This window comes from Vibrio sp. TAP-3B (assembly GCF_057784735.1).
In genome coordinates, this window is sequence record NZ_CM173495.1 from 2537370 (window position 1) to 2998742 (window position 461373).

A 461373-nucleotide genomic window follows, 5' to 3' on the forward strand; every position below is an offset into this window, starting at 1 on the left:
AATTGTTGTACATTAATACTCGTAGGGTACAGAGGTAAGATGTTCTATCTTTCAGACCTTTTGTTTCACGTTATTGGATTAGGCTGATTCAGCCGCCCCAGTCACTTTTTGACTGGGGCGTTTTTTATTGGGCGAAAGAAAATTTTTCTTTTTGTTCAATGGCTTGGGCTGGTAACGACTTGTCTTTATATTTCACCCACCCTTAACCTATTGTCTACACTCCAATTTTCTTCAAAACTCACAAACTATCAGTCTGTAAATTTATGCCAATCACACTATGATTTTTTCTTGAAGGAAACTAAGTTGACGTGGAAATGGGCAGGTTACTGTCTAACTTATTGAATTGTATTTTCTTTACTTGTTATGGTTGTGAGTTGATTAAGCGAAAGCTAAAGTTAGACGGCTTTTTAAGCTATTGAAATCATCCGATAGTTCAGCAATGCTTTGGGACATAATAATAAGTACCAATTTTTCTCTCCCGTTATCCCTACCAGGAAGGTGGGGATTTTTATTACCTGAAATTCGCGCTTTCCACCCTCTGAGCAGCAAAAAGCCCGACCAAAAGGCAGGGCTGTGTCAAAAATAATTAACAACAATTGTTAATTATTCTTCGTGGTTCTCTGGTGTATCCAGTTCGCTTTCTTCCATCAGGTGAGCGAACGCAGGTGCAAACCAAGTGTCCAGTTTAGCGCGCAGCTGATCAACGCCTAATCCCTTTAATGAAGAGAATACGTCAACAGCCACATCGCCGCCGAAAGTTTCCACTTGCTGGCGCACTTTCAACAATGTTTGTTTGCGCGCCCCACTTTTTAACTTGTCTGCCTTGGTGAGTAAGACTTGTACTGGGATGTGGCTGTCAATAGCCCAGAAAATCATTTGCTGGTCGAGATCTTTCATTGGATGACGGATATCCATCAGAACCACCAAGCCTTTTAGGCATTGGCGCTTCTGCAGGTATTCACCCAAAGATTTCTGCCATTTGTTTTTCATTTCTAGTGGTACTTGAGCAAAACCGTACCCCGGTAGATCGACAATATGACAACCTTCTTCTACTTTGAAAAGGTTGATCAATTGGGTGCGACCAGGTGTTTTGGATGTCTTGGCTAAGCTTCTCTGATTAGTTAGACGGTTAAGTGCACTTGATTTACCAGCGTTTGAGCGTCCTGCAAACGCAATTTCGACACCTTCGTCTTCCGGCAGGTGACGAATATCGGGTGCGCTGGTGATGAAATGCGTATTTTGGTAATGAATTTTTACGCTCACTGTTAACTCCATCTCGACTTTGTGTAGTCGATTGATTACTTTTTTGTGAAAATGTGTAAAATAACCGTGCTCGGCATAAGGGCGCCTATTGTACCATGAGTGTACGCGGTATGTTCATATTCCGTGGTACTGGAAGCTTGATAATTATAATGGAATGTCATGAAGAAATTAGCGCTAATTTTGAGTCTTTTAGCCAGTTGCTCAGTATGGGCCCAAGGTAGTATTGAGGCTGGTAAAGCAAAATCACAAACCTGTGTCGCCTGTCACGGAGCAGATGGCAACAGTGCAATAACAACATACCCGAAACTCGCAGGCCAACACGCGAAGTATCTTGAGAAGCAGTTAAAAGATCTTAAGCTAGGCATGACAAGTGGTGGTAAACAAGGTCGTTATGACCCGGTAATGAGTGGGATGGCAATGCCACTAAGTGATGAAGATATCGCTGATCTATCCGCTTATTATGCGTCTCTGCCCATTTCAGAGAACTCAACGCCTGAAGATGTGGTAGCGAAAGGAAAAAACCTTTATACCGCGGGTGATGCTGAGCGTGGGCTAACCGCATGCATTGCTTGTCATGGTCCACGAGGTAATGGTACTGAGCTTTCAGGTTTTCCTAAAATTTCTGGTCAGCATGCTGACTACATCAAAGCTCAACTAGAAAAATTCCGCGATGGCAACCGTGGTAACGATATGAATGGCATGATGAGTGACATCGCTAAGAAAATGACAGACCAAGATATTGAAGTTCTGTCGAAATACGTTGGCGGTCTGCACTAATATACCCAAGCGATTTGAGATCCTGCATCTTGAAGTTAATTGGGTAGATACCCCCTTATATGGTTCGAGCAACCTTTTACAACAATGCCCTTGTGAATTCGCTGGGGCATTGTTGTTAGTGAGGTTGGTCACGGTTTCGTCACCGAGGTGGCACTTGAAAGCGACAGGCTTACTGTCGCTTTTTTATATCTGCTCGATATCAACCACAATTAGCATTGTTACGTTTATCCTTCCAATCAAAATTTTTTAACAAAAATCGTTGAAAAAATGTTCAGCAACACTCCAATCTGAGTCCACTTTCTGGTATGTTTCGCATCCCTGTTTGAGGAAGTCAGCATGCACACCTGTCCTTTATGCCAAAATCAGCGCGCTCACCATTATTTCGAAGATCAGCAACGTGAATATCTTCAATGTGAGCAGTGCAGCTTGGTGTTCGTTAATCCAGACCAACGTTTGGATGCGGAAACTGAAAAAGCTCACTATGATTTGCATGAGAACAACCCCGAAGACTTGGGGTATCGACGTTTTTTGTCGAGAATTGCTGAGCCAATTTCAGAGCGAATTTCACCACAATCGAATGGAATCGACTTTGGTTGTGGTCCGGGCCCAACGCTTTCCTTGATGCTAGAAGAAGCGGGGCATAACATGGCGTTATACGACCTCTACTATCACCCTGATACTTCGGTGTTAGAAGTGCAGTATGACTTCATGACAGCAACTGAGGTGATTGAGCACCTCTACCACCCCAATTTGGTGTGGAAGCAATGGTTGAATTTAGTTAAGCCTAGGGGCTGGATTGGTTTGATGACGAAAATGGTCATCGATGCAGAAGCATTTAAGTCATGGCACTATAAGAACGATCCAACCCACGTGGTGTTTTTTAGTCGTGATACTTTCCAGTTCCTCGCTGAGCGGGATAAGCTCGAACTCGAATTTATTGGTAATGATGTAATTTTACTGAGGAAGACCCAGTAATGAGCCGTACAAAGAAATCTAGAAAGCCAGGTGCCGCAGGCGCGCCTGAACCTGTTGTTACTCGTAACCGCACCGAGTCTGATGTTGAAGGCCGTCTACGTAAGCGTGCTAAAAAGCGCAAAGGCTTGCAGACTGGCAACCGCAACACAGAAGCGAACGAGAAGAAAAAACACACCGCAGCACAAAACCGCGATCCGCGCTTGGGTAGCAAGAAGAAAATCCCTTTAGTGGTTGAGCCAGCGAAGAAGATGACAAAGCAAGAACGTCGTCTATCCGCAGAGCAAGAGCTAGAAATGCTAGAAAATGATGCGCAATTGAACGTATTGCTGGATCGTATCGAAGCGGGTGAAAGCCTAGGTACTGGTTTACAGAAATACGTTGATGAGAAGCTGAACCGCATCGAGAAGCTAATGGATCAATTGGGTCTGTTGGAGCCTGAAGAAGATGAAGACTTCACTGCGCCTGCTGAAAAAAGCGCGCGTAATGATGATGACTTGCTTGCAGACTTCGACGATATAAACTTCGACGATTATAAAGGGTAATGGAGCAATGAACGTAACCTTATTAACTATTGCCGGTGTGGTTATTATCATCGCGCTCGCTTCTTATGCAGGTTACCTTCTGCTTCAATTGAAAAAGCAAAAGGAATTGCAGCTGAAGCATCAAAAGTTGGCGATTGATAAACGTAACGCTAACATTTTTGAGAGTGTGCATACTTTGTGTCAGGCAGGCATTCAAGGCCAATGCGATTTATCCGAAATCAGTATCCGTGTGTATAACATTATGGATTACGTACAGGGTGAGGACCGTGTCGATTTCGATAAAACGTACCCTGCAATTTCTGAGCTTTTTCATATTGTGAAAGATATGCCGCGTGGTGAAGAACGCCAACAGCTTGCCAAGAAAGAGCGTATGCAACAGAACTTGACTCGTCATAAAGCGGAGAGCCGCTTAACGGATGCGATTGTCGAAGAACTCAAATTGTTGCAAAAAAACGTCCAGCCACTGAATAATCAAATTAATATTCAGATGATTTAACACTGACCCACTGGTTTTTTGATGACTATTGGAGGTATCGTGATCACGCTGGCACTTCTTTAGTTTTATAATTAAAAAGCCAGTCGGCGCGCCGCGGTTTTCATCATCATGTGGCAAAATAGCGGCTCTGAATATCGGGTGACGACTTTCGTTGCCCTCGCATTTAACGGAAAGTACCACCATGTCGAATCAACACACTGAATCGAAACAGCAAATCGTCTGGGATCAAGCGGTATTGGATAAGTACAATTATTCCGGTCCTCGCTACACGTCGTACCCAACGGCGCTGGAATTTCATGAAGCGTTTACCATTTCTGATTATGATATGGCATGCACTCAGTACCCAGATCGTCCGTTATCGTTGTACGTTCACATCCCGTTTTGTCACAAGCTTTGCTATTACTGCGGCTGTAACAAAGTGATTACGCGCCACTCACACAAAGCGGACGAATACCTCGACGTACTCGAACACGAAATTCGCCAACGTGCTTCGCTGTTGGTTGGTCGCACGGTGACTCAATTACACTTTGGTGGTGGTACACCAACGTTTCTTTCTGAAAAGCAAATTACACGTGTCATGAGCCTGCTGCGTCAAGAATTTACCTTCAGTTCCGATGCAGAAATCAGCATTGAGGTTGACCCGCGTGAAATCGAGCTCACGGTGCTGGACCATCTGCGCTGCGAAGGATTTAATCGCCTGAGTATTGGTGTGCAGGACTTTAACAAAGAAGTGCAGCAGTTGGTCAACCGCGAACAAGATGAAGAGTTTATCTTCGCGATGGCGGCCCGTGCGAAAGAGCTGGGCTTTCGCTCAACGAACCTAGATTTGATTTACGGCTTACCGAAGCAAACGAAGACGTCTTTTGCTAAAACGCTTGAACAAGTGCTAGAAATGCAGCCAGGTCGTTTGTCGGTGTTTAACTACGCGCACATGCCGCAACTTTTTGCAGCGCAGCGTAAGATCAAAGATGAAGACTTACCTAAAGCCGAAGAGAAGATGGCGATTCTGCAAGACACCATCGCAACCCTGACTGGCGCAGGTTATCAATTTATTGGTATGGACCACTTTGCTTTGCCGGACGATGAACTTGCCGTTGCCCAGCGCGAAGGTATTTTGCATCGCAACTTCCAAGGCTACACCACACAAGGTGAATGTGATTTGGTTGGCTTTGGTGTGTCAGCGATTTCGATGATCGGCGATGCGTACGCGCAAAACCAGAAAGAGCTGAAGAAATACTACGCTCAAGTCAACGAACTTCGTCACGCACTGTGGAAAGGAGTGTCGTTGGACTCTGATGACCTACTGCGTCGTGAAGTGATTAAGCAGCTGATTTGTAACTTTCAATTAGACAAGAAAGCCATCGAGTCAGAATTCAAACTGAGCTTCGATCAATATTTCAAAGAAGACTTGCAGCTACTGCAGACCTTCATCAACGATGAGCTGGTGGAAGTGGATGACAGTGAAATCCGTGTGACACTGCGAGGTCGTTTGCTGATCCGTAATATTTGTATGTGTTTCGATAAGTACCTGCGAGCGAAGGCGCGTCAGCAACAATTCTCTCGTGTTATTTAATCAGAGAATCCGATTCAAGATATAAAAAATGCCAGCAGATGCTGGCATTTTTTTGTTTTTTCTCTGTATTTATGCGCGATCTTTTACTTTCTCTTTCAGTTCCGCTTTTTCTGCTTCTGAAAGGAATGCAATCTCAAGGCCATTGATTTGCGCTTGACGAATTTGCTCTTGGCTCAGACCAGCTGCTGGTGCCGCTACTTCGTATTCGTATGGTAGCTCGATGCCTTCTACCGCTGGATCGTCAGTGTTTAGAGACGCAAGAACGCCATGCTCTAGGAACTGTTTGAGAGGGTGGTTTTCTAACGTTTCTACCGTGCTAGTTTGGTAGTTTGATGTTAGGCAAGATTCAATACCAATGCGGTGTTCTGCGAGATAATCCATCAGTTTTGGATCGTGAATCGCTTTTACGCCGTGGCCGATACGAGTTGCGCCCAGCTCATGGATTGCTTGCCACATGCTCTCTGCACCTGCCGCTTCACCAGCGTGAACCGTTACCCCAAGGCCGGCATTACGTACTTGCTTGAAGTGAGACACAAAGCGATCACCCGGTTGGCCAAGCTCGTCACCCGCCAAGTCGACGGCAACGATATGATCTTTTTGGCTCAGAATACCGTCCAACTCTTGTTGGCAAGCATCAGTGCCAAAAGTGCGACTCATAATACCGATAAGATTGGCTTTAACGCCAAAATCACGCATACCCGCTTGAACCCCATCCACGACCGCTTCAACCACACCTGCAACGGGTAATTTGTGTTTCATCGCCATGTAGTATGGAGAGAAACGCAGCTCAGCATAATCAATCTGTGCGTTCAGTGCGTCTTCCACGTTTTCGTACGCCACACGACGACATGCGTCTAGATCGCCTAATACGGCCACCCCCCAGTCGAGCTTAGAAAGGAAAGCAACAAGAGAAGGTTCTGTTTCGACAATTTGAACGTATGGCGTTAACGACTCGATATCGTATGCAGGTAGAGTGACCCCAAATTTTTGGCCAAGCTCGAGAATAGTCTTAGTGCGAATGTTACCGTCAAGGTGACGGTGCAAGTCAGTGAGAGGAAGATTCTTCGTTATCATTATGTCGATCCGGATAGTGGTGAACAGGAACAAAGCCCAAACATCATCTGTGACAATAAATGGGTAAGGCTTCCCGAAGTATAAATAATAGGTTAGTCGATTGTCAGCAGACGATGACTATGAAATCAACGATTCTAGCTCTTTTCTGCTTCACGTTAACCAAATATGTTGGTGTACGACGTAAGTGATGGTCAGTACAGTTCTTTTAGTTTTCTAGTTAGTGTATTACGTCCCCAGCCTAGTACTTTAGCTGCATCTTGTTTATGACCTTTAGTGTGCTCCAAGGCCGCCTCCAATAAAATGCGTTCGAATTCCGGTAAAGCGTAAGACAGCAGTTCTTTATCCCCTTCCGCGAGAGATTGTCGAGCCCATTCCGCTAGGTTTTCTTGCCAACTGCCGTGTGTGGCGTCTGAAATGGTCTTTTTCTCTTCGAGGAGTTCACTTGGTAAGTCATTGGGAAGTACTTCGCTACCACTGGCCATCACGGTTAACCAACGACAAATATTCTCTAACTGACGTACGTTGCCCGGCCAATCGAGACGATTAAGAATTTCAATGGTCGATGGATGCAGCGTTTTTGTTTCAACGTCAAGCTCATCGGCAGCTCTGATAAGGAAATGCAGAGTTAGCTTTTCAATGTCTTGTTTGCGTTCACGCAGGGCAGGGATTTGTACGCGGATGACGTTCAAGCGATGGAATAAATCTTCACGAAATCCCCCATTCTGAACCAGTTTTTCAAGGTTTTGGTGAGTAGCGGCGACGATACGGACATCAACACTGACCGGAGAGTGACCGCCTACTCGATAGAACTGCCCATCCGCCAGCACACGCAATAAACGAGTTTGGATGTCTAGCGGCATATCACCGATTTCGTCCAAAAATAGCGTGCCGCCATTGGCTTGTTCGAAGCGTCCTTGACGGATACTGTTTGCTCCCGTAAATGCGCCTTTTTCATGACCAAACAGCTCGGATTCAATCAGGTCTTTGGGAATAGCGGCCATGTTCAAAGCAATAAACGGCTTGTTGGCGCGTGGGCTGTGGCGATGTAAGGCATGAGCGACTAACTCCTTGCCTGTACCGGATTCGCCATTGATGAGTACTGAAATCGACGAACGTGAAAGGCGACCAATAGCTCGAAATACCTCTTGCATTGCGGGGGCTTCGCCGATGATTTCCGGGGTTTCTGCAGGAAGGTCTTCCGGTGAGAGTTGTTCACGCTTGTTTTCGTGGCTATGTGCAATAGCACGTTCGACCAAAGTTAAGGCTTCATCAATGTCAAACGGCTTTGGTAAATATTCAAAGGCGCCTTTTTGGTAGGCATTGACCGCAGCATCGAGATCTGAGTGCGCCGTCATGATGATAACAGGAAGGTCAGGGTAATCGTGTTGTACTTGTTTGAGCAGCTCTAAGCCATCGATACCGGGCATGCGAATATCTGATACTAAGACATCGGGCACTTCGCGCTCCAGTTCCATTAAAACGCTTTCCCCATCGGCGTAGGTTTCGCATTTTATATTGGCGGAGGAGAGCGTTTTTTCCATTACCCAGCGAATTGAACTGTCGTCATCGACGACCCAAACATATCCTTTACTCATGTGTTATTAATCCTTGCAGCAAAACTGAAAAAACTGACGCGTAGCGAACTCCATTCGCGCCGTCAGATCGGCAGATAAATTGTAAACGTGGTATGGCCTGGCCAGCTTTCTACGTCGATTTTTCCGTTGTGCTGGTCGATAAGGTTCTGTGAAATGGACAGCCCTAAACCAGTGCCGCCCTCACGACCACTGACCATGGGATAGAAAAGCGTGTCCTGTAATTCTGGCGGAATGCCAGGACCGTTATCGGTAATTTCGATACGGGCTGCTAGCTTGCAGCGTTTTCCGTGTATATTGGCTTGGTGTACCGTTCTGGTTCGGATGGTTATTGTGCCGTGATCCTGATGGCTAAGAATTTGCGCCGCGTTGCTAACGATGTTGAGCATGGCTTGTTCTATTTGATCCGCATCCATCAATATTTCCGGCAAACTGGGGTCGTAATCACGCTCAATGACCATCGATTGCTGTGACTCGAGTTCGACCAGTTGACGAACCTTTTCTAGAGTTTGATGCAGGTTTTCTTGTGTCTTCTTACCTGGCTTTTGTGGCCCAAGTAAGCGGTCAACCAATGCTCTTAATCGATCCGCCTGCTCAATGATGATGTGTGTGTACTCGGTGAGAGAGGGATCTGGCAACATCTTTTCTAACAGTTGTGCCGCCCCACGCAAACCACCCAAAGGGTTTTTGATCTCGTGTGCTAAACCTCGCACCAACAATTTAGCGGCCTGTTGTTGTGCATGTTGGTTAAGTTCTTGTGACAGTCGACGCTGTTGATCAATCTTGCGCATTTCGACAAGCAGCATGAGCTGTTTTTGCCAAGTAATGGGGCTAACGGTGACCTCTAGCATAAGAGGACGGCCATCGACCACAAAGGTGACGTCACTATCGGTGAGGCTTTGACCACTCTGTAGAGGCTGCGTGAGAAGCGCGAGATCCAGCGAAGCGTGCTGAATAAGTTGAGACAGAGACTGCTCGACCATACGTTTAGCACTTTGAGAAAATAACAGCTCCGCGGCAGGATTGGCATAGCGGATGGCCAATCCTTCATCAAGAATCAGCGTTGCTGTCACCATGTTGTTGAGAATGGCACTAGGGAGACTGGTATCCACATTACGTCCTTGTTTTGCGTTAAGATTGTGCGACGCACAATAATGGTGCAATAGAACGTTAAGTATGGCGAATAAATCTCAGAAGAAAAAGTGAAAAGCATCGCGGTGATGCTACTTTTCCATCAAATAGTCTATTTTGCCCCTTTTACGGTCGGCTTAACACTTGCTCTGTGTAAATGCACCGTTATAGGGCTAGTTGATGCAATAAGCTTGCCGCTTCTCTTTGCGTGCACTGCCAGCGTATGAGTTCCTCGGTCAATATTATTTAACTGCCAAGTCATGCGGCCTTGTGGTGCACCATAAGGTTTGCCGTCGAGTAGCAGCTGCAATTGCTCGCCAATACCAAGTTTGCGGTTGGTTTCAAGTGTAATATTGATGAGTCCACGATTACTGCGGATGGTCTCGTTATGTTGAGGAGTCTGTATTGAGAGTTGCAATGGCTGCAATTGATCCGTTTTGGTTTCCGGCTTTTTCTCGGGTTTTGTCGTAGTGTTCGCTTGTGGGGTGAGCGATTCAGTGCTTTCCACTCTAGGCGCAGGGGCACTGGCTTCTAAATTTGGCAGTGCGATGGCCTTTGAACCTTGGCTAGGGGTGTCACTAAAGTGGATCACCCCACTTTCGTCCACCCAAGTATAAGCGACTTGCGCAGGGACAGCGGAGGCTATCAGTAATCCGCCGAGCGCGCACAGAGATGGTATAAGCTGAACTTTCATAGCTCACCTTCTTTTGATAGATGATTTCACGTTTTGGTTGCTTCGGCTCTTGATAAAAAAAAGAGTCTGAGCGTATTGTAATTATTTATTCATGTTAAACGGGGCAGTGGATCGAACGAATACAAAAAAGGCCCGCCTGCGAGGCGAGCCTAATATTTTGTTGCGGTGTTTACATTTTACACTGTAATGCTCTTATACCGAGTAGTAAAGTTCAAACTCAACTGGGTGAGTTGTCATGTTTACGCGCTCAACATCTTGAGACTTAAGTTCGATGTAAGAATCGATAAAGTCATCAGAAAATACACCACCAGCGGTTAGGAATTCACGGTCAGCATCCAGTTCTGCTAGTGCGTCTTTCAGTGAGTAAGCAACGGTTGGGATTTCTGCTGCTTCTTCAGCTGGTAGATCGTAAAGGTCTTTATCCATAGCTTCGCCTGGATGGATCTTGTTTTTAATACCATCAAGACCAGCCATGAGCATTGATGCGAAGCATAGGTATGGGTTTGCCGCTGGGTCACTGAAGCGAACTTCGATACGACGCGCTTTAGGGCTTGGTACCACAGGGATACGGATAGAAGCAGAGCGGTTACGTGCTGAGTAAGCGAGCATCACTGGCGCTTCGAAGCCGGGTACAAGACGCTTGTACGAGTTAGTTGATGGGTTCGCAAACGCGTTGATTGCGCGAGCGTGCTTGATGATACCGCCAATGTAATACAGCGCCATTTCAGATAGACCGCCGTACTTATCGCCAGCAAACAGGTTAACGCCGTCTTTCGCTAGAGATTGGTGAACATGCATACCCGAGCCGTTATCGCCAACGAGTGGTTTAGGCATGAAGGTTGCTGTTTTTCCGAATGCGTGTGCCACATTGTGCACGACGTATTTGTAAATTTGGATTTCATCCGCTTTCGTTGTTAGCGTGTGAAAACGAGTTGCGATTTCGTTCTGGCCAGCGGTCGCTACTTCGTGGTGGTGCGCTTCAACAACTAAGCCCATTTCTTCCATCACCAGACACATTGCAGAGCGGATATCTTGAGAGGAATCGACAGGCGCGACTGGGAAGTAACCGCCTTTTACGCCAGGGCGGTGACCTTTGTTACCACCTTCGATGTCAGTACCAGTGTTCCAAGCAGCTTCCACGTCGTCAATCTTGAAGAAAGAACCTGACATATCTGTTGAGAATTTAACATCGTCGAATAGGAAGAACTCTGGCTCTGGGCCGATAAGTACAGTGTCTGCAACGCCAGTTGAACGCATAAAGTCTTCTGCGCGCTTAGCGATTGAGCGTGGGTCACGGTCGTAACCTTGCATCGTAGCTGGCTCTAGGATGTCACAACGGATATTTAATGTTGCGTCTTCTGTGAATGGGTCAAGAACGGCTGATGAGGCATCTGGCATCATTACCATGTCTGACTCGTTGATACCTTTCCAGCCAGCCACTGATGAACCATCGAACATTTTACCTTCTTCGAAGAAATCTGCGTCGATTTGGTGAGCAGGGATCGAAATGTGCTGCTCTTTACCTTTTGTATCAGTGAAGCGTAGGTCAACAAACTTTACTTCGTTTTCTTGGATCAGTGATAAAACGTTTTCTACTGACATCTTGGATAACCTCCAGTGTTATAAGCGGTAAAAGCTCGATTTATGAACTACTCATGAAACCAGCATTGATTAATCAATTTTAGATTTTTCATTAATCGATACTGGTTTTACTAAAGCCAGAACCGTGCCAAAAAAAATATTCCATTAATTTCAATAAATTGCGATTTTTGGGGCTAGTTTGGTGCAGGCCGCTGCACCAAAATGATCTTAGTTTGCACTATTGTGGTGCTTTAAAGCTCGTTGCACCACAATGTGACAGCCTCATTGTTCATTCAGCCTAGCTTTTAAGCAAGAGTCAATTTTAATTATGCATCGATAAGAATAAAGTTGCGCTTAATCAATTCGTTCTGCGGAATAAAGTGGGCATTAAGCGTAAAAATCGAAAAAATGCTCGGGAGTAGATCACATATTTCTAGGATTTTTGCTAGAATCTGGTACATTATGGCCGTTTTTTTAATCAGAAAATGTCACCAGAGAACACCCGTTCTCAGCATGGGGGCATTTCATATATCGAAGTGAATCACTATCCATGGCTACTCCACAGATTGATAAATTAAGAAATATCGCGATTATCGCGCACGTTGACCACGGTAAGACTACGTTGGTTGACAAGCTGCTACAACAATCAGGCACGCTTGAGTCTCGCGGTGAAGCTGAAGAGCGAGTCATGGACTCGAACGACATCGAAAAAGAGCGCGGTATTACCATTCTTGCTAAAAACACAGCAATCGACTGGAACGATTACCGTATCAACATCGTAGATACTCCGGGACACGCGGACTTCGGCGGTGAAGTTGAACGTATCATGTCGATGGTAGACTCAGTTCTGCTTATCGTTGACGCAGTGGACGGCCCAATGCCGCAAACTCGTTTCGTGACTCAAAAAGCGTTCGCGCATGGCCTAAAGCCAATCCTTGTGATCAATAAGATTGATCGTCCTGGTGCACGTCCTGACTGGGTGATGGACCAAGTGTTCGACTTGTTCGATAACCTAGGTGCAACTGACGAACAGCTAGACTTTAAAGTGGTTTACGCTTCAGCACTTAACGGTTGGGCTTCTCTAGAAGAAGGCGAAACGGGCGAAAACATGGAACCGTTATTCAAAACTATCGTTGATGAAGTCGCGGCTCCTGAAGTTGACCTAGACGGTCCACTACAGATGCAAGTTTCTCAGCTGGACTACAGCTCTTACGTGGGTGTTATCGGTGTGGCTCGTGTGACTCGTGGTAGCGTGAAGCCAAACCAACAAGTGACGATTATTAGCGCAAACGGTAAAACGCGTAATGGCAAAGTTGGTACTGTAATGGGCTACCTTGGCCTAGACCGTCACGAAGTTGACCAAGCGAATGCGGGTGATATCATCGCAATCACGGGTCTTGGCGAGCTGAAAATTTCTGACACGATTTGTGCACAAAACGCAGTAGAAGCGCTACCGCCTCTGTCGGTTGATGAACCAACGGTAACGATGACGTTCCAAGTCAACACATCACCATTTGCGGGTAAAGAAGGTAAGTTCGTTACTTCGCGTAATATCCTTGAGCGTCTAGAGAAAGAATTGGTACACAACGTGGCTCTACGCGTTGAGCAAACCGATGATCCAGACAAATTCCGCGTGTCAGGCCGTGGTGAGCTTCACCTATCTATCCTGATCGAAAACATGCGCCGTGAAGGCTTTGAGCTTGCTGTGTCTCGCCCAGAAGTTATCATCAAAGAAGAAGATGGTAAGCTAATGGAACCGTTTGAAACGGTAACGATCGATGTGATGGAAGAGCACCAAGGCGGCATCATGGAGAATATCGGCCTACGTAAAGGTGAGCTGAAAAACATGTCTCCAGACGGTAAAGGCCGTGTACGTATGGACTTCATTATGCCATCTCGTGGTCTGATCGGCTTCCAAACGGAATTCATGACGTTAACTTCTGGTTCTGGCCTGCTATACCATACGTTTGATCACTATGGCCCACACAAAGGCGGTAACATCGGTCAACGTGTTAACGGTGTGTTGATTGCGAACGCAGCAGGTAAAGCACTAACGAACGCGTTGTTTAACCTTCAAGAGCGTGGTCGTTTATTCATCGGTCATGGTGTGGAAGTTTACGAAGGCATGGTTATCGGTATTCACAGCCGCGACAATGACTTAACAGTAAACGCCCTAAAAGGTAAGCAGTTAACCAACGTTCGTGCATCGGGTACTGATGATGCTCAGGTTCTTACTCCGCCTATCATTATGACGCTAGAACAAGCGCTAGAGTTTATCGATGACGACGAGCTAGTAGAAGTAACACCTGAAAGCATTCGTATCCGTAAGAAGTTCCTAACGGAAAGCGATCGTAAGCGTGCTTCTCGTGGCGCGAAATAATTTTCGTTAAGCGATTCAATTAAGAAGAAGCCCTGAGTTATGCTCAGGGTTTTTTGTATCTAGAGAATGAAAATATCAGCATGAAGCCAATTGTGATTACTGGGGGCCCAGGTGCGGGGAAAACCACCCTACTGCATGCATTAGAGCGGCAAGGGTATGCGACGTTTGCAGAGAGCTCTCGTACGCTGATTGAACAGCAAAGCCAGTTAGAAAATGGTATTTTGCCGTGGACGAATTTGCCTGAGTTTGCCAAATTATGCCTTGGGTTGATGGGCAAGCAAAAGAGTGATGCGCGTTGTCATGATGTTGCGTTTGTTGATCGCGCCATCCCTGACATCATTGCATACCTACAAGTGGGCGGCTGTAAGGTTGACCAAGCTTTCTTAACCGAAAGTGCTGGGTACCATAGTCAGGTGTTTACTTGTCGACCTGAAGCATCTATTTATGTGCAAGATGAAGTGCGTCCGCACAGCTTTGAAGAGGCATTGAAGATTCATCAATCCTTAGTGGATGCCTATGCTGAGCTGGGTTACGAAGTGGTGGAAGTGCCTTGGGGAAGGGTCGAAGAGCGCGTGGACTTTGTTCGAAGAGTAATAGGCTTAGTCGCCGAGGCAGCAGACGAAAACCTCCTCGCGAGGAGGAGGTCTGAATCATTTACTTTTGATTAAGCTTTTGCAGGAATTTATCTGATTCAGCAATCGCTTCGTTCATTTGTTTGATCGCGAATTGAATGTCTTTCTCTAAACTAGAGAACTCACCTTGCAACGAACCAATCGCACTCGCGTTGAGGTTGTGTTTTAGATACAGCGTATTATCGCGCAGTGTGTTTAATACCGGTGCCATCCTTTTCTCGGCACGTTTCATCGCGCTGAGCATGGTTTGGTAAGACGCTTTGGTTTCACGCAGTTTTTGTTCGCTAGAGCGACGCAGCTTGGTATTGGTATACAAGTCGAGTTCGTCTTGCCATTCATCAAATAAAGCATCAGAGACGTCTTCAATGGCAGCGATGCGGTCACGCACCTCTTGCGCGGCTTTTGCGCTGTCTTCGTACTGGTCATTAATCTTGTTATAAATGCTTTCCAGTTCGCCACCATCAAAGTTGGTTAGGGCTGACAACGCCTCAAGTGCGCTGGAGAACTCTTCTTGCGCATCTTGTTGGGATTCTTTGGCATCTTCGACACGGTCAACCATAATATCTCGTTTATGGTACCCGACTTGTTCCATCGCGGAGTAATAAGCAGATTGACACCCTGTCAATGTGAAAATTGATAGTACAATTGCTAATAAATAAGGCATTCTTATGTCCTCGACGCTAATTATGGGATGAACTATGAACCAGTTATTAGAGAGTTACAAGGCAAGGGTAAGCCATTTACTGCCAAGTTGCGTCGCGTTTTTTAAGTATCTTCTTAAGCGATTAACGCACGATCGCGTGAATGTCAACGCGGGCTATCTTGCTTATATCACTTTGTTGTCCATTGTGCCGATGTTGACGGTACTGTTATCCATATTGTCGAAATTCCCTGTTTTTTCGAATGTCGGCGAAGTGCTGCAAGGCTATGTTATTGAAAATTTTGTGCCTGCATCAGGAGAAGTGGTGGATACGGCGTTGCAAGAGTTCGTGGCGAATACCGGAAAAATGAGTGCAGTAGGGGGCGGGTTCCTATTTATTGCTGCGCTGATGTTGATTTCAAACATTGATAAGAGCTTAAATTATATTTGGCGAGTGAAAGACAAGCGTCGCTTGGTGTTTTCTTTTTCCATGTATTGGATGGTGCTGACGCTAGGCCCCATTATGGTCGGCGCGAGTATTGCCGCGACCTCGTACGCCACATCACTGGAAGTCTTAGATCATGAAGTCCTTTCTGGTGCGTTCAATCTATTCTTGCGTTGGTTACCGTTATTGCTGTCTTTTTTTGCGTTTTTAGGCTTATACATCTTAGTACCAAACAAGAAGGTACACCTAGCGCATGGCGCATTGGGTGCCTTGTTGGCCGCGGTATTGTTTGAGTTGAGTAAGAAAGGGTTCGCGCTGTATATTACCCACTTTCCATCATATCAGTTGATTTATGGGGCTTTAGCCGCGATTCCTATTTTATTTGTTTGGGTCTATTTGTGCTGGATGATTGTTCTATTGGCCGCCGAGGTCACCGCAGCGCTTGGTGAACAAGAACACTGGAGTGAGGACTTAGACATGATAGACTCGTCCGCGGAATCTCAGTTAGAAAATGAAGGAAGCGAAAGTAGTGATAGCGCTAATTCAACGAGTCAGTGAGGCCGCCGTTCGAATCGGTGGAGAAGTGGTTGGTGAAATCGATCAAGGTTTACTTGTTTTACTGGGCGTAGAGAAAGGCGATGATGAAGCCAAAGCCAAGCGTTTGATGGAACGCGTTACCACCTACCGTGTGTTTGAAGATGATGCAGGTAAAATGAACCTCAACGTCAAACAAGTGGAAGGCAAAGTGTTGGTCGTGTCTCAGTTTACGTTACCGGCCGATACCAAAAAAGGCACGCGAGCTGGCTTTTCTCGTGGTGCTCACCCAACCGATGCCGAGCATCTGTATGATTATTTTTCTGACCAGTGTGAGCAGGTTCTGCCGACACAGCGTGGCCGGTTTGCTGCTGATATGAAAGTGTCCTTAGTTAATGACGGGCCGGTGACGTTTTGGCTACAAGTCTAATCTGGCGCTGACACGATCATGGTCTAAGCTATACACCCTAAATGATGTTATTTTACTGGGGCTTTTTCCTCAGACTTTTTGTTTGCTTTGCACGTTCAAAGGATTGATATGTTCAAACTCATTACCCCTAAAACGGATAACCAGCTGAAGAAGTACTATCAATTTCGCTGGCAGATGCTTCGTGAACCATGGCGCATGCCGATAGGTTCAGAACGGGATGAATATGATGGCATGAGCCATCATCGTATGATTGTCGATGGTCGAGGCCGTCCCATTGCAATCGGGCGTTTATACATCACACCGGGTAACGATGGCCAGATTCGCTATATGGCGGTAAAAAGTAATCGCCGTAACAAAGGAATGGGGTCGTTGCTTCTGGTTGCTCTGGAGTCGCTGGCGCGCCAAGAAGGTGCGAAACGTTTGGTATGTAATGCCCGTGAAGATGCGATTGCCTTTTATGAAAAAAATGACTTTGAACGTCGTGGTGAGCTGACCGATGGGCGCGGGCCAGTGTGTCACCAACAGATGGTGAAGCCACTTGACCCGATGGCGAATGTTTTACGTCGCCCTGAGTGGTGTACCGAGCTGCAGCAGCGCTGGGAGCAACAGATCCCAATCAGTGACAAGATGGGGATCAAAATTAATCAGTACACGGGTTACCAATTTGAGTGTTGTGCGCAGCTCAACCCTAACCTCAACCCTCACAACACCATGTTTGCAGGTTCTGCCTTTACTCTAGCCACACTGACAGGGTGGGGGATGACATGGCTTTTGCTTAAAGAGCGCGGGTTGCACGGGGATATTGTATTGGCGGATAGTTCGATTCGTTATCGTCAGCCCGTAGAGCAAAATCCAGTGGCGAGCACATCACTGGATGGCATCAGTGGCGACTTAGACCGCTTAGCATCAGGAAGAAAAGCACGCATCGTCATTCACGTGGTGATTTATAGCGGTGAGACTCCCGCAGTGGATTTTGTTGGTACCTACATGCTGCTACCCAACGATTCAAAGTTCCTCAGTTGTTAGGTGAGTAGGCTCAAGCTTTCCCTCCGTCGCGCTTTCATTTTCAGTAGGAAGCACTTGCTCTGCTGAGATGGTTGGTGCGACTGGCTCTTGCTCTTCTTCAACCACCTCTTCGCTGAGTTGTTCTTCATGCAGCTCTAGATTGATATCATCAATCAATGTCGTGGGTTCCATCGGCGCCTCGGATCTCTGCCGCGATTTGTCAGTCTTTACTGATGATGGGGGCTCTACACAGTCATTACGACTTGCTTCACCGCTTAGAAGGTCGCCTTGGACCACACCACATACCCCGTCCAATTGGTAGACAATGCCACTAAGCGGGGTGTTGGTCATGTCAAATTCGCCCAATACCTTACCAGTCATGGCTTTTCCTGACATGGTGATTGGTTGAATCGCCACCTTCCCACGCTGAGCCTCTAAACGCAATGGGCTAAAGGTCACGGCTTTGAGATCATGGTCGGCTTGTAATTTTAAGGTCGTATCACGCATATTCGCGGCCACCTCACCAGACAAACTGTAAGCCAGCATATTGCGATCACCGGCGAGTCCTTGCAGGTCGAGGCTTAGGTCAGTGAATCCTTCGAGTGCAAATGTTGTAGGTAAGTAACGGTTGAGCAGCTTCAGTGGAATGCCGTCAGCATTTACATTTAATGCCCATGGCTGACTGGTGGTGTTTAAGTCGATGTGTCCAAACCCTTCGATGTAGCCTTGCTCTAGTGGCGCAAATAGACGAGTCAATTGCCAGAAGCCATTGTCGCTTTGCATAGAAAGCGCCGCATGAGATGAGAGAGTCTGCTCATAACTGGCATTAACCACACTGGCATCGAGATGCCCATTCCAAAGAACCCAGCGTTTGTTCGACCTTGCTATTTCAAGCTGTTCACCGTCGATGCTGAAACCAGAGAGTTGCCAATAAGGCGTTTCGGAGAGTTGAATGATTTGGCTGCGTTGAATATCGAGTCGTTTAATCGCCACATGATCTAACTTGCTTGTGGCGGTGCGCCACCAGTCGTGGCGGTCTTCTGGCTGTATGGTCCACTTCAAACCGCGGACGGAAGCCTCGTCGATTTGCCATTGGGTAGGACTAAATTTCCCGGAGGTTTGCACTCGGCCTTGTTGCCAATCGAAACTTAGGTCATTCAGTAGGAGTTGACCTGGCTTGAGCATGGCGCTTAAACGTAGTTCCACAGCCGTTTGCTGCTGGAATTGAACACTATCGGCTTGCAAAGAAATCTGTGCGGTGGTGTTCCAGAGTGAGAGAGGCAGTGTGGCGTCCTCAACCGACAGTTCGAGATTTTGCCAATGCCAGTCTCCCCACGCAATATCGGCATTCAGAACATCGAGACTATTGATGTGACTGACTTGGAAAGGTAATGTTTGCCAGGGTTTCACTAGAAGGGAATCGCGCTGCGCGTTACTCATCTGCAGTTTATTGATGGTGACGTTCACTAAAGACCACCCTTGTGCGTACTGCTCACCTTGGCCGGACACTTGGCTATTGCGCCAGCTAAATGAAGCGCCGTAAAGCGTGCTGTTTGCCGGCTTGTAGTCCATGTCGACCAAAACTTGATTAAAGGCTTCGCCACTCCAATATATTTGTTCGGCCGCGAGTTGAACCTCTCCATACGGTATAGAGTCGCCATTCCATCGTGGCGATTGAATTTGGAGGTTAATACCATTGGCAGAAAACTGTTCGTCAGCGTAATCAAGATTCTTGAGGGCGACCTGATGAAACTGAATATGCTCTAGGCTGGGTAAAGCGGGTAGTCCTTGTTGTAAGCTGAGTCCGTCAATGAGCAAGCTGTCGACGATCCACTGACCATCACGATAAACATCGGGATTCATCCAGAGATCAATTTGTTCGATATAAGGCGAATCGGCAGTTGCGGTACTCACACCTTGTAAAGTCAGGTGGTATGGAAAGTCATAATGAATGCTGTCGGCGTTAAAGGGCAGATTAAGCTGGTGCGAAAGCCGTTGCCAAGTGGCGTTAGCGTAGGACGTGGTGAGCAGCGCAATCACAGCGGCCGGAATCGCAACCACTAACACAAGTAACAAAATTAGAACTCGACGCGCTGTTTTCATCCCTAGTAGAACCTATTGTGGGTGCATGGAAACTGAGATATCAGTTTCTCAAATGATTTAGATAAGTGTTAGCTTGTATCAATCTTGTGCGGTATTCAATAAAAAGCCCCTCAAAAGAGGGGCTTGAAGAAGTTTTTTGTAACTAAGTCACGGTCAACTTAGATTGGCTTGGGATTAATCAATCTGTGGCCCAGCGGCAACCAGAGATTTGCCTTCCGCATTGTCTGTGTACTTATCAAAGTTATTGATGAAGCGCTCAGCCAGATCTTTCGCCTTGCTTTCCCATTGTAGTGGGTCTACGTAAGTTTCGCGAGGGTCGAGAATACTTGGATCTACGCCAGGCAGTGACGTCGGCACTTCAAGGTTGAAGATAGGGATATGTTTAGTCCCTGCTTCTTCAATAGAACCATCTAGGATAGCATCAATGATGCCACGCGTATCTTGGATAGAGATGCGCTTACCTGTGCCGTTCCAACCTGTGTTCACGAGGTAGGCTTCTGCGCCCGCCGCTTCCATACGTTTCACCAATACTTCTGCGTATTTTGTCGGATGAAGCGTTAAGAACGCCGCGCCGAAACAAGCAGAGAATGTTGGTGTTGGCTCAGTAATACCACGCTCTGTACCTGCAAGCTTCGCAGTAAAGCCAGAGAGGAAATGGTACTTAGTTTGTTCAGGCGTCAATTTAGACACAGGAGGCAGTACGCCAAACGCATCTGCAGAGAGGAAGATCACTTTATTCGCGTGACCGCCTTTTGATACCGGTTTCACGATGTTGTCAATGTGGTAGATCGGGTAAGAAACACGGGTGTTTTCTGTCTTCGAACCGTCATCAAAATCGATAGAGCCGTCGCCACGAACGGTGACGTTTTCGAGTAGCGCATCACGTCGGATGGCGTTGTAGATATCGGGCTCTGCTTCTTTCGATAGTTTGATGGTTTTCGCGTAGCAACCGCCTTCAAAGTTGAAGACGCCATCGTCATCCCAGCCGTGCTCATCATCACCAATCAGCGCACGTTTAGGGTCGGTAGAAAGCGTTGTTTTACCGGTACCAGACAGACCGAAGAATACTGCCACATCACCCTCTTTGCCCATGTTTGCACTGCCAGTGCATCGATGCGATGTCTTTGAGAGGAAGGAAGTAGTTCATCATCGCGAACATACCTTTCTTCATCTCACCACCGTACCAAGTACCACCGATAAGCTGCATGCGCTCAGTGAGGTTAAAGACGGTGAAGTTTTCCGAGTTAAGACCTTGCTCTTCCCATTTTGGGTTAGTGCATTTTGCGCCATTCATGACCACGAAGTCGGGCTCAAACGTTGCCAACTCTTCTTCGGTTGGGCGAATAAACATGTTTTTAACGAAGTGCGCTTGCCAAGCGACTTCCGTGATAACACGAATGCTCAAGCGTGTATCAGGGTTTGCACCACAGTAACCGTCAACGACAAACAAACGCTTGTTAGACAGTTGGTTTGTCACCAATTCCTTCAACTCATTCCATACTGCTTGAGAGATTGGTTTGTTATCATTTTTTACTTGATCAGACGTCCACCACATATGCTCTTCAGTGGTAGCGTCTTTGACGATGTATTTATCTTTTGGTGAGCGACCAGTAAAGATGCCAGTGTCAACGGCAACCGCACCTAGTTCAGTAACCACACCGCGCTCATAACCGGTTAAGTCTTCACGCGTTTCTTCCTCAAACAACATTTCATAGCTTGGGTTGCGTACAACCTCTTTGACGTCATGCAGTCCGTGTTTGGTTAGATCAAGTGTTGCAGCCTTAGTATGTTCCATAACGGTCATAGGTGCTCCTTATAAGGATTTTGTAGGGATTTTGTAAAGATGTTTTTATTTTAATCTGCTCACCATGCTAGCAACGGGGCGGAGAGAAAACAGGGAGACAGTTCAAAAAATATCCATGATTTCAGTGAGTTTTTAGGTGACCCGTCACATATTGGTGGGGAATAGTTTATCGTGCGCGCAATCCTTTGCGCTAGGGCGGGAGCGTTATTAATTATTTAAAATTAAGTGGTTGTTTTATTACGTCTAAAGCCAAGTGTTACGGGGGGTGGATCACAAAAAGACCAGCATTGAGCTGGCCTTTTTTGGGTGAATTACGTTCTTGATAAGTCGTAAGAATTAATGCAGGGTTTTATTGTCTGTAGAAGCTTGCGCATAGAGTTCGGTCACTTCTGATTGATCAAACGTATATGTTGTACCGCAGTAATCACAATGTAATGAAACCGAACCAACTTCAGCCAAAATGTCATAAATTTCAGATTTTTCAACTGTGATAATAGCGGCACCACTACGATCACGAGAACAGCCACAATGGAATTCGACTGGTTGTGGTTCGTAAAGACGCACTGTGTCTTGGTTATATAGACGGTACAGTAGTTCGTTAGCTTCTAGGCCAAATAGCTCTTCGTCTTTGACGGTGTCCGTCAGTTGCTCTAGATGTTCGAAATCATCCGGTGAACCAGTGCCATCTGGAATCACCTGAAGTAGCATGCCGGCAGCGTGTGGCGTGCCTTCGTGCTCGCCCGTGCGGATCCATAGGCGCGTTTTGAGCTGCTCTGAGTTTGCGAAGTAACCTTCTAGAACGTCAGCTAACGTGTCACCTTCTAGCCCAACCACCCCCTGGTAACGCTCACCATGTTTTGGTTCGATAGTGATCACGAGGTGACCTTTGCCCATGAGCTCGTGAAGGTTGGCGTTATCGGCAATATCGCCTTCCCAACGAGCGACACCACGAACACGTTGCTTGTGGTCACCATTGATAACGGCAAGAGACACAGGACCATCGCCTTGCAGCTGAATGGTGATAGAGCCTTCGAACTTAAGAGTGGCAGTTAAAAGAGTGGTTGAAACGAGTAGCTCACCCAGCAGTTTTTCTATTGCTGCCGGATATTCCTTGCTGGAGATAACACGTTGGTACGCTTCATCCAATTGTACCAACTCGCCACGTACGGAAAGGTCTTCGAATAGGTAGCGGTTTAAAACATTATTTGCCATGGAGTGCTTTCCTCGTTGGTAATTCCGGCTTTTATTGATTTTTGAACTTAATGATGTCTCGGCGCTGCTTCTTATCTGGGCGGCGATCTGGACTTGGGTTGTGGGCATTAAGCTTACGTTGTGTCGCGTGTTCCTCACGTTTCGCGATACTTTCAGTAGTTTCACGATACAAGGTTTGTGCGACAGGGGCGCCTTTACGTTGATCAGAGACTTTTTCGATGATCACAGTTCTTTCTTCGTTGCCTTGACGAAGTCTTACTTCAGCGCCCACTTCAACGATTTTACTTGGTTTGCTTCGTTGGCCATTATAGTGGACTTTGCCGCCATCGACCATGTTACGAGCGATAGAGCGGGTTTTATAGAATCTTGCGGCCCACAGCCATTTATCTAGCCTCACGGCTTCATTTAAGGAACTCATAGAACACAACGCTATCTAATCACTGCCTGAATGTGGCAATGAGTGAGTGATTATTCACCTACAGATGGAGTCAAGGTGGATTTTTTTCAAGGTAGTTGGCAAAAACGGCATAAGAAAAAGGTACAAAATCCAAGTTGTGATATAGTTCACTGCTCTTTGTTGAGTAATAATTTTATTGCAAATTTAGCAAGTTAAAGTCGATAGTTATTGTTATAGCTGAATAGAATAAAGGAATCCACGCAGTGAAACGTTTAGAGCTAAGTGCAGGATTATCAAGCAGACCGCTACTGGCTCAGTTAAAGTCCAATAATCATACGATTCAAGCAAAGCTCAGTTTGTTGCTAACCTGCCTTTTCATTGCGATCATTGGCTGGATACTGGGCAAGATCGTGTGGTTAGCCATACCGCAAGCGTCGGATGTGCCGCAATGGCAACCATCAGTGAGCAACGTTGTCGCCAGTAATAAAAACAGCGCGATTGATTTCAACGCCCTTCAAAATGCCAACCTATTCGGAAAGTACACTGAGCAAAAGCCTGTCGCAATAGAGCAACCCGTGGTGAAAGATGCCCCTAAGACGCGTCTCAACTTAACCCTCGTTGGCGCTGTGGCGAGTAGTGACCCCAATACGAGTTTGGCCGTGGTTGCCAACCGCGGGAAGCAAGCAACCTACGGACTTGGAGAAGAAATTGAAGGGACGCGTGCAACGTTAAAAGCGGTGTTGGTGGATCGCGTTATCATTGACAACCAAGGGCGAGATGAGACCTTAATGATGCAGGGGCTCGAGTATAAGAAGCTATCCGAATCGTCACGGTCTGCGCGCAGCCAAGCTCAACAAGTCGAGTCTAGCGCTGGCATCGGGGACGAATTAGCGCAAATCCGAGAGGAAATAGCGAAAGATCCACAAAGTGTTTTCAAATACATCGCTATTTCACCAGTAAAAAGAGACGGAGGCATTGTCGGTTATCGAGTGTCACCGGGCCGTGATGCGGCGCTGTTTAATGATGTGGGCTTAAAACCCGGTGATATCGCAGTACAGCTAAACGGAATCGATTTAAGTGATCCATCTTCTTCAGTCCAACTGATGCAAGTCATGCGCGATCCGCAAGAATTAAATTTAACTGTTGAGCGCAATGGTCAACAGTACGAGATCTATATCCAATTGTAATACTTAGGCAACCGGCGTAAGTTCAGGGAGACATACGTGAAACATTGGTTCAGCAAAAGCGCTTGGCTACTGGCAGGAAGTTTACTCTGCACTCCAAGTGCAATAGCAAACGAATTCAGTGCCAGCTTCAAAGGTACTGATATTCAAGAGTTCATCAATATCGTTGGTCGTAACTTAGAAAAGACCATCATCGTTGATCCATCCGTGCGTGGGAAAATCGACGTCCGTAGTTATGACGTGCTAAACGAAGAGCAATATTACAGCTTCTTCCTTAACGTACTCGAAGTATACGGCTACGCCGTCGTAGAAATGGACAACGGGGTACTTAAGGTTATCAAAGCGAAAGACTCCAAAACGTCGGCTATTCCAGTGTTAGGTGACGGCAGTGCGCAAGGCGACAGTGTGATCACGCGAGTCGTTGCGGTGCGCAACGTGTCGGTCCGTGAGTTGTCTCCTTTACTGCGCCAGTTAATTAATAATGCAGGTGCGGGCAACGTTGTGCACTACGACCCAGCCAACATCATCTTGATCACTGGACGCGCTGCGGTAGTGAACCGTTTGGCCGAAATCATCAAACGTGTGGACCAAGCTGGCGACAAAGAAATTGAGCTAGTGGAATTGCGTAATGCTTCTGCAGCAGAAATGGTGCGAATTGTGGTCGCGTTGAATAAGAGTGCGAACCAGAAGAGTACCCCAGAATTCCTTGAACCTAAGATTGTTGCTGATGAGCGTACCAATGCGATTTTGATTTCGGGTGAGCCGAAAGTACGTGCCCGTCTTAAACGCTTGATTCGTCAGCTTGACGTTGAAATGGCGACCAAAGGCAACAACCGCGTGGTATACCTTAAAAACGCCAAAGCAGAAGATTTGGTGGACGTCCTAAAAGGCGTTTCCGACAACCTACAAGCGGAAAAGCAAGTCGGCCAACAATCATCAGGTGCACAGCGAGGTGAAGTGGTGATTGCCGCTCACGCGCCCACCAACGCGCTGGTGTTAACTGCACCGCCAGACATTATGAATGCACTCCAAGACGTCATTGCTCAGTTGGATATTCGTCGTGCGCAGGTTCTTATCGAAGCGTTGATCGTTGAAATGTCGGAAGGTGATGGCATCAACTTAGGGGTGCAATGGGGCTCGTTGGAAACCGGAGCGGTGATTCAATACGGGAATAACGGGGCGCCCATCGGTCAGGTGATTGTTGGCTTGGAAGAGTCTAAGGATACTGTAGAGAAAAAGCCGATCCGAGATTCGGATACAGGTGCTATCAAGTACTACGAAGAAACCACGACGAAAGGCGATTACTCTACTTTGGCCTCGGCTCTAAGCGGCGTCAATGGCGCGGCGATGAGCATCGTAATGGGTGACTGGACGGCTTTGGTGAGTGCGGTGGCGACCGATTCCAACTCAAACATTTTATCTTCTCCAAGTATCACCGTCATGGATAATGGCGAAGCATCATTTATTGTTGGTGAAGAAGTGCCTGTCATTACTGGCTCTACAGCCGGCTCTAACAATGACAACCCCTTCCAAACGGTCGATCGTAAAGAAGTGGGCATCAAACTTAAAGTGGTACCACAAATCAACGAAGGAGATTCGGTTCAATTAGATATTGAACAAGAAGTCTCTAACGTGTTGGGCGCAAATGGAGCGGTCGATGTACGTTTTGCTAAACGACAACTGAATACATCGGTGATGGTCCAAGATGGGCAAATGCTGGTGCTTGGTGGTTTGGTGGATGAACGAGCATTAGAAAGTGAATCGAAAGTGCCACTGCTGGGGGATATTCCTGTGCTAGGTCACTTATTTAAATCAACCAGCACGGAGACGCAAAAGCGTAACTTGATGGTATTTATTAAGCCGACCATCATTCGTGATGGTGTGACCGCTGACGGTATTACACAACGTAAGTACAATTTTATTCGCGCCGAGCAGTTGTATCGAGCGGAGCAAGGTCTGAAATTAATGGGTGATGAGAAAATTCCAGTCATGCCAGCATTCGGCCAAGAACGTCAGCACCCAGCAGAAATTCAAGCGTTTATTGATCAGATGGAAAAAACTAATGGTTGATATGTTAGACACTGCGCCCAGTATGCGTCGTCTGCCATTCAGTTTTGCCAATCGCTTTAAACTGGTGTTGGAGACAGAGCACCCAGAGCGTCCTCCCATTCTTTACTATGTGGAGCCGATAAACCCTGCGGCTTTGGTTGAAGTGCGTCGCGTCCTGAAGCGAAGCTTCGTGCCTCAGCCTATCGATAAAGAAGCATTCGATAAAAAACTGACCGAAGCTTACCAACGTGATTCCTCAGAAGCTCGCCAACTAATGGAAGACATCGGTGCCGATAGCGACGATTTCTTCTCTCTGGCTGAAGAGTTACCGCATGATGAAGATTTGCTCGAGTCGGAAGGTGATGCCCCGATCATCAAGCTGATCAACGCCATGTTAGGTGAAGCAATCAAAGAAGGTGCGTCGGATATCCATATCGAAACCTTCGAGAAAACCTTGTCGATCCGTTTTCGTGTTGATGGTGTGTTGCGCGAGGTGTTAACGCCAAGTCGCAAACTGGCGCCATTACTGGTATCGCGTGTCAAGGTGATGGCGAAACTCGATATTGCCGAAAAGCGCGTACCTCAAGATGGTCGTATTTCTTTGCGAATTGGTGGTCGTGCGGTCGATGTACGTGTGTCTACCATGCCGTCTTCTCATGGAGAGCGAGTGGTCATGCGTTTGTTAGATAAAAACGCCACCCGTCTCGATTTACACAGCTTGGGTATGACAGCCTCTGTGCACAATAACTTCCGTCACCTGATCCAGCGCCCTCACGGCATCATTTTGGTGACCGGTCCGACAGGGTCTGGTAAATCGACCACCTTGTATGCCGGTCTGCAAGAGATCAACAGTAACGAGCGCAACATCTTAACGGTTGAAGACCCCATCGAATTTGATATCGATGGCATTGGCCAGACTCAAGTTAACCCGAAAGTGGAGATGACCTTTGCACGAGGGTTGCGTGCGATCCTACGTCAGGATCCGGATGTTGTGATGGTCGGTGAGATCCGTGACTTGGAAACGGCACAAATTGCGGTTCAAGCGTCTTTGACTGGTCACTTAGTCATGTCGACTCTACACACGAACACCGCGGTGGGGGCAATCACGCGTTTACGTGATATGGGGATTGAGCCATTCCTGATTTCATCTTCGCTGTTAGGCGTGCTAGCTCAGCGTTTGGTCCGTACGCTTTGCGCGGATTGCAAAGAGCCATATGAAGCTGATTCAGAACAAAAGAAATTGTTCGATATGGAAGAGCATGACGCTTTAGTGCTTCACCGTGCGAAAGGCTGTGAGACGTGTAACCAAAAAGGTTATCGAGGACGTACCGGTATTCATGAACTCGTAATGATGAACGACCAGGTTCAAGAACTCATTCATAAAGAGTCGGGCGAGCAAGAAATTGAGAGAGCCGTTCGTGCCCATACGCCAAGTATTCGCAGCGATGGTTTAAGCAAAGTACGCCGAGGAATTACATCACTTGAAGAAGTGATGCGAGTGACGAAGGATACGTAATGGCGGCATTTGAGTACAAAGCGCTGGATGCGAAAGGCAAGCAAAAGAAAGGCACCATCGAAGGGGATAATGCTCGCCAAGTACGTCAACGACTGAAAGAGCAAGACATGCTCCCAGTTGAAGTCGTGGAAACCAAAGCAAAGACGGCGAAGTCTTCTGGTTCGGTCAGTTTTAAGCGTGGTATTTCAACCGCAGAGCTAGCGTTAATTACGCGGCAATTATCGACTTTGGTTCAGTCGGGCATGCCATTGGAAGAGTGTTTGCGTGCCGTTTCTGAGCAGGCGGACAAACCGCGTATTCGCTCAATGTTGGCTGCGGTTCGCTCTAAAGTCACCGAAGGTTATCCACTCGCGGACAGTTTGGGCGATTACCCTCATGTATTCGATGAGTTGTACCGCTCCATGGTGGCCGCGGGTGAGAAGTCTGGTCACCTAGATACCGTATTAGAGCGTTTGGCTGATTACGTAGAAAACCGGCAAAAAATGCGTTCAAAATTGCTCCAAGCGATGATCTACCCAGTGGTATTGGTGGTGTTCGCCGTCGTGATTGTGTCGTTTTTGTTAGCAACTGTCGTCCCCAAAATCATTGAACCTATCATTCAAATGGGGCAAGAGTTGCCGCAGTCAACGCAGTTCTTACTGGCGGCGAGTGAGTTTGTGCAAGATTGGGGGCTTATCATCTTCGTCGTACTGGTGGTGTTTTTTTACGGGCTCAAACTGGCGTTGCAAAAGCCCGACTTTCGCTTAGCTTGGGATAGAAAAATTTTGAGCTTGCCGCTACTGGGCAAGATTTCTCGAGGTTTGAATACGGCGCGCTTTGCACGAACACTCTCGATTTGTACGTCCAGTGCGATTCCTATCCTAGAAGGCATGCGTGTTGCGGTTGATGTGATGTCGAATCGTTATGTGAAACAACAAGTATTGATTGCAGCCGATAACGTGCGAGAAGGGGCGAGCCTACGTAAAGCGCTAGACCAAACGCGACTATTCCCACCCATGATGCTGCATATGATTGCCAGCGGGGAGCAAAGTGGCGAATTAGAAAGCATGCTCACTCGCGCGGCAGACAACCAAGACCAAAATTTTGAATCGACAGTCAATATTGCGTTGGGGATCTTCACACCCGCTCTCATTGCCTTAATGGCAGGCCTCGTGCTGTTTATTGTGATGGCGACCTTGATGCCCATGTTAGAAATGAATAACTTGATGAGCGGATAATATTCGAGTGAAGACGTGTCTATTTTGTGTAGGCATGGCTTGAATCTAACTTTCGGAGAAAAAAATGAAATTTAAGCGTAGTAAGCAACACGGTTTCACATTGTTAGAAGTGATGGTGGTTGTCGTTATCTTAGGTATTTTGGCCAGTTTTGTCGTACCAAACTTATTGGGGAACAAAGAGAAGGCTGACCAACAAAAAGCCATCACCGACATTGTCGCGCTGGAAAACGCACTGGATATGTACAAGCTGGATAACAGTGTGTACCCAACAACAGATCAAGGTCTAGAAGCCTTGGTCAGCAAGCCGTCAAACCCAGAGCCACGTAATTATCGGGATGGCGGTTACATCAAGCGTCTTCCCAATGATCCTTGGAGGTATGAGTACCAGTATCTAAGCCCTGGTGATAACGGGACGATTGATATCTTCACTCTAGGCGCTGATGGCCAAGAGGGCGGGGAAGGGCCAGCTGCGGATATTGGCAACTGGAACATGCAAGATTTTCAATAAATTGAGCTAAAGCCAGCACTAATGGAAAAAATGCCAAAACACAACGGTTTTACATTGATAGAGATTCTATTAGTGCTGGTCTTGCTGTCTCTGACTGCGGTCGCGGTGATCACGACATTACCGACCAGTCAAAAAGACCTCTCAAAACAGCATGCTCAAAGTTTCTTTCAACGCTTACAGTTGCTTAACGAAGAAGCGGTGCTGAGTGGTAAAGACTTTGGTGTGCGCGTTGACGAGGCCAAATCGACGTATGTGTTGTTAAGTTTGAGCGCAGACGGTTGGCAACCACTGGAATTGAACCAGATCCCAAGCAAAACCAAACTCGAAGACGACATCACTTTGCAGCTCGAACTTGGCGGTGGGGCTTGGGATAACGATGATCGCCTATTCAAACCGGGCTCTCTTTTTGACGAGGACATGTTCGTTGAAGAAGATGAAGAAAAGAAAATTAAGCCGCCGCAAGTGTTTATCTTTTCTAGTGCAGAGGTGACGCCGTTTACGTTGTCATTCTTTCCGCAAAACAGTGACGCGTTTAATGATGGCTGGCGAGTCGTGGGTAAGGAGAGCGGACAAATCTTGCTATTGGCGCCAGGTGAAGAAGTAAAAGAGGATGAGAATGCGCCATTTTAAGCAAACTCGCCCACATTTGAGCCGTCGCCGGACGAAGGGCATGACGCTGCTGGAAGTGTTAGTTGCTCTGGCTATTTTTGCGACTGCCAGCGATCAGTGTCATTCGCTCAGTCAGCCAACATATTAATACTATCGGTTACTTAGAAGAAAAAATGTTTGCAGCCATGGTCGTGGATAATCAAATGGCCAATGTGATGTTAAGTACCGGTGAGCTAAAAGCTAAACAGGGGACGGAAGAATTAGCCGGGCGCACTTGGTATTGGAAACTCACGCCTATTGCTACCACGCAGCCATTGCTGAAAGCATTTGATGTCAGCGTCGCGATAGAGAAAAACGCGAGCCCAATCGTGACGGTAAGAAGTTATGTGGCGCAATAAAAACCAGCGCGTGGCTAAGCGCCGAAGGGGGCAAGGCTTTACACTGATTGAAGTGTTAGTCTCGATTGCTATCTTTGCCAGCCTCAGTGTCGCAGCGTATCAAGTGGTGTCGCAAGTGCAGCGCAGTAACGTGTTGTCAAAGGAGCGAACCCAGCGCCTAAATGAACTTCAGCGCGCCATGGTCATGATGGACAACGATTTTCGTCAAATGGCGTTGCGCCAAACGCGAACCAATGGCGAAGACCCTGATAGCCAACTGATTTTTTGGTCAGACTATTTGTTGGACTCGGACACCAAAGGTTTAATGTTTGCTCGTTTAGGATGGCACAACCCACAGCAACAGTTCCCTCGGGGTGAAGTCACTAAAGTGGGCTACCGTCTAAAAGATCAAACATTGCAACGGGTGTGGTGGCGTTACCCAGATACCCCAGTCGGGCAAGAAGGCATTGTGACGCCATTGTTAACCCAAGTCGAATCGTTCGACATGCGTTTCTATGATGGCAAGCAATGGACAACACAGTGGGAAAACGACCAAGCACTACCTAAAGCGGTATCTGTAGAGCTTAAGCTGGAAGATTACGGTGACATTGCCCGTACTTACTTGACTCCTGATGGCACATTCCGCCAAACCGAAGCGGGGGACGGTAATGATTAACCGTCAACGTGGCGTTGCTTTGATTATTGTATTGATGCTGCTAGCAATCATGGCGACAGTCGCCGCCAGCATGTCAGAACGCCTGTTTTTGCAGTTTCAACGGGGGGCGAATCAGATTAATTACCAACAAGCTTATTGGTATAGCTTGGGGGTGGAAGCTCTCGCCAAAGTCGGTATTGAACAAAGCTATCAAGATACCGATACGATTAACATGAGCCAACCGTGGGCAATCAAAGAGCAGGTGTACCCCCTCGATTATGGCCAAGCGGCCGGGCGTATCCGAGACAAACAGGCCTGCTTCAATCTGAATGTATTGAGTCGTGTGCAACCGGCAGGGCAGCAAACCGTACGACCGTATTTAGTGCGTGTATTACAGAGTTTGCTTGAAGAATCCGATGTCGATCCTTATCAGGCCGAGGTTATCGCTGACTCCACTTGGGAATATATTGATTCTGATAACATCGTTCGCTCAACGGTGGGGGTTGAAGACAGTACCTATGAAGCGATGAAGCCCGCCTATTTATCGGCCAACGGTTGGATGGCTGATGCCACTGAGTGGCGCTCGGTATATCAGGTTAGTGGTGAGATTTATCAAAAGGTGGAGCCACTAGTGTGCGCGATCCCGAGTGATGATTGGCGATTAAACGTCAATACGATTGAAGTCGAGCAAGCTTTGATCTTCGTCGCGATGTTTGCGCCAAACCTAAGTCGCAGCGATGCAATTCAGTTGATAGAAAAACGCCCGTTTGATGGGTGGGATAGTATTGACGAGTTTTTAGCGGAGTCAGAAATAGCTGGCGTGAGCGAAGATGTAAAGAAAAACGCCAAAGGCTATTTGGGTGTGGATAGCGCCTTTTTTGAACTGGATGCACAAGTGTTGGTGGATGAATCACGAGTACGAATCCGAAGCCTTTTGCAAAGTACTAATAGAGAAACGGTGACCGTAGTTCGCCGTCGTTTTGGAGGGATCAGTGAGCGAGTTTCTGACCGTTCGGCTGAGTAGCGAACAACAAAGTACCATTCCATGGGTGGTGTGGTCGACAGAGCAGCAGGAAGTGATTGCCAGTGGTGAAATTGCCGGTTGGCAACACTTGGATGAATTGGTTGCCTATGCTGGTCAACGTCAAGTCGTGGCTTTGCTGGCAAGTAATGATGTGGTTCTGACACAAGTGGATATTCCGCCTGGTGCTGCACGTCAATTCGACAGCATGTTGCCCTACCTAATTGAAGATGAGGTGGCGCAAGATGTTGATGGTCTTCATTTTACCGTGTTGGGGAAACAAGCGAATAAAGCGCAAGTGTGCGCCGTCGAGCGTGGCTGGCTGAAAACGGTGCTACAGCGTTTTACCAGTCAAGGTATGGTGATCAAGCGGATCTTGCCAGATGTGTTGGCATTGCCTGTTAATGGGGATCACAGTAGTGCTGCAGTGATGGGTGATCAGTGGCTTATTCGACATTCTCACTCGGAAGGTGCAGTGGTTGACGCTTCATGGTTAGACCTTTATCTCTCTTCTTATGTACAAAATCATGCAGATTGGAAGCTTGACTGTTATAGCTCAGTACCAGAGTCGACGTTGACGGATATTTGGGTTCCTCAGCCAGAAGAGATGACCATGGGGTTACTGGCAAAGGGGTCCGCCGAGAGCAAAATTAATTTGCTGACGGGTGTCTTTAAACCGAAATCTTCTTGGGGAAAATACTGGAAACTATGGCAAAAAGCCGCTATTGCTGCGGGGGCCTTGCTGGTGGTTATGGTCGCTCAGCAGTTGCTTACCGTGCATAAATATGAAGCTCAGGCTCAAGCCTACCGCGCTGAAAGTGAACGTATTTTTCGCCAGATATTTCCGAATAAGCGTCGTATCCCGACCGTGAGTTATCTTAAGCGACAAATGAACGATGAAGAACGTCGTTTATTGGGCAGTGGTGATGAGCGAGCGATGTTGTCATGGCTGGCGGCTTTGCCTGCTACCCTTGGGCAGATTAATGATTTGGAAATCACCAGCTTCAAATATGACGGTCAACGTGGTGAAGTGCGTATTCAAGCTCGCAGTTCAGATTTTCAGCCTTTTGAGCAAGCTCGCGTCAAGTTGGCGGAACAGTTTAATGTTGAACAGGGTCAGCTTAATCGCAGCGATAACGTCGTGATGGGCAGCTTTGTCTTGAAGCGTTTGTGAGGGTGATGATGAAACAGTTAATTTCTCAAGCACAAGCTTGGTGGAGTAGCATCTCACAGCGTGAGCAGCGTCTAGTGATGGGGTGTGGTGCGATCGCCATTATTGGCATGGTTTATTGGGGCGTTTTACAACCGATGAGCCAACGAGCAGAACTCGCACAATCGCGGATTCAAAGTGAGAAGCAACTGCTAACGTGGGTGCAAAACAAGGCGGATGACATTACAGCACTGCGTAAAAGTAGTGGTGTCAGTTACTCAAGTCAACCATTGAACCAATTGGTTGCTTCTTCTGCTCGCCGTTTTAATGTTGAACTTATTCGAGTGCAGCCTCGCAATGAGAGCGTTCAAGTGTGGATCAAGCCTTTGGTGTTTAACCAGCTGGTGGATTGGCTGCGTTATTTAAAAGAACAACAAGGTATCGACGTTGAGTTTTTAGATATCGACCGAACTGATCCAACCGGCATGGTTGATGTAAACCGCCTTCAGTTTAAGCGAGGTTAAGGTGAAACGAGTAGTACTTTACGTTGTGATCTTTATGAGCTTTTTTTCTGTCAGTTTGATGATGGGGTTACCCGTGTCTTGGGTGCTTCAGCAAACACCAACGGTTAAAGGTTTAGATATACAAGGCGCCCACGGTTCGGTATGGCAGGGTCAAGCGGCCAGTGTTCGCTGGCAAGGTCAAAACCTTGGTGAGGTCAATTGGGACTTCCAATGGCCGAACTTATTTACTGGTAAAGCTGAGTTTGCGGTGCGCTTTGGCCGAGGCAGTGATATGGATATTCGAGGCCGAGGGTTTGTGGGCTATAGCCTGAGTGACGGACCCTATGCACACAACTTAGTCGCATCGATCCCAGCAGTTAACGTGGTCGAGCAAGCGCGCCTTCCGGTGCCGGTTGGCGTTGATGGACAGCTAGAGCTCAATATTCGTCATGCCACTTATGCTGCGCCCTGGTGTAAAACGGGCGAGGGCACTCTGGTATGGAATGCCAGTGGCATTCAAAGCCCGGTGGGGAGCTTGGATCTCGGGCCTGTGATTGCAGACTTCCATTGTCAAGACAGTGTATTGACGGCATCAGGGGAGCAAAGCAGCCCGCAGGTGTCTGCGGCATTTTCAGCACAGTTAATGCCTAATCAACGTTATTCAACCACAGCGTGGTTTAAACCTGGTGCTGAGTTTCCGCCGAGCATGAGCGAGCAGCTAAAGTGGTTAGGTAAGCCAAATGCTCAGGGGCAGTATGAGTTTGACTATAAAGGTCGGTTTTAAATCCGAACGAACACGAAGAAGGGCTGCCAATGGGCAGCTCTTCTTGTTTTTGGGTCATGCTAAATCCAATGCGTTGAACGCGGTAAATGAAGATCAACAAAGGCCACGGATGGGATTCGCGGCCTACTCGTTAGCTGATGCGGTTAGCGTAAGGACTAAGAATGCGCGAGCCTAATCTTTGCGTTGTAGAATCTCATCCCATGGCAAGTCGGCATCACCTAAGACGATAAAGTTCGGGTTCTCTAGAGTTTCACGCTCGTTGTATGACAGTGGGGTTAATTGGGTGTTGAGAATGCGTCCCCCGGCTTCTTCCACAATACATTGCGTTGCTGCCGTGTCCCACTCTCCGGTTGGCCCTAAGCGTAGATAACAATCGACAGCCCCTTCGGCCACCAAGCAGGCCTTTAATGCGGCAGAACCGAGAGGAATTAAATCGTAATTCCAAGCCCTGCTCATGCGATGGGTGATGCGGTTGATGTCTTGGCGACGGCTAATGGCAATGGCAATATTGTGTCCGGGCTGTTCATGCTTGTGCGTGTGAATTTTCACGCTGTCTGACATGTCCGGAATCTTCCAAGCACCTTTGCCGCCATACGCGTAGTAAGTAACCCCAGATACCGGCGCATAAACCACGCCCATGGTAGGTTTGTTGTTGTCGACTAAAGCAATGACGGTGGCGAAGTCACCACTGCGGGCGATGAACTCTTGCGTGCCATCGAGAGGGTCCACCAGCCAATAGCGTTTCCATTGAGCGCGCTGTTCGAGGCTAATGTCGGCGTCTTCTTCAGACAGCACCGGAATGTCAGGAGTCAGTTCACTCAAACGCTTGGTGATGAGTTTGTGTGCGGCAATATCGGCAGTCGTTACTGGGGTCTGATCACTTTTGGTATACGCTTCATATTGTTTTTTTTCATAGATATCGAGGATCAGTTGTCCCGCACTGCGGGCGATCTCAATAACGTGAGGAAGCAGATGAGAGAGGTCTTTTGTCATTGGCATAAGTTATGGTCCTTACTCACAATGTTATTCGGCTCTCATGGCCGTTATTGATTATGTCTGTGAGTTGTGGTTGGTAAGTGTTTCAGTGCCAGCATCAGCGCGGTGATGCTTCGTGCTTCACAGAAATCCAAATGTGTTAATAACTCTTCCGCTTGCGCAAGCGGCCAACGCACAATCTCCAGAGGTTCAGGTTCATCACCTTCTTGCTTTTCTGGATAAAGCGCTTGGCCTAAAAATAGAGTCATTTTGCTCGAAAAGTAAGAAGGAGCGAGGATGACTTGTTTAAGCGGGGTAAGTTGGCCACAACCAAAACCGATTTCTTCTTTTAACTCTCGGTTTGCGGCTTGGTGCGCGGTTTCGCCTGGGTCGATAAGACCTTTAGGGAAGCCCAACTCATAACGCTCAGTGCCAGCGGCGTACTCGCGTACTAACAGTAAGTCACCTTGTTCTGTCACAGGCACCACCATGACGGCATCGCGGCCACTTGGTTTCATGCGTTCGTATGTGCGGCGTTCGCCATTAGAAAAGCGAAGATCCAGGGCTTCCACGGCAAACAGTTTAGACTGTGCGACCGTCTGACAAGAGAGGATCTCTGGAGGGGTCCTTTTCGACATGGCGCTGGCTCCTTGGTGTCGTTGGCATATTACGAGGTGCGTAAGATGCTTAATATATGAGAACTCCGCTTGAGTTTCTAGCTGATTTTTCTGGCTAAGGCCGCGGTGAGATATAAAAATGGGAGGCCGAAGCCTCCCATTTTCTGACAGTGTGTCCGCTTAGTAGTAAGAGTGGTCACCACGGTCGTGTTCTGTTGCATCGCGAACGGCTGTTAATTCACCAATGAATTGGTTTAGCAGCTCTTTCTCAATGCCTTCTTTCAGTGTGACGTCCACCATCGAGCAGCCGTTACAACCGCCACCGAATGCAACGATAGCGATGCCATCTTCTGTAATTTCAACCAAGTTAACGTGACCACCGTGACCAGCAAGCTGTGGATTGACTTGCGTTTGGATAGCGTACTCAACGCGCTCAACCAAAGGAGCGTCATCCGACACTTTACGCATTTTTGCGTTTGGTGCTTTTAGCGTAAGTTGAGAGCCCATTTTATCGGTAACGAAGTCGATTTCAGCCTCTTCCAGGAATGGCAGGCTTAGCTCGTCCACATAAGCTGAAAAGCCGCTGTAAGGAATTTGAGTGTCGGTCGTTTCCACGGCTTCTGGTGGGCAGTAAGACACGCCACATTCAGCGTTTTGTGTACCTGGGTTCACAACGAAAATACGAATGTTGGTCCCTTCAGGCTGCTGGCCTAAAAGGTTAGCGAAATGCGTTTGCGCAGTTTCTGTAATAGTAATATTTGACACGACGAATACCCGAGTAAATTTGTAGGTTACTGCTGCTATTCTACTCTTGTTGACGTATGGGTCTAGTCTTTTTGATGCTAAGGCATGGCGAAGCGATCTAGAGAGAATGAGGAGCAGGCGTTCTGCAGAGACAGTAAATATCGATGCTTTCTACGCCGACTTCAAGTAGTAAATGACATAATTGTCGGACCGTGCTGCCAGTCGTAACCACATCATCAACAATGGCCACGCGAGAATGTTTGGGTTTGTTCGCAAGCACAAACGCTCCAGTTAAGTTTTGCTCCCGACTCGATTTGGTATGACCTCGTTGTGATTGCGCATGTTTCACGCGACGGAAAACTTGGCCGTCGAAATCCGCTTGTAAATGCAGGGCCAAATGTCTGGCGAGCACATCACTTTGATTGAAGCCGCGATGCAGGTAACGTTGCCAGTGCAGCGGCACGCTGGTAATGAGTGACGCAGGGGCGGTAATACGCTGCGCAAGGTGCTGGGTCAGGGCTTTTACATGCCAAGACTCACCGTGATCTTTAAAACGCTGTACTTCTCGTGAGAGGGGAAAGTCGTAATCGCCCAGCGTAAACAACCGTTGCCAAGGCGGCGGTTCGGATAGGCAATCGCCACATACATTATCAATCTCGGCTTCTTCTTCTTCTTTTAAGGTCAAACCACAACGCCGACATCGCTTGACTGGAGCGAGATACTGCAAGCAGTGTTCACACCAGCGCAGTGCATTAGAATGGCTCCGTGGGTGGATAGGGAGCCGACACAAGCCGCATTGGCTACTGAGCACGCGATGCATGATGTTTTGCCAGTGATGAGATAACATACAATTCATTCAAAGTAGGGTTGTGGACAGCCTAACGCTTGGGCGCTGAGGCAAGGAATAGGATAAGTGGGAGAGATTGAGAGCATGAACACGAAATTACACTGGCAGTCGTTCGGTCAGGGGCCAGATCTGGTGCTATTGCATGGCTGGGGGATGAATGGCGCGGTGTGGCAGCAAACCGTTGAGTCGCTTGAAACCGATTTCTGTGTCCATGTGGTGGATCTTCCTGGGTACGGACATAGCGCCGAGCAGCATGGCGAAGATTTAGCGCATATTGCGAATTTGGTCATACAAGACGCGCCAGAGAAAGCGATTTGGCTCGGTTGGTCGCTAGGTGGTTTGGTGGCGATGCACATTGCACTCACTAGACCGGATCGCGTCCATAAACTGATCACGGTGGCCAGTTCGCCTAAATTTGCGGCAGAAAAACCGTGGCGGGGCATTCAACCTCATGTGCTTAGCGCGTTTACCTCTCAGTTGGTCGAAGATTTTTCGCTGACGATTGAGCGCTTCATGGCTCTGCAGGCCATGGGGAGTCCGTCAGCTCGCCAAGACGTTAAACAGCTCAAACAAGCGGTGTTGTCACGCCCTCTACCCAACCCCGACTCTCTTCTCGTCGGGTTAAATATTTTAGCGGAGGTGGATTTGCGAGACGCACTTAGCTCGTTAACGATGCCGATGTTGCGCCTCTATGGTCGCTTGGATGGTTTGGTACCGATTAAAGTGGCAAACGATTTAAGCTTTCAGCTACCGCATACCCAACAGTTTGTGTTCAGCCAATCCTCTCATGCGCCGTTTATGACGGAACATGATGAATTTTGCTCCCAAATCCGAGGCTTTGCTCACAATTAACGAATGGCGAGCTGAAAAAACTAAAGTTGCTTAAATTTTGGTCGATATAAAAGGTTGGCTGAGTTTATATCTTATAGCTCACCATATTGACGAGTTGGGCGACTCTGAGGAGGGTCCGCAATGATTGTGTCACCGACCAACATCAGTGTGCCACTGATCGTCCCATCCGTGAATGTGCAAACGGAGCAAGCTGCTCGTGACAACAAAGTCCGAGAGCCTGTGACGCCAACGATCGCCTTGGCAAAAACCAATGCAGAGCGAAAAGTAAAAGGTGATGATAAGCGGCGACGCCAATCTTCTTGGGATCCTTCCGAGCATCCCGACTATGAAGTAGAGACTGAAGTCGATACGCATTATCACGAAGAGCCAGAAGAAACCTTGGAGCGGCTTTTCAGTTTGCTGGCGCTCAAGTCGTACAGTGAAGATCAGGGCAAGGGCTACACGATACGCTTTCGCTTACCGAAGCGCATTTTGGATGCTGCGATCAATGAAGGATTAATGGAAAGGCGCCGGAAAGTGATCAAGTTCCATTATGGTCATTCCGTCGCTCCCCATACACCGTCAGAAGTGATAGCAGTATTATGACGACTCAATATCCGACGCAAATAAAACGCTCCAAGCAGATTGACTGATTGGAGCGTTTTCTTTTTACACTCTTCCTACTTGAAGCTGCAGCGTTGTTGACTATGCCATCCGCCCTAATCACGGTTGGAATAACTTGTCGCCTAACGGCAACTCCAATTATTTTGAGTATGGGCGTTAAAATCTCGACTACTTCTTCGCTTTAGCGAAAGCGGCCGCAAAGGCACCACCCATCGCGTTGTTCGATGAAGAATCATCACGGCGAGGCTGACGACGTTGCGGTTGATCGTTACGACGCGGCGCTGCTGATGAGCGTTGGCTGCGGTTGTCTTGACCGGGCTCATCGTTGAGGCGCATCGTTAAGGCAATGCGCTTACGTTGGACGTCGACTTCCATAACTTTTACTTTGACGATATCGCCGGCTTTTACTACTTCGCGGGGATCGGAGACAAAACGGTCTGTGAGGGCAGAAATGTGTACAAGCCCATCTTGGTGAACGCCGATGTCCACGAAGGCCCCAAAGTTCGCCACGTTTGATACCACTCCCTCTAAAATCATCCCCAGCTCTAGATCAGAAACGGAGTTCACACCATCGGCAAAGGTGGCGGTTTTGAACTCAGGACGCGGGTCACGTCCCGGCTTATCCAATTCTTTGATGATATCGGTCACCGTTGGAACCCCGAAGTGCTCGTCGGTGTAATCCACCGCATGCAGACCTTTTAGGAAAGGGGAATCCCCAATCAGTGCTTTGATGTCTTTGTTGTTCTTCTCGGCGATGGTTTTAACTAAAGGGTACGCTTCAGGGTGAACGGCAGAGGCATCCAGTGGGTTTTTTCCGTCCATAATACGCAAGAAGCCCGCACACTGCTCGAACGCTTTAGGCCCTAAACGGGGGACTTTTTTTAAGGTGGTCCGGGTGTTGAAGCGGCCATTTTCATCACGGAACGCGACGATGTTTTGTGCGATGGTGCTCGATAACCCCGCGACGCGAGAGAGTAGTGCTGCTGACGCAGTATTGGCGTCGACGCCGACCGCGTTGACACAGTCTTCAACGATGGCATCGAGACGCTTGGCGAGCATCGATTGGCTTACGTCGTGCTGGTACTGGCCGACCCCGATTGATTTCGGGTCGATTTTCACGAGTTCTGCCAGCGGGTCTTGCAGGCGACGGGCAATCGACACCGCGCCGCGCAATGATACGTCCATATCTGGGAACTCTTTCGCGGCGAGCTCCGATGCCGAGTAAACCGACGCGCCCGCTTCACTGACAATGATCTTCTGTACTTTCAGGTTACCACGCTTGATTACGTCGGCCACAAAGCTATCGGTTTCGCGAGAGGCGGTGCCGTTGCCAATCGCAATCAAATCGACATTGTATTTACGTATCAATTGGTCAATGAGTTGTGCTGACTTGTCGTATTGCTTTTGTGGCGGGTGAGGGTAAATGGTTTCTGTTGCCAACACTTTACCTGTGGCGTCGACAATGGCGATTTTTGAGCCTGTTCGCAGACCGGGATCCAGACCCAAAGTGGCACGAGGCCCCGCCGGTGCAGCCATCAATAAATCTTTTAGATTCGTCGCGAAGACGTCAATCGCTTCGATTTCTGCGCGCTCTTTCAGTGCGCCCATCAATTCGGTTTCCATGTGCATCGATACTTTGATGCGCCATGCCCAACTGATCACTTGTTTGCGCCATGCATCCGCAGGAGCACTGCTTAGCGTCACCCCATAATGGTCGGCGATGATGGTTTCGCAATAAGATTGACGCGCCCCTTCTTGTTGCTCAGGATCGGCATTCATCGCCAAGGTTAAGCAGCCTTCATTACGGCCACGCAACATGGCCAGTGCGCGGTGCGATGGTACTTTGCTCAGAGGCTCACTATGGTTGAAATAGTCTTTAAACTTCTCACCTTGTTGTTCTTTGCCTTCGATCACACGCGAGACTAACTCGGCGTTACGGTTTAAGTGGTGACGAACCTTCTCAAGTAAGTTTGCGTCTTCTGCAATGCGCTCCATGATGATCGCACGTGCACCATCCAGTGCCGCTTTGGTATCGACGATACCTTTGTCCGCATCAATATAGTGGCTTGCTTCGCTTTCCGGTTCCGTGTGTGGGTGGTTCCAAAGTGTGTCCGCGAGCGGTTCTAGCCCCGCTTCAATTGCGATTTGACCTTTGGTGCGACGCTTAGGTTTATAAGGTAAGTAAAGGTCTTCAAGGCGGGTCTTACTGTCTGCTTGAGTGATTTCTTGTTCCAGCGCTGGGGTTAATTTGCCTTGTTCCTGAATGGATTTCAGAATGGTTTGACGACGGCTGTCCAATTCTCGAAGGTAAGATAGACGGCTGTCCAGAGTACGCAGCTGGGTATCATCAAGGCCACCCGTCACCTCTTTACGATATCGTGCAATAAAAGGGACCGTGTTACCGTCATCAATTAAGGTGACAGCGGCGTTGACTTGCTCAGGGCGAGCATTTAGCTCTTGAGCAATCATGCGACAGATAGCTTGGCTCATCCGTGTATTCTCTTTCAATTCGGTTTTAGTTGTATAGAACATTGGGGTTATTTAAACAATTTGCAATGTTTTAAAATTAGCTTGGCAAAAATTTACCGAGCGCTGTTGGACATTGGTTAGGTTTATGTCAAAACTGTAATTAAATTGAGAACTTATCCCCTCAGTTATCGACTAACAAATGCACCCTCGACTCATACGGATCATCATGATGAAAAAAATCTCTTTGGTTTTAGCTCTCACGAGTGCCTTACTTGTTGCCACGTTTAGTTGGGCGCAATCCATATCAGCCACCACGCAAATGCCTGTATATCAGCTAGACGACAAGCTGGTGTTAGGCCGGGTGGAGAGCGTTTACTACAGTCAGATCCCAGAATTAAGAGATGTGCCCTTTATCGGCAAGATTGATACGGGGGCGGATACCACCTCCATGCATGCAGAGAATATTCAGGTCAGCAGCACTCATCCAGACTACCAGCGTTTGAAAAACAGTCAGTTACTGTGGGCCATTGTCGATGACTTGGGAGGGACCAAAGCGAAGTGGGAAGCCGGTACTTTTGCGCCTTATCAGGTCTCGGTGAGTTTTACTATTCCGCACCCCTATACAGGCAAAGCCATCAAAATCACTGACGACCTTGAGCGGGTGAGTGCCATTCGCAGCCGCACGAGTAAGCAACCCATTTTACGTCCAACCGTGAAAATGCCCATGACCATTGCCGGACAGACTGTCGATACGGTCGTTAACCTCACTAAACGTACTCAGTTTTCTGCTCCCATCTTGGTTGGTAAAACATTTCTCGATAACCATGCGTGGGTCTTTGCGGGATACGATTACCTACAAGCACAACCCAAGGCTAAAATGGTTGGAAAGAAGGAAACCGTTGCTGTAGAGGGCGTACCTTACAAAATGAGCATTTCAACCACCAGTCGTTACACCAACGCACATGCACTCGACATCGAAATTGATAAGAAGCAAAAAACAGTGTCTTTCACCTTAGAGGGTGAGAACGGTAAACGTCATCCCATCACATTGCCTTTAGTACGAATGCTGAAAACGACAAAAGGGGAACGCCCGTTGGTGTATTTGCCAGTCAAGGTGGGCGAAAATGAAACCCAGCGGTGGTTGGTGTATTTACGTGATCGCAGCAAATTCAGCTCGCAAATTCGCCTTGGTAAGGATGTCGCTAGCCAGCATTTTGTGATTGATACTGACAAAGAAAACTTATTAGGTGGGGTAGAAAAAACGTTCCAAAATGCGCTTAAGTCAAACCCCCTAGTGATCTCGCCAGAGGAACAAGTCACTATTGATGGTTATACCGTCTCAGCTTACCCAACTTTTACCGTAAAAACCCCGTTATTGCGTGTGAATGGGTTTGAGCTGACCGAAAAAGGCAAAGACGAGTTAGTCACATTTTATTTGAATGATGAACAGGGCAAAGAAAAAAAACTCACTAAGCTCGTCTTGAAAAAGCTCAAGGTGGGTAACTCAACTCGCCCTGTTGTTGAGGGGAATTTCCTCTTCGGTAGCCAAGAAAGACCGATGGAATTTGCGCTCGATGTACTGGATGAAGATGAGCCTCACCCGTTCTTTGTCTTTGGGCATGATATCGCCAAAGGTGGAGTGTTGCTCAACACACGAGCCGACCACTTATTGGATGCGAGACCGTTGTTTAGAGCCGGTCACATCGAAGTGGCGCAAGTCGAAGGGATGTCTTTCCCTGTCAAACTGGATACTGGCGCTGACGTTAGCTCCATCAACGCCAAGAACATCAAACAATTTAAACAAGATGGCAAGAATCTGGTCAGCTTCACCTATGAAAACGACTTAGGCATGACGAAAAAATTTACCCGAGAAGTGGTCGATGTGATGCGTATCAAAGCAAAAAAAGGAGAAAAAGCCAACGTGCGTCCCGTGGTCGAAATGCAGGTAAAATTAGGGGAACTTGAGAAGAAGATCCGAGTCAATTTACAAAACCGTGGCCGCTTTCATTACAGCATGATTTTAGGTAAAAACTTTCTCAAACATGGTGCAGTTGTTTCCAGTGATACGAACTATATCGTGACGAAAAAGCCGGATTACGAAAAGTAGTTTTTCGACCGCTTTATCATATTAAGCCCCAAAGCCTGCCTTGAGGTACGCTTTGGTTATGTCATTTCCTTAATGCTGCTGAAGAGTGGCATTTTTTAGTGGAGGAAGGAGTTCAATTGAAAACTAAGCTGATTACACGTGAAGGTTACAATAAGCTCAAACAAGAACACGATTACCTTTGGCATGAAAAGCGCCCAGAAATCACCAAAATCGTGACTTGGGCTGCCAGTTTGGGCGATCGTTCGGAAAATGCGGACTATACCTTCAATAAGCGACTATTACGTCAGATTGATCGTCGTGTTCGCTTTCTCAGAAAGTTTTTGCCTGACGTCACTATTGTGGACTACTCACCGCAGCAAGAGGGCAAAGTCTTTTTTGGAGCGTGGGTTGAGATTGAAAACGAAGCGGGCGATGTGAAACGGTTTCGCATTGTCGGGCCGGAAGAGATTTATGGCGATGCGAAAGATTACATCTCCATTGATTCGCCTATGGCGAGAGCGATGTTAAAAAAACAAGTGGATGACGAGTTCACGGTACGAACGCCGGAAGGGGAAAAAGAGTGGTTCATCAACTCGATTGAATACACCAAGCCAAACACGGGGGAATAAGGCTTTACCACCTGTTTGGTGAGTCGATATTGGCAAGTTAGATACAGGTTTGAACGCCAATATACTTTCTATACAAAAAGCGCGTATGCGTTTATCGGAGACGTAAAATGATCAAAGCAGTAATGTGTGGCACTGTGCTCATGATGGGGTTTTCTCTGCCAACTTTCGCTAAAGATGAAGTGAAAGGCTGTGAGGCTAAAGAGTTAGCGGTTGAACAGCAGATAGAGTACGCCAAAGCACAAGGCAATGAGTATCGTATTAAGGGCTTAGAGCGTGCATTGGCCGCGATTCAAAACGAGTGTTCAGAAGAAACATTGCGTCAGGAACTGCAAGTTGAAGTTGAAGAAAAAGCGCAAGAAGTACAAGAGCGTGAACAAGAGTTGGCGGAGGCTAAACGATCTGGAAAAGCAGATAAAATTGAGAAAAAGCGTCAGAAACTCGAAGAATCTCAGCAAGAGTTACTTGATGCTAAGCGCGAGCTGGAGTGGAATTACGGCCAATAAATGGTGCTGAAAACGCACGTTTAAGAGCGAATAAACCACTTAAGATAAAAAGAGTAACAATTTGCTCAAGCACGTTTGAAAAAACAGTGATACATTTTCGACAATAGACGCTTCTGAAAGGATGTTTCAATGCAAGAAAATCATAAAATTTTAGTGGTTGATGACGATGCTCGTTTGCGTGCTCTATTGGAGCGTTACCTTTCTGAGCAAGGTTTTCAGGTCCGAAGTGTTGCCAATGGCGAACAGATGGATCGCCTGCTCACGCGCGAAAATTTTCATTTAATGGTGCTGGACTTAATGCTGCCAGGCGAAGATGGTTTGTCGATTTGTCGCCGCTTACGCCATGCCAACAACATGTTACCCATCTTAATGCTGACCGCCAAAGGTGATGAAGTGGATCGTATTGTCGGCCTGGAAGTGGGCGCAGATGACTACCTACCGAAACCCTTTAACCCGCGTGAGTTACTCGCGCGTATTAAAGCCGTATTACGCCGCCAAACCGTGGAGCTGCCTGGGGCACCAAGCACGGAAGAAAAAGTGGTTGAGTTCGGTGAATTTCGCCTCAACTTAGGCACGAGAGAAATGTTCCGAGGTGAAGAATCGATGCCACTGACCTCGGGCGAGTTTGCGGTGCTGAAAGCTTTAGTGATGAATGCGCGTGAGCCTATGTCACGCGATAAGTTGATGAACATGGCTCGTGGACGTGAATACTCGGCGATGGAACGTTCTATTGACGTGCAAATTTCGCGTTTACGTCGCATGCTGGAAGATGATCCGAGCAAGCCTCGTTATATTCAAACCGTATGGGGCTTGGGGTACGTTTTTGTCCCGGATGGTAACGCGGTTTAATTCGCTGATTCCAAACGCCTGTTCTGGGCGATAGAACTTCAGCCTTCAACCATTGTTGAGGGCTGAAATCTTGCGATTATAACCACCAGGAACGTTGCATGCGCATTCGTAGTTCACTGACACAATCCATTTTACTGTTCATCTCTTTGCTGCTCGCTAGCCAAGTCTTCTCTTATTACGCCGTTTTTAACTACGCCTTGATGCCAAGCTTGCAACAGTTCAATAAAATTCTCGCTCATGAATTAAACCTCGTGCTGGATGATGAAGGCGATTTAAAGTCCGATGCGCCTTTGCGACGCCAGTTACTCGAGAGGTTAGGAGTGACGGTTCACAGCCTCGATAGTGAAAAAACCACGGAATTTCATCACGCCATGTCGATTGATTTGATGTCGGAAGAAATGAGCCAGGAGTTAGGCTCGCCGACAGAAGTGCGGCTACTGCTGGGTAGTGACAGTTATATTTTGTGGATGCACATCGAAAAGCTACCGAATTCGATTATTCGCATCCCTCTCTCTGAACTTCAAGAAGAAGACTTCGCGCCACTGTTTCGTAACAGCCTCATCATGGCGCTATTGATCATCGTGGGTGGTTGGTTATTTATACGTTTACAAAACCGTCCGCTGGTGGCTTTAGAAAGAGCGGCGAAGGGCGTAGGACGAGGTGACATTCCGCCACCCCTGCCTGAAAAAGGAGCATCTGAAATTCGTTCGGTAACGCGAGCGTTTAATCAAATGTCCCAAGGCATTCAAGAGCTGGAAGAAGATCGCGCCTTACTGATGGCCGGCATCAGTCATGATTTGCGCACGCCGTTAACTCGCATTCGCTTGGCGACGGAAATGATGTCGCCTGAAGACAGCTACCTCGCGGAAGGGATCATCAGTGATACCGAAGAGTGTAACGAAATCATCAGCCAATTTATGGATTATCTCAAACCCGTGAATAAAGAGTCACTTGAGTCAGTGGATATCAGTACGATTGCCAGTGATGTGGCCAGTTCAGAAGGTGGTTATGAGGTTGAAATTGAAATCGATCTCAATCCCAATCTACCTCCCGCGAAAGGCAACCCGATTGCGATAAAACGAGCGGTGAGTAATCTCGTCGTGAATGCACTGCGTTACGGTAATGGTTGGGTAAAAATCAGCACGGGCGCCACCGCAGATAAGCAACTGGTCTGGGTATGCGTTGAAGATAACGGGCCGGGGATAGAGCAATCTCAAGTCGCTAAGCTATTTGAGCCCTTTACGCGCGGCGATACCGCTCGTGGTAGCGAAGGGACAGGGCTGGGGCTGGCCATTGTCAAGCGTATCGTGAGCCAGCATTCTGGGTCTGTCGTGATGCGTAATCGTAGCGAAGGCGGCTTGATTGCACAAATCAGTTTTCCGACAAACATAAGCTAATTTAAAGTGAGACTGTTCTTTCAATAGCCCAGCCTAAAGTTAGGCTGGGCGCATTATTAAACTTAGGACTCTTTTACTTCTTGAGCCGAAAGCTCCTCTTCTTCTGCCAGTTTCTCGGGCAACAGCAAGTTCAAAATGATCGCCGTAATACCACCTGCAGCCACGCCGGTTGAGAAAATGCTTTTAATGAACTCTGGCATAAACTGCAAAATTTCCGGTTTTTGTGCAATCCCAAGTCCCATTGAAAAGGATAATGCCATGATCAGAATGGCGCGGCGGTCGAGCTCAACGCGGGAGATAATGCGCACACCGGCTGCGGCAATGGTACCGAACATCACGATGGTAGCGCCGCCAAGCACTGGCTCTGGGATCAGTTGAACAAAGCTCGCCACACCTGGGAATAAACCGAGAATCACCAGCATGCCGGAAATGAAGTAGCCGACGTAACGGCTAGCCACGCCGGTGAGCATAATAATTCCGTTGTTTTGGCTGAACGTAGAGTTCGGGAAACTGTTAAATATCGCCGCAATCGCTGAGTTTAGACCGTCTGCCAGTACGCCCCCTTTAATGCGCTTCATGTAAATCGGCCCTTTTACCGGCTCACCAGACACTTCAGATGTCGCGGTAATATCGCCTATCGCTTCCAGTGCGGTAATAAAGAAAATCAAGACCAGCGGAATAAACAGCGACCAGTCAAACGATAGGCCGTATTGCATTGGCACGGGCAGCGCAACGAAAGCGGTCTCGCCTAGCGCAGACGTATCCACCATGCCCATGAAATAAGCCATCACGTAACCAACGAACATGGCAATCACAATCGAGGCTACGCGAATATAAGGGTTCTTGGAGCGATTCAACATCACGATCAAACCAAGTACCGTTCCTGCGAGCGCCAGTTTGTCTAAACGGCCAAACGATCCATCATCCATTGCGGCGTAGCCGCCACCCATCGATACCAAGCCAACTTGGATCAAAGTGAGACCGATAAGAGTCACCACGATACCCGAGACCAGAGGGGTGATGATACGACGTGCGTGCTCAAGCACACGAGAAAGTAGAATTTCGGCAAAGGAGGCAACTAAAATAGTACCGAAAATGGCGGCCATCATCGTGCTAATGTCGGCGCCACCAGCCTTTAACGATAGGCCCGCACCAATGATTGGACCTAAAAAGTTAAAACTGGTGCCTTGAACCGAGAGTAAACCAGATCCAACTGGGCCAAAGGTACGAATTTGAATAAACGAGGACACCCCAGAGGCAAACAATGACATGCTGATGATGGTGTTGGTTTGGTCTGCTGGCACACCTAAAGACTGACAAATAATCAGAGAAGGGGTGATAACGGCGACGAACATTGCTAATAAATGTTGAACGGCCGCAAAAATAGTTTGAGGTAGAGGAGGACGATCATTTAATTGATAGACCAGTTCCGAAGATCGGTTTGAAGTTGTCATGGTTTGTCTCGCTAGTCGCAATGTTTGCCCAGATCTCGCTGAATGGGAGAGCAGGGTGGAGCTGACGTTATTACCTGTGATTGCTGTTAATCAGTGTCAACTCAGGTTGGTGGCGTGTGATAAACACACCTTAAAAATTTGTGCGCGATTATAGAGAGATTTAGCCAAAAAGCAAACGTTTGCTTAAAAATGAAAAACAAAGGGCAAACGAATGGATGAGACTCGTTGGACATTGTTAAGCTTTGGAGTAAATATCGCGTTCGCCTAACCAGCGGTCGATGATGGCGACTGCATGGGTCGGATAGTTGTGGTGAATATGACGAGCGATGCGCTGAACTTCAGGGATTAAGCGTTGATCTCGCACTAAGTCCGCTATTTTAAAGTCTGCCAGACCGGTTTGTTTGGTCCCGAGGAGTTCACCTGGCCCTCGGATCTCTAAATCTTTTTGAGCAATCACGAAACCATCATTGCTTTCGCGCAGCACAGCTAAGCGTTTCTGCGCGGTTTTGGAAAGTGGTGAATGGTACAGCAGCACACAGTGGCTCGCGACTGACCCACGTCCCACACGGCCTCTCAACTGGTGCAACTGAGCCAAACCTAGGCGCTCTGGGTTTTCGATGATCATCAAGCTGGAATTTGGCACATCGACCCCGACTTCAATCACCGTGGTGGCAACTAACAGGTGCAACTTATTGTCTTTGAAGTCCTGCATGACCGCTTGCTTTTCAGCAGGTTTCATTCGTCCGTGCACCAAACCAATGTTGACGTCAGGCAATGTGCGTTGTAGTTCTTCGGCGGTATCCGCCGCCGCTTGTGCTTCTAAAACTTCCGATTCGTCAATTAAGGTACACACCCAATACGCTTGCTTGCCTTCGTTTAAACAAGCATGACGCACACGCTCAACAATATCGTCTCGTTTGGTATCCGGAATGGCAACCGTCTGAATTGGCGTTCGGCCTGGTGGCAGTTCATCAATCACCGAGGTTTCTAAATCGGCGTACGCCGTCATCGCTAATGTTCTCGGAATCGGCGTAGCCGTCATGATCAATTGATGTGGATAAGCACCTTGTTTTGCCCCTTTCTCCCGCAGTTCTAATCTCTGGTGAACACCAAACCGATGTTGTTCATCGATGATAACCAGCGCGAGATGATGAAATTCGACATGTTCTTGGAATAGCGCGTGAGTACCCACTACCATTTGAGCCTCACCGCTGGCAATGCGCGCCAGTTCGGCTTCTTTGGCTTTACCTTTGAGTTTGCCTGCCAACCAACCAACTTGAATGCCCATTTCTTGAAACCAATGAGCAAAGTTAATCGCGTGCTGCTCAGCGAGCAGTTCGGTGGGGGCCATCAAAGCCACTTGATGGCCGTGTTCAATAGCGCGAACCGCTGCTAAGGCTGCGACCAGTGTTTTACCTGAGCCAACGTCACCTTGAACAAGGCGCATCATAGGGTGCGGTTTTTCCAGATCGGCTTCAATCTCTTGCACCACCCGAGCTTGGGCATTGGTGGGTGAAAAAGGCAATTGTGCTAAAAACTGCTCTTTGAGCTGACCGCAGGGCCCTAGAGGAAGCGCGATATCTTTTTGACCTTGGTTACGTACGGCCAGCATGGATAGGTTTTGCGCGAGTAACTCCTCGATGATCAGGCGAATTTGCGCCGGATGCTTGCCGTCATCAAACTCATCCAAATTGATATTGGGTGGTGGGCGATGGATGGTATGCAGCGCCTGACTCATGGTGATTTGATGATTGTATAACCCAGGTGGGAGTAACTCCTGAATAGCGGCTTGGTCGAGTAAAGCCAGCGCTTGGTCTGTCAGATTGCGCAGCGTGACTTGTCGTAGGCCGTCGGTTGTCGGGTAAACGGGGGTTAAGCTTTGATCCACTTGTGGCTTTTGTTCACTGACATAAAATTTGTAATCAGGATGAACAATTTCTAAACCCATTCCGCCACGCTTTATTTCGCCGTAAGCATGTACTAACTTACCTTGCGTGAAATTGTTCTTAATTGCGGCGGTAAAGTTGAAAAAACGCAACGTAATGGTGCCGTTACCATCGCTGATTTTTACGGTGAGCATTTTCCGCTTACCAAAAATGGTATCTACCGTCATGACCTTACCTTGCACCGCAGCCCAAAGACCAGCATGCAGTTTTGCGATGGGATAAATACGAGTGCGATCTTCGTAACGAAGGGGTAAGTGGAACAGCAAATCTTGAACGGAATCTAAGCCAACTTTGGCGAGTTTTTCTGCGACTTTAGCGCCAACCCCAGAAAGGGAGGTTAATGGGACAGCAGATAACATTTGGGCAGACATAGAAGGCTCAGTAAAATGGTTAACAGAGCAGTATGTTAACCATGGAGCTGTGTTTTTGTACAGGAAAAAATCGCCAAGCTTTAGTCAGCATCATAATCAAATTGCGAGCCTCGCTCATTTGCTCTGCATCTCTTTCCACCATGATTGATCAGCGATGATCTGACCTTCGTCATCAAGGGGAGGATAAGTAAGCCCTTTGCGCTTGGCTACTTTTGCCAAGACTGGGTGGCCGCGTTCAAATAGAATGCGATTGATGGTCTCTTTAGGCAGTGCGCTTTCTTGTCTGTCATACATACCTGCCGCTTCACGTTGACGCTGGGCTTCATAAAGGATCACAGCACTCGCGACGGAAACGTTAAGTGATTGCACCATACCCACCATAGGAACGATGATGTCTTGATCGGCTAATTGCTTGGCCTTTTCTGATGCTCCAACTTTCTCGCTGCCTAAAATGATTGCAGTTGGCTTAGTGTAGTCGATATCACGAAAGTCGACCGCAGTATCGGATAAGTTGGTCACCAGCACTTGCATACCTTGTGCTTTCAGCTCGGTAATCGCCGCTTCGATGGAGTCGTGGGTGTCGACCTCGACCCAATTACGCGCGCCAGCAGAGGTATGACTCAAGGTGCGCATTTTATCTGGCCATATGGCGTGGACTTTATGTAAGCCGGTTGCGTCCGCGGTGCGGATCACTGCGGAGACATTGTTAGGCTTATGGACTTCTTCGAGACACAGTGTCAGGTCAGTTTGACGAGCTTTTAGGACTTGGTGAATGCGGTTATAACGTTCTAGATTCATATTTATAGAGACATAAAAAATCGCCACCCAACGGAGTGGGTGGCGATAGAGGTTAGTTCTTTCTGCGTCGAACCCGAGTGGTCTGTGGCATCGCTTTAATTTTACGCATGATGCCAGCAAGGTGAACTCGATCTTTGGTCGTCAACAGTACGGTAACGGTGTATAAACGACCGTCGCGTTCTTCCGTAGAGAGGCCATGAATATTCGAGCCTGTTTTCGAAATCACGTTAGTGAGCTCGGCCAGAGCCCCTTGGTTATTGAGCATGTCGACTTTAAGTTCTGCGATGAACTCTTTGTCGTAATCTTCAGACCAAGCGACAGCCATATAACGCTCCGGTTCTTTTTGGTAACCGCGAACGTTAGGACACGTTTCACGGTGCACAACCAAACCACGACCAGGCGATACGTGAGCAATAATATGATCATCTGGAATTGGATGACAACATTTGGCAAAGGTCAGCAGTATGCCTTCTGCACCACGAATTGGCAGTTTCTTCTTCGAGTCTGTCGGAATTGAACTGGTCGTCGTCAACTCTTCGGTATCTCCGAGAAGACGGCGCGCAATCACAATACTCATCAATTCACCCAAGCCAATGGCGGCCAATAAGTCATCGATGGTATTTAAACGAAGGTCATTCAAGACTTCTTGGATATTGTCTGGGTAGATGGAATCAATCGAGTGACGACCGAGCGCATGATTGAGCAAACGGCGGCCAAGCGTGATGGATTCTTTACGACGCATGGTTTTGAGTACTTGGCGGATCTTCGTACGAGCACGGGATGTCACCACATAGTTCAGCCATGCCGCGTTCGGACGAGCACCAGGAGCACTGATGATTTCCACCGTTTGACCGTTTTTTAGCGCCTTACTCAGTGGGTAAGGATTACGATCAACACGTGCCCCAACGCATGAGTTACCGACATCGGTATGCACAGCATAAGCGAAATCAACCGCGGTGGCGCCTAGCGGTAACTCGACGATACGGCCTTTGGGAGTGAAGACATAAATCTCATCAGGGAACAGATCGGATTTGACGTTTTCAATAAACTCAAAGGAGTTGCCAGCACTTTGTTGAAGCTCTAGCAGGCTTTGCATCCAGCGCTGTGCTTTCACTTGCGCGGTGGTCCCTGACTTATCGCCTTTGTCTTTATAAGACCAATGTGCCGCCACACCTTTGTCTGCCATTTGATCCATATCTTCAGTACGGATCTGTACTTCTACTGGCACACCGTGAGGACCAACCATCGAAGTGTGTAAAGATTGATAGCCGTTCGCTTTTGGTACCGCGATGTAGTCTTTCATACGGCCTGGGCGTGGTTTGTACAAGCTGTGTACTTGACCCAAAACGCGATAGCAAGTATCGGCAGTATCCACCACCACTCGAAAAGCGTAGATGTCCATAATCGTGTGAAAGCGCTGTTCTTTGGTTTTCATCTTGTTGTAGATAGAGAACAAGTTTTTCTCACGGCCGACCACGCGAGCATTCAAGCCGAAATCTTGCAGACGGCCTTCTATTTCGCTGTGAATACGTTGGATCATCTCTTTACGATTGCCGCGCGCCGCTTTGACCACTTCTTTTAGTACGCGGTATCGGTTTGGATATAGCGCTTCAAAGCCCAGCTCTTCAAGCTCGGTTTTAATATTGTGGATACCAAGACGATGAGCGAGCGGTGAGTAAATTTCTAAAGTTTCGCGAGCGATGCGGCGTTTTTTATCTGGTCGCAGTGCACCTAGCGTACGCATGTTGTGCGTGCGGTCAGCCAGTTTGATCAGAATAACGCGGATATCTTGCACCATGGCCAGAACCATCTTACGAAAGTTCTCGGCTTGAGCCTCTTTTCTGTCACGGAATTTGAGTTTATCCAGTTTAGACACACCATCAACGAGCTCAGCGACAGTGTTACCGAATTTCTCTTCGAGGTCTTCTTTTGTGACGTCGCAATCTTCGATGACGTCATGCAGCAAAGCAGCTTGGAGGGTTTCAATATCGAGGTGCATTTCGGCCAAGATACGAGCCACAGCGACTGGGTGGATGATGTACGGTTCACCGCTAGAACGGGTTTGCCCTTCATGGGCATCTCTCGCTACCACATAAGATTGACGCAGAGCCTCAATTTGAGGCTCTGTTAGGTATTCTTGGGCAACGTCTTTGAGGCTATCGAATAGATACAAATTATAGGCCCGGGAGGTTGTTGAGTACTAAAGTAAGAATTAACGGTTGTGAGCGATGCTGCTTACTGCTGCTAGCTCTGCCGCTTCTTGCTCTTGTTGCTCTTGACGTGCACGTGCGTCTAGCACTTCTTTAGTAATTAAACCTTCTTCGATTTCGCGTAGAGCGATAACCGTTGGCTTATCGTTCTCTTCTGGCACTAGTGCATCTTTACCGCCAGTTTGCATTTGACGAGCGCGGCGAGCCGCAATCAGTACTAGGTCGAAACGGTTGCCAACTTTTTCAACAGCGTCTTGAACAGTTACGCGTGCCATGAGGACTCCAAATAGTTAACTAAAATTTTAGAATGACGAGAAAGTATACAACCTAACTACTTTATTTACTAGCAATTAGACAGGCCACGATATGTGGACTTTCTCTGGTGTTATTATTGCTATTCTTTGCGCTGGGCAAAGCAATAGAAATTCTTTATTGTTGTGCAGAGGGTGACTCGGGTTGGAGTTATTCTGCTAACAGCGCGTCAAGCATACCTTTATATTTAGCAGCTTGCTTTTCTTCCTTCAATCTTTCTGCACGTAAGATGGCTTTAAAGTCCATCAGTGCATTATCAAAATCGTCATTGATAATAATGTAGTCATATTCGTTGTAATGCGAGATCTCTGATTTCGCTTCTGCCATGCGTTTGGCGATGACCTTGTCACTATCTTGACCACGGGTGTTCAAGCGGCGTTCTAGTTCACCATTGGATGGCGGTAGAATGAAGATGCTTTTGGCTTCAGGCATTTTTTCGCGGATTTGGCGTGCGCCTTGCCAATCGATGTCGAGAAAAACATCGATGCCTTTATTTAAGGTCTCTTCAATCCAGACGCGTGAGGTGCCATAGTAGTTCCCAAACACTTCGGCATACTCTAAGAAGTCGCCTTTTTCGATCAATGCTTCAAACTCGTCTTTCGCGACGAAATGGTAGTGGATACCGTTTTCTTCACCAGGACGCATCTCGCGAGTGGTGTGAGACACAGACACTTTCATTGCGTAAGTCGGATTGCGTTCCAACATCGCTGAGATCAAACTAGATTTACCTGCCCCGCTCGGTGCAGATACGATATAGAGAGTACCTTTGCCCATTGTACTGTTCCACTTTTTGATTGGATAGATTGAGTGCCGAAGGAAAGATCCGACATTCTTATAATGATAGTACTGGCAATGATAGATCGACCACCAAAGGGATGAAGATTGGTGATGATCCCGCCAGAAAAATGGAGGCGAAAGATATCACGAACTCTATGCAGTTGCCAGTTGATCTTTTGGGCGTATCTTCCTTGTCGTTGATTCCATCTTTTCAAAGGAAGATCAGCAGGCCTTAGCGGCCCAATGATTGGCGATGGTTTCTAATTTTAATTGGTTTTTAACACTAAACCACCTAGATTAAATATTCTATGTGAATGCTTTTTTGTGGTTTTTTATCATTTTTACAAAAACATATCTGTTTTTCGCTATCGTAAGCCGTTTGTCATGTTTTGGCTTCAACTACTTGAAGCCAGTGTAGATTCAAGATAAATATGACGCTGAACACGCAGGGAGTGTGTTTCAACCGTTGAGTGACGACAAGAATAGATGTGCACCATTTTGGGGCGGAAACGGTCTTACCGTACCGCCTAAATTGGACAGTAGACAAGGAGCAAGTTGTATATGCTGTCGTACTTTTTACGCCGTTTAGCGTTAGTTATTCCCACCTTTCTTGGCATTACTATTCTTATTTTTGCCATTACCCGTTTTGTGCCGGGCGGCCCTGTTGAACGCATGCTATCACAAATGCAATCTCAGGGAGACGGCGCAGCATCGATGACGTCTGCTGGTGGTAATACCGCGCTTTCTGATGATCAAATGGCGGAACTTAATGCTTTCTATGGCCTAGATAAGCCCGTCATCGAAGCGTATGTTGAGTGGTTAAGTCGTTTGGTCAAGTTGGATCTGGGTGAATCCACGCGTTACTACGAGCCCGTCTCTGGCATGATCGCTGAACGCTTACCCGTGTCTTTGTTTTATGGTGGAATGACCTTTTTTATCAGTTATTTCATATCGATACCGCTGGGTTATTACAAAGCTCTCAAGCACGGTTCGGTATTTGATTCTGCTTCTTCAATTCTGATTTTTGTCGGCTACGCTTTGCCTGGCTACGTAGTGGGGGTTTTGCTGATCACTTTGTTTAGTTATCACCTAGAGTGGTTTCCGATGGGGGGCTTTGTTGGTGATGACTTTGATGATTATGAAACCTTCTTTGAACGGGCAAAAGACATCATGTGGCATGCCGTTCTGCCGTTGATCTGTTATCTGATTGGTGATTTTGCCACGCTCACGATGATGATGAAAAACAATCTGATGGAGAACTTGTCGTCAGATTATATCCGCACCGCTATCGCCAAGGGGCTACCATTTAAAAAAGCGGTTCGCAAACATGCACTGCGTAACAGTTTAATCCCACTGGCGAGCCACTTTGGTAACTCTTTGCTGTTCTTCATGACTGGGGCATTTTTGATTGAAGTTATTTTCAATATCGATGGCATCGGTTTATTGGGTTATGAATCCATCATGGAGCGTGATTACCCGGTAGTGATGGGCATTGTTGCCATTAACGCTTTGCTACTGTTGGTCGGGAACATAATCTCAGATATCTGTGTGGCTTTGGTCGACCCACGGGTGAGATTTGGAGCGTAACATGATTAAAATCAGCCCATTAACTCAAAAGAAAATCCGCCACTTTAAGCAGATCAAACGAGGCTACTGGTCGTTTGTGATTCTCTCTATCCTGTTGATCCTTTCGCTCTTCGCCGAGTTACTGATTAATAGCCAAGCATTGGTCGTCAAATACGATGGACGCTACTATTTTCCGGTGGTGAGTGATGTGCGGCTTGGCCGCGAATTTGGCCAAGAATCATCAAGTGAAGCGGATTACCGTGAACTAAAAAAAACCTTTGAGGCGGAAGGAAATGACAACTTTGTGATTTTACCTCTTGTGCCGTGGAACCCATACGAACAAGACTTTAGTGGTGATTTCCCACCGACAGCGCCAAGTGCTGAGAATAAGCATTACTTAGGCACCGATGTGATTGGCCGCGATATTTTAGCGCGCTTGTTCTATGGGTTTAGAACCGCGATGGGGTTTGCGCTGTTAACCATGGCGATTTCGTATGCCATTGGTACTGCGGTCGGCTGCGCAATGGGCTTTTGGGGAGGCAAATTTGACTTGTTTTTACAGCGACTTATCGAGATTTGGTCAATGGTGCCGTTCTTATACGTCATCATGATTTTGGTCTCGATTGTACAACCCACTTTCGCTCTTTTTGTTGCGATCAACGTGCTCTTTACCTGGATGGGGATGACATGGTACATGCGAACCATGACGTACAAAGAGGCCGCGCGAGAATACGTGATGGCCGCGCGTGCGCTGGGGGCATCAACCGCTCGTATTTTGTTTAACCATATCTTACCAAACACGATGGTGATGATTGTGACGCTAGCCCCGTTTACCATCGCAGCGAATATTACTGCGCTAACCGCACTGGATTATTTAGGCTTGGGATTAATGCCACCGACACCAAGTTGGGGCGAATTACTGCAACAAGGTAAGTCGAATTTGGACTCGCCATGGATCGTTACGTCTGTAGTGACTTCCATTGTCTTGGTGCTGGTGATGGTCACCTTCATCGGTGAGGCTATCCGAGCGGCTTTCGACCCGAAAAAATTCACACGCTATGTTTAAATGAGTGCAGTGAGAAGAACATAAAAAGGGAAATTTTATGAACAGAATATTATTGACGTCAACGCTAAGCGCGCTAAGTTTTGGCGTGATGTCTGCGACGCTTCCGACCGATCTAGACTGGCAAACCAATTGGGATGAGCCGCAGTACGGCTCTGCCGAAGCAAAGCGTGGCGGCACATACCGCACTTACATGTCCAGCTTTCCTCAGACATTGAGAAGTGTTGGGCCGGATGCGAATGCCGGATTGCGTTCCTACTTTTTAGATGAAACGCCAGGATTAGTCGTACGCCACCCAGATACTTTGGCGTTTATTCCCGAGTTAGCCAATGAATGGGCGTTAGCAGACGATAATAAAACGGTTTACTTCAAGCTTAATCCAGAAGCGAAATGGTCTGATGGCAAACCAGTTACGGCTGATGACTTTGTCTTCATGCTTAAGTTTTATCGTTCCAAGGATATCTTGGAACCTTGGTACAACGACTATTACAACAAAACCGTCGCGGATGTCGTTAAATACGATGCGCATGCCTTTTCTGTCACAGCGGCAAAAGAGTTTAACCCTGAAGAGTTATTATTGCGTATGGGATCGTTACGTCCGCGTCCTGCCCACTTTTATGCAAACCCTTCCAAGGATGAAAATGGCGATGGTATTCATGACAACTTTGTTCGTTATTACAACTTCAAAAGTGAGCCGACAACGAGCGCGTACTACCTAGCAGAGGTAAAAAAAGGAAGAAGCGTGACGTTCAAGCATGTGGGGGAGAATTGGTGGGGGTATAGCAATCAATATTATCAAAATCGCTATAACGTCGACAAAATTCGTATCACGGTGATTCGCGATAACGATATTGCCATGAAACACTTCGAGAAAGGCAAGCTCGATGCCTTTGGACTTGTGCTGCCAAGTTTATGGCATGAAAAATCGAATACGGAACCCTATCAGAAAGGTTATATCGAAAAATTTTGGGGTTATAACCAATATCCGGTTGGAGCGGGTGGTATTTGGATGAACACCGCGCAGCCGTTGTTGAACGATTTAAATATTCGTCAAGGGGTGACTTACGCCACGGACTTTGATGGCATGATCGAAAACGTCATGCGCGGAGACTACACGCGCAAGCCGAACCCAACGGGCTTTGGACACGGTAAGTATACGCTACCAGATGTTAAAGCATCGGCGTTTGATGTGGATAAATCGATCGCTGCTTTTGAGGCGGCTGGTTTTGATAAAATCGGCGCGGACGGGATTCGTATTAACGACAAAGGTCAGCGTTTGAGCTTTGAGTTGACCTACGGAACCCCAGTCCACACGCCACGAATCGCATACTTAAAAGAACAAGCCAAGTTGGCAGGCTTAGAGATAGAGCTGAAGTTAATCGATGGTTCTTCAATGTTCAAATTTGTGCGAGAGAAAAAACACGACCTAGCATTTTTGGAGATGGGGACATCGGAGATCCCCACATATTGGGAGTATTTTCACTCAGTTAATGCGAATAAACCGCAAACCAATTCATTTACCAACTACAGCACTCCCGAGCTCGATAAAAAAATCATGGCGTACCGTTTTAGTATGGATATGGATAAAAAGACCCGATTGGGCCATGAGATCCAACGTGACATTATGGATGCTCACGTGATTGTCTCTGGTTATATGGTGCCTTATGTACGCTATGGCCACTGGCGTTGGTTGAAGCTTCCAGACCAACCGATGCACCGGATGACAGAAGCCTTATTTAGTGGTGCGATTATCGGTGATGGCACTTATTGGATTGCTAGCGATATAAAGAAAGCCACCCAAAAAGCGATGGAGGAAGGGAAAACCTATCAGCCTGTTGTCGTGGTTGATGACACTTATAAGCTGTAAGGATCGATTATGGGAAACGATGTCATCTTAAGTATTAAAGATCTTGAAGTTGAATTTATGACCGACGATGGCCCCGTAAAAGTATTGCATGGGGTGGACTTTGATGTTCGAGCGGGGCGCACACTCGGCCTAGTGGGTGAGTCAGGCAGTGGCAAGAGTGTCACGGCAATGTCTATCATGGGGCTTTTGCCTAAACCATACGGCCATATCATTAAAGGCGAAGTGAATTACCGCGGCACCAATCTGGTGGCGTTACCAGCCCAAGAAATGTACGCCATGCGTGGGAATCGTATTTCCGTCATTTTCCAAGATCCCATGACCGCACTAAACCCAGTGCACAGTGTTGGGCGTCAGATTTGCGAAGTGCTTGAGCTGCATCGCCCGGAATTTAATAAAAAGGAGCGTGAAGCCTACGCGATTGAAATGCTGGCAAAAGTAAAAATTCCCATGCCAGACAAACGCTTCAATGAATACCCGCATCATTTATCTGGGGGTATGCGTCAACGCGTGATGATCGCGATGGCGTTGGCATGTAAACCCGACATTTTGATCTGTGATGAACCCACGACGGCCTTGGACGTGACAGTACAAGCGTCAATTCTTGAACTGATGAATGAGCTTCAAGATGAAACGGGCATGGCGATGATCTTCATCACTCACGATCTCAGCGTCGTCGCGGAGGTGTGTGACGATGTGGCTGTTATGTATGGCGGGCGCATCGTTGAGAAAGCTGAAATCTTCGAATTGTTTGATAACCCGCAGCACCCATATACAGAACGTTTGATGGGCTTAATGCTGAGCTTGGATCACGAGCCGAAGCAGATGATCGACATTAAACCGATTGACGTCAGTATGTTTGCTGACTAAGCAAAGTGGCCGAGTCATCAAAGAGGACATTATGGCAAAAGAAGTATTAAGAATTGAAAATCTTAAGCAGCACTTTGTTTCTGGTAAAGGGTTGTTTAAAAAAGGCTACACCATTAAAGCCGTAGATGGCGTGTCGCTGTCGGTAAACGCAGGTGAGACACTGGGCTTAGTTGGCGAATCTGGCTGTGGCAAAAGTACGTTGGGGCGCACGATCCTAAAGTTGTATGAACCGACCGAAGGCAATATTTTCTTTGAAGGTAAAGACATCACGCACCTACCTGTTAAAGAGATGCGCGCCTTACGCAAAGACATGCAAATCGTGTTTCAAGATCCGATGGAATCACTCAACCAACGTCATACAATCGGGATGATTCTACAAGAGCCGTTCGTTATTCATAAAGTAGGGACACCGGCAGAGCGTAAGCAGTGGGTGAGAGAGTTATTGGGTAAAGTGGGGTTGCCTGAAGCAGCAGTAACTCGCTATCCGCATGAGTTCTCCGGCGGTCAACGCCAGCGCATCGGTATCGCACGTGCCATTGCCTTAAAGCCTAAATTTTTGATTTGTGATGAATCCGTTTCGGCGCTTGATGTCTCGGTGCAAGCACAGATCCTCAATCTACTACTGCAACTTCAACAAGAGATGAACCTTGCGATCATCTTCATCTCTCACGATCTATCCGTTGTAAAGCATGTTTCTGATCAAGTCGCGGTGATGTATTTTGGCAAAGTCGTGGAAATGGGCAATGCCAAAGACGTTTATACCAACCCGAAAAACGACTACACCAAGAAATTATTATCCGCGATTCCCATTACGCACCCTAAATATCGGAAGAAAAAGCGGCGGGCAGAAAAAAAAGCAGAAAGTGGCGTAAGCAGCACCACAGACTCGCTAATTAAGAAACGCCCCAGTGAGTAAATGGAGCGGTTGGATGTACTCACATCGCCGTAAAGTTTAGACCGTGTCCTTATTTCCTCTGATTACTTGTGCATAGTTGCATGCTAAACTCAAAACTCATCTCTTTGGTTTGTTTGGATAATTAGCCATGCCGTCGAATTTACCTAAATCTTTTAGTCGACCGTTCTTGAAAGTCTTCCATATTTTGGAAGCCGTGTTATTAGTTGCGATTACCTTGGCAACCTTGTACGCCATGGTGCAAGAGTTTATACATGTTTTTGTAGAAAGACGTGTCCAGCTGACTGATATCTTATTGATGTTTATCTATCTTGAAGTGTTGGCCATGGTGCAGCAATTCGCGATGAACGGAAAAATTCCGGTACGTTATCCTATTTATATCGCGATGATGGCCATTGCGCGTTATATCACCCTCGGAATGAAAGAGCTGGATGCGGTGCTGGTTGTGTGGTTGTCCGTGGCAGCCTTTATATTGGCGGCAGCAACCTTGCTCATCAGAGTCGGACATCACTACTGGCCGTATGTTGATCATCGCACGTTAGAAAAGGATGAATGATGAATGATGAATAAAGCGGTAATTATCTAATATTCATGAGGTGTGGTTTTGACTTGCAAGCTTTTATGAATGCATGTTTTTTAGTGGCGTTTATTTGTGACATGTAACTTATAACCAGATTATGTATACGGATATTTGTCACATTTACTACTTTGTACAATTTACTTCTTTCGTATTTTGGATAAAAATAAATTCATTGGTCAATCAACTATAACTAGTGATGGAATTAGAAATGAGTAAAAATCTAAAAAATCAAAATGAGTTATGGTCAAGTTCATTAGCTTGGTATACACACGACTTTGAGCTTAAATTTCTTCCTGCATGCTTTCACGCCTAAATTATACGTCTATTTAACATTAATTTCTTCTAGTTAAATACTCGTCATCTATAAAAAAATCTCGTTAAAAATATGACAATGATGTTCTGATTTATTAATCAGTTCTTAGGTCCTATTTTTTAAAACTTAATTAATTTAAATTTAACTGTTTAATTAATCAGTGCGAAAACTTACGACTTTAATAAATCGTAGGATTAAATAAGCTCGCCCGTTTAACAAAAATATTATTTATAGGTATTATTATGGAAAACTTTAAACATTTACCAGAACCATTCCGCATCCGTGTTGTTGAGCCAGTAAAAACGACAACCCAAGAATACCGTGAAGAAGCAATATTAAAAGCAGGGATGAACCCATTTTTACTAGACAGTGAAGATGTATTTATCGATTTGCTGACCGATAGTGGTACTGGTGCTATTACGCAAAAGATGCAAGCAGCCATGTTGATGGGAGATGAAGCCTACAGTGGTAGCCGTAGCTATTATGCACTTTCAAATGCAGTTAAAGACATCTTTGGTTATGAGCTTACTATTCCTACTCACCAAGGTCGTGGTGCGGAGCAGATTTACATCCCCATTCTAATTAAAAAGCGTGAGCAAGAAAAAGGTTTAGACCGTTCTAAGATGGTCGCTCTGTCTAACTACTTCTTTGATACAACACAAGGCCATACTCAAGTTAATTGCTGTATTGCGAAAAACGTCTATACAAATGAAGCTTTTGATACTTCAGTAAACGCGGACTTTAAAGGTAACTTTGATCTAGAAAAGCTGGAACTAGCGATTGAAGAAGCAGGCCCAGCGAATGTGCCCTACATCGTAAGTACAATTACGTGTAACTCGGCAGGTGGTCAGCCGGTTTCAATTGCCAATCTGAAAGCCGTATATGAAATTGCCAAACGATACGATATTCCTGTCATTATGGACTCAGCTCGTTATGCCGAGAATGCTTATTTCGTACAACAACGTGAGGCTGGTTATCAAGATTGGACAATTGAAGAAATTACTCGCGAAACATACAAGTATGCTGATGCGCTAGCTATGTCTGCGAAGAAAGATGCAATGGTTCAAATGGGTGGACTGCTATGCTTCAAAGATGAATCTATGATGGATGTATACACAGAATCTCGTACGCTTTGTGTTGTTCAAGAAGGTTTCCCAACATACGGTGGTCTTGAGGGCGGCGCAATGGAGCGTTTAGCTGTGGGCCTTTACGATGCTATGCGTCAAGAGTGGCTGGAATACCGTATTGGTCAAGTTCAATACTTAGTTGACGGTTTAGAAGCGATTGGTGTGGTTTGTCAGCAAGCAGGTGGTCATGCTGCATTCGTTGATGCTGGTAAATTATTACCTCATATTCCAGCGCATCAATTTCCAGCGCATGCTCTTGCCTGTGAACTGTACAAAGTCGCGGGGATACGTGCGGTTGAGATTGGTTCTCTATTGTTAGGTCGTGACCCAGCAACAGGCAAACAACACGAGTGTCCGGCTGAGTTGCTACGCCTAACTATTCCACGAGCAACTTATACTCAAACACATATGGACTTTGTTATCGAAGCATTCGAGAAAGTGAAAGCAAATGCTGCCAAGGTGAAAGGCTTAGATTTCACTTACGAGCCAACAGTGCTTCGTCACTTCACTGCCCGACTAAAAGAAGTCTAATCGTCGAAATTAAATAATAGATAATTAGCGCGCCTCTTTTTTATTGTGAGGTGCGCCAATTCTAGATAATTATCCCCCACTACATATAAAAATTATAAAAACTTTTAATGCTATTTATAAGAGTTGGCTTTTATTTATCCTACTTTAAACACCAGTTATAGAGACGTGTTCATGAAAAATAGTCCATCTTTAGTCGGCGGGTCTTGTATTATTGCAAGTATCTGTGTTGGGGCGGGAATGCTGGGATTACCAAGTGCAGGCGCAGGTGCTTGGACCGCATGGTCGTTAATTGCAATTACCTTTACCATGATAATGATGACAGTGTCCGGTTGGATGCTATTGGAGGCATTTAAACGTTATGATTTAAAAGTATCTTTTAATACGGTTACTCAAGATATGTTAGGTGACAACGTAAACCGAGTTAATAATGTGGCTGTATATTTTGTTGGTGGTATTTTACTTTATGCCTATATTACATCTTCAGGTTTAATATTAGAAGGTGTATTAGGAGTAAATAATAAGATAGCTTCAGTTTTATTTGTTTTGGTCTTTTCTCTTTTCGTATGGCACTCGACCCGAGCGGTAGATAGAATTTCCGTTATTCTCATTGCGTTTATGGGCTTGAGTTTTATCTTCGGTGTCTCTGGTCTAGCCGCAAATATTGACCCCTTTATTTTGTTTGATCGTGTGAATCAAGAAACAAGTTATGCGCCTTATGCAATGGCAATGCTGCCTGTTGCTTTGACATCATTTGGTTACCACCATTCAGTAGCAAGCATGCGCTCTTACTATGGTTGTGAGCATCGTGCCAAGAAAGCGATCTTAGGTGGTACGGTAATCGCGTTGACCCTGTACTTTTTATGGGTAGTGAGTATCTATGGCAACCTGCCGCGCAGTGACTTTGGTCCTGTAATTGCGCAAGGTGGTAACGTAGAAGCTTTGCTTGAGGCGTTAGGTTCTGCCATTGATTCTAATAGAGTGGCAAGTGCAATCAATACCTTTTCTATGGCAGCCATTCTTTCTTCTTTCATTGGTGTTGGATTAGGCGTTTTCGATTTCTTAGCTGATTTATTTCAGTTTGAAGATACGAAGCAAGGGCGTACGAAAACATGGCTAGCGACTTTTTTACCACCACTCGTATTATCTTTACTTTTCCCATTTGGCTTTGTTATCGCGATTGGCTATGCCGGTGCAGCAGCCACCGTATGGGCATGTCTGATTCCAGCCCTGTTAGCTCGTAAGTCTCGTCGATTAGAGGGCAGTAGTGAAGGCTTTATCGCTCCAGGTGGAAATATCATGATTGGTGTTCTTATCTTATTTGGTGTGCTAACTGCAGTGTTCCACTTTATGTCTATGCTTAACCTTCTTCCTGTATTTAGCAGCTAATAATTAATTGATAACACTTTATATAACTAACTCGAGAAAAAATGATGACAGATATTATTAATACTTCAAAGGCTCCATTAGCCATTGGTCCCTACGTTCAAGGTGTGAATTTAGGAGGAATGGTTATTACCTCAGGTCAATTGCCGATTAACCCTGAAAAAAAACAGATGCCAGAAAATGTTGCAGACCAAGCTCTACAATCTTTAAACAATGCATTGGCCATTATTCAAGAAGCAGGGCTGGAAGCAAGAGATATTGTAAAAACGACAGTATTTGTTAAGGACTTGAATGATTTCCCTATTGTTAACAGGGTATACGGCGAATTTTTTGAAAGTCACAATGCGTCATTCCCTGCGCGTTCCTGCGTTGAGGTTGCTCGCTTACCAATGGATGCAAAGGTCGAGATTGAAGTTATAGCAACAAAGTAGCGTCACCTAAATACTTTTAAATCTTCTTGAGCACTAATATAAAAAATATAAGCATGATGATGTCATTTTTGATTTTTCTCGTGCTTTTTTTATGCTCATTTATTGTTAATGATTGGAACGTGCAATGAAAATAAATAATAAAAATATAGTGATTATTTCTAGTTTGGTCGCATCAAGCCAAGCCTATGGACTGACAGTATACCAAGATGATGTAAATAGAGTGGAAGTGTCAGGTGCATTTTTGATGGATTATTGGCAGCCTGCGCATTTCCTAGATCATTATTTTAATACCAGTCGTAGTACGTTAGGCATTGCGATTGAACGCCAATTAGATAATGGCTGGTCAACCGATGTGAAGTTTGAGTGGGACACGATTCTGAACCCTCCCTCGAACGAATTTGAAACGCAAAACGGTGACAAATTCAGAAGTCGTCTGGGGTATATCACAGTTAATAATGAAGAGTTAGGCAGCTTACGAGTTGGTAAGCAATACTCTGCTTATCATGATGTTGCTGGTTATATGGATAACTTGATTGTATTTGACCCTGATGCCACTCCATTATTCAGTGAAGGTAAGGATGGAGGCTTTCTAGCAACCGCTCGTGGTGACAATCTTATTGTTTATCGAAATAGTTTCGATACTTTGAATGTATCTATTCAATACGGTTTTAATGGCGTAAATAACCGATACGAACAGGGGTTAAGCAGAGAACACAATATGGCCTTAGCAGTAAGCTATAACTTCGATTTTGGCCTAAGTCTGGGCGCTACTCATATGAAAAATCAAGTAGACGGCGTTTCTTTTGGTGGACTTGATGCTGGAGACTCTCAAAGGTTAACTACGATTGCTGCCAAATATGGGTACAAAGGGTTTCACATTTCAACAGCGTTGACCGACGGTAAAAAAGCGCACGAAACAGACTTGTTATATTACCGCGTGACCGAGAATACTAAAACAAACCTTTATGCAGACGCGAGTGCCTACGATATGTATGCACACTACTATTTCGATATTGGTTTACGTCCTTATATCTACCTTTCACAAGTTAATTTTGATGACAACTCAGTAAATGTTGATGGTGAGCGCAGTATTTACTCATTTGGTTTGAGCTACCATGCAACACCGCAACTAATAGTTTCTGGTGAAGTAAGAAAAACAGAAGAGGATAATTTAGGCGTAGGTCAGCAGAGTGATACTTTGAGCGGTATGACCATTCTGTACACATTCTAATTTGATTTAAGGTGTAGTAATCATGCATGGTGTTCTTTCTATTCAATCACACGTCTCGTATGGTCATGCTGGAAACAGCAGTGCTGTATTTCCAATGCAGAGAATGGGTTTGGAAGTATGGCCTATTCATACGGTGCAATTTTCGAATCATACACAGTATCAGCAAGGTTGGAAGGGCAGTGTTTTTCCTGCAAATGACATAAAAGAGATAGTTAATGGGTTGAGTAACATCGGTGCGTTAGAACGATGCCGAGCGATCCTCACTGGATATCAAGGGGGAGTAGAGCAGTGCCATGCGGTAGCTGATGTGGTGAAACATGTGAAACTGGCTAATCCAGAAGTGCTATATGTATGTGATCCCGTGATGGGAGCCCCTAATAAATGTTGCATTGTTGCTGAAGGGGTTGCTGACTATTTATTACAGCACTTGATGCCAATGGCTGATGTGATTGTGCCTAACCAGTTTGAGCTAAGTAAGTTTGTCGGGATGGAAATCAACAATCTTGATGATGCAATGACGGCGTGCCGTAAAGCCTTAACCATGGGGCCTCAACTGGTTTTAGTTAAACATTTACATAGCGTATCAGATAACAGTTTTTCAATGATGCTGGCTTTTAATGATGAGTGCTATTTGGCACAAAGGCCGCAGCTCGACTTTGATAAAGCACTGGTTGGAGTCGGAGATTTAATATCCGCAGTATTTACAGCTGGTATATTAAAAGGTTGGTCGCCTATTGTTGCTTTTAAACACTGTAATGAGGCTGTTTACGGGGTGGTTAAGCAAACCAAGTTAGCAAAGGAGTGGGAGTTACAAACTATTGCTGCGCAGAATGAGTTTGTCATTCCTAGTGAGTCATTTGATTTGAGGCCGTACCATATTAGTATATAAGTATGTTTGAAAATAAAAAAGACGCTGTATGAGGCGTCTTATTTATTTTTTGAATTCTGACGGGCAATAAACTATGCCATAGAAACGAGACTTAACAGTCCAACAACTGCTATTGTAGAAAAGCACATGATTGCAGCAGATGTTGAAGGCGTTAACACTTTTTCTAACTTAAGATTATTTTTACCGTCTAATATTGATAAAAGTGCTGAGTTCATGTTGTGCTCTTAATGAAATTTGTCTAAGGATGATAGGTATTTTACTATTAATGTGATTAGAGTCAAACGCTTCATCAAGAAAAGTTTATTTTTTTATTGTTTTTTTTGAGCTTTTATCCCGAGCTGTTATTAGATGAGAGCTAACAACTTAGGTAATAATATTGTGATGATGTAAAAGCTTAGGAGCGCAGTGACAAGAAAATCCTTTACTAATAAGGGTTTGTAAGATGATTTAGGAAACGATTAAATAATTTAAGGTCTGGTTGGAAAGTGATGTCGAAAATAGACGCTGCTGAAGCAGAATCATGTGGATAAGGTAAGGTAGGGTATTAAGAACCAATAAAAAGCCCCATTTATAAGGGGCCTAATGTTGGAGGGTGGGCGTAATAAAACTAGCAAAATACTATTCAATGTTCTGGATCTGTTCTCGCATCTGTTCGATAAGTACTTTGAGTTCTACGCCAGACGCGGTGATGTCGGTGCTGATCGACTTTGAAGCCAGTGTGTTCGATTCGCGGTTGAACTCTTGCATCATAAAGTCGAGACGACGACCAACAGCGCCACCTTTCTTCAGGATGTTCGTGGTTTCTTTCACGTGAGATTCTAAGCGGTCCAATTCTTCTGCCACATCCGATTTTTGTGCCAACAGAATCAGCTCTTGCTCTACACGAGATGGGTCTAATTCAGCTTTTGCATCTTCGAATTTAGAAAACAGGCGTTCACGTTGCCATTCTAGGATTTCTGGCATACGCGCACGAACTTTAATCACCTCTGCAGTGATCGCTGCCAGACGCTGTTCGATCAACGCTTTCATGTTGTCGCCTTCGCGCGCGCGCGCATCAATAAAGTCATCCATCGTTTCGTTAAACGCTTCTAACAGGGCTTTATTCACGGTGTCCATGTCTTGCTCTGGCGTTTCCATTACGCCCGGCCATTGCATTAATTGAAATGGATTGATGCGGCTTCGTTCGCCAGTCATGTGCATCACTTGCTCTGCTGCCTTAATGACTTGGCTGGCCAGTGTTTCGTTAATACTAAGCTCGCCTTTAGCGGCGGGATTGGCTTCAAAACGCAGATTACATTCTACTTTGCCGCGCGCAAGACGCTTACGAAAACGCTCACGTAGAACCGGCTCTAAAGCTCGAAACTGTTCTGGCATGCGGAAGTAAGTTTCTAGGTAGCGCTGGTTTACGCTACGGATTTCCCATACTGCGGAGCCCCAATCGCCTTTTACTTCTTTGCGCGCATACGCAGTCATACTGTAAATCATCGAATTTTCCTGTCTTCATTTTTGAAAATTACTTAAAGAGTGTATCACGGAGCGTCGTTAGGTGCGCGAAGTGTGTTGAATGTTTGCGCTGTGTTGGGGGCGTAACCTATGAATCAGGAATGGATTCCGTTATAATCTTCGCCCACCAAATCGTCTTCTCCTCATATTTAAGGTAGATGCCCATGCGTCCAAACGATCGCAAGGCGGACCAAGTTCGCCCTATCAAAATTACTCGTAACTACACCGCTTATGCTGAAGGCTCAGTGTTAGTTGAGTTCGGTAATACCAAAGTGTTGTGTAATGCGACCGTCGAAGAATCGGTACCACGTTGGTTGAAAGGCCAAGGTAAAGGCTGGGTAACTGCTGAGTACGGTATGTTGCCACGCGCGACACACTCGCGTACTCGTCGTGAAGCTGCAAGTGGCAAACAAGGCGGACGTACCATGGAAATCCAACGTCTTATCGCACGTAGTCTGCGTGCAGTTGTAGACTTGAAAGCCATGGGAGAATTCATGGTCACGGTTGATTGTGACGTGATCCAAGCGGATGGCGGCACTCGCACCGCATCAATTAGTGGCGCAAGCGTAGCAATGGCTGATGCGTTTCAGCATCTTGTCAACCGCGGCAAATTAAAAGCGAACCCGATGAAAAGTCATGTTGCGGCAGTATCTGTGGGTTTGTTAGGTGATGACGTGTTATGTGATCTTGAATACGTTGAAGATTCAGCGGCGGATACTGACATGAATGTGGTGATGACCGAAGAAGGTAAGATGATTGAGATCCAAGGCACTGCAGAAGGTGAACCGTTCAGTCATGAGCAGCTGATGGCATTGCTAGAATCAGCGAAAATCGGTATTACCGACATTGTCTCGGCGCAGAAGGCGGCGTTAGAAAAATAATGACTTCAATAGCTTCCTCATAAGGAAGCTATTTTTTTGCATGTTACTAGGCCTAGGACCTAGAGATTAATACCCACACACTGATAATTGAGAGAAATCCATGAAAGCATACCAGCGTGAATTTATTGAGTTTGCACTTGAGAAAGAGGTTCTTAAGTTTGGTGAGTTTACTTTGAAATCAGGCCGCAAAAGCCCTTACTTCTTTAACGCTGGTCTTTTCAATACTGGCCGAGATCTTGCGCGTCTTGGTCGTTTTTACGCTGCGGCTCTGGCTGACTCTGGCATTGAGTTTGATGTGCTGTTTGGCCCAGCGTACAAAGGTATCCCGATTGCGACGACCACCGCGGTAGCGCTGGCTGATCACCACGACCTCGACACGCCTTACTGCTTTAATCGTAAAGAAACGAAAAACCATGGTGAAGGCGGTAACCTTGTTGGCTCTGCATTAGAAGGGCGTATCATGCTGGTGGATGATGTGATCACGGCGGGTACGGCAATTCGTGAGTCGATGGAAATTATTCAAGCAAGTGGTGCAGACTTAGCGGGCGTGCTGGTCGCTATCGACCGTGAAGAGAAAGGCAAAGGTGAGCTGTCTGCGATTCAGGAAGTCGAACGTGATTTTGGTTGTGCCGTGATTTCTATCGTGAGCTTGGGCGATCTTGTTACTTACCTAGCAGAAAAAGGCGACTCAGCCGAACATTTAGAAGCGGTGAAAGCGTACCGCGCGGAATACGGTATTTAACCAGATAGAGTTTCTTTGGTTATTGTGAAGTGTAAAGGGGCTGGTGGGTATCCATCAGCTCCTTCTTTTTAGAGGGTTTTGCTCTTTATTTGTAGCGAATGCCTTTTTCTACACTTTCATCCTGCATGGTTTTATAGCGTTTGTGTAGCCACATCCATTGTTCTGGAGCACGGAGGATCACTTCTTCCACATGTTTGTTCATGTAAGCGGCGGCAGCCACTTCATCTTTTTGCGGGTAGTTTGCTTCAATGCACTTATCTGCGATGATGTCGTACTTACCTTCTGAATTACGAAAGCCCGAACCCATAATAATCGCACACTTAGAGGTGTAGGCTAGAATGCTGGTACCGGTTGTCGTACACGCATCTTCTACGGCAAAGAAGGGAACGAATACGGATTTATTGCGCCCGTAATCGTGATCGGGTAAATAAAACAAACGTTCACCGCTGCGTAAAACGCGAATCATTTTTTTTACATTTTTACGGTCAATCAGTTTGTTGCCATTGTGCGTACGGCCCCAGAACTGAATGAAATTATAGGCGGGATTATCGTGTGGACGAAATGCCCCATAGCCAGCGACACCAAGTACCGCAAACGCGCGTGCCGTAACTTCGAGATTTAAGGCATGCACACAACAAAGTAGTACGCCTTTACCTTCCTCGTCCTTTTCTCTGACTGCGCTTAGGTCTTTTTCCACGATAAGCGTTTTAAAACGCCAAGTGGGCCAGAACCAAGTGATGCCCGTTTCGATTAGAGCCATACCGGTGTTTTTAAAGTTTTCTTCAACGATGTGTTGGATCTCTTCCGGCGTTTTTTCTGGAAAAGCGAGTTCTAGGTTACGCTTGGCAATGTGGACGCGACTTTTGCCATAGCGCAGGCCAAGCTTACCGACGGAATGACCTAATGACAGCAGCAATCGATACGGGAGAATATTGACGAGGATGGCCAGTAAGCCAAATCCAAGCCAAACACTCCAGTTTCGTGGGTGGAGAAGTGAAAGAGAAAACTCCGGCTGCGTGTATTTGTCTTTACTCATAATCTTTTACTTAATTTGTGCACTAAGCAGCGCCCAATACTCGTCAAAGTTTGCCGTTGGTTGGTATTTAAAGTCGCTGCGAACAAAACGGTTGAGGCTACCTTCTACTTGCCCAAGAATCTGCGCGGCGAGAATGCGCTCTTCGACAGGGAAAGCTTTACCTTCTCGAATCTTACGTTCACGCAAGATTTGGCGCAATTGCATTTCAATGCGCTCAAACAACTGGTTGATGCGTTCGCGTAGGCGTTCATTTTCAAACATTAGGGCATGACCAGACAGAATGCGTGTCAGGCCGGGGTTGCGCTCAGAGAACGCCAACATAAGGTGCATCACCATGCGAATGCGCTCTAGAGTATCCTTCTCGTCGTCTAAAATTCGGTTAATGCGTGTCATCAATGCTTCTTCGATGAACTCAATCAAGCCTTCGAACATACGAGCTTTACTTGGGAAGTGACGGTACAAAGCGGCTTCTGAAACACCGACTTGTTTCGCCAACTTTGCCGTAGTAATGCGGGAAGCGCCTTCTGTAGATTCAAGCATTTGTGCTAATGCTTGCAAGATCTCTTCACGACGATTGGTTTTTTTACTGCCGGCCATTAGTTTACTTCCTTTCAAAATACAAAGTTGAGCGGAGGGGATTATAAGACGCTCTGTCATCTCAAACTAGACTACTGAGAGTGGAATGGGAGATTTAACACCCTCAGTTGTCATGTTTGCACCAAATTTATGCCAGTTTTCGATGAAAATATGAATGGGCTCGGATGTTAATTACATCAATTCATGCATTTTTTCGAGTATTTTAAAGCTCAATGCTTCTTTTGATTCCAAAGCGAGTGCAAGTTCACCCTCAGGCCAGAAAAGGGTCAGTGCGTTGTCGTTACTGTTGAAGCCTTGTCCTTTGATTGAAACATCATTCGCGCAGATCATGTCGAGGTTTTTTTTGACTAATTTGCCGCGCGCATAGGTTTCTACGTCATTGGTTTCAGCGGCAAATCCAACAGTAAATGGACGTTGTGCAGGCATTGTTGCAACCGAGGCAACAATATCAGGGTTTTTGACCATATTGATGACCATCTGATCGTTGTCTGCTGTTTTTTTCAATTTTTCAGACGCGATCGTTTCTGGGCGATAATCCGCCACCGCGGCGCAGCTGATAAATGCATCGTGGTTGGTCGCCTTGGCCATTACAGCGTCATGCATCTCTTGTGCACTAGAAACATTAATGCGCTCAACACCATCAGGTGTACTTAAGCTTACCGGGCCGCTCACGAGGGTTACTTTTGCGCCCATTTGAACCGCCGCGCTTGCCAATGCATAGCCCATTTTACCGGAGCTATGGTTGGTGATGTAACGTACCGGATCAAGCGCTTCACGAGTGGGCCCTGCGGTGATCAACACCGATTTACCCTCCAATACTTTAGGTTGGAAGAACCGTTCACACTGCTGCACCAATTGCATCGGCTCTAACATTCGACCCGGTCCGATATCGCCACAGGCTTGTTCTCCTGCCGCGGGTCCCCAGATATGCATACCACGGCGAAGTAACGTCGCAATATTCTCTTGGGTGGTGACATTGCGGTACATTTGCTGATTCATCGCAGGAGAGACGGCAACGGGCGACTCGGTCGCTAACACTAACGTGGTCAGCAAATCATTCCCCATGCCAGCAGACATGCGGGCAATTAAGTCCGCGGTTGCCGGTGCGATCAGCACTAAATCTGCCCATTTTGCTAACTCAATGTGACCCATTGACGCTTCTGCTGCTGGGTCTAATAAGCTGTTAGAGACCGGACGGCCCGAGACGGCCTGCATGGTCAAAGGAGTAATGAACTCTTGTGCGGCTTTCGTCATTACGACTTGGACTTGCGCGCCTCTCTCTATGAGGCGACGGGTTAGCTCCGCACATTTATACGCAGCAATACCGCCACTAATACCGAGTAGAATTTTTTTTCCTGCTAGTGTTTGCATGTGAGATCTCCAATTTGATGATCGGATTTTAACACAATTCAAAGTCTGACCGCCCGTGCATATATAACGAGAAGATAATCGATATCAAACGCCATCATATAAATTTGACCAAGGGAGAGAAAATGCTCGTTTATCTCACAGACAAATTGCGCGAATTTTGCGAGGCTGATAAGAAAAAGAGGTAGTGGAAATCATGATGTTGAAAAGTCGAAACAAATTGCTGCTGATAACGCTCATTCCTCTACTGTTGATCACCACATTGATCTCAATGGTGTACTACATCAACAGTAGTAATAGTTTGGAAGCCGAATTGGCAAGAGACAGGCAAGAGCTTATTGAAACGAAAAAGGAAGAGCTTAAAGCCTACATGATGATGGGAGTGACCGCGATAAAGCCACTCTACGATGCTGACGTGAATGGTAATAACAAAGAGGCGGCGAAAGACATTCTCAAAGCAATGCGCTTTGAGAGTGATGGCTATTTCTTTGCTTATGATTCTCAAGGGGTAAATACACTTCATGCCATTAAACCATCGTTAGAAGGGAAAAACCTTTACGATCTCAAAGATGAAAATGGTGTGGCGGTGATCGCTGGTTTAATTGACGCGTCACAACAAGGGGATGGTTTCCTGAATTTCTCATGGCATAAACCGACCATTGACGCTCAAGCACCGAAGTTAGGTTATGCGGAATATTTGCCTAAGTGGGACTGGGTCCTAGGAACGGGTGTCTACATTGATGATGTTGACCAACAAGTCGCGATGCAGCGAGAGTTGCGCACCCAGGAATTAAATGAGCATACCTTATCGGCTGTGATGATCTCCCTCATTGGGTTGGTCATTACCAGTATTCTGACCAGCATTGTGGTGTCTAAAGGGATTCAACCGTTGCAACACGTTGCGGCTTCACTGAAAGATGTTGCGGCGGGTGGGGGCGACTTAACCGCTCGTTTGAAAGTGGAAAGTAAGGATGAAGTCGGTGAAGTGGCGGCGGCGTTCAACGAGTTTATGGATAAGCTTCATCCACTGATGCAAGATATTCATCGCTCTGCAACCACAGTGCAAAGCGTTTCTCAAAATCTGGATACACAAACCAGTCAGGCGAGTGGTCAAATGCAAGATCACTGTCTGGAAACCGATAAAGTTGTCACAGCGGTAACTCAAATGAGCATGACAGCGAAGGAGGTGGCGAGTAACACGAATGCGACCGCACAAGCGATTGAGGATGCCAATAGTCAAGTTACCGAAGCCCAGCGTGAAGTTGATCAAGCCATTGAAGGGATTACTGAGCTGGTGACGGAGATAGACAGCACGTCGGATGCGATTGCCGATCTGAGCCAACAAACGGAACAAATTACCAAGGTGTTGGATGTGATTGGTGAGATTGCGGAGCAAACCAATTTGCTGGCTTTGAACGCCGCGATTGAAGCTGCGCGAGCAGGAGAGCAAGGACGCGGTTTTGCAGTGGTTGCGGATGAAGTACGTTCGCTAGCCAGTCGCACCCAAAACAGCACTCATGAAATTGGCGATATGCTCAAACAGCTACAAAGTGGCGTCTCAAGGGCGGTGAGTACGATGTCGGTTAGTCAAGAGCGTGGGGTAAAAACGGCGCAAGAGTCGGCGCTCATCCAACAATCACTGTCGGGCGTTCATCATTCGATTGGTACGATTCGAAATATGGGAATTCAAACCGCGTCAGCGGCAGAGGAACAAAGTGCAGTGGCAGAAGATATCAATCAAAATTTAGTGGCGATTCAACAGATCGTAACTAACATCAATGAGACCTTGCAGCACGCTGAAACGATCAGTAATCAGTTGTCGCAATCTGGTTCAGAAATTCACGGTTTAGTTGGCAATTTTAAACTCTGATAAACTATTAAATTGCATTGAAAGTGCTGATGGAACGAAGAAAGCGAAAGTCACTCTCGACTTTCGTTTTTGGTTTTGTGGAATAGAGGCCTATTCCACAAAAGAGACACCTGATGATACTGAAAGCGATGCCAAGTGAGTCGATGCCCAGAGAAAAGTTGCTGCAGCGAGGGCCACAAGCGCTGACCGATGCAGAGCTACTCGCCATTTTTTTACGTACTGGAACGCAAGGGATGAATGTGATCGAGCTTGCCGACTTCCTGATTCAAGATTTTGGTTCGCTAAGGCAGCTTTTTTCTGCTTCAGAAAAGCAGTTCTGCCGACATAAAGGGCTGGGCCAAGCAAAATACGTACAATTACAAGCTGTACTAGAAATGACGCAGCGGTATTTAGCGGAAACCTTAAAGCGCGGTGACGCATTAACCAGTCCAGCACAAACTAAGCTTTATTTGTCTTCTATATTAAGAGACCGACAAAGAGAGGCTTTTTACATTCTTTTTCTCGATAACCAGCACAGAATAATAAAAGATGAAATTTTATTTGAAGGAACATTAGATGCTGCGTCGGTTTATCCACGAGAAGTGGTGAAGCGAGCCTTACACCATAATGCGGCGGCTTTGATTTTGGCACACAATCATCCGTCAGGGGTGGCCGAGCCGAGTCAAGCTGACAGAAGGATTACAAAGCGGTTAATCGACGCTTTGGCGCTGGTGGATATTCGTGTTTTGGACCATTTCGTCATTGGTGATGGGGAAAGTGTCTCTTTTGCTGAAAGAGGTTGGGTATAATGGTGTGTATTTTAGGTTGTTAGTTGCTAAAAATCTGCTATCATCCTCGCCACTAAATTTTTAACTGAATTCAGCTTGGACTGCTAGAAAAAAATCTGCTGTCTAAAAAAAGATCACGAAAACCTGTAAAAAGGATCTGTTCGGGTCTTGAGCAATGCATATCAAGTTAGTATAATGCGCGACCTTTGATAGCCTTGTATGGATTTTCCATAGCGGTTCTTAACCTCTAACTTCTTTTCGAGAAATAGAGAGGTTCGGCCACCAAGGTTGATATCGAGCTGAAACGATTTTGGAGAAGACATTCATGTCACGAGTATGCCAAGTAACTGGTAAGCGTCCAGTAACGGGTAACAACCGTTCACACGCACGAAATGCTACTAAGCGTCGTTTTCTGCCGAACCTACAAACTCATCGTTTCTGGGTAGAGAGCGAAAAACGTTTTGTTAAACTACGCCTATCTGCTAAAGGTATGCGCATCATCGACAAGAAAGGTATTGATACTGTTCTTGTCGATATCCGTGCACGTGGCGAAAACGTTTAAGAGGAAATAGGCAATGGCAAAGAAAGGCGTTCGTGAGAAAATCCGTCTAGTATCTTCTGCAGGTACAGGCCACTTCTACACAACTGATAAAAACAAGCGTAATATGCCGGGCAAATTTGAGATCAAGAAATTTGATCCAGTAGTTCGCCAGCACGTTATGTACAAAGAAGCAAAAATCAAATAATTGGTTTCAGTCTCTTTGATGAATTGAAAACCCAGCTTTCGAGTTGGGTTTTTTATTATCTAAAATTTATTTATCTTTTCCTTATTAGGTTTGCACGCAGATGTTCTAGTCAAAACTGATGCGCTTTGGTAGTTTATTCTTAACTAAAGAGAGCAGGAATGGTTATGCGTGTGAGTCCGGCCCGTCGTCGTCGATGGAACAATATGCTTATTCTGGGCATTATCGCTTTTATTGTGATCTTAAATGCGCCCATGTGGATCAAAACTTATTTGTTAACGGACGATTCCGACCCTTACCCCAACTTGCTACGCCCAGATTATACGGTTAGTGCACTCTACTTTAATGGTTGGGAGCTTGAGCGGCATAATGAACAGTGGCAATCCAATCTCAAAGCAAGTACGTCGATTAAAGAGCTCGTTTCACGTTGGCAATCATTAGGAGGGACGGAGCTAACGCAAGAACAATACATGCGTTTAAAACCTAAGCTCACCTCTGCTGAAACAGTGGAAGTGTGGTACCAAGAGTTGGAGGAGCCACAGCGAGTAACATTCTATCGCTTGCCTAGTTTTTGGTTATTTAAAAACTGGCAAGATAAGTGGATTGCTATCTCCGTCGATGCAGACTTTATCATGCCCGAGTAAGTCCATTTTGAATGAATAGCCTTAAGGCGACCCAGTATTTATCGTGGTTGTTTTCTATTATGCTAGCCACGCAATTTAATTCGTCCAGCCCAATGGAGAGAGTAATGCCTGAATTACCCGAAGTAGAAGTCAGTCGTATGGGGATCAGTCCACACATGGTAGGACAAGTTATTCAGGCTTTTGTCTTTCGAACGCCAAAATTGCGTTGGGATATCCCTCAAGAGCTCAAACACCTTGAAGGTCAAGTTATCCGTGCGATCAGTCGCCGAGCGAAATACTTACTGATAGAGACGGATGCAGGCACGGCAATCGTCCACTTGGGCATGTCGGGCTCGTTGCGTGTACTGGATGCGGATTTCCCAGCGGCTAAACATGATCATGTGGATCTCAAACTGACTAATGGCAAAGTATTACGTTACAACGATCCGCGTCGTTTTGGGGCTTGGTTGTGGTGCGCCTCAGGCGAATCGCATGCGGTGTTAGATCGTATGGGGCCTGAGCCTTTAACCGAAGAGTTTAACGCTGACTACGTCGCGGAGAAAGCCAATGGCAAGCGAATAGCGGTGAAACAGTTGATTATGGACAACAAAGTAGTGGTTGGTGTAGGAAACATTTACGCTAACGAATCCTTATTTAAGTCGCGAATTCACCCTTCCAAGCCTGCAGGAAAAGTTACTACTCAAGAGTGGGCATTGCTCGTTGAAAACATTAAAGTGACGCTCGAAATTGCCATCAACCAAGGTGGTACTACACTAAAAGATTTCGCTCAAGCGGATGGAAAGCCAGGGTATTTTGCTCAAGAGCTCTTAGTGTATGGGAAAGCAGGAGAACCTTGTCCTGAATGTGGTGAATTACTCCAAGAACTAAAAATTGGACAGCGTAATACCTTCTTTTGTGGTGAGTGCCAAAAGTGAAACATGAATCAAGGCAAACTATATTTGCCCTGATTTTTCAAAGTACTTCTTGGCGACCAATAAAGATATCAACCTTTCTCGTTTCGCATTTCTAAACTGTTCCACCCAGTCGTGCGCATTTTGGATGATGTTTTCTGCTGCTTCAGGATGAGAGGTGTAATACTCTATCTTTTCTATTAAGTCTGAGTAATCATCTTGTACTTCAACGTAGTGAGTACCAGCTTGAAGGCGGCCCTCCATAAACCAAGTTTCGTATTTAGGTTTGGACATTATTACCAATGAGTTCGACGACATCGCCCATTTTAGGTTGGTTGCAACATCATTCCCTTCAATAGCAAGCAGAAATTTGTATTGAAGTTGCTCTTCGATTGACATGAAGCCTTTTTCCCAAGGATTGCCATCTTTGGGTTGGGTTTGCCCAATGTTACAGCGAGGGTGATTATAAAACTGCTCGAGGACTTTTTTACGGTGTGGCTGGTAGCCAACGCCACGCCATGCAACCATGTCTTTTTTATCACGAAAACTCAATTTGTCATCAACAAACTGAAAGTGCCTTATCGCATTCAATTTTAACATGATGGAGTTTTGATTTTTGTCCGAGATAGGGCGGCTTTTTAAGAAGGTTGGAACTTCAGGAACGTGGCGTATGTCGCCATTTAAGTAGCGAAACGTAAAAGATGAGGGAAAGCCTTTGAGCACTTTTAACAAGTCAAAATAATAAGTTGTACCGCCAGTTTTCTTAAATGAGCCGATAGTTTCGCCCTTCTCTAGATGAAAGGAAACTGCCTGCTTGTTGTAGTAGTCCACCCTATCTTGGATATATGCCATGTCATAGTTGCTAAGTTTTTTCAGCAAATGCTGATTGGCAATTCGAAATAACGCAGCAGGGACGATAGTTAGTAAAGCATTACTAAAGTAATAGTTAAACTTGGTTAAACTCACTTTTTTACCTTGTTAATGATAGCTTCGTTAACACAAGAAGGAACAAATTGTTTTATGTCGCCACCATGTATAGCAACTTCACGCACGATGGTTGAAGACAGAAAAGCAAACTCTTCAGCGGGCGTCAGGAAAACACTTTCGACATCAGGAAGCAATTTGCGATACATGCTGGTAAGACCAAATTCATATTCGAAGTCGACCGTTGTACGCAGGCCTCGCACAAGAATATTGGCTTGTTGATCACGAGCAAAATCGACTAATAGACCGCTAAACCCTAAAGCCGACACGTTGCTTAAATGAGAGGTAGACTTTTCGACCAAACTCACTCGCTCTTCTAGCGAAAATAACGTACTTTTTGACGGGCTCGCCGCTACAGCGATGATGATTTCATCAAACATATTTGCAGCGCGAGTGATGATGTCTAAATGACCATTCGTAATAGGATCGAATGTCCCTGGGTATATGACTTTTTTCATCGTAGTACTTTCTCATAAACATCTGCGTATTGGTTTGCAGTGTAGGTGATATCAAATGTTTTTAGTTTTTCTTGTCCGTTTTTGACAAAAGAGTCTCTCAAAACCGTGTCCTTAGCGACTCTGGTTATTGCCTTGGCAAGTGCGTTGGCATCACCTGGTTGAATCAGTATTCCGTTCGACTCATCCTCTATTATGTCAGGTATTCCGCCAGCATTGGTGCCAATCACTGGTAAGCCAGCGCCCATCCCCTCCAGAATCACGGAGCCTAAGCCTTCTGTATAAGAAGGGTGGATTTGTAAATCGGCCGCTTCAAACCAGTCCCCCATATTGTTTTGCTTGCCTTCAAAGCTTACGTTACTCAAAGCCTTTACTTGTAACTCAAGAGTCGGTCTTTCTGGACCATCACCGAGCAGGCATATGTGGATAGATGGCTCCGATTGTTCAAGTAACGTTGCAGCTGCAATGGAGACATCAAAACCTTTGTGTTTGAGCATGTTTGCAGCATGAATCACCAAAAACTTGTCAGTAAAGCGATCTCGAATGGCTTGGACCTTTTCTTTATCAATGGGGTAGTTGACTGGTGAGCTTGGGATTTTATGAGTTGTGAGATTAGGATAGGTGTCTTTTACTCTTTGAACGATTTCCAAACTCAACCCAATGACTGCACTGGCTTTTGAATATGCCAAATTTGCTAGCCATTTCTTTTTCAACGGATTATCAATACGGCGAGTAACGATATAAGGCATACCATAAAGTAAATGTTGAATGAGAGCCCAATAAATCGCACGACCTTCGTGAACATGAATGAGTGAGCAATCTTTGGTAATCGATTTTGAATGTGCCTTAGTAAAATGGTTTGCTAGGACGAGCTTTACATTAAGCTTGTTCACCGCATCAGCGAACGGACTTTTGGGGTTAGCAACAACCGTAAGGTGATAACCTAATTTGACTTGTTGTTTGATGAGTTGGAGGGTTTGGTTTTCCCCTCCGTGGTAGCCAGAAGCTAAGTTAACATGGCAAATATTCATATCACTGTTCTTTGTTGTTCTTTTTCACGTAGTCACGCAGCCATAGATCGGCATAACGCGTAAAAGTAGTATTGGCGCTTAACACCGCCAGTAAAAAGCCATGTCGTCCATCTAAGAAACCCCGCTTGATGATGTACATTTTGATAAAGCGGAAAAAGCCATGGGCAAGTGCACTGAATAGAGAGGCCGTTTTTTTTCCTTCACGCTGATCTGCCCAAGACTGCATATACAGTTGAGTTTTACGCGTATATTCACCGAGTCTTTCATAGGTGAAGTGCTTGAGTCGTCCATTCAATGACACGACATTAAATCCCTTCGGGATAACGACGCTTTCATGTACTAATGCGTCATTGTATTGAGTTTCTGACGTTTTATATAAACGGACTACCCAGTCAGGAGACCAGCCGGAATAACGAATTTCTTTGGCAAAGGCAGTGGTTAGACGGTTAACTTGGTAGATGTTTGTGTCGTTATGCTGGCTTATCGCATTGAGTATTTCTTGGCGCAGTTCATCTGTAACGCGCTCATCTGCATCTAACCAAAGAACGAAATCTGATTCGATATACGTTTGCGCAAGTTGGCGCTGCTTACCAAAACCGGGCCAATCCAAGTTGCTATAGAACTTATCTGTGTATTGTCGGGCAATTTCTTCCGTGCGGTCAGTGCTGCCTGAGTCTAGAAGGACAATCTCATCGACCCAATCTTTTACAGTGTCGAGACAAGCTTGTAAGTGCTTCTCTTCATTTTTTACGATTAAGGCAACGGCTAAGGTGGGTTTGGACAAGGTCATTTCCTTCTTAACAAATCAAGACAGTAAGTTTACTGGTATTGCGGATACAAATCTTCTAAGACTTGCTCGAACATGCTTATTACCTGAGTGCTGGTAATGCGGTTCATTGCCGTTTCATCTTTAGCGCGAGTTCGCCAGCTTAACTCGTGACTGTTTTTGCCTATTTCCGCAAAGATTGTTTCTTCATAAACCGAGACCACGTATTTGAGGTAACGATAAGGTCCGACCCGTCGCGGATTATGGTGCGCATAAAGCCCGATGATCGGCGTTTGCATGGCGTTCGCCATGTGCGCAGGTCCGGTATCGGGGGCGATAACCATTTCAGCGTTATCAATTAACGCCAGCATTTGTAGGATCGAACTTTGTCCAACTAAATTTAGACACGGCTCTTCCAAGCGAGACTGAATCGCTTCTGCCAGATCCAATTCTACCTGAGCGGGGCTGCCCGCAAGAATTACGTTCCAACCTTTGGCTCTGGCGTGATGAATCACATCCACATAACCTTCAGCGTTCCAGTTTTTATAAGCTTTACTCGCGCCCGGCACAATTAATAGGTTCGGTTTATTGCGAGAAATCTGCGTCTCTGCCCACGCTTGGTCTTGTGCAGAGTAGGAAAGTGCCCAGTCCAGTTCTGCTTTTGGCACCCCAATTTGATGAGCAAAAGCCATTAAGCTATCGGCGACATGCAGAGATGGTGGGGAAGGCACTTTGACATTGGTAAAGAGCGTCTGAAAATCTTGGCTTCTATCAGAAGAGAAACCAAGTTTGTATTTTGCTTTAATGCCCAACGTCGCGATACTGGCTCGAATCGCGTACTGCATATGCAATAGCGCATCAAACTCTCGGCCTTTCAATTGTCTCCAAAGCGATTTATAGCCATCTAGTCCCGCTTTTTTATCAAAAACAATCACTTCTACGCCATCAATTGCGGCTAGTAATTGGGCTTCAAGTTTGCCCGTTATCCAAGTGATTTGGGTCGATGGCCATTGTTTTTGAATCGCTTGAACGGTCGCGATGGTATTGCAAACGTCTCCAATAGCGGATAAACGCAAGATGCATAATGACGATGGGGCAGAAGTGAACATAATTATTTGTCTGGTTAAAGGGATAGAGGCAGGTAAATTATGCAGACATCCCCAATAAATGTAAAATACACGGTTCGAATATAGCTAAGTACTGATAAGTGTTCTGCAATGTCAAAGACAACACCGCGCCAATCGCAAGAATCTGGCAAACCGGGTAGTACAGGAATCAAGCGCATCATCAAAGCGACGGGTTACTCGATACAGGGATTAAAAGCCGCTTTTAAACATGAAGCCGCCATTCGCCAAGAGTTGGCTCTGCTATGCATCGCTGCGATTTTGGCTTGGCTAGTGGATGTCGGTACGGTTGAGCGTATCTTGATGATCGGGGCCGTGGTACTCGTACTGATTGTTGAACTCGTGAATTCAGCCATTGAAGCGGTGGTTGACCGAATTGGATTTGAGCAGCATGAGCTCAGCGGGCGTGCTAAAGATATAGGCTCTGCGGCCGTTATGGTTACATTGGCGTTCGCTGCATTTACTTGGTTGTACATATTAGCTTGTCGATACTTAGGCTAGAGTAAGAACATGATTCAGCAATATCAAAGCAATAACCAGATGATTTGGTTTGATGACGAGATCATTACAGACCCTAGTCAACCGATATTTGATGCCGAATACTGGCAGTCCTCCGACAAGGTGGTTGGCAATGCGACGGGGCGAGGTACGACATGGTTTATCCAACTGGAGAACATGCAGGCGGCATTGCGTCATTATCGTCGTGGCGGTTTGTTTGGGAAGTTAGTTAACGATCACTATTGGTTCTCTGGCTGGGATAACACCCGTTGCGCGCAAGAGTTTCAGCTGTTATTGGCGCTAATCGAGGCTGGGGTGCATGTTCCTCGTCCAATTGCAGCAAGAGCCGTAAAGTCAGGACTCTTCTATCAAGCTGATTTATTAAGTGAGCGAATCCCGAACGCCAGAGATCTGGTCAGTATCTTGCTAAAACAATCCTTATCGGCAGAAATGTATCAGAAAATAGGGCAAGAAATTGCCAAAATGCATAATGCTGGTGTTAATCACACCGACTTGAATATCCATAACATCTTGATCGACGACAAAGATAAGGTGTGGCTTATCGATTTTGATAAGTGTCGTCTTGAAACTTCGGGTGGATGGAAGCAGAAAAATCTCGATAGGCTTCTGCGTTCATTTAATAAAGAGCGGCTCAAGCGGCAGATTATTTGGCAAGAGTCCGATTATGAGCATTTGCAGGAAGGCTATGATCGCGGCGGTAAAGTATAAAGCCCTTAGTGATAACGCTTGCTTAATGGCAAAGTCTTACCTCCGTTCTTGCGCGCCTATATAATTAAAGTTGGGTCCGAAAACTCTAAGGTAATCCATGAGCAATATACTTCCACTTATCGGTCGAACCGATGCCCTGTTCACTCAAGATCTCTTAAATCATGAAGTTGAACTATCAAAGATCGTCTCTGAATCGCGTTTTCTCGTTTTAGGGGGCGCTGGCTCTATTGGTCAAGCGGTCACGAAAGAGATTTTTAAACGTAATCCAAAGAAACTTCATGTTGTTGATATTAGCGAAAACAATATGGTGGAGTTGGTGCGCGATATCCGTAGCTCATTTGGTTACATTGATGGAGACTTTCAAACGTTTGCCTTGGATATTGGCTCGGTTGAATACGATGCGTTTATTAAAGCGGATGGCCAGTTTGATTACGTGTTGAACTTGTCAGCGCTTAAGCACGTGCGCAGTGAAAAAGATCCCTTCACTCTCATGCGCATGATCGATGTGAACGTATTCAATACCGATAAAACGATTCAGCAATCCATCGATGCCGGTGCGAAGAAATATTTCTGTGTATCGACAGACAAAGCGGCAAACCCCGTCAACATGATGGGCGCATCTAAGCGCATTATGGAAATGTTCTTGATGCGTAAAAGTGAGCAAATGGCGATATCTACCGCGCGCTTTGCCAATGTAGCCTTTTCTGACGGCTCTTTACTGCATGGCTTTAACCAGCGCATTCAAAAGCGTCAACCTATCGTTGCCCCTAACGACATCCAGCGCTATTTCGTTACGCCACAAGAATCGGGTGAGCTTTGTCTAATGTCTTGCATTTTTGGTGAAAACCGAGACATTTTCTTCCCGAAATTGAGTGAAGCACTTCACTTAATTTCATTTGCCGATATTGCGGTGAAATATCTACAGCAGCGGGGCTATGAAGCATATCTGTGTAGTAATGAAGATGAAGCTCGTGAGTTGGTGAAAACCTTACCTGAGCAAGGTAAGTGGCCATGCTTGTTCACAGAAAGCGATACCACAGGGGAGAAAGATTTTGAAGAATTCTTCACTGACAAAGAAAACCTAGATATGGCGCGCTTTGAAAATTTAGGCATCATCAAAAATGATCCGCTTTTCGATCCAGAACTTTTGACTCTGTTTGAGCAACGTATTGCAGAGATGAAAGAAAGCCGTGAGTGGGCGAAGGAGCACATTGTCGAGTTGTTCTTTACTATGATTCCTGACTTTGGCCACAAAGAAACGGGTAAATACCTAGACAGCAAGATGTAAGCGGAGCGAATAATGAAGCCAACATCCATTGTTGAGTTTGTACGAGAGACGTATAAAAGCGAAGACTTTATCCCATTACATATACCAAGCTTCCAAGGCAACGAAAAAGCGTATGTGATGGAAACTATCGATAGTACGTTTGTATCGAGCGTTGGTAAGTTTGTTGATCAGTTCGAACAGAAAATCGAGCAATACACTGGGAGTGCCAAAGCGGTCGCCACCGTTAATGGCACTGCCGCACTGCATGCTGCGCTTCATATGGCCGGAGTGCAACGTGGCGACTTGGTGATCACGCAAGCATTGACGTTTGTCGCCACGTGTAACGCGCTTTATCACATGGGGGCGGAGCCTATTTTTGTTGATGTCTCGATGGTGAGTCTGGGTCTGTGCCCTAAAGCTGTGGATGCTTATCTGAGTGAGCATGCAACGCTTCGCGAAGAGGGTTGCTTTCATAAAACCACGGGACAACGGATTAAAGCGGTGGTGCCCATGCATACCTTTGGTCATCCCGTTGAGTTGGATGAATTGATGGCAGTTTGCCTTAAGTGGCAGCTTGTTTTGGTGGAGGATGCGGCCGAAAGCTTAGGCTCTTTTTATAAAGGGCATCACACCGGAACCATCGGTGACTTTGGTGCGGTTAGCTTTAATGGCAATAAGATCATTACCACCGGTGGCGGCGGTATGGTGCTGTGCAAGACGACAGTGTCTGGCCAACATACCAAGTATGTGACAACCACAGCCAAAGTACCTCATCCATATGAGTTTTATCATGATGAGCCGGGGTTTAACTACCGTATGCCCAACCTCAATGCGGCGCTGGGCTGTGCGCAGATGGAAGTGATGGAAACGTACTTAGCCCAAAAGCGTGAATTGGCCAAACACTATCAGAACTTCTTCTCTGGGAGTGATATTCAGTTTGTGACTGAGCCTGACTACGCGCAATCAAACTATTGGTTGAATGCGATCATTTGCCCGAACAGCGAATCACGAGAAACCATATTGCAAGAGACCAATGCCGCAGGCGTCATGACACGACCTATTTGGAAGTTAATGCATCGTTTGCCGATGTTCGAGAATGCATTACGCGGAGACTTGCGTCACTCAGAATTTATCGAAGCGCATGTGGTGAATTTACCAAGTACTCCGATCGTATTAAATTGCTAAGACAGGCTGAATAATGACACAACAGAAAAAGAAAGTTGGCGTTTTTACTGGAACAAGAGCCGAGTATGGTCTGCTCTTTTGGCTTTTAAAAGACATACAAAACGATCCTGAGTTGCAACTGCAACTGTTAGTCTCGGGGATGCATTTGTCGCCTGAATTTGGCGAAACCTACCAGCAGATCGAGCAAGATGGCTTTGTCATTGATGAAAAAATCGAGATCTTGCTCTCGTCAGACTCTGCTGTCGGCACCGCGAAGAGCATGGGGCTGGGAGTGCTTGGGTTTACTGATGCACTCGCGCGTTTAAAACCGGATGTATTGGTTATTTTAGGTGACCGATTTGAAGCGCTCGCCGCGGCTCAGACAGCAATGATACTGCGTATCCCAATTTTGCATTTACACGGTGGAGAAATTACCGAAGGTGCTTACGATGATGCAATACGCCATGCGATTACCAAGCTAAGCTATTTGCATGCGACATCTACAGAGGATTACAGACAGCGTGTTATTCAATTGGGGGAAATGCCAGCCCGAGTAAAAAATGTAGGTGCGATTGGTTTAGATCATCTCAAACGCGCAACGTTTATGAGTGTAGATGAGCTTGCTAAGTCGTTAGACTTTAACCTGACTCAACCATTTTTTGTAGTGACCTATCATCCTGTAACCTTGGGTGATGAGCTGCCTGAAGCAAGTTTTCAGGCACTCTTAGACGCTTTAGATGAGTACCCTGGTCATCAAGTCATCCTAACTTATCCGAATGCAGATGATGGTGGACGACGTATTATCCCGATTTTGGAACAGTATGCTCAAGCTAACCCGCAACGTGTTTTAGCTACTCCATCTCTTGGGCAGGTTCGTTACCTTAGTGCAATAAAAAATGCTTCGGCTGTCGTTGGTAATTCATCTAGTGGCATCATAGAAGTGCCATCTTTTGATGTCCCAACAGTTAATATAGGCGTGAGACAGAAAGGTCGTTTAGCTGCTAAAAGTGTCATAGATGCTGAGCCTACGGTGGCAAGTATTTCTTTAGCGCTAAAGAAGGCAGTTTCTAGACAATATAAGTTAGACAATGAAGTGGTAATGAATCCGTACGGTCAAGGTGACGCCAGTGGCCAAATTATAGAGATGATCAAGTCTTTACACTTTGAGCCAAGCAAAATCTTTTATGACCTCAAATGTGATCATTTATAATCTTCTTGCAGAGCAAAGCAACTTTAGAAAGAGAGTCCATGACGTTAATAATCGCGGAAGCCGGAGTGAATCATAACGGCGATGAAAAGTTAGCTTTTGAATTGGTCGATACCGCGCATCAAGCGGGAGCGGACATCGTTAAGTTTCAGACATTCAAAGCGAAAAACTTAGTGACGGAGCAGGCACAGCAGGCTGACTATCAAGTCGTGAATACGCAAAAGCAAGAGTCGCAACTGGCGATGTTAAGCCGGTTGGAACTCTCTTATGAGGTTCACCATCAATTAGTCGCACATTGTCAGTCGCTGGGGATTGAGTTTTTATCCACGGCTTTTGACTCGGAGAGTTTGGGTTTCCTGGTTAACGATTTGAATCTAAGCCGATTAAAAATACCTTCCGGCGAGATCACGAATGCACCTCTTGTGTTAGAGCATGCACGCACAGGTTGCGACCTGATTGTCTCTACTGGAATGGCGACACTATCGGAAGTAGAAGCGGTGTTGGGGGTTATCGCTTTTGGTTATACTGTCGATAACAATGCCACGCCAAGTGAGCTTGCATTTCAACAAGCTTATGCCTCTGAAGTTGGCCAACAGGCGTTAAAAGAAAAAGTAACATTATTGCATTGTACGACGGAATATCCAGCGCCAATGGACGAGATAAACCTCAAGGCGATGGATACCCTAGCGAATGCGTTTGAGCTACCAGCAGGCTATTCCGATCACAGTGAAGGCATTACTATTCCCATTGCGGCGGTTGCTCGCGGAGCCGTACTAATCGAGAAACACTTCACTTTGGATAAAAATATGCCGGGTCCGGATCATAAAGCATCCCTAGAGCCTCAAGAGTTGACGGCCATGGTATCGGCCATTCGCCAAGTCGAATCTGCACTCGGTCATTCGTTAAAAAGTCCGACACTGTCAGAAGTAAAAAACCGTCCCATTGCGCGTAAAAGTCTCGTCGCGGCCAAATGCATTCAGGAAGGGGAAGTGTTTACGGATGAAAACTTGACCATTAAACGCCCGGGAAGTGGTATGTCGCCTTATTGTTTTTGGCAACTACAAGGGCAGGCGGCCAGTCGCAGCTATCAACCAGGAGAGCTGATCTTTGAGTGATTTGAAACCTCTGATTGTGATTGGCGGTGGCGGGCATGCTAGTGTATTAGTCGATATACTTCGCTCCCAACAGCGAGCAATATTGGGGGTCGTCAGTCCAGATGAGCTCACTGCGCGCGCAGCGTTCGATGGCTTGAGCCATTGGCATCAGGATGATGCGATCTTGTCCTTTCCTAGTGATGAGGTGAAACTGATTAATGGTATTGGCGCTCTTCCACACTCTAAGCTGAGATGCCGGCTTAATGAGTATTTTTTAACTCATGGGTATCAGTTCGAAACCGTCATCGCACCTGCTGCGTCGGTGTCACCCTTTGCAACAATTGAAGCAGGTGCACAAATTCTTACTCATGCCATCGTTCAGGCTGGCGCCATGATTGGTAGTCATAGCATCATTAATACGGGGGCATTGGTAGAGCATGACTGTATGATTGGTGAATATAACCATATCGCTCCGAGAGCCACGTTATGTGGTCAGGTACAAACAGAAGATCATGTCTTTATTGGTGCCGGAGCGACGGTGATACAAGATGTTCACCTTGCGGAGCATGCGTTAGTTGGCGCAGGTGCCGTGGTCACAAAACATTTAACCGCTAATACCGTTTGTTATTCCAGTCGCTCAACTATTACCAAACGACATACAAATTAGAAAATAGGATACTCATGAGTCGTTGTTGGACAAATGTGCTGCTTACTGTTCAAGGTACTTTACGCGATGCACTGCAAATCATTAACACTGAAGCATTGCGTGTCGCTTTGGTGGTTAACCAAGAAAAGCAGCTGTTAGGTGTGGTGACCGACGGCGACATTCGCCGTGGATTATTGAATAACCTAGAACTGACAGAGTCAGTGGCTAAGGTGATGAATACCTCACCGACCACGGCTGCCGTGAATACCGACCGCGAAACGCTGATTGAGCTGATGGAAGCGAAGAGCATCTTATCGATACCATTGGTCGATGCTCAGGGAAAAGTTGTCGGGTTAGAAACACTGCATGGCGCGCTGCACAAACCCAAATATCAAAATCCAGTGTTTATCATGGCGGGTGGATTTGGGACTCGTCTGCGACCTTTGACGGATAGCTGTCCCAAACCCATGCTTAAAATTGGCAATAAACCTATTTTAGAGACGGTAGTTCGCAGTTTCATCAAGGCCGGTTTTGAGAACTTTTATATTTCTACCCACTACATGCCAGAGCAAATTCGTGCACATTTTGGCGACGGTAGCGAGCTGGGAGTACGCATTCAATACGTGCATGAGGAAGAGCCACTGGGTACGGGAGGGGCTTTAGGCCTGCTGCCTAATGATTTACCGGTTGATTTGCCGTTGATCATGATGAACGGAGATGTGCTGACTAAAATCGACTTTCAGCGTTTACTCACTTTTCATGCGGAGCAGCAGGCCGATGCGACCATGTGTGTGCGAGAGTACGATTATCAAGTTCCTTATGGTGTGATTAATGGTGAGGGAAATAAAATTACCTCAATGGTAGAAAAGCCAATTCAACGTTTTTTTGTGAACGCGGGAATTTATGTCGTCTCATCACGCGTGATTAAGTCGGTGCCTAAAAATCATCGTATCGACATGCCTACTTTACTCGAGCAACACATGAATGAACGCGACAATGTACGAATGTTCCCGATTCATGAGTATTGGTTGGATATCGGTAGAATGGATGACTTTAATCGTGCCCAAGCAGACATTCATACATTAGGGGTGCTGTAATGATTCATGGCAAGAAAGTTATCGCGTTAATTCCTGCCCGAGGTGGTAGTAAGCGCTTACCTCGAAAAAACACATTGCCGCTTAATGGGAAGCCTTTGGTCGGGTGGTCTATTGAAGCGGCGCAGAACTGCTCGTACATCGATAAGGTGATCGTGAGCACCGACGACCAAGAAATAGCGGATATCGCATTACAGTTTGGCGCGAATGTGCCCGAACTTCGCCCTGTTGAGTTAGCGAACGACACCGCCACAACGGCTAGTGTAATGCTTTACACGTTAGATAAGTTTGCCGCTGATGCTGACATTGTAGTGCTTTTACAGCCGACCTCCCCATTGCGTACCGCGCAGCACATTGATGAAGCTCTAAGTCTATTTCATCAAAAAGACGCTGAGTCAGTAGTATCACTCACTCCTTGTGAGCATCCTCCTTTGTGGTCGAATACACTTCCGTGTGATGGCTCAATGGGAAGCTTCATCCGTCCTGACGCCTTGCAGCGATCGCAAGATTTAGGTGACTTTTACCGTATTAATGGTGCCGTATATATTTTTGACGTCAAAACTCTGAGACAAAAAGGTGAAATTCGCTACACCGAGCATTCATTTGCTTACATTATGCCTAATCAATATTCATTGGATATTGATACTCAATTTGATTTCGAACTGGCCGAATTTTTTATGTCGAAATTAAGTGTTCCAAAGGCTGAACATTAATTGTTTGCATCTGCTCTTCTAGCCGCTTCTGGAATGTTTTATTTGGATGAGTGCTAGAAAGCGAATAGATCGGCATTTTTGGATAGAGAATACGTGCCGTGAACATCACAGTCGAAAACATACCGACTAGTGCAGATAGCTGAATGTGCTTATCGATAAGCTCTATTTCAAGCGGATACTCATTACGGTGGTAGATGATATAGTCCGCTTTTTTTAATGCGGCTGTGACTTCTTGTTTTTCTGTTCGGTGGGGGAAATATAATATTTTCTGTTGTAGATGTTCAGATAGCTGCTCAAGTTCGTGTAAATATTGCTCTGTGGTTTTTTGTCGTTTATCGCCTACCGCGCCTTGCCCAATAAATCCAATTGGCGCATTAGGCGAATATAAATCAGCGCCCCCATAGGTCTGCTTTAACCTTGAAAAGTTATTTTTGTGGATCTTTACGTGCGAAGGTGGAAGCTCAAAAAAGGTGAAAAGGTGTAAGTTATCTGATTGTGGTAAGCGACCAACAGGTTGACATCCCTGGCTGCGAACTAGGAAGTCTTGCAACAAACGAGGGCGATAAAACGACTTTTTCGATGTTATATACTCAAAGTATTCTAATAAAGTTAGGGTGCCATCATCAAAATAACACTCTTTTTCAATGGGTAAGTTGCGTATCAGCAATTTGGTCCACCAAGCATTATATTCCGCGTAAAAAAAACAAGAGAGCGGTGAGTTGCCAATAATACGCTTAACTTTTTTGATGACGCTAGGGATCGAAAAGCTGCGGTTGCCACGTTCAATTTGAATGATGTGCTGCCATTCGTTCGGCTGAAAGAGAGCGTTTTGCTGTGCCAGTCCATGTTCACTTTTTTGGCTGATAAGAACCAGTATGGATTGCTCGCACTGAAAATGGGTCTTGGCCTCTAAAGCGCAAAGATATTGAAGGGGTGAAGTAACTAAAAAGAGATTCATCATTTATTAGATTGTCATCTTCAATGTTGTGGCTAGTGCCCCTTGATTGGCAGAAATAAATGCCAGCGCGCGGTGACGCATCATGTTGCGAGTAGCTGATTTCGTGAATAGTTGATGCAAGCTGTGGGCAAGATTATCTGTAATAAGAATAGATTCATCTGCCGCCAGCGTATCTACTATCTGTGTAAAATTATAATAACTTGGCCCCGTAATAATAGGAACACCTAACGCCGCAGGCTCTAAAACATTGTGTCCGCCTACTTTGTCGCCAAGCAAACTCCCTCCCATAAAGCAGACATCAGCAGCGCCAATTAAAGTCAGCATTTCACCCATGGTATCACCGAGGTAGATTTGTGTGTTGCTCTTTATCGCCAATGTCGATGTGCGGCGCACAGTCTCAAAGCCTTGCTGTTGGCAAAGTGCAAAGACATCATCAAATCGTTCCGGATGGCGAGGAACTAAAATAAGTAAAGCGTTTGGATGAGACTGTAAGATTTGTTTATGCGCTTCTAATACTTGTTCATCTTCGCCTTTGTGGGTACTGGCTGCAATCCAAACTGGGCGATCATTGCCAAGCTGAGCGCGAAGTTCTATGCCTTGTTGCTTTACTTGCTCAGAAACCTGTATGTCGAACTTAATTGAACCAGTCACGGTTAGTTTATCTTTGTTAACCCCTAAACGCGCGAAGCGCTGTGCATCAGATTCACTCTGACAGAGTACTTGGGTTAAGCATGGGTGAAGCTGGTTAAACAACCACTGAACTTTCACGTAGTTTTGGCATGACTTTTCAGACAATCGCGCATTTACGACGGTAATGGGGATGCCTGCTTTATGAACAATATTGAGCGTGTTTGGCCATAACTCAGTTTCAATGATCAGCATTTGTTTTGGCTGTACTACTTTAAGGAAACCGTTGATCGCGAACCCAAAGTCGATCGGCATATAACGGTGTTCGACGAGCTCCCCTAGCTTCACAATTTGTTCTGCTCCGGTACTTGTCGTGGTTGTCACCAAAATAGGCTGTTCAGGGTTTTGTTCCTTAAGAGCTTTAATTAAAGGTGTTGCAGCAATACTTTCACCCACCGAAACAGCATGTATCCAAATAGGTTTGTCGTGGCTTTTTAGCTTAGGTGTGATACCAAAGTGCTCTTTCCAGCGTGTACCAAATTTGGGCTTGTTTGGTTTGCTCTTATACAAGCCAAGCAAAAGTAGTGGCGACGCTAGAGCGAGTAAAAAGGTATAAACAATACGAACTAACATGGGATTACAGTAATCGCGTCAAGTTTTTGAATGCTATCTAACACTTGTTGAGGTGAGAGCTCCGTCAAGCACTTAAGATGTTTGTATTGGCATTCGCGCTGAAAGCAAGGACGGCACTCAATATCGGTATGAACTATCTCTACTTGTTCCGCGAGCGGTGGTGTGTATTTAGGTGACGTAGACCCGTATACTGCAACTACATTACAGCCAACCGCGGCAGCCACATGCATCAAGCCTGAGTCATTTGCAACGACAGTCTTACATGCGGCAAGCAGGTCAACGGCTTCAATCAGACTAGTTTGCCCCGCTAGGACATGAATTTGAGTATGCAACTGCTGTGGTACCAACGAACGAATACTGTTGCAGGTTTCGAGATCTTTCTGTGAACCAAATAACCATACTTGATGCCCTGCTTTAGTCATTTGTGTTGCGACTTCAGCATAGTGCGTTTCTGGCCACTTCTTCGCTGGACCAAACTCTGCGCCCGGGCATAAACCAATAATCGGTCTGTTTTGCTCTAAGTTGAACTTATGCATGGTTGCTTGCTGTTCGGCGTCGTTGATCGCAAGGCGTGGGCGAGGTAAGGTTTCGAGTCCGCCTAGGGAGGTGGAGTCTATCATCTTTTCTTTGGGGTAAGCCAACGCCACATAACGTTCGACCATGTATTGAAAAGACTTCATATTAGGTCGTAAATCATTTAACAAACCATAACGCATCTCTCCCTTCCATCCTGTACGCAGAGGGACGTTGGCAAACCATGGGATCAATGCCGATTTCGCTGATTTAGGTAGGATGTAGGCTTGGTCGTATTGCTTTTCACGCAGAGACTTACCTATCTCTCTGCGGCCTAATAGATTAAATTCACCATGGCCGATAGACATTTCAATCGCTTGGTGGATCTCTGGCATGCGTTCAAGGATCGGTTTACACCATCTCGGTGCGATCACATCGATTTGGCTATCAGGATGGCGTTGTTTTAACACGATATATAATGATTGCGACATCACCATATCGCCGACCCAAGCAGGGCCTATGATTAAAATCTTTTTCATTTTTTTATTTGCCAGTCAGTCTTATATCTTGGCTTAAAGATATTGTAATAATTGTTACCGTCTTCTTGTGAGTACAATAGTTGCAGTACCCACATGTATTGTTCTGGTTTTTGGCCTACAAAGTATTCAATCGCTTCGTTACAGGTACGTGCGTCTTGTTCTTCACTTTTACCCAGGTCAAAAGCCGGTAAAATCTCAATATCGAACGTGCCGTCTTCCGTATTAGTGGAAGTAAATAGTGGCAGCACTTTTGCGTGAGATAGTTTCGCTATTTTTCCTAGCCCAGGCAGTGTTGCTTTACGTGTGGCAAAAAAGTCGACAAACACACTATGTTTAGGGCCATGGTCTTGGTCTGGCAGGTAATAACCCACATAGCCATCACGAATTGATTTCAAAAAAGGTTTGATGCCGCCAGAGCGTTCGTATACTCGACCACCATGTTGCACTCTCTGTTTGTGCATCAGCCAATCCGCAACCTCATTCTTTTGTTTTTTTGCCATAGCAGAAATTGGAATGCCCATAGCGGTAAATAAAATGGCAGGAACATCAATTGCCCAGGAGTGCGGCACCATCAAAATTACGTTTTCATTGCTATCAATGTGCTGGCGTAAAATGTCCAAGCCGCGGATGTGGCAACGCTGTTGAAGCCATTTTGGGGAGCGTAAACTTAATAGTCCAAAGCGGAAAAAGAACACGGCTGCGGTATAGAGTGTTTTTTCAATCAAAGCTTCGCGTTCTTGAAAAGGCTTTTCCGGAAAGCACAGTTCAAAGTTAACACGCGCTCGATGAGCGGGGCCCTTGTGAGACTTAGACAGTTTTTTTGCGATGGTTTTCGCTAACCACTTTTGTACGCTCAGTGGCATTAACGCCAGAGGTAAGAATAAGATAACACCTAGCCACGTTCCCCAATATTTAGGCGACAGAAAGTGGCGCTTAAATTCAGGGTTATATGCTTTGGGATCGAAGTCGTTACGTTCAGAAGTCATTTGGGTATTTGTAACCTATATTATTTGCAGTCATGAACGGGCTTTGTCTGCCTTATTCGTTAATTATATAGACGTTTTCGGTGTAAGCGCGGTACGTTCATTCACTGTCCTGAGAGCTTTGATTTTATCTTGAGAATCGGATTGTTAGCTTATCATTATTGGGTTACCCGACTCACTGCGTATGAGCCTATAATTGCCGTGACTTAGCCATATCGTTTAGCGATTTATCAACGTGTAGACCTTTCGTCTCATTTGTTCATAAAAACGGAATGCTTCGATAAGCATTTTATCAGCCAATGTTAATGTGATTTTATTTTTCCTTATACGGCCTATTGTGGATGGGATTGCCGCTCGAGAAACCACATCGGGATAAACACTAACGATGTTAACTTTATGAATCCATACTTTTTCCATGTAGTCATCCACAGGGGCTAGTATTTCTTTTGCATGCTCTATAAGACTTTGTGCTGCCGTTGTGCTTATGAGGTATCCCATTGCTCCTGTTGTTGGTCGAACGTAGGTGCCTAAAGCGAAAGTGTCGTTGAGGCAGCTTGCTTTTTTAAAGGGAACTCCTTTTTTAGAGGCCGCTAGTTTTATAAGTGTTCTTGATTTCATTAATGGAGGTCGCGCTTTGCTTAAATCGGTAACAAAAGAGGCAAACTGTTGGTGTATATCAACGTTGTCTTCCAACACTAATACATCTTGTTTGTGCTGGACGCTCCATTGCCATATCGCCATATGGCTAAAAAAACATGCAATTTCACCTTCTGTTAGCTCATAGCCTTTTAAATAGCGTGTTTTTGCTGGGTTTAATCTACTTCTTTGTTCATGAGACAATTCCTGGGGGGTTATTGCATCAAAGAACTCAAAATCAATATTAGCCGCACTTAATGCCGCTTCTATACGCTCTCTACGTTCGGTTGATCGTTTCAGGCTCAAGACAAAGATTTTCATTACAACGCTCTTTTGAAAAATATAAAATAAAGCAACATAAATAGAAGCTTAAAGTACTGGCATTACTCAAAGGAATATCGGTTAAACCAGAGATAGCATATATACAACACACCAGTAGCATTGCATCTGTATGGGGTAAAGAATGTCGAAGGTAATAAACAACCGGTGTTAATAAAAAACCCATTACAATTATCACTCCAATCAAGCCATCACGTACCCAAGTTGAGATAACTTGATTATGGTAGTGGTATAGGACGGTTAAATCTAGCCCCCCATGATTTTCGAACCGCTCCTCCAGTAAAGGCTTATCCTCATAGCCGTGTCCCAGTAATGGAGCTGATGGGATAATAGATAAACCAGCCTTCCAGAGCTCAAGTCGAGAGTGGATGCTGTAGTCTTTATTTGAGGCACTCTCGTTGTATTCACTGACTTGATTTAACTTATGGCTCAGAAAAGAGTTAGAAAATATTTGCGGAGTCAGAACACCGATACTGAGAATCACAATGAGTATGGCGTTCATGTGTTTTTTCTCAAAGAGAGTTTGTAAGAGCAAGACACCAACTGTAATAGCAAAAGCAAGCAGTGGCCCACGAGAGGAAGCGCCAATGAATGGAAAACTTACCAGTATAAAAGAGGCAATACCGATGAACATCAAGTGCTGTTTTTTTTGTGTTATCAAATAAAGGCTAAGCACTGCAATCGCAGCGGTGTAGGTGGCAAAGTTTATACGATTCAAGTACCAGATATTTTCACTGCCAAGCATTACATAGTAGATGCAAGCTGATGTAGCAGATAACGCAACAAAGCATGCCAGCATATTTCTTGATAATTTTGGCCTTGGAAGAAAAAGAGAGCATAGAGTAAAGGAAAGCACGACTCTTAAAGTGCTTGAGCTAAAGCCGTGGTAAGTTTTACTAAATACATAGTAAATGGATATTATAACTAAGGCTTTGCTGAGCCAGTCCCAACAAAGAGATAGACGATTATTTTCTCGGTAAAACAGGAATTGATACACCGCAATCGAAGATAGAGTAATTATAACGATATCTTTTGTTGCATCGGAATACCAAAACATCGCAGTGAAGGTAAATAAAAAAGGTAACATTGCGATGGTGCGAATAGTCTTAGTCATAAGTCACTTACATACTGGAGAGGGGACATGCAATGCGCTCTCATTTTTAGATACGAGTTTTTATGCAACTATACCCAATAAAACCCTGCGGTAACTTGGGTATAGACTTTGAGAGAGTGAGCGGAGTTGCTAAGGATTTTGAATTGCTAAATATTCCGCAACACCTTCGGCAACCGTTTTAAACTCAACATCACAGCCAGCAGCGCGTAGCTTGGTAAGATCAGCTTGAGTGAACTCTTGATAAGCGCCTTTTAGATGCTCTGGGAATGGAATGTTCTCCATTTCGCCTTTTGCGTGGTGTGTGATGACTGCTTTGGCAATTTCATTGAAAGATTCAGCGCGGCCAGTACCACAGTTAAAGATGCCAGATACGCCGTTTTCTAAGAACCAAAGGTTTACTTTACACACATCACCAACGTAGACGAAGTCTCGTTTAAAATGACCGCTACCTTCAAAAAGCTTAGGGTTTTCACCTGCATTGAGTTGGTTGTTTAGATGGAATGCTACCGAAGCCATGCTTCCTTTGTGATCTTCGCGTGGACCATAGACGTTGAAGTAACGGAAGCCCGTGATCTGAGATAGTTTATCACCATGCTCTTCAGCATCTTGCCATAGGCGACGAACGTAATTATCAAACTGTTGTTTTGAGTAACCGTATACGTTTAGTGCGCCTTCGTACTCACGTTCTTCAACAAACGTATCAGTGTCGCCGTAAGTAGCAGCAGAAGAGGCGTAAAGGAATGGAATTTCACGATCTAAGCAGTAATGCAGTAGCTCTTTAGAGTACTCATAATTGTTTAGCATCATGTATTTGCCATCCCACTCTGTTGTTGCAGAGCAAGCGCCTTCGTGGAAAACTGCTTCGATAGGGCCGAAATCATCACCCGCCATCACTTGCGTGAGGAAGTCATCGCGATCCATGTAATCAGTGATATCAAGATCAACCAAGTTCTTAAACTTCTTGCCATTTTTTAGGTTGTCGACAACCAAGATATCGTTAATACCAGCTTCGTTTAGTGCTTTAACAATATTGCTGCCGATCATGCCAGCGCCACCAGTTACGATGATCATAGAACTTCCACCATAGGTTAAAATTTTCTTAGGAATTCTAGCAAGAAACGAAAAGTTGCGCTACGAAAGGAGAAAGATAGGTTTTGGTTACCTATGAGTCTACAAACGGCTCTTATTGCGAAAAAAGGGAGCCGAAGCTCCCTTAACTGCTTTATTGCTCCGTGTCTGAACGGTTTGGTCTTTGATACCAAGGATTACGCTCATCGGTGAGCTCTATTAAGCTGTACTTACGCCCCAGCTTCTGACCGCCATCTCGAGTCAGCGGTTGCCAACTGAAGAAGGCACGATTGTTACTTGGTTTTACCGTCATAATGTCGAATGGGACCGAAATATAGAAGCCTTTAGTAAAGCTACCTTCACCAAACTCATCCGCAGACAAATCAGTAATGGAAGCAAATGCCCCTGCAATCACACCACTTTTGAACTGTTTCGATACGTTTACTTGAGTGCCGACATCTCCAGCGAGAAACTGACCTATATCGACTTGAATCATCAAGTCCTGTAGGAAACGCCACTGCGGATAGTAGTAACCGGATACAAAACCAGTGAAGCCCTTATCTATTACTTGGAACGGACGTCCATATTCTGGCACGTTTTGCCACTTTTCATCGTACACGCCAAAGTAGCTTTGCGGGTCGCGCTGAGAAATTAAGTTAGCATCTGCCCCAATCGCCCAGCTAGCGCCTTTCGGACGGTATAGAAATTCCGTCCCGACACCCGCAAACATGCTTTCCAGATAACCAGCGTAGAATTGTTGATCCATAGTATTGGAATACTCTTGGAACCAAGTTAACTGTAGGTTTGACATGGTTACAGCATGTTCATTTTGATAAGCACGGAACATGGTTCGAACACGAGGAACTATTGTTCCATCGGGTGGAGTGACATAGTTAAATTTATCGTAGTTGTTGTACCAATCCCAGTAGAGCGAACCGCCGATTTCAAGGTTATCCGTCAGCCAGTAAGATGCGCTACCCCTTAAACCTACACTAAATAGGTAGAACTCTTCAGGATTACCTAGGGTTTGAGCCAGTTTAGGAGAGAACCCCCAATCAAAACGTTCAAAACTGTCGTAGGCTGGCTTACCTTGCGGTTTCTCGCTTGATATTGAAGTTGCATCTTCAATGTTAGGGTTGAGGTAGTTAACTTCTGCAAAGTCACGGTATTTGTCTTTAGAAATGACAGTCTGGTCACCAAGTAAACCGCCACTGCGTTCGTTGATGGTAAAGTTCTCAATGCTGTCAGGCGTTTGGTTGTGTAACACTGCTGCCATTTTCTCATGAGCTTCATGACGATCTCGATACTTTTTCTGTTCGCCAACGACAGAGACGGTGTTATCTTTGACGTAAATCTGCGTGTTTTGGTAACCAGCAATTTTATCCAGATCTTCGGTAACTTGCTTCCACTCTACATCAGACACCTGTTCTGGCTGCTTATCTTCAATTTCAGGGGTTGGCGTGTCCCGCCAGAAAGAAGGCATATCATTAAAGTTGGTATACAGACTTATTCCCGCGACTAAGGTATCACCGCGTTCATAGCTCAAACGTAAGTCTGCCATATGACCTAAACGGTAAAGTACGCCAAAGTTCCAAGGAGTATGAGGCGTCATATCTACGCCGCCACGAACAACTGGGAAATCTTCGCTGTAATCATTACTGTCGTATTCGAGCTTAAACCGTAACGGGTCATGCAAGGTTTGATATTCAACCCCACCAAACAGAGCGGCTGGCCCTTTAAGCCAGCGCTCGAAATCAACACTCCCGCCGTTGCCTTTATAATCAGAAGGGCGTTCGCAGAATTTGTCTGATAATTTGCAGGCTGGGTTGCTCATGTTATCGCGGGTACCAAGGTAGCCCCAGCCCATACCTAAGGTAAAATCAAAGGTACCTAAATTGGGGTTAGAATAGCGTTTCGTTGCCGCAATAAATTCACCATCAAACAGGCCTGTCCCTGCAAAATCACGTACACCAACAGAAAGCTCCGGCAAGTACTCGGATTCTTTTAATAAGCGAACTTTAAAATCGATACCTTTGTCAGTGTATTTGGTATCGCCGGAAAAATCAGGGTCACTACTGTAGAATAGGTCATTGACCATAGTGTAGCGAATGGTCGTTTCCAACCAAGGCATTACTTGGAGCGTTACGTTATAAAATAAGTATTCATCACTGCCCGTGACGGCAAAGTTGAATTCCCCTTCTGGCGCCATACGGCCGGTTGGCATTTGCAGTAGGCCGACACCACCAAAATCCATTTGCGATGGTTGTAATGGGGGAGCTTCAAACGGCATATCTTGAGCCCAAACCAACATCGGGCTCATTAAAGAAAGGGATAAACTGGCTCTAATCAGGTTCATTATTAATTCTTCGATGAGGTTGGTTTACGCTGCACAAGCAGCTTGACGATATCCTGATCCATTGGTGACTGTTCAAAGTCTCCAAACGGGATATACACCATAGTGAGCGGTGGCAAGTAATATTGTGTCGTTAACCAATTCCCGTGGTGAGGTTGGATAACTTTTCCATCTGGGTAAATCACAATCGGTGGATAAGCAAGCTTGCCAATTTCGCCATTTTGTAAGTTTTCAACTTGTTGCTGAAGTGGGATACCTGCTTGATTCTTAACATTATAGACTTGGTCGACATTACCCACATAGAGTACCTTCTCTTCTCGTGGAGGAGCGCTCAAAGTCAACTGGCCAGTTAACAAGGGATTGTCAAATTTATCTAGGCGAACTTGGTCGATATCTATTGCCGATAACACGCGAGGCGCAAACTGACTTTGCTTAATAAACTTATAAAACGGATGCGCCACTAAATTGTGTTGAATCATCTGGTTCAATACAAAGTTTTTTAACGCGGTACTTTCTTGTTGCGCTTTTTCTGAGTCATCGAATAGCGTAACCGCTAAAGAGTATTGCAAGACTTGCTGTTGATCTTGCGCGAGCTTAAGAACTCTATCTAAACGTGCTGGTTGTTCGAATTGCAATGCTTTGTCGGTACCAAGTAACGCCACGCTCAACGGTGGTGCATTATCATATTCCGATTTAGCCACCACGGAGCCTGTCAGCATGCTGGCTACCAAAGCCAGACTTAATAAAGGGAACAGTTGTCTACTCATGATTTGCTGTATCCTTTTAAAATGGTCAACTCCACCGCCACCATGTTTGGCCCTAAGTGCTGACGCGTTTTCACTACTTGCCCTTTGTCATTGACCCAGTAAAGGTTCTCAACGGTTTCTGATAAATGAGTAAATTCTAGCGTTTCTTTGTAGACGTGCGCCGACGTGCTTGAAACAGGCGTCACGACCGTTTCCTTGCCTTGGTAAGAGCGCTTAACGTCGGCAGAAAAACCATAACGATATTTGTCTGACCAATCGTAAGACAGTGAGTACTGCTCAGGTGTGCGTGCGTAAACTGGGATCTGCCCATAAACCCCAGCAAGGTTGGAGGCTTGAAGGCCAATGGTTTTGACAATATAGCCATTTTCCGTCACGACCATGGCTTTATCTGCGCTAACCCATTTTTGTTGGATTTTGCCAGTCAAAGGATTTCGTTCGGCAAAGGCCAACACAACGAACACTTGTTTTTGACTGCCAATTTTTAGGTAGGCGCTGGCATAAGGAATGGCTTCAATTTCATTTGGAGTCAGCTCCACATCGATGTAGTTGCCATAGGCCTCTTGCACGGTGGCCGAAACATCATTGAATTTTTGAGTACAACCGAAGGTAAGGCTTAATACGGGCAGGGCAACAAGCAAACGCGTCCATTTTAACGATAGAAAGGTGTTCATTATTCCCTCTTACAAATAAAATCGCCCTGAATAGCTCAGGGCGATTGTCTATTCTACGAAACTAAATTACTTAGTTACTGAAGTAGAAGTAGAAGTAGAAGTAGAAGTAGACGTTGAATCACTGTCTGACGCAGCAACTGCCACGACAGTGACTGCAGCTGCTGCACCTACTGCTACCGCTGTTGTGCCTGTTGCAGAAGCTGCTGCTGTGCCAGTAGTACCAGCTTCAGTTGCTGCAAATGCAGTTGACGCGCTTAGAGCCATCAGAATAGCTAGAGCTGTGTTCTTCATTATTAATCCTTGTATTTCGGGTTTTAAAACATCGATGTTTGGTCTGTTTATAACACACCATTAGTTATTCTAGTTAAAAAGTAATCAGCATGTAAATAGTTTCTTATGGGTTTTACTCAGTTCAATAAGATCGCGTCTTGAAAGAAGGAGAAGGGCTTAGAATCTTAACCCTGCCTTTCTGGTCTTGATATTTCGTAAACGAGGCACTGCATAATCTCTCAAAACACGTTGAGATGTGGCTGGCAATTTTCGCCGACTCAATAGTACTTCCGGTTAGGACTTTTGAGCTTTAGGAGAGTCATCTCACCGCAAACCTTAGATCCAAGCCACTTGTCGTTTTACGCCAATTCATGCATAATTTGGCGGATTTTGTGTGGTGTATTTCAAGCGTTGTTTTTTATTCGACGCCGCAAAAAAGTCAGACTTAAGATAATATTTATATCAATAATCCGAGTCAGTCGGTAATCAGCGAACAGTGGCTAATGCGTAATGCCGCAGGGCGGTAGCGTGGAAACGCAAGATATTAACAGACATCCACTGCGGACGTTATTCATGCGCAGCGGTCAGTCGATACCTAGGGAACAATTACGTGATTAATAAGCGACCATGGCTAGGGGCGTTGAGTGCAGTCAGCCTAGGCTTGTGCTCATTTTCTGCCTCAGCAGATTTTTATGCAGGTGCGTTAGTAAGTTACTCTAACGCCGAGTATCAACACTCCTCCTCTATAGCCGAAGGAAACCCCTTCCTTCTTCAAGCACAAGCAGGCTACTTCTTTAATGACTACCTAGCTCTAGAAGCGCGTTATGGAACATCTATACAGCGTGATAGTGGCCTCGCCGTAGATAACGTGGCAAGTGGCTTTGTTAAGTTAAATATGCCAGTTTCTGAGCGTATTGCACTGTACGGACTTGCTGGTTACTCTAGCGTCCAGATAGACCAACAAAATATTAGCTCGGACAGGAAGCAAGGCTTTAGCTTTGGTTTAGGTATGCACTACGCGTTGGATAAGCATAATGCAGTGGTGTTTGAATTTGTGGACAGCGCTTCAGAAGATCAGGTTCGCCTGAATGCAATCACGCTCGGATTTCAGCACCGATTTTAATCAAAAGACCTAGTGCCTAGTGTTAGTAACTAGGATTTTTTATTCTCGATTTAGATAGCGAATTATCATGTTCAAAGGATATCTCTCAGTTGCCGTTGGTGTATTGGCAAGCCTATTTACGCCGCTCACTTATGCGCAATCTCCAACGCCTGAACAGGTACAAATGTTTCAAAGCTTGCCGGCCGGTCAACAACAAGCTTTAGCGAGTAAATATGGCTTCTCTATCCCTTCTGGTACCTCCTCTCAAAGTGCATCATATAAAAATCCACAAGTGATCCAGCCTCGGGATCAAGCTAGTGACGCTATCTCCTCAGACGTAGAAGAACCGTGGTTCAAAAAAGCAGAGAAGGAAGAGATTAAACGGTTTGGTTTAGCGCTTTTCTCGGGCTCTCCGAGTACGTTTGCTCCAATCAGTGACGTTCCTGTACCTTCCAACTATACGGTTGGTGCTGGTGATGAAATAATTGTGCAGCTATTTGGCAAGGAAAATGAAACGCATCGCTTACGTGTGAATCGTGCAGGTACGATCAATTTTCCTTCACTTGGACCAGTAAATGTGGCTGGTATGCATTTTTCGGAGGTTCGAAACTCACTGACTCAGCGTGTCAAAGAGCAAATGATAGGTGTTCGTAGCGATATTTCATTAGGTGAACTGCGTACCATGCAAGTGTTTGTCATGGGTGGCGCGTATAAGCCTGGCGCGTATACAGTGAGTGCATTAACCACTATTTCGCAAGCTATTTACTATAGCGGCGGCTTTGGTGATAGTGGGGCATTAAGAGATATTCAGCTAAAACGTGACGGCAAAGTTATCCGCAAGTTGGATATGTATGATTTATTGCTTAAAGGTAATGCGAGTAATGACGTACGCTTGCTGCCAGGTGACGTTGTATTAATAGGGTCTGTCGGAGATACGGTTTCCTTAGAAGGTGAAATTAACCGCCCTGCAATTTACGAAGTCAAGCCAGATGAAACATACAAACAAGTTGTTCAGATGGCGGGTGGTTTTACAGCAAATGCCTATAGCGAACAGTTAGAGATTAAACGCTATGCCACGCATGGTACTCGAGAAGCTTTGACACTCGACTTTTCTAAAGCGCAAGATCAGCAGAGCAAAGTGAGAAATGGTGACGCTATCAAGGTGCTGAAAAAAAGTGAAGAGCTCACCCGTTACATTCAAATAGAAGGTGATGTTCGCCATCCAGGGTATATTGAATGGTATAAAGGCCTCCGTATTGCCGATCTTTTTAAGTCGGTAGATTCTGCTTTTAACGCTACTGCTGATGTGAACTATGCCGTTGTAGTAAGAGAAATCAACGCCCAGCGTGATATCGAGGTCTTACAACTAAATTTGGCCAGTGCCATTCTCTCACCAAATAGTCGAGACAATATTCAACTGCAATCTCGTGACAGAGTGTTAGTTTTTAACCGCTTCAATCATGAAGACTTAGATACTCTCGCGAATGATGAAGAATTCGTTAAAGCAAAGACGTTAGAGCAAGCTCAGCAGCAAGCAGAGCTTGAGAAAAAGCAAGAGCAGAAACAGATGAATGGCTCTATTGCTATGGTTAACTCTCAGCAGACTCAAGGTTTACAATCCAAGCCTTCTTTAGGTATTCAACCAATGCAGACGACAACCAATGGCTTATCGATAAAAGACAGTGACTATAAGATAATCTTCCGTGGCAAAGAGATCACGAAGGAAGACTTGGAAGAGCTGAAACAAAATACCCGTCGTACTTTGCTCGCTCCAGTACTGTTACAACTCCAACAACAGTCACGTCTAGGCCTTGCTCCTCAAATAGCAGAAGTTTTTGGTGAAGTGAAGCATCCTGGACGCTACCCAATTACACCGAGTATGACCGTTTCGACATTGATTGAAGCGGCTGGTGGCTTAACTTACAACGCATTCACAATCAATGCAGAGTTAGCTCGTACTGCGATTAATAGTGCGGATGAACGCGCTTATATTGATGTTGAACGTATAAACTTGCGCAAAGCCATCCAAGGGAGTGCTTCTGACGATGCCATTATTGTTGGTCGAGATCGCTTAAATATTTTGGAAAAGCCAAATGTGAAATTACAAAGTACCGTAACTTTACAAGGTGAAGTGCGTTTTCCAGGAACCTACACAGTGCGTCAAGGTGAAACGCTAAGCGAGTTACTCGAGCGTGCTGGTGGTTTAACCGAGTTTGCACATCCGCAAGGGGCTATTTTTACTCGTGAGGCTTTACGCCTTCAAGAGCAAAAGCTGTTAAACCAATACGCAGCAGATATGCGTGCAGAGACGGCTAAAAAGACTTTTCGCGCCGACAGTAATATTGGTTCCGTAATTTCTGACCCAGAAAAAACACTGACTTTTGTTGAAGAAGCGAGTCGCAGCAAAGCGCTTGGGCGAATGGTAGTTCAGTTAAATCGAATCTTAAAAGGTGAGCGCTCAGCGAATTTTATGTTAGAAGATGGCGACTTCCTGTTTGTGCCCACTTTCCGTAATACAGTGTCTATCATGGGTGAAGTCCAAGTGGCAATCACTTACCTACTCGACAATAAGCTCGATGTGAATGATTACCTAAACAAAGCCGGTGGTGCTAAAAAGCAAGCGGATGAAGACCGTATCTTCGTTGTACGTGCAGACGGCTCAGTGTACAAACCAACTTCTGGTTACTGGTTTGGTAACAACCACGAAGAGCTAAAAGCGGGCGATACTATCGTTGTGCCAATTGATACCGATTACCGCGATGCATTAAGTACCTGGACAGCGGCTACGCAAATCTTGTACCAAACGGGTGTAGCGATCAACGCATTAAAATAAGAAAAAAAGATAGGTCCTAGGAACGAGCTCTCTAGGACCTACCTCCTGAATGTAATATCACCGTATGTCGAGCATGTTTACGTCATTCGACAAGACTAGTCGAGAGCGCAGTGATTAATTGCGCTCTAAAAGTATGTAGTTACCGCTATTCACTCATAGTATTCGAAAATTTATCGATTTTACTAATTTCCAAGCCTAGTATTCTGAATACTAAGCTCTAGGCAGCTAGGACTTTATAACACCCATGGAACCACAAAAAGAACATCCACAACACTATTTACCAAATCCTCCATACCAACCTCAACTCGCTGAAGATGAAATCGATCTCCGTGAATTGTTTATGGCATTGTGGAAAGGTAAATGGCTCATCATCGTGACCACCTTTGTGTTTGCCGTAGGTGCAGTCCTTTACGCATTAAGCCTACCGAATATTTACAAAGCTGATGCGCTACTTTCGCCTGCAGAAAGTTCTAACGGTGGTGGATTATCAAAAATGGCGGGACAGCTAGGCGGTCTCGCGGCACTGGCAGGGGTTAACTTAGGCGGCGCGGAATCATCACAAACCGACTTGGCAGTGCAAGTAATGAAGTCGCGCCAATTTATCGAAGCCTTCATTAGCAAACATGAATTGCTTGTGCCTTTAATGGCGGCAAAAGAGTGGGATATAACGCATAACAAGCTCATTCTTGATGAAGACATATATAATGCTTCAACCGGTGAATGGCTCCGTGAACCGCAGGGGCTACGCGGTGTAAAACCAACGGCACAAGAAGCATTTGAAGTATTTAGTAAAGACACTATCAGTGTAAATCAAGATAAAGAAACGGGTTTATATACAGTAGCAGTTAAGCACTATTCTCCCTATATAGCGCAACAATGGGTCAACTGGTTAGTCGAAGACATTAACAAAGTGATGCGAGAACGCACAATCGCAGAAGTCTCACAAAACTTAGCTTATCTCAATACACAATTACAAAAAACCGCGGTAGCCGACATGCAAAGTACCTTTTACAAACTCATAGAAGAGCAAACGAAAAGCTTGATGTTAGCTGAAGTGCAAGAAGAGTTTGTGTTTAAAGTGGTTGACCCAGCAGTAGTGCCAGAGCTAAAAGACAGCCCAAAACGGGCCCTTATTTGTGTTCTAGGGACCTTGCTTGGTGGCATGTTAGGTGTTGCGATAGTGTTGGTACGTTTTGCGTTTCGTAAAGAGGAAACGCCTGAAGAGAGCATTGCTTAGTTTCTCCTCTTAGCCGGATAAATAGTAATAAAAAATAAAAAAAAAGGCTATTGGGGCGGGTTAGGGAAAAACACCCAAATCAAGTAATTACAAAGAGATAGTGAAAATAAACTGTCTCAAAATGAATAGAAAGTGTCTCAGTTCTAATCTCACTCCTGAGATTAAATGATGAAAAAACACGAATTAGGAATCGAAAATATGAGTAATATTTTGCCTCTTATCGGACGAGAAAAAGAGTTATTTAGTGCCGATATCTCAACTCATGAAACTGAGTTAAAGCGTATGGTATCGGAATCAAGATTCTTAGTTTTAGGTGGCGCAGGCTCGATTGGCCAAGCTGTCACCAAAGAGATTTTTAAGCGTAATCCGAAAAAACTGCATGTTGTTGATATTAGCGAAAACAATATGGTTGAGTTAGTACGAGATATTCGTAGTTCATTAGGGTACATCGATGGTGACTTTCAGACATTCGCTTTAGACATTGGTTCTCTGGAGTATGATGCATTCATTAAAGCCGATGGGAAGTTTGATTATGTGTTGAACTTATCAGCACTTAAGCATGTGAGAAGTGAGAAAGACCCTTACACATTGATGCGAATGATCGATGTGAACGTGTTCAATACCGATAAAACCATTCAGCAGTCAATTGACGCTGGAGCTAAAAAATATTTCTGTGTTTCAACGGATAAAGCCGCAAATCCAGTCAATATGATGGGTGCTTCAAAGCGGATTATGGAAATGTTCCTAATGCGTAAAAGTGAACAAATTGCTATCTCTACAGCACGTTTCGCTAATGTCGCTTTTTCTGATGGTTCGCTGCTACATGGGTTTAACCAACGCATTCAAAAGCGTCAGCCAATCGTAGCTCCAAATGATATCAAACGTTACTTTGTTACACCTCAAGAGTCAGGTGAGCTGTGCCTAATGTCGTGTCTATTTGGTGAAAACCGCGATATATTTTTCCCTAAATTAAGTGAGGCCCTACATCTTATTTCATTTGCTGATATTGCAGTGAAATATTTAGAGCAGCTTGGCTACGAACCTCATTTATGTGAGACAGAAAAAGAAGCTCGTCAACTGGTACAAACGCTACCAGAACAAGGTAAATGGCCATGTTTATTTACATCGAGTGACACTACTGGTGAGAAGGATTTTGAAGAGTTCTTCACTGATAAAGAAGTCCTTGATATGGCGCGCTTTGAAAACTTAGGTATCATCAAAAATGAATCAGTTTATGAGCAAGATCTACTAACTTTCTTTGAAGATAGTATTTCTGAGATGAAAGGCGAACGGGCTTGGACTAAGGATAAAATTGTAAAACTGTTTTTTACAATGATCCCTGATTTTGGGCACAAAGAAACGGGTAAATACCTCGATAGCAAGATGTAAGTGGAGCAAAGCAAACAATGAAGGCAGCATCTATTGTTGAGTTTGTTAGGGATACCTACAAAACCAACGAGTTTATTCCATTGCACTGTCCAACGTTCGATGGCAACGAAAAAGCTTACGTAATGGAAACGATTGAAAGTACGTTTGTTTCTAGCGTAGGTAAGTTTGTTGATGACTTTGAGCGAAAGATAGAAGCTTATACTGGCACGGCTAAAGCGGTAGCGACAGTTAATGGCACGGCGGCATTGCATGCGGCTTTGTATATGGCTGATGTTCAACGAGATGACCTTGTTATCACGCAAGCTTTGACTTTCGTTGCCACCTGTAATGCTCTATATCATATGGGGGCCGAGCCGATCTTTGTGGATGTTTCTCCGGTGAGCTTAGGACTTTGTCCTAAAGCTGTAGATGCTTTTTTAAATGAGCATGGAGAAGTAACCAAGATTGGTTGTATTCATAAACAAACAGGTAAGAGAATTAAAGCTGTTATTCCTATGCATACATTTGGTCACCCTGTGGAGCTTGATGAACTGGTTGCTGTTTGCTTGAAATGGAACATCACGTTGGTTGAAGATGCCGCAGAAAGCCTAGGCTCGTTCTATAAAGGCAAACACACCGGTACTATTGGTGATTTTGGTGCTGTCAGCTTCAATGGAAATAAGATCATCACCACAGGTGGTGGTGGCATGGTGTTATGTAAGACTCAAGAATTAGGTGTGCGTACTAAGTATGTCACGACGACAGCAAAAGTTCCTCATCCGTATGAGTTTTTCCATGATGAACCTGGCTTTAACTACCGTATGCCTAACCTGAATGCTGCTCTGGGATGTGCTCAGATGGAAGTTATCGAGCAGTATTTGAAGCAAAAGAGATTGCTTGCAGAAAGCTATAAAAACTTCTTCAAAGGTACAGATTTTAACTTTGTCACTGAGCCTGAGTATGCGAAGTCAAACTATTGGCTAAATGCTGTCATTTGTCCGGATAAAGAAAGTCGCGAAGAGGTACTTAAAGGCACAAATGGTTCAGGCGTAATGACTCGACCTATTTGGCAGCTCATGCACAGATTACCTATGTTTGAGAATGCAATACGTGGTGATCTAACTTACTCAGAGTTTTTTGAGGCGCACCTAATCAATCTTCCAAGTACCCCAGTGGAAATCAAAGGCTAAGTAGGTTTAATACATACATGACGCAGACAGATAAAAAGGTTGCGGTCTTTACTGGTACAAGAGCAGAGTATGGTCTGCTCTTTTGGCTTTTAAAGGACATACAAAGCGATCCTGACCTAACACTTCAATTGCTTGTTTCTGGTATGCACCTATCACCGGAATTCGGTGATACTTACAAACAAATTGAAAAAGATGGCTTCAATATCGATGAGAAAATAGAGATTTTGTTGTCTTCTGATTCCGCTGTAGGTACAGCGAAAAGTATGGGGCTGGGTGTCTTAGGGTTTGCCGATGCCTTGTCGCGACTAGCGCCAGATGTTCTTGTCATTCTAGGGGATCGCTTTGAAGCGCTCGCTGCAGCGCAAACGGCTATGATACTTCGTATTCCGATCATTCACCTTCATGGTGGTGAAATAACAGAAGGTGCTTATGACGATGCAATTCGTCATGCGATTACCAAGTTGAGTTACCTACATGGGACATCGACAGACGAATACCGAAACCGAGTGATTCAACTTGGTGAATCACCAGCACGTGTAAGAAATATTGGTGCAATTGGCCTAGATCACCTAAACCGAGCGTCTTTTATGACGGTTTCTGAGTTGAGTGAATCACTAAGTTTTGAACTCACAGAGCCTTATTTTGTTGTTACTTATCACCCTGTTACTTTGGGTAATGAATCTCCAGAGGAAAGCTTTCAGTCGCTTTTAGACGCATTGGATGAATACCCTGATCATCAAGTTATATTGACTTACCCTAACGCCGATGACGGTGGTCGACGCATTATCCCAATGCTAGAAGATTATGCGGCAAGTCAACCAAAACGTGTCTTGGCAATCCCATCACTAGGGCAAGTGCGTTATTTGAGCTCGGTAAAGCACGCGACTGCAGTTATTGGTAATTCGTCGAGTGGTATTATTGAAGTACCAGCCTTTGATGTTCCTACAGTGAATTTAGGGGCCAGACAAAAGGGACGCTTGGCCGCAAAAAGTGTTTTAAACACCACTGCTACGAAAGAATCCATCAGTAACGCGATTGGCCTCGCTGTGAGCCGAAAGTATAAAGCTGAAGATGAAAATATTGCGAATCCCTACGGGCAAGGTGATAGTAGCAAGCAAGTCATAGAGATGATTAAAGGACTGGATTTTGATCCTTGTAAGTCTTTTTATGATGTAAACATTGAACCTGACTTAAACAAGAAAGTAGAGTGAGACAATAATGACCTTGATTATTGCCGAAGCGGGTGTAAACCATAACGGCCAAGAAGAACTAGCATTTTCTTTGGTCGATGCAGCTCACAAAGCTGGAGCGGATATAGTAAAGTTCCAAACTTTTAAAGCAAAAAACCTAGTTACCGAAGAGGCTAAGCAAGCTGAATATCAAGTAACAAATACTCAAAAGCAAGAGTCTCAGTTAGCGATGTTAAGCCGTTTAGAACTGTCGTACGAGACCCACCATGATCTCGTCAAATACTGTGGTTCGCTTGGTATTGAGTTTCTATCAACAGCTTTCGATTTAGAAAGTTTAGATTTCTTAGTCAATGATCTTGGTTTAACGCGCTTGAAGTTGCCTTCCGGTGAGTTAACGAACGCTCCTCTTGTATTGGCTCATGCTCGTACTGGTTGTGATCTTATTGTGTCAACAGGTATGGCAACACTTTCCGAAATTGAGACAGCTCTTGGAGTGATTGCTTTCGGTTATACAACAGATGAAAAAGCAGAACCTTCGATGCTAGGTTTCCAAGAAGCTTATGCATCAGAAGCTGGTCAAAAAGCGCTAAAAGAGAAAGTAACAATTCTTCATTGTACAACGGAATATCCTGCTCCAATGGAAGAAATCAACCTAAGAGCAATGGATACGCTAGGGCGAGCATTTGACTTGGCGGCAGGCTATTCGGACCATAGTGAAGGAATTACGATTCCAATTGCGGCTGTTGCTCGCGGTGCTGTTCTTATAGAGAAGCATTTTACGTTAGATAAAAACATGGAAGGTCCAGACCACAAAGCCTCTCTAGAGCCACAAGAGCTAGAGGCAATGGTAAAAGCCATCCGTCAGATTGAGATTGCATTAGGCTCTAGCGTAAAAACTCCTACAGTTTCTGAAGTGAAAAACAAATCCGTAGCACGCAAAAGCTTAGTAGCAGCAAAGGATATTGAAAAAGGCGAGGAGTTAACAGAATCTAACCTCACAATTAAGCGTCCAGGCATTGGTTTGTCCCCTTATCGCTATTGGGAACTTCTGAGCACTAAAGCAACCAAAGGATACAAAGCAGGAGAGTTGATCATTGAGTGATGAGGTGAATCTTCCTATTGTAATGATTGGTGGAGGCGGTCATGCCTCCGTTCTTGCTGAAATACTGCTTACGCAGGGAAGAAACATACTTGCCGTGATAAGCCCTGAAGATGTCAGTCAGCGTTCTGTATTTAAAGGAATTTCCATCCTTGAAAAAGACGAAGATATTCTGAGGTTTGACAAAGACAAGATTTTTTTGGTCAACGGTATTGGAATGATGCCCAAATCCGGCTTTAAGAAAAAAATTAATGAATACTTTCTCTCATTAGGTTATCAATTTGAGACGGTCATCGCTGACAGTGCATTCGTTTCACCTTTTTCTAAAATTGAAATTGGTGCTCAGATTTTACCTATGGCGATGATTCAGACTGGGGCTACAGTGGGGAGCCATAGTATAATCAATACGGGCGCTTTGGTTGAGCACGATTGTAAAATAGGTGCTTATAACCATATTGCTCCTAAAGCAACGTTATGTGGTCAAGTCAAGACAAAAGAAAGTGTCTATGTTGGAGCTGGTTCAACGGTTATCCAAGGGATATCTATTGGCAGTGGCGCTATCGTGGGGGCTGGTACTAGTCTCACTAAGTCTTTAGAAGAAAATACCATTGCATATCCTGCTAGAGCAGTAATTAAAACAAATTCTTATAAAACAAAAGGTAGAATATGAGTCATTGTTGGCAAAAAACGCTGATATCAGAATCAAGTACAATCAAGCAGGCATTAGAAATCATTAACAGCGAAGCATTGCGTGTCGCTGTGGTTGTTGATCAAGATAAAAAGCTTCTAGGCATGATTACAGATGGTGATATTCGACGTGGCTTATTAAATGATCTGGCGTTAACCGACTCGGTTTCAAAGGTGATGAATTCTGAGCCTGTTACCGCAGAGCAAGGTACAAAAAAAGAGCATCTTGTAGAGTTAATGGAAAGAAAGCAAATTCTATCGGTTCCATTACTTGACCAAGACAACAAAGTTGTAGGTTTAGAAACTCTTCACGGTGCGCTGAGTAAAGACAAATATCAGAACCCAGTATTCATTATGTCTGGTGGTTTTGGTACTCGCTTACGACCGCTGACGGACAACTGTCCTAAACCAATGTTAAAAGTTGGTGATAAACCCATTCTAGAAACTGTAATTAGGAGTTTTATTAGAGCGGGCTTCAACAATTTCTACATTTCAACGCACTACATGCCAGAACAAATTCACCAACATTTTGGTGATGGTACTGATTTGGGGGTTAGCATTTCATATGTACACGAAGAGGCTCCTTTAGGCACTGGTGGTGCGCTAGGCCTGCTACCAGACGATATGCCAAGAGATCTACCATTAATTATGATCAATGGCGATGTGTTGACTAAAGTAGACTTCGAGCGTTTGTTAAATTTCCATATAGAAAATGGTGCAGATGCAACGATGTGTGTTCGAGAGTACGACTACCAAATTCCTTATGGTGTTATTAATGGGGACGGTAATCAAATTACCAGCATGGTTGAAAAACCAGTTCAACGCTTTTTTGTTAACGCTGGTATCTATGTTGTGTCTCCTCGAGTGATTCAATCAGTAGAAAAGAATCAGAAAATCGACATGCCTACGTTGCTCGAGCAACATATGAAAGAGAGACAAAAAGTATTGATGTTCCCAATTCACGAATATTGGCTTGATATTGGTCGTATGGACGATTTTAAAAAAGCTCAAGTTGATATTCTTTCTTTAGGTATAAACGAATGATTGGGAAACAAAAAGTAATCGCTATTATACCTGCTAGAGGTGGTAGTAAAAGGTTGCCAAGGAAAAACGTACTAAATCTTGCTGGGAAACCTTTGATTTCATGGACGATAGATGCAGCTAAAGAGTGTAAATATATCGATGAAATTTTAGTCAGCACAGATGACAGAGAGATAAGTAATATTGCCTTACAGCATGGCGTGCATATGCCTGAATTAAGACCATCTCATTTATCTTCAGATAGCGCAACGACTGAAAGCTTATTATTGTATTGTTTAGAACAATATGAAATAGACGCAAACATAATCGTCCTTTTACAACCTACATCTCCTTTAAGAAGCGCGCTAGATATTGAAAAATCTTTAGAGTATTACATAGAAAAATCAGCAAAATCTGTCGTAACAGTGACACAATGTGAACACTCTCCATTATGGGCAAATATTCTTCCTGAAGACTTTAATATGGGGAGGTTTATTCCAGAAAAAAATACTAAAAGATACCAAGAACTGCCTGTTTTTTATCGGTTAAATGGTGCAATTTACATTTTTGATATAGATACCTTTAAAGTCTGTGGGATGAAGTACTCAAAGGATAGTTATGCGTATTTAATGGACAATGAATCATCTATCGATATAGATACAGAACTAGATTTTAAATTTGCCGATTTTTTATTGAATGAAAGAGTTTCATATTATGCCAAAAGTTAGTGTTATAGTTCCAGTTTATAATATGGAAAAATACTTAAACCGTTGTTGCGATAGCTTAGTCAATCAAACTTTAAATGATATCGAGATAATACTTGTAAATGATGCTTCTACAGATAACTCAATTGACATACTACGGTATTATGAAGAGCAATTTCCAGGAAAAGTGAAGGTTATAGATTCAGAAGTAAACCTTAGACAGGGAGGGGCAAGAAATTTAGGAATTCAAATAGCTCAAGGTGACTATATTGGTTTTATAGACAGTGATGATTGGGCTGAGCTTACAATGTTTGAGAAATTGTATGAAAATGTTGTCAAAAAACCATACAGTATATGCTACTGTAATTATAATACAAGATATACAACAGAAGAGGTTTTTTCTGTTATCAATCGAACAAGTCAAATAGACTGGGGTAAAGAAGAGCAATTGGAACTCCAAAAGCAATTATTAATTAAGCCTTCGTCGATTTGGAGTGGGATTTATAGTAGGGATTTTTTTGATTGTGCTAAGTTAAGATTTCCTGAAAAGTTGTTTTATGAAGATAACTTCCTTGTTCCTTTATTGATATGTCATTCAGAAAATATAAACAAAATTGAAGATGCGTTAGTTAATTATTTTCAAGGTAATATCTCTGTTACACGCTCTGTCAACAACTATAACTTTTTCGATAGATTAGATTGTAGCAGAATGCTGCTTAATGACTTTAAGGAAAAAAAGTTTAATCCGGAATTAAATAAGGCTATAGAGTTTTTCTTTATTGAAACATTTCTAATTAATACTGCTGCAAAATGTTATACTGCTTTTGAGCCAATTCAAAGAGATAAAGTTTGCGAAGTTTTAAAAGAAATTGAAAACATCTTACCTAAGTTTAAAGAAAATGAATACTTAAGAGATAAATGCAAAAAAAATTGGAAATATGGTGTTTTTTCTTATCTTCTTTTTAATCATAAATTCATTTTGGATTCTGGATTTTCGTTGTTACTCTTATGTAAAAAAATCATTCGTAAGTAATTAATATTATCTTCAACTTTTAAAACGCATCAATAACTATGATAATATCATTATTTGCTCTCGTTATTCTGTTTTTTTCTTGCGTAAATGTATATGGTTATAATTCGAGAATATTATTCTATTCATTATCGTTATGTATGATAATTCTTACGGGAATACGGCTAGATGCAGGAAAAGACTATCCTATATATTTTTCGCTATTTTCTAGTTTAGATGATTGGTTCAATATTAATTTTGAACCGGGATTTACAGTTTTAGTTAAGTTATTGAAAGATTTTGGTTTCAATGCATATAATATATTTTTCTTTTTTGCATTAGTTTCGATTTTTCCTGTAGCCAATGCTTGTTGGAAGTATAGTAGGTTTCCAGTATTATCGTTGGCTATATATTTTTGTCTTTATCTTATTCCATTAAATTTCAATGCAGTAGCTCAAGGTTTAATTTCAGGAATATTCTTCTCTTCTATTTTACTGATAAAGGAAAATAGAAATAAAACTGTAGCTATATTATCGGTATTTTCAGCAACCATACACATATCTGGAATCTTCATTTATCTTGTCTATTGTACATTTATACGTAAAGTTGAAATTCAAAAACTATGGATGATTTTTATAGGGTCTATATTTGCTTTCTTAATTTCACCTTATCTTTATAATGTAATAATACTTTTACCAATTGATGTTTTGTCAGTAAAAATGTCAAGTTATGCAGAACAATATGATGCAAGTGTAAAGATTACTAGTATAATTCAAAGAGCTGTCATAATAATACCACTTTTAATTTTCTATAATAGACTAGATGAATTCAATAAGAGCTTAGCCAAAGTGTATGTTTTTGGTTTTCTTTTTTATTCGATTTTTTCTTTTAATGGCTTATTGGCAACTAGAATTAACCTTCTCTTTAAAGTATTGGATATTATATTGATTCCAAATTTAATAGGATGTTTTAGGTTTAAGTTTGATCGTCTAATTATTTTTGTTTTTTTTGCAGTTTTTTCATTTTCTATATTATCAGGTAACTTCAAAAACTTGTATATATGGGATATTAAAACGATTCTGAGTCTGTAAGGATATAATTCTTGCTAATATTGGTGTAAATTAAGATGATAAAAAAAATCTTCATCTCGTCTTTTATTATCAACTCTCTACTAATAGCTGGTAAGCTTTCGGGATTTTTGAGAGAAATTCTCGTAGCAAAAATATATGGCGTATCAATAAATGCCGATATAGTTGTGATATTACTAACATTTCCAGATCTTATAATTGCTATTTTAGTTGGAGGAGCAATTTCCTCTGCTTTAATTCCTGTTTTTTCTCAAAATAAAGAGCATGCAAAAAAATATGCAGTTCAGACGTCATTAGTACTTGGTGGCATATTTTTAATACTAGCGTTATTCCTTGGCTTAAATGCTAGTGAAATACTCAAGTTATTCTCACCCACTATGTCTACCTCTGATGCTGAAGCGTATTCAAGTTTATTTTTTATTGTCATAATTTCGATACCTATATCTGTAGTTACTGGGATTTATACTGCTTATTTGCAATCCATGAGTAAATATTTCTATTCAGGTCTGAATACCGTTGTTTTTAACGGAGTTATCATTTTCTCTCTAATTGTAATATATCTTTTTAAAGTGTCCTCATTATATTTCTTGTGTGGCTTCATTCTATTAGCTTCATTGATTCGTTTTTCCATACAGTTTTATTACGCTAAAGTTGATTTTAGAAGGAATAGCTTCTATCCGTGGCTAATAGATAAAAAATTGGTTTTTAGATATATTCAAGCTATGGGAGCAGGATGTGTTTTAGTTTTGTATCCTATCGTTGTTCGAACATTTGTATCATCTAATGGCGATGGTTACCTTGCAATGTTCAATTATTCCATGCGTTTAGTTGAACTTCCTCAGATGTTATCTATAACTTTTGTAATAACTTTATTATTACCTAAGTTGTCTTCTTCTTTTAATAATAACAAAAAATATCACGGTGAATTAATTATATCTGGATTTCATCTGGCGTTAGGATTATCAGTTGTACTCTCAGTCTTACTTTATTATTCATCTGAACAAGTCGTTTCAATTATATTCTCAAGCCTCAATGTTAACGATTCATATGTTGTATCTAAAATGATTTCTTATGGCGCACTTACAATCCCTTTTCATGCATTGAATACCTATATGTCTACAATCTGTTTTTCTCAAGGTAATGCAAAGCGTCCAATGGTTATTAATATTATTGGTATTACTTTTCTTTTTGTCATGCTTTCTAGTTTTTCGGGTAATATATCACCCTACGAAGCTATTACATGTCTTCTAGTTTCTTATTGTTTATGTCTATGTATTCATTTGATGATGTTTAATTCTTCATCTATCAATTCAACCGATTTTTTTAAAGATGGATTTTTTATATTGTCACTTTTTTCTGGTGGGTGCTTAGCTAATTACATATTTAACGATAGTAGTGCCTTTAACAGTTTTATATTTTTTTCAGGAATTATCGCATTTGGAGTTTTTTGGATGTGTATTATTTCTATTGCTCATGGGAAAATTAGACAATTAATTATGAGGAAATATTTTGTTTAATTATTTATATATAACAAATGTACCAGAGATAGCTTCATATGCAGAGGATTCTGGTGTAAATAGGATTTTTATCGATTTAGAAGTCCTAGGTAAAGTCGAACGTCAAGGGCATTTGAATACATTTATAAGCAAGCACTTAATTACGGATATTAATCCAGTAAAAAGAGTTTTACGAAAAGCTGAATTGCTTGTGAGAATTAATCCTTTTAATCAACTAACTGAAAAAGAAGTCAACGATGTTATAAACGAAGGGGCAGATATAATAATGCTTCCTATGTTTAAAACAATTGAAGAGTTAGAATCAGTAATTAAACTAATCAATGGCAGAGCTAAATTTATCCCTTTGGTTGAGACATATGATGCGGCGAGCAAGTTTCAAGAAATAAGTGAGTTAGATGGTGTTGATGAGATTCATATCGGTTTGAACGACTTACATCTTGATATGGGACTAAATTTTATGTTTGAGCTAATTTCTTCTGGTTTTATTAGTTCAATCACGAAAAATGTAAAGAAGCCTTTTGGTGTTGGAGGAATAGCGACAGTTGGTCAGGGAGTTGTTCCTGCTGAACTAGTGTTAGCACAACATTTGAAGCTTGGCTCTTCGGGAGTAATTCTTTCTCGTGCCTTCCATAAGAGTGCTAAATCACTTTTGGAATTGAAGGGACAAATTGACTTAAATGAAGAGTTCAACAAGTTAGAAGTAACAAGAAAAAGCATGCTTAAATTATCTCCAGTTGATTTAGAAAACAAAATAAACTTGTTTAACTCTAAGGTTAAAGAATGCTTATGTAAGAATTGATTGCATTATGAAGTAGATGATAGCCTTGAATATTTACTTTGTTTTTTAAAGGTGCCTGAATAGACTGTGAAATTTACCAGAGGCTTGAAGTGAAAAAGAAAAAGATTTATATGGTATGTTACGGTGGTGGTCATGTTCGTATTATAGCCCCATTGTATAAGAAGCTAATTCATTCTTATGATGTTAAAATATTAGCATTGACAACAGCGGGTGAGTTTTTAGATAGCCTGTCTATACCATATCTAACATTTAAAGATTATTCGAAGTTGTTTGAAGGTAAAGTAAGAGAATATGGAGAAGTTTTAATAAAATCTTTGTCTTCCTCTTCCCAAGTTTCTCATGAAAATTCAATTTATTACCTAGGTTGCTCTTTTTATGAGTTAGTTAAAGAGTATGGAGAGAAAGAAGCTTACTTAATCTATAAGAATAAAGGGCGTTCTGCTTTTTTACCTATAGATACACTAAGCCAGATATTAAAACTCGAACTTCCTGATATCGTATTGACAACTAATGCTCCGAGAGCAGAAAGAGCTGCTTTAATTTCAGCTAAATCATTGGGTATAAAAACGATCTGTATAAATGATAACTTATGGATTTCCGGTGGCGCGAGTGAAATAGTAAGCAAAGGTCTAACAGATACTATTTGTGTGCTATCCGATACGGTTAAGAGCAAGCTTCTAAACATTAACCCTTCGGTTAATGTCGAAGTAACAGGTACCCCTGTCTTTGATAAATTAAAAGTAAAATCAAAAAATATACAAAGCAGGTCAAAGGATAAAAAAACGATACTTTTAGCTGATTGTGATCTACCCAGCACTCATCCTTTATATCCTGGGGTTATTGCGGATCCTGAATTAGGTGAAAAAATTCGAAAACAATTGGACTTTCTTGCAGTTAAGCGGTTTTGGAGCGTTGTTTTTAGGCCTCACCCAAGTCAGAATTATGATTACACTGAGTACAAAAATGTTATTCTATCTAAACCCACGGATGATGTTTCTGATCTTCTTGCTAGTACGGATATAGTTGTAACTGCAATTAGTACAGTTGGAATAGAGGGGCTCATGTCCGGGGCTGGGTTAGTATCTATTGAGGGAACAGTTTATGGTAAAGAAAACTCTTATTTTGACTATAATCTTTCAAGCCCTGTTTTCTCAGAGTTTGATTTAGAAGATGCAATTGATGAACAGCTTTTAAGAAGCAAAAATATCAATACGAGCTTTTACAAAGGCTTTGCCGTTGATAACATTCATCATTGTATTAATGTTATGATTTCTTCTTGATTTTATTTTTAAATTAATAGGTTGTTATTTAATGATTATAAAGCTTCAATTGAGTTTATCATGTTAAATGGAAAGTTTGATGAAAAGATTATTTGATATTGTGGTCACAATAATGGCCTTGTTATTACTATCTCCACTTATGGTTTTAGTCTCAATATTTATCATTGTTGAAGATAGAGGCTCTCCTTTTTTTAAACAGCTTCGTGTAGGAAAAGGAGGAGAAGTTTTTGGGATTTACAAGTTTAGAAGTATGAAGGTTAATGCGGAAAAGCTTGGCCCCTACTACACAGAAAAAAACGATCCAAGGATAACTAAAGTTGGTGCTTTTATTAGGAAAACTAGTATTGATGAATTGCCACAACTAATAAACGTTCTATTGGGACAAATGAGTATAGTCGGTCCCCGACCTGATGTTCCGATTCAACAAGCAAATTATACGAAAGAACAATGGAACGCAAGGATCAGTATTAAACCTGGCATTACAGGACTTGCTCAAGCGACAGCTCGTTCGTGCGCAAATCCAGAGCAGCGTATTCAACTGGATATGAAATATATAAATAATAATAATTTTATGTTTGATATGAAAATTATTTTAATGACTATTAAACAAATAATATGTAAAGGTGGCAATTAATATGTGTGGAATTTTTGGTTACTTTGATTTTAAAAATGAGTCAAAAGATGAAGCTGTTGTCAAATCTATGGGGGAGGTTATTTGGTATAGAGGCCCCGATGGCATGGGATATTACCATGATAAAGGACGTGCTTTAGGTAATCAACGCTTAGCCATACTTGACATTGATCATGGTCAACAACCATTTTACTCAGACGATAACGATATTATTGTGGTGCAAAATGGTGAAATTTTTAATCATATTGAGCTTGCTAGAGATTTGGAAGATGGTCCTTTTGCTTGCGAAACATCATGCGATACTGAAGTTATCTTAAGACTATACCAGAAATATGGCATTGAATTTATTAGTATGTTGAATGGTATGTTTGCAATCTCTATCTATGATAAGCGCATTGATTCGATGTACCTAATTCGAGATCGTGTTGGAGAGAAGCCTCTCTATTTTCACCAAAATCATCAGTGTTTATCATTTGGCTCTGAAATTAAGTCAATTCTCCAAACGGGTGTTGAGCGCAAACTTAACCACCAGGCATTAGATACTTACATTTCATACAACTATGTTGTTCCTCCATTGACCATGTTTGAGGGGGTAAGACATGTTATGCCAGGAACTTATCTAAAAGTATCAAATGATAAAGTAGAAGAGATTGAGTGGTGGGACATGGCTGTCATCGAACCCGTAGAGTATTCGGAGGAACAATGGATTGAGAGGTTGAATAGTACTTTAGACAGTGCTACAAAAATTCGTTTGAGGGCTGATGTTCCCTTTGGGGCTTTTTTATCCGGAGGGGTTGATTCAAGCTCAGTTGTCGGTTTTATGAGCCAAAACTTGGATAAAGCTGTTAAAACATTTTCAATAGGCTTTCACGATAAGAAGTATGATGAGTCCCTTTTTGCTGAGACAGCGGCGAAACGTTTTGGTACTGAACATATTTGCGAGAAGGTAGAAGCTAATTTACTTGGGTTATGGAGTAAGGCTACATACCATTGCGATCAACCTCATGGAGACGTGTCTTTTATGCCAACTTATAAGGTCGCTGAATTAGCCTCCAAGCAAGTTAAAATGGTATTGACAGGTGATGGGGCTGATGAATTGTTTGCTGGCTATGATAAATATAAACATTTCTTCGAAAAACAATCGGAAAATTTAACGAAAGATGAGTTTCAATCTAAGTATCTAGAAAGTATCTCTTTATTCCAAAAAGAACAAAAAGAAAAACTTTACAGCCCTTCGATGAAAGCAGCTGTTGGTGACTTTGATAGTCATGCGAATGCTAGGGCGCTTTTTGAAAATGTCCCCCATCAAGATAGAATAAACCAAGTCCTGTATGTGGATACTAAGCTATTGTTATCTGGTAATAATCTAGTGAAGCCGGATAGAATGGGGATGGCTGCATCTATCGAAAATAGAGCTCCTTTTCTTGATCACCGGATGATTGAACTAGCGTTTTCTATCCCTGGTCAGCTAAAGCTTAATAATGGTGAGACAAAATACATTTTTAAGAAAGCAGTGGAAAATCTGATTGGTGCAGATTTGGCTTACCGTCAGAAACAAATGTTTACTGTACCGATAGGTGAATGGCTCAAGCTCGAACTAAAACCTATGGTTGAGGATCTTTTATTTAGTGATAGAGCACTAGCTCGAGGTTTATACGAACCTCAGTACGTGATTGATTTATATGAAAACCATTGTAAAGGTAGTGCTAATAATACGAGAGAAATTCGAGCTTTAATGGCTATCGAGCTATGGTTCAGAGAGTTTCTAGATGTACACCTATAATGTAATGTAATGTAATATTTCGGTCTGGTTTATTTTTCTCGTTAGTGTTTGAATGCGTCTCGTTGGTCAAAGGGGCGCATGTTCATTATAATCACTTGGTATCGGCTTTTCTTTTCTACAGAATAATTTTTTATGCAACGTCTCAAATTTATATGGCAGCTTTCTCGAACTAACAAAAGAATTGTTAGTGTGATAATCGACATGTTACTGATAATTATGGCTTTTTATCTGGCAATTCTCGTACGCTCCGGAGAAGTGCATAGCTTTTATACCCCCGTTGTTTGGGGGATTCAAATTTCAGTTACTATAGTGACAATTGCTGTGTTTGCGCGATTAGGGCTTTATAGAGCAGTTCTTCGCTATTTGACTTTTCAGACTTTATTCGTAGTTGCTACCGGAGCCACCATTTCTGCCTTGCTCGTAGCAGCTTTTAGCTTCTATATGAGTGATCCGCTTCCTAGAACTGTTCCGATCATCTATGGCGCATTTCTTGCGCTTTTTTGTGGTGGGCCTCGTGTTATCGTCCGCTCTTTGATTGCTCAGAGCTACTCTACACAGAGTAAAGAGGTCCTTATCTATGGTGCTGGTTCTGGTGGTCGTCAACTCGCGATGGCATTGAGAAGTAGTGGGGACTATCGTGTAAGAGCATTTATTGACGGCGATTCAACATTGTGCAATACCATGATTTTAGGTTTACCTGTTATTGCTATTGAAGATGCAATGCCAATTATTAACAAGTACGATGTTTCTCAAGTGTTGCTTGCGGTCCCTAGTGCTAAACGTTCTCGTCGTAAAGTAATTCTTGATGAATTAGCTAAGCTGCCTGTTGAAGTGCTTACTGTTCCTGATATGACGGATATTGTCTCAGGCAAAGCAAAAATCGATGAGTTAAAAGATGTTGCCATCGAGGATCTGCTCGGACGTGATCCGATTGCACCACAACAAGTGCTATTAGAAGCGAATATCAAAGACAAGGTTGTGATGGTGACGGGAGCGGGTGGCTCCATTGGTGCAGAGCTATGTCGACAAATTGTAGAGCAAAGCCCAAAATCTATAATCTTATTTGAGTTGTCTGAGTTCGGTCTGTATCAAATTGATCGAGAGCTTAATCAACTTAAAGTCGAAAAAGGACTAAGTTGCGAGATCATCCCGCTATTAGGCTCTGTGCAGCGTAAGCATCGTTTAGAAACAACGATGACATCGTTTAAAGTTCAAACGGTTTATCATGCGGCTGCATACAAGCATGTTCCATTGGTTGAGTTCAATGTGATAGAAGGGGTGCGTAATAATATTTACGGTACTTATTATACGGCTTGTGCTGCCATTAAGGCAGGGGTTGAGTCATTTGTGTTAATTTCTACCGATAAAGCCGTTCGACCGACCAATGTCATGGGGACGACAAAGCGTATGGCTGAGCTCGGATTGCAAGCGCTAGCAGAGCAAGAAAATCATAAGCCTAAAGGTACACGTTTTTGTATGGTCCGTTTTGGTAACGTATTGGGCTCATCAGGTTCGGTTATTCCTCTGTTTAAAAAGCAGATCGTTGCAGGTGGTCCAGTGACGGTTACGCATCCAGACATCACGCGTTATTTCATGACCATTCCCGAAGCCGCACAATTGGTGATTCAGGCGGGGGCAATGGGTAAAGGCGGGGATGTATTTGTGCTTGATATGGGCGAGTCGGTGAAAATTACCGATTTAGCGCGTAACCTTATCTATCTATCGGGCCTTGAAGTTAAATCAGACGAGAACCCGCATGGGGATATTGAAATTCAATTTTCAGGTTTGCGTCCAGGTGAAAAACTGTATGAAGAGTTGCTTATTGGGGATAATGTTAAGCAAACTGCTCATGAGCGGATCATGACGGCGCATGAAGTATTTTTACCACTCGATGAATATGATTCATTGCTCAATGAGTTAGACTTTGCGTGTCATGGTATGGAGCACGAGAAGATCCGCGCTTTGCTATTAGAGGCCCCAGCCGGGTTTACTCCAACCGATGGAATCGGTGATTTAGTCTGGCGGAACAGGCAAGTCGAGGAAGAGCCGGTGGCGCTCGAGTCATCGACCATCTACAGGATCGGTAATACCTAATTATTGATAATTATCCCGTGACCTGTACGCAAAATGGTCAAAAAAGAGAGGAAGTACGCCGATGCTAACGTTATTGCGCACTATTAAACAATGGTTTGCTGATCTTGATGAACATGACCGCCAAGCCAAACAGATGCGCCGTGAAGACCGCTTAGGGGAAACGGACTACCAAAAGCTTCAGCAAGAGGTTGAGGACAAGGAAGAAGAAAAGCAGCGTTCAAATCTTGATGCCTGACCCCAGTCGTCGAACCTATTAGAAAGGATCTTTAGAGATCCTTTTTTTTTATAATAGAAACGATGGTTTAAGACAATATTTGTCTCAGTGCTGAGACAAAGTTGAGACGCTTTTTACGCTTAATTTTGCTCTAATAGCCTGAGATAAAGCACCTATTGGGGAACATTGTCAACGCCAGTTTAAAATTGACCCACTTATCGGCGTTATCGCCGAAGTAAAATTGAATAGCCACCGATTCAGTAGACACTAGTTAGTCTTCTCTCATATTGCTTCTCATACTCTACAGGCGACAATTGATTATTGGAACCGTGCCTGCGTTTTACGTTGTAGAACATCTCAATATATTCAAAGATATCCATGCGAGCATCTTCCCGTGTAGAGTAAATTTTTCGTTTAACTCGTTCTCTTTTTAGTAACTGGAAAAAACTTTCTGCCACAGCATTATCGTGACAATTACCTCGACGGCTCATACTGGCTTCCAGTCCATGTTGCTTTAAGAACTTGTTCCAGTCATGGCTCGTATACTGACTGCCTTGATCTGAATGTACGAGCACCTTTTGGCTTGGAGAACGGCGCCATATAGCCATTAAAAGCGCATCCAAAACCAACTCTTTAGTTATTCGACTTTTCATCGACCAACCAATCACTCTTCTAGAAAAAAGGTCAACAACAACGGCAAGATACAACCAACCTTCATGTGTTTTTATATAAGTAATATCGGTCACCCACGATTGGTTTGGAGCCGTTGGATTGAACTCTCTGGCTAATTTATTAGCCGAAATGACATGCTCAGTACCCGCTTTAGCTCTGGGTTTACGATACCCGCGTTGTGACTGTAAGCCTTCTCGTTTCATCAAGCGATGTACTTGGTTGATTCCACAGAATTCCCCGTCATCTCGTAGGTCACTGTATATCTTCCGATAGCCATAAACCCCACCTGATTCCAGCCAAAACTGTTTAATTAGTCCGAGAAGATACTTACGCCGTTTCTCTTGTTTGCTGTCAGGGTATTTTAGCCAGGCATAAAAACCACTTGGATGAACCCCAAGGATGTTACACATCCGTCGAACAGGCCAAACTGACTGGTTGGCTTTGATAAAGGCGTACCTCAGTCGGACTGGCTTGCGAAGTACACCGCGGCTTTTTTTAATATATCCCGCTCTTCGGTAACTCTTTGCAGTTCTTTCCGAAGCCTACGAATTTCGGCACTTTCATCAGATTGAGCTTGGTGTTGGGAGGAGTCGGGACCGTAGCGCTTTACCCAAGCATAAAGACTATGGGTAGTCGTCCCTAAGCGGTTGGCAACATCAGCCACACTATGACCTTTTTCCGTGACCTGTTTTACCGCTTCAATTTTAAATTCTTCTGGATATCTTTTGCTGCTCATAAGCATCTCTCTGTTAGTCATTTTGTCTAACTAAAAGGTGTCTATCAAGTCGGTGGCTATTCAAACAGCCTTCCCAAAGTTTTAATGTAACCATATGCAATAAAAGATCGTCTTGTAGATCTTTTTCGTTGTTTTGTAATAGCTCCTAGACAATATAGGAGCCTAAATATGAGCGAGTTAACCAACCCCTTTATGCATTTCCAAGTGATTAAAGATTATCGACAAGAAAGCAAAGTAGATCATAAGTTATCAGACATTATTTTGCTGACGATTTGTGGTGTCTTGTCGGGCCATGATGGTTGGGATGGCATTATAGACTTTGGTCATGCTCGCTTAGATTTTTTAAAACGATATGGTAATTTTGATGCAGGGATCCCATCGGCAGACACCTTGTCTCGAGTGATGGGTATGATAAATCCAATGGCATTACAAAGAAGCTTTATCGCCTGGATGAAAGACTGCCACACACTAACGGAAGGCGAAGTTATTGCTATTGATGGTAAAACACTGCGTGGCTCGTACGACCGCTCAAAAGGCAAAGGGACGATCCATATGGTGAATGCTTTTGCTACTGCAAATGGTATGAGTATTGGTCAGTATAAGGTTGATAGTAAGAGCAATGAGATTACCGCGATCCCCAAGTTACTTGACTTGTTAGATATAAAAGGTTGCCTGATTACTATTGATGCAATGGGTTGCCAAAAGAAAATAGCGCAAAAAATACTCGACAAAGAAGCGGATTATTTGCTGGCAGTCAAAGGCAACCAAGGAAAGTTAGAGCAAGCTTTTGATGACTATTTTCGTATGGATATGCTTCAAGACTTCGACGGTAGCTCTTACAGTACCCAAGAAAAAAGTCATGGAAGAATGGAAACACGAGTGGCTTTGGTGAATTGCGATTTATCCGTCTTAGGCGATATTGAGCACGAATGGCCGGAGTTGAAATCAATGGGTATAGTAGCTTCAGTTCGTCAAGAGTCGGCAGTCGCCACAGAGCAAGATGTCAGTATACGCTACTACATTTGTTCTAAAGAATTAGCAGCTCAAACGCTGCTTGACGCGACGCGTTCTCATTGGGGTGTAGAGGTTATGCATTGGTCCCTCGATACTGCATTTTATGAGGACAATTCTCGGATTAGAGCGGATGATCGAGCAGAGGCTTTTGCAAGGATCAGGCAGATGTGTTTGAACCTATTAAAGAGTGAAACCACATTTAAAGGTGGGATTAAACGCAAACGGATGAACTGCGCTATGGACGAAAACTACCTAAGCAAGGTTCTTGTAAGCCTTACGTGACGGTGATGTTCATGCGGTTTCCGTGCTACCTAAACAAAGTTCTTGTAAGCCTACGTGACGGTGATGTTCTGCGGTTTCCGTGATGCTGGGGAAAAATAGCCTGACGTTTGATCCTGATTCTATCGCAATGTTATTACGAGAGGGTCATCCTGAAGGTAATTGACGCTGTAGTGATCCAGTTTTATTCAGAGCACCGATTGACTGATCGGCGCTCTCTCTTTATGTCTTTTCTCTCTTTTTGTTGGCCATCGCGACTCGTTGCGTTTTATCGCACGGTCACCTCAGTTTTATGTTTTATGAGGGATAGCAACAGTGCCAAAACTGAAACCCCAATGCTTTGAATGGCAGAAATGGTTGGTTACTACAAATCACAATCCACCGAGTTTCCACATCTAAGATCATAATCCACTTCTCGCCATACCCGACGAGACTATCAGGACAGTATGACTGCTGCTCCATTGCCAGGGTCATGGCTTGAGTCAATCGAAGGTGCTTGAACCACAGTTCTCCTTGATCCACTGGGTAGGCGCGGCAGCAACATGATGCTGACGCGAGCCAAAACTTAATGAGCGGTAGTTGCGGATAACGCTGGTGCAGATCAAGATCGAAATAACAATGGCTCTGTGAGCCAAAACATGCGCTCACATGCTCATTGAGCGCATGAAACAAAAGGGTATCGTTTCGGTATTGCTGCCAGCCGCGCTGGGCATACAGCGACAGGCTGTCTTGTAAAAGTGCCGAAGGTTGCAAATCAAAAGGCGCTTCGGACTGCCACCAAAGCCGCTGTATCTCTTGAGATAATCCGCCTAATGCAAGGATAACCAGCGTGTTGTCGTGCGCGTGCTGAAAATCAAGCAAGGTGTTGAGCTTATCCCACTGCGCTTCGAATGAAAGAGCCGTGTTCATCGAAACCCCTCCTGTTTCATCAATTCATTAAACGAACTGCCATCGGATCGTGACGCATTGGCCACATAGGGCGCGTAGACTTTGAACAAGAGTTGGGTATCGCTGTGTCCTAGCATGTGCGAGATATACAGCGGGTTTTCGTGGGCTGCAATATGAAGCACCGCGGCGGTATGCCGTGTTTCATAGGGGCGTCGACGTTTAAGCCCAGCTTTTTCAAGCGTCGGATACCAAAGGCGTTTACTCACGAAATGCGTATCGATGGGCTTGCCTTGGTGAGTAAAAACAAAGGGCGAGTCATCCAAACGTTGGGCTTTGAGACGGGTGAAGACATCAAGAAGTGTGTCGCACATTTTGAGTTCGCGTCGGGATTTTGGGGTCTTAACGTCGCCTAGCTCACCGCTGACAAGGTTTTGACGAATACGGATCAATCGGTGCTCAAAGTCGATGTGTTCCCAGTGCAGACCATGAATTTCACAGCTGCGCATCCCAGTCCAGAATCGGACGACAAAATAGTCACGCCAATTGGCGGGCACCGTCTCCAAAAAGCGGTGAACCTCTTGCACGGTCATTGGATGCGAGTCAGCTTGTTCTTCTTTGAGTGTTTTGTAGCGGCGAAGTGGGTAGGTAAATTGGTGCTCATCCGCGGCGAGGCCTAAAATGGCGACCAGTGGCCATAAAATACCGTTGATGCGTTTATTGGAAAGCTTGCGATGGCCCTTATCGTCCAAGTGATTGATGAGCGTTTCACGAAAGAATTCCACATTCGCTAACGTCACTTCATTAATGAGCGTATTGCCAAAGGCGGGGATAAGATAACGGTCTAAGGTGTTACGCACCGTTTGTTGATAGCTGCTTTTCCATTTGCCTTTTTGGCGCTCGAACCATTCGTTGGCGAACTCATCAAAAAACGGATAGAGGCGATCGGGATGCTTTGTTCGTTGTAGCGCCTCAAAAATGGACACCTTTTTGCTGTGGGGGAAATAGTCGCGGTACTGAAAAGTGTTCAAGTCAATCTCCGCATTCATTTGTTTGAGAAGGGCTTTGGCTTGACTGAGGTTTTTTGGGGTCGCCATTTGCTTTGTGCCTTCACGAAAGCGGCGGCCGTACAAATGAAGATCGAATTGAATGCGCCCGTTTGGGCGAATACGAATGTGTGCCATGCTGGCCTCCATCAGTATGAGATCGATAAATAGATCTGTCCCTGACCGATGGAATTCGCTAGAATCTGAGCCATCGGCTGGGTCGGGTTAAATGTCGTTGCAGCCGATACGGGGTAGGGAGGTTGCCGCCTTCCTATCCCAACTGCTTTTCTATTTTTCCAATAGGAGCGAAAATCGTCACTATTGGTTGAAATATCATCATTTACTATAAGGCATACTGTGCGTTTGTCCAGTATTTTTGTCTTTCCTCTTCTTTCCACTTGTGTTTTTACTCATCCTCTTTGCTTTACTCATCATCGTCAAAGGTAAACAGATCGCCTTGTTGTTCTGACGCAGTGGATGAGGTGTCTCCTTGTTTTATCTCAATGCTCTCTATCATCGTGAACACTTTTTTTAGGTGACGTTCGTCTTTTTCGATGGCAATGGTGTCATACGGCAGCTTCTCTTCCAGAGAATAGTACACCCCCAGCTTTAGCTCGCCGTGTGACGTTTCAAAAATGTCGATTCGGGTCTTTTTGGCGTCTAACGAGTTTTTGATCTTGATGTTCTCTAAATCACGCGGTGAGAAACGAAACAGTGAGCCGGCATGAGGTTCGCTTTGACCGACTTCAAACACATGAATGGGATGCACAAACTCATAAGGGTCGGTCAGCACCGCAATCGCCGCTTGGTTCTCGCCTAAGTAAAGCAGGGCGTCATTGGCTTTTTTGATCCGCCCGTAATGTTTAAAGCAATGCTCGAGCTCTTTTTTAAACGCGAACAGGTTCAGAGCGACATATTTTAATGTGCGTATCGGATCGGGCTTTTTCTGGTAGAACGCTTCGACCCCCGCTATCGAGCAAGTTAAGGTACATTCTGGCGCTTTGAAGGTGACCGCCTCGCCCTGCTGAGCGATCTCAATCTCGTTACCACTGGTGAGGCGACACAGTTCGGTCATTTGTTGCGTAGTCTCGGGCGTTAACACCAGTGAAACGGGAAGCGTTAAGTCTCGGGGGAGTGATTTATCTTCGACTTCACCTTGACGCTGTACTCGCAGGTACTGTTTTTCCTTATTCAGTTCAAGAAACTCAAAAGGAACGTTTTCTTGCGCTTCGTACACGATACGTTCGATGGTGGCTTTGGAGGCAGTTGTAGTGGGACGGTGCTGATTATCCGTCAAATAGGTCAAATGATCATCGGATGCATCTCCGCACTGACAGCGGCGCAGCGCCGCCGTTTGATACTCATCTTTGCTAAGTGCGGTTGTATCGACCAATTCTACGAACATTGTTCCGGAGGCGCCGATGTCGAACTCCAGCTCGATATCTTCTCCTTTGACAAAATAATGAATGAGCTGTTTTGCGAAGCTGCCATCGATGGAGAACTGTTTATCTTTTACATGCGTTGAGCGTTCATCCAGGATCAACTGGCACTCGGAACAAAAAGGGGATTGTCCGCAAACAAACGTGATGGTGCGGTCGGCTTTATCCGTCAGCACGGTCACGACACTGTCGACATAGTGCGTATCGATACGCTCTAACAAGGTTTGAAGAAGCGGGCGTTTATTGGCTGGAATGATGATGTTCATGGTGTGACCTTTTGCAGTGACATGGATTCGATAAATTGTTGTGTGAAAGTGAGAACCGGTTTGGAAACTGGCAACTTGGGCGTCAGAACGATAGTGAGCGACGTCTGGCCTAACGGGTGCCGATTGACGCGAACGGTTTCTTTGCCTTGGACATAATGCTGCTCAAGCAGAGCTATTTGTCGAGTTGGGTTGAGTTTTCGATTCACCGCGAGTTCGAAGTGACAAGTTAACCATCGCCACTCTTTGTGCCGAAAAGCGGCCGCAAAGGCGCGTGCATTTTTTAGGTTGCAGGCCATCGTCATGTGAAGTGCGCGCCCATCGCCCGACAATTTAATCGGAGGGAGCTGACGAAAGGCGGTGCGCGACTTTTTATCGATGGGTTGAATGTCATGTTGACAGCCTTGGCTCCAGATTTGACTGAGCGCGGCGAGATCGAGCGATTGATTGACCATCATGGTTTTAAAGAGAAAACCGAGTAACGTGTTGTGGCTGGTGTGGATTGAGCGCTGCCAATCTCGAAAATGATCGCGTGGCGGCTTCTCTTCGGTCGCTTGGGAGGAGCCGAATATCGCGGCGCGCAGCTCGGCGTCGGTGAGTGCAATGGTTTGGCTGCGTTTCTCGTCCAGCGTTTTCTGTGCGTAATGGGGGCTCAGTCGTATCAGGCGTCTGGATAAATCATTGGATTGCGGGGACAGTCTCATTAGATACCGGAGCTCTGAGTGCGTATAGTCTCTGGCAATGTGCGGTTGGTGCGCCTGACTGAGGATCGGAAGGAGCCAGTCAATGTCGTGCAAGTAAGACCACCGGGTCGTTGCATAATGGGTGTGACCAATTTGCTCGCAGACCTTATCAAGGACAAGGCCGTCGTTCACCTCACGGATATCTCGCCCTTCCAGCCACTTCTCAAAGCGGGCGGCAATAACGCTATCCGACATGACTTCTTTTTCCAGAAGTGTGTCCCCTCGAGCTTGCGCCGGTGTGCGACTGACAAAATGCAGCACTTGGAGCATCAAAAGGTGCACGCCGGAATGACGAAGATGATGAAACTTCATGTGCGTGCCGAAGTGCCTCTTTAAGGCACGAGTGATGGGGACAAAGTAATAGAGTTGCCGGGAATGGTATTTCTCACCTTCAAATCCTAGCAGTGGACTGGCGGGTGACGCGCCTTTTTTGATGGTTAAGAGCACCCGAAACAGGGTGCGATACCGCTCGGGGAGGATGATAGACACGGTGCGAGAGCGCCCACTTTTGGTCCGCCCTTCTTCCGTGTTTGTGATGATTAAGCTCAGTAAGCCCGTTTTAGGGACAAACTGAACGTCTTGGCAACGAAGGCGCAGCACCTCTCCCCGACGAAGCATGCTGAAAAAGCCCAGCAAGGTGGCCATAACCGCAAAGAGACTCCGAAACGGGTGCGTGGTATTGGTGGCGATCAGCGTTTGAATAAGCGTATCTAACTGCGCCAGCGTCAAACGAGCCGGACTCACAGAAGGCGGCGTGATGGGGGATGAAAATCGCGTCAGATCAATGCTGTCGGTTTGTTCCTGAATGCTGAGAAAACGCAGAAAATACAAGAAAAGGTGTTGGCTTGACTCGGTGGTGAGCGAGTCGTAGACGGTTTGTGCCCAGACGTTGATTGCCTCTTCGTTAATGGCGTCAGAATAGGATAACGGATAGGCTTCCAGGTGACTGGCGAGACCGGTGTATTTTGTGATGGTGCTGGCAGCTAGCCGCGTTTTTTTCACACCGCCGGAGGTGATCAGCTGCAAGGTATAGTCGTACAGTAAACGCGGCAAAAGGTTATTGACGTCCCGCACTGGTGCCGGTGGTATCGGCGTTGACATCGGTTTTGAAGGCGAATAGGCCTTGATCAGAGCATTATGAGGCCAGCGTACTTTGCGGCTCGATGAGCTTAAGCGTTCAAACCAGTTGATGTCCCAGTCAATGGCATAAATATCGGCGTCTTTGAGCGGCGAGGTTTGATGCTCGCTTATGAGGCTGACATGCCGTTCTGGGATCGCGAGATCTCTGATAAAAACCGGGGGCAAGCGATGGCGGGCATACCAACTGATCTGAAACCGTCTTGACCATTTGAACCGATCCGTGGTGGGTAACGCATGCGACTGTAACCACCGCGTCAGTTGCTGGTGAAGGTGGTGTTCACTTTGAGGTTCGGGGGAGCGTGCATAGTAATCACTGAGTAAGCGATAGCTCATCAGCGGGAGGTGGTAATGCGTAGAATAAGGTGCCTCTTTGTCAGACGATCGGTGATGCACTCGAAGACGGGGCATGGCGTTATCCATCGTGATGGACGTAGGATCGCTCAAGAGTTGAGAAAGGTGGTAAAGCGACAGAGGGGCAATCTCAAAGCCAATCATCAGTGCGATGAACGCCGCGGACAAGTCGTCTCGCCGGGTTAGGTATTGCGTTTTTTGTTGTTGATAGCAGGTATAGATCTGCTTGGCCTGTTGCGCTTCGCTGGCAATGGATGCAAACCATTCATAGTCAGTATCTCGAATGCTGGGCTGACGCGCTTCAGGCAGTACCCAATGGCAGGCATCCTGCAGATAAAACAAGATGTCTTTGAGGGCTTGTTTGTAGTGTTTTTGTTTTCCGGTGGGGACGACGCTGATTTGCTTTTCGATGGGCTCTATATCGGCCTTGCAAAGTGAGCGCGTTTTATGTTCAGCAATGGGCCAGCGTTCTAGTACCCAGAGCAGATCGCCTTGCGCACAGCAGGTTTGTCCGGATTGGGCAAAGTGATCGCGTACCGACTCGGTAAGGGTTTGAATGATCTCAGACATACGCAAACTCCTGCATTCCCAGCCTTTCAGCGTACTGGTTGAGATAGACTTTCATCGCCTCAAAGGTGTCTGGAAAAATCACATCGCTGCCCAAATGTTCGCCGAGATTTTCGTGCCCCATCAGACGGTCGATATCCTGGTCGAGCAATCGAGTCGAGGAAACATTATTGACCGCACTTTGGGCAAAGAAATGGCGTAGCTGGTAGGGGACGACCCCAGGCCAGTGTTGATGCATAAACTGGCGTAACGTTCGACTGGATAAGGGGTCAGGCTGGCCATGGTCGTTGAGGCAAAACCACATCTCGTCTAATTCTGGGTGGGGTCCCCACATAGAGAGGACAGCCGATTGAAGCGTACGGTAGTGCTGGATTTCACGATGGAGATAGTCACAAAGGATGATTTGTCGCAGTCGACCTTTGTCTTTGACAAATACCATGTCGCCTCCCCAATAGTGTTGCGCCAAAATACTGATCCCATGCGTTGGGCGCGTCCCCGTCAGAACAATGAACAGTAACGCCAGGCGATGCGTCGCACCATTGTAATAGGCAACCCATTGTTTTTTACTCGCAGACTTATCGGGTTTGAGGGCGTGGAGATGTACAAACAGGTCGTTAAAGAAACGAATGATGGCATTTTCCTCCAGGTAGCGTTGACTGCCTAATGGAGTGGCGGGACTGCGGATGCTTTGCTGAGTCCCATTGACGGTCTCTAAAACCGTTTGAGCGATCCGCCCCGGTTGCGAGAGGTATAGAGGGATTTTGGGATGCTCCGCGATCAGATTGATGGCATGCTGACCGACAAAGACGTCAAAGTGTGGCGATAGCTTGGCATTGCGGGCCGCTCGCACGAGTCGCGACAGGTAGCGATTGTAGGCATCAAACAGCTTGTACCGAACCCGATCACTGTCGCTGCGCTGATAAGTGTCGGCATGTTTATGATGTTTTCGGTTAGGAGACACAATCTGAGCGCGAGGGATAGGGGTCAGGGTATTGTCAACCAATGCGCAATCAATCAGATATTGATGAAAAGTGTCTTTTCTTACTCGCGGATAATCATTCAGTGACACAGGCGTGCGCCATTTTTTTTTCATGATGTGAAACAGGCGAACTTTCGTTTTTGGTCGTAGGAAGGGGGTCTCATAACTTTGCGCGCTGATCAAGGGTTGGAACAACGCATTGAGGTAGGTCGGGAATGGCTGCCATAAATAATGCGTCTTCTTTCCGTCACGATACCGGTGTACGTATTCCGCCCATGAGAGCGCGCCATCTTTGTAGGTACGAAAGGCATTCTCTCGGCATGGCGTCGCCCCGGAGATTTTAACAAAGTCAGGGATGTCGTTGGGGGAATGAATGTCCGGCCAGGCTTGCGTCAGCCACAGAAACAGCGCGACCGCTGTCATGGCGGAGCGGTCTTTCGGATCTTCCCGAGCCAATTTGCGCAGCATAATGGCCAGTGTCGTCGCATGGGCAAGCGCATCCGGATAGCATCCGCCGGCGTTCTTTTGGCGGTTTTCGTGAGCTAAATGCTGAAAGGTTCTCATCACGGCTTTCTCCTTTGTTCATCGAAATGCGGATGGAGAGCAATTCGCGAGTGCGGCGAGTGCTTTTTTGGTTGGCGAGGGGATGCCCTGTGCTTTGAACTGACGAAATCGGAGATGGATATTCTGAGTCTGAAAAGTTTGAGTGGAGAGCGCCAGTGCCGGCTCAAATAAAAGAAAGCTGGTGAGTGCGTCTTGGATTTCGTCGTCGTCATATATGAGTAGGGTCACCATCAAATCGGCGCGTTGTGGATGCGATCGCAATCGTTCAACAAAGGGGATCGGCACGAGACATTGGTATTGCTCAGTGGTGGTGGGCCGTGTGACGGGGATTGGGTGACAATCGAGGAGGCGCTGTAGGTGGTGCACTGAGATAGCGTCGAGCGGTGGCGTTTGCGTTAACTGAAAGCGATCCTCTTGCGTTAATGCATGGAGTAACGGATGCATCTGAAAGCGAAGGGCGGGGAATCCCACTTTCTTTAGTTTTGGTCTCATCACTTCGCTTGCTTTCCTTGTCAGTGAAATACGGTCAGTGAAACTCATGGTGTCTACATATTGTGTATATGGTTATTGCTTGGTCGATATATGGTGTCTCTGTGTTTTTTTTCATCATAATCACATTTATTAGGTCGTTGAAATGGTTTTTGGACGAACTTCTCAATTACTGTGAGAATTTGGAGGATTGATCTCAAAAACAATAAATTGATAGAAAAAGTGATTTAAATGGTTGAATAGAGCTGTCTATGGAGGTTGGTTCGCCTGGAGCGGCAGGCAGCAGGATACAAAGCGTTTAAGACAGCTCCCTGACGCTTAGCCATTTCGGTTTGGATCGGCTTTAGTGTTTACGCACAATAGGTTAGACACAATGGTGACGTTGCTCAATTATTAACACGGCGTCTAGTTGTCATGGAGTTTGAAATTGTCATCGACAACGCCTTACTTGCTGATGTCGTCAGAGATCTTTTGCTTGGTGTATTAACCGAAGCGGACTTTGCAGATATTTTCTATGAGAAAAATCTCAAAAAAGAGAAAAGAGCAACATAATAAGAAATAAGCAGGTAAGTCGCACTTTTTCGTTATCATTTTCCTGCTATGAATAGGCGAGAGCACGCAGGAGCTTAACATGATCAGGTGTTTGGCTTAACTGGCCAATATCATCGTTCCTTTTTGTGTACTTTACCGATAGATTATCAACGAAAGCGTAAATGAAAGACGTCATAGCAGAGTCGGGTAAGTTTTTTCGACTAAGATGTGTGACCTTTTTTTGAAGTTCATAACCATATGAGAGTTAAAAGTGAACATAGATAAAGCAAAAAAGCGAATAGCCAAGCAAGTTGGTAAAGGTTTTAAAGGTTACCCACTCGTTTCTATCGAGTACTTCGGTGAGAAGTCAGAATTAGCGACAGAAGTCGTCATAAAGTTCGTTCTTGAAGAGGGAGCTGAACCACAATGTCAAACATTCTCTTCCAAGCAGGACGTGCGTGAAGATGAGAGTATTCAGACGGTGATATTGAAAATTATAGAGCGAGCCAATGCCCATAGCGTGACAGAAGTTGAGGGCGTTTCACAGGGCTAGTTAATGCCTTTCGTCATCCGTTGGCGGTGTCACGCACTTTGGAAAAGTGCTGAATACTGACGTAATATCGCTAATACGCTGGTGATTGCTTTGAGGTGAGGATCTTATTCACACCTTTGCCGTACTTCTATCGTTCGCAGGGCAAGTATCTTCTAGAAATTTGGGATAGTTCAGATTAAATTTTAAGGTATGATGCAGAATTGACTAAATTGTAGTGACTCATGAATATACCGATTAAAAACGCCGCTTCCTCTAATGTCTCTTGCTCAAACTGTAAAGCGTGTTGTTGTCGTCTTGAAGTGATGATCATTTCAGACACTGGCGTACCAGACGAATTTATCCAACGTGACCAGTATGGTGGCGAGACGATGATGCGATTAAACGATGGTTGGTGTGCGGCCTTAGACCGAGAAACGTACATGTGCACAATCTACGAAAACCGGCCTTGGATATGTCGGGAGTTCGACATGGGTTCTTATGAGTGTATCGATGAGCGAGTGAAGTTTTTATAAAAAAGGTGTCATTATCATGATGAGGTCGTGAGTGGTGATTTATAGCTAGCGTGTTCATTAGACACTGACACAGACGAACGGCTTCTATGAGCCAGTGGTAAAAGCTCTCTAGTTATGGCGCCGCGACTAGGAAGGACAGGCTTGTTGGCATTCAGAATGATGGATGATTCTCAATTCTCAATTCTTAAAAACGGCACTTAAGTTGAATGAGCATAGACAGTGACCGCTTTTTGTATTAACACTTTGCCCCCTAACTTTGATTGAAATAATGGAAGAGTATTTAGATAAAATTGCACAATTAGAACAAGAAAATAGAGAGCTAAAAAGTCATAATACTCGCCTACAAGAAAAGTTGAATGCGGCGCTGGATAGCAATGGCTTGTGTTTGTGGGAGCAGCACATTCCATCAGGCACGCTCACCATATTCAACATGGAGTGGGGCGAAATGCTCGGCTACCAACCACATGAACTGACTGCCACGGTCGAAACCTGGAAAAACAACCTGCATCCCGATGATTATGAACTTGCGGTAAGAGCATTTGAGGATCATTTGTCGGGTAAAGCCAACTTGTATGAGGTCATTTATCGAATGGTTCATAAAGATGGCAGTGATAGCTATGTTTATGATCGAGGGCGTATTGTTGAGTACGATGCCAATGGTTCTCCTCTTCGTATGATGGGAACGCACATCGATATCACGAAAGAAAAACGGTTTGAACAACAGTTAGCCATGTTGGCATCCACCGATCGGCTGACTGGATTGCTCAATAGAAGTGCAATTGAAGAACGTTTTTATGCTCGTAAAGACGCCGAAACCCTGCAAAAAGCCGCAATGATATTTTTTGATATCGATAACTTTAAAGCCGTGAACGATAATTTGGGCCATCAGGCCGGTGATCAATTACTGATTAATATTGCACACAGTTTAAAAGAGTTGGCCCCTGCTCAGGCTGAGGTTGGACGCATTGGCGGGGATGAGTTCGTCGTCTTATGCTCATATTCAGATCAAGAAGAGCTCACCCGCTTTTGTCACGGCCTTTTATTTTCGATTACTCCTGCGGTTAATCAGACGCTTACTAACGTAACCATTGGAATCAGTATTGGCGTTTGTCTCTTTAGTCAGAGCGGACATCATTTTGAAGAAGTGTACCATCAAGCCGATCTGGCCATGTATCAAATTAAGAAAAACGGGAAAAATGGTGTGAGGTTCATTCATCTGGATCACGCGGAAAATTCATGAATATGAGAGCACTGGTTGGACAGTTCAGCTGACGCCGCCCTCATTCAAATAGCGGCATTATTGGGCCTTTGTCCACCCAGGGCAAACGCATAAATATCCTTATTTTTAAAGGGCTCTCATTTAATTAACTTGAACTGTTTAAGCAGTCGTTGCAACCTTTCTGGACGTTGAGCGAGTAAGTGAGTTCGGCCTACTAACGTAAGTAGAGGAAAGTGACATGATTTTGCAAGCCGACCGGACCTAAGTCATTCACAATGGCTTTAAAGGTATCCTTACTTGTGACGTTGATTTTGCCGTTGCGGCTCGAAGAGCTTCATCATCAGCGCCAGTTACATATGGGAGATATCATCACAATACCCAGCGTGGGGCTGACTCCATGCATGAGCGTCATAAAAGCCGATACCCAGTAGTGTTGAGGTGCTTTGCACCTATTGTTACCAGCCCATGCAGATCTTACCTTGTTGAATATACTCTCAATCTGAACAAATGCGTAACGAAGCACATTCTTATGTGAACGGCCTTGAGGAAGCCTCCCAGTAACTCTTCTTCATCTTGCCCGGAAACGCGACAAAGTTCTCGTTGAAATACGTGATGTGCCTGTTTGCGTTGGTTGTTGAGGTCAGGCTATCACTATCTGAAAATCGAAATTTATTACTTTTTCATGCTGTTTGTCCCTTTATTGAGTCTTTTTTTATCGATGCTAAGGGGAATAAGATGAAACCACTCGCCCCACTTTTTATCATGGAATTAATATAGGTTTAATGTTGTATGTGATTCAGTCGGTGTGACGTTAGTCATTGTTTATCAATATGATGTCGAATATCATGCCGTTCGGTAATGTCATGTAATTATTGATAAAATTAAAATTATGTGAATGCATATAGGCATAACTAGTGAGATTTTTAGGGTAATGATGAAGATTAAAAATGTATTCTCGTTGGCAGTGTTAACTTTTTTCATTACTAATACGGCAGTTGCTGATACCAAAACAGGCTTTTATCTAGGTACTGATGTGGCGTTTGCGAATGACACAGAACTAGAAAATAGTGGTGCATCAATCGAAAAATCAAATGATGTTGGTTTTAGTGCCGTTATAGGATATGAATCAGATATAGAAGAGTCTTTTAAACTTGCAGGTGAAGTTGAATACCGAACCTTTGGCGAGGTGGACTTTTTCGGAGTGATGCAAGCAGATGGGCATGCGATCTTTGTCAATCTTAAGCCTAAATATACTTTTGATACTGGCGTTTACATCGCGGGTGTATTGGGGTTAGGTCAAATGACTCTGAAAGATAAGACAAATGACACACAGTATACCGTTGAAGAGTCTGAAACAGGCTATCAATTTGGTGTAGAGAGCGGATATAACATCAATGAAAGCATTAGCTTAAATGTCGGTTACCGAAGCGCAAATACTGAAATTGATGATGTAAAAATTGCGATTCGTGGCTTGTATGTTGGTGGTCGTTACTACTTCTAACTTAACCTCTACACCCTAAACTAACCTAGGTCGCTCTGCTAAGGTAGGGACTTTCAAGCCAATAATAAAGTAAAAAAATATGCTTTCAATTATACGCTGAGGTATGAAGTTACTATGCCCCCCCTCAATACCAGATGACATAATCGGAGTTGTCCGATACGGACCGACTTTACTCATCTACTTTGAAGCATGGGTATGTGTTAGTGGATTTATGGGAGCTCTCAATACATAACCATCACTTGAGAATGAACTGATTATTAATTAGGGGTTCACGGTTGGTTCAGCGATTGAATAAACATTCATTTTCATATGAAGACGCTTTTTAAAATTGCAAAAGAACAATCTCCAGACAGCTAAGCAAGTTAACAGCCAAAAAAACCATCTAATGGTTATTAATACGACACGAAATGTCGCATGGCATCATAAAATCCAGTGAAGTAAAGATGCCTTGTGGAAAGCTATGCACATTGGATTTTAAGTCGCATCGGCTAGCCTAACTGACGAGTGTTTAAAAGTATCAGATGAAGTGCGGTAAAATATCATAATGAATAAAAAATCATCGTTAAACGAGTCATTGACATTAGCATTTGAAATACTTAAACGTATCCCCACGTCTAGGTACATTACAATTAAAGAACTTCAAAGTCAGTTAAGTGAAGTGGGTATAAAAAGAGACGTTCGAACTATACAGCGGGTCATGGAAACGTTGTCTGAGCAGTTCGCGTTAGATCGTAATGATAAAAGTAAGCCCTATGGATATAAAATTATAAAACATCACCCTATGCTTAGCGTACCTACCATGTCACCTCATGAGTCACTATTGCTCAGTTTAGCGCATCAATATTTAGCAAGACTCCTCCCCAAAAACGTTTCAGCATCCATGGACAGTTTCTTTCAGGAAGCCAAACATAACTTAAATGACACACCAAACAATCAAAAGGAGAAGGACTGGTTAAAAAAAATAAGGGTGGTTAGTGAGACTCAGCCTTTATTACCTCCTGAGATGAACCTTAATGTTCTTAATGTGTTAAGCCAAGGCTTATATGAAAATAGGTTGATAACTGTAAAATTTAAAAATAGACACGGTGAGATAAAAAAAACGTCAGTAATGCCTCTAGGAATGGCGCAACAAGGAAATCGTTTGTACCTAGTTTGTCGCTTTGATGGTTATTCTAATGAAAGGACGTTGGCTGTGCATCGAGTTCTCGAGGCAACATTGTCCACCTTTCACTTTGAACGACCAAGAGAGTTCGACTTAGCCCAATACGATGCTGATGGCAGGTTCGGATTTGGTGAAGGAGAGCATTCTTATTTGACGTTTCATATAAAAAAGTCTGAAGGATATTTCTTGTATGAAACACCAATATCAGAAGACCAACGTATTTTTGACTTAGGCGATAGCTTGAAAGTGTCTGCAAGCGTCATTGATTCACTTTACTTGACTAAATGGTTAAATAGCTTTGGTAAAAACGTATGGGATATTGAGCTGAGCTCTCAGTAGTAATTAAAAACGTCACCATTAATACAAAGAGATAGAAATGGAAATAACATTAGAAATATTATTCTGGACATTGGTTGGTTGCTCATCTTTGATAGTCATCCTTCAAAGCGTTTCGATAAGTAAAAAAAACGAACTCCACAGAAGTCTAACTGATGAGAGTAACAAGCTGACACAAGCTTTTGAAAACAATGACTCATTGATTAAAGCATTATTTGACGCTCAAGATCTAAATTTGAAAGCGACCACGCAACGACTCTCAGACTCTATCGATGCCTCTCACAAGGCCACCGATGAGCTCAGTCGCACCGTCACACAACAAGGGTTAGACATCTTATCTAAGCAGGAATTAAACTCTCAAGCAATGTCGACATACAATGAGCAAGTTTACAACCTAGTTACCACATCAACGTCTTCTCTTGAAAAAGATATTGTGGAAATAGGAGAAACGCAACGCGTTACGATGACGAAAGCTTTCGATTTAATGAAGCAACAGCAAGACGCCACCGAGCAGTTCATTGCTGAGGGTATAAAGGCGATTAAAAGTGATTTACATACGTTAAGTAGTTTCATCGATAATAAACATGCCGATACTCTTAATGTTGAACTGCACTAGAGACTTTTTCTTTAACTGCACTACATTTACTTGCCGCCCAACGATAAGCGCTCTTAAAAAAACTCATCATTACTCCTTGTCAATCATTGCATAGCCTTCTGAGACCATATCATTCATTGCAGAAACCCAACGTTGAATCTTCTTAGACTCGTACTCTTCGATAGAAAGCTGGTTGGACAATTCGGTCATAAAGTCACTTTCTTCCTTACTAACGTCACCATCAGCCAATAGGATCCCATAAAGCTCAAGAAGGACAATTCGTTTACTTTTATTTTTACTTTTTGAGAGAACTTTGATCACTGATTGAATATTGTCTTGCTTTTTCAGCTCGTATTCCGTTAAACCACATTCCTGCACAAAAGACTGGTAAACCTCTTGTTCTTCCGTTTTTTGTTCTCCGTCTAGCCCCATTGAAAATTTTGCTAACTCAAGGAAGTTCTTTTTTTCGCCGATGTTTAGTTCTGATAAATACATTATTGCTCCCTCTCTCAGTAAGCGACTTCTACTTGGCTTATTTCATTACCCGATTGATCAAAAGTTTTTTCTATGCGTCCAGTTACTTCACCAGCATCATTGTAGTTGTATTCAAATACAATATTCCCTTTGTCATCAAACTCTCGACCAATGAGAGGCTTACCCTCTTCATTAAATAACATTTGATACTTCAACCGTTCATTGGCATAAGTATCACTTCTTCTTTTGATGTTGTTGTCGTAGTTGATATAGGTGACTTGTCCAGAATGTTTGTCTTCAATTTGCGTGACTTTGCAGTCACCTAGCTTCTTAACAAAGTCTTCAGTGTCAATTTCTAATTCCTGATGTTTAGCCAATTCATTGGTTAAACTGACAAGATTGTCTACACATAGCTTTTGGATTTGAGTGGTTAATTGCTCTAACATTGCCACGTTTGACTGTCTATGTGAGAACTCTGAGCGTTCATTGAGTTTTTTCAAGTTCAATAGGAACTCACTAAACTTATTATGAGAAAAACTTAATAATTTTTGGATTTGATCAAACTCTTCTCTTTGCTTATCTGTCAGAGTCGCAATTGTTTTCATGTGATTATTTTCGACACTGGAAAGGGCATTAAGAGTATCGGCTGTGATCACCAAGGGATTCTGTCGTACTTTAATTACCAAGCGACTTTGTCATTACAATAACTACCGAGGGAAAATGTCGGGACTGATTTAGCGTACTTTTTAAAGTAATCAAATGAGCTTTAAAGGGTGCTAAGGATGTTCTATATGGATTCAAAATCACAGTTTACTGTCGATATCATTAGCAAAGTCATTGATGGCAAAATTACTATCAATAGTGCCACGCAATTACTGCAAAAATCACGAAGAACCGTTGAACGTTACTTGAGTCGCTATCGCAAGGAAGGCATTCGGTTCGTGGTTTATGGTAACACTGGTCGTGCTCCCATCAATAAGATCCCTGAGTCACTCAAGAAAGAGGTTCAAGCCCTCATTCAAACCAAGTACTACGACTTTAACCTTCAACACCTCTCTGAACTTCTGAGCAAAAATGAAGGGCTGTCGATTAAGCGTGAAACGTTGCGTTCTTGGGCTCATGACATTCACCATGTGAAGCGTTCTAAACGCCGTAGAAGTCGAGTAAGAAAGTATCGAGAGCGTATGCCGTTGCCTGGGCTTATGTTGCAAATGGATGGCAGTCCTCATCGCTGGTTCGGTGATGAAAAGTCTTGCTTGATTGCCATCATTGATGATGCGACCAGTGATATTCATGCGCAGTTCTTCCCGTCAGAGACTACCGAAGGCTGCATGAAAGTAATGAGAGCCTATATCGAAAAGCGAGGCATATTCAAAACTCTCTACGTGGATCGAGCAGGTATCTTTGGTGGGCCGAAACGCAGCAACTTCTCGCAAATGCAGCGAGCTTGTGATGAACTCGGTATCGAAATTATCTTCGCCAACTCACCTCAAGGTAAGGGGCGGATAGAGCGCTCCTTCGATACCTTCCAAGATAGACTGGTGCCAGAACTTCGATTGCACAGCATCACCGATATGGAAAATGCGAATCGGTATTTACAAGAAGAGTTCATACCAAACTACTGGGTAGAAAACGTCATGGTTAAACCTACAAGCTTGTGCTCGGCCTTTAAGTGTGTACCTGATGATTTAGATCTGAATACTGTCTGTGTGCAGAAAGAGTATCGCAAGATACGCCGAGACCATACGTTTAGCTTTGACAATAAAATGTATGTCATCGACTCGCCCGTTCGTTATTCGATCGTTAACCAGCAAGTGGAAATCCGTTGTCAGTTCGATGGTACATTCTCTGCCTATTTTGGTCATCGTCGGCTCGACATCACAGAACTCGTTGAGCCTCGCAAATGCAGTGAATATGGCAAAGAGGTTCAACGAAAAATAGAAGCACTAGAGCTTGTTGAACAGTTAGGAAGTATAACTAAAGCCGCTCGTATCCTTGGCTGCTCCCGTCAATCCCTCTACACCTATCAGAAAATAATGGCAGAGGAAGGGCCGATGGGGTTAAAACGGATCAATAAGCCTCTCAAACGCAGTAAGAACCGCATACCAGAGCATGCAGAAGATAAGATTATCGAGCTGACATTGCAGAACCCTCACCTCACATTGATGCAACTGATGGTGTCATTAAAAGAGCACAATATCACTGTGAGTATCGGTACGATTAAAAATATCTGGAAGGAAGAAAAACTCAACACCAGAGAGCTTAGGATTAAAAGATCACAGTCCCTGAACATCGAGGTGTAAGGTGAAAAGTATTAATCCTGACTAAAATGTAAGAGCATGACAGAATCGATTGGTACTTATCCCGTCATGTTCCCTCAGTAATGACACTAGTGCAGTTCAACATATTAAGAAGAAGTCTGCCAAAGTTTGGAATGCTTTTACAGGCAAACACTATGCAGATGAAGCTGAAGCCATATATGCAGAAACGAAAAAACGTTACGACGATGCTAAGCTGGTCTACGAAGTCGCCGTTGCCGGTATATCAGCAAGTATCGAGGAAAAAATCAGTCAAATAAACGCGCAAAAATACGATATATATAACGTCCACTTCGAGCGTTTTATTAGCATTTCACGGCGCTTACATAACGTCACAGTAAAAGGTCAGCCTTTCGAAGAGCTTTTTGATAATGATATTTTAGAATCTCAAAATCAACGTGGTCTTAGGGCTAAAGCGGCTATCATGGAAATCGACTTCAACAAAATGGGGATGCTCGATACGCTCGGGATGGTACTGACACTTGGTATCTTCACCCGCAAGAAAGCCAAAGCCTCATTGGCCAATGCCAAACAAGAGCGTGAACGTATTAACGAAGATATTGCAAAGCTAGAAGCACAACAAAAACAGTTAAGCATCATCAATGACTCTATTGATAATGTGATCGTTTATTTCGACAAGCTGATCAAAAGCTACAGTGATCTCCTTGAGCGTTTTGAGTATGGAATACAGAGCCAACGTTTACATCAAATGAGCAATAGCTCAGATGTGTTTGCGCATAAACTCGACTTTAGACTTTTGCCTATTGTCCACTTAGAAGAGTTCCGAGCGTTGTTTAGTCTTTCTATAGTATTGAAGCAAATGGCGAATCTCGGTTACCTATCCGACACTGGTAAGCTGATAGAGAATGATAGCCAGAAAGCGAAAAACATATACGAATTCACTCAAGCACAGTCTTTGTGTGCATAAAGGTCCCGTATGAATCAGAACAAAGACTATGAAATAACCTCGTTTTCGAGTGAAGATATCATTAAAAAGCTTCAGGGTTGCTCACCATTACAGGCGAGCAAGATCTTGTTAGATGTAGAGCTTCACGACCAAAAAGATAGTTTAAAAGTCTTAGAAGATATTGAAAAAGAAATAAATCAAAGTCAATCTGGTATTGGTGACGCTCTTATTCAACCAATTATTTTAAGCGTATGTGATGGTTTTGTAAGAAGTTCCAAGCTGGACTTATCAAAAAATGGATTAACGGCAACGAGACTAGTTAATGAGATACAGCATTTCCGCTATGATGAGGCACCTGAACGGGTCGATGATGCAAGACTGGAGAAGGCGCGCTTAAATTCGCACAGTGATAATCAAAGTGCGCAAAGAGGAAAGTACGATCGAAAGACGCTCGAAGATAAGGGAAGAATGACAGCGAGGAAAGACTCTTACTTAAATAGATACATGGAAGGAAAAACGCGAGTATATAGTGAGTTAGAAGTCAATCCTAATGGAGTAAGGAAGGCATTACGCAAACGGAGCAGTGATTACAATAAAAGTCGTAAAAATAACGGGATAAATACTGCTCCTAGCGAGATGAATGTTGACCATCAAGTGCCTTTAAAGCACGCTTTTGACGCATATGGTTCTAGTCGAGGACTTACTAACGACGACTTGAAAGACGCGTTAAATCAAGACGACAACTACAAAGTCATTTCTGGCACCTTAAACACATCTAAAGGAGACATGTCTTGGTCAGATTATACAGACTGGGTTAATCAGGAAAAACAAAGAATTGAGCAAAAAAAAGGCGAAGGGAAAAAACTCTCGCAAAATGAAAAAGATTGGATTAAACATGCCCCGAGCGATGAAACTTTAAATAAGTCACTTAAAGCTGATAAAGTCGCCACTCAATCAATAGAAAAAAAGCTAAATGATTCAGTAGTAAAGAACTTAAAGAAAGACAGCACTCTTTCAATGAAATTGGGTGAGGAATCTTATAAACAGACAAAAAATGAATTGGAACAAAAAGGTATGGTGAACTGATCATTTTAATAATTAAACCAATTTTCTTTGAGTTGACGGACAGTTTAAAAAATGGTGTATTAAGTGGTTTTGAGACGAATTCAAAGCTTGAAGCAATACAAGCAAGGTTTCATCGAGCTTATAAATATGTAATTAACAATATTAAAAGTATTGGCTTTCATGTTCTAAAAGACGCATTGAAAAATTTCATAAAATACTTCATAAATGCTGTAGTTGAGCTATTTGTTGGTATGTTAAAAAGCGCGCTAAAAATTCTCACTGAAGGATTTTCGGCAATTATTCAATCGATAAAAATACTCATGAGCGATAGCACTCAGGCCCAAAAGGCAGATGCGATTACAAAATTGCTTGCCACTACAATAGTAACCTATTTAAGCTTTGCCTTTGAAACAAGCCTAGGCTCTTACATTGCCAATATCCCTATTATTGGTGAACATCTAAAAGAAGCAACGAGTATCATGATCTCAGGAATTGGCTCAGCTATAGTGGTCTGGATGATAGACCAGGCAGATATATTTTCTACTAAAGCGGACTTGAGGCAAAAAAGAGTCAAAGAAGTTTTTGAATTGCGGATCCGACAAATCAAAGAAAATACTGACGCTTTTGAAAACGCTTCTATTGAGAGACTGGCGAAAGAGAGACTACAATTCCGTCAGCTTAATGAAAAGCTAAATGATGCAGTTAAAAACAACCGAAATGTAAATAAAGAAGTAGAAAGTATTGCTGACTTTATGCATATTGATTTGAAAATAAAGTCTAGTGATGATTTTATGGCATTACTTGAAAATCACAGTACCTTAGAGATTATTTGACTTTTTATGATTTGGAGCTCTTTTAAAAAGTGCTCCATCAATCGAATCTTATATTTTATCTCATAAAGTAATTTTTTTATTTCTAGATTCTCTTGTCTTAACTGAAGTACTTCTTTCTTCAAGTCATCATTATTATCACTCACCAGCTCATCAACAAAAACTGCGTTTGCAAGAGATACCGCAATAAATCCGCCACAAACTAAAACAATAATAGTAAAAGCATTTACTAATGCATGTAAGCCTGGCTTGTTGATCTTGTCTATCGAGTCAGGCAGCTCTCCCCAGTTTTCAATGGTAAATATTTCAAATACTGTGTTTAGGGACGAGAAGGGGGGGCTGAAGTATTCTGGTACGGAGTTAGAAAAAAGAATAAAACCAATTAAAGAAAAAAAGCACAACATAGTAAATAATAATGCAAGTACTGCTTTAGAACTTTTTATCGCCCGAATCAACCCCCTTAGGATTTGAGAACCATTTGGGATGACTCTGAATATTCGAATAACAGAAATTAATCTAAAAATTCTAAGGTAAATGACGCTATCGACATCTGAAAAGGGGATAGAAAGGATACTGATAAGAAGTAAAAGCAGATCAAATTGGCATGCTTTATCTCGAATGTAAGTCCCCCATGATAAGACACCGACTTTGACAAGGAACTCAACGGAGAAGTAACCGAGCACAAGTAAGTCTATGTATTGAAAGAGCATCACATTATCTATCAGGTTTTGGACAAATAAAATGATCAATGAACTTATAATGACGAAAGCAGATAAGCGCTCAAGACTTTCTGGGTATATATCCTTTACCTTTGTATGCATGGTTAACGTTCTTTGTTGTTTGTAATCGGTCACAAAACTGATCTAAGGTGTCGAGTGCATATAATGCAATAAAATAATCATTACTCTTACAAGTACGGTCTATCTTATGACAACACGACGCTAGATGCCTACCTCTTAGATATGAGCTATGTATGTCACGGTGTTTTTCAAAGTATTACTGGGCGTTATCTATCTTTGGCTTTGTAGAGAATACCCAGTCCATGGTTCAGAATAATATCAGAATTCATTGAAATATGCGCTTAATCTTGATGCGACACATAACGACGCATTGTCGAGTAAATTTAAATCGTCGACACTGAGAGGTTAAAGCATGAAAAATAACACGTTGTTTATACATATCGAAGGTCAAGTAACGCTTCCTGCTCCAGGGGGCAACATAATATCCTGCCAAAAATCAATATTACTCAATAAAATCTATGAATTAGAAGCAGAGAAAAGTGTATTAATACAAAATATCGCAAACTTGAACACCCGATTGAATCATGATTATTTAACCGGATTGAAAAGCAGAGAGGCAGCGATAGAAACCATTGCAAACTGGTTAAAAAATCAAGAGATAAGCACCATTGGTATTGTATATATGGACATCGATAACCTTAAAAAAATCAATGATCTTGCTGGACATGCTGCTGGAGACCAAGCATTAAATTACATGGGTAAAACATTAAAGCAATGTCGACAGCCAGAATGTTGTGTTGCTCGTCTGAGTGGCGATGAATTTATTGCAATCTTACCAAATACCTCTGAAGAAGATCTCAAGAGATGGAGCTTAAATGTTGAAAAAAACCTACGCTTACATGGTCCAATCAATATTAATGATCACAAGATATCAGTGTCAGTTTCTATGGGGCGTTATCTGTACGACAAATCATACAGCGTTCAGGTTATGTCTCCCAAACAATTGATAGAAAAAGCGGACCTTTCTATGTATAAATCCAAAAATAATAAAATCAATCATCTGTAATGGAGATAAATAAGTGGAAAGATATCGGAGCAAATATTTTATGTTGGCTCGTCTTCAATGGTATAAATTGAAAAAGCCCCTGATGCCTCTAGTAAGAGTAAGAGGGGCTTACATTTATATATCGTAAACGTTGTACATTATTACTTCGAGTGGACAAGCTCTTTTAATACGACGTTAGTAGTGTTTATTACCATTCGTAACGTAAACTAGTGGTGATAACAGAGCCTTTTTTACCCAACACGCTCGCGCCAGTTGATGTGATTACTGATTTTCCGCCCTTGTTATCTGTGTAATTCAAGAAAATAGAAGAGCGATTTGTTAGACGATATTGCACTTCTGTTTGAATAGCATCTTCAATAACATCATCTGTGCTTGTTGATTCATCAAGTTCTAGATAACGATAACCTGCACGTACAGCCCACTTACCAAAGTCATACGCCGCTCGAAGGTCGTAACCTGTGGTGTCGGCATTGTTACCACTGTTTGATAGTCCCAAAGATTCTTGGCTGTAAGAAGCTCCAAGGTAAAGACCATCTAAGAAGTATTGCGTACCTAAGCCCCATGTTTGGTAATCTTCAACGTCGGCACTTTTATCGTCAGCTTTGGTGTATTGGAACATGGCAGCAGGTTTAAGGACACCAGCATTACCCATATCCAGTGTATAACGTGCGGCTGCGTTATACCCCATATCGACATTGCTATTGGTGATCATAGCGGCGGAAAGAGCTAGGTCGCCAATTTCGTTACGGTATTGGAAGGTACCGTTTTGACGGAAAATAAGCGCTGCACTTGAGTCAACTTCACCAGCATGATAACCCGCAACTGGGTCGCCACCGGTGGAGAAGATATCACCTATGTCAGAGAACATAGTGACTCCTGACACGACCCGGCCAGTCTCAATACGACCTTTCTCTTCCATATCGATACCTGCCCAAACGTAGCGTGCTTTCCAGTCAACACTATCGTTTTCATCATTTTGAACTAATTGATACTGCATTTGACCAATAAGTGAATAATCATCGTTGATTATTTGGCGGCCATTAAAGCCCACACGTGCGCTTACTGAGCCATTTAATTTACTGTCGTCATCTGCAGCTGGGTTGCTGTCTTTATCATAATATTTAAAATCACCTTGTACACGGCCGTACATATTCAATACGGAGCCGTCGTCTGCTTGATAAATTTGTGCAGCATTGGTTGTAAAGGGAAGTAGTACCACAGGTGCTAAAGCTAAAATTATCTTTTTCATTATTATTACCAGTTTGTAGGTTGTAGGGTATATCCATACGTCTTTATGCAAACAATCCTTATTTGCATTTTTTGATATCAAAACCCCCACCTTTATTTCAAAGTGTTTGGTAGAGGCTAAGATTTGGTTAGCGTGTAAGCGAGGTTAAAGCCTATAGAAACATAGGTTTAAGGCTCATCGCTAAGTCGGATTAGATCAATGTGGACTTTAATGACCACTTTTTTTATTGGAATGGGGGATTCGATAAAACAACCAGGTTTGTGCGGTTCTCCGGGGAAAAACACTACGAACATATTTGGTTGAAGAGTAACGTGGTTGACATTTTCCATGTTGCTTACTAAGAAGAAATCATTTGCTTTATCGTACTCTGTCGAGAGTCGATTGCTTGATGACTCAACACAATATTGAATTGTTTCCTCACCGCTGATTAAGCATTGTATATCCACATAGTCTTTATGAACTTCAGCTTGTTTTTTTTCTGCAGATCCAGTATCGAAAGCCATGACATTGGCATACATCATGTTCCCTTCGATATCGTGTCTTCCGGTGGGTAACGCTTTTAAGTCAGTACATTTAAGAAATGATAACGCCTGTAAAATTGCTTTTGGTAGATATTGGTTAACTTGCTCATGCTGAATATGACCATAAATCATAGCTGGAACTCCAAATAATTTTAAGATTGGGCACTGATGTGTCAGCACCCAATTAGTATTACGCTTTAGAAATTAAACCGACGGTCAGTAAGTATTTGGTGCTATTGTCGATTGAACTTTTGAATAGTGGTGCTGTTAGAGTGCCGACAATAACGACCACAAGCGTCCCAATCACACCGTAGAAGAAGAAATTCAAGTCGGTTAAATAACGCGCTGCTAGAACAACAGCGATACTGGTAATGACGCCAAGTAGTGCACTGGTTGCGTTTGCACGTCGAATAAATATACCTAGCATAAACAGACCCGTCATTGGACCACCCATTAATCCAAGTAAGCTATTGAAGGCATCCCATATTTCGCTTTCGTTGGAAAGGATTAGGTAAGTTGAAGCAACGACACCAAGAACACCCGCAATAACCGTCAATAAACGCCCAATTTTAAGTTTTTGCTCTGATGATGGGTTATCGCTTAATTTCTCGTAGATATCTGAAGTGAAACAAGCAGCAATACTATTTAAGCTGCTTGAAATACTTGATTGAGAAGCGGCGAAGATAGCCGCAATAATTAAACCAGCAATACCTGCAGGCATTTGAGAAATCACGTAAAATGGTAAGATACCACCAGTATTAAAATCATCAGAAAGAGCGAGAGGGTTTTGGCTGTAGTAAGCGTATAGACCAGCACCTACTGCAAAGAAAAATACAGGCACAAAAGCGACCAACTTAGCATTTGTAATTAGTGCTTTCTTTGTTTCTTCGATGTTATCAGTAACAATGTAACGCTGAACGACGTCTTGGCTCGCGGTGAACTGCTGTAGTGCGGTGAAGAAAAAGCCAATCATTAACACTGGAATTGTACTTTCAGTCCAGCTCCAACGGAACTGTTCAGCCGGAAAGTATTTGTTTTCTCGTGCTGACATACTAAAAATCTCACCAATTCCACCGTCGACATTAAAACAGATGACAATAAAGATAAGGATGGCAGCGCCAGAGAGCATGACTCCTTGTATAACATCCGTCCAAATTACTCCTTCGATACCGCCTAGGAAGGTATATATAATGCAAAGAACACCGATTAAAAATACAATCGTAAGTGGACTCATATCGATAAAGGGCATAAGTGCTAGGGCCGTTAAATAAGTAACGATTGCGATTCGACCGATATGAAAAAGCATGAAAGAGATACTACCAAATAAACGCATTTTCACATCAAAACGTCGCTCTAAATATTCATAGACCGAGGTTAGATTTAGCCTTCTAAAAAAAGGTATGTAGAACCAGAATACGATAGGTAAAATAGCAATTGCTATATATTGGCCGATTAAAAATGTCCAGTCATCGGTGTAAGCTTTGGCTGGAATAGACATAAATGTAATTGAGCTCAATGTGGTTGCGAAAACGCTGAAACCGGCTGCCCATCCAGGGATGCGACCGTCAGCTTTAAAATAATCATCCGCTGATTTTTGGCGTTTAGCAAAGTAAACACCAACTCCCATAATCGCAACTAGGTAACCTATTAAGGCAATATAATTAAGCGTACCAAACGAACTTGCTTCCATAGGGTGTAGACCTTTCTGTAGGATTAAATTATGTTTATTGAAGGCATTGTTATGCCTATTGTTTTAATTAGTATTCTTGTTGTTTATAAGCGGCTTATGAATAACCGTCTCTTCAAAATTAGACTGCTGGAAATGACGTTCTGCCCAAGAAGCGACGCCAATAAGGCCTGCATTTGCACCGCTGTGAGCGTGAATTACTTCTATTTGATAGGCGGCTGGAAGCTGTTTTAGATAATTTTGAACCAGTGTAAGAAACGTGGGAGCCAAACCGACACTGCCTCCTAGGCAAATGACTTGAAGATCTAATGAAATCTTTAGATCAGCAATAAGGTTAGCGATGGTTATAGCCGCTTTCTCAACAATGGCTTTGGCGTCTGAACTTCCATTTAAGTGCTGTGTAAAAACGATTTCTCCCGAGCATTCACTGCCAAAGAAAGGCTGACCTGCTTTTCCGATAGCGGTACCTGAAGCAATGCTTTCAACGCAACCTTGACGTCCGCAGCCACACAACGGACCGTTAGGATCCGCTAAGATATGACCAGCATGGCCAGCAATACCATGCTGTCCAGTAAGCAGTTCATTATTAATGACAAACCCAGCGCCAACACCTGTAGAGACTGTGATAAAGCCCATTGAACTTGGCATTGAATCGAGTAACTGATACTCGGCCCATGCGGCAGCTTGTGCATCGTTGATGACCATGACAGGCTTATTGCAAAGGTCTTGAAAAATTTCAGAAATTGGATACTGATTGAGACCGCCAAGGTTATTTGGATTTAGTGCTGTCAAAACCCCTTGAACGATGATGCCAGTTGACGCCACGGCCACAAAATCGGCTCGCTGGTATAAAGGCTTAACAAGCTCTCGAAGAGTTTGTGTCAACTCATCAGGATTATCCGATGACGGTGTTGCCAGTTGATTAAACTTTAAAATTTGTCCTGCCTGAATTAATGCAGCCGCGACTTTTGTTCCACCAATATCGATAGCGAGACAGGTTTTCATGCAGTGGCCTCCATATTGTCAGGTTTTGCACTGCGTACAGCGTTATCAAACCACTGGCAAATATGTTCAATACGAGTAATTGCCGAACCAACGGTCACGCAAGATGCTCCGGCTCTAATGGCTGCGCCAGCGAGTTCTGGTGAATTAAAACGGCCTTCAGCCATAACAAAGCAACCTTGATTCGCTAATCGTGTTATGAAAGGAAAATCAGGCTCTGTGGGCACTTGGCCAGAAACGTAACCAGACATTGTTGTGCCAATGATTTCTACATTTAAATTGAAAGCTGACATACCTTCATCATAGTTAGAGCAGTCGGCCATGACCAAGCACCCTAGTTCATGTATTTTGGATACCAATTTTGCAACCTTGATGGGCCTTGGGCGATGAGTAGCATCAATTGCAATAATATCAGCACCTGCTTCTTTGAGTGCGATGACATCTTCTATGAAAGGAGTAATACGGACATCCGAGTCAATCAAATCCCGCTTGATGATGCCTATGATCGGTACAGAGACTAAAGGGCGTACCGCTTTTAGATTTTCAACACCTTCGATTCTTAATCCAGCAGCTCCTCCAGCAATGCTCGCCGCTGCCATTGCAGCTACGATTGAAGGCTTGTCCATGGGACCGCCATCTACTGGTTGGCATGAAGACACAAATCCGTGTGCTAGCTTATCAAGAAGAGGGGAATTGTTGTTCATGTGAGTAAAACTCCGAAATTAAATCTAGCAACTTAGTGTGACTCCATAGTCTTTCTTTTGGAGTATAACTTCAAATTATTTTAATTAAAATGGCGATCTTGATCTCACTTTATTTCTAGTAAAAGCAAGGTCTAATAAAGATTTTGGCTGGTTTTTTTGAAAGGTTTACAAATTTATCTTGCTCATGAAAATAATGTGTGAGAAATTCTGCGGAGTTTAACTTCACACCATAAAGTAAGGTCTCAGTATGCATGTAAGTTCTAACAACTTAGCTCAAACGGTCAGTACGCAAAAGCTTGCGATTAAAAATGTTAGCTTATTTCGAGATGGTGAACGTATTACTAATCAGGTCATCATTATTGAAGGTGACACCATTGTAGATGTTGCTGAACAATCGATGATTGACTCTTTTCCCGATGCAATAATTGATGCTAAACACCAACTGGTCAGTCCTGGGTTTATTGATCTACAACTTAACGGTTGCGGTGGGGTTCTGTTTAATACTGATATTTCTTTTGAAACGCTGAACATAATGAACGTTACTAATGTTCAGCATGGCACTACCCAGTTTTTACCTACCTTGATAACAGCTCAGCCTGACGATATGGTTCGAGCTATTGATCTTATTGCTAAGACTAAGACACCCGAAACCCTCGGTGTGTTGGGGTTACATTTAGAAGGGCCGTTCATCAGCATTGAGCGAAAAGGGGCACATCAGAAGCAATATATTCGTGAGTTAGATACTAAAATGGCTCAGTATCTTTCAGATAATCAACGATACATAAAAGTTTTAACCATTGCCCCTGAGCATGTTGAACAAAATGTTTTGGATATTCTATCTGAATCGTCTATCTCGGTATCTATGGGGCATACTGATGCCACTTATCAGCAAATCTCAGAGAAAAAGGGCATTAATATGGCAACGCACCTTTACAATGCTATGTCTCCGCTGACCAATCGGGAGCCAGGCGCGGTTGGTTATGTTTTTAACGAGAAACCATACGCAGGAATTATTGCTGACGGGATTCACGTTGACTACACCTCTTTGAAGATTGCACGTGAACTTCTTGGCGAGAAATTATTTTTAGTTACTGATGCTGTAACACCTACCGGAACAGAGCTAGTCGAATTTAACATGGCTGGGGTGCAAGCGTATGTCACTATGGGTAAGTGTCACTATGAAGATGGAACTATCGCGGGTGCAGCGATAACGATGAGCCAAAGTGTCCGTAATTTGGTCAAACATGCCCAAGTACCATTATCTGAGGCACTCAACATGGCATCACTATATCCAGCAAAAGCGATTGGTGTCGATGATCTCTATGGCAAACTGGAGAAAGGTTACAAGGCCAACCTAGTGTTGCTTGATGAAGAGCTCAATGTTGCTCAGACGATTCAGATGGGCCAAAGCATGTACCAACGGTTGTGAAGTACGAGTTTACCGTTTATGTTATCCGAAATAAAAAAGCCAGATATGCGATTAACTGGCTTCTTCTGGTTAGTTAAAATAGTGGTTAACCGAGAGCTTCGGTCGTTTTAAGCTTGATATCATGAGTTCCAGACATATCTTTTTGCACTAACAACGCATACATCAGATCCAGTACAAACAGTTGCGAAATTTTGGTTCCAATGGAATCGCCTTGAAGCTGACCCTGACGGTTACCATTTACCAATACGTTGTCGGCATATTTGGTTATAGCTGAGCGAGAGTTATGCGTAATTGCAATCGTTGCCGCGCCATTCTCCTTCGCAAGTTTTAACGATTTAATTGTTTCAACAGAATCACCGGAGTGACTGATTCCAATGGCTACATCACCCGGTTGTAGCAGCGAGGCTTTGATATACATAAAGTGATTATTTGTATAGGCATCCACGTTTAGTCCGATACGCATAAATTTATACTTAGCACTGTCCGCTGATATACCTGATGAACCGACACCAAAGAAATAAATCGCATTTCCTTCCTTTATTAACTCAGCTGCCGAGACTAACTGTGAGAAATTTAAAAGGTTAAGTGTTTCTGACAGAACTTGATCAATAGACGATTGCAACTTTTTTCCGATAATTTCTGCACTATCTTCTTCAGTAACGTCGGTATCTAAAATTGTAGGCTCTGTGCCTTGAGTCGTCGACACTTCAATTGCTAACTGTAATTTGAAATCTTGATACCCCCTAAAACCTAATGTACGGCAGAAGCGGATAATCGTCGCGTCACCAGCATGGACTTCAACAGAAAGCTCAGCAATAGAAAGCGTACTGATTTGCTCAGGGTTCGATGAGACATAGTCTGCAATACGTTTAGCTGATGGTGTAAGGCTGTTATATAGGCTGCCTATGGTATCAATGATGTTGCCTGCACGAATTTGTGGCATATTGGCGCTACTCGACGTTAAACGTTATTTGTAAGTATTCTCACACATCAAGAATACGATTTGAAGTTAAGCTCCACAATTATTTCTCATAATTAGGTATAGAATAAACATTATATAACGATGGTTTAAGTAAAACGTAATTCATACCCAAGTCACACTTTTGCTATTAACTATATCGGTTTTTGTTGAATAGTGAAACTTCACTCCATAGTATAAGTGTTACTCCATTTGATGACGTTTTTATGAAGTTTACCTTCAAAACCAAAATGTACATAGTACAACCGAGGCAACCATGAAAAAACTAGCGGGTTTAATTGCTGCACCACACACACCATTTGATACAAACAACCAAGTTAACTTTGAAGAGATAGATAAAATAGCCAAGCACTTAATCGATGACGGTGTTAAGGGGATCTATATTTGTGGTACGACTGGTGAAGGTATCCACTGTAGTGTTGAAGAAAGAAAACTGATTGCAGAACGTTGGGTTGCCGCGACTAACAGTAAAATGGACATTATTGTACATACTGGAGCTTTGAGCATTGTAGACACTCTTGAGCTTACTCGGCATGCAGACACACTGGATATCTTAGCGACTTCAGCGATTGGTCCGTGTTTCTTTAAACCAGGTAGCGTTAATGAGTTAGTTGAGTATTGTGCAACTGTCGCGGCAGCGGCACCTTCTAAAGGTTTCTATTATTATCACTCAGGTATGTCAGGTGTTAATGTCAACATGGAAGAGTTCTTGATTGCAGCAGATAAGCGTATCCCTAATTTATCTGGTCTGAAATTCAATAGCGGCGATTTATATGAATACCAACGCTGTTTACGAGCATGTGATGGTAAGTTCGATATTCCATGGGGTGTCGATGAGTTTCTGCCTGGTGCATTAGCGGTTGGTGCAAAAAGCGCAGTAGGCAGTACCTATAATTATGCGGCCAGACATTTCAATTCGATTATTGAGGCGTTTAATGCAGGCCAACATGACGTTGTCATTAATAAAATGGATAACGTTATTGCACTTATTCGTGTTCTAGCGGAATTTGGTGGCGTATCTGCAGGTAAAGCGGCAATGGCACTCCATGACATAAATGCCGGTGATGCTCGTCTGCCATTATTACCACTTAGCCAAGAACATAAAAATATTGTTATGAATAAGATGAGAGCAGCTAATTTCATATGATTAATATTTCGTTCTGTTAATCCTTGGGGTTTTTATTAAAGCTCCTTTGTTTTCATGTGATTTATATATTGTTTATTTTGTCCAGGTCTTCTTGATTTATTCATGAAGGCCTTTTTTATTTTCTATTTTATAAATTCAGCATGTTAGATTGTTGATGTTTAATCCTTTAAATTCAAATGTTTGTTTTTTCTACAGGGAGTTTTGTGTGTTAATAATAAAATTGTCATGGCTGATTTATATAAATTGTTGTTTATGATCACACAATGAGAAACTTGTGTTTGAAATAAAACTCCAGCGTAGGAGAATGATAGTGAAGTATTTCTCTATGGTATTCTCTTAAACATAACTTAATATAAATTAGCCATGATGAGCTAATCAAATGAAACAGAAGGATTATTATGAACAACTTAAATAAAATGACTATCGCACTTATGGTCGCAGGCCTTTCCTTATCTGCTCATGCAACGACAACGCTTAAAATGGGCATGCAGGCTTCAGTAGGATCTGTAGAGTATACATCGGCCAAGTACTTAGCTGATACATTAGAAGAAATAAGTAGCGGTGACATTAAAGTCTTAATTTATCCTAGTGCGCAATTGGGTGATGATCGAGCAATGTTACAGCAACTTTCGATGGGTGATTTAGACATCACTTATGCAGAATTTGCTCGTGTAGGGCTATGGATCCCCCGTGCTGAAGCGGTAGGTCTACCATATGTGGTAAAAGATTTTGAACATATTCGTCGTATATTTGATTCTTCGTTTGGTGAAGAGATTAAACAAGAGATGCTGACTAAGTTTAATTGGCGAGCACTGGATACTTGGTATAACGGTACACGTCAAACGACCTCTAATCGCCCACTTAATAGTATTGACGATTTCAAAGGACTTAAACTCCGCGTTCCAAATGCAAAACCTAATTTAAATTACGCGAAACTCTCTGGCGCTTCTCCAACGCCAATGGCTTTTTCTGAAGTGTATTTAGCGCTGCAAACCAATGCGGTTGATGGTCAAGAAAACCCACTTCCTACCATCAAGACGATGAAATTCTTTGAAGTGCAGGAAAACCTAGCGTTAACTAATCATATTGTAAATGACCAAATGGTGTTGTTCTCTAATACAACTTGGGAAACGCTTTCGGAAAAGCAACGTGATCTCGTTCAGCAAGCTGTAGTCAAAGCGGGTAACGTTCATACTGATTCAGTAAAGAAACAAGAAGCGGAACTCGTTTCGTTCTTTGAGCAAAATGGTGTCACGATCACACAGCCTGAGCTAGGCCCTTTTCGCGATGCGATGAAACCACTTTACAAAGAATTTGATGAGAAGTTAGGACAACCAGTGGTTAATAAACTGACTTCAATGTAGTCGTTGATTAGGCTGACTTTAGAGTCAGCCTAGGAGTTTAAGATGTTACGTAAAATATTTGACTCGATAGAAGAGATCATCACTGTACCGTTAATGGCTGCGTTACTTGTCGTACTAACGTGGCAAATCGCTACTCGATGGTTATTAAACGATCCTTCATTATGGAGTGAAGAATTAGCTAGAGTGCTGTTCATGTATATGGTGTTGATTGGTGGTGCTTTAGCCATCAAAACAGAGTCCCATGTAAACATCACTTTTTTCTCAGATATGCTAACTAAGAAAGTTCGTTTAGTTTTGGTTCTTTCATTGGAAATAGCCGTTCTAATTTCAATTTTTTCCATTATTTACCTTGGTTACCAATACGTACAACGCACAGCATTTTTTGAACTGATTACACTTGGTATTTCAGCGAGTTGGCTTAATTACAGTTTACCTGTTGGCGGTGTATTTATGGTCCTTCGTCAGACGCAAAAGCTAATTGGTATTGTCAAAGAGTTCAAGGTTGTCGAACAAGCACAAGACATAAATTCCACTCACGCAGCTTAAAGGTATTCTCTCATGGTTGGTTCAATATTTGGTTGGTTGGCGCTGCTCTTTGCAGGTATGCCAGTTGGCTTTTCACTCATTTTTGTTGCGTTACTCTTTTTGATATTAACGGGTAGTACGGGAATTAACTTTGCTACTCAACAAATGATCGATGGTCTTAATAACTTCACTTTACTGGCCGTCCCATTTTTTGTCTTAACAGGGCACTTAATGAACAGTGCTGGTATTACCGAGCGTATTTTTAACTTTGCTAAATCCATGGTGGGTCATATTACTGGTAGCCTTGGACATGTAAATATTATGGCAAGCTTACTCTTCTCTGGTATGTCTGGCTCTGCATTAGCTGATGCTGGTGGTCTAGGGCAGCTTGAAATTAAGTCGATGCGAGATGCTGGTTATGATGATGATTTTGCAGGAGGTTTGACAGCCGCGTCTTGTATTATTGGTCCACTCGTACCTCCGTCAGTTCCTTTAGTCATCTACGGTGTCGTGTCTGGTACATCAATTGGCGCACTCTTTTTGGCGGGGGCAGTTCCCGGTATTATGTGTTGCATAGCGTTGATGTTGATGAGTTACTATATCTGTAAAAAACGTGGCTATATGACATTACCTCGAGCAACACGTAGAGAGCAATTTAAATCATTTAAAGAAGCATTTTTGTCGTTACTAACGCCGGTCATCATCATCGGAGGCATTTTTTCAGGTAAGTTCACTCCGACGGAAGCGGCGGTTGTTTCATCGCTATACGCATTGCTCTTAGGTACATTGGTGTATAAGCAATTAACCCTTTCAAGCTTTGTTGGCATTTTGAAAGAGACTGTTAATACAACCGCTGTTGTTGGATTGATGGTTATGGGAGTGACTGTATTTGGTTGGATAGTTGCACGAGCGCAGTTACCACAAATGCTTGCTGATTTTTTCTTAACGATCAGTGACAACCCATTAGTGCTGTTGCTGTTAATTAACTTGTTGTTGCTGTTCTTAGGAACATTCATAGAGTCACTGGCTTTGTTGTTACTATTGGTTCCTTTTTTGGTTCCCGTTGCAACGGCAATGGGGATTGATCCTGTTCACTTTGGAGTAATGGCTATTTTGAACCTGATGATCGGTATCTTGACTCCACCGATGGGTATGGCGTTATACGTAGTCTCAAAAGTGGGTAACATTCCTTTCCACACACTAACTAAGGGGGTTATTCCACTGCTTGTCCCATTGTTTATTGTTCTAATTTTGGTTGCGGTATTCCCACAGTTCACCCTGTTATTACCACAACTTATACTTGGTTACGGTGGTTAGCTCTTATTGAAGCGTTATTGTTTTTAATGACCGCGGATATAGATAATAAAAAGACCGCTAAGGAGATCATTCCGATCAGTTAGCGGAGCAAAAGTGATCGGTTAAACGATGCTTTTGAGGTGTCAAAAACCAAGTGTATTTTATGCACTTGGTTTTTTTATGGGTGTTTCAAAAGCTCTAAACGTGATTAATGATTGGAAGCCTAACAACGTAGAAACGCTAGCAGATTTGCTCGCTATTGAACTCATTAAGGAAACTTATTCTCTCACTGATATTGTGACTGTACGGCAAAGCCTTTATTGGTCCTAGTGATCTCACTCAGCGTCGAAAAAGTTAGGTGAGGCTACAATAAAAGCTTTCTTTGAGCGACAAGTTAGTGGTCTAAGATTGCAAATCTTACTCAATGGTTTGATCTAACTCTCGGAGGTATTGATGGTGTCGTATGGCTAGCTGCATAGAATAAAAATGAAGATGTTTTTTCTCGGTAAAGAAGGAACTCAATATCCACAGGTAGAATGATTTGCCGAATGGAACTTAGCATTGATCTTATTACCGAGATTACTTTTGATAATACTAATTAAAAAACAAAGCCCGTCTTCGGTTCGGCGAGCGTGTTTCTTCACTTTTAAGTAGTTTAAACTGATATTTTTGTCATTATTAAAAGCTAGGCATCGTTTTGCAAGAGGTGATGCTGCCAGGCTTATATTACATTGCAGTTTGATTGTCGATGCTTGGAAGTGTAAAGCCGCTGAATAGAGCCCCCAAATGACAGAGCACTTTCAGCGATGCCAGCTTGCATATTCAAATCATACGGAAATAGTGTATTTTCTAGGAAGCCTTTGGCGACTCAGCCGCTTGGCGTTTTTTCCCGAACTTGTTGCGAATAAAGCTCGTGATTTTCCAAATATACGCCAGTATGACGGAATAGATAACAAAGCAACCCATGAATAAACTAAACATCGTGAGTTCAGAGATATTGGTTGTTTCACCGTAAAGACCAAAGCTTGCATACAATGTGGCGATAAAACAAATAGCGACCAATGTCTGTCTAGGACCCAGACCTAAGCGTTGGAAGATATGGTGTAAATGTTCGCGATCAGGCTTGAATGGCGAGTCTCCTCGGCGAATACGACGGATCATAATGGCAGTCATGTCCATCAACGGCACGGCGATAAGCCAAAGTGCTGTAACTGGACGCATCAAAGGCTCAGAGCCTTCTGTTTGACTCACTCCGAGTAATATCCAGATCACCGTAAATCCAATCATCATGCTGCCCGCATCGCCCATAAAGACCTTGCGCTCTCTCCCTAGAATGCCAAGGTTCATAAAAATGTAGGGAAGCATGGCAACGACGATCACTACACATAAGTATGCAAGACCATGTTGGCTATCGACTTGAAGTAAAAAAGCCAAGGCACCAAAAGTAACAATAGAAAGTCCGCCAAGTAATCCATCAATACCGTCGACCATATTAAAGGCATTAATTGCGCCAATGACAGCGAAAATAGTGATCAAACTACCTACCCAGCCTAAAGAGATTTCACCGATACCAAACATATTGCCGAGGCTGTGAAGCTCAAGTCCTGCGGCTTTCATCATCACAATAGAGAGTAGTGCTTGGACGCCCATACGGATTTTGAAGCTAAGATCAATCTTGTCATCAACAGCGCCAATCAGGGTTAATAATCCAATACATAATAGATAAAGCCAGCTGTGTTTGATGATGTCGGGGTTAAAAGTCAGGTATTGTGCTAGCACTAAGCAAATTGATATCCCGCCGACTAAGGGAACGGCGCCATGATGGAGTTTACGGGCGTTGGGTTTGTCAACTAAGCCGACTTTTTTCGCCACTTTCCGCATTAAGAAGAGAGTGGCAAAAGAAGAGAAAAAGATAAAACTGAGTTCAAAGAACATAATAAAAGCCAACCGTTATTGTATATATTTGCGTAATTCTAGCCCATGTTAGTGGGGTAAAAAGTTGTAGTTTCCAGAATCGTGGCGGCCAGTGGAGAAATTGGTTAGCCGTTGCATTGGTCAATAGCACAACAAATCTAATTTTGCTATTCTCTGGCAAAAATAAATTGAAGGATTAACCTATGAAAATCGCAGTTGCGGGGACCGGCTATGTTGGACTTTCTAATGCTATGTTATTGGCGCAAAATCATGAAGTGGTCGCATTAGATATCATTGCTGAAAAAGTTGAATTACTCAATAAAAAGCAATCTCCAATTGTTGATGCAGAGATCGAACATTTTCTTGCAAACAAGGCGCTGAACTTTGTGGCTACAACAGACAAACAGCACGCGTATCAAGGCGCTGAATATGTTGTGATAGCCACTCCCACGGACTATGACCCGCAAACCAACTATTTTAATACCTCTTCAGTTGAAGCGGTGATTAAGGATGTGATAGCGATTAATCCAGATGCTGTGATGGTGATTAAATCGACCGTGCCGGTTGGTTATACCGCGCGTATTCGAGAGGAATTAGGCTGCGAAAACATTATTTTTTCGCCAGAGTTTCTTCGTGAAGGCAAAGCACTGTACGACAACCTTTACCCATCTCGCATCATCGTTGGTGAGCGCAGTGAGCGTGCAGAAACATTTGCAGGCCTGCTAATTGAAGGCGCTGTGAAAGAGGATGTTCAAGTTCTCTTTACCAATTCGACAGAAGCAGAAGCGGTGAAGCTGTTCTCAAATACTTACCTAGCGATGCGCGTTGCTTACTTTAATGAATTAGACTCTTACGCAGAAGCGCATGGTTTAGATGCTCGCCAAATCATTGAAGGGGTTAGCTTAGACCCTCGTATTGGTAGCCACTACAACAACCCATCGTTTGGTTACGGGGGTTACTGCTTACCAAAAGATACTAAACAGCTTTTGGCCAATTACCAAGATGTACCGAACAACATTATTGGTGCGATTGTGGATGCAAACCGTACCCGTAAAGATTTTATCGCAGAATCTATTCTCAAGCATGAGCCAAAAGTGGTGGGTATTTACCGCCTGATCATGAAAGCGGGCTCAGATAATTTCCGTGCGTCTTCTATCCAAGGCATCATGAAGCGTATTAAGGCCAAAGGCGTCGACGTCGTTGTTTACGAGCCTGTACTAAAAGAAGATGACTTCTTTAACTCTCGCGTCATTCGTGATCTCAAGGAATTCAAGCAATCCGCCGATGTGATTGTCTCTAACCGAATGGTTGAGGAACTTGCCGATGTGGTGGATAAAGTCTACACCCGCGATCTGTTTGGTAGCGATTAAGCTATTAAAATAAAAAAGTTATAGCGGCTCTCCTCGTGAGGGCCTTTTTTACAGTTGGTGAATATTATTATGATTAAAAAATGTCTTTTCCCTGCTGCGGGTTACGGTACACGTTTTCTACCTGCAACGAAATCCATGCCAAAAGAAATGATGCCCGTGGTGAACAAACCACTGATCGAGTATGGCGTTGAAGAGGCCATCGAAGCGGGCATGAACGGTATGTGCATCGTGACTGGTCGAGGCAAGCACTCGCTCATGGATCACTTCGATAAAAATTACGAGTTAGAGCATCAAATCAGTGGCACAAGTAAAGAAGCGCTGCTCGGTGATATTCGCAGTTTAATTGATTCGGCAAGTTACACCTATATCCGCCAAAGTGAGATGAAGGGCTTAGGTCACGCGATTCTGACGGGGCGTGAATTGGTGGGGGACGAACCCTTTGCGGTTGTACTTGCAGATGATCTATGTGTCAATGAAGACAAAGGCGTTCTGGCTCAAATGGTCGAGCTGTATAATCAGTTCCGTTGTTCCATTGTCGCGGTACAAGAAGTGCCAGAAACAGAAACGCATAAGTATGGTGTGATTGCTGGTGAGGCGATCAAAGAAGATATTTTCCGTATTGACAGCATGGTAGAAAAGCCGGAACCCGGTACTGCGCCAAGTAACTTGGCGATCATTGGCCGCTATATTTTGACACCCGATATTTTTGAGTTGATTGAAAATATTGAGCCAGGTAAAGGTGGTGAGATCCAAATCACCGACGCTCTGATGCAACAAGCGCAATCGGGTTGCGTGCTCGCGTATAAATTTAAAGGCCAGCGTTTTGATTGCGGCAGTGTCGAAGGTTACATTGATGCGACAAATTATTGTTATAACAACCTTTACCAGCAAACTTCCAGCGCTAAGATAGCGGAAAAGCCAACGGTGAAAGTTGCGGAACTGACGTAAGTTGCGTTGATAAGGGCTTTTGTTTCACTTTGGCCTAGCAAGGATGATAGGGACTCTGAGTGCGGATATGTGGTTGCGCTTTCCGCGGTTTGCTAAGAAATCTGTTTCTTTTCGTTTTCTAAGATGTAGACGTCGACTGCCAAAAAGCCTGCTACTTTGCGTAACAGGCTTTATTGTTATGAGTTTCCAGCTTTTTGAAAGTGAAGTTATTACTCTATTTTTTAGACAGAAAGTCTCTGTATTTATAAATGTAAAGCATGTCTGTCAATCAGATAGGATAACTTTAAATTTCCCTTAATTTCCGCGATAAGTGGAGTAAGCATACGGACTCAGTAGGAGAGGGATATGATAGTGTGAGTCTTTATTTTCTACCTTAAAATCAACGGGGATGCTGCTGTAGAAAGAGTCGGTGTTTTGATTTTCGAAAAAATCCCCAACGTTGAATTCCGCTCGATACAGGGTACCTTCGCCAAAATCGAACTTTTTGATTCGTCCGTTTTCATCTGTTGTTTGAGTTGCAAGAAGTTTCCATTGTTCTCCGGACTTCTCGTAGAATTTGACTTCAATATTTGTACCTGGCAGTCCTTTGTTGGTATCTAGGACGTGAACGCTAGCATCAGCGAAGACAGGGGCCGCGACTAAAGAACACAGAGTTAGGATCGAGGTTTTTAGTATTTTCATATATTTGCTCCTTTTGCTATGAATGATGATTATTCGAATTTACAAGACCGACAGCCATTCTATTTTCTTTCATTAAACTAAAATAATTTATCGATTTTTCTGTGCTCGACCTTATTCGTAGGTATGTTCCGATACGATCGATGCTTGAAATTGAGAGGTTGTGAGCATTCAGCCAGCAGAGCCCGAGCGGCTTGATGCTGAGAGATGGACTAATGAGAAATTCCAGAGGCGTTTTCCTCTGTTTTTTATGTGTGTCATGTGAGCATCGCCATGCCGATGGCGCCACAATCATAAAGCGATATATGCTGAGTGCCATCGTATCGAGAAGGGATTAACGCCGCTGTCTTCGCGGCGCTAAAAAAGAATGAGGATGGATTGTTCCATGAATACATGACTGGCAGTGCTGGTCTCTCAAGCGTGCTCTTATCCAGTCGCAGTCAATAACGGGTCGCCTTGCTTGTGAAAATATTGGGCAATGACATCATTACTTTTAGAATCGCGAATGATGGAAGGAGTCATCGGTTACAAGCTACAAGGCGTGGCTACCTATGGTTGAGGGGGCTGATTTACCGATTGATCAATATTCGCATAAAATGGTGTTATTAAAGGGTGCTTCTCGGCAACCATCTGTCTGAGCTCATCGGTAATTTTGCCGTTGGCATCCTTACGCCAACTAATAGACATTGGGGAGCGGCTGCGCGGATTGGATGTGGTTCGAGTAATGAGCTGCCCCGAATTTAATAATCGTGTCGCGATAGTGTGGGGAAGATAGCCGACGCCAATACCTTGGGTGTGCATTAAGGTTTTCGTTTCCAAGTCTGGAACAAGCAACTCTTGCTGACCTTTAAGCAACCAAGCTTTACGCCTCACAAGATGTCGACTGGTATCTTCGACATTAATGGCGGTGTAGCCGCGTAGATCATCGTCCGATAAAGTGTGATGAAGGTGGCTAACGGGGTGATTAGGGGCGGCCACAAACATCCAGTTTATCTCACCCATACTGACTGACTGAAGATCATTACTGATTGGGTGCCATCCAGGCGTGCCGATGGCAAATTGAGAGTCTTCACTCAATAATGATCCCCAGACGCCATTATACACTTCCCGAAAAAAGCGAAACTCAGTTTTTGGGTATTTATTATGCAAATATTGAGTGAGCTTGGTCACTGCGACCCGATCATACAATAACTCATTGATTGCTATCCCAACCGAATGTTCGATGTTGTTTCTTATTTGTTCTATATCGGAACTTAATCCCATAAAGTCATTGAAAAGTACTTCTAGGCGATGTTGAAGATACTCGCCTTCTTGAGTCAACTTAAAGCTGCGTGTACTTCGGTTGATAAGATCGACGCCGAATTCCTTTTCTAAGGCTTTAATACGATAGGTGATGGTGGCCGTCGATCGATGAACATGTTTCGCTGCTTCATTAAAAGACTGACATTTGGCAAGAATTAAGAAGGTACGGACCGACTCTAAGTCTAAATTAAACATTGAGCCTTTCTCCTCTTGGTCGTTATATCAGGGAAAGCATGATGACATTAACCAAAAGTAAAGCTAGCCCTGACATCAAATAAAATGGCTTTAGTGCTTGAACGGTATGAAGATAACTTTTGCCGCCTATTTCTTTGGCGACGAATAAGCTTAGTCCAAATGGCGGAGTAAACATGCCGATCGCGCCAGTAATGGCCATAATGACACCAATGGCTACTAGGGAAATACCTAAACTTTGGCTAATGGCAGTGATGACACCGCTCAGTATGACCGCAAGCGAGGTGACATCAATCAGCATACCGAGAAGTAAAAACAGAAGGTTAAGCAAAAGCAATGGAATAATATAACTATCGAATTGTGCACAGACCATAGATATAAACTCTAGAATATTACTTTCCGCCACAAGCCACCCGAGTAGGCTGGCCGCCGCCATGATGATCATTATTTGGCTGCAAGTTAGCGCTGAGTCTACCGCAATATGATAAATTTTTCTTAAATTGAGGTCTTTATACACTAAGCAACTCAGAAATAGACCGTATACAATGATGATCACCCCTGCTTCTGTTGGACTGGTAATGCCCGTAGAAATGCCAATGATAACAATGCTCGGCAGTAGTAATGAAGGAGCTGAGTCGACCAACTGAGTCAGTAGTGTTCGTATCGAAGGTTTCGGTTTTTTGGGGTAGCGCTTCACCATTGCATAGATGATGGTGCACAGTAAAAATAAGCCACCAAAAATAAAACCGCCGATTGCACCATAAAGAAATAAAGCTTGAACAGAGGCACCAGTAACAACCCCATAAACAATCAGAAAGATGCTGGGTGGAATGACAATGCCCAGTGAACCAGTGCTAATAATTAGCCCTAAGGTAAAATTCTTGTTGTAACCACTCTCCAACATGGATTGAGTCGAAATACGTCCAACGGTCAACACCGTGGCTGGTGCAGAGCCACTAATTAAGGAAAAGAACATTGAACTCAGTACCGTCGAGATAGCCATACCCCCATGGACATGGCCAAATAGCTGCTGCATAAATTGGATGATTTTTTTGCCAATGCAGGATGACGCAATAATATTGCCTGCAAAAATATAGAGAGGGATCGCCAGTAACGAGTACTTATCGATGCCGCTGTACAGTTGCTGAATGACGATTTCTGGATAAATATCTTGGCGAAGTAGTATGTAGAGAATTGACGAAAACAAAATCGCCCCATAAATCGGAGTACCAATAATGATTAGGGTTATGAGTAATATAATTAGGAAGGCAATTAGCATATGTCCTCCATTGGGCGAGAAGGTCTGTGGAGTAATATCGCAAAGAAGGCTAATGGAATAATTAAATAGTTAATCCATATTGGTAATCCGGTGGTTGATGAGGTGCGAGCATAGGGAATGATCACCGTGAGAAAGTTAATCGAGATTATGCTGATCGCGAGGTGTGTGACTAGCATGACGACGCGACTTATTGTCTCTAATACAGGGTATTTCTCTTTCAGTAGCGTGATCTTAATGGCGTTATTATCCCAAGCTAAAACGATCGCGCCCAAATAAACCATCCAAATCATTATTGTGCGAGCTACCTCATATGACCAAGTGAGCGAGGTGCCAAACAAAGAACGAAGTATCACTTCCATTGTTAATAATAAACTTAAAGCGCTCATCATCCCACCAAGTAACATTTTGATCCCGTTACGATGCATACCGTCACTCCCCTTTGATCTGTTTGATTATTGGTTGCAAGCTCTTCTTTACCGGAAGATGTTGTAATTTGGATTTGATGTCTTGCAGGTCAGTGTTGGGGTAAAGTTTGGTATTATCTGAAGCGATGATCTCCTGTAAGTAATCTTCTTCTAGTTGCGAAGATAAAGCACGTTGTTGGTTGCGTGCGATCTTTTCGGCTCGGCGTAACAGTTGTTTTTTGTCTTCGCTTAAACCAGAAAACCAGCGTTTAGAAACAATAAATGCATAAGCAAGATAGCCATGGTTGCTGATGAGCAATTCATTCTGAACTTCATACAAACGCATTTTTGCAATAGAAACTAAAGGATTTTCTTGGCAACGAGCAATCCCGTGTTGCAATGACACATAAATTTCACTGAAGGGGATGACGAGGGGAAGCGCGCCGATGGCTTTATATTGCTGCTCTAGTATTTCACTGGCCATAATGCGTACCGACACATTCTTAAGTAAGGGGGCTCCATCGGTAGCACTTTGGATGACGTTGTTACAAGTCAATTGCTTAAATCCTGACTCCCAAAAGCCAAATCCAACCATTCCTTTGGTTTTCATATCGTTATTTAAGGTTTGACCGGTTGTACCATCGAGTGCTGCGTATGCGTCTGCTTTGTCAGTAAACAGATAGGGATAATCTAAGGCTTTTAGGCTAGGTACAAAATTCGCCAGTTTTGAAGTAGGAATGACCGCGGCGTGAACAATACCAACCTGTAATAACTCGGTGGAATATTGGTCGTCACCGAGACTATTGGCCGGATATATATCTACCTTCATTTCACCATTACTTAAGGATTCAACTTGTTGTTTGAATATGACCGCTCCTTTATGTAAGGCGCTATCAACGGACATATCATGATGAAATCTTATTGTATCGTATGCATATGACTTTGAGAGGCATACCGTGATAATAGGCAATAATATTAAACAGCATTTTATGTTGAAAAATAGACGTTTCATGATATTACCTTGCTTCATTGTTGATACTGAACTTTAGCAAGTTTTAAGCTAAAAAAACTTGATGATTAGCCAAATTAAAAAGAAATAACTTCTATGATATGAGTTTTTTATTGTCTTTAATATCAGGTGCTTGCCTCTTTTTGGTGAGGTTGATTTAAAAAGATAAAACCAAATAACTCATTTCGTTTTAAAAAATTGAATAATAAAAAAATAAATGAATCCTCTTGTTTTTTACTTATTGTTTAAAAAAATTAAATAATATTAATATGGTGATTTACGTCACTATCAAATTTCAAATTATTAATCCTTAATAAGGGTAAGTTTATTGAAGTGGATGGTGTTTATTATGAGTCAAAATATAGTGGAAAGCCCTCAAGCTAAAAAAGAGGGAATACCTTCTTGGTGGGTTACAGTAGGTATGTTTTGGTTAGGTTGGGTATTTATGTACGCAGACCGAACTATTCTTAACCCGGTTATGGGTGATATACAAAGTGAGTTTTCATTGAGTAATACCCAGTTAGGTCTTATTAACTCAGCGTTCTTCTTTGTTTATGCAGCACTACAAGTTCCTTCTGGTATTTTAGGGGACAAAATTGGTAAGAAGAAAGTACTCGTTCCTGGTTTCATCTTCTTTGGCATTTTTACCGCAGTTTCAGGCATGGCAAAATCATTCGGTGCACTTCTATTTGCTCGTGGTGCAACGGGGGCGGGTCAAGGTACATATTACGGACCGCAATACGGTCTTTCGAGTGAACAGATCCCTGAAGAGAAACGCTCTTTTGGCACCGCAATCATCAACTCTGGCATGGCGGTAGGTACGGCTAGCGGCTTTATGGTAGCAAGCTGGTTAGTGTACGATCTTGGCTTTAGTTGGCGCATGCCTTTCTATGTGATGGCGATACCAACCATTATCGTTGGTTTGCTGATCTGGTTCTTTGTTAAGGAAAAGAAAAAGACGGATAAAGCAGAAGACGCCGCGGAAAAAACCAGTTTCTTCGAATTAATTAAAGACAAAAACCTATTACGTGTGTATGTCACTGTATTTTGCTCACTTTTTGGTTTCTTTGTGATTTTAACTTGGTTGCCATACTACTTACAGTCTGAGCGCGATATTGTGGGTAGTGAGATTGGTTTTATCTCTTCATTAGTTGCATGGGTTTCTATTCCTGGTGCGCTGTTATGGTCGACTATCTCTGACCGTATTGGTAAGCGAAAAGTTGTCGCTATTCCTCTACTCATCGCTGCAATTATTAGTATTTCTTGTATTGCTTATCTACCAACCATGCCGTTAGTGATTGCCGCAATTTGTGTATACGGCTTAGTCGGCAAGTTGGCACTGGATCCAATATTGGTCGCTTCTGTCGCTGACAGTGTAAAACCATCGCAGTATTCATCCGCATTTGGTCTATTTAACTTTATTGGTATGAGTTCATCAATTATTGCGCCAACACTAGCGGGATTCATGACGGATATTACCGGTAGCTTGGCTGCAAGCTTCTATTTATCTGCTGCGTTATTGATGATCGGTTTAATCTCTTTTGCTGGTATTAAAGAAAAGTCAGCTAACCAATAAGCAGAACACAAAGAAATAATATAATTTAAATTGAGGCAAATATGATTATTGGATTTATTAAATCAAACTGTTTTCAAGATTCAGTTAGTTTGATGATTATTTCAAAGAAATTATCTGAACTAGAATCTGTAAACTTAGTCTCTGTCATGATGGGGACTCCAGCAAATAAAGATCTTTTTTTATCGACGGGTATGTGGCACTCGATGTTCGAAGGTGTAACCCCCAACGATATTTGTATCGCTATCGATGTTGATACAGAAGAAGATTCGCAAGGGGCAATGGACGAAGTGGCTCAGCGTCTAGATGAAGAGCTTGCTAATATTGCCAGTGGTTCAAAAGGGAAATCATTACCTACAGTACGTAGCTGGACTAGAGCAAGGCAGACACTGCCAGAAGCAAACTTGGCGCTTATTTCTGTCGCCGGTGAATATGCAACAGAAACGGCCTCTAAAGCATTGGATTATGGGCTCAATGTGATGTTGTTTTCTGACAATGTCCCTGTTGAGCAAGAGCTTCAACTGAAACAGACCGCACAAGATAAAGGTCTACTGGTCATGGGCCCTGACTGTGGTACCGCTTATATCTCTGGTGTTCCATTAGCATTCGCAAACCAAATGCCGCAAGGTCCTATTGGGATTGTCGGCGCTTCCGGTACAGGTATTCAGGAAGTGTGTTCACAAATTGCCCTTCTTGGCTCGGGCATCACCCACGCCATCGGCCTCGGTGGTCGCGATCTTTCTGCCGATATTGGCGGGATCAGCGCGAAAAGTGCGCTGAAAATGCTGGATGAAGACCCAGAAACCAAAGTGATTGCGTTTGTATCTAAGCCACCGGCGGCGAGCGTGCGTGAAGACATCCTTGCGTGCATGCAGACCTTATCTAAGCCAGTAGTTGCTATTTTCTTGGGTGATAAGCCAGAAACCGACCAAATTGGCAATGTGCACTTGGCTTACACACTCGATCAAACGGCTAAAATTGCCTGTCAGGTTGTCGAGGCGACTGAGCACCTTGAATCACTGGGTGGGAAAGCGTTAATCAATAAGACGATCCGTGGTTTATATACTGGCGGTACGCTAGCGGCAGAGTCGGCGATGCTGGTTGCAGAGCAATTTGGTTTAGAAGTATCGGCGACGCACCCTAATGGAGAAATGCTCAACGATCAGGGACACCTGATTATTGATTTAGGAGATGACGCGTATACCGTTGGTCGCCCGCACCCGATGATCGACCCATCAACACGCTCAGATCAGATCCTTGCGCTCAAAGAGCAAGACTTCGGGGTTTTATTACTGGACGTTGTTTTAGGTTTTGGTGGTCATGAAGCCCCAGCGCAAGCCGTGGTCGAAGCGGTGACTAAGCTGCGTGAACTTCGCGACGCACCATTTGCCGTTGTCGCAACCGTCACTGGCACACAAGAAGATCCTCAAGCACGCGCGGAACAAGTAGCAGCACTTGAAGCAGCGAATATCAAAGTCGTGAGCACGGTACCAGAAGCCGTGGCGTTAAGTGCGATTCTGCTTTCGTCTACTCCTGCGACATCCGTCAAAGGCGAAACACACTATCTATTAAAAAATCCACAGATCATCAACATCGGCCTGAGCGGATTTGCTGATGATCTTTTGAGCTGTGATGCCAATGCGATTCACTATCGTTGGGCGCCTGTTGCAGGTGGCAATGCACACTTGGCTGAACTGCTGAATAAACTTTCTTAATTAGGTGATACAAAATGAAATACGATATTAACCAAGCAAACCAAGAAGTTATTGCAAAAATTAAGGCCGCAAAGCCATTCTGGCTTGGGGTGAAACCTGCAAAAGAAGTGATTCCACAACTAAATGAAGGGCGTACTCTGCTTCACGCCGGTCCTCCTATCGTATGGGAAGATATGACAGGTCCAATGAAAGGGGCTTGTATCGGTGCCAGTCTATACGAAGGTTGGGCTAACACTGAAGAAGAGGCGGTTGCGATGTTGAGCCAAGGTGAGATCACATTCACGCCTTGTCACCACGCCAATACGGTTGGTCCAATGGGGGGCATCACGTCAGCCACCATGCCGGTGCTTGTTGTACGTAATACCGAACACGGCAACGTCGCGTACTGCAACATGAATGAGGGCATCGGTAAAGTAATGCGCTTTGGTGCGTACGGCGATGACGTGCAACAGCGTTTGTGCTGGATGCGTGATGAATTCGGCCCTATGTTAGACGAAGCATTGAGCCAGTTTGACGGTGGCATCGATCTGACTGCAATCATGGCACAAGCAATCACCATGGGTGATGAATTCCACCAGCGTAACATCGCAGCGTCAGCGCTATTGGCGAAAAAGCTTGCACCATGTATTGCTAACCAAGATCGAAGCACAGAGGCGATCACTAAAGTCCTTGAGTTTTTAAGTGCGACCGACCAGTTCTTCTTAAACCTGACCATGGCTTATTGTAAATCTGTCATGGATGCGGCCGCGTCTGTTGGCAAAGGCTCTATCGTTACCGCTCTGACACGTAATGGTAAAGATTTTGGTATTCGCGTGAGTGGCTTGGGTGACCGCTGGTTTACTGCGCCAGTAAATACGCCGCAAGGTCTGTTCTTTACGGGATACTCACAAGACGATGCTAACGCCGACATCGGTGACAGCGCGATCACTGAAGCATTCGGTGTGGGTGGTGCAGCTATGATCGCAGCGCCGGGTGTCACGCGTTTCGTGGGCGCTGGCGGCTTTGACGCAGCACTGGATACGTCGGAAGAGATGACAGAGATCTATCTAGATAACAACGAAATGCTACAAATCCCAACATGGGACTTCAAAGGTGCTTGTGTGGGGCTAGATATTCGACGCGTTGTTGAAACCGGTATCACGCCGTTGATCAATACTGGTATCGCACACAAAGATCCAGGCATTGGCCAAGTTGGTGCTGGCACCGTTCGTGCACCATTAGGTTGTTTTGAAGGTGCGCTAGAAGCCCTTGCTAAAGAAGTAGAAGCGTAATTCATTACGCTAGTGTTGAGGTAGCCGCGATGCGGCTACCTCTAATGAGGGACCATGGTAACGATTTTTCCCCAAGCTACTGTTAAAAATCTTGCGATTTTCGGTGAGTACCAACTATTAAGCTCACATGAGAAGGCCATGAATTTGGTGAATCAATTTGGTCATCTTGTGTCACTTCACCCATCCGTGCAGTATTTGAGTCCGTTTGGGATGGTATTCAGACAAGAAGATTTTGAATATCTACGTTCAACTTGTCATCCAGAAGAAACATTCACTGCGGATAACGACGATGTTATAAGAATTGGACGCACTCAAGTGGCACCGTCAAACCGGAAAATAGAACTAAAACTATTCCCCTCTTCAGGTGACAGCATAAATAGCGCCATTTTTTCCAAGTTTGACCAAGAAATTAATGGGTTTGGTTTAAGCAACGGGGAGATGCTGAATCAAAAGTCTGCTCCGATAGATACCGTCACTGAGTTTCTGGTTAGCCCAAACCTCAATAATGCACGACACGTTGTCAAGCACATAGGACTCGGCCTAGGACTTACTCCTAGCTTTGATGACGTATTAGTCGGTGCGTTGGCTGTATTGTTTTGGCGAGAGAGACATCAGATTTATTTGCGACTGTTAATTGACGCTTTGGCAGAAAACAATTTAGACAATCAAACAACCACAGTGAGTAAACATTTTATTACTCACGCTATGCTTGGCGAGTTTTCTTACCCTCTCCTCAAGTTACTTTCATCGTTTAAATACGACAATAAAACCATCGAATATTCAATAAAGCAGTTTATTCAACATGGACATACATCAGGACGAGATACGCTACTCGGGCTAGCTATCGCGTTTCAACATTTCGACCAGTAGGTGATTTATGAAACCAACAATTGTTATTGCCTTAGGTGGCAACGCACTACTACGTCGTGGGCAAGTCCCATCATACGAAAACCAATTAAGCAGCGTGGCGTTAGCGGCTGAGTCTATTGCGAAATTAAGTGAACATTATCGAATTGCCATTGTGCATGGTAACGGTCCGCAAGTTGGGTTGTTGAGCCAGCAGAACGAAGCGTATCAGGAATCAGTACCCTCGTACCCGCTAAGTTGTTTAGTCGCTGAGACACAGGGAATGATTGCCACTATGTTAGTGCAAGAGCTCCGAAAGCGTGCGAATAAGAGTATCGTTTCTATTCTTACGCATGTTGAAGTCGATGCTAGCAGCCCAGAATTTAACGATCCTGCTAAGTTCATTGGGCAGGTTTACAACCATGAGGATGCGCTGAAATTAGCCGAACAATATAACTGGGAAATTCGGGCTGATGGGCCGTTTTATCGCCGAGTCGTTGCTTCGCCACAACCGAAAAAAGTACGAGAAAGTCAGGCGATAAAGCAGGCATTAGACCAGGACAATATTGTTATTTGCGGAGGTGGTGGCGGCATTCCTGTCGCTGAATCTGATGGAGTGTTAAGCAATATAGACTGTGTGATTGATAAAGATGCGACTGCGTCTCTGCTCTCACGGGAAATATCTGCGGATTACTTTTTAATCCTCACCGATGGTGATGGTATTTTCATTAACTGGGGTAAACCGGATCAATTCAAACTCGATACCATCAGTAGCGAGGCCTTAAAGGCGCATGAATTTGATAAAGGTTCGATGCAGCCTAAAGTTGACGCCATCATCGACTATGTCGACGCTATTCCGAGTGCTATAGGCGTCATCGGTGATTTAACGTTAGCATTAGAATCTTTGGCAGGTGAAGCAGGAACTCAAGTAGTGAGAGTGCCAGCGACAAATCGTCATTCTGAACCGGAAGTAACTTACTAGTCGAGCTATTATCTTGATAGAGCGTCTTTTAGTCATTACTACTTTTAAAAAGGCGTTTTATCAAGGCTCATGACTTAAAAAGTGGATTTATACAGAAAGCTTACGCTTAATGACCGCTCCAATAATGCAGGGGCTCAGATTTGAAAACCGATGGTACTGCGAGCCAATCATTCTAACCTTAGGCCTAACCCCTGAAGTCATCGACATGTCGTTTAACGCATCTGCAATCATGTCTGTAGAAAGAACAGGCTTGGTAACGATGGCTTAAACAGCTCTCACTTAACGAAGAAGTGTCGCAATCGGCAATATCAAGTTTTATAGCGGGTATCTACCTTTCGGTTATTGGCGGGATAAATTTGATGTAGATGAAGCAAAATGTCAGTGATCACACCGGGGCAATTTGAGACGTAACCCAATTGATGAGGAGTTTCGCTGCTTCGTTTTTTTCTTTATTTGATACAGCTAAAAAATACGCCTTATTTTCATATTCAATGGTAGGCGTTAGCGCAACCAAGTGTCCCGATTGGAGTGCATCTTTAACATGCCATTCAGTTACAAGTGCCACCCCTCCGTCGTTGAATGCCGCTTGAATCACCGCCACCTGATCTTCCACAAAGAGAATATCATCAGATATGTCGTATTCCACCCCTAGTCGATGACAAAACGATTCCCACCCTTCCCATATCGGTAGTTCTTCTTTCAACATGATCTTCCACTGCTGCAAAATGGAGCGAATATCTTTGTCAACCAATCGTGTTTCTACAAAATTAGCGCTTGCCACTAGCAGTACGCGATCATGGAAAAGTAGATAATTGTCGCGATTCGAGGTATCGACACTGGAATAAAAAAATGCCACATCAAAATCATCATTTTCGTCAACCTGAGTACGTTCATTGTTGACGATAAGATTGATCTGGATGTTTGGGTAATGTTGACGAAAATCTTCAAGCTTAGGTAATAACCAAAAATGCAAAAAGCACAGGCCTACCTCAACGTTGAGTACGATAGTACTGTCCTCTTCGCCAGAAAAACGCTGCGTTCCTTGTGCAAGAATATCAAGGGCTTGACGCGTGGTTTCCAGATATTGCTCACCCGCTCTCGTGACCACGGCACCAGTACGAGTTCGATGAAACAGCTTAACTTGAAGTAACGCTTCGAGCTGTTTTATCTGCTTACTCACTGCGGCAGTAGAGACAAATAACTCTTCGGATGCACTGACAAAACTCCCCAATCTTGCGGCAGATTCGAACATGATTAGGCTTCCCGTAGTCGGGATCGTTTTGCGGTCTATTGGCATTGTTCCTCAAAGAGCATTAACTAAAAGTTGAAGCTAGCTTAACTAATTAACGTTTTACTGGCAAATCTCACACCGTAATATAAAAAGTGAAAATTTATGAATAGTTAAGGAGATTGAATGAAATCCGTAAAAGAGATTCATCACGATTGGCTCAACCTGCCTGATGGAACCCGCTTAGCGTTTCGTGCATGGATGCCCGATGATGCCGACTCTAAACCGGTACCTGCCATTTTAGAATTTTTACCTTATCGAAAAAATGACGGCACGGTGATTCGTGATGAAATTACGATGCCTGAAACCGCAGCGCATGGTTATGCGTGTATTCGTGTCGATTTGCGCGGGTGTGGTGAATCGGAAGGATTGTTTGAAGATGAGTATTCAGCCCAGGAACTGCAAGATGGCTGTGACGTTATCAATTGGATCGCACAACAAACGTGGTGCGATGGTAATGTCGGTATGGTCGGTATTTCCTGGGGTGGGTTTAACTCGTTGCAAATAGCAGCATTACAACCTCCCGCTCTCAAAGCCATCATTACCCAGTGTTCTACCGATGACCGTTTCCGCGATGATATTCATTTTCTAGGTGGCTGTTTGTTAAACGACAACATGGATTGGGCCGCATTTTTCTGGGCGTACGCTCAAGGTCGTAGCCCTGATGCCAAATTAGTTGGCGAAAACTGGAAATCAATTTGGCTTGAACGTTTGAACAAAATGCCATTTTTGGCCAAACCATGGATCAGCAATCAAACTCGAGGTGATTACTGGAAACACGGGTCTGTGTGTGAAGATCACTCAAACATCAAGATACCGGTCTACGCCATCGGCGGTTGGGCAGACAACTACCGCAACACCGTTTTTTCTTTATTACGCAATTTAACCGGTCCGAAAAAAGGTTTGATTGGTCCTTGGGCGCACAAATATCCAAACATTGCTTATCCAAATCCCAAGATGGACTATGTGACAGAGTCTGTGCGTTGGTGGGATCGTTGGTTAAAAGGCATTGAGAATGGTATTGAACAGGAGCCTGAGCTGCAATACTACCTTCAAGAGAGTGTGCTGCCGAGCAGCGATTACGAAATGCGTCCAGGTAAATGGGTCAGTGAGCCTACTTGGCCTTCGCCTGACACAACACATCGCACTTACTATTTAGGTAATAAGTCTTTGTTAGACACTCCAAGCGACAATCCGCCTATTTCGATTCGCTCGCCGCAAGATGTCGGTCTAGATGGCGGCCGCTTATGTGTCGGCATTCGTTTAGAGATGGAACAGCCGGCGGACCAGCGCCATGACGATGCTGGCTCATTAGTGTTTGAAACGGATACGCTAAGTGAGGATCTGCCGATCGCAGGTCAAGTCAAAGCGCAGCTCTCTTTGGCCAGCTCCGCGCCTAATGCGCATGTAGTAGTGCGCGTTTCTGATGTGCATCCGACCGGGGAAGTCACGCGAGTGACGCATGGCATTTTGAATTTAGCGCACCGTGATAGCCATGAGTTTCCTGAAGCATTAGAGCCTGGGCATGAATATCAAGTCGAGGTCCCACTTTATCATATGGCGTATGTGGTCCCTAAAGGACATAAACTACGCGTAGCGATTTCTACCGCTTACTGGCCATTGACTTGGCCGTGTGAACATGACGCAACCTTAACACTCAACCCAGCACAGTGTTCGATTCAGCTTCCACTGAATCACACGCAAACCCCGACGGATCGTGTTCCTGCTTACAGTCGAGCAGTGAGTTTTGATGGTGAACAACGCACACCGACAGACAGTCAGCGTGTGGTGCATCGTGATTACCAAACCGGGATCACGACGCTTGAAACCTATGATGATTTTGGGTGCCAGTACTTTAATTCGTCTCAAAGTGAAATTGATTTTGATATTCATCAGTTCCTGTCTATTCATCCTGAAGATCCTCACAGTGCGAAGAATGATATTCGTCTTCGAGTCGATATGGGACGTGATGGTTGGCGTACCGGGATTGAAGCCCAATACGTGATGACGTGCGATCAGGAAAATTTTTACATTCACGCGCACTGGACCGCCAAGCATGATGATGAGGTTATTTTTGAAAAGTCTTTTGATGAAACCATTGAACGTAATTTTATGTAATCAAGCTTACAGGATGTAACAATGTTTAAACATTTACGACCGTTGGTTTTTTATCCGACGTTTTTAATTTTGGTGAGCGCGCTGATCCTCAGTTTGGTGGATCTCGAGCAATTCACGGCTGTCACTGGCGAATTAAACAATAAGGTGTTGGATCTGTTTTCTTGGCTGTTTAGTATTGGCAGCTTTTACTTATTGGTGCTGGTTGTCTTAACTTATTTCTCGAAGTTAGGTGATGTCCGTATCGGCGGTGAAAACAGCACCCCACGAGTCACTAAACCACGTTGGTTTATGATAGTGCTTTGTACGACATTGGCTGTTGGTGTTCTGTTTTGGACAACAGCCGAGCCGATTTATCATTTACACGCGCCACCGGAAAGCTTAGGTATTGAGCCCGGTAGCGCGAATGCAACGTTATTTGCATTTTCTGCCATGTTTTTGCACTGGGGACCTACGCCATATGCTATCTACTGTATACCTGGTTTGATTTTTGCCTTGGCGTTTTACAACTTAAAGATGCCATTTTCTATCTCTAGTTCACTACGCCCGGTGTTTGGAAAAGCATTAACGCCAAGGGTTTCCGATATCATTGATGCCTTGGCTCTTTACTCTTTAGTGGTCGGCATGGCTTCCTCTTTGGGAACCGGTGCATTAACTTTACTCGGTGGTGTCAGTCAGTTTATTGATATTGAGCGCAACGCAATAACGTTAGGCATATTTATTGCCCTCATTGTTGCGACATTCATTTTCTCTGCTGCCAGTGGACTGAATAAAGGGATTGCGCGCCTATCAAAAGCGAACTTCTGGATGTTGATGGCGCTGTTTGCCTTCGTCTTGGTGTTTGGCCCTACGGTCTACATGTTATCCATTGGAGTAGAAGGATTGGGAGCTTACCTCCAGAACTTCTTTCGATTAAGCTTGTTTACTGGTCAAGCGGCTAACGATCCTTGGCCACAATGGTGGAGTGTATTCTATTGGGCAGTATGGTTTGCTTGGGCACCTATCACCGCAATGTTCCTTGGCAAGATCGGGCGCGGATATACAGTAAAAGAGTTTATTCAGGTGAACCTGATTTTCCCTAGCTTGTTTATTCTTTTTTGGGTCTCTGTATTTGCTGGGACTGCGGTATATCTTGATACCACCACTAACGGCACTCTCTATGAAGTGTTAAATAATGGTGGTGTTGAACAATTGCTTTATCACATTATGGATCAACTACCGATGAGCGGTGTGACTTCTTTTTTCCTGATTTTGGTTGCGTTTATCTCATATGTTACCGCGGCCGATTCCAGTACCGATGCCATTGGTGATTTGTGCACGAAAGATTTCACCTCAGATTCAGACGAAGGCACGGCGTTACCTATTAAAATTTTATGGGGTACGTTGATTGGTTTGGTAGCATGGATCATGGTCAGTACCGTAGGTATCAATGGTGTTAAGCAGCTGTCCAATTTAGGTGGGTTACCCGCGACACTGATCATTTTAGCCTGCAGTCTTACTCTGATTCGGTGGATTAAAAACCCGTCAGAGGTTAATAAATAAATTGGAGCGGTCTTATAAAAAACGTTAGTTAATAATAATGAGACTTTCAATGACTTGTATGATTAACAAAACCCTCAAACACCATGTTTGAGGGTTTTTATGCGGGGGTCAGTAACGTAGGTAAACCCGTCAAAATGACTTAACTATCATCAATCACAAGGACTGAGATATACAATAGGATGTGATGCATTGAAGGCGAGAAGCCACGCTTAAAGACGACATGGTAATGTTAACCTGTGCTGCTGTGGGTAAGCATTATGTTTCATAAATAAAAATAAGCGCGCTCTCATTAAGATTATAAATGGTTGGTCTGATATTGAATATAGTGATAAATTAGCCATTAATGCGATGGCCTTAATGCTGTAATGGCGCACGGACGATATTTTTGGGTCAATATGAAAAAAACGCCGCACTGTTCCGCTAAACTCGTTTTTATCTACTTTGTATTTTCATCATTGTGGGTTTTATTTTCTGATCAAGCGGTCGCGTTATTATCGAACAACCTACAAGTGTTTTCTTGGGTGCAGTCGTTCAAGGGACAACTGTTTGTGATGATAACGTCGCTGTTATTGTGGAGGCTAGTAAAAAAGAACAATCAAGAGTTTGAGCGTGCTAACGACATCGACGATGTAACCGGATTACACAGTCCCGATGTGTTTTTTCGTCATTTAGAGCAAAAGCTCAATAGCGCATACGATAAAGAACATTATGTGCTTTTTCTTCTCGATATCGATAACTTTAAACCCGTCGCAGATAAGTTTGGCTTTGAGAAAACCAATCAATTTTTAAAAGGTGTCGCGCAATCTATTGAGTCTCCAACGGTCTTTCCGCTTTTCTCCTCTCGTATCCACACGGATGGCTTTGCTTGCTTGATCCGTATGCACAATGACTGTCAAATAGGCCTGCATTTGGCACGTATTCAACGGCAATTCAACAAACACGCTCATGATCATGACTGTGATGTCACATGCTCGATTGGTGTGGCGCTGTATCCGACTGACGGTCGCACAGGTAAACAGCTCCTGTCTTCAGCAAGGCATGCGCTGAATGAGGCAAAGAAAAGCAAAAATACCATTCGATATCACGATCAAAGATTGATCGAGCAAGACCTACAAAAACAAGAAATGATTGCTGAACTGCGTAAAGCGATTGAAGAAGAGCAAATACAAATCGTGTTTCAGCCGAAATATAACTTGAAAGATAAACGAGTCACGGGCGTTGAAGTGCTATCGCGGTGGGAGCATCACCAGTATGGAGCCGTGTCACCCGCGGTATTTATAACACTGGCCGAAGAAAACCACCTTTGTCGTGATTTAACCACGCTTGTACTGAGCAAAGCCTCAAAACAGCTCAAAGAATCTCAGTTGTTAGGGAAAGAGATTCAAAGCGTGTCAGTGAACATTTCGGCTACCGAGTTAAGCAGTGCAGAAGATATCCGCCAAATAGAATCTTATCTTAAGCAAGATCTTGATTTTGCTCGTTACCTGCGTCTTGAAATCACTGAGACGGCAATGTTACAAGAGATTAAACTGTGTGCGGCTTTGGTGAAAAAGTTAAAACATTATGGCGTTTCTTTCTCCATTGATGACTTTGGCGTAGGTTACACATCACTCGGAATATTTAATAAACTAGATGTGGATGAAATTAAGGTCGATCGCAGTTTCATTCAACACATAGAAAATGATTACCGTTCAAGAGCGATCACTTCTGGCATTGTTGATATCGCAAACGGCTTTGGCATTCATGTTGTGGCTGAGGGGGTTGAAACTGAGCAGCAGCTGCGTATTTTAAAAGAATTGAATTGCGAACAAGCTCAGGGATTCTACCTCGGGCATCCGGTACCGTTGGCTCAATTAAAGCATCAGTTAACACAGAGGTTGGATACTATACTCTTTAGAAAGTCGTTGAATTTATCGGAAGAATTAGGGGAGATAGCGCCTTTGAAACCCAAATCAATGACGAATGTTCAAGTGTTGCGCATCAATCAGCAACTGCCTTTTATTGATTGATATATGGGGCTGATTACTTGCTATTTTGTTATGGAAGAAATCTTCCGGATCTTATCTGATTTGTTTAGAGGGCCTGTATGTCAGCACTGAATATCAATTCAACTTATGGGATGCTCGTTCTCCAAGACTTTGAATTGGTTTACGTTGATGACAATTATGCCCATATTTTTGGTTATGACTCTGCCGACACGTTAATGTCGAGCATTGATTCTTTTCTTGACTTAATTGACCCCACGTATCATCAAGCCGCACGCGATAATTATTATCAACAAGTTAAGGGGCTCGTGACTCCCCGAGGCCGTACCTTCCGCAATATTGACCGCTATGGGCGTACATTTACCGTGTTTACCATCGACCACCTGATCGAATGGGAAGGAAAGCCTGCCGTTCAAGTGACCTTAATTGATCTTTCGATGCTTGAGCGCGTTCAAGAACAAATGCTTGAAAACGAACAAAAATATAAACGACTGATCATTTCTTCGCGACAGGGGATTACGGTGCATTGAGATTTTAGCCCGATCATGGTGAACCAAGCGTGGGTCAATTTAATGCATGCGCCCTCCATCGATTATGTATTAGATGAGGTTAGCTTATTGGATTTTATCCCTCAGAATGATAGGACAACAGTGATAGAGCGCTATCAAGAGCTGATGTCAGGGAGAGTCGAAGGCACGCACTCTGTGGTTGAAAATATTTGCTTTGATGGAAAAAAACGTTATTTCAGCGTATACGACAATGTTATTGAGTGGGATGGTGAGCCTGCAATTCAAGCGGTCATCGAGGATGTTACTGATAAAGTTGAGTTAGAAAAAGAGCTCGATTATAAAGCGCATCATGACTCGCTGACTGGGTTGTGGAACCGCAATGCCATTTATCAATGGTTTCAAGATAAATGGCGCAATACTGACTCATTGGCGTGCATACTCTTGGACATTGACGATTTCAAGCGTGTGAATGATGAGTATGGCCATGTTAGTGGCGATACTTTGATCCGTTGTATTGGTCAGCTATGTGAAAACATTGTGTCTGAGCGAGGTATTGTTGGTCGCTGGGGAGGAGAAGAATTTGTCATCTTTTTACCGGATTTCAACGCGACTGAGGTGATTGACGTGGCGAAAGAAATTCGTCGGCGATGTGAGGAGAGTGAATGGTACTGTTCACAGAATCGAATTCAGCGGACGGTGAGTATTGGTGTGGCATATAACGACGATGATCATGACGCCGCTGAAAAAAGGAATGAGGAGGCCGCACGTAAATGCATGGATAACCTTATTCAACGTGCCGATAAAAAGCTATATCAAGCGAAATCACAAGGCAAAAACCAAGTGTCATATTGAAGGCAGGTCGTCGGTCTCTGTCTTCCACGCTTAAGATTGATAAAAAAACGGTGCGAATTATCGCACCGTTTTTTGTTCTATAAAGCACGTAGCAAGAATACGTTAAGCTTTTGCTTTTGCCGCCGCTTTTGCGATGGCAGCGAAGCTTTTCGCGTCTAGAGCCGCACCGCCAACGAGAGCGCCATCGATGTCTGGCTGTGAGAAGTAAGCTTCAGCGTTTTCTGGTTTAACAGAGCCGCCGTATTGGATGATCACTTGTTCAGCCACTGCTGCGTCTTTCTCGGCGATCATGGCACGGATAGAAGCGTGGATGCGTTGTGCATCTTCAGCGGTTGCAGCTTTGCCAGTACCGATTGCCCAGATTGGTTCGTAAGCGATGATGGCGCCGTTTAGCGCTTCAGCTCCGTATGCATCAATAACGGCGTTGATTTGACGAGCACAAACGGTTTCAGTTTCGCCAGCTTCATTTTGTGCTTCTGACTCACCGATACAGAAAACAGGCGTTAGGCCATTTTCTTTTAGGAAGTTGAATTTTTTAGCGACGAACTCGTCTGACTCGTGGTGGTATTCACGGCGCTCTGAGTGGCCGATGATGATATGAGATGCACCGAAGTCTTTCAGCATTTCTGGAGACATGTCGCCAGTGAACGCACCGCTGTTGTTCAGGTCAGTGTTTTGCGCACCGAGGATGATCTTGTTACCGCCTTCTGCGATTAGACGTTCTGCGAGGTCGATGTAAAGTGCTGGTGGGGCAACCGCCACATCAACACCTTCAACGCCTTCAAGCTCTGCGTTAAGACCAGTTAGCAGCTCTGTTACCATTGCTTTGCTACCGTTTAGTTTCCAGTTACCCATCACTACAGGACGACGCATAGGAATATCTCCCTTATCTTTAATGTAAAAATTGAATTAATGTAAAAAATCTACGGAAGAATATAACAGAATAATGTGAACAGATCATGATTGGTATCATGTCTTAAGCGCCTTTCTAATTCCGGTAGGCGCGGCACTTGTCCTGTTCATTTCCTTGTTCGCAATCGATTAGTGATCGCGTAGACAGAATGATAGTTCATTTCTCGGAAATTGCTGTTTGGATTGGTATTACTACAGGATGAATTTAATGGTTGTAGAAAGGAATCAAGATGCCAAACCTAGTTTTAGAGTATTCGAACTCTGTCGAAGAGCGAGTGAATGTTCAAGGCTTGCTGGAGGACTTACATAAAACGGCGTTAGAGAGCGGGCTTTTTGAGTTCGCGTCGGTGAAATCAAGAACGCTAAGATGTCATCACTGGCTAATTGGAGAAGAGGGCAGCAAGGTCGATTTTATTCATATTAACTTTGAGTTGTTGTCTGGTAGAACTCAGGAGCAAAAACGAGAGCTATCGCGAGGTTTGATGGGCGTGCTACAAGAGCAGGCAAGTCATGTACACAGTTTGACGGTCAATATTCGCGATATGGATGTGGACACTTTTCAAAAGGTGCTGAATTAAATCATTGTGTCGAGTACTGCAAAGTAATCAGTGTTGGGGCGTCGAGTCTTGTCGTCGCTTCGTCACCTTCAGAATAAGGATGTTGGTTTCGGGGGGATAGAAGCTGTCTTTCCAAATCAAGCTGACTCGGCTAATCTACAACTTTTCTACTTTTGGGCAAAAATTGATGTCGAATAAAGAGTTATTGTTTTCTTTTCAAGGACGTATAAACCGTAAAACCTACTGGATTTGGAACGTCATTTATTATGTTTCCATCTTAGGTTTCGGGGTAGGAGTCAATCAGCTATTTCCTACTTTCTCCTATCTGTTGTTGCCTATCTTTCTGTTGATTATTTTAATACCGGACTTAGCAATCACGACTAAGCGTTGGCACGATCGTGACAAATCAATCTATTGGTTGGCACTTAATATTCCGCTGGTGGTGGGTCGTATTGCTACACCAATCACAAGCCCTATAGCGCAAGAGCCGTCGATGCCGCAAATGCTGATTGCATCTATCTCTCTGATCTGTGGCTTATGGATTTTGGTTGAGTGTGGCTTCTTGAAAGGAACCGCCGGACCAAATAAATATGGCCCAGAGCCAGAGTAAAACTGAAGAGAAAAGCGTACCCATAAGGGGATGTTTTTCTCTTAATAGAAGCCTTTTCCAGTAAATAGAACGACATCTGCTTTCTGTGTGGGTGAGGCTTCCCCCTGCAATGCTGCTCTAAACTTAATCACCTGTTTTTGTAGCTCATCCATTAAGACGACATTGGTATGGTTTGGGTTTTTACAAGTGCTGATCACTCTGTCGATGTGGCTTTGTTGAGCCCACAATCGCGGCTGCATTTTTTCTGATGCGCCCTCTATCATCTTTTTCGCCATATCGTGTCGGAACTGCTCAAAGGCTTGTGGATTGCTTTCTGCCATTCGAACCATTTCATCGAATGAAGGTAGAGCTTGGGGGGAGTAACTGTGTAGAGTTGACATTACCATTCTCCAAATCCTTATGGAACTTGCTCTTAGTTACTAAAAGCCTATACCACGAAAATAGGGAGTGAGGATGAATGACACGGTTGTCTCATTTATAAGAGCAACTTTCTTTATCACAGATGAAATGAGTGCCTAGGTAAGGATCTAACACATGAGGAACACTGTCATTGTTGAATTCGATATACGCAGCGACGCTGACCACTAACTAGATGCTCCGTGCGTTCTATTTTGGTTTCGTGCCCCAGTAACGACTGAAACACATTAAGCTCTGATTGACACAGGCTCGGGCAACGCGTTGCAGCTTTACAAATGGGGCAATGATTTTCGATGAGAATAAAACCGTGTTCGTCTTTTTCGAGTTCGGCCATGTAGCCTTCTTGCTCACGTAATGAGACGAGTGCCTCCAACTTGCTTTCTAGATCATCATATTGGGCGAGATGCTGACGATAGGTTTGTAAGGTGATCTTTTCTCGCTCAGAGGTGACTTTATCGAGGCCATCCTGACCGAAAATGTGCTCCACCGCCTCGATAAACTGAATGGTTAATTCACCATGACGGTCGGCAAATTGTTCATGACCCTTTGGGGTCAGGGACCAATGACGAGCAGGACGACCCACTTTAACTTTTACGTCATGGATAGAAAGGATGTCATCATCTTCTAAACTCTGCAGATGCTGACGAGCACCCATGGTTGTCATCCCTAGCTCAGAAGAGAGTTGTTTTGCGGTGACAGAACCATCACGCTTAACGATTTGCAGTATCCTATCTACGGTCTTCATATATCCACCATCAATATGTCAGTACACATTATGCGCGATAGGGTTAGTAAAGAAAAGAGTTGACTTAGGTTAAAGGTTGATTTGATGATTTATCTATTAATCGGAGTTACGTACCTGTTGACGCTAATTTGTCGCCATTTTGAGCCGTGAGGGATAAGGAAGACGAAAAAGCTCCATCAAGAGGATGGAGCTTTAATTGAGATATTAAAGAATGATATCTCGCACTTCAGGATCTTTACGATCTAAGTAGTGAATAGACTTAATACGGCGGATGGTACGGCAGCGACCACGAACTAACAGTGTTTCTGTGGTCGCGATATTGTTTTGACGAGTGATGCCTTCTAGCAAGTCCCCTTTAGTGATCCCAGTGGCTGAGAATACGACGTTGTCGCTGCGTGCCATCTCTTCCATCTTGAGTACCACATTGGCTTTTACCCCCATCTCGGTGCAGCGCTTTAGTTCAGAGGCGCCGTAGATACGGTTTTCTTCGGTGTCACCTTTCACCTCATGGCGAGGCAATAAGCGGCCTTGCATGTCACCGTCTAGGGCGCGAATGACGGCGGCAGAAACCACGCCCTCTGGTGCCCCACCGATGCAGTACATCAGGTCGACTTCACTGTCTGGCATACAAGTGAGGATCGAAGCGGCCACATCACCATCAGGTACAGCGAAGACGCGCACGCCCATCGTCTGCATCTCGGCAATGACTTCATCGTGACGAGGTTTCGCTAAGGTGATAACAACCAGTGTGTCGAGTGACTTATTGAGCGCTCTTGCGACGTTTTCTAGGTTTTCTTTTAATGGTTTTTCTAAATCAATCACGCCTTTTGCACCAGGACCAACAACCAGTTTTTCCATGTACATATCAGGCGCTTTTAAAAAGCTGCCTTTTTCTCCAGCCGCAAGAACGGCAAGAGCATTGGATTGGCCCATCGCGGTCATGCGAGTGCCTTCTATTGGATCCACGGCGATATCAACTTCATCACCGCCGACACCGACTTGTTCACCAATGTATAGCATGGGCGCATCATCGATTTCACCCTCACCAATGACGATTTCACCGTTGATGTCTGTTTTGTTTAGTAAGGTACGCATCACCTCAACCGCTGCGCCGTCCGCCGCGTTTTTATCGCCTCGACCGAGCCATTTATAGCCAGCCAGTGCTGCGCCTTCAGTAACACGGGAAAATGCCATTGCTAAATCGCGTTTCATGATGTCTCCAAGTAAGCCAAGAGAAAGATAAATTTGCGCGGGGATTCTATCATAACGCGGGGTGAACGTTTGCTTTTTGCTGAGCTTTTACTTTAACTAAGTTGAATTTGATCAATACTTAGCACTATTTATGGCGCGGTAAGAGGCAAAATCCTTGCTCAAAAATGCTTCGTCGATAAGAAAAGTCAGCGTTTAGTGAGATTGCGCTTATTTTTTAACCGAATGATGCGAAATATTGAATATAGTAAGTGTTTCTCATCGCGACGCTGAGTAGAATGAACCTTATATAGGTTAGGTGTGCATCAGTCTCGTACATCGTCCCAACGGAATAACATAGGTAGGCCAAGATGTCTTTCGAAGTACTAGAACAACTAGAATCTAAAATTCAAACTGCAGTTGATACAATCACTCTTCTCCAGATGGAAGTCGAAGAGCTAAAAGCAGATAAGCTAAAACTAGCAGAAGAAGCAAATGAGCTTCGTTCGCAACGTGAAGAGCTAGAGCAAAAAGCGCAGCAAGCTCAACAAGAGCACTCACAATGGCAAGAACGCATTCGTACACTGCTAGGTAAAATGGACGAAGTGGAATAATTCACTTGTTCTTATTTGGAATTAAAAAAACACCCGCTTTAAGCGGGTGTTTGTGTATTTGAACGGTGGAAACGGGCGTAAGCTAACGTTTGAGTGTCGGGGCATTATTGATATGCCATCGATAATACCGAGGCGTTATATTGCGTTTCACTGACTTGAATTCGAAGTAAGTCAGAGTGTTTCCTCTTCATCCGATTTATCGAGCTCTAAGTTAATATTCAATGGCTCAGGAGACAAGATGATGCCGGTGTTATCGGCATAGATGTAATCTTCCGGTAAGAAGCTGACGCCACCAAAATTGACCGGGATGTCTAGCTCACCAATCCCTTGACTGGCTGCACCAACGGGGATAGAGGCTAAAGCCTGAATGCCGATATTCATATCTTCTAGTTCATCGACTTCACGAACACAGCCGTAAACGACCATCCCTTCCCACTCATTTTCTTCAGCGATGGTTGCGATTTCTGCATCAATTAAGGCTTTGCGTAAGGAGCCGCCACCGTCAATTAACAAAACGCGACCAAGTCCATCTTGTTCTAATGTCTCGCGGATCAGCGAATTGTCTTCAAAACACTTGATGGTGGTGGTTTGTCCAGCAAATGAAGCGCGACCGCCAAAGTTACTGAACATTGGTTCAACCACATCTACCTGATCGAGGTAGATATCACAGAGTGCTGAGGTATTGTATTCCATAGCTTACCTTTCTAAACAGAAATTGGTTGTCTTGAGTATATATGGGCATTAAGTCAATGCAATGACAATCTTTTTTTAACTTACTAGAGTTTGAGCTACCACAATTGTTGCAAACAAAACGTTCGTGACTAAAGAGCATTTCACGATGACGGGCATCATTGGTGCTATCTGTGCTGGTTTTTTCGTGTTCCAAACCGCTTTACCATGATCGGCCACGAAGTAGATACTCAGTAAAAATGGCAGACTAATCCAAACTGGTTTGTCTTGAATCAGTAAATACGCGGCAAACGCAAGGATGGCTCCGCCAAGTAGAATAAAATGATAGTGCTTTGCTTTGCGTTGCCCTAGACGCACGGGAACAGTGCGCTTACCACATTCACGGTCGTTTTCGATATCACGCATGTTGTTAATGTTCAGTACCGCTACGGCTAGTAAACCACAGCCCAGAGCAGGTAAGAACAGCGCGGCATCGACATGACCGGTATGCAAAAAGTAGGTGCCCGAGACGCCTAGCAAACCAAAGAAGAGGAAGACAGAGATGTCTCCCAACCCGACATAGCCATATGGTTTGCTGCCCATGGTATACGCAATTGCGGCAAGGATCGCGAGCATGCCTAGCCCGATGAAAGTGGCAATGCTTTCTAGCGAGTTGAGTGAGTAAAAGACCAAGATTAACCCTGAGAGTGCAGTCAAAACGATGTTGAAGGTAATGGCTTGTTTCATCTGTTTTGCGTTTACGGCGCCGGACTGCATCGCCCGTAAAGGGCCTAAGCGCTTTTCATTATCAGTTCCCTGCACGGCATCGCCATAATCATTAGCAAGGTTGGATAAAATCTGCAGTAGTGTCGCTGTGACGAAAGCCATGATAGCTATCGTCATCGAGAAGTGCCCCGTGGAGTATGCAAGTACGCTACCTGTTAAGATAGAGACTAATGCCAGAGGTAATGTTTTAGGGCGAGCGGCCTCAAGCCAGATCTGTAAAGATTGTTTCATGGAAATTTCGTGCTAGTAACCAATGTGCCCAGTATAAGCACAAAGAGGTGGATACGCTATTGACCTAAAACAAGTCAATTAGGAGTCTCTTTATGAAGAGTACTGTCGTGGCTAGTACAAGCTGGAGTTCAGCGTACGCAGTAGTCAGATATTTGTTCGTCCTAGTTCTTCGAAAATTACACTTTGGGTTGATGAGTTTGAATCAAGAGCTCTCGCCGTTCTGAACGCTAAGGGACGATTGTGGTATGTAGTCCCCTGTTGATGCAGGGCAACCTCGCAAATATCGACAAGCCCAGAATAGGACTTCTGGGCTTGTGCAGTGAGGGGGGCGACTAAAGAATAAAGCGGCTTAGATCTTCATCTTCAATGGTATCGCCTAAACGTTCTTTCACATAAGCGGCATTAATGACAAATTTCGCCCCTGATTGTTCTGCAGCGTCATAAGAAATTTCATCCATCAAGCGTTCCATGACGGTATGCAAACGACGAGCACCGATGTTTTCTGTGCTTTCATTCACCGTCCAAGCGGCTTCCGCAATTTGTGTGATACCGTCTTCCGTGAACTCGATGTCTACGTCTTCCGTTTTCATCAATGCCACGTATTGTTCTGTCAGAGATGCTTTCGGTTCTGTCAGGATGCGTTTGAAATCATTACTGCTTAGTGCTTCAAGTTCTACGCGAATTGGTAAGCGGCCTTGCAGTTCTGGGATCAAATCAGAGGGTTTAGCAACTTGGAATGCGCCAGAGGCAACAAACAGAATGTGGTCTGTTTTTACCATGCCGTGCTTGGTGGAAACGGTGCAGCCTTCAATCAATGGTAGTAAATCACGCTGAACGCCTTCACGGGAAACGTCTGGACCAGAACTTTCACCGCGTTTACAGATTTTATCGATCTCATCGACAAACACGATGCCGTTGTTTTCTACGTTGTAAATGGCTGCTTCTTTCAGCTCTTCCTGATTCACTAGTTTTGCTGCTTCTTCTTCAACAAGCGCCTTCAGTGCATCTTTGATCTTTAGCTTACGCTTTTTCTTGGTATCACCAGCCAAGTTTTGGAACATGCCTTGTAACTGGTTCGTCATTTCTTCCATGCCCGGAGGTGCCATGATTTCCACCCCCATTTGTGGTGCGGCCACGTCGATATCGATTTCTTTATCGTCTAGTTGGCCTTCACGTAGTTTTTTACGGAAAACTTGGCGTGTATGAGACGACTCCTCAGTTTGTTCTGCCTGGCCCCAGCTGTCTCGTGCAGGTGGTAGTAATGCATCAAGAATACGTTCTTCTGCTTGCTCTTCAGCGCGGAATTTTACTTTTTCCATCTCTTGTTGATGAGTCAACTTTACGGCGACATCCGTAAGATCACGAATAATCGTTTCGACTTCCTTACCAACATAACCCACTTCGGTGAATTTTGTTGCTTCGACTTTGATGAACGGTGCATTTGCCAGTTTTGCTAAGCGGCGAGCGATTTCGGTCTTACCAACACCAGTAGGACCAATCATTAGAATATTCTTTGGGGTGACTTCTGCACGCAAACTTTCTTCAAGCTGCATACGACGCCAGCGGTTACGAAGTGCAATCGCAACCGAACGTTTTGCTTTTTCTTGCCCAATGATATGGCGGTTCAGCTCATGGACGATTTCGCGAGGTGTCATTTCAGACATATTCTTTCCTTACTTCGTTACGATTACGCTGTTGGATTTGCAAGTTCTGTAGTTGATTCTAGCTCTTCTACAGTGTGGTTGTGGTTGGTGAATACACAAATATCACCTGCGATGTTTAGCGCTTTTTCCGCGATTTCGCGAGCATCTAAGTCGGAGTTCTCCAGCAGCGCTATTGCGGCTGCTTGGGCGTAAGCACCACCGGAGCCAATCGCAATCAAGTCATGCTCTGGCTGTACCACATCACCGTTACCTGTGATGATCAAAGATGTGGTTTCGTCCGCGACGGCAAGAAGGGCTTCTAGTTTACGAAGAGCGCGATCGCTACGCCAGTCTTTGGCTAGCTCTACTGCCGCCTTAGTCAGATGACCTTGGTGCATTTGCAGTTTGCTTTCAAAGCGCTCAAATAGGGTAAAGGCGTCCGCCGTACCGCCAGCGAAACCGGCTAATACTTGATTATTATATAGGCGACGAACTTTGCGTGCGTTACCTTTCATGACGGTGTTGCCTAGAGATACTTGGCCATCACCCGCGATGACGACTTTATTGTTTCGACGTACAGATACAATGGTAGTCACAGTCGACCTCTTGATTATTTCTTTTTGGATTTAATTCTGTATATGGGGGGAGAAATTAGGGATTCAAGGGGAGAGCGTTTTTCGAACTTAGACGTTATGTTCGGCAGTGAGAAACGAATATGATTCACAATCTAGCTGCTGAATGCTGGTCATATGCACCAGAATGCTTTTGATGCGCACACTTTTTGGTTAGATTCCTCGACTCGCAGAACCCACCATTTAGAGGTTATCTGGGTAAAGCAACAAGACCAACAGGGTTGCCCTTGTTGGTCTTTAAATTGATCCATTCATGAGGGCTAGAACTATAGGTTTTCTTTCCAAATCGCACACGGCTCGATTTTAGCGCGCTGCAGTTTATGGCGTTCTCGCTCAGCATCTCGTTTGAATTTGTAAGGCCCTAGCACCACTCGATACCAAGAGCTGCCTTCTTTTTTGCGTATTTTACTCGACATCCCTTGGAAGGCGATTGACAACTTACGCTCTTCTGCCTGCGCTCGAGTTTTATAAGCGCCGCATTGCATAATGTAAGGGATTTTAGAAACTTCAATTTCTTTCGCCACAACTTCCACTTCTCGTTTCGGTAATGACTCGACATACTCCCACTTCTCTTCAGGGGGAGGGGGTAATGTCTTTTTCGGCTTGGTTGTGTTGACGGTTGTTGTTGGCTGCTTTACAACCGGCTGCTTAGGTTCTGGATCATTACTCAATAGGTAAAGCCCATAACCAAACCCTCCGACGAGCAAGATTGCTAATAGGCTACTACGCCAAGGTTTCTTGTTAGACGGCTGCTTTTTTGTCGATTTTTTGGGAGCACCTCGCCCCCGTCTCACATAATCTCTATTTGCCACGGTTACTTCTGGTCATCAAGGATTCTTGTAAATATGTTAATCCAGAACGGGTTGAGAAAACACCCTATTGATAGAATCTTGATAGTTAAGACCCAATAACCTGGCACATATGGGCACGATTAAAACAATGAGTTTTAATGACGGAATAAAAAAGCGGCGCATCATTAGCGCCGCTGTCGTGTTTGCATGGACTGCTCGTTGCTCCCACGCCATAAAACTTATGGGCGTTGCGGCGGCGCAGCGCTACCACGAACGATGAGATTGGTTTCCAATAGGCGCGAGCCGGAATGTACGTCGTGACCTTTGAGCATCTCTAGCATCATCAACATGGCTTGTCGGCCAATCTCATAGCGAGGCTGAGAAATGGTCGTTAGCGGTGGATCGCAATATTGAGCGAAGTTGATGTCATCAAACCCCACCACTGAGAGATCTTGTGGGACACGCAAGCCGAGTTTTTTGGCTTCTTGGATGGCGCCAATGGCCATGGTGTCACAGTGACAGAAAATCGCGGTAGGTGGCTCGGGCAGCTCGAGCAATTTACGAACGGCTTTGGCTCCGCCATCAAAAGAAAACTCGGTGATCACGCTGTATTGTGGCTCTTTGCCAATTCCGGCGCGACGAAGTGCTTGTTGATACCCTTGCTGACGGAACTGACATAAAATAGCCGCCTCTGGCCCTGAGATTTGTGCGATGCGTTTATGGCCTAACTGAGTTAGGTAGTTCACGGCTTCAAAGGCTGATGTCAGGTTATCAATATGAACGGTTGGAAGTTCAAGCTCGGGCGCAAACTCACAGGCCATGACCATGGGCGGTAAGTTTTTTTGTTCAGGTTTACTGACATCAAACGGTAAATCGGTGCCAAGTAACAACATGCCATCAGCTTGCTTAGTAAAAACAAGGTTCACGAAAGAACTTTCGCGTTTTTTCTGTTGACCACTATCCCCCAATAGGACGAGGTAGCCATGTTCCATGGCTGCATCTTCGATACCACGAATGATCTCTGAGAAGTAGGGATCACAGATATCAGGGACGATGGTGACAATGGTCTTCGATTCGTTTCTACGTAAATTTCGCGCTAATGAATTCGGAGAATAACCCGCTTCAAGTACGGCATCTTCCACTCTTTTTCTGGTTGAAGAGGAGACTTTTTCTGGATTCATTAATGCTCGAGATACCGTAGCCGTAGACACTCCCGCAAGCTGGGCAACATCCTTCATTGTCGCCATAGTTTTTAACCTCTCATTTATTTTGCTAAGACGATGTTATTCCTGCTTTGAAGTCGAAGTACTCAAACCAAGATACATCAGCGCCTGCTCATCGCTCAATTCGTGTTTACAGGTGGAAAATTGGGTTTTTCACTGCGACATCAATTTATGGGAATAGTCATTATTCAACCTAAGTCTGTGTGCTCAAGTCACGGTAGACTTTACTCATTGGGATAGTCTATTCATTTCTAAAGTGAAAGTTACGGTCTGTTTAACAAAAAACGCAATCTGAATGTGATCTGTGTCATGTTAAAAGGTAATTCATTACATGGTTAAACGTTTGCTAGCTGAGGTCTTGTGGTTCTATGTCTAAATTCCAGCGTACTTTCTTCGCATTTGGCAACAACTCAATCGCAGGTTTAGCACTGGTTAATAACTTTTGCATCAATGAGCGGTGCTGAGTTTGTAACAAAAGCTGCCAGCGATATTTGCCAGCCCGCTTGGCGAGTGGTGAAGGGGTGGGGCCGAGGACCAGGCATGTGTCATCAAATAAAGGATGAGACTCTAAAGTGAAACGGACTTGGCGTAGAAAATCTTCAACAATCTCGCTTTGGTTGGATTCTGCTTTAAATAAGGTCAGGAAAGTATAGGGTGGAAGCTGTGCGAGTTTACGCTCTTCCAATGCTGTGGTCGCAAAGTGGCGGTAATCTTTTTGCAGCAATGCTTGTAATAAACTGTGCTCTGGGTGGTGAGTTTGTAAAACTACTTCTCCGGGTTTACTTGCGCGGCCAGCCCGTCCCGCAACTTGAATAAACAGTTGCGCGAGGCGTTCAGAAGCGCGGAAGTCACTGCTGTATAATGATCCATCCACATCAAGTAGTGCGACGAGAGTGACATTTGGGAAATGGTGGCCTTTAGCGAGCATCTGGGTGCCGATGAGAATTTGAAATTCACCTTTGTGAATTGACTCGAGCGCATTTTCTAAGCTGCCTTTCCTGCGAGTGCTGTCTCTGTCTATCCGTATCGCTTTGTATTCGGGGAAGAGTTGAGCGAGTTGTTGTTCCAGTTGTTCAGTTCCAACGCCAACAGTCACTAATTGTGTAGAGCCACACCCATGGCACTGATGAATTACGGGTTGTTGAGAACCACAATGATGGCAGCGGATTTCATTACTGTATTGATGAAATGTATAGTAAGCATCGCAGCGTTTACACTCTGCAATCCAGCCACATTCATGACACATCAGTGCTGGAGAGAAACCACGGCGATTGAGGAACAGCATGACTTGGTTGCCCGCTTTTAAGTGCTTGCGCATTTCAGCGATGAGCGTGGCAGATAAACCGCTTTCTAAATATTGGCCTTTTACATCTAAAACTTTGTTTGTCGTCGGCACAGCTGAGCCTGCACGTTGCGTTAGGGTAAGGTGGTGGTACTTGCCTGACAATGCATTATGCAGTGTTTCTAATGCCGGCGTTGCCGAGCCCAGTATTATCGGTACTTGTTCTTTGTGTGCACGCATCACGGCGACGTCACGAGCGTGGTAGCGCAAACTATCCTGTTGCTTGTAAGAGATATCATGTTCTTCATCGACGATGATGATGCCGAGGGCGGCAAAAGGTGTTAGTAGTGCAGAGCGGGTGCCGATAATGATGCCAGCAGCTTTATCTCGAGCTGATAACCAAGCATTAAGACGTTCAGTTTCATTTAAGCCGGAGTGAATGACATCAACAGGAACATTAAAGCGACGTTTAAAGCGGTTGATGGTTTGCGGCGTTAAACCAATTTCGGGTACCAGCACCAATGCCTGTTTACCTTTCTCGAGCACTGGTTTAATGAGGTTGAGATAAACCTCGGTCTTACCTGAGCCAGTGACCCCTTCTAATAAATAACAAGCAAAGCCGGTTTGGCTATTGACGCTAGCAATGGCTAAAGCTTGCTCATGGTTGAGCTTTGGTTTTTCAACGTCACGTTCAATCGGGAGCTGCCACTGGCTAATGGTCGGCTTTTTCTCTATACGTTCAATCCAACCCTTTTCCTTTAGTGTTTTTAATACAGTTGAGGATATTTCTTGTTCAAGCATTTCTTGGTGAGACACAGCACCACCAATCATCATCTGTAATGCTCGTTGTTGTTTCACAGCACGCCCAAGCCCTTGCATTAATTTGTTTTTACCAGCGTCAGTAAGTTGCCATTCTTGCAAGGTAGCAAAATCCGCGGGTTTGCCTTTTCTTAGCGCGGCGGGCATCGCGTTGTGTAGTGTGTCACCCAGCGGATGTTGATAGAACTGGCTGCACCAAGTCAGCAGAGAATAAAGCTTTTCGGGCCAAATAGGACTTGAATCCAAAACCGCTTTGAGTGGTTTTAGTTGCTCTTTTGGAAAGTCGGAGTGGTTGACCATAGCAATGACAATACCAACAAGGGTCTGGCGTCCAAAAGGAACTGATACCCGTCCGCCTATGATCGGAAACAAGTGCCCCGGAATGATGTAATCAAATTGTTTGTCGAGTGGTACGGGTAATGCCACTCTAGCAATGGACGGGCGCATAGATTCTGAGCTATAAAATAGAAAGGAGTGTAGAGTCTATTAAAATCGATGTGGACACTCGAGTAAAGCTGCATGTTTGGGTATGAATCCTGTCAATGGAGCCAGTCTGGCTAAAAAAGTAGCGAAAAAGTTGCCAAATATGTTGATCCGATCAATCTGATTCTTTAGTATATCGCGCCTTGAGATATGGCTTCAGCGATAGGCTGTAGCGGTATCAAACTTTTGATGTTAATTACGTGTGGTGTGCGGCTTAGACTCGTATAGCGACACGGCCTACTATTGAGGTTATCCCATGAAAGCTGGTATCCACCCAGAATACAAAGCAGTAAGTGCTACTTGTTCTTGCGGCAACACTTTTGAGTTCAACTCAACGCTAGCGAAGGAAGCTATCCACCTAGACGTGTGTGACAAGTGCCACCCATTCTACACTGGTAAGCAACGTGTCGTTGATACTGGTGGTCGTGTTGATCGCTTCAACAAGCGTTTTGGTGCACTATCAAGCGGTAAGAAATAATAGCAGACGCTTTTATGATTACAGTTTTAAAAGGGACGCTTCGGCGTCCTTTTTGTTTATAGTCATAGCATGCATAGGCGGATGGTGTGGAAACGGCTAAGCAAAAGCCGTCTGCTACACATAAGTTCGATTATTTTTCATTCGACTATTGCAACCTAAAGTGCGATCTGTATAATGCAGCGCACTGGTTAAGCCAGTTGTGAACCAATGAGCAGTGAGGAGCTAACAAACTTTAGAGTTTGGTAGGTAATGTATACTCAGCTTATGTTCGCGGTTAATACAATTAGCTATCTTTTCTTCGGAAAAACTATCCTCAGAGGTGACTTTGGCATATAGGGATAGTTAATCGAAAATTAACTGACAATGCGTCCTAATCTTGGATGCTACGGTTTCACATAAATCAATCGGCATTCTCTCGTCCTGACGAGTTTGAGTGGCGATATTGTTTGTGTAATTTAATAAATTTGGAGCTCTGTCTCATGCAGAACCAACGTATTCGTATCCGCCTAAAAGCTTTCGATTACAAACTAATCGATGCTTCTACAGCGGAAATCGTTGAAACAGCTAAGCGCACCGGCGCACAGGTTCGTGGTCCAATCCCACTGCCAACTCGTAAAGAGCGTTTCACTGTTCTTATCTCTCCGCACGTTAACAAGAAAGCACGTGACCAGTACGAAATTCGTACTCACAAGCGTCTAATCGACATCGTCGAGCCAACAGACAAAACTGTTGATGCTCTAATGCGTTTAGACCTTGCTGCGGGCGTTGACGTTCAAATTAGCCTAGGTTAAGGGAGATTAGAAGTATGATTGGTCTAATCGGTCGTAAAGTGGGCATGACCCGCGTATTTACTGAAGAAGGCGTTTCTATCCCAGTAACTGTTGTTGAGGTTGAAGCTAACCACGTGTCTCAAGTGAAAACACTTGATACTGACGGCTATGCAGCAATCCAGGTTACAGCTGGTTCTAAGAAAGCTAACCGCGTAAACAAAGCTGAAGCAGGTCACTTTGCTAAAGCTGGCGTTGAAGCTGGTCGCGGTCTTTGGGAATTCCGTTTAGAAAACGGCGAAGAGTTCGAAGTTGGTTCAGAACTAACAGTTGAACTATTCAACGAAACTAAGAAAGTAGACGTTACTGGTACATCTAAAGGTAAAGGCTTCCAAGGCGCAGTTAAGCGTTGGAATTTCAGTACTCAAGATATGACACACGGTAACTCATTGTCTCACCGTGCTCCTGGTTCTATCGGTCAATGTCAGACTCCAGGTCGCGTATTTAAAGGCAAGAAAATGGCAGGTCATATGGGTGCTGAGCGTGTAACGACTCAAAACCTAGAGATCGTACGTGTTGACGCTGAGCGCAACCTGCTTCTTATTAAAGGTGCAGTACCAGGCGCAACTGGCGGCAACGTGATCGTTAAACCAGCTGTTAAAGCATAACGTCTCAGGAGTAAGTAATGGAACTAATGGTTAAAGGTGCCGATGCACTAACTGTTTCCGAAACTACTTTCGGACGTGAGTTTAACGAAGCTCTTGTACACCAAGTAGTTGTTGCGTTTGCAGCAGGTGCTCGTCAAGGTACTCGTGCTCAAAAAACACGTTCAGAAGTTTCTGGCGGTGGCGCTAAGCCATGGCGCCAAAAAGGTACTGGCCGTGCGCGTGCTGGTACAATTCGTAGCCCAATCTGGCGTACAGGTGGTGTTACTTTTGCTGCGAAACCACAAGATCACAGCCAAAAAGTAAACAAAAAAATGTACCGTGGTGCTATGAAGAGCATTCTTTCTGAGCTTGTTCGTCAAGAGCGTTTAATCGTTGTTGATAACTTCTCAGTTGAAGCACCAAAGACTAAAGATTTAGTCGCTAAGCTCAAAGAGCTTGAGCTTACAGACGCTCTAATCGTGACTAGCGAAGTAGATGAGAATCTATTCCTAGCGGCTCGTAACCTATACAAAGTTGACGCACGTGACGTTGCTGGTATCGATCCAGTTTCTCTAATCGCGTTCGACAAAGTTGTAATGACTGCTGAGGCAGTTAAGCAAGTTGAGGAGATGCTAGCATGATTACAGAAGAGCGTATCCTAAAAGTTCTACGTGCGCCGCACATCTCTGAAAAAGCAACTATGGTTGCTGAGAAAGCGAACACTATCGTTTTCAAAGTAGCTAAAGATGCTACTAAAAAAGAGATCAAAGCAGCTGTAGAAAAGCTATTTGAAGTTGAAGTTAAGTCTGTAAATACTCTTATCACTAAGGGTAAGACCAAACGTCAAGGTCTACGCCAAGGTCGCCGCAGCGACGTTAAGAAAGCGTACGTTACTTTGAAAGAAGGTCAAGATCTTGACTTTGTTGGCGGCGCGGAATAACAGGAGTAGTTAAGAATGGCTATTGTTAAATGTAAGCCGACTTCCCCTGGTCGTCGTCACGTTGTTAAAGTTGTTAACGCTGACCTACACAAGGGCAAGCCGTATGCACCTCTTCTAGAGAAAAACTCTAAGAATGGCGGTCGTAACAACAACGGTCGTATCACAGTACGTCACATCGGCGGTGGTCATAAGCACCACTACCGTTTAGTTGACTTTAAACGTACTAAAGACGGTATCCCAGCGACAGTTGAGCGTCTTGAATACGATCCAAACCGTAGCGCAAATATTGCTCTAGTTCTATATAAAGACGGTGAGCGCCGCTACATCCTAGCACCTAAAGGTGTTAAAGCTGGTGATGCAATCCAGTCTGGTGTTGATGCACCAATTAAAGCTGGTAACACGCTACCAATGCGTAACATCCCAGTGGGTTCAACTGTACACAACGTTGAACTTAAGCCTGGTAAAGGTGGTCAGTTAGCTCGTTCGGCTGGTGCTTACGCTCAAATCGTTGCTCGCGACGGTACGTACGTAACTATCCGTCTACGTTCTGGCGAAATGCGCAAAGTTCTTTCTGAAGGCCGTGCAACAATCGGTGAAGTTGGTAACTCTGAGCACATGCTACGTGAACTGGGTAAAGCTGGTGCATCACGTCATCGCGGTGTCCGTCCAACGGTTCGTGGTGTTGTAATGAACCCGATTGACCACCCACACGGTGGTGGTGAAGGTCGTACTTCTGGTGGTCGTCACCCAGTATCTCCTTGGGGTATGCCAACTAAAGGCTTCAAAACCCGTAAGAACAAACGCACCGACAAGTACATCGTACGTCGTCGTAATAAGTAATCTATATAAGAGGATAAGCCATGCCACGTTCTCTCAAGAAAGGTCCATTTATTGACCTACACTTGCTGAAGAAGGTAGAGAAAGCGGTGGAAAGCGGAGACAAAAAGCCTATTAAGACTTGGTCCCGTCGCTCAATGATCATCCCTACGATGATCGGTTTGACCATCGCTGTCCATAATGGTCGTCAGCACGTCCCTGTATTTGTAACTGATGAAATGATCGGTCACAAACTGGGTGAATTCGCACCAACACGTACTTACCGCGGCCACGTTGCGGATAAGAAAGCTAAGAAGCGCTAAGGAGTAAATGATGGAAGCAATTGCTAAACATAACTTTGCTCGCATTTCGCCTCAGAAAGCTCGCTTAGTTGCGGATCAAATCCGTGGTAAATCTGTTGACCAAGCTCTAGAAATTTTAACTTTCAGCAACAAAAAAGCTGCTGTATTAGTTAAGAAAGTTCTTGAGTCAGCTATCGCGAATGCGGAGCACAACGAAGGTGCGGATATCGACGATCTATCAGTCGCTAAAATCTTCGTAGATGAAGGCCCTACCATGAAGCGTATTATGCCTCGTGCAAAAGGTCGTGCGGATCGTATCTTGAAGCGTTCAAGCCACATCACTGTTGTTGTAGCAGACGCTTGAGACTAGGAGAGTAAGCAATGGGTCAGAAAGTACATCCAAATGGTATTCGTCTAGGCATCGTTAAGCCTTGGAATGCTACATGGTTTGCTAACACCAAAGATTTCGCTGCCAACCTAGACGGCGACTTCAAGGTACGTCAGTTCCTTACACGTGAACTGAAAAAAGCGTCTCTATCACGCATCATTATCGAACGTCCTGCAAAAAGCATCCGTGTGACTATTCACACTGCTCGTCCAGGCGTTGTTATCGGTAAGAAAGGTGAAGACGTAGAGAAGCTACGCACAGCTGTAGCTAAAATTGCAGGTGTACCAGCGCAAATTAACATCGCTGAAGTACGTAAGCCTGAACTAGATGCGCAACTTGTTGGTGACAGCATCGCGTCTCAGCTAGAGCGTCGTGTAATGTTCCGTCGTGCTATGAAGCGCGCGGTACAGAACGCAATGCGTCTAGGTGCTAAAGGTATCAAAGTGGAAGTAAGCGGTCGTCTAGGCGGCGCTGAAATCGCGCGTTCAGAGTGGTACCGTGAAGGCCGTGTGCCTCTACACACTCTACGTGCTGACATTGATTACGCAACTTCTTCGGCTCACACTCAATACGGTGTGATCGGCATTAAAACTTGGATCTTCAAAGGTGAAATCCTAGACGGTATGCCAGCAGCTAACGCTGTAGAGCCAAAAGGCGATAAGCCTAAGAAGCAGCGCAAAGGCCGTAAGTAAGGAGTCGACAGATGCTACAACCTAAACGTACTAAGTTCCGTAAGGTTCAGACTGGTCGTAACCGTGGTCTAGCTAAGGGTACTGATGTAAGCTTCGGCGAATTCGGTCTTAAAGCTGTTGGCCGTGGTCGTCTAACTGCTCGTCAAATCGAAGCGGCACGTCGTGCAATGACACGTCACGTTAAGCGTCAAGGTAAAATTTGGATCCGTGTGTTCCCAGATAAGCCTATCACAGAAAAACCACTTGAAGTTCGTCAGGGTAAGGGTAAAGGTAACGTTGAGTACTGGGTAGCCCAAATCCAACCTGGTAAGGTTATGTACGAAATGGGTGGTGTACCTGAAGAATTGGCACGTGAAGCGTTCCGTCTTGCGGCGCGTAAACTGCCTTTCAAAACTACATTTGTAACTAAGCAGGTGATGTGATGAACGCACAAGATCTACGCGAGAAAAGCGTTGAAGAGCTTAACGCTGAGCTAATGAATTTGCTACGTGAACAGTTCAACTTGCGCATGCAAGCTGCAACTGGTCAACTACAGCAAACTCATACTCTGAAAGCTGTACGCCGTGATATCGCACGTGTGAAAACTGTTTTGACTGAGAAGGCAGGCGCATAATGAGCGAAGTAAAACGTACTCAACAAGGTCGTGTAATTAGCGACAAGATGGATAAGTCTATCACCGTTGCTATCGAACGTTTCGTAAAACACCCAATCTATGGTAAATACGTTAAACGTACGACTAAAGTACACGCACATGACGAAAACAACGAGTGTGGCTTCGGCGATACTGTTGAGATCGAAGAGTGTCGTCCACTGTCTAAGACTAAGTCTTGGACTTTGGTAAAAGTTCTAGAAAAGGCGAAGATCTAATCTTTGCTATTCTATGAAATCAAGCGGCTCCAAAAATATTTTTGGAGCCGCTTATTTATTGACTACCCAATCACAAAAAAGGGTGGTACAATTCGCGTCCCTTTTAAAGAGGCAGCCCGACCCGTGATGGGTCTAGTTATTAATATTTAGCGGAGCACTAACATGATCCAAATGCAAAGTATGCTGGACGCAGCTGATAACTCAGGCGCACGCAGCGTAATGTGTATTAAGGTTCTGGGTGGCTCTCACCGCCGTTATGCACATATCGGTGACGTCATCAAAGTTACTGTGAAGGAAGCAATCCCTCGCGGTAAAGTAAAAAAAGGTGATGTTCTGAAGGCGGTGGTAGTGCGCACCCGTAAAGGCGTACGTCGTCCTGACGGTTCTGTCATTCGCTTCGACCGAAATGCTTGCGTATTGCTAAACGACAATACTGAGCAACCAATCGGTACACGTATCTTTGGTCCTGTGACGCGCGAACTTCGTGGCAATAAGTTCATGAAGATCGTTTCACTGGCTCCAGAAGTTCTGTAAGGAGCACGTAGAAATGGCAGCTAAAATCCGTCGTAACGACGAAGTAATCGTTCTTGCTGGTAAAGACAAAGGCAAGAAAGGTAAAGTAACTAAGGTTCTAGCAACCGGTAAAGTTATCGTTGAAGGTATTAACCTTGTTAAGAAGCACCAAAAGCCGGTACCGGCTCTAGGTCAACAAGGTGGCATCGTTGAACAAGAAGCAGCAATTGATGTTTCTAACGTTGCAATCTTTAACGCAGCTACTGGTAAAGCTGACCGTATCGGTTTCCGTTTTGAAGATGGTAAGAAAGTTCGTTTCTTTAAGTCTAATGACGAAATCGTTTCTAACTAATAGAAGTAATTTGGAGTTCTACTATGGCGAAACTGCATGATTACTACAAGTCGTCTGTAGTCGCTGAACTGACCAAACAGTTCAGTTACACAAGCGTCATGCAAGTCCCTAGAATCGAGAAAATCACCCTTAACATGGGTGTTGGTGAAGCAATCAACGATAAGAAACTGCTAGAAAATGCAGCGTCTGATATGGCAACGATCTCTGGTCAGAAGCCACTTATCACAAAAGCGCGCAAATCTGTTGCAGGTTTCAAAATCCGCGAAGGCTACCCTATCGGTTGTAAAGTAACCTTGCGTGGCGAACGTATGTGGGATTTTCTTGAGCGTTTAATTAACATCGCTCTTCCACGAGTACGTGATTTCCGTGGTGTTAGCGCTAAGTCTTTTGACGGTCGCGGTAACTACAGCATGGGCGTTCGCGAGCAAATCATCTTCCCGGAAGTCGACTTCGATAAAGTTGACCGTGTACGCGGCTTAGACATCACAATTACGACGTCTGCTGGTACTGATGAGGAAGGCCGTGCTCTGCTGGCTGCCTTTAACTTCCCATTCCGTAAGTAAGGTGAAGGGTTACTGTTATGGCTAAACAATCAATGAAAGCACGTGAAGCTAAACGTGCACAGCTAGTAGCTAAGTTCGCACAAAAGCGTGCTGCGCTAAAAGCTATCATCAGCGATGTAAACGCATCTGAAGAAGATCGTTGGAACGCGGTTCTTACACTGCAATCTCTTCCACGTGATTCGAGTGCATCACGTCAGCGCAACCGTTGCAACCAAACTGGTCGTCCACACGGTTACCTACGTAAGTTCGGTCTAAGCCGTATTAAGGTTCGTGAAGCTTGCATGAAAGGCGAGATTCCGGGTCTTCGTAAGGCTAGCTGGTAATTGCCACTTAATCATTTGGAGTAAATCATATGAGCATGCAAGATCCGATTTCGGATATGCTGACCCGCGTTCGTAACGGTCAGGCAGCAAACAAAGTTGCTGTAAAAATGCCTTCTTCAAAGCTTAAAGTTGCAATTGCTGCACTACTAAAAGCTGAAGGTTACATCGTTGACTTCGCTGTTGAAGGCGAAGCAAAACCTGAGCTAGAAGTTACACTTAAGTACTTCCAGGCTAAACCAGTAATTGAGCAACTTAAACGTGTTTCTCGTCCAGGTCTACGTGTTTACAAGAAGAAAGATCAACTTCCTTCTGTAATGGGTGGTCTTGGTATTGCTATCGTTTCAACTTCCAAGGGTCTTATGTCAGACCGCGCTGCACGTAAAGCAGGTCTTGGTGGTGAAATCATCGGCTACGTAGCTTAATAAGGAGTAGACTATGTCTCGTGTTGCAAAAGCACCTGTCGCTATTCCAGCTGGCGTAGAGGTGAAACTAAACGGCCAAGAAATCACTGTAAAAGGTGCTAAAGGCGAACTGACTAGCGTTCTAAACAACGCAGTTGTAATCGCTCAGGAAGAAAATAACCTGACTTTCGGTCCTAAAGAAGGTGTTGCTAACGCTTGGGCACAAGCAGGTACTGCTCGTGCACTAGTTAACAACATGGTTGTTGGTGTTACTGAAGGCTTTACTAAGAAGCTAACTCTTAAAGGTGTTGGTTACCGTGCTGCTATAAAAGGCAACGCTGTAGGTCTAACACTTGGCTTCTCTCACCCAGTTGAGCACGAGTTGCCAGCGGGTATTAAAGCTGAATGTCCTAGCCAAACTGAAATCGTGATCACGGGTGCTGACAAGCAACTAGTTGGTCAGGTTGCGGCTGACATTCGTTCTTACCGTGAGCCTGAGCCTTATAAAGGTAAAGGTGTTCGTTACGCAGATGAAAATGTGCGTACTAAAGAAGCTAAGAAGAAGTAAGGTAACACTATGGATAAGAAAGCATCTCGCATCCGTCGTGCTACACGTGCTCGACGTAAGATTGCAGAACTGGGTGCGACTCGCCTAGTTGTACACCGTACTCCTCGTCACGTGTACGCACAGGTTATCGCGGCTAACGGCTCTGAGGTTATCGCAGCAGCTTCTACTGTAGAAAAAGCGATCCGTGAGCAAGTGAAATACACTGGTAACGTTGATGCAGCTAAAGCAGTGGGTAAAGCTATTGCTGAGCGCGCTCTTGAGAAGGGCGTAACTGCAGTTGCATTTGATCGTTCTGGTTTCCAATACCACGGTCGAGTAGCGGCGCTAGCAGAATCTGCTCGCGAAGCTGGTCTGAAATTCTAAGGTAGGGTTGGAAGATGGCTAAAGAACAACAAGTTCAAGCGAATGATTTGCAAGAAAAGCTAATCGCAGTTAACCGCGTATCTAAGACGGTTAAAGGCGGTCGAATCATGAGCTTCACTGCACTAACAGTAGTTGGTGACGGTAATGGTCGCGTAGGTTTCGGTTACGGCAAAGCTCGTGAAGTACCTGCAGCGATTCAAAAAGCAATGGAAAAAGCGCGTCGTAATATGACGACGATCGCTCTAAACGAAGGCACACTTCACCACCCAGTGAAAGGTCGCCATTCGGGCTCTAAAGTTTACATGCAGCCTGCTGCAGAAGGTACTGGTGTAATCGCAGGTGGTGCGATGCGTGCAGTACTTGAAGTTGCTGGTGTACACAACGTTCTATCTAAAGCGTACGGTTCTACGAACCCTATTAACATCGTTCGTGCTACGATCGATGCATTAGGTAGCATGAAGTCACCAGAAATGGTTGCTGCTAAACGTGGTCTAACTGTTGAATCTATTTCGGAGTAAGCACACGATGGCAACTATTAAAGTAACTCAAACTAAAAGCTCAATTGGTCGCCTACCAAAGCATAAAGCTACATTGCGCGGTCTAGGTCTTCGTAAAATCAACCATACAGTAGAACTTGAAGATACACCGTGTATTCGCGGTATGATCAACAAGGTTTACTACATGGTTAAAGTTGAGGAGTAATCAGAATGCGTTTGAATACTCTAGCACCGGCTACTGGCGCGAAAGCTTCTGCGAAGCGAGTAGGTCGTGGTATCGGTTCAGGCTTAGGTAAAACTGGTGGCCGTGGTCACAAAGGTCAAAAATCACGTTCTGGCGGCAATGTTCGTCCAGGTTTCGAAGGTGGTCAAATGCCTTTGAAACAACGTCTACCAAAATTCGGTTTCACTTCTCGTAAGAGCCTAGTGTCTGCTGAAGTTCGTCTAGCTGAGCTAGCGAAAGTTTCTGGTGACGTAGTTGATCTGAACAGTCTTAAAGCTGCTAACGTTATCACTAAGAACATTGAATTTGTAAAAGTTGTTCTTTCTGGTGATATCGACAAAGCAGTGACTGTAAAAGGTCTACGTGTGACTAAAGGCGCTAAAGCTGCAATCGAAGCTGCAGGCGGTAAAATCGAGGAATAATCTCGAGGAACGAGGTACAGATGGCTAAGAAACCAGGACAAGATTTTCGTAGTGCTCAGAGCGGCTTAAGTGAACTAAAGTCGCGCTTGTTATTCGTAATTGGTGCACTTTTAGTATTCCGAGCCGGCTCATTTGTGCCGATTCCTGGTATTGACGCTGCTGTACTTGCCGATTTGTTCGAACAGCAAAAAGGTACCATCGTTGAAATGTTTAACATGTTCTCCGGTGGTGCTCTTGAGCGTGCATCTATATTAGCATTGGGCATCATGCCGTATATTTCGGCATCTATTGTTGTCCAATTGCTAACTGTAGTTCATCCAGCGTTAGCTGAACTCAAAAAAGAGGGTGAAGCAGGCCGTCGTAAGATAAGCCAATACACACGCTACGGCACGCTTGTACTTGCAACATTCCAGGCTATAGGTATTGCAACTGGCCTACCAAACATGGTCGACAATTTGGTTGTTATCAACCAAACCATGTTTACGTTAATTGCAACCGTAAGTTTAGTAACCGGTACCATGTTCTTAATGTGGTTAGGTGAACAAATTACAGAGCGTGGGATTGGTAACGGTATTTCGATACTGATTTTTGCAGGTATTGTTGCTGGGTTGCCTTCTGCAATCGGTCAAACAATCGAGCAAGCGCGTCAAGGTGAATTGCATGTACTTCTTCTATTGCTAATTGCGGTATTAGCTTTCGCAGTAATTTACTTCGTTGTTTTCATGGAGCGTGGTCAACGTCGAATCGTTGTTAACTACGCGAAGCGTCAACAAGGTCGTAAAGTATTTGCTGCACAAAGCTCTCACTTGCCACTTAAGATTAATATGGCAGGTGTAATTCCAGCGATTTTTGCATCAAGCATTATTTTGTTCCCAGGAACATTGGCTCAGTGGTTTGGTCAAAACGGTGAGAGCAGCGCGTTCGGTTGGTTAACTGACGTGTCTTTGGCTCTTAGCCCAGGTCAACCGTTGTATGTAATGCTTTATGCAGCAGCAATTATCTTCTTCTGTTTTTTCTACACGGCGTTGGTTTTCAACCCACGAGAAACAGCAGATAACTTGAAGAAGTCTGGTGCATTCGTACCCGGAATCCGCCCAGGTGAGCAGACAGCGAAGTACATTGATAAAGTAATGACACGTTTAACCCTTGCTGGTGCACTGTACATTACCTTTATCTGTCTGATTCCCGAGTTCATGATGGTCGCGTGGAACGTACGTTTCTACTTCGGCGGTACATCACTACTTATCGTAGTTGTTGTTATTATGGACTTTATGGCACAGGTACAGACTCATCTGATGTCTCAACAGTATGATTCTGTGTTGAAGAAAGCGAATCTGAAGGGCTATAGCCGTTAATCCGGCGGTAGATTCAGTTTCATTTACGGAGTTTAGCAATGAAAGTTCGTGCTTCCGTTAAAAAAATCTGCCGTAACTGTAAAGTAATCAAGCGTAACGGTGTCGTTCGTGTGATTTGCAGTGAGCCAAAGCACAAACAGCGCCAAGGCTAATTAGCAGAAATTTTTACTTGAAAATGAAGGTTGGGTCGAGTATATTTCTCGGCCTACCTTTTGCGTGCAAAAGAAGTAGTATTCCGCAGCGTATCCATCACGGGCTTTGCTGCGGCTAATTCTTTTATAGAAACACTTAGGAGTGAATAATGGCCCGTATAGCAGGCATTAACATTCCTGATCATAAACATGCAGTAATCGCTCTAACAGCGATCTACGGCGTTGGTAAAACTCGCTCTCAAGCTATCTTAGCTGAAGTGGGTGTTGCTGAAAATGTTAAGATCAGTGAACTAACTGAAGAGCAGATCGATCAACTGCGTGATGGTGTAGCTAAATACACTGTAGAAGGTGATCTTCGTCGTGAAGTATCTATGAACATCAAGCGTCTTATGGACCTTGGTTGTTACCGTGGTCTTCGTCATCGTCGCAGTCTACCACTACGTGGACAGCGTACTAAAACCAACGCTCGCACCCGTAAGGGTCCGCGTAAGCCGATCAAGAAATAATCGGGAAGGTAGAGTACAATGGCTAAACAACCAATTCGCGCTCGTAAGCGCGTACGCAAGCAAGTTGCAGATGGCGTTGCGCACATCCATGCTTCTTTCAATAACACAATCGTAACCATTACTGACCGTCAAGGTAACGCTCTTGCATGGGCTACTGCAGGTGGTTCTGGTTTCCGTGGTTCTCGTAAGTCTACTCCGTTCGCTGCACAGGTTGCTGCTGAACGTTGTGCTGAAATGGCTAAAGAATACGGCCTAAAGAACTTGGAAGTTATGGTTAAGGGTCCTGGTCCAGGTCGCGAATCTACGGTTCGTGCACTAAACGCCGCTGGTTTCCGCATCACAAACATTGTTGATGCTACACCAATCCCTCATAACGGTTGTCGTCCACCTAAGAAACGTCGCGTATAACGTTTCTAGGACAGTTGGAGAAGAATCATGGCAAGATATTTGGGTCCTAAGCTGAAGCTTAGCCGTCGTGAAGGCACTGACTTATTCCTTAAGTCTGGTGTACGCGCGATCGATACCAAGTGTAAAATTGATAACGCACCAGGTGTACACGGCGCTCGTCGCGGTCGTCTATCTGAGTATGGCGTTCAGCTTCGTGAGAAGCAAAAAGTACGTCGTATGTACGGCGTTCTAGAAAAACAATTCCGTAACTACTACAAAGAAGCTGCTCGCCTAAAAGGTAACACAGGTGAAAACCTGCTTCAGCTTCTTGAAGGTCGTCTTGATAACGTAGTTTACCGTATGGGCTTTGGTGCAACTCGCGCAGAAGCACGTCAGCTAGTTAGCCACAAGGCTATCCTAGTAAACGGTAAAGTTGTAAACGTTCCTTCTTTCAAAGTAGCGGCTAATGACGTTGTTTCTATCCGCGAGAAAGCTAAGCAGCAATCTCGTATTAAAGCAGCTCTTGAAGTTGCTGAGCAACGTGAAAAACCAACTTGGATTGAAGTAGATGGTGGCAAGATGGAAGGTTCATTCAAGCGTATGCCTGAGCGTTCTGATCTATCAGCTGACATCAACGAACAATTGATCGTCGAGCTTTACTCTAAGTAAGGTTTAAACTAAAGAGAGGACACAATGCAGGGTTCTGTAACAGAATTTCTTAAGCCACGTCTGGTTGATATCGAACAAGTCAGCACGACTCACGCAAAAGTAACTCTTGAGCCATTAGAGCGTGGCTTTGGTCATACTCTGGGTAATGCACTTCGCCGTATTCTTCTATCTTCTATGCCTGGTTGTGCAGTCACAGAAGTAGAAATTGAAGGCGTACTTCACGAGTACAGCACTAAAGAAGGTGTTCAAGAAGATATTCTTGAAATCCTTCTAAACCTTAAAGGTTTGGCTGTACGTGTCGCTGAAGGTAAAGACGAAGTGTTCATTACTTTGAACAAATCAGGCTCGGGCCCTGTGGTTGCAGGTGACATCACCCATGATGGTGATGTAGAGATCGCTAACCCAGAACACGTTATTTGTCACCTAACGGATGACAACGCTGAAATCGCAATGCGTATTAAAGTTGAACGTGGTCGTGGTTATGTTCCGGCTTCTGCGCGTATCCATAACGAAGAAGATGAGCGTCCAATCGGTCGCCTACTAGTAGATGCTACTTACAGCCCTGTAGACAAAATTGCCTACGCTGTAGAAGCAGCTCGTGTAGAACAGCGTACTGATCTAGATAAGCTTGTTATCGATATGGAAACAAACGGTACTCTAGAACCTGAGGAAGCTATCCGTCGCGCAGCTACAATCCTAGCTGAGCAATTGGATGCATTCGTAGATCTTCGTGATGTACGAGTTCCTGAGGAGAAGGAAGAGAAGCCAGAATTCGATCCGATCCTACTGCGTCCTGTAGACGATCTTGAACTAACAGTTCGCTCTGCTAACTGTCTGAAAGCAGAAGCGATTCACTACATCGGTGATCTAGTACAACGTACTGAGGTTGAGCTACTTAAAACGCCTAACCTTGGTAAAAAATCTCTTACTGAGATTAAAGACGTACTTGCGTCACGTGGTCTGTCTCTGGGCATGCGCCTAGAAAACTGGCCACCTGCATCAATCGCTGAAGATTAATCGATACTAGTTAGAAGGATTAGGTCATGCGCCATCGTAAGAGTGGTCGTCAACTCAACCGCAACAGCTCACATCGCAAAGCGATGTTCAGCAACATGGCTAGCTCTCTAGTACGTCATGAAGTTATCAAGACTACTTTGCCAAAAGCAAAAGAGCTGCGTCGCGTAGTTGAGCCTTTGATTACACTAGCTAAGACTGACAGTGTTGCTAACCGTCGTCTAGCATTTGCACGTACTCGTGACAACGAAGTAGTTGCAAAACTATTTAACGAACTAGGTCCACGTTTTTCTGCTCGTCAGGGCGGTTACACTCGTATCCTAAAAGCTGGCTTCCGTGCTGGTGACAAAGCTCCAATGGCTTTCATTGAGCTTGTAGATCGCCCAGCTGCTGAAGAAGCTGCTGAGTAATCAGTTCGTAAGAACGAGAAAGCCGAGCATTAGCTCGGCTTTTTTGTATCTGTCGCTCAGCGAATATTAATCCCCACCTTGTTATGCCGTAATACTGGTTGTCGATAGCTCAATAACCGTCAATCTAGCCATTCTCCCACAGTCCGCCCAGTGCACTCAGTAATGCTTCGCTTGCACCTTGTGTGTTCAAGTAATTCAGTATGATAGGACCAAATTGACTGATCATTGATGGGTCTAAGCCGAGCGAATCAAATGCTCTGTTTACTGCTTCTATGTTGTCGATGTTCCCTAACCGGCTCTGAGCCCCTTGTAAGTTTGCAAGCCCTGGAAGTAAAGTCTTTAGTTCAGTGCTATTTTCTTGCGAAAGTTGATTTTGCGTTAAAGCAAGTAACGCGCTACTACCACCTATAGCTTGCTCTGCTGAGATAGGAAGTTGGCTCGTTAGCATATCTGTTAATGGTGAAGGTTCAGCATTTAAGCTGTTGTTAACCATATCCATGAGTCCATTTTTTTCACTTTTCTCTGTAACGATATCTAGGAAAGCGTGCGCATTGCTAATATTGATTAATAAAAGTGCGAGAGTCAGGAGCGTTTTACGCATGGTACCTCCAAAGTTAATGTTATTTTGTTGTTTTAAAGGCTATCAGAGTAACTACAGGTGAGAGTGTCTATTTATTTTAGACAAAAAAAACGACGCCAGAGCGCCGTTTTTTAATGATAATTGAATCAATTTCAATTAAAGGATATCAAGTAGTTCTACTTCGAATACTAGTGCTGCGAATGGAGGGATTGCAGCGCCAGCGCCACGCTCACCGTACGCAAGGTCGTGTGGTACATATAGTTTCCACTTAGAGCCAACAGGCATTTGTTGTAGTGCTTCAACCCAACCTTTGATTACGCCCGTTACAGGAAACTCAGCTGGTTGGCCGCGAGAGACAGAGCTATCAAAAACAGTGCCGTCAGTTAGTTCACCATGGTAGTGAACGCGAACTGAACTTTCCGCTGTTGGGATTTCGCCAGTACCTTCAGTAATTATTTCGTACTGAAGACCAGAATCTAGAACGTTAACTTCTGAGCGTAGTGCGTTGTCTTTTAGAAACACTTCACCTTCCGCTGCTGCAATTTTAGCGGCTTCTTGACGTGCAGCTTCTGCACGAGTTTGCATCTCTTGTAGCGCTTCGTTGATGTCATCAATCTCAATTGATGGCATATCACCAGTGAGTGCTGTTGCAATACCTGCCGCGATAGCGTCAACACTAAGACCTTCTAGACCTGAGCCTGCAAGTTGTTGGCCCATTTGTATACCAATACCGTAGCTTGCTTTCTGTTCTACTGTTTCAAATTTCATTTCAGACATAAATGTCGCTCTTATTAGGAGTGAGAAAAACAATAGAGTATCAGTTTCGAGCTAAGGTTTAAATGATTGCGATGGAATGCATAGTACCGGTTTTACTGGTGTGACCTACCTCTTACTCCATGTGATATTTCTGCTAATTTAAACCAAATTCCATTTTAGTTTCGTGAAAAGCATATACTCTCCGCATCGGTATTTTTATACTGGCAGTAGAAGTATTAAGAGGCTCATTAAAATGAATCGTCGCAGAAAGAAAAAGCAGCAAGTCGACTACGTCGAGTTGGTTAAACAAAAATTCGCTGCTATCGACTGGAAGCAGCTGTTCAACAAACAGTTATGGGTGGACCGTTTACAGCCTGTTCAATTATGTTGGCATCGGTTACCAAAATTTCATCAGCGCACTCTGATGATTTTATCTCCCTTGTTGCTGTTAGTTCTAATTATTCCTATACCGAATGAACAGGAACAGTTAGTTGAGCCGACTGGGGTCGATAATCAGCGCGTAGCGATTAAACTGAATGCGCAAAGTTTGAGTCAACAACGTACCTCACAAAATTCAGGACCTAAATCTGAAGACTGGAAAGAGTATCAAGTGAAGAACGGTGATACGCTTGCACAAGTATTCAGAAGTAACCAGCTTTCCATGGCAGATCTTAATGCTTTAGTCAAAATTGAAGGCAGTGACAAACCTTTGAGTCAGATTAAACAGGGTCAGTTGATTCGCTTTAAGCTGACCGAAGATGATGAGTTAGATATTCTTCAGTTGGAAAAAAGTGGCCGTTCAGTCATGTTCTTTCGCTTATCGGATGGCAGTTTTGGACGTAACAAGTGATGGAACCAAAATAAAAAAGATGCGAGAAGCTCGCGTCTTTTTTATTGGGGGTTATAAAGTATTCTGCTGCTGCACGGGCGCTTCTCTTCGCATGTCAACGTGAGGGATATCATCTTCAAGGTAGCAATCAGAAATTACATTGAACCCATGGCGGGCGTAAAAGTGAGAGAGGTGTTCTTGAGCGCCGATATCGATGGTTTGACCTGGCCACATTCTCTCGCATTGCGTTAGTGCGACTTCCAGTAACTGATGGCCTAAGCCGCCTCCGCGAGCGGTTTGTTTCGTCGCCACTCGACCTATACTGACATTGTCATAGGTTGTACCAGCAGGAAGCAAACGCGCACAGGCAACGAGTTCATCACGGCGATAGCCTAAGAGGTGATGAACGCCTTCCAGCGTGTCTTTACCATCTAACTCTGGGTATGGGCATGTTTGTTCAACGATAAAGACATCAACGCGTAATTGCATCATTGCATACAGTTGTGTGGTGGTCAGTTGGGCAAATGGTAAAGTAATCCAAGTAAGCATTTCTAGTATCCATGATGTTATGTACCCAAATAAATGTGAGAGGCTCAACCTTGCATATGAAGTCATTTGGGTTGGTTCACTCTGACTTTACTTGGTTTTGGGCTAATACTCATTAACAATGGTTAATTTTCACTGGTCTTCCTGTCAAATCTGGTGATAATGTGCTCTCTTTTCATCCCACCTGAGGATATTCCCGTGAGCAAACCAACTTTTGATCAAGTAGAGTTAAGCCCAGCATTACTCGCCACACTTGATTCTCTCAACTACACCCACATGACGCCCATTCAAGCTTTGAGTTTGCCTGCGATTTTGAAACACCGTGATGTCATCGGGCAGGGAAAAACGGGCTCAGGTAAAACGGCCGCGTTTGGATTAGGCGTATTGTCTAACCTCAACGTCAAACGCTTCCGAGTTCAGTCGTTGGTACTGTGTCCGACTCGAGAGCTTGCTGACCAAGTGGCGAAAGAAATTCGAACTTTAGGTCGAAGCATCCACAACATCAAAGTGCTCACTCTGTGTGGCGGTATGCCAATGGGGCCACAGATTGGCTCATTAGAGCACGGCGCTCATATTTTGGTGGGAACACCGGGTCGTATTTTGGATCATCTTGAGAAAGGCAGAATCAATCTTGAAGAGTTAAACACCTTGGTGTTGGATGAAGCCGACCGTATGTTGGATATGGGATTCCAAGATGCCCTTGATGCTATCATCGCGAAAGCACCTAAACAGCGTCAAACGCTACTGTTTAGTGCTACGTTCCCAGAAAAAATCGAGCAGGTGGCAAAGCGTATTATGCAATCACCGGAATTGATTAAAGTAGAGTCGACTCACGACACCTCGAGTATCGTACAATACTTTTATCGAGTCGAAGGCTCAGAAGCTCGTGACGAGGCGTTAGCCAACTTATTGTTGACTCATCAACCAGAGTCGGCGGTGGTCTTTTGTAACACTAAAAAGGAAGTACAAAGTGTTGCTGATGAACTGCATCGTAAAGGGTTTAGTGTTATCGATATTCACGGGGATTTGGAGCAACGAGAACGAGACCAAGCACTGGTGCAATTTTCGAACAAAAGTGTGTCTATTTTGGTGGCGACCGATGTGGCCGCTCGTGGTTTAGATGTTGATAACCTAGACGCTGTGTTTAACTTTGAATTATCACGCGATCCGGAAGTTCACGTACACCGTATCGGTCGTACTGGTCGCGCAGGCAGTACAGGTTTGGCATTTAGCTTCTTTGGCGAAAAAGACGGCTTACGAGTGGCACGTATTGAAGAATACTTAGAGATGGATGTGGTGCCAGCAACGCTGCCAGCGAAGTCAAACCAACAGCCATACCAAGCGAAAATGGTGACGATCAACATTGATGGTGGCAAGAGGCAAAAAGTCCGCCCAGGTGATATATTAGGTTGCCTAACGGGGAAAGATGGTATTCCAGGCACTCAAGTTGGCAAGATTCATTTGTTCCCAGTGCGCGCTTATGTAGCGGTTGATAAATCTGTCGCCAAGAAAGCGTTGCAAACCATTAGCAATGGCAAGATGAAAGGGCGTCAGTTCCGAGCACGAATCCTTAAGTAGAATATCGATGTTATGCAAAGGCTCTTCGTTTGAAGAGCCTTTTTTTGATTTTACTTGGGCGTGTTATCTTTAGTTAAGCGCGCTTTAATTCGGCTTAAACTGATAGGCGTGATCCCCAGATAAGCAGCAATTTGGCTATCGGTAATACGTTGCTTTAAATCTGGGTAATGAGCGCAAAATAATTGGTATCGTTCCTCTGGGGAGTAGAGCAGCATAAAACGTTCTTTGTTCTCTTTATTAACCAGTTGGTTTTCGAGTAGCTTTAAGTAAATGGCGTGCTTTTCTGCTCGCCAGTGATGCAACGTTTCAATTGGCAAGCAAAATAGCTGACAAGCGCTCAGCGTTTCCAATAAGTAAGGCGAAGGTTGGTTCTTAATTATGCTCTCAAAGCCGATAACCCAGTCCTTCTCCCAATAAAATTCTTTACTGAATTCTTTGCCCTGTTCAGTGAGATAGCTTGCGTGGCATAAGCCTTCAATAATGAAATAGAAATGCGTACTAAACTCGCCTTGGTGGTTAAGAATGTGGCGCGTAGGCAGTTCGAATAACTCACCATTTTCGATAAGTTGGTTTGCTTCTGTGTCTAAGAAGCCATGATTGACTAAGTCTGAAAAAAGATCGCTGTGCATGTGATAACTCAGAAACGGTTTTCTTTATTCTAACGGGTTTTATTGATAACAAAAAAGCGGCTCATGAGAGCCGCTTAGCGTTGTTGTCAAATCAGCCTTACTTACTTATTCAGGTCGATTTGGTAAACCGCGAAACCAATGTCGTCAGTCGCGACACGTTTCATTGGGTATTGACCTTTCTCTTTGATGAACTGCGCCGCTTTATCGCTAGGCGAGGTTTCGAAACGAATATCTAGCTTGTTCTCGGACTTAATCGGTGCGAAAGACCAGTTGTTGTCAGCGCTTGGTGTCACTTCACCTTTTTCTTCACTCACGCGAGAAATATAAGCGGCGACGACAGAGCGGTTTTCATCTGGTGCGTCAAACGCAATAAAGTCTGGGCCCGTACCAGGGAAGGTATTGCTATAAGCACGGTAGTTATTGGTTGCGATGATGAAGTCCTGCTTCGAATCAACAGGCTTACCATCGAATGTCAGATTCACAATACGCTGAGACTCTGGATTAATCACTTTGCAATTCGCATCGTATTTGGGCGGTTGGGCGATATCGATCTGGTAGTTCACCCCATCAATGACATCGAAGTTGTACGTACGGAAATTATCCCAATCAATCAAAGGTTGCGGCTGAGTGTTTGTGATATCGATGTGGTTAAATTGTCCCGCGCTGCACTCTAGCCATTCGCGAACCTCTTTACCTTTCACTTTCATCGCAACCAAGGTGTTTGGATATAAGTAAAGATCGGCCGCATTACGGAAGGTGAGCTGACCGGACTCTACTTCCGTGAAGTTGCTTGGATCGTTTTTACGACCGCCGACCTTAAACGGTGCCGCTGCGCTCAAAACAGGGATGTCAGCGAGATCTGGGTCACCTTGGATGAAGCGTTCCACGTAATCCTTTTGCGCAAGGTTAACGATCTGAATGGTGGGGTCGTCTTGCACCAATGCAAGGAAGCTATACATCACATCATTCGTTTTGCCGATAGGCTGGTTGACGAATTCACGCGTGCCTTTGTGATCTTCTGCTAATGCTTTCACGATGCCTTTATCGGCTTCAGCCAAAGATTGTTTATTGGCTTTGTCGAAGATTGGCCGTGCTTCAGAACGACCTTCGACCACTTGCCACTTGTCATCTTTCTCTTTCAGTAGCAAGTCCATCACACCGACGTGGCTCCCCCAGCGACCCGGCATAACCGAAGTGACACCATTGATGGTCCCTCGGTCAGTGTCAACGCCTTGCAGGTCAGCAAAGTCTTTACCTGGGAAGACGGCGTGAGAGTGACCAAAAGCAATGGCATCAATCCCGTCGACTTGAGTTAAGTAGTAAATTGAGTTCTCTGCGCCTAATTTGTATGGATCAGTAGAAATGCCGGAGTGAGGAATCGCGATGATCACGTCGGCGCCTTGTTTCTTCATTTGAGGGAGCAGCGTTTCTGCCGTTTCCTTAATATCTTTGGCAAAAACGTTGCTTTCAAGGTTCTTCTTATCCCACACCATAATTTGGGGCGGAACAAAGCCGATGTAGCCGACTTTAACTTGATGTGCGTCGCCGTTGGTGTCTTTGAAGGTATGCGTTTTGATCAGGTAGGGCTTGAAATAGTGCTCCCCTGTTTTTTTATCAAATACGTTTGCGTTGATGTAAGGAAAGTTCGCGCCCGTCAAAGTCTTGGCTAAAAAGTCCAAGCCATAGTTGAATTCATGGTTACCAATGTTGCCCACATCGTAGTTTAACTGGTTCATCGCCTTGTAGACCGGGTGTACTTCGCCAGCGTTGATCCCTCTCGCCGCCATGTAATCGCCCATTGGGCTGCCTTGGATCAAATCACCGTTATCAACCAATACACTGTTTTCTGCCTCTGATTTTGCCTGCTTTACTAATGTGGCGGCACGGCTTAGGCCGATTTTTTGTGACGGTTGATCTTTGTAGTAATCGTAATCCATCACGTTAGTGTGAATATCGGTGGTTTCGATAATGCGAAGTTTGATGGTATCGGCCATCGCAGAGCCTGCAAGCGTTAGCATGCCACTTAACACTGCGAGCGAGAGGGAATTAACTGCCATTTTCATGTGGTACTCCAATTCAATGGGATAGGGAAGTCGTACGCGTAATGTAGCAAACGCAGTGCAACTTGATGATAAAGAAACAATAAACTGTGAACATCCATCAGTTTACAGAACCTTATTCATCGTAATCGCCGATTTTTTCACGCTTTTGAATGAGACCAAACAAAAAATTCTTAGCAGATTTTTGAATAAAAAATGAAATTTTAGAATTTCAGGTAATATAAACGCCCCGCCATAATGCTTGCACAACAATATCAATGGATGATGAGCAAGCACATGGCAACAAACGATTCAGTCACTTCTTTTCCTCAACAAAAGCCTCGATTGGTTGCTGATAACCCAGTGGCTGGTGTTACACGTTTTGCCAAGCAAACGCTACAACCGAGTGAAGTTGCGCTGGTGGGGGCTGGGCCCGGTGATCCTGAGCTTTTGACGCTGAAAGCGCTCAACTGTCTACAGCAAGCGGATGTGGTTTTGTACGACTATCTGGTCTCTGAGGAGATCATGGCGCTGATCCCAAGCGATACGATTTTAGTCTGTGTGGGCAAACGTGCTGGACATCACAGCGTGCCACAAGAGAAAACCAACCAGCTTTTAGTCGACTTCGCAAAACAAGGCTATCGCGTGGTTCGAATTAAAGGCGGCGATCCATTTATGTTTGGGCGGGGTGGAGAGGAGCTCGAGGTACTCGCCGATGCGGGGGTGCGTTTTCAGGTTGTGCCGGGTATTACCGCGGCGGCTGGCGCAACCGCCTATGCGGGTATTCCGCTGACGCATCGTGATTATGCGCAATCGGCTATTTTTGTCACCGGCCACTTAAAAGAAGCAAGTGATGAGATGGACTGGTCAACGCTGGCGCGTGGTAATCAGACTTTAGTGATCTACATGGGCCTGATGAAATCACACTATATTCAGAAACAACTCATTAAGCACGGTCGCGCAACATCGACACCGATTGCCATCATTGAGCGCGGTACCCAAATTCAACAAAAAGTATTGACGGGACAACTATCCCAGCTCTCTGATTTATCGAAAGAAGCCAAGGCGCCATCGTTGATTGTTGTCGGAGAAGTGGTGCGATTGTCTCAAAAGCTAGATTGGTTTTTACCCAATACGGATTGCAGCAAAAATGTCATTGCCAACGCCATATAATTTCAGCCCAAAGATCAGAGACGTAACGCGGCTTCAAGCTTAAAAAGGAAAGACAAAACATGGACCAACAACGTTTAACTCACCTTAAACAACTCGAAGCGGAGAGTATTCATATTATCCGTGAAGTTGCGGCTGAGTTTGATAACCCAGTCATGATGTATTCGATTGGTAAAGACTCATCAGTGATGCTGCACCTTGCGCGTAAAGCTTTTTATCCGGGTAAGATTCCATTTCCACTGCTGCATGTGGATACCGATTGGAAGTTCCGCGAGATGATTGAGTTTCGTGACCGCACGGCTGAAAAATATGGTTTTGAGCTTTTGGTACATAAGAACCCAGAAGGGCTAGCAATGGGTTGTAGTCCATTTGTTCATGGCTCTTCCAAGCACACCGACATCATGAAAACTCAAGGTCTAAAGCAAGCATTGAACAAATACGGCTTTGATGCGGCCTTCGGGGGAGCGCGTCGTGATGAAGAAAAGTCGCGTGCGAAAGAGCGCGTGTATTCATTTCGCGATAAAAACCACACTTGGGATCCTAAGAGTCAACGACCAGAGCTGTGGAAAACTTACAACGGCCAAGTGAACAAAGGGGAAAGTATTCGTGTATTCCCACTGTCAAATTGGACTGAACTGGATATCTGGCAATACATCTATCTAGAAAGCATTGAAATTGTTCCCCTTTATCTCGCTGACAAACGCCCTGTTGTTGACCGTAATGGCATGTTGATCATGGTTGATGATGACCGCATGACGCTTCAACCGGGTGAAGTGATTGAAGAGAAGAGCGTACGTTTCCGTACTCTGGGTTGTTATCCATTGACTGGGGCTATCGAGTCAGAAGCGAACACTTTGACTGGCATTATCGAAGAGATGTTGGTGGCCACGTCGAGTGAGCGTCAAGGTCGAGCGATCGACCACGATCAGTCAGGATCGATGGAGCTTAAGAAACGTCAAGGTTACTTCTAAAGGATCTAAGGAAAGAGAATGAACAGTGCAGTTGAAGCTCAATTAGCCGAGCTTGGTATTGAAGGCTATTTAACACAACACCAGTACAAGTCGTTACTTAGATTCTTGACTTGTGGCTCGGTAGATGACGGTAAAAGTACACTAATTGGTCGTTTACTCCATGACTCAAAACAGATTTATGAAGATCAGCTAGCGGCAGTGCATTCAGACAGCCAACGTGTGGGCACTACGGGTGAAAAGCCTGACCTTGCGTTACTGGTAGATGGCTTACAAGCCGAGCGCGAGCAGGGGATCACGATTGATGTGGCTTACCGTTATTTCTCGACGCAGAAACGTAAGTTCATCATCGCCGATACTCCTGGGCACGAGCAGTACACGCGTAACATGGCAACAGGCGCATCGACGTGTGATTTAGCGGTGATCTTAGTCGATGCACGTAAAGGCATTCTTGACCAAACTCGCCGTCACTCTTTTATTTCCAACCTACTGGGTTTGAAACACTTTGTTGTGGCGATCAACAAGATGGATTTAGTGGATTACTCGCAACAGCGCTTTGAAGAGATCCGCGATGAGTACCTTAAGTTTTCTGAGAATCTAACCGGGGATATTGATATTCAAATTATCCCGATTTCGGCGCTAGAAGGCGACAACGTGGTGGATAAAGGGCAAAACCTGAGTTGGTTTGAAGGCCCGTCGTTGCTTGAACTCCTTGAGACGGTCGATGTGGAGCAAGAAAAAGGCGCGGGTGAATTCCGCTTCCCTGTGCAATACGTTAACCGTCCTAACCTTGATTTTCGTGGTTTTGCGGGGACGGTTTCATCGGGCTCGATTAAAGTGGGCGATGCAATCACAGCGCTGCCATCGGGTAAAACGTCAACCGTGGCGCGCATTGTTACGTTTGATGGCGATCTCGAAAAAGCGCGTGCTGGTTTAGCGGTGACTCTAACTCTCAGCGATGAGATCGATATTAGCCGTGGCGATTTGATTGTGCTGGATAATGCTCAAGTGGAAACTACAAATCATCTGCTTGCCAATGTGGTGTGGATGACGGAGCAACCGTTGCAGCCCGGTCGTGACTACGACATTAAAATCGCGGGCAAAAAGACCGTGGGTCATGTTGAGTCGATTCGTCATCAATACGATATCAACAATCTGTCGACCCACAGCGCGGCAGAGCTGCCATTGAATGGTATCGGCTTATGTGAATGGTCTCTCAATGAATCTGTAGCGCTAGACAACTATCAAGATTGTGCCGATACCGGAGGTTTCATCATTATCGACCGTCTGACGAATGTTACGGTTGGTGCAGGCATGGTGAAAGAAAGCCTTGCGGCGGTAGAGCGCGATTTGACGGATATTTCAGCGTTTGAGCTAGAGCTTAATGCGCTTGTGCGTAAGCACTTCCCCCATTGGGAAGCGCAAGACGTCAGTCAGCTGCTGAAAGCATAATTGGTCAGCCCAAGTGCGAGAGCATGAGCCGATCATCTTTCGTGCTTGGGGCGTCGCAGCCTGACTGAGCTGCGAAATCAAAGAGGTCATTCTCCTAATATTAGAATGTTTCGGTGAAGTCTAAGCAGACCGAGGGGCCTGAGTTTTTTTTCGCTTGTGTTCGTTTTGTCTGTTTACTCGTTTTTTGCGGTATATCGCCGTTAAACGAGTCGTTGTTGTGCCCTTTTTCGGGCTATTTGGTAAGGAAAGGCTATGTGGGAACAAGGATTTGTATTAGCGATATTGCTTGGCATTATCACTTGTTTGCTTGTCACGAAAATTAAGCCTAGTTATGTCTTTGCAGGGGCAGCCTTTATCGCATTTATGGCGGGGATGATGGACTCCGCCACCATCGCATCGAATTTTACCAACTCTTCATTACTCACGTTAGTGTTGTTGATCCTCGCATCGTGCGCTTTAGAAAAAACATTGCTGATCAGTTGGGTCAGCCGCAGTATTTCTGAAGGGAATCTGGGCAGTGTGATTGCCAAACTCGGCGTCTCGACGGCATTATTATCCTCATTTACTAATAACACCGCCGTGGTGGTCTCGTTGATTGGCGCGATTAAACGTAATCAAAAGCATGCGCCGTCAAAGCTTTTGATCCCACTCTCTTACGCCGCGATATTGGGTGGGACGTTAACCTTGATAGGGACATCGACCAATTTAATCATCAACAGTTTTGTGGAAGATGCAGGGCTACCGAGTCTGAACTTTTTTGCCCCGACCATGATTGGTTTAGCGGTGCTGGCGGGTGGGATGTTGATCCTGATCCCCTTGAGTTATTTATTACCGAATTACGACGATCACAGCCAGGAAGACTTACCGTATTTTCTTGAATCTCGCGTGGAGCCGGGATCATCGTTGGTTGGCCGGACGGTTAGCGAGAATAATTTACGCGCTTTACGTAAACTGTTTCTCGCTGAAGTGGTGCGCGATGGTGTCACCGTGCCCTCCGTGGGGCCAGATTTTGTGCTTAACGCGAAAGACCGGTTACTGTTTTGTGGTGATGTTGAGAGTGTTGCCACACTGCAAGAAATCTCTGGCTTAACGCTGTTTGGTCATCAGCATTTGAATGGACAGAACTTTATTGAAGTTGTGGTCAGTTCGTCAGCCAGTTTCTGTTATAAAACGCTCAAAGAGAGCCGTTTTCGGGATAGATTTGACTCCGTGGTGGTGGCGATTCGCCGCGGTCATGAACGCTTGGAAGGTGGTTTAGGCAGTATTACCTTAGCACCTGGTGATACCTTGGTTTTGGTGCCGGGTAAGCGGTTTGAAGCAGAGCGCCGAGCACAACGTAAAGAGTTTGTTCTGGTGCATGAGTTGGATTCTAGTGCGCGGCTAGATACACACAAATCGTTTATTGTGCTATTTGGTTTCGCGGCCGTGATTGGTGGTGCATTGTTGGAACTGGTGCCGATGATGAAAGGTCTTGCCGTGTATATCATTGCGCTGATAGCGTTTGGCATTGTGCAATTCTCAGAACTGCGTCGCCGTTTTCCCCTCGATATTGTGGTGATTGTTGGTTCCGCTTTATCCATCGCCCAACTGATGATCTCCTCAGGGTTGTCCGAGAAGATGGGGGCGATATTTATTGAAGCGTTCAATGGCTGGGGCGTATTTGGCGCTTTGGTCGCAACTTACATCATGACATTAGTTCTTACTGAACTGGTGACGAACAATGCCGCGGCTGCGCTTTCTTTTCCTATCGGCTATAGCATGGCGGTTGGTTATGGCGTTGATCCGATGCCATTCATCATGGCGGTCTTGTTTGGCGCCAGTGCGAGTTTTATTTCTCCCTACGGTTATCAAACCAACCTGCTGGTGTACAGCGTAGGCAATTACAAATTGACCGACTATGTGAGAATCGGTGTGCCGATTTCGATTGTGTACTCTGTATTAGTACTTACTTTGATTCCGGTCTTCTTCCCGTTTTAATTCCGATATTTACAAGGATACGTTATGACTGCCGAGACGACGGTAAAAGATGAACACATTGTTTGGCACCAGCATTCGGTCGATAAACAGTGTCGGGCTGAATTAAAGCAGCAAAAGCCTGCTGTATTGTGGTTTACCGGCTTATCTGGCGCGGGTAAATCAACCGTAGCAGGGGCGCTGGAAAATCGCCTCGCTGCCCAAGGGTTCCATACGTACTTATTGGATGGTGACAATGTGCGACATGGTTTATGCAGTGACTTGGGGTTTTCACTGCAAGATCGTCGCGAGAACATTCGTCGTATTGGTGAACTGGCTAAATTGATGGCAGATGCGGGTCTCATAGTGTTGTCGGCGTTTATTTCACCACACCGAGCTGAGCGCCAGTTAGTGCGCGATCTGTTGCCAGACGGTGAGTTCATCGAGGTGTTCGTCAATGCTTCCTTGGCAGTGTGCGAAGGGCGCGATCCAAAAGGCTTGTATCGAAAAGCACGCGCGGGGGAAATCCTTAATTTCACTGGTATCGACTCAGAATATCAAGCGCCTGAAAGTCCGGAAATTGACTTACCAGCGGGCGAAAAGAGCGTCGATGAGCTGGTGGATTTGTGCTTAGCAGTACTTCAGTCGCGTGGCGTGATCTGATAACTCTGCATTTGGATCATTGGTGGTCAAAAAGTCATGGCTTTACATGAGAAGCATTCGGAACATTCGTGGCCCAAAGCTTCTCAGTTGAGCTTACACGGTATGGTGTACCGCGTTGTTCGCGTCACTATGAACACTAAATCTTTGATTTAACAGCGCGATCATCTGCTCGTAGTACTCAGAATTGGGTTTATTGCCGAGCAAGGTACAAAGTTCATTTCCCGTCGGGGTGAAACGATAATATAACAGGCGAACCCCTTTGCTGTTGACGTGCAGTGACAAATTCTTCCCTTGGTAAGTGAGGACTAATGGTGTCTCGATACCAATTTGTCCAGATTCCAGCTCGGTTCTATGCAGTAGCCCGATTTCAATTAAGACCAACAAACTCGAATAGGGCAGTTGAAAGCTTCCCATGTTTAAACTACTGGCAGTATCGCGTTTGCCAAAACTAAACATGCCACCATGTGCTTTATAACCAAGCAGTAACTTTTTACTGTTGTCACCACCAAAACTGCATGCGAGCGCAGCGGCTCTTTGTAGCGTTTGTGCTTCTTTGGGGGACATGTCTTTGAGGATCTTTAATGCTTTCATTGACGTTGACCCCGGATTAGTGACTTCGCGTTTCATCACTTGAGCCCACAGCTTTTGCATTGAACTGTTGTGGATGTCTTGAGCCATCTCAAAAAATCGGTACAACCAGTCTTGGTCTGGCTCACCGGCCATTTCATCTCGGCATGAGCCATGCGCCAGTTTTAAAATGTGCTCTAGATTTTTCTGTCTTTGCTCTTGGCGTCTTTGCTCGCGCAGTTGCGCTCGTTCAAGCGCAGGCTTGGCGGGGGGATCGACTTGCAACAAAGCATCGAGGCCATGGATTTGCGCAATACTTTCAATCCGGCTAGCACTGTCTCTGATGTAACCTTTTTTCTTGTCGTGATGACTGCTTTTTTCTGAGCTTGACTGGTGTTCGATGACAACAGGTTGCTTTGTCGGTTCTGCCATTAATTTTCCTACCATCCTACCAAGAGCGGCGATGTTCGCTAGTGTCAATTTACACCTTATCTGAAGAAGCGACCAGATAGGAGTTCTCAGTTTTTGAACGAATAGGGCTGTTCAAAATGATAACAAGTTGTTAAAATTGTTATCACTATTTTGGAGGGGCGATGAAGTTCTCGGAAGCAAGCAAACTGAAAAAGCACCTGTCGATAGCGTTTCTTTTGGTTCTTTATGTGGGCGTATTGGTGTACTTATCACGCTACATTGTGTGACATCAAATGACCAAAAGCGCCGATACGACGCCTTAGATGTACTGAACTGTCAACGACTGACACTACATATCGTCGTAGGCTTCTAGTTTCGAACCCTCAATAATGTAAGCTGTTTCTGCTAACTCATGGCTCAGCGTCTCTGTCTTGAGTTTCCCAACTACATAAATGACATCCCACAATTCCTGAATTGGTGCGCCTTTCGGGAATTTCACATAAATGATCTGGTTCGGCGGTGGTGGCGGAACATGGATACACGCCCCAAAGTAGGGCACCAATAAGAACTCAGTCACGGTGTTGGCGTCGCCTTCAAGCGGGATCACAAAGCCAGGGATTTTGACTAGGCTACCATTCAGCTCTGGTCGAACATTGCCGATCTTAGATTGTTGGGCCGCACCGCCACTGTGATTTGAGTCTGGCATACCGACACTGTCGAACAGTTTGCGTTCAGCTTCTGGGATAAGATCTATCCAATCGAGTTTTAATGGTGCGGCGTTCGCTGCCACAGGCGCAATAAATGCGAGGATGAGCAAGCCGCTAACGAGTATTTTTCTCCACATCTTGTTAAATCCTTATTGTCATTCCGTCACTGAGTGACTGTCGGTAGGCGCGAAAAGCTGGGATGAAACCAATCACAATACCAGCGCATTGTACGCAAGCTAATAGTATCCATTCATAGGGCGATAAGACGCTTAAAGTGACAGTTATCCCGTAGTGTTGTTGAATAATGGGTTGCACGATAGCGACAATGGCATACAAACTGACTACGCCTGTGACAATTCCAGCCGCAGTCAGCAAGCTGGCTTCACTAATTAATAATGAGAACACATGACGAGGTCTTGCCCCCATGGCGCGCAAAATCGCCATTTCTCGGCGGCGCTCTTGCAGACTGGTTAAAAGGCTGCTTAGCATGCCTAGCAACCCTGCGATCACCACAAAGCCCGACACCACCATCAACGTTTGTTCGGCGACCGACATCATTCCCCACAGTTCATGCAACGCAACCCCGGGCATAATCGCGCTAAGCGGTTCTTTGGGATAAGTGTTGATTTGCCTTTGTAGGGCGAAAGTCTGAATACGAGATTTCAAACCGACCAGCATCGCGGTAATTTGCTTGGGCTGAAAGTCTCTGTTTTTGAGGTCTTGTGCCTTGGGGGTTGGGCCTAAACGTGCACCGCTTTCCCATCCGACGTGGATGGCTTCGATGGCTTCTAGTGATACATGCACCGTTTTGTCGACTGGCGTGCCAGTGGGAGCCAAAATGCCAACCACGTTGAAGGGTAAATTATCGTGACGGCTAAAACCAACATCACTGATGCCGTGAGCAATGATGATTTCACTACCAATGTGATACCCCAGCTGCTTCGCAACGTCAGAGCCGAGTACGGTTTCAAATAAACCATTGAATTTTCTGCCTTCATTGGTGGTGAGTGGTTGCTTACTTCCATATCGATAGTGTGCAAAATAGCTGTGATTGGTGCCCATGACTCGGAAGCCTTTGTGCGAGTCGCCAAGTGAGATTGGAATCGCCCAATCTACTGCTCGATGATTGGCAAACTCTTGGTAGCTCTTCCAGTCAATGTTGTTGGTGGCATTGCCAATCCGAAACACAGAATAGAGCAGTAAGTTCACCTGCCCAGAGCGCCCGCCAATGATGAGGTCGGTGCCGGAAATGGTATTGGCGAAGCTATCTTTGGCTTGGGTTCGAATGCGCTCGACACCTAATAGAAGTACCACCGAAATTGCCACCGTCATGATGGTTAAAATGGCAGTGGCTTTACGGTTCATCAAGCTCTTCCAAGCGAGCTTTATAACAGCGCTCATGATGCGGCTCCTAGGTTGGTCGCTTGATTAATGTCTGGCAGGTTGAGAGTACGGTCAAACATAGACTCGAGTGTTGGATCGTGGCTGACAAACACCAGTGTCGCGTTAGCTTGGTTTGTTTGTTCCATGAGTAGTTCGAGAAAGGCCTTGCGGTTATCGTGGTCTAGGGCTGATGTTGGTTCGTCAGCGATTACTAACTCCGGATGCCCAATCAGCGCTCGCGCTGCGGCAACACGTTGTTGCTGACCAATACTCAGCTCTGATACAGGGCGAGTATGAAGCCCGATCGGCAAATGGAGCCGCTCTAACAACACTTGAGCCTGCTCTTCTAACGTCTTAGATGGCGTTTTTGAAGTAACGCGATCGTGTTTTATTTGGCTAAATTGACAAGGCAGGACTACGTTTTCAACAACGTTCAGGTAAGGCAATAAATTGAATTGTTGGAATATATAGCCAATGTGATCGGCTCGAAATTTATCTCTCTCGCTTGCACCTAGGCGGGCGAGATCTGTCTCTAAAACAGAGAGAGAGCCAGACGTTAAGGTGTTGATACCAGTGAGTAGGGCGAGCAGGGTGGATTTACCACAACCACTTGGACCTTTGATAAAAACATGCTCACCTTGCGCAATGTGTAACTGTGGAATGTGGATGGTCGCGTGTGTTGAGCCGGGCCAGGTAAACTGGGCATCATTCAGTTCAACAACGTTTGACGTGGTTCTAGTCATACTAAATCACCAAAGCTTTGGCGTGTAAGTGTGTACTTACACGCCACTCGTGTTATTTGATTACGATTTGGGAGTTATCTTTGCTCAGTTTGATGGCTGATTGCATGGTGTCCGTGAATATATTGACGTTGACTGACTCAGTCGTTAGAAATTGATTAAACCAGTCGGTTTGAATGTGACTGAGTTGGTTAACTTGGTCACAGCTGAAGCGATATTGCACCGAAAACTCACCATGTCCGCCATTTTCATGCTCCTCACGGTGAGCATCGTGACCGTCATGTTCATTGTGGTGATCATGGTGTTCATGATCGTGATTTGCATGGTCATCATGGTCGTGCTCGCTATGATCATGCCCCCCATGTGCGCCACCAAGATTATGCGCGACATGGACTTCTTCAATATCACAACTCGCCTGTTCGTTGAGGGTCAACAACGTGTGGCTGTCTTCCAATGTGGTTATGGCCTGTTTCAGTGCTTGCTCTTGCTGCGCATTTTTAGGTGCATGCTCGAAACCCACGACGTCGGCTCCGGGCGCGGTAATTTCTACTAATAAATCTTTACCGTCTTGGGCGATATTAAACTCGACGTGGCTGTGAACGTGGGCACCGTGTTGACGGTACTCTTCTGTATTCGCCGCCGTAGATAAAGATAAGCCGATAACAAAAGCTAAAACATGTGTAGTAGATGGCATAGTGGTATTTTCCTAATTTTGCTTACATTAACCTGAACGATATGGGCTTAGGTTAAAACGTAACAATGACGTCATGGGTCGGCACGCAAGGGGGCCGAAATAACAGACATTATGTTGAGTGTGGGGGAGTTTGACGATTAAGCAAAAGAAGGTGGTGCGCGGGCGGAGCAAGGCACGGCTTCAATATAAAGGCAGCCTTCGGCCGTATCATGGTATCGGACACGAGTATAAGTGAGTGGCGTGATGACCGACTGAGCCTTGACTAGGCCGTGCTGAACACCAGAAAACAGTTGGCAATGATGGTGGGTGTGGTGTTCGGGAGTAATATCAATCTGATGAAGGATGGCCGCAAAATTCCAAGCGATCAGCAATGCGACACTGAAAAACAAAACAGTGCGATGCCAGTGTTTTAGTGTCTTTTGTTGGGAATGATGCATCTTAGAGCCTGAAACCTTACCAATTGTTATAATATAACATCCATTATTAGTAAAAGTTCACTCTTTTGTTCGTTCGCAGGAACATTGAGGTCAATACCGTCGATATGACCAGATCTCATCTTACAGTCTGTTGGTGAGATGACTTCTTACCTTACCGCCAATCAGGTTAGAAGCCAAACGCACGGGTTAGATGTTCTGCTTGATAAGTTCGAGCACTTTTGTAATGTCCTCTTGCTCGAGCGCGCCTTCTTTAACAAACAGTACTTTGCCTTGCTTGTCTTGAACGATAATCGCCGAGCTTTCTTCTTTAAGAGCCCAAGCGGCGGCAACTAAACCGTTTTCATCAAGAACCATAGATGACCAAGGGAACTCTTTTTTGCTGTCCTGTGCCGAAGACTTTACGAACGAGCCTGTTCCCCAAATTGCATCATCTTGGTTGATGATCGTGGTCGTTTGGTAATTCTCTTCTGGGAACTGAGCTGTGGTAATGGCAGACATTAAAGGGGCGTTCATTTCTTTTGCGCTACTGCGCCCAGCAATCGCCTGAATCACATGAATTTTACCTTGCATATGTTGAGTCGCCCACGTTTGGTACGCGACGCCTTCGCCTTGTAAAACAATTTCGCCATAAGCGCCCACTTTCACCGGTGGCACCGTTTCACCAATGGATAGGTTATGAGCAAACGCAAGGCTTGGCATTAGTCCCAGCAGCAGAGAGAGGAGAGTCCTAGTTTTCATATTGTTATATTCCGTATGGGGTAGAAGTTTTTCAGTATATAGCCAGAGATGAGAAATTTGTAGAACTACAGGTAACATTTATTTAACGTACGCAGTGATGTAACATTGCGTTATGTGTAGAATTTGCTAAAATATCGTCGTCGTAAATTGCGTATAAAGATTGTGCGTATGAAGATTGCAGGATAAAGCAATCAGTGTTTTCTCAAAGGGAGTTGAGGTGAGTTATGCTACGTGAGTTTGCTATATACCGACCACAGCAAGTGGCGCGATTCGTGAAAAGATTATTTAAAGGGCAATTTTTTATCGCTGGGGTGGGGTGCTTTCAGTTTGATAATGGCAAAGTTTTGCTGCCTGATGTCAACGATCATAAAAGGCTTAGTATTTTTAAAGAAGTTAACCAAGTGATTGCCGCATTGCCAGTTTAATCTTTCACTCAATTTTGCATTTAGATTTCGATTTTATAAAAAGAGCGACCTCTCAGGTCGCTCTTTTTCGTTTCAGTTAGGCATGGCTAACTTGGCAAGTTAGGTGGGAAGCACACTCCTGTCCCCCCGATACCACAATAGCCATTAGGGTTCTTGGCAAGGTATTGCTGGTGGTATGTTTCGGCAAAGTAGTATGGCCCTGCGGGTTGTACCTCTGTGGTTATGTTTGAACGTTGCTCTTTTTGTAACGCTTGCTGATACTGAAGCTTTGACTGCTCTGCGATGTCTTGTTGCCCTGCAGAATAGGTATAGATGGCAGAACGGTACTGTGTGCCTAAATCGTTACCTTGACGCATCCCTTGAGTTGGGTCGTGTCTCTCCCAAAAGACAGTCAGTAGTTTTTTGAGTGAAATGACGCGTTCATCAAAGACAACTCGCACCACTTCGGTATGGCCAGTTTTGCCAGTACACACTTCTTCATACGTTGGGTTTGGCGTGTGGCCACCGGCATAGCCAACAGAAGTTGAGATCACGCCATCTTGTTGCCAAAATACGCGTTCTGCTCCCCAAAAACAGCCCATGCCAAGCAAAATTTGTTGCTGATGAGGCTGTAATGGCGCCGTTAATCTGGATTGATTGACAAAATGATGGTCGTCAATTTGTATTGGTTGTTCTCTACCGGGCAGTGCATCTTCTATACTGATCAATATCTGTTTGTTAAGCATGGTATCTGTCCTTTAATACGTGTCTTAAGTTTGCGAGCTTTTTCACTTCGTCTGTATCTTATGTTGTGATACGTAGAGCGTGGTAAGGCTATTAATACTACAGACTTAGCCTTTAATTGGCGTTATTATTGTTTACGTTTATTTAACCTCATTCAGCTAAAAAAGCTTGATAAGAAAGCATGATAAAAAAAGCTCTCTCCACTATTGTTGGCCTGCTTGTCTTTTCCCATGGTGCCTACGCCGATGTTTCTTTGACCTTAAAAGGCATCGATGGCGCATTGGAAGAGAATGTTAGTGCTTACTTATCGTCGATTCCAGAGAAGGATTACGCCACTTCTCTGCGCTTCCAAGCGCGATTGGATCAAAGTATCACTGAAGCGTTGAATGCGCTCGGGTATTATCATGCAAAAATTTCATACGCGATGCCCGAAGGGAATGATGAGCTGATCGTTAACATCAACCCCGGTTTACCTGTCAAAGTGACCGTCATGGATGTGGTGATCACGGGTGAGGCAAAAGACGATAAAGAGTTTGCCAATCTTATTGAACGTTCTCCGTTAAAAGTTGGCGAAGTACTCAATCAAGGCGAGTACGATAGCCTCAAGTCAGGCATTCGCAATCTGGCGTTGCAACGTGGGTATTTCAATGGGGATTACAAACTCACCAAACTTGAAGTGATCCCTGATCTTTATGAGGCTAACGTGCGCTTGCACTATGATAGTGGTATCCGCTACCACTTTGGGCCTATCAATATAACGGGAAGTCAGATTTGGGAAGATCGTGTCGAGTCGATGCGTCCCTTTGAAACTGGAGAGCCTTACCTCGTTTCTGGCGTCGGCGAGTACAACCAAAACCTTTCCAATACCGATTGGTTCTCTTCTGTATTTGTTGAGCCTGACCTAAGTAAGTTAGATGAAGGCCGTGAATTACCAATTAAAGTCTCTTTGGCACCTGCGCCGAAAAACCAGATAGAAACGGGTATTGGTTACTCAACCGATACTGGTGTACGTGGCACTTTAAAGTGGAAAAAACCGTGGGTCAGTTCTCGCGGTCATAGCTTTAATACCGCGTTGTCGTTGTCTAAACCAGAGCAAACCATTACGGCAGGCTACAAAATTCCACTTGATGATGCCTTACGTGAATATTACCAACTGCAATTTGGTTTGAAGCATCTAGATAACCGAGATACCGAGAGTTTGGAGTCGAACTTAGCGGTTGAGCGACATTGGTTGACGGATGTTGGCTGGCACAAAACCGTTTATTTGCGTCATTTATATGAGAATTACTCACAGGGTCTACAAGACGATGGCGTGAATTTCTTTCTTCCTGGGGCGACATTTTCACGTACTCGTGTTCGTGGAGGTAGTATGCCTATGTGGGGAGACAAGCAAAGCGTAACGATCGAGTATGGTGATCCTGCTTTGTTATCAGAGACGCGAGTATTGCGCCTGTTAGGGCAGTCGTCATGGATCCGCGGGATTGGCGAAAATCATCGTGGTTTATTCCGCGTGGAAGGTGGGGCGAACATCACTGACGAGTTTGAAAAACTCTCTCCGTCATTACGTTTCTTTGCTGGTGGTGATAGCAATATTCGTGGTTACGGTTATGAATCTATCTCACCTGTTGATGAGAGTGGTGCATTGACGGGGGGTAAATACATCGTCAGCAGCACGTTGGAATACCAATATCGCGTGCATGGTAACTGGTGGGCCGCGACCTTCTATGACATTGGTGATGCATTTAATCAAACACCTGAATGGAAAGCGGGGGCCGGGGTTGGCATTCGTTGGGCGTCTCCTGTCGGGCCGGTTAGTTTTGATTTTGCCTGGGGACTGGATGAAAAACCAAAAAGAGAATTCCGCATCCATTTCTCGTTGGGACCTGAGTTATGATGAAAATGATGTTTAAGTGGACCAAATGGCTGTCGCTGAGTTTGATTGGTCTATTGCTGTTGCTCATCATTTTTGTTGCGACAGTGCTATTTACTCACCCTGGTCTTAAGCTCGCGTTGTGGGGAGCAGAAAAGGCTTTACCGCAACTACAGATAGAGAAAGTTCAGGGCTCATTATTTCCTCGTTTTGAGCTACAGAACATCAGTTTTGTCGACGAATCTTTGAACGTCGACGCAAAAGTCGATCGTTTAGCGTTAGCGGTTAACTTCCGTTGTTTCTTTGATCCTAAAGTCTGTGTCGATGAGCTAGCCCTGCAAGGTGTTAACTTTCAGATGCCAGAGCTCCCTCCGGCAGGCGAAGAGCCAGAGGAGACTCCGCCATTACGTACAGTCAGTACACCAGTCCCTATTTTTGTTAATAAAGTTAGTTTTGATGACATAAACTTAAACATTTTGGGCAACCAAATTGATTGGCAAGATTTCTCTACCGGGCTTTCTATGCAAGGCGACCGTGTGGTGATTGCGCCGACGGCATTAAGAGATATCAATGTCGCATTGGCTCCGAGTGAAGCTGAACCTGAAGCGGCCACCGACGAGCCGAAAGAAGCCGATGCTCCGCCGCAAGATATTGTGTTACCTGAGGTATGGATTCCACTCACCGTGGACGCGAGACGCCTCGATATTCATAACTTTAAGCTTGCAGGTGAGAAGCCGGTGATCGTTCACCACCTTGGTGTTGTAGCGAAAGCGGGGGGCGACCGTGTTGATGTGAAAACATTAGAGCTCGACATGCCGGAAGTAGAAGGCAAGTTAAGCACACAAGTGACGCTTTCTGCCGATTACCCTATCAAAGCACAGCTCGATGCGCTGGTGAAGCAAGCCGACATGAAAGGACAAAAACTCTCGTTATCGGCGACGGGTTCGGTTGGCGACTTATCGCTTAATGCAACCTTATCGGATCTTGTCGAAGCGGAGATCAAAGGTGAACTTCAGCCCCTGAAAGCGCAGTTACCCTTTGATGTTGCAATCAAAAATGTACAAGCGCAATGGCCGTTAATCGGTCAAAGTGATTATCAGGTATCGGTACCAAGTTTATCTGCAAAAGGCTCCCTAGACGGATACACCGTGGCACTAGAAACCCAAGCTTCAGGTAAAGATATTCCTGCCGTGGATGTTGCGTTGAACGGTAAAGGGAGCTTAGAGCAAATCGATCTGGAAAGTATTGTCGTGAAAACGCTTGGTGGTGAGGTGTCCGGTCACGTGATGGCGAATTGGGCGGTGCCGATTAACTGGCGAGCGGATCTGGAACTGCAACATATTCAACCGGGGTTGCAGTGGGAAGACGCTGAAGGGGATATCAGTGGCAGCCTCTCGACTTCAGGTTCTTTAACAGAACAAGGCGGTTGGCAAGTCAGTTTACCTAAGTTAGATATCGATGGCATTTTGCGCGGTTATCCGCTCAATATTGAAGGCCAACTGGAAGCGTCTGATAAGAATGGCAAAGGTGAAGACATTCAGCTTACCACGCAAGGTTTAGCGCTTTCTCATGGCCCTAACCAATTGAGTGCCAAGGGTAAGATTGATAAGCAGGTATTAATGGATGTTGAGGTTAACTTCCCTGACTTTTCGAAAAGTGTGCCTGAGCTGGCGGGTAGAATGAAAGGTAACGTGGCGCTGCGTGGTAGCTTGAAAGAGCCAGACATCAAATTAGACCTAGCGCTAAATCAAGTGAACTGGCAACAGCAAGCGAACGTCGAAAACATAACCTTGAAGGGGAGTGTGACGCCTCTGCCAGCACCGAAAGCGAACTTAAGCCTCATTGCGAACAACATTACCTACGATGACATTAAAGTGGATCGCGCCGATCTTGAAGTCTCTGGGGATGAAAAACTGCACCAACTGACGCTAGATGTGGTGTCGGACATAGTTTCAACCAGTTTAGAAATTGAAGGGACGTTTCAACACAAGCCGCAAATGATCTGGGATGGTGCGTTGCGTCGTCTGGCAATGAGTACACCGCAAGGCCCATGGACATTACAAAAATCGACGGCGGTTAAAGTCAACATTGAGAAACAAATTGCCGATATCCAAGCACATTGTTGGCTGCAAGCCAATTCGAGTGTTTGTTTGACCGAAGATATTAGTGTGGGACAAAGCGGTGAGGCGAAACTCGCGGTCAATAACTTTGACTTTGAGCAAATTAAGCTATTTTTACCACCAGAAACCAATCTGCAAGGGACTGCCAATGCGCAAGCTAGCGCTAAATGGGCGCCTGAGAAGAAGCCTGAAGTCACGATAAATATCGATATGGCAAAAGGTCAGGTTGAGCAAGCATTAGAACAACCGATTAAAGTGGGTTGGGAAAGCTTTAGTGTCAACGCTGTGTTGGCGCAAGACAAGTTGGATGCAAAGTGGCGACTGGATGTCGAAGATAACGGTGACTTATCTGGTCAGGTTTCGTTAATTGATGTGACGTCTGAACAGCCAATGATCGACGGTAAGGTGTCACTGTCGACGTTCCATCTGGATTTCTTAGCGCCATTAATTGGTGAATACAGCCTGTTCAAAGCCAACATGAATACGGATCTGACGATCTCTGGTGATGTTATGCACCCTAAGGTCAACGGTCAGTTCTTGATTGACCAAATGAAATTGCAAGGGGAAGTGACGCCAATCGACATTAACTCCGGTCAGGTCGCGATCAGCTTTAACGGTCACCAAGCCGACCTCGATGCCGGGATCATGACGCCAGATGGCAAATTGGAAATCACGGGTGAGGCAGATTGGCAGGATTTACAAAACTGGCACACCAAAGCACGCGTGTTTGCGCAAGAGCTTAAGGTCGATATACCCCCAATGATCCAAGTCAAAGTTGAACCAGACATGACCATTGATGTCACACCGCAGCTTGCTAGGGTCGAAGGGAATATTAATCTGCCTTGGGGACGAATTGTGGTTGAAGAGCTACCACCAAGTGCGGTTGGCGTCTCAAGCGATACGGTGATTTTGGATAAGAATTTACAACCAGTGGATGATGTCGCACCGATGCCACTTGACGTAGAAACCGACATCAATATCAAAATTGGTGATGATTTTAAGCTGGTGGCTTTTGGTCTGAAAGGTGGCTTGAAAGGTAACCTTAATGTAACTCAGAAAGACAAAGGACCGTTTATCGTTGGTGAGGTAAATATCGTTGATGGTTCTTATCGCTCATTTGGTCAGGACTTGTTGATCGAAGAGGGGAAGATCTTGATGAATGGTCCTGCGGATCAGCCTTATGTTTCTATCAAGGCGATTCGAAACCCTGACAATACCCAAGATGACGTGATTGCAGGGGTGCGTGTCACCGGTCCGGCATCTGAGCCAAGTGTGGAGATTTTTTCCGAGCCAGCGATGCCTCAAGCGAATGCACTATCTTACTTATTACGCGGTCAAGACATTGATGGTGAAGCGGGTGGCAATGCCATGACCACCACATTAATCGGCTTAAGCTTGGCGAAGAGTGGCCGTGTGGTTGGAGAAATCGGCGCAGCCTTTGGCGTTCAAGACTTGCAACTGGACACGGCAGGCTCAGGTGATGATTCTCAAGTCACCGTGAGCGGTTACATACTGCCGGGCTTACAAGTGAGATATGGCGTCGGTATTTTTAACTCGTTGGGTGAGTTCACGGTGCGTTATCGACTGATGCAAGATCTTTATTTAGAGGCCGTTTCTGGTGTTGATAGTGCCGTTGACCTACTCTATCAATTCGAGTTTGATTAAAGCACATAAAAGGCCATAACTAAGGAGTAGTTATGCAGCATTTAGTTTTTGTATATGGAACATTACGTCAAGGGGAGTGTAATCATCACTTTCTGAGCTCGGCTCAGTTTCTTGGTCAACATGAAACGGATGCTCAGTTCGCATTATATGATTTAGGCCCTTATCCGGCATTGTCTGTTGGGCAACGCTCGATTCAAGGTGAGGTGTATCTAATTGATGATGAAACCTTGGCTGAGCTAGATAAGTTGGAAGATGTGCCAGTAGAGTATCGTCGTGAGAGTATCATGACCCCGTTTGGCCAAGCTTGGCTCTACTTGTATCAAGGTACCAAGCAAATGACCGAAGAAATCGCCTCTGGAGATTGGTGTCAAAAGGTGTGAGCTATACTGACATTATGAATAGCGACGAGCTGATCACTAAGGAGTTACGATGAGGGCATTCGTAATTGGCGCAATGGCGTTGCTTCTTGTTGCCTGTGCGCAAACAACACTACCGACATCGAGCAGTGTTGTAGATTGGCAAGCGTTTGGTAAGCAGTCCGCTTTAGATGGACTTCGAGCTTTATCTGGCGAGCGTATTGCCGCACTTGATGGTAATGCAAGCCATGCCACACCTGAATTGATCATGGCGTATCAAACGGGTTACCAGCAAGGTAAGCAAGAGTATTGCGAGCAAAGTGCGTATATGCTCGGTGTCATCGGGCGTCCATACTTTGGTATTTGTGATGACGTAGACCCTTTCTTTCAGCATGACTATGATGCTGGACGAATGTCCTCTGCAGGCGCGTCTATCTAGTTGATTTACATAAGATGAAAAACAAAAGAGCGGCCCTAAAGCCGCTCTTTTTAATGTTGTATCAGCAGCGACGCTTATTTACGTTGAGCGCGCTCGTAAGATTCTAAGATCTCAGCTTTAGCGGCGGCAACATCTGCCCAGCCATCCACCTTCACCCACTTACCGGATTCTAACTCTTTATAACGTTCAAAGAAGTGCGTGATTTGTGCTTTGAGTAACTCAGGGATATCGCTTACATCTTGGATGTGCTCGTACTCTTTCGAGATTTTTGAGTGAGGAACCGCAACCACTTTCGCATCTTCACCGGACTCATCCGTCATTTTTAATACGCCAACCGGACGGCAGCGAATCACTGAACCTGGCATGAGTGGGTATGGAGTAGGAACAAGTACGTCGACTGGATCACCGTCGAGAGAGAGTGTGTGATTCACATAGCCATAATTACATGGGTAAAACATAGGTGCCGACATGAAACGGTCGACAAATACCGCACCGGAGTCTTTATCTACTTCGTATTTGATTGGATCGGCATTTGCAGGAATTTCGATAACGACGTAGATATCGTCAGGTAGCGATTTACCTGCTGGCACATGGTTTAGGCTCATTTGAATATTCCTTTTCATTGAGGATGAGTGCACAAAAGAATGGCCTCATCTGATGATAGATTCGCATTTCACTCTAGCGACAAAAACGCAGCAGGTAAATACCCGCCGCGTTGGACACTATTCTTCGTCGCGATGCAGCTCAAGGAACTCTTCGACTTTACGAACCATGTTTTTCGAACCGACAAAGAAAGGCACACGCTGGTGCAGTTCTGTTGGTTTGATATCCATAATGCGATTCACACCGTCTGATGCAATACCGCCCGCTTGCTCGATTAGGAATGCCATTGGATTGCATTCATAAAGCAGACGAAGTTTACCTTGCGGATGGCTTTGTGTGCTTGGGTAAAGGTAGATGCCGCCTTTTAGTAGATTACGGTGGAAGTCTGCAACCAATGAACCAATGTAGCGCGAGGTATAGGGGCGACCGTCTTCTGGCACACTCTCTTGGCAGTGTTTGATGTATTTCTTCACACCGAGTGGGAAGCGAATGTAATTGCCTTCATTGATCGAATAAATCTTACCTTCTTCTGGAATCATCATGTTTTCATGTGACAAGCAGAAGCTGCCAATGGAAGGATCGTAAGTGAAGCCATTCACACCGTTACCTGTGGTGTAAACCAGCATGGTTGAGGATCCGTAAATCACATAACCTGCCGCCACTTGTTTATGCCCAGGTTGTAGGAAGTCTTCTTCGGTGGCTGGTGTGCCAATCGGAGAGACACGACGATAGATCGAAAAGATAGTACCAACAGAGACGTTCACATCGATGTTAGAAGAACCATCAAGTGGGTCCATTAATACGACGTATTTTGCATTTTGGTTGAGCGCTTTATTGAAGGCAACCGCTTCGTCTTCTTCTTCACTGGCAACGCCACACACTTGGTCACGAGCTTCAAGCGCGGCTTTAAATTTATCGTTCGCATAAACGTCGAGTTTTTGCTGATCTTCACCTTGGACATTTTCTGTTCCGACAGCCCCGGTGATATCACCAAGACCGGCTGCGTTAATTTCGCGGTTAACGATTTTGGCAGCTAAACGAATGGAGGCTAAAAGGGATGAGAGATCACCGCTAGCGTGGGGGAAATCCGCTTGTTTTTCGACAATGAACTCGCCTAGGGTGCGCAGTCCTGACATGGTTAATCCTTACATTTTCATTTCATTGGGGGTAGTGCGCAAAGGGGCATCTCTTACTGGATGTTAAACGATTGCGCCAGATGTAAGTTTAAGTCGCAGATCTTTTTAATGGTAATGAAGTAACTGTTTGAGATCTCAATTTATTTGTCTACTTAGGTGGTGGGCTCATCATTAAGTAAGAGGTTGTACACTCTGTGTTCAACCTTGTCATATTTGTGAAAGGGACGGCAAGAAGAAGGCTAAAGTCACTCGCTTTTCTGGTCATGATCGCGATAATGAAGGCATTAAAGAACGCATTACAAGGTTTCGTTTATGCACATTCATATCTTGGGTATCTGTGGCACGTTTATGGGCGGCGCTGCAATTTTAGCGCGTCAGCTAGGGCATAAAGTCACAGGCTCTGATGCCAACGTTTATCCACCGATGAGTACACTGCTAGAGTCTCAAGGTATTGAAATAATTGAAGGCTTCGACCCGTCTCAGCTTGACCCTCAACCAGACCTTGTGGTGATCGGCAATGCGATGAGTCGTGGTAATCCGTGTGTCGAACATGTACTCAATACCAACATGCGCTATACCTCTGGTCCGCAGTGGCTGAACGAGTTTTTGCTGCACGACCGTTGGGTGTTAGCGGTATCGGGGACACACGGTAAAACCACTACGTCGAGCATGCTAGCGTGGATACTGGAAGATTGTGGTTATCAACCTGGTTTCCTAGTCGGTGGGGTACTGGGCAACTTTGGTGTCTCTGCGCGTTTGGGTGAAAGCATGTTTTTTGTTGTTGAAGCGGACGAATATGACAGTGCTTTTTTCGATAAGCGTTCTAAGTTTGTGCATTACCACCCTCGCACTTTGATCATGAATAACCTTGAGTTCGATCATGCTGACATCTTCGATGATCTTGAAGCGATTAAGCGCCAGTTTCACCATTTGGTACGAACCGTGCCGGGCAATGGTTTGATTTTGGCGCCGAAGCAAGATCCGGCGTTGACGGATGTACTTGAACGTGGCTGTTGGACAGAAGAGCAGTTTTCGGGTGTTGGCGGTGACTGGCAAACGGACAAGTTGGTGGCCGATGGTTCAAAATTCGACGTTGCTCTGCAAGGCAAAAAAGTGGGCACTGTTGAATGGGATCTCGTTGGTGATCACAACGTCGATAACGCCTTAATGGCGATTGCTGCGGCGCGACACGTTGGTGTGACACCGGATTTAGCTTGTCAGGCTCTTGGTCGCTTCATCAATACTAAGCGCCGCTTGGAGTTAAAAGGTGAAGCGCAAGGCATCACGGTTTACGATGATTTTGCTCATCACCCGACGGCGATTGAACTCACCGTCGGCGGTTTGCGTAACAAGGTAGGCAAGCAACGTATTTTTGCTGTGTTAGAACCTCGCTCTGCCACGATGAAACGTGGTGTTCACAATAATGCACTCGCGGATTCGCTGCACAATGCTGACGAAGTGTTCCTCTTCCAGCCAGATAGTATTGAATGGTCCGTTCAAGACATTGCCGATCAGTGCCAGCAGCCAGCTTTTGTGGATGCTGATATAGATAAACTGGTGTCTAAAATCGTGGAGCGTGCAAGTAAAGGCGACCAAATTCTAGTAATGAGTAATGGTGGTTTTGGCGGTATTCACGATAAGCTTATCGAGCAACTAAACAAAAAGTCTGATTTTTATGCATAACAAACAGCAACCAACCAAAAAAGCCATTACTTTGGCTCTAACGGGGGCGTCTGGCGCGCCTTATGGCCTCCGTCTTCTCGAATGTTTAGTCGCGGCGGATTACCACGTTTACGTGCTGATCTCTTCGGCGGCGCGTGTGGTGATGGCAACCGAACACAACCTTAAGCTGCCAAGCGGCCCCGAAGCTGCAAAGCAAGCGCTGGTGGAACATCTCAATTGTGACTCAAATAACATCACCGTTTGTGGTAAAGACGATTGGTTTTCGCCGGTAGCGTCTGGCTCTGCGGCACCCAAGCAAATGGTGGTTTGCCCATGTTCAGCAGGCAGTGTTGCGGCGATCGCGCATGGTATGTCGGATAATTTGATTGAGCGCGCCGCTGACGTGGTGATGAAAGAGCGCGGTCAGTTACTGCTCGTGGTACGTGAAACCCCCTTTTCGACGCTGCACTTAGAGAATATGCACAAATTATCGCAAATGGGCGTGACCATCATGCCTGCGGCGCCAGGCTTTTATCATCAACCCAAGCGTATTGAAGATTTAGTTGACTTTATGGTGGCGAGAATTCTGGATCACCTTGGCATTGAGCAAGGCTTAGTGCCGCGTTGGGGTTATGATCAACGTTCGTAATTGATTCCTGAGCTATCTCGCGAAACCTAGCATTTCTAGGTGAATTGGGTATACAATTCATCGAACTCATCGGGGAGCTAAACCATTTTGCATTGGCAGTATCAATGCGTGTGGACGCTGAGACCTAATTGCTTAACCTTGTTACGCAGGCGGGGACCCGTATTACCTGAACCAGATAATGCTGGCGTAGGAATTGAGTCTGGATATTGGAAGTCCTTAATAGCCACCTCAAGCCTGTGCCGCTCAACTTATTTCTTTGAAATACTCATGGAGAGCGAGCAGTGAAAACCACTTCTAGTTTGATTGCCTTAGCGGCAATTGTTTCTGCGTCAGCCTTAGCTGATAAAAAAACCTTAACCATCTATACTTATGACTCTTTTGCTGCTGACTGGGGTCCCGGTCCTAAAATCGAGCAAGCATTCGAAGCAAAATGTGGTTGTGACGTTAACTTTGTGGCACTGGACGATGGTGTGTCGATCCTGAATCGTCTTCGTCTTGAAGGCGGAAATAGCAAGGCTGACATCGTGTTAGGTTTGGATAACAACCTGATGGCCGAAGCGAAGAAAACCGGTCTGCTTGTCGAGCACAATGTGGATACGGCCAACACGGTGCTGCCAAACGGCTGGAATGACAACACATTTGTCCCGTACGACTACGGTTATTTTGCGTTTGTGTACAACAAAGAGAAACTGGCTAATCCGCCGAAAAGCATGAAAGAGCTGGTGGAAGCGCGCGACGATTTGAAAGTGATTTATCAAGATCCGCGTACGTCAACGCCGGGCCAAGGCTTGATGCTGTGGATGAAATCCATCTATGGTGATGACGTGACGCAAGCGTGGCAGAAGCTGGCGAATAAAACGGTTACGGTAACCAAAGGGTGGTCTGAAGCGTATTCCATGTTCTTAAATGGCGAGTCAGATTTAGTGCTTTCTTACACCACATCACCTGCGTACCACTTGATTGCGGAAAACGATTCAAAGTTTGCGACGGCGAATTTTGCGGAAGGCCACTACATGCAAGTTGAAGTAGCCGCCAAAGTGAAAGGATCAAAAAATTCAGAACTCGCTGATCAGTTTATGAATTTCATTTTAAGTGATGAGTTTCAATCGGCGATGCCAACGGGCAACTGGATGTACCCAGTCACTGACGTTGAGTTACCTAAAGGTTTTGAAACCTTGAGCGTTCCAAGCAAGTCGTTGAGCTTTAGTGCTGATGAAGTGGCAAAAATGCGTAAGTCTTGGATTCGTGAATGGCAAAGCGCACTGACGTTTTAGCTGACGTTCCAACCCTCATCTGAATGAGATAGGTTTTACCTTTGAATTCTGTTCCAAAAATAGGTTTAGGGGTCGCGATGATCATCGCGACCTTTGTTATTTCTGCCCTCGGTGCTTTGATTGTTCAAGCTCCTTCACTTGATGTGTCTGTGGTATGGGACGATCCGTATTATCAACATGTCACTAAGTTTAGCTTCTACCAAGCGTTTCTCTCCACATTGCTCAGTGTAGGCTTCGCCATTCCGGTTGCACATGCACTTTCGCGTCGCCAATTTTGGGGTAAATCATTACTGCTTAAGCTATTTGCATCGACGCTGGTTCTGCCGGTGTTGGTTGGCGTTTTCGGGCTCTTAGCGATTTATGGCAACAGCGGTTTGTTGGCGCAGTGGCTACAAAGTTTCGATAGCAAACTGCCATTCTCTATTTACGGTTTGAACGGCATTTTACTTGCCCATGTGTTCTTTAATTTACCTTACGCGGCACGCTTGCTGTTGCAAGCCTTGGAGTCCATTCCTGCGGAGCAACATAAACTTTGCGCGCATCTAGGTATGAGCCATTGGAATAAGTTTCGTTGGGTGGAGTGGCCGCGGTTAAGACAGCAATTGCCGCACGTCAGCGGGTTAGTTTTTATGTTGTGCTTCACCAGTTTTGCGACGGTGATGGCGCTGGGTGGTGGACCTAAATCGACCACTATTGAATTGGCTATCTACCAAGCGATTAAGTTTGATTTTGATTTGCAAGCCGGAGCGTTGTTAGCGCTGTGGCAGATGCTGTTGTGTGGACTGATCGCAATTGGAGTGCAGAAGTTAACGAAGCCTGTTTCTATCAGCGCTGGCAGCACATCGGTACAGCAATATTTAACGAAGGATCATCGGTGGTCAAAAGCTTGGGATGGCTTTTGGATCATAGGTGCCTTTTTACTGGTAATACCGCCGTTATTGATGGTGTTATTGAGTGGCATTAATCAACAGGTTTGGACGGTGTTAACTGATGAACGTTTTTGGTCTGCGTTATCTAACTCATTCAAAGTTGCAGGGTTAGCCAGTGCGCTTGCGGTCGCTGCGGGCGTGTCCATATTGTTGACCAGTCGCCGCTGGCGTCTGCAATATAAGAACACTCGCGCCGATCAGATTGAGTTGATTGGCACCATTATATTGGTCACGCCAGGTTTGGTGATTAGCACCGGGTTATTCTTACTACTGCGATCATTTACCGATGTTTTTAGCTTGGCGTTCTTTGTCGTGATTTTGGTGAATGGTTTGATGGCTTTGCCTTACGTGATTAAAACGCTGGCACAACCAATGCTGCACATTGAGCAGCAATATCAGTATGTATGTGCCAGCTTAGGCATGCGTGGCTGGCAACGGTTTAAGGTGGTGGAGTGGCAAGCGCTGCGCAAGCCATTCGCACATGCGTTTGCGATTAGCTTTATGTTTGCGATTGGCGATTTAAGTGCCATCGCATTGTTTGGCGGACAAGAGTTCCGCACTTTACCTCTGTATTTATTCCAGTTGCTTGGCAGCTATCAGATGGAAGCGGCAGCGGTGGTATCGGTGACCTTGTTGTTGTTGAGTGTGGGCTGTTTTGCGCTGATAGAGCAAGTATTGAAAACGAAGGAGAGAGCGTAATGTTAGTGTTGGATGATGTGCAGTATACCTACCAACGTGAACTGTTTCGTTTTGACTTAACCATTGAGCAAGGTCAGATAGTGTCGCTGATGGGGCCGAGTGGAGCGGGAAAGTCGACGTTGCTGGCTTTGGTGGCTGGGTTTATACATCCAGACCAAGGCGACATTCGCGTCGATGGTGAATCGATTATTCACCACGCGCCTTATCAGCGTCCTTTCTCGATGTTATTTCAGGAGCACAATTTGTTCGCTCACTTATCGGTGCGTGACAATATTGGTTTAGGTTTGCAGCCGGGGCTCAAACTCACGGCAGATCAAGTGCGCCAGGTTGAGCAAGCGGCGCAGCAAGTGGGAGTCACGGAGTATCTTGACCGTTTGCCTGAACACTTATCTGGCGGTCAACGTCAACGGGTTGCTTTAGCGCGATGTTTTGTACAGGCGCATCCTATCTGGTTGTTGGATGAGCCGTTTTCTGCTTTGGATCCAGTATTACGTGAAGAGATGTTGGCGTTAGTAAAGCGACTGGCAAATGAACGGTGTATCACGGTTTTGATGGTCACGCATCATTTGAGTGATGCGCGAGCCATAGCGAGTCATTTTGCGTTTGTTGTTGATGGTAAAGTCGAAGCGAGAGGCGTGCTCGATGAGCTAAAGGTATCGCACCCGAGTGAAGCGTTACAAGCGTTTGTTCGCGCTGCCGGATGAGGTTTTTAGACGTAGGGAGAAGGTTGACGTTCACGTCAACCTTGTTATTTTTCTGCGCTTTTTAGTTAGCTGTCTCATACGAGAACTAGTTTTGAGGCTTCACCACCATTACGTTGATGGGAGAGTATTCCACCACTTTACTGGCGACCGAGCCAAGCATCACTTTGTTGATTTTCGAGCGTTTGTGACTTGGCATGATGATAAGATCCGCCCCTAAACGCTCCGCATAATCAAGAATTGTCGCGTAAGCTTTCCCTTCGGCAACGTGTACCTTATAAATAACATCTTCATCGATGTGTTCATTGGCGAATGTTTTAAGTTGCTGTTTTACGTCTTGCTTCATTTTCATTGCCGCGTCTTTTGGAAAATAGCTCGCGACCATCGACATGTGAATACCGGGTAAAACGGTCAACAGATGAATTTCCGCATTCGCTTGCTTAGCCTGCCAAACGGCTAGCTCAACAGCTCGGTCCGAAAAGCCTTGGTCATTTAGATCAACCGGAACAAGAATTTGTTTGTACATTCAATGTCTCTCATTAAGGCCCCTTATCCTCGGGGCCAAATCGGTTATGCGCTCAGTTGTTCCTTGCGAGCACGACGTTTTTGGTTCATGGCAAGTACCAGCAAAATCATTAAGCACGGTACAAATACCCATTCTTTCATTGGACGAGCGGCATCTTGTATTACCCACTTGATCTCCCAGTCAAAGTCGATACCTGCAGACTCTGCCGGGCTACCAAACTCGACCATATCGACAATCATTTTGTTGTCGCTTTCGGTCAGCATTAGACCCATTGAAGAAATGCGTTCTTCCGCTGTCGTGGCGTCATCATCAAACGGGAGGCGCACCGTTTTCTCGATATAGTCACCCTCTAAGTTCTCACCGCCAACACGTAGCTCTATGGATTCTCCTACATTTAGGTTGTCCGTGATTTGAGCTATCTCAACCCCAGGAGAAAGAACTTTCGCTGGGTACAGCATGTCCCACCAGAAGCCTGGACGGAAGAATGAAAATGTCAGAACTAATAATAGGATCGTTTCCCACCATTTATTACGTGTAAACCACCATCCCTGCGTTGCAGCAGAGAAAATCAGCATGGCGATAATGGAAGAAATAATCGTCAGCGCTAAGTGCCACCAAGAGTCAATTCCCATTAAGAGTAGTTGGGTATTGAACACGAACATAAATGGCAAAATCGCGGTTCGAATATCGTAGGTAAAGCCTTGGATACCAGTGCGGATTGGGTCCGATTTTGCTATCGCTGCTGCGGCAAACGCGGCTAAACCCACAGGAGGGGTATCGTCAGCCAAGATACCGAAATAGAACACGAATAAATGGACGGCAATGAGCGGGATGATCAGACCATGCGCAGCACCAAGGGTGACGATAACGGGAGCCATGAGCGTGGATACGACGATGTAGTTTGCCGTGGTAGGTAGACCCATTCCGAGGATTAAACTGATAATCGCAGTAAAAAGAAGCATGAGAATAATGCTACCGCCGGAAATGAACTCAACGAAATCCGTCATAACCAAACCGATGCCGGTTAGTGTTACTACACCAACGACGGTACCAGCTGCCGCTGTTGCGACACCAATACCAATCATATTACGAGCACCAGACACCAAACTTTCGGCGAGATCAACAAAACCATTTTTGGTTTGTTCAACCATGTCGCCCTGCTTTGAGAGCAGCGCAATTAATGGACGCTGGGTTAGCAAAATGAAAATCATGAACACCGTTGCCCAGAATGCCGATAAACCCGGCGAGAATCGTTCAACGGTTAAGCACCATACAAGTACCACGATTGGGAGTAGAAAGTGCAGGCCAGATTTTACAGTAGGACCTGGATCGGGCACTTCTGTTAGCTCTGCATCAATGTCTATTGCACCATCTTTTGCGTGATTTGCCGAGATCTTGACCAAGCCCACATAAGCGATGAGTAGAGCGACCGTGACGATTGGCGTTGCGGCATCACCAAAGACATCTTTGGTCCAGCCAACACCGTAATAAACCAGCGCACTGAGCACACCCAGTCCTAAGATGGTGCCTGTAAATGACAACAGACTTTGTACCAGTGTAGGAGTGTGGCGACGAGGAAGCCCCGTCATGCCTGCTTTACATGCTTCAAGGTGAACAATGTAAATCAAAGCGATGTAAGAAATCAGAGCGGGAAGTAGTGCCGCTTTGATGACTTCAACATAAGAGATACCGACGTACTCCACCATCAAAAACGCGGCGGCTCCCATGATGGGTGGTGTTAACTGCCCATTAGTTGAAGCTGCAACTTCGACCGCACCCGCTTTGGTTCCCGGAAAGCCAACCCGTTTCATCAATGGAATAGTAAAGGTACCAGTAGTGACGACGTTGGCGATAGAAGAGCCTGAAACCAGTCCTGATAATCCTGATGCAACAACCGCAGCTTTGGCTGGTCCTCCCTTCATATGACCGAGTAGGGAAAAGGCAACCTTAATAAAGTAAGCGCCAGCACCCGCACGCTCGAGCATTGCACCAAACAGTACGAATAGGAATACGAAAGAGGTCGATACGCCTAATGCGACACCAAATACCCCTTCCGTCGTCAGCCACAAATGCGACATCGCTTTGTTTAAGCTTGCCCCTTTGTGTGCGATGACATCCGGCATGTAAGGGCCTGCAAAGGTGTAAGTGAGGAATACCGCAGCCACCACCATGAGAGGGGGCCCGAGAGCACGACGTGTGGCTTCTAAAAGGAGCACCATACCAATAACGGCTACAATAATGTCTGCAGTGGTTGGCGCGCCAGAGCGTCCAGCAAGCTCAGTATAGAAAAGGTAAATATAGGCCGCAGAAAAGCTACCAGCCAGAGCGAGCACCCAGTCAACGAGCGGGATATTATCGCGTGGAGAATTCTTCAGTGCGGGGTAAGCGGTGAAAGCTAAAAAGATCGCGAAAGTTAAATGAATTGATCGCGCTTCCGTGTCGTTCAGTACGCCGAAATTAAAAATAAATGGTAGCGGGGAGGCGTACCATAATTGAAATAGTGACCAACACAGAGGAACAAACCAGAGGATTCGCCCTTGCATACCCGATGGGCTGCGTGCACCTGTATCTGCCTGAGCCACCATTTCTTGCACATCTTGTGACGGAGTTTGATTCGTCGCCATGTACTTTTTCCTTATTATTGATGGTCCTGTCGGATTTTTATCGAGAACCACACTTCGCCTCTATCAGTGTAGTGAACGGAGCGAAGCTTGCTTTCGAGTATTTGCTGCCTGAACTCAAAGTGTTGATTAACGAGAAACTCTGATTGGCGGCGTAAACGTTTTTCTTGGGTATGAGCTCTCAATTCTCAGAGGAAAACTGACGAATGAAAGCGTGCTGCCATAACTGGCTACAAATTGGATGTTAAAACAGGCAGAAAACCATCTGTTTCTGCCTGAATTTGGGGCTGTGGGCGTTACTTAATTAAGCCCATTTCTTTGTAGTACTTTTCCGCACCTGGGTGAAGAGGAATTGAAAGACCCGCTTTCACCATGTCTTCTTTTTTCAGGTTTGCAAATGCCGGGTGTAGGCGTTTGAACGTATCGAAGTTTTCGAATACTGCTTTTGCTACATTGTATGCCACGTCATCTGAAACATCAGCTGTTGTTATCATTGTTGCCGCTACACCAAAGCTGTTTACGTCTTTGTCTGTGCCGCGGTACATGTCTGCAGGTACTGTGCTGAACGCGTAATAAGGGTTATCTGCAACAATTTTATCGATTTTTGCTCCAGTAGCAGAAACTAACTTAGCATCACAAGAGGTGGTTGCCTCTTTAATGGAACCATTCGGGTGACCCACCATGTATATGAACGCGTCAATTTTGTTGTCACAAAGTGCTTGAGAGCGTTCAGATCCTTTTAGTTCTGAAGCAAGTTTAAAGCTGTCGTTGGTCCAGCCCATTGCTTGCATGACAACGCCCATGGTTGCACGGTCACCAGAGCCAGGGTTACCGATGTTTACACGTTTGCCTTTAAGGTCTTCCACGTTCTCAATGCCTGAGTCAGTGCGTGCGATGATGTTGAAAGGTTCTGTATGAAGAGAGAACATGGCACGCAGTCTTTTGTACGGGCCTTGTTCCGCAAACTTACTCGTACCGTTGTAGCCATGGTATTGCCAATCCGATTGCACGATACCAAAATCTAGTTCGCCAGCACGCATAGTATTAACGTTGTAAATGGAGCCGCCAGTCGATTCTACTGAGCAACGGATGTTGTGTTCTTTACGACCTTTATTGACTAACTTACAGATAGCACCACCAGTAGGGTAGTAAACACCTGTAACAGAGCCAGTACCGATAGTAATAAACTCTTGAGCGTTAACTGCGCCTGCACCCATTACAGCTGCGGCGATAGCGCCTACTTTGAGAAGCTTGTTAAATGCCATGAATTTCCCTTCCTTATATTCATTATTTACCCGGAAATAACCATAAATCACTTCTGGAGTTTCCTCTCTGGAAACGGCATCTTTTCCAATCCAATTGTTTGAAAAAGCGAGCGAATCATAACAAAAAATTGGCAGAAAATTATCCATTTGTTAAATGTTATAGTTGATAAGTCTGAAGCTTGCGATGGGGGATAATGTTGGGTTTTTATTTTAATCGTTTTTAAACAGTTACTTAAGTATCGTTGGGGGCAGAAGTGGAAAAAATCAATTGCGTGATGTTAATCACACAAGTGCAGGTTAGATAGTGACCGCCTTAAGCAAAAAATTTACATAATTCATGGGCTACAAAGTGTGATTACTTTCATAGCCCCATAAAAGATATTAACTGGCTTAGCCTGTGTATTCGAACAACTCACAGACAGAGTTGAATAATTGTTCTGTAGTGATTGGCATCGTAGGGGTAATGAAAATGGTATCATCACCAGCCACAACACCGAGAATACCTTCAGATTTACCTAATGAGTCGAGTAAACGAGCGATCAGCTGTGCGGCACCTGGGCCTGTGTGGATAACCACTAATGCTGCGTTATGATCGACGTCTAAAACCAGTTCACGTAGGGAACTGCTTACCGTTGGAACGCCCAATTCTGCTGGCAGGCAATACACCATTTCCATTTTCGCATTACGCGTACGAACAGCACCGAACTTCGTCAGCATACGAGAAACTTTAGATTGGTTAATGCTCTCGAACCCTTGGTGTTTTAGAGCATCAACAATTTCACCTTGTGAGCCAAAGCTTTCTTCTTTTAGCAGGGCTTTAAAGGCGCGGACCAAGTGGTCTTGTTTTTCTGAATTGCGCATAGTCATTATAAGTCTCTTATTACGGGTCAGCAATTTTGCATATTCTCGCATATATATTCATAAAGTGCCAAAAGTCCCGACATTATGTTAGTTATATCACTGTAAATCATGAATGGAATGATACCCTTCAAATATAGTTACAGCTTCTCGTGTTATTCAGCTGAATTTCTTTCCATTTCAACATAATAAAAGAATAATCCAAGTTCCATTTGTCGTACGACATCAGCGAGTTGCGCGAGGTCGCAAAGCTGGCGTTAATTGATTGTAATCAAGTTGTGATTCCGATAGCTTTATTTCAGTTGGTTACAAACTACCCTACGAATACGTTTATAAGAGAAATACTCTCAAGGAGAACTACATGAAAGTAGCCGTTATTGGTGCCGCTGGCGGCATCGGTCAGGCCCTGGCCCTTCTACTTAAGAACCGTCTTCCTGCTGGTTCTGATTTAGCCCTATATGATATTGCTCCAGTAACCCCAGGTGTGGCTGCCGATCTTAGTCACATCCCGACGCCCGTTTCTATCAAAGGTTACGCTGGTGAAGATCCTACTCCTGCACTAGAAGGTGCGGATGTTGTGCTGATTTCTGCCGGTGTTGCGCGTAAGCCTGGTATGGATCGTGCGGATCTATTTAATGTAAATGCGGGCATCGTTAAATCTTTAGCTGAGAAGATTGCGGTTGTTTGTCCGAAAGCCTGTGTGGGTATCATCACTAATCCTGTAAACACAACGGTACCGATCGCCGCTGAAGTGCTAAAAAAAGCGGGCGTTTACGACAAACGTCGTTTGTTTGGTATTACGACACTAGACGTTATCCGTTCAGAAACCTTCGTTGCTGAGCTAAAAGACAAAGATCCAGGTGACATTCGCGTACCTGTTATTGGTGGTCACTCTGGCGTAACGATCCTACCTCTACTGTCTCAAGTGGAAGGTGTGGAGTTTACCGTGGAAGAAGTAGAAGCCTTAACGAAACGTATTCAAAACGCTGGTACTGAAGTGGTAGAAGCGAAAGCGGGTGGTGGTAGTGCAACACTATCTATGGGCCAAGCTGCATGTCGTTTTGGTCTGTCTCTGGTTCGCGCTCTACAAGGTGAAGAAGGCGTGGTTGAATGCGCATACGTTGAAGGCGACGGTGAACATGCGACTTACTTCGCGCAACCTGTGAAACTAGGTAAAGAAGGTGTAGAAGAAGTCTTAAGCTACGGTAAGTTGAGTGACTACGAAAAGTCTGCACTAGACGGTATGCTAGAAACACTTAATGGCGACATAAAGATTGGTGTTGAGTTCGCCAAATAAGCAAAAGTTCGCCAAATAAGCAAAAGTACGCCTAATAAGATATGCGATAAAGAAAGCCGATCAAAATGATCGGTTTTTTTTGATCTTTCGTTTTTCATAATCGTAAAAAGGCTGGTAAGACAACATTGTTAGGGAGAAGATGATGGAAGCAAGTCGAATCCGTAAAGGCATGGTTGTTGAGTGTCAACAAGGAGTAGGGACGATACTGGTTGTGGACTACGAAGCGGAGACTGTTTTGTTGTCGAAACAAGGCTCTGATCAGCAGGTAGCCGTCAGTTTTGATGAAATTGAGGATGACCCACAATTACATGGTAGCTCTTATAGATACTACTAGAGTGATACTGACACAAAAAAGGAAGAGTTACTCTTCCTTTTTTGTTTACTAGGCACACAAGTTATTTTGTGCGTCTTACCGCGACGTGGGCCAAAGTAATCAGTGCTTGTTTGTATTCAGACTCAGGCAGAACATCCAGCTCCGCGATAGCTTTGTCTGCTTCTTCTAACGCTCTCTGCGTTGTGTACTCCAAAGAGCCAGCCTCTTTCATGACCGCAAGAATGTCTTCCAAACGATCCATACCATTGGCTTTTTCAATTGCTTCACGAATCATGAGTGAATTTTCTGGCGTGGTGTTACGCATCGCATGAAGCAAAGGCAGGGTTGGTTTACCTTCCGCTAAATCGTCACCAGCATTTTTGCCCATGTCGTCATCATCAGACGCATAGTCCATCACATCATCAATAAGCTGAAAGGCGGTGCCAAGATACTTACCGTAATTCTGCATCGAGATTTCTACATGTTCTGGTGCACTATTTAAGATTGCGCCAATCTGAGTGGCGGATTCAAATAAGCGTGCCGTCTTTGAGTAGATGACTTGCATGTAACTTTCTTCTGTCGTGTCAGGGTTATTGCAGTTCATTAATTGCTGCACTTCACCTTCTGCGATCACGTTGACGGCGTTGCTCATAAGTTTAAGGATCTTCATTGATCCTAACTCGGTCATCATTTGGAATGAACGAGTATAGATAAAGTCCCCAACGAGTACGCTCGCAGCATTGCCAAAGGCTGCATTTGCTGTTGCTTTACCGCGGCGCATATCTGATTCGTCTACGACATCATCATGCAGCAAAGTTGCTGTATGGATGAACTCAATAAACGCTGCTGCCATTGTATGACCGCTGCCTTGGTAACCAAGTGCGCGGGCAGACAGTATCGCGAGTAGCGGTCTTAAACGCTTGCCTCCACCACTCACGATGTAGAAACCGAGTTGGTTGATTAAAGAGACATCAGAATTTAGTTGGGCTTGAATTGTTTCATTCACTTTTGCCATGTCATCGGCAGTAAGCGCTTGGATAGTTTTAAAATCCATCGTATATCCGGCTGAAGTTAGACCCTGCAAGGCTTATTCGATTTATATAATTGTGGGATAATACACTAAAAAACGTTGATTAATACATTACTAAAGGGCATGATTGCCGCACTTTTGTTTGGCGATTAGCTTTTCGCCAACTTTTTAAAAATATGGCTTGTCATGGGAACGTCTATTCTGTAGAATCTGCGCCCTATTGATGATTAGTTAAGCGCACACCCTCAAGAAAGGCTGTGCGGAAAAAGCGGAGTAAAATATGTACGCTGTTTTCCAATCTGGTGGTAAACAACACCGTGTAAGCGAAGGTCAAACTCTTCGTTTAGAGAAATTAGACGTTGAAACTGGTGCAACTGTAGAATTTGATAAAGTTCTTCTTGTTGCTAACGGCGAAGACATCAAAGTTGGTGCTCCTCTTCTAGAGGGCGGCAAAGTTGTTGCTGAAGTTGTACAACACGGTCGTGGCGATAAAATTAAAGTCGTTAAGTTCCGTCGTCGTAAGCACTCTCGTAAGCAACAAGGTCACCGTCAGTGGTTCACTGAAGTGAAGATCACTGGTATCAACGCTTAATCTATTAGGAGAGTTTAACAATGGCACACAAAAAAGCTGGTGGTTCTACTCGTAACGGCCGCGATTCAGAAAGCAAACGCCTTGGTGTTAAGCGCTTCGGTGGTGAATCTGTACTAGCAGGTAACATCATCGTGCGTCAACGTGGTACTAAATTCCACGCTGGTAACAATGTAGGTATCGGTAAAGACCACACTCTATTCGCTCTTGCTGAAGGCAAAGTGAAGTTCGAAGTGAAAGGTCCTAAGAACCGTAAGTTTGTTAGTATCGAAGCTGAGTAATTAGTATTTAACTAAGTTACTTAATAGCTTTAAGCTGAATTCAAAAGCCCTGCCGAATTGGCGGGGTTTTTTATTTATGGCAGTCGACATATCGAAGTTTCTCGCCTTTCACGGAATTAAGTGTTCGAGTAGGTAGCTTAGATCTGTCATCTGCTAAGATTGTCGGATGACAAGGTAGATTTAATCCACGCACGAAGTAGTCGGAGTAAAAGATGAAGTTCGTAGATGAAGCGGTAGTAAAAGTTCAGGCTGGTGACGGCGGTAGTGGCGTTATAAGTTTCTGGCGTGAAAAATTCATCACTAAAGGTGGTCCTGATGGTGGTGATGGTGGTGATGGTGGTGATGTTTACATCCAAGCTGATGAAAACCTAAATACTTTGATTGATTACCGTTTTCAGCGCTTCTATGAAGCGGAGCGTGGGGAAAACGGTCGTGGCGGAAACTGTACTGGTAAACGGGGTAAAGATATTGTGTTACGCGTTCCAGTCGGTACTCGTGCTGTCGATATCCACACGAATGAAATTGTTGCTGAAGTAGCAGAACACGGCAAGAAAGTGATGATCGCTAAAGGCGGTTGGCACGGTCTTGGGAATACACGTTTCAAGTCTTCAGTAAACCGAGCGCCTCGTCAGAGAACTTTGGGGACGAAAGGTGAAGTGCGTGAAATTCGTCTTGAGCTGCTGCTACTTGCTGACGTTGGTATGTTGGGCTTGCCGAATGCGGGCAAATCGACGTTTATTCGTGCCGTTTCTGCAGCAAAGCCAAAAGTTGCTGATTACCCATTTACAACGCTGATCCCAAGCTTAGGTGTGGTTAGTGTTGTTCCAGAGAAAAGCTTTGTTGTCGCTGATATCCCTGGTTTAATAGAGGGTGCTGCCGATGGTGCTGGTCTAGGTATTCGTTTCTTGAAGCACCTCGAACGTTGCCGTGTATTACTGCATATGATTGATATCATGCCGATAGATCAATCAGATCCGGTAAAGAATGCACTCACGATCATTGATGAGCTAGAGCAGTACAGCGAAAAACTAGCAAGCAAACCACGTTGGTTAGTATTCAACAAAGTTGATCTCATGCCTGAAGAAGAAGCGAATGAGCAGATCCAAGAAATCTTAGACGCGCTAGGCTGGGAAGACGAGTACTTTAAGATTTCGGCACTCACTCGTAAGGGCACTAAAGAGCTCTGCTACAAATTGGCAGACTTTATGGATAACCTTCCTCGTGAAGAAGAAGAAGTTGCTGAAGAAGACAAAGTTAACTTTATGTGGGATGACTACCATAAAGATGCAATGGCAGGCAAAAACGTTATTACCGAAGATGACGATGTTGACGATGATGATGACTGGGATGATGAAGAAGATGACGGTCATGTTGTCTATGTTCGTGACTAATCGTTACCATAAAATAATGCCTGTTTGGATATAATTCATTAAGCCGCAATAGATATTGCGGCTTTTTTTGTATCTAATCATAATTCGATGGTGTGATTTACGGCACAATTATGGGTAATGTAGACCCTAAAAGGAATTAGACGTATCTATGACTCTAGAAATCATACAGGCAGAAGAGTTGGCGGTGTCAAATCAACGATCCATTTCTCGCCTTGTGGCACAAGCCGGACAAATGCTCTTGGCGCATGGTGCCGAAAGTACACTGGTCAGCGATATTATGCGTCGTATTGGCTTGGCTTGTGGCGTTAATGAAGTGGCAGTCGCTTTGTCAGCGAATGCTTTAGTCGTTACGACTGTAATGGATGATCACTGCATTACGACCACGCGAAGTTGTGCCGACCGCGGCATAAATATGCGCGTTATTACTCAAATTCAGCGTATTTGCATTATGATGGAGCGTGGATTATTGGACGCATCGATGGCGCAGAAAAAACTCAACACTATCAGTCCGGAGCGCTATAACCGCTGGTTGGTCGTATTCATGATTGGATTATCATGTGCCGCATTCAGTCATTTAGCTGGTGGCGATTGGGGCGTGTTCATCATGACTTTCTTCGCGTCTGCTGGCGGAATGGTTGTTCGTCAGGAGATCGGCCATCGTCATTTCAATCCTTTGCTCAACTTTGCAGCGACTGCGTTTGTCACCACCTTAATTTCGGCACAAGCGGTGATTTATGAAATTGGTAATTTACCTACCGTGGCGATGGCATCTTCAGTCTTGATGCTGGTTCCTGGCTTTCCATTAATCAACGCAGTCGCGGACATGCTCAAAGGACACATTAACATGGGCATAGCACGTTTTGTCATGGCCAGCTTACTGACGTTGGCGACGTGTTTGGGCATCGTTGCTGCGATGAGTGTTACTGGAATTTGGGGGTGGGCAATCTAATGAGCTTGTTTGATTTGATGCTTGGCCTGTTGAATGACATGCTTTTTGCTGCGATTCCCGCGGTTGGATTTGCACTGGTTTTTAACGTGCCACAAAGAGCTTTAGTGTATTGCGCTGTTGGCGGCGCGGTTGGGCACGGCAGCCGTTATTTGATGATGCAGTTTGGTATTCCTATTGAGTGGGCGACCTTTTTTGCCGCGACGCTAGTTGGAATGATCGGCGTGTATTGGTCTCATCGCTTCCTTGCACACCCAAAAGTCTTTACCGTCGCAGCATTGATCCCAATGGTGCCTGGTGTTTTTGCTTACAAAGCGATGATAGCGATGGTTGAAATAAACCACCTAGGTTACTCTCCAGAGCTTGTCGCGACTTGCATGGAAAATTTTCTTAAAGCCATGTTTATTATTGCAGGTTTAGCTGTTGGTCTTGCTGTTCCAGGGCTGTTATTCTATCGCCGCAGACCTATTGTATAAGGACCTAACATGATCATTAGTATGATTGCCGCGATGGCCGACAATCGCATCATTGGCAAAGACAATCAAATGCCTTGGCATCTTCCAGCCGATTTCGCTTGGTTTAAGCGTTGTACCATGGGAAAACCGGTTGTGATGGGATGCAAAACCTATGAGTCTATTGGTCGCCCTTTACCTGGTCGCTTGAATATTGTTATCAGCCGTGATGAGACACTGAAGATCGAAGGCGTTACTACCGTCACATCGATTGAGCAAGCTCTGGAAGTGGCTGGTGACGTGGAAGAAGTGATGATCATTGGTGGGGGGGCGATTTACGCAGCTTGTTTGCCGATGGCCAATAAACTGTATGTAACACACATTGAAGCAGCTATTGATGGTGATACTCAGTTCCCTGACTGGGGAGATAAGTTTAAGGAAACCTACTCAGAAACGTATCAAGCGGATGAGAAGAATGCCTACAGCATGCGTTTTACTGTGTTAGAAAAGCAATAGTCAGAAAAATCATCGGATATAACAAAAAAGCACCGCGAATACGGTGCTTTTGTTTATCGAAAGGGCTCATTATTAATTTAGTGCTTCTTGAGTAAAGATTTTCTTATCTTCCCAACGGATCATGGTCAGGTTTCCGCCCCACACACAACCTGTATCTAAACCTATGATCTCATCATCTATATGACCTTGTAGCGCAGCCCAATGACCAAATAGCACCGCTTTATTTAAGTGAATTCGCTGAGGTACATCAAACCATGGGATCAGCTCGTTATCCGAAACCTGTTGCGGTGGTAACTTGCATTCCATGTCTAAACGGCCGTCTAGATAACAGAAACGCATCCGTGTAAAGGTATTGATGATGTAGCGGTATCTATCCAGCCCCTGCAGAGAATGATCCCAATAATTAGGTTGGTTGCTGTACATGTTCTTAAGTAGCCAAGGCAAGTTACTGCTTTGGATTATCTTTTCGACTTCACGTGCACATTCTCGAGCGGTTATTAAGTCCCACTGAGGAGAAATGCCAGCGTGACACATCACAAAGTCATCATGCTCAGCTAAAAGCGGTTGCCGAGCTAACCAAGCCAGTAATTCTTCCTTGTCCGGTGCGGAGAAAATAGGCGCTGTTTTGTCTTTGTCTTTGAGTTTTTTAAACCCATGAGCCACGGAGAGTAGGTGCAGATCATGGTTACCGAGAACGACTTGAGCACTGTCGCCTAATGCTTTGACGAAACGTAAAGTTTCAAGTGACTTTGGGCCTCTAGCGACCAGATCGCCAGCGAGCCAAAGTTGGTCGTTTTTCGCGGAGAAAGATACTTGTTTTAACAGTTGCTGCAGTTCATCAAAGCAACCTTGGATGTCACCAACAATATAAGTAGCCACTGATTCTCCAATCTTATTAATTTAATACGTTTGGAACAGCCATACGAAACGGTTCAATTTCGGTGATGAACTCTTGCCCTTGTTCATCCAGCATTTTGTAGTGTCCTTGCATCACCCCGACGGGGGTTTCTAGCGCTGTTCCGCTGCTGTAAGTGTATTCATCATTGCCTGGGATAAAGGGTTGCTGGCCCACCACACCTTCACCTTCTACGGTCATTTGTTTACCGTTAGAGTCTGAGATCAGCCAGTGACGGCTAACCAGTTGTACGGTTTGCTGACTGAGGTTTTTGATGGTGATGATGTAAGCGAAAACGTAGCGTTGTAGCTCAGGGTTGGACTGTTCTTTAATATATTTGGTGTGAACTTGAATTTTGATACAAGGTTGAATGACGTCCATGTGCACTCCTCGATAAACTAAGCAATAAGCCAAGCCGGAGGGGGTTGGCTTATTATTATGAGTTACTTTTGTTGCGGGTTGTCCGCGAGCCAGTTCGCCATAGCGACGAATTGTTGCAGTGTCAGGTTCTCTGGACGCATACTTGGGTTGATGCCCAGTTCTTCTAACACTTCTGTGCTTAATAGGGATTTATAGCAGTTGCGAATCGTCTTACGACGTTGGTTAAAGCCTTCTCGGCAAACGCGATCTAACAAACGTAGATCTTTTGCAGGGTATGGCAGTTCCTCGTATGGGACTAGGCGCACAACCGCTGAGTCCACTTTCGGTGGCGGTATGAATGCCGTCGGTGGCACTTCCAGAACGGGCACGACTTTACAATAGTACTGAGCCATGACCGTTAGACGACCGTAAGTTTTGCTACCAGGGCCTGCTGCTAAGCGGTTAACCACTTCTTTTTGAAGCATAAAGTGCATATCTTGAATGTCTTTATGGAATTCAAATAAGTGGAACATCAACGGCGTGGAGATGTTGTATGGCAAGTTACCGAAAATACGTAGCTTATTATTTGGCTGTACCAGTTGAGTGAAGTCAAAATGCATAGCATCGCCTTCATGAATGGTCAGCTTGTCTGCCAGTTCTGGATTATTGCGTAGACGTTCAGCTAGATCGCGGTCTAGTTCAATAACGGTGAACTTGTCAACTTCACGACCAACTGGTTCGGTAATTGCACCAAGTCCAGGGCCGATCTCAACCAAGTTCTGACCTGGTCTAGGGTTAATTGCTGATACGATACCATCAATAATGTATGGATCGCTCAGGAAGTTTTGACCAAAACGTTTACGCGCTTTGTGTCCTAAATGGACATCATTTCTCATTGTTTCTTCTCTACCAATTCTATCGCATGCGTGAGCGCTGTTCGGAAACTTCCTGTATCCGCTTGACCTGTCCCTGCAAGATCTAATGCAGTACCATGATCTACCGATGTTCTAATAAAAGGTAGACCAAGAGTAATGTTAACGGAGCGACCAAAGCCTTTGTATTTTAATACGGGCAAAACTTGGTCGTGGTACATGCCTAATACAGCATCAGCATCGTTTAAATACTTTTCATTGAAAATGGTATCTGCCGGCAACGGGCCGATCAGGTTGAACCCTTTTTCTTGTCGAATTTTGACCAGTGTCGGAGTGATGGTTGTGATCTCTTCATGACCTAAACAGCCATCTTCGCCTGCATGGGGGTTTAGCCCGCAAACGTAGATGTTTGGTTGCGCGATGGCAAACTTTTCTACGAGGTCGTTATGAAGAATCTCAATGATTTTTTCTAATCGCTGTTCTGTGACGGCTTTTGACACATATGCCAAAGGGATATGCGTAGTAACAAGCGCGACACGCAGTCCTTCTGTCGCTAGCATCATCACAACTAACGGCGTTTTAGACTTTTCGGCAAAGAATTCAGTATGACCACTGAACGCAACGCCGGCGCGATTAATCACCCCCTTGTGCACAGGACCGGTGACAATAGCATCAAATTCATCATTCATACAGCCCAAAGCGGCTCTTTCTAGCGTTTTTAGCACATAGTGGCCGTTGGCTTCATTGAGTTGTCCCGCAACAGTATCTTCTGCTATCTGAACATGATCAACGATAAGTGTGCCCGCTTTCTGTGCTTTCGGTTCTTCTTCTGCATTGTAATCAGAGAATTGAACATCGATACCCAGTATTTTGGCACGTTCCATGAGCATGTTTTTATCTGCACAGACGACAATTTGGTGTGCCCAGTCTTCCTTAGATAGAGCAAGCACTAAGTCGGGGCCGATTCCCGCAGGTTCGCCTGCGGTCACGACAATTCTTCGAATTGAATTAGTTGTCATTGTTGTCATCCACGATTTCAACAAACGCACTGGCGCGTAACTCCTGTACCCATGCTCCGGCTTCTTCATTAAATTTACGGTTAAAGAGCATACGGTAGGCCTTATTTTTCATCGCCGAGTTGGTTCGGTCGACTTGACGGCGGTCCAACACTTCAACGATATGCCAGCCGTGAACGGTTTTGAACGGTTCACTGATTGTGCCTTCCGGCAACGTTTCTACTTGATGCTTAAATTCTGGCACATAAAGATCAGGCGTTTGGTAACCAAGCTCTCCATCTTGCGCTGCTGAGCCTGGGTCTTGGCTGTACTGAGAGGCAAGTTGAGCAAAGGTTGCTTCACCTGCGTTGAGGCGACGTACAAATTCGTTTAACTGCTTCTTCGCCCCTTCATCACTTAAAATGACCGTTGGCTTGATCAAAATGTGGCGAGCGTTGACTTCGGTGACTGCTACCGTTTCCAAACCTTTCACATCGTCAATTTTTAGGATATGGAAGCCGACACCGCTGCGGAATGGACCGATGATGCTGCCTTTATTCTGCATGTTGATTTGGTCGGCAAAGATGGTTGGCATCTCTTCCTTACGCATCCAGCCCCAGTCGCCACCTTGCAGTGCTTTTGGGCCTTTCGAGTAGGTATACGCCATTTCAGTAAAATCCGCACCTTCATTGAGCTTTTTCGCGAGCGCTTTTGCTTCTGCTTCTACAGCAGATTTTTCTTTGTCGTCAGAGAAGCGCAGCTGAATATGGGCTATTTTGTATTGAACCGTTGCATTGGTTTCTTTTGACAGTTGTTCAGCAAGGTTATCTACTTCAGCTGGCAGAATATTAATGCGGCGACGCACAAGTGCATTACGCGCTTCTGATGCAGCGATTTCCTTGCGAATTTGTTCGCGAAATTCCGGGTAACTTAATCCTTCTGCTTCAACGGAAGCCGCTAACTGTTCTACCGATTGTTTATTGTTACGTGCGATTTCTGCAATCGCTTGGTTTAAACGGCTATCATCGATACGTACACCGATACGATCGGCCTCTTGGCCTTGTAGTGTGTCAATGATCAGCTTCTCGACCACTTGCTCTTTCAACACACTTGCGGAGGGGAGGCTGTTACCATTTTGGCGAGCGTTGGCTTGCAGTGTTTTCATCGCCGTGTTGATGTCGCTTTGTAGAATCACGCCGTCATTAACGATGACCGCTACCTTATCGAGCTCGACGGGGGCTGCAACCGCTCCGCAAGAGAGTAGGGTCGTGAATAAGATTGATTTCCAAATTTTCATTTAAAATTCCGTAGTATTTTTGAAGAAGTATCCTATTAACTTAAGACGCTTAATTCGGTTAATTGTTCAGATAGAATGGGCGGCCATATTTAATCGCGTTGTCGGAGCCATCCAATTCTTTGACTGCAGTGCCTTCACGTTGATTCGTGGCAAAGCCTTGAATACCGAAGTTAACACTGAAGTTGTTTTCGTATTCAGGTGATGCACCATTACTGCCGATGGTTTGGTTTTCCCAGCCTAACAGTTGGTTAGCGTAGGTAACACCGAGGTACCAACAGTCGGACTGGTAACGCAGGCTAGCGAGCCATTCCAAATCGGTGTTTTCATTTAGGTCGTAGTAGTATTGACCGCTTGCTGACCATGTAGGATTGAATTCGTAGGCCGCTACAATACCTGCTTGGGAAATACCTTTACGAGTGATTGTGTCGAGGTTTTCGAGAATGATCGTATCTTCGATGTACTCACGCGTGACGTAACGATAATTACCTTGAATAAAGCCATCATTAAATTGATATTCTAAGGTGCTGTTTGCCAGCTGGACCGAGCTCAAGTCAATGTCGTATTGAATGCCACCATGATAGAACAGGTAATCGTTATAGTTGAAGTCTGCTTCAACTGCCCACGAAGAGTAGTTGGTTGTCTCATCCGGTTGGTTAGGGCTGTTGCTCAGTTTGGTCTTTTTATCAAAGTAGTAAATCTGACCAAATGAGACATTAAGACGCTCTTTATAGTCATCATCAAAGAAGCGGGTACTCGCACCGTAACTCAACTGGTTCGCAGAGGCTATTTTATCGATACCACTGTACTTACGACTGCGGAATAGTCCGTAGTAGTCGGTTTGTAGCAAGGTAGTATCGTAGTTATAGATGTTGGTTTGATCTTCTTCAGGTACATACAAATACTGCAGTTGAGGCTCCAGTGTTTGGGTGTAGCCCTTGACCCAACTCGTATCTCGTTCTAAGTAAAGTTGCGCATGGGTGCGGAACTCAGGAATCACACGAGAAACTTCGTCATCCAATTGGCTTTGTAAGTTTACATCCGTTAGCCCTGTCAAGTCTTGAGAGTAGTATGTGGAAAGTACACGCGCTTCGGTCGTCCAGTTTGCCCATGAGCTGGAAAGTGGCAGTGTTAATCCCGGTTCAATATGAACCCGAGTGGCATTGGGTCTTGCTGCATCGCTGGTACTAAAGCGACTGACTTGGCTGCTCACGTCAAAGTTAAGGTAGTCTCTCCACAATGGCGTGTTGTAGTTTAAGTCCAATTGCGGAAGCAGGCGATAAGGGCGGTTTTCTTCTTTCAGTAGGATTTGGAAGTCACGTACTGTTAAAGAGGCGTTCCAAAAATCAGAGCGGTATTGTACTTGGCCTTCTTGAACGAGTTGGCCATCCTCACGGTTACCAATATCAGAATCTAGATCGAGAAAATAGTCAATATCACTCACTTTTGAGTAATTAACTTTGGCTATCCAGTGCTTGTTGATGATGCCGTTGTGTTTGACTTGATAGCCCCAACGAGACTCGTCTTGGTATTTTCTATCGCTATTGAGGTATTCGCCTTTGACTTCACCGTTACCCCAGCCATTGGTTAGATAGCGGAAATCAGAGTCGAGTTTTGTCCCACGTTGCTGCATGTAGAGCGTGGTCAAGGTCATGTCATATTGAGGCGCGATGTTCCAATAAAATGGCACCTCAATTTCCATACCGTCGCTTGAACCGTAAGACAAAGATGGGAAGAGAACGCCGGTTTTACGCGTGTCACCAATGGGCATGGTCAGGTAAGGCATGTAGAAAATAGGCACGTCTAACACTTCAAATCGAGAGTGGTAAAGCGTCGCCGTTTCTTCGTCTTGATCAACGTCGATACTCGAAGCGACTAAACGCCACGAATTATCGCCTTGAGGACAAGACGTGATGGACCCATCTTCGAGCTCGTAAATGGATTGACCTGTGCGAGCTATGTAAGCTGCTGTTCCTCGGCCTTGTTGGCAAAGGAATTGATAATTGGTGTTCTCAAGTGAAAACGTGTTTTGATTGATGTCATTAGTAACACGATCAGAGCGAGCGTTGACTTGGCCGTCGTTGAAGGTCACGTTGCCTTCTGCCACAACGACGTTGTCTTGCTGGTGCAGCGTTACGCTATCTGCGGAGATTTTTTTCTTGCCTTGGGTGACTTGTACGTTACCTGAGTACTGAGCTTTGTCACCATTGATGGCTTGCAGGGTGTCAGCTTCTACCACTACTGGGGCATTAAGAGCATCCTCCTCGCCACTTGTGTCGACCAAACATTGATCTGTGGCGGGCATTTCCTGCACACTATCATGGATATTTGCTTCAGCCTGAGTGATGGGTACAAACAAGGCGGTGCTGATAGAGGCCGCTAAGAATGTGCGGGAGAAATGTTGCATTGAATTGAGCTTTCCTGTGTCACTACTACTTGATGGCTATAGGGATTGTTGTACCCTAGCGTAATAGCCAAATGAATCAACTATAGTCGCATTTATCCCAGCGTATTGATTCACTGTGGCATAATGACGATAAAATAGCTGCAAAGATAAGCAGGCGAAATGGCCTAGCCGAAATAAAACTAATTCCATTATCATAAAGGAAATCGTGGCATCCGGCACTATAAGACCGCCGTCGTCGATAAAAATTCATTGATAGAGAACACATAATGCATATTTTTGGCAAAATTCTGGGTGCCTTTTTTGGCTTGTTACTTGGTGGACCGCTTGGTTTGCTGTTTGGTTTATTTATCGGTCATCAATTTGATAAAGCACGTCGCTTGAGCCAAGCAGGGTTCTCTACTGGTGGCTTTGGCAAAGGACCAAGTCAAGGACAGCGTCAGGAAGAGTTTTTTAAATCGGCATTTGCTGTGATGGGACATGTGGCAAAAGCCAAAGGGCAAGTGACGAAGGAAGAAATCCAGCTTGCCTCGGCCATGATGGACCGAATGAAATTGCATGGCGCGCAGCGGCTTGCGGCGCAAGATGCTTTTCGCGAAGGTAAAGACAGTGACTTCCCGCTGGAGGATATTCTTGTTCGAGTGAAAATCTCGACAGCAGGCCGCTTTGATTTGCTGCAATTTTTCTTGGAGCTGCAAATCTCCGCTGCCTTTGCTGATGGCTCGATTCACCCAAGTGAGAGAAACGTACTACACAAGATTGCACGTAGCTTGGGCTTTTCATCCGAACAATTAGAACGTCGCTTACAAATGCAAGAAGCGGCATTTCGTTTTCAGCATCAAGGCGGCTTTCAAGGTCAGTACCAATCTTCTGGAGCTGGTTGGCAACAGGCGTCACAAGCGGATCAACTGGCCGATGCGTACAAAATTTTGGACGTGTCGTCGGATGCCGACAGTAAAACCGTTAAGCGTGCTTACCGTAAGTTGATGAATGAACATCACCCAGATAAGTTGATGGCGAAAGGTCTACCGCCAGAAATGATGAACGTGGCGAAGGAAAAATCACAAGAAATTCAAAATGCTTACGATCTGATTAAAAAGGTCAAAGGCTTTAAGTAACCCCGCGATTTCTATTAAAATTGAAAAGGGCACTTGATGCCCTTTTGGGCTTTGGGTTAGGGTGACCCAAAGCGCTTTGAACTGTCAATCTTGAGATTAGTCGGCGTGATTTAAGTCCCAGTCGTAATCGTATTTTACTTGACCTGAAAAGCCTTTATATTGTGGTGCATATTGAGTTATGTGGTTAAACACTTGCTGATCTCCACCAAAATCTTCCGCAAACCAATCGTAAATTGAAGAGAGTTGTGCGGTATTGCCTTGGATCGATACACCTTTGTTACTGTTGATAAAGGTAGTCGCAGCGTTATCTAGCAGGGCCTGTGTGTTTTGTGCGGTGAACGCCTGTTTTAGCAGGTTTGGGCAGCCTAAGCTGGCACAATTCACGGCATAATGGGTTCTAGGATCTTGCCAGATCGGTCGCAAAATCCGATGCTCGATATCATTTAAAGTCAGCTCCTGCCCGTTTACCACAACCACATCATCTCCCCAAGGACCAAAACTAAATAAGCCGCCCAGTTTGGTGATTGATTCGACTGGGTAGTTATCCAAAATAAGATCCACCGTGATGGCGTTGTAAAGGTTGACCCAATAGGCGTATTGCTCTGCTTGGTTGTACTGCAAAGGATCGAGTTTCGCTAGTCGTTGAATGTACTGCTTTAACTTCGCTTTGTCAGAAGCCGTGACTTTGCTGTAGCGAAATAAAGTGTCTTCGTCTTGCTCTATCAAATAGTCATCGAGCAACTGTTGCCATTCTTGGTGAGAAATCTGGGTTGGATTGGCTTGATTCGATTGTTTCCAATATGGCCACAAATCAGACTTAGGTGCAGCAAACGTAGCGAAAGAGGCTAGGGCGCACAGCAACAATAACAGACGCTTCATAGAGATACCTTTGGGTTAAACCGTGTTGATAGTGTAGACCTGTTTTACTTCAGCTTTTCTGAGGTAATGAAAATACAAGAAAAAGGTTGGCGCTTGCCAACCTTTTACTGCGTGTCTATTGGCGTATGAATCAGCGTAGAAAGCTTGGAATATTTGCTTCGTACTCTGCAATCTTGTCTTCGTACTGCAGGGTTAGGCCGATGTTATCTAGACCATTCAACAAACAGTGACGACGGAATTCATCAATTTCAAAGCTGTACTCTTTGCCGTTTGCACGTACTTTATTCGCTTCTAAATCGACTTCTACTTCCGCGCCTTCATTCGTCTGAACGTATTGGAAAAGCTCATCCACTTCTTGCTCGGTTAGACGAACGGGTACCATTTGGTTGTTGATTGAGTTGCCATAGAAAATGTCCGCAAAGCTTGGTGCGATCATTGCCTTGATACCATAATCTGCCAGCGCCCATGGTGCGTGCTCACGAGAAGAGCCACAGCCAAAGTTTTCACGCGCTAACAAGATAGAAGCACCTTGGTAGCGGGGAGCGTTCATTATAAAATCTGGGTTTGGTTGTTTGCCAGCATCATCAAGGAAGCGCCAGTCATGGAACAGGTGCTTACCAAAACCCAGGCGAGAAACTTTTTGTAGAAATTGCTTTGGAATGATGGCATCGGTATCGACGTTGGCGGCATCTAAAGGTACAACCAAACCAGTGTGTTGCTTAAAACCTGTCATGATTGTTCTCCTTAGTCCAATTCACGAATATCAACAAAGTGACCAGCGATCGCGGCTGCGGCTGCCATGGCAGGACTCACTAAGTGGGTGCGGCCATCACGGCCTTGGCGGCCTTCAAAGTTACGGTTTGAAGTCGACGCGCAGCGCTCATGAGGACCTAAACGGTCGTTGTTCATCGCTAGGCACATTGAACAACCCGGTAAACGCCATTCGAAGCCCGCTTCTTTAAAGATAACGTCCAATCCTTCGGCTTCTGCTTGTGCTTTCACTTGCTCTGAACCTGGAACGATCAGCGCCTGAACGTTCGGGGCCACTTTACGTCCTTTTGCTACCTCTGCAGCAGCGCGTATGTCTTCAATACGTGAGTTAGTACATGAACCAACGAAGACTTTATCAACGGGGTAATCAGCTAAAGACTTACCGGCTTCTAAACCCATGTAAGCCAATGCTTTGACCGCTGATGCTTTCTCAACGGGGTCGGCAAAGCTTTCTGGGGCTGGGATTGATTGATCAACCGCGATGACTTGACCTGGATTAGTGCCCCAAGTCACTTGCGGTTTGATGTCTGCTGCGTTTAGGGTTACGACCGCATCAAACTGGGCATCATCATCAGTTTTTAGTGTCTTCCAATATTCTACTGCAGCATCAAAATCGGTCCCTTGCGGTGAGAACTTACGGCCTTTGATGTATTCGAAGGTCGTGTCATCTGGCGCAATCAAACCGGCTTTAGCGCCCAGTTCAATTGCCATGTTACATACGGTCATGCGGCCTTCCATCGAAAGATCGGTAATCGCTTCACCGCAGAACTCAACCACATAGCCAGTACCGCCAGCCGCCGTGGTTTTGCCGATGACCGCTAACACGATATCTTTTGCAGTAATGCCAGGGGCGACTTTGCCTTTTACCTCGATCTTCATCGTTTTCGCGCGCGCTTGTTTTAACGTTTGAGTCGCCAACACGTGCTCAACTTCAGACGTACCAATGCCGAAAGCTAGCGAGCCAAATGCACCGTGTGTGGCGGTGTGTGAGTCACCACAAACAATGGTCATGCCCGGTAGGGTAATACCAAGCTCAGGCCCCATGACGTGCACAATGCCTTGGTATTTATGGTTGATGTCGTAGAGCGTGACACCAAACTCTTCACAGTTTTTCGAGAGCGTTTCCATCTGGATACGCGCCATCTCACCGGATGCGTTGATGTCTTTCGTTGTGGTTGAAACGTTGTGGTCCATGGTGGCAAAAGTTTTGCTGACCTGACGCACTTTACGTCCTTTTTCACGCAAACCATCAAATGCCTGTGGAGACGTCACTTCATGTACCAAGTGACGGTCGATGTACAAGATGGGGGTTTCCCCTTTTGCTGCGACGGCAACGTGTGCGTCGTAGACTTTTTGATACAGTGTTTTGCCCATTGCTTCCTTTCCTCGTCGTCCTTGTTATCACAACGGTGTTGCGGATGGTGAACGACCATTATATTTATAAATTCAGTCTGTTTATGAGTTCAAAATGTACTCAGCAATCTTATCGCCCATTTCTGAAGTGGTCAGTGCTGGATTGTCGCCTGCAAGGTCGCCTGTTAGCTCGCCAGCTGAAAGTGCTTTCGATACCGCTGCTTCAATGTCTTGTGCTGCGGCTTCTTCGCCAAGGCTATAACGTAGCATCAGTGCTGCTGATAGGATTTGCGCGACAGGATTGGCGATGCTCTTGCCTGCAATATCTGGCGCGCTGCCGCCTGCTGGCTCGTACAGACCGAACTTACTTTCGTTAAGGCTTGCTGAAGGCAGCATACCCATAGAGCCTGTGATCATTGCGCACTCATCAGAAATGATGTCGCCGAAGATGTTCGAACACAACATCACGTCAAACTGTGCAGGGTCTTTTATTAGCTGCATGGTTGCGTTGTCGATGTACATGTGTGATAGCTCAATGTCAGGGTAATCTTTCGCGATCTCTTCGACCACTTCACGCCATAGGATTGAGCTTTGTAGAACGTTTGCTTTGTCGATAGAGCAAACTTTTTTACGACGCAGACGTGCGGATTCAAAGGCGATTTTCGCGATGCGCTCGATTTCAAAGCGGTGGTACACTTCAGTATCAAACGCTTTTTCTGTTGCACCTTCGCCTTCACGACCTTTTGGTTGGCCGAAATAGATACCGCCAGTGAGTTCGCGTACCACGGCGATGTCAAACCCCTGAGCTGAGATGTCAGCCCGTAATGGTGAGAATGCCTCTAGACCTGCGTGGATTTGCGCAGGACGTAAGTTACAGAAAAGCTGGAAATGTTTACGCAGAGGAAGCAGGGCTCCTCGCTCTGGCTGATCGTTTGGTGGCAAGTGTTCCCATTTCGGGCCGCCAACTGAACCAAATAGAACCGCATCAGACTCTTCACATGCATTGAGGGTACTTTCAGGAAGTGGGCTACCGTGATTGTCGATAGCAATGCCACCCACATCGTGCTCATCACGCTCAAACGAAATCCCGTGTTTTTTCTCGATGGCATTCAGCACTTTGTGTGCTTGTGTCATTACTTCCGGGCCAATACCGTCACCAGGTAAAACGGCAATTTTGTATGATTGGTCTGTCATGTTAGTCCTTTAATGTTCAAATTTTTGAGCTTAATTATTTTAAACGAGCGTATTCACCCTTGAGCCATGACGCTCAGCTTTTACTATACGGTCGCGATTCTCTTTTTCTTCATTTCTTCAATCTTGTCTGCACGATGAATGCTGTTGATGACATGCAACAACGCTTGACCAGACGCTTCAACAATGTCGGTAGACACGCCCGTACCGTGGTATTTACGACCTTTGTAGTTGGCAATGATGTCAGCTTGACCCAAACCATCTTCGCCTTCACCTTTCGCGGTTAGATCGAATTTATCTAGCACGATTTCGTAACCAGTCACACGGTAGATACATTGGTATAACGCATCAACCGGACCATTACCGACGGCCGCTTCACACATTTCTTCATCGCCGCATTGCATCTTGATGCTGGTGGTGGCCATTACGCTGCCCGATTGCACGCTTAGGTAGTTCAGTTTGTAGAAGTCATCCTCTTCCCGCAAATTAGAGAAGTGCATTAGGGCTTCGAGATCGTAATCAAATACTTGACCTTTGCGATCGGCAAGCTTCAAGAAGTCAGCGTACAGCGCGTCTAGGTTGTACTCGTCTTCGTTGTAACCCATGGTGTCCATGTGACTCTTCACTGCAGCTCGACCACTGCGGCTGGTTAAGTTTAGGGCTTGGTTCTTAAGACCTATCGACTCAGGTGTCATGATTTCGTAGGTGCTCTTGTTTTTCAGCATGCCATCTTGGTGAATCCCCGAAGAGTGACTAAAGGCATTGGCGCCCACTATCGCTTTGTTGCTTTGGATTGGCGTATTGCACAGTTGACTCACCAACTTACTGGTGCGATGGATTTCATCATGCTTGAGACCAGTGTGAACGCCCAAGAACTCTTGACGCGTTTTGATGATCATTGCGATCTCTTCAAGAGAACAGTTACCGGCTCTCTCACCAATGCCATTGATGGTGCCTTCTATCTGACGTGCACCAGCTTGGACGGCGGCGATGGAGTTGGCCACTGACATGCCTAAGTCGTCGTGACAGTGAACAGAAATGATCGCTTTGTCGATATTGGGTACGCGATTGAAAAGAGTTTGAATGATGGCACCGAACTCAGCCGGGATGGTATAACCAACTGTATCTGGAATGTTGATGGTGCTCGCACCTGCATTGATGGCGGCTTCTACCATGCGGCATAAGTTATCGATTGGCGTGCGGCCAGCATCTTCACAAGAAAATTCGACATCATCGGTGTAGTTACGCGCATGTTTAACGGCGTTGACGGCCATTTCAACCACATCGTCATAACTGCGGCGTAGTTTGTCTTCGACATGGATGGTGGAAGTGGCTAAAAAAGTGTGGATACGGAATTGGTCGGCAACTTTTAATGCTTCAGCGGCGGCATCGATATCTTTCGCAACGGCACGCGAAAGGGCACAAATACGGCTGTTTTTGATATTTTTTGCAATAGTTTGTACTGACTCAAAATCGCCAGGAGAGGAGATAGGGAAGCCAGCCTCAATAACATCAACGCCGAGCCTTTCCAGCGCATAGGCAATCTGCAGTTTTTCTTTCACCGTTAAACTTGCTGACAACGCTTGCTCGCCATCACGCAATGTGGTGTCGAATATAATGACCTGATCGTTCATGTTTGCTTCCTTCCTGATTTCTGCACTTTCGTGCAAGTTAATCGTTTACTTCCAGTATTTAGATATAAAAAAACCCGCATTCTCATGCGGGTTCTTAGAAATTGGTGTGGTTATTTTTCTTCCACAGCCTACCCGCGCGAACTGGTCACGATCAGGAGGAGGCTAAGCAGAATAGAAAAATGAGCTGACATAGTTGTTAAGCTTTCCACAAAATTAAGTTAACGAATTAGTACCGCACTCTATGGAACGCGTCAACCCTAAAGTCGATTTTTTATTCAATTAGAGAGCTGCATTTTTATTCTATCGTGGTCATTTCCCAGCGATGTACATTGATTGAATATTTTACTGTGACGTGCGAGCTTTGATCAGAGTTATAGTTGAGACCTTTTAGTACGGGCATGATCAATAAGTCATGTAAATGCGTCTTGATTATAATTACCTGTCTCATTAATTTGCCAAATGTCTCCTTGCTGGGGGCTTTTTATCTGTTTTATAGTTTTTTATTTTTTTATCAACTCATTGTTATAAATAAACTAAATGTCTGTCTGGCTAAAATTTACTGATTAAATATCAATTTAGTTGCGAAACCGTAATTGATTAATGGATAGTAGGGTTAGGAATGGAATTATCCGTACGAAAAATATAATAAATTTAGGTTATCTATTCGTGGTAAATGATTCGAATCCGGCCGTCGTCTTTTTGTGCATAGGATTCTATTCGTTATGAACCCGATGAACCAAGTTGACGATTACAAAAGAGGCGCACTTAATGTTAGATAAGAAAGACGCGATGAGCGCAATTGCTAGCTACCGTATGGAAAGTACTTTGCGTGGTGCAGATTTAAACCTATTGACGGTATTTGACGCTGTGATGCAAGAGCAAAATATTACTCGTGCTGCACATAACTTAGGTATGTCTCAACCGGCGGTAAGCAACGCTGTTGCCCGTCTTAAAGTGATGTTTAATGACGAACTGTTTATGCGTCAGGGCCGTGGCATTCAGCCAACCCAACGTGCTCGCCAACTGTTTGGCCCGATTCGTCAGGCACTGCAGTTGATCCGCAACGAACTACCTAGCTCTGTATTCCAGCCAGAATCTTCCAATCGTTTGTTCAAACTAGCGATTTGCAGCCCTTGCGATATGCGTTTTGCACCGAAAATTATGGAAAAAGTAAATCAACAAGCGCCGAACGTTCAGCTTCACTTAGATGCAGAGTTTGACCGCCTTCTATCTGAGCGTATGCGCTATCAAGAGATCGATTTCGTGATCGACTATGCGCGTTTTGATGAGCAAGGTTTCTCAAGTACAGAGATCTTTAAAGATGAATTGGTTGTGGTCGCTTCAAAAACGCATTCGCGCATTCGAGGTAGCGTCACTACTGAGCAACTACTGAACGAAAAACACGCGAAATTATCTCAAGTACATGGTCAACGAAGTTTCTCTGAACAAGCTTACCGTGAACTGGATTGTCAAGCGGCGTATGAAGGTTCAAGCCTAAGTAACTTGCTTTATGTGGTGGGCCAGTCAGAACTCGTGACGATTGCACCGCGTTGGATGGCAGAAAATGCAGTAAACAGCGACCAGTTGCAAATCTTGGACTTCCCATATGCTAATAAGGAAATTAGCGGTTACTTGAGCTGGCATGAATCAAGCGAAAAAGACAAAGGGCACATTTGGTTACGTGATCAACTTATGATCACATGCGGTGAAGTGGTCGCTGTTAAATAAGAGAATTTTGAGTCTAGCTGTTTAATTAGACCGAATTGGTCATCATCAATTTTTACAATTCCTTCGTCCCCGAGAGATGTTTATTTTTCGGGGCTTTTTATTTTCTGGAATCAATAAGTAAAACAGTGAATTAAATAGTGCAAACGTTCAGCACTTTTAAGTGTATTCGATACGCATAAGTGATAGTTGTCTCTTATTAGTGATAAGTTTGATACTGGTCAGTTGCGTTTTAGCAAGCCATAAGTACACTTGTGCGCTCAATTAGCTTACGCCTGTAAGCCAAAAGGTAAGTAAAAGAATGGCCAAGTTAGATTTTCATATCGTTAAACGTATTCGTGAACAAATTGCGAACGGTGGTACTCGCGTTGCACTCAAACATAAAGTAGGTGACAAATGGCAAGGTATTACGTGGGAGCAATTTGGTCAGCAAGTTGATACTTTATCACGCGCACTTTTGGCTCAGGGATTGGGCGTTCAAGATAAGATCGGTATTTTCTCAAACAACATGCCGCAATGGACAATCGCGGATATCGCTGCGTTACAATTGCGCAGTGTGACAGTTCCTATCTATCCAACCAATACTGCGGCGCAGTCTGCTTACATCATTGATAATGCGGACGTGAAAGTACTGTTTGTGGGTGAGCAGGCACAGTTTGATGCTGCGGTGAGTATCTTTGAACAGTGTGAGCAGTTAGAACTGATTGTGGCAATGTCGGATGATATCGAGCTTGGTGAATATGATTTCGTTATCTCTTGGCAAGCATTTGTCGCCAAAGGCGATGCCACATACCAAGTTGAATTAGACGCACGTTTAGAGCAAGCAAGGGAAGATGATCTACTCACGCTGATCTACACCTCGGGCACCACTGGACAGCCAAAAGGGGTGATGCTGGATTACGCTAATATTGCGGCGCAATTAGAAGGGCATGATCAGCGTTTGAGCTTGTCTCAAGACGATGTTTCATTGTGTTTCCTACCACTCTCCCACGTGTTTGAGCGCGCTTGGACATTCTATGTATTGTATAAAGGTGCTACCAACTGTTACTTGCAAGATACGATGCAGGTGCGTGACGCGCTTAGCCAAGTACGACCAACGGTGATGAGTGCAGTACCGCGTTTTTATGAGAAAATCTTCTCTGCCATCCATGAAAAAGTGTCTCGTGCGCCGATCCATCGCAAGATCATGTTTACTTGGGCGGTGAATATGGGGGCAAAAATGGCGGTGTGCCATCAAGAGAAACGCAAGCCATCGGTCATGTTGCGTAAAGCTTATGCTCTGGCTGACAAGCTGGTCTTAAATAAACTGCGTGCCCTGTTAGGGGGGAACATCAACTTTATGCCTTGTGGTGGCGCAAAGCTTGATGAAACCATTGGGCGCTTCTTCCATGCGATAGGCATCAACGTGAAGTTGGGCTATGGCATGACAGAGACCACAGCAACAGTATCGTGCTGGGATGACCAATGTTTTGACCCAGATTCGATTGGGATGTCGATGCCCGGCGCTCAAGTCAAGATTGGTCACAATAACGAAATTTTGGTGCGTGGTCCGATGGTGATGCGTGGTTATTACAAAATGCCAGAAGAGACCGAAAAGACATTCGACGAACATGGTTTTCTAAAAACAGGTGATGCGGGTTATATCGATGAAAATGGTAATCTCTTTATCACGGATCGGATTAAAGAGTTGATGAAGACTTCGGGTGGTAAATACATCGCACCACAAATGATCGAAGGCGCCATCGGTAAAGATCATTTCATTGAGCAAATTGCCGTTATCGCAGATACGCGCAAGTTTGTGTCTGCGCTAATCGTGCCGTGTTTTGACTCTCTTGAAGAATACGCGAAAGAGTTGAACATCGCGTACCACGACCGAGTCGAATTGGTTAAACATCACCAAGTGGTCGAAATGCTTGAGAAGCGTGTGAATGAATTACAGAAAGAGCTGGCTAAATTTGAACAAGTGAAGAAGTTTAAACTGCTGCCAAGATCGTTCTCAATGGATGATGGTGAGTTAACACCAACACAAAAACTGCGCCGAAAAGTCATTAATGATAAATACCAAGATGAAATCGAAGAAATGTACAAGGAAAAGTCTGAGAAAAAGTAATTTAGACTGAGTAAGATTTCAAATTGATGAAAAAAAACCAGAGGTACCCTCTTGTATTTCTGGGGATTTTTATGAGTATCGGTTCCCTCTCTTTTTCATGCTCAATACCGCTATTTAGCAACCTTTATAGAAAGCGCTCTGGAATTATGTTCTTTTTTTGAACGTTATTTTCTTTAATCGTGCTGAGACATTGTGTATGTGTGGCTGCAACTCCTTCTGTTGTTCTATTCTCTAGCATCTTGATTGAAAAGTAGACGTATCTCTCATTAGACCCATTGATAATAAAACGTTACATTTGTTGGGTAACCTTGCGGGATGTTATGACGAACGCAAGACATAGCCGAAAGCGTGGAAGTATTTCGATTAGGCTACGAATAAGCCCTAGACTATGTAAAATCAGACCAATCCGTTGACCTTACGGTGAGGGTACTGGCTAAGGAGAGCAATTATGACAGCAATGTTGTCAGGAGCAGAGATGGTTGTGCAATCTCTGATAGAAGAAAACGTAGAGCAGATATTTGGCTACCCTGGTGGTTCTGTTTTAGACATCTACGACGCACTGCACGCCAAAACCGAACAAATTAAACACGTACTAGTCAGACATGAGCAAGCGGCGACGCATATGGCCGATGGCTATGCCCGTGCGACGGGTAAGCCGGGTGTGGTACTCGTCTGTTCTGGTCCTGGCGCGACCAATACCATCACCGGAATTGCGACTGCTTACATGGATTCGATCCCCATGATCGTTATTTCGGGTAACGTGCCAAACAGTTTAATTGGTAATGATGCCTTCCAAGAATGTGACATTGTCGGTGTTTCTCGACCGGTAGTAAAACACAGTTTTTTAGTAAAAAAAGCGGAAGATATCCCTGAAACCATTAAAAAAGCCTTCTATATTGCGACAACGGGCCGACCAGGCCCCGTTGTGATTGATTTGCCTAAAGATGTGATGAACCCGCAAATCAAACTGCCTTACCAGTATCCAGAAAGCCTATCGATGCGTTCGTATAAGCCGACGACGTCGGGTCATAAAGGCCAGATTAAAAAAGCGCTTAAATCGCTGTTAGAAGCGAAAAAACCCGTACTGTATATTGGTGGCGGCGCGGTGATCTCTGGGGCGCACGAACATATATTTGATTTATCAAATAAGCTAAATTTACCAGTTGTCAGCACTTTGATGGGCTTAGGTGCATTTCCTGGAACCCACCAAAATTCGCTTGGTATGTTGGGCATGCATGGTACCTATGAAGCCAATATGGCGATGCACGAAGCGGATCTGATTTTTGGTATCGGCGTTCGTTTTGATGACCGTACGACCAACAATTTAGAGAAGTACTGCCCGAACGCGAAAGTGATGCATATAGATATCGACCCATCATCGATTTCCAAAAATGTAAAAGTGGATCTGCCAATCGTAGGTTCTGCAGAAAAAGTGCTGATCACCATGCTTGGGCTGCTGGCTGAACAAGAGTGTGGTAACGATCAGGACGCTATTACAACGTGGTGGGATGACATCCAAGTATGGCGCGAACGCAACTGTTTGGCTTATGAAACGTCATCAGAGCGAATTAAACCTCAGCAAGTAATTGAAACATTACACAAATTGACCAATGGTGATGCTTACGTGGCGTCGGATGTTGGTCAACACCAAATGTTTGCAGCGCTTTATTATCCATTCAATAAGCCCCGCCGTTGGATAAACTCTGGCGGTCTGGGCACGATGGGCTTTGGCCTTCCTGCTGGTATGGGTGTTAAATTCGCAATGCCGCAAGAAGAAGTCGTGGTTGTGACGGGCGATGGCAGTATTCAAATGAATATCCAAGAACTCTCGACGGCGATGCAATACGATATTCCTATTAAGATCATCAACTTGAACAACCGTTTCTTAGGCATGGTAAAACAGTGGCAAGATATTATTTACCAAGGCCGTCACTCCAACTCATACATGAGTTCTGTTCCTGACTTTGCGGCAATTGCAGAAGCTTATGGCCACGTCGGTATTCGTATCGAAACGCCAGATCAGCTCGAAGAAGGGCTAAAAAAAGCGTTAGATATGAAAGATCGCTTGGTGTTTGTCGACATCAACGTAGACGAAACCGAGCACGTATACCCGATGCAAATTAAAGGTGAGGGAATGGACAAGATGTGGCTGAGTAAAACGGAGAGAACTTAATATGAGACACATAATTTCATTGTTATTGGAAAACCAACCTGGTGCTTTGTCTCGCGTTGTAGGCTTGTTCTCTCAACGTGGTTACAACATTGAGTCGTTGACGGTTTCCCCTACGGATGACGAAACACTTTCTCGTATGAATATCACCACGACATCCAACGAAATGCAGTTAGAACAAATCCAAAAACAATTGCACAAATTGATTGATATCCTGAAGGTTCAAGAGGTCACGGAGTTCGAGCACATTGAGCGTGAACTGATGATGGTAAAAGTCAAAGCCAGTGGTTTTGCAAGAGCAGAAGTAAAACGAACGGCCGACATTTTTCGTGGCCAGATTGTTGATGTCACAGCATCTCAATATACGGTGCAATTAGCTGGAACCAGTGAGAAGTTGGATGCGTTTATTCAAGCGATCTCTGAAGTAACAGATGTGGTGGAGGTGGCCCGAAGTGGTGTAGTAGGGATTGCCCGAGGTGAACGTTCACTCAAGCCTTAGTCGCTTGATTGTAGATAGAAAATACCATTTAGTGAGGATTGCCACTGTGGTCCTCATATGACAAGAAACATCCGAGATAGCGTAGGAAATGGTTGAGGAAAAGAGACATTTTCGATAAAGAGTGATTCTACAATCAAGCTTTTTTATAGCGAAAAGCCAACGTCGTTCGAGTGGTTTTACAGGTTAGATTAAGCAATTATGTGATACGAAGTAAAAGAGTGATGTAAAAAAAGAGGGCGTAAGCCCTCTTTTTATTGGATTGATAACAGAATTAACAATCTTATAGTACGTGTACTGAAGTCGTGTTCGTCGTACCTGAAGCGACTAGAGCACCAGAAACCATAACGACGATATCGCCTTTGTTACCTAGACCCGACTCTAGTGCTAGCTCTTTACCTGTAACGTAGAACGCGTCAGTGTTTGCGATTGAATCAACAACAACAGGGGTTACACCTTTAGTTAGCACTAGCTGAGCCGCTGTCTTCTCATTGGTTGTAAGTGCAAGGATGTTTGCGGTTGGGAAGTACTTACGGACTGAACGAGCAGACTTACCACCTTCAGTGGCCACAACGATCAGCGGAGCCGCAAGTTTCTCAGCGGTGTCTACTGCGCTTTTACATACTGCTTCAGTGATGCGTAGACGTGGGCTGTCTAGGCGAGAGCCTAGTTCCGCTTTAAGGGCTGAATCTGTACGAGTTGCGATTTGAGCCATGATTTTCACAGCTTCAACAGGGTACTTACCTTTCGCCGTTTCACCAGAAAGCATCACTGCGTCAGTCCCGTCCATGACAGCGTTAGCAACGTCGCCTGCTTCTGCACGAGTAGGACGTGGGTTGTTGATCATAGAGTCAAGCATTTGAGTTGCCGTGATAACCATCTTACGAGCACGGTTACACTTCTCGATCATCATTTTCTGAGCGAAGATGACTTCTTCTGCTGGAATTTCAACGCCTAGGTCACCACGAGCAACCATGATGCCGTCAGAAAGCTCAAGGATCTCATCAAAGTTATCAACACCTTCTTGGTTTTCGATCTTAGAGATGATGTGGATGCTCTCGCCGCCATTTGCTGCTAAAACGTCACGGATCTCTTGAACGTCTGATGCTTTACGGATGAAAGAAGCGGCAACGAAGTCAACGCCTTGCTCACAACCGAATTTAAGGTCGTTTTTATCTTTTTCAGATAGAGCCGGTAGGTTTACAGAAACGCCAGGAAGGTTAACACCTTTGTTTTCACCTAGTGCGCCGTTGTTAAGAACTTTACATTTAACTTCTGTTTCAGTCTTAGAGATCACTTCCATCTCGATTAGACCGTCGTCGACTAGGATAGTGTTACCCACGTTTAGGTCTGCTGCGAAACCAGCGTAAGTTACTGCAACTTTGTCTTTGTTACCGACAACTGAAGTGTCAGTTGTAAAAGTAAATTCTTGACCAGCGACTAGGTCAACATCGTTGCCGTCTTCTAGCTTGATAGTGCGGATTTCTGGGCCTTTAGTATCAAGAAGGATTGCTAGTTGTTTGCCTGTCGCTTCCATTACTTTGCGGAAGTTCGCGATACGAGTGCCGTGCTCTTCGAAGTCACCGTGAGAGAAGTTCAGACGCATTACATTCATGCCTGCGTTTACTAGTTCAGTTAGCTTCTCTACAGATTCAGTTTTAGGGCCAATCGTACATACGATTTTGGTCTTTTTCATGGAAGATACTCTCCGGTAAGTATAGTTACAATTTTAAAGTCGATTATTTATTCTGAAGTTAGGGCGCTCTTGATGACATTTAGTGCCTGCCACCCACCGATTTCCGCCTCATTATTAGCACTTCAGATTCTGAAAGTCTTTCACCAAGTTTAGTCATTTTATGACTAAAAGATTGGCGATTTTGGCTACCTTTTTGTGATCAATCCCACTTTATATGCAGAAAGTTGCAATTAAATAGCCGTCAATTCTGTAATTTTTTTTCTTTTCGGTGGCGAATTCTACCACTGAATGAATCCAATATCACTGTTTAAGAATTGTCTTAGGACAAGGTTTTATCGAGAAATATTAATTTTTTGTATCGAAATAAATAGACTTAAAAGTTTCGTTTTGACTATAATAAGTTTCACTTCGAAACTTAAAATCAAAACATAAATGTCGAAACGAAACACTCAATTAAGAAGACACGCCATTTCTAACTTGGTTTTTGAACTGGGAGAAGTCAGCGTTGATGAATTGGCTCAGAAATTTGAAACCTCAGAAGTCACGATTAGAAAGGATCTCGCTTCTTTAGAAAAAAATGGACAACTTTTACGTCGTTACGGCGGTGCGATTGCGATCCCGACGGAAGTGATTCATGAAGAATTGAGCTCTAATGTTTCGACTCGAAAGTTAAATTTAGCAAAAGCGGCTGCTTCACTGATCCGTGACCATAACCGCATCGTGATCGACAGTGGCAGTACGACGGCGGCGCTAATTCAGCAGTTGAATGATAAACGTGGCTTAGTGGTGATGACCAACTCGCTGCACGTTGCCAATGCCCTCAACGAATTAGAAAGCGAACCGACTCTACTGATGACAGGTGGTACGTGGGATATGCACTCAGAGTCCTTTCAAGGCAAAGTCGCCGAGTCTGTATTAAGAGCTTATGATTTTGACCAACTTTTTATTGGTGCCGATGGTGTTGATTTGGAGCGCGGGACGACCACGTTTAACGAGTTAATTGGCTTAAGCAAGGTCATGGCAGAAGTGTCACGTGAAGTCGTCGTGATGGTTGAATCAGAAAAGGTCGGTCGTAAGATCCCCAACTTAGAGCTGGCTTGGAATCAAATCGATGTCCTAGTGACGGACGCTGAAGTGCAATCTGAACATAAGTTACAAATTGAACAGCATGGCGTGAAAGTCATTTGCGCTTAATCTAATGACGTATACCCAAGTAGCCTTAAGGTACTTGGGTATAACAGTTACATATTTTACTTCCCGCTAAATACAGGCCTTTGCTTGCTGCCTCTATTAGAAATCATGGCTAGGGAAGAACAAAACTACAAACGGAGATAAACACATGTGTGGAATCGTAGGTGCAGTCGCACAGCGAGATGTTGCAGAAATTTTGGTTGAAGGTTTACGCCGCTTAGAGTACCGCGGTTACGACTCAGCTGGCGTTGCGGTTGTTGATGGCGAGTCAAACCTAACGCGCGTTCGTCGCTTGGGTAAAGTGCAAGAACTGGCTGATGCAGTAGAAGAAGCAAAAGTGCTTGGCGGTACTGGTATTGCGCACACTCGTTGGGCGACGCACGGTGAACCATCTGAAGTCAATGCACACCCACACATGTCTGGCGACATTGCTGTGGTACATAACGGTATTATCGAAAACCACGAAGAGCTTCGTGAATTGCTTCAATCTCGTGGTTACGTGTTTGAATCTCAAACGGATACAGAAGTTATCGCACATATGATTGAGTGGGAGTTGCGTACTTCTGGAACATTATTAGAAGCGGTACAAAAGACGGCTAAGCAACTAGAAGGTGCCTACGGTACGGTAGCACTTGATCGTAAAGACCCATCTCGCATTGTGGTGGCACGTTCAGGTAGCCCAATTGTGATCGGTTTTGGTGTCGGTGAAAACTTCCTGGCTTCTGACCAACTTGCACTACTGAACGTAACACGCCGTTTCATGTACCTAGAAGAAGGTGATGTGGCAGAAATCACTCGCCGTGAAGTTACTGTCTTTGACGCAACGGGCGAGCTGGTTGAGCGTGAAATCGTAGAATCTAATGCAGAACATGATGCGGGCGATAAAGGCCAATACCGTCACTTCATGCAAAAAGAAATCTATGAGCAACCTAAAGCGCTGATCAACACGATGGAAGGCCGTATCACAACAGATTCTGTTGTGACTGACGCGATTGGTGTGCATGCGGCAGACATCTTAAGCAAAGTAGAGCACGTACAAATCGTCGCGTGTGGTACGTCTTACAACGCGGGCATGACAGCGCGTTACTGGTTTGAAGACATCGCAGGGGTGAGCTGCGACGTAGAAATCGCCTCTGAGTTCCGTTACCGCAAGTTTGTGACGCGTCCAAATAGCCTTCTGATCACGCTATCTCAGTCTGGCGAAACGGCAGATACGCTAGCGGCACTTCGCCTAGCGAAAGAAAAAGGTTACATGGCGGCAATGACCATCTGTAACGTGGCGGGTTCTTCTTTGGTTCGTGAATCTGATTTTGCGTTCATGACTCGCGCGGGCGTCGAAATTGGTGTGGCTTCAACCAAAGCGTTCACGACTCAGCTTTCTGCACTCTTAATGCTGGTAACGGCGCTTGGTAAGCAGCAAGGTCGTATCAGCAAAGAGAAAGAGAAAGAGATTGTAGAAGCACTGCATGCACTTCCTAAGCAAATCAATGCGGCGCTTTCTTTCGAGAAAGACATTGAAGCACTAGCAACAGATTTCGCGGACAAGCATCATACGCTGTTCCTAGGTCGTGGTGAGTTCTACCCAATCGCAATGGAAGCGTCTCTAAAACTGAAAGAGATCTCTTACATCCATGCAGAAGCGTACGCGGCGGGTGAACTAAAACATGGTCCCCTTGCGCTGATTGATGCTGATATGCCTGTGGTTGTGGTTGCGCCAAGCAACGATTTGCTTGAGAAACTAAAATCAAACGTGGAAGAAGTACGCGCGCGTGGTGGCCTACTGTATGTATTTGCGGATGCAGACGCCGGCTTTGAAGGCGATGAAACGATGAAGATCATCACCATGCCTCACGTTAGCGAAATCACCGCGCCGATCTACTACACCATCCCAATGCAGTTGCTGTCTTACTACGTCGCGCTGATCAAAGGTACCGACGTAGACCAACCACGTAACCTAGCCAAAGCGGTAACGGTTGAGTAATCACACTTAAATCTCAAATCACAAGCGGCACATGCGAGAGTATGTGCCGCTTTTTTGTATTTGGAACCACGAAAATGATGGGAGCATCTAGAAGGCGCAATGAAAACGGATCTTTCCGTAGATTTGTATAAATTGAAGTATTAAAAAAGGCAAGCCTTGGCTTGCCTTTGGGGACTCAAACTCGTTTGAAGTTATGTGGGTTATTGACCCAGTTGGTGAGCGGTTAGAATCGCAGAGTAGACATTTTCTGAAGTCACTGGGAATGGCATGTTGTGGATTGTTTCTCCCTCGGCCGTTGAGGCTTCGGCGACCTCGCGCAACTTCGCGTGGTTAAGCTCTTTTACGCCCATATCAAAGAGGTTGGTTGGTAAGCCTACAGAGCGGCAGAAGGCGAGAACCGTATTAATCTCTTCCATCGCTGCGTTTTCTAGCACCAATTGAACCAGCGTGCCGAACGCGACTTTCTCACCATGATAGAGATGGTGACACTCTTCGAGCTTGGTTAAGCCGTTATGAATAGCGTGAGCCCCCGCCAGACCACTGCTTTCAAAACCGATACCGCTTAGGTATGTATTGGCTTCAATAATATTTTCTACCGCTTTGGTGCTCACCCCATTTTCTACCGCAGCTTTTGCTTTTACACCATCGTCAAGCAAGGTTTCATAACAGAGCTTCGCAAGCGCTTGCGCTGAACGTGTCGCTAAACCACCGGCCATTGTTGCCTTACCAGAAGTCATGTTGGCACGAGCTTCAAAGTAGGTGGAGAGCGCATCGCCCATCCCCGATACCAGTAGACGAACGGGGGCTTTAGCGATGACAGACGTATCCATGATGACCATGTCTGGGTTTTTAGGGATCATCAAGTATTCCGCAAATTCACCTTCTGGTGTGTATATCACCGCAAGTGCTGACGTTGGCGCATCCGTCGAGGCGATGGTAGGAACCACCACGACAGGAATTTGGGTGTAAAACGCAACGGCCTTTGCAGTGTCTAACGTTTTACCGCCACCGATACCGACAATGACATCGTGTTTTTGTGTCGCACAAATGTCCGTGATGCGTTCAATCTCAACGCGCGAACATTCGCCATGAAAAATGTTCATGGTGAGCGGAAGCTTTTGGTCAGCAAAGCTTTGTTTGACGTCATCACCCACCAGGTTAGTCACGAACTCATCGGCAATCACTAACGGACGTTCACCCAATGCTTTCACATAGTGAGCGATAGATGTAAGTACTTGTTCACCTTGGACGTATTTGCTTGGGCTGATAATAATTTTGTCCATAATTCAAACCTTTAACCTTTTATGTGTGTTTTGGACTGCAATGAAAATCCATTGTAGCGATAAGGTTTATATTAGGTTTGGTGAGGGAAGTGGTGAAGGATATCTCTGGTTTGTTTCGTGCTTTTATGACCTCTGTGTCAAACCGACTGCCAGAAGTAATAAGCATCACCATGCTTTATGGCGCCGATCACTATTCAGGCGTATTTGTCGTTTTTTGTTTCATATTGAAACAAATATATCAGCAAAGTCGTTTCAATATGAAACGGATTGATTTTTGTTGAGCACATATTTTCTCTGTTTAAGATGAATTCATACCCTACATAAAAATATAAATGGAATGAGATAGAACGATGAAAAAATTAATTAACCAAGTCGATGATGTGGTATTGCAGCAAATGGAAGGTCTGGCGCTGTCCCGCCCTGAGCTAAAAGCCAACTACGAACCTCGTTACATGTGGCATGAGGAAACGCCGGGGCAAGTGGCACTGGTTTCTGGTGGTGGCTGTGGTCATGAACCTTTACACGCCGGTTTTATTGGTAAAGGCATGCTGACGGGCGCTTGTCCTGGTGAGGTGTTTACTTCACCAACGCCGGATCAAATGTACGAGTGTGGTAACCAAGTGAATACCGGTGAGGGCGTGCTGTTTATCATTAAAAACTACACCGGCGATGTGTTGAACTTTGAAACGGCCGTGGAGCTGCTTCATACCGATGGCATCAAAGTTGGGTCGGTGTTGGTGGACGACGATGTGGCGGTAAAAGATAGCCTGTACACCGCTGGTCGCCGTGGCGTTGCTGGAACGGTATTGGTTGAGAAGTTAGTTGGGGCTGCCGCCAGCAAAGGTTATTCGTTGGAGCAATGTGAAGTGCTGGCTCGTCGTGTTAATAATCACTGTCGTTCATTTGGCGTGGCGCTTAATGCTTGTGTTGTGCCAGCGGCGGGTAAACCATCTTTTGTTCTGGAAGATGATGAAGTGGAGTTTGGGGTCGGTATCCATGGTGAACCCGGTATCAAGCGAGTGAAATACACTGACGTCGATACGTTAGTGGATGCGATGTTTGCTGAAGTTGCTGAAAACACGCCTTATCAGCGTACATTGCGTATTTGGAATCGTGACGAAGGTGAATGGGATGAAGTGGAATCCCGCATTGAGCCTTTCGCCGCTGAACACGACTACATTGTGATGGTGAATGGTATGGGCGGTACGCCAACTTCAGAGCTTTACGGCGTGTACCGCCGTCTGGCTCATAATTGCGAGCAAGCGGGGTTCCGTATCGTGCGTAATAGGGTCGGTAACTTCTGTACGTCACTCGATATGGAAGGCGTTTCAATTACGTTGCTGAAAGCAGATAAAGAGATGTTGGAGCTGTTTGATGCTCCTGTCGATACGGCCGCGATCAAGTGGTAACAGGGGGGAGCACACATGCAAATTGAAAAACAACATATCGTTCACTGGTTAGAGCTATGTGCGAAAACGTACCAAGAGAATCAAGATTTTCTGACCGACCTTGATCGTGATATTGGTGACGCCGACCACGGTCTTAATATGAACCGTGGCTTTAAAAAAGTCGCGGAAAAACTGCCTCAAGTTGCGGACCAAAACATCGGCAGTATTCTCAAGAATACCGGCATGACCTTGCTTTCTAGTGTCGGTGGGGCAAGTGGCCCGCTGTATGGCACGTTATTTATTCGCACCGCTGCCGCTGTCGGAACCCGAGAGCAACTAACGTTTGAAGAGTTAATGGATGCACTAAAAAGCGGTGTGGATGGTGTGGTGTCTCGTGGTAAAGCAGAACTGGGTGATAAAACCATGTGTGATGTTTGGTTACCCGTTTTAGTTAGTGTGAAGGCGTCGTTAGAAAATGGCATGAGCGCCGATCATTTACTGAATGAAATGGTTGAGCTAGCAGAAACGAACGCGGTTGCCACGATTGAAATGTTGGCGAAAAAAGGGCGAGCAAGCTATCTAGGCGAACGCAGTATCGGTCACCAAGATCCCGGTGCAACCTCTTCTTTGTTAATGATTAAAGCACTACAGCAGGCAATAGCAGGTAATTAAGATGGTGGGAATTGTAGTTGTATCTCATAGTCGTCGTCTTGCCGAAGGGGTGGCCGAACTCGCCACCCAAATGACGCAAGGCAAAGTCAAGCTCGCGATTGCGGCGGGGATTGATGACCCAGATAACCCGATCGGAACCGATGCCATTGCCGTGATGGAAGCGATTGAGCAGGTCCATGATCAACAAGGGGTTGTGGTGTTGATGGATCTTGGCAGCGCGTTGCTGAGTACGGAGATGGCGCTGGATCTGATGGATGATCACGTGAGGGAAAATATCACTCTTATCTCGGCCCCCATTGTTGAAGGGACCATGGCGGCGTCGGTGGCTGCTGCCGCCGGGTTACCTTTATCGACGGTAGTCGAAGAGGCACAGAATGCGTTAAGCGTAAAACGAGAGCACCTTGGTGATCAGCCAATAACATCGGCTGAGATAGCGCCAGTATCAGAGAACTTTGAACACGAGCGGACATTTGATTGGATCGTGCAAAACCCGCATGGATTACATGCTCGTCCCGCTGCGGCCATTGTTGGTGCACTCGCGCCTTTTGACTGCCAATTATGGTTGAAAAAAGGCGAGCGCCGGGTAAACGCGAAAAGCTTAAACAGCATTGCGAAACTTGGCGTTCGTAGCCAAGAGACGATCACCCTGTGCGCACTCGGCTCCCAATCCAGTGAAGCAATTAAGGCATTTGAAGCCTTAGCTCATGAGCACTTCGGAGAAAAAGAGGCGATTGACCACGGCATTATCGAACCTGAAGAGAGCGCGGATACCTTGCTCGATGACATGACCCCGAATCAGATTGAAGGTGCTGTTGTTGGTATTCGAGTCAATGACGGTATCGCTACTGCTCCAGCTGTTCTTTTTACTCATGAAATGCCAGCCGTGCCTGAACGTGATTTTCACAGTGAACAAGATGAAATTGAACGGGTTAAGCGTGCGATAGGCGTGGTTGTTCAACATTTACAGGAGCAAGCGAAGCAGCCAAAAGGGGAAATATTTTCCGCTCATAGCATGATGCTCAGTGACCCAGAATTATGGGCATCGGTCGAGGCGCGAATTCAAACGGGCATGATAGCCGAGCAAGCTTGGGTAGAATCACTGCAAGCGTTGGCCGAAGAGTTTCGCCAGGCTGAAAGTCAGTACATGCGGGAACGCGAAGCTGATGTGCATGATATCGCACGCCAAGTTATGGTCGAAATGACTGGCGCTACGCCTCATGCCATCGACATTCAGCAACCGAGTATTTTGTTGGCCCGTGACCTGATGCCTTCTGATGTGGCCGGGCTTGATAAATCGAAAGTGCTTGGTATCTGTTTGAGTGAAGGAGGGAAAACCTCTCACAGTGCGATTCTTGCTCGTGCGATGGGGATTCCTGCCATCGTTAAAGCTCAGGGCTGTCTGGATGCTGTGCGTACGGGTCAAGTGGTGACTATTGATGGCTTCCGAGGACATTTATGGTTCTCACCTTCAGATGCCGTACTACAGGAATTGGAAGCGCAGCAAATTGAGTGGCAAAACACCCGACAAAGTGCATTAGCGAGTGCTCAGCAAGCCGCGGTCACCTGTGATGGCGTCCATATTCCAGTGTTCGCCAATATTGGTGGACCGAAAGATATTGATGATGCGCTAACATCAGGAGCTGAGGGGGTTGGTCTATTTCGGACTGAGTTTCTATTTCAAAACAGTGATGAGTTGCCGACTGAGGAAGCACAATACCAAGTGTATCGTGATATCGCCGCCGCACTTGGTGACAAGCCACTTACGATTCGTAGTCTAGATGTTGGCGGTGATAAGCCTTTAGCCGCTTATCCTATGCCTGCAGAAGACAACCCATTTTTAGGTTTGAGAGGGGTGCGATTGTGCCTTCAACATGAGGCATTGTTTACTGCCCAACTTCGAGCCATTCTGAGAGCCTTTCACGAGCAACCGAATATTCAATTGATTATACCGATGGTGGCTCAGGTTGAAGAAGTGAGAAAAGTAAAAGCGCTGTTGGCGCATCAAGCGCAGCAACTCGGCTTAGATGTGGCTCACTTGCCTGTCGGTATTATGATTGAGGTACCAGCCGCGGTGTTGAATGCGGATGCGTTAGCACAAGAAGTCGATTTTTTCTCGATTGGCACCAATGATTTGACTCAATATGTTATGGCCGCCGATCGAGGTAACGCTGCCGTTGCTGAATTGGTGAACTACTTTGAACCATCGGTATTAAAAGCCATTGAACTCACGTGTGCCGCGGGCGATCGCGCGGGCATTCCGGTCAGTATGTGTGGGGAGATGGCAGGCGATCCAAATGCCACAGACACATTGCTTCGTGTTGGGTTACGAAAATTCAGCGCCAGTGCGAGTCTGTTACCGGGATTAAAAGCGCAAATTCGTCAGTTGTCTGTTGATGTTTAATCGATACCTTTATCGTTAGTACATGTATACCGGCGTGCTTGCGCCGGTTTTGCGTTTGGTTGGATACTCACATTTTGGCTTACTACAACTTCATTTGTTCCTGCAGTCCAAACTTATTAATTTTTCTCCATAGGGTCGTGCGGCCAATTTGCAATGCTTTCGCCATATCATGCATTTTGCCATCACACTGATTCCAAGCTTGGACGATGGCTCTTCTCTCGGCTTCTTCTAGCGTGATCACCGGCGTATTTTCTGCGGTATGGCGGGAATTCAGTTTAATGTCTTCAGGAATATCGTTCAGCTTGATTAAGTTCGCACTGCGGTTAAGCAAAATTCGCTCAGTTCGGTTTCTTAATTCGGAGTTATTGCCTGACCAACGAAAATTCATCAACGCTTCCAGTGCGACTGGCTCTATCGAGATCGTCACATTGTGGCGGCGTTCATAATGGCTGATAAGCTGCTGGACGAGAAATTCAATGTCTTCTTTACGCTTTCTCAGTGGCGGAATATGCAGCTCGTTCGAAGAGATTTCATAATAAAGTTGCCGGCCAAATGAGCGCTGAGTGACATACTCGCTGATTTCTGAAGCGGTGCTGGTAATAAGTTGAAAGTCTACGGGGATCAAGCGCAAACTGTCACTGCGGCTGACGAGCCCAGTTTTTAACAACTTAAGTAACACGGCTTGTAAATCGGGCGACAGATATTCCACCTTTTCTAAAAAGAGCGTACCGCCATGGGCGAGTTCAAACTTAGAAGGCATGCCTTGTCCTTCGTCGTATCCCAGGGTTTCTTTGACCAGTTGCTCTGTATTGATGGAGCGGCAGTTAAGCGTAATGAACGGCCCTTCTTTGTAGGCGCTTTCATTATGAATCGCCATGGCGAGAGTGGCTTTTCCTACACCTTCTTCACCCGTAATTAGAATCGGTGACTTGGACTTTATGGCCCGTTTTGCCACGGTAATGACGTGTTTCATTTTTCGTGAGATGACGGGCAAGGTACTGAACGTATAGCGCGCACTGCCACCAATTTGCTGCTGAGCAAGTTCGCGAATTTTATCGATGGGATGCAAAAATAATAAGTGTGTGCCGTCGTTGAGTGGACGCAAGGTGATGATCGCCTCAACAAACTCGCCACGAACCTCTACCGTTGTGAGCTTACGGTTGATGGTTGCCCCCGACTCAATACTATTGAGGACATTCGGCGGAAAACGTAAAACAGAAAAGACTTCTTTCTCCAAGACCTGACTGGCTTCAATGTTTAACAAGCGCTCTGATTGATGATTCACCATGGTGATACGATTTTCTTCATCCCAGGCCAGAAGGCCGTCATCCATGCATTCTAGCGTTGCGTTGTGCGCACAAGTGAGGCGGTTAATGTTTTCTTGTTCCGACTGAATATGGATTTGCAAACTGACTTCTTTCGCACTCGACGCGATGATGACTAAGTTTTCTTTCTTATAGCGCTCGGCTTTTTTGAAAAGGCATGTTGTGCCGCGTAACTTGCCAAATTGGTCGAAAACAGGTGCTGCTACAGAGGCATAAGGGTGTAAGTGGCGATTGAAATGTTCTGCTGCGAACACTTCACACGGGATGTGAGTGCTGATACAGAGATTGACCGCATTCGTGCCAATTTTCCCTTCAGACAGAAAACAGCCTTGTTTAATGCCGAGCGCCTGCATCTCTTGTTGCATTGAGTCGTGGCCCACAACGGAGAGAACGCAGCCGTTGCCATCGGTCACCATCAAGAGCAGGTCTTCGTCCCCTAGCATGTCATAAGTGTCTTCAAGTACGGTGGTGGCGCACTCGATGAGATGCTCGTTGCGTTTCATCAGAGATGAGAAGGTAAAGCCAGAGGCAATATGTGGTTTTGACCAGGTATAAGGGCTGCATTGCTTTATGCAACGCTCCCACGACTCGAGTACGGGAGTGCGGGAAAATTCTGGAGATACCCAATGGTGTTTCTGGAAAAATTCCCACTTGGTTTTAGTGTTTTCGATTGAAAGCATGTCATACCGTTTCAATACCAGCGATAGATTGGTCTGATATTACAGAGACATACGAAGATGGACTGTGATGGCTTTCACGCACGTTATACAGAAAGGATACGCAAAGAAAAGAGGTAAGTAGAGAAGGCATTCCTTGCCGGAGGTTGGGTTAAAAAGGACTGTCTTTGCCCAGTTCGTTACAGATCTCGACAATGGCGAGCGAGAGACCGGACTTTATTATTTGTTGTTGGCGTTGAAGTTGGAGTTGATAAAACTCAAGATCGATATCGTCATCAGGTTCGTTGACTTCTAATTGCACCATGCCCATTTTCTTTACCAGATGCAGCTTTTTGATTGGCTCTAGAATATTCGGGTCAGTGAACTCGTAGTCTGATGCATCGCTATTGAGTCGGTTTTTAAGCTTAATGATGTCTTCAATATCATGATAAATATCGTCTGGGAGTACGCCTAAGCCAAATAGGAGCTTCAAACGCACGGAGAGATCGCCCAGCGGTCCGGAGTCTTGCAGTAGGGGACCAACCACCGATTGCACGGCGAAGTTATCTTTACGAAAGATCCGTTGTATTAGCCCGTCGATTGAATCGTTGAACACATCGACAGCTGCAATAAAAAAGCCTCGTACCGATGGCGCGCTGTTTAATCGTTCAATGATCTCGGTTTCGTTAATGTTATCTGCCATATAGTGAGTAACTATTTAAACTTATATTTATGGGGAGCTAAGCTCCCCTTGATTCGATTAAAACTGGTGGTAAATCACTTCGATTTGAGCCACTTCTGTACTGTCTTCAGCCAGACCAGTGTACGTTGCTAGCGTTTTCTTCACGCCCACGGCTTTTAATGAGCTTTGCAGCTCCACCGCTTGCGGATCGGTGTTATTAGTGTACTTTAACGCCGCCGCGATACCTTTCAAAAGTGTTTGATTTTCAGTGCCATACTCGATTGTACCGAGTAATGGCTTCACTAATCTATCGTTTGCACCCAATTTACGAATTGGCTGGCGTCCAACGCGATCCACTTCATCGACCAAATATGGGTTGGCAAAGCGACCTAAAATCTTTTCGATGTAGGCATTGTGCATGTCACGGTCGAAGCCGTAACGTTTGATCAGCACTTCACCGCTTTCTTGCATCGCTTGCTTTACTTCAGCGTGAATGCTTGGGTCTTCAATCGCTTCACGAATGGTGCGGTGGCCTTTCAAACAACCTAAATAAGCAGTAATGCAGTGGCCTGTGTTTAGGGTGAACAGCTTGCGTTCGACAAAGGCCATGAGGTTGTTGGTCTTTTCCATGCCAGCAATGTTTGGGATGTCGCCTTTGAACTGTTGCTCATCGACAATCCATTCGCTAAAACTCTCTACCGTCACTTCTAGTGGGTCATCGTTGGCGGCTTCTGCTGGTGGCACGATGCGATCGACAGCGGAATCAACAAAGCCAACTAACTCGTCTGCTTTTGCGTGCAGTGATTTATCCAGATGTTTGTACACTTCGCCTTTTAGGTGTGTGGTACCACGCACCATGTTTTCACACGCGATGATGTTAAGTGGCGCGTCATTACCAGCTTCAAAGCGTTTGGCGATGCCTTTCGCGATGGTTTTCGCGATGATGTCTAATACGTTAGGACCGACCGCAGTGGTGACTAAGTCGGTTTTGACGATGCGATCAATCACGTCTTCACTGGCTGAGTTTACCGCTGTGACGTGGGTAACAGTGTCGATTTGGCACTCGGTGCCCACGACTTTTACTTTGTATTCTTGTTTGTGGCTAAGTTGATCGACGAGCGGAGCGTCCACGTCTGCAAACGTTACTTCGACTTCTGCGTCAGCTAAGAGTTTGCCGATGAAACCACGACCGATGTTACCTGCGCCAAAATGAACTGCGTTTTTCATAATGCTTACCTACCAATAATCTGAAAATGTTGATTTACGAAACTAGGGTGAGGCCAACCGCATAGGGGGTGACAGCTGGCCTCTTTGCCTCAGGAGCAAATTAAAGGAGTAATTAAGCCGCGTGTTGACCGCCAAGGATGTTAAGAATTTCTTCTACATCGTTGGTGCTGGTTAGCGTCTCAATTGCTTCCGGCTCATCGAGCGCGTTCGTAATGGTGGTGATCACTTGGATGTGCTCATCGTTCTTAGCGGCAATGCCGATAACCAGTTTCGCGACATCGTCGTCATCTTCAGTAAATTGAATACCCGATGGGTATTGGCAGATTACAATGCCAGTTTTTTTCACGCGGTCTTTCGCTTCTACGGTGCCATGAGGTACCGCGATAGACTCGCCAAGGTAAGTTGAAACCAACGCTTCACGCTCAAACATCGCGTCGACGTATTCTGGTTCGGCGTAGCCCAGTTCAACCAATTTATTGCCCGCAAAGCGAATCGCTTCTTCTTTGTTGGCCGCTTTCAAACCTAGGTGAATGTTTTTACGCTGGATTTGGAAAACCGGTGGTTGCTGTGATTCAAAGCTGTCGTCGTTGGCAGCAAGTACCGACACTTTGACCATTTGGTCGTCATTCGCTGCGGATTGGTTTTGTGCCGCTAGTAGTTTGGTGACTAACTGGCTGTACATTTCGCTGTCTAAGAAGTTCGTCAATGAAATGTGGTGTGCGTTCGGAGCATGCTTACGTGCACGATCCGTCAAGTCTTTATGTGTAATCACGATATCTGCACTCTCTGGTAAGCTGTTAATAGCAAGGTTGGTTACGTGGACGTTCAGACTGGCGTCTTGAACCTTTTTGCGTAGCATACTCGCGCCCATGGCGCTTGAACCCATGCCCGCATCACAAGCGACAATGATGCTTTGTACTGTCGCTAGGTCTACGTCACCTTTACTTTGGTTATTTACCACTGCGCCATTTTTCGATGCAGATTTCATGTCTTTCATTCGTGATGTGGCTTTTTCTAGTGTCGCTTCATCGCCATCTTCTTCTGTTGATGTCTGTGTTTTCATCAGTAGCGCGGCTACTGCGAATGATACACCGGTTGCTGCTACGATAGACGCAAGGACACCGACGATTGAACCTTTTTGAGTCATCAACAAGATGGCGAAAATAGAACCTGGAGAGGCTGGAGAAACGATGCCCGCGTTAAACATAGTCAGAACGAACACGCCAGTCATACCACCAGCGATAGCCGCAAGGATCAGACGTGGGTTCATGAGAATATACGGGAAGTAAATCTCGTGAATGCCGCCGAAGAAATGGATGATGGACGCACCGCCAGCCGTTTGGCGAGCTGTACCTTTCCCAAACACCATGTAAGCCAGCAAGATACCCAAGCCCGGGCCTGGGTTCGCTTCGATCAAGAAGAAGATCGATTGACCAGTCTCAGACGCTTGCTGAATACCCAGTGGAGAGAAGATGCCGTGGTTGATCGCGTTGTTTAGGAACAGGATCTTCGCTGGCTCAACAAAAATAGAAGTCAGTGGCAGAAGGTGCGCTGACACAAGGAAGTTTACGCCTGCTGCCAATGCGCCTGAAAGCACTTTGACAAATGGGCCGATAAGGAAGAAAGCCAAAATGGCGCACAGCATACCGATGATGCCCGCAGAGAAGTTGTTCACCAACATCTCGAAGCCGCTTTTTACTTTACCGTCGATGTAGTTATCGAATTTTTTGATTGCCCAGCCGCCCATTGGGCCAACCATCATTGCGCCCATAAACATTGGGATATCAGTACCGACAATCACACCCATGGTTGTGATTGCACCAACGACCGCGCCGCGATCGCCGCCGACTAATTTACCACCGGTGTAACCGATCAGTAGTGGCAGTAAGTAAGTGATCATAGGACCAACCATGGAAGCTAACGTCTCATTTGGTAGCCATCCGGTTGGGATAAATAGAGCAGTGATAAAGCCCCACGCGATAAACGCGCCGATGTTAGGCATTACCATGTTTGACAGAAAACGACCAAAATTTTGTATCTTGATCTTGGCATCTGGTGATATCATAACAATTCCCCGTTCGATGTTCTGATGAATATTGTTGTCGTAAACGGTTCGCCAAAACCGCTTGTTTGATTGCTTAGTACCCAATCAATTTACCACACATTTTCCAATTGGAACTGACGACGGGTTTTTTGTGATCAACCCCCGCATTTCTCGGATGAAAAGCATTTTTTAAGTGATGATGATCAATTAATTGATATGTAACTTAATAACAAAAAATGATTTTCAAATCTGTCAATAAAAATATTAGTGATCAATTCGATCTTCTGACAAATATAAAATAAAAATTCATTGTGACTAAGATCACCTTTGATTTCTTTTCTAATTCAAATTAAATGTCTGTGACGATCAATGTCACACTTTGTTTAACGTTTGGTTTGATTGGAAATGTGATCTATGACCGTTTTGAAGTTTTGTGAAAGTTTATAACGTAAACGGTTGCGCGATGTTAACGGTTTGTGGATTAAAGCTTGAGATGAGTAGTCTGTTTGCGATGAGCTTAACTAAACACTTTGTTTTTAATGTTTTACGAGTAAATAACGTCTCACGCTGTTAGCGTTTCGTCGTTTAGAGCGATGTTGAGCGAGTCATGGGCAATGCAATAGTCGATACTCAAAATATCCAACCCAGAGGCAAATCCATGAGCCTTTGATGACAAACGGGTGAAGCTTTGTTGACCCAAAGCAGAAGAGCGTGCAACTGTGCTATGAATCAAAACTCGCGTTATGTCTCCCTCTTATAACAAGAGATAGGCTATCTTATCTAAAGTAAAAAATAAGCTAAGTTGGCATTTATCAGGGGGAAATAATGGAACGAGTTTCCAATAAAGCAGCACTTTGGATTGGATTAAGTTTGATACTTGGGCTTGGTACCCTCGGTTATTTTATCCAGCAAACGGCGGTGAAATACCGAGCCTATGAACGAGTGGTGACAGTCAAAGGATTGTCGGAACGCGAATACCCTGCAGATACGGTAATTTGGCCTATTCAATTTACCCTAGCGAGTAATGATATGGGCACCATGTTTGATGACATCGATCAGCAAACGCGTTTAATTCTGGATTTTTTAAGTGTCAAAGGACTCCCTGAAACCAGCGTTTCTCTTTCTTCTCCTGCTGTCATTGACAGAAAGGCGCAGCAATACGGTGGCGAGCAAGATATTGAGTTTCGTTATTTAGCATCACGCACGGTCACGGTTTATAGCCAAAGTGTTGATGTTGTTCGAGCGGCAATTAATGAGATTGGTGAACTAGGAAAACAAGGCGTATTGCTGAATCAAGATCCCTACGCGAACCGCGTGGAATATAGCTTTACTAAGCTGAATGACGTGAAGCCAGATATGATTGAAGAAGCGACGAAGAACGCGCGTGAAGTGGCCGAAAAATTTGCGAAAGACTCGCAGAGTTCACTGGGTAAGATAAAACGTGCTACGCAAGGGCAGTTTTCTATTTATGACCGAGATAGTAATACGCCTTACATTAAGAAGGTGCGAGTGGTCTCAACTGTTCAGTATTACTTGTCTGATTAAAATAATAGTCAAAAAGCCGCTCATTGTGTGAGCGGCTTTTTGGTAAGGTGAGCGTTATAGAATAGGATTAATATCTTGCTCTATCTATATGTTCACCTTCGACCACATCAACAGGTGTGTCATGTTGATAGATCAGGAAGCCATCTTCGGACGTTTCATGGTTATTTGGTGTATCAACCTACACTGTACAGGTATCCCCAATACTGTAAGTACCAAGACCAATGTAACCGCACTCGTAATTGTAGATGTATTGCCTTCTTCGTCTGGCGATTGATTGATGTTCGCCAGTTTCTGGGTCAAATGGTACAAGGACAACATCGTTAAAGCTTAAGACGACCTTATTGGCCTCATCGACAGGGGCATCGGAAACGTTGAGAGAAAAAGTGGCGGCTTCTGTATCGGATGATGAGTCGCGACCACAGCCCGTCAATAAAAGACCGCCTGAGATGGTAAGCAAAGGGTTATGACCTGTAATAAAGGGGTCAATCTTCGATGGCGCTGTATATGAGTCTTTTGTTATAAAACTGAAGTCTTATCTGCAAAGGCATCTAGTTTGATAATAATCAAGCTCGACGCTCTGATATGAGCGTAAGTTGGTATGACTTGCTAATAGAAGGGATGAATACCATGGCACTTAAGCACTTTATTAGGGAACTGTTGGGTTTGACGATTGTTGTTTCTGTCGTTTTTGGCGTGTTAGGCGTGATGTTAGAGCTCTTTGCACTCACGGCATTGTGGGAACATCAAGAGTCGATAGCAGACATATTCTTCAATGAGTCGTTCTATCTTATCGTATTTTTCATTCCAGCATACTGTCTTTGGAAGCTCATCAATCATCCAACGCTCGTCTTAGCGGATCAAGCTTATGTAGCAATGAAGCTAGAATCAGAGCGTCGATAAGTTCACATCTAGCTATAGTTAACAGAGCGGTTAGTTTTAGAATCGTATTGAAAGAAAAGCGGCCCAAGGTATCGTTCTAGCCCTTCTTTTTCGCCTCGATACTGGATTTGACGGTCAGTTTCTACGGTGCCCAAGACATGTTAGGGTAATTACTCGCAATATACCTTATAAGTACTTTTAGGTAACCTTATAAAAAGTAGAGGCAATGATGGCTTTTAAAACTCCTCCTTTAGTCACAACGGAAACCAACGAAGTCCGTTGTGTTGGATTTGAAATCGAGTTTACTGGTTTAACCATCGAGAAGGTTACGCAAATACTGCATGGTGTTTTCGGTGGCGAGCTAGAGAAAGTATCTGCTGTTGAGTATGCTTTGGAGACACCAGAATATGGAAAATTCAAAGTTGAATTAGACTGGGAGTTTCTCAAGAACGTAGCTTTGGATGCCAAGCTCAGCAATGATGGTCATGAATGGGTAGAGTTTTTACATCAAATCGCGTTAACAGTGGTTCCAGTGGAAATCGTCTGTCCTCCATTTCCGTTGGGTAAGCTTGAAAAGTTAGATGAGATTATTCCCGCTCTACGGAACGCAGGAGCAAAAGGGACAGATGACTCTGCCGTTGCTGCTTTTGGTGTTCATATTAACCCTGAGCTGCCATCCCTTGATGTTCAAACTATCCATTCTTATTTGCAAGCTTTCGGGTTATTACAATGGTGGCTTTGTGAGATTCATAATGTCAACTTTACTCGAAAAATCAGCCCATATATCCAATTATACTCTGAGGAGTATGTCGAATTACTTCTCGACAGAACTTATCAGGACATCAATGCTTTGATCGATGATTACCTTATTCATAATCGAAGCCGCAACCGAGCCTTGGATATGCTACCGCTATTTGCCTTTATTAATCAAAATAAAGTCAATAACGCGGTTAAGGACAGCAAAATTAATCCAAGGCCTACCTTTCATTACCGATTACCTGATTGTTTGATTGAAAATACTCATTGGAGTTTTACCGTTTCTTGGAACATATGGCATTTAGTGGAGGTTCTAGCTGCGGATGCAGAGGCTTTAGAATTTTTATCGAGTCGGTTTAGAGAAATGTCGTTACCGCTGGTAGGGGTAAGTCGTAATGATTGGGTTAAGGAAGTCAGTAAGTGGATAAAAAGCCGAGAATTGGGGTAACCGGCAATCATCGTAGTTGGTCGCCATCATGGTGGTGTACGAAACTGGCGCTTATATTCGCGGGAGCAAAGCCTGAAAGAATCAGTATAAAGCATCACTGGTCAGGACAAGCGCTCGATGGATTAATTGTGGGCGGCGGAGATGACATTGATCCTAAACATTATGGGGCGGAAGCGACAGAACATGGTGAGTTCGACCCAGAGCGCGATCAGCTAGAGATACATTGGGTAAAGTGGGCGTTACAAAGTAATACCCCAGTCTTAGGAATTTGTCGTGGCGCGCAATTGGTTAATGTTGTGCTTGGTGGAAATTTGCATTCGGATATTTCGAGTTTACGTAAACGCACTTATAACCGCCCAGGCGTACTACCAACCAAGCAAGTGTTTGTCGACAGAGAGTCAGATTTGTTTGCTTTATGCGGAAAAGCCAAGTTAAGAGTAAATAGCCTTCACCATCAAGCAGTGAAAGATGTTGGCGATGGTTTGCGTGTTGCAGGACGAGATCTTGATAGTTTTATTCAAGCGATCGAAAGCACACAAAGTAAGCCGATCTTCGGTGTTCAATGGCACCCTGAATATCTGTTTTATTTACCTAGTCAATTTAAGTTATTCCGATGGTTAGTACGGTTATGCCGCTGATAAAAGGGCTGAAAAAGACCAGCCCTTTAGTGAGACGTGGTTAGACGTGCGAGAGAATGTCTTGGACGACATTTTGAGGAGGCTGATTAATATCGATGGATATGGCCTCTTTTTCGGTTGGTTCTACAAGGGTACTAAACTGACTTTCTAACATTGAAGAGCCTTGGAAGTAATGCCCCTCTCGCGCCTGAAGGCGTGACCAAATGGTGTCGAAGTCGCCCTTTAGATAGCAAAATATCAACTCGTGGCAACCATTTCTTAGTGTGTCTCTATATTCTGGTTTTAGGGCAGAACAGGCTAATACTAAGCTGTCTTGGTCTTGAATCAGTCTATTTAAGGTTAACAACCATTCTTTTCTGTCTTCGTCTGTCAGGGGGATCCCATTCCTCATTTTTTCAACGTTTTCGTCTGGATGGTAATCATCACCATCGAAAAAAGGAATGTTAAGAGCCTTTGCCAGTGAGTCGCCGATCGAGGACTTACCGCAACCAGAAACGCCCATAATGACATATTTTTTATTCATAATTTCAACAACTCATAATTAATATCAATGGGCATCACTATTGCCACCACAACGCCAGCTCTGGGAATATAATAACCAGTGCAAGAACACAAACTTGTAGCGCAATAAACGGAAGTAGAGCTGAGAATATTTCGCCCAGAGTAATGTCTTTAGGCGCGACAGATTTGAGATAGAATGCTGCTGGGCCAAATGGCGGTGACAAAAACGCAACCTGCATATTCAGACAGAACACAACACCAAACCAGATAGGATCCATGCCGAGACCGGTAATAATTGGGACGAAAATTGGCATGGTAAGCAACGCAACGCCTACCCAATCTAGGAACATGCCTAGAACAAATAGGATTACCATCATAATAAGCAGGGTCGACATCGCGTCACCACCACTTAGAGCTAGGATCGTTTCCTCGACGAAGTCGATACCACCCATCAGATTGTATACGCCCACCAGTGCTGAAGCACCGATACCGATCCACATGATCATTCCACATGTGCGCATGGTGGCGATAGAAGACTCTTTGACCATTTTCCAATTCAGTTCTTTACGGATTGCCGCACTGATAGCAATGCCGACAACACCCAGAGCAGAAGCTTCGGTTATTGACGCCAAACCGGTGTAAATACTACCTAAAACCGTAGCAACCGATAGTAGAGGGAAGAACAGGGCCTTAAAATAACTTGGGTGAGCTTCTGCATCTTTAGCAAGATCTTCTTCTGACGGCAATGGTGCAAGTTCAGGATTGAGCTTACAGCGAATCAGGACGTAAGCCATATAAAACATCGCCAGAATAAAGGCAGGCAAGAATGCCGCTTTGAACAGCTCACCAATAGATACTGAGGCTGATAAACCATAAATAATCAGCACAATACTGGGTGGTAGCATCGTTCCTAGCGCACCACCAGCACAAGTGGTACCTATTGCCAGCTTACGGTCATAACCGAGTCTGAGCATTTGTGGCAGAGCAAGAATGCCAAGCAGTACGGTTTCACCACCAATGACGCCTGACATCGATGCCAGAATTACCGCAACAAGCAGCGTTTGAACAGCCACGCCGCCACGAACTTTTCGGGCTACGCTTTTCATTGCATCGAACAAGTCTCTCGCAATACCAGAGCGATCTAGTAAAGCAGCCATGAGTACAAACATGGGAACAGCAAGGAAGACATAACCACTGACAAAACTAAAGATGCGACTTGTTATTAGCGGTAAAGCATCAACACCAAACCAACCTAAGGTGAAAATAAGCGCAACCAGAGCGGTGACGAACGCTAATTGCATACCAGTTAACAACAGTCCAATCATTAGAACAAGCATCAACAAGCTACCATATTCGATGCCGATCGATGATAAGTTGGATGTGAAGGTTTGAACACCAACCCAACCTAAAGCGGAGGCTAAAGCCACAAATGCTATTACAAGAAACACAGGTTTCCAGTTTCCTACAATTGGTTTTGTAGAAGATAAATTAGTCATTGTCATCTTCCCTTAGTAGTTGAATTTCTCTAACCAAATGCAGAATAAATTGAATGAACATTAAGCAAACGGTAAATAGAATGATCCCTTTAAGAAGGGCAGGGAATGGTGGGTTCCAAGCGGAACCAGAGGTCTCTAATCGTAACCCACCCCAAGGTGCAAACCATGAGTTAGCAACGGTTTGCCATGCGGCGTACATTAACAGCCCGCTAAGTAGCAGCCCCGCTAAGTGGTGAAAGACATTCAGGTAATGCCTCGTTTTCTGGGAGACCGAATCGTAAATGAGAACAACGCGCACATGTTTGTCCGTTGCCAGCGCGTAAGCACCGCCGATGACAAACAGTGAACCACCAATAAAAGATGCGGTTTCATGCACCCAGATTGTCGGTGAGTTAAATAAATAGCGGCTTGCTACTTCATAAAAAGAAATAATAACGGTGATAACAAACAATAAACTAAGTAGCTCACTAACTTTTGTTACTGCTTTATCAAGAATATTTTGGGGCATTTCAGCCACAATATTGGCGTCTGATTCTTTCATATATCTAATTCCAAATAAAAGTAGGGAGGAGTAAACCTCCCCACATAACGACTTATAGAAGGCCTGAGTCTTTCAAGTAAGTAGTTATAGAATCGTAAACTTTTTTAGCATTTGGAGAGAGCTCAGCGTACTTCTTCCATTCACCCATCGCGATTTGGCGGAATTTCCTACGCTCTTCTTCAGACCAGTCATGGAGAGTTATGTTTGGATTTGCTTCCGCTTCCTTAACCGCTTTCTGGTCTGCAATGCGAAGCTGTGTGGTCATATCTTCGGCGAAGTCACGTACTGACACTGTCATGATTTTTTGTAGATCGGCTGGTAGTTTATCCCACTTTTTTTGGCTCATTGAGATATCAATGGTCGGTAGTGAGTGGAAACCCGGTTGAACAGGGTGGGTTGCGATATCGTTCATACCTGCTTTATGGTTAGTCGAGAAAACGGTGTAGTCAGCAGCATCAATAACGCCTTTACTCAAACCGGTAAAAACTTCCGAGCCTGGCAGGTTAACGGGCGTTGCGCCGGCTGCAGAAAATACTTGCTGAACCAGACCTTCAGGTGCACGTAATTTCAGGCCTTTCAGATCATCCACACCGTTTAGTGGTACTTTAGATACAAATGATTCCACACCTGTGGTTGAACCGCCGATATATTTCACGCCGTATGGAGCATAGAGCTCAGTCATTAACTCGTAACCACCGCCATAGTTGATGTATTGGAGTAGCTGACGAGTGTCGGACCATGCACCAACCATGTTACCAATTAAGCCAAATGCCGGATCTTGGCCCGTAAAGTAACCCGTTGCTGTGATGTGACCGTCGATGATGCCCATTTTTATTGCACCTAAGGTTTCCGTATGTTTCACCACTGATCCCACAGGTAATAAATCAATTTCAATACGACCACCAGACATTTGCTCTACGCGTTCAGTCCATTCCTTCTGAACTTGAAAGTTTTTGTCTCCAGAAGGGTCACTAGATTGAAATTTGAAATTAAAGTCAGCAGCTAACGCCGATGTTGATAGCAAAGCCAGTGAGACAGCTGAGGCGAGGGATTTTTGTAGGATGTTCATTCATTCGTCCTTTGTTTGTTTTTAATGGATCTCTAATATGTCATAACCCGAATTGTTACCGGGAACACTTCGGGATGTTACTGGTAACATTTGGCGGAGTCTAGGAGTTGGATCACGTTACATAACATCTTTAATTATTTTCTAACATGAATAAGACGTTAGTTATGAGCAAAGGTGAATATATTTTTCAGGCAAGTTATGAATAGTTTGGGATAGAATTAAAATGGCATGAATCTGCGCTAATTCGCATTATTGCAGACTGGCGAGTTGCGGTTGGTAGATATATTTTCTGGATTGGAAATGCGGTGTTGTTGCGTTAGCGTGGAAGATTTCGATTGAAGAAGTGATCGCAGACCGAGTATCGAATCGACCGAGCTAGAAAAAACAAAGGCGCGTAGATTGCTCGACGATCCTTCTGCAATTTGGTGGCCCTCGCAGACTTGAACTGCGGACCAATCGCTTAGACGATTTCTAAAAAGCACGTGAACTCTTGATCAGAGTGCACCATTAAAGTATTTGTAACAGGCTTCTTATTTAGGATTGCTTGATTTAGTGCCACAAGTGTTCATTTTGTATCAGGTGAGCGCGATAGCGCATAACCCACCACTTCTTTTGTCATCAAGTCCATTACGCACGCTAGATCGCTCCCACCTTGATGAGAGCGAATGTACGTCACATCGGTTACCCAGTGAGTATTGCAAGGTTCAGAGACAATGACTCGATCTTTTCGCTGCATAATAAACCTCATTTAATCAGGTGATTATAAGGCTTAATCGCTTTCCAAGATAATCGTACCATTACAATACTGCGTGATCTCTATACACCACATTTGATAATAGCTTTAGTTATTTGTCCCACCATTCATTTTGGATCTGAGCAAGAGTATAACTTTTTCGATGTTGCATTCTTAAGTAGTAACTCGATATTTCTGGGAACTTATCCTTATCTAACCACTTACTATAACCCAACAAGTCAAGTCTTGAGAGCACTACAGTCCAAATTACGTCAGCTAATGTGTAAACACTGCCCAAAAGAAAGTGATTACCTTCAAGTTGCTTTTCAGCAAATGAAATAGCTTCCAATGCATATTGTTCAACCTTTTCTATATGCTTGTTATCAACCCTAAATACTTTGCTATTTTTTGATCGCTCTGCACAAACAATATAGTTATCTTTAAGTTCAGGATATTGCTCAGCCATTAAGAGTGCTTTGGTGATACGGGCATTCAATATTTTTTCAGATTTCTCCATGGATGGATGACGTGCATAACTGAGGATCTGAAGATCAATATCATCGGCTAAATCAATTAACTTATCCATTAATTGGCTATCACTTTCATCTGATGGTACCAAGTTGTTACCTTCTGATAAAGAAGCGATAGACCGAATAATATGAGCAGAATCAGTCAGTACTTCTGTTGTGCCATTTCGAACCTCCAACGTAGGAATTACTCCTTGTGGATTTAGTTTCAAATACCATGGGTCTAACTGCTCTTGTTTTCGCATAATATCGATAACACGGCCCGACCAAGCAAGCCCCTTTTCTTCAAGTGCGAGTCTTACTTTTATCGAACACACGGATAGTGGGTGGTGATAAAGCATTAATGATGTCATAGTGTTAGGGTCCTATTCTTTAAGTATTGAACAAACGAGTTCAATGGCTTTATATTCGCGGTTTAACTGGCAGCATACGTGGTAATACATCAGCCTCAGGCTTATCTAAAAAACGATGTTTTAGTACACCTGCAACATGAGCAAATAATGCAGCTATGAATATATATACTAATGAAACGTGCGCTTGCTTAGCTATTAATCCCATTTCTGGTTTCTTTTCAAATAGCAAGGGTAAATCGACCAACCCGAATAAACTAACAGGGTAACCAAATAAATTGGTCATGGTGTAACCGCTAAATGGGATCGCCAACATTAAAAAATATAATGAGGCTGTAATTATTTTTGATAATAATTTTTCCCAACTCGCTAGCACGCTTGGCAGTTGTGGATAGTTATTAACCCTATTCCATATTATTCGGAGAATGACGAGTTGCATAAAGATAACACCAAACGATTTATGTATATCCATGAGTTGCATTTTACTTGGTTCTGTTTTATCTAAGCCTGTCATGTAGGTGCCTATAGCAATGAGTACTAGTATTATTAGTGCCATTCCCCAGTGCAAAATTTTAGCGACAGCTCCGTACTTTTTGTTATTTTCATGAGTAGTACCCATGGTTAACCTCTTAAATTAGTTTTAAGGATATTAGTATCTAATGTAAGTACTGGTTATAAGAGAAACCTAGTAGCCAATATGTGGCATTTCTACCTGATAAACTGGTAAGAAAAACGCTGCACTTTACCGCTAAATTAATATTGCTTTAACCAAAGCACACCAGCAGGTGTTAATTGATATGACGCTATTTTCTCTTTAACTGAAGGTAATTCATCTAATATGTTTTGTGCATCATGCTCGGTTTTCGCCTTGATAAAGAAAATCACTTTACCCACATCACCTTTGCGCACATTCACTTCCGATTTTTTGTTGTCTAGGTAGACATTCTCTATTGTGCCACTTACCCATAGTTCTAGTACTTTTGCCATCTGCTCTTTCAGTGTGGTTTTGAATAAGTGGGTATCATTCACTTCAAGCGTCCACGTAACCATATAGGTGTTACGCATGTCGGCATCACTCGCGTGTACTGATGAAATTGAAGTTAAACTCAATAAAATGAGTGATATAGCAAGTAGTTGATTTTTCATAATATTCACCCTAGATAAAATCTCATAGTGTTGTCGTATTTAAAGGTCAAACGTTAATGATAACCACTTACTTAAAGGTGATTATCATTCACCCTAATGTTCATTTTCTGTTATCGGCTCGATTTCAAATTGTTAACTTCAATTTTATTGTATTTAAAGAGAGGCATATATATGCTTAAAGTAAACTCATTGTTTACTCACGAGTGCTAATGTGAATATTTTAACGCTTATGGAAACTTTTTCTGTTGTTGTAGATACAGGAAGCTTTACGGCGGCAGCGGAAAAACTTGGGTTATCCAAATCATTTATCAGCAAACAGATCTCAATCTTGGAAGATGATTTAGGCACTCGCCTACTATATCGTACGACTCGTAAATTGAGCTTGTCTGATGAAGGCGGACAGTTCTATAAGCACTGTAAGATAATTATGGCAGAAGCTGAAAATGCTCGTGCTGAGGTCATGGATAGCCAAGGTGCACCAAAGGGGAAAATACGCCTAACATTGCCTCAAAGTCTTATCATTTCAGGGTTTGGTCAATTACTAATAGAATTTCAACACCAGTATCCAGACATTGAGCTTGAAGTAATAGCCAGTGGGCGTACTGAAAACTTAGTGGAAGAAGGTATAGATATTGCGCTAAGAGTAGGACAATTGGAAGATTCCAGTCTTATCTCTCGTCGGTTAGCAGACTGCACGTTTCAAGTCGTTGCTTCTCCTCAATATATAAGAAAATCGGGAGCACCTTCCCAGCCTGCAGATCTCATGGAACATAATTGTTTAATTTATAGTGACTCCAAAATTAATCGGGGCTGGCGGTTTCTCTCTCCTAGTGGTGAGCCCATCACTGTAAAAGCAAAAGGTAGTCTAACGAGTAATGATGGTGGTTTAATAGTTGAGAGTATTCTTAGTGGGTTAGGCATAGGCTTTGGGCCTAGTTTTTTATTCAAAAATGATATTGAAGAAGGCCGCTTGCAATTACTACTTAGAGACTACTACCAACCAACCACTACAATTTCAGCCTTATATCCACTAAATCGAAATCTATCAAGAAGAGTCAGGATGTTGGTTGATTATTTATCTGAGAAGCTATCGGTTTAGTCGCATTGATAGAGTTCCACAAATTGCTTAGTTAAAACCAAGGAAGCCTTGTTAGTACATAGGCGTCGCTCTAGGCCTTTTAGGGCTTTCATTTCATGTTAACCACCTACCAATAACTTGGGTTATCTATCGCTTTCAAGCATGTGGGTTTACCTACAACGTGAGGGATTGCCTCACTGACTAAAGGTTGTGCAATCCAACCTTCAGGGTAGGACAAGTCTAGCGGAGCTTGAATCACATCCTGACTGATTGGGACGAATCCTGTTTTTGAGTAAAAGTTGATATCTCCGTAAGTAATGACAACAGTGACATCTTTTTCTTTCAGCGTCGCTAAGCCAAATTTGATTAACGCTTGACCTACACCTTGCCCGTGGCAATCTGTCGCAACGGCGACGGGGGCTAAAAGGAAGATGTTTTCAGCATTCGGAAACGATAGCCTAGAGAAAATGATACTACCGATAATGCGTTCACTTTCATCTTGAGCAATAAACACATAAAGGTCCTCGTCTCTGGTTGGTAAAGTGAGAAAGTCTTCTACGAGTTTTGCAATTAATGCACCTTCTTCTTTACCGTCTGAATCCGAAAATGTGTCATTGAACAGTGTAATAACTTCTTGAGTTTGTTCTTGTTTGTACAATTCGTATTTCATATGTCTATCTCTAGTTGACTAGTTTTAAAATAAAGCACTGATAAGTAAAATCTTTTGCTGCACTGCGCTCGTAAATCGAAATCTCTTTCTTAATGTCCAATAATGCTTGGGACGCAGGCATAACAGGTTGCAATTCCTCAACTCGGTCTTGCAACGGTAGCCAGTAGTTTTGCCATGCATCGACGCCTAATGAAAAGTGTTCGATCAAGTCGTAGCCATGTTTTTTGAACAAAGCGAGTCGTTTAGGTATCGATTGAATGTCTGGGTAGTCTGCCAGCCAAAACTGTTTGGCCTCTTCGTCAGGTGAATCTGTGAGCCACACTAAGTCACTCACCATCAACACACCATTGTCTTTTAATAGGGGCTTCCATTGTTTTAGTGCGTTCTCCATTCCCATAATGTACACACAGCCTTCCGCCCAAATAGCATCAAAACACTTTGCCTGAAATGGCAGTTCCGTCATGGAGGCACAAACAGGAGAGATGCGCTCGTGTAACTGTGCGTTTTGGATTTTTTTATCGAGCTGTTCGATGGCAATAGGCTCATTATCCACGGCCGTAATGTGTGCGGTACTGTTGTCGGCTAGCAGTAATGTTGAAGTGCCAGTGCCACAACCAATGTCTAAAATATCGGTCATTGTCTGAGCTGACATTAATGAAATCGCTTTTAAAGAGTCCTTGTGACTTCCTGGCCCCCATCTTTCTAATGTGGCAAAGACCGTCATAAAATCTTTCATGTAACTCTCGTGTTCGTTCATATCTTTTGATAACCACTTCAATCTGAGCGCTTCTTTCTCACTGTAACCTTGCGTGCTTAACCAGTTTAAGTAAGCGCTAGGCGCACTTTGACTCAGAGAATGGTGTAACTCTCTTTGTGGGCGCTCTCCAAGCAATGCAAGTAGCAACTCGCGAGCGTGGATTTTTTTATTAATCTCATGGTTGAGTTGCTCGAGCCGATTTTCCAATAAGCTCCTGCTTAACTTCGCGTTCAAACATTCTTCGCACTCTTTCAATGAGAGTCCTGCGCTTTGAAGCTGTTGAATCAAAAACAGTCGCTGCAAATCGTTTTCGCTGTAATAGCGATATCCATTATCAAGACGCTGACCTTTAATTAGCCCTAACTTCTCGTAATAGAGCAGTGTTGTGCGAGAGAGACCCGCCTTCGCCGCCAATTCCGAAATCAAATACATGTTGGATTTGACCTAATGTTATTCGTATTTGGAGAGTATGAACTATAGAGCAGTAGACAGGTCAAGTAAGCCTGTTTGAATTTTTCACCAATAGTGGCAGAAATGCGTTGTGTTGGTTTTGGAGTGCAGGTACGCAATGAAAACTGTTCTACTAGCTCTGCATTGGGTAAGTAGTGCAGCTCTGCGAATTCTTGGAACGTGAGTACGTTACGTTTCTCATCACGAATGGTCTTAGAGAATCATTGTCTAGAGCGATTTCCCATTTATGGTCATTAGCAATCTGTCGAGCAGTGTCTTAGGCATCAGTAGGTAGGTACCCTTGTCAGGCTTCTCGATAATGCTCAGGATGAGTACTGAACCGTAGTCAAGATCGTCTTCGAATTCGGTGAGTATAGATTTGACTTGTTCTTGTAAGGTTTTGATTTGTTGAAGATTAGTTGGCTTAATCATATTGAACTCCATGATTATCAGTATCATATTGTTAATATGTACTTGATCTTATTGTTGATACGGATGTGTTCCATCTTCCATATTTGGTAAAGGAAGGCTTTGGCTCATGATTCATCCGATGTGATTTGAGTCATAGTTTGTAAGTATTGTTTTGAATAATATTGTGCACGATAATTCATTGTAATTATTGATTAAATTCCTCATAGTTCGATGTGGCTATAAAATAATTAGCAAAATTTTAGGGATAAAAATGAAAACTACAAATGTACTTTCGTTGGCAGTATTGTCTTTTTTTATCAGTAGTGCGGCTGTTGCTGAGACTGATACAAAAACAGGCTTTTATATCGGTGCAGATGTTGCATTTGCGAATGATACCGAACTAGAAAATAGTGGTGTATCGATTGAAGAATCAAATGACGCCGGTTTTAATGCCCTTGTTGGATATGAGTCAAAGATAGAAGAGTCTTTTTACCTTGCAGGCGAAGTAGAGTACCGAACTTTTGGTGAGGTAGACTTTTTAGGAATGATGCAAGCAGATGGACATGCGATTTTTGCAAACCTTAAGCCTAAATATACTTTTGACTCTGGTGTCTATTTAGCAGGTGTATTTGGCTTAGGTCAAATGACGCTGAAAGTTAAGGGAAATGACATATTTTATGGTAGTGAAGAATCTGAGACAGGCTATCAATTTGGCGTAGAGGGTGGGTATCACGTCAATGATAGCGTTAGTTTGAATGTAGGCTACCGAAGCGCAAATACTGAAATTGATGACGTAGAAATTACGGTCAGTGGTTTTTATGCAGGTGCCCGTTACTACTTTTGATCCAACCACAAATCCTAGATCGCTGGGTCGGTCACACCAGACTGGCCCTGTAATCTCGCTCTAAGGCTTATCCTGCCAGACTTCCTGCATGATGTAGTTTCTGTAATTATCGCGTCGGCGTCGTCGGTCCGGTCTTTAGCTGTGATTTTAGGTAGATACCGAGCTGGACACGAATCCTAATGTAAATTTCTTATTTAGGTTTTTTTCCAGTTTGCCGTCGTCGACGACGGGAGTTCCATCTGATTCCACTAACTCAACTCTTAACCCTAATGCATACCAGATCCGCGCTGTAATCCAGTGTGCCGTTGGTTTTTCCGGTTCGAGTATGAATACCAGTCCAGTGATTAGCTGTTGTTTCTGGTGTCGTGGTTGAGTATTGCTTACTGCTGGCCTAAGTCATTTAAGAGATAACAGACCGATTACCACTGAGGGTAATCGGTCATCATTGAATGCTATTTTTCCTGACTGGCTAGTTCTGAGAGCTTTAGGATCATAGGTGTCCTTCCTGTCACTGAACCAACTATCCATCCCATATCTATATTAATAACTGGACCTAATGGAACGGAATGTTGGTTATATTTTTGTTGGTTCAGCCGCGGAGTTTTTCTGGGGTTCGGTTCTAGTGTTAAGTGGCATGTATCTGCTCTGATTCGCGTTGTACAGACGAGAGAAGGTTCTGATGGTGAGTACACTCTGAGCCAGGGAATGTGACTCTGTGGTGACTAAGTGGAGTCTTTCGGCGCAGATCTTACCGGAAGTAGCCATTGTTTAGAGAAAAGGGACCGGATATAGACCGGACTAGAAAAGACAAAGGCCCGTAGATTTCTCTACGAGCCTTCTGGAATATGGTGGCCCCTCGCAGACTTGAACTGCGGACCAATCGATTATGAGTCGTGATATGACTGTTTTCGATAAAATCTCACATCATCTCATATTAGTTTATTTGTGACTTAATTCAACGAGTTACAAACGACCCTTCGGTTTATCTTTTCTTGCCTAGTCTCATTCAGGTACGCTCTTGTTTGACTAATTGTTTGACTAAAAATCGCCGTAGTCAAACAAGGGAATCTTTGAGTGAGGGAATGCGCCATGTTAACGGTAAGCGGTATTCGGGGACTAAAACCTAAAGCCAAACCCTACTATGAGTGGGACAGTAATAGTGAACGCGGAACGGGCAAGCTGGCAGTGCAAGTCACGCCAAAAGGCGGCAAGCGTTTTGTGTTTCGTTACTTTATGGATCGCAAAGCGAAGTTCATTCCGTTAGGGCAGTTTCCTGCGCTGTCGCTTACTGAGGCAAGGGCAAAACAGAAAGAGCTGGGGGAGTTGCTTTTACAAGGGATTGATCCGAAAGAGCAAATCGAAACGCAAAAGCGTGAGCAGGAGAGCGCAAAGCGTGAAGAAGCAAGGAAGGGTTCAATACAGCAATTGTTTGAAGCCTATGTCGCACAAATGGTGCGAGACGGTAAGCGTACCCACAAAGCCGTTCTCGCCTCTCTTGAGAAGGAAGTGTATCCGGTTATACCTCCTGAAACGAAGGCCAAGAATGTCACCCCACACGAGTTAAAACTGGTGTTGGCGGAAATGATAAGACGCGGGGCGAAAACGCAGTCAAACCGTGTACGCAGCTATCTGATGGCCGCGTTTAACTACGGGCTAAGGCACGATAACGACCCTGCTAATTTCATTGATGAGGCCAAGTTTGGCTTGGTGTTTAACCCAATGACGGCTATCCCCAAACAAAAAGATGCAGAACGTGTAGGTAACCATTACCTGAAAATAGGTGAAGTGATCCAGCTAATCGCCGATCTGAACGGGGAATATGAACGATTTAGGATGGGCGATACTATCCGGTGCCTCATTTTGCTTTGCCTCTATACCGGGGGCCAGCGACCTTATGAGCTGGCGGCTTCGAAGTGGGAGGCGGTAGATTGGCAACAAAAGTCGCTATTGGTAAGTCGTGATCTATCTAAAAATAAGCGAGAGCACATCATTCCCCTGACTGAATCCGCGCTGGTGGTTCTTCGCCAACTGCGTGAGGTAAACCAAGATTCTGATTTTATTTTTCCGCACCGCTTAAACCGCAATGAGCATATCCGGCTGGATTCGCTTTCTCAGGCCGTTACCCGGTACCGAGAGGCAACACCTTTTGTTTCGTCATTCACTCCCCGCGACATTCGCCGCACCTGTAAAACTCTGATGGGCGAGATTGGCATTTCTAAATCACTGCGGGACCGTATTCAGAATCATGCACTCAATGACGTATCCAGCAAACACTATGATCGCTATGAATACCTGCCCGAGAAACGAAGGGCTTTGGAATCATGGGAACAACGATTAAACGAAAACACTACTGTCACCAATGTAGTGGCATTTGTAGGGAGGGATTAAACCATGTCATCAAAGAAAAAAACGGATACCCAGCTACCACCCTTATTGCCTCTTGAGTATTGCTCAGTGGCGCGAGCGGCGAGGCTGCTAGGCTGTGAGGAAGAAGATATCTATCATTGGAATGAGGTGGGGGCAGTTAAGCTGTGTGTCGAGCTTTACGATGAAACATGCAGAGCAGCATTGAGGCCAAAAACTGAGAGCTTCAGAGAAATAGCACTTTTTCAAAATTTCTCATCGGACATAGAGCTTATCGAAAGCTTGGATGAGGGTGAGAACTTTCAGTCGGATTTTTGCTCGTTAATTGGTGTAGGGCCTATGACTTTAAGTGATCCCCACCTTCCTCCATTTGTAACTTACGATGCTTTAGCTAGTGGACTTTGGGTAGTAAAGGACCAACTGTTTTTCAATGGCGAATACACACTGGTTAGCCCAACTGGTTTGAATCACGTACAGTATGAGGGTGGCTTGAGAGATGTAGAATTGGCTCGTATCTCTATACCAGATTTGAGCTCGGAAAGGCTTGTGCTTAAATCTGACCTCGAAAAGCTACATAGAGCGATACATGGTGTGGAAGTATTAAATACTCGCTACAACAACCAAGAAATTGCCACTGCCCTGCGGCAAGCGGAGCAGGAAGCTCAGAGTATTCGACCACCTAGGATTGAAAAAAAACAGGCACACCTAATACGTTTACTTATCGAGTCACACCCTAATTTAGGGGCTGAAGTTATAGAAAATCCATACGCGGCATGTGATGTGCTGGAGGCCCAATTTGCAAGAGACGGAATTGGCCCTATCGACGCAAACCCTGTCACCGTAGGAAATTGGATTTCAGGTAAACGAAAGAAATGAGTAAAGATAGTTTAAAGTTATTAACTACAAATAATACTTAACTAAGTGCATACCTACCCGAAAATTCATCCTTATATTAGCTAGCCATGTTCTCAAGTTGACCGATAGAAGGATAGAGCATGGCAACTCCACGCATTGTATCTCTTAAAGAAATGTCAGCCCTCGTGGGGCGTTCCCCTAAAACTATTTGGCGCTGGTGGCGAAAAGAAAAGTCTTTCCCTGCCCCTCGGCAAATCAACGGACGCACCATTGGCTGGCGCGAAGCTGACTATGAGGCATGGCTAAATGGGGAGTGGCAACAATGAGCAAAATTCCTGCGCCAAGCAAGGCCGAACTGTGTCTGTTAGAGCTTTTGCGCCGTGGCAAAGCTGGCCTACACCCGCTGGATGTGAATATCCGAGATCTTACCCATGCCAACGTACTGGATGAGGCCGGCAAGTTTTGGAGTATCACATTGCCAACGGATATGAGCCTTCTCCGCATTCGTCATGGTGTGCACATCGCCGATCAACCCGCACCGTTTACCAGTGTGCGCGGCTACAAGGCGATGTTTAAACGCTACTGGCTGGCTGATCTCGATGCAGCTAAAAGCGCGGTTGGTTTGATTAATAACTGGCGAGCCAGACGGGGAGCTGAACCGTTATCAAAGCGCGATTGCAATGCGCTGCTAGCCGCTTTTCAGTCGGAACCACAAGCATTCAGTGAGGTGGCGTAATGACGAGTTTAACCAAGCATCCCGTTGATCACGCTGAGCTGGCGGATAAAGCCTTGTCTCAGCTAGAGAGCCTAACTGTCGTACTGGGTACTGCTCATTTTGAGGACGTTGATAACCAACATTGTAAGGGGGTTATATGGGCAATGCAGGAGCTCGCGACAACGGCTAAACGTCACTTACAGGCTAGCCGAGGCGATGTGCCTCTGCGCCGCCGATAGTAGAAAATCATTCAAACCAATGGCTGTCAGTGTTGGCAGCCATTTTTATTGGCAATAGAAAAAGTAAGTACCTGCTATCAGCTAAAAACCCTATTAAATGGGGATGGGACGAGGTGAGATATGTTTTCAAGGTTTTTTAGGCGTATTTCCGCTTATTTCAAACCGCTTAGTTACTGAGAGCGACTTGGCAGCCTTGCAATCACGTTGATAGTGGCCACTTACTAAAGTCAAGGAAGCATGTCGGGTTTTATTAATATCTTCTACTCAATATCCATATCACTGATAAGAGAAGTAAGGGCAATACATTTTGGTTCGGCAGAGTTTCGATAGCATGGCAGTATTGTTGAAACCGAAAACCATGATGAAACAGGAGCTGGCGGAGTAATGAAAAGGAGCTCAGGAATTGGCCTACTCCACTAACACGGGATTTTTCAAAACCAAAGACGGTCGCTGCTGGGCGGTGAATACGGGGCCAGGCTTATCGCCGCTCTACACTGATATCCTTCGGTGTTTGGCCGATCAGTTGGAAGCGATGGAATCTCACTACGCGAGAGTGTTCTGCTTTCGGTTTGATTTGCACCTAACGGCGTACACCGATAATAACGCAACAGTGAGCCGCTTACTCTCGCTGGTGGTACAAGCCCTAAAGCGATACTACAAAACGCCTAATATTGGCTATCTATGGGTAAGAGAACATGAAAAGGCCAAACAACAGCATTACCATTGCGTGCTCTTTTTGGATGGCTCAAAGGTGAATCACTTCCATACCATTCAAACCACCATTGACGATTACTGGGCAGCCTTTGAAGGAGGCCATGTACAAGGATGCGGTTTTAAAATATTACCTAGAGGGGACTCACACGCCAAAGCTGAGATCATCTACTGGCTGTCGTATCTCGCTAAAGTACGCGGCAAAGCCAATGGCAAAGGAAAACGCTATAGGCCCAGCCAAACTAAACGCTACGGTGTCAGCAGGGTTAAAATAAAAGCGAAAAATTGCGCACTTGTAGACAAAAAAGAAAAACCGCACACCGATGACATTTTTGCGTCGCTAGCCTTTGTGGGGCGCGGGTCTTGAGTCAATAAGTGCGCGAAACACTGCGCAGTTTTGAAGGGGGAAAGTGCGCAGTTGCAGATAAGGCGAGTTCTGTTTGCGCCTATCCACACTCCCTGCAGCTCAGCGCGCAACATAGTGGTGATCTTAAATTCGGTGCTTAGAGACAGCGTAATACGGGATAAAAATCTCGCCAAAATTTAGGATTGACGACATACTCGTTTGTTATGTGCTTTTACACTACACTACGCTAAATTTCCTTTTTTAGTCACTTTTTATGTCCAGATATGACGTAGACACCGCTGAAACTCAATATCAACCAGGCTCCAACGATCAGGTTCTCTTAAACAAGCTTAACATTACTGATGTCGGTGAAATCAATGATGTAGAGGCAATACTTTTGGTTAAGCTATATGAAAAGGTGTTTTCATGTGATAACCAAGCATTTAGCTTGAGTTTTCAAACCGTTATCGACTGGCATCGCCAATGGCTTGGCAACGTTTACCCTTGGGCGGGAAGCATTAGAAATGTTAGAATGTGGAAAAGTGATTTTGAGTTTACTGCCCCACTTCAAATTGAACGTCAAATATGTAAATTTGAAGCAGACTACTTATCACAACAACTGAACTTAGCTAACTTCACTAAAGAGGAACTTGTCTCTTTTTTGGCTAGAAGTCATGTGGAATTTATTTTGATCCATCCTTTTCGTGAAGGAAACGGAAGAGTTAGCAGACTTTTGATGGACTATATGAGTCAGGAAGCTGGATATGGACCACTAGATTATTCCTTGTGGGATAAGCACAAGGAATTCTACATCCGCTCTATACACGCTGGTGTTGGCGGTGACTATCAGCACATGGAGCGTCTTGTACGTGATATCTTAGACAGCTAATGATAAAGAATCGTACTTACGCTGATCCGATTTCAACTTGCGTTCTATTGACTTTACAGGCTTCCCTGTCTCAATCGCCGTCGAACTTGCAACAGAGCGAAGAATCATAGCTTTAGTTACTCTTTTCTTTTCAACTCTCATTTAGAATCCCGACACTTTCGTTATACTTGTCTATAGATTCTATCTCAACACTACAATATTATCAATGATCGGGTGATAAATAGGGCACATAACGCCAGCCTAACACGCAATGTGTTGGCATGGCTTTTTGCGTTGTTTTCCAAAACCATGACAACTTTTCATTGTCGGAGTTTAGGCGCTTGTTATGTGCCAACATACTCACCAACAGTACAATTTGTAGGGCGTGTATCATTCCACGACTTGATTAACAAATCTTTAGCTTCTGAATGCCAAAATTTAATTACCTTATAATCTTTTCCACTAATTTTACCCTCTAATTTTTCACAGTTCTCAATGTCAAAAATTGCGTCAATATTTGGCGACTTTACATGGAAATGTGGAGGTGGGTGTTCATGAGAGTAAACTTCTACTTTTAACGACTTTATCTTTGCAATGAGCTGCTTTATTTCTATTAAGCACAGCTCGCCGTCGTATTCTTCGACATAACATGGACCGTGTAACAGAGCGTCAAGCCACTCAGCAAATTCATTGATATCTTCAAGTTCGTCTGGAGAGACTTTGTGAAAACAGTCATATTGCCTAGCAATATTCTTTGGAATACTCACGGAACCTCCTTGGCACCTAACGCCCGCAGCATGCGCGGCTTTGAAATGGAGGCGAAGCCGCAATGTAATGGGCGTCGCCGTGTCTGCACTGGTTAGATGCAATTCCCCTCAATGGCCGCACTTTGACAATCCTAAGCCATTAATGATTGCCTGCTTTGCCCCAACCAAACTGGCACTGAATGTGTCGCGCTCTAAAGAGTTGGTTTGGTAGCGAACTTTGAGCTCTTGGCCTTCCAGTAGCTCACCGACATACCCACACCCTTCTTCCTCTGATCCATGCCAAAGCAAGAATCCAACAGTTGCGGGTTCCCATTGAAATGTTGGTTGACCCAAAAGTTCTGCGAGTCGTTTGCTTTTCTCAGGGTCGATTACTCTCGTCTCATTTTTGTCTATCCTCATTTCAATTAATCCGTTCGGCTCGAATGTTCCAATTTTCTTTCTTGTTATAAACATCCATACAGCCTTGCCTTCGTGACTTAATTGAATTCGATGGTCGGCATCGCTAAATGCGGCGTAACGAACCTGCTCGTCTGTGAAATCGTCTACTTTGTTGACAGACGTCCATTCAGCATGGGCAGCGTGAGCGAACAAGAGGATTGTCATGGTTGCAAGCAGTCTGAACATGGGCACTCCCGTAATTTTAGATTGATCTTATTGTGGCATCTAACGCCTCACATCACCGGCAGCAAAAAGCATAGCGAGGAACGAGCGGCGCTTTTTACTGTCCGAGTGCATGTGATTTTTGGCATAAATTAGTTTATTCATTTGAGTTTTTTGTATTTCAAGAAGATTCCATTATCGCCGCCAGCTTGTAGATTTCCGTTCTTACTAAGCACAAAGTACTCCCCATGGGGGTTACCCCCTTTTTCAACAAGCTTCGTGCCAACAGTTGATTGAGATTTGGTCATCTCTTCGATGGAGCTACTACCATCCTTATATTTCGATTCCAAATATAGTTTTTTGTTCTCGCGATATATCGTTATTGTTGCGCCTATGTATGGCCTATCATCCACCCAAATCCCTATTACATCACGCGATGTGCTTTTTGCTTCACGCGCCATCCTCTCTTCTTCCTCAGCGGTAAGACCAAGGATTTTCACTTCTAATTCAGGATCGAAATGTGTTGTTGCCCAGGCACCTGAACCAACCTTCATATTTGGAAGGTAATAAGCAATAAAAATCCGGTCATATTTCTTGCGCTCCATATTTTTTAATTCCATAGCTATCGTTCTTAACGCCTCAGCCGGCACCTTCCTGTCCAACCTCACATCAACACTCCGTTTCACGTCCCGAAATTCGTTGTCGGAAATTATTGAGTAGGTGGCTCCTTCAACGGTTTCAGCATGCACAAGCCCCATCATCACCATACAAATAATTAATGCTGCAAAGCAGGAAAGGCGCTTTGATAGTGTAACCATGTTTATTCCTCAATTTGTGCTGCTAACGCCCGGCTCACCGAGCAAATTATTGATGGCGGCTTTTTTGCGTGTTTTTTGTACAAAAGGTGACAGTGGAAATTTTTCCTTTGGAGCCGCTTGTTAAGTACTGAACCACTCAGGGCTAACTCCTGGACGCAAATAACCATAAATTCTTATGCCATCATTGTATATGCAATAAGGTACACCAGATTGCCTCAATGCTTTTATTAATAATTGAGTGTTATCTTCTATTTCCGGCTTAATCAAAGCCCCTTTAGGACGACTGATTAAAGCTCTGATATTAAGCCACTCTATTTGCTCCCACGCCCCCATGACATGATATAGGTCAGAATCCTAGTAATCCGGGCTTGGTTCAGTTTCATCTAAGTCTTTGCGTTGAAAATCTAGCGTGAATTCGATTTCCTGAAGCTCTTTAAAAAGGCGCTCCCATTTAGTGTTGTTTAGAACGCTAGCAATATTTTCACGCTCAATATATCGCTTCAATTTCGATTTAGTATCTAGTTCCATACTCGACTCTTTAGACACTTAACGCCCTAATTACCGGCAGGTTGCCCAGAGCGAAGCGGCGGGCAAACTGTCCGGCGCGCGATTTGGGCGAGCGTAGTACATTATATTGTTAGGTGAATTACCAATCAGAGTCGCTCCCTACACTTTCGTCAGCAACGTACTTTTCTATATCCGCAACTAACTCGTTGACGTGCTGTTCGGCTTTTTCAATGCGCCCCTCGGTGACATAGCTGGTTTCGTACGTGCTATTGCTATCAGTGTTTCTATGTGTGTGTATTTTTGTCGCTGTGCGAAACCTACCATCTTTAGTGTCAATTCGGATATTGTACTCGATGCTATGCTTGATTATCCCAAGTCCATCAGACCCAATATCAGCAACACCATTGCCAATAATGGTTCCAGTATCCGGATCTTCATAGTCCACTACCGATTCTCCAGACACAAAATATTGTGAAAACCATTGCCTAGATCGATCATATATCTCGCGTTGGCTCTTACCTGGAACTTCGATGACTTTAGTAATCTCAACTGGCTCATAAGGAGCTGTGGCGCAACCAGCCAAGCCAAAAAATATTACGAGGATTGAAAGTACCCCAATATTAAAGTTTGCAAATTTCATAATATTCCTCTCTAGTTTTCATAATTTTGTCCGGATTTATACCGCACACCTAACGCCTCAAACACCGGCATGGTGAAGTTGGCGGCTTTTTTGGAACAAAAAAGGTGACAGCTTTACCATGTCCGAGTGCTTTGATTTGTTAAATTTTTATAGCTGAGATGCTTCGCTTTGCTGTTTCTTGCGCTTCTCAGCTTGGCTTTGGCGATTAAATGCTTGCATAAGATCATCGTTAATGTAGTTCATGGACATAACAAACCCCATATGGGGAGCATCAAGCGTGATCTCAGTCGAGCCGTCTCTATATGTAGCCTTTTTGTTACCTACAAACGGAATTTTTTGACTAACAAGTTTATATTTACCACCTAAGGTTTTATTCAGGTAATCAAATTTATTTTTAGGCAAAGATGTTAGGACAGCAACTAACTTGCCATCAGTACTAAAAATTGTTGTGACCTCATTCAGCCCCTCAAAATTAATACTTGAGGTGGGCACTGAATACATATTTCCACCACTGTATTTGTTCGTGCCAGTGTGATTCACGTTGTACAAATTTTTCAGATCTTTTTCTGTCATTTTCCCCAGCTCCATACCAAATATGGCTGGATCAGCGAAAACAGACGAACTTATCATTGCTAATGCTAGGGCGATTCCCTTTTTCATGGATTACTCCTTTGGTTGGTTTGAAAATTTAACATTGTATTAGTGCGCACGCACGATTTCCCAAAATCGTTATCCGCACTCGTTTCTACCTAACCGATTGTTCATATAAGGATTTTCCATCTTTAATCGATACTGCTCTTCCGCGAAAGTGTGCATGCCGCCTATCTCTATTCTGGTATTCACACTACCCCCAAGCGTGATTCTGTAAACGCATGACTAATAGGCTCTTTTTTTCATCCATTCTGGGATAGTGTGAATCGGTCACGGATAAACGCGCACGCTAATGAGTGTATGTGGCAGATAAGCTAGTTAACCGTCCAGTGTTTAGCCATGCTACCGCCGATCAGTTGTCGGCACCTAACACGCCATCGAGTTGGCAGATTTGGGATTAGTGTATCAAGGGCTGTTTTGGTTTTCGTGCCCTATTGTCCAAAGTGTTAGATAAGCCATATTTTGTGATATGGGTGCAAGAAGTTATCTAGGACACAACGGATGAATCGTTTTGGTGGGCGCTTGCATAAGCAAGGGAAAAGATGACTGCTAGCAGGTTCGGAGTGTTGAACACCTCTCAGTGTTACCCCGCTGATTTTTTCTAATGCGAAAACGGGAGTTGTACCCGTTCCTTGTTTGACTAAGTGTTTGACTAAAAATCGGTAGGTACAAAAAAGGCGTAGTAGGTACTAACCTGCTACGCCTTTCTATATCTGGTGGCCCCTCCCAGACTTGAACTGGGGACCAATCGATTATGAGTCGACTGCTCTAACCACTGAGCTAAGGGGCCTTAATAGGACAACGATTATAGGGGAAGTGTTATAAGGTGTCTAGATAGCAATAGGACCAATTCCGCTTAGTTTTTGCCCACTTAGCACGTTAGATAATAAAAAAGGTGACCGAAAGTCACCTTTTTTGATTTTTAAAAGCTTGTCAGTGTTGCGCTTATTCGTCTAGGAAGCTGCGCAGAGTTTCTGAGCGGCTTGGATGACGAAGTTTACGCAGTGCTTTTGCTTCGATCTGACGAATACGTTCACGAGTAACGTCGAACTGTTTACCTACTTCTTCTAGAGTGTGGTCCGTGTTCATGTCAATACCAAAACGCATACGAAGTACTTTTGCTTCACGTGGCGTTAGGCCTGCAAGCACGTCTTTCGTCGCCCCTCTTAGACTTGTTGATGTGGCAGAGTCTAACGGCAGTTCTAGTGTCGTATCTTCTATGAAATCACCTAGATGCGAATCTTCATCGTCACCGATAGGTGTTTCCATTGAGATTGGCTCTTTAGCGATTTTCAGTACTTTACGAATCTTGTCTTCTGGCATTTGCATGCGTTCAGCTAGTTCTTCCGGTAGTGGCTCACGACCCATCTCTTGTAGCATTTGACGAGAAATACGGTTCAGCTTGTTGATCGTTTCGATCATGTGGACCGGAATACGAATCGTACGAGCTTGGTCCGCAATGGAACGAGTGATTGCCTGACGGATCCACCATGTAGCGTAAGTCGAGAACTTGTAACCACGACGATATTCGAACTTATCGACTGCTTTCATCAAACCGATGTTACCTTCCTGGATCAGATCCAAGAATTGTAGACCACGGTTGGTGTATTTCTTCGCGATAGAAATGACCAGACGTAAGTTTGCTTCAACCATCTCTTTCTTCGCTCGGCGAGCTTTTGCTTCACCGATGGACATACGACGACTGATGTCTTTGATGTTTTGTACGTTAAGAGAAGTCTCTTCTTCAATCATTTTTAGCTTAGCGATTGAACGACGGATGTCTTCTTCGTTACGTTTGATTTTTTCAGCATATGGCTTGTCAGAAGCTAGAACTTCGTCCAACCAAGCTTCACTTGATTCATTACCAGTGAAAAGCGCAATGAATGATTTCTTTGGCATTTTGCCGTATTCAACCACTGACTTCATGATCAAACGTTCTTGAGTACGAACACGGTCCATCGCTTTACGCAGTTCATTCACAAGGTGATCAAACTGTTTTGGCGTTAGACGAAACTCTCTAAATACGTCTAGCATCATCTCGTTAGCAACCGTTGCTTTCGGGCTGTTGTAACCGTACTCGTTGATTGCTAGCTGCAGGTTTTGATATGTGCTGCGTAGTTGGTTGAATTTCTCAAGCGCTAATTCTGGATCAATACCGACATCCTCTTCAGAATCATCTGAATCGTCGTCGCTCTCTTTGTCTTCATCCTCTTCATCGTCTTCTTCTTTCAACTGAGTCTCAGTTAATTCAGAGCCGATGTGTGTTGCTGTTGGCGCTGTCGTATCGTCAGCATCCGGGTCAACAAATCCAGAAATTAGGTCAGTAAGACGAAGCTCTTCTGCTTGAACCTTGTCAAATTGCTCAAGAATGTACGGAATCGTGCCAGGGTATTCAGCAACAGACGATTGAACTTGGTTAATACCTTCTTCAATACGTTTTGCAATGTCGATTTCGCCTTCGCGAGTTAGAAGTTCGACAGTGCCCATTTCACGCATGTACATGCGAACTGGGTCTGTTGTACGACCAATCTCACTCTCTACGCTAGACAGAGCAGCGGCTGCAGCTTCGGCTGCATCTTCATCGGTAATATTTGTGTCATCGTTCAGTGCTAAATCATCAGCATCAGGAGCAGTTTCTACTACCTTAATGCCCATATCATTAATCATCTGAATAATGTCTTCTACCTGTTCTGAATCTACGATTTCAGCAGGTAGGTGGTCATTTACTTCGGCGTAGGTCAGATAGCCTTGTTCCTTGCCTTTAATAACAAGTGACTTTAGCTGTGACTGCGGATTGTGATCCATAGACGGTATCCAACTTCGTAATCTGGTGAAGGAATCAGTATGCGAAATGCAAACCACTTACTATAACAAATTTAATCGTTGCTGACTAATTAAACAGGGTTACGCTTTTAAATCTAGCATAAGTGCTAGCAGCTCCCTTTTCTCTTCGGCTGATAAACCGACACTTCTTGCTTTGGCCTGCAGGTTTTCAATTTGTTTTTCTACGCACTGGGCAATAATTTTATCCAGTGAGTCTAAAAATATTTCTTCTAAATTATCCTCATCGAGTGGAATGTCCCAACTCGCGAGACGAGACAGAAGGGTCTCATTTTGGCTGTTTCGCCAATGCTCTAATAATTGGCCTGTACTGATATGGGGGTGTGCTTGGCATTTATCAAGTACATCAACAAATAAACTTAGACCTGGTATTGATAAGTCTCTTACCGAAGACAGATCAGGTACCATTTGAGCATAGCTCGGATTTTGAATAAGTAGAGCGATTACCTCGCGCATCGGAGTTCGTTTAATCTCTCTGTGCGGTTGAGGTCTTTTATTCTCTTTGCCTTGTTTTAAAATTAATTGCTGTAGTTGGCGTTCATCCACTAAACCCAGACGCCGGCCAAGCAATTCTCTCAAGTATAGCCTTAAAGTGCCGCCCGGCACTTTATCAATGAGAGGTACTGCGAGAGTACTTAGCTTTGCCATGCTTTCTTTCGTGCTCATATCGACTTGTTGAGTCAATGAACTGAACATAAATTCAGACAGTGAGGTCGCATTAGACACTTGTTGTTCAAATGCTTGCTTTCCGTTTTGTCGAATATAGGAGTCGGGATCTTCTCCATCGGGTAAAAACATAAATTTAAGCTGGCGACCATCTGTAAGGTAGGGCAATGCATTTTCCATGGCACGCCACGCGGCTTCACGGCCTGCGCGGTCACCGTCGTAACAACATACGACAGTGCTTGTTTGCCTGAATAATACTTGCAAGTGATCGCCCGTTGTAGAGGTACCCAATGAGGCAACAGAGTAATCGACGCCATATTGAGCAAGCGCGACAACATCCATATAGCCTTCAACCACTAAAATTTGTGGTGGCTCACGATACGCTTGCAGTACTTCATAAAGGCCATACAACTCTTTACCTTTATGAAATATCGGGGTTTCGGGTGAGTTGAGATATTTCGGGGTCCCATCACCTAATACTCGACCACCAAAGCCTATCACTCGGCCGCGTCTGTCTCGAATAGGAAACATCACTCGACCACGGAATCGATCGTAGCGGTTGCCTTTATCGTTTTCGATCAACATGCCGCCTGTGACGAGCATGTCTTGGTTTTCTTTATTCTGGCCAAAGTTCTTACGAACTAAATCCCATTCATCAGCCACATAGCCGATGCCAAACTTCTGGACTATTTCACCAGACAGGCCGCGATCTTTTAGATACTCAATCGCCACTTTACTTGCTGGCTGTTTGAGTTGGTTACGATAAAATTGAGCAATGCTGGCCATTAAGTCGTATAGGTTACGTTTCTCGCTGCTGGTTGCTTGTGGACCTGATTGGAAGGCGCCACTATCACCACTACGTTGTTCACGAGGAACATCTAACCCTAAGTAAGAAGCGAGCTCTTCAATGGCTTCGACGAATTCTAGCCGATCGAACTCCATCAAAAAGTCGATGGCATTACCATGAGCGCCACAACCAAAACAGTGATAGAACTGTTTTTCTTGGCTCACGCTAAATGACGGTGTTTTTTCGTTGTGGAACGGGCAACAGGCGCCGTAGTTCTTGCCTTTTTTCTTAAGTTTTACACGTGCGTCGATGATATCGACAATATCAAGTCGAGCTAGGAGGTCATCGATAAAACTGCGAGGGATGTGTCCAGCCATAAAACCTAACAAAAAAAGAAGATGAGTGGTACGGGAATGAGCGTGTTGATTGCTTATTTTGTTCCATTCATTCAGATACAAACAAGCCGTGCGTTCCAAAGAATAGCACGGCTTGCTGCAATAGGGTGGGGTATTTTTAAGTCAGTTTGGTACGAACCAAACCGCTGACTTTACCCATATCTGCGCGCCCTTGAACTTGCGGCTTCAAAACGGCCATTACTTTGCCCATGTCTTGCATGCCAGCTGCACCAGATTCAGTAATCGCGCTCTGAATAAGAGCCGCAACTTCTTCGTCTGTCAGTGGTTGAGGCATGAAATCCTCAAGAACTGTAATTTCTGCTTGTTCCGCATCAGCAAGATCTTGACGACCTGCTGCTTCGTATTGCGCTACAGAGTCGCGACGTTGTTTAACCATTTTGGTCAATATGGCAAGAATGTCGTCATCGCTCAGAGTGATCTGCTCGTCAACTTCACGTTGCTTAATTGCTGATAGGGCTAAACGAATAGTACCAAGGCGCAATTTGTCCTTGGCTTTCATCGCTAATTTTTGCTCTTCTTTGAGTCGATCAATGAGAGCCATAACTAAATTCCTACTGGAGCTCAGTTATTAGTACAGGCGAACGCGACGAGCGTTTTCGCGAGCTAGCTTCTTAGCGTGACGCTTTTGAGCTGCTGCTTTAGCGCGTTTGCGAACTGTAGTTGGTTTTTCGTAGTGCTCACGACGACGCACTTCAGAAAGGATACCTGCTTTTTCGCAAGAGCGCTTGAAACGACGTAGAGCAACGTCGAACGGTTCGTTTTCACGTACTTTAACTACTGGCATATGCCTTTCACCTCAGGGGTTATTCGTTAACGCTGGCATTCAGTAGACCAAAATCACAATTATTTGGTCTCTTACCAGCTTGATCAAAAATGGTGCGGAATTTTAATCCGATCACGCCTGCTTTGTAAAGTCTTTTGTCGATTATTGTCTGTACAAAATTTGTTTGCAGCACCAAGGCGAGGTAATATGACGCCCAAATTTCCTCTTTACATAAAGCATACTGAGAAAACCATGCGCATTATCGGTATTGAAACCTCTTGTGACGAGACGGGCATCGCGATTTATGACGATGAAAAAGGTCTGTTGTCACACAAGTTATACAGCCAAGTAAAGCTGCACGCGGATTACGGCGGTGTCGTACCTGAACTGGCTTCGCGGGATCATGTTAAAAAAACCATCCCTCTTATTAAAGAAGCATTAAAAGAAGCCAACCTTACGTCAAAAGATATTGATGGTGTCGCGTATACGGCTGGTCCAGGTCTGGTCGGAGCGCTACTGGTGGGGGCGACGATTGGTCGCAGTATCGCATATGCATGGGGAGTACCAGCTGTCCCTGTTCATCATATGGAAGGCCACTTGCTCGCACCGATGCTAGAAGATAATCCCCCTCCGTTTCCATTCGTTGCTGTATTAGTATCAGGTGGTCACTCAATGATGGTTGAAGTAAAAGGCATCGGAGAGTACAACATTCTCGGTGAGTCGATTGATGATGCGGCGGGTGAAGCTTTTGATAAAACGGCGAAGTTAATGGGCTTAGATTACCCAGGTGGGCCACTGTTGTCTAAATTAGCAGAGAAAGGCACGCCAGGTCGTTTTAAGTTCCCACGGCCAATGACCGATCGCCCAGGGTTGGATATGAGCTTTTCTGGTTTAAAAACGTTCACTGCTAATACGATTGCAGCCAATGGTGATGATGAGCAAACTCGGGCTGATATTGCACTTGCATTTGAAGAAGCGGTATGTGCCACGCTCACGATAAAATGTAAACGAGCTCTGGATCAAACGGGTATGAAGCGCATTGTTATTGCTGGCGGGGTAAGTGCTAACCGTCGTCTTCGTGCTGAGCTAGAGAAGTTAGCGAAGAAAGTCGGTGGTGAAGTGTATTATCCTCGCACTGAGTTTTGTACTGATAATGGTGCAATGATCGCTTACGCAGGCATGCAGCGTTTGAAAAATGGTGAAGTCTCGGACATGGCAGTTGAAGCGCGCCCACGTTGGCCAATTGATCAGCTTACGCCAATCGCATAATGTTGCATTTCCCCTTTGACCTCTATTGATAGAGGTTTTTGCTTTTATAGCGAAAAGAGTCAGGTTGCTTGACTGAGGTGATCAGTTCTATTTGTTTCAGTAGTAGGCAGAAGAAGAATAAATGGATATATCAATGAAGAAGTTTGAAATTGAAGGTCAGCAACTTGCTTACCTAGATAGAGGCGAAGGACCTGTATTGCTGTTTGGCCACAGCTACTTGTGGGATAGCCAAATGTGGGCGCCGCAAATTGAAGTATTGAGCCAGTCTTATCGTTGTATTGTGCCGGACTTGTGGGCGCATGGTGAGTCAGACGTGGCGCCAGCCTCAACGCAATCTTTAGTCGATTACGCACAGCATATGCTGGCATTAATGGATCATCTTGAAGTAGAAACGTTCTCTATCGTGGGGTTATCTGTCGGCGGAATGTGGGGAGCCGAGCTTACGGCTCAAGCGCCACAGCGTGTTAAGTCACTTGTGTTGATGGATACGTTCATTGGTTGGGAGCCCGAAGTCACGTACAAAAAGTACTTTGCGATGCTCGATAAAATCAGTCAAGTTCAAGCTGTTCGAGCTCCAATTATTGAAGCCATCGTGCCGCTGTTCTTTGCTGACAATGCAGGGCAGGTGAACCCAGAGCTGGTTACTTCATTCACACGAAGTTTAGAAAGCCTTAGCGGTGAGCGGGCGGTGGAAGTGGCTCGCATTGGTCGCATGGTGTTTGATCGCCGTGATGTGATTGAGGATTCGGAAACATTCGCTCTACCGACATTAATTGCGGTTGGCTGTGAAGATAAACCACGTCCGGTATTCGAGTCTTACTTAATGAAAGATTGCATTACGGGCAGTGAGTTGGTGGAAATTCCGCAAGCGGGACACATCAGTTCGCTAGAGCAGCCTGAATTTGTCAACCAGATGTTGTTGAGCTTCCTCAATAGAGTCCATGATTGACCTGGCACGCCTTACTTCAATACAAAGACTCGGCATTAGACCGAGTTTTTTTCTGCCAATTTTTTCTCGCCGATCCTCGGTTCTTCACCAGTTAGCAACCGACGAATGTTTTGGTGATGCTTAAATACAATTAAGCAACACAGCATCGCCACAGGTAACGTGTATTGTGGTTTAAACATCCAGGTATAAAAAGGCGTGACCAATACGGTGACGAGAGCGGCAAGCGAAGAATAGCGAAACAAGGCAGCAACCGATAACCAAGTGAGCATCACCAGTCCGGTAAGATCCAGCCCGATAGGTGCAATGGCTCCTAATGCCGTTGCTACGCCCTTCCCACCTTTAAAGTGGAAAAAAATGGGGTACATATGGCCAAGACAGGCGGCAATGGCAATAATGCCAAGAATGATAGGGTCGATGCCAAGAAAGTAACCACCCCAAACAGGGATGGTTCCTTTTAGCATATCGCACAATAAGACAGAAACTGCGGCCCCTCGACCACCAATGCGCAATACGTTCGTCGCCCCAGGGTTATTTGATCCAACACTGCGTGGATCTGGCAGTTTTAACAGTCGACAGATCAAAACCGCACTAGAAACCGACCCCAGTAAATAGGCGGCCATTGTCATTATCAGTGCCAGTGCGTCCATAGAAGTCCTTGATGGATTGGAATTTAATGCTCAGTTCCCGCGTAGTTGCTATCATACCTCGAATTCACATAATGCAGAAATCCTCTCTGTGACGGAACTTGCATTGTGTGATTTCTTGTATATTAAGATGCTTTCGCAGTTTATACCTAAGTCACATTGTGATGACCTAAGTCAATGTGACTTAGGTATAGAATACTACGATCAAATACCCCTCACGGGTATCCGACCTCTGTAATAGAAGGATATAAGATGGCTCTGGATAAAGTTTTTATTGAACAGTTAGAAGTAATCACCACCATTGGTGTGTACGATTGGGAACAGCAAATCAAACAAAAGTTAGTTCTGAATATCGAGATGGCACACGACAACAAACCAGCAGGTAAAAGTGATGATGTGCAAGATGCGCTGGATTATTCGTTAGTGAGTGAGGCGGTACTGAGCCATATTGAAAATGGCCGTTTTCTATTGGTCGAGCGCGTAGCAGAGGAAGTTGCTGAGATTATTATGCATAGATTTTCAGTTCCTTGGGTCAAGATCCGGTTGGCGAAACCAGGCGCGGTGCCTCAAGCGCGTTCTGTTGGCGTGGTGATTGAGCGAGGACAAGCATGATCACCACCTATATCGGAGTTGGTACGAACGTAGAAAGAGAGCTGCACGCTCTCGCTGCGTATCAAGAGCTACAACAGCTAGGAGAAAACCTTCTCGTATCGCCGATATACGAGTGCCAACCAATTGGCTTTAGTAGTCAGAATTTTTACAACTTTGTGATCGCTATGCACACGACGTTGTCATTAGAAGAGTTAAGTCATCAGCTGCGCGAGATTGAATTTAAGTGGGGGCGTGAAAAAAATGCACAAAAGTATCAGGATCGAACCCTGGATCTCGATATCGTGTTGTTTGGTGAGCATATCTCCAAGAAAAAGCCTGAGCTACCTCGCCATGACATCTACAAATATCCTTTTGTTACAAAGCCTTTGTATGATCTTAAACCTCACTTAGTCATCCCCGGAGATGGACGCACAGTCGCAGATATTTGGCATACTATGCAGCCAGTCGATTCACTCAAACCGGTTTCTTTTTCATTTTTTATTTGAGTTATTTACATGAGTTATTTTGAAGCCTTTATTTTGGCTCTGGTTCAGGGGCTGACCGAGTTTTTACCTATTTCCAGCTCTGCTCACTTGATCTTGCCCTCCGCGATTTTGGGTTGGGAAGACCAAGGGTTATCGTTTGATGTTGCTGTGCACGTGGGAACATTATTGGCAGTGGTGCTCTATTTTCGTCATGAAGTTATCACTTTGTTCCAGGCGCTATTGGCATCGATTTTTACAGGGAACCGTAGCAAAGAAGCGAAACTCGCTTGGATGATCGTGATCGCCACAATCCCAGCCTGTGTGTTCGGTTTGCTCATGAAAGACGTTATCGAGCTTTATTTACGCAGTGCATACGTTATCGCTACTACCACTATTGTGTTTGGTTTATTACTTTGGTGGGTGGATAAAAACGCAGAACTGGTGGCAGAGGAATACCAAACGGATTGGAAGAAAGCAGTATTCATAGGTATTGCTCAAGCATTAGCGATGATCCCTGGTACATCTCGCTCAGGGGCAACGATCACTGCCGCGCTTTATCTCGGTTTTACTCGAGAAGCCGCCGCACGTTTTTCATTCCTTATGTCTATCCCCATCATCACGCTTGCGGGGAGCTACTTAGGTATGAAGCTCATCACCAGTGGCGAGCCCGTTCATGTCGGTTTCCTGTTAACCGGTATCGTGACCTCATTCATTAGTGCTTATATCTGTATCCACTTCTTCTTGAAGATGATTTCACGCATGGGCATGACGCCATTTGTGATTTATCGTCTGATTCTAGGCTTTGGTTTGTTTGCTTTCTTGCTCATGACATAAACCTAGCCAGAATAAAAAAACGTCCGCTAATCAAGCGGACGTTTTTGTTTGTTCTGAATCTACTTTGCTACTTATTTAGCGCAACTTTGATTGCCTCAATGCGGCGTTTCTCTTGTTCATCTCGAATTGCAGGCCCTTTGAAACCGTCTTGAATGATCGCTTGTACATCCACAGAGACCGCGGCTTGATAGGCGCGCATAAATAATTCGGCTTGTGGGTAAGGTTGATCTTCTAATCCTTTGCGACCTGCGTGGTCAGCTTGGCAGCAAATCAAGATATCATGTAGACGTTCGGCTTTACGCCATACATCAAATTTGTTGAGGATCTTCACTATGGTTTGTGGTTTAAGCTCAGCAGCACGATGGATATTAGAATGTTGCTCACAGACCATTAAAGCTAAATCACGAAATTCATTGGGCACACGCACGCGTTCGCACAATTTTTTTATCAGCTTTAATCCAGTATGACAGTGCATTTTGTGGCTCGGCCATTCGTTTTCTGGTGTCACACCTTTGCCTAGATCGTGCACTTGCGCGGCAAATCTGACGGGGAGTGAGTTGCTCAGTTTTGCTGCTTGCTCTGCCACCATTAATGTATGAACGCCCGTATCGATTTCAGGATGCCAGTTTTCTGGTTGAGGAACCCCAAATAGCGCATCTATTTCGGGTAGTACAGCCTCTAATGCGCTGCAATCACGTAATACCGATAGGAAAACATCAGGACGAGGCGTCGAGAGGGACTTATGCCACTCTTGCCAAACTCGCTCTGGGGTTAACGTATTCAGTTCACCGGATGTCGACATGTCACGCATCAGTTGCATGGTGTCGTCTGCAACGCTAAAACCTAGAGGGGCGAGTTTAGCAGCAAAGCGGGCAACGCGCAGAACACGCAAAGGGTCTTCGGTAAATGCCTCGGAAACGTGACGTAACAGTTTGTCTTGGAGGTCTTGTTGGCCGCCGTAAGGGTCATAAAGTTTGCCTTCGTGATTCATCGCCATGGCATTGATGGTTAAATCACGACGAATTAAATCTTCTTCTAGTGTAACGTTTTGATCAAAGAAGCACTCAAAACCAGTGTAACCTGAGCCAGATTTCCTTTCTGTTCGTGCGAGGGCATGTTCTTCTTTACTTTTTGGATGAAGAAACACAGGGAAGTCTTTTCCAACGGCAGTATACCCTTGAGACAACATCATCTGTGGCGTGGCTCCTACCACAACCCAGTCGTTGTCATAACTATCAATGCCGAGCAATTTATCTCGAACTGCGCCACCTACTAAATAAACTTGCACGAATTACCTCTTAATTTATTGATGTGCCGTTGGACATTGTAGCAAGCAATGGTACTTTTCTTTACTCCCGAGAGCAGATGCATCTATGTTTACATCTAGATGTATCTAACAGGGTGGTTTTTTAGCTGGAGAACCTAATGTATAAGGACTTTTTTGGGTTTGTAGAACAACCATTTTCAATTGTTCCGAACTCACGTTATTTGTATTTGAGCCAACGTCATAAAGAAGCAATTACGCATCTCCAAGCTGGATTGGGCGATGGAGGCGGGTTTGCCATGCTGACAGGCGAGGTTGGCACAGGCAAAACCACTGTGGCAAAAGCCATGCTGGCAAACTTAGGTGATAATACCAAAGCGGGACTGATCCTTAACCCGACGTTTTCGAGCCGAGATTTGCTGGAGGCTATCTGTGATGAGTTTAAAGTCACTTACCCACCTGATGCGAACCTCAAACAGTTAAGCCAAGTAATCAACGATTATCTTCTGCGTAATTACCGTGCGGGATGGCAAACGCTGCTTGTTATTGATGAAGCGCAGCACCTAGCCGCTGACGTGTTGGAGCAGTTGCGGTTATTGACTAATCTCGAGACTGACACCAGAAAACTACTCAAAGTCTTATTGGTTGGGCAACCAGAACTACAAAGACTTTTGCAAACGACGCAATTGCGTCAGCTCGCACAGCGCATTACAGGGCGCTACCACTTATTGCCATTGGATGAAAAAGAGACGGAAGATTACATCGCATTCCGGCTGCATACGGCGGGTGGCGATCAGCAATTGTTCAATCGCGCCTCCTGCAAGCTGATTTCGAAATACAGTCATGGCATCCCAAGATTGATCAATCTCATTTGTGATAAAGCCCTAAATATGAGCTACCACTTAGGCAGCGTTGTGGTTGATAAACCAATCGTCTTGCAAGCTTGTGAAGAAGTCATGCAGTTTCAGGCCGATATTTACCAGCAAGAGCCCCAAGTACGCCACTCATTCCGTTGGCCTACTTGGGGCTCTTCTGCGGTTGGGGTTGTCGCAGCATTGGGGGTTGGTTGGGGGGTGATGAATCATATGCCCATCAAGCAGGTGTCACTTTTAGCTGAAATCACCAAGTCGAGTGATGAACCTGTCCCCGTGACTATCAGCAAGCAGTTAACGGATGAACAACGCCGCTTGCTACTAGAACAAAAACAATCAAACTTAGCAATCAACGATTTATATCGTTTATGGGGGTATCAAGCCTCGGTTCGAGATAACCTTTGTTTGTCAGAACCGCAATCGACCATGCGTTGTGAGAGAAAAATGGCCACATGGCCGTTGTTAATACAGCAAAATCGCCCGGTGATTTTAGAGCTGAACCATCAGGGAGAAGTGGGGTACGTCATTTTATATGCGGTAGGTAATGACAAAGTGGAAGTCCTCAATGACAAACAACGCTTACGCTTGCCCGTTTCATGGCTAAAACCGATGTGGCACGGCAACATTATTGAGTTATGGCAGGCCCCACTGAAAGAGACGTTGCGTTTAGATATGGAAGGACCCGCTATCGAAGTCTTAGATAGATTGCTGGCTGAAGCCGTCAGCGAACCACCGTTTGACACGGAAGTTTTTGATGGGGCGATAAAAGAGCGAGTCGAGTTATTTCAGCGCTGGCAAGGGATTGGTGTTGATGGCATTGCTGGTAAACGAACTCTAGAGCGTTTGCAACAAGCCGTACAACCAGAGGCTCCAACACTGGAACGTATTGAAAAGGAGGACGTTTAATGTCACTCATTAAACATGTAGGCTTCTTTCTGTTGCCGATCACCGTATCAGCAATCGGGGGCGCTTGGTATTTGGACCTGCTTACGCTGCCAGTTGGGGCGGCAACACCAGTCACTACAATTGAAGTCGCACAGCCATTCGCAACGTTAGATTACCCGCAAACCAGTCAGCTTGCTCAATTACCAAGAGAATGGCCAAGAGCCGAACTCTCTCATGATATTGGCACCTTTACGGCAGAAGAAGAATACGCGAATAATACGCAGGCCAATGAGTCATCGCCTACGCGAAGCGATAATCAACCTTCCTCCCGTGGGGGAGAGAAGTTAAGCTTATCTTTGGATGATCTCGATTTATCCTCGTTATCGCCCAATTTGGCAAGAAAGGTCGAAAATGCACTGTCGCGAGATGACTCTCTGTCACCACAAGCAGAACGGGTCAATGAGTTAGAGCGTAATGCTCGGCGATGGCAGGGGCGTTTGCCTGCGCTTAACTTACAAACACATATGTACGCCAGTGATGTCAATCGACGCTGGGTTAAAATTAACAATATTGAGTACCACCAAGGCGATATCGTCGATGGCCAAGTCACGTTAAAGGAAATACAACCACAAGCGGTGATTGTTGAGTTTCAAGGCGAGCAGATCCGTATACCGGCTTTGTATGAATGGAAAGGGTAAACGTTGACTCATTCATGATTGGTTTAGCGATTAAAAAGCCAGCGTTTTTCAACACTGGCTTTTTTTCGTTTTAGTACCTCGTCCTGAAATATGGTTACACATTAAGGACGAGATAGAGAAGGCTTATGCCCAACCTGAAGGAGAACGCTTTCTGCGAGGAATAATATGAGGAAGAATCAAACCAAATAACAGACCTAAACCTGCGACTCCGCCGCCGTAAGTGAAGTACTTCAGCAACATGTCATCTTTTTGGGTGTCAAGTTTTGCACTGAGCTCACGGTTTTCTGTTTCAACAGACGTCAGTTGAACGCTGATCTCAGAGTACTTATTCTCAAGATCAGCAATCTGTTGGTTGCGTGTTTTTAGTGAGGTGACTAAACCGGCTTTCTCTGCATCTGACGTTTGACGAGCATTTGCGAGTTGTTCTTTCACTTTTTCCAGTTCTTGCTCAATACGAGGAAGACGGATAGCCATGCTTTCTTGGCTTGTCACAAATTTGCTTTGTACCCAACCAGTGCGGCCACGAGAGTCACGAATTTGCGTGTAGCCAGTGTCTTTGTTTGCTTTTATTAGTTGTACTTTAGAGCCGGCGTTAACACTCCCAATAATACGGTAAGTGTTGTTTGGACCTGAGTGCATAAAAGTGAATAGGTCATCAGAAATATAACGGTCTGCTGCTAGGGCCGCTGGCGCTGCTAGCAAAGTAAACAAAACCGTGATGATTAGTTTTTTCACAGTAAATCCCTTAACGATTTTTTGGATACAGCATTGGCACCGAATTATTGGAGCCAGAAATAGACGAATAGTATGTAGTTTCAAACGTCGGTGCAACAAAGAAGGGAGGCAAAGCCTCCCTTTCTGTGCGTTTGAGTCAATAATGACAAAGTGCTTACACTCTGTTGACGGAGTGCTTAAGCGAACGTTGCTTGAATGCCATAGAAGAATACCACGGCCAGTAGCGCGCCAGCTGGTAGCGTGACAATCCATGATGCAACGATGTTGCGTACCACGCCGAGGTTAAGTGCAGCGATACCGCGAGCAAAGCCAACCCCCAGAACTGCACCCACAAGAGTTTGAGTCGTTGAAATAGGTAAGCCAGTACCAGACGCAAGCACGACAGTACATGCGGTTGCAAGCTGAGCAGCAAAACCACGACTCGGTGTTAGTTCAGTGATACCAGTACCAACGGTCGCCATTACTTTATGACCAAGCGTTGCGAGACCGACCACAATACCAACGCCACCAAGTGGAAGAATCCACCATGCGATACTGCTTTTCGCGGTGATTTGACCCATGTGCTCAACGGTCGATACGACCGCAGAAAGTGGACCAATTGCGTTTGCTACGTCATTTGAACCGTGTGCAAATGCCATTGCACAAGCAGTGATAACCATTAGCACGCTGAAGATACCTTCCACGCCAGAAAAACCATGGTCTTCTTCGCGGTTAGCGAATTTCTTCTGGATATATAGGTAACCACCGACCATCACCAAGGCTGATACAACCGCAGCCCAAGCCCAAGCCTCACCGTTTGTCAAATGAAGACCAACGTGTTTAAGGCCTTTTTTGATGGTAACTAGCGCGATCACCATCGTCGTGATGAACATGTAAACGGGTACAAAACGCTTCGCGTTGATTAGCGGGCTTTCTGTATCAAAAATCAGACGTTGTGCGCTAACAAAAATCAAGTATGCAAAGAAGCCAGAGATGATCGGTGTAATGATCCAGCTACCCACAATGCCTTGAACACTGCCCCAGTCAACTGCCTCAGTACCGACTGACACACACGCAAAACCGATGATAGCACCGATAATTGAGTGAGTCGTGGATACAGGCCAGCCCATGTAAGAAGCAAGCAGCAGCCAAGTACCAGCCGCAAGCAGCGCTGACATCATACCGTAGACAAGAACGTCAGGTTGACTAGCAAATAAAGAAGTTTCGATTACACCTTTACGGATAGTGTCTGTTACTTCACCGCCAGCAAGGTAAGCACCTGCAAATTCGAAGATCATCGCAATGATGATAGCTTGTTTTACCGTTAGCGCTTTTGAACCTACTGATGTCCCCATCGCATTAGCCACGTCATTCGCGCCAATACCAATCGCCATCATGAAACCAAAAAGCGCTGCAACAATAATCAGGACAGTGCCGTAGTTCGCAAGGATATCCATCGTAATACCTAGTTGTTTTATAACAAGCGGAACAAAATTTTACACGTGCCAAATCGTAAGACGATGAAAATAGTCATCGTCCTTGTGACACGAGTTCATTATGCTCTTCGTTATGTGGTTAACTTATGTTTTAAGAGCGAGATAGCATCACTTCCAAACGAGCACCTACGCGCTGCGCTTGGTCGGCAATACCACCTACCCATTCAAGAATCTTGTATAAGAACATGACATCGATAGGGTTCATGCCATATTCAATCGCCATCAATTGTTGGCGAAGTTCAATCTGCATAGCATCGGTATCATCTTCGATGGCATCTAATTGATGAATCATTTCAGCAACGAGCGTCACTTCTCGACCTTTAAAGCCAGTTTCGAGTAATTCATCAAGTTCATTGATTACCTTTTGCGCCTGATTAGCCGCATCAAGACAACGTTGAACGTAAGCGAGGAAGTTTGATTGGAGAGCCTCTGGAATGACAAGTTGACGACCATATACACGGCCAGAAATGTCTTTTGCCAGGTTTGCAAGTTTGTCTTGTTGAGTCAGAAGCTCAAGCATGTCAGTACGATCGACAGGCATAAACAAACCGCGAGGCAGTTTTAGACGGATTTCACGTTTCAGCACATCCGCTTCTTTCTCGAGGTGAGAAATTTGTGCGCGAATTTCTGCTGCTTTTTCCCAGTCACCCTTTGAAGATACTTCAAAGAATTTCACCAAGTGTGAACAACATTCGTTGACACACACCACGTGGCGTTGCAAAGGCTTAATTGGGGACTTTGCAAATAACCCCATAATTGTATTTACTGGCATGGTCATTCAACCTAATAACTATAACCTTAAAAAAACATACACCATTTTTCAGTGCTTGGCGAAATGTTGAACGATGGCTATAAAGGCGCGCATGTTAACGCATTAAATCGCTCATTAAAACTGTTTTAGATCATCATTCCGGCGATATTTCTCGCTTGCCGTGCGAGAAATATCGCCATATCCTGTTTCTATCTGCTTTAAAAGGTATCGCTATGGAAACCGAAATAGAACTGAAGTTTTTTGTTTCTCCAGAATTTTCAGAAACTTTACGAGAAAAAATTGCTGAGACAAAAGTACTTCAGCATAGTTGTCGTGACTTAGGTAACACCTATTTTGACACCGCCGATAAATGGCTTAGAAAGCACGACATTGGTTTAAGAATTCGCCGTTTTGATGATGTTTTTGTCCAAACCGTAAAGACTGCAGGGCGCGTTGTCGCAGGCTTGCATCAAAGGCCAGAATACAATGCTGAGCACACCAGTGATGAACCGGACCTTTCACTGCACCCCTCAGATATTTGGCCGTCAGGTAAAGATGCAGAAACGCTTCAGTCTGAACTTGCGCCGCTTTTTTCGACTAACTTCACACGTGAACAGTGGCTGATTGGCATGCCTGATGGTAGCCAAGTTGAGGTCGCGTTTGATCAAGGTATGGTCGTTGCCAAAGGCGAAGATGGGGAAGAGAAGCAAGAACCGATTTGTGAAGTTGAACTTGAACTAAAATCGGGTCAAACAGATGCGCTATTCTCGCTTGCTCGCTGCTTCTGTGAAGATGGCGGCATGCGCTTGGGGAACTTAAGCAAAGCGGCAAAAGGCTATCGCCTGGCGGCTGGGTACACCGGAGACGAAGTGAAATCGCTGGCGTTGGTGGATAGTAGCCCGACTGATACAATTGAGTATTGCTTGATTAACTCGCTGGAGCATGCGCTGTCACATTGGCATTATCATGAGCAAATTTACGCAGAGCGTGACAATGTAGAAGCGCTGCGTGAAATCAGTAATGCGATTCGTTTTATTCGTCAAACGTTGACCATCTTTGGCGGCGTTGTCCCTCGCCGTGCCAGTGCGATTCTGCGTCAAGAGTTAAAATGGTTAGAAGAAGAGTTGGGTTGGTTAGATGAGCATGCGCACCTTAAAGAACTCTTAGATGATAAAGGCAATGTACTTCGTAAGCTGGATGCGCGTAAGTTCTTAGTGTCTGAGTTAACTCAGCAGTTACAAGAGTTGCCAAGCCGTGAAGCAGTGCTAGGGCTGCTCAATTCCGCGCGTTACACCGGGTTACTGCTGGATCTTAGCCGCTGGATCTTAGCGCGTGGCTGGCAGCCATTTCTTGATGAAAAAGCGCGTGAAAAAATGGCCAGCAACATCATGCCGTTTTCAGTCACGCAGCTGGATCGTACGTGGGCTGAATTGGTAGAAGCGTTCCCGGCAGAGCGTGATCTCTCGGCACAAGAGTACGTTGATCAGCGTTACCGCTTGCTACGTAATCTATATACGGGCATTGGCTTTGCGAGCTTATACAACTGTGATGAGCGCAACAGCTTCCGTCTTCCTTGGGCTGATTTAGTACACGGAATTGATGATCTACTGATGTTGAATCACTTACTGCCGCTGGTTGATATGTTGGAAGATGGTGAGAAAGAGCAACTAGAACGTTGGCTGCACCGTCAAGAGCGTTCAATTTTGCATGCTATGGATCAAACCCGAGCGATCAGTGTGGAAGTGCAGCCTTATTGGCGTCAATGATCACTCTGAGCATAAGTACAAAAATAGGACCGCATGGTCCTATTTTTTTGTCTTTGCTTTGCTTTGTTGCAGCTCTTTTTCCATGACGTCGAGTCGCTCTAGTATTTGGGCTTGTTGGCTCAGGAGTTGCTCAAGCATACGTTCTTTATTGATTGAACTGTGCGTCTGTTGTTTGGTGGGTGCCGTTAGAATGGAGGTGATAAGACCTGAAATCATACCAAAGATCCCCACACCACAAACGATGATGATGACGGCTAAAAACTTTCCTCCTGAGGTCACCGGATAATGATCGCCGTAACCAACGGTCGAGATCGTAACAAATACCCACCACAAGGCGTCGGCTCCGGTGCGAATATTCGCTTCTGGATTTTTCGCTTCGATAAACAGCATTGCGTTAGAACCGAGCGTAATGAGGATCACCATCAACAACAATATTGAGGCGACCGTGGTTTCGCGGCGGTTTTCTTTGAGCTGATGCAGAATGAACTTTGAAGAGCGCAGAACTAATACCACTCGCAGAATATGAAAGATACGAGCAAAGCGCAGTGGCTCGATCATTGGGATGCTCGCCACAAAATCTATCCAATGACGTTTAAGAAATAACCACCGATCTGTGGACCGGATCAAATCAATGGTGAGCTGTAATAGAAAAATACTACAGATTATGAAATCCAGACCGATAAGTACTTGACGGGTTTCGTGATCAATAGAGAAAAACAACAAGCCAGAGATCACAAATAGTGCCATAAAAGACAAAATAAGTGACAACAGGCCCATCGGTCTTGTGCTGTCTTTGATATCATTATTTTTCATACGAAGCTCGAAATAAATCGTGTAATGGCATCCTAGCGCGACCATCACGGTAAGCAATAAAAAGACTATATAAGACTCGATGGAGAACTGACAATGGAAAAGCTGGCATTTAAGCCATGGGAAAGGGTCATATCCGACATACGACTGATCCCTAAAATGGTCATGTTGATGGTCTTCAGCACCGTCCTAATAGTGGCGAAACAACTGTGGGACGCAAACACCTTTCACGATTCACTTTTAGCCGCGACACAAAACGCGCAGGTTGCTCAGCAACACTATGAAGCGTATTTAACGCAAATCGCCTGGCAAACCGGGCTACTTATTATTGTTTTTGTTGTATTGCTCCTAGCGGCCGCGCGAGTGATGCTACGTCAAACGCAATATCTGAATGACGCGATTAAATTAATGGCCAACAAGAACCTCTCTGTTCCCTTTGGCATGGATTGTAAAGATGAATACGGAGATGTGGCACGTGAACTTGAAAAGACGCGTCGCCAATTGCACGACGTGATCGGAATGCAGATCAACGCTTCGGACGAATTATCGACATTGACGGAAGTCATGACCCTGAGCATGTCGGAAACCAAAGAGTCGGCACAAGAAGAGTTTAATGAAATTGATCAACTTGCTACCGCGATGAGCGAAATGTCTTCGACCGTTCAAACGGTTGCAGAGCATGCTCAGACAGCCTCCTCTTTTACTGAGCAAGCGTCAACGCAAGCGATCTCTGGTCAACAGTTCTTGCAAAGTACGATGGCGAAAATGAGGGAGCTTTCTACCGATATTGCTTCTTCCGCTCACGCAGTAAATCAAGTTGAAGAACGCGTGGAGGCCATCGGCAGCGTAGTTGGTACCATCCAAGGTATTTCTGAACAAACTAACTTGCTTGCACTGAACGCGGCGATAGAAGCCGCTCGAGCAGGAGAAGCCGGTCGAGGCTTTGCCGTGGTCGCGGATGAAGTCCGCAATCTTGCACAGCGAACTCAACAAGCGACGGTTGAAATTCAAGAGATGATCACACAATTACAAACTAGTGCGGAGTCTGCAGTAGAGTTGATGGAGAAAAGCGTTGTGGAAGCGGCCGATGGAAACGAGTTGGTTTCTAATGCTGGATCTGAGCTCGATGGTATTGTTGGGCAAGTGACGCAGATCAACGACATGAACTTCCAAATTGCGACAGCTTCTGGCCAGCAAAGTAGCGTGGCAGAAGAGATGAGCCAGAACCTCACTAATGTACGCGAACTGGTGGAAGCTTCCGTCGTTGTGGTGACCGAACTACTTGAAACGTCTGAAATGATGCAAAGCAATGCTGGTGAGTTAGATAAGAAAATAAAATCTTTCCAAGTCTAACTTTTATCCAGTCGTGAACTTTTGATAAAACGCCCACAACCTTTTTGTGGGCGTTTTTATTGGTACTGATTCTGGTATAAAAGAGGGTATTACCGTGCTTTTCAAACAAGGAAGAAAAATGCAGCTGCCTTCGCCACTGATTTCTGTCGCTGAACTTGCCATACAAAATGCCCAAGAAGCGGGCTACTTCGCTCTTTGGCCAACTGAGATCGCAAAGCAGTATCGCTATGTGTCTGGTTTGAGCCAGTTCATTACCGAAGCGATTCATCGAGATGAGGTATTAGCGCGTGAGTTACCAGCCATGTTGGCCGAGTCGAGTCGTCAAGAATCTTATCGACCGCGACTCGCAGCTCGATTGAGCGATTGCCAGGATGAGGTGGCCGGCCATCGAGTATTGCGACAGTTTCGTAACCGAGAAATGGTTTACATCGCGTGGAAAGATTTCATGCACACTTGGACACTTGAAGAATCCTTAAGTCATTTATCTCAATTGGCCGAAGCGATGATCTTTGAAACTTACCAGTGGCAATATCAGGCGTGTTGTAAAGAGTGGGGGACGCCCACCAATGCTGAAGGTGAGGCGCAACCGATGTTGGTGATTGGGATGGGGAAATTGGGGGGAGGTGAGTTAAACTTCTCTTCCGATATTGACCTGATTTTTACTTACCCCGAAAACGGTGAAACTCAAGGTGCTCGCCGCAGCATTGCCAATGCACAGTTCTTTACTCGTCTGGGTCAACGCATTATCAAAGCGCTTGATCAACAAACCTTTGATGGTTTTTGTTATCGTGTTGATATGCGGTTACGCCCCTTTGGTGAAAGTGGTCCTTTGGTCATGAGTTATGCCGCATTGGAAGATTACTACCAAGAGCAAGGACGCGATTGGGAGCGCTATGCGATGATCAAAGCACGAGTGATGGGATGTGAAATGTATCCGCAGTACCAAGAGCTTCGTCAAATGCTGCGTCCTTTTGTCTTTCGTCGTTATATCGATTTCAGCGCGATTCAATCTTTACGCCGGATGAAATTGATGATCCGCAGTGAAGTGCGTCGTCGAGGATTAAGTAACAACATCAAATTAGGCGCGGGTGGGATTCGAGAGATTGAGTTTATCGCGCAAGTTTTCCAATTGATCCGAGGGGGGCGGGAACCGTGTCTGCGCAATCGAGGTTTACTGGAGACGTTGCAGGGGATTGAAGAGCTGGCGTTACTGCCCCCTCAAGACGTGAGTGACTTGGAAGCCGCCTACAAATACCTGCGGCAGTTAGAGAATTTGCTGCAGGCCATGGCGGACAAGCAAACGCAGACGCTGCCTGACGGCGAAACGGAACGCTTAAAACTGGCCACTGCGATGCGATTGGAATCTTGGGAACACTTGATTGAGCAAACGCAGCTGCACATGGAAAATGTGCATCAAGTGTTTGAGTCGCTTATTGGTGATGACGAAGAAGATGAAAGTACCACTGTTGCCCGTCACTTCCATGAATTATGGGATATGGCTAAAAAGCAGGATGTACTTGAGCATATTTTACAGCATGATATCCAAGTCGACGATTTTGTCTTGTGCGCCAAAACCATCATTCACTTTAAAGCGGATTTAGCCAAGAAAACCCTCGGGCCTCGCGGACGTGAAGTGTTGAATCGTTTGATGCCCAAAGTGTTTGATGCGGTGTTTGCTCATTCCGATGCTCAATTTGGCTTACCGCGAGTGCTGCATTTACTGCACAATATTTGCACACGAACCACTTACTTAGAGTTATTGGATGAACATCCAGCCGCCTTGGTGCAGCTGGTGCGCTTGTGTACCTCAAGTCCAATGATTTCTGAGCAGTTATCTCGCTACCCTATTCTGCTCGATGAGTTGATCGACCCGGCGCAACTGTATAATCCGATTCCTTTAGATAGCTACCGAACGGAGTTACGCGACTATCTTGCCCGTATTCCTGAAGATGATATGGAACAGCAGATGGAGGCTTTACGCCAGTTTAAGCAAATCTGTATTCTGCGTATTGCCGCCGCAGATATTGCGGGAGTGCTGTCAGTCATGAAAGTGAGTGATCACTTAACCTATTTAGCAGAAGCTATCGTTGATGCGGTTGTCGGCCAAGCTTGGTTACAAGTCTCGGAGAAATATGGTGAGCCAACTCACGTGCAAGAGCGTGAAGGAAAAGGCTTTGCCGTGGTGGGGTATGGCAAAGTTGGGGGCTGGGAGCTTGGCTACAACTCTGATCTCGATATCGTTTTTCTGCATGACTGTCCAGTCAATGTGTGTACTGATGGCAAGAAAGAAATTGATGGCCGTCAGTTTTACCTTCGGTTGGCGCAGCGCATTATTCATATTTTCTCAACCCGCACTGCATCGGGCATCTTATATGAAGTGGATACCCGTTTACGCCCATCAGGTATATCAGGTTTATTGGTCAGTCCAACCGATGCATTTGAGGATTACCAGCACCAAGAGGCCTGGACATGGGAACATCAAGCGCTTGTACGTGCCCGAATGATTTATGGGGATGAGCCACTTGCAATCGCCTTCCACAATACTCGTCACGATGTGTTGTGCAAGCAGCGAGACCAAGTCAGGTTAAAAAACAATGTCGTTAAAATGCGGGAAAAAATGCGTGGTCATTTAGGTGGTAAAAAGCCAGGCCGTTTTATGCTTAAACAAGATATTGGTGGCATTACCGACATCGAGTTTCTCGCTCAGTACTTAGTGCTCAATTATAGTCACGATAAACCGAAACTGACCCGTTGGTGTGATAACGTGAGAATTTTTGAAACCCTCATTGCGCAAAACGTCATGGCTGAAGAGCAAGCGATGCAACTGATACGAGCGTATACTTCGATGCGCAATGAAATACATCGAAGAAATCTCCTTAATTTAGATGCGGATGTTGTAGAAGATAAATTTGTGGCGGAAAGAGAGTGGGTTAAACACGCTTGGGATCAGTGGTTCAATTAAGACGATATATTTAGCCCAGATAAGGGCTGTGATAAACTCACTTCGATTTAATTTTTGGAGAGCAATAATGAAACCGATTCTACCTGATTACAGCAGCGCAGGTGTGCTCATCATCGGCGATGTCATGCTAGATCGTTACTGGTATGGCCCAACCGGACGTATTTCTCCTGAAGCGCCGGTTCCTGTTGTAAAAGTAGAAAATAATGAAGAGCGTCCGGGTGGTGCTGCCAACGTTGCGATGAACATCGCGTCACTGGGTGGTCATGCTCACATTGTTGGTCTGACGGGGGAAGATGAACCAGCTAAAGTGCTGACGGATACACTTAGCTCTCTGAATGTGAAGTGTGATTTTGTCGCGCTTCCAGACTATCCAACCATCACAAAGTTACGTGTGATGAGCCGTGGTCAGCAATTGATTCGTTTGGATTTCGAAGATAAATTCGAAAATACCAATTCCGCTCCTGTTTTATCTCGTATGGATGTGGCATTGCCCAACGTAAAAGCGGTGATCATGTCGGATTACGCGAAAGGTTCACTAGAGCACGTTCAAGCTTATATTCAGAAAGCCCGAGCGGCGAATATTCCGGTGTTTATCGATCCTAAAGGTGCCGACTTCGAACGCTACCGCGGTGCAACGTTATTAACGCCAAACATGAAAGAGTTTGAAGATGTTGTCGGGAAAGTGAAATCTGATCAAGAGCTGGCGGAAAAAGCTCTCGAGCTTGTGGAAGCGTTCGATTTTGAAGCATTGTTGGTGACGCGTAGTGAAAATGGTATGACGCTGATCCGCCGCGGCCAAGAACCATTTCACCTGCCGACTCAAGCAAAAGAAGTGTATGACGTCACCGGCGCTGGCGATACCGTTATCTCCGTGTTAGCGGCCTCTGTGGCAGCGGGTAAATCATTCGAAGAAGCGTGTGCCTTGGCGAACGCGGCGGCTGGCGTGGTTGTGGGTAAGTTAGGCACATCAACATTATCTGAAATCGAATTGGCAGAAGCCGTTCACGGAAGCCAAGATACGGATTATGGTGTGATTTCGGAGAAGGCACTGATTGACGCGGTGAAGAAAGCCCGCGCGAAAGGTGAGAAGGTCGTAATGACTAACGGTTGTTTTGATATTCTTCACGCGGGCCATGTTTCTTACCTTAACCATGCTGCGGAATTAGGTGACCGTTTGATCGTCGCGGTCAATACGGATGAATCAGTAAAGCGTTTGAAAGGGCCAGGTCGGCCTGTCAACCCTACGGATCGTCGTATGGCGGTATTAGCTGGTCTTGGCGCAGTGGATTGGGTAGTCCCATTCAGTGAAGATACGCCTCAGCGTCTGATTTCTGAAGTTCTGCCAAGCTTGCTGGTTAAAGGTGGTGATTACAAACCAGAAGAGATCGCGGGTGGGAAAGAAGTCATCGCTGCTGGTGGTGAGGTTCGTGTCTTAAACTTTGAAGATGGTTGTTCAACCAGCGAAATCATCAACGCGATTAAAGGTGGTAAGGGGTAAGCTCAGCCAACCCTTTGATGGCATATCTCTTGAATAAAAAAACGCCAGTTGAGTGATCAACTGGCGTTTTAGTTTATATGTCTGTGAGTAAATCAGAAGTCGCTTATTTTGCTGCTTTCAAGCCTGCATCCACATCCAAGATATCTTGTTCGCTAAGCGTACCAACCGCTTGGCGTAATTGAAGGACACTTAAAATATAGTCGTAACGGGCGTTCGATAGATTTTTATTTGCATCATACAAGCGGCGTGTCGCATCCAGTACATCAACAATCGTACGGGTACCGACATCAAAACCCGCTTCAGTTGCTTCGAGTGCAGAGCGAGCTGATACGACCGACTGCTCGTAAGCGCGTAGCGCACCGATAGAAGCATTGATGTTGTTGTTTTGTGCGCGAACTTCTTTCACTACGCTACGGTATTGTGCTTCAAGATCTTCACTTGCTGCAACGTATGCGTATTCAGCCTGTTTGGTTTGCGATGTTACGTTACCACCCGTGTAAAGTGGTACTGCAAGGTTAACACCAATATTGAAGTTATCCATTGTGTTATCACGATCGCTGTTAGAAGTATCACCGTAATTGTAACCACCATCTAGAGAGAGCGTTGGTAGGTGACCAGAGCTGGCTAGTGAGATGTTGTCACGCGCAATATCTTGAAGAATGCGTGAAGAGAGTAAGGTTAAGTTCTTGGTTTTGGCCTCTTCAACCAAAGACTCAGCAGGCGTTGTCGATGGACTCGCTGTAAAACGTGCTGTATCCAAGATATTAAGGTCTTTGTGTGCTTGGCCCGTAATCTCGCGTAGTGACTCGTAGCTGTTGGTTAAATCATTTTCTGCTAAGACTTCATCGGCCAGTACTTGGTCGTACTGTGCTTGTGCGTCATGTACATCGGTGATTGCAGAGAGACCGACTTCAAAACGCTGCTTCGTTTGTTCGAGTTGTCGGCCAACGGCTGCTTTTTCTGCGCGAACAAACACCAAGTTGTCTTTAGCTCGTAGAACTTCAAAATAAGCTTGTGAAACACGCAGGATCAAACCTTGTTGAATGGCGGCGTAAGTCGCATCAGCTTGGCGAGCGCTCTTCTCTGCAGTATCCAACGAGATCCAAGAGGTGCGGTTGTACAGTGCTTGTGAAAAGCTAACACCAGCGGTTAGAGCGTTGGAGTCGTTTGACATGTCAGGTTGGCTTGAGTCGTATTCAGTATCGCCACGAGTGAGATTGTAACCTGCTGTTAGGTTTATTTGTGGCAATAGAGCGCTACGGCTTGAGGTGATTGCTTCGAAAGCTTGGTCACGTTGTGCTGCTACACTGAGCAATTGTGGATCATTTTGTTTTGCTAAGTCGTAGATTTCAGCTAGAGAGTCTGCGAAAGCAGATGTGCTCATGCTACCTAGCGTTGCACTGATAAATAGTGGAAGCAATTTTTTCATTTTCTATTCCCGCGGTCAATAGAGTGGTTAATTGTCAGTAGTTTAACTCAGTTTGCACGATATTTACTCTAAAGTTTGCACTTTTTTACATTTAACTGTCCGTTTGTGCAATAATTTTTTGGTAAAGACTTAAAATAATTTATAACTATTGTACAAAAAGTTGAGCCAAGTCCTTTGAGCAAGTGAATAACAATGAGTAAACTACAAGATTCACTCAGAGAGGTATTGAATGCAACAGTGTGACAAGCAACAAAAGGATTTTACTTCTCGAGATATAAAAGTCATCTCGAAAGAAACGTTATTTGAAGGCTTCTTTAAAATGGTGAAATACCGTTTTAAGCATAGGTTATTCGCTGGCGGTTGGAGTGAGATTGTCGAGCGTGAAATGTTCGAACGTGGTCACGCTGCTGCAATGCTTCCTTATGATCCAGAGACAGATCAAGTTGTTATCATTGAGCAGATTCGAGTTGGCGCATTAGAGCATCAACACCCATGGCAATTAGAGATCGTGGCAGGCATGATCGATCGTGATGAGTCTGCTGAAGAAGTGATTCGTCGAGAAGCTGAAGAAGAAGCTGGAATCCAAATCGGGCGTGTTGCCACGGTAACGTCATACTATCCGTCTTCGGGTGGATGTTCTGAAAAGCTAGATGTATTTGTTGGCGAAGTGGACGCATCTAAAGCGCATGGTATTCATGGTTTAGACTATGAACATGAAGACATTCGAGTTCATGTGCTAAGTCGTGAGCAAGCGTATCAATGGGTGAGGGACGGAAAATTTGAAAATGGTGCATCGATCATTGCGTTGCAATGGTTGCAATTACACCATCAAAAGTTGAAGTCACAATGGGGGCAGGCCCAAACGGTGGAGAGCAAATAATGGCTCAAGCAGTTGAAAATAAAAAATATCATGTTGATTTGGCTGGTCTGATGAGAACTTATGAGACCAATTACGCTAAGTTAAATGCTCTGTTGCCAATATCCGCCGAGGTTGGGGATGTACGTTGTTATCAAGCGGCGAGCATGGTTTATCAACTGACCGTTAATGAAATCACAAAATACACCACAGTTGTTGAGATATGTCAGAGTGATGAAACACCAGTGTTTCCTTTACCGACGATGTCTGTCAGGCTTTATCATGATGCGAGAGTCGCTGAAGTATGCTCAAGCGGAGAGTTCTCTCGCATAAAAGCTAAATATGATTATCCCAACGACCAATTGATGCAGAAAGATGAAAAGCATCAATTAAACACATTCCTTGGTGAATGGCTGACGTTTTGTTTACGAAGTGGTATCAGTAGAACACCGCTTGCCTTCAATTGATCGTCACGTCATGTCACAAAGGAAAATAACAAACAACGATATATAGTGGACGAATCAGGTTTTCATTTTGCAAGCATTTAGTGACAGCATCAAACTTTTACAAATCACGGATACGCATCTTTTCGCTGCTGATGAGGGAAGTTTGTTGAGCGTAAAAACAGTCGATAGTTTTAAGGCGGTCGTCGGTGAGGTTTTACGTCGCAACGTAGCGTTTGATTACATCTTGGCGACAGGCGACATTTCCCAAGACCATAGCTCAGAATCTTACCAGCGATTTGCCGAAGGCATTGAACCGCTTGAAAAAGACTGTTTTTGGCTACCGGGAAATCATGACTACAAGCCGAATATGGGCAGCGTACTACCTTCACCACAAATTCAAGCGGTAGAGCACGCATTGCTTGGCAAGCACTGGCAGTTGATCCTTTTAGATTCTCAAGTGGTTGGCGTACCGCACGGCCGCTTAAGTGATCAACAGTTAGTCCTGCTTGAAGAAAAGCTCGTCGAGTATCCAGAACGGCATGCTCTTGTTTTACTGCATCACCATCCCTTATTGGTGGGAAGCGCATGGCTTGATCAGCATTCGTTAAAAGACGCAGACGCCTTTTGGCAGGTTGTTAACCGTTTTGATAACGTAAAAGGCATTCTCTGTGGTCATGTTCATCAAGACATGAACGTTCTTCATAATGGCATACGAGTCATGGCGACACCTTCTACGTGTGTGCAATTTAAACCTAATTCGGATGATTTTGCGCTCGATACGACGTCGCCTGGCTGGCGTGAGTTACAGTTACATGATAATGGTGATATTACGACCCAAGTGAACCGCCTCCCTAAAGGTCAGTTCCAGCCAGATTTCTCTTCTAACGGATATTAATCCTGCCCGAGCCCTGTGCTTACTTTGTATGTGAGACTTTTTATGAGTAAACCTTCACTACTGCTGTATATCCACGGTTTTAACAGTTCACCGCGCTCTATGAAAGCAAATCTAATGAGAGAGTACTGTGCAAAGCAACGTCCTGATATCAAAGTGATTGCGCCACAAATGCCGTGTTTTCCAGGGCAAGCCGCTCAACGGTTATTGGATATTGTCGAGCAATATAAATCAGATTACAAAATAGGTTTAGTAGGGAGTTCATTAGGCGGCTTTATGTCTACGTGGTTGAATACCAAGTTTGGTTTTAAAGCGGTTGTAGTGAATCCAGCGGTAGCACCTTATGAGCTCTTAATAGACTATTTGGGGGAACAAACTAACCCTTACACGCATGAAACCTATACACTTGAAGCTTGTCATATTGACGAGTTAAAAGCTCTTGATGTACAAAGCATCGCATCGCCGCATTCTTTTTGGCTTTTGCAGCAAACTGGAGATGAGGTTTTAGACTATCGCCAAGCGGTAGATAAGTTTTCAGGCGCTAAGCAAACAGTAGAGCAAGGCGGTGATCACAGTTTTGTAGGTTTTGAGCGTTATCCTGCAGAGATTATTGCATTCCTAGAACTGTAATTCGAACGTACGATTGGAAAAGGCTCATAGTTTTTATTGATATATCCAAGCGTTTCTTGACATAAGCGGTATGCTTTCCGACTATGTTTTGCCAAAAGATCTTAAGGGTCGATGACCCTGGCTACTTTGTTACGTATCATGTTTACAAACACTTAGTGATACAAACAGGGTGGCTTTTTCGTTTCCTGAGTATGGGTTCACCCACTGGTGATGCTAAGGCAACAAATAAACTTTGAGAACAATTCCGTATTATGACTGAACAATATAATGCAGGTGCCATTGAAGTACTGAATGGCTTAGAGCCAGTACGTCGCCGACCAGGGATGTATACGGATACAGCGCGGCCAAACCACTTGGGCCAAGAAATTATCGATAACAGTGTCGATGAAGCGCTAGCCGGACATGCCTCAAAAGTACAAGTCATCTTACATGCTGACCAATCATTGGAAGTGAGCGATGATGGCCGAGGCATGCCTGTTGATATCCATCCAGAAGAGAAAGTATCAGGTGTGGAGCTGATCTTATGTAAGCTGCACGCAGGTGGTAAATTCTCCAACAAAAATTACCAATTTTCTGGTGGTCTCCACGGGGTAGGAATCTCGGTGGTAAACGCGCTGTCAAAACGCGTTGAGGTCACGGTTCGTCGTGATGGTCAAGTGTATGAAATTGCTTTTGAACACGGTGAAAAAGTATCAGATCTCACTGTAACAGGTACATGTGGTCGTCGTAACCGTGGTACGAGTGTGCACTTCTGGCCAGAAGCGAAATACTTTGACTCGGCTAATTTCTCTGTTACGCGTTTGGTAAACAATTTACGTGCCAAAGCCTTATTGTGCCCAGGTCTTGAAATCACCTTAACCGATAAAGTTAATGGTAATGACTACAAGTGGTACTACGAAGATGGTCTAAAAGATTATCTAGTCGAAGGTGTAAAAGGTTACCCCGTTATTCCTGAACAGCCATTTACTGGTGAGTTTCTCGCAGAGACAGAAGCGGCAAACTGGGCGGTCATCTGGCAGCCTGAAGGCGGTGAAATGATCACCGAGAGCTACGTCAACCTGATTCCTACGCCTCAAGGTGGTACACACGTCAATGGTTTACGCCAAGGTTTACTTGAGGCAATGCGAGAGTTCTGTGAGTTCCGTAATTTACTTCCTCGTGGTGTGAAGTTAACCGGTGATGATGTATTTGATCGCTGCTCTTACGTCTTATCCGTCAAAATCCAAGATCCGCAGTTTGCAGGGCAAACCAAAGAACGTCTGTCTTCTCGTCAAACAGCGGCATTTGTCTCTGGTGTAGTAAAAGATGCGTTTAGTCTTTGGTTGAACGAAAAGCCTCAGCTAGCAGAACAATTAGCAGAGGTTTGTATTGCGAATGCGCACCGTCGCATGCGAGCGGCAAAAAAAGTCGTGCGTAAAAAAGTCGCATCTGGCCCCGCGCTGCCCGGTAAATTGACGGACTGTTCTGCCCAAGATTTAAACCGCACAGAAATCTTTTTCGTGGAGGGGGACTCGGCGGGTGGCTCTGCAAAACAAGCTCGTGATCGTGAGTTCCAGGCGGTGATGCCGCTGCGTGGTAAAATCTTGAATACGTGGGAAGTGTCAGCAGACCAAGTTTTGGCTTCCCAAGAAGTGCACGATATCTCGGTGGCTTTAGGAATCGATCCTGACAGCGACAACCTAGAGAGTCTTCGTTACGGTAAAATATGTATCCTTGCCGATGCGGATTCTGATGGTCTTCATATCGCGACATTACTGTGTGCTCTGTTCACTCGCCACTTCGGCTCTTTAGTCGACGCGGGGCATATTTACGTGGCGATGCCGCCTCTTTACCGGATCGATTGCGGGAAAGAAGTGTTCTACGCGCTCGACGATGATGAAAAAGATGGCATTTTAGAACGTCTATCGAAGAAAAAAGCCAAAATCAACGTACAGCGATTCAAAGGTCTGGGTGAGATGAACCCGCTTCAATTACGTGAGACGACCATGGATCCGAATACGCGCCGTTTGGTGCAATTAACCATCGACGATTCTGCGGCAACCATGGAAATGATGGACATGCTGCTGGGTAAAAAGCGTGCAGACGATCGTCGTTCTTGGCTACAAAATAACGGTGACTTGGCAGAGGTTTAACGGATGTCTACAGAAATTACCTACGATGGCGTCGAACAGTTGCCAATGCGCAAGTTCACAGAAGACGCTTATCTAAACTACTCGATGTACGTCATTATGGACCGTGCATTGCCATACATCGGCGATGGTTTAAAACCAGTTCAACGACGTATTATCTACGCGATGTCAGAGCTTGGTCTTTCGGCATCAGCAAAATACAAAAAATCAGCGCGTACTGTTGGTGACGTACTGGGTAAATACCATCCGCATGGTGACTCGGCCTGTTACGAAGCAATGGTACTCATGGCTCAGCCTTTCTCTTACCGCTACCCGTTAGTTGACGGTCAAGGTAACTGGGGGGCGCCGGATGATCCGAAGTCATTCGCAGCGATGCGTTATACTGAAGCGAAATTGTCTAAGTTTGCCGAAGTACTGCTGGGTGAACTTGGTCAGGGCACGGTGGAATGGCAACCAAACTTTGACGGCACGATGAAAGAGCCGCAAATGTTGCCAGCGCGTTTACCTCACATTCTGCTTAATGGCGTAACAGGTATTGCAGTTGGTATGGCAACCGACATTCCACCGCACAATGTCCGTGAAATTGCTGATGCAACCATCCATCTGATCGACAACCCAAAGGCAGATTTGCCTGACGTAATGCAGCATGTACAAGGTCCGGATTACCCGACAGAAGCGGAGATCATTTCTCCTCAAGCGGATATAGAGAAGATTTACCGCAGTGGTCGTGGCAGCATTAAAATGCGTGCATTGTGGCACAAAGAAGGCTCGGAAGTGGTGATCACTGCGATTCCACATCAGGTTTCGGGCTCGAAACTGCTCGAGCAGATTGCTAACCAGATGCGTGCGAAGAAACTGCCGATGGTCGAGGATCTTCGGGATGAATCGGATCATGAGAACCCCACTCGCATCGTGATCGTGCCTCGCTCAAACCGTGTTGATTGCGATCAGTTGATGAATCATTTGTTCGCTTCAACCGATCTGGAGCGTAGTTACCGCGTAAACCTCAATATGATTGGTTTGGATAACCGGCCGCAAGTGAAAGGTTTGGTTCAAATTTTATCTGAGTGGATTGAGTTCCGTCGCGTGACCGTTCGTCGTCGCTTGCAGTACCGACTTGATAAGGTCATGGCTCGTTTACACATCTTAGAAGGCTTGTTGGTCGCATACCTAAACCTCGATGAAGTGATTGAGATCATCCGTACGGAAGACGACCCTAAAGCGGTTCTAATGACGCGTTTTGGTGTCACAGATATCCAAGCTGATGCGATCTTAGATACCAAGCTGCGCCATCTAGCGAAGCTAGAAGAGATGAAAATCCGTGGTGAACAAGAAGAACTTGAAAAAGAGCGTGAGAAGCTAGAACAGCTACTCGGTTCTGAGCGTCGCTTGAACACGCTACTGAAAAAAGAGATCAAAGCGGATGCTGAGAAATACGGCGATGACCGCCGTTCTCCGCTTGTTGAGCGTGAAGAAGCGAAAGCATTGACCGAACGTGATCTAGTCCCAAGTGAACCAATCACCGTCGTGCTATCAGAAAAAGGTTGGATTCGTCACGCAAAAGGACATGAGGTCGACGCTGAAGGGTTGAACTACAAGTCAGGTGATAAGTATCTCGCACATGCTCGAGGTAAGAGTAATCAGCCAGCGGTCTTCCTCGGTAGTGACGGCAGAAGTTACTCACTTGAGTCGCATTCATTACCATCGGCTCGTAGCCAAGGTGAGCCGATCACGGGGCGCTTAAACATCACGGCAGGCAGCAGTATTCGCCAAGTGATCATGAGTGAAGAAGATCAGTTATGGCTGGTGGGTTCCGATGCGGGTTATGGTTTTGTATGTAAAGGTGCAGATTTACTGTCTAAAAACCGCAGTGGTAAAGCATTGGTGACCTTGCCTGCTAACTCTGAGGTTATGACGCCCAAAGGTGTTGATAATCTAGACTCAGATGAGATTTTAGCGATCACTAATCAAGGACGTATGTTGTTGTTCCCGATTAAAGACCTGCCACAATTGGCGAAAGGGAAGGGGAACAAAATCATCAACATTCCTGCAGCGAAAGCGAAAGAGCGTGAAGAAGTCTTATCTCACTTGATGTCACTGCCGAAAGGGGCTTCACTGACACTGTATGCTGGAAAACGTAAGCTGGGTCTCAAATCAACTGACCTAGATAACTTCCGTGGTGAACGTGGTCGCCGAGGCAGTCTGCTTCCAAGAGGTTTGCAGCGAGTGACTCGTATTGAAGTTGAGCTGGAAAAATCTGCTAGAACTGAAGAATCGAGCGAAAGTGAATAAATCGAAAATCCCAGCCAATGGCTGGGATTTTTTTATGCTGCTTGCTTGTCTTCGGCGATGGTGACCTTCAAGGACATCTCTTCTCCTTTGCGAATGATGCCTACATCGACCGTCGTCCCTGGACGTAAGTCTGTCACGATATCCATGACGCTTTGTCGACCTTGAACTTTGTTACCATCAATACTAATGATGATGTCTTGTTTCTGGAAGCCAGCAGCATTGGCCGGGCCTTTGGGGTCAATACCAAGCACGACAATACCACCAATATGTTCGTTGCCCAGTAACCGGGCGGTTACTGCGTTAATATCTTGCCCATCAATCCCGATATAGCCTCGGATCACGCGGCCATCTGCAATGATTTTTTGCATAATTTTGCTAGCCAGAGGTGCAGGGATAGCAAAAGAAATACCGTAAGTTTCTAAATCTGTTGCTTGCTGGAAAGAAGCTGTGTTGATGCCGACCAGTTCCCCTTGTGTATTCACTAATGCACCACCAGAGTTACCTTCATTAATCGCAGCGTCGGTTTGAATGAAGGCTTGGCGACCATCACTGATCGATGAACGTCCAGTCGCTGAAATAATACCGAATGTGGTCGTTTGTCCAAGGTTGTATGGGTTACCAATCGCGAGGACAACATCGCCGACTTGCGGTTTATATTCAGAGTTTAATGGGATGACTGGTAGGTTGGAACCTTCAACGCGTAAAACCGCAATATCGGTGCGTTTATCAGTACCGACCAACTGAGCGGCAGCGGCTCTGCCATCTTGCAATGCCACGACGATTTGGTCGGCTTGGGCAACAACATGGTAATTGGTAATGATGTAGCCTTTTTCGCTCACAATTACCCCAGAACCAAGGCCTTGGGTGGAGAGTTTAGTACGATCGTTTTCAACATATTTACGGCTGTAGATATTCACCACCGCAGGCGCGGCCTTTCTTACCGCTTGATTGAACGATAATTCAAGCGAGGCAATCTTGGCTGGTTGTGGATCCAGTGCGGCAGGTATTACGTTATTACGCAAAGATGGAACGGCCAGTAACACAACGGCAGCAGTTGCTAAGCCTAAAAAGACAGAGCGTAATAAAAAGCTGAGCATATCCTCTCCATGCATGATCGCCAAAATGGCATAGAAGGTGAAGAATAGCATTACATTGAAAAATAACAAAAGGGCAGCACGGAATCGTGCTGCCCTTTTCATTAGCTATTGAGCGATAAGGAAAAGTATTCGAGGCTTATTACTTGCTGCTATACATCGAAAACCTTATTTCCTATTACTTTGCAAGTGACTAACGAATGACTAGATAAATAGTACGTTCGCCACGTTGAATATTCAGAGCCAATACACCTTTGTGTTTATCCACGATTGCACGAAGCTCAGCAAGGTTTTTCACGCGCTGACGGTTCACACCGATAATGATGTCACCTTGTTGTAATTGATATTGAGCAGCCGGAGAGTTATCTGCAACGCTCGATACTTTAACGCCTTGAATTGCATCACTTGGTGTCGTGTTGCTTAACTCAGCGCCCTTGAGTCCTTCGTGCAATGTTTCCGCTTTGGCTTTCATATTTTTTGACTCGCCAAGCGTGACATCGAAGTTCTTATTCTTGCCGTCACGAACGACGCCTAAGGTGATTTTTTTGCCTGCCCCAAGCGTTGCGACTTTCGCACGAAGTTCTGAGAAGGTATTAATGGCTTTGCCATTGACCGACACAATTACGTCACCCGCTTTTAAACCGGCTTTGTCTGCCGCGCTATTTGGAACGACTTGGCCGATGAATGCCCCCTTGCTTGACTCGTAACCGAGCGCTTCTGCCAATTCGGACGTAACTTCACCGCCTTGAACGCCAAGCATGCCGCGTTTGACTTCACCGAATTCTAAAATTTGGTCGGTGAGGTTTTTCATCATATTGGATGGAATTGCAAAGCCGATGCCGACGTTACCGCCGTTAGGCCCTAAAATGGCTGTGTTAATACCAATCAGTTCGCCGTTGAGATTAACCAGTGCGCCTCCTGAGTTACCGCTATTAATAGCAGCATCGGTTTGGATGAAGTTCTCAAAATTCTCAACATTTAAGCCACTACGACCAAGCGCAGAGACAATCCCAGAGGTCACGGTTTGCCCTAATCCGAATGGGTTACCAATCGCCACGGTAAAATCACCGACGCGCAGTTGGTCGGAATCTGCCACTTTAATTTGCGTTAGATTCTTCGCTTTCTCTAACTTGAGTAGAGCAACGTCGGCCATCTCGTCACCACCAACCAGCTCGGCGTCATATTCGCGACCATCATAGAGGCGTACTCGGATCTCGTCTGCTCCTTTTATGACGTGATAGTTAGTTACGATATGGCCTTTTGGGGCGTCAATTATGACACCAGACCCTAACCCCCGGAACGGGCGCTCTCGTCGTTGTTCCATCGGAAAATCAGGGCCGAAGAAAAAATGAAATTGCTCAGGAATACGGCTGGTTTGCACTTGTTTGCCTTCTACTGCAATACTTACAACCGCAGGGGTTACCTTCTCTAGCATCGGTGCTAGGCTAGGTAATTGCTGGCCATCTACACTTAATGGCAATGCTGCTGTTGCCTGTATTGGCGTAAGAATAGAACTCAAACTTAAAGATAGAACGGTTAACGCAAGCAGTGTTTTTTTCATCCAATAACTCCTCTTGAAACATGTCTGCCAAAAAGAAATATCCTCGCTATTAGTAATATAGGGCCTAGTTCGGATAATCAAAAGGGGGAGGCAGTTCACATCCAAGTTAGAGCAAGGTTGTTGGGGAAAGTTCAAAAAGGGTCGATGCAAATTGACCTATGCATCGACCTTTATGGGAAGGAGAGAGGGCTACGATGCTTTTGCGGTGGCCGCTTCAGGCGTATTAATAACTTCTTTTTGTCGATCCTTTAAAAGACCGGTTGCGCCATTGGCATAGTCTTTTGGTTGTTCATCAAACGCTGGCTGGTCTTCTTCGGCTTGCTCTGAAGACATCGCTGTTGTCTTATCAAACGGGTTGTCTTGTTCTGGAAGGTTTGGCAGAAGTCCAGAAGCGGTTTTTGCCATATGTTGGTATAGTTTTGTGTAATCTTTGCCTAAGGTATCTAACATCTCGGCGGTTTGTGCAAAATGATCCACGAGCTCTTGACGTTGTTGCTCTAGTGCAAACTTGGCCGCTTCAAGTTCTTTCTGCACAGACTTTTGTTTCTTGTATTCAGGTGTGGTTAGTCGACTAATGACTACGCCTACGATTGTACCGACCAGCAAACCCACAATGGCATAGATCCAAGGCATAACTGCTCCTTATATTTGTTTTAACAAGTTTTTTACTTCTTAGTTACACGCGATGCTCGTCCATGTTACTATGGCTTGAACAGCCGATAAAGCAAAATAGCAGTATGTCTTCGGGGGACTGATAGCTACTTCTCTATTTATCAAAGTTGGCCCCCGAGGTAGCACTTTTCCTTGCACCTCTACACGATTTAATACGATGACACCACTAGAACAATATCAAAAAGACATAGCAGAGTGTGGATTTCAACGTGATGAAGCCCAACAACAAGCGGTCGTTGCTTTGGACAAGCTTTACCATGCTCTGGCTGAGTTTCAATCAACCCCCGTGCCTCAGCTTTCCAGATGGCAAAAACTTATGGGTAAAAAGGTCGAAATACCTGAACCACCAAAAGGTCTGTACTTTTGGGGAGGGGTAGGTCGCGGCAAAACTTACCTGATGGATGTGTTTTATGACTCTCTGCCTACTAAGAGAAAGATGCGAGTGCATTTCCACCGTTTTATGCATCGAGTTCATGATGAATTAAAGCAGCTGGGTGAGGTTGAAAACCCGTTGTCTAAGGTCGCAGATACGTTTAAAAGCGAAGCAGACGTGGTCTGTTTTGACGAGTTTTTTGTTTCTGATATCACCGACGCCATGATCCTTGCCACTTTGCTGCAACAGATGTTCCAGCGGCAGATGATTTTAGTCGCGACATCAAATATAGAGCCTCAATACTTATATCGCAATGGTTTACAGAGGGCACGTTTCCTTCCTGCTATTGATATGATTGTAGCGCGTTGTGATGTGCTCAATGTTGATAGTGGGGTTGACTATCGTTTAAGAACGCTTGAACAAGCGGAGATATATCATTATCCGCTCGATGAACAGGCTGTCCTTAACTTGAATAAGTATTATCATCAACTGACGGGGGAGCGGCAACAGCCGGTTCACCAGATAGAGATTAATCATCGCCAGCTAGTCGTAATAGAGGCGAGTGATGGTGTCTTGCATGCGTCTTTCGCTCAGTTATGCCAGACTGCACGAAGCCAAAATGACTATATCGAAATATCTCGTATTTATCACACGGTTTTATTGGCTGATGTTAAACAGATGAACCGAAAACTAGACGATGCCGCTAGGCGTTTTATTGCGTTGGTTGATGAGTTTTACGAGCGCAATGTGAAGCTGATTATTTCCGCTGAAGTTCCGATGGAGGACTTATACGCCGATGGTCAGTTAGAATTTGAGTTTAAGCGTTGTTTGTCTCGACTGACTGAGATGCAAAGCCATGAGTATCTCGCAAGAGAGCATTTGGCTTAAATCTGTCAGTTTCTCAAAAAAAGTGAAGAAAAAATTAGTGATTTAGCGCAAAAAAAGGTGATTTTTTCTTCGCTCTTCCCTATAATCTGTCGACCCACCGTTACTGCAGACCTGACTATCGAAGTTATTTCGAAATAGAAGGTCGAGAGCACCAACGACTCGAAGGGGTGATGACTGGGCTCTTAGACAGTGTGGGAGCACTATTTGGGTGTTCCTTTAAAGTTTAAATTTAATTAACGGGTTATTGTTAGCATGAAAACTTTCGTTGCTAAACCAGAAACGGTAAAACGCGACTGGTACGTTGTAGACGCTGAAGGTAAAACTCTTGGCCGTCTAGCAAGTGAAATTGCATCTCGCCTACGTGGCAAACATAAAGCTGAATACACTCCTCACGTTGACACTGGTGATTACATCATCATTATCAATGCTGAGAAAGTTGCTGTAACTGGTAACAAAGCTAAGAACAAAGTGTACTACCGTCACTCTGAATTCCCAGGTGGTCTTAAATCTATCACTTTTGAAAAGTTGATCGATCGTAAACCTGAGATGGCTCTTGAGCTTGCAGTCAAAGGTATGCTTCCACGTGGTCCTCTAGGCCGTGCTATGTACCGTAAGCTGAAAGTTTACGCGGGCGCTGAGCACAACCATGTTGCTCAACAACCACAAGTACTAGACATCTAATTGGGGATTTCGAAAATGGCAGAGAATCAATACTACGGCACTGGCCGTCGCAAAAGCTCAGCTGCACGTGTTTTCATTAAACCAGGCAGCGGCAACATTGTAGTAAATAAACGTAATCTTGACGAATACTTCGGTCGTCCAACAGCTTGTATGGTTGTACAACAACCTCTAGAGCTAGTTGAACTAACTGAAAAACTAGACCTTTACGTAACAGTTAAAGGCGGCGGTATTTCTGGTCAAGCTGGTGCTATCCGTCACGGTATCACTCGCGCGCTTATGGAATACGATGAGTCTCTACGTCCTGCTCTACGCGCAGCTGGCTACGTTACTCGTGACGCACGTTGCGTTGAACGTAAGAAAGTCGGTCTACGTAAAGCACGTCGTCGTCCACAGTTCTCTAAGCGTTAATTTCCTTTTATTGGGAATTATGCTTTTCCAGAGTTATTCTGGATACTGTGCATCAAAAGCTCGGCTCATGCCGAGCTTTTTGTTTTTCCATTATGGAAAAACAAATCCTTTATTCACATATTGCGACGATCTTTCTTTCTTCATATCTTCACACCACTTTTCAGCGTGACTTCTGGCCTACTTTCCTAACTACTCGTGCAATTAAAATAATAATATAAAGATACCCTTTGTCATGAGTACATCGGAATTTTTTACTGTGTAATCTGCTGGAAACAACCAATATAAAAGGTATGTGCAACTTTTTATAGCGCTTCTAGGTTGTGCTTTCTTGTTACAAATCACCTCAATTTTTTATAATAGTGCCGCTTTTGTGACGACGTGAGCGATTTACCTCACAAATGTTACAAAAAGGTAGCTTTATCTTGTCAAAAAGTAGGGTTTTCTTTATCATTTCCCTCCAATTATTAGAACTAAATTCATTATTTGTTAGCCATGCTCTTATAAAGTGGAATAATAACGATCCAAAAGGAGCAAATGGGAGAATGTTTGGATGAGCAACGCGCCTTTAAATAACGGTCGCAGGCGTTTTCTAACCGCTACAACGGCAGTTGTTGGTGGGTTAGGGGCAGCTGCCGTCGCCGTGCCTTTTATAAAATCATGGAACCCGAGTGCTAAAGCCAAAGCGGCGGGCGCACCGGTGGAAGTGGATATAAGTAAAATTGAACCAGGTCAGCTGGTTCGTGTTGAGTGGCAGGGGAAACCAGTATGGATTGTTCGCCGCACTCAAAACGTTCTGGATAACTTAAAAACGATCAGCGATCAGCTTCGCGATCCACAATCTGAAATGGAACAGCAACCCGAATACGCTCAGAATGAGTTTCGCTCAATTAATCCTGAGTTTTTCGTCGCAGTTGGTTTCTGTACTCATCTAGGTTGTTCACCAACCTATCTAGCGGACTCTTTCTCTGAGCAGGTTCAGGGCGTTAGGTCTGGTTTCTTCTGCCCTTGTCATGGCTCTAAGTTCGATATGGCCGGCCGAGTGTTTCAAGGGGTGCCTGCTCCATTGAACCTTGTCGTTCCTAAGCATATGTATTTGAGCGACACCAAGCTCATTGTGGGTGTTGATGAGGGGGATGCATAATGCAAGCAATGTTAGACTGGGTAGAAAAGCGTATTCCAGCAATGAATGCTTATAAAAAGCATTTATCTGAGTACCCTATGCCGAAGAACTTCAACTTTTGGTACCTTTTTGGTTCTCTGGCAATGCTGGTTCTTGTTAACCAAATATTAACGGGTATTTGGTTGACGATGAACTATGTTCCTTCCGGTGACGGAGCGTTCGCTTCTATCGAATATATCATGCGTGACGTAGAGTATGGTTGGTTGTTGCGTTACATGCACTCAACTGGCGCGTCGGCATTCTTCGTTGTAGTGTATCTGCATATGTTCCGTGGTTTGATCTACGGTTCTTACCAAAAGCCTCGAGAGCTGCTTTGGATCTTCGGAATGTTGATCTTCTTGGTTCTGATGGCAGAAGCTTTCATGGGGTATCTATTACCATGGGGCCAGATGTCATACTGGGGGGCACAGGTAATCATTTCTCTGTTTGGTGCGATTCCTGTTATCGGTGACGACCTAACGCTTTGGATCCGTGGTGACTACATCATCTCTGGTGCAACGCTGAATCGTTTCTTCGCACTACACGTTATTGCGCTGCCTATCGTTCTATTACTTCTGGTTGTACTACACGTGTTGGCACTACACGAAGTCGGCTCAAACAACCCTGACGGTATAGAAACTAAATTGCCTAAAGGTTCGATGGGTGATGATTACAAAACGCAGTTTAAGTTCCATGATGATTATACTAAGAAGTACGATATCATCGATGCTATTCCTTTCCACCCGTATGGCACGGTTAAGGACTTAGTTGGTGTCGCTGGTTTCTTGTTCTTCTTCTGTTATGTGTTGTTCTTCAACCCAGAAATGGGGGGCTACTTTCTTGAACCTCCTAACTTTGAAGCTGCAAACCCATTGAAGACCCCCGAGCACATTGCTCCAGTATGGTACTTCACACCATTTTATGCCATTTTACGTGCGGTGCCAGATAAGCTGCTGGGCGTGATCCTTATGGGGGCCTCGATTGCAGTGCTGTTTGTTCTACCGTGGTTGGATCGTTGTAAGGTTCGTTCGTATCGTTACCGTAGCAAACTTCATCTATTGAATATTATCCAATTCACTATTAGCTTCATTGCGCTGGGGATTTTGGGTGCGTTACCTGCCACTCCAACATACACATTACTAGCACAGATCTTTAGTTTGGGTTACTTCATGTTCTTCGTACTGCTTTTCTTCTACAGCAAAAATGAAGCAACCAAACCATTACCAGAGAGGGTGACATTCAAATGAAGAAGTGGATTGTAATTCTATTTGCTATGTTGCCATCTCTAGCGATGGCTGCTGGAGCCAATGTGTCGCTTGATAAAGCGCCTGTTGACCTGACGGATAAAGCTTCACTGCAAAACGGTGCGAAGCTATTCATGAACTACTGTTTTGCTTGTCATTCAACGCAATATCAGCGTTATGGGCGTGTAGCAACAGACTTAGATATTCCAGCTGACCTAATGAAGGAAAACCTGATTTTCAATCCTGAGGCGAAAATCGGTGATCTTATGGTCAACTCGATGCCACCAAAGCAAGCTGAAAACTGGTTTGGTGCTCCGCCACCAGATCTAACTTTGGTTGCCCGAGTTCGTGGTGCGGATTGGTTGTATACATACTTACGTTCGTTTTATGTTGATCCATCTCGTCCATTCGGTGTGAACAACATTGTATTTCCGAGTGTCGGTATGCCACATGTACTAGAAGAGCTACAAGGTATTCCTACCCCAATTTACGACACAAAAATAGTTGACGGTGAAGAAGTGCAAGTGGTTGTTGACACCAAAACTGACGGAACTGGCGAGTTTAGTGATGGTGAATACGATAAAGCGGTAGGCGATCTGGTCAACTTTTTGGTTTACTCTGGTGACCCAGTTCAACTTGAACGCCATGCATTAGGCTGGTGGGTTATGGGCTTCTTAGTGATTCTAACCATCATTGTTGTGATGCTTAAGAAAGAGTATTGGCGTGATGTGCATTAATTGTGCTAAAATACTGTGCTAATTCCCAATTTTAATTGATGTACAATGGAGGCTTAGCCTCCATTGTTTGTTTTTATTTGTAAGTGTGCTGGAGGGCTCCATGGCTGTAGCTGCCAATAAACGTTCTGTGATGACTCTTTTTTCGAGTGCATCAGATTTGTATAGCCATCAGGTTCGCATTGTACTAGCTGAAAAAGGCGTAAGTGTTGAAGTTGAGCTTGTTGATGAAGCCAACCTTCCTGCTGAGCTTGTTGAGCTAAACCCATATAAATCAGTGCCAACTCTTGTTGACCGTGAGCTAGCTCTTTACGATTCAAAAATTATCATGGAGTACTTGGACGAGCGTTTTCCTCATCCGCCTCTAATGCCGGTTTACCCTGTTGCTCGCGGCAACAGCCGCTTAATGATGTACCGTATCGAACGCAACTGGTATTCACTCGCAGAAAAAGTAATGAAAGGTAACGCTGAAGAGTCAGAGAAAGCGCGCACTAAACTACGTAATGATCTTTTGACATTAGCGCCAATTTTTGCAGAGTACGAGTACTTCATGAGTGAAGAATTCAGCCTGATCGATTGTTACTTGGCCCCACTCTTGTGGCGTCTGCCTCAACTTGGTATTGAGCTTGTTGGCCCTGGCTCAAAAGAAATTAAGATATACATGAACCGCGTATTTGAACGTGATTCATTCCTTGCTTCTTTGACTGAAGCTGAGCGTGAAATGCGTCTAGTTCGCTAAGCGATTTAGAGCACATTATGGATATTGCAAAAATGACTGCTCGCCGTCCTTACATGCTTCGCGCATTTTATGATTGGTTAGTAGACAATGATTTAACTCCTCACTTGGTGGTTGACGCCACCATGCCAGGTGTACGTGTACCGGTAGAGTTTATTCAGGATGGTCAGATTATTTTGAATATTGCTCCTCGTGCCGTGGGTAACCTCGAGTTGGGGAATGATGCGGTTACTTTCCATGCTCGCTTCAGTGGTCGTCCGCACTCGGTTATTGTGCCTGTGTATGCTGTTCAAGCTGTTTATGCGCGTGAAAATGGCGCGGGAACCATGTTTGAACCAGAAGAAGCGTATACGAATATTGAAGAAGAGACGATGCTTGAAGAAGAGTCATCAGCATCTTTGCTCACAACGGTAAGTGATGAGCCTTCTGAAGAGACAGAGTCGGACTCTGATACAGATGAAAGGGAAGTTCCTCCCCCGAAAGGTAAACCGAGCCTGAGAGTGATTAAATAAAAAAAGCAGCTTTTTAAGCTGCTTTTTTTTTGTTTAATAGATTTGCTTTGCGGACAGAAGCAAGCTTTACTTCGTTTCGTTATTGGTTGTATGTGACTCATTGGGAAGATCCACTTCAATAGGTTTGGCTTCACCATATTGGAAGCCTTTAATCACTTGCTTTACCCCAGAAATATTACGCGCGATTTCTGTTGCCCGCATTCCTTGTGCTGGTGTGACATAGCCAAACAGAAAAACATCGCCGTCTTCGGTGATCACTTTCACTTTCACTCCATTGAGTTCTGAGTCGGTGAGCAATGATGACTTCACTTTAGTGGTGATCCAGCTATCGTTACTGATTTGAGTAACCGATAATGGTTTTTTTTGCTTAATTTGGTTATGTATAACTTTGACGCCGTCGACTTCTCTTGCTCTTTGTTCAAGGTCGTTGATTAAACCTTGTGTGGGTGCTTGTCCCATAAGAACCACAGTACCGTTGTAAGAGCTAGCAACCACGCGAACCTCACTTTTAAAAGGCGCTTTATTGCCGATTGCAGCGACTTCGAATTCGATGTTGTTGTCTTGCCAAATCTGTTTCGTCGTACGTGTGTCTGTGACAATGTTGGCTGTCGTTGCGGCACCCGCGATAAACAGACCGGCGCAACCACTCATGTTAAGTGCTGTCAGTAAGATGATAAGGCTACGGATCATTATTCTGGCTCTCAATATTTATTCGTTACTCTTCATGGGCAGGGAAAAGCACCTGATCAATGAGATCACAAAGGCAATGGAGTGTGACCATATGCACTTCGTGAATGCGTGCAGTGCGATGTGATGGAATACGAATTTCGACATCATGTTCACCAAGCAATCCTGCCATTTCACCACCGTCTTTACCAGTCAGTGCAATAATAGTCATGTCTCTAGTTACCGCCGCTTCCATCGCTTTGATAATATTTTTGCTGTTACCGCTGGTCGAAATCGCGAGAAGAATATCACCAGGCTGGCCAAACGCACGCACCTGTTTTGAGAAAATCTCTTGATAATGGTAGTCATTAGCGACGGCGGTGAGAGTAGTGTTGTCGGCGGTCAAAGCCATGGCAGGCAGGCTGGGACGCTCCGTTTCAAAACGGTTTAAAAAACAAGACACAAACTGTTGCGCGTTTGAAGCACTACCGCCGTTACCACAACACAGAATTTTGTTGCCATTAAGTAAACTCGAGACCATAGCTTGAGCTGCATGGGTAATGGCATCAGGTAGTGCTTCTGCAGCTGCGATTTGAATTTGAATGCTTTCTTTAAAGCAATCTTTAATGCTGTCTAGCATCGCTTATCCTTCAGATATTGCATTTTGTATCCAGTTAATATCTCGACCATTGTCATGAATGGCGATGACATCGAACCGGTAATCGATATTGTGTTTTGAGCGCTTTTGTCGGCTAAGCCACAATTGTGCGGTTTTGACCAGCTTACGTATTTTAGCATGAGTGACCATTTCTGCTGCAGAGCCAAAACGTTCGTTCTTACGATATTTTACTTCCACAAAGACAATAGTGTCACCTTGTTGGAAGATTAAATCAATTTCGCCGACTTTTGTCAGAAAGTTTTGTTCAACAAAATGTAAACCCTGACGTTGCAGGTATTGCTTCGCCAAGGCTTCATATTGGTTACCGATCTGACGCGGACTAAAGAGTCCCACGCTCAGCCCAACTCAACTCGCGCTGTACGACACAGTTATTGTCAATACTTAAAGTGCCGGTTTGGCCATCGATAGAGTAGCCGGGAATGGCTTTCATCTGAGGCAGTTCACCAATCAATTTATAAGCATCCATACCTAACGCTTTTAGACGTTTTTCCATGTTGGATTGATCTGACCATAACTCATTCATTGCCGCCGTAACGGTAGGGTCTGGATTGATCAGTAATGGAATGTCGCTGTAGATAATACCTGTTAGGTCTTCGTAGGTAGTACCACCGCTATTACTACGAGAGCTAGAAAATAATTGTGGTGGTTTCGCATCAGGGTTTATCGCCACTTCAATGAACGGTTTGATCAACGTGAGCTCTGAGCTTGTAGCAACAATATAAACGGCATCCACATCACGGCGGCTTCGTGGCTGAGTTTCAAGTTTAATACGCAACAATGATTGCATCTGCGCAATGCGCTGCTTGCTTTCTTGTAAACCAAACACGTCATTGATGTCTTTCTGAAGCTGTCGCTTATCACCAAAATAGCTAGTAGCGACCTTGTTTGAGCTGTATTTTCTCCATTCTTGTTTAAAGGCCTCGGTAACACGCTCACCGTAGCTGCCTTTTGGTGCCAGAATAAGTGGGAAATTATAGCCTTCGCTGAATAAGTGTTTTGCAGCTTGCGCGGATTCTTGTTCAGGTGATAATGCTAAATAGCATATATTGCTATCAGATTGCACTTTTTCTGGAATATTTAATGCGAGAGCAGGAATGACAGGGTTGCTTACTGAACCATTCATGTCTGTATGCAGCAGCTCAACATTTTCTTTTTGTAGAGGGCCCACGACAAAATCAATGTTTTCATTCGTTAAGCGTTGTTTAATTTGCTCAGAACTGTACGCATTGGTATCGATAACCGTTAGTGTTGCACTTTGATCGCGATTTCGATCGTTCATCATCGCAAAAACGAAACCATCACGAATCAACTGTGCTTGCGGCGAGAACTTACCCGTAAGTGGCAGTAGCAGCGCAGTATTGTTTGGCTTAACAATATCGAGAGATAGGATGTTTTGAATCTCGTCTGGTGTGTAGATAGCTGCAGGGTGTGATGGGTTCTCGCTTAGCCAGCGCTCTAGCGTATTTTTAAGCTGGGACAGGTTACCTGAGAGTGTTTTCGCGTAAACCGCTAATTGCAACCATCCATCAAGCACATCTTCATTAGGCTCTATGTCCAGTGATGTCAGTTCGTATTCAGTATAACGACTAAAGTTCATCCAAATACGGCTAGAGCTCTCACGCTGTTCTGCAGAAGAGGCGTATTGGCCCAAAGCAACAAGCTGACGGTTTGCTTCGAATGCTTGATTAAGGCTTTGATAAGCATCAGCACGCATTGAATAGTAATCTTTCCATTGCTCGTCGGGCAAATTCCACCAAGGCTTAAAGTTCAGTAACTGCAGCAACCGTGAGTAATTGCCTTGTTTTTGCAGTATGGTCGCACGCGACAATTGCCACTCTGCCTGTTGAACTTCAGTCAATTGTTGGCGAGAAAGACGTTTGATTAAAAGCTCGGCTTGGTCAAATTGGTTTGCTTCGATAGCGGCTTTAGTTGCCATGATCAACCAGTCGTTTTGTAAACTGCCTTCTGTGCTATCAGCTTGGATCATGTAGCTCTGCACAGGCTGAGTCGGCTCAAGTGTTACGTCTACGCCATCTGGTTGTCTCGGGCCTGAAGAGCAGGCTGCGAGCGTAATTGCTAGTGCAACAGGAGTAAGTATGCGTGGTACACTGAGTCTCTTATGGTTAATCATTGCCGTGAGTTCTCTATAATTTTGTACAAAATTTTCTCTATAATAATCGTTGAAGTGATGGTAAACAAATGACAGATAAAAATAAGTTGCCGAATGAGGGGCCAACTCTCTATATCGTACCGACTCCAATCGGAAATTTAGCGGATATCACCCAACGTGCTATCGAAACTCTGTCGACTGTGGACATTATTGCTGCTGAGGATACTCGACATACGGGCAAATTGCTGTCTCACTTCAATATTCAAACCAAAACTTTTGCTTTGCATGATCACAATGAGCAGCAAAAAGCACAAGTATTGGTAGAAAAGCTGCTTTCAGGTCAGTCCATCGCATTAGTGTCTGACGCTGGCACACCACTAATCAGCGATCCAGGATACCATTTGGTGACAAAATGTCGTCAAGCGGGCGTAAGAGTTGTGCCTCTTCCTGGTGCGTGCGCTGTGATTACCGCGTTAAGTGCTGCTGGCTTACCGTCTGATCGTTTTAGTTTTGAAGGCTTTTTACCACCGAAAAGCAAAGGTCGTAAGGATAAGTTTCTTGAGATTGCTTCGGTAGAGCGCACCTGTATTTTTTACGAGTCACCGCACCGTATTTTAGACTCTCTACAAGATATGTTAGACGTTCTTGGTCCAGATAGAGAAGTGGTGTTAGCGCGAGAGCTAACTAAAACGTTTGAAACCATTCAAGGGTTACCATTAGGCGAGCTGGTTGAGTGGGTAAAAAGTGATAGTAACCAACAACGTGGCGAAATAGTGTTGCTGATACATGGATACCGTGAAACAACAGATAACGCTTTACCTGATGATGCTTTGCGGACGCTGGGAATTTTAGTGAAAGAGCTGCCTTTGAAAAAAGCCGCGGCACTAGTGGCGGAAATCCATAGCCTCAAAAAGAATGCGCTTTATAAATGGGGTTTAGAAAACCTAGATTAACGCCCACTAATACGTGTGAAGAAGAGCTGATGTCATTTAGGTATCCATCAGTTCTTTTTTACATAGTTGCATAGGTAGATAGTAATCATTTTTCTTTAAAACCATTTTGTGCAGAAAAACATCACTTAACTCGCTCATTTCATCATATCTGTGATCTCACTAGACTCTGAGTTGATAACTATATACAATCCGCCTCGGAGTTGACTGGGTGATCGCTGCTCTGTTGATGTCCTTCGGGAGACTGACAGAGGGGAGGAACGTCCGGGCTCCATAGAGCAGGGTGCCAGGTAACGCCTGGGGGGCGCGAGCCCACGACAAGTGCAACAGAGAGAAAACCGCCGATGGCCCGTAAGGGATCAGGTAAGGGTGAAAGGGTGCGGTAAGAGCGCACCGTGCGTCTGGTAACAGTGCGTAGCAAGGTAAACTCCACCCGGAGCAAGACCAAATAGGCTTCCACATTGCGTTGCTCGCGTAAGGAAGCGGGTAGGTTGCTCGAGCCTGTGAGTGATTGCAGGCCTAGACGAATGGTTACCGCCGCGAAAGCGGAGACAGAACCCGGCGTATGTGTCAACTCCACCTATTCGAAACCCATCATTACTTTTATAGTAGTGATGGGTTTTTTGCATTTTATTGACGCAAACTATGTCATTACCAATAAACTTGGCGCTAAATCACTTCTGATTTTAGACTTGAGGTGGCGATGATGTGGGAAATCAGTACACTATAATAGGTTGATTTTCTGCTACAAAAAATCAGCCTGAGAGAGCAACATATCTTAAAATTGCTTCAAGATTATTCAACGAGAAAGCTATGACCGAAACCTTCCAACATATTTCCGTGTTATTAAATGAATCCATTGATGGCTTAGCTATCAAGCCAGATGGCATCTACATCGATGGAACATTTGGCCGTGGCGGTCACAGCCGGACTATACTATCCAAGCTGGGCGAAAATGGGCGACTTTATAGTATCGACCGTGATCCTCAAGCCATCGCCGAAGCAGGAAAAATCAATGATCCACGTTTCACTATTATCCATGGTCCATTTTCTGGTATTGCAGAATACGCTGAAGAGTATGGATTAGTGGGTAAGGTTGATGGCGTACTGCTGGATCTAGGCGTGTCTTCTCCGCAATTAGATGACGCTGAGCGTGGCTTTAGCTTTATGAAAGATGGCCCGTTAGATATGCGTATGGATCCCACCTCTGGTATTCCGGTATCTCAGTGGTTAATGAAAGCTGACCTAGATGACATTACATGGGTCATTCGAGAGTTTGGTGAAGACAAACACGCGCGCCGCATTGCTCGCGCCATCGTCGAATACCGTGACAATGAAGAAAACGAGCCATTGGTCCGTACCGGACAACTCGCTAAACTGATTTCAGACGCTGCGCCAAAGAGTTTCAAAGAGAAAAAGCACCCAGCGACTCGATCATTCCAAGCATTTCGCATTTACATCAATAGTGAACTAGAAGAAATTGATACAGCCTTAAAAGGTGCGGCAAGTGTTCTTGCTCCGGAAGGGCGTTTATCTGTGATCAGTTTTCACTCTTTGGAAGATCGCATGGTAAAACGTTTCATTCGTAAAGAGAGTAAAGGGCCAGACGTGCCACATGGTATTCCATTGACTGAAGCGCAAATTAAAGAGCTCGGTAGTGCCAACATGAAAGCTCTGAGTAAAGCGATTAAGCCGAGTAAACAAGAAATTGAAATGAACCCTCGCTCGCGCAGTTCTGTACTAAGAATTGCCGAAAAGCTTTAATTCTTATGACGAAACCCACTCCTAATCTTGCTAAATTGGTTGCAACGGATTTCATTACCGTTGGTCGCTGGCCTTTACTGTTGTTGCTATTGATCGTGGCATCGGCAATGGGAGTGGTATTCGCTACCCATCATGCACGTCAAGCGATTACAGAAAAAGATCACACCTTGGTGGAGCGAGAGCGATTGGATAGCGAATGGCGTAACTTAATGCTGGAAGAAACCGCCCTTGCGGAACACAGTCGTGTTCAAGAGCTTGCGAAAAAAGAACTTGAAATGATACGCCCTGATGGCGATAAAGAAGTGGTAATCACACTCAAATGATTAGAAAGAAAACCAACGCGAAACAAACCAATAAGCGCGAATCTGCAGGGCAGGAAAAAGTCGTCACGAGTGACGCGAAAACTCCGGGAAAAGTGGAGATGGACGAATCATTCCTGATCCGTTGGCGCTTCCACCTGTTGTTGTTTTTTGTCTTTTGTGCATTTGCACTTTTAGTCGCACGCGTTGCGTACATTCAAATCATCGAACCCGACAACCTGATTAAACAAGGTGACCTTCGCTCGGTTCGAGTAAAATCCATTCCTTCTGCTCGAGGGATTATTTCTGACCGAAATGGTGAACCACTTGCGGTAAGTGTTCCTGTTGAAGCCGTTTGGGCAGATCCTGCGACCATCTTTAAAGAAAACGCCTTAAGCCAGAGTAAAAGCTGGTATGCGTTAGCTGACGTTCTGGGCGTGGATCGACAAGGTTTGATTGATAAGATTAAGCGCAATGAAAAGCGCCGCTTTATTTATTTGCAGCGCCAAGTTAGCCCAGCAATGGCAAACTATATCCGTGAGCTAAAGCTACCCGGCGTAGGTCTTAAATCGGAATCTCGTCGTTACTACCCAGCAGGTGAAGTTAGTGCTCATTTAGTCGGTGTTACTGGGATTGATGGGCATGGCCTCGAAGGCGTCGAGAGCAGTTATGATGAGTGGCTAACAGGGGAAGAGGGTCGAAAGACCATTCGTAAAGACCGTTATGGCCGAGTCGTAGAGAATATCGCTTGGCAAGACAAACAAGAAGGTAAGTCACTTCAGTTGACCATCGACCAGCGCCTACAGGCGATTGCCTATCGCGCGATCAAACAGGCTGTGGCCGATCACCGAGCAACATCGGGCTCAGTCGTGATGCTCGATGTCAAAACCAGCGCCGTACTTGCGATGGTTAATGCCCCTTCCTATAACCCCAACAATCGCAGTGACTGGCAAAGTTATAAGATGCGTAACCGAGTCATCACCGATTCGATGGAACCCGGCTCGACAATTAAACCTTTTGTTATTTTAGCCGCCTTAGAAAATGGAGTGGCGGATAAAGATACCATCGTGGATACCGGTAATGGTGTGCTGCGCTTTGGTGGCAGCCGAGTGAGAGATGTCTCTCGCGTTGGTAAAGCCAGTTTGACCAAAATCCTCAAAAAATCCAGTAACATTGGTGTGACAAAATTGGCGATGAAAATGCCAGTAGAAGCGCTGCTTGGATTATACAGCTCAGTTGGTTTTGGCGGGCTTTCTGGTTTGAACTTAGTGGGTGAAGTAACGGGCATTTTTCCTTCGCGAACACGTTGGTCGCCCATTGAACGCGCAACAATTGCTTTTGGCTACGGACTCTCGGTCACACCGATCCAATTAGCGCACGCTTATGCGACGCTTGGTAACCTAGGTCAGTATGAGCCCGTGCATATTATTGAAAGCAACGATCATGACATGTCCCGCCAAGTCGTCAGTGTAGAGTCTGCGCAGCAGGTGCTGGATATGTTGGAAACCGTAACTCAAAAAGGGGGCTCTGCCCGTCGTGCCGCGGTTCCCGGCTATCGAGTAGGGGCCAAAACCGGTACTTCGCGCAAGGCCTCAGCAGGTGGATACAGTGATGAGTACATCACGTACACGGCAGGGCTCGCTCCGGTTAGCGATCCGCGCATTGCATTGGTTGTGATCGTTAATGAACCTCAGGGTGATGACTATTATGGCGGTTCGGTAGCGTCTCCTGTCTTCTCTGAAATCATGAAAGGTGCGCTGCAAATACTCAATGTTGCGCCTGACGAAAACAAATTCCAGCAGTAAGCCGAGTGGCTTACTGAGCAAACAAAATGAAGAAAACCTGAGCTCAAGCTCGGAGAACAAATATGACTAAAGCCATCAGTATGGACGTACTGCTTTCCCCTTGGGTCGACTGCCCTAAATTATCGTCCGTTCTTGTTTCTCAATTGGAACTCGACAGTCGAAGAGTTGAGTCTGGAACCACGTTTGTTGCGGTTATTGGCCACGTTGTGGATGGGCGTAAGTTTATTGCACCGGCGATTAAGCAGGGGGCGAATGCCGTTCTTGCTCAAGCGTGTGATGCAAAAACGCATGGTACAATTGAGATTGTCGATAATATCCCAGTTATTTACCTCGATGCTTTAGATAAATGTTTATCTAACATAGCTGGGCAGCTTTACGCTTACCCTGAGATGGAACTCATTGGCGTAACCGGGACGAATGGTAAAACCACCATTACTCAGCTGATTGCGCAATGGTTAGAGCGACTTGGCCACAAAGCGGCAGTGATGGGCACGACGGGAAATGGTTTTCTCGACAATTTACAGCAAGTCGCGAATACAACGGGGAATGCCGTTGAAATTCAGAAAACGCTCTCCTCTCTCGCCAATCAACAAGCCACATACACAGCGCTAGAAGTCTCTTCTCATGGCTTAACGCAAGGTCGCGTCAAGGCGTTGTCGTTTGCGGCGGGTGTGTTTACTAACCTAAGTCGTGACCACCTAGATTACCATGGCACGATGGAAGAGTACGCCAATGCAAAGTTGGGGTTGTTTACGCAACATCAATGTGAACGTGCCATTATCAATATCGATGATGAAGTCGGTCGTGCATGGGCGATGCAGTTAAGTAATGCGATTGCGGTTTCGCTCAAGCCGAACACTGAATTTGAGAGTGCGATATGGGCGACAGATGTCAGTTACGCGGAGTCGGGGATTACTATCCAATTCGATGGTAAATTTGGCTCAGGTCAATTGCACGCGCCACTGATTGGTGAGTTTAACGCAACCAATTTAATACTCGCTTTTGCGACCTTGTTAAGTTTGGGTATGGATAAGCAAGCGTTACTCGCTACCGTAGGTCAACTGCAACCCGTGCTAGGCCGAATGGAGTTATTCCAAGCTGAGCGTCGTGCCAAGGTCGTGGTCGATTATGCCCACACGCCTGACGCACTAGAAAAAGCACTGCAAGCTTTACGAGTCCACTGTGAGGGGCAGCTCTGGGCTATTTTTGGTTGCGGTGGTGACCGTGATGCAGGGAAACGCCCAATGATGGCGGAAATTGCAGAGCGTCTTGGTGATAAACTCGTTTTGACGGATGATAACCCACGCAGCGAAGAACCGGCTCAGATTGTAAAAGACATGCTGGCTGGGCTGTTAAAACCTGCCGAAGCGATCGTTCAGCACGACCGTTTCAAAGCGCTGTCTTATGCCGTTGAAAATGCCTCGCCAAAAGACATCATCTTGTTAGCGGGTAAGGGCCACGAAGACTATCAAATTCGTAATGGCGAAACGATTCATTACTCCGACCGTGAGTCCGCTATGCAGCTTTTAGGATTGTCCTCATGATCAAAGTAACGTTATCTCAAATTGCCAACATTACTCGCGGTGAGCTATTCGGCGATGATCTACTTATCGACGCGGTTTCTACTGATACACGAGCGATTGACAACGGTGCTTTATTTGTTGCGTTGGTGGGTGAGCGCTTTGACGCGCACAACTTTTGCCAACAAGCGGTGGATGCAGGCGCTGGTGCTTTACTCGTACAAAAACGTCTAGATGTGAATGTGCCACAAGTCGTGGTGTCGGACACCAAAATGGCACTGGGTGAGTTAGCCTCTTGGGTGCATCAAACTTGCCAAACACCTACCGTCGTCATCACAGGCAGTTGCGGTAAAACGACCGTCAAAGAAATGGTCGCGAGCATTCTGCAATTGAAAGGTAAAGTACTGTTTACTGCAGGTAACTTCAATAATGATATTGGTGTTCCGTTGACGTTATTGCGCTCACAGCAGGATGATGATTATGCCGTGATTGAGCTTGGTGCTAACCATATCGGTGAAATTGCTTACACGACGCAGTTAGTAAAACCAGATATCGCGTTAGTGAACAATGTAGCAGCCGCGCATCTTGAAGGTTTTGGTTCTATCGAAGGCGTGAAACAAGCCAAAGGTGAAATCTACCAAGGTCTTTCTGCTGGTGGTGCTGCGATTGTCAACTTAGACAGCAATGGCGAAACAAAGTGGGAAAGCGTACTGGCGGATAAGCAAGTCATCACGTTCTCACAAACGAATTCAAGTGCCGATTTTTATGCTTCAAATATTGTGATGAATGCCGCAGGTGAAGCGAGCTTTAAGCTGCATATCGCAGCAGGCTCACAAGAAATTGAACTCTCTCTGGGTATTATTGGTCAACACAACGTCGCAAACGCCATTGCGGCAGTTATCATCGCACTACAAATGGGCGCAACGTTGGAAGAAGTTCGCATTGGGCTTAAGCATTTGAATAAGGTGAAAGGCCGGGTGGAAGTGGAACAATTGAGTGAAAAGATCAAATTGATTGACGATAGCTACAATGCGAGCGTTCCAGCAATGAAAGCCGCTGTCGATCTATTGGCGTGTTTCCAAGGTCAGCGTTGGCTGATTTTAGGTAATATGGCGGAATTGGGCGAGGAAAGTCTTGCACTTCATTGTCAAGTCGGGGAATATGCTGCCCCACAAAAATTTGAACATGTCCTCACATATGGTGCACACGCCAAGGTTATTAGCGAGCTTTGCCAAGGCATTCATTTTGAGACGCATCAAGAGTTGATTGAATACATCAAGCAGCATCTAGACCAAGCCGTTCCTGAACACCATACTATTTTGGTTAAGGGATCGAACGGTGCTCGTATGTTTGAAGTCGCTGCTGCTTTGAAGGAGTATTATTAATGATTATTTGGCTTGCCGAACTGCTACAGCCATATCTGTCTTTTTTCCGGTTATTTGAATACCTGTCTTTTCGAGCAATCTTAAGCGTATTAACAGCATTAGGTCTGTCACTATGGATGGGGCCAATTATGATTAAGCGTTTGCAAATGCTGCAAATTGGTCAGGTTGTACGTAACGAAGGTCCAGAATCCCACTTTAGTAAGCGTGGTACCCCAACAATGGGCGGTATCATGATCTTAGCAGCAATTTCGGTCACGATTTTATTATGGACCGACTTATCCAATCCGTACGTGTGGGCTGTGTTGACCGTATTGCTCGGCTACGGTGCGGTCGGGTTTGTCGATGATTATCGCAAAGTGGTCCGCAAAAATACCGATGGTCTGGTTGCGCGCTGGAAATACTTTTGGCAGTCGTTGATTGCTTTTGTGGTGGCGTTTGCACTTTATGTGTATGGCAAAGATACGGCAGCGACTCAGCTCGTGGTGCCCTTTTTCAAAGATGTGATGCCTCAACTCGGGCTGATGTACATCATTCTGACTTACTTCGTGATTGTGGGGACGAGTAACGCGGTAAACCTAACCGATGGTCTCGATGGTTTAGCTATCATGCCAACCGTGTTGGTTGCGGCAGGTTTTGCTGTGATTGCATGGGCAACAGGTAACGTTAACTTCTCTGAATACCTACATATTCCATACTTACCTCACGCGTCTGAGCTGGTTGTTGTCTGTACGGCGATAGTGGGGGCAGGTCTTGGCTTCTTGTGGTTCAACACATATCCAGCACAAGTATTTATGGGTGATGTTGGCTCACTAGCGCTCGGTGGTGCACTTGGCACTATCGCCGTATTGGTTCGTCAAGAATTGATATTGGTGATCATGGGCGGTGTGTTTGTGATGGAAACGCTGTCGGTTATTCTTCAAGTCGGTTCTTACAAACTGCGTGGTCAGCGTATTTTTCGCATGGCACCAATTCACCACCACTATGAACTGAAAGGTTGGCCAGAACCTCGCGTAATCGTGCGCTTCTGGATTATTTCTATGGTTCTTGTTCTGATTGGCCTTGCAACACTGAAAGTGCGTTAATCGCACTTTCCAAGAATAAGTTATACAACAGTGTGATCAAATATGGAACGTTGGCAAAACATACATAGTGTCGTCGTCGTAGGGCTCGGTATTACCGGGCTCTCTGTCGTTAAACACCTCAGAACAAATCAGCCACAGCTAGTGGTTAAAGTGATTGATACGCGAGCAAACCCTCCGGGAGCTGAACATCTTCCTGACAATGTTCAACTGCATCGTGGCGGTTGGAATACGGAGTGGCTTACTGAAGCCGATCTCGTCGTGACTAATCCTGGAGTTGCTCTAGCGACACCACAAATACAAGCCGTGTTAGCACAAGATACACCAGTGGTTGGTGATATCGAGTTGTTTGCTTGGGCGGTTAATAAACCCGTTGTGGCGATTACTGGCTCCAACGGTAAGAGTACGGTAACCGATCTCACGGGCGTGATGGCAAAAGCTTCTGGCTTGGATGTCGGTGTGGGTGGCAACCTCGGTGTTCCGGCTCTAGATTTACTAGAACAAGACGCGGATTTGTATGTGCTTGAGCTCTCAAGTTTCCAGTTGGAAACAACGTCAAGCTTGAAACTAAAAGCAGCCGCATTCCTTAATCTCTCTGAAGATCATATGGATCGCTATGAAGGTATGGCAGATTATCGACAAGCGAAATTGCGTATTTTTGATAATACGGAACTCGCCATCGTTAATCGTGATGATCCAGAAACTTTCCCTGATGCAGAGATGCCAATAGTGACATTTGGCAGTGATAATCAGGATTTTGGTCTAGAAGAGGAGGACCATTGCACTTGGTTGCTCGACCATGGCCAACGTGTGGTTGCAAGTAATGAGCTTAAGTTTGTCGGAAAACACAACTTAGCAAATTCCTTGGTGGCCCTCGCTTTATTAAAAGCGGTAGGTATCGATTATCACAACGCATTGAATGCACTAAAAAATTACACGGGACTGACACACCGATGCCAGCTAGTTGCGGATAATCAAGGTGTCAAATGGGTGAATGATTCTAAAGCCACTAATATTGCGAGCACGATGGCAGCGTTATCAGGATTGGAGTTGACGGGGAAGTTGTATTTATTGGTGGGCGGTGTCGCTAAAGGTGCTGACTTCACCCCATTAAAGCCGATCTTCGCAGCGCTCAATTTACAGTTATGCTGTTTTGGTGTCGATGGCGATGATTTTATGCCATTGCATGAATCAGCAATGCGGTTCAACACCATGGAAGATGTGATTCTGCATGTAACTTCACAGTTAAAATCTGGCGATATGGTGATGCTATCTCCAGCATGTGCTAGCTTTGATCAATTCGACAACTTTATGGCAAGAGGCGATGCTTTCGCTGCTCTTGCTCAGAAATATGCATAATTAAAGGTTACAGACTTTGTGGGTTTAGGTAACGTTAAACGCAGTATTGGCAATTGGCTCAAACATCCTGCTCCAGAAGCGATGTTTGATCGTCAGTTAGTGTGGATTACGCTGGGTTTGATGTTGACTGGTTTGGTTATGGTCACCTCGGCATCATTTCCTATTAGCTCACGATTAACGGATCAGCCGTTTCACTTCATGTTCCGTCATGCCACTTTTCTTGTGTTGGCATTGTGTACAGCGGCGGTTATTTTGCAAGTGCCATTACAAGAATGGTTTAAGAAAAGTCACTATTTACTTTGGCTTTCCTTTGCATTGCTTATTATTGTGCTTGTGGCTGGTAAGTCAGTCAATGGAGCGTCCCGCTGGATATCGTTGGGGTTGTTTAACCTTCAGCCAGCGGAGGTGGCGAAGCTATCGCTGTTTATCTTTATGTCTGGTTATTTAGTACGAAAACAAGACGAAGTACGACAAACCTTCTTCGGTGGTTTTATGAAGCCAATCATGATGTTTGCGTTCTTTGCGGTATTGTTACTTGGACAACCAGACTTAGGTACGGTCGTCGTGATGTTGGTGACACTATTTGGCATGCTGTTTATCGCAGGTGCGAAGCTCACTCAATTTCTTGCGTTGATGATTGCAGGTATAAGCGCAGTCGTAGGATTGATTTTAATTGAACCTTATCGGATGCGGCGGGTTACGTCTTTCCTCGATCCTTGGGAGGACCCATTTGGTAGTGGTTATCAGCTTACGCAATCTTTGATGGCGTTTGGTCGCGGAGAGTGGTTTGGGCAAGGCTTAGGAAACTCAATTCAAAAACTCGAATACCTACCAGAAGCGCATACCGACTTTGTCTTTGCTGTACTGGCGGAAGAGCTGGGTTTTGTTGGCGTCGTGCTTGTATTGATGTTGATATTTAGCTTGGTCCTCAAAGCGGTTTACATCGGCAAGCGTGCGTTTGAAGAAGGTGAAATATTCGGTGGTTACTTAGCTTTTGGTATCGGTATTTGGTTTGCGTTCCAAACTTTGGTCAACGTCGGCGCTGCAGCCGGTATTGTTCCAACCAAAGGTCTGACACTCCCACTAATCAGTTATGGTGGTTCCAGTCTGATAATTATGTCCGTTGCAGTATCCATATTGCTACGAATCGATCATGAACGCCGCTTGAAATGCGAGCAACAACAATCAGAACGACAAACTAATGAAACAAAATAAACGTTTGATGGTGATGGCTGGTGGTACTGGCGGTCACGTGTTTCCAGGATTAGCCGTCGCTAAGCAACTGCAAGAGCAAGGCTGGGAGATCCGTTGGTTAGGGACTGCGGATCGAATGGAAGCAGATTTGGTGCCAAAACATGGTATTGAAATCGACTTTATTCAAGTCAAAGGCTTAAGAGGCCAAGGCGTTAAACGTCTTCTTGCGGCGCCATTTCAAATCATCAATGCCATCATGCAAGCGCGCGCGCATATGAAACGTTGGAAACCTGATGCCGTGTTAGGTATGGGCGGCTATGTGAGTGGTCCTGGTGGCATTGCGGCTTGGCTGAGTGGTATTCCTGTTGTTCTGCACGAACAAAATGCGGTTGCGGGTTTGACAAACCAATGGCTATCAAAAATTGCTAAGAAAGTCTTTCAGGCGTTTCCTGGCGCGTTCCCTGCAGCTGAGGTAGTCGGCAACCCAGTGCGTGAAGATCTAACAAGATTAGAAGCGCCAGCAGAGCGAATGCAAGATCGTCAAGGTCCGATTCGTATTCTGGTGATGGGCGGTAGCCAAGGCGCTCGTATTCTTAATCAAACTCTGCCAGAAGTGATGGCAAAACTGGGCGGTGACTACTGTATTCGTCATCAAGCGGGTAAAGGTTCCGCAGATGAAGTGAATAATTCGTACCAAGCTCTTAATGTGGTAAACGCAGAAGTTACTGAGTTTATTGACGATGTTGCCGAAGCCTATGCGTGGGCTGACCTTTTGGTTTGTCGTTCAGGAGCATTAACCGTTTCTGAAGTATCAGCGGCAGGCGTGGGTGCTATTTTCATTCCGTTTATGCATAAAGACCGTCAACAAGCGCTGAACGCCGATCATTTAGTAGAATGCGGCGCAGCGAAAATGATAGAACAACCAGGTTTAACCGTTGAATCTTTGACGCAGCAGATCCAACAGTTGGATCGCCCTGCTTTACTGTCGATGGCTCAAAAAGCACGTGCAGCTGCAAAGTTAGACGCTGACAAAATTGTCGCACAAGCCATTGTCGCTTTGACTGAAAAGCGTTAACGAATTATTGAGAATTAACATTCATGACTATCCAACATACACAAGACTTAGCTCAGATTCGCGCAATGGTGCCAGAGATGCGCCGGGTGAAATCCATCCATTTCATCGGCATTGGTGGGGCGGGAATGAGTGGCATTGCAGAAGTTCTTTTGAACGAAGGGTATAAGATTACCGGCTCTGATTTATCAGAAAACCCAGTGACAGAGCGTTTGGTATCGAAAGGTGCAACCGTCTATATCGGTCATTTGGCAAGTAATGTTGAAAAAGCAAGTGTGGTCGTTGTTTCTACAGCGATAAACGAAGAAAACCCTGAAGTAATGGCGGCTCGTGAGTTGCGTATTCCCATTGTTCGTCGAGCGGAAATGCTGGCGGAACTGATGCGTTTTCGTCACGGTATTGCCGTTGCGGGTACCCACGGTAAAACCACGACCACAGCATTAGTCACTCAAATCTATTCAGAAGCAGGCCTTGATCCTACGTTCGTCAATGGTGGTTTAGTAAAAAGCGCTGGTACTAATGCCCGTTTAGGCTCCAGTCGTATTCTTATCGCGGAAGCGGACGAAAGTGATGCGTCATTTTTACACCTTCAACCAATGGTGAGCATCGTGACTAATATCGAAGCCGACCATATGGAAACCTACGGTGGTGACTTTGAAACCTTGAAACAAACCTTCATTGATTTCTTGCATAACCTGCCGTTTTACGGCCAAGCGATCGTTTGTATTGATGACCCTGTTGTTCGAGAGTTAATTCCACGTATTAGTCGTCAAGTCATTACTTACGGCTTCTCCGAAGATGCCGACGTACGTATTCAAAACTATCGTCAAGAAGGTCAGCAAGGCAAATTTACGGTGGTGCGTAAAGGGGGGGTTAACTTAGATATCACTCTGAATATTCCAGGTCGCCACAATGCACTTAATGCGTCGGCTGCGATTGCGGTTGCAACCGAAGATGACATTGAAGACGATGCAATTCTAAAAGCGATGGCCGGTACGCAAGGCACGGGACGACGTTTTGATCATCTTGGAGAGTTTGATACAGGTAATGGTCATGCCATGCTGGTGGATGATTACGGACACCACCCTACAGAAGTGGACGTGACCATTAATGCTGCGCGCAGCGGTTGGCAAGACAAACGTCTTGTTATGATTTTTCAGCCACACCGTTATAGCCGTACGCGTGATCTATACGATGACTTTGCGAATGTGCTAGAGCAAGTTGATGTATTAATCATGTTGGATGTTTATGCCGCAGGTGAAAAGCCAATTGCAGGCGCGGACGGACGAGCTTTATGTCGTACAATTCGCAGCCGAGGCAAAGTCGATCCCATTTTTGTGCCTGAAATCGAACAATTACCGTCAGTTTTGGCTAACGTTATGCAAGATGGCGACCTGATCTTAACGCAAGGTGCGGGAGATGTTGGTAAAGTGGCCAAACAGCTTGCAGGTCTTGAATTAAATATAAACAAGATGCTTGGATAACACAGATTGTTGAAGTAAAGACTCAGATCTCGATTTTGCACCAATAACGTTGTGATTTATTGCTATCAGTGTTTGATAGTTTACAAGAGCTCAGTATAATCCCAAGGTTAAAGTCAATACTTTTGCCTCTGCGTAATTATGTGGGTAAAAATACACGACAAAAAGTCAGGAAACGAAGACGTTGTTGAATATTGCACTGAATGACGAGCGACTAAACGCGGACAATAACCGTGGTCGCCAAGAGAGACTCTTGGGTGCGCTATTTTTCTTTGTAGTTGTGACCTTGATTAGTTCTGTTTTGTACTCGGCGATCAGTTGGATGTGGGATGACCAAAGGTTACCTCTCTCCAAAATAGTGCTTCAAGGGAAACTGGAGTATGTCACTGCTGGCGATGCTCAGGCGGCATTTAGTCAACTTGATCACATCGGTACATTTATGTCTCAGGATATTGATGTATTACAGCGAAGCGTTGAAGCATTGCCTTGGGTGGCGCATGCCGCCATTCGAAAGCAGTGGCCAGATACAGTAAAAGTTTTTTTAACAGAGCATCAACCTGAAGCAATCTGGAATGGCAATGTACTGTTGGATAAAAATGGATACGTGTTTGATGGGGACGTTGCTTTGCTCAAGGAAGAAAAAGTAAAACTGTATGGACCCAAAGACAGTGGACCGGAAGTCTTGCAGACTTATCGTGATTTGAGTCCTAAGTTTCAACAGTTGGGTTTAGCGATATCGTCTCTGGTATTAAACGAGCGACGAGCTTGGCAAATAATCCTTGATAATGGTATTCGATTAGAGCTCGGTAAAGAGTCTCTTCTTGAACGTATAGAGCGTTTTTTCTCGCTCTATAACAAGCTTGGCAGTGACACACAGAGAATCAGTTATATCGATCTCAGGTACGATACAGGAGCTGCAGTCGGTTGGTTTCCTGAACAAGAGTTAAAAGAGAGTACAGATGACTAAGGCCGCTGATGACAACATTATTGTTGGTCTTGATATAGGCACTGCAACCGTATCAGCTCTAGTGGGTGAGATTCTGCCAGACGGCCAAATTAATATTATTGGTGCGGGCAGTAGCCCTTCACGTGGCATGGATAAAGGTGGCGTGAATGACTTAGAGTCGGTTGTAAAATCAGTACAACGTGCAATTGATCAAGCTGAATTGATGGCCGAGTGCCAGATCAGCCGAGTTTTCATTTCGTTGTCTGGTAAGCATATCGCAAGCCGAATTGAAAAAGGAATGGGTACGATATCTGATGAGGAAGTATCTCAAGAAGATATGGACCGCGCTATCCATACTGCAAAATCGATTAAAATCGGTGATGAACAACGAATCCTTCATGTTATTCCACAAGAGTTCACCATTGATTACCAAGAGGGCATTAAAAACCCGCTTGGTTTGTCTGGGGTAAGAATGGAAGTGAGTGTCCACCTTATCTCATGCCATAATGACATGGCACGTAATATTATTAAGGCGGTAGAACGATGCGGCCTTAAAGTAGAGCAACTTGTATTTTCGGGACTTGCTGCAAGTAATGCTGTAATCACCGAAGATGAAAGAGAGCTTGGAGTGTGTGTGGTTGATATTGGCGCTGGCACGATGGATGTGGCTATCTGGACTGGTGGTGCGCTACGTCACACAGAAGTATTTTCGTACGCAGGAAATGCGGTAACTAGTGATATTGCTTTTGCTTTTGGTACGCCAGTGAGCGATGCTGAAGAAATAAAAGTAAAATACGGCTGTGCTTTAAGTGAACTGGTCAGTAAGGATGACACGGTTAATGTACCAAGCGTAGGAGGGCGACCATCGCGAAGTCTGCAGCGGCAAACGTTGTCAGAAGTGATTGAGCCACGTTACTCTGAGCTTATGGGACTGGTTAACCAAACTATCGACTCTGTACAGGTAAAATTGCGCGAAGATGGAATAAAGCACCATCTCGCTGCGGGGGTTGTACTCACCGGCGGTGCTGCGCAAATGGACGGAGTGATAGAATGTGCGGAACGTGTATTCCGCAATCAAGTTAGGGTCGGTAAACCGCTCGAAGTCAGCGGATTAACTGACTATGTAAAAGAGCCGTATCATTCTACGGCAGTTGGATTACTTCATTACGCAAGAGACATGCAGTCTAGCGACGATAGCGATTATAATGAACCTAAACGCTCATCTGTTACTGGCTTTTTCGATAAATTGCGTAATTGGATACAAAAAGAGTTTTAACCTGAGTTGCAGGATAAACGGAGACAACACATGTTTGAACCGATGATGGAAATGTCTGACGATGCAGTAATTAAGGTCGTTGGGGTTGGTGGCGGCGGCGGTAACGCCGTTGAACACATGGTGCGTGAATCCATCGAAGGTGTGGAATTCATCAGCGTCAACACTGATGCGCAAGCACTTCGCAAGACAAGCGTTGGCAATGTTATTCAGATCGGTGGTGACATCACCAAAGGTCTAGGAGCAGGTGCTAATCCACAGGTTGGGCGTGACGCAGCTCTCGAAGACAGAGATAGGCTTAAAGACTCCCTAACTGGTGCCGATATGGTGTTTATCGCGGCGGGTATGGGCGGTGGTACAGGTACTGGTGCAGCCCCTGTTATTGCTGAAGTAGCAAAAGAGCTTGGCATTCTTACTGTTGCGGTAGTAACTAAACCGTTCAGTTTTGAAGGCAAAAAGCGTTTGGCGTTTGCTGAGCAAGGCATCGATGAGCTATCGAATCACGTTGACTCTTTGATTACGATTCCAAACGAGAAACTACTTAAAGTGCTTGGTCGTGGCGTTACTTTATTGGAAGCATTTGCAAGCGCGAATGACGTGCTTAAAAACGCGGTTCAAGGTATCGCGGAACTTATTACTCGTCCTGGCATGATTAACGTTGACTTTGCAGACGTGAGAACCGTCATGTCTGAAATGGGTCACGCGATGATGGGGAGCGGTATTGCTAAAGGTGAAGATCGTGCTGAAGAAGCGGCCGAAATGGCAATCTCTAGCCCACTTCTAGAAGATATCGATCTAGCGGGAGCTCGCGGTGTTCTGGTTAACATCACTGCTGGCTTAGACATGCGCCTTGATGAATTTGAGACAGTGGGTAACACTGTTAAAGCATTTGCTTCTGACAATGCGACAGTCGTTATTGGTACTTCTCTTGACCCAGATATGACTGACGAGATTCGGGTTACAGTCGTGGCAACTGGTATTGGTAATGAAAAAAAGCCAGATATTACGTTAGTAGCAGGTGGTAAAGCGAAGGCCGCTCCAACTCACCAAGCTCAACCGCAACAAGCGGCTGCGGCAACGCAAGCTGAAGAGAAGTCGGCACAACCCTTGCAAACTCATGTGCAAGAGAAGCCACAAGTGAATCCTCAGTCGGCAAACACAGCTTCTTCTTCTGCATCGTCGAGCCAAAGTTCTGCTGCTCCGAAGCAAGAGAAAGAAAATGGTTATTTAGATATCCCGGCATTCCTGCGCCGTCAGGCTGATTGATTTTTAATCCATAAATTGACATGGCTCAAAATTATGGTAGCATTCACGGTCGATGTTGCAGGCGGCCGTGTTTTGTAGCAAAATTTTGAGAGGCAAGCAGATGATCAGACAACGTACTCTGAAAGAAATAGTGAAAACAACTGGTGTGGGTCTCCACTCTGGTCGTAAAGTCACGCTTACTCTGCGCCCGGCTGCTACAAATACAGGTATCATTTACCGTCGTACCGATGTAAACCCACCTGTAGATTTTCCAGCTGATCCAGCTTCTGTTCGTGACACAATGCTATGTACTGCATTGGTAAATGACGAAGGTGTGCGTATTTCAACTGTAGAGCACTTGAATGCGGCACTTGCTGGTATGGGCATCGACAACATTATTGTCGAAGTAGACGCACCTGAAATTCCAATTATGGATGGTAGTGCAAGCCCCTTTGTATACTTGCTACAACAAGCAGGTATCGAAACGCAAAATGCGCCAAAACGTTTCATCCGCATTAAAAAGCCAGTTCGTTTTGAAGATGGCGATAAATGGGCAGAATTTTTACCATTTAACGGCTTTCGTATGGATTTCGAAATCGACTTTAGCCACCCTGCGATAGAATCTGACGAGCAGCGCCTCTTATTTGATTTTTCATCAAAAGGCTTCGTTCGTGAAATTTCTCGCGCACGTACGTTTGGCTTTATGCGTGATATCGAATATCTACAATCTCAAAACTTAGTTTTGGGTGGCAGTTTCGACAACGCTATCGTGTTGGATGATTACCGTATTCTTAACGAAGAAGGTCTACGCTTTGAAAATGAGTTTGTAACTCATAAAGTGTTGGATGCGATTGGCGATCTTTACATGTGTGGCCACCCAATTATTGGTGAGTTTCGTGCCTACAAGTCTGGTCATGGACTGAATAACCAGTTACTACGTGCGGTTCTAGCGGATCAGGAAGCGTGGGAGTGGACGACATTTGAAGAAGACGTTGATTCACCAGTTGCTTTCGCAGAGCCCAATATGGTAATAGCGTAAAATACATCGATACTAATAAATTAAAAAACCAGGCTAATGTCTGGTTTTTTGCTGTCTAGAGTTTAGGACGTTTTAATTTGAATCAGCGAAAGATAATTAGTATTTTGATATAACCTGTTACTCGCTGTTTTTCTTTTCTGCCATCTCAGCCAGTCGCTTTAAGCGCTCTTGGACTTTGGGTGGTGCCATATCGGCAATCATCATTAATGAGTTAGCTGCCGACTCTGTCAAAGGTGGACGTTTTGGTCGATTATCTTGCTCAAACCGATTTCGATATAGGGATGGATTGATCCTAACTTCAATACTCATCAACTTGGCAAAGCCTTGCGTACGAAGTTTATTGAGGATCATTAAGCGATCGTAGTCGATCTTCATTTTGAGCGCGGCACTAGCAACGTCGATCAACAAGTGACCACTACGGATGTTCGCCACTCGGCAATGATCGGCCGTGCCTTGGGGTAAAATTTCTTTCAGAGCTTGGTTTAGCTGCAAGATTTCTCCAGCATGTTCTTGAATCTTCTTGAACTGCGATTCAGCAATAACATCCTCGCTAGAGGTTGGGCGGTGATCACGCATAGGTAAAATCTAATTTTGTTGAGATAGAACTTATTCTAGAGCAGCTTTCTATTAAGGTATAGTTTACATTAACCTGTTTAGCTTCAGTTTTACAATGTGACAAGGTGAAAAGTACATTTCTTTTTGAATAAATGAAAGGTATTGCATTATGAAATAATGGCTAATCAGTCACCACTTTCACTAAAAAATTCAGGGTGCTTCAAACAAATACGTCTATTTATGGTTGTATCGATGAAAAATCCTTACACTAAGCAATATTGTTTCGAAGCTTAGCCTTGAAATATGGATGTTTGAACTCAATATCTTTGATAAATGATTTATCTCAGTATTCTTAGTTTCAAACTGGCAGAGACTGAAGGCATTATGAGTAGATCGGGAACGATCTGATTAAAGAGAGATTCACGAAAAATGATAACTAAGCTACTGACAAAAGTGATTGGCAGTCGCAACGACCGAACACTGCGCCGCCTTAGAAAAATTGTAAGAGAGATCAATAACTACGAGCCGACTTTTGAAGCTTTAAGTGATGAAGAGTTAAAAGCAAAGACGGTTGAATTCCGTGAGCGCCTAGAGAAAGGTGAAACTCTTGATAAACTACTTCCAGAAGCTTTTGCGACGGTTCGTGAAGCATCTAAGCGTGTTTACGGTATGCGTCACTTCGATGTGCAGCTTATTGGTGGTATGGTTCTGAATGCGGGCCAAATTGCGGAGATGCGTACAGGTGAAGGTAAAACGCTAACAGCTACTCTTCCTGCATATCTAAACGCATTATCAGGTAAAGGTGTTCACATTGTTACAGTGAACGACTATCTAGCCAAGCGTGATGCTGAGACAAACCGTCCACTATTTGAATTCTTAGGAATGACCGTTGGCGTAAACGTGCCAAACATGCCACCTCAAGAGAAAAAAGAAGCTTACCAAGCCGATATTCTTTACGGTACAAACAACGAGTTTGGTTTTGATTACCTTCGTGACAACATGGCTTTCCGTAGCGAAGATCGCGTACAACGAGAGCGCTTCTTTGCCGTTGTCGATGAAGTGGATTCTATTCTTATCGATGAAGCTCGTACTCCTTTGATTATTTCTGGTCCTGCTGAAGATAGCTCTGAGCTTTACACTCGAATTAATCTATTGATCCCGCATCTTAAAAAGCAAGACAAAGAAGATTCTGAAGAGTATCGCGGTGATGGTCACTACACGGTTGATGAAAAATCGAAGCAAGTATATCTCACGGAAACTGGCCAAGAATACGTTGAAGAATTATTGGTTGAAAACGGTTTGATGGAAGAGGGTGATACACTTTATTCTCCAACTAACATCAGTATGCTCCATCACGTTAATGCTGCATTACGCGCACATGTATTGTTTGAGCGTAATGTGGATTATATCGTGACTGATGAAGGCGAAGTAGTGATCGTTGATGAACATACAGGCCGCACCATGCCTGGGCGTCGTTGGTCTGAAGGTCTTCACCAAGCGGTTGAAGCGAAAGAAGGCGTAAAGATTCAAAACGAAAACCAAACGCTGGCTTCAATAACCTTCCAGAATTACTTCCGTTTATACGAAAAATTATCAGGCATGACCGGTACTGCAGATACGGAAGCGTTCGAATTCCAATCTATCTATGGTTTGGAAACGGTGGTTATTCCAACCAACAAACCGATGATTCGTAACGACATGCCAGATGCCGTATACCGCACCGAAGCGGAGAAGTTTGCTGCAATCATTGAAGATATTAAAGGGCGTGTTGCGAAAGGACAACCTACACTCGTTGGTACGGTATCGATCGAGAAGTCAGAGCTATTGTCTAACGCTCTGAAGAAAGCGAAGATCAAGCACAACGTGCTGAACGCAAAGTTCCACGAGAGAGAAGCGGAAATTATTGCTGAAGCGGGTATGCCAGGTGCGGTAACAATTGCGACTAATATGGCGGGTCGTGGTACGGATATTGTGCTTGGTGGTAGTTGGCAAGCAAAACTTGAAGGGCTAGAAAATCCATCCAAGGAGCAAATTGATGCGATTAAAGCCGAATGGAAAGTCGTACATGATAAAGTGCTAGAAGCAGGAGGCTTACACATTATCGGTACCGAGCGTCACGAATCTCGCCGTATCGATAACCAGTTGCGTGGTCGTTCTGGTCGTCAGGGGGATGCGGGTTCATCTCGTTTCTACCTTTCGATGGAAGATTCTCTGCTGCGTATCTTCACTTCAGAGCGTATGGCTAGCCTTATCCAAAGTGGTATGGAAGAAGGTGAGGCAATCGAATCAAAAATGCTTTCACGTTCTATTGAAAAAGCACAGCGAAAAGTGGAAGGCCGTAACTTCGACATTCGTAAGCAGTTACTTGAATACGATGATGTGGCGAATGACCAACGTAAAGTCGTTTATGAACTGCGCGATGAATTGATGAATGTCGATGATATCAGCGACATGATCGAGCAAAACCGTGAAGACGTTCTAACGGCGATCATTGACGAGTACATTCCACCACAGTCACTAGAGGAAATGTGGGATGTTGAAGGTTTACAAGAACGCCTGAAAGCCGACTTCGATCTTGATGCCCCTGTTAAACAGTGGTTAGAAGACGACGACAAGCTTTATGAAGAAGCGTTGCGTGAGAAGATTATTAACCTAGCGGTTAAAGTCTACAAAGAGAAAGAAGAGGTCGTTGGTGCACAAGTGCTTCGTAATTTCGAAAAATCGGTCATGCTTCAAACTCTTGATACGCTATGGAAAGAGCACTTGGCTGCGATGGATCATCTACGCCAAGGCATTCATCTACGTGGCTATGCGCAGAAGAACCCAAAACAAGAATACAAACGTGAGTCGTTTGAACTGTTTGAAGAGCTTTTAGAAGCATTGAAAACTGACGTCATTACCGTACTTTCTCGTGTGCGAGTTCAACAACAAGAAGAAGTTGAGCGTATGGAAGAGCAACGTCGTGCGCAAGCAGAAGAAGCTTCTCGCCGAGCACAAGCTCAGCATGCCGCCGCGGAGAGCCAATTGTCCGGTGAAGAAAAGACGGATGGTGCTCATCAACCTATTGTTCGTGATGAACGTAAAGTCGGGCGTAATGAGCCTTGTCCATGTGGCAGCGGTAAGAAGTACAAACAGTGCCACGGCAAAATCGACTAATATAGTATGAAAACGTTAAGAAAGAGTCGCTTAGGCGGCTCTTTTTTTAAGTAAATTCTACGACTGTCTTAATATTATAAATTTAAGAGCGACAGCAAGTACCAGAAAGATAAACACTCGTTGTTGCCGCAATGCAATACAACCGTACTTAAGGTTTAGGAATTCGCTTTATGAAAAGAACTCATATTGTTGCTGCGATCATTTTTAACCAAAATAAATCGCAAATCTTTATTACCAAACGCCCGAACGATAAACACAAAGGGGGTTTTTGGGAGTTTCCAGGCGGCAAGGTCGAACCTGGAGAAACGATGGAGTTAGCTATTGCCCGAGAGCTTAAAGAAGAAGTGGGAATTGAGGTTACGGAGCAGGCATTTTTTGAACACCTTGAGTTTGACTACCCGGATAAGTCGTTGAAATTTGATTTCATTACCGTCTCTAAATTCAATGACGAACCTTATGGCCGAGAAGGGCAAGAAGGACGCTGGGTTGAGATCAGCGAATTGGGTGATTACCCCTTTCCTGAAGCGAACGTACCTATCTTGGAACGTGTCGTAAAAGAGTTTGCTTAAGCCCGATGAACTTGCTTGTGGTAACCACAGTATGTTGTTAGTTTAAACAGATTCAGCGAAACGAGAGAACGAGAGCAAACCTCGTTATCCAGAGAAGGAGAGAAAGCGCAATGGTTCGTATTGCAATCGCAGGGGCAGCAGGTCGTATGGGCCGAAATTTAGTCAAAGCTTCACATCTTAATCCAAAAGCTTCAGTGAGTGCCGGCTCTGAACGACCAGAGTCTTCACTTGTTGGTGTGGATATTGGAGAGCTTTGTGGTGAAGGTAAATTTGATGTGGTTTTAACGGATGATCTTGCTAAAGACATCGACAATTTTGATGTCATCATCGACTTTACTGCACCGGTGAGCACTTTAGCTAACCTTGAGCTGTGTAAAAAGTACGGAAAAAGTATTGTGATTGGTACGACGGGCTTTAGTGAGGACGAGCGTAACCTTATTGATCAAGCCGCAAAGCAAGTGCCGGTTATCATGGCACCCAATTACTCTGTGGGTGTTAACCTCGTCTTTAAGCTGCTAGAAAAAGCAGCCCAAGTCATGGGAGATTATTGTGATATCGAGATTGTTGAAGCTCACCACCGTCATAAAGTAGATGCACCGTCAGGTACTGCGATAGGTATGGGCGAAGCTATTGCTGGTGCGATGGGAAACAACCTAAGTGATGTCGCCGTGTATGCTCGAGAAGGTATTACTGGTGAGCGAACTAAAGACGAGATCGGTTTTGCGACGCTCCGCGCTGGTGACATTGTAGGTGAGCACACGGCGATGTTTGCTGATATTGGCGAACGTGTCGAAATTACGCACAAAGCGACCGATCGCATGACGTTTGCCAATGGAGCCGTAAAAGCGGCCGTTTGGTTGGGTTCTAAGCCTGCTGGCTTTTATACCATGACAGATGTCTTGGGGTTGAATGACCTTTAGAAATACATAATTATTCGCCGGCGTTAGCCGGCTTTTTTATATCTATGGGATTTTATGTAAATGAAATGCTACATGGTAAGTGGCATTTTAGATAGAGTTTATTGTTTATTTTGGGGTGTTAGTGTTTTATTTTGCTTGTTATGTTTAAAAGTTAGCATTATCTTTGAGCGGTTAACGTTTGCTTGAGGAGGTTGGATATTTTATTGGGCTTTAAAAAGTTAAATTTTATAGAAATCACAAAAGATCTATCTCTTCCCTGTTTGTAGTGGGTAAAAGTTGTTTTTTTAAGCCTTATTCGTTGCAAATGGTCTTACTGTCTAGAAATTGATTATTTATTTTTGATTGCTTGTTGACAGATTTCCAGTCCAACTTTAGAATACCGCCAATTTGTCTTAAATACCTATTTATGTAAATTATTTAGGTAAAGCAAGGCAATTTCGATTTTTGATTTATTTTTTTTGCATTTTTATTCTGGAGGTTGTCTTGGGTAAATTAGCACTGCTAGTCCTAGAAGATGGGACAGTGTTCCACGGAGTATCCATAGGGATAGATGGTATTTCCGTTGGTGAGGTCGTTTTTAATACCTCGATGACGGGATATCAAGAAATCCTCACTGATCCTTCCTATTCTCAGCAAATCGTCACCCTTACTTATCCTCATATTGGCAATACCGGAACCACTTCCGAAGATGAAGAATCCTCTTCAATCCACGCACAAGGCCTTGTGATTCGCGATCTCCCTCTTATCGCTTCTAACTTCCGTAATGAACAATCCCTTTCTGATTATCTCAAGTCACAAAATATCGTTGGTATTGCCGATATCGACACGAGAAAGCTAACGCGCATCTTACGTGAGAAAGGGGCTCAAAATGGTTGTATCGTTTCTGGTACTAACTTAGATGAAGCTCTGGCTCTCGCGAAAGCAAAAGAATTCCCAGGCTTAAAAGGAATGGACCTTGCGAAAGAAGTGACAACGAAAGAAGTGTATCAATGGAAACAAGGTTCGTGGACGCTTGAAGGGGGACTTCCAGAGGCGAAAGACGACAACGAGTTACCTTATCATGTCGTTGCATATGACTTCGGTGCCAAACGGAATATCTTACGAATGTTGGTTGACCGCGGTTGCCGCCTAACAGTCGTGCCTGCGGAGACTTCAGCTGAAGAAGTATTAGCAATGAGTCCTGATGGGGTTTTCTTGTCAAATGGACCGGGCGATCCAGAACCATGTAGTTACGCGATTGAAGCGACCAAAATCTTTCTAGAGAAAGACTTACCTATCTTTGGTATTTGTTTAGGTCACCAAATCTTGGCGTTGGCTTCTGGTGCGCAAACAGTGAAGATGAAGTTTGGTCATCACGGCGCAAACCACCCGGTTAAAGATTTAGACCGTAATGTTGTGATGATTACTTCTCAGAACCACGGTTTTGCTGCAGATGAAGAAACACTACCTGAGAATCTGCGTGCCACCCACGTATCACTATTTGACGGCTCTTTACAAGGTATTCACCGCACTGATAAACCAGCATTTAGCTTCCAAGGTCACCCTGAAGCGAGCCCCGGTCCACATGATGCGGCACCGCTATTTGACCACTTTATCGAACTCATCAAAAAACACAGCGCTTAATTCGGAGTAGTAGATAATGCCAAAACGTACTGACATTCAAAGTATTTTAATTCTTGGTGCTGGTCCGATAGTGATCGGTCAGGCATGTGAGTTTGACTACTCTGGCGCGCAAGCGTGTAAAGCCCTTCGTGAAGAAGGCTATAGAGTTATTTTAGTTAACTCTAACCCTGCGACCATCATGACTGATCCGGAGATGGCGGATGCAACCTACATCGAGCCAATTCAGTGGGAAGTGGTACGTAAAATCATCGAAAAAGAACGTCCAGATGCGGTATTACCAACGATGGGTGGTCAGACAGCGCTAAACTGTGCGCTAGAGCTAGAGAAGCAGGGCGTTCTTGAAGAGTTCGGCGTAGAAATGATTGGTGCAACCGCTGATGCGATTGATAAAGCGGAAGACCGTTCGCGCTTTGATAAAGCCATGAAGTCTATCGGGCTTGAGTGTCCTCGTGCTGATACTGCGAAAAACATGGAAGAAGCCTACGGCGTACTCGATATGGTTGGTTTCCCTTGTATCATTCGTCCATCGTTCACTATGGGTGGAACAGGCGGCGGTATCGCCTATAACAAAGAAGAATTCGAAGAGATCTGTCGTCGCGGTCTAGACCTATCGCCAACCAATGAGCTTTTGATCGATGAATCACTGATTGGGTGGAAAGAGTACGAGATGGAAGTCGTCCGCGATAAAGCAGACAACTGCATTATTGTATGTTCAATCGAAAACTTCGATCCAATGGGTATCCACACCGGTGACTCAATCACGGTTGCGCCAGCACAAACGCTGACAGACAAAGAATACCAGCTGATGCGTAATGCATCGTTAGCTGTGCTACGTGAGATTGGTGTTGAAACGGGGGGCTCAAACGTCCAGTTTGGGATCAACCCGAAAGATGGACGCATGGTCATCATCGAGATGAATCCGCGTGTATCTCGCTCTTCTGCTCTGGCATCGAAAGCAACCGGTTTCCCTATCGCGAAGATTGCCGCAAAACTGGCCGTTGGCTTTACGCTGGATGAGCTACAAAATGATATTACAGGTGGTGCAACGCCGGCATCATTTGAACCAACCATCGACTATGTTGTGACTAAGATTCCTCGCTTTAATTTCGAGAAATTTGCCGGTGCTAACGATCGTTTGACGACACAAATGAAATCGGTTGGTGAGGTGATGGCCATTGGCCGTAACCAACAAGAATCGCTTCACAAAGCATTACGTGGCCTAGAAGTCGGCGCGACAGGCTTTGATGAAATGGTGGATCTGGAAGCACCAGATGCACTGACTAAGATCCGCCACGAGCTGAAAGAAGCGGGTGCGGAGCGTATTTGGTATATCGCTGATGCATTCCGTGCAGGCATGTCAGTCGATGGTGTGTTCAATCTAACGCAAATCGACCGCTGGTTCTTAGTCCAAATCGAAGAAATTGTAAAACTCGAAGAGCAAGTCAAGGCGGGCGGTTATGCAGGTTTAACCCAAACGGTTCTACGTCAGATGAAGCGTAAAGGCTTCTCGGACGCACGCCTATCTAAACTATTAGGTGTCGCAGAAAGTGAAATCCGTCGAGCACGCGAACAGTTCGATATTCATCCTGTTTACAAACGTGTTGATACTTGCGCCGCGGAATTCTCTTCTGATACAGCTTACATGTACTCGTCTTACGATGAGGAGTGTGAAGCGAACCCTACAGATAAAGACAAAATCATGGTGCTTGGTGGCGGGCCTAACCGTATCGGCCAAGGCATTGAATTTGACTACTGTTGTGTACACGCTTCACTTGCACTTCGCGAAGACGGTTACGAAACCATTATGGTTAACTGTAACCCAGAAACAGTATCGACCGACTACGATACGTCTGACCGTTTGTACTTCGAACCAGTGACTCTAGAAGATGTACTGTCTATCGCTCGCGTTGAAAAGCCAAAAGGGGTGATTGTTCAGTACGGTGGTCAAACACCACTAAAATTGGCGCGCGCATTAGAAGCGGCGGGGGTCCCAATTATTGGCACGAGCCCTGATGCCATCGACCGTGCCGAAGATCGTGAGCGTTTCCAAGCGGCGGTTGATCGTCTAGGTCTTCTACAGCCAGAAAACGCCACGGTAACGGCGATGGAACAAGCGATAGAGAAATCAAAAGAAATTGGTTTCCCACTCGTAGTTCGTCCGTCTTACGTTCTAGGTGGTCGTGCAATGGAAATCGTGTATGACGAACAAGACTTACGTCGCTATTTCAACGAAGCGGTAAGTGTATCGAATGAATCTCCAGTACTACTCGATCGTTTTCTAGACGATGCAACAGAAGTAGATATCGACGCTATCTGTGACGGGGAACGTGTCGTTATTGGCGGAATCATGGAGCACATTGAACAAGCGGGCGTTCACTCAGGTGACTCGGCATGTTCTCTGCCTGCCTACACATTAAGCCAAGAAATCCAAGATAAGATGCGCGAGCAAGTTGAAAAGCTAGCGTTCGAATTAGGTGTTCGCGGCCTGATGAACACGCAATTCGCAGTGAAAGATAACGAAGTTTACTTAATCGAAGTTAACCCTCGAGCAGCACGTACTGTGCCGTTTGTCTCGAAAGCAACAGGGGCACCGTTAGCGAAAATCGCTGCACGTGTTATGGCGGGTCAATCTTTAGAGTCACAAGGTTTTACCAAAGAGATTATTCCTCCGTATTACTCAGTGAAAGAAGTGGTTCTTCCGTTTAACAAGTTCCCTGGCGTTGACCCACTCTTGGGGCCAGAAATGCGCTCAACAGGTGAAGTCATGGGAGTTGGTGCAACGTTCGCGGAAGCTTACGCAAAAGCGGAACTCGGTTGTGGCGCGGTTTACCCAGAAGGCGGCCGTGCGCTATTGTCTGTACGTGAAGGTGATAAAGAACGTGTTGTTGACCTAGCGTCTAAGCTGGTGAAGTTAGGTTACCAATTGGATGCCACCCACGGCACTGCCGTTATTCTAGGCGAAGCGGGGATCAACCCACGTCTTGTCAACAAGGTGCATGAAGGGCGTCCACACATTCTTGACCGCATTAAGAATAACGAATATACCTACATCGTAAATACGGCATCTGGTCGTCAGGCGATTGAAGATTCAAAAGTTCTACGTCGCGGAGCACTCGCAGAGAAAGTGAACTACACAACCACGCTCAACGCAGCGTTCGCAACCTGTATGGCTCATACGGCTGATGCAAAGTGCTCGGTAATGTCGGTGCAAGAGCTGCATGCAAAAGTAAAAGTCAGTCAAGTAGCGTAATAGATAAAAATCAGTAAGCTCATTAATTAGAGCTTATATGACAACCTCATTGCCCGCTCATTCGAGCGGGCTTTTTTACGTTTTAGCGTCTTTGATGAAAAAATGGAATAGATTGATATCTCGACTTTCCTTTTGTGCTTGAGATGATAAGTGCTACCGTTGATTTCTCTTTGGTAGCTCTTTGAAAAGGAAGCGTAAGTGGAAATCACAGTCGAGATGTTGGCGACACTATTCATGGTTGCAACGGCGGCTGGATTTATTGATGCGATGGCGGGTGGCGGCGGACTATTAACGCTACCAGCGCTATTGGCTACGGGTCTTAATCCGACTCAGGCATTAGCAACGAATAAGTTACAAAGTTCATTTGGGAGCTTTTCTGCTAGCTTGTATTTCGTGCGCAATGGCATCGTGAGTCTCAAAGAAATGCGAATCGCCGTATTGTGTACTTTTATTGGTGCGGCTATTGGTGCAGAGGCCGTACAGGTTATTGATGCTGGTGTACTGACTAGTTTGATTCCCGTTCTCCTGATTGCGATCTCCTTATATTTTTTACTCGCACCAACAACAAGAAAAACCGACGGAGAACCTAAGCTTTCTGAAGCGACATTTGCGCTGTGTATTGGGGGCAGTGTGGGGTTTTATGATGGTTTTTTTGGCCCCGGCACTGGTTCTATTTTTACCGTTTGCTTTGTCGCGCTGGGTCACTTCTCCTTGGTGGATGCGACTGCTCGCACTAAGATCCTCAACTTCACCTCCAATATCGCCGCCCTGTTATTTTTTATCTTAGCGGGACTTCCTGTATGGGAAATTGGTTTGACGATGGCGGTCGGTGGTTTTATTGGTGCTCAACTTGGTGCCAAAGTGGTGGTTACTAAGGGGCAAAAGTGGATTCGCCCTCTGGTCATTATGATGTCTATGTTAATGGCGACAAAACTTCTTTGGCAACAACATCAGCAATGGATTCTATCAGTCTTTTAACTCGCTCATTGCGGTGTGTACTGTGACGCAAACAGAGATGTATTGGGCGAATTAAAGAGTCGAGTTCTGCAAAGTGGTAACAGCAATCGGGTGAGATATTGAGTGTTTTTACAATGGATTTTGGTATCAGAGCAGGTGCCATACCGCCTAAAGCAAGCTGTGCAGCGGCAGTGTAGGAGTCCATTTCCATCAAAGGTTCAACACCGTATTTAGACAGGATCGCTTGTTGGTAGGTATTGGCTGGATTACTCAAATCATTGGTCAAAATGGCTTTAGGCAACCAACGCAGTGAGTGCCGACTAATAATTGAAAAAGGTTCATCGGCGAGATGAAAGCTCATTAAACCGTGATGAGGTGGTAAATATCCCGCACAAAAGCCGAGAGTGGCTTTACCTGATTTGACGTTCTCGATGATACGTGGGGTGTGATTCGTTGATATCCGCAAGTATTGGTCTTGAGTGAAACGTTCTTCCATGATGACGCTAAGATACCCAGCAACTAAGGTTTCAGAGCAATCCATTTTGATCAAAGAAGTATCTTCTAATTCCTGTTGATCGTGAATCTGACCTCTAAGCTCATTGAATGTTGGTTCGATCGTATTGATGAGGGCAAGAGCGTCCGATGTCAATTTTATATGTCGACCATTCGGTTCAATTAATTTCTTACCGAGTTTCTTTTCTAAGTTCGCAATGCGTTTACTCACTGCGGATTGACTAATATAGAGCTGACTACCTGTACGACTCATGGTCTTTTCTTTGCTCAGAACTAAGAGTGTTTCGATGCCTTCTAGTAACATATCTATCCATGAATATTGGGAATCGTTGCCCAATATAACTGAGTTTTTGGAGAGACGCTAAGGAAGGATTCGCATATCAACATCACCGAGGAGCAGCTCGGCGATGTTGAATCAATTGATGGGGAGAGTGGGTTATCGATTGATGGCAAAGATGGGCAGCGACAAGTGCCAACGAATCGCGCCAAGCCGAATCACGAGCGTTGAAATAACACCGGAGAGTAATGCTATCGAGTGATCAAAACCGATATTAACCGCCATGGTATGGCAGATACCGCCAATAATACATGCGGTGGCGTACACCTCACTTCTCAATACCATTGGAATTTCTCTGGCGAGTACATCGCGTATGATCCCTCCGCCACAACCAGTGATCACCCCCATGATGACTGCCACCATGCCTGATGCATTGTAAGCGAGTGCTTTTTCTACACCAATACCAACAAACGCAGCGAGGCCGATGGCGTCGCAGACGGGTAAAATCCACCAAGAAAGTCGTTTAGGTCGTCGAACAATGAGCATCGTCAACAGGCAAGTGACAAAAATCACCCACAGGTAAGTGGTATCTGTTATCCAGAATACGGGAGTGGCACCAAGTGCCATATCTCGGATCGTACCACCACCAATAGCCGTAACGCTGCCGAGCACGATAACGCCGAAGGGATCCATTTTCAGTCGGCCCGCAAGTAAAACGCCAGAGACGGCGAAAATAGCGGTACCAAACAAGTCGATCATATAAAGCAGCATGGAGTCCATGTTACTTGGCACCTTTTAAACTGTGTGAGAAAAAACGGGCAGAAATTGTACGGTATTTATCATAAAAACGTTAGCGTTTTTGGCGGACCTTTTTAAAGTGTTCACACACTTCGCTGATTGCATTAAGTGTTCTTGGCGTCGGGCGATTGATCCAGTCCGAGTTGAGAGGCAAAGCATGTTTGTTCTTGAGAGCGGGAAGATCATCACGCCATTCAGACCACATATCATTGTTACCCATTGCGTGACGTGAAGTGAAAATGACTTCTGGCTGACGAGTGATCACTTGCTCGATGCTCACTTGAGGGTAGGGAGCACTCGCGGTGGCGAAAATGTTTTCGCCGCCACAAAAGGTAAATACTTCGCTTGGCCAGTTTTTCCCTGCGACAGTGATGATAGGCTTTTCGCTCAGTTGGTAAAAATAAAGTACTTTATCTTCGGTGTTATATTTCACTTTGAGCTCAGCCAGTTGTGCTCTAAATGCTGTAGCTGCTTTTTGGCCTATTTGTGGCTTTTCGCTGAATTGACTCAATTGTTCAATGTTGTTGGCGATATCCTCCAGTGAGCCTGTGTTGGAGTAATAAATAGGAATGTCGAATTGCGTAAGTTTTTCCAGCTCTTTTGCGGGGGTTACTGTCGGCCAAGCAATAACCAAGTCAGGTTGAAGTGCGATAATACGCTCCAATTTGATGCCTTGATAATTGGACACTCTTTCGAGTTGCTTCGCTTGCTCTGGATAATCACTCATTTCACTTACCGCGATTAACTTGTTCCCTAGACCTGCCGCAAAAGCAATTTCAGTGGCGTGAGGCGCTAAGCTCACAATGCGTTGAGCAGGCTTCTGCGCTAGGGCCGTTGAGGACAACAACAGCGCAAAGGTGAAACAGAGTTTGTTCATCATAATCCTTGATAAATCATCCCTAAAAGCAGACTTTGGATAGCTATCCAAACGAAGACTCGCCAAACGAGCAGTGTATGTATTTGCGAAAGGTGAATAGCCGATGGCGCAATGCGTCCACCGATTTTTGCGCGTTCCGCACGTATACCTTGATAGATAGCTGGGCCGCATAAAGAGAGTTGTAGTTTGTGTCCGATGGTACACAACACCCAGGCAGGTCCAGGTAGTGGCCAAGACTTCGCTTGTTGCTGCACTCCAGAAAGCACATTGCTTACGTTCTTTCCTACAGCTAAAAGTATGGCAAAGAGACGAAGTGGAATAATATCCAGAGCGGCAACCAGTTGAACCGCAGGTTTACCAAAGGGCAAATATTGGCGTCGGCTAGGTGACCACACTCGGGCTAATTCTGTTGTTAGTCGATACATTAACGCACCAATACCACCAGTTAGTGCGTACCAAAATAGCACACCTATTACGTTGCGGCTGTATCCCATAATCAGAGCTTCTGAGCCCGCTTTACCTATGCCGATGATCGAGAGGCTGTCCGTGTCGCGATTGAGGTATGGTGTTAGTAATTGTCGGCATTGAGCTTTATCTTCTCTCGACAGACTTGTGACGAGTTGTTTTGTTAAAGCTTCGCTGTTGCGCCAGTCCAAAGCAATGATCAATAGCACTAGTTCGTATAAAGGCACTTGCCAAACGAATGGCTCCACTGTCATCAGCAAGATCCAGCAAGGCAATAACATCAAGCCTAATGCAAGACTGCCGGAAGTCAGGCTCTGTGAGTAACTGTGGTTATTGTTTACTTTTTCAGCCAGTTGCTCTGCCAACTTGCGCCATATTGTGACCGGATGTGCTGAGCGGGGAATGGGAAGGATGAGATGAAATAACAACGCGCCCCACATAATGAGGAGCGCACCATTAGCATAAAATTGCTGAAAAATGACTTCCATGAATGATTGGATTTACTTAATCAATTCCAACATCTTGACCACCATTTTCGAAGAGCTTTTCGCTGCAAGCGGTAAAAACTCATCAAAGCTCATTGGTGATTCTTTATCTGCTACGTCAGAAATTGCACGTACAACAACAAACGGCGTGTTGAACTGATGGCAAGTTTGCGCAATTGCAGAGGCTTCCATTTCTACCGCGATAACCGATGGGAAGTGCTCACGAATAAACGCTTGGCGTTCGGCAGTGCACACGAATGCATCACCGGTACAAATCAGGCCACGAACCGCGTGGGTGTTGTCCATTTGAGCTAGCGCTTTTTCTGCTAGATTCATCAGTTTTTCATCGGCTTTGAATGCCGCTGGTTGACCTGCCATTTGGCCTATTTCATAACCGAATGCCGTCACGTCTGCATCGTGATGACGAACTTCCGTTGAGATAACCACGTCACCTAGATTTAAGCTTGAGTCAAAGCCACCTGCAGAGCCCGTGTTAATAATAACATCTGGTTGGTATTCATTTAAAAGGATAGTGGTGCCCACAGCCGCCGCCACTTTACCGATGCCTGATTGCAACAGTACGACATCAACATCGTTAATTTGACCAGAGAAAAACGTACAACCCGCTTTATTGACGGTTTGGCAATTTGCTATTGATTCTTTCAGGATGGCCACTTCTTGTTCCATCGCACCGATAATACCAACTTTCATAACACTCTCTTTGGGTAAATATTTTAGTCGGCGGAGAGTATAGCACTCCCAGTTACCAGTTTTCTATTTGATGAGCTCGGCTTGAGTGAGCTTTTCTCGTAATTGTTCTGCGCGTTTTCGATTTACGCCAAAATCAGAATAACCTAGGCGTGATTCTGAGCGTACGATAAGTTGCTCTCCCGAGATCTTTAATTCGAGATCATCCACAAAGCGCATGATTTTCGATGTGCATTCGACGCGTAGATAATCATCTTCTTTGATTGCGGTTTTTGCTCCTGGTAGCGTGAGCGCAGCTTGCTCTATCTTATCTAAGGTTGCGGATTCAGTGAGCATAAAGGCTTCTAGGTGATGCTCGTCTCTTGGATCTTGAGTTGAAACGCAGTTGGGTTTATCACTGCACGGAGATTGAGTACGATCTGGCATGGTGGTAACTCCTTGGCTACATGCGGTTAAGCTGAGCAAAGTAATGGAAAGGAGAGCTGTATTTTTCATCATGTTTATTCCTTATTGGAGGAATTTATACCTAAATAACCTCAAGATAGTGGTTCAACTTTGAATACAAAGCTTAAAGTCACTTGGGTATAATGATATGTAATAAAAGAAAAAAGGATCCTATATTCAGACCCTTTTTAACATGGGAGTTTTTACACTTCGAGGTAATCGAGGATGCCTTCGGCGGCTTTTCGGCCTTCATCAATGGCGGTCACCACGAGATCTGACCCTCGGACCGCATCACCACCTGCGAAGATCTTTTTATTGCTAGTTTGATACTGAAACTCTTGATTGTGAGGGGCTTGAATTCGTCCCCACTGATCAAGCTCAACATTGTATGGAGTTAACCAATCCATTTGATGAGGTTGGAAACCGAACGCCATGATGACAACATCTGCAGCTAATATGTGTTCGCTTCCGGCTACTGGCTCTGGGCGGCGGCGGCCAGCCTCATCCGGTTCGCCCAGTGCTGTTTTCACAACTTTAACGCCAGATACGTTACCGTAAGTGTCGATCTCAATACCAAGTGGTTGAAGGTTAAACATAAATTGTACACCTTCCTCTTTCGCGTTTTTTACTTCTCGGCGCGAACCTGGCATGTTGACTTCATCGCGGCGGTAGGCACAAATGACGTTGGATGCACCTTGACGGATAGAGGTTCGTACACAATCCATCGCGGTATCACCGCCACCAAGCACAACTACTTTTTTAGCTGCCATGTCGATAAACGGTTGGTTGCCTTCGAGTTCCATTACTTTGTAGGCATTTGAAACCAAAAATGGCAGCGCGTCATACACACCCGGTGCGCTTTCATTTTCTAAATTAGCCCGCATGTATTTGTAGGTGCCAACGCCTAAGAATACGGCGTCGTACTCATCGATAAGATCTTGCATTGGTACATCTTTACCGACTTCAATATTCATACGGAAATCAACCCCCATCTCAGTAAAGACGCGGCGGCGGTTTTCCATGACACCTTTTTCCAGTTTGAAAGAAGGAATGCCAAAGGTTAACAGCCCGCCAATTTCAGGATAGCGGTCGAAAACAACGGCTTTTACGCCATTTCGGACTAAAATGTCCGCGGCAGCTAAACCTGCTGGGCCAGCACCAATAATGGCCACTTTTTTATCCGTCCATTCCACCATAGACATGTCTGGCTTCCAGCCCATTTCGAAGGCTTTATCGGTAATATACTTTTCGATATTACCGATAGTGACGGCGCCGAAGTCATCATTGAGTGTACACGACCCCTCACATAAACGGTCTTGTGGACACACTCGGCCACATACTTCAGGCAAGCTGTTGGTTTGATGCGATAACTCTGCCGCTTCAATAATACGTCCTTCATTGGCAAGTTTGAGCCACTGAGGGATGTAGTTATGTACGGGACACTTCCATTCACAGTATGGGTTACCACAATCTAAGCAACGGTCCGCCTGAGCGGTGGCTTGTTGTTTAGTGAATGGTTCGTAAATTTCTACAAACTCAATTTTACGAACTGTAATGGGCTTTTTCGCCGGGTCTACGCGTTGAACATCGATAAATTGATAAACGTTCTGGCTCATGATTCAAACATCCTCCATGATTTATTGGGCTTGAACGCGCAGTTCAGCGGCGCTGCGGCTCTGGTGACCAAGCAGCGTATTTAAGTCTGCAGCTTGCGGCTTAACCAAATAGAACTTCGGAATCCATTCATCAAAGTTCGCTAAAATACTTTCTGCGTGGCTAGAGCCTGTCTCTTCTAAATGCTCTGCAATTAAGCCGCGCAAGTGCTCTTGATGGATATAAAGATCAGACAGTGAGATAGCTTCAACGGATTCGTTGTTGACTCGACCTTCAAAGCTTTGGTTTTCATCAAGCACATAGGCAAAACCTCCAGTCATACCAGCACCAAAGTTCACGCCGGTGGCACCTAAGATCGCGACAATACCACCTGTCATGTATTCACACGCGTTGTCGCCTGCACCTTCGATAACCGCGATGGTACCTGAGTTACGTACCCCAAAACGTTCACCAGCTTTACCAGCAGCAAACAGCTTGCCGCCAGTGGCGCCATACAAACAGGTGTTACCTATGATGGTTGCATCATTACATTTGAATGCCGTCCCTAGGTGAGGTTTGATGGCAATCTTACCGCCAGCCATACCTTTTCCCACGTAGTCATTCGCATCGCCAGTGAGGTACAGTTCAACACCACCGGCATTCCAAACTCCAAAGGATTGTCCTGCGGTACCATCTAAGTGAATCTTAATAGGATTTGCTGCTAAACCTTGGTTACCATAGCGCTTGGCTATTTCACCTGATAGTCGAGCCCCTATTGAGCGATCGGTATTGATCACATTGTAGAACAAGCTTGTTGACTGGCTGTTCTCTATAGCATGTATGGCATCTTCTACTATCTTTTGGTTAAGCTCGGCTTTATCAAATGGTGTATTTGGTTCTGTCCAAAACAAAGGGAGCTCTTGGGCTGAAACAGTGGCTTCTAAAATATTAGACAGGTCGAGCTTAGTTTGCTTGGCAGTAAAACCTTCCATCGTTTCTAGTAAGTCAGTGCGGCCGATTAAGTCAGTGAGTTTCTCAACACCAAGTTCCGCAAGTAAGCCTCGCACTTCTTCTGCAAGCCCCGTAAAGTAGTTTACGACCATTTCAGGCAGACCTTTGAAGTACTCTTTACGTAATGTTTCATCTTGAGTTGCAACGCCTGTGGCGCAGTTGTTGAGGTGACAAATTCGTAGATACTTACAGCCCATCGCTACCATTGGGGCGGTACCAAAGCCAAAGCTCTCCGCCCCCAAAATTGCGGCTTTAACCACATCTAAACCGGTTTTTAACCCCCCATCGACTTGCAAGCGGATCTTGTGACGCAGACCATTGGATACCAGTGCTTGCTGGGTTTCGGCAAGACCTAACTCCCACGGGCTACCCGCGTATTTTACGGATGTCAGTGGGCTTGCGGCCGTTCCCCCATCGTAACCAGAGATAGTGATCAGATCGGCATACGCTTTTGCTACCCCTGTTGCGATGGTGCCCACCCCCGGTTCAGATACCAGCTTCACCGATACCAATGCATTGGGATTGACTTGTTTCAAATCGAAGATCAGTTGAGCTAAATCCTCAATCGAATAAATATCGTGGTGTGGAGGAGGGGAGATCAGTGTTACCCCTTGAACCGAGTAACGCAGTTTCGCGATTTCAGCCGTTACTTTATGGCCAGGTAGCTGACCGCCTTCGCCGGGTTTTGCTCCTTGCGCGACTTTGATCTGCAGAACGTCGGCATTCGTCAAGTAATGCGGAGTTACGCCAAATCGACCAGAAGCGATCTGCTTAATTCGGGAGTTACGCTCAGTACCAAAACGACGCGGGTCTTCACCACCTTCGCCTGAGTTTGAGTAGCCACCGAGACGGTTCATTGCAATTGCCAGTGCTTCGTGCGCTTCAGGGCTTAAAGCACCAATCGACATAGCGGCGGAGTCGAAACGTTTAAACAGCTCGTTTTTTGGCTCAACGCTCTCTAGTGGTCGCGGCGAATCAGACTTTTTCAATGACATTAAGTCACGCAGCATTGCCACTGGTCGTTGGTTTACCTGCTTAGCAAAACTTTGGTAGTCACTATGTTCACCCGATTTTACAGCTTGTTGCAGTGTTCCAACCACATCGGGATTATAAGCATGGTACTCGCCGTCGTGGACATATTTTAGCAAGCCACCGTGTTCAATGGACTTACGTTTCGCCCATGCTTTACGCGATAGATTGGTCAGGTCTTGTTGGAAATCTTCAAAATTTGCTCCTTGAATGCGGGTCGTCACGCCTTTAAAGCAGAGATCAACGACTTCTTGATTTAAGCCAACCGCCTCAAACAATTGTGAGCAGCGGTAAGAGGCGATGGTTGAAATGCCCATCTTTGACATGATTTTGTACAAGCCTTTGTTGATGCCATGCTGATAGTTCTGCATCACCTCTCGATATGCTTTCTCTAGTGCGCCGTCGTCAATCAGTTTACCTAGTGCTTCATAAGCAAGGTATGGATATACGGCGGTTGCCCCGAAGCCAAGTAGTACCGCAAATTGATGTGGATCACGTACGGTGGCAGTTTCGACCACAATATTGGTATCACAACGAAGGTTGGCATTGAGCAATCGAGTTTGCACTGCACCCACGGCCATGGCTGCGGGAATGGGCAGTTTGCCTTTCACTAACGCACGATCGGAAAGAACGACTAAAACAGTGCCTTCACGTACCACTTGCTCGGCTTGTTCACACAGTTCATTAATGGCCTGCTTGAGATCTTTTTCTTGCGGATCGTAATTGATATCGAGAATGGTATTACGATAATGATCGTCGCCAAGTTCAAGCAGTTGCTGCATATCCGAATAAAGTAGCACGGGTGAATCGAAGGTCACGCGGTGTGCGTGTCCGTCCGTCTCACAGAAGACATTCATTTCCTTACCGATACTGGTCACCAGTGACATCACGTGTTTTTCACGCAGTGGGTCGATCGGTGGATTGGTTACCTGCGCGAACTTCTGGCGGAAGTAGTCAGTCACCAAGCGCTCTTTTGAAGAGAGTACTGCCATTGGAGTATCGTCACCCATAGAACCAACGGCTTCTTGACCCATTTCACCGAGCACGCGTAAGATTTGGTCAACTTCTTCGTTCGTCATTGCAAATTGTTTTTGATAAGTCTTGAGCAAATTAGCATCAAAGCTACGCTCACCGACTTGCTCTTCTGGAAGCTGAGCAAATGGAGTCAGTTTGTGGACGTTATTTTCCATCCACTCGCGATAGGGATGACGAGATTTGAGGTCGTTATCGATTTCACTCGATTGCCAAAGTTTGCCTTTGCGCGTATCAATAACGAGGAGTTCACCTGGGCCGACACGCCCCTTTTCTGCGACTTCATCTGGAGCGTAATTCCAAATGCCGATCTCTGATGCTAGGGTGATCAATCTGTCTTTGGTTATTACATAGCGAGCAGGGCGAAGGCCATTTCGGTCTAGGTTGCATGCTGCATAACGACCGTCGGACAGGACGATCCCAGCAGGGCCATCCCATGGTTCCATGTGCTTGGAGTTGAAATCATAAAACGCGCGAAGATCCGGATCCATATCCGGATGGTTTTGCCACGCTGGTGGCACAAGCATGCGCATCGCACGGAAGATATCCATCCCCCCTGCCAAGAATAGATCCAGCATGTTGTCTAGGCTTGAAGAATCTGAGCCAGTCTCGTTGACAAATGGTGCGGCGGTTTGTAGGTCAGGCAGCAATGGAGATGAGAACTTATAAGCTCGTGCACGTGCCCATTGGCGATTGCCTTCGATGGTGTTGATCTCACCATTGTGTGCAAGGTAACGAAACGGTTGTGCTAATGGCCAACGCGGTTGCGTGTTGGTGGAAAAGCGCTGGTGGAACAAGCATATCGCTGACTCCATGCGCAAATCAGCAAGATCGAGATAAAAACGTGGTAAATCGGCTGGCATACAAAGGCCTTTGTACACCAGCACTTGAGTCGACAAACTACAGATGTAGAAATCTGGATCTTCAGTGATCTGTTTCTCGATACGACGACGAGCAATATACAGACGGCGTTCGATATCTCGCTCTCGCCATCCTGCGGGGGCAGAAATAAACACTTGTTGAATATTGGGAAGTGAGTCGGTAGCTATGGGGCCGAGCATTTCAGAATTGGTGGGCACTTCGCGCCAGCCTGCAACTGTTAAGGTTTCTTGGGCGAGCTCTTTATTGACGATATCTTTAGCGAATTGAGCTTTCACCGGATCTTGGCTGAAAAAAATCATTCCCACGGCGTATTGCTTGCCAAGGTTAAAACCATTCTCTTCCGCGACGAGGCGTAAGTAAGAGTCGGGTTTTTGTAACAGAAGACCACAACCATCACCGGTTTTACCATCGGCGGCGATACCACCTCGGTGAGTCATTCGGTCAAGTGCAGAAATTGCTGTACGAACCAGCTTGTGACTTTGTTCGCCTTCCATATGCGCGATCAAGCCAAATCCACAGTTGTCTTTCTCAAGACTTGGATCATAAAGAGCCATTGCAATTCTCCCTTTGCTTACCTGTCTTTCAGACAGGTATATCAACACTGCTTACGTTGATCGTGATGACTGACTATGCATCACCTTTATAGCTTTATGTCTATTTATTCAATAAATACTGTGAAATATTTAACAAATTTAGTGTGTTTTATTTTCATCAGCCTTACAAGCTATAGCTTGTTGTAAAAAAGGTCAAGTTATTAGTAGATCATCACGTGAATATGGTATTTTCCATTTAAATATCTGAAATAGTTCAGTTATTTAAAATTAATAGAGAATTTAACGTTACAAAAAAGTAACGTTTGACTCTGTGGGAAATAAAAAAGACCAGCATAAAATGCTGGTCAAAATAGAAAGGTTGGAAGGAATTGTTTTCTTTTCTCAACCTCAGCCATCGATAGTACTGATGGCTGGGTTATGACTCGAAAAGAGGGAGTGCGAGTACTTCCCTTTATGCAGAAAGCATCAATGAGTCTGCTTTCGCTTCTAAGTTTGTACCACTCATTAAGTAATCATCGATAGTACGAGCACATTCACGGCCTTCATTGATACAACGCACAACCAGAGACTGGCCAGTACGCATGTCACCGGCAGCAAATACGCCTTCTTGGTTGGTGGCGAAATCTTGAGTTGCCACGTTACCGCGATCATCCAAAGCAATATCCAGTTGAGCCAATACACCGCTTGGCTCTGGGTGTAGAAAGCCCATTGCGAGGAATGCCATATCACATGGGATGACTCGTTCGCTGCCTTCGACTTCTTTGAAGCTTGGACGCTCGCCTCGTTTTGCCTCTTCCCAGACGATGTCTGAAATGCGTAGGCCAGTGACTTCGCCTTTATCGTTGCCGATGAATTCCTTAGTCAGAATATTCCAATGACGGTCCACTCCTTCTTCGTGAGAAGTCGAAGTGCGCATGATCATTGGATATTGTGGCCAAGGCATATTCGCTGGACGTTTCTCTGGCGGAATGGGCATGATCTCTACTTGAGTAATGCTCTTCGCGCCGTGACGGTTTGATGTGCCTACACAGTCTGAGCCTGTATCACCACCACCAATGACAACCACATGTTTACCTTTTGCGTGAATCTCTTCCGTTTTCAGGTCCATGTTGTTGGCACGTCGGTTGTTTTGACCTAGGAATTCCATTGCGAAATGAACGCCTTTTAGCTCGCGCCCCGAAACGGGTAAATCGCGCGGAACGGTCGAGCCACCTGTTAACAGAACGACATCGTACTCCTGACGAAGTTGTTGTGCGTTTACATCTACACCGATGTGTTGGTTAACCTTAAACTCGATCCCTGCTTCAGCCATTAGATTGAGCTTACGGTCAATCACTTCCATGCTCAGTTTAAAGTCTGGAATACCAAAACGCAGCAGGCCACCGACTTTCTCGTCACGCTCGAATACCGTCACGGTATGGCCTGCGCTGTTTAGCTGCTCAGCAGCAGATAGACCAGCAGGGCCAGATCCAATGATCGCCACTGTTTTACCAGTGCGAGAACGTGGCGTTTTTGGCTTGGCGTATCCTTCACGGTACGCCGTTTCCACGATGGTTTTCTCGATATTACAGATGGTGATTGGGTCTTGGTTAATGCCAAGCACACAAGAGGTTTCACATGGTGCTGGGCACACACGACCAGTAAACTCAGGGAAGTTATTGGTTGAGCTTAGAATGTTCCAGGCTTCTTCCCAGCTATCACGATAGACGGCATCGTTAAACTCAGGGATGATGTTACCGATAGGACAACCGCTATGACAAAACGGTACGCCACAGTCCATACAGCGAGAAGCTTGAGTGTTGATTTTGTTACCAAACTCCTCGTTCAGAACGAACTCTTTGTTGTTCTTGATACGTTCAGCTGGGTCGATCTTCTGTGGTAGTTCACGACCATGTTCTAAAAATCCAGTAGGCTTACCCATTACACTGCCTCCGCTTGAGTTTCGTTTCCTTGAGACTGCGCTTCAGCCTGACGTTGTTGAAGAACCGCTTTGTAGTCACGCGGCATCACCTTAACCATAGAGGCGAGGCTTGCTTCAAAGTTGTCTAGGAAAGACTGAGCGACTTCACTTCCTGTGAATTGAACATGCTTAGTTAGCATGCCGAGTAATAGAGCTTTGTCTTCTTGCTCGATAGGGTCTAGGTCTACTAGCTCTGGGTTCAGTTTCGACTCAAAGTCGCCTGACTTATCCCACACGTAAGCGACACCGCCACTCATACCTGCGGCAAAGTTACGACCGGTTGAACCAAGGATGATCGCTGCACCGCCAGTCATGTATTCACAACCGTGGTCACCGACACCTTCTACCACCACTTTTGCGCCTGAGTTACGAACACAGAAACGTTCACCAGCCATACCGCGAATGAAAGACTCCCCCGAGGTTGCCCCATAGAAACATACGTTACCCACTACGATGTTATCTTCTGCGACAATGCTTGATTTCGCGTCTGGGTAGAGCACTAACGTGCCGCCCGACAGACCTTTCCCCCAGTAGTCGTTCGCATCGCCTTCCACTTCGAACTTCACGCCCTTAGCTAGGAATGCGCCGAATGACTGACCCGCAGAACCTTTGAACTTCACGTTCATTGGTTGAGGCAGACCGGCATCTTTGTACACTTTTGAAATTTCGTTTGACAGCATGGTACCCGCAGAGCGATCCGTGTTAACGATAGGGAATTCGGCATTCACCGCTTCGCCTTTCTCGAGTGCAGGAATGGCGGCTTGAATCAATTTACGGTCAAGCACCGATTCCAGATTGTGGTTCTGTTGCGTTTGGTTATGGATACCGTCTGACTCACGTGGCTGTTCAACGTGTAGAACAGGAGACAGATCGAGATTTTTGTACTTCCAATGAGAGATATCTTGGCGAATCTTCAACTTCTGACCTTGACCGACCATCTCATCGATAGTGCGAAAGCCCAGTTCTGCCATGATTTCACGCAGACCTTGCGCCATGTATTGGAAGAAGGTGACCACGTCTTCTACGCGACCATCAAAGCGCTCGCGAAGTGTCTTGTTCTGAGTCGCGATACCCACAGGACAGGTATTCTTATGACACTTACGCATCATGATACAACCTTCAACCACCAATGCTGCGGTTGCTACGCCCCATTCTTCTGCGCCCAGTAATGTTGCGACTGCAAGGTCGCGAGGTGTCTTCATCTGACCATCTGCTTGAACCACGATACGGTTACGTAGCCCGTTTTTCAGTAGCGTTTGGTGGGTTTCTGCCAAGCCGAGCTCCCAAGGAAGACCGGTGTGGCGGATTGAAGACATTGGCGAGGCTCCCGTACCGCCGTCGAAACCTGCGATAAGCACCACGTCCGCTTTGGCTTTCGCTACACCAGACGCGATAGTACCTACGCCGGCTTCCGATACCAGTTTCACGTTCACGCGACCCGCGCGGTTCGCGTTCTTCAAGTCGTAGATCAGCTGAGCCAAATCTTCGATGGAGTAGATATCGTGGTGTGGCGGTGGTGAGATCAGCCCGACCCCCGGAGTCGAGTGACGGGTTGCACCGATCCAGTCATCCACTTTGTCACCCGGTAGCTGACCACCTTCACCTGGCTTCGCACCTTGAGCCATTTTGATTTGCAGCTCATCTGCGTTAGTCAGGTAATAGGAGGTGACGCCGAAACGGCCTGAAGCCACCTGCTTGATAGCTGAGCGTTCCCAATCACCGTTGTCTTTGCGTTCGAAACGCATTGGGTCTTCACCACCTTCACCAGAATTCGATTTTGCGCCGAGGCGGTTCATCGCAACAGCCAGTGTGGAGTGCGCTTCGTAAGAGATAGAGCCGAATGACATTGCGCCCGTCGCAAAGCGTTTGACGATGCTTTCGATTGGTTCAACTTCATCAATAGAGATAGAACCGGCAGGGTTTTTGATGAATGCCAATTGGCTGCGCAGCGTAACCGCGTTATCACCTTGTTTATCTACCGCGGTTGCGTATTGTTTGAACTGCTCATAGTTCTTGTTACGCGTTGATTCTTGCAGTAGAGAAATGGTTTCTGGATTGAATAGATGCTTTTCACCACGTTGTTTCCACTGGTAAACACCGCCGACATCCAGCATTTGAATTGGGATTTCGCGTTGCGGATAACCGATGCGATGACGAACCAACACTTCTTTCGCGATGTCATCTAACGTCAGACCCTGAATACGAGAAACCGTCCCCGTGAAGTACTTGTCTACCACTGATTTGTGGATACCCAACGCTTCGAAGATTTGCGCACCATGGTAAGACTGCAGGGTTGAGATGCCCATCTTCGAGAAGATCTTCAATAGACCACCATTGATGGCGTTACGGTAGTTATTGAATAGATCGCGCGGGCTTGCTTCTGGATCCAACTTCTTCGTGCGTTGCAGCTCAATGATGGTTTCGATCACTAGGTAAGGGTTAACCGCGTTGGCACCATAACCAATAAGCGTTGCAAAGTGGTGCGTTTCGCGTGCGTCAGCGGTTTCAACCACAATGTCACACTTCGCACGTAGCCCTTTACGGATCAAGTGGTGGTGAACGGCACCAACAGCAAGCATTGCAGGGATCGCCGCATGATTTGAGTTCACGGCACGGTCAGTCAATAAGATGATTGAGTAACCATCGATCACCGCGTCTTCTGCGTATTGACAGATACGTTTTAGTGCACGCTCTAGCTTGCCTTGCTCTTCGCTGGCTTGGAATACGATATCGAGCGTTTTCGCTTGGAGATGTTCGTTATCGATCGCACGCAGTTTCTCAAGTTCAGAGTTAGCAAGGACTGGTGATTCCAGCTCTACCTTTTGACAGTGAAGCGGGGTTTCAGCCAGCAGATTTTGATCTTTACCTAAATAGGTGTTGAGCGACATTACCATGCGCTCACGGATCGGGTCTATCGGCGGGTTGGTGACCTGCGCAAACAGCTGCTTAAAGTAGTTTGAAAGATGCTGAGATTGGTGAGAAAGCACCGCGAGTGGCCAGTCGGCACCCATTGCAGACAGTGGTTCTTTGCCGTCATTCGCCATTGGAACGATGATTTCGTTCACTTCTTCGGTGCTGACACCAAACGCTTGCTGGCGATACAAAAGATGTTTTGGATTAGGTTGGCTGAATTGGTTGCTCGCATCTGGTAATTTTTTCAGGCTGAGTAGATTTTCTTCTACCCATTTCTCGTAAGGTTGCGCTGTCGCGATGGTGTCTTTTACTTCTTCATCAGAAACGATCCGACCTTGTTCTAGATCCGCCACGAAAATACGACCTGGTTGCAGGCGGCCACGGAATTCTACGTTTTCAGGTTTGATGTTCACCACGCCTGATTCTGATGCCATCACAAGGAAGTTATCTTTGGTCACTGTGTAGCGAGAAGGGCGAAGGCCATTACGATCTAGAGTCGCACCGACTTGAACACCGTCAGTAAAACAGACCGATGCTGGGCCATCCCATGGTTCCATTACATTCGCATGGTACTGATAGAATGCACGGCGTTTCGGATCCATAGTTTTGTTTTCTTGCCATGCTTCCGGGATCATCATCATCAGAGCGTGTGGCAGGCTGCGACCAGAGAGAACTAGGAGCTCAAGTGCCATATCGAAGTTGGATGAATCTGAACTGTTTTCCTGACAAATTGGAAGCAGCATGTCGATCTCTGCCTGAGTGAACAGATCGGATTCGATAATCGCTTCACGAGCTTTCATCCAGTTCAGGTTACCGCGAACAGTGTTGATTTCACCGTTGTGAGCGATGTAACGGAAAGGCTGTGCAAGGCGCCATTTCGGGAAGGTATTGGTTGAAAAGCGCGAGTGCACCAGTGCCAGCGCAGTCACCATGGTTGGGTTTTGCAGGTCCAAGAAATATTGAGGAACTTGTTCTGTCGTTAACTGACCTTTGTACACCAATGTCTTGTATGACATTGAGTTTATGTAGAAGTCGTCACCAATGTTCGAAATGCTTTCTAGACAAACCCGTACCGTGTAGTTACGAAGAACATACAGTTTTCGTTCAAGCTCTTCTGGTGTGATGCCTGGACCACCAGAGATAAACACGTGCTCAAACTGAGGTTCAGTGCTGAGTGGATCGGCACCAATCATCGAGTTATCGGTTGGCATTACGCGATAGCCGATCACTTCAAGATCTAAGCGTTTGGCATTACGCTCTAGAATGTCACGACACTGTGCGCGTTTGTATTCATCTTTTGGGAATAGAACGACACCCACACCATACTTTTCGAAACAAGGCAGTTTAATACCGAGCTTAACGGCTTCTTCTAATAGGAATTCATGAGGTTTTTGTAGCAAGATACCTGCACCATCACCGCTGCATGGGTCACAACCTTGACCACCACGGTGTTCCATTCGTGCCAGCATGTCTAACGCTTGGGTCACTACGTCATGAGATTTACGGTTTTTAAGGTGAGCAACAAAACCGATTCCACAAGCGTCATGCTCCAGTTCAGGAGTATATAGACCCTGTGAATTTTGCTCTCTATTTACCATAGATACATCCTTCCAATTCAATGTCGACGCAAAAATACCGGGCAGACAAACGCCGCCTAGCAAATTGATTACGTCTTGTCCTTTATATTTATTATCGCCACCAGTCTAGGTTGACCAGTCTTGATTCCTTTCCGTATCTCGCAGGAAAAATATTGCGAGAAAAACAATCCTTGGTGATATCCCTTTATTTAATGCCACTCTGTAGTGATTTATATAGGTAGGAGTGGAATAACACCGACAAATCCCGCTGTGTGCTTTGTAATAAAAATCACAAAATGCACAGGGTTGTGTAAGTATCCTACAATTTTGTTACTTTGGAATGCAACGAAAAAGTCGCTGTTGTAACCCAATTTTTTCGTCTAATTATGCAATTTCATGTTTAACACTGGCGCAGATTTACGGCTTTTTGTTTGTATTTATGCAAGTTTATTGATTTTGACCTACTTGGGTTTTGTTTGAATTGATTAATATTGCTTGTTTTTTCTTGCAGGGATGTAATTTGTTTACATGACCGTAATGAGGTTGATTATGGTTCGCAATTGTGAGGGTTTATGCAGTTACACGAGTTGGTCAATACACTAGGCCAAGATCTTCAACGCCGATACGGTGAAAAAGTACATAAATTAACGTTACACGGCGGGTTTAGCTGCCCAAACCGTGATGGAACGATTGGTCGCGGTGGCTGTACATTTTGTAACGTAGCTTCGTTTGCGGATGAAGAAGTCCAAGTAAAAAGCATTCATGATCAATTGAAAGATCGTGCGGGGGAAGTCGACCGAGCGAAGAGGTATCTGGCGTATTTTCAGGCTTACACCAGTACTTATGCTGAGGTCCAGGTGCTTAAGAATATGTATGAAGAAGCACTTAAAGCGGTCGACATCGTTGGCTTATGTGTGGGGACTCGTCCTGACTGTGTGCCTGATGCCGTGCTGGACTTATTGTCTAATTACGTCCGTCAAGGTTACGAGATCTGGCTTGAGCTTGGCCTGCAAACCGCAAACAACCGCACACTTAAGCGTATTAATCGTGGTCATGATTTCGAATGTTACGCTGAGATCACTAAACGTGCGCGTGCGCTAGGCATTAAAGTATGTACGCATCTGATTGTTGGGTTGCCGAAAGAGACTCGTGACAATAACATCGAGACGTTACAAAAAGTGTTAGAAGTAGGAACCGATGGGATCAAGCTTCATGGCTTACATATCGTAGAAGGTAGTACCATGGCAAAAGCGTGGCGAGCAGGTAAATTAGAAGCACCTGAGTTAGAGGAGTACGTCACAATCGCGAGTGAGCTTATTCGTCTAACGCCACCAGAAGTGGTTTATCATCGGGTATCATCTGCCGCGCGTCGACCAACATTATTGGCTCCGCTATGGTGCGAAAACCGTTGGTTAGGTATGACTGAAATCGGGCGCGTGCTCAATATTTATGGTGCTCAAGGGAGCTTAACCGGAAATACTTTTATCTATACCAAGCCCGAATTAATAGCCGCTCACTCAATAAATCCCTGATCGGTTCGAAAAGGTTGAGAGCAAGAGTGTGTAAATGAAAGTGTGTCCTCTCCTAGTGACGGTATTTGGAGGTATATTGCTAACGCTTTGTGACCGCTTGCTCTAAGTTGATCGCTGGTTGTTTAAATTGCCGTATTAAACACGTTAAACTGGCTAGAGCCTGTGTTTTTGCTTGCGGTCTCTTATCGTCAGCACGGCTTGTAGTGCGCGTTGTTACTAATCAAATCGACCTAAATTGCCTTAGGCCGAATATGCCTGCCCATTTCTCATCACCAAAGGGCGATGTCTAGCCAGTACCATGGAGTCGTTAATGAAACCCATGAAAAATCTCGCTCAGTATTATGTTGACCTGCTAGTCAAGCTGGGGATTGTCCGTTTTTCTATTTTGCTCGCTCTTGCGTTGGTGGCGTTGGCCGTTGTGGTGCAAGTAGGGATTACTTTGGCATTGAAGGGGCGAGTGGATGATATTGATATCGTCCGTTCGGTATTTTTTGGTCTGTTGATCACGCCTTGGGCGGTGTATTTTCTTTCCGTTGTTGTTGATCAATTAGAGGAGTCACGTCAACGTTTGACTAAGCTGGTGTCTAAGCTCAAAGACATGCGCTCACGCGACCAGGAGCTAAATTACCAACTGCAACAGAATATCGAAAAGCTTAATCAAGAAATTGAAGAGCGCATTAAAGCCCAAGCCGCCCGTGAAGAAGCAATGCAAGATCTCGAAAATGAGGTCTTTCAGCGTGAGCGAACCCAATTGGAGCTGGCTGAGCGCACAGCTTTATTACGTTCATTTATTGATGCTTCACCCGACTTAATTTACTACCGCAATGCTGATGGCGTGTTCTCGGGATGTAACCGTGCAATGGAAGAGTTAACTGGTAAGAAAGAGCACCAGTTAGTCGGTTTAAGCCCATGGGATGTTTATAGCAAAGAAATCGCTGAAAGCATCGTTAATACCGACCAAAAAGTCTTTGCTGATAATCAAGCCATCACTTATGAGCAATGGCTAGAATATCCAGATGGTCGTAAACATTACTTTGAGTTGCGCAAGGTTCCATTTTATAGCAAAGATGGCCGACACTTGGGTCTTGTTGGCTTCGGTCGTGACATTACTGAGCGTAAGCGTCATCAAGAATCGTTGGAAAAGGCCAGCCGTGACAAAACCACCTTTATTTCTACCATTAGTCATGAACTTCGTACCCCGCTTAATGGGATTGTGGGTTTAAGCCGAATGCTTCTCGATAGCCCATTAACAAAAGAGCAGCGCAAGCACATGCAAACCATCAATGTGAGTGCTATTACGTTGGGTAACATCTTTAACGATATTATCGATATGGATAAATTTGACCGTCGTAAGTTGGAGTTGCTACCAGCGCCATTGAACTTTGAAGACTTCGTTGCCGAAATTGAAAGCATATCGGCGCTGATGGCACAACAAAAGGGACTTCGCTTTGACTTAGAGCGTCTGAGTGAATTACCAAAAGCCATTGAAGTCGATGCTACTCGTTTACGTCAGGTAATCTGGAACTTAGTCAGTAATGCGATGAAATTCACCAAAGAAGGTGGCGTTGTGATGACAGTTAGCGCTGAAGTTGAAGATGAATTTGCGACCATAGTGATGGAAGTTGAAGACACGGGCATTGGTATTCCTGAAGAGGAACTCGATAAAATCTTCGCGATGTATTATCAGGTCAAGTCGGGCAAAGATAACCTTCATGCTGTTGGCACGGGGATCGGTCTGGCAGTATCAAAGCAGCTAATGAATATGATGGATGGGGATATAACGGTCGTCAGTGAAGAAGGATTTGGTAGTACTTTTACGGTGTCGATTCATGTGCCAGTTGTCGAATTAGAGGAACCCGTGATAGCTGCGCAACGAGAGAGTCTCCATTTAAACATTTTTATGGTTGAGGATATTGAGCTGAACGTTACCGTGGCGAAATCTTTACTTGAGAGCTTAGGTCACTCGGTGACAGTGGCGATGACGGGTAAGGAGGCGCTGGTTAATTTTGTGCCAGAAAAATATGATTTAGTACTGTTAGATATCCAGCTGCCAGATATGACAGGTTTTGATGTTGCGAAGTACTATCTTGAACACTATGACAACTTACCACCATTAGTCGCATTAACGGCGAATGTGATGAAAGACCGCCGTGAATATTTGGATAGTGGCATGGATGATGCGATTAGTAAGCCGCTCGCGGTCAATGCTATTCAGTCGGTAATTAATAAGTTTTTCGCCCATAAAGTCGACCAAACTGAGCCAATCTTGGCTTCAGGCGTGGCGAAAGAGGCGACGCCATCTCCAGTGATTGAGACACATTTGCTTGATCTGGATATGTTAGAGTCGTACGTAGACATCGTTGGCGCGAAGCCAGTTTATGAGAGCATTAAAATGTTTGAAGACATGATGCCCGATTATATTGAAGTCCTAGACTCAAACATGATGGCCAAAGATAAAGATGGCGTTGTTTCTGAAGCGCATAAAATTAAAGGAGCGGCTGGTTCGATTGGTCTAAAGCGTATCCAAAGTGTTGCGCAAAAGGCTCAGTCTCCAGAGATGCCAGCGTGGTGGGAAAATATTTCAGATTGGGTTGAAGAGATTAAAAATGAATACCAGAACGATATTCAAGTACTCAAATGTTGGTTGGAACAAAGGAAATAACATGAAAATAATTGCACCAATGGTCTTGGTTATGGCTTTTTTGATAGCAGGCTGTAGTTCCATTCCTAACGTGAATTGGCAACAAAATAGCCAGATTACGATTAACCAAGTAAATATTGAACTTAAGAGCAACCTTTGGGTGAACCTAATGCCAGCAGTCGGTGAGGCTCAAGAACAAAGTATTCAGGGAGCGCTTTACCTTGAGGGGAACCAACAGCTACCAGCTAACCTTACCGCTGAAGCGCTCGTTATTAAGCAAGGTGATGTAAAGTGGCTGGTGAGCGGAGAATCATTAGAGACTCGCACCCACAGTGAGAATCAATGGGAAGTGGCGTTCACGTCTGAAATTGACGCAGACGCAGAGAAATTTGTTGATATCGCCGTTCTTTTAGATGATGCAGGAAAGCAGCGTTGGCTAGTGGAAAAATACGTGAAGATAAATAAGGTTTACTAGCTTACTGCCAAGGTAAATAAACAAAAGGGCTTGCTCATTGAGCAAGCCCTTCGTGTATGCGAGTCAATTAATCTTCTAGATCGCCACAGAAGCGGTAACCTTCACCGTGAATGGTCGCGATGATTTCTGGTGTGCCTGATACAGATTCGAAATGTTTACGAATACGACGGATAGTTACGTCGACAGTACGGTCGTGTGGTTTCAGCTCACGGCCTGTCATCTTCTTAAGCAGATCGGCACGAGTCTGAATTTTCCCCGGGTTTTCGCAGAAGTGCAGCAGAGCACGAAATTCAGAACGAGGAAGCTTGTAGCTATCACCTGACGGGCTCACAAGAGATCGGCTGTTGATGTCCAGTACCCAACCATTGAATTCGTATTTTTCTACTGAGCGCTTTTCTTCTTGTACAGCATTAGAGCTCATCGAGCGGCTTAGCAAGTTACGCGCACGAATAGTTAGCTCACGTGGGTTGAATGGTTTCGTGATGTAGTCATCAGCACCAATCTCTAGACCAAGGATCTTGTCGACCTCATTGTCACGCCCTGTCAGGAACATCAGAGCCACGTTCGCTTGTTCGCGCAGTTCACGCGCCAACAAGAGGCCATTCTTGCCTGGAAGGTTAATGTCCATAATAACCAAGTTGACTGAGTTGTCAGACAACACTTGGTGCATCTCTTCACCGTCACTGGCTTCAAAAACAGCGTATCCCTCTGCTTCAAAAATACTCTTAAGAGTGTTACGAGTTACTTGCTCATCTTCAACGATAAGAATCTGCGGGGTTTGCATTGGCGGTACCTAAATTTGTGACAAAATTGTGCTAATAGAATAAATTCTAGGCAAAAATATAACATACAGGTAATGTGATTTTGATAATAAATCAAGTTGATCAAAAAAACACTTCTTTCAGCTATCCGCCTTCCATGGAGTTTTGCCGGTTCACCAGTATCCAGTGGCGACGTTTATTCTAAAGGGCTTGTTTACTTTTCACTTCCTACCTTTGACGGGGGCCTGAAAAGTAAACACCCTAGGGTATGGAGCGGATTTTATATTGTTAACAGCATGCTAACAATGCTCAAATGTTAATTCCATTCAGTTTGTTGATTTACATCAATTGATGAAATGTAACTGTTATTAATCGTTTAAGAGTTATGGTAGAAAAAAGTAATACAAACATAGATGCATCGTTATGGAATGCTTATTCGGAGGCTTTATTTGATTTTAAGGCAGAATGGAGCACTTCGAGCTATGCAGTGATAACTGCTTGGAACCCATACAGTATTTTGCGGTCAAAAGAAGATAACTGCATAAGTAATCAAGCATTAGAAAAGCAGCTCCAACATGTGAACTACACACGTGTGACGGTCGGCAATCGCAGCTTTACATGGTACGAAGAGAGTTTTGCGGCAGAACTCACGCCGGAGTCAGCGGTTGGATTGGCGAATTGCTTTCAACAAAACGCGATTTATTATGTTATTGATGACGAACTGTACCTAATTGCTTGTTCTGAGCCCAAATTAATGCACAAGTTAGGCTCAATAAAGCCTCGACTCGTCTAGAAGGATACCACTCACTGAGCGCTGCTTAGGGGAGAATATTCACGGAGGAAATATGAGAGACATAACACCCGATATTTGTGACCAATTTGAAAACCAAGTGACCTTGCTAAGCTTGCCTTTACAGAATTTTGGTCAACGCGCTGCTTTTTATGGTGAGATTGTCACAGTACGTTGCTATCACGATAACTCAAAAGTACGTGAAGTGCTAAGCGAGGATGGCACTGGTAAAGTTTTAATTGTCGATGGACATGGGTCGTGTCAGAAAGCGCTGCTTGGTGACCAACTGGCTATACTGGGTATTGAGAATGGTTGGGAAGGCATTATTGTTTATGGTGCGGTGCGTGATGTGGTGCAAATGTGCCAAATGGACATTGGTATTCAGGCTCTTGGAACTTGTCCATTTAAAACAGAGAAACGTGGTATGGGAGATGTGAATGTGACCCTGACCATGCAGAACCAAATCGTGCAGCCTAAGCATTACGTTTATGCTGACTGGAATGGGGTGTTAATTTCGAAAAAAAAGTTGGATTTTTAAAAACGGAAACCTAAACCGACTTCAATACCTTGTTGCCAATCTTGATAATCTAAGGTCGCGTGAATATCTAACTTATCGGTAATTTTTACGCGACTCGATACCTCAGCGGCGAGGCTACTGTCTTCTTGACGAATCCCTTCAGACGTCGCACCTTTGTAAGAACGTACGCTACTTTTCAAAGTGATACGATCATTGAAATGATAATTTATTCCACTGAGGAAACCACTTTGATTTTGTGTTGGGGCGTTGTTGATTCGTGCACCGACATAGACATCAACAGAATCGAAAAGCTCATATGCATATCCCGTATCTATATTCCACACATCAAAGTTGTCTAACTGATGGTTATCACTGGATATAAACAGTTTATGAGGGGAAAAGCTTACTTTTCCGGGAAGAAGAGGGAGCTCGTTTGCGAGGCAAACACCAGACACAGCAAATAGCAGCAGAGGAAGTCTTCTTTTCATATTCACTACTCCTTGTGTCAACTTCCTTTGTGTCAACTTCCACATCAATACGCGTTAAAAACCTTCACAATTAAAGCATAGGATATGAAAGCTAGTTTGCTTATTTTATAAATAATTCGATCTTATGCACATTGATCAAAGTTAAGCTGCCGATAAGTTTCATAACAATTTCTAATTGTATGATGATACGATTTATGGCAAAGATCAGATTAGCCATGATTTAAATTTATTGAGTTGATAAGTGACGTAGGAAAATGGGAGATAGATTTATTTAAAGGCAACTGTCTGTAATTACATCTAAATATCAAGGACATTGAACAGTAGAAATCTCTTTAAGACTGAAAAACAAACAACTTTTTGTTGACTATGGTTCGGAAACTCGGTAAACGTAGACTTAAGCAAACACAATTATTGTTGAATATTTATTTATGCCATCTAACAGCCTAGTAGTAATGACCACGACCATTATTATTACCGACACGACACATGTTGGGGCAGGCTGCTGAGCGAAAGAAATTCACGAAAAAGGCCTGTATCCAACAAGATACAGGCCTTTTTTTATGCTTTTTTATAAAGAATTTAGACCAATTTAAAAGATATACCGGAGGAAGGGATGCGAGTATTGAAGTTTGGCGGTTCATCACTAGCTGATGCAGATCGCTTTTTAAGAGCGGCAGACATCATTGCCAATAACGCTCAACAAGAAGAAGTAGCCGTTGTGCTTTCTGCACCAGGAAAAACCACGAACAAATTGGTAGCCGTCATAGAAAGTGCGTTACGTAACGGTGAAGCAGAGCTACAAATTAAGGAGTTAGATGAGTCGCTTAACACGCTTTTCACGCAAATCAAAGCAGTGTTGCCGAATATCGATGGCGCTGGTTTTGATAACCAAGTAAAAACCTCACTTTCTCAGCTTCGTCAGTACGTCCATGGAATTAACCTTCTTGGAATGTGCCCAAATAATGTGAATGCTCGTATCATTAGTAAAGGCGAGCGTGTTTCTATCCAGTTGATGAAAGCGGTGCTAGAAGCAAAAGGTCAACAAGCGAACTTAATCGATCCAGTTGAATACCTATATGCGCAAGGTGATCATCTTGAAGCGATGGTTGATGTGGATATTTCAACACAAAACTTCCGCCAAACCCCTCTTCCTCAAGGGCATGTCAATATTATGCCTGGTTTTACTGCGGGTAACGAAAAGGGGGAGTTAGTTACACTTGGCCGTAATGGATCTGACTATTCAGCTGCGGTATTGGCGGCGTGTCTACGTGCTGATTGCTGTGAAATTTGGACGGACGTTGATGGAGTTTATAACTGCGACCCTCGTTTAGTCGAAGATGCGCGTTTGCTCAAATCATTGAGCTACCAAGAGGCGATGGAGCTTTCTTACTTCGGCGCATCCGTGCTGCATCCGAAAACCATCGCACCCATTGCTCAATTCCACATCCCATGCCTGATCAAAAACAGCTTTAATCCACAAGGCGCAGGTACGTTGATTGGCCAAGACACTGGCGAAGATAATCTCGCAATCAAAGGCATTACAACGTTGGGTGACCTAACGATGGTCAATGTTTCTGGCCCTGGCATGAAAGGGATGGTTGGTATGGCAAGTCGCGTATTCGGCGCGATGTCTTCAGCCGGTGTCTCTATTGTGCTTATCACGCAGTCTTCTTCTGAATACAGCATCAGTTTTTGTATTGAAGCTGAAGACAAACCAAAAGCACAACAAGTGCTGGCTGAGGCGTTTGAGCTGGAATTAAAAGACGGTTTGTTAGAGCCAGTAGAGTTTATTGATAATGTGTCAATCATCACGCTTGTCGGGGATGGCATGCGTACTTCTCGCGGTGTAGCCTCACGTTTCTTCTCTTCTCTAGCGGAGGTAAACGTCAACATCGTTGCAATCGCTCAAGGATCATCTGAGCGTGCTATCTCTGCGGTTATTCCCGAAGATAAGATCTCTGAGGCGATCAAAGCGTGTCACGAGAACTTATTTAATTCAAAGCACTTCTTAGACGTGTTCGTGGTTGGTATCGGCGGTGTTGGTGGTGAGCTGGTGGATCAGATTGAACGCCAACAAGCGAAACTAGCAGAGAAAGGCATCGTGATTCGCGTCTGTGGTTTGGCAAACAGCAAGGGGCTGTTGCTCGATAGTGAAGGCTTACCGCTAGAGCACTGGCGTGATCGTATGTCGGTAGCGACAGAAGAATTCAGCTTAGCACGTTTGATTTCATTGGTTCAGCGTAACCATATCATTAACCCAGTGCTAGTTGACTGTACGTCAAGCGAAGACATTGCCAACCAATACGCCGACTTCCTAGCAGCAGGCTTCCACGTAGTTACACCAAATAAAAAAGCCAACACAGCTAGCATGGCGTACTACCATCAGTTACGCGATGTTGCGCGCAGCTCTCGCCGTAAATTAATGTACGAAACGACAGTAGGCGCTGGACTACCAGTGATCGAAAACCTACAAAACCTGATCTCGGCAGGGGATGAGCTTGAGCGATTTACCGGTATTTTGTCGGGCTCTTTATCTTATATCTTTGGTAAGCTGGACGAAGGTATGAGCTTAAGTGAAGCAACAAATATCGCCAAGCAAAATGGTTTTACTGAACCGGATCCACGTGATGACCTCTCTGGTATGGATGTGGCGCGTAAACTGTTGATTCTGGCTCGTGAGTCGGGTATGTCTCTAGAGCTAGAAGACGTAGTGGTAGATCAAGCGTTACCACCAGGCTTTGATGATTCAGGCAGTGTTGATGAGTTTATGGCGCGTCTCCCAGAGGCGGATGCTTACTTTAAAGAGCTATCAGAAAAAGCGGCAGAAGAAGGCAAAGTGTTGCGGTATGTTGGTGAAATTATCGATGGTAAATGCAAAGTGAGCATGGCGGCAATGGATGAAAATGACCCTATGTTTAAAATCAAAGATGGTGAAAACGCATTGGCGTTCTACAGCCGCTACTATCAGCCAATTCCTTTGGTACTGCGTGGTTACGGTGCCGGTACCGAGGTAACGGCAGCAGGTGTATTTTCTGATGTAATGCGTACTTTAGGTTGGAAGCTAGGGGTATAACAATAATGAGTTCAAGTGATATGGATGTAGTGGTTTATGCCCCAGCATCAATCGGTAATGTCAGCGTTGGTTTTGATGTGCTGGGGGCGGCAATATCCCCAGTTGATGGCACTTTGTTGGGCGACCGAGTGCAAGTTAAAGCAGGGACAGAGCCGTTCAGTCTCAAAACGGCAGGCAGTTTTGTTGCTAAGCTGCCAACAGAGCCAAAAGAAAACATCGTTTATGACTGCTGGGTGGTGTTTGCTCGCGAGCTAGATAAAAAAAGCGTAGAGCTAAAACCACTTGAAATGACACTAGAAAAGAACATGCCAATCGGCTCGGGTTTAGGCTCGAGTGCATGTTCCATCGTCGCGGCGCTGGATGCATTAAACCGCTTCCATGGTCAATCGCTTAACGAGACAGAGTTACTGGCATTGATGGGAGAAATGGAAGGCAAAATCTCTGGTGGCATTCACTACGACAACGTCGCGCCGTGTTACCTTGGCGGTGTGCAATTGATGCTGGAAGAGTTGGGTATCATCAGCCAAGAAGTGCCTTGTTTTGATGATTGGTACTGGGTCATGGCGTATCCGGGCATCAAAGTATCAACAGCAGAAGCGCGTGAGATCCTACCATCTCAGTACCGCCGACAAGATATCATTGCTCATGGTCGTCACCTTGCGGGCTTTATTCATGCGTGTCATTCAGGTCAGCCAGAGTTGGCTGCAAAAATGATCAAAGACGTGATCGCCGAACCGTATCGTGAGAAACTGCTTCCAGGCTTTGCGGATGCCCGTCAATACGCAGCGTCTGCGGGAGCATTAGCAACTGGTATTTCTGGCAGTGGTCCGACACTGTTCAGTATTTGCAAAGAGAAAGAAGTCGCTGAGCGAGTTGCTCGCTGGTTAGAACAGAACTACGTACAAAACGAAGAAGGATTCGTCCACGTTTGTCGTTTAGATAAGCAGGGTTCGAAAATAACAGGAAGTGAGCTATGAAGCTTTACAATATAAAAGAAAATGATGAACAAGTTTCCTTTGGCCAAGCCGTTCGCCAAGGGCTAGGTCGTAACCAAGGTCTATTTTTCCCATCGGAATTACCAAAATTTGAAGACGTTGATGCACTACTGGCAGAAGACTTTGTCTCTCGTAGCACTAAGATTTTATCAGCGTTTATCGGTGATGAACTGGCGGAAGAGCAAGTTAACGCACTGGTTGACGCTGCATTCCAATTTCCGGCGCCAATCAACCAAGTGAAAGACGGTGTTTACGCATTAGAGCTTTTCCATGGTCCAACGCTAGCCTTTAAAGACTTTGGTGGCCGCTTTATGGCGCAATCTCTTGCCGCGGTATCGGACGGCGGTAAGATCACCATTCTTACTGCCACTTCTGGCGATACTGGCGCAGCCGTTGCGCACGCTTTCTACGGTATGGAAGACATCAACGTTGTGATCCTTTACCCGAAAGGCAAGATCAGCCCATTGCAAGAAAAACTGTTCTGTACGCTAGGTAAAAACATTCACACCGTCGCGATAAATGGTGACTTCGACGCGTGTCAGGCTCTTGTGAAACAAGCCTTTGGTGATGCGGCACTGCGTGAAGAGATCGGTCTGAATTCAGCGAACTCAATCAACATTAGCCGTTTGATGGCGCAAATCTGTTACTACTTTGAAGCGGCAGCGCAAATGAGTAAGCAAGAGCGTGAAAACTTAGTCGTGTCGGTACCAAGCGGTAACTTCGGTAACCTAACCGCAGGTCTACTGGCAAAAGCGCTGGGTCTGCCTATCAAGCGCTTTATCGCTGCAACCAACGCCAATGATACCGTGCCACGTTACCTAGAAACAGGTAAGTGGGAGCCAAAACCAACAGTGGCAACCACATCGAACGCAATGGACGTAAGTCAGCCGAACAACTGGCCGCGTATCGAAGAGCTCTGCCGTGTAAAAGAATGGGGCCTAGAGACACTCGGTAAAGGCGCGGTTTCTGATGAGCAAAGCGCACAATCAGTAAAAGACCTGTACGCACTAGGCTACTTATGCGAGCCGCACGGTGCGATTGCTTACCGCGTTCTTGAAGAGCAATTGCAAGAAGGTGAAACCGGTCTATTCCTATGTACCGCGCACCCTGCGAAGTTCAAAGAAGTCGTTGATGAGATTCTGCAAACAGACATTGATCTTCCAGCTCCGCTAGCGAAACACGCGGCAATGGAACTGCTATCTGAAGATCTGGATGCGGACTTTGATGCACTCAAAGCTGTATTGCGCCGAGTTCAATAAGCGAATGCAACAGGAATAAGAGAAAGGTGGAGTTTGCTTCCACCTTCTGGTTTTCCAAATAATAAAAAAACGGCGCTCTTTGAGCGCCGTTTTTAAAATTGGCTGGAGTGTATCTTTATTATAGAGATTCAGTAAATGTACGAGCGATAACGTCACGTTGCTGCTCTGGCGTGAGTGAGTTGAAACGTACCGCGTACCCAGAAACACGAATTGTTAGCTGCGGGTATTTCTCTGGGTGAGCCACGGCATCTTCTAGCGTTTCACGTTTAAGAACGTTTACGTTCAAGTGCTGACCGCCTTCAATCTTCGGCGCTGTTTCGATAGCCACTTCACGGCTTTCGTATTCACCTAGGTCGCTGATTGCGATAACTTGGTCTGCTTCGTAGCCTGCCGTTGCTGCAACACAACGCGCTTCGTTCTTTTCACTATCTAGTAACCAGATAGAGTTTAGTAGGTCGTCGTTTGCTGCTTTTGTAATTTGGATACCTTGGATCATCACTATCTCCTAGACCACGTACGTGGTGATTATTGGTGTTAATTTTCGAGTTTTCGTTGAGCTGAGTATTATATAGCTAATATCCACTATTTTAATATTGATTTAAGTCAAAAAACAACCAAAAACATTGTTTTTATTAAGGTTGTTTTATTGTTCTAAATCAATGAAACCTTTGAAAATGAAATGGTTATCATTTTTTTACAATGTAAAGAATTTTCAAACTTATTTTTTGTTGTAAGTTTACTACAATGGTAAGTTTAAAAATTGACCTTGCTAACGTAACGAGCTGTATATGGGTAGTTATCCTGAAAGTCTAAAGTGATTAAAAACAAATATGAAAAACAAATTAGGAAACAAATTTATTGGTGCACATGTTTCTGCGGCCGGTGGTGTTGATCAAGCGCCGTTAAGAGCTCGTGAGATCGGTGCGAATGCTTTTGCTTTATTTACCAAAAACCAGCGTCAATGGGTTGCAAAGCCGCTGGAAGAAAAAACCATCAATGCATTTAAAGCCAACTGCAAAATGTTGGGGTTTGGTGCGGAGCATATTCTGCCGCACGATTCTTATTTGATTAATTTAGGCGCTCCGGAAGAAGAGAAGTTGAATAAATCACGTGCTGCATTTATTGATGAGATGGAGCGATGTAACCAGCTAGGGTTAACTTTGCTTAACTTTCATCCGGGGAGCCACTTAAAGAAAGTCTCTGAGCAAGCGTGTTTGGCTACGATTGCTGAGTCGATCAACCTTGCGCATAAAGTGGTGCCGGACGTGATCGCGGTGATTGAGAACACCGCTGGTCAAGGCACGAATTTAGGTTGGAAATTTGAGCACCTAGCTGAGATCATCGACCAAGTCGAAGATAAAGAGCGTGTCGGCGTATGTATCGATACCTGTCATACGTTTACTGCGGGTTATGACCTGCGTACAAAAGAAGATTGCGAACGTACTTTTGCTGATTTTGAGCGTATTGTCGGTATGCACTATTTAAGAGCAATGCATCTAAATGATTCAAAAGTTGAGTTTGCCAGCAAAGTGGATCGCCACCACTCATTAGGTAAAGGAGAGATCGGATGGGATTGTTTTGAGTACATCGCGAAAGACCCTCGCTTTGATGGTATCCCTCTGATTTTAGAAACAATTGATCCTGATATTTGGCAGCAAGAGATTAATGCGTTACGCCAGTTTCACCTAGAGGTTACCGACAGCGACTAACGCCATAACAAAGTTGGCATCTTTCTTCCTTAGTTATCGGGTATATCTGATTGAAAAAGAAGGATGCCATGATGTCTCGACCACTCTCTTTTATTCCGCATTGCTCTGGCCGACGTGCACTGCGCTTACCAATGCCAAACCGTCATATTGCGGGTCAAGGGCATTTCCGAACACCACAGAAGCAATAGTTTCTCATCATTGTTCCCTAGTCGACGGTAAGTTATGTTTTTGTTTGTTCCGGTTTTGCTCGTTAGAATAGAGGAAAATATAAGGGGAGAAACTTTCCATGAATCAGTCACTGACTTGGCACGATGTGATCGGCGAAGAAAAAAAACAAAGCGACTTTGTCAAAACCTTGAATTTTGTTGAGGCAGAGCGAGCGGCTGGCAAAGTCATTTATCCGCCAGCGAAAGATGTATTCAACGCCTTTCATTTTACCGAGTTTAACCACGTTAAAGTCGTGATATTGGGGCAAGACCCATACCATGGCCCTAATCAGGCTCACGGTCTGTGCTTTTCTGTACTTCCTGGGGTAAAAACACCACCGTCCTTGATGAATATGTATAAAGAGCTAGTTCAAGATATCGAAGGGTTTCAGATCCCTCAGCACGGTTTTCTGCAAAGTTGGGCAGAACAGGGCGTATTGCTGCTTAATACGGTGTTGACGGTCGAGCAAGGCAAAGCGCACTCTCATTCAAAAAGTGGTTGGGAAGCGTTCACTGATCGAGTTATTGAAGCTGTTAATCAACATCAACAAGGCGTGGTGTTTTTGTTGTGGGGAGCACATGCACAGAAAAAAGGTCAGTTTATCGACCGCAATAAGCATCATGTTTTAACTGCTCCGCACCCATCTCCTTTGTCTGCTCACCGAGGTTTCTTTGGTTGTAAGCATTTCTCCCAAGCAAACCAGTTACTTGCCTTACAAGGAAAAGAGGTGATCAATTGGCATTTGCCATTGAGCGTATAAAAAGCAGAGGCAACGGTCAGGAGCATTGTGACCGTTGTTTTTTTGAGCACGCTCGAAGCTGATGAAGTATTTCTCATATACACTTATTAAAGAGGTATTAAGGAGAGATACTATGATGATCGAAAGAATTCGACGAGAACATGGCTATATGGTTCGTCTGTTAGCTATATTGCGCCATAAACTCAATGCAATAAAACAAGAGCGTCCAATTAACTACGCGTTAGTGAGCGAGATTGTTGATTACCTTTCTAACCATTCAGAAAAAGTCCACCATCCAAAAGAAGATATTCTCTATCACCACTTTATTGAACACTATGGTAAACAAAAAAACATGGAAAACTTGGAAAAGGAGCACCAAGAGTTAGCCAGTAAAACCAAAGAGTTTGCTTCAGTCATAGAGATGATTTTGCAAGATGCGGTGGTACCACAAGATATATTTATCGCTCATCTTGAAGATTTTATCGATTCTCAAAAACGCCATTTGGAGCTAGAGGAGAGAAAAATCTTGCCTTTGATCGAAGAGCTGTTTACCACAGAAGATTGGCAGCACGTAGAAAGCTTATGGAGTGTGAGTGAAGATGACCCCGTGTTTGGTGACACGATAGCAGATCAGTATCAACAACTGGCTGAACGTGTCCGTCAAAGTGATACGGAGTTTGTATAAAGTCAATACGATCCCGATTGTGTATCGGTCAACTCGATTTGTCGATGCTTTGTAGAAATCTAGGCGTTCTGTACAAAAACAAAGGCACCATAACGGTGCCTTTGGTTTGAATTAGAGTTTAATGTCTTCTAAGTTGTAATCGTTACAAAGATCAAGTTCTCGCAGCTCCTTGAGTAAATTGCGTCTGTCGTTCATCTCTTCTATTTCACGCCATTTTCGCTTTACTGGTTTGGCACGAGACTTGGTTGTTGAGGTAGTATTCAGGTTAAAAATATCATCTAGTTGAAAGCCTTCCATAAGCCACCTTACCTTGCTTTAGTTAAACTGCTGTACCAGTCCTTGTGAAGTTTAAGTAACACAATAACCATGAGAATAACCATGATATATTTCGCATTTGTGTCGGTAGCATGACATTTTCGTGCAAAAATATTCTCAAAATCACACTTATTCTTGCAACGCAATGGATAAAAAATGCACAAACGCTCGCAAGAAAACGATTAAATAAACAGGTTTCAATGTTAATTCTAATCGTAGCAGCAGAGCATGGAATGAAGGCAAAAGTTGCATAAAGTAACGTTGATGAAATAGTGTTCAATTAGACGCGGGTTACCACTGTAAATTTATGTAACACCTTGTGAATACTAGCCTAACCCTGTTTTTTAGAGGTTTCATTTTTTTGGTGAGAGATTAATTGTTCATGTTGTCAATTGGTAAGTTAAATGTTGCATCTTGTGGGGGTTAAGTCTTCTAATTATGTTATCTTTTGGTGACTTTATAGTGAAAAATAGTCGTATTACTTTACTGGTTGTATATTGATTTTTGCGTCTTGAGGTAGCATTATCCGCCCGTCAAAAAATACGCAGGTACGTAAAATGGATGCATGAAGCGACGTTTACGATTCTGGATTGCCTATAAACATTACTTAAAAAGCTAAGCACACTTTGACACTTAGCAGGCAATTTGGTGGATGGCTTGGACGCATAGACCGGCGCAACTCACTTTGAGGTACACATGACAGACTTAATCAATTTGATAAACGATCTCTTATGGGGATCGATTTTGGTTTATCTTCTTGTAGGTGTAGGTATTTACTTCACCGTTCGATTAGGATTCATCCAATTCCGTCATTTCGGCCACATGTTCTCTGTTCTTAAGAACAGTCGTAAAGCAGACAAAGCTGGTATTTCTTCTTTCCAAGCGCTTTGTACTAGTCTTGCTGCACGTGTCGGTACCGGCAACATGGCGGGCGTTGCCGTCGCATTGACAGCTGGTGGCCCTGGCGCAATCTTCTGGATGTGGCTAATTGCAATGCTGGGTATGGCAACGTCATTTGCAGAGAGCACTCTGGCGCAGCTATACAAAACCAAAGATGATGATGGCAACTACCGCGGTGGTCCGGCTTACTACATGGAAAAAGGCTTGGGGATGCGTTGGATGGGCGTATTGTTCTCAATTTTCCTCATCATTGCTTTTGGTTTGGTATTTAATGCCGTACAAGCAAACTCTATTGCTAATGCTATGAGCGCCGCATTTGGTTGGAGCGATTTTTATGTTGGCATCGCGGTTGTAGCATTATCATCTATCGTCATTTTTGGTGGTATTAAGCGTATTGCTAAAGTCGCGGAGTTGATCGTGCCGGTAATGGCTCTGCTATACCTTGCACTGGCACTGTTTGTGATGTTCTCAAACTTAGAGAAATTGCCAGATGTACTTATGCTTATCATCAAGAGCGCGTTTGGTCTGCAAGAAGCTGCAGCGGGTGGTCTAGGCTATGCCATCGCACAAGCGATGATCAACGGTGTCAAACGAGGCTTGTTTTCGAACGAAGCGGGTATGGGTTCTGCGCCTAACGCAGCAGCATCAGCGACGCCTTATCCACCGCACCCGGCATCTCAAGGTTACGTTCAGATGCTAGGCGTATTTATGGATACGATTGTTATCTGTTCTTCGACCGTGGCGATTATCCTAATGTCTGGTGAATATGTAGGCCAAGCAACAGAAGTCACAGGTATTGAGTTAACTCAGCGCGCATTGAGTTCACAAGTCGGTGATTGGGGCGGTATCTTTGTTGCTATAGCGATTTTCTTTTTCGCATTTACTTCAATTATCGCGAACTACTCATACGCAGAAACGAACCTCATCTTCCTAGAGCATAACCACAAAGCAGGTCTTAGCATCTTCCGAGTGATTGTCTTGGGGATGGTAATGTTTGGTGCAATGGCTTCGTTGCCAGTGGTATGGTCTCTTGCTGATGTTTCGATGGGCTTAATGGCGATAGTTAACTTGGTGGCGATCATTTTGTTATCTGGCATCGTTATCAAACTTGCCAAAGATTACAACCGTCAGCTTGACGAAGGCAAGGTACCGACCTTTGATGCAAATGATTTCCCAGAGTTAAAATCTCAATTGGAAGAAGGCATCTGGTATAGCGATAAAAAAGACTGATTGTCGCTTTATTCATCGTAGAAAGCGATGAGCACGATTAGAAAAGCCATGCAGACAATGCATGGCTTTTTTTGTACTCTAGTAAAAAACAAAATGAGGGAAGTTAAAGTCATGCTTATCGTAGTGTCTCCAGCAAAGACTCTTGATTATGAGTCACCATTAGCGACAGAAAAATGCACCCAACCCGAATTAATTGAATACTCTAAAGAGCTTATCGATGTTTGCCGTAAACTCACGCCTGCGGATGTCGCCTCTCTGATGAAGGTGAGTGACAAGATTGCCGATTTAAACGTTGGCCGATTCCAAGAATGGAGCGAGACGTTTACCACAGAAAATTCGCGTCAGGCCATTCTTGCGTTTAAAGGTGATGTTTACACGGGGTTGGATGCGGGCACATTATCGCAAGCCGATTTTGACTACGCTCAAGATCATTTGCGTATGTTGTCAGGGCTCTATGGTTTGCTCAAGCCTCTCGATTTGATGCAGCCATACCGTCTTGAAATGGGCACTAAGCTTGCAAACGATAAGGGCACTAACCTATATCAGTTTTGGGGTAATGTTATTACAGAGAAGTTGAATCAGGCCATTGCGGCGCAAGGAGATAATGTACTTATCAACCTAGCGTCTAATGAGTATTTCAAAGCGGTCAAACCAAAGAGCTTGGATGCTCAAGTGATTACGCCGGTGTTCAAAGATTGCAAAAATGGTCAATACAAAGTGATCAGCTTTTATGCGAAGAAAGCACGCGGCATGATGGCACGTTACATCATCGAAAACCGTATCGAGAGCGTAGCGGATCTCTCTCAGTTTGATACGGCAGGTTATTATTTTGCCGAAGAAGAGTCGACGCCAACAGAATTGGTATTTAAACGCGAAGAGCAAAACTGATCGAATAAGTACTCGGAGCGATAGTCTTAATTGACGCTCACAAAAAAGGGTTGCTACTGGCAACCCTTTTTACTTTTAAACGATACGATTACTTCTTTTTAGCCACGCTTTTTTTTGCGGGCTTTTTCTTATCTTCTTTTTTCTTTTTCTTCTTAAACACAGGCTTTTTGTGCTTAGGACGCATTTCTTTGATGAAACGCTCTTTGATCTCTTCTTTTACATAACGAGCGACGCGATCCATCATTGGTTGGTCGTGCGCTTCAATGAGTGAGACGGCGTTCCCTTTCTTACCTGCACGAGCGGTACGGCCAATTCGGTGAAGGTAGACGTCTGCTGTGCGGGGCATATCATAGTTGATCACGTGAGACACATCTGGCAGGTCGATACCGCGAGCCGCAACATCGGTTGCCAGTAGCACGTTTACGGTGCCATCTCGAAAGCGGGCAATTGCGTTGTTACGACGATCTTGAGGCATTTCACCTTGAATCCACGAACAAGGAATTTGCGCGCTTTCAAGTTGTGCGCGTAGCTCAGCAAGACGCTCTCGAGTTTTCAAAAATACGATGGTCCGTTCTGCTTGTTGTGTGATGATGTGCTTTAAGAGCTCAAGTTTATGTTCGGCATCATCTGCGCGGTGATACCACTGAGCAATTTTCTTTCGCTCACGCAGAGGCGATTTCGCATCAATCTCAGCGGGGTCGTTTAATAGATCCGCTGCGAAGCCTTCTACGCCTTTACCTTCCAAGGTGGCAGAGAACAGCAGGGTTTGCTTACGCCAGCGACATTCTGTAGACAATCTGTCAACCGTTGGAGCAAACCCCATATCCAGCATGCGATCGGCTTCGTCTAGAATTAACCATTCAATGGCACGGCAATCAAAACGTTCTGCGTCGATGTATTCTTTTAAACGCCCAGGGGTGGCGACAACGATATCTTGTGTTGTCGCCAGAATGTCCGCGTGCTCTTGGTATTGAACGCCACCCGTAATCGTAAAGATGTTCAGTTTGGTATTTTTTGCCAAGGCGCGAGCTTGATCGGCAATCTGCATTGCCAACTCACGTGTCGGCGTGAGAATCAAAATACGCGCAGGTCCCGGCTTACGGCGAGGGAAATCTTGCAAGTACTGCAGAGCAGGCAGAACAAATGCCGCCGTTTTACCTGTTCCCGTTGGCGCTGACGCTAAAATGTCTCGTCCATCCAAGGCTTGTGGGATGGCTTCCGCCTGAACTTTCGTTGGGCGCTCGAAGCCCATCTCTTCAATGGCATCAAGTAGGTTTGGGTCTAGATCGAGTTCAGCAAAGGTTCTGATCACAATGAGTTCTCCACAAGCACGGAGCTTGGTTAATGGTTCGCCACAACAGCATAGAATACGAAAGGTCGCACATTATAAAGTGATTGGTGATAAGGATCACATATTATTTCACATCTTAAGGTAAAACTCATGAGTTAACTGGACAAAATCGTTGCTGTAACCGCCTTGGGAGTGAATGATTAAGTGCGATTGCCGAGTATCGCAAGGCTGTTTGGCTAATTCAAATAGCAAACGATGCACTGGTTTTTTTTCTGATGGTTGGACTTGGCAAGACCGTGATAAATACCAGCCTTGACTTAGTGCTAATTCAATAAACTGTTCGCCTTCGGAAGTCGGTAACACAAAACTCGCTTTTCCATCATCTTCCAGCAGTTGATGGCAACGTTGCAGTAACGCATTGTGGCGTAAGGTTAAGGTGTGTCTTGCGGTTGCACGCTGACGTTGTTTGGATTGCTCTCCACTATTGAAGTAAGGCGGATTGCAAATGATCCGCTGGAATAAGTGGGATGGGGTATAGCTCAGTACATCAGTGTGAAGTAGCCATAAACGCTCTGGCCAAGGAGATTGAGCGAAGTTTTGACGTGCGGCGTCAATGGCGGTCAGCTCAATGTCTACCGCTGTGATTTGGGCATCAGAAAAACGTTGAGCGCACATTAAGGCCAGCAAGCCGGTACCAGTACCAATGTCGAGAATAGTGCCATCATGAGCGCTTTGAACCCAAGCGCCAAGCATGATGCCATCAGTACTAACTGGCATGCCACTTTCCCCGTCCTCGATGCAAAATTGCTTAAACTTGAAGCCTTTAGTAATAAATTTTTCGTTCTTCATGATTGTTTCAAACTTGTTCAATAATAGAGTCGATTGCTCTATTGTTTCTTAATTGTGTGGATTGTTGTCTTGTTTGTTATCAAACTGTATTGTTGATTGATCAAGACAAAGAACTGGCCTGTTATTTAAATCCAGTTTGATTCACTGCTTTTGAGTTTAAAAACTAAATTAATATGGTGTTTTTTCCTTAAAGGTTGCCAAATGTTGACTCTTTCGTCATTATGCGGCGAAAATTTTATAGATTGAACCACGTGTACTTATTGACTTTTGGTATACAAAAAGTGGTCTTGGCATACACAACATTCATTAATTCAAAAGACAAGGATTATCTGTGAAGCAAACGTTAAAACTAACAGATATTATCGCAATAGGCTTTATGCTATTTGCGTTCTTTTTGGGGGCCGGCAACATCATTTTTCCTCCTCTAGCGGGTCAGCTAGCGGGTGAGAACTTAATGCCAGCGATGTTCGGTTTCTTGCTAACAGCGGTAGGTCTACCTCTTATTACTATCGTTGCTATCGCTGTTGCAGGTGGTTCTTGGGATCATTTAACACAAGATTTGCCCAAAAAAGCGGCGGTCTTGATGGCGGCGCTGATCTTTATCATCATTGGACCTGCATTTGCTGCGCCTCGTACTGGTTTAGTCGCCTATGAGATGGCGGTGAAGCCGTTCTTCATTGAAGCATCGCAAACCCATCTGACGGCATTTTCAGTGATATTCTTTGCTGCCGCGATGATGTTTTCATGGTTCCAAGGTCGTTTGATTGATCTTATAGGTAAAGTGTTAACACCGGCATTGTTCGTTGGTTTGATCATTCTTGCAGTGGCAGTATTTATAGATCCTCAAGGTGAAATGGTCGGTGCGCAAGGTGAATACTTAACTCAGCCGCTGACGAAAGGTTTCCTAGAGGGGTATAACACGATGGATACTTTCGCGTCATTGATGTTCGGTATGCTGATGGTGGATGCGCTGCGTGGTAAGGGTATTACTGAGCGTACAGCAACAACTAAATACCTAATCTCTGCTGGTTGCATTGCAGCCACTGGCCTAGCGTTTGTTTACATTTCGCTATTCTACTTGGGCGCGACAAGCGCGACAGTCGCTGCGGGGGCGGATAACGGCGGTTTGGTTCTGAGCCAATACGTGCAAGCGTTATTTGGTCCGTACGGACAAATCGTTCTGTCTGTCATCGTGCTATTGGCGTGTTTAACTACTGCGATCGGCCTGATTTCTGCGTGTTCTGATTTCTTCAGTTCAAAAACGCGACTGTCATATCGACAGTGGGTACTGATTAATGGCTCGGTGTGCGCACTGGTTGCGAACGTTGGTCTTGCTCAGCTTATTGCTTTGTCCGTGCCAGTATTGTTTGCGCTTTATCCGGTTGCGATTGCATTAGTCGCCCTTACCTTTGTGCGTAAAAAACTGCCAAATCCACGCTTTGCTTATCGCGCGGTACTGTTAATATCATTACTGTTTGCTTTGGTTGATGCTGCGAAAGTGTCTGGCATCGATGTTTCTGTATTCAATATCCTGCCACTGTTTGACGTTGGCATGGGGTGGGTGCTGCCCACTTTCGCTGCAATTGTATGTATGCTGTTCATCTCTAAACCTCGTCCAGAGTTAAGAGAAGAAGCCGCATAAGCGAGCGAAAGAATCAATATCAAAAAGCCCGATGAAGTGATTCATCGGGCTTTTTAGCTTTTATGACTGCGTTTGGCGAAGCGGGTTTAAAGTGTATCGTGGAACTCTACCAGTATTTGTTCGCACCACTTTTCAATACGCTCATCACTGAATTCGTATTGTGAGTCTTCGTCTAACGCTAGGCCAACAAACATGCTATCGTCCTCGGTTAGCGCTTTAGACGCTTCAAATTCATAGCCTTCATTCGGCCAGTAACCGATGAATGTTGCCCCTGTTGCTTGCAGTTCATCGTGGAGCAATCCCATCGCGTCTAGGTACCACTCGCCATAACCTTCTTGGTCACCAAGCCCAAACAGCGCTACCACTTTGCCTTTTAATGGTGTGGTTGCGATGTCTTGCCAAATTGCACTCCAGTCTTCTTGAAGTTCACCGAAATCCCAAGTGGAAATGCCAAGTAGTAATAAATCGTAGTCAGCCATCAGTGACAGCGGTGTCTCTTTCACATTGTGAATGTCGACAAGGTCTTCACCAATAAGGGTACGAATTTTCTCTGCTGCCATTTCGGTGTAGCAGGTCGTTGAGCCGTAAAAGAGTCCGATTTTCATGATATTCGTCGTTTTTGTGTTGCTGTTATAGAGGATTTTAACCTTAAACTGATCATGAATGCAGCGAATATTGTGAGATTCCCCCTTGATACTAATTTTTTATAGCATTCAAGGTGGTGGTGTCTTACTCTCACTACTGTAAATATAAACAGAGAAGGAAGCGGGAATGACGGCACAACAGCCTGTCAATCAACAAGATTTTACGCTTGTTGAACAATTCTTAGATGCGATGTGGATGGAGCGTGGCCTGTCTGAGAACACACTGGCTTCATACCGTAATGATTTGATGAAATTACTCGTGTGGATGGAGCAGCAGCGTTACCGTTTTGATTTCATCAGTTTGTCTGGTCTACAAGAATACCAAACCTATCTCGTTGATTTGGATTACAAGCAGACTTCGCGAGCGCGGATGTTATCCGCGATTCGTCGCTTGTTTCAGTACTTACATCGTGAAAAAGTCCGTGCCGATGATCCAAGTGCGTTGTTGGTCAGCCCGAAATTGCCGCAACGCTTACCCAAAGATATCAGTGAAGAGCAGGTCGATGCGTTGTTGGAAGCACCAGACCCGAATGATCCCGTAGAACTACGTGATAAAGCCATGCTTGAGTTGCTGTATGCGACAGGGTTACGTGTGACTGAATTGGTGAGCTTAACGATGGAAAACATCAGCTTGCGACAGGGGGTTGTGCGTGTAACAGGTAAAGGCGGCAAAGAGCGTTTGGTACCAATGGGAGAAAGCGCAGTAGATTGGATAGAAACGTTTATCCAGCAAGGGCGTCCCGCGTTACTGCGGGATACATCATCCGATGTCGTTTTTCCGAGTAAACGGGCCCGACAAATGACTCGTCAGACGTTTTGGCATCGTATTAAGTACTATGCTTTGGTGGCAGGGATTGATACCGAACAACTGTCGCCGCACGTCCTGCGTCATGCATTCGCCACGCATTTATTGAACTATGGCGCAGATCTCAGGGTCGTACAGATGCTGTTGGGACATAGTGACTTATCGACCACGCAAATTTATACTCACGTGGCGACTGAGCGATTAAAGCAGATCCACAGTCAACACCATCCAAGAGCATAACCAATGGTTGGGTTCATCCATGTCTGCTTGGAAAACGATTTTATATTAAGGTGAATTTAATGAGCGTATTACGCCGATTAACTCTGCTGACTTTACCCTTTTTTGTGACCGCTTGTGGTGCCGAAGAAAGTCAGGCTAAAACGGAGCCCTCTGCACAGCAAGTTGCACCGGCCGTACAAAACAATTTTGATGAAGCCGCTTTAAAAACAAAGTTTTCAAAGCTTGGTCTATCAATTGTAGATATTCAACCATCCGATGTGGCAGGTTTGTTAGAAATCCAAACCAACGGAGGGGTACTGTTTGCTTCCAATGATGGGAATCACTTTATCGCGGGCACGCTGTACGCAGTCAGTGATGATGGCAGCTATAAAGACGTTATCGCAGAGCGTCAAGCCCCACTTAATGCTGAGAAAATCGCTCAGTTTTCAGACAGCATGATTGAGTACAAAGCGGATAAAGAAAAATACGTTGTGACCGTATTTACTGATATTACCTGCGGCTATTGCGTTCGTCTGCACAGCCAAATGCAAGGTTATAACGACTTAGGTATTACGGTGCGTTACATGGCATACCCTCGTCAAGGTGCAACCGGTCCGGTGGCAGAGCAAATGGCAACAATCTGGTGTGCTGAGGATCCAAACTCTGCAATGCATAACGCCAAAGTGAACCGTACTTTCGACAGCCCTGAGAAAGATCTAAAACAGTGTAAAGAAACGGTCCAAGCGCATTACAACGTTGGTCGTCAATTGGGGATTTCAGGTACGCCTGCTATTTTTCTACCAAATGGCGAAATGATCGGAGGTTACCTCCCACCAGCAGAATTGTACAAACGTTTAGAGCAACAATAATCCTTTAAGGAGTAGGGCCGGCGGAGTCGTCGGCTTTTTCAAACATGATAGAAATTCAACGACGTCCTGAACCCGATCTTTCCCTTCTTCCTGATTCGATTTCTCCCCTTCTGAAGCGTATCTACATCAACCGTGGGATTACGGATCCTGCGCAGCTAGAAACGTCAGCCCGTGGTTTGCATTCTTACCAAAAGCTCGGGGGAATTGAGCAAGCTGTCGAGCTTTTGTTTCAGGCAATAAAAGAACAAAAACGCATCATCGTTGTCGGTGATTTTGATGCCGATGGCGCGACAAGCTCTGCATTGTCGGTGCTCGCGCTGCGTATGCTTGGTAGTCACAATGTGGACTACTTAGTACCGAATCGTTTTGAAGACGGTTATGGGTTAAGCCCAGAAGTCGTTGATCAAGCATTAGAGCTTGGCGCAGAGATGATCATGACGGTAGATAACGGTGTCTCGTCAATTGAAGGGGTTCGCTACGCCAAAGAAAATGGCATTACCGTGCTCGTGACTGATCACCATTTACCGGGGCAAGTGCTGCCGAATGTCGATGCGATGGTGAACCCAAACCTAGAGAGTTGTGCCTTCCCATCCAAAGCATTGGCAGGAGTCGGTGTGGCGTTTTACCTGATGATGGCGCTGTGTGTTCATATGCGCAAACAGAATTGGTTTGCTGAGCAAGGCATGCAAGAGCCAAAACTGATGGAGCTGATTGATTTGGTGGCGCTGGGCACCGTTGCAGACGTTGTGCCTCTTGATGAGAACAATCGCATTTTAGTTCATCAAGGTTTGCAACGTATCCGTGCGGGTCAAGCTCGCCCAGGCATTCAAGCGCTGATTGAAGTGGCGAAGCGCGATGCTCGCCGATTAGTAGCGGCGGATTTTGGCTTTGCGCTAGGTCCGCGCATCAATGCCGCTGGTCGTTTGGATGATATGTCATTTGGTGTTGAGTTGCTGATGTGTAATAACATCCACGCCGCCCGTCGCATGGCAAGCGAGCTTGACGGCCTCAACCAAACGCGTAAAGAGATTGAAGAGGGCATGAAACAAGAAGCCATGGCATTTTGTGAGCGCCTTCAGTTTGGAGAGCATAGTGAATTGCCTTACGGCTTAGCCTTGTTCCAGCGTGATTGGCACCAAGGTGTGATTGGTATTTTAGCATCACGTATCAAAGACAAATTTTATCGTCCAGTGATTGCATTTGCTGATGGCGGAGAAGGCCTTATTAAAGGGTCGTGTCGTTCGGTGATTGGCCTGCACATGCGTGACGCATTGGATTACATCGATACTCAAAATCCAGGCTTGATCATCAAGTTTGGTGGCCATGCAATGGCGGCCGGATTAACCATCAAAGAACAAGACTTTGAGCGTTTTAGCCGTTTGTTTGATGAAGTGGTGAAAAAAGAGCTGGATGAAGCGGCATTAAAGGGGGTGATTTTCTCTGATGGTGAACTTAAGCCAGAAGAGTTCTCGATGCATGTTGCAGAGCAACTACGTTCTGGTGGTCCATTTGGTCAAGCTTTTCCCGAGCCAGTCTTTGATGGTGAGTTTAAAGTATTGCACCAAAAACTCGTGGGCGAAAAACACCTTAAACTGATGCTTGAGCCGCTGCATAAAGGATACCCAACTAACGTAACGATTGACGGTATTGCGTTTAACGTTGATTTACGCCGTTGGCCAGATGCATCGGTTAAAACCGTCCGTTTAGCTTACAAATTGGATGTGAATGAATTTCGTGGTAATCAATCATTGCAATTGATGATTGATCATGTCGAAGCGAAGTAGCGCCTAGAAGTCCATGGGGTATAGAGTACGATTGCCCCTAGAGGGGGATAAAATTTAATGACCGCGCTCTCCCTAATGACAATCTGGTTTCTCGCCTGAAATTTTTCTGTATCTCGGTCACATTTTTCAGTAGAATTTCTCGGTTAAATTCTATTCTAAAATGTTGAGTAAGCATGTTTGAAATCAATCCAATTAAAAACCGTCTGCAGGACGTGTCTCAGCGCACAAATGTCCTGAGGGGGTACCTTTGACTATGACGCAAAGAAAGAGCGTCTAGAAGAAGTCAACGCAGAACTTGAGCAACCAGATGTATGGAATGAACCTGAGCGTGCGCAAGCGCTGGGTAAAGAGCGTGCATCCCTAGAAGCGATTGTTGAAACTATTGTTCAACTAGAGCAAGGGGTAGACGATGTAGAAGGTCTTCTGGAACTGGCTGTAGAAGAAGAAGACCAAGAAACATTTGACGAAATCGAACCAGAACTTGCAGATCTAGAAGAAAAGCTCGAACTGCTTGAATTCCGCCGTATGTTCTCTGGTGATCACGACAGCTCCGATTGCTACATTGACTTACAAGCTGGATCGGGTGGTACAGAAGCGCAAGATTGGACCAATATGTTACTGCGTATGTACTTACGTTGGGCTGAAGCGAAAGGCTTTAAAGCGGAAGTGATAGAAGTCTCTGAAGGCGAGGTTGCGGGCCTTAAGTCTGCAACGGTTCGTATCTCCGGTGAGTACGCCTACGGTTGGTTACGCACAGAAACGGGCGTTCATCGTCTGGTACGTAAATCGCCATTCGATTCAGGCGGCCGCCGCCATACTTCATTTGCGTCTGCGTTTATCTACCCAGAGGTTGATGAAAACATCGCTATCGACATTAATCCTTCTGACCTACGTATTGACGTTTACCGTGCGTCAGGCGCTGGTGGTCAGCACGTTAACACTACCGAATCTGCGGTTCGTATTACACACGTACCAACGAACACGGTAGTGCAGTGTCAAAATGACCGTTCTCAACATAAGAACAAAGATCAGGCAATGAAACAGCTTCGAGCAAAGCTATTTGAGCTTGAGTTACAAAAGCAAAACGCGGAAAAACAAGCTAATGAAGACGCCAAGTCTGACATTGGCTGGGGTAGCCAGATCCGTTCTTACGTATTGGATGACTCACGCATTAAAGATCTCCGTACGGGGGTTGAAAACCGTAACACCCAAGCGGTCCTTGATGGCGATCTGGACAAATTTATTGAAGCTAGCCTGAAATCAGGCCTATAAGCTTTTCACCGACACAAACAGGATACATTGAAAAATGACTGATGCTGTTCAAAACGAAACTGTACAAGAAGAAAACAAGCTGATTGCTGAGCGCCGCGCTAAACTGGATGAAATCCGAAAGAGCTGCAAAGCAAACGGCCATCCAAACGACTTCCGTCGTGACGCGCTAGCGGGCGACCTTCAAAAAGAGTTCGGTGAAAAGACGAAGCAAGAACTAGAAGAGTTGAACCACGTTGTGGCAGTGGCTGGCCGTATTATGGCTAAGCGTGGTCCCTTCTTAGTTATTCAAGAAACTTCTGGTCGCATTCAGGCGTACGCTGCAAAAGACGTACAGAAAGAACTAAAAGAAAAGTATCAAGGTCTTGATATCGGTGACATCATCGGTGTTAGAGGTGTGCTACACAAATCGGGCAAAGGTGACCTATACGTGAACATGGAAGAGTACGAGTTGCTAACCAAAGCACTTCGTCCACTACCAGAGAAGTTCCACGGCCTTACTGATCAAGAAATGCGTTACCGTCAGCGTTACGTTGACCTGATCGTGAACGAAGACTCTCGTCAAGCATTTATTATACGTTCTAAAGTGATGTCTTCTATTCGTAATTTCATGATCTCTAAAGAGTTCATGGAAGTTGAAACGCCAATGATGCACGTTATTCCTGGCGGTGCGACGGCACGTCCATTCATCACGCATCACAACGCACTAGATATGCCAATGTACTTACGTGTTGCACCTGAACTTTACCTGAAGCGTCTAATTGTGGGTGGTTTTGATCGCGTATTCGAAATCAACCGTAACTTCCGTAATGAAGGTCTCTCTCCTCGTCATAATCCAGAGTTCACGATGATGGAGTTCTACATGGCGTACGCGGATTATAAAGATCTAATGGATCTTACTGAAGAGTTATTAAGTACGGTTGCACGAGAAGTTTTAGGCTCTACTTCAATGCCTTATGGTGATGAAACGGTTGAATTTGGTGGCCAGTACGCTCGCATGAGCATGTTTGAAGCGATCAAAAAATTCAACCCAGACCACGCCCAAATCCAAGCGTTAACAGAAGACGATCTACAAAACCGCGAACTGATGGTTTCTATCGCGAAGTCAGTGCATGTCGAAGTCGAAGATTTCTGGACATGTGGTCAGCTGCTAGAAGAGATCTTCGGTGAAACTGCAGAGCCTAAACTCATGCAGCCAACGTTCATCACTGGTTACCCTGCGGACATTTCTCCATTGGCTCGTCGTAGTGATGACAACCCATTCTTCACCGATCGTTTTGAATTCTTTATTGGTGGTCGTGAAGTAGCGAATGGCTTCTCAGAGCTGAACGATGCAGAAGACCAAGATGCGCGCTTTAAAGCACAAGTTGAAGCTAAAGAATCTGGTGATGATGAAGCCATGTTCTATGATGCAGACTACATTACTGCGTTAGAGCACGGCCTACCGCCAACAGCAGGTCAAGGTATCGGTATTGACCGTTTGGTTATGCTACTGACAAATACGCACACAATTCGTGACGTGATCCTATTCCCTGCAATGCGCCCACAAGCGTAATTTGCTAAAGTGTTTAAAAACCACCTTCGGGTGGTTTTTTTATGTCTTTTCGTTAACTAAATTCAAATAGTTGCACTTGGTTTTTAAAAGGATATGCAAATCAGCATTCGCCAAATCTCAATCCATTGCTAGTCTTAATACTGAGACAGACTTGAATGATTTTAGTCTCGATAATGTTACCCGTTCGCAAAGGTGGGGTTGTGACGCAAAATTTCAATTAATAATGAAAAAGGGTGAGAGAATGGCTGGGCAATTTAAGATGGATTCCATCCCGGGATCTCTGGTGGTCGTGGGCGGTACTGATGAGCCTTGGTTATCAGTACTGGAACAGGTTGGCTGGAAGTGTCATCAAGTGGGGGACTTACGCAAAGCGCATGCGCTGCTAGAAGATATTGGTCCATGTATTGGTATTGTCGATCTCAGTCATGATGAATTCAGTTTAAACGGCTTAGCGAACTTAGTGAGCTTTCACAAACATGTGCGCTGGTTAGCGTTTATTCGTGAGCCTCAACTTGGCACTGACACTATCTGCCAGTTCATTGTTAACTTCTGTATCGACTTTTTTACTGCGCCAATCCCTGACGCCCAACTCCTTAGCACCATTGGTCACCAATTAGGTATGCTCAAGCTGGAGAAAAAAGTCTGGCCTAGTTTTGGTAACAGTTTAGACATGGGGTTGATTGGTGAGTCGATCCCGATGAAGCGTCTACGCGATCAAGTAAAACGCATTGGGCCAACAGATGTCAGCATATTAATCTCTGGAGAAAGTGGGGCAGGAAAAGAGACGGTGGCTCGTGCTATTCATAAAGTGTCTTCGCGTTCCCACAAGCCATTTATGACGATTAATTGTCGAGCTTTAAATAAACAGCGCTTCCAAACTGAAGTGTTTGGAATGTCAGCGGAAGACTACATGAGACCAAGCCTCATTGAACAAGCCGATGGTGGGGCGGTGCTGTTCAATGACATTTTGGCCATCTCGAAAGAGCAGCAGATGAATCTACTGAGGTTTTTGCAAGAAGGCACAATTGAAACCAAAAATGGTATGAAAATGGTCAATGTTCGTATCCTTGCTGCTAACTCATCAAATATAGAAAAAGCGCTGCTTGATGGTGATTTTAATGAAGAGCTTTATCACTATATCAACGTTCTTCGCATTAATGTTCCAAGCTTGAAAGAACGTGCTAGCGATACTTCGTTATTAGCGCGTTACTATTTACAAGAGTTTTCGAAAGAATACAACTCACAAGCCAAGAGCTTCTCGGAGGAGGCCTTGAAGGCGCTGACGTGCTATGACTGGCCGGGTAACGTACGTGAGTTGATGAATCAAGTGAAACGTGCGGTATTGATGTCGGATAGCGTCATGATCGAAGCGCATCACCTAGATTTACCACAACGCAATGACGCGAAACGTAGTTTGAAAGCCATCCGAGAAAAGAGTGAACGTGATGCGCTATTAGTTGTTTTGGAGTCACATTCTGGACAAGTGTCAAATGCGGCAAAAGAGCTTGGTGTTTCGCGCGCAACGATGTATCGGCTATTGAATAAACATAATTTAATTTCTGAGCAGACGGTTTAAATAGCACAGTCGTGCAATATGCTATATGAACAATATTCAGTTATGCTTTACCCTTAGAAATCGGCTGACCTTTACGTCAGCCTTTGTCGTTCTTATGGGCAAGGATTAGAGTAGGTAGTGCCAATCGCTTGGATTTCAGTGAGTAGCGCTTCACTAAGTTGAAGATCAATACTGTCAATGTTCGCTTTGAGCTGATCAAGGTTGGTGGCGCCGATGATATTGGACGCGACAAATGGACGTTGATTGACAAATGCCAGCGCCATTTGTGCTGGATCCAAACCATGCTCTCGAGCCAAACTCACGTACGCTTCGGTGGCTTTAACGCCTTGTGGCGTAAAGTAGCGAGCAAAGCGTTCCCATTTAGAGCATCGAGCGCCCTCTGGTTTTGCACCATTTAGATACTTACCACTTAAGCAACCAAATGCTAACGGTGAATAAGCCAATAGCTGCACACCTTCATAATGACTGATTTCAGACAGACCCACTTCAAAGCTGCGGTTCAGCAAGCTGTATGGGTTTTGAATGGAAACGATCCGCGGCAAGTCATGTTTCTCAGCCAGCCGTAACAACGACATCACTCCCCACGGGGTTTCATTTGAGACGCCGATATAGCGCACCTTGCCTGCGTTAACGAGCTCTGTTAGTGCTTCAAGAGTTTCTATCAGAGTGACTTCTTCTTGTTTGTCGTGGTAAGGGTAATTTAGTTGTCCAAAGCAGTTAGTTTGGCGTTGCGGCCAATGCAATTGGTACAAATCCACATAATCAGTCTGAAGTCGTTGAAGGCTGTCGTCAATTGCAGTATGGATGTGGCGACGGTTCAGGCTCATATTGTCGCGAATATGAGGAACACCGCGAGGGCCTGCGACTTTCGTAGCGAGGACTACTTTTTCTCGTTTTCTCGATTTGGTTAGCCAATTACCGATGTATTGCTCGGTTAAACCTTGGGTTTCTGCCTTGGGTGGGACGGGATACATTTCGGCTGTATCAATAAAGTTCACGCCGTGGTCAAGAGCAAAGTCGAGCTGTTCGAAGGCTTCTTTTTCTGTATTTTGTTCACCAAAAGTCATGGTGCCGAGGCAGATCTTACTGATCTCGAGTGATGAGTGCGGTAGTTTGGTGTATTGCATGTCACGTCCTTGAGGAGTTACCGACTGAATAAGTCGTCCCAATATAGGGGATTTTTAACCGTTCTCGCAAATGATTTACGTATAAAGAAAAATCTGACTCGAAAGCGATACAACCCGTAACTACACTTAAATCATTGTGAGAAGGAGGTGGATTATGCAGAAGCATCAACTAGACATGTGGCTACACGGTCCCCATAGAGATACTTATAAAACACCTAAGGTCTTTGTGATTGGGTGTTCTGACGTCTCTGAGTACTTATTAGCAGTGGAGTACAAACATCAGCTTGAACCTATTAAAGATGGCGAAGATCCTATTCATTTTGGTTCGCTGGATTTGGTGAAAGAAGAACTCCTGAGGTTGGGAGTTGATAAAGCTTTCCTGAGACTGCACAACGCTTATGACGAATGTGGTAGCGAGGGAACCGCCTCATATTGTGACATTGAGTTATTACTAAAAACACATTGATGGAGTTGGTCAGTATCATTACTCCGACAGCGTATTGAGGTAATGTTTCAATAAAATTTTCTCTGTAAACTGTGTTCTGAGATAGAAACCACGAGGCAGAGTTTTTATCGGTTTACCATTCGAGCTATAAGCCTCGGTCAGCGCTTTCGCGTTAGCGGCTTTTGGGCGCAGGTGAAGCGCTTCGCCGAGTCTGGCTGAAATTTGATCAAACTTTCCGAGCACGATCATTTCCATTAACTCTTCCCAATCATTACGTAAGATATGCTCTTCTTCCTCATTAGGTGACCAAATTAACGGACTACCCACACGGCGCTTGGCGAGAGGAAGTTCTCGTTCTCCTTCTACGGGCACCCAAAGTACGCGTGAAAGTTTGTTTCTCACATGGCTGGTTTCCCATGTGAGTCCCTGTACGCCAGTGAGGGGGGCGACGCAAACAAAGGTGGTTTCCAAAGGTTTTCCTGTATAGCTGATGGGGATACTCTTCAGCTCAATTCCTAATTGAGAAAAATCTTGTTGAGGTTTACTTCCCGAAGGTGCACCTAGATGCCATTCAAGTAGTTGCCCCACCCAGCCTTTATCACGTTTTAAATTTTCAGGAACGTTCATACCAGCTTCGGTGGCCAGTTCCAAAAAACTGAGCCCTGCCATATTGTGAGCACGTTCGATGAGTTCTGCTTCTGTTTGTGGTTCAGGTTTCATAATGACAAGGTAATTTTTGGAAAACATCTAGTCTAACAAATTCCAACGAAATCCACTGCCCAAGATTTCATCGAGGTGAGTTAAGAATGATCAATTCATAACTTATCCACAGACTATGAAGAATCCGATGAGATTTTGAGTGAGTCTGGATGAATAAACAGGGGGAAAAATGAGGTTTTAGGCTTGATATTATGAGAATAGCATAAATAACGATAAGGCAGTGTGGATAAACACCTTGATGATGGATCTTTAACCGATCTGTAAGTGGTGAAAAGATCGTCAAAACAAAAAAGATTAATTAATGGTTCTTTTTTGTTTTAAATTGTTGTTTTTAATATTGTTAATTTATTTTGTTTTTATGTTTTACAAATTGTCTTGCCATGGTTTTTGAACAAGATTTCTCAGTTAGATTGAATTCTTCACAAAGTTATTCACAGAAAAGGTGAATAAATGTGGTCCATGTCTCAATCTTGTGTTGATAACGACGGGGTGGGTTAAAATACCTCCATAAATGCTGGAAAGGTAATAAATCTTGCTCATATCACATCAGTAAGTTTGCTAGTAATGGGGATATGTGGAAAAATCACAGTAATAAAAAATTATTCATAGAGGTTAGCCAGTGATAGATGGCGATGGTTACCGACTTAATGTTGGTATTGTGATATGTAATAACCATGGTCAGGTCTTCTGGGCTAAACGATACGGGCAACACTCATGGCAATTTCCACAAGGTGGAATTGACGAAGGTGAGACACCTGAACAGGCCATGTTCAGGGAGTTATATGAAGAAGTCGGTTTAACGAAAAAAGACGTTAAGATCATTGCAACAAGTCGTCATTGGTTAAGATATAAACTACCAAAACGATTGGTGCGTTGGGACTCCAAGCCTGTTTGTATCGGCCAAAAACAGAAATGGTTTCTGCTGCGATTGGAATGCGATGAATCATGCATCAACATGCAACGCGGGAAATCCCCTGAATTTGATGGTTGGCGCTGGGTGAGCTATTGGTATCCAGTTAGGCAAGTTGTTTCTTTCAAGCGAGACGTGTATCGACGAGCAATGAAAGAGTTTGCATCTTTAGCCATGCCTTTTCGCGAGAGAAAAACGAAAGGGAAAAGAAAAAAACAGCGTAGAGGATAGTCATGCTTAGTCAGCTAAGGGAAATAGTTGAGAAAGTCTCCAGAGTCGATGATGTGCATCTCGCACTCGATATATTGGTTAAAGAGACTTGTGCTGCCCTTCGCACTGAGTGTTGTACTATCTACCTTGCTAATGAAGAAATGCAGCGCCTTGAGTTAATGGCAACTCAAGGCCTTATTTTTGAAGGCGATAGTATTCATATCAACTTCAATGAAGGGCTAGTAGGGTTGGTTAAGCGCAGTGCGGAACCGTTAAACCTCGCAGAAGCTTCCACCCATCCCGAGTTTAAATTATTACCTCTGCTCGGTGAGCAGGTTTATCACTCTTTCCTTGCCACTCCTATTATCCATCGCAAACAAGTGCTAGGTGTGTTGGTTATTCAACAAAAAACACCGCGTTTGTTTAGCGAGATAGAAGAGTCATTTCTTGTGACCTTATCCGCACAATTAGCGGTTTTAATTGCTCATGCACAAAATCTTGGTCACTGGCAATTGACATCTAAGCCTACCGTTATTAAAGGGTTGCCAACCTCTACCGGGGTAGCGATAGGTGAATTTTGGTTTGATAACACGCAACCTAAACTATCGGATGTTTTTCCATCCTCGACTTTAGATAAAGATCGCGAACACGAACTCTTGCTGGTGGCAATAGAGCGAGCGTTGAATGACTTTCGTCGAATGCGAAAGAAGCTTGATAGTGAGATTAATAAAGACGCGCTCGCGATCTTTGATTTGTTTACTCACTTGCTCAATGATCCTATGTTGCGTGGTGATTTGAAAAAGCAAATTGAAAAAGGAGACAGGGCTGACTGGGCATTACGTCAAGTCGTCGAAAAATACTCTAACCGATTTGCTCGAATGTCTGACGTTTATATGCGTGAGCGAGCACAAGATGTAAGAGAGTTAGGCCAAAGGCTGCTGTATTTCCTGCATAACAGTGAGCAAGAAAATGCAGCGATTGATCGCCCAATCATCTTAGTGGCGAATGAGCTAACCGCAACGTTATTGGCCTCTGTCCCTAAAGAATATCTGTTGGCGGTGGTTTCACTCGAAGGGGGAGTCAATTCCCACGCGGCGATTCTTTCTCGTGCACTTGGTGTGACCGCAGTGATGGGGGCAAACATCAACATTGAAGTCGTCAATGGTAAGTTGGGGATTGTTGATGGGTATACGGGTGAGATTTTCCTTGAGCCAAATCGTCAATTACTCAGGGAGTACCGCAGTTTAGTTAGCGAAGAGTCTGAACTGTTCGCGATGGTCAATAAGGATCTCGCGTTACCAGCGGTGACCGAAGATAATCACCATGTTGAAGTGATGCTCAATGCGGGCCTGAGTGCAGATAGTAACATTGCCATCAACACGGGGGTTGATGGTGTTGGTTTATACCGAACGGAAATCGCATTTTTACTTCAACATCACTTTCCCTCCGAAGATGAGCAGTATCATCAGTATCGTGCAATACTCAACTGCTACGCTAATCAGAAAGTGGTAATGCGTACGTTGGATGTGGGGGGGGATAAGCCACTACCGTATCTACCAATAGAAGAAGACAATCCATTTTTAGGCTGGCGTGGTATTCGCTTTACGCTGGATCACCCTGACATCTTTCTGATCCAGTTACGTGCGATGTTAAGAGCGAGTGCGGAAAGCGGTAACTTAAGTATTTTGTTGCCGATGGTCTCCGGCGTGAAAGAGTTGGATGATGCGATTCGCTTGATTAACCAAGCATACAGTGAAACCGTATTATTGGATGAACGCATTCTATTACCAAAAGTTGGTGTGATGATAGAAGTGCCATCAATGGTGTATTTACTGCCGATGATTGCACACCGTGTTGATTTTGTTTCGGTGGGTACGAATGATTTAACCCAATATTTATTAGCGGTTGATAGGAACAATTCCCGTGTTGCCGATGTCTATGAATCCATGCACCCTGCGGTACTATTGGCACTAAAGCAGATTTATGATGTATGTGATAAATATCATGTACCTGTGTGCATTTGTGGTGAGTTGGCAGGGGATCCATTTGGTGCATTGCTGTTGCTTGGGTTAGGTTATACCTGTCTGAGCATGAACACCTCGAACGTGGCTAAGGTGAAGTATTTAATTCGCCATAGCCAACAAGAAGAATTAAAAAAACTCGCGGAGCAAGCGATGACGAAGTCATACGGGGAGGATATCCATCAAATGATGCATGATTTCTTTATCCAACAAGGCTTTGCTGGCTTTATCCGCGCAGGTAAAAAGTAGGAAATCGTGACCGTCTCTTTATTTTTATTATTGCTGGTGCTGGGCGCTTTTGTGGGTGTGATGGCGGGGCTACTCGGTATTGGCGGCGGTCTGATTGTCGTACCCGCGTTATTGTACCTGCTTCCTCTCGCTGGGATTTCCGCCGAAATGAGTATGCATATGGCTTTGGCGACTTCTCTTGCCAGTATCATTGTCACATCAGGATCATCGGCGCTGAATCATCTCAAGCTTGGGAATGTCGACCTGTTCGTTGTTAAGTGGTTGATGCCTGGCGTCGTGATTGGCGGCTTTGTTGGGGCCAACATTGCTGAATGGATCCCAACGCATTACTTGCCGAAAGTCTTCGGTGTGATTGTGCTCTACCTTGCGGTACAAATGTTCCGTTCTATCCGAGTCACTCGTAGTAAACCAATGCCCAGTAGCCCGGTGACCATGATGTATGGAACGGGAATTGGTGTTGTTTCAAGTCTTGCTGGTATTGGTGGTGGCTCACTGTCAGTCCCTTTTCTAAACAAGCACGGTATAGAAATGCGCAAAGCGGTGGGGTCGTCCTCGGTTTGTGGTTGTGTGATTGCCATTTCTGGTATGATTGGTTTTATCTTACATGGCTACAACGTTGAAGGGTTACCAGCGTACAGTATTGGCTATGTCTATCTTCCCGCTTTGCTCGCCATTGCCATGACATCCATGCTGACAACAAGCGTGGGGGCGAAGTTGGCAACAGCCCTTCCTACTGCGGTATTAAAAAAGATATTCGCGGTATTCTTGATGTTTGTTGCAGCGACCATGCTGCTCTAAGTCCATCCTTTTATTTGTCATAAGAAGAGAATGATTTATGTCTCAGGGATACATTGAATTTCCCAATATTGATCCGGTTTTAATTGCTATTGGTCCTGTTTCAATTCGCTGGTACGGCTTGATGTACCTAGTTGGTTTCCTATTCGCCTTATGGTTGGCGAACCGCCGTGCAGATAAACCTAGTAGTGGCTGGACGCGAGAGCAAGTATCAGATTTACTGTTTGCAGGCTTCCTTGGGGTTGTGTTCGGTGGTCGTGTCGGCTACGTGATGTTCTACAATTTTGAACTCTTCCTAGCGGAGCCATTGTATCTGTTTAAAGTCTGGACTGGTGGTATGTCATTCCATGGTGGTTTGCTCGGGGTGATGACTGCCATGTTCTGGTATGCTCATAAAAACGGTCGGACTTTCTTTGGTGTGGCTGACTTCATCGCTCCGCTTGTGCCATTTGGTTTAGGAATGGGACGATTGGGCAATTTCATGAATAGTGAGTTGTGGGGGCGTGTCACAGATGTGCCTTGGGCGGTTATCTTCCCGAATGGCGGACCTCTTCCGCGTCACCCATCGCAATTGTATGAAATGGCATTAGAAGGCATTGTTCTGTTCTTCATCTTAAACTGGTTTATTAAAAAGCCGCGTCCTCTTGGTTCAGTTTCAGGACTTTTCCTTGCGGGTTACGGAACATTCCGTTTCCTAGTAGAATACGTACGCGAACCAGACGCTCACTTAGGTTTATTCGGTGGCTTTATCTCCATGGGACAAATTTTGTCACTGCCAATGGTGCTTATCGGTATTCTAATGATGGTGTGGGCATACAAACGTGGTCACTATAAAGACGACTTACCACAAAAGACGAAGTAAGGTATTGGTGTGAAACAGTATTTAGATTTGTGTCAGCGCATCGTTGACCAAGGTGTTTGGGTTGACAATGAACGGACGGGTAAGCGTTGTCTGACCGTGATTAACGCGGATTTAACCTATGATGTTGCGAACAATCAATTCCCATTGGTCACCACACGAAAAAGCTTTTGGAAAGCAGCGGTTGCTGAGTTACTAGGTTATATTCGCGGTTATGATAACGCAGCAGATTTCCGTCACTTGGGCGCCAAAACTTGGGATGCAAACGCAAACCTGAATGATGCTTGGTTAAACAATCCATACCGTAAAGGTGAGGATGATATGGGGCGTGTCTACGGCGTTCAGGGTCGTGCATGGGCGAAACCCGATGGAGGTTGTATTGATCAACTGCGTAAAATAGTCGATGACTTAAGTCAAGGCGTTGATGACCGTGGTGAGATCCTTAACTTCTACAACCCTGGTGAGTTTCATATGGGGTGTTTGCGTCCTTGTATGTACAGTCATCATTTTTCCCTACTGGGTGATACGCTGTACTTAAATAGCACGCAGCGCTCATGCGATGTCCCGCTAGGGCTGAACTTCAATATGGTTCAAGTCTACGTGTTCTTGGCTATCATGGCACAGATTACGGGTAAGAAGCCGGGGCAAGCATTCCACAAGATTGTTAATGCGCACATTTACGAAGATCAACTTGAATTAATGCGTGATGTTCAACTCAAGCGTGACCCTTTAAAAGCTGCAACGTTCCACATCAACCCAGAAATTACATCATTAGAAGACTTAGAAACTTGGGTCACATTGGATGATTTTTGGGTGGAAGGATATGAGCATCATGAGCTCATTCGCTACCCATTCTCAGTGTAGTCGCACTTGCTGCCAATTAAAAAAAGCTCCAAATGGAGCTTTTTTAGATCATGACTTTAGTACATTGACAATATAGCGGCGAATCGGGTTGGTTTGTGTTGACGCAAACAATGCAGAGCTGATGAACTTAGATGGGGTTAAAATTCCTCTACTCACTAAAGAACGAATCAAATCGAAGTCTTTTAGTTCGTTTTCCCGCACAGTAGCAATCAAAATCGTCTCTTAGTTGAACGTTGTGAGTCGATGCTTTTCATCTTATGGTGCGCCAGCGCCTCTAGTTTATCAGTCGTTTCCTTTCTTGCGCACAATGAAGAGGATTTACGCTGCTAAGAATATCAATATCAGCCACCAATTGAGTTAGGTTTTCGTCTAGTACTACTATAATAGCTGGCGAGAAATAGCGACATTAGTTTGCGCCATATGATCAACTCCGAGGTAAGGTTAATCCATTATGAGTGAGGTTGTTATGGTACAAATGATCATCAGCTTACCTGCTGGACAGCATCTATTGATAAAAAAAGGCTCCACATTGTGGAGCCTAAATAATAAGCGATGGTATGTTGCTATTGCTATGTTGTCAGAGCAAGAATTGCACCTGGCAAAATAATGAACACTGACATCAAATAGCCACCGACCACAGCTTTATTCTTGGTGGCCATTTCAGAAATCATCTCAGCGCCTTTCATTGGAATTTCACGTAAGAACGGAATACCAAAGATCAATAACGTTGCCATGACGTTGAATGCTAAGTGCACCAGTGCAATTTGCAGTGCGAAGACCGCAAACTCACCAGACACTGCTGTCGCTGCCAATAGAGCGGTAATACAAGTACCGATGTTCGAACCTAGCGTGAATGGATAAATATCACGGACTTTCAACACGCCTGTACCAACTAATGGCACCATTAAGCTCGTGGTGGTTGATGAAGATTGCACCAACACCGTGACGATAGAGCCTGATACGATGCCATGGATAGGACCGCGGCCAATCGCGTTCTTCAAGATCTCACGTGCACGACCTACCATTAGGCTTTTCATTAACTTACCCATGACGGTAATCGCAACGAAGATAGTCGCAATACCAAGGACGATAAGCGCAATACCTCCGACGGTGTCACCGAATGCTGAAAGTGGTTCTTTAATCGCACTAACAACGGGCTTAGTCATTGGTTTAATAAAATTGAAGCCTTTGATGCTCATATCACCGGTAGCAAGTAGTGGTGACACAAGCCAGTGAGAAATCTTCTCTAAAATGCCGAACATCATTTCCAACGGCAGGAAAATAACGACCGCAAGTAAGTTGAAGAAATCGTGAATAGTTGCACTAGCGAATGCTCGCTTAAACTCTTCTTTACAACGAACATGGCCAAGAGAAACGAGCGTATTAGTCACTGTTGTTCCAATATTGGCACCCATTATCATTGGAATCGCAGTTTCTACCGGTAGACCACCAGCCACTAGACCGACAATGATAGACGTCACGGTACTTGAGGATTGGATTAGGGCTGTCGCTACCAAGCCGATCATAAGACCTGCGACTGGGTGAGATGCAAACTCAAATAGCACTTTAGCTTGATCGCCAGTTGCCCATTTGAAGCCACTACCAACCATAGACACTGCTAGAAGAAGTAGATACAACATGAATGCCAAGTTAGCCCAGCGTAACCAACGAGTCGTGCTCGAAATTGGAACCACTGTTGAAGTAGCTTGGTTCATCATAATTTTCTCCGTTGACCTTTCAGTTCATTTTCGGTCTGTAGTTGAAATTGTGGCTGATGTTAGAGAACAAATATTTCAGTAATATGACAGATTCATTGCTATGTGAGATTTTTATTGTTCTTTTTAATAGTGAGGAAAGCTATGTTGTCTTTTTTGATTTAAATTATTGAAATATAAAGAGATAACACTAGGTTGTGTTAGTGGTTTTTTGTATTCAACCTAGAAGAAAAATGTATGTAGGTGCAACTTTTATGACAAGGTTGATTTTTAGATTTCGGTAAAACTAAGACTTATGATGGGTATTGTATGGTTTTGTCGAGTTTATTGTTTGTTTCTGACGTATTTGGTATAAAAGCATCACCTTATTTTCGGGATGTTGAGCATGTCACATCTAAACTATAACCACCTTTATTACTTTTGGATGGTATGTAAACAGGGCTCGGTAACGAAAGCAGCAGACGCGCTTTTTTTGACTCCACAAACAGTGACAGGGCAAATCAAGGCACTTGAAGAGCGAATGAAGGGGAAGTTAACCAAGCGCAATGGACGTACTGTTGAACCGACAGAGTTAGGGCAATTGGTGTTCAAGTACGCCGACCGGATGTTTGGCTTGAGTTATGAGATGTTAGATATCGTGAATTACAGCCAACATTCGAACATTTTGTTTGAGGTTGGTGTGGCTGATGCGTTATCAAAGCGCTTGGTCAGCAAGGTACTCATGACCACGGTTCCTGAAGACAGCAGTATTCACCTGCGTTGTTTTGAGTCGACACACGAGCTTCTACTTGAGCGACTTTCCCAGCATAAGTTGGATATGATTTTGTCGGATTGTCCAGTCGACTCGACACAAAGCCCAGGACTATATAGTAAAAAGTTAGGCGAAAGTAGCATGAGCTTCTTCGCTTCTTCTGAAATTGACGGAGTACGATTTCCTGAAATATTAGAAGAGAAAAAACTTTTGATTCCCGCGAGCCGAACAGCAATGGGACGCAAGGTTATTCAGTGGTTTGACCGTCAAGGTCTCCAACCCAATCTGCTGGGCGAGTTTGATGATGTGGCTTTAATGAAAGCCTTTGCACGATATCACGATGACGTCATTTTTTTAGCGCCGACAGTATATATGTCTGAAATTGAAGACGACCGTAATTTACAGCTCATTGGTCACGTGGACGGTTTAAAGGAAGAGTACTACGTCATTTTTGCTGAGCGAATGATCCAACATCCGGCGGTAAAAAACGTTTGTGATGCTGACTTCCGGCAAATGTTTGAGTAAATACATACCGTTGCGCAAGTAAATAGATTATTATCGATAAAAATATAAATGATGCCTTAAGTAACTCAAGGTACTTAGCTTAGTGAGTCAGTTTGGTTGAGCGATTACGCACAGACTAATATGACTGAGGCTGAGCTTGCATATTCGTTTAAGACTAAATTAAGTTTCTAAGCATGGAAGTTCTGGATATGTATCCTGAGCTTCTTAGAGGTATCAACCAATGCAACACAACGAGCTGCTCAGGGTTGGAAGAAGTAAGTTGTAGCTAGAGGTCCAACACATGAACCTACAAGATATGGAGAAGAACTCCGCAAAAGCCGTCGTGTTGCTCAAAGCGATGGCAAACGAAAGACGCCTACAAATTCTCTGCATGCTGCATAATCAAGAGCTATCCGTTGGGGAGCTGTGTGCAAAACTAAAGTTGAGTCAGTCGGCATTATCTCAACACCTAGCTTGGCTTCGTCGTGACGAATTAGTGACAACAAGAAAAGAAGCACAAACGGTGTACTACACGCTAAAGAGTGATGAGGTGAAAGCGCTAATCAAAACACTCCATAGTCTCTACTGTGCAGATGAGACTTAAGTAAAAGAGGTCAGTGCATTTAGACGGGAATAGTAGACAAAAGAAAAGCTGGCACTGCCAGCTTTTTTTTATTATGAAAGCTTTAAATATAAAAAAACCGACTTTACGTCGGTTTTTTCTTCACCGAAAAATCAGAACTCTATTAAAGAGCTTTGATTTGTGCAGCGAAGCGAGACTTATGGCGAGATGCTTTATTCTTGTGAATAAGGCCTTTAGTTGCCATGCGGTCTAGGATAGGTGTAACTGCAGCAAATGCAGCAGTTGCAGCTTCTTTGTCGCCTGCTTCGATAGCAGCAACAGTTTTCTTCATGTAAGTACGCATCATTGAGCGACGACTAGCGTTGTGCTGACGACGTTTCTCAGCTTGGATAGCGCGCTTCTTAGCAGATTTACTATTTGCCAAGGGTCTAACTCCCAAAAACTTAGTTCTGTGACAATTTAAGGGCGAGGAATATCCCTCATTTGCGCTTAAATGTCAAATGATTTGTGCAAAAACCGATCTGAGCCAAACAAACTTTGGTAAGAGCGGTTATCGCGGTTAAGATGGCGTGGATTCTAACAGCATTTTTATACCAATGCTAATAATTATCCGCTTAGAATTAACAATAGGTGGATATATTTTTGACGTCTATATACAGCACCTGCGAGCTTAGCTGTATAGGGTTCGCTGTCTTATCGTAATATTCCGAGGTTACTGTGAGTAAACGACTACTCAAGTCAGGCATGATCGTCAGTGCTATGACATTTATTTCCCGCGTTCTAGGCCTAGTTCGTGATGTTGTAGTGGCAAATTTGATGGGGGCAGGAGCAAGTGCAGACGTCTTTTTCTTTGCCAATAAAATTCCTAACTTCTTACGACGTCTGTTT

The 461373-nt window shown here is 44.9% G+C and carries 431 protein-coding genes, 1 tRNA gene, 1 other RNA gene, 7 pseudogenes and 1 other annotated feature (1 of these 441 cut by a window edge); of the genes and pseudogenes, 266 read left to right on the forward strand and 174 right to left on the reverse strand.

The genetic code is table 11. The features are described from left to right. The first annotated feature begins 39 nt into the window (after positions 1 to 39). Positions 40 to 87, forward strand: a complete 48-nt coding sequence (gene spfP / locus AC3D28_RS11995) for a small protein SpfP (protein WP_438356636.1) — start codon at positions 40 to 42, stop codon at positions 85 to 87. Positions 88 to 603: 516 nt separating this feature from the next. Here spfP and yihA read toward each other — a convergent pair. Further along, entirely contained in the window at positions 604 to 1263 is a 660-nt protein-coding gene (yihA, locus tag AC3D28_RS12000) for a ribosome biogenesis GTP-binding protein YihA/YsxC (RefSeq protein ID WP_098416846.1), read from the reverse strand. Positions 1264 to 1422: 159 nt separating this feature from the next. Here yihA and AC3D28_RS12005 point away from each other — a divergent pair, with 159 nt between their 5' ends. The 5 genes from AC3D28_RS12005 to hemN all read left to right on the forward strand — a co-directional run bounded on the left by AC3D28_RS12005 (position 1423) and on the right by hemN (position 5626). Then, the gene (locus tag AC3D28_RS12005; RefSeq protein WP_488534873.1) at positions 1423 to 2040 is read left to right on the forward strand and encodes a c-type cytochrome; all 618 of its coding nucleotides are present in this window, start codon (positions 1423 to 1425) and stop codon (positions 2038 to 2040) included. 336 nt (positions 2041 to 2376) lie between these two features. Beyond that, positions 2377 to 3015, forward strand: coding sequence for a class I SAM-dependent methyltransferase (locus AC3D28_RS12010; RefSeq protein ID WP_488534874.1), 639 nt, complete (start codon positions 2377 to 2379; stop codon positions 3013 to 3015). Continuing rightward, complete coding sequence (gene yihI / locus AC3D28_RS12015) at positions 3015 to 3557, forward strand: Der GTPase-activating protein YihI (protein ID WP_488534875.1); 543 nt, start codon at positions 3015 to 3017, stop codon at positions 3555 to 3557. Before AC3D28_RS12010 ends, yihI begins: the two co-directional genes overlap by 1 nt. A gap of 7 nt (positions 3558 to 3564) precedes the next feature. Continuing rightward, positions 3565 to 4053, forward strand: coding sequence for a DUF2489 domain-containing protein (locus tag AC3D28_RS12020; RefSeq protein WP_098416839.1), 489 nt, complete (start codon positions 3565 to 3567; stop codon positions 4051 to 4053). A 181-nt stretch (positions 4054 to 4234) separates the two neighbouring features. Beyond that, a complete protein-coding gene (hemN, locus tag AC3D28_RS12025) occupies positions 4235 to 5626 on the forward strand; it encodes an oxygen-independent coproporphyrinogen III oxidase (RefSeq protein ID WP_098416838.1) in 1392 nt (463 codons plus the stop codon). Between the two features lie 69 nt (positions 5627 to 5695). Here hemN and add read toward each other — a convergent pair whose 3' ends face one another. The 5 genes from add to glnA form a co-directional block, all read right to left on the reverse strand. Next, complete coding sequence (gene add, locus AC3D28_RS12030; RefSeq protein WP_488534876.1) at positions 5696 to 6700, reverse strand: adenosine deaminase; 1005 nt, start codon at positions 6698 to 6700, stop codon at positions 5696 to 5698. Positions 6701 to 6891: 191 nt separating this feature from the next. After that, positions 6892 to 8295 carry a nitrogen regulation protein NR(I) gene (gene glnG, locus AC3D28_RS12035; RefSeq protein WP_488534877.1) on the reverse strand — a complete coding sequence of 468 codons (1404 nt, stop codon included), beginning with the start codon at positions 8293 to 8295 and terminating at the stop codon, positions 6892 to 6894. 62 nt (positions 8296 to 8357) lie between these two features. Continuing rightward, complete coding sequence (gene glnL / locus AC3D28_RS12040) at positions 8358 to 9368, reverse strand: nitrogen regulation protein NR(II) (protein WP_488536087.1); 1011 nt, start codon at positions 9366 to 9368, stop codon at positions 8358 to 8360. A 167-nt stretch (positions 9369 to 9535) separates the two neighbouring features. Beyond that, positions 9536 to 10117 carry a DUF4124 domain-containing protein gene (locus tag AC3D28_RS12045; RefSeq protein ID WP_488534878.1) on the reverse strand — a complete coding sequence of 194 codons (582 nt, stop codon included), beginning with the start codon at positions 10115 to 10117 and terminating at the stop codon, positions 9536 to 9538. Positions 10118 to 10309: 192 nt separating this feature from the next. Then, positions 10310 to 11719 carry a glutamate--ammonia ligase gene (gene glnA / locus AC3D28_RS12050; RefSeq protein WP_098416833.1) on the reverse strand — a complete coding sequence of 470 codons (1410 nt, stop codon included), beginning with the start codon at positions 11717 to 11719 and terminating at the stop codon, positions 10310 to 10312. Positions 11720 to 12248: 529 nt separating this feature from the next. Here glnA and typA point away from each other — a divergent pair. Together typA and AC3D28_RS12060 are read left to right on the forward strand one after the other, a co-directional pair. Then, positions 12249 to 14078: a translational GTPase TypA gene (gene typA, locus AC3D28_RS12055; RefSeq protein WP_098416832.1), complete on the forward strand. Its 1830-nt coding sequence runs from the start codon at positions 12249 to 12251 to the stop codon at positions 14076 to 14078. Between the two features lie 80 nt (positions 14079 to 14158). Further along, entirely contained in the window at positions 14159 to 14746 is a 588-nt protein-coding gene (locus AC3D28_RS12060; RefSeq protein ID WP_488534879.1) for an AAA family ATPase, read from the forward strand. Here AC3D28_RS12060 and AC3D28_RS12065 read toward each other — a convergent pair. Next, positions 14733 to 15374: a DUF2959 domain-containing protein gene (locus AC3D28_RS12065; RefSeq protein ID WP_488534880.1), complete on the reverse strand. Its 642-nt coding sequence runs from the start codon at positions 15372 to 15374 to the stop codon at positions 14733 to 14735. The two genes, AC3D28_RS12060 and AC3D28_RS12065, sit on opposite strands and share 14 nt — an antisense overlap. Before the next feature lie 34 nt (positions 15375 to 15408). Between AC3D28_RS12065 and AC3D28_RS12070 the strand changes: the two genes are divergently transcribed. From AC3D28_RS12070 to AC3D28_RS12080, 3 genes are all read left to right on the forward strand, one after another. After that, entirely contained in the window at positions 15409 to 16353 is a 945-nt protein-coding gene (locus AC3D28_RS12070; RefSeq protein WP_098416829.1) for a virulence factor BrkB family protein, read from the forward strand. Next, positions 16325 to 16759, forward strand: coding sequence for a D-aminoacyl-tRNA deacylase (dtd, locus tag AC3D28_RS12075; protein WP_488534881.1), 435 nt, complete (start codon positions 16325 to 16327; stop codon positions 16757 to 16759). Before AC3D28_RS12070 ends, dtd begins: the two co-directional genes overlap by 29 nt. 108 nt (positions 16760 to 16867) lie before the next feature. Continuing rightward, on the forward strand, positions 16868 to 17785 hold the full coding sequence (locus tag AC3D28_RS12080) for a bifunctional GNAT family N-acetyltransferase/hotdog fold thioesterase (RefSeq protein ID WP_098416827.1): 918 nt from the start codon (positions 16868 to 16870) through the stop codon (positions 17783 to 17785). Here AC3D28_RS12080 and AC3D28_RS12085 read toward each other — a convergent pair. The 4 genes and pseudogenes from AC3D28_RS12085 to hslR form a co-directional block, all read right to left on the reverse strand. Beyond that, a complete protein-coding gene (locus tag AC3D28_RS12085) occupies positions 17765 to 19867 on the reverse strand; it encodes an AsmA family protein (RefSeq protein WP_488534882.1) in 2103 nt (700 codons plus the stop codon). The genes AC3D28_RS12080 and AC3D28_RS12085 overlap by 21 nt on opposite strands. Before the next feature lie 174 nt (positions 19868 to 20041). After that, a pseudogene (gene pckA / locus AC3D28_RS12090) lies at positions 20042 to 21671 on the reverse strand (phosphoenolpyruvate carboxykinase (ATP)). Between the two features lie 336 nt (positions 21672 to 22007). Further along, positions 22008 to 22883 (reverse strand): Hsp33 family molecular chaperone HslO, encoded by an 876-nt coding sequence (gene hslO, locus AC3D28_RS12095; protein ID WP_098416824.1) that lies wholly within the window; start codon positions 22881 to 22883, stop codon positions 22008 to 22010. Between the two features lie 31 nt (positions 22884 to 22914). Continuing rightward, positions 22915 to 23301, reverse strand: a complete 387-nt coding sequence (gene hslR, locus AC3D28_RS12100) for a ribosome-associated heat shock protein Hsp15 (protein ID WP_098416823.1) — start codon at positions 23299 to 23301, stop codon at positions 22915 to 22917. 242 nt (positions 23302 to 23543) lie between these two features. Here hslR and gspC point away from each other — a divergent pair, with 242 nt between their 5' ends. From gspC to AC3D28_RS12160, 12 genes and pseudogenes are all read left to right on the forward strand, one after another. Continuing rightward, the gene (gene gspC, locus AC3D28_RS12105; RefSeq protein ID WP_488534883.1) at positions 23544 to 24467 is read left to right on the forward strand and encodes a type II secretion system protein GspC; all 924 of its coding nucleotides are present in this window, start codon (positions 23544 to 23546) and stop codon (positions 24465 to 24467) included. Positions 24468 to 24503: 36 nt separating this feature from the next. Then, complete coding sequence (gene gspD / locus AC3D28_RS12110) at positions 24504 to 26534, forward strand: type II secretion system secretin GspD (RefSeq protein WP_488534884.1); 2031 nt, start codon at positions 24504 to 24506, stop codon at positions 26532 to 26534. After that, positions 26527 to 28029, forward strand: a complete 1503-nt coding sequence (gspE, locus tag AC3D28_RS12115) for a type II secretion system ATPase GspE (protein ID WP_488534885.1) — start codon at positions 26527 to 26529, stop codon at positions 28027 to 28029. The genes gspD and gspE overlap by 8 nt, the downstream gene beginning before the upstream one ends. Then, positions 28029 to 29246, forward strand: coding sequence for a type II secretion system inner membrane protein GspF (gspF, locus tag AC3D28_RS12120; protein ID WP_488534886.1), 1218 nt, complete (start codon positions 28029 to 28031; stop codon positions 29244 to 29246). The genes gspE and gspF overlap by 1 nt, the downstream gene beginning before the upstream one ends. Before the next feature lie 64 nt (positions 29247 to 29310). Continuing rightward, positions 29311 to 29754, forward strand: a complete 444-nt coding sequence (gene gspG / locus AC3D28_RS12125) for a type II secretion system major pseudopilin GspG (protein WP_098416818.1) — start codon at positions 29311 to 29313, stop codon at positions 29752 to 29754. Positions 29755 to 29784: 30 nt separating this feature from the next. Further along, on the forward strand, positions 29785 to 30384 hold the full coding sequence (gene gspH / locus AC3D28_RS12130) for a type II secretion system minor pseudopilin GspH (RefSeq protein WP_488534887.1): 600 nt from the start codon (positions 29785 to 29787) through the stop codon (positions 30382 to 30384). Then, positions 30371 to 30761, forward strand: a pseudogene (gene gspI, locus AC3D28_RS12135) (type II secretion system minor pseudopilin GspI). Before gspH ends, gspI begins: the two are co-directional and overlap by 14 nt. Next, positions 30748 to 31416 carry a type II secretion system minor pseudopilin GspJ gene (gene gspJ, locus AC3D28_RS12140; protein WP_488534888.1) on the forward strand — a complete coding sequence of 223 codons (669 nt, stop codon included), beginning with the start codon at positions 30748 to 30750 and terminating at the stop codon, positions 31414 to 31416. Before gspI ends, gspJ begins: the two are co-directional and overlap by 14 nt. Further along, the gene (gene gspK / locus AC3D28_RS12145) at positions 31409 to 32419 is read left to right on the forward strand and encodes a type II secretion system minor pseudopilin GspK (protein ID WP_488534889.1); all 1011 of its coding nucleotides are present in this window, start codon (positions 31409 to 31411) and stop codon (positions 32417 to 32419) included. Before gspJ ends, gspK begins: the two co-directional genes overlap by 8 nt. After that, positions 32388 to 33590, forward strand: a complete 1203-nt coding sequence (gene gspL / locus AC3D28_RS12150; protein ID WP_488534890.1) for a type II secretion system protein GspL — start codon at positions 32388 to 32390, stop codon at positions 33588 to 33590. Before gspK ends, gspL begins: the two co-directional genes overlap by 32 nt. 8 nt (positions 33591 to 33598) lie before the next feature. Further along, positions 33599 to 34090, forward strand: coding sequence for a type II secretion system protein M (locus tag AC3D28_RS12155; RefSeq protein WP_488536088.1), 492 nt, complete (start codon positions 33599 to 33601; stop codon positions 34088 to 34090). Position 34091: 1 nt separating this feature from the next. Further along, complete coding sequence (locus AC3D28_RS12160) at positions 34092 to 34853, forward strand: type II secretion system protein N (protein ID WP_488534891.1); 762 nt, start codon at positions 34092 to 34094, stop codon at positions 34851 to 34853. Between the two features lie 171 nt (positions 34854 to 35024). Here AC3D28_RS12160 and cysQ read toward each other — a convergent pair whose 3' ends face one another. The 4 genes from cysQ to AC3D28_RS12180 all read right to left on the reverse strand — a co-directional run bounded on the left by cysQ (position 35025) and on the right by AC3D28_RS12180 (position 38036). Beyond that, positions 35025 to 35852, reverse strand: coding sequence for a 3'(2'),5'-bisphosphate nucleotidase CysQ (cysQ, locus tag AC3D28_RS12165; RefSeq protein WP_098416810.1), 828 nt, complete (start codon positions 35850 to 35852; stop codon positions 35025 to 35027). Between the two features lie 44 nt (positions 35853 to 35896). Continuing rightward, entirely contained in the window at positions 35897 to 36466 is a 570-nt protein-coding gene (gene nudE, locus AC3D28_RS12170; RefSeq protein ID WP_098416809.1) for an ADP compounds hydrolase NudE, read from the reverse strand. Positions 36467 to 36625: 159 nt separating this feature from the next. After that, positions 36626 to 37210 (reverse strand): Fe-S biogenesis protein NfuA, encoded by a 585-nt coding sequence (gene nfuA, locus AC3D28_RS12175; protein WP_098416808.1) that lies wholly within the window; start codon positions 37208 to 37210, stop codon positions 36626 to 36628. Between the two features lie 97 nt (positions 37211 to 37307). Further along, on the reverse strand, positions 37308 to 38036 hold the full coding sequence (locus AC3D28_RS12180) for a ComF family protein (RefSeq protein ID WP_488534892.1): 729 nt from the start codon (positions 38034 to 38036) through the stop codon (positions 37308 to 37310). An 84-nt stretch (positions 38037 to 38120) separates the two neighbouring features. Here AC3D28_RS12180 and bioH point away from each other — a divergent pair, with 84 nt between their 5' ends. Further along, positions 38121 to 38888: a pimeloyl-ACP methyl ester esterase BioH gene (bioH, locus tag AC3D28_RS12185; protein ID WP_488534893.1), complete on the forward strand. Its 768-nt coding sequence runs from the start codon at positions 38121 to 38123 to the stop codon at positions 38886 to 38888. Between the two features lie 120 nt (positions 38889 to 39008). Beyond that, positions 39009 to 39473: an ATP-dependent Lon protease gene (locus AC3D28_RS12190; protein ID WP_488534894.1), complete on the forward strand. Its 465-nt coding sequence runs from the start codon at positions 39009 to 39011 to the stop codon at positions 39471 to 39473. Positions 39474 to 39659: 186 nt separating this feature from the next. On the opposite strand, the gene AC3D28_RS12195 is transcribed toward AC3D28_RS12190, so the two are convergent. Continuing rightward, the gene (locus AC3D28_RS12195) at positions 39660 to 41981 is read right to left on the reverse strand and encodes a Tex family protein (protein ID WP_488534895.1); all 2322 of its coding nucleotides are present in this window, start codon (positions 41979 to 41981) and stop codon (positions 39660 to 39662) included. Positions 41982 to 42186: 205 nt separating this feature from the next. Here AC3D28_RS12195 and AC3D28_RS12200 point away from each other — a divergent pair, with 205 nt between their 5' ends. The 5 genes from AC3D28_RS12200 to envZ all read left to right on the forward strand — a co-directional run bounded on the left by AC3D28_RS12200 (position 42187) and on the right by envZ (position 47424). Further along, on the forward strand, positions 42187 to 44067 hold the full coding sequence (locus AC3D28_RS12200) for a putative ATP-dependent zinc protease (RefSeq protein ID WP_488534896.1): 1881 nt from the start codon (positions 42187 to 42189) through the stop codon (positions 44065 to 44067). Positions 44068 to 44183: 116 nt separating this feature from the next. Further along, positions 44184 to 44675, forward strand: a complete 492-nt coding sequence (gene greB / locus AC3D28_RS12205; RefSeq protein WP_098416802.1) for a transcription elongation factor GreB — start codon at positions 44184 to 44186, stop codon at positions 44673 to 44675. Between the two features lie 107 nt (positions 44676 to 44782). Further along, entirely contained in the window at positions 44783 to 45178 is a 396-nt protein-coding gene (locus AC3D28_RS12210; RefSeq protein WP_488534897.1) for a DUF1090 domain-containing protein, read from the forward strand. Positions 45179 to 45307: 129 nt separating this feature from the next. Next, positions 45308 to 46027 (forward strand): osmolarity response regulator transcription factor OmpR, encoded by a 720-nt coding sequence (gene ompR / locus AC3D28_RS12215; protein ID WP_098416800.1) that lies wholly within the window; start codon positions 45308 to 45310, stop codon positions 46025 to 46027. Between the two features lie 98 nt (positions 46028 to 46125). Continuing rightward, positions 46126 to 47424 carry a two-component system sensor histidine kinase EnvZ gene (gene envZ, locus AC3D28_RS12220; protein WP_488534898.1) on the forward strand — a complete coding sequence of 433 codons (1299 nt, stop codon included), beginning with the start codon at positions 46126 to 46128 and terminating at the stop codon, positions 47422 to 47424. A gap of 62 nt (positions 47425 to 47486) precedes the next feature. Here envZ and AC3D28_RS12225 read toward each other — a convergent pair whose 3' ends face one another. From AC3D28_RS12225 to gmk, 6 genes are all read right to left on the reverse strand, one after another. Next, positions 47487 to 48878: a uracil-xanthine permease family protein gene (locus AC3D28_RS12225; protein WP_488534899.1), complete on the reverse strand. Its 1392-nt coding sequence runs from the start codon at positions 48876 to 48878 to the stop codon at positions 47487 to 47489. Positions 48879 to 49113: 235 nt separating this feature from the next. Then, positions 49114 to 51195: an ATP-dependent DNA helicase RecG gene (gene recG, locus AC3D28_RS12230; RefSeq protein ID WP_488534900.1), complete on the reverse strand. Its 2082-nt coding sequence runs from the start codon at positions 51193 to 51195 to the stop codon at positions 49114 to 49116. A gap of 114 nt (positions 51196 to 51309) precedes the next feature. Beyond that, complete coding sequence (trmH, locus tag AC3D28_RS12235) at positions 51310 to 51993, reverse strand: tRNA (guanosine(18)-2'-O)-methyltransferase TrmH (protein ID WP_488534901.1); 684 nt, start codon at positions 51991 to 51993, stop codon at positions 51310 to 51312. A gap of 52 nt (positions 51994 to 52045) precedes the next feature. Beyond that, positions 52046 to 54166 carry a bifunctional GTP diphosphokinase/guanosine-3',5'-bis pyrophosphate 3'-pyrophosphohydrolase gene (gene spoT, locus AC3D28_RS12240; protein WP_098416794.1) on the reverse strand — a complete coding sequence of 707 codons (2121 nt, stop codon included), beginning with the start codon at positions 54164 to 54166 and terminating at the stop codon, positions 52046 to 52048. 39 nt (positions 54167 to 54205) lie between these two features. Continuing rightward, positions 54206 to 54478: a DNA-directed RNA polymerase subunit omega gene (gene rpoZ / locus AC3D28_RS12245; RefSeq protein ID WP_098416793.1), complete on the reverse strand. Its 273-nt coding sequence runs from the start codon at positions 54476 to 54478 to the stop codon at positions 54206 to 54208. 187 nt (positions 54479 to 54665) lie between these two features. Next, the gene (gene gmk, locus AC3D28_RS12250) at positions 54666 to 55289 is read right to left on the reverse strand and encodes a guanylate kinase (RefSeq protein ID WP_488534902.1); all 624 of its coding nucleotides are present in this window, start codon (positions 55287 to 55289) and stop codon (positions 54666 to 54668) included. A gap of 564 nt (positions 55290 to 55853) precedes the next feature. On the opposite strand from gmk, the gene AC3D28_RS12255 reads away from it, so the two are divergent. The 11 genes from AC3D28_RS12255 (at position 55854) to pdxY (ending at position 68053) form a co-directional block, all read left to right on the forward strand. Then, the gene (locus AC3D28_RS12255) at positions 55854 to 56879 is read left to right on the forward strand and encodes an ABC transporter permease subunit (RefSeq protein WP_098416791.1); all 1026 of its coding nucleotides are present in this window, start codon (positions 55854 to 55856) and stop codon (positions 56877 to 56879) included. A gap of 1 nt (position 56880) precedes the next feature. Further along, on the forward strand, positions 56881 to 57924 hold the full coding sequence (locus AC3D28_RS12260; protein ID WP_488534903.1) for an ABC transporter permease: 1044 nt from the start codon (positions 56881 to 56883) through the stop codon (positions 57922 to 57924). 37 nt (positions 57925 to 57961) lie between these two features. Continuing rightward, positions 57962 to 59788: an extracellular solute-binding protein gene (locus AC3D28_RS12265; protein WP_488534904.1), complete on the forward strand. Its 1827-nt coding sequence runs from the start codon at positions 57962 to 57964 to the stop codon at positions 59786 to 59788. A gap of 9 nt (positions 59789 to 59797) precedes the next feature. Next, positions 59798 to 60655, forward strand: coding sequence for an ABC transporter ATP-binding protein (locus AC3D28_RS12270; RefSeq protein ID WP_488534905.1), 858 nt, complete (start codon positions 59798 to 59800; stop codon positions 60653 to 60655). 31 nt (positions 60656 to 60686) lie between these two features. Next, complete coding sequence (locus AC3D28_RS12275) at positions 60687 to 61571, forward strand: ABC transporter ATP-binding protein (RefSeq protein ID WP_488534906.1); 885 nt, start codon at positions 60687 to 60689, stop codon at positions 61569 to 61571. Between the two features lie 127 nt (positions 61572 to 61698). Further along, the gene (locus tag AC3D28_RS12280) at positions 61699 to 62124 is read left to right on the forward strand and encodes a phosphate-starvation-inducible protein PsiE (RefSeq protein ID WP_098416786.1); all 426 of its coding nucleotides are present in this window, start codon (positions 61699 to 61701) and stop codon (positions 62122 to 62124) included. Positions 62125 to 62703: 579 nt separating this feature from the next. Further along, the gene (gene tnaA / locus AC3D28_RS12285) at positions 62704 to 64119 is read left to right on the forward strand and encodes a tryptophanase (protein WP_488534907.1); all 1416 of its coding nucleotides are present in this window, start codon (positions 62704 to 62706) and stop codon (positions 64117 to 64119) included. Positions 64120 to 64290: 171 nt separating this feature from the next. Further along, positions 64291 to 65505 (forward strand): aromatic amino acid transporter, encoded by a 1215-nt coding sequence (locus tag AC3D28_RS12290; protein WP_488534908.1) that lies wholly within the window; start codon positions 64291 to 64293, stop codon positions 65503 to 65505. A 44-nt stretch (positions 65506 to 65549) separates the two neighbouring features. Further along, positions 65550 to 65933 (forward strand): Rid family detoxifying hydrolase, encoded by a 384-nt coding sequence (locus AC3D28_RS12295; RefSeq protein WP_488536089.1) that lies wholly within the window; start codon positions 65550 to 65552, stop codon positions 65931 to 65933. Positions 65934 to 66057: 124 nt separating this feature from the next. Next, positions 66058 to 67164 carry a porin gene (locus AC3D28_RS12300; RefSeq protein WP_488534909.1) on the forward strand — a complete coding sequence of 369 codons (1107 nt, stop codon included), beginning with the start codon at positions 66058 to 66060 and terminating at the stop codon, positions 67162 to 67164. 22 nt (positions 67165 to 67186) lie between these two features. Next, entirely contained in the window at positions 67187 to 68053 is an 867-nt protein-coding gene (gene pdxY, locus AC3D28_RS12305; protein ID WP_488534910.1) for a pyridoxal kinase PdxY, read from the forward strand. Between the two features lie 71 nt (positions 68054 to 68124). Here the strand turns inward: pdxY and AC3D28_RS12310 are convergent, their stop codons facing one another. Together AC3D28_RS12310 and AC3D28_RS12315 are read right to left on the reverse strand one after the other, a co-directional pair. Continuing rightward, on the reverse strand, positions 68125 to 68268 hold the full coding sequence (locus AC3D28_RS12310) for a hypothetical protein (RefSeq protein WP_488534911.1): 144 nt from the start codon (positions 68266 to 68268) through the stop codon (positions 68125 to 68127). A 403-nt stretch (positions 68269 to 68671) separates the two neighbouring features. Further along, a complete protein-coding gene (locus tag AC3D28_RS12315) occupies positions 68672 to 69538 on the reverse strand; it encodes a YicC/YloC family endoribonuclease (RefSeq protein WP_488534912.1) in 867 nt (288 codons plus the stop codon). A 182-nt stretch (positions 69539 to 69720) separates the two neighbouring features. Here AC3D28_RS12315 and rph point away from each other — a divergent pair, with 182 nt between their 5' ends. Beyond that, positions 69721 to 70437, forward strand: coding sequence for a ribonuclease PH (gene rph / locus AC3D28_RS12320; RefSeq protein ID WP_488534913.1), 717 nt, complete (start codon positions 69721 to 69723; stop codon positions 70435 to 70437). Between the two features lie 100 nt (positions 70438 to 70537). Then, the gene (pyrE, locus tag AC3D28_RS12325; protein ID WP_488534914.1) at positions 70538 to 71179 is read left to right on the forward strand and encodes an orotate phosphoribosyltransferase; all 642 of its coding nucleotides are present in this window, start codon (positions 70538 to 70540) and stop codon (positions 71177 to 71179) included. Positions 71180 to 71264: 85 nt separating this feature from the next. Here pyrE and AC3D28_RS12330 read toward each other — a convergent pair whose 3' ends face one another. The 3 genes from AC3D28_RS12330 to coaBC form a co-directional block, all read right to left on the reverse strand. Further along, positions 71265 to 72215 carry a Kdo(2)-lipid IV(A) acyltransferase gene (locus tag AC3D28_RS12330; protein WP_488534915.1) on the reverse strand — a complete coding sequence of 317 codons (951 nt, stop codon included), beginning with the start codon at positions 72213 to 72215 and terminating at the stop codon, positions 71265 to 71267. A 6-nt stretch (positions 72216 to 72221) separates the two neighbouring features. After that, a complete protein-coding gene (gene slmA / locus AC3D28_RS12335) occupies positions 72222 to 72812 on the reverse strand; it encodes a nucleoid occlusion factor SlmA (RefSeq protein WP_098416772.1) in 591 nt (196 codons plus the stop codon). Between the two features lie 171 nt (positions 72813 to 72983). Then, entirely contained in the window at positions 72984 to 74183 is a 1200-nt protein-coding gene (gene coaBC / locus AC3D28_RS12340; RefSeq protein ID WP_488534916.1) for a bifunctional phosphopantothenoylcysteine decarboxylase/phosphopantothenate--cysteine ligase CoaBC, read from the reverse strand. A gap of 193 nt (positions 74184 to 74376) precedes the next feature. Between coaBC and AC3D28_RS12345 the strand changes: the two genes are divergently transcribed. The 6 genes from AC3D28_RS12345 to mutM all read left to right on the forward strand — a co-directional run bounded on the left by AC3D28_RS12345 (position 74377) and on the right by mutM (position 79118). After that, positions 74377 to 76050: a methyl-accepting chemotaxis protein gene (locus AC3D28_RS12345; RefSeq protein ID WP_488534917.1), complete on the forward strand. Its 1674-nt coding sequence runs from the start codon at positions 74377 to 74379 to the stop codon at positions 76048 to 76050. Between the two features lie 113 nt (positions 76051 to 76163). Beyond that, entirely contained in the window at positions 76164 to 76838 is a 675-nt protein-coding gene (gene radC / locus AC3D28_RS12350; protein WP_098416769.1) for a RadC family protein, read from the forward strand. A gap of 304 nt (positions 76839 to 77142) precedes the next feature. Next, on the forward strand, positions 77143 to 77379 hold the full coding sequence (rpmB, locus tag AC3D28_RS12355; RefSeq protein WP_098416768.1) for a 50S ribosomal protein L28: 237 nt from the start codon (positions 77143 to 77145) through the stop codon (positions 77377 to 77379). 13 nt (positions 77380 to 77392) lie between these two features. Beyond that, a complete protein-coding gene (gene rpmG, locus AC3D28_RS12360) occupies positions 77393 to 77563 on the forward strand; it encodes a 50S ribosomal protein L33 (RefSeq protein ID WP_004410866.1) in 171 nt (56 codons plus the stop codon). A 164-nt stretch (positions 77564 to 77727) separates the two neighbouring features. Continuing rightward, positions 77728 to 78204 (forward strand): hypothetical protein, encoded by a 477-nt coding sequence (locus AC3D28_RS12365; RefSeq protein WP_488534918.1) that lies wholly within the window; start codon positions 77728 to 77730, stop codon positions 78202 to 78204. Between the two features lie 104 nt (positions 78205 to 78308). After that, the gene (mutM, locus tag AC3D28_RS12370) at positions 78309 to 79118 is read left to right on the forward strand and encodes a bifunctional DNA-formamidopyrimidine glycosylase/DNA-(apurinic or apyrimidinic site) lyase (RefSeq protein WP_098416767.1); all 810 of its coding nucleotides are present in this window, start codon (positions 78309 to 78311) and stop codon (positions 79116 to 79118) included. Between the two features lie 18 nt (positions 79119 to 79136). On the opposite strand, the gene AC3D28_RS12375 is transcribed toward mutM, so the two are convergent. The 5 genes from AC3D28_RS12375 to AC3D28_RS12395 are packed head-to-tail and all read right to left on the reverse strand — an operon-like array spanning position 79137 to position 83439. After that, positions 79137 to 80060 carry a glycosyl transferase family 90 gene (locus AC3D28_RS12375; RefSeq protein WP_488534919.1) on the reverse strand — a complete coding sequence of 308 codons (924 nt, stop codon included), beginning with the start codon at positions 80058 to 80060 and terminating at the stop codon, positions 79137 to 79139. Next, on the reverse strand, positions 80057 to 80536 hold the full coding sequence (gene coaD, locus AC3D28_RS12380) for a pantetheine-phosphate adenylyltransferase (protein ID WP_098416765.1): 480 nt from the start codon (positions 80534 to 80536) through the stop codon (positions 80057 to 80059). Before coaD ends, AC3D28_RS12375 begins: the two co-directional genes overlap by 4 nt. Then, entirely contained in the window at positions 80533 to 81564 is a 1032-nt protein-coding gene (locus tag AC3D28_RS12385) for a glycosyltransferase family 4 protein (protein ID WP_488534920.1), read from the reverse strand. Before AC3D28_RS12385 ends, coaD begins: the two co-directional genes overlap by 4 nt. Before the next feature lies 1 nt (position 81565). Continuing rightward, positions 81566 to 82348 (reverse strand): glycosyltransferase family 2 protein, encoded by a 783-nt coding sequence (locus AC3D28_RS12390; RefSeq protein ID WP_488534921.1) that lies wholly within the window; start codon positions 82346 to 82348, stop codon positions 81566 to 81568. Between the two features lie 35 nt (positions 82349 to 82383). Further along, complete coding sequence (locus AC3D28_RS12395) at positions 82384 to 83439, reverse strand: glycosyltransferase family 9 protein (protein ID WP_488534922.1); 1056 nt, start codon at positions 83437 to 83439, stop codon at positions 82384 to 82386. A gap of 108 nt (positions 83440 to 83547) precedes the next feature. On the opposite strand from AC3D28_RS12395, the gene AC3D28_RS12400 reads away from it, so the two are divergent. The 9 genes from AC3D28_RS12400 (at position 83548) to AC3D28_RS12440 (ending at position 91866) form a co-directional block, all read left to right on the forward strand. Next, a complete protein-coding gene (locus AC3D28_RS12400) occupies positions 83548 to 83955 on the forward strand; it encodes a diacylglycerol kinase (protein ID WP_488534923.1) in 408 nt (135 codons plus the stop codon). 9 nt (positions 83956 to 83964) lie between these two features. After that, positions 83965 to 84681 carry a 3-deoxy-D-manno-octulosonic acid kinase gene (locus tag AC3D28_RS12405; protein WP_488534924.1) on the forward strand — a complete coding sequence of 239 codons (717 nt, stop codon included), beginning with the start codon at positions 83965 to 83967 and terminating at the stop codon, positions 84679 to 84681. A gap of 97 nt (positions 84682 to 84778) precedes the next feature. Further along, complete coding sequence (locus AC3D28_RS12410) at positions 84779 to 85969, forward strand: UDP-N-acetylglucosamine 4,6-dehydratase (RefSeq protein ID WP_488534925.1); 1191 nt, start codon at positions 84779 to 84781, stop codon at positions 85967 to 85969. A gap of 12 nt (positions 85970 to 85981) precedes the next feature. Next, the gene (locus AC3D28_RS12415; protein ID WP_488534926.1) at positions 85982 to 87133 is read left to right on the forward strand and encodes a LegC family aminotransferase; all 1152 of its coding nucleotides are present in this window, start codon (positions 85982 to 85984) and stop codon (positions 87131 to 87133) included. Positions 87134 to 87146: 13 nt separating this feature from the next. Next, complete coding sequence (gene neuC, locus AC3D28_RS12420) at positions 87147 to 88322, forward strand: UDP-N-acetylglucosamine 2-epimerase (protein ID WP_488534927.1); 1176 nt, start codon at positions 87147 to 87149, stop codon at positions 88320 to 88322. A gap of 38 nt (positions 88323 to 88360) precedes the next feature. Further along, entirely contained in the window at positions 88361 to 89434 is a 1074-nt protein-coding gene (gene neuB / locus AC3D28_RS12425) for an N-acetylneuraminate synthase (RefSeq protein ID WP_488534928.1), read from the forward strand. Then, positions 89427 to 90080, forward strand: coding sequence for an acetyltransferase (locus AC3D28_RS12430; protein ID WP_488534929.1), 654 nt, complete (start codon positions 89427 to 89429; stop codon positions 90078 to 90080). The genes neuB (AC3D28_RS12425) and AC3D28_RS12430 overlap by 8 nt, the downstream gene beginning before the upstream one ends. Before the next feature lie 14 nt (positions 90081 to 90094). Further along, entirely contained in the window at positions 90095 to 91156 is a 1062-nt protein-coding gene (locus tag AC3D28_RS12435) for a nucleotidyltransferase family protein (protein ID WP_488534930.1), read from the forward strand. Next, complete coding sequence (locus tag AC3D28_RS12440; protein ID WP_488534931.1) at positions 91156 to 91866, forward strand: acylneuraminate cytidylyltransferase family protein; 711 nt, start codon at positions 91156 to 91158, stop codon at positions 91864 to 91866. Before AC3D28_RS12435 ends, AC3D28_RS12440 begins: the two co-directional genes overlap by 1 nt. On the opposite strand, the gene AC3D28_RS12445 is transcribed toward AC3D28_RS12440, so the two are convergent. The 11 genes from AC3D28_RS12445 to AC3D28_RS12495 form a co-directional block, all read right to left on the reverse strand. Next, entirely contained in the window at positions 91829 to 92827 is a 999-nt protein-coding gene (locus AC3D28_RS12445) for a glycosyltransferase 52 family protein (protein ID WP_488534932.1), read from the reverse strand. The two genes, AC3D28_RS12440 and AC3D28_RS12445, sit on opposite strands and share 38 nt — an antisense overlap. A 3-nt stretch (positions 92828 to 92830) precedes the next feature. Further along, positions 92831 to 94084: a lipid IV(A) 3-deoxy-D-manno-octulosonic acid transferase gene (gene waaA, locus AC3D28_RS12450; RefSeq protein WP_488534933.1), complete on the reverse strand. Its 1254-nt coding sequence runs from the start codon at positions 94082 to 94084 to the stop codon at positions 92831 to 92833. After that, on the reverse strand, positions 94078 to 95136 hold the full coding sequence (gene waaF / locus AC3D28_RS12455; protein ID WP_488534934.1) for a lipopolysaccharide heptosyltransferase II: 1059 nt from the start codon (positions 95134 to 95136) through the stop codon (positions 94078 to 94080). Before waaF ends, waaA begins: the two co-directional genes overlap by 7 nt. After that, positions 95133 to 96122 (reverse strand): lauroyl-Kdo(2)-lipid IV(A) myristoyltransferase, encoded by a 990-nt coding sequence (gene lpxM / locus AC3D28_RS12460; RefSeq protein WP_488534935.1) that lies wholly within the window; start codon positions 96120 to 96122, stop codon positions 95133 to 95135. The genes waaF and lpxM overlap by 4 nt, the downstream gene beginning before the upstream one ends. 216 nt (positions 96123 to 96338) lie before the next feature. Beyond that, positions 96339 to 97076, reverse strand: a complete 738-nt coding sequence (locus AC3D28_RS12465; protein WP_098416750.1) for a glycosyltransferase family 25 protein — start codon at positions 97074 to 97076, stop codon at positions 96339 to 96341. Next, on the reverse strand, positions 97033 to 98208 hold the full coding sequence (locus AC3D28_RS12470) for an O-antigen ligase family protein (RefSeq protein WP_488534936.1): 1176 nt from the start codon (positions 98206 to 98208) through the stop codon (positions 97033 to 97035). The genes AC3D28_RS12465 and AC3D28_RS12470 overlap by 44 nt, the downstream gene beginning before the upstream one ends. A gap of 129 nt (positions 98209 to 98337) precedes the next feature. Next, the gene (gene rfaD / locus AC3D28_RS12475) at positions 98338 to 99279 is read right to left on the reverse strand and encodes an ADP-glyceromanno-heptose 6-epimerase (RefSeq protein WP_488534937.1); all 942 of its coding nucleotides are present in this window, start codon (positions 99277 to 99279) and stop codon (positions 98338 to 98340) included. A 151-nt stretch (positions 99280 to 99430) separates the two neighbouring features. After that, positions 99431 to 101632, reverse strand: a complete 2202-nt coding sequence (locus tag AC3D28_RS12480) for a YjbH domain-containing protein (RefSeq protein WP_488534938.1) — start codon at positions 101630 to 101632, stop codon at positions 99431 to 99433. Between the two features lie 2 nt (positions 101633 to 101634). Next, a complete protein-coding gene (locus tag AC3D28_RS12485) occupies positions 101635 to 102396 on the reverse strand; it encodes a capsule biosynthesis GfcC family protein (protein WP_488534939.1) in 762 nt (253 codons plus the stop codon). Further along, positions 102393 to 103067 carry a YjbF family lipoprotein gene (locus AC3D28_RS12490; RefSeq protein WP_488534940.1) on the reverse strand — a complete coding sequence of 225 codons (675 nt, stop codon included), beginning with the start codon at positions 103065 to 103067 and terminating at the stop codon, positions 102393 to 102395. The genes AC3D28_RS12485 and AC3D28_RS12490 overlap by 4 nt, the downstream gene beginning before the upstream one ends. 66 nt (positions 103068 to 103133) lie before the next feature. Beyond that, the gene (locus AC3D28_RS12495) at positions 103134 to 103358 is read right to left on the reverse strand and encodes a hypothetical protein (RefSeq protein WP_020904330.1); all 225 of its coding nucleotides are present in this window, start codon (positions 103356 to 103358) and stop codon (positions 103134 to 103136) included. A gap of 589 nt (positions 103359 to 103947) precedes the next feature. Between AC3D28_RS12495 and AC3D28_RS12500 the strand changes: the two genes are divergently transcribed. The 19 genes and pseudogenes from AC3D28_RS12500 to AC3D28_RS12590 all read left to right on the forward strand — a co-directional run bounded on the left by AC3D28_RS12500 (position 103948) and on the right by AC3D28_RS12590 (position 126203). Further along, entirely contained in the window at positions 103948 to 104460 is a 513-nt protein-coding gene (locus AC3D28_RS12500) for a porin family protein (protein ID WP_488534941.1), read from the forward strand. Positions 104461 to 104812: 352 nt separating this feature from the next. Beyond that, positions 104813 to 107272 (forward strand): annotated as a pseudogene (locus tag AC3D28_RS12505) (SLBB domain-containing protein); the annotation flags it as partial. A gap of 244 nt (positions 107273 to 107516) precedes the next feature. Continuing rightward, positions 107517 to 108509, forward strand: a complete 993-nt coding sequence (locus AC3D28_RS12510; RefSeq protein WP_488534942.1) for a Wzz/FepE/Etk N-terminal domain-containing protein — start codon at positions 107517 to 107519, stop codon at positions 108507 to 108509. 198 nt (positions 108510 to 108707) lie between these two features. Further along, a complete protein-coding gene (locus AC3D28_RS12515) occupies positions 108708 to 109898 on the forward strand; it encodes a UDP-N-acetylglucosamine 4,6-dehydratase (protein WP_098416741.1) in 1191 nt (396 codons plus the stop codon). A 17-nt stretch (positions 109899 to 109915) separates the two neighbouring features. After that, positions 109916 to 111067 (forward strand): LegC family aminotransferase, encoded by a 1152-nt coding sequence (locus AC3D28_RS12520; RefSeq protein WP_098416740.1) that lies wholly within the window; start codon positions 109916 to 109918, stop codon positions 111065 to 111067. Between the two features lie 17 nt (positions 111068 to 111084). Further along, a complete protein-coding gene (neuC, locus tag AC3D28_RS12525) occupies positions 111085 to 112278 on the forward strand; it encodes a UDP-N-acetylglucosamine 2-epimerase (RefSeq protein WP_098416739.1) in 1194 nt (397 codons plus the stop codon). A 7-nt stretch (positions 112279 to 112285) separates the two neighbouring features. Then, positions 112286 to 113359 (forward strand): N-acetylneuraminate synthase, encoded by a 1074-nt coding sequence (gene neuB, locus AC3D28_RS12530; RefSeq protein WP_098416738.1) that lies wholly within the window; start codon positions 112286 to 112288, stop codon positions 113357 to 113359. Further along, complete coding sequence (locus AC3D28_RS12535; RefSeq protein ID WP_098416737.1) at positions 113352 to 114026, forward strand: acetyltransferase; 675 nt, start codon at positions 113352 to 113354, stop codon at positions 114024 to 114026. Before neuB (AC3D28_RS12530) ends, AC3D28_RS12535 begins: the two co-directional genes overlap by 8 nt. Continuing rightward, positions 114023 to 115087, forward strand: a complete 1065-nt coding sequence (locus AC3D28_RS12540; protein ID WP_098416736.1) for a nucleotidyltransferase family protein — start codon at positions 114023 to 114025, stop codon at positions 115085 to 115087. The genes AC3D28_RS12535 and AC3D28_RS12540 overlap by 4 nt, the downstream gene beginning before the upstream one ends. Next, a complete protein-coding gene (locus AC3D28_RS12545; protein WP_098416735.1) occupies positions 115084 to 115791 on the forward strand; it encodes an acylneuraminate cytidylyltransferase family protein in 708 nt (235 codons plus the stop codon). The genes AC3D28_RS12540 and AC3D28_RS12545 overlap by 4 nt, the downstream gene beginning before the upstream one ends. Beyond that, positions 115778 to 116800: a glycosyltransferase family 2 protein gene (locus tag AC3D28_RS12550; protein ID WP_179885731.1), complete on the forward strand. Its 1023-nt coding sequence runs from the start codon at positions 115778 to 115780 to the stop codon at positions 116798 to 116800. Before AC3D28_RS12545 ends, AC3D28_RS12550 begins: the two co-directional genes overlap by 14 nt. Positions 116801 to 116937: 137 nt before the next feature. Continuing rightward, positions 116938 to 117867, forward strand: coding sequence for an EpsG family protein (locus AC3D28_RS12555; protein WP_179885730.1), 930 nt, complete (start codon positions 116938 to 116940; stop codon positions 117865 to 117867). 35 nt (positions 117868 to 117902) lie between these two features. Then, positions 117903 to 119381 carry a murein biosynthesis integral membrane protein MurJ gene (gene murJ / locus AC3D28_RS12560; protein ID WP_098416732.1) on the forward strand — a complete coding sequence of 493 codons (1479 nt, stop codon included), beginning with the start codon at positions 117903 to 117905 and terminating at the stop codon, positions 119379 to 119381. Then, positions 119374 to 120180, forward strand: a complete 807-nt coding sequence (locus AC3D28_RS12565) for an aldolase/citrate lyase family protein (RefSeq protein ID WP_098416731.1) — start codon at positions 119374 to 119376, stop codon at positions 120178 to 120180. The genes murJ (AC3D28_RS12560) and AC3D28_RS12565 overlap by 8 nt, the downstream gene beginning before the upstream one ends. 89 nt (positions 120181 to 120269) lie before the next feature. After that, complete coding sequence (locus tag AC3D28_RS12570; RefSeq protein ID WP_143699722.1) at positions 120270 to 121460, forward strand: glycosyltransferase family protein; 1191 nt, start codon at positions 120270 to 120272, stop codon at positions 121458 to 121460. Positions 121461 to 121539: 79 nt separating this feature from the next. Continuing rightward, positions 121540 to 122094 carry a sugar transferase gene (locus AC3D28_RS12575; RefSeq protein WP_179885729.1) on the forward strand — a complete coding sequence of 185 codons (555 nt, stop codon included), beginning with the start codon at positions 121540 to 121542 and terminating at the stop codon, positions 122092 to 122094. Between the two features lies 1 nt (position 122095). After that, a complete protein-coding gene (asnB, locus tag AC3D28_RS12580; protein ID WP_098416729.1) occupies positions 122096 to 123874 on the forward strand; it encodes an asparagine synthase (glutamine-hydrolyzing) in 1779 nt (592 codons plus the stop codon). Between the two features lie 132 nt (positions 123875 to 124006). After that, positions 124007 to 125968, forward strand: a complete 1962-nt coding sequence (locus tag AC3D28_RS12585; protein WP_488534943.1) for a polysaccharide biosynthesis protein — start codon at positions 124007 to 124009, stop codon at positions 125966 to 125968. Positions 125969 to 126029: 61 nt separating this feature from the next. Continuing rightward, entirely contained in the window at positions 126030 to 126203 is a 174-nt protein-coding gene (locus AC3D28_RS12590) for a hypothetical protein (RefSeq protein ID WP_488534944.1), read from the forward strand. A 236-nt stretch (positions 126204 to 126439) separates the two neighbouring features. Here AC3D28_RS12590 and AC3D28_RS12595 read toward each other — a convergent pair. Further along, a protein-coding gene (locus AC3D28_RS12595) for an IS3 family transposase (RefSeq protein WP_488534945.1) occupies positions 126440 to 127590 on the reverse strand; the annotation gives its coding sequence in 2 pieces (ribosomal slippage) (positions 126440 to 127353 and positions 127353 to 127590; 1152 coding nt in all). 168 nt (positions 127591 to 127758) lie between these two features. On the opposite strand from AC3D28_RS12595, the gene AC3D28_RS12600 reads away from it, so the two are divergent. Beyond that, a complete protein-coding gene (locus AC3D28_RS12600; RefSeq protein ID WP_488534946.1) occupies positions 127759 to 128886 on the forward strand; it encodes an ISAs1 family transposase in 1128 nt (375 codons plus the stop codon). Between the two features lie 294 nt (positions 128887 to 129180). Here the strand turns inward: AC3D28_RS12600 and AC3D28_RS12605 are convergent, their stop codons facing one another. From AC3D28_RS12605 to AC3D28_RS12630, 6 genes are all read right to left on the reverse strand, one after another. Beyond that, entirely contained in the window at positions 129181 to 129792 is a 612-nt protein-coding gene (locus AC3D28_RS12605) for a hypothetical protein (RefSeq protein ID WP_488534947.1), read from the reverse strand. After that, entirely contained in the window at positions 129789 to 130952 is a 1164-nt protein-coding gene (locus AC3D28_RS12610; RefSeq protein ID WP_488534948.1) for a tyrosine-type recombinase/integrase, read from the reverse strand. Before AC3D28_RS12610 ends, AC3D28_RS12605 begins: the two co-directional genes overlap by 4 nt. A 286-nt stretch (positions 130953 to 131238) precedes the next feature. After that, positions 131239 to 132519 (reverse strand): hypothetical protein, encoded by a 1281-nt coding sequence (locus AC3D28_RS12615; RefSeq protein WP_488534949.1) that lies wholly within the window; start codon positions 132517 to 132519, stop codon positions 131239 to 131241. Next, positions 132516 to 135320, reverse strand: coding sequence for a site-specific integrase (locus AC3D28_RS12620; RefSeq protein WP_488534950.1), 2805 nt, complete (start codon positions 135318 to 135320; stop codon positions 132516 to 132518). Before AC3D28_RS12620 ends, AC3D28_RS12615 begins: the two co-directional genes overlap by 4 nt. Next, complete coding sequence (locus AC3D28_RS12625; RefSeq protein WP_488536090.1) at positions 135313 to 136860, reverse strand: hypothetical protein; 1548 nt, start codon at positions 136858 to 136860, stop codon at positions 135313 to 135315. Before AC3D28_RS12625 ends, AC3D28_RS12620 begins: the two co-directional genes overlap by 8 nt. Positions 136861 to 136878: 18 nt before the next feature. Then, positions 136879 to 137304, reverse strand: coding sequence for a hypothetical protein (locus tag AC3D28_RS12630; RefSeq protein ID WP_488534951.1), 426 nt, complete (start codon positions 137302 to 137304; stop codon positions 136879 to 136881). Between the two features lie 459 nt (positions 137305 to 137763). On the opposite strand from AC3D28_RS12630, the gene AC3D28_RS12635 reads away from it, so the two are divergent. From AC3D28_RS12635 to AC3D28_RS12665, 7 genes are all read left to right on the forward strand, one after another. Continuing rightward, positions 137764 to 137901 carry a hypothetical protein gene (locus AC3D28_RS12635; protein WP_488534952.1) on the forward strand — a complete coding sequence of 46 codons (138 nt, stop codon included), beginning with the start codon at positions 137764 to 137766 and terminating at the stop codon, positions 137899 to 137901. Positions 137902 to 138151: 250 nt separating this feature from the next. Then, positions 138152 to 138433: a hypothetical protein gene (locus AC3D28_RS12640; protein WP_488534953.1), complete on the forward strand. Its 282-nt coding sequence runs from the start codon at positions 138152 to 138154 to the stop codon at positions 138431 to 138433. A gap of 221 nt (positions 138434 to 138654) precedes the next feature. Next, positions 138655 to 138945, forward strand: coding sequence for a YkgJ family cysteine cluster protein (locus tag AC3D28_RS12645; protein ID WP_098416719.1), 291 nt, complete (start codon positions 138655 to 138657; stop codon positions 138943 to 138945). A gap of 268 nt (positions 138946 to 139213) precedes the next feature. Further along, positions 139214 to 140185: a sensor domain-containing diguanylate cyclase gene (locus tag AC3D28_RS12650; RefSeq protein WP_488534954.1), complete on the forward strand. Its 972-nt coding sequence runs from the start codon at positions 139214 to 139216 to the stop codon at positions 140183 to 140185. A gap of 910 nt (positions 140186 to 141095) precedes the next feature. Then, on the forward strand, positions 141096 to 141665 hold the full coding sequence (locus AC3D28_RS12655) for an outer membrane beta-barrel protein (protein ID WP_488534955.1): 570 nt from the start codon (positions 141096 to 141098) through the stop codon (positions 141663 to 141665). 544 nt (positions 141666 to 142209) lie between these two features. Beyond that, positions 142210 to 143166 carry a helix-turn-helix transcriptional regulator gene (locus tag AC3D28_RS12660; RefSeq protein WP_488534956.1) on the forward strand — a complete coding sequence of 319 codons (957 nt, stop codon included), beginning with the start codon at positions 142210 to 142212 and terminating at the stop codon, positions 143164 to 143166. A 37-nt stretch (positions 143167 to 143203) separates the two neighbouring features. Beyond that, positions 143204 to 143779 (forward strand): hypothetical protein, encoded by a 576-nt coding sequence (locus AC3D28_RS12665; protein ID WP_488534957.1) that lies wholly within the window; start codon positions 143204 to 143206, stop codon positions 143777 to 143779. Positions 143780 to 143848: 69 nt separating this feature from the next. Here the strand turns inward: AC3D28_RS12665 and AC3D28_RS12670 are convergent, their stop codons facing one another. Then, on the reverse strand, positions 143849 to 144253 hold the full coding sequence (locus tag AC3D28_RS12670; RefSeq protein WP_098416710.1) for a TerB family tellurite resistance protein: 405 nt from the start codon (positions 144251 to 144253) through the stop codon (positions 143849 to 143851). A 14-nt stretch (positions 144254 to 144267) separates the two neighbouring features. After that, a complete protein-coding gene (locus tag AC3D28_RS12675) occupies positions 144268 to 144888 on the reverse strand; it encodes a hypothetical protein (protein ID WP_488534958.1) in 621 nt (206 codons plus the stop codon). 126 nt (positions 144889 to 145014) lie between these two features. On the opposite strand from AC3D28_RS12675, the gene AC3D28_RS12680 reads away from it, so the two are divergent. From AC3D28_RS12680 to AC3D28_RS12695, 4 genes are read left to right on the forward strand one after another with little or no spacing between them, the layout of a single operon-like run. Next, positions 145015 to 146535: an ISNCY family transposase gene (locus tag AC3D28_RS12680; protein ID WP_488534959.1), complete on the forward strand. Its 1521-nt coding sequence runs from the start codon at positions 145015 to 145017 to the stop codon at positions 146533 to 146535. Between the two features lie 49 nt (positions 146536 to 146584). Next, entirely contained in the window at positions 146585 to 147478 is an 894-nt protein-coding gene (locus AC3D28_RS12685; protein ID WP_488534960.1) for a DNA repair protein, read from the forward strand. Between the two features lie 9 nt (positions 147479 to 147487). Beyond that, complete coding sequence (locus AC3D28_RS12690) at positions 147488 to 148543, forward strand: hypothetical protein (protein WP_488534961.1); 1056 nt, start codon at positions 147488 to 147490, stop codon at positions 148541 to 148543. Positions 148544 to 148575: 32 nt separating this feature from the next. Next, positions 148576 to 149355, forward strand: a complete 780-nt coding sequence (locus AC3D28_RS12695; RefSeq protein ID WP_488534962.1) for a hypothetical protein — start codon at positions 148576 to 148578, stop codon at positions 149353 to 149355. Here the strand turns inward: AC3D28_RS12695 and AC3D28_RS12700 are convergent. Beyond that, positions 149331 to 150173 (reverse strand): ion transporter, encoded by an 843-nt coding sequence (locus AC3D28_RS12700; RefSeq protein WP_488534963.1) that lies wholly within the window; start codon positions 150171 to 150173, stop codon positions 149331 to 149333. The genes AC3D28_RS12695 and AC3D28_RS12700 overlap by 25 nt on opposite strands. Before the next feature lie 331 nt (positions 150174 to 150504). Here AC3D28_RS12700 and AC3D28_RS12705 point away from each other — a divergent pair, with 331 nt between their 5' ends. Continuing rightward, positions 150505 to 151158, forward strand: coding sequence for a GGDEF domain-containing protein (locus AC3D28_RS12705; RefSeq protein ID WP_488534964.1), 654 nt, complete (start codon positions 150505 to 150507; stop codon positions 151156 to 151158). Between the two features lie 187 nt (positions 151159 to 151345). Here AC3D28_RS12705 and AC3D28_RS12710 read toward each other — a convergent pair whose 3' ends face one another. The 5 genes from AC3D28_RS12710 to AC3D28_RS12730 form a co-directional block, all read right to left on the reverse strand. After that, entirely contained in the window at positions 151346 to 152407 is a 1062-nt protein-coding gene (locus AC3D28_RS12710) for a porin (RefSeq protein ID WP_488534965.1), read from the reverse strand. 167 nt (positions 152408 to 152574) lie between these two features. Beyond that, entirely contained in the window at positions 152575 to 153060 is a 486-nt protein-coding gene (gene nanQ / locus AC3D28_RS12715) for an N-acetylneuraminate anomerase (RefSeq protein ID WP_488534966.1), read from the reverse strand. A 58-nt stretch (positions 153061 to 153118) separates the two neighbouring features. Next, the gene (locus tag AC3D28_RS12720) at positions 153119 to 154618 is read right to left on the reverse strand and encodes a sodium:solute symporter family protein (RefSeq protein ID WP_488534967.1); all 1500 of its coding nucleotides are present in this window, start codon (positions 154616 to 154618) and stop codon (positions 153119 to 153121) included. Positions 154619 to 154681: 63 nt separating this feature from the next. Continuing rightward, the gene (locus AC3D28_RS12725) at positions 154682 to 155620 is read right to left on the reverse strand and encodes an N-acetylmannosamine kinase (protein WP_488534968.1); all 939 of its coding nucleotides are present in this window, start codon (positions 155618 to 155620) and stop codon (positions 154682 to 154684) included. Then, complete coding sequence (locus AC3D28_RS12730) at positions 155617 to 156321, reverse strand: N-acetylmannosamine-6-phosphate 2-epimerase (RefSeq protein ID WP_488534969.1); 705 nt, start codon at positions 156319 to 156321, stop codon at positions 155617 to 155619. Before AC3D28_RS12730 ends, AC3D28_RS12725 begins: the two co-directional genes overlap by 4 nt. Before the next feature lie 247 nt (positions 156322 to 156568). On the opposite strand from AC3D28_RS12730, the gene nagA reads away from it, so the two are divergent. Continuing rightward, positions 156569 to 157750 (forward strand): N-acetylglucosamine-6-phosphate deacetylase, encoded by a 1182-nt coding sequence (gene nagA, locus AC3D28_RS12735; protein ID WP_488534970.1) that lies wholly within the window; start codon positions 156569 to 156571, stop codon positions 157748 to 157750. Between the two features lie 85 nt (positions 157751 to 157835). On the opposite strand, the gene AC3D28_RS12740 is transcribed toward nagA, so the two are convergent. Beyond that, the gene (locus tag AC3D28_RS12740; protein ID WP_488534971.1) at positions 157836 to 158693 is read right to left on the reverse strand and encodes a MurR/RpiR family transcriptional regulator; all 858 of its coding nucleotides are present in this window, start codon (positions 158691 to 158693) and stop codon (positions 157836 to 157838) included. A 292-nt stretch (positions 158694 to 158985) separates the two neighbouring features. Here AC3D28_RS12740 and AC3D28_RS12745 point away from each other — a divergent pair, with 292 nt between their 5' ends. The 5 genes and pseudogenes from AC3D28_RS12745 to AC3D28_RS12765 form a co-directional block, all read left to right on the forward strand. Continuing rightward, on the forward strand, positions 158986 to 159876 hold the full coding sequence (locus tag AC3D28_RS12745) for a dihydrodipicolinate synthase family protein (RefSeq protein ID WP_488534972.1): 891 nt from the start codon (positions 158986 to 158988) through the stop codon (positions 159874 to 159876). A 398-nt stretch (positions 159877 to 160274) separates the two neighbouring features. Then, entirely contained in the window at positions 160275 to 161240 is a 966-nt protein-coding gene (locus AC3D28_RS12750) for a sialic acid TRAP transporter substrate-binding protein SiaP (RefSeq protein ID WP_488534973.1), read from the forward strand. A 42-nt stretch (positions 161241 to 161282) separates the two neighbouring features. Beyond that, complete coding sequence (locus AC3D28_RS12755; RefSeq protein WP_488534974.1) at positions 161283 to 161786, forward strand: TRAP transporter small permease; 504 nt, start codon at positions 161283 to 161285, stop codon at positions 161784 to 161786. Positions 161787 to 161798: 12 nt separating this feature from the next. Next, positions 161799 to 163082 carry a TRAP transporter large permease gene (locus tag AC3D28_RS12760; RefSeq protein ID WP_488534975.1) on the forward strand — a complete coding sequence of 428 codons (1284 nt, stop codon included), beginning with the start codon at positions 161799 to 161801 and terminating at the stop codon, positions 163080 to 163082. A 159-nt stretch (positions 163083 to 163241) separates the two neighbouring features. Next, positions 163242 to 163660 (forward strand): annotated as a pseudogene (locus AC3D28_RS12765) (IS4 family transposase); the annotation flags it as partial. A 250-nt stretch (positions 163661 to 163910) separates the two neighbouring features. On the opposite strand, the gene wecA reads toward AC3D28_RS12765, so the two are convergent. Continuing rightward, entirely contained in the window at positions 163911 to 164996 is a 1086-nt protein-coding gene (gene wecA, locus AC3D28_RS12770; protein ID WP_488534976.1) for a UDP-N-acetylglucosamine--undecaprenyl-phosphate N-acetylglucosaminephosphotransferase, read from the reverse strand. 182 nt (positions 164997 to 165178) lie between these two features. Here wecA and AC3D28_RS12775 point away from each other — a divergent pair, with 182 nt between their 5' ends. Both AC3D28_RS12775 and galU read left to right on the forward strand, forming a co-directional pair. Beyond that, on the forward strand, positions 165179 to 166345 hold the full coding sequence (locus AC3D28_RS12775) for a nucleotide sugar dehydrogenase (RefSeq protein WP_488534977.1): 1167 nt from the start codon (positions 165179 to 165181) through the stop codon (positions 166343 to 166345). 69 nt (positions 166346 to 166414) lie between these two features. Next, a complete protein-coding gene (gene galU / locus AC3D28_RS12780; protein WP_488534978.1) occupies positions 166415 to 167293 on the forward strand; it encodes a UTP--glucose-1-phosphate uridylyltransferase GalU in 879 nt (292 codons plus the stop codon). 294 nt (positions 167294 to 167587) lie between these two features. Here galU and uraH read toward each other — a convergent pair whose 3' ends face one another. From uraH to AC3D28_RS12805, 5 genes are all read right to left on the reverse strand, one after another. Further along, positions 167588 to 167974: a hydroxyisourate hydrolase gene (uraH, locus tag AC3D28_RS12785; protein WP_488534979.1), complete on the reverse strand. Its 387-nt coding sequence runs from the start codon at positions 167972 to 167974 to the stop codon at positions 167588 to 167590. A 546-nt stretch (positions 167975 to 168520) separates the two neighbouring features. Continuing rightward, positions 168521 to 169468, reverse strand: a complete 948-nt coding sequence (locus AC3D28_RS12790; protein WP_488534980.1) for a LysR substrate-binding domain-containing protein — start codon at positions 169466 to 169468, stop codon at positions 168521 to 168523. 22 nt (positions 169469 to 169490) lie between these two features. Next, complete coding sequence (locus AC3D28_RS12795; protein ID WP_488534981.1) at positions 169491 to 170744, reverse strand: TRAP transporter large permease; 1254 nt, start codon at positions 170742 to 170744, stop codon at positions 169491 to 169493. Then, positions 170738 to 171169 (reverse strand): TRAP transporter small permease, encoded by a 432-nt coding sequence (locus tag AC3D28_RS12800; protein WP_488534982.1) that lies wholly within the window; start codon positions 171167 to 171169, stop codon positions 170738 to 170740. Before AC3D28_RS12800 ends, AC3D28_RS12795 begins: the two co-directional genes overlap by 7 nt. A 4-nt stretch (positions 171170 to 171173) precedes the next feature. Continuing rightward, on the reverse strand, positions 171174 to 172160 hold the full coding sequence (locus AC3D28_RS12805; protein WP_488534983.1) for a TRAP transporter substrate-binding protein: 987 nt from the start codon (positions 172158 to 172160) through the stop codon (positions 171174 to 171176). Between the two features lie 346 nt (positions 172161 to 172506). On the opposite strand from AC3D28_RS12805, the gene AC3D28_RS12810 reads away from it, so the two are divergent. From AC3D28_RS12810 to AC3D28_RS12835, 6 genes are all read left to right on the forward strand, one after another. After that, positions 172507 to 173733, forward strand: a complete 1227-nt coding sequence (locus AC3D28_RS12810; protein WP_488534984.1) for an MFS transporter — start codon at positions 172507 to 172509, stop codon at positions 173731 to 173733. Between the two features lie 41 nt (positions 173734 to 173774). Continuing rightward, positions 173775 to 175445: an acyl-CoA synthetase FdrA gene (gene fdrA / locus AC3D28_RS12815; protein WP_488534985.1), complete on the forward strand. Its 1671-nt coding sequence runs from the start codon at positions 173775 to 173777 to the stop codon at positions 175443 to 175445. Positions 175446 to 175459: 14 nt separating this feature from the next. Continuing rightward, a complete protein-coding gene (locus tag AC3D28_RS12820) occupies positions 175460 to 176716 on the forward strand; it encodes a YlbE family protein (RefSeq protein WP_488534986.1) in 1257 nt (418 codons plus the stop codon). Between the two features lie 54 nt (positions 176717 to 176770). Beyond that, complete coding sequence (locus AC3D28_RS12825; RefSeq protein WP_488534987.1) at positions 176771 to 177586, forward strand: oxamate carbamoyltransferase subunit AllH family protein; 816 nt, start codon at positions 176771 to 176773, stop codon at positions 177584 to 177586. A 7-nt stretch (positions 177587 to 177593) separates the two neighbouring features. Beyond that, on the forward strand, positions 177594 to 178544 hold the full coding sequence (locus AC3D28_RS12830) for a carbamate kinase (protein ID WP_488534988.1): 951 nt from the start codon (positions 177594 to 177596) through the stop codon (positions 178542 to 178544). A gap of 109 nt (positions 178545 to 178653) precedes the next feature. Beyond that, positions 178654 to 178812 carry a hypothetical protein gene (locus tag AC3D28_RS12835; protein ID WP_488534989.1) on the forward strand — a complete coding sequence of 53 codons (159 nt, stop codon included), beginning with the start codon at positions 178654 to 178656 and terminating at the stop codon, positions 178810 to 178812. Positions 178813 to 178929: 117 nt separating this feature from the next. On the opposite strand, the gene AC3D28_RS12840 is transcribed toward AC3D28_RS12835, so the two are convergent. Further along, positions 178930 to 179796, reverse strand: coding sequence for a LysR family transcriptional regulator (locus tag AC3D28_RS12840; RefSeq protein ID WP_488534990.1), 867 nt, complete (start codon positions 179794 to 179796; stop codon positions 178930 to 178932). A gap of 162 nt (positions 179797 to 179958) precedes the next feature. Here AC3D28_RS12840 and AC3D28_RS12845 point away from each other — a divergent pair, with 162 nt between their 5' ends. The 5 genes from AC3D28_RS12845 (at position 179959) to AC3D28_RS12865 (ending at position 186835) form a co-directional block, all read left to right on the forward strand. Further along, the gene (locus AC3D28_RS12845) at positions 179959 to 181950 is read left to right on the forward strand and encodes a CocE/NonD family hydrolase (protein ID WP_488534991.1); all 1992 of its coding nucleotides are present in this window, start codon (positions 179959 to 179961) and stop codon (positions 181948 to 181950) included. A gap of 21 nt (positions 181951 to 181971) precedes the next feature. Next, positions 181972 to 183489: a BCCT family transporter gene (locus tag AC3D28_RS12850; protein ID WP_098416700.1), complete on the forward strand. Its 1518-nt coding sequence runs from the start codon at positions 181972 to 181974 to the stop codon at positions 183487 to 183489. 395 nt (positions 183490 to 183884) lie between these two features. Then, the gene (locus AC3D28_RS12855) at positions 183885 to 185498 is read left to right on the forward strand and encodes a putative bifunctional diguanylate cyclase/phosphodiesterase (RefSeq protein ID WP_488534992.1); all 1614 of its coding nucleotides are present in this window, start codon (positions 183885 to 183887) and stop codon (positions 185496 to 185498) included. A 77-nt stretch (positions 185499 to 185575) separates the two neighbouring features. Next, positions 185576 to 186004: a PAS domain S-box protein gene (locus tag AC3D28_RS12860; protein WP_488534993.1), complete on the forward strand. Its 429-nt coding sequence runs from the start codon at positions 185576 to 185578 to the stop codon at positions 186002 to 186004. Between the two features lie 15 nt (positions 186005 to 186019). Beyond that, positions 186020 to 186835 carry a sensor domain-containing diguanylate cyclase gene (locus AC3D28_RS12865; RefSeq protein WP_488534994.1) on the forward strand — a complete coding sequence of 272 codons (816 nt, stop codon included), beginning with the start codon at positions 186020 to 186022 and terminating at the stop codon, positions 186833 to 186835. A gap of 102 nt (positions 186836 to 186937) precedes the next feature. Here AC3D28_RS12865 and tpiA read toward each other — a convergent pair whose 3' ends face one another. After that, the gene (gene tpiA / locus AC3D28_RS12870) at positions 186938 to 187708 is read right to left on the reverse strand and encodes a triose-phosphate isomerase (protein WP_098416694.1); all 771 of its coding nucleotides are present in this window, start codon (positions 187706 to 187708) and stop codon (positions 186938 to 186940) included. A 269-nt stretch (positions 187709 to 187977) separates the two neighbouring features. Between tpiA and AC3D28_RS12875 the strand changes: the two genes are divergently transcribed. Together AC3D28_RS12875 and AC3D28_RS12880 are read left to right on the forward strand one after the other, a co-directional pair. Further along, positions 187978 to 188325 (forward strand): 5-carboxymethyl-2-hydroxymuconate Delta-isomerase, encoded by a 348-nt coding sequence (locus AC3D28_RS12875; protein WP_098416693.1) that lies wholly within the window; start codon positions 187978 to 187980, stop codon positions 188323 to 188325. 166 nt (positions 188326 to 188491) lie between these two features. Further along, complete coding sequence (locus tag AC3D28_RS12880; RefSeq protein ID WP_098416692.1) at positions 188492 to 188914, forward strand: DUF805 domain-containing protein; 423 nt, start codon at positions 188492 to 188494, stop codon at positions 188912 to 188914. A gap of 41 nt (positions 188915 to 188955) precedes the next feature. On the opposite strand, the gene AC3D28_RS12885 is transcribed toward AC3D28_RS12880, so the two are convergent. From AC3D28_RS12885 to glpX, 3 genes are all read right to left on the reverse strand, one after another. Then, the gene (locus tag AC3D28_RS12885) at positions 188956 to 189294 is read right to left on the reverse strand and encodes a DUF3135 domain-containing protein (protein WP_488534995.1); all 339 of its coding nucleotides are present in this window, start codon (positions 189292 to 189294) and stop codon (positions 188956 to 188958) included. A gap of 167 nt (positions 189295 to 189461) precedes the next feature. Beyond that, positions 189462 to 190076 (reverse strand): helix-turn-helix transcriptional regulator, encoded by a 615-nt coding sequence (locus AC3D28_RS12890; protein WP_488534996.1) that lies wholly within the window; start codon positions 190074 to 190076, stop codon positions 189462 to 189464. A gap of 204 nt (positions 190077 to 190280) precedes the next feature. After that, positions 190281 to 191288 (reverse strand): class II fructose-bisphosphatase, encoded by a 1008-nt coding sequence (gene glpX / locus AC3D28_RS12895; protein ID WP_488534997.1) that lies wholly within the window; start codon positions 191286 to 191288, stop codon positions 190281 to 190283. A 347-nt stretch (positions 191289 to 191635) separates the two neighbouring features. Between glpX and zapB the strand changes: the two genes are divergently transcribed. Then, a complete protein-coding gene (gene zapB / locus AC3D28_RS12900; RefSeq protein WP_098416689.1) occupies positions 191636 to 191878 on the forward strand; it encodes a cell division protein ZapB in 243 nt (80 codons plus the stop codon). A 171-nt stretch (positions 191879 to 192049) separates the two neighbouring features. Here the strand turns inward: zapB and rraA are convergent, their stop codons facing one another. The 7 genes from rraA to priA all read right to left on the reverse strand — a co-directional run bounded on the left by rraA (position 192050) and on the right by priA (position 200401). Beyond that, complete coding sequence (rraA, locus tag AC3D28_RS12905; RefSeq protein WP_098416688.1) at positions 192050 to 192571, reverse strand: ribonuclease E activity regulator RraA; 522 nt, start codon at positions 192569 to 192571, stop codon at positions 192050 to 192052. Between the two features lie 75 nt (positions 192572 to 192646). Beyond that, a complete protein-coding gene (locus AC3D28_RS12910) occupies positions 192647 to 193564 on the reverse strand; it encodes a 1,4-dihydroxy-2-naphthoate polyprenyltransferase (RefSeq protein ID WP_098416687.1) in 918 nt (305 codons plus the stop codon). Positions 193565 to 193896: 332 nt separating this feature from the next. Beyond that, the gene (hslU, locus tag AC3D28_RS12915) at positions 193897 to 195228 is read right to left on the reverse strand and encodes an ATP-dependent protease ATPase subunit HslU (RefSeq protein WP_098416686.1); all 1332 of its coding nucleotides are present in this window, start codon (positions 195226 to 195228) and stop codon (positions 193897 to 193899) included. 23 nt (positions 195229 to 195251) lie between these two features. Beyond that, entirely contained in the window at positions 195252 to 195803 is a 552-nt protein-coding gene (hslV, locus tag AC3D28_RS12920; RefSeq protein ID WP_098416685.1) for an ATP-dependent protease subunit HslV, read from the reverse strand. Between the two features lie 302 nt (positions 195804 to 196105). Then, positions 196106 to 196651 carry a cell division protein FtsN gene (gene ftsN / locus AC3D28_RS12925; RefSeq protein ID WP_098416684.1) on the reverse strand — a complete coding sequence of 182 codons (546 nt, stop codon included), beginning with the start codon at positions 196649 to 196651 and terminating at the stop codon, positions 196106 to 196108. Positions 196652 to 196869: 218 nt separating this feature from the next. Continuing rightward, positions 196870 to 197877 (reverse strand): DNA-binding transcriptional regulator CytR, encoded by a 1008-nt coding sequence (cytR, locus tag AC3D28_RS12930; RefSeq protein WP_488534998.1) that lies wholly within the window; start codon positions 197875 to 197877, stop codon positions 196870 to 196872. A 322-nt stretch (positions 197878 to 198199) separates the two neighbouring features. Continuing rightward, positions 198200 to 200401, reverse strand: a complete 2202-nt coding sequence (gene priA / locus AC3D28_RS12935) for a primosomal protein N' (protein WP_488534999.1) — start codon at positions 200399 to 200401, stop codon at positions 198200 to 198202. 292 nt (positions 200402 to 200693) lie between these two features. Here priA and rpmE point away from each other — a divergent pair, with 292 nt between their 5' ends. The 29 genes from rpmE (at position 200694) to rplQ (ending at position 215052) form a co-directional block, all read left to right on the forward strand. Continuing rightward, positions 200694 to 200915, forward strand: coding sequence for a 50S ribosomal protein L31 (gene rpmE / locus AC3D28_RS12940; protein ID WP_098416681.1), 222 nt, complete (start codon positions 200694 to 200696; stop codon positions 200913 to 200915). Between the two features lie 479 nt (positions 200916 to 201394). Next, positions 201395 to 201706 (forward strand): 30S ribosomal protein S10, encoded by a 312-nt coding sequence (gene rpsJ / locus AC3D28_RS12945; protein WP_004410492.1) that lies wholly within the window; start codon positions 201395 to 201397, stop codon positions 201704 to 201706. 14 nt (positions 201707 to 201720) lie between these two features. Then, positions 201721 to 202350, forward strand: a complete 630-nt coding sequence (gene rplC, locus AC3D28_RS12950; protein ID WP_098416680.1) for a 50S ribosomal protein L3 — start codon at positions 201721 to 201723, stop codon at positions 202348 to 202350. Positions 202351 to 202367: 17 nt separating this feature from the next. Next, a complete protein-coding gene (gene rplD, locus AC3D28_RS12955) occupies positions 202368 to 202970 on the forward strand; it encodes a 50S ribosomal protein L4 (protein WP_098416679.1) in 603 nt (200 codons plus the stop codon). Beyond that, a complete protein-coding gene (gene rplW, locus AC3D28_RS12960) occupies positions 202967 to 203269 on the forward strand; it encodes a 50S ribosomal protein L23 (RefSeq protein WP_098416678.1) in 303 nt (100 codons plus the stop codon). The genes rplD and rplW overlap by 4 nt, the downstream gene beginning before the upstream one ends. Before the next feature lie 15 nt (positions 203270 to 203284). Further along, positions 203285 to 204109 (forward strand): 50S ribosomal protein L2, encoded by an 825-nt coding sequence (rplB, locus tag AC3D28_RS12965; protein WP_098416677.1) that lies wholly within the window; start codon positions 203285 to 203287, stop codon positions 204107 to 204109. Positions 204110 to 204129: 20 nt separating this feature from the next. Beyond that, entirely contained in the window at positions 204130 to 204408 is a 279-nt protein-coding gene (gene rpsS / locus AC3D28_RS12970; protein ID WP_041156799.1) for a 30S ribosomal protein S19, read from the forward strand. Positions 204409 to 204418: 10 nt separating this feature from the next. Next, positions 204419 to 204751 carry a 50S ribosomal protein L22 gene (gene rplV, locus AC3D28_RS12975; protein WP_041156798.1) on the forward strand — a complete coding sequence of 111 codons (333 nt, stop codon included), beginning with the start codon at positions 204419 to 204421 and terminating at the stop codon, positions 204749 to 204751. Positions 204752 to 204768: 17 nt separating this feature from the next. After that, a complete protein-coding gene (gene rpsC / locus AC3D28_RS12980; protein ID WP_098416676.1) occupies positions 204769 to 205467 on the forward strand; it encodes a 30S ribosomal protein S3 in 699 nt (232 codons plus the stop codon). Positions 205468 to 205478: 11 nt separating this feature from the next. Further along, a complete protein-coding gene (rplP, locus tag AC3D28_RS12985) occupies positions 205479 to 205889 on the forward strand; it encodes a 50S ribosomal protein L16 (RefSeq protein WP_005379577.1) in 411 nt (136 codons plus the stop codon). Further along, positions 205889 to 206080, forward strand: coding sequence for a 50S ribosomal protein L29 (gene rpmC, locus AC3D28_RS12990; RefSeq protein ID WP_098416675.1), 192 nt, complete (start codon positions 205889 to 205891; stop codon positions 206078 to 206080). The genes rplP and rpmC overlap by 1 nt, the downstream gene beginning before the upstream one ends. After that, entirely contained in the window at positions 206080 to 206334 is a 255-nt protein-coding gene (gene rpsQ / locus AC3D28_RS12995) for a 30S ribosomal protein S17 (protein WP_098416674.1), read from the forward strand. Before rpmC ends, rpsQ begins: the two co-directional genes overlap by 1 nt. 162 nt (positions 206335 to 206496) lie before the next feature. After that, the gene (gene rplN / locus AC3D28_RS13000) at positions 206497 to 206868 is read left to right on the forward strand and encodes a 50S ribosomal protein L14 (protein WP_098416673.1); all 372 of its coding nucleotides are present in this window, start codon (positions 206497 to 206499) and stop codon (positions 206866 to 206868) included. 13 nt (positions 206869 to 206881) lie between these two features. Next, positions 206882 to 207199, forward strand: a complete 318-nt coding sequence (rplX, locus tag AC3D28_RS13005; protein ID WP_098416672.1) for a 50S ribosomal protein L24 — start codon at positions 206882 to 206884, stop codon at positions 207197 to 207199. A gap of 23 nt (positions 207200 to 207222) precedes the next feature. Beyond that, complete coding sequence (rplE, locus tag AC3D28_RS13010) at positions 207223 to 207762, forward strand: 50S ribosomal protein L5 (RefSeq protein WP_098416671.1); 540 nt, start codon at positions 207223 to 207225, stop codon at positions 207760 to 207762. 17 nt (positions 207763 to 207779) lie between these two features. Further along, the gene (rpsN, locus tag AC3D28_RS13015; protein WP_098416670.1) at positions 207780 to 208085 is read left to right on the forward strand and encodes a 30S ribosomal protein S14; all 306 of its coding nucleotides are present in this window, start codon (positions 207780 to 207782) and stop codon (positions 208083 to 208085) included. A gap of 29 nt (positions 208086 to 208114) precedes the next feature. Further along, positions 208115 to 208507: a 30S ribosomal protein S8 gene (gene rpsH / locus AC3D28_RS13020; protein WP_098416669.1), complete on the forward strand. Its 393-nt coding sequence runs from the start codon at positions 208115 to 208117 to the stop codon at positions 208505 to 208507. Between the two features lie 13 nt (positions 208508 to 208520). Continuing rightward, entirely contained in the window at positions 208521 to 209054 is a 534-nt protein-coding gene (rplF, locus tag AC3D28_RS13025) for a 50S ribosomal protein L6 (protein ID WP_098416668.1), read from the forward strand. Positions 209055 to 209063: 9 nt separating this feature from the next. Next, positions 209064 to 209417, forward strand: a complete 354-nt coding sequence (rplR, locus tag AC3D28_RS13030; RefSeq protein WP_005379568.1) for a 50S ribosomal protein L18 — start codon at positions 209064 to 209066, stop codon at positions 209415 to 209417. Between the two features lie 14 nt (positions 209418 to 209431). After that, positions 209432 to 209935, forward strand: coding sequence for a 30S ribosomal protein S5 (gene rpsE / locus AC3D28_RS13035; protein WP_004745894.1), 504 nt, complete (start codon positions 209432 to 209434; stop codon positions 209933 to 209935). Between the two features lie 7 nt (positions 209936 to 209942). Next, positions 209943 to 210119, forward strand: coding sequence for a 50S ribosomal protein L30 (gene rpmD / locus AC3D28_RS13040; protein WP_005379565.1), 177 nt, complete (start codon positions 209943 to 209945; stop codon positions 210117 to 210119). A gap of 5 nt (positions 210120 to 210124) precedes the next feature. After that, positions 210125 to 210559 (forward strand): 50S ribosomal protein L15, encoded by a 435-nt coding sequence (gene rplO / locus AC3D28_RS13045; protein WP_098416667.1) that lies wholly within the window; start codon positions 210125 to 210127, stop codon positions 210557 to 210559. Between the two features lie 20 nt (positions 210560 to 210579). Then, the gene (gene secY / locus AC3D28_RS13050) at positions 210580 to 211914 is read left to right on the forward strand and encodes a preprotein translocase subunit SecY (RefSeq protein ID WP_098416666.1); all 1335 of its coding nucleotides are present in this window, start codon (positions 210580 to 210582) and stop codon (positions 211912 to 211914) included. Positions 211915 to 211952: 38 nt separating this feature from the next. Continuing rightward, the gene (gene rpmJ / locus AC3D28_RS13055) at positions 211953 to 212066 is read left to right on the forward strand and encodes a 50S ribosomal protein L36 (RefSeq protein WP_000868186.1); all 114 of its coding nucleotides are present in this window, start codon (positions 211953 to 211955) and stop codon (positions 212064 to 212066) included. Between the two features lie 149 nt (positions 212067 to 212215). Continuing rightward, the gene (rpsM, locus tag AC3D28_RS13060; RefSeq protein ID WP_098416665.1) at positions 212216 to 212572 is read left to right on the forward strand and encodes a 30S ribosomal protein S13; all 357 of its coding nucleotides are present in this window, start codon (positions 212216 to 212218) and stop codon (positions 212570 to 212572) included. A gap of 18 nt (positions 212573 to 212590) precedes the next feature. Further along, the gene (rpsK, locus tag AC3D28_RS13065; RefSeq protein ID WP_098416664.1) at positions 212591 to 212980 is read left to right on the forward strand and encodes a 30S ribosomal protein S11; all 390 of its coding nucleotides are present in this window, start codon (positions 212591 to 212593) and stop codon (positions 212978 to 212980) included. Between the two features lie 27 nt (positions 212981 to 213007). Beyond that, positions 213008 to 213628, forward strand: coding sequence for a 30S ribosomal protein S4 (gene rpsD / locus AC3D28_RS13070; protein ID WP_098416663.1), 621 nt, complete (start codon positions 213008 to 213010; stop codon positions 213626 to 213628). 24 nt (positions 213629 to 213652) lie between these two features. Next, a complete protein-coding gene (locus tag AC3D28_RS13075) occupies positions 213653 to 214645 on the forward strand; it encodes a DNA-directed RNA polymerase subunit alpha (protein ID WP_098416662.1) in 993 nt (330 codons plus the stop codon). A 26-nt stretch (positions 214646 to 214671) separates the two neighbouring features. Beyond that, entirely contained in the window at positions 214672 to 215052 is a 381-nt protein-coding gene (gene rplQ, locus AC3D28_RS13080; protein WP_098416661.1) for a 50S ribosomal protein L17, read from the forward strand. A gap of 124 nt (positions 215053 to 215176) precedes the next feature. On the opposite strand, the gene AC3D28_RS13085 is transcribed toward rplQ, so the two are convergent. Both AC3D28_RS13085 and bamJ read right to left on the reverse strand, forming a co-directional pair. Further along, positions 215177 to 215653, reverse strand: a complete 477-nt coding sequence (locus tag AC3D28_RS13085) for a DUF2780 domain-containing protein (RefSeq protein WP_488535000.1) — start codon at positions 215651 to 215653, stop codon at positions 215177 to 215179. 135 nt (positions 215654 to 215788) lie between these two features. Further along, positions 215789 to 216409, reverse strand: a complete 621-nt coding sequence (gene bamJ / locus AC3D28_RS13090; protein ID WP_488535001.1) for a BamJ family beta-barrel-assembly machinery protein — start codon at positions 216407 to 216409, stop codon at positions 215789 to 215791. A gap of 232 nt (positions 216410 to 216641) precedes the next feature. Here bamJ and AC3D28_RS13095 point away from each other — a divergent pair, with 232 nt between their 5' ends. Then, positions 216642 to 217238: a LysM-like peptidoglycan-binding domain-containing protein gene (locus AC3D28_RS13095; protein ID WP_488535002.1), complete on the forward strand. Its 597-nt coding sequence runs from the start codon at positions 216642 to 216644 to the stop codon at positions 217236 to 217238. Between the two features lie 51 nt (positions 217239 to 217289). On the opposite strand, the gene AC3D28_RS13100 is transcribed toward AC3D28_RS13095, so the two are convergent. Next, entirely contained in the window at positions 217290 to 217766 is a 477-nt protein-coding gene (locus AC3D28_RS13100; RefSeq protein ID WP_488535003.1) for a GNAT family N-acetyltransferase, read from the reverse strand. Positions 217767 to 217961: 195 nt separating this feature from the next. Between AC3D28_RS13100 and dbpA the strand changes: the two genes are divergently transcribed. Further along, positions 217962 to 219341 (forward strand): ATP-dependent RNA helicase DbpA, encoded by a 1380-nt coding sequence (gene dbpA / locus AC3D28_RS13105; RefSeq protein ID WP_488535004.1) that lies wholly within the window; start codon positions 217962 to 217964, stop codon positions 219339 to 219341. Positions 219342 to 219391: 50 nt separating this feature from the next. On the opposite strand, the gene AC3D28_RS13110 is transcribed toward dbpA, so the two are convergent. Both AC3D28_RS13110 and AC3D28_RS13115 read right to left on the reverse strand, forming a co-directional pair. Further along, positions 219392 to 219970: a Crp/Fnr family transcriptional regulator gene (locus tag AC3D28_RS13110; RefSeq protein WP_488535005.1), complete on the reverse strand. Its 579-nt coding sequence runs from the start codon at positions 219968 to 219970 to the stop codon at positions 219392 to 219394. A 101-nt stretch (positions 219971 to 220071) separates the two neighbouring features. Next, positions 220072 to 222033 (reverse strand): bifunctional 2',3'-cyclic-nucleotide 2'-phosphodiesterase/3'-nucleotidase, encoded by a 1962-nt coding sequence (locus tag AC3D28_RS13115; RefSeq protein WP_488535006.1) that lies wholly within the window; start codon positions 222031 to 222033, stop codon positions 220072 to 220074. A 273-nt stretch (positions 222034 to 222306) separates the two neighbouring features. Here AC3D28_RS13115 and cobA point away from each other — a divergent pair, with 273 nt between their 5' ends. The 5 genes from cobA (at position 222307) to cysC (ending at position 228215) form a co-directional block, all read left to right on the forward strand. Continuing rightward, a complete protein-coding gene (cobA, locus tag AC3D28_RS13120; protein WP_488535007.1) occupies positions 222307 to 223182 on the forward strand; it encodes a uroporphyrinogen-III C-methyltransferase in 876 nt (291 codons plus the stop codon). A 59-nt stretch (positions 223183 to 223241) separates the two neighbouring features. Beyond that, positions 223242 to 224150, forward strand: coding sequence for a sulfate adenylyltransferase subunit CysD (gene cysD / locus AC3D28_RS13125; protein WP_098416652.1), 909 nt, complete (start codon positions 223242 to 223244; stop codon positions 224148 to 224150). Positions 224151 to 224168: 18 nt separating this feature from the next. Further along, a complete protein-coding gene (gene cysN, locus AC3D28_RS13130) occupies positions 224169 to 225599 on the forward strand; it encodes a sulfate adenylyltransferase subunit CysN (RefSeq protein ID WP_488535008.1) in 1431 nt (476 codons plus the stop codon). Positions 225600 to 225851: 252 nt separating this feature from the next. After that, positions 225852 to 227576: an SLC13 family permease gene (locus AC3D28_RS13135; protein WP_488535009.1), complete on the forward strand. Its 1725-nt coding sequence runs from the start codon at positions 225852 to 225854 to the stop codon at positions 227574 to 227576. A gap of 24 nt (positions 227577 to 227600) precedes the next feature. Beyond that, positions 227601 to 228215 (forward strand): adenylyl-sulfate kinase, encoded by a 615-nt coding sequence (gene cysC, locus AC3D28_RS13140; RefSeq protein WP_488535010.1) that lies wholly within the window; start codon positions 227601 to 227603, stop codon positions 228213 to 228215. 93 nt (positions 228216 to 228308) lie between these two features. Here cysC and AC3D28_RS13145 read toward each other — a convergent pair whose 3' ends face one another. The 7 genes from AC3D28_RS13145 to AC3D28_RS13175 form a co-directional block, all read right to left on the reverse strand. Further along, positions 228309 to 229214, reverse strand: a complete 906-nt coding sequence (locus AC3D28_RS13145) for a TIGR03899 family protein (RefSeq protein ID WP_488535011.1) — start codon at positions 229212 to 229214, stop codon at positions 228309 to 228311. A 328-nt stretch (positions 229215 to 229542) separates the two neighbouring features. After that, complete coding sequence (locus tag AC3D28_RS13150; RefSeq protein ID WP_098416647.1) at positions 229543 to 230037, reverse strand: DUF3299 domain-containing protein; 495 nt, start codon at positions 230035 to 230037, stop codon at positions 229543 to 229545. Positions 230038 to 230041: 4 nt separating this feature from the next. Next, on the reverse strand, positions 230042 to 231301 hold the full coding sequence (locus AC3D28_RS13155; protein WP_488535012.1) for an ABC transporter permease: 1260 nt from the start codon (positions 231299 to 231301) through the stop codon (positions 230042 to 230044). Then, positions 231298 to 232026 carry an ABC transporter ATP-binding protein gene (locus AC3D28_RS13160; protein WP_488535013.1) on the reverse strand — a complete coding sequence of 243 codons (729 nt, stop codon included), beginning with the start codon at positions 232024 to 232026 and terminating at the stop codon, positions 231298 to 231300. The genes AC3D28_RS13155 and AC3D28_RS13160 overlap by 4 nt, the downstream gene beginning before the upstream one ends. A 52-nt stretch (positions 232027 to 232078) precedes the next feature. Next, the gene (gene zrgA, locus AC3D28_RS13165) at positions 232079 to 232717 is read right to left on the reverse strand and encodes a zinc uptake protein ZrgA (RefSeq protein WP_488535014.1); all 639 of its coding nucleotides are present in this window, start codon (positions 232715 to 232717) and stop codon (positions 232079 to 232081) included. Between the two features lie 137 nt (positions 232718 to 232854). Beyond that, positions 232855 to 233154 (reverse strand): DUF2607 family protein, encoded by a 300-nt coding sequence (locus AC3D28_RS13170; RefSeq protein ID WP_098416643.1) that lies wholly within the window; start codon positions 233152 to 233154, stop codon positions 232855 to 232857. 186 nt (positions 233155 to 233340) lie between these two features. Continuing rightward, positions 233341 to 233892 (reverse strand): YtfJ family protein, encoded by a 552-nt coding sequence (locus tag AC3D28_RS13175; protein WP_488535015.1) that lies wholly within the window; start codon positions 233890 to 233892, stop codon positions 233341 to 233343. A 224-nt stretch (positions 233893 to 234116) separates the two neighbouring features. Between AC3D28_RS13175 and AC3D28_RS13180 the strand changes: the two genes are divergently transcribed. After that, positions 234117 to 234317 carry a DUF1107 family protein gene (locus AC3D28_RS13180; protein WP_098416641.1) on the forward strand — a complete coding sequence of 67 codons (201 nt, stop codon included), beginning with the start codon at positions 234117 to 234119 and terminating at the stop codon, positions 234315 to 234317. Between the two features lie 86 nt (positions 234318 to 234403). Here AC3D28_RS13180 and msrA read toward each other — a convergent pair whose 3' ends face one another. After that, on the reverse strand, positions 234404 to 235042 hold the full coding sequence (gene msrA, locus AC3D28_RS13185; RefSeq protein ID WP_488535016.1) for a peptide-methionine (S)-S-oxide reductase MsrA: 639 nt from the start codon (positions 235040 to 235042) through the stop codon (positions 234404 to 234406). Between the two features lie 179 nt (positions 235043 to 235221). On the opposite strand from msrA, the gene tamA reads away from it, so the two are divergent. The 4 genes from tamA to AC3D28_RS13205 are packed head-to-tail and all read left to right on the forward strand — an operon-like array spanning position 235222 to position 241490. Continuing rightward, a complete protein-coding gene (tamA, locus tag AC3D28_RS13190; protein WP_488535017.1) occupies positions 235222 to 236934 on the forward strand; it encodes an autotransporter assembly complex protein TamA in 1713 nt (570 codons plus the stop codon). Then, positions 236931 to 240695 carry an autotransporter assembly complex protein TamB gene (gene tamB / locus AC3D28_RS13195; RefSeq protein ID WP_488535018.1) on the forward strand — a complete coding sequence of 1255 codons (3765 nt, stop codon included), beginning with the start codon at positions 236931 to 236933 and terminating at the stop codon, positions 240693 to 240695. The genes tamA and tamB overlap by 4 nt, the downstream gene beginning before the upstream one ends. 32 nt (positions 240696 to 240727) lie before the next feature. Next, positions 240728 to 241075, forward strand: coding sequence for a gamma-glutamylcyclotransferase family protein (locus tag AC3D28_RS13200; RefSeq protein WP_098416637.1), 348 nt, complete (start codon positions 240728 to 240730; stop codon positions 241073 to 241075). A 49-nt stretch (positions 241076 to 241124) separates the two neighbouring features. Then, positions 241125 to 241490, forward strand: a complete 366-nt coding sequence (locus AC3D28_RS13205) for a DUF2799 domain-containing protein (RefSeq protein ID WP_488535019.1) — start codon at positions 241125 to 241127, stop codon at positions 241488 to 241490. Between the two features lie 74 nt (positions 241491 to 241564). Here the strand turns inward: AC3D28_RS13205 and ppa are convergent, their stop codons facing one another. Together ppa and fbp are read right to left on the reverse strand one after the other, a co-directional pair. Next, a complete protein-coding gene (gene ppa / locus AC3D28_RS13210; RefSeq protein ID WP_098416635.1) occupies positions 241565 to 242095 on the reverse strand; it encodes an inorganic diphosphatase in 531 nt (176 codons plus the stop codon). 117 nt (positions 242096 to 242212) lie between these two features. After that, a complete protein-coding gene (gene fbp / locus AC3D28_RS13215) occupies positions 242213 to 243229 on the reverse strand; it encodes a class 1 fructose-bisphosphatase (protein ID WP_098416634.1) in 1017 nt (338 codons plus the stop codon). 312 nt (positions 243230 to 243541) lie between these two features. Here fbp and mpl point away from each other — a divergent pair, with 312 nt between their 5' ends. From mpl to thiQ, 5 genes are all read left to right on the forward strand, one after another. After that, positions 243542 to 244912 carry a UDP-N-acetylmuramate:L-alanyl-gamma-D-glutamyl-meso-diaminopimelate ligase gene (gene mpl / locus AC3D28_RS13220; protein ID WP_488535020.1) on the forward strand — a complete coding sequence of 457 codons (1371 nt, stop codon included), beginning with the start codon at positions 243542 to 243544 and terminating at the stop codon, positions 244910 to 244912. After that, positions 244905 to 245540: a flavin prenyltransferase UbiX gene (locus AC3D28_RS13225; protein ID WP_488535021.1), complete on the forward strand. Its 636-nt coding sequence runs from the start codon at positions 244905 to 244907 to the stop codon at positions 245538 to 245540. Before mpl ends, AC3D28_RS13225 begins: the two co-directional genes overlap by 8 nt. A 281-nt stretch (positions 245541 to 245821) precedes the next feature. Next, positions 245822 to 246814 carry a thiamine ABC transporter substrate binding subunit gene (gene thiB / locus AC3D28_RS13230; protein ID WP_488535022.1) on the forward strand — a complete coding sequence of 331 codons (993 nt, stop codon included), beginning with the start codon at positions 245822 to 245824 and terminating at the stop codon, positions 246812 to 246814. A 41-nt stretch (positions 246815 to 246855) separates the two neighbouring features. Further along, a complete protein-coding gene (thiP, locus tag AC3D28_RS13235; RefSeq protein WP_488535023.1) occupies positions 246856 to 248442 on the forward strand; it encodes a thiamine/thiamine pyrophosphate ABC transporter permease ThiP in 1587 nt (528 codons plus the stop codon). Beyond that, positions 248442 to 249146: a thiamine ABC transporter ATP-binding protein gene (gene thiQ, locus AC3D28_RS13240; RefSeq protein WP_488535024.1), complete on the forward strand. Its 705-nt coding sequence runs from the start codon at positions 248442 to 248444 to the stop codon at positions 249144 to 249146. Before thiP ends, thiQ begins: the two co-directional genes overlap by 1 nt. An 85-nt stretch (positions 249147 to 249231) precedes the next feature. Here the strand turns inward: thiQ and AC3D28_RS13245 are convergent, their stop codons facing one another. The 4 genes from AC3D28_RS13245 to argR form a co-directional block, all read right to left on the reverse strand. Further along, positions 249232 to 249669: a universal stress protein gene (locus tag AC3D28_RS13245; protein WP_098416628.1), complete on the reverse strand. Its 438-nt coding sequence runs from the start codon at positions 249667 to 249669 to the stop codon at positions 249232 to 249234. A gap of 44 nt (positions 249670 to 249713) precedes the next feature. Then, positions 249714 to 252293, reverse strand: a complete 2580-nt coding sequence (locus tag AC3D28_RS13250) for a TRAP transporter permease (RefSeq protein WP_488535025.1) — start codon at positions 252291 to 252293, stop codon at positions 249714 to 249716. A gap of 293 nt (positions 252294 to 252586) precedes the next feature. Beyond that, the gene (locus AC3D28_RS13255; RefSeq protein WP_488535026.1) at positions 252587 to 253555 is read right to left on the reverse strand and encodes a TAXI family TRAP transporter solute-binding subunit; all 969 of its coding nucleotides are present in this window, start codon (positions 253553 to 253555) and stop codon (positions 252587 to 252589) included. Between the two features lie 390 nt (positions 253556 to 253945). After that, the gene (argR, locus tag AC3D28_RS13260; RefSeq protein WP_488536091.1) at positions 253946 to 254416 is read right to left on the reverse strand and encodes a transcriptional regulator ArgR; all 471 of its coding nucleotides are present in this window, start codon (positions 254414 to 254416) and stop codon (positions 253946 to 253948) included. Between the two features lie 358 nt (positions 254417 to 254774). On the opposite strand from argR, the gene mdh reads away from it, so the two are divergent. Together mdh and AC3D28_RS13270 are read left to right on the forward strand one after the other, a co-directional pair. Then, complete coding sequence (gene mdh / locus AC3D28_RS13265) at positions 254775 to 255710, forward strand: malate dehydrogenase (protein ID WP_488535027.1); 936 nt, start codon at positions 254775 to 254777, stop codon at positions 255708 to 255710. A 142-nt stretch (positions 255711 to 255852) separates the two neighbouring features. After that, the gene (locus tag AC3D28_RS13270) at positions 255853 to 256044 is read left to right on the forward strand and encodes a hypothetical protein (protein WP_488536092.1); all 192 of its coding nucleotides are present in this window, start codon (positions 255853 to 255855) and stop codon (positions 256042 to 256044) included. A 61-nt stretch (positions 256045 to 256105) separates the two neighbouring features. Here AC3D28_RS13270 and ispB read toward each other — a convergent pair whose 3' ends face one another. Next, a complete protein-coding gene (ispB, locus tag AC3D28_RS13275) occupies positions 256106 to 257077 on the reverse strand; it encodes an octaprenyl diphosphate synthase (protein WP_143699720.1) in 972 nt (323 codons plus the stop codon). 256 nt (positions 257078 to 257333) lie between these two features. On the opposite strand from ispB, the gene rplU reads away from it, so the two are divergent. The 6 genes from rplU (at position 257334) to folA (ending at position 261228) form a co-directional block, all read left to right on the forward strand. Next, a complete protein-coding gene (rplU, locus tag AC3D28_RS13280; protein ID WP_098416621.1) occupies positions 257334 to 257645 on the forward strand; it encodes a 50S ribosomal protein L21 in 312 nt (103 codons plus the stop codon). 20 nt (positions 257646 to 257665) lie between these two features. Further along, positions 257666 to 257923: a 50S ribosomal protein L27 gene (rpmA, locus tag AC3D28_RS13285; protein ID WP_076586054.1), complete on the forward strand. Its 258-nt coding sequence runs from the start codon at positions 257666 to 257668 to the stop codon at positions 257921 to 257923. A 212-nt stretch (positions 257924 to 258135) separates the two neighbouring features. Then, positions 258136 to 259314 (forward strand): Obg family GTPase CgtA, encoded by a 1179-nt coding sequence (cgtA, locus tag AC3D28_RS13290; RefSeq protein WP_488535028.1) that lies wholly within the window; start codon positions 258136 to 258138, stop codon positions 259312 to 259314. A gap of 148 nt (positions 259315 to 259462) precedes the next feature. After that, a complete protein-coding gene (locus tag AC3D28_RS13295) occupies positions 259463 to 260263 on the forward strand; it encodes a threonine/serine exporter family protein (protein WP_488535029.1) in 801 nt (266 codons plus the stop codon). Then, positions 260263 to 260736, forward strand: a complete 474-nt coding sequence (locus tag AC3D28_RS13300) for a threonine/serine exporter family protein (RefSeq protein ID WP_488535030.1) — start codon at positions 260263 to 260265, stop codon at positions 260734 to 260736. The genes AC3D28_RS13295 and AC3D28_RS13300 overlap by 1 nt, the downstream gene beginning before the upstream one ends. Before the next feature lie 9 nt (positions 260737 to 260745). Beyond that, positions 260746 to 261228 (forward strand): type 3 dihydrofolate reductase, encoded by a 483-nt coding sequence (gene folA, locus AC3D28_RS13305; RefSeq protein WP_488535031.1) that lies wholly within the window; start codon positions 260746 to 260748, stop codon positions 261226 to 261228. Positions 261229 to 261300: 72 nt separating this feature from the next. Here the strand turns inward: folA and apaH are convergent, their stop codons facing one another. The 6 genes from apaH to lptD form a co-directional block, all read right to left on the reverse strand. Beyond that, the gene (apaH, locus tag AC3D28_RS13310; RefSeq protein WP_488535032.1) at positions 261301 to 262107 is read right to left on the reverse strand and encodes a bis(5'-nucleosyl)-tetraphosphatase (symmetrical) ApaH; all 807 of its coding nucleotides are present in this window, start codon (positions 262105 to 262107) and stop codon (positions 261301 to 261303) included. 16 nt (positions 262108 to 262123) lie between these two features. Then, entirely contained in the window at positions 262124 to 262504 is a 381-nt protein-coding gene (apaG, locus tag AC3D28_RS13315; RefSeq protein WP_098416615.1) for a Co2+/Mg2+ efflux protein ApaG, read from the reverse strand. A 62-nt stretch (positions 262505 to 262566) separates the two neighbouring features. Beyond that, positions 262567 to 263379 (reverse strand): 16S rRNA (adenine(1518)-N(6)/adenine(1519)-N(6))-dimethyltransferase RsmA, encoded by an 813-nt coding sequence (gene rsmA / locus AC3D28_RS13320; protein WP_488535033.1) that lies wholly within the window; start codon positions 263377 to 263379, stop codon positions 262567 to 262569. Beyond that, positions 263376 to 264374 carry a 4-hydroxythreonine-4-phosphate dehydrogenase PdxA gene (gene pdxA, locus AC3D28_RS13325; protein ID WP_488535034.1) on the reverse strand — a complete coding sequence of 333 codons (999 nt, stop codon included), beginning with the start codon at positions 264372 to 264374 and terminating at the stop codon, positions 263376 to 263378. Before pdxA ends, rsmA begins: the two co-directional genes overlap by 4 nt. Then, positions 264364 to 265647 (reverse strand): peptidylprolyl isomerase SurA, encoded by a 1284-nt coding sequence (surA, locus tag AC3D28_RS13330; protein ID WP_488535035.1) that lies wholly within the window; start codon positions 265645 to 265647, stop codon positions 264364 to 264366. Before surA ends, pdxA begins: the two co-directional genes overlap by 11 nt. A gap of 58 nt (positions 265648 to 265705) precedes the next feature. Then, positions 265706 to 268051 carry an LPS assembly protein LptD gene (lptD, locus tag AC3D28_RS13335; protein ID WP_488535036.1) on the reverse strand — a complete coding sequence of 782 codons (2346 nt, stop codon included), beginning with the start codon at positions 268049 to 268051 and terminating at the stop codon, positions 265706 to 265708. Positions 268052 to 268317: 266 nt separating this feature from the next. Between lptD and djlA the strand changes: the two genes are divergently transcribed. After that, positions 268318 to 269166, forward strand: coding sequence for a co-chaperone DjlA (gene djlA, locus AC3D28_RS13340; RefSeq protein WP_098416611.1), 849 nt, complete (start codon positions 268318 to 268320; stop codon positions 269164 to 269166). 96 nt (positions 269167 to 269262) lie between these two features. Here djlA and AC3D28_RS13345 read toward each other — a convergent pair whose 3' ends face one another. The 5 genes from AC3D28_RS13345 to leuA all read right to left on the reverse strand — a co-directional run bounded on the left by AC3D28_RS13345 (position 269263) and on the right by leuA (position 274994). Next, positions 269263 to 270045 (reverse strand): DUF547 domain-containing protein, encoded by a 783-nt coding sequence (locus AC3D28_RS13345; protein ID WP_488535037.1) that lies wholly within the window; start codon positions 270043 to 270045, stop codon positions 269263 to 269265. Positions 270046 to 270175: 130 nt separating this feature from the next. Further along, the gene (leuD, locus tag AC3D28_RS13350) at positions 270176 to 270778 is read right to left on the reverse strand and encodes a 3-isopropylmalate dehydratase small subunit (RefSeq protein ID WP_098416609.1); all 603 of its coding nucleotides are present in this window, start codon (positions 270776 to 270778) and stop codon (positions 270176 to 270178) included. An 11-nt stretch (positions 270779 to 270789) separates the two neighbouring features. Then, positions 270790 to 272190, reverse strand: a complete 1401-nt coding sequence (leuC, locus tag AC3D28_RS13355) for a 3-isopropylmalate dehydratase large subunit (protein WP_098416608.1) — start codon at positions 272188 to 272190, stop codon at positions 270790 to 270792. 81 nt (positions 272191 to 272271) lie between these two features. Then, positions 272272 to 273363 (reverse strand): 3-isopropylmalate dehydrogenase, encoded by a 1092-nt coding sequence (gene leuB / locus AC3D28_RS13360; RefSeq protein ID WP_488535038.1) that lies wholly within the window; start codon positions 273361 to 273363, stop codon positions 272272 to 272274. A gap of 83 nt (positions 273364 to 273446) precedes the next feature. After that, on the reverse strand, positions 273447 to 274994 hold the full coding sequence (gene leuA, locus AC3D28_RS13365; protein WP_488535039.1) for a 2-isopropylmalate synthase: 1548 nt from the start codon (positions 274992 to 274994) through the stop codon (positions 273447 to 273449). 768 nt (positions 274995 to 275762) lie between these two features. Here leuA and calR point away from each other — a divergent pair. The 4 genes from calR to ilvN all read left to right on the forward strand — a co-directional run bounded on the left by calR (position 275763) and on the right by ilvN (position 281498). Beyond that, complete coding sequence (calR, locus tag AC3D28_RS13370) at positions 275763 to 276722, forward strand: LysR family transcriptional regulator CalR (protein WP_488535040.1); 960 nt, start codon at positions 275763 to 275765, stop codon at positions 276720 to 276722. A 298-nt stretch (positions 276723 to 277020) separates the two neighbouring features. Next, positions 277021 to 278829 (forward strand): AMP-dependent synthetase/ligase, encoded by a 1809-nt coding sequence (locus AC3D28_RS13375; RefSeq protein WP_098416604.1) that lies wholly within the window; start codon positions 277021 to 277023, stop codon positions 278827 to 278829. A 448-nt stretch (positions 278830 to 279277) separates the two neighbouring features. Further along, positions 279278 to 281002, forward strand: a complete 1725-nt coding sequence (locus AC3D28_RS13380) for an acetolactate synthase 3 large subunit (RefSeq protein WP_098416603.1) — start codon at positions 279278 to 279280, stop codon at positions 281000 to 281002. A 1-nt stretch (position 281003) separates the two neighbouring features. Then, positions 281004 to 281498, forward strand: a complete 495-nt coding sequence (gene ilvN / locus AC3D28_RS13385) for an acetolactate synthase small subunit (RefSeq protein WP_098416602.1) — start codon at positions 281004 to 281006, stop codon at positions 281496 to 281498. Positions 281499 to 281778: 280 nt separating this feature from the next. On the opposite strand, the gene pykF is transcribed toward ilvN, so the two are convergent. Then, entirely contained in the window at positions 281779 to 283191 is a 1413-nt protein-coding gene (gene pykF / locus AC3D28_RS13390) for a pyruvate kinase PykF (protein ID WP_098416601.1), read from the reverse strand. Positions 283192 to 283623: 432 nt separating this feature from the next. On the opposite strand from pykF, the gene AC3D28_RS13395 reads away from it, so the two are divergent. Together AC3D28_RS13395 and glmS are read left to right on the forward strand one after the other, a co-directional pair. Further along, positions 283624 to 284385, forward strand: a complete 762-nt coding sequence (locus AC3D28_RS13395; RefSeq protein ID WP_488535041.1) for a DeoR/GlpR family DNA-binding transcription regulator — start codon at positions 283624 to 283626, stop codon at positions 284383 to 284385. A gap of 145 nt (positions 284386 to 284530) precedes the next feature. Further along, complete coding sequence (glmS, locus tag AC3D28_RS13400; protein WP_488535042.1) at positions 284531 to 286363, forward strand: glutamine--fructose-6-phosphate transaminase (isomerizing); 1833 nt, start codon at positions 284531 to 284533, stop codon at positions 286361 to 286363. Positions 286364 to 286563: 200 nt separating this feature from the next. Here glmS and AC3D28_RS13405 read toward each other — a convergent pair whose 3' ends face one another. Continuing rightward, positions 286564 to 287646, reverse strand: a complete 1083-nt coding sequence (locus AC3D28_RS13405; protein ID WP_488535043.1) for a glycerol dehydrogenase — start codon at positions 287644 to 287646, stop codon at positions 286564 to 286566. 350 nt (positions 287647 to 287996) lie between these two features. On the opposite strand from AC3D28_RS13405, the gene dhaK reads away from it, so the two are divergent. From dhaK to ptsP (AC3D28_RS13420), 3 genes are read left to right on the forward strand one after another with little or no spacing between them, the layout of a single operon-like run. After that, positions 287997 to 289055, forward strand: a complete 1059-nt coding sequence (gene dhaK / locus AC3D28_RS13410; protein ID WP_488535044.1) for a dihydroxyacetone kinase subunit DhaK — start codon at positions 287997 to 287999, stop codon at positions 289053 to 289055. Between the two features lie 15 nt (positions 289056 to 289070). Beyond that, complete coding sequence (dhaL, locus tag AC3D28_RS13415) at positions 289071 to 289706, forward strand: dihydroxyacetone kinase subunit DhaL (RefSeq protein ID WP_488535045.1); 636 nt, start codon at positions 289071 to 289073, stop codon at positions 289704 to 289706. Position 289707: 1 nt separating this feature from the next. Next, complete coding sequence (gene ptsP / locus AC3D28_RS13420; RefSeq protein ID WP_488535046.1) at positions 289708 to 292107, forward strand: phosphoenolpyruvate--protein phosphotransferase; 2400 nt, start codon at positions 289708 to 289710, stop codon at positions 292105 to 292107. Positions 292108 to 292189: 82 nt separating this feature from the next. Here the strand turns inward: ptsP (AC3D28_RS13420) and dhaR are convergent, their stop codons facing one another. The 4 genes from dhaR to AC3D28_RS13440 all read right to left on the reverse strand — a co-directional run bounded on the left by dhaR (position 292190) and on the right by AC3D28_RS13440 (position 298062). Next, on the reverse strand, positions 292190 to 294112 hold the full coding sequence (gene dhaR, locus AC3D28_RS13425; protein WP_488535047.1) for a dihydroxyacetone kinase operon transcriptional regulator DhaR: 1923 nt from the start codon (positions 294110 to 294112) through the stop codon (positions 292190 to 292192). 148 nt (positions 294113 to 294260) lie between these two features. Then, positions 294261 to 294791, reverse strand: coding sequence for an MltR family transcriptional regulator (locus tag AC3D28_RS13430; RefSeq protein ID WP_012841150.1), 531 nt, complete (start codon positions 294789 to 294791; stop codon positions 294261 to 294263). 57 nt (positions 294792 to 294848) lie between these two features. After that, a complete protein-coding gene (locus AC3D28_RS13435; protein WP_488535048.1) occupies positions 294849 to 295997 on the reverse strand; it encodes a mannitol-1-phosphate 5-dehydrogenase in 1149 nt (382 codons plus the stop codon). 112 nt (positions 295998 to 296109) lie between these two features. Continuing rightward, the gene (locus AC3D28_RS13440) at positions 296110 to 298062 is read right to left on the reverse strand and encodes a PTS mannitol transporter subunit IICBA (RefSeq protein ID WP_488535049.1); all 1953 of its coding nucleotides are present in this window, start codon (positions 298060 to 298062) and stop codon (positions 296110 to 296112) included. Positions 298063 to 298866: 804 nt separating this feature from the next. On the opposite strand from AC3D28_RS13440, the gene AC3D28_RS13445 reads away from it, so the two are divergent. Beyond that, positions 298867 to 299586: an SIMPL domain-containing protein gene (locus tag AC3D28_RS13445; RefSeq protein ID WP_488535050.1), complete on the forward strand. Its 720-nt coding sequence runs from the start codon at positions 298867 to 298869 to the stop codon at positions 299584 to 299586. A 178-nt stretch (positions 299587 to 299764) separates the two neighbouring features. Here the strand turns inward: AC3D28_RS13445 and AC3D28_RS13450 are convergent, their stop codons facing one another. Next, positions 299765 to 300043, reverse strand: a complete 279-nt coding sequence (locus AC3D28_RS13450) for a hypothetical protein (protein ID WP_488535051.1) — start codon at positions 300041 to 300043, stop codon at positions 299765 to 299767. A gap of 170 nt (positions 300044 to 300213) precedes the next feature. Between AC3D28_RS13450 and AC3D28_RS13455 the strand changes: the two genes are divergently transcribed. The 3 genes from AC3D28_RS13455 (at position 300214) to AC3D28_RS13465 (ending at position 302307) form a co-directional block, all read left to right on the forward strand. Then, a complete protein-coding gene (locus AC3D28_RS13455; protein ID WP_488535052.1) occupies positions 300214 to 300486 on the forward strand; it encodes a D-fructose-6-phosphate amidotransferase in 273 nt (90 codons plus the stop codon). A 205-nt stretch (positions 300487 to 300691) separates the two neighbouring features. After that, positions 300692 to 301669, forward strand: coding sequence for an amidoligase family protein (locus AC3D28_RS13460; RefSeq protein ID WP_257145771.1), 978 nt, complete (start codon positions 300692 to 300694; stop codon positions 301667 to 301669). Beyond that, entirely contained in the window at positions 301642 to 302307 is a 666-nt protein-coding gene (locus AC3D28_RS13465; protein ID WP_098416587.1) for a gamma-glutamyl-gamma-aminobutyrate hydrolase family protein, read from the forward strand. The genes AC3D28_RS13460 and AC3D28_RS13465 overlap by 28 nt, the downstream gene beginning before the upstream one ends. 40 nt (positions 302308 to 302347) lie before the next feature. Here AC3D28_RS13465 and AC3D28_RS13470 read toward each other — a convergent pair whose 3' ends face one another. The 8 genes and pseudogenes from AC3D28_RS13470 to AC3D28_RS13505 form a co-directional block, all read right to left on the reverse strand. Beyond that, positions 302348 to 302833 carry a gluconokinase gene (locus AC3D28_RS13470; protein WP_098416586.1) on the reverse strand — a complete coding sequence of 162 codons (486 nt, stop codon included), beginning with the start codon at positions 302831 to 302833 and terminating at the stop codon, positions 302348 to 302350. A 34-nt stretch (positions 302834 to 302867) separates the two neighbouring features. Continuing rightward, positions 302868 to 304145, reverse strand: coding sequence for a TRAP transporter large permease (locus tag AC3D28_RS13475; protein ID WP_098417105.1), 1278 nt, complete (start codon positions 304143 to 304145; stop codon positions 302868 to 302870). 151 nt (positions 304146 to 304296) lie between these two features. Then, positions 304297 to 304845 carry a TRAP transporter small permease subunit gene (locus tag AC3D28_RS13480; protein WP_098416585.1) on the reverse strand — a complete coding sequence of 183 codons (549 nt, stop codon included), beginning with the start codon at positions 304843 to 304845 and terminating at the stop codon, positions 304297 to 304299. Between the two features lie 52 nt (positions 304846 to 304897). Then, entirely contained in the window at positions 304898 to 305914 is a 1017-nt protein-coding gene (locus AC3D28_RS13485; protein WP_098416584.1) for a TRAP transporter substrate-binding protein, read from the reverse strand. A gap of 490 nt (positions 305915 to 306404) precedes the next feature. Then, a pseudogene (locus AC3D28_RS13490) lies at positions 306405 to 306635 on the reverse strand (DDE-type integrase/transposase/recombinase); the annotation flags it as partial. A gap of 124 nt (positions 306636 to 306759) precedes the next feature. Further along, entirely contained in the window at positions 306760 to 307527 is a 768-nt protein-coding gene (locus AC3D28_RS13495) for a glutathione S-transferase family protein (protein WP_488535053.1), read from the reverse strand. A gap of 49 nt (positions 307528 to 307576) precedes the next feature. Beyond that, positions 307577 to 308143, reverse strand: coding sequence for a cytochrome b (locus AC3D28_RS13500; protein ID WP_488535054.1), 567 nt, complete (start codon positions 308141 to 308143; stop codon positions 307577 to 307579). A gap of 134 nt (positions 308144 to 308277) precedes the next feature. Next, on the reverse strand, positions 308278 to 308670 hold the full coding sequence (locus AC3D28_RS13505) for a hypothetical protein (protein ID WP_488535055.1): 393 nt from the start codon (positions 308668 to 308670) through the stop codon (positions 308278 to 308280). A gap of 211 nt (positions 308671 to 308881) precedes the next feature. Between AC3D28_RS13505 and AC3D28_RS13510 the strand changes: the two genes are divergently transcribed. After that, complete coding sequence (locus tag AC3D28_RS13510) at positions 308882 to 309769, forward strand: LysR family transcriptional regulator (RefSeq protein WP_488535056.1); 888 nt, start codon at positions 308882 to 308884, stop codon at positions 309767 to 309769. A 106-nt stretch (positions 309770 to 309875) separates the two neighbouring features. Here the strand turns inward: AC3D28_RS13510 and AC3D28_RS13515 are convergent, their stop codons facing one another. From AC3D28_RS13515 to AC3D28_RS13530, 4 genes and pseudogenes are all read right to left on the reverse strand, one after another. Then, complete coding sequence (locus tag AC3D28_RS13515; RefSeq protein WP_488535057.1) at positions 309876 to 310418, reverse strand: GNAT family N-acetyltransferase; 543 nt, start codon at positions 310416 to 310418, stop codon at positions 309876 to 309878. Between the two features lie 10 nt (positions 310419 to 310428). Further along, complete coding sequence (locus AC3D28_RS13520) at positions 310429 to 311607, reverse strand: MerR family transcriptional regulator (protein WP_488535058.1); 1179 nt, start codon at positions 311605 to 311607, stop codon at positions 310429 to 310431. A 158-nt stretch (positions 311608 to 311765) separates the two neighbouring features. Then, positions 311766 to 311902 (reverse strand): annotated as a pseudogene (locus tag AC3D28_RS13525) (integrase); the annotation flags it as partial. After that, positions 311854 to 312057 (reverse strand): hypothetical protein, encoded by a 204-nt coding sequence (locus AC3D28_RS13530; protein ID WP_488535059.1) that lies wholly within the window; start codon positions 312055 to 312057, stop codon positions 311854 to 311856. The pseudogene AC3D28_RS13525 and the gene AC3D28_RS13530, both read right to left, overlap by 49 nt. A gap of 250 nt (positions 312058 to 312307) precedes the next feature. On the opposite strand from AC3D28_RS13530, the gene AC3D28_RS13535 reads away from it, so the two are divergent. The 8 genes from AC3D28_RS13535 (at position 312308) to AC3D28_RS13570 (ending at position 318999) form a co-directional block, all read left to right on the forward strand. Beyond that, entirely contained in the window at positions 312308 to 312880 is a 573-nt protein-coding gene (locus AC3D28_RS13535; protein ID WP_488535060.1) for an outer membrane beta-barrel protein, read from the forward strand. Positions 312881 to 313969: 1089 nt separating this feature from the next. After that, entirely contained in the window at positions 313970 to 315268 is a 1299-nt protein-coding gene (locus tag AC3D28_RS13540; RefSeq protein WP_488535061.1) for a tyrosine-type recombinase/integrase, read from the forward strand. A 3-nt stretch (positions 315269 to 315271) separates the two neighbouring features. Then, a complete protein-coding gene (locus AC3D28_RS13545) occupies positions 315272 to 316120 on the forward strand; it encodes a hypothetical protein (protein WP_488535062.1) in 849 nt (282 codons plus the stop codon). Between the two features lie 119 nt (positions 316121 to 316239). Further along, positions 316240 to 316425, forward strand: coding sequence for a helix-turn-helix transcriptional regulator (locus AC3D28_RS13550; protein WP_152835525.1), 186 nt, complete (start codon positions 316240 to 316242; stop codon positions 316423 to 316425). Continuing rightward, positions 316398 to 316835: a hypothetical protein gene (locus AC3D28_RS13555; RefSeq protein ID WP_488535063.1), complete on the forward strand. Its 438-nt coding sequence runs from the start codon at positions 316398 to 316400 to the stop codon at positions 316833 to 316835. Before AC3D28_RS13550 ends, AC3D28_RS13555 begins: the two co-directional genes overlap by 28 nt. Beyond that, a complete protein-coding gene (locus tag AC3D28_RS13560; protein ID WP_488535064.1) occupies positions 316835 to 317053 on the forward strand; it encodes a hypothetical protein in 219 nt (72 codons plus the stop codon). The genes AC3D28_RS13555 and AC3D28_RS13560 overlap by 1 nt, the downstream gene beginning before the upstream one ends. 403 nt (positions 317054 to 317456) lie before the next feature. Beyond that, positions 317457 to 318131 (forward strand): YagK/YfjJ domain-containing protein, encoded by a 675-nt coding sequence (locus AC3D28_RS13565; RefSeq protein ID WP_488535065.1) that lies wholly within the window; start codon positions 317457 to 317459, stop codon positions 318129 to 318131. 253 nt (positions 318132 to 318384) lie between these two features. Beyond that, a complete protein-coding gene (locus AC3D28_RS13570) occupies positions 318385 to 318999 on the forward strand; it encodes a Fic/DOC family protein (RefSeq protein ID WP_488535066.1) in 615 nt (204 codons plus the stop codon). 323 nt (positions 319000 to 319322) lie between these two features. Here the strand turns inward: AC3D28_RS13570 and AC3D28_RS13575 are convergent, their stop codons facing one another. The 11 genes and pseudogenes from AC3D28_RS13575 to rpsU form a co-directional block, all read right to left on the reverse strand. After that, entirely contained in the window at positions 319323 to 319745 is a 423-nt protein-coding gene (locus AC3D28_RS13575; protein WP_488535067.1) for a DUF4160 domain-containing protein, read from the reverse strand. Between the two features lie 108 nt (positions 319746 to 319853). Then, the gene (locus tag AC3D28_RS13580; protein WP_488535068.1) at positions 319854 to 320369 is read right to left on the reverse strand and encodes a hypothetical protein; all 516 of its coding nucleotides are present in this window, start codon (positions 320367 to 320369) and stop codon (positions 319854 to 319856) included. Positions 320370 to 320506: 137 nt separating this feature from the next. After that, the gene (locus AC3D28_RS13585; protein ID WP_488535069.1) at positions 320507 to 321163 is read right to left on the reverse strand and encodes a hypothetical protein; all 657 of its coding nucleotides are present in this window, start codon (positions 321161 to 321163) and stop codon (positions 320507 to 320509) included. A 120-nt stretch (positions 321164 to 321283) separates the two neighbouring features. Further along, positions 321284 to 321691, reverse strand: a pseudogene (locus AC3D28_RS13590) (DUF6678 family protein). Between the two features lie 118 nt (positions 321692 to 321809). Further along, entirely contained in the window at positions 321810 to 322310 is a 501-nt protein-coding gene (locus AC3D28_RS13595) for a DUF4468 domain-containing protein (protein ID WP_488535070.1), read from the reverse strand. A 147-nt stretch (positions 322311 to 322457) separates the two neighbouring features. Further along, the gene (locus AC3D28_RS13600; RefSeq protein WP_488535071.1) at positions 322458 to 322970 is read right to left on the reverse strand and encodes a hypothetical protein; all 513 of its coding nucleotides are present in this window, start codon (positions 322968 to 322970) and stop codon (positions 322458 to 322460) included. A 705-nt stretch (positions 322971 to 323675) separates the two neighbouring features. Beyond that, positions 323676 to 323751 (reverse strand) — tRNA-Ile (locus AC3D28_RS13605). Positions 323752 to 323906: 155 nt separating this feature from the next. Then, positions 323907 to 325766, reverse strand: coding sequence for an RNA polymerase sigma factor RpoD (rpoD, locus tag AC3D28_RS13610; RefSeq protein WP_488535072.1), 1860 nt, complete (start codon positions 325764 to 325766; stop codon positions 323907 to 323909). 99 nt (positions 325767 to 325865) lie between these two features. Continuing rightward, positions 325866 to 327632 carry a DNA primase gene (dnaG, locus tag AC3D28_RS13615; protein ID WP_488535073.1) on the reverse strand — a complete coding sequence of 589 codons (1767 nt, stop codon included), beginning with the start codon at positions 327630 to 327632 and terminating at the stop codon, positions 325866 to 325868. Positions 327633 to 327768: 136 nt separating this feature from the next. Next, entirely contained in the window at positions 327769 to 328212 is a 444-nt protein-coding gene (locus AC3D28_RS13620; protein ID WP_488535074.1) for a GatB/YqeY domain-containing protein, read from the reverse strand. A gap of 27 nt (positions 328213 to 328239) precedes the next feature. Continuing rightward, positions 328240 to 328455 (reverse strand): 30S ribosomal protein S21, encoded by a 216-nt coding sequence (gene rpsU, locus AC3D28_RS13625; RefSeq protein WP_001145625.1) that lies wholly within the window; start codon positions 328453 to 328455, stop codon positions 328240 to 328242. A gap of 231 nt (positions 328456 to 328686) precedes the next feature. Here rpsU and tsaD point away from each other — a divergent pair, with 231 nt between their 5' ends. Continuing rightward, positions 328687 to 329703, forward strand: a complete 1017-nt coding sequence (tsaD, locus tag AC3D28_RS13630) for a tRNA (adenosine(37)-N6)-threonylcarbamoyltransferase complex transferase subunit TsaD (RefSeq protein ID WP_488536093.1) — start codon at positions 328687 to 328689, stop codon at positions 329701 to 329703. Positions 329704 to 329836: 133 nt separating this feature from the next. Next, a complete protein-coding gene (locus AC3D28_RS13635) occupies positions 329837 to 330652 on the forward strand; it encodes an alpha/beta fold hydrolase (protein ID WP_488535075.1) in 816 nt (271 codons plus the stop codon). A gap of 35 nt (positions 330653 to 330687) precedes the next feature. On the opposite strand, the gene plsY is transcribed toward AC3D28_RS13635, so the two are convergent. Continuing rightward, a complete protein-coding gene (gene plsY / locus AC3D28_RS13640; protein WP_098416575.1) occupies positions 330688 to 331299 on the reverse strand; it encodes a glycerol-3-phosphate 1-O-acyltransferase PlsY in 612 nt (203 codons plus the stop codon). Positions 331300 to 331548: 249 nt separating this feature from the next. Between plsY and folB the strand changes: the two genes are divergently transcribed. From folB to AC3D28_RS13655, 3 genes are read left to right on the forward strand one after another with little or no spacing between them, the layout of a single operon-like run. Continuing rightward, positions 331549 to 331908 (forward strand): dihydroneopterin aldolase, encoded by a 360-nt coding sequence (folB, locus tag AC3D28_RS13645; protein ID WP_098416574.1) that lies wholly within the window; start codon positions 331549 to 331551, stop codon positions 331906 to 331908. Next, the gene (folK, locus tag AC3D28_RS13650; RefSeq protein ID WP_098416573.1) at positions 331905 to 332393 is read left to right on the forward strand and encodes a 2-amino-4-hydroxy-6-hydroxymethyldihydropteridine diphosphokinase; all 489 of its coding nucleotides are present in this window, start codon (positions 331905 to 331907) and stop codon (positions 332391 to 332393) included. The genes folB and folK overlap by 4 nt, the downstream gene beginning before the upstream one ends. Before the next feature lie 9 nt (positions 332394 to 332402). Then, positions 332403 to 333206, forward strand: coding sequence for an undecaprenyl-diphosphate phosphatase (locus AC3D28_RS13655; protein WP_488535076.1), 804 nt, complete (start codon positions 332403 to 332405; stop codon positions 333204 to 333206). Between the two features lie 67 nt (positions 333207 to 333273). On the opposite strand, the gene AC3D28_RS13660 is transcribed toward AC3D28_RS13655, so the two are convergent. Further along, the gene (locus tag AC3D28_RS13660) at positions 333274 to 334494 is read right to left on the reverse strand and encodes a multifunctional CCA addition/repair protein (RefSeq protein ID WP_488535077.1); all 1221 of its coding nucleotides are present in this window, start codon (positions 334492 to 334494) and stop codon (positions 333274 to 333276) included. Between the two features lie 137 nt (positions 334495 to 334631). On the opposite strand from AC3D28_RS13660, the gene AC3D28_RS13665 reads away from it, so the two are divergent. Both AC3D28_RS13665 and AC3D28_RS13670 read left to right on the forward strand, forming a co-directional pair. Further along, positions 334632 to 336248 carry an ExeA family protein gene (locus AC3D28_RS13665; RefSeq protein WP_488535078.1) on the forward strand — a complete coding sequence of 539 codons (1617 nt, stop codon included), beginning with the start codon at positions 334632 to 334634 and terminating at the stop codon, positions 336246 to 336248. After that, entirely contained in the window at positions 336248 to 336925 is a 678-nt protein-coding gene (locus AC3D28_RS13670; protein ID WP_488535079.1) for a general secretion pathway protein GspB, read from the forward strand. The genes AC3D28_RS13665 and AC3D28_RS13670 overlap by 1 nt, the downstream gene beginning before the upstream one ends. Positions 336926 to 337048: 123 nt before the next feature. Here the strand turns inward: AC3D28_RS13670 and AC3D28_RS13675 are convergent, their stop codons facing one another. The 3 genes from AC3D28_RS13675 to AC3D28_RS13685 form a co-directional block, all read right to left on the reverse strand. Beyond that, positions 337049 to 337660, reverse strand: a complete 612-nt coding sequence (locus tag AC3D28_RS13675) for a TIGR04211 family SH3 domain-containing protein (RefSeq protein ID WP_488535080.1) — start codon at positions 337658 to 337660, stop codon at positions 337049 to 337051. Positions 337661 to 337836: 176 nt separating this feature from the next. After that, positions 337837 to 339096: an inorganic phosphate transporter gene (locus AC3D28_RS13680; protein WP_098416567.1), complete on the reverse strand. Its 1260-nt coding sequence runs from the start codon at positions 339094 to 339096 to the stop codon at positions 337837 to 337839. A gap of 130 nt (positions 339097 to 339226) precedes the next feature. Continuing rightward, the gene (locus tag AC3D28_RS13685; protein ID WP_179885721.1) at positions 339227 to 339907 is read right to left on the reverse strand and encodes a TIGR00153 family protein; all 681 of its coding nucleotides are present in this window, start codon (positions 339905 to 339907) and stop codon (positions 339227 to 339229) included. A gap of 212 nt (positions 339908 to 340119) precedes the next feature. On the opposite strand from AC3D28_RS13685, the gene AC3D28_RS13690 reads away from it, so the two are divergent. After that, positions 340120 to 341652 carry a CYTH and CHAD domain-containing protein gene (locus tag AC3D28_RS13690; RefSeq protein WP_098416565.1) on the forward strand — a complete coding sequence of 511 codons (1533 nt, stop codon included), beginning with the start codon at positions 340120 to 340122 and terminating at the stop codon, positions 341650 to 341652. Positions 341653 to 341691: 39 nt separating this feature from the next. On the opposite strand, the gene AC3D28_RS13695 is transcribed toward AC3D28_RS13690, so the two are convergent. After that, on the reverse strand, positions 341692 to 342510 hold the full coding sequence (locus AC3D28_RS13695) for a potassium channel family protein (RefSeq protein WP_488536094.1): 819 nt from the start codon (positions 342508 to 342510) through the stop codon (positions 341692 to 341694). Positions 342511 to 342558: 48 nt separating this feature from the next. On the opposite strand from AC3D28_RS13695, the gene AC3D28_RS13700 reads away from it, so the two are divergent. From AC3D28_RS13700 to hldE, 3 genes are all read left to right on the forward strand, one after another. Then, the gene (locus AC3D28_RS13700; RefSeq protein ID WP_488535081.1) at positions 342559 to 343815 is read left to right on the forward strand and encodes a methyl-accepting chemotaxis protein; all 1257 of its coding nucleotides are present in this window, start codon (positions 342559 to 342561) and stop codon (positions 343813 to 343815) included. 118 nt (positions 343816 to 343933) lie between these two features. After that, the gene (glnE, locus tag AC3D28_RS13705) at positions 343934 to 346777 is read left to right on the forward strand and encodes a bifunctional [glutamate--ammonia ligase]-adenylyl-L-tyrosine phosphorylase/[glutamate--ammonia-ligase] adenylyltransferase (protein WP_488535082.1); all 2844 of its coding nucleotides are present in this window, start codon (positions 343934 to 343936) and stop codon (positions 346775 to 346777) included. A gap of 67 nt (positions 346778 to 346844) precedes the next feature. Then, complete coding sequence (gene hldE / locus AC3D28_RS13710; RefSeq protein WP_098416561.1) at positions 346845 to 348275, forward strand: bifunctional D-glycero-beta-D-manno-heptose-7-phosphate kinase/D-glycero-beta-D-manno-heptose 1-phosphate adenylyltransferase HldE; 1431 nt, start codon at positions 346845 to 346847, stop codon at positions 348273 to 348275. A gap of 103 nt (positions 348276 to 348378) precedes the next feature. Here hldE and tolC read toward each other — a convergent pair whose 3' ends face one another. Further along, on the reverse strand, positions 348379 to 349704 hold the full coding sequence (gene tolC, locus AC3D28_RS13715; protein WP_488535083.1) for an outer membrane channel protein TolC: 1326 nt from the start codon (positions 349702 to 349704) through the stop codon (positions 348379 to 348381). 229 nt (positions 349705 to 349933) lie between these two features. Here tolC and nudF point away from each other — a divergent pair, with 229 nt between their 5' ends. The 6 genes from nudF (at position 349934) to parC (ending at position 356949) form a co-directional block, all read left to right on the forward strand. Beyond that, a complete protein-coding gene (gene nudF, locus AC3D28_RS13720) occupies positions 349934 to 350584 on the forward strand; it encodes an ADP-ribose diphosphatase (protein WP_488535084.1) in 651 nt (216 codons plus the stop codon). After that, positions 350584 to 351027 carry a DUF1249 family protein gene (locus AC3D28_RS13725; protein ID WP_488535085.1) on the forward strand — a complete coding sequence of 148 codons (444 nt, stop codon included), beginning with the start codon at positions 350584 to 350586 and terminating at the stop codon, positions 351025 to 351027. Before nudF ends, AC3D28_RS13725 begins: the two co-directional genes overlap by 1 nt. Before the next feature lie 67 nt (positions 351028 to 351094). Further along, positions 351095 to 351901, forward strand: a complete 807-nt coding sequence (gene cpdA, locus AC3D28_RS13730; RefSeq protein WP_488535086.1) for a 3',5'-cyclic-AMP phosphodiesterase — start codon at positions 351095 to 351097, stop codon at positions 351899 to 351901. Between the two features lie 42 nt (positions 351902 to 351943). Beyond that, a complete protein-coding gene (gene yqiA / locus AC3D28_RS13735; RefSeq protein WP_488535087.1) occupies positions 351944 to 352528 on the forward strand; it encodes an esterase YqiA in 585 nt (194 codons plus the stop codon). Between the two features lie 251 nt (positions 352529 to 352779). After that, positions 352780 to 354660, forward strand: coding sequence for a DNA topoisomerase IV subunit B (gene parE / locus AC3D28_RS13740; protein ID WP_098416555.1), 1881 nt, complete (start codon positions 352780 to 352782; stop codon positions 354658 to 354660). Between the two features lie 3 nt (positions 354661 to 354663). Further along, positions 354664 to 356949: a DNA topoisomerase IV subunit A gene (parC, locus tag AC3D28_RS13745; RefSeq protein WP_488535088.1), complete on the forward strand. Its 2286-nt coding sequence runs from the start codon at positions 354664 to 354666 to the stop codon at positions 356947 to 356949. A gap of 32 nt (positions 356950 to 356981) precedes the next feature. Here the strand turns inward: parC and degS are convergent, their stop codons facing one another. The 3 genes from degS to zapG form a co-directional block, all read right to left on the reverse strand. Next, complete coding sequence (gene degS / locus AC3D28_RS13750) at positions 356982 to 358046, reverse strand: outer membrane-stress sensor serine endopeptidase DegS (protein ID WP_098416553.1); 1065 nt, start codon at positions 358044 to 358046, stop codon at positions 356982 to 356984. Positions 358047 to 358236: 190 nt separating this feature from the next. After that, positions 358237 to 359604 carry a Do family serine endopeptidase gene (locus tag AC3D28_RS13755; RefSeq protein WP_488535089.1) on the reverse strand — a complete coding sequence of 456 codons (1368 nt, stop codon included), beginning with the start codon at positions 359602 to 359604 and terminating at the stop codon, positions 358237 to 358239. A 189-nt stretch (positions 359605 to 359793) separates the two neighbouring features. Beyond that, a complete protein-coding gene (gene zapG / locus AC3D28_RS13760) occupies positions 359794 to 360237 on the reverse strand; it encodes a Z-ring associated protein ZapG (protein WP_098416551.1) in 444 nt (147 codons plus the stop codon). 196 nt (positions 360238 to 360433) lie between these two features. Between zapG and zapE the strand changes: the two genes are divergently transcribed. The 8 genes from zapE to sspB all read left to right on the forward strand — a co-directional run bounded on the left by zapE (position 360434) and on the right by sspB (position 367011). After that, positions 360434 to 361537, forward strand: coding sequence for a cell division protein ZapE (gene zapE, locus AC3D28_RS13765; protein ID WP_488535090.1), 1104 nt, complete (start codon positions 360434 to 360436; stop codon positions 361535 to 361537). Between the two features lie 252 nt (positions 361538 to 361789). Next, on the forward strand, positions 361790 to 362218 hold the full coding sequence (gene rplM / locus AC3D28_RS13770; RefSeq protein WP_098416549.1) for a 50S ribosomal protein L13: 429 nt from the start codon (positions 361790 to 361792) through the stop codon (positions 362216 to 362218). A gap of 15 nt (positions 362219 to 362233) precedes the next feature. After that, positions 362234 to 362626, forward strand: coding sequence for a 30S ribosomal protein S9 (gene rpsI, locus AC3D28_RS13775; protein WP_053396673.1), 393 nt, complete (start codon positions 362234 to 362236; stop codon positions 362624 to 362626). Between the two features lie 550 nt (positions 362627 to 363176). Then, positions 363177 to 363767 (forward strand): ubiquinol-cytochrome c reductase iron-sulfur subunit, encoded by a 591-nt coding sequence (petA, locus tag AC3D28_RS13780; RefSeq protein WP_098416548.1) that lies wholly within the window; start codon positions 363177 to 363179, stop codon positions 363765 to 363767. Continuing rightward, complete coding sequence (locus AC3D28_RS13785; protein ID WP_098416547.1) at positions 363767 to 365032, forward strand: cytochrome b; 1266 nt, start codon at positions 363767 to 363769, stop codon at positions 365030 to 365032. Before petA ends, AC3D28_RS13785 begins: the two co-directional genes overlap by 1 nt. After that, the gene (locus tag AC3D28_RS13790) at positions 365029 to 365766 is read left to right on the forward strand and encodes a cytochrome c1 (protein WP_488535091.1); all 738 of its coding nucleotides are present in this window, start codon (positions 365029 to 365031) and stop codon (positions 365764 to 365766) included. The genes AC3D28_RS13785 and AC3D28_RS13790 overlap by 4 nt, the downstream gene beginning before the upstream one ends. Before the next feature lie 100 nt (positions 365767 to 365866). After that, positions 365867 to 366502 (forward strand): stringent starvation protein SspA, encoded by a 636-nt coding sequence (gene sspA, locus AC3D28_RS13795; protein WP_098416545.1) that lies wholly within the window; start codon positions 365867 to 365869, stop codon positions 366500 to 366502. A gap of 17 nt (positions 366503 to 366519) precedes the next feature. Then, complete coding sequence (gene sspB, locus AC3D28_RS13800) at positions 366520 to 367011, forward strand: ClpXP protease specificity-enhancing factor (protein ID WP_488535092.1); 492 nt, start codon at positions 366520 to 366522, stop codon at positions 367009 to 367011. Between the two features lie 66 nt (positions 367012 to 367077). Here the strand turns inward: sspB and AC3D28_RS13805 are convergent, their stop codons facing one another. The 4 genes from AC3D28_RS13805 to AC3D28_RS13820 are packed head-to-tail and all read right to left on the reverse strand — an operon-like array spanning position 367078 to position 370487. Continuing rightward, entirely contained in the window at positions 367078 to 367701 is a 624-nt protein-coding gene (locus AC3D28_RS13805) for a BON domain-containing protein (RefSeq protein ID WP_488535093.1), read from the reverse strand. Between the two features lie 25 nt (positions 367702 to 367726). Continuing rightward, positions 367727 to 368317 (reverse strand): phosphoheptose isomerase, encoded by a 591-nt coding sequence (locus AC3D28_RS13810; RefSeq protein ID WP_488535094.1) that lies wholly within the window; start codon positions 368315 to 368317, stop codon positions 367727 to 367729. A 3-nt stretch (positions 368318 to 368320) separates the two neighbouring features. Beyond that, complete coding sequence (locus tag AC3D28_RS13815) at positions 368321 to 368689, reverse strand: YraN family protein (protein WP_488535095.1); 369 nt, start codon at positions 368687 to 368689, stop codon at positions 368321 to 368323. Further along, positions 368676 to 370487, reverse strand: a complete 1812-nt coding sequence (locus tag AC3D28_RS13820; RefSeq protein ID WP_488535096.1) for a penicillin-binding protein activator — start codon at positions 370485 to 370487, stop codon at positions 368676 to 368678. Before AC3D28_RS13820 ends, AC3D28_RS13815 begins: the two co-directional genes overlap by 14 nt. Before the next feature lie 68 nt (positions 370488 to 370555). Between AC3D28_RS13820 and rsmI the strand changes: the two genes are divergently transcribed. The 16 genes from rsmI to lpxC all read left to right on the forward strand — a co-directional run bounded on the left by rsmI (position 370556) and on the right by lpxC (position 388877). Then, positions 370556 to 371419, forward strand: a complete 864-nt coding sequence (gene rsmI, locus AC3D28_RS13825) for a 16S rRNA (cytidine(1402)-2'-O)-methyltransferase (RefSeq protein WP_488535097.1) — start codon at positions 370556 to 370558, stop codon at positions 371417 to 371419. Between the two features lie 196 nt (positions 371420 to 371615). Further along, an RNA gene (gene rnpB, locus AC3D28_RS13830) (RNase P RNA component class A) lies at positions 371616 to 371998 on the forward strand. Positions 371999 to 372229: 231 nt separating this feature from the next. After that, positions 372230 to 373180 (forward strand): 16S rRNA (cytosine(1402)-N(4))-methyltransferase RsmH, encoded by a 951-nt coding sequence (gene rsmH, locus AC3D28_RS13835; RefSeq protein WP_098416538.1) that lies wholly within the window; start codon positions 372230 to 372232, stop codon positions 373178 to 373180. 5 nt (positions 373181 to 373185) lie between these two features. Then, the gene (gene ftsL / locus AC3D28_RS13840; RefSeq protein ID WP_098416537.1) at positions 373186 to 373503 is read left to right on the forward strand and encodes a cell division protein FtsL; all 318 of its coding nucleotides are present in this window, start codon (positions 373186 to 373188) and stop codon (positions 373501 to 373503) included. A 98-nt stretch (positions 373504 to 373601) separates the two neighbouring features. Next, a complete protein-coding gene (locus AC3D28_RS13845; protein WP_488536095.1) occupies positions 373602 to 375284 on the forward strand; it encodes a penicillin-binding transpeptidase domain-containing protein in 1683 nt (560 codons plus the stop codon). 62 nt (positions 375285 to 375346) lie between these two features. Continuing rightward, positions 375347 to 376828, forward strand: coding sequence for a UDP-N-acetylmuramoyl-L-alanyl-D-glutamate--2,6-diaminopimelate ligase (gene murE / locus AC3D28_RS13850; protein ID WP_488535098.1), 1482 nt, complete (start codon positions 375347 to 375349; stop codon positions 376826 to 376828). Next, entirely contained in the window at positions 376825 to 378189 is a 1365-nt protein-coding gene (gene murF, locus AC3D28_RS13855) for a UDP-N-acetylmuramoyl-tripeptide--D-alanyl-D-alanine ligase (RefSeq protein WP_488535099.1), read from the forward strand. The genes murE and murF overlap by 4 nt, the downstream gene beginning before the upstream one ends. Next, complete coding sequence (gene mraY, locus AC3D28_RS13860; RefSeq protein WP_488535100.1) at positions 378189 to 379271, forward strand: phospho-N-acetylmuramoyl-pentapeptide-transferase; 1083 nt, start codon at positions 378189 to 378191, stop codon at positions 379269 to 379271. Before murF ends, mraY begins: the two co-directional genes overlap by 1 nt. 42 nt (positions 379272 to 379313) lie before the next feature. After that, on the forward strand, positions 379314 to 380627 hold the full coding sequence (gene murD, locus AC3D28_RS13865) for a UDP-N-acetylmuramoyl-L-alanine--D-glutamate ligase (protein ID WP_488535101.1): 1314 nt from the start codon (positions 379314 to 379316) through the stop codon (positions 380625 to 380627). Positions 380628 to 380645: 18 nt separating this feature from the next. Next, the gene (gene ftsW, locus AC3D28_RS13870; RefSeq protein ID WP_098416531.1) at positions 380646 to 381842 is read left to right on the forward strand and encodes a cell division protein FtsW; all 1197 of its coding nucleotides are present in this window, start codon (positions 380646 to 380648) and stop codon (positions 381840 to 381842) included. Further along, complete coding sequence (gene murG, locus AC3D28_RS13875) at positions 381829 to 382896, forward strand: undecaprenyldiphospho-muramoylpentapeptide beta-N-acetylglucosaminyltransferase (protein WP_488535102.1); 1068 nt, start codon at positions 381829 to 381831, stop codon at positions 382894 to 382896. Before ftsW ends, murG begins: the two co-directional genes overlap by 14 nt. Before the next feature lie 23 nt (positions 382897 to 382919). Then, a complete protein-coding gene (murC, locus tag AC3D28_RS13880; protein WP_098416529.1) occupies positions 382920 to 384377 on the forward strand; it encodes a UDP-N-acetylmuramate--L-alanine ligase in 1458 nt (485 codons plus the stop codon). A gap of 181 nt (positions 384378 to 384558) precedes the next feature. Beyond that, positions 384559 to 385341, forward strand: a complete 783-nt coding sequence (locus tag AC3D28_RS13885) for a cell division protein FtsQ/DivIB (protein ID WP_488535103.1) — start codon at positions 384559 to 384561, stop codon at positions 385339 to 385341. After that, positions 385334 to 386596, forward strand: coding sequence for a cell division protein FtsA (gene ftsA, locus AC3D28_RS13890; RefSeq protein ID WP_488535104.1), 1263 nt, complete (start codon positions 385334 to 385336; stop codon positions 386594 to 386596). Before AC3D28_RS13885 ends, ftsA begins: the two co-directional genes overlap by 8 nt. Before the next feature lie 30 nt (positions 386597 to 386626). Next, the gene (gene ftsZ, locus AC3D28_RS13895) at positions 386627 to 387859 is read left to right on the forward strand and encodes a cell division protein FtsZ (RefSeq protein WP_488535105.1); all 1233 of its coding nucleotides are present in this window, start codon (positions 386627 to 386629) and stop codon (positions 387857 to 387859) included. A gap of 100 nt (positions 387860 to 387959) precedes the next feature. Then, entirely contained in the window at positions 387960 to 388877 is a 918-nt protein-coding gene (gene lpxC, locus AC3D28_RS13900; protein WP_488535106.1) for a UDP-3-O-acyl-N-acetylglucosamine deacetylase, read from the forward strand. Between the two features lie 117 nt (positions 388878 to 388994). On the opposite strand, the gene AC3D28_RS13905 is transcribed toward lpxC, so the two are convergent. Beyond that, positions 388995 to 389453, reverse strand: a complete 459-nt coding sequence (locus AC3D28_RS13905; protein WP_488535107.1) for a DUF721 domain-containing protein — start codon at positions 389451 to 389453, stop codon at positions 388995 to 388997. A 408-nt stretch (positions 389454 to 389861) separates the two neighbouring features. On the opposite strand from AC3D28_RS13905, the gene secA reads away from it, so the two are divergent. The 6 genes from secA (at position 389862) to AC3D28_RS13935 (ending at position 399928) form a co-directional block, all read left to right on the forward strand. Then, a complete protein-coding gene (gene secA / locus AC3D28_RS13910; protein ID WP_098416524.1) occupies positions 389862 to 392588 on the forward strand; it encodes a preprotein translocase subunit SecA in 2727 nt (908 codons plus the stop codon). 170 nt (positions 392589 to 392758) lie between these two features. After that, positions 392759 to 393157: an 8-oxo-dGTP diphosphatase MutT gene (gene mutT, locus AC3D28_RS13915; RefSeq protein WP_488535108.1), complete on the forward strand. Its 399-nt coding sequence runs from the start codon at positions 392759 to 392761 to the stop codon at positions 393155 to 393157. A gap of 110 nt (positions 393158 to 393267) precedes the next feature. Continuing rightward, positions 393268 to 394077, forward strand: a complete 810-nt coding sequence (gene dapB, locus AC3D28_RS13920; RefSeq protein WP_098416522.1) for a 4-hydroxy-tetrahydrodipicolinate reductase — start codon at positions 393268 to 393270, stop codon at positions 394075 to 394077. A gap of 483 nt (positions 394078 to 394560) precedes the next feature. Further along, complete coding sequence (carA, locus tag AC3D28_RS13925; protein WP_488535109.1) at positions 394561 to 395700, forward strand: glutamine-hydrolyzing carbamoyl-phosphate synthase small subunit; 1140 nt, start codon at positions 394561 to 394563, stop codon at positions 395698 to 395700. 16 nt (positions 395701 to 395716) lie between these two features. Next, complete coding sequence (carB, locus tag AC3D28_RS13930; RefSeq protein WP_488535110.1) at positions 395717 to 398950, forward strand: carbamoyl-phosphate synthase large subunit; 3234 nt, start codon at positions 395717 to 395719, stop codon at positions 398948 to 398950. 198 nt (positions 398951 to 399148) lie between these two features. Further along, positions 399149 to 399928 carry a TSUP family transporter gene (locus AC3D28_RS13935; RefSeq protein WP_098416519.1) on the forward strand — a complete coding sequence of 260 codons (780 nt, stop codon included), beginning with the start codon at positions 399149 to 399151 and terminating at the stop codon, positions 399926 to 399928. Here AC3D28_RS13935 and AC3D28_RS13940 read toward each other — a convergent pair. The 10 genes from AC3D28_RS13940 to gltB (AC3D28_RS13985) form a co-directional block, all read right to left on the reverse strand. Then, on the reverse strand, positions 399864 to 400724 hold the full coding sequence (locus AC3D28_RS13940; RefSeq protein WP_488535111.1) for a LysR family transcriptional regulator: 861 nt from the start codon (positions 400722 to 400724) through the stop codon (positions 399864 to 399866). The genes AC3D28_RS13935 and AC3D28_RS13940 overlap by 65 nt on opposite strands. Before the next feature lie 132 nt (positions 400725 to 400856). Continuing rightward, positions 400857 to 401477 carry a TRIC cation channel family protein gene (locus AC3D28_RS13945; protein ID WP_098416517.1) on the reverse strand — a complete coding sequence of 207 codons (621 nt, stop codon included), beginning with the start codon at positions 401475 to 401477 and terminating at the stop codon, positions 400857 to 400859. Between the two features lie 70 nt (positions 401478 to 401547). After that, complete coding sequence (gene btuF, locus AC3D28_RS13950; RefSeq protein WP_488536096.1) at positions 401548 to 402372, reverse strand: vitamin B12 ABC transporter substrate-binding protein BtuF; 825 nt, start codon at positions 402370 to 402372, stop codon at positions 401548 to 401550. Next, entirely contained in the window at positions 402372 to 403325 is a 954-nt protein-coding gene (locus AC3D28_RS13955; protein ID WP_488535112.1) for a cobalamin biosynthesis family protein, read from the reverse strand. Before AC3D28_RS13955 ends, btuF begins: the two co-directional genes overlap by 1 nt. A gap of 12 nt (positions 403326 to 403337) precedes the next feature. Further along, positions 403338 to 404033 carry a 5'-methylthioadenosine/S-adenosylhomocysteine nucleosidase gene (gene mtnN, locus AC3D28_RS13960; RefSeq protein ID WP_098416514.1) on the reverse strand — a complete coding sequence of 232 codons (696 nt, stop codon included), beginning with the start codon at positions 404031 to 404033 and terminating at the stop codon, positions 403338 to 403340. Positions 404034 to 404096: 63 nt separating this feature from the next. Next, positions 404097 to 404525 (reverse strand): DUF1499 domain-containing protein, encoded by a 429-nt coding sequence (locus tag AC3D28_RS13965; protein ID WP_488536097.1) that lies wholly within the window; start codon positions 404523 to 404525, stop codon positions 404097 to 404099. A gap of 152 nt (positions 404526 to 404677) precedes the next feature. Next, positions 404678 to 406090, reverse strand: a complete 1413-nt coding sequence (locus AC3D28_RS13970; RefSeq protein WP_098416513.1) for an FAD-dependent oxidoreductase — start codon at positions 406088 to 406090, stop codon at positions 404678 to 404680. 21 nt (positions 406091 to 406111) lie between these two features. Beyond that, positions 406112 to 410575: a glutamate synthase large subunit gene (gltB, locus tag AC3D28_RS13975; protein ID WP_488535113.1), complete on the reverse strand. Its 4464-nt coding sequence runs from the start codon at positions 410573 to 410575 to the stop codon at positions 406112 to 406114. Positions 410576 to 411026: 451 nt separating this feature from the next. Next, positions 411027 to 412496: a glutamate synthase subunit beta gene (locus tag AC3D28_RS13980; RefSeq protein WP_098416511.1), complete on the reverse strand. Its 1470-nt coding sequence runs from the start codon at positions 412494 to 412496 to the stop codon at positions 411027 to 411029. Next, positions 412496 to 417046, reverse strand: a complete 4551-nt coding sequence (gene gltB, locus AC3D28_RS13985) for a glutamate synthase large subunit (RefSeq protein WP_488535114.1) — start codon at positions 417044 to 417046, stop codon at positions 412496 to 412498. Before gltB (AC3D28_RS13985) ends, AC3D28_RS13980 begins: the two co-directional genes overlap by 1 nt. A gap of 551 nt (positions 417047 to 417597) precedes the next feature. On the opposite strand from gltB (AC3D28_RS13985), the gene mnmL reads away from it, so the two are divergent. From mnmL to AC3D28_RS14000, 3 genes are all read left to right on the forward strand, one after another. After that, entirely contained in the window at positions 417598 to 418557 is a 960-nt protein-coding gene (gene mnmL / locus AC3D28_RS13990; protein ID WP_488535115.1) for a tRNA modification radical SAM protein MnmL/YtqA, read from the forward strand. Between the two features lie 310 nt (positions 418558 to 418867). Beyond that, a complete protein-coding gene (gene arcB, locus AC3D28_RS13995) occupies positions 418868 to 421219 on the forward strand; it encodes an aerobic respiration two-component sensor histidine kinase ArcB (protein WP_098416508.1) in 2352 nt (783 codons plus the stop codon). Between the two features lies 1 nt (position 421220). Beyond that, positions 421221 to 421673, forward strand: a complete 453-nt coding sequence (locus AC3D28_RS14000; protein WP_488535116.1) for a hypothetical protein — start codon at positions 421221 to 421223, stop codon at positions 421671 to 421673. A 67-nt stretch (positions 421674 to 421740) separates the two neighbouring features. Here the strand turns inward: AC3D28_RS14000 and arcA are convergent, their stop codons facing one another. Further along, positions 421741 to 422457 (reverse strand): two-component system response regulator ArcA, encoded by a 717-nt coding sequence (gene arcA, locus AC3D28_RS14005; protein WP_098416506.1) that lies wholly within the window; start codon positions 422455 to 422457, stop codon positions 421741 to 421743. 362 nt (positions 422458 to 422819) lie between these two features. On the opposite strand from arcA, the gene AC3D28_RS14010 reads away from it, so the two are divergent. Continuing rightward, positions 422820 to 423227: a DUF3293 domain-containing protein gene (locus tag AC3D28_RS14010; RefSeq protein ID WP_098416505.1), complete on the forward strand. Its 408-nt coding sequence runs from the start codon at positions 422820 to 422822 to the stop codon at positions 423225 to 423227. Between the two features lie 52 nt (positions 423228 to 423279). Continuing rightward, positions 423280 to 423762: a putative 4-hydroxy-4-methyl-2-oxoglutarate aldolase gene (locus tag AC3D28_RS14015; protein WP_488535117.1), complete on the forward strand. Its 483-nt coding sequence runs from the start codon at positions 423280 to 423282 to the stop codon at positions 423760 to 423762. On the opposite strand, the gene AC3D28_RS14020 is transcribed toward AC3D28_RS14015, so the two are convergent. Beyond that, entirely contained in the window at positions 423759 to 424229 is a 471-nt protein-coding gene (locus AC3D28_RS14020) for a ribonuclease regulator (RefSeq protein ID WP_488535118.1), read from the reverse strand. The two genes, AC3D28_RS14015 and AC3D28_RS14020, sit on opposite strands and share 4 nt — an antisense overlap. Before the next feature lie 441 nt (positions 424230 to 424670). Beyond that, positions 424671 to 424790 (forward strand) — a sequence feature (Thr leader region). Between AC3D28_RS14020 and AC3D28_RS14025 the strand changes: the two genes are divergently transcribed. The 4 genes from AC3D28_RS14025 (at position 424682) to thrC (ending at position 429556) form a co-directional block, all read left to right on the forward strand. Then, the gene (locus tag AC3D28_RS14025) at positions 424682 to 424735 is read left to right on the forward strand and encodes a hypothetical protein (protein WP_229601119.1); all 54 of its coding nucleotides are present in this window, start codon (positions 424682 to 424684) and stop codon (positions 424733 to 424735) included. Its footprint overlaps the feature before it by 54 nt. A 52-nt stretch (positions 424791 to 424842) precedes the next feature. After that, positions 424843 to 427302 (forward strand): bifunctional aspartate kinase/homoserine dehydrogenase I, encoded by a 2460-nt coding sequence (gene thrA / locus AC3D28_RS14030; protein WP_488535119.1) that lies wholly within the window; start codon positions 424843 to 424845, stop codon positions 427300 to 427302. Between the two features lie 20 nt (positions 427303 to 427322). Further along, positions 427323 to 428279 carry a homoserine kinase gene (gene thrB / locus AC3D28_RS14035; protein WP_488536098.1) on the forward strand — a complete coding sequence of 319 codons (957 nt, stop codon included), beginning with the start codon at positions 427323 to 427325 and terminating at the stop codon, positions 428277 to 428279. Next, entirely contained in the window at positions 428276 to 429556 is a 1281-nt protein-coding gene (gene thrC, locus AC3D28_RS14040) for a threonine synthase (protein WP_098416500.1), read from the forward strand. The genes thrB and thrC overlap by 4 nt, the downstream gene beginning before the upstream one ends. A gap of 118 nt (positions 429557 to 429674) precedes the next feature. Here thrC and grcA read toward each other — a convergent pair whose 3' ends face one another. Continuing rightward, on the reverse strand, positions 429675 to 430052 hold the full coding sequence (gene grcA, locus AC3D28_RS14045) for an autonomous glycyl radical cofactor GrcA (protein WP_098416499.1): 378 nt from the start codon (positions 430050 to 430052) through the stop codon (positions 429675 to 429677). Positions 430053 to 430386: 334 nt separating this feature from the next. Here grcA and nfo point away from each other — a divergent pair, with 334 nt between their 5' ends. The 3 genes from nfo (at position 430387) to AC3D28_RS14060 (ending at position 432896) form a co-directional block, all read left to right on the forward strand. Further along, the gene (gene nfo, locus AC3D28_RS14050) at positions 430387 to 431265 is read left to right on the forward strand and encodes a deoxyribonuclease IV (RefSeq protein ID WP_488535120.1); all 879 of its coding nucleotides are present in this window, start codon (positions 430387 to 430389) and stop codon (positions 431263 to 431265) included. A gap of 286 nt (positions 431266 to 431551) precedes the next feature. After that, the gene (gene ung, locus AC3D28_RS14055; protein WP_488535121.1) at positions 431552 to 432232 is read left to right on the forward strand and encodes a uracil-DNA glycosylase; all 681 of its coding nucleotides are present in this window, start codon (positions 431552 to 431554) and stop codon (positions 432230 to 432232) included. 112 nt (positions 432233 to 432344) lie between these two features. Continuing rightward, positions 432345 to 432896: a hemerythrin domain-containing protein gene (locus tag AC3D28_RS14060; protein WP_488535122.1), complete on the forward strand. Its 552-nt coding sequence runs from the start codon at positions 432345 to 432347 to the stop codon at positions 432894 to 432896. 111 nt (positions 432897 to 433007) lie between these two features. Here AC3D28_RS14060 and AC3D28_RS14065 read toward each other — a convergent pair whose 3' ends face one another. Next, positions 433008 to 433193, reverse strand: coding sequence for a DUF3545 family protein (locus AC3D28_RS14065; RefSeq protein WP_098416494.1), 186 nt, complete (start codon positions 433191 to 433193; stop codon positions 433008 to 433010). 714 nt (positions 433194 to 433907) lie between these two features. Between AC3D28_RS14065 and AC3D28_RS14070 the strand changes: the two genes are divergently transcribed. Next, positions 433908 to 435341, forward strand: a complete 1434-nt coding sequence (locus AC3D28_RS14070; RefSeq protein ID WP_098416493.1) for an alanine/glycine:cation symporter family protein — start codon at positions 433908 to 433910, stop codon at positions 435339 to 435341. Positions 435342 to 435452: 111 nt separating this feature from the next. After that, positions 435453 to 436229, forward strand: a complete 777-nt coding sequence (yaaA, locus tag AC3D28_RS14075; RefSeq protein ID WP_488535123.1) for a peroxide stress protein YaaA — start codon at positions 435453 to 435455, stop codon at positions 436227 to 436229. A gap of 88 nt (positions 436230 to 436317) precedes the next feature. Here yaaA and srmB read toward each other — a convergent pair whose 3' ends face one another. Next, positions 436318 to 437541, reverse strand: a complete 1224-nt coding sequence (gene srmB, locus AC3D28_RS14080) for an ATP-dependent RNA helicase SrmB (RefSeq protein ID WP_098416491.1) — start codon at positions 437539 to 437541, stop codon at positions 436318 to 436320. Between the two features lie 108 nt (positions 437542 to 437649). Continuing rightward, positions 437650 to 438369 (reverse strand): tRNA1(Val) (adenine(37)-N6)-methyltransferase, encoded by a 720-nt coding sequence (locus tag AC3D28_RS14085; protein ID WP_488535124.1) that lies wholly within the window; start codon positions 438367 to 438369, stop codon positions 437650 to 437652. Positions 438370 to 438700: 331 nt separating this feature from the next. On the opposite strand from AC3D28_RS14085, the gene brnQ reads away from it, so the two are divergent. Continuing rightward, positions 438701 to 440011 (forward strand): branched-chain amino acid transport system II carrier protein, encoded by a 1311-nt coding sequence (brnQ, locus tag AC3D28_RS14090; protein ID WP_488535125.1) that lies wholly within the window; start codon positions 438701 to 438703, stop codon positions 440009 to 440011. A gap of 86 nt (positions 440012 to 440097) precedes the next feature. Here the strand turns inward: brnQ and fldB are convergent, their stop codons facing one another. Then, positions 440098 to 440616: a flavodoxin FldB gene (fldB, locus tag AC3D28_RS14095; protein ID WP_098416488.1), complete on the reverse strand. Its 519-nt coding sequence runs from the start codon at positions 440614 to 440616 to the stop codon at positions 440098 to 440100. A gap of 166 nt (positions 440617 to 440782) precedes the next feature. Here fldB and xerD point away from each other — a divergent pair, with 166 nt between their 5' ends. The 6 genes from xerD to AC3D28_RS14125 all read left to right on the forward strand — a co-directional run bounded on the left by xerD (position 440783) and on the right by AC3D28_RS14125 (position 448732). Continuing rightward, on the forward strand, positions 440783 to 441700 hold the full coding sequence (gene xerD / locus AC3D28_RS14100) for a site-specific tyrosine recombinase XerD (protein ID WP_098416487.1): 918 nt from the start codon (positions 440783 to 440785) through the stop codon (positions 441698 to 441700). A 59-nt stretch (positions 441701 to 441759) separates the two neighbouring features. After that, the gene (gene dsbC / locus AC3D28_RS14105) at positions 441760 to 442548 is read left to right on the forward strand and encodes a bifunctional protein-disulfide isomerase/oxidoreductase DsbC (protein WP_098416486.1); all 789 of its coding nucleotides are present in this window, start codon (positions 441760 to 441762) and stop codon (positions 442546 to 442548) included. Positions 442549 to 442592: 44 nt separating this feature from the next. After that, positions 442593 to 444332 (forward strand): single-stranded-DNA-specific exonuclease RecJ, encoded by a 1740-nt coding sequence (gene recJ / locus AC3D28_RS14110; RefSeq protein WP_488535126.1) that lies wholly within the window; start codon positions 442593 to 442595, stop codon positions 444330 to 444332. A gap of 173 nt (positions 444333 to 444505) precedes the next feature. Beyond that, positions 444506 to 445604 (forward strand): peptide chain release factor 2 gene (gene prfB / locus AC3D28_RS14115; RefSeq protein ID WP_098416484.1). Its coding sequence is split into 2 segments (ribosomal slippage): positions 444506 to 444580 and positions 444582 to 445604, totalling 1098 coding nucleotides; the frame shifts between segments, so codons are not numbered across the junction. Positions 445605 to 445638: 34 nt separating this feature from the next. Further along, a complete protein-coding gene (lysS, locus tag AC3D28_RS14120; RefSeq protein WP_098416483.1) occupies positions 445639 to 447156 on the forward strand; it encodes a lysine--tRNA ligase in 1518 nt (505 codons plus the stop codon). A 241-nt stretch (positions 447157 to 447397) separates the two neighbouring features. Beyond that, complete coding sequence (locus AC3D28_RS14125; RefSeq protein WP_488535127.1) at positions 447398 to 448732, forward strand: sigma-54-dependent transcriptional regulator; 1335 nt, start codon at positions 447398 to 447400, stop codon at positions 448730 to 448732. A 92-nt stretch (positions 448733 to 448824) separates the two neighbouring features. Here AC3D28_RS14125 and AC3D28_RS14130 read toward each other — a convergent pair whose 3' ends face one another. Continuing rightward, complete coding sequence (locus tag AC3D28_RS14130) at positions 448825 to 449859, reverse strand: NADP(H)-dependent aldo-keto reductase (RefSeq protein ID WP_488535128.1); 1035 nt, start codon at positions 449857 to 449859, stop codon at positions 448825 to 448827. A 154-nt stretch (positions 449860 to 450013) separates the two neighbouring features. Here AC3D28_RS14130 and AC3D28_RS14135 point away from each other — a divergent pair, with 154 nt between their 5' ends. After that, the gene (locus AC3D28_RS14135) at positions 450014 to 450325 is read left to right on the forward strand and encodes a DUF6482 family protein (RefSeq protein WP_098416480.1); all 312 of its coding nucleotides are present in this window, start codon (positions 450014 to 450016) and stop codon (positions 450323 to 450325) included. A gap of 18 nt (positions 450326 to 450343) precedes the next feature. Here AC3D28_RS14135 and mutH read toward each other — a convergent pair whose 3' ends face one another. After that, the gene (mutH, locus tag AC3D28_RS14140) at positions 450344 to 451024 is read right to left on the reverse strand and encodes a DNA mismatch repair endonuclease MutH (RefSeq protein ID WP_488536099.1); all 681 of its coding nucleotides are present in this window, start codon (positions 451022 to 451024) and stop codon (positions 450344 to 450346) included. A 619-nt stretch (positions 451025 to 451643) separates the two neighbouring features. On the opposite strand from mutH, the gene rppH reads away from it, so the two are divergent. From rppH to AC3D28_RS14165, 5 genes are read left to right on the forward strand one after another with little or no spacing between them, the layout of a single operon-like run. After that, positions 451644 to 452165 carry an RNA pyrophosphohydrolase gene (rppH, locus tag AC3D28_RS14145; RefSeq protein ID WP_098416479.1) on the forward strand — a complete coding sequence of 174 codons (522 nt, stop codon included), beginning with the start codon at positions 451644 to 451646 and terminating at the stop codon, positions 452163 to 452165. Between the two features lie 2 nt (positions 452166 to 452167). Continuing rightward, complete coding sequence (gene ptsP, locus AC3D28_RS14150) at positions 452168 to 454414, forward strand: phosphoenolpyruvate--protein phosphotransferase (RefSeq protein WP_098416478.1); 2247 nt, start codon at positions 452168 to 452170, stop codon at positions 454412 to 454414. Between the two features lie 6 nt (positions 454415 to 454420). Continuing rightward, positions 454421 to 455212 (forward strand): sulfite exporter TauE/SafE family protein, encoded by a 792-nt coding sequence (locus AC3D28_RS14155; protein WP_098416477.1) that lies wholly within the window; start codon positions 454421 to 454423, stop codon positions 455210 to 455212. Positions 455213 to 455249: 37 nt separating this feature from the next. Beyond that, the gene (lgt, locus tag AC3D28_RS14160; RefSeq protein WP_488535129.1) at positions 455250 to 456071 is read left to right on the forward strand and encodes a prolipoprotein diacylglyceryl transferase; all 822 of its coding nucleotides are present in this window, start codon (positions 455250 to 455252) and stop codon (positions 456069 to 456071) included. 9 nt (positions 456072 to 456080) lie between these two features. Then, entirely contained in the window at positions 456081 to 456932 is an 852-nt protein-coding gene (locus AC3D28_RS14165; RefSeq protein ID WP_488535130.1) for a thymidylate synthase, read from the forward strand. A gap of 569 nt (positions 456933 to 457501) precedes the next feature. Here AC3D28_RS14165 and AC3D28_RS14170 read toward each other — a convergent pair. Further along, the gene (locus AC3D28_RS14170; RefSeq protein WP_488535131.1) at positions 457502 to 458650 is read right to left on the reverse strand and encodes a Na/Pi symporter; all 1149 of its coding nucleotides are present in this window, start codon (positions 458648 to 458650) and stop codon (positions 457502 to 457504) included. A gap of 382 nt (positions 458651 to 459032) precedes the next feature. Between AC3D28_RS14170 and nhaR the strand changes: the two genes are divergently transcribed. Together nhaR and AC3D28_RS14180 are read left to right on the forward strand one after the other, a co-directional pair. Next, entirely contained in the window at positions 459033 to 459923 is an 891-nt protein-coding gene (gene nhaR, locus AC3D28_RS14175; protein WP_098416473.1) for a transcriptional activator NhaR, read from the forward strand. Between the two features lie 280 nt (positions 459924 to 460203). Beyond that, positions 460204 to 460506, forward strand: coding sequence for an ArsR/SmtB family transcription factor (locus tag AC3D28_RS14180; protein WP_098416472.1), 303 nt, complete (start codon positions 460204 to 460206; stop codon positions 460504 to 460506). A gap of 142 nt (positions 460507 to 460648) precedes the next feature. Here the strand turns inward: AC3D28_RS14180 and rpsT are convergent, their stop codons facing one another. Continuing rightward, entirely contained in the window at positions 460649 to 460909 is a 261-nt protein-coding gene (gene rpsT / locus AC3D28_RS14185) for a 30S ribosomal protein S20 (protein WP_098416471.1), read from the reverse strand. A gap of 293 nt (positions 460910 to 461202) precedes the next feature. Between rpsT and murJ (AC3D28_RS14190) the strand changes: the two genes are divergently transcribed. Further along, positions 461203 to 461373, forward strand: the 5' end (the start) of a protein-coding gene (murJ, locus tag AC3D28_RS14190; RefSeq protein ID WP_488535132.1) for a murein biosynthesis integral membrane protein MurJ. It continues 1392 nt past the right edge of the window; only the first 171 of its 1563 coding nucleotides appear in the window; the start codon lies at positions 461203 to 461205; its stop codon lies off the right edge, out of view.

Coding starts and splice junctions, on each gene's coding strand:
- AC3D28_RS12755 (WP_488534974.1), top strand. CDS start 161,283: ATGTTACGTAAAATATTTGACTCGATAGAAGAGATCATCACTGTACCG.
- AC3D28_RS13785 (WP_098416547.1), top strand. CDS start 363,767: ATGCAAGCAATGTTAGACTGGGTAGAAAAGCGTATTCCAGCAATGAAT.
- AC3D28_RS13555 (WP_488535063.1), top strand. CDS start 316,398: ATGGCTAAATGGGGAGTGGCAACAATGAGCAAAATTCCTGCGCCAAGC.
- AC3D28_RS12795 (WP_488534981.1), bottom strand. CDS start 170,744: ATGCTAATTGCCTTCCTAATTATATTACTCATAACCCTAATCATTATT.
- AC3D28_RS12310 (WP_488534911.1), bottom strand. CDS start 68,268: ATGAACTCAGCACTTTTATCAATATTAGACGGTAAAAATAATCTTAAG.
- AC3D28_RS12855 (WP_488534992.1), top strand. CDS start 183,885: ATGAAAAAAACGCCGCACTGTTCCGCTAAACTCGTTTTTATCTACTTT.
- rfaD (WP_488534937.1), bottom strand. CDS start 99,279: ATGATCATCGTAACTGGTGGCGCTGGCATGATCGGCAGCAATATTGTT.
- AC3D28_RS12065 (WP_488534880.1), bottom strand. CDS start 15,374: ATGCCTTATTTATTAGCAATTGTACTATCAATTTTCACATTGACAGGG.
- AC3D28_RS13980 (WP_098416511.1), bottom strand. CDS start 412,496: ATGGGTAAGCCTACTGGATTTTTAGAACATGGTCGTGAACTACCACAG.
- murD (WP_488535101.1), top strand. CDS start 379,314: ATGGAACGTTGGCAAAACATACATAGTGTCGTCGTCGTAGGGCTCGGT.
- cytR (WP_488534998.1), bottom strand. CDS start 197,877: ATGGCGACAATGAAGGATGTTGCCCAGCTTGCGGGAGTGTCTACGGCT.
- yihI (WP_488534875.1), top strand. CDS start 3,015: ATGAGCCGTACAAAGAAATCTAGAAAGCCAGGTGCCGCAGGCGCGCCT.
- AC3D28_RS13135 (WP_488535009.1), top strand. CDS start 225,852: ATGTGGGAACAAGGATTTGTATTAGCGATATTGCTTGGCATTATCACT.
- cysD (WP_098416652.1), top strand. CDS start 223,242: ATGGACCAACAACGTTTAACTCACCTTAAACAACTCGAAGCGGAGAGT.
- AC3D28_RS13600 (WP_488535071.1), bottom strand. CDS start 322,970: ATGAAAAAGGGAATCGCCCTAGCATTAGCAATGATAAGTTCGTCTGTT.
- AC3D28_RS13250 (WP_488535025.1), bottom strand. CDS start 252,293: ATGGCGACGAATCAAACTCCGTCACAAGATGTGCAAGAAATGGTGGCT.
- AC3D28_RS14010 (WP_098416505.1), top strand. CDS start 422,820: ATGGTAGAAAAAAGTAATACAAACATAGATGCATCGTTATGGAATGCT.
- neuC (WP_488534927.1), top strand. CDS start 87,147: ATGACACAACAGAAAAAGAAAGTTGGCGTTTTTACTGGAACAAGAGCC.
- AC3D28_RS13685 (WP_179885721.1), bottom strand. CDS start 339,907: ATGCCAGTAAATACAATTATGGGGTTATTTGCAAAGTCCCCAATTAAG.
- rpsE (WP_004745894.1), top strand. CDS start 209,432: ATGGCTAAAGAACAACAAGTTCAAGCGAATGATTTGCAAGAAAAGCTA.
- AC3D28_RS13755 (WP_488535089.1), bottom strand. CDS start 359,604: ATGAAAAAAACACTGCTTGCGTTAACCGTTCTATCTTTAAGTTTGAGT.
- rpsK (WP_098416664.1), top strand. CDS start 212,591: ATGGCTAAACAACCAATTCGCGCTCGTAAGCGCGTACGCAAGCAAGTT.
- rpoZ (WP_098416793.1), bottom strand. CDS start 54,478: ATGGCACGCGTAACTGTTCAAGACGCTGTTGAAAAAGTTGGCAACCGT.
- leuD (WP_098416609.1), bottom strand. CDS start 270,778: ATGACAGGTTTTAAGCAACACACTGGTTTGGTTGTACCTTTAGATGCC.
- AC3D28_RS12395 (WP_488534922.1), bottom strand. CDS start 83,439: ATGTTCACTTCTGCCCCATCGTCATTATGCATCTTGCGTTTATCCGCT.
- dhaL (WP_488535045.1), top strand. CDS start 289,071: ATGCAAATTGAAAAACAACATATCGTTCACTGGTTAGAGCTATGTGCG.
- AC3D28_RS12540 (WP_098416736.1), top strand. CDS start 114,023: ATGAGTCATTGTTGGCAAAAAACGCTGATATCAGAATCAAGTACAATC.
- djlA (WP_098416611.1), top strand. CDS start 268,318: ATGCATATTTTTGGCAAAATTCTGGGTGCCTTTTTTGGCTTGTTACTT.
- AC3D28_RS13505 (WP_488535055.1), bottom strand. CDS start 308,670: ATGAAAAATCAACTACTTGCTATATCACTCATTTTATTGAGTTTAACT.
- AC3D28_RS13540 (WP_488535061.1), top strand. CDS start 313,970: ATGTTAACGGTAAGCGGTATTCGGGGACTAAAACCTAAAGCCAAACCC.
- rplU (WP_098416621.1), top strand. CDS start 257,334: ATGTACGCTGTTTTCCAATCTGGTGGTAAACAACACCGTGTAAGCGAA.
- AC3D28_RS13205 (WP_488535019.1), top strand. CDS start 241,125: ATGAGGGCATTCGTAATTGGCGCAATGGCGTTGCTTCTTGTTGCCTGT.
- AC3D28_RS12885 (WP_488534995.1), bottom strand. CDS start 189,294: ATGTCAACTCTACACAGTTACTCCCCCCAAGCTCTACCTTCATTCGAT.
- AC3D28_RS12750 (WP_488534973.1), top strand. CDS start 160,275: ATGAACAACTTAAATAAAATGACTATCGCACTTATGGTCGCAGGCCTT.
- AC3D28_RS12020 (WP_098416839.1), top strand. CDS start 3,565: ATGAACGTAACCTTATTAACTATTGCCGGTGTGGTTATTATCATCGCG.
- rsmI (WP_488535097.1), top strand. CDS start 370,556: ATGACAGATAAAAATAAGTTGCCGAATGAGGGGCCAACTCTCTATATC.
- murG (WP_488535102.1), top strand. CDS start 381,829: ATGAAACAAAATAAACGTTTGATGGTGATGGCTGGTGGTACTGGCGGT.
- rplQ (WP_098416661.1), top strand. CDS start 214,672: ATGCGCCATCGTAAGAGTGGTCGTCAACTCAACCGCAACAGCTCACAT.
- rpsD (WP_098416663.1), top strand. CDS start 213,008: ATGGCAAGATATTTGGGTCCTAAGCTGAAGCTTAGCCGTCGTGAAGGC.
- glnL (WP_488536087.1), bottom strand. CDS start 9,368: ATGGTGACAGCAACGCTGATTCTTGATGAAGGATTGGCCATCCGCTAT.
- nfo (WP_488535120.1), top strand. CDS start 430,387: ATGAAAAACAAATTAGGAAACAAATTTATTGGTGCACATGTTTCTGCG.
- AC3D28_RS12645 (WP_098416719.1), top strand. CDS start 138,655: ATGAATATACCGATTAAAAACGCCGCTTCCTCTAATGTCTCTTGCTCA.
- hldE (WP_098416561.1), top strand. CDS start 346,845: ATGAAACCGATTCTACCTGATTACAGCAGCGCAGGTGTGCTCATCATC.
- zapB (WP_098416689.1), top strand. CDS start 191,636: ATGTCTTTCGAAGTACTAGAACAACTAGAATCTAAAATTCAAACTGCA.
- lgt (WP_488535129.1), top strand. CDS start 455,250: ATGTCTCAGGGATACATTGAATTTCCCAATATTGATCCGGTTTTAATT.
- rpmD (WP_005379565.1), top strand. CDS start 209,943: ATGGCAACTATTAAAGTAACTCAAACTAAAAGCTCAATTGGTCGCCTA.
- petA (WP_098416548.1), top strand. CDS start 363,177: ATGAGCAACGCGCCTTTAAATAACGGTCGCAGGCGTTTTCTAACCGCT.
- zapE (WP_488535090.1), top strand. CDS start 360,434: ATGACACCACTAGAACAATATCAAAAAGACATAGCAGAGTGTGGATTT.
- AC3D28_RS13955 (WP_488535112.1), bottom strand. CDS start 403,325: ATGGAAGTCATTTTTCAGCAATTTTATGCTAATGGTGCGCTCCTCATT.
- rplN (WP_098416673.1), top strand. CDS start 206,497: ATGATCCAAATGCAAAGTATGCTGGACGCAGCTGATAACTCAGGCGCA.
- slmA (WP_098416772.1), bottom strand. CDS start 72,812: ATGGCCGGCAGTAAAAAAACCAATCGTCGTGAAGAGATCTTGCAAGCA.
- dapB (WP_098416522.1), top strand. CDS start 393,268: ATGGTTCGTATTGCAATCGCAGGGGCAGCAGGTCGTATGGGCCGAAAT.
- lpxM (WP_488534935.1), bottom strand. CDS start 96,122: ATGACTTCTGAACGTAACGACTTCGATCCCAAAGCATATAACCCTGAA.
- leuB (WP_488535038.1), bottom strand. CDS start 273,363: ATGACAGACCAATCATACAAAATTGCCGTTTTACCTGGTGACGGTATT.
- AC3D28_RS12225 (WP_488534899.1), bottom strand. CDS start 48,878: ATGACAACTTCAAACCGATCTTCGGAACTGGTCTATCAATTAAATGAT.
- AC3D28_RS13110 (WP_488535005.1), bottom strand. CDS start 219,970: ATGCACAGCGATCTTTTTTCAGACTTAGTCAATCATGGCTTCTTAGAC.
- AC3D28_RS12515 (WP_098416741.1), top strand. CDS start 108,708: ATGAGTAATATTTTGCCTCTTATCGGACGAGAAAAAGAGTTATTTAGT.
- hslR (WP_098416823.1), bottom strand. CDS start 23,301: ATGAGTTCCTTAAATGAAGCCGTGAGGCTAGATAAATGGCTGTGGGCC.
- dhaK (WP_488535044.1), top strand. CDS start 287,997: ATGAAAAAATTAATTAACCAAGTCGATGATGTGGTATTGCAGCAAATG.
- AC3D28_RS13515 (WP_488535057.1), bottom strand. CDS start 310,418: ATGAAATACGAATTGTACAAACAAGAACAAACTCAAGAAGTTATTACA.
- AC3D28_RS13255 (WP_488535026.1), bottom strand. CDS start 253,555: ATGGCATTTAACAAGCTTCTCAAAGTAGGCGCTATCGCCGCAGCTGTA.
- AC3D28_RS12575 (WP_179885729.1), top strand. CDS start 121,540: ATGAAAAGATTATTTGATATTGTGGTCACAATAATGGCCTTGTTATTA.
- glpX (WP_488534997.1), bottom strand. CDS start 191,288: ATGAAACGCGATTTAGCAATGGCATTTTCCCGTGTTACTGAAGGCGCA.
- AC3D28_RS12265 (WP_488534904.1), top strand. CDS start 57,962: ATGAACAGAATATTATTGACGTCAACGCTAAGCGCGCTAAGTTTTGGC.
- bioH (WP_488534893.1), top strand. CDS start 38,121: ATGAACACGAAATTACACTGGCAGTCGTTCGGTCAGGGGCCAGATCTG.
- hslO (WP_098416824.1), bottom strand. CDS start 22,883: ATGGCAAATAATGTTTTAAACCGCTACCTATTCGAAGACCTTTCCGTA.
- galU (WP_488534978.1), top strand. CDS start 166,415: ATGATTAAAAAATGTCTTTTCCCTGCTGCGGGTTACGGTACACGTTTT.
- cobA (WP_488535007.1), top strand. CDS start 222,307: ATGGCAACAAACGATTCAGTCACTTCTTTTCCTCAACAAAAGCCTCGA.
- AC3D28_RS13455 (WP_488535052.1), top strand. CDS start 300,214: ATGGCACTTAAGCACTTTATTAGGGAACTGTTGGGTTTGACGATTGTT.
- AC3D28_RS12495 (WP_020904330.1), bottom strand. CDS start 103,358: ATGAAGAACACAGCTCTAGCTATTCTGATGGCTCTAAGCGCGTCAACT.
- rpmB (WP_098416768.1), top strand. CDS start 77,143: ATGTCACGAGTATGCCAAGTAACTGGTAAGCGTCCAGTAACGGGTAAC.
- rplR (WP_005379568.1), top strand. CDS start 209,064: ATGGATAAGAAAGCATCTCGCATCCGTCGTGCTACACGTGCTCGACGT.
- recG (WP_488534900.1), bottom strand. CDS start 51,195: ATGTCTGCCCAAATGTTATCTGCTGTCCCATTAACCTCCCTTTCTGGG.
- AC3D28_RS12910 (WP_098416687.1), bottom strand. CDS start 193,564: ATGAAACAATCTTTACAGATCTGGCTTGAGGCCGCTCGCCCTAAAACA.
- arcB (WP_098416508.1), top strand. CDS start 418,868: ATGAAACCCATGAAAAATCTCGCTCAGTATTATGTTGACCTGCTAGTC.
- AC3D28_RS12545 (WP_098416735.1), top strand. CDS start 115,084: ATGATTGGGAAACAAAAAGTAATCGCTATTATACCTGCTAGAGGTGGT.
- gspE (WP_488534885.1), top strand. CDS start 26,527: ATGGTTGATATGTTAGACACTGCGCCCAGTATGCGTCGTCTGCCATTC.
- AC3D28_RS12825 (WP_488534987.1), top strand. CDS start 176,771: ATGGTAACGATTTTTCCCCAAGCTACTGTTAAAAATCTTGCGATTTTC.
- rplW (WP_098416678.1), top strand. CDS start 202,967: ATGATTACAGAAGAGCGTATCCTAAAAGTTCTACGTGCGCCGCACATC.
- AC3D28_RS12085 (WP_488534882.1), bottom strand. CDS start 19,867: ATGAAAACAGCGCGTCGAGTTCTAATTTTGTTACTTGTGTTAGTGGTT.
- AC3D28_RS13145 (WP_488535011.1), bottom strand. CDS start 229,214: ATGGCAGAACCGACAAAGCAACCTGTTGTCATCGAACACCAGTCAAGC.
- murF (WP_488535099.1), top strand. CDS start 376,825: ATGATCAAAGTAACGTTATCTCAAATTGCCAACATTACTCGCGGTGAG.
- AC3D28_RS12435 (WP_488534930.1), top strand. CDS start 90,095: ATGAGTCGTTGTTGGACAAATGTGCTGCTTACTGTTCAAGGTACTTTA.
- AC3D28_RS13075 (WP_098416662.1), top strand. CDS start 213,653: ATGCAGGGTTCTGTAACAGAATTTCTTAAGCCACGTCTGGTTGATATC.
- pdxY (WP_488534910.1), top strand. CDS start 67,187: ATGCATGGTGTTCTTTCTATTCAATCACACGTCTCGTATGGTCATGCT.
- mraY (WP_488535100.1), top strand. CDS start 378,189: ATGATTATTTGGCTTGCCGAACTGCTACAGCCATATCTGTCTTTTTTC.
- AC3D28_RS13655 (WP_488535076.1), top strand. CDS start 332,403: ATGAGTTATTTTGAAGCCTTTATTTTGGCTCTGGTTCAGGGGCTGACC.
- rpsQ (WP_098416674.1), top strand. CDS start 206,080: ATGAGCGAAGTAAAACGTACTCAACAAGGTCGTGTAATTAGCGACAAG.
- AC3D28_RS12400 (WP_488534923.1), top strand. CDS start 83,548: ATGTCAAAGACAACACCGCGCCAATCGCAAGAATCTGGCAAACCGGGT.
- AC3D28_RS13245 (WP_098416628.1), bottom strand. CDS start 249,669: ATGTACAAACAAATTCTTGTTCCGGTTGATCTAAATGACCAAGGCTTT.
- dnaG (WP_488535073.1), bottom strand. CDS start 327,632: ATGGCTGGACACATCCCTCGCAGTTTTATCGATGACCTCCTAGCTCGA.
- AC3D28_RS12365 (WP_488534918.1), top strand. CDS start 77,728: ATGCGTGTGAGTCCGGCCCGTCGTCGTCGATGGAACAATATGCTTATT.
- AC3D28_RS13100 (WP_488535003.1), bottom strand. CDS start 217,766: ATGCTTACTTGGATTACTTTACCATTTGCCCAACTGACCACCACACAA.
- AC3D28_RS12295 (WP_488536089.1), top strand. CDS start 65,550: ATGACAGATATTATTAATACTTCAAAGGCTCCATTAGCCATTGGTCCC.
- rsmA (WP_488535033.1), bottom strand. CDS start 263,379: ATGAGAAATGATGTCCATTTAGGACACAAAGCGCGTAAACGTTTTGGT.
- plsY (WP_098416575.1), bottom strand. CDS start 331,299: ATGGACGCACTGGCACTGATAATGACAATGGCCGCCTATTTACTGGGG.
- AC3D28_RS12835 (WP_488534989.1), top strand. CDS start 178,654: ATGACCGCTCCAATAATGCAGGGGCTCAGATTTGAAAACCGATGGTAC.
- AC3D28_RS12725 (WP_488534968.1), bottom strand. CDS start 155,620: ATGAAAACCTGTCTCGCTATCGATATTGGTGGAACAAAAGTCGCGGCT.
- AC3D28_RS13550 (WP_152835525.1), top strand. CDS start 316,240: ATGGCAACTCCACGCATTGTATCTCTTAAAGAAATGTCAGCCCTCGTG.
- nhaR (WP_098416473.1), top strand. CDS start 459,033: ATGTCACATCTAAACTATAACCACCTTTATTACTTTTGGATGGTATGT.
- zrgA (WP_488535014.1), bottom strand. CDS start 232,717: ATGCCATCTACTACACATGTTTTAGCTTTTGTTATCGGCTTATCTTTA.
- priA (WP_488534999.1), bottom strand. CDS start 200,401: ATGCGCCCGTCCATTGCTAGAGTGGCATTACCCGTACCACTCGACAAA.
- parC (WP_488535088.1), top strand. CDS start 354,664: ATGTCTACAGAAATTACCTACGATGGCGTCGAACAGTTGCCAATGCGC.
- AC3D28_RS13520 (WP_488535058.1), bottom strand. CDS start 311,607: ATGTATTTGATTTCGGAATTGGCGGCGAAGGCGGGTCTCTCTCGCACA.
- rpsJ (WP_004410492.1), top strand. CDS start 201,395: ATGCAGAACCAACGTATTCGTATCCGCCTAAAAGCTTTCGATTACAAA.
- AC3D28_RS12805 (WP_488534983.1), bottom strand. CDS start 172,160: ATGAAACGTCTATTTTTCAACATAAAATGCTGTTTAATATTATTGCCT.
- ppa (WP_098416635.1), bottom strand. CDS start 242,095: ATGAGCCTAAACCATGTGCCAGCAGGTAAATCGCTACCTGACGATATC.
- surA (WP_488535035.1), bottom strand. CDS start 265,647: ATGAAAATTTGGAAATCAATCTTATTCACGACCCTACTCTCTTGCGGA.
- AC3D28_RS13475 (WP_098417105.1), bottom strand. CDS start 304,145: ATGCTTGTTCTAATGATTGGACTGTTGTTAACTGGTATGCAATTAGCG.
- AC3D28_RS13460 (WP_257145771.1), top strand. CDS start 300,692: ATGATGGCTTTTAAAACTCCTCCTTTAGTCACAACGGAAACCAACGAA.
- AC3D28_RS13570 (WP_488535066.1), top strand. CDS start 318,385: ATGTCCAGATATGACGTAGACACCGCTGAAACTCAATATCAACCAGGC.
- rpsI (WP_053396673.1), top strand. CDS start 362,234: ATGGCAGAGAATCAATACTACGGCACTGGCCGTCGCAAAAGCTCAGCT.
- murC (WP_098416529.1), top strand. CDS start 382,920: ATGACTATCCAACATACACAAGACTTAGCTCAGATTCGCGCAATGGTG.
- ung (WP_488535121.1), top strand. CDS start 431,552: ATGAATCAGTCACTGACTTGGCACGATGTGATCGGCGAAGAAAAAAAA.
- AC3D28_RS12860 (WP_488534993.1), top strand. CDS start 185,576: ATGTCAGCACTGAATATCAATTCAACTTATGGGATGCTCGTTCTCCAA.
- AC3D28_RS12620 (WP_488534950.1), bottom strand. CDS start 135,320: ATGTCTGAGATCATTCAAACCCTTACCGAGTCGGTACGCGATCACTTT.
- tnaA (WP_488534907.1), top strand. CDS start 62,704: ATGGAAAACTTTAAACATTTACCAGAACCATTCCGCATCCGTGTTGTT.
- folA (WP_488535031.1), top strand. CDS start 260,746: ATGATCATTAGTATGATTGCCGCGATGGCCGACAATCGCATCATTGGC.
- AC3D28_RS12865 (WP_488534994.1), top strand. CDS start 186,020: ATGGTGAACCAAGCGTGGGTCAATTTAATGCATGCGCCCTCCATCGAT.
- AC3D28_RS13160 (WP_488535013.1), bottom strand. CDS start 232,026: ATGACTAGAACCACGTCAAACGTTGTTGAACTGAATGATGCCCAGTTT.
- AC3D28_RS13440 (WP_488535049.1), bottom strand. CDS start 298,062: ATGATATCACCAGATGCCAAGATCAAGATACAAAATTTTGGTCGTTTT.
- AC3D28_RS12740 (WP_488534971.1), bottom strand. CDS start 158,693: ATGCCACAAATTCGTGCAGGCAACATCATTGATACCATAGGCAGCCTA.
- AC3D28_RS12490 (WP_488534940.1), bottom strand. CDS start 103,067: ATGAACACCTTTCTATCGTTAAAATGGACGCGTTTGCTTGTTGCCCTG.
- AC3D28_RS14130 (WP_488535128.1), bottom strand. CDS start 449,859: ATGCAATACACCAAACTACCGCACTCATCACTCGAGATCAGTAAGATC.
- parE (WP_098416555.1), top strand. CDS start 352,780: ATGACTGAACAATATAATGCAGGTGCCATTGAAGTACTGAATGGCTTA.
- rplB (WP_098416677.1), top strand. CDS start 203,285: ATGGCTATTGTTAAATGTAAGCCGACTTCCCCTGGTCGTCGTCACGTT.
- rplF (WP_098416668.1), top strand. CDS start 208,521: ATGTCTCGTGTTGCAAAAGCACCTGTCGCTATTCCAGCTGGCGTAGAG.
- AC3D28_RS12510 (WP_488534942.1), top strand. CDS start 107,517: ATGGAACCACAAAAAGAACATCCACAACACTATTTACCAAATCCTCCA.
- recJ (WP_488535126.1), top strand. CDS start 442,593: ATGATAGAAATTCAACGACGTCCTGAACCCGATCTTTCCCTTCTTCCT.
- bamJ (WP_488535001.1), bottom strand. CDS start 216,409: ATGTCTGAAATGAAATTTGAAACAGTAGAACAGAAAGCAAGCTACGGT.
- mutT (WP_488535108.1), top strand. CDS start 392,759: ATGAAAAGAACTCATATTGTTGCTGCGATCATTTTTAACCAAAATAAA.
- AC3D28_RS12180 (WP_488534892.1), bottom strand. CDS start 38,036: ATGTTATCTCATCACTGGCAAAACATCATGCATCGCGTGCTCAGTAGC.
- AC3D28_RS13545 (WP_488535062.1), top strand. CDS start 315,272: ATGTCATCAAAGAAAAAAACGGATACCCAGCTACCACCCTTATTGCCT.
- AC3D28_RS13790 (WP_488535091.1), top strand. CDS start 365,029: ATGAAGAAGTGGATTGTAATTCTATTTGCTATGTTGCCATCTCTAGCG.
- waaF (WP_488534934.1), bottom strand. CDS start 95,136: ATGAAAAAGATTTTAATCATAGGCCCTGCTTGGGTCGGCGATATGGTG.
- coaD (WP_098416765.1), bottom strand. CDS start 80,536: ATGAAAAAAGTCATATACCCAGGGACATTCGATCCTATTACGAATGGT.
- AC3D28_RS14015 (WP_488535117.1), top strand. CDS start 423,280: ATGAGAGACATAACACCCGATATTTGTGACCAATTTGAAAACCAAGTG.
- AC3D28_RS12485 (WP_488534939.1), bottom strand. CDS start 102,396: ATGAGTAGACAACTGTTCCCTTTATTAAGTCTGGCTTTGGTAGCCAGC.
- tamB (WP_488535018.1), top strand. CDS start 236,931: ATGATGAAAATGATGTTTAAGTGGACCAAATGGCTGTCGCTGAGTTTG.
- AC3D28_RS13115 (WP_488535006.1), bottom strand. CDS start 222,033: ATGAAAATGGCAGTTAATTCCCTCTCGCTCGCAGTGTTAAGTGGCATG.
- secA (WP_098416524.1), top strand. CDS start 389,862: ATGATAACTAAGCTACTGACAAAAGTGATTGGCAGTCGCAACGACCGA.
- trmH (WP_488534901.1), bottom strand. CDS start 51,993: ATGAATCTAGAACGTTATAACCGCATTCACCAAGTCCTAAAAGCTCGT.
- AC3D28_RS13150 (WP_098416647.1), bottom strand. CDS start 230,037: ATGTGGAGAAAAATACTCGTTAGCGGCTTGCTCATCCTCGCATTTATT.
- secY (WP_098416666.1), top strand. CDS start 210,580: ATGGCTAAGAAACCAGGACAAGATTTTCGTAGTGCTCAGAGCGGCTTA.
- xerD (WP_098416487.1), top strand. CDS start 440,783: ATGACGGCACAACAGCCTGTCAATCAACAAGATTTTACGCTTGTTGAA.
- AC3D28_RS13820 (WP_488535096.1), bottom strand. CDS start 370,487: ATGATTAACCATAAGAGACTCAGTGTACCACGCATACTTACTCCTGTT.
- AC3D28_RS12585 (WP_488534943.1), top strand. CDS start 124,007: ATGCAACGTCTCAAATTTATATGGCAGCTTTCTCGAACTAACAAAAGA.
- AC3D28_RS14125 (WP_488535127.1), top strand. CDS start 447,398: ATGGCTGGGCAATTTAAGATGGATTCCATCCCGGGATCTCTGGTGGTC.
- asnB (WP_098416729.1), top strand. CDS start 122,096: ATGTGTGGAATTTTTGGTTACTTTGATTTTAAAAATGAGTCAAAAGAT.
- radC (WP_098416769.1), top strand. CDS start 76,164: ATGATACTGAAAGCGATGCCAAGTGAGTCGATGCCCAGAGAAAAGTTG.
- grcA (WP_098416499.1), bottom strand. CDS start 430,052: ATGATCCAAGGTATCCAAATTACAAAAGCAGCAAACGACGACCTACTA.
- AC3D28_RS13635 (WP_488535075.1), top strand. CDS start 329,837: ATGAAGAAGTTTGAAATTGAAGGTCAGCAACTTGCTTACCTAGATAGA.
- uraH (WP_488534979.1), bottom strand. CDS start 167,974: ATGAAAATACTAAAAACCTCGATCCTAACTCTGTGTTCTTTAGTCGCG.
- AC3D28_RS12440 (WP_488534931.1), top strand. CDS start 91,156: ATGATTCATGGCAAGAAAGTTATCGCGTTAATTCCTGCCCGAGGTGGT.
- sspA (WP_098416545.1), top strand. CDS start 365,867: ATGGCTGTAGCTGCCAATAAACGTTCTGTGATGACTCTTTTTTCGAGT.
- ftsL (WP_098416537.1), top strand. CDS start 373,186: ATGACGAAACCCACTCCTAATCTTGCTAAATTGGTTGCAACGGATTTC.
- AC3D28_RS13445 (WP_488535050.1), top strand. CDS start 298,867: ATGGAACGAGTTTCCAATAAAGCAGCACTTTGGATTGGATTAAGTTTG.
- ftsA (WP_488535104.1), top strand. CDS start 385,334: ATGACTAAGGCCGCTGATGACAACATTATTGTTGGTCTTGATATAGGC.
- AC3D28_RS12275 (WP_488534906.1), top strand. CDS start 60,687: ATGGCAAAAGAAGTATTAAGAATTGAAAATCTTAAGCAGCACTTTGTT.
- sspB (WP_488535092.1), top strand. CDS start 366,520: ATGGATATTGCAAAAATGACTGCTCGCCGTCCTTACATGCTTCGCGCA.
- AC3D28_RS12520 (WP_098416740.1), top strand. CDS start 109,916: ATGAAGGCAGCATCTATTGTTGAGTTTGTTAGGGATACCTACAAAACC.
- AC3D28_RS12330 (WP_488534915.1), bottom strand. CDS start 72,215: ATGAGTAAAGACAAATACACGCAGCCGGAGTTTTCTCTTTCACTTCTC.
- mnmL (WP_488535115.1), top strand. CDS start 417,598: ATGCAGTTACACGAGTTGGTCAATACACTAGGCCAAGATCTTCAACGC.
- wecA (WP_488534976.1), bottom strand. CDS start 164,996: ATGTTCTTTGAACTCAGTTTTATCTTTTTCTCTTCTTTTGCCACTCTC.
- tpiA (WP_098416694.1), bottom strand. CDS start 187,708: ATGCGTCGTCCTGTAGTGATGGGTAACTGGAAACTAAACGGTAGCAAA.
- lysS (WP_098416483.1), top strand. CDS start 445,639: ATGACTGATGCTGTTCAAAACGAAACTGTACAAGAAGAAAACAAGCTG.
- lptD (WP_488535036.1), bottom strand. CDS start 268,051: ATGCAACATTTCTCCCGCACATTCTTAGCGGCCTCTATCAGCACCGCC.
- AC3D28_RS12590 (WP_488534944.1), top strand. CDS start 126,030: ATGCTAACGTTATTGCGCACTATTAAACAATGGTTTGCTGATCTTGAT.
- gltB (WP_488535113.1), bottom strand. CDS start 410,575: ATGGCTCTTTATGATCCAAGTCTTGAGAAAGACAACTGTGGATTTGGC.
- AC3D28_RS13405 (WP_488535043.1), bottom strand. CDS start 287,646: ATGGACAAAATTATTATCAGCCCAAGCAAATACGTCCAAGGTGAACAA.
- AC3D28_RS12660 (WP_488534956.1), top strand. CDS start 142,210: ATGAATAAAAAATCATCGTTAAACGAGTCATTGACATTAGCATTTGAA.
- AC3D28_RS12775 (WP_488534977.1), top strand. CDS start 165,179: ATGAAAATCGCAGTTGCGGGGACCGGCTATGTTGGACTTTCTAATGCT.
- AC3D28_RS12665 (WP_488534957.1), top strand. CDS start 143,204: ATGGAAATAACATTAGAAATATTATTCTGGACATTGGTTGGTTGCTCA.
- AC3D28_RS12410 (WP_488534925.1), top strand. CDS start 84,779: ATGAGCAATATACTTCCACTTATCGGTCGAACCGATGCCCTGTTCACT.
- fdrA (WP_488534985.1), top strand. CDS start 173,775: ATGATTATTGGATTTATTAAATCAAACTGTTTTCAAGATTCAGTTAGT.
- AC3D28_RS13725 (WP_488535085.1), top strand. CDS start 350,584: ATGGCTCAAGCAGTTGAAAATAAAAAATATCATGTTGATTTGGCTGGT.
- AC3D28_RS12290 (WP_488534908.1), top strand. CDS start 64,291: ATGAAAAATAGTCCATCTTTAGTCGGCGGGTCTTGTATTATTGCAAGT.
- nagA (WP_488534970.1), top strand. CDS start 156,569: ATGCATGTAAGTTCTAACAACTTAGCTCAAACGGTCAGTACGCAAAAG.
- AC3D28_RS12630 (WP_488534951.1), bottom strand. CDS start 137,304: ATGCATCCGTTACTCCATGCATTAACGCAAGAGGATCGCTTTCAGTTA.
- AC3D28_RS12445 (WP_488534932.1), bottom strand. CDS start 92,827: ATGATGAATCTCTTTTTAGTTACTTCACCCCTTCAATATCTTTGCGCT.
- glnA (WP_098416833.1), bottom strand. CDS start 11,719: ATGTCAGTAGAAAACGTTTTATCACTGATCCAAGAAAACGAAGTAAAG.
- rplX (WP_098416672.1), top strand. CDS start 206,882: ATGGCAGCTAAAATCCGTCGTAACGACGAAGTAATCGTTCTTGCTGGT.
- AC3D28_RS12650 (WP_488534954.1), top strand. CDS start 139,214: ATGGAAGAGTATTTAGATAAAATTGCACAATTAGAACAAGAAAATAGA.
- nudF (WP_488535084.1), top strand. CDS start 349,934: ATGCAACAGTGTGACAAGCAACAAAAGGATTTTACTTCTCGAGATATA.
- rplM (WP_098416549.1), top strand. CDS start 361,790: ATGAAAACTTTCGTTGCTAAACCAGAAACGGTAAAACGCGACTGGTAC.
- AC3D28_RS12470 (WP_488534936.1), bottom strand. CDS start 98,208: ATGACTAAGACTATTCGCACCATCGCAATGTTACCTTTTTTATTTACC.
- glnE (WP_488535082.1), top strand. CDS start 343,934: ATGCAGCTGCCTTCGCCACTGATTTCTGTCGCTGAACTTGCCATACAA.
- gspF (WP_488534886.1), top strand. CDS start 28,029: ATGGCGGCATTTGAGTACAAAGCGCTGGATGCGAAAGGCAAGCAAAAG.
- thrC (WP_098416500.1), top strand. CDS start 428,276: ATGAAGCTTTACAATATAAAAGAAAATGATGAACAAGTTTCCTTTGGC.
- AC3D28_RS13940 (WP_488535111.1), bottom strand. CDS start 400,724: ATGTTACTAGAAGGCATCGAAACACTCTTAGTTCTGAGCAAAGAAAAG.
- pykF (WP_098416601.1), bottom strand. CDS start 283,191: ATGAAAAAGACCAAAATCGTATGTACGATTGGCCCTAAAACTGAATCT.
- AC3D28_RS12005 (WP_488534873.1), top strand. CDS start 1,423: ATGAAGAAATTAGCGCTAATTTTGAGTCTTTTAGCCAGTTGCTCAGTA.
- msrA (WP_488535016.1), bottom strand. CDS start 235,042: ATGCTTAACAAACAGATATTGATCAGTATAGAAGATGCACTGCCCGGT.
- gspJ (WP_488534888.1), top strand. CDS start 30,748: ATGTGGCGCAATAAAAACCAGCGCGTGGCTAAGCGCCGAAGGGGGCAA.
- AC3D28_RS12345 (WP_488534917.1), top strand. CDS start 74,377: ATGATGTTGAAAAGTCGAAACAAATTGCTGCTGATAACGCTCATTCCT.
- yaaA (WP_488535123.1), top strand. CDS start 435,453: ATGCTTATCGTAGTGTCTCCAGCAAAGACTCTTGATTATGAGTCACCA.
- AC3D28_RS13695 (WP_488536094.1), bottom strand. CDS start 342,510: ATGGTCGCGCTAGGATGCCATTACACGATTTATTTCGAGCTTCGTATG.
- rplD (WP_098416679.1), top strand. CDS start 202,368: ATGGAACTAATGGTTAAAGGTGCCGATGCACTAACTGTTTCCGAAACT.
- ptsP (WP_098416478.1), top strand. CDS start 452,168: ATGCTTAGTCAGCTAAGGGAAATAGTTGAGAAAGTCTCCAGAGTCGAT.
- AC3D28_RS13295 (WP_488535029.1), top strand. CDS start 259,463: ATGACTCTAGAAATCATACAGGCAGAAGAGTTGGCGGTGTCAAATCAA.
- typA (WP_098416832.1), top strand. CDS start 12,249: ATGGCTACTCCACAGATTGATAAATTAAGAAATATCGCGATTATCGCG.
- coaBC (WP_488534916.1), bottom strand. CDS start 74,183: ATGCAAACACTAGCAGGAAAAAAAATTCTACTCGGTATTAGTGGCGGT.
- AC3D28_RS12820 (WP_488534986.1), top strand. CDS start 175,460: ATGAAATACGATATTAACCAAGCAAACCAAGAAGTTATTGCAAAAATT.
- AC3D28_RS13430 (WP_012841150.1), bottom strand. CDS start 294,791: ATGGCAGATAACATTAACGAAACCGAGATCATTGAACGATTAAACAGC.
- gspG (WP_098416818.1), top strand. CDS start 29,311: ATGAAATTTAAGCGTAGTAAGCAACACGGTTTCACATTGTTAGAAGTG.
- AC3D28_RS13690 (WP_098416565.1), top strand. CDS start 340,120: ATGGAAACCGAAATAGAACTGAAGTTTTTTGTTTCTCCAGAATTTTCA.
- AC3D28_RS13485 (WP_098416584.1), bottom strand. CDS start 305,914: ATGAACATCCTACAAAAATCCCTCGCCTCAGCTGTCTCACTGGCTTTG.
- AC3D28_RS13580 (WP_488535068.1), bottom strand. CDS start 320,369: ATGTTCAGACTGCTTGCAACCATGACAATCCTCTTGTTCGCTCACGCT.
- AC3D28_RS13585 (WP_488535069.1), bottom strand. CDS start 321,163: ATGGTTACACTATCAAAGCGCCTTTCCTGCTTTGCAGCATTAATTATT.
- rpsC (WP_098416676.1), top strand. CDS start 204,769: ATGGGTCAGAAAGTACATCCAAATGGTATTCGTCTAGGCATCGTTAAG.
- AC3D28_RS14000 (WP_488535116.1), top strand. CDS start 421,221: ATGAAAATAATTGCACCAATGGTCTTGGTTATGGCTTTTTTGATAGCA.
- AC3D28_RS13945 (WP_098416517.1), bottom strand. CDS start 401,477: ATGGACTCCATGCTGCTTTATATGATCGACTTGTTTGGTACCGCTATT.
- AC3D28_RS12810 (WP_488534984.1), top strand. CDS start 172,507: ATGAGTCAAAATATAGTGGAAAGCCCTCAAGCTAAAAAAGAGGGAATA.
- mdh (WP_488535027.1), top strand. CDS start 254,775: ATGAAAGTAGCCGTTATTGGTGCCGCTGGCGGCATCGGTCAGGCCCTG.
- AC3D28_RS12690 (WP_488534961.1), top strand. CDS start 147,488: ATGAATCAGAACAAAGACTATGAAATAACCTCGTTTTCGAGTGAAGAT.
- AC3D28_RS12555 (WP_179885730.1), top strand. CDS start 116,938: ATGATAATTCTTACGGGAATACGGCTAGATGCAGGAAAAGACTATCCT.
- AC3D28_RS12415 (WP_488534926.1), top strand. CDS start 85,982: ATGAAGCCAACATCCATTGTTGAGTTTGTACGAGAGACGTATAAAAGC.
- AC3D28_RS12880 (WP_098416692.1), top strand. CDS start 188,492: ATGTCGAATAAAGAGTTATTGTTTTCTTTTCAAGGACGTATAAACCGT.
- rpsS (WP_041156799.1), top strand. CDS start 204,130: ATGCCACGTTCTCTCAAGAAAGGTCCATTTATTGACCTACACTTGCTG.
- murJ (WP_098416732.1), top strand. CDS start 117,903: ATGATAAAAAAAATCTTCATCTCGTCTTTTATTATCAACTCTCTACTA.
- AC3D28_RS13270 (WP_488536092.1), top strand. CDS start 255,853: ATGGAAGCAAGTCGAATCCGTAAAGGCATGGTTGTTGAGTGTCAACAA.
- AC3D28_RS13500 (WP_488535054.1), bottom strand. CDS start 308,143: ATGGGTACTACTCATGAAAATAACAAAAAGTACGGAGCTGTCGCTAAA.
- envZ (WP_488534898.1), top strand. CDS start 46,126: ATGCGCATTCGTAGTTCACTGACACAATCCATTTTACTGTTCATCTCT.
- AC3D28_RS12635 (WP_488534952.1), top strand. CDS start 137,764: ATGGAGTTTGAAATTGTCATCGACAACGCCTTACTTGCTGATGTCGTC.
- mutH (WP_488536099.1), bottom strand. CDS start 451,024: ATGAAACCTGAACCACAAACAGAAGCAGAACTCATCGAACGTGCTCAC.
- AC3D28_RS13965 (WP_488536097.1), bottom strand. CDS start 404,525: ATGAAAAATACAGCTCTCCTTTCCATTACTTTGCTCAGCTTAACCGCA.
- AC3D28_RS12260 (WP_488534903.1), top strand. CDS start 56,881: ATGATTAAAATCAGCCCATTAACTCAAAAGAAAATCCGCCACTTTAAG.
- cysC (WP_488535010.1), top strand. CDS start 227,601: ATGACTGCCGAGACGACGGTAAAAGATGAACACATTGTTTGGCACCAG.
- hemN (WP_098416838.1), top strand. CDS start 4,235: ATGTCGAATCAACACACTGAATCGAAACAGCAAATCGTCTGGGATCAA.
- hslU (WP_098416686.1), bottom strand. CDS start 195,228: ATGTCTGAAATGACACCTCGCGAAATCGTCCATGAGCTGAACCGCCAT.
- ftsZ (WP_488535105.1), top strand. CDS start 386,627: ATGTTTGAACCGATGATGGAAATGTCTGACGATGCAGTAATTAAGGTC.
- zapG (WP_098416551.1), bottom strand. CDS start 360,237: ATGCCTTGGATCTATGCCATTGTGGGTTTGCTGGTCGGTACAATCGTA.
- AC3D28_RS13480 (WP_098416585.1), bottom strand. CDS start 304,845: ATGAAAGAATCAGACGCCAATATTGTGGCTGAAATGCCCCAAAATATT.
- thrB (WP_488536098.1), top strand. CDS start 427,323: ATGGATGTAGTGGTTTATGCCCCAGCATCAATCGGTAATGTCAGCGTT.
- AC3D28_RS13225 (WP_488535021.1), top strand. CDS start 244,905: ATGCATAACAAACAGCAACCAACCAAAAAAGCCATTACTTTGGCTCTA.
- AC3D28_RS13845 (WP_488536095.1), top strand. CDS start 373,602: ATGGACGAATCATTCCTGATCCGTTGGCGCTTCCACCTGTTGTTGTTT.
- AC3D28_RS12830 (WP_488534988.1), top strand. CDS start 177,594: ATGAAACCAACAATTGTTATTGCCTTAGGTGGCAACGCACTACTACGT.
- tsaD (WP_488536093.1), top strand. CDS start 328,687: ATGCGCATTATCGGTATTGAAACCTCTTGTGACGAGACGGGCATCGCG.
- add (WP_488534876.1), bottom strand. CDS start 6,700: ATGATAACGAAGAATCTTCCTCTCACTGACTTGCACCGTCACCTTGAC.
- rpoD (WP_488535072.1), bottom strand. CDS start 325,766: ATGGATCACAATCCGCAGTCACAGCTAAAGTCACTTGTTATTAAAGGC.
- apaG (WP_098416615.1), bottom strand. CDS start 262,504: ATGGACGTCATTCAACCTTGTATCAAAATTCAAGTTCACACCAAATAT.
- AC3D28_RS13200 (WP_098416637.1), top strand. CDS start 240,728: ATGCAGCATTTAGTTTTTGTATATGGAACATTACGTCAAGGGGAGTGT.
- AC3D28_RS12700 (WP_488534963.1), bottom strand. CDS start 150,173: ATGCATACAAAGGTAAAGGATATATACCCAGAAAGTCTTGAGCGCTTA.
- AC3D28_RS12655 (WP_488534955.1), top strand. CDS start 141,096: ATGATGAAGATTAAAAATGTATTCTCGTTGGCAGTGTTAACTTTTTTC.
- rsmH (WP_098416538.1), top strand. CDS start 372,230: ATGACCGAAACCTTCCAACATATTTCCGTGTTATTAAATGAATCCATT.
- ispB (WP_143699720.1), bottom strand. CDS start 257,077: ATGGATTTTAAAACTATCCAAGCGCTTACTGCCGATGACATGGCAAAA.
- gltB (WP_488535114.1), bottom strand. CDS start 417,046: ATGGTAAATAGAGAGCAAAATTCACAGGGTCTATATACTCCTGAACTG.
- AC3D28_RS12730 (WP_488534969.1), bottom strand. CDS start 156,321: ATGAACAACAATTCCCCTCTTCTTGATAAGCTAGCACACGGATTTGTG.
- AC3D28_RS14135 (WP_098416480.1), top strand. CDS start 450,014: ATGCAGAAGCATCAACTAGACATGTGGCTACACGGTCCCCATAGAGAT.
- leuA (WP_488535039.1), bottom strand. CDS start 274,994: ATGAACGATCAGGTCATTATATTCGACACCACATTGCGTGATGGCGAG.
- AC3D28_RS13180 (WP_098416641.1), top strand. CDS start 234,117: ATGCTACGTGAGTTTGCTATATACCGACCACAGCAAGTGGCGCGATTC.
- mpl (WP_488535020.1), top strand. CDS start 243,542: ATGCACATTCATATCTTGGGTATCTGTGGCACGTTTATGGGCGGCGCT.
- AC3D28_RS14170 (WP_488535131.1), bottom strand. CDS start 458,650: ATGATGAACCAAGCTACTTCAACAGTGGTTCCAATTTCGAGCACGACT.
- AC3D28_RS12850 (WP_098416700.1), top strand. CDS start 181,972: ATGTTTAAACATTTACGACCGTTGGTTTTTTATCCGACGTTTTTAATT.
- rpsM (WP_098416665.1), top strand. CDS start 212,216: ATGGCCCGTATAGCAGGCATTAACATTCCTGATCATAAACATGCAGTA.
- AC3D28_RS13155 (WP_488535012.1), bottom strand. CDS start 231,301: ATGAGCGCTGTTATAAAGCTCGCTTGGAAGAGCTTGATGAACCGTAAA.
- AC3D28_RS13530 (WP_488535059.1), bottom strand. CDS start 312,057: ATGATTAAGCCAACTAATCTTCAACAAATCAAAACCTTACAAGAACAA.
- degS (WP_098416553.1), bottom strand. CDS start 358,046: ATGCTCAGCTTTTTATTACGCTCTGTCTTTTTAGGCTTAGCAACTGCT.
- AC3D28_RS14060 (WP_488535122.1), top strand. CDS start 432,345: ATGATGATCGAAAGAATTCGACGAGAACATGGCTATATGGTTCGTCTG.
- rraA (WP_098416688.1), bottom strand. CDS start 192,571: ATGGAATACAATACCTCAGCACTCTGTGATATCTACCTCGATCAGGTA.
- AC3D28_RS12210 (WP_488534897.1), top strand. CDS start 44,783: ATGATCAAAGCAGTAATGTGTGGCACTGTGCTCATGATGGGGTTTTCT.
- AC3D28_RS13905 (WP_488535107.1), bottom strand. CDS start 389,453: ATGCGTGATCACCGCCCAACCTCTAGCGAGGATGTTATTGCTGAATCG.
- fldB (WP_098416488.1), bottom strand. CDS start 440,616: ATGAAAATCGGACTCTTTTACGGCTCAACGACCTGCTACACCGAAATG.
- leuC (WP_098416608.1), bottom strand. CDS start 272,190: ATGGGCAAAACACTGTATCAAAAAGTCTACGACGCACACGTTGCCGTC.
- AC3D28_RS13085 (WP_488535000.1), bottom strand. CDS start 215,653: ATGCGTAAAACGCTCCTGACTCTCGCACTTTTATTAATCAATATTAGC.
- AC3D28_RS13595 (WP_488535070.1), bottom strand. CDS start 322,310: ATGAAATTTGCAAACTTTAATATTGGGGTACTTTCAATCCTCGTAATA.
- AC3D28_RS12790 (WP_488534980.1), bottom strand. CDS start 169,468: ATGTTTAATTTAGACTTAGAGTCGGTCCGTACCTTCTTAATTCTTGCC.
- AC3D28_RS13375 (WP_098416604.1), top strand. CDS start 277,021: ATGGCCAAGTTAGATTTTCATATCGTTAAACGTATTCGTGAACAAATT.
- AC3D28_RS12385 (WP_488534920.1), bottom strand. CDS start 81,564: ATGAATATTTGCCATGTTAACTTAGCTTCTGGCTACCACGGAGGGGAA.
- AC3D28_RS12300 (WP_488534909.1), top strand. CDS start 66,058: ATGAAAATAAATAATAAAAATATAGTGATTATTTCTAGTTTGGTCGCA.
- AC3D28_RS12465 (WP_098416750.1), bottom strand. CDS start 97,076: ATGAAAATCTTTGTCTTGAGCCTGAAACGATCAACCGAACGTAGAGAG.
- AC3D28_RS12550 (WP_179885731.1), top strand. CDS start 115,778: ATGCCAAAAGTTAGTGTTATAGTTCCAGTTTATAATATGGAAAAATAC.
- ptsP (WP_488535046.1), top strand. CDS start 289,708: ATGGTGGGAATTGTAGTTGTATCTCATAGTCGTCGTCTTGCCGAAGGG.
- murE (WP_488535098.1), top strand. CDS start 375,347: ATGACTAAAGCCATCAGTATGGACGTACTGCTTTCCCCTTGGGTCGAC.
- AC3D28_RS12875 (WP_098416693.1), top strand. CDS start 187,978: ATGCCAAACCTAGTTTTAGAGTATTCGAACTCTGTCGAAGAGCGAGTG.
- AC3D28_RS12705 (WP_488534964.1), top strand. CDS start 150,505: ATGAAAAATAACACGTTGTTTATACATATCGAAGGTCAAGTAACGCTT.
- rplO (WP_098416667.1), top strand. CDS start 210,125: ATGCGTTTGAATACTCTAGCACCGGCTACTGGCGCGAAAGCTTCTGCG.
- AC3D28_RS13700 (WP_488535081.1), top strand. CDS start 342,559: ATGGAAAAGCTGGCATTTAAGCCATGGGAAAGGGTCATATCCGACATA.
- thrA (WP_488535119.1), top strand. CDS start 424,843: ATGCGAGTATTGAAGTTTGGCGGTTCATCACTAGCTGATGCAGATCGC.
- AC3D28_RS12710 (WP_488534965.1), bottom strand. CDS start 152,407: ATGAAAAAGATAATTTTAGCTTTAGCACCTGTGGTACTACTTCCCTTT.
- AC3D28_RS12315 (WP_488534912.1), bottom strand. CDS start 69,538: ATGATTTACAGTATGACTGCGTATGCGCGCAAAGAAGTAAAAGGCGAT.
- AC3D28_RS13810 (WP_488535094.1), bottom strand. CDS start 368,317: ATGCTAGACAGCATTAAAGATTGCTTTAAAGAAAGCATTCAAATTCAA.
- fbp (WP_098416634.1), bottom strand. CDS start 243,229: ATGTCAGGACTGCGCACCCTAGGCGAGTTCATTGTCGAAAAACAAGCG.
- AC3D28_RS12615 (WP_488534949.1), bottom strand. CDS start 132,519: ATGAACATCATCATTCCAGCCAATAAACGCCCGCTTCTTCAAACCTTG.
- AC3D28_RS13560 (WP_488535064.1), top strand. CDS start 316,835: ATGACGAGTTTAACCAAGCATCCCGTTGATCACGCTGAGCTGGCGGAT.
- AC3D28_RS12190 (WP_488534894.1), top strand. CDS start 39,009: ATGATTGTGTCACCGACCAACATCAGTGTGCCACTGATCGTCCCATCC.
- rplP (WP_005379577.1), top strand. CDS start 205,479: ATGCTACAACCTAAACGTACTAAGTTCCGTAAGGTTCAGACTGGTCGT.
- dhaR (WP_488535047.1), bottom strand. CDS start 294,112: ATGCTTTCAATCGAAAACACTAAAACCAAGTGGGAATTTTTCCAGAAA.
- neuC (WP_098416739.1), top strand. CDS start 111,085: ATGACGCAGACAGATAAAAAGGTTGCGGTCTTTACTGGTACAAGAGCA.
- rpsH (WP_098416669.1), top strand. CDS start 208,115: ATGAGCATGCAAGATCCGATTTCGGATATGCTGACCCGCGTTCGTAAC.
- AC3D28_RS12610 (WP_488534948.1), bottom strand. CDS start 130,952: ATGGCACACATTCGTATTCGCCCAAACGGGCGCATTCAATTCGATCTT.
- AC3D28_RS13680 (WP_098416567.1), bottom strand. CDS start 339,096: ATGGATATCCTTGCGAACTACGGCACTGTCCTGATTATTGTTGCAGCG.
- AC3D28_RS13345 (WP_488535037.1), bottom strand. CDS start 270,045: ATGAAGCGTCTGTTATTGTTGCTGTGCGCCCTAGCCTCTTTCGCTACG.
- rpmA (WP_076586054.1), top strand. CDS start 257,666: ATGGCACACAAAAAAGCTGGTGGTTCTACTCGTAACGGCCGCGATTCA.
- AC3D28_RS12200 (WP_488534896.1), top strand. CDS start 42,187: ATGATGAAAAAAATCTCTTTGGTTTTAGCTCTCACGAGTGCCTTACTT.
- AC3D28_RS13170 (WP_098416643.1), bottom strand. CDS start 233,154: ATGCATCATTCCCAACAAAAGACACTAAAACACTGGCATCGCACTGTT.
- mutM (WP_098416767.1), top strand. CDS start 78,309: ATGCCTGAATTACCCGAAGTAGAAGTCAGTCGTATGGGGATCAGTCCA.
- gspH (WP_488534887.1), top strand. CDS start 29,785: ATGCCAAAACACAACGGTTTTACATTGATAGAGATTCTATTAGTGCTG.
- ompR (WP_098416800.1), top strand. CDS start 45,308: ATGCAAGAAAATCATAAAATTTTAGTGGTTGATGACGATGCTCGTTTG.
- rpmG (WP_004410866.1), top strand. CDS start 77,393: ATGGCAAAGAAAGGCGTTCGTGAGAAAATCCGTCTAGTATCTTCTGCA.
- AC3D28_RS13300 (WP_488535030.1), top strand. CDS start 260,263: ATGAGCTTGTTTGATTTGATGCTTGGCCTGTTGAATGACATGCTTTTT.
- glmS (WP_488535042.1), top strand. CDS start 284,531: ATGTGTGGAATCGTAGGTGCAGTCGCACAGCGAGATGTTGCAGAAATT.
- carB (WP_488535110.1), top strand. CDS start 395,717: ATGCCAAAACGTACTGACATTCAAAGTATTTTAATTCTTGGTGCTGGT.
- AC3D28_RS13395 (WP_488535041.1), top strand. CDS start 283,624: ATGTCGAAACGAAACACTCAATTAAGAAGACACGCCATTTCTAACTTG.
- argR (WP_488536091.1), bottom strand. CDS start 254,416: ATGCGCAATTCAGAAAAACAAGACCACTTGGTCCGCGCCTTTAAAGCC.
- AC3D28_RS13175 (WP_488535015.1), bottom strand. CDS start 233,892: ATGAAAACTAGGACTCTCCTCTCTCTGCTGCTGGGACTAATGCCAAGC.
- lpxC (WP_488535106.1), top strand. CDS start 387,960: ATGATCAGACAACGTACTCTGAAAGAAATAGTGAAAACAACTGGTGTG.
- AC3D28_RS14180 (WP_098416472.1), top strand. CDS start 460,204: ATGAACCTACAAGATATGGAGAAGAACTCCGCAAAAGCCGTCGTGTTG.
- AC3D28_RS13435 (WP_488535048.1), bottom strand. CDS start 295,997: ATGAAAAACGCAGTTCATTTTGGCGCAGGTAACATCGGTCGTGGTTTC.
- rpmC (WP_098416675.1), top strand. CDS start 205,889: ATGAACGCACAAGATCTACGCGAGAAAAGCGTTGAAGAGCTTAACGCT.
- cysN (WP_488535008.1), top strand. CDS start 224,169: ATGAACAGTGCAGTTGAAGCTCAATTAGCCGAGCTTGGTATTGAAGGC.
- AC3D28_RS13095 (WP_488535002.1), top strand. CDS start 216,642: ATGAATCGTCGCAGAAAGAAAAAGCAGCAAGTCGACTACGTCGAGTTG.
- dsbC (WP_098416486.1), top strand. CDS start 441,760: ATGAGCGTATTACGCCGATTAACTCTGCTGACTTTACCCTTTTTTGTG.
- AC3D28_RS14070 (WP_098416493.1), top strand. CDS start 433,908: ATGACAGACTTAATCAATTTGATAAACGATCTCTTATGGGGATCGATT.
- pdxA (WP_488535034.1), bottom strand. CDS start 264,374: ATGACAACTAATTCAATTCGAAGAATTGTCGTGACCGCAGGCGAACCT.
- neuB (WP_098416738.1), top strand. CDS start 112,286: ATGACCTTGATTATTGCCGAAGCGGGTGTAAACCATAACGGCCAAGAA.
- AC3D28_RS13665 (WP_488535078.1), top strand. CDS start 334,632: ATGTATAAGGACTTTTTTGGGTTTGTAGAACAACCATTTTCAATTGTT.
- rplE (WP_098416671.1), top strand. CDS start 207,223: ATGGCGAAACTGCATGATTACTACAAGTCGTCTGTAGTCGCTGAACTG.
- AC3D28_RS12280 (WP_098416786.1), top strand. CDS start 61,699: ATGCCGTCGAATTTACCTAAATCTTTTAGTCGACCGTTCTTGAAAGTC.
- AC3D28_RS13620 (WP_488535074.1), bottom strand. CDS start 328,212: ATGGCTCTCATTGATCGACTCAAAGAAGAGCAAAAATTAGCGATGAAA.
- rpsN (WP_098416670.1), top strand. CDS start 207,780: ATGGCTAAACAATCAATGAAAGCACGTGAAGCTAAACGTGCACAGCTA.
- AC3D28_RS12600 (WP_488534946.1), top strand. CDS start 127,759: ATGAGCGAGTTAACCAACCCCTTTATGCATTTCCAAGTGATTAAAGAT.
- AC3D28_RS12625 (WP_488536090.1), bottom strand. CDS start 136,860: ATGAGAACCTTTCAGCATTTAGCTCACGAAAACCGCCAAAAGAACGCC.
- arcA (WP_098416506.1), bottom strand. CDS start 422,457: ATGCAAACCCCGCAGATTCTTATCGTTGAAGATGAGCAAGTAACTCGT.
- nudE (WP_098416809.1), bottom strand. CDS start 36,466: ATGTCGAAAAGGACCCCTCCAGAGATCCTCTCTTGTCAGACGGTCGCA.
- rpsU (WP_001145625.1), bottom strand. CDS start 328,455: ATGCCAGTAGTTAAAGTACGTGAAAACGAACCGTTCGACGTTGCTCTA.
- AC3D28_RS12405 (WP_488534924.1), top strand. CDS start 83,965: ATGATTCAGCAATATCAAAGCAATAACCAGATGATTTGGTTTGATGAC.
- AC3D28_RS12890 (WP_488534996.1), bottom strand. CDS start 190,076: ATGAAGACCGTAGATAGGATACTGCAAATCGTTAAGCGTGATGGTTCT.
- waaA (WP_488534933.1), bottom strand. CDS start 94,084: ATGTTAGTTCGTATTGTTTATACCTTTTTACTCGCTCTAGCGTCGCCA.
- AC3D28_RS13805 (WP_488535093.1), bottom strand. CDS start 367,701: ATGATCCGTAGCCTTATCATCTTACTGACAGCACTTAACATGAGTGGT.
- AC3D28_RS12080 (WP_098416827.1), top strand. CDS start 16,868: ATGTTCAAACTCATTACCCCTAAAACGGATAACCAGCTGAAGAAGTAC.
- rpmJ (WP_000868186.1), top strand. CDS start 211,953: ATGAAAGTTCGTGCTTCCGTTAAAAAAATCTGCCGTAACTGTAAAGTA.
- AC3D28_RS12480 (WP_488534938.1), bottom strand. CDS start 101,632: ATGAACCTGATTAGAGCCAGTTTATCCCTTTCTTTAATGAGCCCGATG.
- AC3D28_RS12155 (WP_488536088.1), top strand. CDS start 33,599: ATGAAACAGTTAATTTCTCAAGCACAAGCTTGGTGGAGTAGCATCTCA.
- rph (WP_488534913.1), top strand. CDS start 69,721: ATGCGTCCAAACGATCGCAAGGCGGACCAAGTTCGCCCTATCAAAATT.
- AC3D28_RS14020 (WP_488535118.1), bottom strand. CDS start 424,229: ATGAAAAGAAGACTTCCTCTGCTGCTATTTGCTGTGTCTGGTGTTTGC.
- AC3D28_RS12195 (WP_488534895.1), bottom strand. CDS start 41,981: ATGAGCCAAGCTATCTGTCGCATGATTGCTCAAGAGCTAAATGCTCGC.
- yqiA (WP_488535087.1), top strand. CDS start 351,944: ATGAGTAAACCTTCACTACTGCTGTATATCCACGGTTTTAACAGTTCA.
- mtnN (WP_098416514.1), bottom strand. CDS start 404,033: ATGAAAGTTGGTATTATCGGTGCGATGGAACAAGAAGTGGCCATCCTG.
- calR (WP_488535040.1), top strand. CDS start 275,763: ATGTTAGATAAGAAAGACGCGATGAGCGCAATTGCTAGCTACCGTATG.
- btuF (WP_488536096.1), bottom strand. CDS start 402,372: ATGAACAAACTCTGTTTCACCTTTGCGCTGTTGTTGTCCTCAACGGCC.
- AC3D28_RS12010 (WP_488534874.1), top strand. CDS start 2,377: ATGCACACCTGTCCTTTATGCCAAAATCAGCGCGCTCACCATTATTTC.
- AC3D28_RS13670 (WP_488535079.1), top strand. CDS start 336,248: ATGTCACTCATTAAACATGTAGGCTTCTTTCTGTTGCCGATCACCGTA.
- rplV (WP_041156798.1), top strand. CDS start 204,419: ATGGAAGCAATTGCTAAACATAACTTTGCTCGCATTTCGCCTCAGAAA.
- AC3D28_RS12255 (WP_098416791.1), top strand. CDS start 55,854: ATGCTGTCGTACTTTTTACGCCGTTTAGCGTTAGTTATTCCCACCTTT.
- tamA (WP_488535017.1), top strand. CDS start 235,222: ATGATAAAAAAAGCTCTCTCCACTATTGTTGGCCTGCTTGTCTTTTCC.
- AC3D28_RS12720 (WP_488534967.1), bottom strand. CDS start 154,618: ATGGAAGCAAGTTCGTTTGGTACGCTTAATTATATTGCCTTAATAGGT.
- cysQ (WP_098416810.1), bottom strand. CDS start 35,852: ATGCCAATGACAAAAGACCTCTCTCATCTGCTTCCTCACGTTATTGAG.
- thiQ (WP_488535024.1), top strand. CDS start 248,442: ATGTTAGTGTTGGATGATGTGCAGTATACCTACCAACGTGAACTGTTT.
- AC3D28_RS12745 (WP_488534972.1), top strand. CDS start 158,986: ATGAAAAAACTAGCGGGTTTAATTGCTGCACCACACACACCATTTGAT.
- neuB (WP_488534928.1), top strand. CDS start 88,361: ATGACGTTAATAATCGCGGAAGCCGGAGTGAATCATAACGGCGATGAA.
- AC3D28_RS12045 (WP_488534878.1), bottom strand. CDS start 10,117: ATGAAAGTTCAGCTTATACCATCTCTGTGCGCGCTCGGCGGATTACTG.
- ilvN (WP_098416602.1), top strand. CDS start 281,004: ATGAGACACATAATTTCATTGTTATTGGAAAACCAACCTGGTGCTTTG.
- AC3D28_RS12680 (WP_488534959.1), top strand. CDS start 145,015: ATGTTCTATATGGATTCAAAATCACAGTTTACTGTCGATATCATTAGC.
- gspK (WP_488534889.1), top strand. CDS start 31,409: ATGATTAACCGTCAACGTGGCGTTGCTTTGATTATTGTATTGATGCTG.
- AC3D28_RS12070 (WP_098416829.1), top strand. CDS start 15,409: ATGAACCAGTTATTAGAGAGTTACAAGGCAAGGGTAAGCCATTTACTG.
- AC3D28_RS12670 (WP_098416710.1), bottom strand. CDS start 144,253: ATGTATTTATCAGAACTAAACATCGGCGAAAAAAAGAACTTCCTTGAG.
- AC3D28_RS12760 (WP_488534975.1), top strand. CDS start 161,799: ATGGTTGGTTCAATATTTGGTTGGTTGGCGCTGCTCTTTGCAGGTATG.
- gmk (WP_488534902.1), bottom strand. CDS start 55,289: ATGGGCAAAGGTACTCTCTATATCGTATCTGCACCGAGCGGGGCAGGT.
- folK (WP_098416573.1), top strand. CDS start 331,905: ATGATCACCACCTATATCGGAGTTGGTACGAACGTAGAAAGAGAGCTG.
- AC3D28_RS13380 (WP_098416603.1), top strand. CDS start 279,278: ATGACAGCAATGTTGTCAGGAGCAGAGATGGTTGTGCAATCTCTGATA.
- AC3D28_RS12845 (WP_488534991.1), top strand. CDS start 179,959: ATGAAATCCGTAAAAGAGATTCATCACGATTGGCTCAACCTGCCTGAT.
- AC3D28_RS12060 (WP_488534879.1), top strand. CDS start 14,159: ATGAAGCCAATTGTGATTACTGGGGGCCCAGGTGCGGGGAAAACCACC.
- AC3D28_RS13970 (WP_098416513.1), bottom strand. CDS start 406,090: ATGAGCCAGAACGTTTATCAATTTATCGATGTTCAACGCGTAGACCCG.
- tolC (WP_488535083.1), bottom strand. CDS start 349,704: ATGAAAAAATTGCTTCCACTATTTATCAGTGCAACGCTAGGTAGCATG.
- nanQ (WP_488534966.1), bottom strand. CDS start 153,060: ATGATTTATGGTCATATTCAGCATGAGCAAGTTAACCAATATCTACCA.
- AC3D28_RS13495 (WP_488535053.1), bottom strand. CDS start 307,527: ATGACATCATTAATGCTTTATCACCACCCACTATCCGTGTGTTCGATA.
- AC3D28_RS14085 (WP_488535124.1), bottom strand. CDS start 438,369: ATGAAGAACGAAAAATTTATTACTAAAGGCTTCAAGTTTAAGCAATTT.
- AC3D28_RS12270 (WP_488534905.1), top strand. CDS start 59,798: ATGGGAAACGATGTCATCTTAAGTATTAAAGATCTTGAAGTTGAATTT.
- AC3D28_RS13535 (WP_488535060.1), top strand. CDS start 312,308: ATGAAAACTACAAATGTACTTTCGTTGGCAGTATTGTCTTTTTTTATC.
- pyrE (WP_488534914.1), top strand. CDS start 70,538: ATGAAAGCATACCAGCGTGAATTTATTGAGTTTGCACTTGAGAAAGAG.
- folB (WP_098416574.1), top strand. CDS start 331,549: ATGGCTCTGGATAAAGTTTTTATTGAACAGTTAGAAGTAATCACCACC.
- cgtA (WP_488535028.1), top strand. CDS start 258,136: ATGAAGTTCGTAGATGAAGCGGTAGTAAAAGTTCAGGCTGGTGACGGC.
- glnG (WP_488534877.1), bottom strand. CDS start 8,295: ATGAGTAAAGGATATGTTTGGGTCGTCGATGACGACAGTTCAATTCGC.
- AC3D28_RS12800 (WP_488534982.1), bottom strand. CDS start 171,169: ATGCATCGTAACGGGATCAAAATGTTACTTGGTGGGATGATGAGCGCT.
- AC3D28_RS12840 (WP_488534990.1), bottom strand. CDS start 179,796: ATGTTCGAATCTGCCGCAAGATTGGGGAGTTTTGTCAGTGCATCCGAA.
- AC3D28_RS12605 (WP_488534947.1), bottom strand. CDS start 129,792: ATGAACACGGCTCTTTCATTCGAAGCGCAGTGGGATAAGCTCAACACC.
- rpmE (WP_098416681.1), top strand. CDS start 200,694: ATGAAAGCTGGTATCCACCCAGAATACAAAGCAGTAAGTGCTACTTGT.
- AC3D28_RS14065 (WP_098416494.1), bottom strand. CDS start 433,193: ATGGAAGGCTTTCAACTAGATGATATTTTTAACCTGAATACTACCTCA.
- rplC (WP_098416680.1), top strand. CDS start 201,721: ATGATTGGTCTAATCGGTCGTAAAGTGGGCATGACCCGCGTATTTACT.